Raw genomic sequence first — 455,576 nt, 5'->3', positions numbered from 1 at the left:
TTTTCACAACCCACAACCTTTTTCTTAGAAAAAATTTAAGGTTTAAAAGAACTCTATTTTAACACTACTTTTAAGAACTTCCATCACCACCAGTTGTTGTAATGGGAGCGCAAAGATACATCGGTTTTTGACTTCACCAAGTGTTATTTTCAGTATTTTGAAATTAATTCACAAACCGCTTTAAAACAATCTATTACAATCATAAATTCTTCAAGAAAATCTTAAGTTCTTCAGCTTCTAAAAGGAATTTAGATTCGTTAAGAAATCACACATATTCTCGTGAAATGTGCACTTTCAAGCTATACAATCTCACATAACACTAAATCGCTTTAAGCTATTCTTAACAAAACCGAATTTACGTTTAGAATACAGCAAAGGCAAATGTCCACTTTTGGCGAAAGCCAAATAAACAAAACACATTTTCTTCTCGGCATAAAGAATCTTTTAAAAGGCTGCGCATTTCTATTAATGTTTTGAGCAATATAATGACGTGATTCTTCTAGCTAGACCATATTACTTGTAAAAACCTTCTTATATATTGAGTGAAAAATTTTCACAACGCGGGATTTGCTCCATCTATATAGACACATTTTGTGGCAGCATATAAAAAGATGTAGCTTTAGGCTAAAATAAAATCTATGAAAAATCTTTTGCTTGCTTCTACCTCTACCCTATTTGGAGAAGAATACCTGCATTACTTACTTCCACACCTTAAGAATTTCTATGCGGGAGTTGACACTGTTACCTTCATACCGTATGCGATGCCAGGCGGGATTAGCTATGATGACTATACTGCAAAAGCTAAGCAGGCTTTCGCCAAGATCAATATCAAAGTAGTAGGCATTCATGAAAATGATGATCCTGCAGCAAGTTTAGCAGCGGCCCAAGGTATTTTTACTGGCGGTGGCAATACATTCCTTTTGGTGAAAACCATATACCAACACAATTTAATGGAAGCGCTACGCGAAAAGATCTTTAATGGTACTCCGTATTTAGGTACAAGTGCAGGTAGTAATCTTGCCGGTGTGACGATGCAAAACACAAACGATATGCCTATCGTTTATCCACCAAGCTTTAAAACACTGGGCGCAATTCCCTTTAATATCAATGCGCATTATCAAGATCCTTTAAAAGACAGCGAGCACATGGGCGAAACCAGAGAAACGCGTATTAAGGAATATCACGTTCATAACACCGTACCGGTTGTTGGGCTGCGCGAAGGGAGTTGGCTTCTGGTTAATGACGACAAGATCATGTTGCAAGGTGAACATTCTGCCAGGATCTTTACTCAAAATAGATCGCCTTATGAATTAGCAGCTGGCGTAGAAGTCAATATTGATTAAACGCAACCCAACATCTTGTTAAGATATTCTATAAGGAAAGCCGTAAAACTGGGTTTACCCCTACTTTTACTATTTTACAAAAAGAACCATATATCTTAAATAGTATGGAATATACAATTCAACACAAAGAAAACGACAACCGCGGGATATTTCTCATGGAGAGTGAAGAGGGTGTGATCTCTCAACTCACCTATTCTATCAATGATAAAAACACCATCACCATAGATCATACAGAGACTAAACGCGAACTAGAAGGACAAGGTCTTGCCGCTAAACTTGTGGCGCACACGGTAGATTTTGCAAGGGCTAATAATATTAAAGTTATCCCGCTTTGCCCGTATGCAGAGATCAAGTTTGATCAACACCCAGAATACGCGGACGTTAGAGCTTAAAAACAAGATGATCTTTATCTGGCTTTCGCCAAAAGTCATCAAACATTCTTTAGTCTATACATATTAAGGACAAGATGCACAACAACACACCAACTGGAAAAACCCCTAAACAAGACCCAGTTTACACCGTTAAAACTATTACCGCACAAGAAACTTACCCAGTAAGACATCCTGTTTTGCGTGCGGGTAAACCTATAGAAACTTGTGTTTTTACCGGCGATGATGCTGCAGATACTTTTCATTTGGGGCTTTTTTCAGGAGAGCAACTCATAGGTGTTTCTACATTTATGAAAAATGAACATCCAGATTTTACAGGCAACCAACTGCAATTACGCGGCATGGCAGTGCTAACTAACTTTCAAAAAAAAGGTCTTGGTGCGATATTGGCAGACCATGCTTTGGCTATAGCCAAAGAAAAAAAATACGAAACCTTATGGTGTAACGCACGCGAGATCGCTGTACCGTTTTACAAAAGACAAGGATTTGCCATTCATGGCGAAGAGTTTGACATCCCAGGAATAGGACCGCATTTTGTAATGCATAGAAAAATAAACGCATGAAAAGACGTTCTTTTATAAAAACCACAGCCCTATCTGCCACAGCTTTGAGCCTTGCGCCAGCATTAAGTTTAGGTCAAGAACAAATCTCAAGTGCAGAACTCATAGGAAAAGGAAATCCTGAATTTGTAGAAAAGTATGGCTACCGCTTAAGACCAGAAGCTGCTGAGGCTTTTGACAATATGCGAGCAGCAGCCGCAAAGGATGGTATCAACTTTCAAGTAGTGAGCAGTTATCGCAGTTATGCACATCAAAACCGCATCTGGGAACGCAAATACAAAGCTTTCACTGCAGAAGGTGACACACCACAACAGGTCATTGATCGTATTATTGAGTACAGCACCATCCCAGGAACTTCGCGTCATCACTGGGGTACAGACGTTGATATTGTAGATGCTAACGGTAAAAATAGTGGCGATCTGCTTGTACCTTCAAAATTCCACGGCACAGGACCGTATTGCAAATTCAAAGCGTGGATGGAAGCGCATAGCGAAGAATATGACTTCTATCTTGTGTACACAGACAACTATCACCGCAAGGGTTTTAAATATGAACCATGGCATTATAGTTATGCTCCGCTTTCGCGAAAATACCTCACAGACTACAAAAAACTAGACGTTGCCGAAGTGCTACAAGAGCAAAAACTTATGGGCAGCGATCACTTTACTCCTGCCTTTATTGAAAAATATCGCAGTGAAAATATTCTAGACATAAATCCAGATCTACTAACCTAACCTTTTAAAACTATGAGACTACGCGGCAATTCTAAAATAAGACTGCTCATCGGTGCGGCGATCGTGATCTTTGGTGTTATAAAATACTATGGCAGCCGTGAAGAGAATCCGTATACAGGAAAAACACAGGCCATCGGCATGACTGCAGAACAGGAAATAGCCATAGGTTTACAAAACGCGCCGCAGATGATTCAAGAATATGGCGGTATGTATTCTGATGATGATATGCAAACCTTAGTAGATCAAGTAGGTCGTAAGTTAGTTCAATACACAGTAGCTAGCGAAACAGAATATGAATACGACTTTCATCTTCTGGCAGACCCTAATACCATTAATGCATTTGCATTACCCGGCGGACAGATATTTATCACCTATGCACTTTTCTCAAAATTGGATAACGAAGATCAATTGGCCGGAGTGCTGGGGCACGAGATAGGTCATGTGATCGGCAGGCATTCGGCAGAGCGTATTGCAGAGACTGAGCTTTGGCAAACGATCTCAAGTGGTGCCGAAGTAGGCGCAGGTGCTGGTAGAGAGGTTGGTGTCTTTGCACAAAGCACTTTACTCAAAAATGGCCGTGGTGACGAACTAGAAAGTGATGACCTTGGCGTACGCTTCATGCTCAAGGCAGGTTACAATCCTGAAGAGATGATCAGGGTGATGCAGATCCTTAAGGCTGCTGCAGGAAATAGCAATGTGCCAGAATTTCAAAGTACGCATCCAGATCCTGACAATCGCATTGAACATATTAAAGAATCTATCGAGAAATACCGTGAAGCTGCTTAGCACTTTATAAGCGTCATACCTACTATTAATCGCGGTGATCATTATACTTTTCGCGAAAGCGATTGTATCTTTACAACACTAAATAATTGACATGAATAATAAAGTAATTCTTATGATTCTTGACGGTTGGGGTTTTGCTCCAGATAAAACCGTCTCTGCACCAGATCTTGCAAATACACCTTTTATTGACTCTCTTTTTGAGAAATACCCTAACGCACAACTGCGCACTGACGGCGAAAACGTAGGTCTTCCTGATGGACAAATGGGTAACAGCGAAGTAGGTCACATGAACCTGGGCGCTGGTCGCATCGTGTATCAAAACCTTGCCAAGATCAATAAAGCGATCAAAGAAGATACTTTAAAAAGTATGCCGGCTATCACTGCTGCCTTTGACTATGCCAAGAAAAACGGCAAAGCGGTTCACCTGCTTGGTCTACTTTCAGATGGTGGTGTGCATGCGCATGTTACTCACGCAAAAGGCTTGATCTCTGCTGCAGAAGAAGCTGGCGTAGAAGATGTTTTTGTGCATGGCTTTAGCGACGGTCGTGATGTAGACCCTAAATCGGGTGCTGGATTTATTGAAGATATTGAGGCTTACGCCAAAGATCATGGTGCGAAGTTAGCTTCTGTTACTGGTCGTTACTACGCGATGGACCGTGACAACCGTTGGGAACGTGTAAAATTAGCCTATGATGCTATCGTAAAAGGCGAAGGCGCTAAAACTGAAGATCCCGTTGCTGCTATTAAGCAAAGTTATGAAGATGGTGTAACAGATGAATTCTTGAAACCTATCATCGTTACAGAGAATGACGCTCCCGTAGCTACGGTAAAAGAAGGTGATGTTGTGTTGTTCTTTAACTTTAGAACAGACCGTGGTAGAGAGTTGACTAAGATGTTATCTCAGGAAAATTTCCCAGAGCAAGACACTAAGAAGCTTGATCTTCATTATGTAACCATGACCACTTATGATGAGACATTTAAAAATGTACACGTGGTTTATGAAGAAGAAAATATTGTGAATACACTGGGCGAGGTAGTTAGCGCTGCTGGTCGCAAACAGATACGTATCGCAGAAACTGAAAAATATCCACACGTAACTTTCTTCTTTTCTGGAGGGCGTGAAGAACCTTTTGAAGGTGAAAAGAGAATCATCGCTAAGTCGCCTAATGTAGCTACTTATGATCTTCAACCAGAAATGAGCGCTTATGAAGTGCGTGATAAGATCGTTGCAGAACTTAAAACAGAAGAAGCCGACTTTGTTTGTCTAAACTTCGCTAACCCTGATATGGTAGGACACACCGGTGTTGTTGAAGCCGCTATCAAAGCCTGTGAGACTGTAGATGCCTGCGCAAATGATGTGATCACCACAGGTCTTGAACATGGTTATAGCACTATCGTGATCGCAGATCATGGTAACTGTGAGACTATGAAGAATGAAGACGGCACGCCTAACACAGCACACACTACTAATCCTGTGCCTATCATCCTTGTTGACCCAGACCGTAAGCAAGTAGAAAACGGAATTCTAGGAGACATCGCACCAACGATCTTAAAGATCTTAGGCGTTGATCAACCTAAGGAAATGGATCAAAATCCATTAGTATAATAAAAAACAGAACTATGAAATATGTATATCTCTTTCTGGCGATGAGCATTGCTCTAGTGAGCTGCAAAAGTCAGTCTACGGTAAATACAGCATCAGACAAGCCATTTGCTCAAACTAATGAAGATGGTATTCTTGTAGGTCAGGTAGAGCGCCGAGACCTTGAAGACAATCCTGTGTTTGAAGAATGGTACAAACCTATGTTCGCGTCTTATCGTGTAGATGAGAGTAAGATAGATGAGATCAAGAAAAACCTTAAGGGTGTGGATATCCAACTCTTTATGGGGACTTGGTGTGGCGATAGTAAAAGAGAGACTCCTCGTTTCTTTAAGATACTTGATGCTGCAGACTATACTAAGAAAGTAGACCTCATCACCGTTACTCGTGCTAAAAACACGCCAAACGGTCTTGAAGAAGGACTTAATATCACAAACGTGCCTACCATTATCTTTAAAAAGAACGGCAAAGAACTGGGTCGCATTGTAGAATATCCTATCATCAGCCTAGAAAGCGATATGCTTAAGATCTTAACGGGTCAGGAGTATAAACACGCTTACGCGGAATAACCTCCCAACTGGTTCATACAAATAACGCCCGTCTTTCTTAAGACGGGCGTTTGTGTTTTTATGCTTTTCGCTGCAGCGAAATATCAATACCGCTCCTGAAATTCTCTAGGCGACAATTCGGTTTTTTTCTTGAATACCCTGTTGAAGTAAGAACGACTCTCAAAACCACACTCCATAAACACTTCTTTGATCTTGCGACGTGGATCCATAAGCAATCTGGTAGCAAGACGTATGCGCTCATCATTGATAAAATCTACCGGCGACATTCCCATCTCGTTCTTAAAAGTGCGGTAAAAATGCGACGGACTCATACATGCCTTTTGGCTAAGATCGTCTACAGATAGCGCACTGCTAAGATTCTCGCGTATATAGCGCACCGCATGTTTGATCCTATTGTCTGAAACCTTTCCTGCGGTAGGACTGCTCAAGATCTTACGGTTGTTTGCCTGCAATATCCTGATGATAAGTTCGCGCAACATATTATCTACAAAGTAATCCTTAGAGGCGTGATTTTCTGTAAAAAGAAAAAGTAGTCGCTTTAAGATCTGATAGATACCAGGATCGTGTGTGAAGTGAAAGTTATAGTCCATCATCGTCCACTCTTGTCTATCTGCCTTGGGCAGCGACTCGTTCATAAAAGTGATGGTCTGCTTTATCAACTGCTCATCTATCGCCATCGCAAGGCATTGCGTAGGTGTAGATTCTTTCGCCTCAGGAAAATCAATACACATCAACTCGTTAGACGGTAATATGAGCGACTCACCCGGCAGGAAGTTAAAAGACTCATGATCTCTTAAATGCATGATCTTTTTACCCGTAAGCATACTGGCAAGCACCGGTTGATCAAAGGCCAACTGCACGCTCTCAGCCGTAGTATGGGTTTCAAAAACGTGCAGCGCCGCCTTATCTAAAGTATAGGAGGTCTTGTTTTCAACCAGGTTTTCAAGCTTGCGCCCTTTATAATACGATTCAGAAAGAAGCATAGAACTTTATTATTCCTTTTAAATATACAATTATATTTTAATGATAAAGTTAATTATGCATCTAACTGCTATTAAATTAACACCTTACGCTAGGATTGTTCATGTAGTTGATAGTATTGTTCAATACTATCACTCCTACTCTATATACTTTTAAGATAACGTTTTCGCTGTAGCGAAAACAACCAGAAAATAACCGTTTAATAATTCTTAAACCTTCATATCATGAGCGATGTTAAGACCACAGAAAAGCAGGCTATTGAAAAGCCAAAGTTTAAAAACCAATATGAGAACTTCATAGGTGGTAAATGGGTAGCGCCTACAAAAGGAGAATATTTTGACAACATATCTCCTGTAGACGGCCAGAGCTTTACTAAGATACCACGATCTACCAGTGAGGATGTAGAAAAAGCACTAGATGCCGCATGGGAAGCTGCAAAGACATGGAACAAAACCTCAGCTACTGAGCGTAGTAATATGCTCCTTAAGATCGCAGACCGTATGGAGGCTAATCTTGAAGTTCTTGCACGTGCAGAAACTTGGGACAACGGTAAAGCCATTAGAGAAACTAGAGCTGCAGATATGCCACTGGCTATAGATCACTTTAGATATTTTGCTGGTGTGATACGTGCTGAAGAAGGTAGCGCTAGTGAACTAGACGCAAACACCGTAAGCCTTAATATTAATGAGCCTCTAGGAGTTGTGGGGCAGATCATCCCGTGGAACTTCCCTATACTTATGGCAGCATGGAAGCTTGCTCCTGCTCTTGCAGCAGGTAACTGCGTGGTGCTTAAACCTGCAGAGCAAACGCCTGTGGGTATCCTTATCCTTCTAGAGCTTATTGAAGATATCCTCCCTGCTGGTGTACTTAATGTTATCAATGGCTTTGGGGTAGAAGCAGGTAAACCGTTAGCTTCTAGTTCACGTATTAACAAAGTGGCATTTACAGGTGAGACCACTACTGGCCAACTCATCATGCAATATGCCTCAAAGAATATCATCCCAGTTACCCTTGAGCTAGGCGGTAAATCTCCAAACGTGTTTTTCCCTAGCGTGATGGATGCAGATGATGAGTTCCTGAATAAAGCAATAGAAGGTGCGGTGATGTTTGCTCTTAATCAAGGGGAAGTATGTACTTGTCCTTCGCGCATGCTTGTGCATGAAAGCATCTATGACAAGTTCATGGAAAAAGTAATAGAGCGTACTAACGCTATTAAACTTGGGCATCCACTTGACCCTAACACAATGATGGGAGCACAGGCTTCTAACGATCAATACGAGAAGATCTTAAATTATATAGAGATAGGTAAGGATGAAGGTTGTAAAGTACTTGCTGGTGGTAAGGCTGCATACAATGAAGGTCTTGATGGCGGTTATTACATTCAGCCTACCATCTTAGAGGGTAATAACAAGATGCGTGTATTTCAGGAAGAGATCTTTGGTCCCGTGGTGTGTGTAACCAAGTTCAAAGACTTTGATGATGCGCTAGAGATCGCTAACGATACTTTGTATGGTCTGGGTGCTGGCGTATGGACGCGCGATATGCACGAAGCCTACAAGATGTCTCGTGAGATCAAAGCCGGTAGAGTGTGGGTAAACAATTATCACAATTATCCTGCGCATGCGCCCTTTGGTGGATACAAGAAATCTGGTATAGGCCGTGAGAACCACAAGATGATGCTAGATCATTATAGACAAACAAAGAACATGCTTATCTCTTATGATAAGAATGCACTAGGATTCTTTTAAAAAACAATACCACAAATGACACCCCGTATAACTGTTACTGAAACTGCTGCAAAGATCATAGACCAGTTAATAGAACGTCATGGCAAATTGATGTTTCACCAGAGCGGCGGATGCTGCGATGGCTCATCCCCCATGTGTTTTCCCATAGGTGACCTTTTGATCAACGAAACCGATGTTTTGCTTGGGGAAATATGTGACTGTGCGTTCTACATGTCTAAAGATCAGTTTGAGTACTGGAAACATACAGCACTCACTGTAGACGTGACAACCGGTCGTGGCAGCAGTTTCTCTTTAGAGATACCCCTGGGCGTCAGATTTGTGATCAAATCCAGAATATTTACAAAAGAAGAATTGCAAGACTTAGCGCCCATACGCTATGCTGAGTAATTCTTAAGATGTGTTAGATTGTTTTAAAAACCCGCTACAGTAGCGGGTTTTTTGTTTTTCTTCTTTTGGCTTTAAGCCAAAAAACCTCCCATAAGCCACTTACTAAAACGTTAAAACTTTGTTATTGCCTGTTGATTATTAATACGCTAAATTGATGCGTTTTATACTAGTAACCCACCCAATGAAAAAATACTTAGTACTCCTGGCGTTTATCGCGTCTGTAAACGCGTTCGCCCAGCTGGGGACTAAACACTGGATCTCGCCCATACACTCTCGCGCTCCTGAAGAGGTAGAAGATCATTATGTGTATCTCTCTACTCCTATTGTCAATCCATTTACTGTGGTTATCACAGATGGTGCAGGTAACGCATTAGACAATTCGCCGATAACGATATCGAGAGGTAATCCTGCCCGAGTGTATGTGGGTAATGGTCAACCTTCTGTGATGTTCGTATCTCAAGCCGAGGTCTTAACACCTCAGCAAAACAAGGGTCTTATACTTGAAGGTTCACAACCCTTTTATGTGAGTTTTAGGGTGCGCTCACAAAAGCAGGCCGGTTATCTTACTTCAAAGAGTAGCCTATCGCTGGGAACAGACTTTAGACTAGGGAGTATTCCTAATGGTGGGGAGAATTATATGCGTAATTTTTATGCAAGTGTTATGGCTACTGAGGATAATACCACTGTTCAATTTAGCGATTATAATACCGGCGTCACCTTTGCAAATGGGGACACTTCAGATCAACTAAGCGTTACCCTTAATGCAGGTGAAACCTACACTGTTTCTGGCTACGCTGATGTTGCGGCAAACAGGGATGGCTTTATCGGTGCGCATGTAACTGCAGACAAACCTGTAACGGTTAACACAGGTAATGCCATGGGTGGCATGTCTCCTAACGGTCAGGATTTTGCTATAGATCAGATCGTACCTAGCAGCCTCATCGGGCAAGATTATGTAGCTATTGAAGGTGGCGGGAATAGTACTAATGAGCGCCCACTAGTAGTAGCGCATCAAGACAATACTGCTATATACCTTAATGGTAACCCTACTCCTGTAGCTACTCTTACCGCTGGTGATCATTATTTAATTCCTAATAGTTACTATCAAGGCAGCAATCAGCGCACCATGTATATCAATACTTCTGTGCCTGCTTATGTTTACCAACCCATTGCGGGCAACGGAAGTAATACCACACCGGGTATGAACTTCTTACCACCTGTAAATTGCCTTTTACTTACTGAGGTGGATCTTATTGCAGACATTGACAAAATAGGTAATACAGACTATGAGGGTAAAGTACTTGCCATCACCCGTAAAGGTGCGACAGTTACAACTTCGCCGGGGGCTAACTCTGTTTCAATAAGTGCTATCCCGGGTTTTCCTGACTGGGAAGTACGCGTCATCAGTGGTCTTAGTGGTAATGTTAAGGTGAGTTCAACGGCACCATTATCTGTTGGGCTTTTTGGATATAACGGAGAAGCAGGCTTCGGGGGATATTATACTGGCTTTGGTTTTGAAGGTCAAAAGGCAGAGGTTAAGGTCTGTGAGAATGAAGGCCCTGTAAACATCCTAGAAGAAATACCAGGCTCTCCTCTTTCTGGTGGTACATGGACACCAGCTTTTGCTAGCGGCACAGATATGTTTGAGTCTGGTGTAGATGCTGATGGTGAGTATGAATATTTTATAGACAACGCCTGCTCTCCGCTACGCATTAAAGTGAATATTGAGACGACTCCTGCTCCAGTAATAGGAACCATTAATCCTTTAGAAGTTTGTGATGCTAATGGTGATGGTATTGAGATCTTTGATCTTAGCATCGCCGCGGCAGAAGCACTTAACGGAGCTAACCCTGATGACCATGTGGTAACCTTTCATATCACGGAGCAGGATGCTGATCAAAACACTAATCCGCTTGATCTGCAGTTTGAAAGCAATGAACCTGAGAACACCCTGTATGTCCGTATGGTGAATAAAGCCAATTACAACTGCTATGAGACCGCCTCTTTTCAGATCATTATTAATAGACCCACCGCAGATGCAGGTGCAGACCTCAGCATGACCTGTAACGATAGCAGTCTGTTTCTTGATGGCAGCAACTCGGTAGGCAATGCAGCACTATCGTATAGTTGGACAACCACAGACGGCAGCATCCTTGCGGGTGCAGACACTGCCACGCCAGAGATCAGTTTACCAGGAACCTATACGCTCACAGTAACAGACAGCGCTAACGGCTGTACGGCTTCCGATGATGTGGTGGTTACGTCAAACTTTGTAGATGTTGATCTTAGCGATCTTGATGATTATACCCTTTGTGATGCAGGTTTAGACGGCGATGATTCTGATGGTTTCACTAGCTTTGATCTGGATGCCTATAGAGCTATGCTTTCGCAAAAAGTACAAACCAACAATCCCTCTATTGTTCCAGTGATCACCCTTTTCGCCTCTGAGCAAGATGCCATTGCGCACAATGCGCCACTCACAGGAGATTATACGAATACTTCCAATCCACAGACTATTTATGTACTGGCAGAAACTCCTAATGTGGCTTGCGCCAAAATCACTACCGTACAACTCATTGTGAATCCTTTGCCTGCTATTGACGAACTCACACTTACCCAATGTGATCTTGATCTAGAGTCGGCAGCAACTGCACAAGACGGTATCGCCACCTTTGACCTTGAGGAATTGTTACCAGAGATAATTGCTGTGGATGCTGACCTTAGTGTACAGTTCTATGCCACTGCCGCAGATCTTAATACTGGTAATGCCATCGCAAACCCTACGTCCTATCGCAATACTACTCCTATTAATGAAGATATTTTTGCGCGTCTCACCACTGCCGCAAGCTGTGACAAAGATATAACTGTGCATCTTAATGTTGCGGCTTCACCTATGGTGAACACGCATACCATTTATTCATGTGCTATTGAGGGCGAGGCACAACCTGTTGGGACTTTTGACCTGCAAGCATTGGCAAATGACAGGTATGCCGGAATGGACGCTAGCTTCTACGATACTACAGATGATGCGTATACTGAAGATAACGCTTTATCCCTACCTACTATCACTACCGGCACTACGACTATTTATGCCAGGATAGAGAACAATAATCAGTGTGCATTTGTTGAAACGATATCGCTTATTGTTACTGAGCCTTACCCTATTGATCTGCAAGATGCTTATTACTTATGTGAGAGTGAAACCGGTATCGAACTAACCGCAAACTCAAACGCTTCCTACTACGCCTGGTATCGCGTGGCAGACAATAATGCTCTGGAAGCATTATCTGGTGATCCATCCTATTTCTTTACCGTAGCCGGAAACTACAAACTTGTACAGACCACTTATTTTGCCGCTTCTAATACCAGTTGCGAGGTAGAACAAGATTTTAGCATCATTATTTCTGGTCCACCCGCTATTGAGGAGATCAAAGTATCAGACCTATCTACTAACAATACTGTGACTGTGATCGCTAGTGGTAATGGTACTTTTGAATACTCACTAGACGGTGGCTTCTTTCAGGATGAACCGGTGTTTGAGAATGTACCGCCAGGATTGTATGATCTTATCGTGAGCGATAAAGATGGTTGTGGTACAGTGACTAGGCAGGTTTCTGTTTTGGGCTTCCCGGAATTCTTCACGCCTAATGGCGATGGCTTTAACGACACTTGGAATCTTAAAGGCGCTACCGCCGCCGAAAGCAAAACCCAACTTTATATTTTTGACCGTTATGGTAAGTTGCTTAAGCAAATGAATGTCCTCTCAGCAGGATGGAATGGTACCTTTAACGGCAAAGTACTACCCTCAGAAGATTACTGGTTTAGGGCAGAGTTTGAAGACGGGCGTAGTTTCAGTGGGCATTTTACATTAAAGCGGTAAATACAATCGTTTTGCCATACGGCATAAAAAGACTAAATTCATGATGATAATCAACCATTTATACATCATCTCATGAAGAAGCTTCTTATCCCACTGGTATTACTGTGTACACTTTTTGGCTACAGCCAAAAACAACAACTCTTTAACGGCAAGAACCTAGATGGGTGGACGATCTACGGTACTGAAAAATGGTATGTAGAAGATGGCTTGCTTATCTGTGAGAGTGGTGAAGATGCGGCTTATGGCTACCTGGGCACTGATGCGCATTATAAGAACTTTATTCTCACCCTTAAATTCAAACAGGAAGCAGATGGTAACAGCGGCGTGTTCATACGCTCTACTGTAGATGGCACTAAAGTAAGCGGCTGGCAGGTAGAAGTAGCTCCCCCGGGTCATGACACCGGCGGTATTTATGAATCCTACGGACGCGGCTGGCTTATAAAACCCGATCCTGAGAAAGATAAATACCTCAACATGGGTGCGTGGAATACCATGAAGATCAAAGTAGATGGCGACACAGTTACATCTTGGCTTAACGGTCATGAGATGGTTACTCTTACAGATGCCAAAATAGGCAAAGGCGAAGGCGGCATCGCCCTACAGATCCACGACGGCGGCAGTATAAAAGTGAAGTGGAAGGATATTGAGCTAGAGGTTTTGGATTAGGGTTTTTTGGCTTACGCCAAAAGGGGAATTATTAGTATTTCTATTCTTATTGTTATTATTATTTATACGCTTGTCCCCTTGAGGCGGTGCATTGAGCCTGTCGAAATGGGACTTGAGGGGGTGTTTGCGTGCAGCTATTCAAAACTGCGAGCGTAGCTCATTAGGGGTGTTAACGCATCAGTGAGAAAACACCCCCCGTAGCCCCCCTCAAGGGGGGAATACTTCTAATCATATTCTAAACTCAATCTCATGATTAGAGCTTAATTCAAAAATCTAAAGCACTCTTATTAATCTATGGATTGTCCCCTAGAGGGGACTTGAGGGGTGTTAGCGTGCGAGTAAGCCTCCTCCCCTAACAATAAGAATTAGAATATTAATACAAATAGCAATAAGAATAGGTGTGTTCTGCGCATGAATAAGCAGAACTTCTCTTTATGTCTATTCTTTTTTGCATCGCCCAAAAAAGAAATCGACTTTAGGAGATTCACGAACACTTATGCCATATACACGCGTGAGCTAAACAAAAAAGTCTAGGCTTATTTTAAATTTCTTGAATTGCTGAAAAAGCTTTTTATCATGCGCATGGAAAACCGTTTCACTAGTTCCATGCTCCACAACCAGCCCTGCAAAGCTTTTCCGCAATTGCTACAAAATTTAAAAGTAGGCCGGTTTCTTTAATTAGAGTTCTCATTAACAATTCAATTAGTACAAAAGGAGTGTTGCGCACGAGTAAATCTCCACCCTGAATAATAAAAATAGTAATAGCAATAAGAATACAAATAGGTATAAGAATAGCCATAGCAATAAAACTCCCTCCTATCCCTTGATTTTTCCTGCAACTGCCTTAGGTTTGTTCTTTAAACTTTACTATCCTATAAATTCCCTTATATAACAATTCTAGAATGAAGATCACTAAAGGTATTACAGCGCTACTTTTGCTTTGTGTAGCTCTTGCTTTGCATGGATGCATCAATGTTAATAAAAATACTGACGCAGAGATATTTAAGTATTTAAATCACTGGCTAGATGCAGCACCTAAGGATCGCACTCCGCTAACTGACTTATATTTTGCCAAAGCACCACTTACCAGAAGTCAGGCGGAACAGGCGGCTGCACTCCTACTTGCTGACAAACAATCTAGAATGCGTACTCAGTATGAAAAGCAGTGGGACGATCGCCAGCTGAAAGTTGATAACCATACCATGCCTTTTTACTACAATATCTTTGGCGAGGAACCTGCAGATGGACGCAGTCTGTTTATCTCCATGCATGGCGGTGGTGGCACAACCGCGGCGATGAATGATCAGCAGTATGAGAACCAGAAGCACTTATATGATGCTACTATGGAAGGTCTTGAGGGTGTGTACCTTTCGCCACGAGCGCCAACCAATACCTGGGATCTATGGCATCAAGACCATATTGATGACTTTATGAATATCATCATACAAATGGCGGTTATCAAACTTAATGTAAACCCTAATAAGGTATATGTTATGGGATATTCTGCTGGTGGTGATGGTGTGTATCAACTCGCTCCTAGAATGGCAGATCGCTGGGCGGCGGCTTCTATGATGGCCGGTCACCCTAATGACGCCTCGCCGCTAAGCCTGCGCAACACGCCTTTTGTGATTCGTGTGGGTGCGCTAGACGATGCGTATGATAGAAACCTTATCGCTCAGCAGTGGGGTGCTAAGTTAGATTCTTTACAAAGCGCCGATCCTGAGGGGTACATCCATAATGTGGATACCCCAGAAGGTATGGGCCACTGGATGAAACTTAAAGATGCCGTTGCTCTACCCTGGATGCAGCAATATACCCGCAACCCTATCCCACAAAAAGTGGTGTGGAAACAAGACAACAGGAAGCACAGCGCTTTTTACTGGTTAGGGATGCCAGAGGGCAATATCAAAGATGGAGCAACCCTTGTAGCCGAGTATGACACAAACCTCAACGAGATCAATATACTAGAGAAGACAAACGATACTATCCAGTTATTTCTTAACGACAACATGGTCGATCTAGATCAACCTGTCACCATTAAATACCAAGGCAAGGTAATAGGGAAGAAGGTTTTTAAACGTTCTATCGCAAACCTCTACCAAAACATCAACCGCAAAGGCGATGCTAACTTTGCATTTCCAAGTGTGGTTACTGTGGTGGAGAATAAGGAGATTTTGGACTAGCGTTTTTTGGCTTTCGCCAAAAGTTCTGTTGTTGGAAGCTGAGTGATTGAAACTGGAAGTGGGGATGCTTGCGCTATTACCATTATTATTTCTATTCTTATTGTTATTATTATTTATGGGATTGTTCCCTTTCAGGAACTTTAGGGGTGTTGCGCATCGGTGAGAAAACACCCCCCGTTGCCCCCCTCAAGGGGGGAATACTTCTTATCATATTCTAAACTCAATCTCTTGATTAGAGTATACTTTAATCATCTTATGTACTCTCTTTAATTTACTGATTGTCCCCTAGAGGGGACTTTAGGGATGTTTGCGCACGAGTGAGAAGAACACCCCCCGTTGCCCCCTCAAGGGGGGAATACTCAAAATTTTGTTCTTAGTAGAAATGATTAATTAGGGGATTGTCCCCTGGAGGGGACCTTAGGGGTGTTCCGTGCAGCTATTCAAAACTGTGAGCGTAGCTCATTAGGGGTGTTACGCACGAGTAAGTCTCCACCCCCAACAATAAGAATAAGAATACAAATAGCAATAAGAATAGGTGTGTTCTGCGTATGAGTAAGTAAAACTCCTATTCATGTCTTTTCTTTTTTGCATCGCCCAAAAAAGAAACCAAAAACGCTAGGCTGATTTTTACTGCCTTGAATTGTAATGCGGACTTTTTATCATTCACGATAGAAACCGCTGCGCTAGTCTATCGCTCCTCTGCCCAACGCGGCAAAGTCCACAAACAATTACTACGGAAGTAAAAAGTAGGCCGGTTTCTTTAATTAGTGTTTATATCAAAAACCTTAAGCACTCTCATTAATCTAGGGATTGTCCCCTGGAGGGGACTTGAGGGGTGCTACGCACGAGTAAGTCTCCACCCCCAACAATAAGAATAAGAATAGTAATACAAATAGCTATTTCAACAGTAATAAGAATAAAAGCACTTAACTAACTGTTTTATAGTGTTTTAAACAGTATTGCGTCGGGTTCACTTCGACATTCCTTCGAGAATGCTTCGAGGATTGCCCGTATTTACTTGGGTTTATCGAAGAAAACTCGGAGAAAACTCGGAGCACTCTCGTAAAATAACCGAAGAAAACCCATGGCATCTGCGGTGCAAATGCGATGATATTGGATAGAAAACTTGATGGGTTACATCCCTCACCCACTACCGGCTGATGGGTGTATGTATATGAGTATCAACAATAAATTTTAACAAAAACTACGGATATCTGTATGAGGTATAACGGTTTTGTTGTATTTTAGTTGAGAACACTATTCCAAAACAAATAGACTCCTATAATATTATGCTAACATTCTTACATAAGTTTCAAAGATTAGCTTTCTATTTTCTTATAAGTATGATGTGTATAAAAATATAATTAGCAATTCTCTATAGTTTTATCACTAAAAATGAAGGCCATACTCTCTTCCAAAAGTTTTAAATTTATCAAAAAAATAGATTGAAAAAAAATTACACAATAGAATTTGAAGAAAGAGCTGATTTTTTAGAAAATCATAAATTAGTTCAACTAACTGTTACAAACGAATACTTTAAATCTGTTCAATCAAAGATTTTAGAAAGAGGAGCTAAACTCATTGTAGGACCTAGAGGAACAGGAAAAACTCACCAATTTAGATTTGCTTATAATCAATGTATAATTGATAAATCAAAACCTTTAGCAGTCTATGTAAACTTCGGTAAATATTATAACCTAGAACCTCTTCTGTTCAACTCAAGTAATGCTATTCAGATATTTCATTCATGGGTATTAGCAAAAATTGCAGACTCAACTTATTCTTTATTATCAGATTTAGATCAAGAAGGCGTATTACTAACAGAAGAAAGCATTTTTGAGAAGGAGAATCTTCAAAGTTTCATTCAACAAGCAGAAAGATTCACAGCAATTCCTAATGATAATGAATTAATATTAAACATAGGGATAAAAAAAATTATTGATTTACTTGAAAATCTAGCTATAAAACTTAAGAGGAAAAGGATTATCTTATTATTAGATGATGCTGCTTTAACTCTCACTCCTGACTATATGGTTGAATTCTTCGATATTTTTAGGAGCTTAAAAACATTTAAAATCTCGCCTAAAGCATCAGTATACCCTGGAACTACTGAATATGGTCCAAGATTTCATTTAGGACAAGACGCGGAGGAAGTAAAAATGTGGCTCGATGTAGAAGATGACAATTTCTCACATTTCATGGATGAGTTCCTTTCAACTCGTTTAAATCTGAAGTCTCAAATTGACCCCGATATTATAGAAATTTTCAAGTTTGCTTCCTTCGGTATTCCAAGAGCCTTCATGACTTTGCTTAGAAGTTACTTAAATCAAAACAGCGATAGAACACAGGTTAAGTTCAATAATGTACTCGATACACATTCAAATCTAATAAGACAGGAGTATTTATCCTTAACAATAAAATTACCTCAATACAAATCTATTATTGAGACTGGATTAAAACTTTTTGACAATGTAATTGAAGAGCTAACTAAAGCAAATAAAAAAGACAGTAAGTTAAAGGAAATATTATTCGGAATTGAGAAAGAAAAAGACACTTTCAAATATAAAAGAATGATTAAACTACTAATTGAAGCTGGTTTATTGTATGACAAAGGAAGTTCGAGTGAAGGAACGGTTTCATATAACAGATACTCACCACACTATCTTTTTCTAATAAAAAATAGAGCCTTTAGCCCAACTAGAGGATTTAGCGCAAAAGACATTCATAAAGTTTTAAAATTAAAGCCAAACAAAAGACCACTTAGAAGAAAGTTTAGCACTCTATTAGACAGCGCTCAACTAAACAATATAAAATTGGACCTACCCGCTTGTTTGAATTGTGGTACAGCAAGGCTTACCGAAGATCAAAACTTTTGTCATAGTTGTGGAAGACCTTTAGTTGGTAAATCTTCATTTGACTATTTTATAACAATATCCATTAATCAATTACCATTGACTGAATGGCAAAAACAAAAAATCCTTAACGAAACAGAATTTAAAACTGTTGGAGATGTACTACAGTCTCAAAATCCAGCAGCAGATTTACGAAAGGCCAAAGGAATTGGTCAAGTTAAATCTTCAAATATATATAACATGATTCAAGGCTTAGTTGACGAACTATTAGGATAAAATGAATTTCGACACTTCAATAAATAATAAAGCTACAGCTATAGCTTACTCAATTGATTCATATTTTGATCAGAATTATTTAGAACCAGATAAATCACCAATAGATAACTATTTTGAAAAAACAGATGATTTAAATAAGTTATTTAATTATTACGACATCACTATTGCCGCAACTCCCCCGATGTCAAGTTTCCCTAATCAGACATTACATAATTTAATTCTTTTAGGATACGTATCTGCCGTAGAGTCATATTTTAGAGAATTAATAAGAAAATTAATTATTTTAGACGATCACTCTTCTAAACATTGTGAAAAGCACCATCTAAAATACGGGGCTGCACTATTACATACTAAAGAGTTGATGCCGGAAGCTCTACTTGAAGGGGTTTCATTTGCTAGTAATGCAAATATTAATTCTTCTTTAAAAGATTTTTTAGATATAAAGAATATTTTCAACCAACCTAATATTAAGGATGCCACTGATAAATTTCAAGATATATGTCAATTAAGACATATATTAGTACATCGGTACGGTAAGCTAGGAATAGAAAATCTGATAAAATTACGTGAGCATCTAATTGAAGATTGTCTAGAAAAACCTCTTGAATTAAATGGTGCTAAATTGTATCAAATAAATGTTATATGTAACAACTTAATTCTTGAAGTTAATCAGTATATATTCAATGAAGTATTAAAACGGACTGCACAACCATCGTCCGGAATTTGGTTATGGGATTACCGTAAGGATAAAAAAAAGTTTTTAGAATATTTCTCTATGTTCAATTCAACTAGTAATCCTCCTCCCATGAGTGCTGCAACTCCATTTGATGTATATAAAGACTTGAGAAATTACGGTCGTTCATTAATTTAGTTTTATTCTTACGAAAATGATATCCCTCAATATCATAAATATTTTATCTAGCAAAATATTGAAATATTAAGCAATAAAACTTGATTAAATCCGGTGTTATTAAAGATGATTTAATTTGTTTTAATGCTTCTAGTGAAATTTGGAGTGTTAAGTAATGATTAAACCCCATCACAATAGAAAAATCTTTGAACCATATTAAAACAAATATCTAATCTAGCAGCAACCCAATAAACCTAATAACTCAAAAACAACCACACCATGTTTAAAAAATATCTATTAGTACTTTTCGCAACAGCGTTAATCTCATGCACATTTTCTGGTAATGCAGATGCTAATGATCCTGAGAAGCATCAAGAAGAAGTGTTTGGTTCCTGGCAGATCACTGCGGCTTCTTTAACGCAAATGGAGCGTAAACCAGAGGAGCAGATCATTAAGTCGGTTATGCTTAATAAAGATTCTACTGCGGTGATCTCGTATGTTGATGCTGCTAAAGCTGATCTAAACGCTAAATGGACGTGGAAGAAAGAAAAGAGTGTAGGTAATGAGAATTTTGGGTTTAGTGTAGCTACAGACGTGTATATCTATGTAAATAATATGCCTGTGTTAGGGTTAATGCTACACAATGCAAACGGCAAACTATCGCTTAAGGCGGGTGATTATACTTTTGAGAAAAAGTAATGTAGTCCGCACTATTTATGACGGTATAACGGCCGCAAAAGTGCTTAGCATATTCAAGAGGGTTGTTATTACAGTTGGGGTTTTAGTACTGCTTGTAATAGTTGCAGAGGATCATAAAGCACTTTTGGCACATTATCTTCAGGCTTACTTGGTTTTTGACACAGGGCAACAAATAGAATATACGGGTATGAAAGTTATAGACGACACTAAAATAATGGGTAATTATATTTCCTCCTTACCCGGTGATCGTGGGGAATTTGAATTAAGTTTAAAGAAATAAATTTGATTATGGGCATATTTGACCTCTTTAAGAAGAAAACCACTACTTCAACATTTCCTGAAAACGAATTAGAAAAGAGTTTGATGAAAGCCTCATCAGATGTTTCAGCAAGAGATGAATTCTATACAAAATTACTGTGGAATGAATTGATAGTATTAACAAGCGGAAGTCTTGCGTCAAAAAAAGGTGCCGAGATCTTAGATCCAGGCACTGATGTTGAGTTTGTGACGTTTGCTAATGGGGAAATACCTGTATTTACCTCTACCAATAGAATCTTTGACAAGGGAGTTATAAAAGAGGAAGTACCCATTATGGCTTTAAAAGGCCAAGATCTCTTTGGGTTTACCAAAGGAGCGTCCTTTATACTAAATCCATATTCAGAATATGGAAAACAACTAGTTCCACAAGAGATCGAAAGCCTTTTGAATGGTTCGATATTTGAGCACTCTAATGCCGTTACTATACCACAAGACACTCAGGTTTTATTAGGACAACCCTCAAAATATCCTACGGAATTAGCACAAGCGCTATCTAATCTCTTTCTAAAAGAACAAGCGGTTAAGTTTGCCTATTTGGCCACTATAAAAACGGATAATTCTAACCAACCCCCACACTTAATAATTGCACTTGATGTAGAAGGAGATATGTCTCCCATAACGGCTAAAGCAGGACCATTAGCAGAACAAGTGATGGGCAAGAATAAAATTATAGATTTCATGAAAATAGATAAGAGTAATGGTATTTCTGACTATTTCATCAATAATACTCAAGCCTTTTACAAAAGGAGATAAAGACACACTACTCATTGAAAACAGTAACATATCTAAGAAACGACCCAAGCCTAAAAAAGGATTTTATAAGAGCGGGAAAATTGGTGCAGCAATTTAACAATGCAGCATATGAAGATGAAGCGCTTAAAACTGCACTGCTGACTGAGCTATTGGGCAGCGTGGGTAATGGTATCTCTATAGAACATAACTTTCATTGTGATCTGGGGTATAATATTCATGTGGGAGAGCATTTTTACGCAGGCTTTAATTGCACCATCCTGGATATGGTAGAAGTTCGCATAGGAGACAATTGCCTGATAGCACCTAACGTAGGCATATACACTGCAGGACATAACATCAACCCAATAGATAGACACAAATCTGGTTTTGCAAAACCCATAACCATTGGCAACAATGTATGGATTGGTGGACATTGTGCCATTATAGGTGGAGTAACCATAGGTGACAATGCTATCATTGCTTCTGGATCTGTAGTGACAAAAGATGTTCCTGCTAATACGATCTATGCAGGTAATCCCGCAAAGAAGCTTCGGGATATAGTAGTTGAAGAATAAATGCAATAAAAAAGGGAAACGATGCATGTGCGATCATTTCCCTTTTCTTTTGGCGAAAGCCAAAACAACTTAAACGCTATTATAGCATTACTGCTGTTTTATACCTGCCTTTTTAAGTTTGCTTGCTGATACAGGCTTATCCTGACTGATGATAGATAAACCAGCATCAATATATTGCCCACCTTCTTGTTGTTTACAAGAGATAGCGATGGTGTTCTTACCGTTGTGTACAAGCGCGTCTTTTGCCGCGTCTGAGATAGCCACGTTCACATAGTCTGAAGACCATCTAGGCACAGAAGCCGCTAGCACTCCGTTAATATAAACCTCAGCATCCTCGTCATGGTGTATTCTTAGGAAAAGTTTATCCATATCAATAGAAGACAGATCGCCTAGCTCAAACTCCTGGCGCACCCAGATGTTGTTTGAGTTCCAGGTAGTACCTACATGAGCACCTGGTGTGTCTGCAGAACCAAAACCTGCTGTACCTTCTTTCCAGGAAGCGTCGTTAAAGTCCTTCTTCATCCAGTCTGCCGCAGGAGTATCTAAGGTGTACTTCCATGTTCTTTTAGAAGCTTCGGCAGTAGGTAATACTTCGTAGATGTACTCATACATCTCCTCGTTGATCACCATCTGGTTAGACTTGTAGATATCTTTAGGGTCTACCTTCATCACACGGTCGTAGGTCATGATACCGTTAAGCTCGATCTCTACATCTGTGATCTCAGTATATACCGCTGCGCTTAGTCCGTTATTTGTTTTGAACTTGGTAAGCATTGTAGTAAAATCGTTGTACATGTTAAGGTATTCCTCATCAGTATCGATCATTACATATTTCATAAGGTCATCTGGATTCCACAAATGGTCATCCTTCTGGTAGCCTATCCCGCCATACTCACCACAAGCAGTAGCCATATAAACGCTCTCTGGAGCTACAGGTGGAGGATATGAGTGCAGGTCATACACATCACCGCCAGCACCTTTATTAGACCAACCACTAGCCTCGTTAACCAGTCTAGACTTATCAAGCCCTTTTACTATAGAAACATACTTCTTAGTATCGTGCTGTGCTTGCCCTTCATTAAAGATCACCCACATGATGATACTTGGCACATTATAATGCGTCTCTACCATGCTTATCAACTCATTAGTGAACGCCTCTTTGTCTGGCGCTGGAGTCTTCCAGGTATACGAGTTAGGCGATGGCATATCTTGCCATACCATAAGACCTAGTTTATCTGCCCAGTAGTACCAGCGAGCTGGTTCTACCTTGATGTGCTTTCTGGTCATGTTAAAACCTAGCTTCTTTGTCATCTCTATATCATAACGCAACGCCTCATCTGTTGGCGCAGTGTATAATCCATCAGGCCAGTATCCTTGATCAAGCGGCCCCATTTGGAAAACAAATTCGTTATTTAAGTACAGTCTATGGAACTTACCATCAAACTCTAATGAAGACTTACGCATACCAAAGTAGGTATCTACCACATCAATAACCTTATCGCCATTCTTTAAAGTAATGGTCATATCATAAAGAAACGGATTACTAGGAGACCAAAGCTTCTGATTCTTGATCTTGATCGCTGTAGGCGCCATAGGAGAACTCTCTACCGTTGCCACTACACGATTACCGTCTTTAACCTCTGCAGTATAGGTTAAGTATTTACCACCCGCAGCATTTACTTGAAGGTTAAGCACAGACTCATCTATATCTGGAGTCATCTTAAAATCTACAATACGTTGTTCTGGTACTGGCTCTAGCCAAACGGTTTGCCATATACCTGTAACGGATGTGTACATAATACCCTGTGGGTCTAAAGTCTGCTTCCCTCTAGGGTAGCCTTCTTTATCAGTAGGATCATACACACGCACTGAAATGGTTTGCTCACCATCCTTAAGATACTCTGTTATATCAAAAGAGAAAGGATCATAACCACCCTGGTGTTTCCCTACCAGTTTACTGTTAATGTACACTTCGCTCATATAATCTACCGCACCAAAGTGAAGCAATAAGCGCTGCCCCTTCCAATCTGCAGGAACAGTGAAGTTGCGACGATACCAGATGCGCTCGTGACTTTCCATAACCCCAGATAAAGCCGACTCTACCGCAAAAGGAACAAGGATGGTTCCTGATAGTTCGCCCTTAGGCAAACGCTCATTCTCCCATGTGCCAGGCTGGTATTGCCATAGACCGTTAAGGTTCATCCACTCGTCACGCACCATCTGTGGTCGTGGATATTCTGGTAAAACATTGTCTGGATCTACATCGTTTGCAAACTTGGTCATTAGTGGTGCCTTTTTTGCGCTCCATTCTTGCGCAGACATACCAGCAGACAACAAACCGAGTAGACAAATCGTGAGTAATTTAATTCTTGTCATTGGTTGTATTTAGGTTGATAATAGTGTGAATATGAGACTACACATCCACAGATTGGTTAAAAATAAGCGCTAAAAATAACTAAATCCTTTAAGTAATACAGGCTTGAGACTGTAACTTTTTCGCAGTAATGCGTACAGATAAAATAGCATCATAGCATGCAAACGCTGATCAAGTTAGGCCTCATCAAGCTTAAGACCACCTCAGCAAAATGTTTAAAAATATTACTTTCACACACTTTATTAACCAAAACCCTAAACCAAAAACCATGAACACAAAAGTACTAATGACATCAAGCGCGATATTCACAGCAATACTAGGCATCTTGATCTCATTCTTACCCGATGAAATATTAACGTACTTAAACATTGAAAACAATAGCATCACGCTGTTGTTCTTAAAACTCATAGGTGCGATGTATATGGGATTTGCTGTTTTAAACTGGATGGCAAAAGGCACTTTAATAGGCGGTATATACAACAGACCGATAGCCTTTGCTAATCTGATGCATTTTGGTATAGGGGCAGTGGCTTTCGCAAAAGCGATACCCGCTTTAGAAACGCACAAAGAGATCACAATCGCAGTAACTGTGGTGTACGGGATCTTTGCATTGCTCTTTGTTTATGTCTTTAGAACAAACCCGGCACGGGTTGAGAAGGGATAAATTGTAGTCATAAGCCTTTTTATCACGCTTCCGCGAAAACTACACGGATAGAAGAAATAGACCATAAGATGGCAAACGCAACATGATAGTGCACAATATAGGCGGCGGACAGGTTTTAGAAGATTGTTTGTTTAGCTATAAGATCATAGGTCATTACAGTTTTATGATCGAGTAAGGCATCATGAGAGTTTATATTTTCTCAACGATTGCAGAGCATATTTAGTATGGCTCATGTTGGGACAAATTGGTCTAAAAGAGATTTTGAAATAAGAGAAATATCATTATTTTTATAACATGGTTACTTTAACACTCTAGTAAATCTTACACATAACCGTATAAAATATTCAACGATGCAAGAATGTAAAAAGTGCAAAACTAAACTCTCTTCTAAGAATGTATTAAAAGCTTTCCTTGTAGGCTATCGACCCTTTAAGTGTGAAAATTGTGGTTCGGAGTTTACGTTTACAGCAAAACATAGATTAATGGGTGGCGCTATAACGGCTATTACAGTTATTCTAGCACTAGTTTTGATAAATACCGTGGAATTAAGCAACCGTAGCCTTCTTATTGCAGGTGCAGGCACAGTAGTGCTTTTAATTGCTTTATCACTAGTCTGTATTAACTTTTTTAAGTTCTCACGCGAAAACTAACGTATACTTTCTCTGCTTCTTGTAGTTATTTAGAATGACTTTTGGCTTTAAGCCAAAAAACCTAATGCATAAAAAAAAGAAAACCCCGCAAAATGCGGGGTTTTCTTGAAGCCCATGTTAATTTGTAAACCTTATCATGTAAACAACGAGGGTTAGATTCCCCTAATATCCTTCCCTTGTCAGGACTTCATGAAACTATCAAAATCACATTATAAACTTCTTAAGCTTTTACTTAATTGGTCAAGACGAATTTATAAACTCTCGTACTTGTAAAAACGAGTGAAAACACCTGTTTTAACTAAAAAAGGTCATGAACCTTTAACATATTGGAATTAAAAAAGGCAGGTTACCCTGCCTTTTGACCAATTTACACTTTAAATCAACAATCTATAAAAAACAATTATTATTGGGATACAAGCTCTGATACTTGATACTTTTGACCTGATGAAGTAAAATCTTCAAAAGCACCTTCTGTATCAAAAATTATCGCCTTGTTATTTACAACCTCTACGTTATTATCAAGGCTAACCTCTACAACCTTTAAAGGTTCGTAGTCTTTAAACAGGATTCCCTTTTTAAGAGAACCTTCATTCTTTACTGCTTCAGGAAAAATGATGTAATACGCTGCACTTTCTAAAACTTCGTAGTGCTCTGGCAATTCATAAAGTAGATCAGCTTGAGACTTCTCTGCAAGGTCTACGATATGAGCTTCAATAATACCGTTGTCATTTCTATCTGGTGTATTCCACTCTTTACTTTGAGAGAATCCTACAGCAGTTACACTTAAACAAGCAACAATTAAAAATCTTTTTACGTAAGCATTTACATTTTTCATAATCAAAATTATTTGGGGCTTTAATTTTTATTTCTGATGCAAACATATGGCGCTCCTTGAAAATCAAAATGTTAAAAATACCTTAGCAAATAGGTGTTATTTTTAAAGTACTTGTATTTATTGATAGTTTTTAGTATTAAATTAATAAATAAAGGATTTAGTTGCGCTTCATTATAAAGCAATCTAATATTACAAACTCTACAGTATAAGAAAATAAAATAGTGGCTTTCTACTCAAAAAATGACACACATCAAGATTTGACTTTAAGTCTCTTGATCTGCGATTTTTGATGAGTCAAATTCTTGTCATAAATTTTGTTATTTATGTATTAGAATAAACAATACACTTAGCCTAAAATTAAAATGTCCGTAACTCTTTGTGTAAGAGATACGGACAATCTAAAAAAACAATATTTGGGGAACTTTATCTTATTTAAAACTATAATGAAGCTTATTCTGGCGGTTTTTATGTAATCACAATAAAACCAATACCATAGACCGAAAGACTTAAGATAATAAGCGCTAGAAGCAGCTCAAGATATTCTAGAAGCTTAGGATTTTCAAATAGGTTCTTCATACCTTAATGTAATTAAAATTAAACTTCTATCAATTATTCCATTACAATAAACTCGCTTCTTCTATTGAGTTGATGCTCGGCTTCTGTGCACTGTGCGCCATTACCACAATCGTTAAGCAGTTGCGATTCTCCATACCCTCTACCTGTAAGTCGGTCAGGATCTATACCGCCTTTTTCAACAATGTACTTTATGGTGGCATCATTACGACGCTGCGAAAGTGCCATATTGTAGGCATCATTCCCGCGACTATCTGTGTGCGATCTTACATCTATTCTAAGCTGTGGATATTCTTTCATCACTTCTATCACCTTGGCCAACTCTACTGCGGCATCTGGTCGTATGTACGATTTGTCAAAATCAAACAAAATAGGATTCAGCAGTTTTGCAATATCGTATCCTGGTGTTACTTCTGTCACGGTTTTAACCAGCTCAAAGGTTACTGTCGTTCCCTTAGGATCGCTAGGTAATGACACGCGTTTTTCTTCTACATTGTATCCTTCTGCAATGACTCTCACAAAGTAGTTTTCGCCGCAAGGCTTATCAATAAAATTGTACTCGCCGCGTGCGGTTGTCTCATCAGTTTGTAAAAGATCGTTTGCCGTGTTGCGTAGTTCTATTTTGGCTTTCGCCAAAGGTTCTCTGCTATCCTTGTCTATGACTTTAACTATAAGTTGGCTCTCACAAGGATTCACAACAAAGCTGTAAATGTCATCATCCAGAGGATCGTTTGCACGATTTGAAGCAAAATAACCCGTATTTGAATCCTGATCTACGATAAAACTAAAATCGTCTTTATCGCTGTTTATAGGTTTACCTAGATTATGAATCTCATTAGTTTCTGCTTCTTGCACATAAACATCCAGACCTCCTAAACCAGAACGTCCATCAGTTGAAAAATACAGGTCACCATTAGAAGCCATAAACGGAAAAGTCTCTCTACCCGGCGTGTTGATCAAATTACCCAGATTTTCTGGTTCGCCATAAGATCCATCTGCATTGATGGCCGCAGACCAAATATCAGATTGCCCTAAACTTCCCGGCATATCAGAAGCAAAATACAGCATCGTACCATCAGCATTTAAAGCGGGATGAGCCACCGTGTATTCATCACTATTAAATGGTAATTCTACCGCTTCCTGCCATTTACCATTAGCATTTTTTGTGCTCTTATAGAGTTTTAATTTGTTTGTTCCGCTAGCTGCTTTTCGGTATTCATCTTTTGTATAATTGTTACGTGTAAAATACATGGTGTTGCCGTCTGGCGAAATAACCGCAGAGCTCTCATGATAACGCGTATTTATCTTACCGTCTAACTTCTGCGGATTAAAAATGGAATCTTTAGTCACATCTGCTGTATAAAGATCAAGAAAGGGTTGTTTGTTCCACCCGTGAATCTTTTTGCTAAAGCTTCCTTCATCTCTTGTTGAAGCGAATAGAATTTGACCGTCACCATAAAACGCTGGTGAGAAATCTGAAAAACCTTTTGCATTGATCCCTAGCTTACTAATGGTATAGCTATCAGGGATGAATTGCATTTGATTTTCTTTGACGGCAGTCTCATTATAAACAAGTCTTTCTTCCTCACTTACAATGGCATTGTATCTGTCTATCATCTCAACAGACTGCGCATATTTGTCTTCTGCGCGCAGAGATTGTGCAAATCTGAAGTAATGATCAGGCGTAACTTCATTAGGGAATTTCTCTACTAGCTTAGCATACCACTCAGATGCCTTTGCATATTTTGCATTAAAGTAAAATGCGTCTCCTAACTTCCCAAATAGATCAGCCGACTCATAACCAGCGTCTGCTACACGCAAATAGAGTTGCTGCGAATCTATAAACGCATATTGCTGAAATTTTTTGTTTGCTCTTTGCATCTCACGCTCTTGTGCCTGCGTGAAGCTAAGGGTCAGTAATGCCAGTAAAGCAGTTGCTAAAAATCTTTTCATCAGGGTAAGTTTTAGGGGTGTGATCCTCTTTTAGAAGAATCGTGGTGTAAGCATTCTGTTGTATTCTTTAAATAATTCAAACCTTAGGAAAACTTCATAGGTGCCATCATTATAGATCGCGTTTCCTAGTTCTGTAGTTTCTCTATCATAAGCAAACCCTATCAACATAGAATCTGATAATTGAAAAGCCGCTAAACCACTAAGAGCTGCACTCCATCTGTAAGATGCTCCTAGGGTGAATTTTTCATAAAACATAAAGTTGACATTCACATCTACTTGCAACGGTGCTCCTGCAACCATTTTTACCATGGTAGAAGGTTTGAACTTCAGGTCTGGATTAAGATCAAAAACATAACCAGCAAGACCGTAATAATGTATCCTTTCTGACGCTACGAATGATTCAGAGGTTTGTGTACCGCTTCTATCAAAATGTGCTGTTGTAAGCAATTGTGGCGCAGACAAGCCTGCATAGAAATTAGAATCGTGATAGAAAACGCCCACACCTACATTTGGCGAAAGCTTATTATCTATATTTTGAATAAATGGATCTCCAGGATTAAATGGATTTGTCCTGCTAAAATCTACATCTAGTAAATGCAGTGTTCCCTTTAATCCAAAACTAAGCTTACCCTCAAGACTAGTTTGTAGCGTATAGCTAAAGTCTGTATTAAAATGAGTCTCACGAGCAGGACCTAGCGCATCATTAACGATACTAAAACCCAGCCCCACTTTACCTAAACCAATGGGACTATGTGCTGTAATGTTTTGCGTTCTGGGAGCTCCGTCTAGCCCCACCCACTGACTGCGGTGCAGGGCTAAGATAGAAGTTACTCCGCGGTTACCCGCATACGCTGGGTTTATCACTAACGGATTGTACATATACTGTGTGTACTGCGGATCTTGCTGAGCAAAACCACGCTCTGAAAAAATACAGCACAATACCAGTAATAGACCTAAAGCTAATCTTTTCATTGCTTATTGTTTTTGTAAGTATAGATAACCTGCTTCTTGAACACTTTCTCCTCTACTATTGATGTAGTCAATAGCGTAGTAATATGTTCCTGCTGGCAATCCTTGATCTTTATTAATTGTTGCTCTACCGTTAGAAACACCTCTAAAGCGTTGTGCACCTTCTTGACCGTAAGCAGACTCTTCAAACACAAGTACTCCCCAGCGATTAAATATTTTAACCGTATTGTCTGGGTACTGTTCTATACCTCCTATTTTGAAGAACTCATTCTGACCATCACCATTAGGAGTAATTACGTTATACACAATTATACCGCCGTCAGGGAAGTTTAACACTGTAGGATCATCTGCCTCGCCATCACCTTCAATGTCATTATTGGTCTGATCAAGAGGATCATCAGATGTATCATTTACCACATCTCCAAATACAGTAGCTGCTCTAACCTCTGCGATATTTGTAACAGAACCGGCTGCAACATCCTTAGCTGTTATTGTATAGATAGCGCTAAAGGTATTAGTATCTCTCTCTCCAGGAAGTAGATCAATAGGACCGCCTGTTACAGTTACCATCGCATCATCAATTGTAACATCATACAAGATCGTATTACCTGTATTGATCACTTCAAAGAAATACCTTACAATATCGCCACCATCTACAATACTATTGTTGTTTGCATCCTCATACAGCGCTGTTTTAAGTAATTCAACCGCTGGTGCATATTGAATACTAAATACTGTAGGATCTTCATAATCGCCATCACCATCAGCATCTACATCTGTTGCATCTGAAGGATCATCAGAGAAATCATCAATAACATTTCCTAATCCATCTACACCAGTCGCTAAAGCGATATTTACTACCTCACCATTTTCAATATCATCCTGAGTAAGTACATAAGTAGCAGTAAATGTAGTTGAGTCGCTTTCGCCAGCATCAAGAGAAATAGGTCCGCCATTAACAGTCACCATATCATCAAGTATAGTGATATCATTAATTGTTGCATCTCCATTATTGATCACTGTAAAGTCATATCTCAACTCATCACCAGAAGTCATCATACCATCACCATTCACATCTACGTACTCAACATATTTTAATAGATCTAGATTTGCATTACCAGCTGTCACTATTAATGTTACTGTTGCAGAATCACAACTACTTAAATCTGTTGCATCACATATTGAGTATACTACCCAGTACGTTCCTGGCGCAGAATTCTCTGGTATAATAATGTCACCATTATCATCGATCGTCACTCCTGTGAGTCCGCCATCATCAATGATCGAGATCACAACATTTCCACTATCTACTGGTTGACCATCAACATTGTCGTTAGCAAAGATGTTTCCAGCAACGCCACCTGTATTTCCATTTACTGGGCTTCCGCCAAAATCATCATCATCAGCCACTATCGCTTTACCTGAAACTACTATCGTAATTTCTGCAGTCTCACAATTCGTTGGGTTCAGGTTCTCACAGATCGTGTAGGTTACTGTATAGGTTCCAGCAGGTGTGTTTGCTGGTACACTTACCGTTCCATCATTGTCGATCGATACACCGTTCAGTCCGCCATTATTATCAAGCGTGATCGAGATATCAGCGTCATCTACCGGCTGACCATTCAACGTATCATTGTCTGTTACATCTCCTGCGATTCCGCCATCGATTCCATTTACTGGAGTTGCACTGAAGTCGTCGTCGTTGGCGATTAATACCGCTGGATCAACTACGATCGTTACAGTTGCGCTCTCGCAATTCGTTGGGTTCAGGTTTTCACAGATCGTATAAGTCACTGTATATGTTCCAGCTGGTGTGTTTGCTGGTACGCTTACGGTTCCATCATTGTCTATGGATACTCCGTTCAAGCCGCCGTTATTGTCTAACGTGATCGAGATATCAGCGTCATCTACTGGCTGACCGTTCAAGGTATCATTGTCTGTTACATCTCCTGCGATTCCACCATCGATTCCATTCACTGGAGTTGCAGAGAAGTCGTCATCGTTAGCAACGAGTGTTGCTGGATCTACTACTACTGTGATGCTTGCGCTCTCGCAGTTCGTTGGGTTCAGGTTCTCACAGATGGTATAGGTTACAATATATGTTCCAGCTGGGGTGTTTGCTGGTACGCTAACTGTTCCATCATTGTCAATCGACACACCGTTCAAGCCACCATCATTATCCAATGTGATCGAGATATCGGCATCATCTACTGGCTGACCGTTCAAGGTGTCATTTGCGGTTACATCTCCTGCAATACCACCATCAATTCCATTTACTGGAGTTGCACTGAAGTCATCGTCGTTAACAACTAGTGTTGCTGGATCCACAACTACGGTGATGCTAGCGCTCTCACAGTTTGTTGGGTTCAGATTTTCACAGATCGTGTAGCTGATCGTGTATGTTCCAGCTGGTGTGTTTGCTGGTACACTTACCGTTCCATCATTGTCGATCGATACGCCATTCAGTCCGCCATCATTATCTAGTGTGATAGAGATGTCTGCATCATCTACTGGCTGACCATTCAAGGTATCATTGTCTGTTACATCTCCTGCGATTCCACCATCGATTCCATTCACTGGAGTTGCAGAGAAGTCGTCATCATTGGCAACTAATGTTGCTGGATCAACTACTACGGTGATGCTTGCGCTCTCACAGTTCGGCGGATTCAGATTCTCACAGATGGTGTACGTTACTGTATACGTCCCAGCAGGGGTGTTTGCAGGTACGCTCACTGTTCCATCATTGTCGATCGATACGCCGCTGAGTCCGCCATTATTATCTAGCGTGATCGAGATATCGGCATCATCAACAGGTTGACCATTCAAGGTATCATTGTCTGTTACATCTCCTGCGATTCCACCATCGATTCCATTCACTGGAGTTGCACTAAAGTCGTCGTCATTGGCAACTAGTGTTGCTGGATCAACTACTACGGTGATGCTTGCGCTCTCGCAGTTCGTTGGGTTCAGGTTCTCACAGATGGTGTAGGTTACTGTATAGGTTCCAGCTGGGGTGTTTGCTGGTACACTTACTGTTCCATCATTGTCTATGGATACACCATTCAGTCCGCCGTCATCATCCAATGTGATCGAGATATTGGTATCATCAACTGGTTGACCATTTAAGGTATCATTATCTGTTACATCGCCTGCGATTCCACCATCGATTCCATTCACTGGAGTTGCACTGAAGTCGTCGTCGTTTGCAACTAAGGTTGCTGGGTCAACAACTACGGTGATGCTTGCGCTCTCACAATTAGTTGGGTTCAGGTTTTCACAGATGGTGTAGTTGATCGTATATGTTCCAGCAGGAGTGTTTGCTGGTACACTTACTGTTCCATCATTGTCTATGGATACACCGTTCAAGCCGCCGTTATTGTCTAGCGTGATCGAGATATCGGCATCGTCTACGGGCTGACCATTCAGCGTGTCGTTGTCTGTTACATCACCTGCAATTCCACCATCGATTCCATTTACTGGACTTGCTGAGAAGTCGTCATCGTTAGCAACTAAGGTTGCAGGATCTACTACTACAGTTACCGTTGCGCTCTCGCAGTTCGTTGGGTTCAGGTTCTCACAGATGGTGTAGGTTACTGTATAGGTTCCAGCTGGGGTGTTTGCTGGTACACTTACTGTTCCATCATTGTCTATGGATACACCATTCAGTCCGCCGTCATCATCCAATGTGATCGAGATATTGGTATCATCAACAGGTTGACCATTCAGCGTGTCATTGTCTGTTACATCTCCTGCGATTCCGCCATCAATTCCATTTACTGGAGTTGCACTGAAGTCGTCGTCATTAGCAACTAAGGTTGCTGGATCTACAACGATCGTTACCGTTGCGCTCTCACAGTTTGTTGGATTCAGGTTTTCACAGATGGTATACGTTACTGTATACGTTCCAGCTGGTGTGTTTGCTGGTACACTTACCGTTCCATCATTATCGATCGACACTCCGTTCAGTCCGCCATCATCATCCAATGTGATCGAGATATCTGCATCATCAACAGGTTGGCCGTTTAGTGTGTCATTGTCTGTTACATCGCCTGCAATTCCACCGTCGATTCCATTGACTGGAGTTGCGCTGAAGTCATCGTCGTTAGCCACTAATACTGCTGGATCAACTACTACGGTTACCGTTGCAGTCTCACAGTTGGTTGGATTCAGGTTTTCACAGATGGTATACGTTACTGTATACGTTCCAGCTGGTGTGTTTGCTGGTACGCTTACCGTTCCATCATTGTCGATCGATACACCGTTCAGTCCACCATCATTATCTAGCGTGATCGAGATATCAGCGTCATCTACCGGCTGACCATTCAACGTATCATTGTCTGTTACATCTCCTGCGATTCCGCCATCGATTCCATTTACTGGAGTTGCACTGAAGTCGTCGTCGCTTGCAACTAGTGTTGCTGGATCTACAACTACTGTAATGCTTGCGCTCTCACAGTTTGTTGGGTTCAGGTTCTCACAGATCGTGTAGCTGATCGTGTAGGTTCCAGCTGGGGTGTTTGCTGGTACACTTACCGTTCCATCATTGTCGATCGACACTCCGTTCAAGCCGCCATTATCATCCAATGTGATCGAGATATCAGCATCGTCTACCGGCTGACCATTCAAGGTATCATTGTCTGTTACATCTCCTGCAATTCCTCCATCAATTCCATTTACTGGAGTTGCACTGAAGTCGTCATCATTTGCAACTAATACTGCTGGATCTACAACTACTGTAATGCTTGCGCTCTCACAATTCGTTGGGTTCAGGTTCTCACAGATCGTGTAGGTTACCGTGTAGGTTCCAGCAGGGGTGTTTGCTGGTACGCTTACCGTTCCATCATTGTCGATAGATACACCGTTCAAGCCGCCATTATCATCTAGCGTGATCGAGATATCAGCATCATCTACTGGTTGACCATTCAAGGTATCATTGTCTGTTACATCTCCTGCAATACCACCATCGATTCCATTCACTGGAGTTGCACTGAAGTCGTCGTCGTTTGCAACTAAGGTTGCTGGGTCAACAACTACTGTGATGCTTGCGCTCTCGCAGTTCGTTGGATTTAGGTTTTCACAGATGGTGTAGGTCACTGTGTACGTTCCAGCTGGGGTGTTTGCTGGTACGCTTACTGTTCCATCATTGTCGATCGATACTCCGCTGAGTCCGCCATTATCATCCAATGTAATCGAGATATCCGCATCATCTACTGGCTGACCATTCAAGGTATCATTGTCTGTTACATCTCCTGCGATTCCGCCGTCGATTCCATTGACTGGAGTTGCTGAGAAGTCATCTTCATTGGCAACTAATACTGCTGGATCTACAACGATCGTTACCGTTGCGCTCTCACAATTGGTTGGATTCAGGTTTTCACAGATGGTATACGTTACTGTATACGTTCCAGCTGGTGTGTTTGCTGGTACACTTACCGTTCCATCATTGTCTATGGATACACCGTTCAAGCCGCCATTATTGTCTAATGTAATCGAGATATCAGCATCGTCAACAGGTTGACCGTTTAGCGTATCATTGTCTGTAACATCTCCTGCGATTCCACCATCAATTCCATTCACTGGAGTTGCGCTGAAGTCATCGTCGTTAGCAACTAGTGTTGCTGGATCAACAACAACAGTTACCGTTGCACTCTCGCAGTTTGTTGGATTCAGGTTCTCACAGATGGTATACGTTACTGTGTAGGTTCCAGCTGGTGTGTTTGCGGGTACGCTTACCGTTCCATCATTGTCTATGGATACGCCGTTCAGTCCGCCATCATTATCTAGTGTGATAGAGATGTCTGCATCATCTACAGGTTGACCGTTTAAGGTGTCATTGTCTGTTACATCGCCTGCGATTCCACCATCAATTCCATTCACTGGAGTTGCACTGAAGTCGTCGTCGTTAGCCACTAATACTGCTGGATCAACTACTACTGTAATGCTTGCGCTCTCACAGTTTGTTGGGTTCAGGTTCTCACAGATGGTGTAGGTGATCGTATAGGTTCCAGCTGGAGTATTTGCTGGTACACTTACCGTTCCATCATTGTCTATGGATACACCATTCAGTCCGCCATTATTATCTAATGTGATCGAGATATCAGCGTCATCAACTGGTTGACCGTTCAATGTGTCATTATCCGTAACATCTCCTGCGATTCCGCCTTCGATTCCATTCACTGCAGTTGCACTGAACTCGTCATCATTAGCAATGATTTCCGCGGAAGCGACATTAACAGTTACAGTAGCTGTTGAACAGTTGGATGGATTTAGATTTTCACAAATTGTGTAGCTGATCGTATACGTTCCAGCTGGTGTGTTTGCTGGTACGCTTACCGTTCCATCATTGTCGATCGATACTCCGTTCAATCCGCCATCATTATCCAATGTGATCGAGATATCAGCATCATCAACTGGTTGACCGTTTAGCGTGTCATTGTCTGTAACATCACCGGCAATACCACCGTCGATTCCATTTACTGGAGTTGTACTAAAGTCGTCATCATTGGCAATGATTTCCGCGGAAGCGACATTAACAGTAATACTAGCCGATGAGCAATTACCTGGGTTAAGCGTCTCACAGATGGTATAAGTCACCGTATAAATTCCCGCAGGAGTATTTTGAGGAATTACTAAATCTCCATTGTTATTTATCGAAGCACCGTTCAGTCCGCCATCATTTGTAATAAAAATATCTGCATCGTCTACTGGCTGACCATTCAGAGTGTCATTTGCTGTTACATCCCCTGCGATTCCGCCATCAATACCATTCACTGGAGTTGCACTAAAGTCGTCGTCGTTAGCAACCAATACGGCTGGATCAACTACGATCGTTACAGTTGCGCTCTCACAGTTTGTTGGATTCAGATTCTCACAGATCGTGTAGGTTACCGTGTAGGTTCCAGCTGGTGTATTTGCTGGTACGCTTACTGTTCCATCATTGTCGATCGATACGCCGTTCAGTCCGCCATTATCATCCAAAGTGATCGAGATATCGGCATCATCAACTGGCTGACCATTCAAGGTATCATTGTCCGTTACATCTCCTGCAATTCCTCCATCAATGCCATTCACTGGAGTTGCACTGAAGTCGTCATCATTGGCAATGATTTCCGCGAAAGCGACATTAACAGTAATACTAGCCGATGAGCAATTACCTGGGTTAAGCGTCTCACAGATGGTATAAGTCACCGTATAAATTCCCGCAGGAGTATTTTGAGGAATCACTAAATCTCCATTGTTATTTATCGAAGCACCGTTCAGTCCGCCATCATTTGTAATGAAAATATCGGCATCATCAACTGGCTGACCGTTCAAGGTATCATTGTCTGTTACATCTCCTGCGATTCCGCCATCAATACCATTCACTGGAGTTGCACTAAAGTCGTCGTCGTAAGCAACCAATACGGCTGGATCAACTACGATCGTTACAGTTGCGCTCTCACAGTTTGTTGGATTCAGGTTTTCACAGATCGTATAGGTTACCGTATATGTTCCAGCAGGTGTATTTGCTGGTACGCTTACTGTTCCATCATTGTCTATGGATACTCCGCTGAGTCCGCCATTATTATCTAGCGTGATCGAGATATCTGCATCATCAACAGGTTGGCCGTTTAGTGTGTCATTGTCTGTTACATCGCCTGCAATTCCACCGTCGATTCCATTGACTGGAGTTGCGCTGAAGTCATCGTCGTTAGCAACGATAGTTGAAACACCTACAACAATAATAGCTTCTGCCGTTGAACAATTAGCACTATTAAGATTCTCACAAATAGTATATTGAATAGTATATGTTCCAGATGCAGTATTTCTAGGAACTACAACTGATCCATCATTATTCAGCTCAAGACCATTTATACCTCCATTGCTGTTCAACGTAATGTCAATATCATCATCATTCACTGCAACACCATTCAAAGTATCATTAAGAGTTACATCTCCCGATGTACCGCCATTTGCTCCGTCTACTACGTTGGTCGAAAAGTCGTCATCAACAGCATTAATTACCGGAGCTGTAACTCTAATTATTGCATCTGCTATATCACAGTTAGTTGTGTTTATTGCATCACATATTTGGTACTGAACTGTATAATCACCTGCAGAAGTTCCTGCAGGAACACTTAAAGTACCATCTGCATTAAGTATTAATCCTCCCAGACCACCATTATCTAGCAGCGTAAGATTAACATCTGATGCTGCAACAGTCGTTGTATTGAGCGTATCGTTACCTAAAACTGTAGCTGTACTTCCACCTTCAAATCCGTTTATGGCAGTCGCCGTAAAGTCATCATCCACAGCATCGATCACAGGAGCAGTGATCACGATTGTGATCGTAGCACTATCACAGTTTGTACCATTAAGATTTTCACATAATTGATAAACCACACTGTAAGTTCCTGCCTCAATACCAGATGGAACAGTTACAAAACCATTAGCATCTATCGTGAGACCTGTTAAGCCACCGTTATCAACTAGAGTTATCGTAACGTCACCGCTGTTAACAGCAACACCGTTAAGTAGATCATTATCTAGAATACTATCAGGCAGACTACCACCGTCATATCCATTTATTGTGTTTGCACTAAAGTCATCATCATTTGCATTAAGTGTACCTGCACCTATCACCACTATTGCATCTGCAGTATCACAGTTGGCCGGATTTATAGCATCGCAAATTTGATAGTTCACGATATACGTTCCTGCTGGCGTTCCTGCTGGTATTTGAATTACACCATTTGCATTGATCGTAAGACCGCCTATTCCGCCGTCATTAACAACACTTACAGTAACATCATTACTATTTGCGACAACAGTATTCACAGTATCATTACTAAACACATTTCCTGCAGATCCTCCATCTATTCCGTTTACGGTCTGCGCCGAAAAATCATCATCGTTAGCCGTGATCGCAGGAGGAAGTACATTGAGAATCACTTCCGCGGAAGCGCAATTAGAAGGATTAAGAGCCTCACAGATCTGATAAACTACTGTATAAGTTCCCGCAACTATGCCTTCTGGAATTGTTAAGCTGCCATCTGCATTTATAGTAAGTCCTGTTAAGCCATCATTGTTTAAGATAGAAGGGACAACTTCATTATTGTTGAAAGAAGCACCATCATAAGTATCATTCACAAATACTGACGCCGTAGTATCACCTGCATAACCATCAATAGGTGTCGCGCTGAAATCATCATTATTCGCAATGAGTTCTGCCGCGCTAACAACTACAGTGATAGCTGCCGAATCACAATTTCCAGGATTCAGATTTTCGCAAATAGTGTAGATCACAGTATATGTTCCTGCTGGACTTCCTGGCGCTACAATAAGATTACCATCATCATCAATACTTGCACCTGGTAAACCACCATCATCTGTGATAAAGACATCTCTATCATCTACCGGTTGACCGTTGAAAAGGTCGTTTGCCGTTACATCACCTGCGACACCACCGTTCAAGCCATTTACAGGAGTTGCACTAAAGTCGTCTGCTGTCGCAACAACATCAGCCGGATCAACAACGATAATTGCTGTAGCCGAGTCACAATTTCCTGCATTTAGATTCTCACAGATCGTATAAGTAATAGTGTATGTTCCTGCTGGCGTGTTCGCCGGCACATCTACCGTTCCGTCATTATTTATTGATACACCATTTAAGCCGCCATTATTATCAAGCGTGATCGAAATATCGGCATCATCTACTGGTTGACCGTTTAATGTATCATTTGTAGTAACATCTCCTGCAATACCACCGGTTTGACCTGCAATTGGGCTTGCGCCAAAATCATCATTGTTCGCTACCAAGGTCGCTGCTGAAACTTCCACAGTGATCGTTGCAGAATCGCAATTCGTTGGATTTAATGTTTCACAAATAGAATAGGTCACAGTATATGTTCCTGCTGGCGTGTTCGCCGGAATGATCAAATCACCGTTATTATTAATTGTAGCTCCACTTAAACCACCATTGTTCACAATAAAGATATCTGCATCATCTACTGGCTGACCGTTCAGCGTGTCATTAGCTGTTACATCACCTGCAATTCCGCCATCGATGCCATTTACTGGAGTTGCACTGAAGTCATCGTCATTTGCAACTAGTGTTGCTGGATCTACTACTACTGTGATGCTTGCGCTCTCGCAATTCGTTGGGTTTAGGTTTTCACAGATCGTGTAAGTAATTGTATATGTTCCAGCTGGTGTGTTTGCTGGTACACTTACTGTTCCATCATTGTCGATCGATACTCCGTTCAAGCCGCCATTATTATTCAATGTGATCGAGATATCTGCATCGTCTACAGGTTGACCGTTCAAGGTATCATTATCTGTTACATCGCCTGCGATTCCACCATCGATTCCATTAACTGGAGTTGCGCTGAAGTCATCATCATTGGCAATGATTTCCGCGGAAGCGACATTAACAGTAATACTAGCCGATGAGCAATTACCTGGGTTAAGCGTCTCACAGATGGTATAAGTCACCGTATAAATTCCCGCAGGAGTATTTTGAGGAATTACTAAATCTCCATTGTTATTTATCGAAGCACCGTTCAGTCCGCCATCATTTGTAATAAAAATATCTGCATCGTCTACTGGCTGACCATTCAGAGTGTCATTTGCTGTTACATCCCCTGCGATTCCGCCATCAATACCATTCACTGGAGTTGCACTAAAGTCGTCGTCGTTAGCAACCAATACGGCTGGATCAACTACGATCGTTACAGTTGCGCTCTCACAGTTTGTTGGATTCAGGTTTTCACAGATCGTATAGGTTACCGTATATGTTCCAGCAGGAGTATTTGCTGGTACACTTACCGATCCATCATTGTCGATTGATACACCGTTCAATCCGCCATTATTATCAAGCGTGATCGAGATATCAGCGTCATCAACGGGCTGACCATTCAGCGTGTCGTTGTCTGTTACATCGCCTGCGATTCCGCCATCAATTCCATTTACTGGAGTTGCACTGAAGTCGTCGTCATTTGCAACTAATACTGCTGGATCAACTACTACGGTTACCGTTGCAGTCTCACAGTTGGTTGGATTCAGGTTTTCACAGATGGTATACGTTACTGTATACGTTCCAGCTGGTGTGTTTGCTGGTACGCTTACCGTTCCATCATTGTCGATAGATACACCGTTCAGTCCACCATCATTATCTAGCGTGATCGAGATATCAGCGTCATCTACCGGCTGACCATTCAACGTATCATTGTCTGTTACATCTCCTGCGATTCCGTCATCGATTCCATTTACTGGAGTTGCTGAGAAGTCGTCGTCATTTGCAACTAGAGTTGCTGGATCAACTACTATGGTGATGCTAGCGCTCTCGCAGTTTGTTGGGTTTAGGTTTTCACAGATCGTGTAGCTGATCGTATACGTTCCAGCAGGAGTATTCGCTGGTACACTTACCGTTCCATCATTGTCTATAGATACACCATTAAGTCCGCCGTTATTGTCTAGCGTGATCGAGATATCAGCATCATCAACTGGTTGACCATTCAACGTGTCATTGTCTGTTACATCTCCTGCGATTCCGCCATCGATTCCATTAATTGGAGTTGCACTGAAGTCGTCGTCATTAGCAACTAATACTGCTGGATCAACTACGATCGTTACCGTTGCACTCTCACAGTTTGTTGGATTCAGGTTTTCACAGATGGTGTAGGTGATCGTATAGGTTCCAGCAGGTGTGTTTGCTGGTACACTTACTGTTCCATCATTGTCGATCGATACACCGTTCAAGCCGCCATTATTGTCTAATGTAATCGAGATATCAGCATCGTCAACAGGTTGACCGTTTAGCGTATCATTGTCTGTAACATCTCCTGCGATTCCACCATCAATTCCATTCACTGGAGTTGCGCTGAAGTCATCGTCGTTAGCAACTAGTGTTGCTGGATCAACAACAACAGTTACCGTTGCACTCTCGCAGTTTGTTGGATTCAGGTTCTCACAGATGGTATACGTTACTGTGTAGGTTCCAGCTGGTGTGTTTGCGGGTACGCTTACCGTTCCATCATTGTCTATGGATACGCCGTTCAGTCCGCCATCATTATCTAGTGTGATAGAGATGTCTGCATCATCTACAGGTTGACCGTTTAAGGTGTCATTGTCTGTTACATCGCCTGCGATTCCACCATCAATTCCATTCACTGGAGTTGCACTGAAGTCGTCGTCGTTAGCCACTAATACTGCTGGATCAACTACTACTGTAATGCTTGCGCTCTCACAGTTTGTTGGGTTCAGGTTCTCACAGATGGTGTAGGTGATCGTATAGGTTCCAGCTGGAGTATTTGCTGGTACACTTACCGTTCCATCATTGTCTATGGATACACCATTCAGTCCGCCATTATTATCTAATGTGATCGAGATATCAGCGTCATCAACTGGTTGACCGTTCAATGTGTCATTATCCGTAACATCTCCTGCGATTCCGCCTTCGATTCCATTCACTGCAGTTGCACTGAACTCGTCATCATTAGCAATGATTTCCGCGGAAGCGACATTAACAGTTACAGTAGCTGTTGAACAGTTGGATGGATTTAGATTTTCACAAATTGTGTAGCTGATCGTATACGTTCCAGCTGGTGTGTTAGCCGGTACACTTACTGTTCCATCATTGTCTATGGATACGCCGTTCAAGCCGCCATTATTGTCTAATGTGATCGAGATATCGGCATCATCTACGGGTTGACCGTTCAATGTGTCATTATCCGTAACATCTCCTGCGATTCCACCATTGATGCCATTCACTGGAGTTGCACTGAAGTCATCATCGTTAGCGACTAAGGTTGCTGGATCAACTACTACGGTTACCGTTGCACTCTCGCAATTCGTTGGGTTCAGGTTCTCACAGATCGTATACGTTACTGTGTAGGTTCCAGCAGGTGTGTTAGCCGGTACACTTACTGTTCCATCATTGTCTATGGATACGCCGTTCAAGCCACCATCATCATCCAATGTGATCGAGATATCGGCATCATCTACGGGTTGACCGTTCAATGTGTCATTATCCGTAACATCACCTGCAATATCACCATCGATGCCATTAACTGGACTTGCACTGAAGTCATCGTCGTTAGCAACAAGTGTTGCTGGATCAACCACTACTGTAATGCTCGCGCTCTCACAGTTTGTTGGATTCAGGTTTTCACAAATCGTGTAGGTTACTGTGTAGGTTCCAGCTGGTGTGTTTGCTGGTACACTTACCGTTCCATCATTGTCGATCGATACACCGTTCAAGCCGCCATCATTATCCAATGTGATCGAGATATCTGCATCATCTACTGGCTGACCGTTCAAGGTATCATTGTCTGTTACATCTCCTGCGATTCCACCATCGATTCCATTCACTGGAGTTGCAGAGAAGTCGTCATCATTGGCAACTAATGTTGCTGGATCAACAACTATAGTTACCGTTGCGCTCTCGCAGTTTGTTGGGTTCAGGTTCTCACAGATCGTGTAGGTTACTGTATACGTTCCAGCTGGTGTGTTCGCTGGTACGCTTACCGTTCCATCATTGTCAATCGATACACCGTTCAAGCCGCCATCATCATCCAATGTGATCGAGATATCTGCATCATCAACTGGTTGACCATTTAAGGTATCATTATCTGTTACATCGCCTGCGATTCCACCATCGATTCCATTCACTGGAGTTGCACTGAAGTCGTCGTCGTTTGCAACTAAGGTTGCTGGGTCAACAACTACGGTGATGCTTGCGCTCTCACAATTAGTTGGGTTCAGGTTCTCACAGATGGTGTAGCTGATCGTATAAGTTCCAGCAGGGGTGTTTGCTGGTACGCTTACTGTTCCATCATTGTCGATCGATACACCATTCAAGCCACCGTTATTGTCTAGCGTGATCGAGATATCTGCATCATCAACTGGCTGACCGTTCAAGGTATCATTATCTGTCACATCGCCTGCAATACCGCCATCGATTCCATTTACTGGAGTTGCACTGAAGTCGTCATCATTTGCTACTAATACTGCTGGGTCTAAAACTACTGTGATGCTCGCGCTCTCGCAGTTTGTTGGATTCAGGTTCTCACAGATCGTGTAGCTCACTGTATAAGTTCCAGCTGGAGTATTTGCTGGTACGCTTACTGTTCCATCATTGTCTATAGATACACCGCTGAGTCCGCCATCATTATCCAATGTGATCGAGATATCAGCATCATCAACTGGTTGACCATTCAACGTGTCATTGTCTGTTACATCTCCTGCGATTCCGCCATCGATTCCATTAATTGGAGTTGCACTGAAGTCGTCGTCATTAGCAACTAATACTGCTGGATCAACTACGATCGTTACCGTTGCACTCTCACAGTTTGTTGGATTCAGGTTTTCACAGATGGTGTAGGTGATCGTATAGGTTCCAGCTGGAGTATTTGCTGGTACGCTTACTGTTCCATCATTGTCTATAGATACACCGCTGAGTCCGCCATCATTATCCAATGTGATCGAGATATCAGCATCATCAACTGGTTGACCATTCAACGTGTCATTGTCTGTTACATCTCCTGCGATTCCGCCATCGATTCCATTAATTGGAGTTGCACTGAAGTCGTCGTCATTAGCAACTAATACTGCTGGATCAACTACGATCGTTACCGTTGCACTCTCACAGTTTGTTGGATTCAGGTTTTCACAGATGGTGTAGGTGATCGTATACGTTCCAGCTGGTGTGTTCGCTGGTACACTTACTGTTCCATCATTGTCTATGGATACGCCGTTAAGTCCGCCATCATTATCCAATGTGATCGAGATATCTGCATCATCTACAGGTTGACCATTCAGCGTGTCATTGTCTGTTACATCGCCTGCAATACCACCGTCAATTCCATTTACTGGAGTTGCACTGAAGTCGTCATCATTGGCAACTAATGTTGCTGGATCTACAACTACTGTAATGCTTGCGCTCTCACAGTTTGTTGGATTCAGATTCTCACAGATCGTGTAGGTTACCGTGTAGGTTCCAGCTGGTGTATTTGCTGGTACGCTTACTGTTCCATCATTGTCGATCGATACGCCGTTCAGTCCGCCATTATCATCCAAAGTGATCGAGATATCGGCATCATCAACTGGCTGACCATTCAAGGTATCATTGTCTGTTACATCACCGGCAATACCGCCGTCGATTCCATTGACTGGAGTTGCTGAGAAGTCATCTTCATTGGCAACTAATACTGCTGGATCTACAACTACTGTGATGCTTGCGCTCTCACAATTCGTTGGATTCAGATTCTCACAGATCGTGTAGGTTACTGTGTAGGTTCCAGCAGGAGTATTCGCTGGTACGCTAACTGTTCCATCATTATCTATAGATACACCATTCAGTCCGCCATCATTATCAAGCGTGATCGAGATATCAGCATCGTCTACCGGCTGACCATTCAAGGTATCATTGTCTGTTACATCACCGGCAATACCGCCGTCGATTCCATTCACTGGAGTTGCGCTGAAGTCGTCATCATTGGCAACTAATACTGCTGGATCAACTACGATCGTTACCGTTGCGCTCTCACAATTGGTTGGATTCAGGTTTTCACAGATGGTATACGTCACTGTGTAGGTTCCAGCTGGTGTGTTTGCTGGTACACTTACCGTTCCATCATTGTCAATCGCTACACCATTAAGTCCGCCATTATTATCCAATGTGATCGAGATATCAGCATCGTCTACTGGCTGACCGTTCAAGGTATCATTGTCTGTTACATCGCCTGCAATACCACCGTCAATTCCATTCACTGGAGTTGCACTGAAGTCATCATCGTTGGCAATGATTTCCGCGGAAGCGACATTAACAGTTACCGTAGCCGTTGAACAGTTTGATGGATTTGCATTTTCACAAATAGTATAATCAATAGTATAAGTACCCGCCGGAGTCAATGGACTTACGTCAACTGTTCCATCAAGATTTACACTTAAAGTTCCATCTGAAACAGGGGTTACAGAAACCTCTGCAGGATCAAGTATTTGATTATTTAATAAGTCATTATCAAGAACATTTGCAATAGCCGTTGCCCCTGTGTATCCATTTACCGGCGAACTGGTCAAATCATCATCTACCGCTTCAATTACCGCCTCTTCTACGGTTACAGTTACTGATGCTGTATCACAATTTCCATTATCATCACAAATTGTGTATTCAAAAGTGTCGTTGCCAAAAAAGTCATCATTAGGCGTGTATTGTACTGTGTCGTCACTAGGATCGTTTGGCGTTCCGTTATCCAGAATTGTAACAGTTCCATTAGCAGGTAATGAAGATATTGTAAGACTTCCTGTAGTTGGGACATCACCATCATTATCTAAAACATCTATTATGACTGCTGTTTCATTTTCGGTTGTCACCAAATCATCAAAGGCATCTACAGTTGGTAGAATCGTTACTGTCACCGTTGCAGTGTCTGTTCCTCCTTGACCATCGCTAATGGTATAGGTAAATGTATCTGTACCATTGAAATCGGCATTAGGAGTATAAACAGGATTACCTGTGATAGCATCAATAACAACAGTTCCATTTGTTCCATTAGTCACAGCAGTTACCGCTAAACTATCACCCTCTACATCTGTGTCATTCACTAACACTAAAACCTCTACAGAATTATCTTCATATGTCGTCTCTGTATCATCTACTGCTACCGGCGCATCGTTCACTGCTGTTACTGTGATATCTAGATCCGCTGTGTCGGTATCTGTTCCATCGGTTACCGTATAGGTTACTGTAGGGACTACGCCATTAAAGTTGGATGCTGGTACAAATACATAGCTACCATCTGCGTTTAGAGTAAGGTCTCCTTCGGTAAGGTTAGCTGTATCGCCTGCGCTATAGCTAGTACCATCAATTACAAAACTATCTACACTTAATGTATTGCCCTCAACATCTGTGTCGTTGAACAGTACTCCATCTCCTGCGGCTACCGTTAATGTAGTGTCCTCAGCTGTGCTGTTAGTATCATCTACTGCTACCGGTGCATCGTTCACTGCAGTTACTGTGATATCTAGATCTGCTGTGTCGGTATCCGTTCCGTCAGTTACCGTATAGGTTACTGTAGGGACTACGCCATTAAAGTTGGATGCTGGTACAAATACATAGCTACCATCTGCGTTTAGAGTAAGGTCTCCTTCGGTAAGGTTAGCCGTATCGCCTGCGCTATAGCTAGTACCATCAATTACAAAACTATCTACACTTAATGTATTGCCCTCAACATCTGTGTCGTTGAACAGTACTCCATCTCCTGCGGCTACCGTTAATGTAGTGTCCTCAGCTGTGCTGTTAGTATCATCTACTGCTACCGGTGCATCGTTCACTGCAGTTACTGTGATATCTAGATCTGCTGTGTCGGTATCCGTTCCGTCAGTTACCGTATAGGTTACTGTAGGGACTACGCCATTAAAGTTGGATGCTGGTACAAATACATAGCTACCATCTGCGTTTAGAGTAAGGTCTCCTTCGGTAAGGTTCGCTGTATCCCCTGCGCTATAGCTAGTGCCGTCAATTACAAAACTATCTACACTTAATGTATTGCCCTCAACATCTGTGTCGTTGAACAGTACTCCATCTCCTGCGGCTACTGTTAGTGTAGTATCCTCAGCTGTGCTGTTAGTATCATCTACTGCTACTGGCGCATCGTTCACTGCTGTTACCGTAATGTCTAGATCCGCTGTGTCGGTATCCGTTCCATCGGTTACCGTATAAGTTACTGTAGGGACTACGCCATTAAAGTTGGATGCGGGTACAAATACATAGCTACCATCTGAATTCAAGGTAAGGTCTCCTTCGGTAAGGTTCGCTGTATCCCCTGCGCTATAGCTAGTGCCGTCAATTACAAAACTATCTACACTTAATGTATTGCCTTCAACATCTGTGTCATTAAACAGTACTCCATCTCCTGCGGCTACCGTTAATGTAGTATCCTCAGCTGTGCTGTTAGTATCATCCACTGCTACCGGCGCATCGTTCACCGCTGTTACTGTGATATCTAGATCCGCTGTGTCGGTATCTGTTCCATCAGTTACTGTATAGGTTACTGTAGGGACTACGCCGTTAAAGTTGGATGCGGGTACAAATACATAGCTACCATCTGAATTTAAGGTAAGGTCTCCTTCGGTAAGGTTAGCCGTATCCCCTGCGCTATAGCTAGTGCCGTTGATTACAAAACTATCTACACTTAATGTATTGCCCTCAACATCTGTGTCGTTGAACAGTACTCCATCTCCTGCGGCTACTGTTAATGTAGTGTCCTCAGCTGTGCTGTTAGTATCATCTACTGCTACCGGCGCATCATTCACTGCCGTTACTGTGATATCTAGATCCGCTGTATCGGTATCTGTTCCATCGGTTACCGTATAAGTTACTGTAGGGACTACGCCATTAAAGTTGGATGCGGGTACAAATACATAGCTACCATCTGAATTCAAGATAAGATCTCCTTCAGTAAGGTTCGCTGTATCCCCTGCGCTATAGCTAGTGCCGTCAATTACAAAACTATCTACACTTAATGTATTGCCCTCAACATCTGTGTCGTTGAACAGTACTCCATCTCCTGCGGCTACCGTTAATGTAGTGTCCTCAGCTGTGCTGTTAGTATCATCTACTGCTACCGGTGCATCGTTCACTGCAGTTACTGTGATATCTAGATCTGCTGTGTCGGTATCCGTTCCGTCAGTTACCGTATAGGTTACTGTAGGGACTACGCCATTAAAGTTGGATGCTGGTACAAATACATAGCTACCATCTGCGTTTAGAGTAAGGTCTCCTTCGGTAAGGTTAGCCGTATCGCCTGCGCTATAGCTAGTACCATCAATTACAAAACTATCTACACTTAATGTATTGCCCTCAACATCTGTGTCGTTGAACAGTACTCCATCTCCTGCAGCTACTGTTAAAGTAGTATCCTCAGCTGTGCTGTTAGTATCATTCACCGCTACTGGCGCATCATTCACTGCCGTTACCGTGATGTCTAGATCCGCTGTATCGGTATCTGTTCCATCGGTTACCGTATAAGTTACTGTAGGGACTACGCCATTAAAGTTGGATGCTGGTACAAATACATAGCTACCATCTGCGTTTAGAGTAAGGTCTCCTTCGGTAAGGTTCGCTGTATCCCCTGCGCTATAGCTAGTGCCGTCAATTACAAAACTATCTACACTTAATGTATTGCCCTCAACATCTGTGTCGTTGAACAGTACTCCATCTCCTGCGGCTACTGTTAGTGTAGTATCCTCAGCTGTGCTGTTAGTATCATCTACTGCTACTGGCGCATCGTTCACTGCTGTTACCGTAATGTCTAGATCCGCTGTGTCGGTATCCGTTCCATCGGTTACCGTATAAGTTACTGTAGGGACTACGCCATTAAAGTTGGATGCGGGTACAAATACATAGCTACCATCTGAATTTAGAGTAAGATCTCCTTCGGTAAGGTTAGCCGTATCCCCTGCGCTATAGCTAGTGCCGTCAATTACAAAACTATCTACACTTAATGTGTCACCATCCACATCCGTGTCATTTGATAGTACACCGGCGCCTGCTGCTACCGTTAATGTGGTATCTTCATTTGTGTTGTTAGTATCATCAAGGCCTATAGGAGCTGAGTTAATAATATTTAGAATCGCAGCATCAGATGTAACTAAAGCACACACAAAATCACTTTGAGTTATAATTACTCGATACTGATTATCATCTTCCGTTAAGCCAACACCTGTAAGAGTTAGAGTATTTGTTGTTGTTCCTGAGTAGATACCAGTATCAGTTATTTCCACGAAAGTGGAACCATTATCTGTACTAACCTCCCACTGATATTGCGTAGTACCAGAACCTCCCGAGGCAGTTACAGTAAATGTAGCATCACCTCCTAGAGTTGTTGACTGATTGGAAGGTTGTGTATCAATTGTACTCTCAGATCCCGCTGTAGTGACATTTGCATTTGTACCGCCATAGCCATCGCTATTCTGTACAACACCATTACTATCTACACCAGTTCCATCAACTTCCCCATCGCCATCATCATCTGTATATCCCGCTTCAATAACATCAAAACAGCCATCATTATCACTATCTATTTCAATAGCGTCAATCTGATCATCGTTCTGACTATCTGAGTTCTGAACAGCATAATTAATTTTACCTGTATCAACATCACCTGCATCCTGCACTTCATTAGGAACACCATCTGCTCCCACATTGTTGCTTACTACACCATTAGTGTGTGGCTGATTATGACCAGCTTCTTCAGCATCGTAAATTCCGTCATTATCACTATCCAGGTCATAGATATTAGGAACACCATCACCATCTGTATCTAGAGATTCAATTGCATAAACTCCGCCTTCATCAAAGTTCATGTTTTCGTCCATCTGAAAAACGAAAGTGTATGTACCCGCAGGAAGAGTAACTTCTCTAGTCACAAAAGACCATTCGCTGCTAGAAGTTGATGTAATAGTAGGCGAAGTATCTACTGTCGCTCCAGCTAAGCCACTACCTGCGTTGATCTTTATATATCCGGTTCCTGAAAGCCCATCTCTTGCAGAAAAATATCCTGCATAAATAACTTTAGTTTCTTGGGCTAAAGTAAAAACCTGATAAACCTCGTTTGAACCACCCACGATATCCAGATAGTTACCTGCAAGATTACGAGCATCTAACGCAGGACCACCATTACCGTAAGCACCACTACCATCTACTCTTACAACATTAGCCTCAAAACCACCATCAATTTGCCACGGACTTATATCTTGAGCTCCCGCTCCCGCTCCTGAAAAGTTATTACCCACGAACAGACCATCAATATTGTCAAAACCACCACCCACAAGGATATTGTCTGACATTTCATCAAGGTCTCTTATACCATCATTATCATCATCATTATCACACGCATTAGGAACACCATCTCCATCATTATCTAGATTATCATCATATCCATTACAAACATCATTTTCATTTGTAACTCCATCACCATCATCATCACATCTAGGAGAAGTAATTGTGTTGTCTTTACTGCTCACGTCATCCTGACCACCATTTGCAGCTGTAGGAATACCATTTGCATCAACACCTCCTGTTAAAGCTCCATTTCCATCTATGCTTGACAGCGAAATAGTAGCATCATCACCTTCTAAGGCATCAAAACAGCCGTCATTATCTGAATCTGTATCAAGATAATCAGGAGTACCGTCACTATCTGTATCAAGATAACAAGCCAATATGCCAAAAGGCAATGCTTGTTTTGCTATTGAAGGTCCTTCATAACTAACTGAAAGTTCTTCACCTCCGCCTATTTCGAAATATAAAACCTGAATAACATGAATTCCCGCACTAAGATCAATTGTTCCGCTCACTTCTGTAGGCGCATGACCTCCATCATTATTAACAACCTCAACACCATCAATTAATAACTTAGAGCCGTCATCAGAATTTGTGTAGAAAGTATAAGTGCCAAGCGTTGCTATATTAATCGTTCCGGTATATCTAACACTAAAGTTATCTCCATCACCAGGAGTTATTGCAGTATACAGTGCATCTACATCAAAGTTTGAAACCGTTCCTGTTTGCGTTGCTCCGGTAGTAGGAATATTATCAACAGTAGATCCTGCCGGCGCAGAATCATAGAATTCGTAGCTTATAGTTCCCGCACAGTCTGCTCCTTCTGTAGCATCTAGCAGACCATCATTATCATCATCCAGATCACAAGAATCTGGCACTCCATCACCATCAGCATCAAAAGCGTCATCTCCATTAGGACAAACATCATTACCGTTTAAAGTACCATCGCCGTCATCATCACATCGAGGTGAAGTAACTGTATCATCTTTACTACTTACATCTTGCTGACCACCATTTGCAGCTGTAGGAACTCCATTAGCATCAACACCTCCAGTAAGCGCTCCATTATTATCTATGCTTGACAGCGAAATAGATGTATCATCACCTTCCAAGGCGTCAAAACATCCATCATTATCTGAATCTGTATCTCTAAAATCTGGCGTACCATCATTATCAGTATCTACAATAAATGGTACATCACAAAAATCTGCAAAACGTATGCGCTGTTGATTATTAAAACCTCCTGTAGAAGCTGTATAACCAAAATAAACTTCACTTGCTCCACCAAAATAATTATTCACAAGATCTCCTGTAAAAGATCCAGCTGCAATACCATCTACAGTAAATACAATAGTTTGAGAAGAAACAGAATATGAAACTACCACATCATGCCAAGCACCGTCCTCTAAGTTTCCAAAATCAACCGCAGTAGATAGCAAACCAGTACCCGTCTGATTATCAGAATCCCAGATCATTGTATGATCATTAGGTATGTCACCCACACCCGTGCCATTATCAAAGGTGTCCATCTCTAAAACAATACCGTTTGCAATACCGTTAGAGCCCATACCAATACCATCTGCACCCAATGCTGTTGCACCATTAGGATCATTATGAAAGATTATGGCAATACCATCTGCACCATTACCGTCTTTGGTTCCTAGATTTGCTTGAAATGAGAATGAGAAACTTCTTGCAAAGTTTACCTTATTAACACCATAAGTTTGACCTGATTGGTTCCCAGTTGCAGTGGTAAGCACTACTTCATTAGGATCAGTAACGCTTTGCTGAGCAGAACCATTTAAAACAAAAACGTCATTAAAGTCTGCGCCTTCAAGGCCTTTCTCAACACAATCTGTTATACCATCATTATCATCATCATCATCCAGACCATTGGTTATCCCATCACCATCAAAGTCTTCCCCATCAGTAAAATCATTATTAAAGCTAGATAGGTTTGTTATGCTACGTGTAATAGAGTTGTCATTACCACCATCTGCATCACTTACTGAGATGTATCCCGCAGGATCAACCTCAGTAATTGTATAAGAACTTGCTGTGGTAATACCTGTTTTATTTAGTGTAAAAGAGTATTTACCATCAGCGCCAGTAGTTGTGGTTTGAGTTTCTGCTCCAGATAAATTAACGGTAACTCCAGCTAATGGAACTCCGCGATCGTCTTTTACAGTACCACAAATAACTGGCTTACTTAAATTGCGAGTTACACGGCTTGTATACGTGATGTCTTCAAATAGCAAAGAAAATTGTCTATCTCCTGTCGTAGCATTGACATTGGCTATTACGTAATCAAAACTAGAAACACCTTCAAAATAATTTGTATATGCATATTGTGGACTTGTACCTGTTCCTGGCTCAGTTGCACTAGTAGTTGCGATACCATCTAAATAAGAAGTATCAGTAGTAAAATCAAAAGTAATACCCGTAGGATTATTATATGAGAAAGAATCTGGCTGAGGATAAAAACGAGTAAGTTCTCTTACTGAACCACCATCGCCATCTACATCAAGAGCAGTTGCATAAAAGATAAGTGGTGTTTGTGTTGTAGTCCCCGTCTCAACAAACTGTATATTAATGAATGCAAATGGCGTTGCAGTACCATTAGCCCTTAAGGTTGGCTGAAATGCTCTATCAAAACCATCTGAACCCTCAGTAACTGCTGGCCTATCAAACTGAGGTAATGTTGCATTATTTCCTAGGTTGGTTATGGTTACTAAAGCATCAATCCCAGTGATCACATTAGAAAAACGGTAAACGTCTCCTAGATCAGCAGAACCATTGTCTGATCCAGATACAAAAACTGGATTCTCAAAGTTGAGGCTATTTGCAGTTGTAGCACTTATATCACAAGTACGCTGTGACCACAGATTGGCCTGCATTAGCAAAACAAGAAAAACAAATAATCTAAAAGTAGAAGTCTGTTTCATATAAGGGTGTCATTAAATTTCCTATTCATTAAGAATGAGAACATGACACCTACTTTACAGAAACTAATAAGGCCATGTCAACAATTAAAAATCAATGAATTAGGGGTTTGATTTTTTATTATGTCAACAAAAATATTCTTCTAAAAAGCTAATTTCCCGTCAACCACGTTAGACTGCTAATAAGTATAGACGAACAGCAGCCTTTATAAGATAAACGAAAAATGTCTGGGATTGGTTTTGAAAAATAAGCTTCTTTTTTTTGCAAAATTGTGATTATCAATAAGATTACACAAGCAAAATCAAATTTACATTTTGAAAATCTTTAAATTTTAAAAACGTAAATAATTAATATTCAATTTATTAAATCAATTTAGCTTTTAAAGTGATTTTTTTTTCAATTTAACGTATGATTAACACGTGAAAAACCACGTATTTAGACGCGTGTAGGTGTTTTCCTATAAAAATGTTAACAATTTTGTTAAAGTAGATTCAGCAGTAAGAAATTCTATTTTTCTTTTGTATCAGTGACTAGCGAGCGTTTAATTTTTCAAGTAGAGAAAACGCAATTTTATCTATATTTCCCTGCGCATCATGAAAAGCAGAGACGTTAGATAAGATCACAATTCCCATTTTCCTTTTCGCATCTAGCGCAATTGAAGAAGTATAACCGCCAGTACCGCCGTTGTGCCATAATACTCTTTGACCAGAACGAGTAGTTACAATATGCCAGCCAAGGCCCAATCTCATATTTAAGTTGGCTCTAAAGGTTGCTTGCTGCGTTAAAGCCATCGCTTTGTTTGTGGTGTCAAATTGTGCCCTTATAAATTTTGAAAGATCCTCAACATTTGATAAGATCGCTCCCGCTCCTGCAAGAATATTAAGGTCCCAATTACTAGTCTCGCTACCACGTTTGTTGCGGCCTTTGACTAACTTATTTAAAACCTTAGAGCGATCTGTGGTAGTAACAGTCATATTATATTTATCAAAAACTAATTCTTGCAATAAGGTTTCAAAATCCTTGTTTGTGATCTTGGTTAATACATAACCTAGCAAACCCGCTCCCAGATTAGAATATTGATATGTTTCTCCAGGCTTTGCGCCAAAAGTTAACTCATGCTGTAAATAATCCTTAAGCTTCGACTCGTCATAATTTTTATACGGGTTAGACTGATCTACAAAAGCGAGATCAAGATTACGCGGAAGTCTAGGCAATCCAGAAGTATGGTTTGCAAGTTGCTTAAAAGTGATTTTTTGATCTTCCTTTAATCTATAGGGCAAATAAGAATTGATAGCATCATCCAGGTCAACAAAGCCATCTACAACCATTTCTGCCAGAATCGTTGAAGTAAAAACCTTAGTGATCGATCCTATCTCAAAAACGCTTTTATGGTTATCTATAAAAATTACTGAATCATTTTTCACTTCAAAACCAGCATACACAACCTTACTATCTGCAATAATCGCAATAGATAGTTGCGTTTCTTCAGGAAAGTCCTTGACGTTATTTAAAATGATCTCTTGTTGATCTAAAGACAGGCTTAATTGATCGTAAATAATTGTACTCTTTTGCCTTAGCGAGTCTTCTGCATTTTGTGCATTACAACAAAAACTAATCTGAAATAAGATTAAAAAAATTACGGGATTCCTCATTTTAACAGTATCTTTATATGGAGTATTACTAGAAAAAGCATCGAGAAAGCATAATCTTGAGCTCTAAGTAATCATAAAAACCAAAATATCAAATAATTACACAACGGCTTTTAAATTGAAAAAATACACGTGATTTTTACATTTAAAGCTTGCCTAAATCCCTAAAATAGGTAATCTTTGAAACGTATATTACCCCATACCTAAATGCAACCTACTTCTTTTAAAGATTTCATATCGCTATCTTTAAATGATGAAGTCTTTGATTTCATCGCAAATAATGGGGTGTTTGGATTTATAGTATTCACTAACACAGATCCAGTACAGTGTTTTATTGATGGAGCCGCTCTGGCACATTTTGGCTACAGCCAAAATGAATTTCAAACTGCATTTAACGCTAATAAAGATAACCTTTTACAACTAGTTACTACAGTTGAAAAGAAACTGACGCTTACGAGCAAAAAAGGAAACAAACTACATTTTGAGTTTGAAAAACTAGAAACAGTTTCTGCGCAGGTTCTTGCTTTAAAAAGGCGCACTGCCGAGAAGAAAAATCACAAAAAACAAAAATTGCACGAGTCTCTGGTAAATCAATCTACCAGCGCTATGGCATTGTTTGACCGTGATCTTAAATATCTTGCAGTATCAGAGCAATGGCTTAAAGATTACAAAGTCACTTCTTCTATTTTAGGACAATATCATTATGATGTGTACGACATTCCTGAGAAATGGAAGGAAGTTCATAGAAAATCCCTTAATGGCGAGATCCATAGTTCTGAAGAGGATTTTTACTTGGACAAAGACGGTAAAAAACAATTTTTAAAATGGCTTGTAAAACCGTGGTTTAATGATAGCGGTGAGATAGGCGGTCTGATCATGCAGACTACAAATCTTTCTCCTCTTAAACATCTGGAGCAACAGAGTTTTAAGGACAAGCAGTTAATGAAAACCATCTTTAACTCAATTAATGTGGGTGTGGTGGTTTGTAATGAAAAAGGTGAGCTTACCTTTTTTAATCAAGCAGCTCGCGAGTGGCATGGTATTGATCCAGAATCGCTAGATGCTAAAGCTGTACCAGAACATTATGGACTGTATTATGAAGATGGCAGCGCATTGTTAAAAGATGAAGATGTTCCTCTTTTTAAGGTTTTGCGGGGTGAGATTTTAGCAGAAGATGAGATTATCGCTATAAAATCTGATGTCCACACAAGATTGGTGCAGGTAAAAGGTGCGCAACTTTTTGACAAAAACGGCAAACTCACAGGCGCAGCAGTCACGATGTATGACATTACAAAACTGCGCACTACTAATGAGAAACTCCGCATAAGTGAGCAAACCTTCAGAGGTAGTTTTTATCATGCGGCAATAGGTATGGCCGTGGTTTCTACTGAGGGTAAATGGATACGCGTTAATGATCGCGTTCTAGATATCTTTGGTTACAAAGAGCATGAATTACTGCAGTTAACCTTTCAAGATATAACGCATCCTGATGATCTGGACAAAGACCTTGTTCACTTTGAACGCTTACTTAACAACAAAGCAGAACATTATCAAATAGAGAAGCGTTATTTTCACAAAAGTGGAGAAATAATTCATGCTATTCTCTCTGTGTCTATTGTGCGAGATGAGAAGCGCAATCCTTTGTATTTTGTATCTCAGATCACTGACATCACAGAGGTTAAAAAGTCTAAGAGTTCGCTTGAGCAAATCCTTAAGATCACAAAAAGTCAAAATGAGCGCCTGCGTAATTTTGCTTATATCGTTTCTCACAATCTACGCTCTCACACCAGCAATATTGATATGTTGCTTAAACTGCTTATAGAGCAAAAAGATTACACTTTGATAGATATGCTAGAGATGGCGTCTAATCAACTAGGCGAAACCATTGAGCACCTCAACGAGGTTGCAGCGATCAATGCGCAATCTAGCTTAAACACAGAGGCACTTAATCTTAAAAATTACCTCTCTAAGGTAACAAAAATGGTATCTGCGCTTATCCAAGAAAACGAGATACAAATTATAGACGAGATCGAGCCAGAGATCTGCGTAGATGCAGTTCCTGCTTATCTTGAAAGTATCTTGCTAAACTTCACCACAAACGGAATTAAGTACAGCTCAAAAAACAGAGAATCCTTCCTTAGATTCTACACAGAATATGACGAAGAGCACTACATTCTCAACATCCAGGACAACGGCTTAGGCATCGACCTTAAGATGTATGGTGACAAATTGTTTGGCATGTACAAAACCTTCCATAACCACAAAGAATCTGTAGGGATCGGGTTGTTTATCACAAAAAACCAGATCGAGGCGATTGGCGGTAAAGTTAAAGTCTACAGCGAGGTTGACAAAGGCACAACCTTCAAGATCTATTTTAAAAGAGCTAAAGAAAATATCCTGGTTAGCTAGCATAATTACCCTTTATTAAACTTCAATTTTTATTCTGTTTTTCTGGCTTTCGCCAAAAGGCAACCTATAGAATTACTCTATTTCTGGAGTGATTTCTCCTATTGCATTATTCTCAAAAAACACAAACTCTTTTTGCAACCTCCTCAAAACCATGTTTAAATAATGTTAAATAACATACTTGCTCTTACAGTTGATAGTATTACTATTAATTTAGCGGGAAACATTCTTGAATGGAGGATATTATTAAAAACCTTAGGATAACAGTAAGTGACAAGCTGTATAAAAAAGATCCTGAGTCTAGCGAACTGGGAAAAAGGATTATTGGTCAAGGCATTTTGCTTATTGACGAGATTGGTTTTGAGAATTTCACCTTTAGAAAACTAGGTGAAAAAATTAGCTCAAATGAAAGTTCTATTTATCGATATTTTGAGAATAAGCACAACTTTTTAGTCTACATAACCGCCTGGTTCTGGGGCTGGAAGGAGTTTCAACTCATCCTCTCTACAAACAACATTCAAGATCCACTTACTAAACTCAATACAGCGGTTGAAGTCATGACATATCCTGTAGAAGAGGATATTAGATTTAAGCATATTGACGAGGTTGCACTTAACAATATTATAATCAACGAGTCTTCTAAATCTTTTCTTACAAAAGACGTGGATGCAGACAATAAAGAAGGCTTTTTTCTCATTTATAAACGTCTGGTTAAGAGAATAAGCGAGATGATCTCCAACACAGATCCAGATTATGATTTTCCATTTAATCTAGCGACATCGATAATTGACGGCTCATTACATCAGCATTTTATGAGTCAGCATTTCCCAACGATTACAGATTGTAAGAATGGCATCACGCCTTCTGCTTTTTATAAAAATATGATCTCCCAAATACTAAACACCCATAATGGAAGACAATAAAAAACTAACACCCATACAACGCTTTACAGGTTTACTTAAGCTAGAGCGAAAAGATTTTTTACAGATTCTCTACTACGCAATTTTTGCTGGTTTAGTAAGCCTCTCTGTACCCTTAGGAATACAAGCGATCGTTAACCTGATGCAAGGTGCGAGAATATCTACTTCGTGGTTCGTTCTTGTTACCTTAGTAACATTGGGAGTTGGCTTTGTGGGCGTACTACAACTGATGCAAATCAGGATTCTTGAAAACGTACAACAAAAGATCTTCACGCGTTCTTCTTTTGAGTTCATATACCGCTTCCCGAAGATCAAATTAAATCAGCTACGCGATTATTACCCGCCAGAACTGGCCAATCGTTTTTTTGATGTTCTTACTATTCAAAAAGGGCTTTCTAAGGTTGTGATAGATTTTCCTGCGGCGCTGGTACAAGTGATATTTGGGCTTATCCTTTTATCGCTTTATCATCCATTTTTTATCATCTATGGTATCCTGCTAGTGATCTTGATCTACATAGGTTTTAAATACACAGGTAAGAGAGGGTTAGACGCCAGTATTGCAGAGTCTAAACATAAATACCGCATCGCACACTGGATACAAGAAGTTGCCAGAACGTTGATCAGTTTTAAAATGTCTGGCCGCACCAGTATGGCGATCAATAAAAATGACGCCATGCTAAGTGATTATCTAGATGCTAGAGAAGGGCACTTTCAGGTTTTAAAAATTCAGTTTATACAGCTTATTATTTTTAAAGTTCTTGTAACTGGCGGACTGCTTTTTATAGGTGGTATTCTTGTCTTGAATCAGCAAATGAACATCGGTCAGTTTGTTGCAGCAGAGATCATTATTCTTTTGATCATTGGCTCTATAGAGAAGATCATTCTGGGTGTTGAATCTTTTTATGACATTCTTACTTCCCTTGAAAAAATGGGGCAAGTTGTAGATAAAGAACTTGAGGATCAAACCGGTGAAGAGCCTTTTAAAATTGGCGAGCCACTTACCGTAGAACTTGACGGGATTGTCTATAAAGGTTTCAACGGTGAGCGAATTCTCAAAAATGTTAGCTTAAAGATCAATCCAGGCGATAAGATCTTACTTAGCGGCCCTAACGGTTCAGGAAAATCATCGTTACTTAGAGTAATTGGCGGACTTGTAGAACCTTCGACCGGCGCGATCTATGTTAACAACATTTCGCTGACAAGCATAAAATTAAACCACTATCGCTCTCTGCTTGGCAAATCTGTTTCAGAAGAATCACCTTTTGAGGGAACTATTTTAGACAACATCACGCTAGGCGACAAAGAGGTTACTAAACAAGACGTACAATGGGCGCTTGAAAAAACAGGGTTGCTCTCTTTTGTTAAGCTGCAGCCAAAGGGTCTAAACACCATGATCTATCCTGAGGGTATACAGATGCCATATTCAATATCTAAGAAACTGGTGCTGGCTCGTGCGATCGTAAGAAAACCTAGCTTATTAATTCTTAATGATCCTCTAGATCAACTTGACGAAAAGGAAGAAAGCAGGATCATGAAGTTCTTGTTCAGTGAAGAGAACAACTGGAGCATTATTGTGACCAGCCGTGGTAAACGCTGGGAAAAATACTGTAATCGCCAGATAACACTAGACAACGGAAAAATAAAAACTAACGCCTAAGCTATGCTGAATATCACAAAAAATAAGCTGCATGAAAAAGTAGATTTGATGCAGTATGCGTCAGGCAAGAAGGTTTTTGCTGAACGTAATCAGAAGTATTTTAATAGATTTTTGATCGCCTTTGGAGTCATCCTAGTAATCATTCTTTTTCTACCGTGGACGCAAACCGTGGCAGGCAAAGGATATGTAACGACACTTACCCCAGAGCAGCGCCCTCAAACCATTCAATCGCCTATTCCTGGAAGAATAGAACGCTGGTATATTAAAGAAGGTGCTTATGTTGAGAAAGGCGATACTATTTTACACATCTCTGAGATCAAGAATGAATATTTTGATCCTCAACTGGTAGATCGCACTGGCGATCAGATCAGGGTAAAAGAGAATTCGCAGGAATCGTATAAAAACAAGATCCAGTTTTTACAAAATCAGATAGGCGCACTTCAGCAAGAAAAACGGCTTAAGATCAATCAGGCAGAAAATAAGCTTCAACAGAGTAAGCTTAAATTTCGCAGTGACAGCATCGATCTAGAAGCTGCAAAAACCAATCTAGAGATCGCAGAAAGGCAATTTAACCGTTACCAAACACTTAATGAAGAAGGGCTAAAAAGTACCACAGACCTTGAGAATTATCGTTTAAAACTGCAAGAAGCGCAGGCTAAACGTATCGCTCAGGAGAATAAGGTGCTTGCCGCGAAAAATGAGATCATCAATGCAGAGATCGAGCTTAATCGTCTTGATGCGACTTATGCAGACAAGATCTCAAAAGCGCAAAGTGACCGCTCTACGGCTGAAAGTAGCCTATATCAAACCCAAGCAGAGATCAGCAAACTAGAAGTTGATTATGCTAATTACGACATGCGCCAGGGGCTTTATTTTATTAGAGCGCCGCAATCTGGTTACATCACAAGAGCGATTAAAGGTGGTGTGGGCGAGAGCTTTAAAGAAGGTGAGCCACTTGTAGGAATCATGCCCGCAAATTATGATATCGCTGTTGAGACGTATGTAGATCCGCTTGATATGCCTTTATTACACTTAGGTGAAAAGGTGCGAGTTCAGTTTGAGGGTTGGCCTGCGATCGTTTTCAGTGGCTGGCCTAATAGTTCGTTTGGAACCTTTGGAGCAGAGATCGTTGCTATCGAAAACTTTATCAGTCCTAATGGCAAATACAGAGTGCTTCTAGCACCTGATGAAGAAGATCACGCCTGGCCAGAAGAAATACGCATAGGCTCTGGCGCTTCTACTCTAGCCTTGCTAGAAGATGTGCCTATCTGGTATGAACTTTGGCGACAGCTTAATGGCTTCCCGCCTAATTATTACACACCTGAGCAAACAGGAGCAGCAACTACAAAAGAAAAAGCTAAATGAGGAAATTGATCCTTTTACTTACTGGTTTTCTTCTTTCTCTGTCTATCAATGCTCAAGAGCAAGACACGCTTAATTTGGGATTTGAAGAATATCTGGCGATCGTAAAAAAATATCATCCGCTGGTGAAGCAGGCTGATCTTATGGTTGACGAAGGTGCTTTTAAACTCATGAAAGCGCGTGGTAGTTTTGACCCTAAGGTTGAAGCAGATTTTTCTGAGAAAGAATATAAGTCAACAGAATATTACAACATTTTTGGCGCAGCATTTAAAGTTCCTACGTATTACGGTCTGGAGTTTAATGCAAAGTTTGAGCAAAACAGCGGCAAATACCTCAACCCACAAAACACGGTTCCAGAAGACGGGCTGTATTCTGCCGGAGTGACGCTAGACGTGACGAATGGTATCTTTATGAGTCAGCGTATGGCTACTTTGCGTCAAGCGAAATTGTATCGTGAGCAAACAAAATTAAAACGCGATCTTCAGGCGGCAGTGGTTTTGTATGAAGCCTCTGTTACTTACTTTGAGTGGTATGCCGCAAATCAAGAATTAAAGTTATACCAAGATTTTATCTCAAATGCCGACTTCTATTTGCGTTCTGTGAAGAAGCAATTTGAAGCCGGAGATAAGCCAGCCGTAGACACCCTAGAAGCCGGGATCTATCTTGACAATCGCAAGATACAGTTACAACAAGCACAGCTAGATTATTTAAAGGCTTCTTTGAAACTTTCAAATTATCTGTGGGCAGAAAATGATGTGCCGCTTGAGATCACAGACAATGTTGAACCTCCAGAGATGTTAACGGCAGAGGTTAATAGTCTTTGGCTTGAAAGCCAAATATTAGCAACCCAGGAAATACAGAATAACCCAAAGATCCGCTCGCTACAATATGAGGTGGAGATGATGGATGTAGAACGCAAGCTACGCCTGAATAAGTTGCTGCCCGATATTAATGTGAGTTACAATTTTCTTACTGAGCAGCCAGACGAGTGGCAAAGCCTGAATACTGATTATTATAAATTTGGGTTTAAATTCAGTTTGCCTTTATTCTTAAGAAAAGAACGCGGCGATCTGCAATTGGCCAGAGTGCAATTGCAAAACACTAGATACGATCTTTTAAGCGCAAATCTTGAAATAAGGAACAAGCTTAACGCATTACAAAATGAGATCATCTCCTATCGTGAGCAGAGCGAAAATATGCGATCTCTGGTTACAAATTACAGCGCTCTCGTCGCTGCCGAAAGAAGAAAATATGATCTAGGTGATAGTTCGCTTTTTCTTATAAATAGCAGGGAAAATAATTTTATTTCGGCCCGGTTAAAGGAAATTAGCTTGAATATCAAGTATTATAAAAGCATGGCAGAATTGCTAAAAACAACAACGCAGTTCTAAGCGTTTTTCTAGCGTTGTGTCAGTGACTCTGGGAATGTAAATACATCAAGCCGTCTTGATATGTAGCAATTATCCATTCTTGCTTTTGTTGTGAAATATAAATAGGAAATGACTCGCCATCAACAGCTGGTTGCCACCAATCATATTTAGACTCTAGTAAAAATTCTAATTGCCATTCATGATCTTCGTAAGTTGCACCATCAACATGTTTATGCATATCATAATGCTCGATATATTCGTAAAAATCCGATTCATTCATACGAGCTACGAGTAAATAATCATAATCTGGAAAGAAATCATCACTTACAGCGTTCTGATTGATAATCTCTGCGCCTTCTGGTAAATTCTTAGCAAAACCCCACTCAAAAAAATCGGAACAAGACAGGAATAAAACTGATAGCAAAAAACAAAGAACCTTTCTCATGCATTAAAGGTTTAACAATGCTACCGTTGCATTATAATTGACATCCCAAGTCATCTCAATTGCTGCTAGATCAAAATACCAGTAATTGCTGCCGTCGCTAAAACCTCTTCCTTCTGTAATTATGCTTTGCGCCAAATTAAATGAAGAGAAGATGACCAAAACTCCTACTATAGCGAAGTAAACAGGTCTAAATCGATGTTTTCTTTTAAATTTTGCGACAGCTTTATCAATAAGAAAAAGTAGCAAACCCCAAACGGCAACATTAAAAACTATACCCGAAATACTGTAGAAATAAGTCATAGTACTGCCCAATGACTTCTGCTTAAAAATAAACGGACTAGCAAAAAAGACAGGCATTTCTTCAACACCTGCTGCCTTATATTCTAGCCCAAAGATCATTGAAAGCACAAAACCCAGAGCGATATAAACGATCAGGATGTATTTCATCAGTTAGTTTTCAATTTGTATTTGGTCACCGCGAGCGCACGATGATCCACAACGGAAAGCACGAATATAGTAAATTGTTTTACTTATAACGCTTTAGTGTAATAAATAATTGATCTTATGGCGAATAACTTTTGGCGAAAGCCATAAAAAAACCCCACTTTTTCAAGTGGGGAATTGCATCAAAAAAATAATCAATCAACCAATCAATCCTTCATAGGTTCTACGCCTACGAGCACTTCTGCCTCTTGCGCGATGTTGCGTGAAGACGTTCCTAATTTAATTTTATAAGCTCCTTTTTCTAATTGCCAACTGTTTGAACTTTCGTCCCAGTAGCGCAATGATTTAGTAGGTATCTGCAATTTTACTGTTGTGCTATCTTGAGCAGCAAGCAGTTTTGTTTTAGCGAAAGCCTTAAGCTCCTGAGAAGCGCGCTCTACTTGCGATCCCGGCTTTGAAACATACACTTGTAAAACTTCTTTACCGGCCGTTTCTCCTGTATTTTTAACCGTCGCACTCACCGTGATCGTGTCATTTTCATGCGCAGTTTGCATTTCGCTTATAGCGAAATCACTATACGAAAGTCCGTAGCCAAATGGATATGAAACCGCCAAATTCTTAGTATCAAAATGTCTGTATCCCACAAAAATGCCTTCTTCATACGTGGTATAATCTACATCTTTCACCATCTCGTTTTCAGGTTTTGGGTCGTGGCCCAAAATAAAATCTGTCATCTGCATCGGTGCACCATCATGCGGGAAGTTGGCATCACTTGCATGATCAGTAAGATTCACCGGAAAGGTCATTGTAAGTTTTCCGCTAGGGTTAACCTTACCATTTAAAATATCTGCAACAGCATTACCGCCTTCTTGCCCACCTTGCCACGCAAGTAGAATAGCATCTGGATCACTCTTCCAGGAGTTTGTTTCTATCACACCACCTATATTAAGCACCACAATCACTTTCTTTCCTGCTTTATGAAACGCTTGGCTAGTTCTTGTCAGCATATCTTTCTCTTGTTTTGAAAGTAAAAAGTCATCCTCGATCTTACGATCGCCACCTTCTCCACTATTGCGACCTATGGTTACTACAGCAACATCACTAGTTTTCACAATATCATTAATTAACGCATCGCTGTAATCAATTTGCGGTGGCGTATAAGGATTAAACATTGCGCTTATTCCTTCTGGTTTTACAAAAGCATCCTCATTTGCTGCTCTGTGTTTTTCATAAGTATCTTTTGCCGCTTTATTAATAGTGAAACCATTATTCTTCAAACCTTGTTCTAGCGAAATCGTGTATGCTTCATTTACATCTCCTGATCCTGTACCGCCAGCGATGAAATCGTAAGACGTAACACCTATTAAAGCAACATTCATACTATTATCAATAGGTAATGTGCTTTCATTTTTTAATAGAACCATACCTTCAGAAGCCGACTCACCCGTGATCTTTGCATGTACTTTAAGATCTGGATTGTCGCTGTATTTGTATTCTTTTAATTTTTGAGATTTAAATACTAGTGTAAGTATCCTGCTGGCAGCAATATCGATCTGAGCTTCAGTAAGCGCTCCTTCTTCAAAACCTTCTTCTAGCGCATCCCATTGCTTTTTAGTTCCCGGTTCAAGCAAATCGTTGCCAGCGTTTACCATTGCCACAGCGTCCTCACCACCAAACCAGTCTGACATCACCAATCCTTCAAAATTCCACTCATCTCTTAAAATATCTGTAAGCAGATCTCTACTTTCAGAAGTATAAGTGCCGTTTACTTTGTTATAAGAAGACATGATCGTCCATGGTTGTGCATCTTCTACAATGATCTCAAAACCCTTTAAATAGATCTCACGCATCGCACGATCAGAAACGCGGGTATCATTATAATTTCTATTTGTTTCTTGATTGTTTGCCACAAAATGTTTCACAGAAGTGCCTACACCATTTGACTCAATACCATTTACCATTGCAGCTCCTATCTTACCAGTAAGCAAAGGATCTTCTGAATAATATTCAAAGTTTCTACCACAAAATGGATGACGATGAATGTTTGCACCAGGCCCTAGAATTACATCGATACCATACTCCAGAGCTTCATTACCCATTGCTTCGCCTACTTCTTCTACAAGATCTGCATTCCAAGTAGAAGCTAATAAGGTCGCAATAGGAAAAGCGGTACAATAATACGTGCGGTCTTCACCATCGCGTGTAGGTTCTATGCGCAGACCAGCAGGGCCATCAGACAAGTTTATCTCTGGTAAACCTAAACGCGGCGTAGCTACAATTGTTCCCACAACACCAGGAATACCATCTTCTCTAATACCCATTCCTGAAGCCATACCACTACCTTTAAGCAAGTGAATCTTTTCTTCAATGGTCATTTGTGATAAAGCATCTGCTACACGTTGTTCTACTGTTTTACTATCATCTTCATAAACATCTAGCGATCCATTGCCATTTCTATCAATAAATGATCTTCCTGAAACGGTTATTTCTTTAAGATCTTTATTCTCTGCATAATCATCCTCAAAACTTAAGAATGTATTTCTCACATAAAAATATCCCACCGCTCCTGCAATAAGAACAAGAAGCAGCAAAACACCCAAAACTTTCAAAATGCGTTTAAAAACTTTTTTCACAACTCAATGGTTTGTGTCAATATGCCACAAATATATAAATTTTTTAATTGTGTCAAATAGACACAAAAGTTTATTTTTACAAAATGAACTACGAATCTTTTATCAAAGAAGGCTATAAATACTTCATTCCGCATCTATCTACAGATCTGGTGATCACGGCTTACCACGAGAAAAAATTAAAATGCTTGCTTCTGCGCATAGGTGATAAATGGATGCTTCCAGGCGGTTTTGTTGGCATGCAAGAAAATGTAGATGATGCTGTAAAACGTGTTCTGGCAGATCGCACAGGCCTTAGCGATCCTTTTATGAGATTTCTTAAGGTTTTTGGCGACAGCCAAAGACAATTTAGCGACGTCTGGAAAAGCTTTTTTGAAGCCGCAGACGAACCGTGGGATGAAGATTACTGGATCAACAAACGATTTGTAACGCTCACCTATTTCTCACTTGTAAACTTTGATGAAACTGAACCTAGGATTCAGAATTTTGATCAGGAATTTGGTTGGTTTGACTTTGATGAACTTCCAGAAATGGCGATGGATCATAAAGCGATTGCACTTGAGGCGCGCAAACAACTCAAAGAAGATGTAGCTTTAGAACACATCACCCATCATCTATTGCCCGAAAAATTTACCATGCCGCAATTGCATCAATTGCATCAACACATTTTGGGCGAACAAATAGATCGTAGTAGATTTCAAAAAAAGATGCTTGCTTCTGGTTTGTTTAAACGTCTGCCGAAACTTCAAAAAGACACTCCCGGCCGCAATCCTTATTTGTATTCTAAGCTCTAAAGTTGGTAAATCACTAGCTTTACCACATGGCAGATCAACCATTTTTACACACACATCCGTATGCGCCTTTTAATCTTGAGGGCGCGACAAAACTCATTGTAGGAACACTGCCTCCGCCTCGATTTACAACCGGCGAATTGATAGAAACTGATGTTGATTTTTGCTACGGCAGCGCCCATGGAATGCTCTGGCCTATTCTAGATCGCATCTTTCAACTTGGACTTAAATATGAGAATACCTATGAGGCCATCTCCCAACGACGCGATTTCTTACTTTCTCAAAAAATAGGTGTTTGCGATATTGTGGCTTCCGCCGAAAGGCAAAAAATAGACGCCTCAGACCTTGGGATGCAAAATGTACAATTACGCGATCTTATAGGTTTTTTAAAAAAGCACACACAAATTGACACTTTACTTTTTACAGGCGGAAACAGTAAAAACGGACCTGAATATTTCTTTAGAAGACACGCAAAAGATCACGGAATAAAACTGAAACCCGTCACCACAAAAGTGCCTCGCATTCATAATTTTAAAATAGAAAATCGTATGATCAAGACCGTAAGTTTTACCGCTCCCAGTGGCAGCGCAAACCGCGCCATTGGCAGCATGCAAGAATACAAACACCGCAAAGCCGCAGATCCTAATTTTACTACAATGGACTTTAGAGTGCTGCAATATGCACCATTTTTCATGGAAGATTAACCTTGTGTAAGGTTAGAAGTATTGATTACATTTGGCGCACTAAACCACCATTATGAAATCACGTCTCCTCTACCTTGCTATTCTTTGTTTTGTTTTCGCTTGCGCGGAAAAACCACATCCAGAAGATTTTGACCTCACCACACGTTTTGAAGAAAGCGGCGGCACACAAACCGAAACGTATGAGGAGATCATGAAATTCTACGAAGATCTTGATGAGGCGTATGTAAGCATAAAAACCTACAAGATAGGAAAGACAGACAGCGGCGAACCGTTAACCTTAGTGACTTACAATCCTAATCGCACATTTGACTCTGAGTTTGATGATCGTATGGATGTAACCAGATTATTGATCAATAATGGTATTCATCCTGGAGAATCTGATGGTATCGACGCGACGATGCTAATGATGCGTGATCTAGCAGAGGGAAAATTAAAAGCGCCCGAAGATCTTTGGATCGGGGCGATCGCAGTTTACAATATAGGTGGCGCACTTAACCGCAACAGCACTAGCCGTACTAATCAAAATGGACCTGAGGAATATGGTTTTCGCGGTAACGCAAGAAATTATGATCTTAATCGCGATTTTGTAAAAGCAGATACCTGGAATGCGAGAACCTTTGCTGAAATCTATCACATGGTAAATCCAGATTTTTTTATCGATAATCACGTGAGCAACGGTGCAGATTATCAATATGTTTTAACGCATTTATTGACGCAGCATAACAAATTGGGCGGCAAACTGGGCACATACATGAAAAACGAATTTCAGGTAAAACTGGAGAATTCATTAGCTGAGAAAGACTGCCCTATCACGCCATACGTCAACGTTTTTAACTCAGTTCCTGAAAAAGGATTTTCTCAATTTATGGATTATCCTCGCTATTCTACCGGCTACACAACCTTATGGAACACCGCCGGATTGATGGTTGAAACACATATGCTTAAACCTTACAAACCACGTGTTGAGGGCACTTACGAACTCATGAAAACCGTACTTGAGATCGCTGAAGAAGATGGAGAAAAAGTGCGCTTACTTCGTCTCGCTGAACGCGAAATCTACAAAACAGGCGAAAAGACCGGCACAAAATATCCTATCGCTTTTGCAGTGGATAGCAGCAAGACATCTCAGTATGACTTTTTAGGTTTTGAAGGCACAATGGAGCCTAGCGAAGTTACCGGTTTAGAGCGTTTAAAATATCACCGCGATCAGCCGTTTACAAAAGAGGTTCAATACTACGACAACTTTAAAGTCACTGCCGAAATCACGATTCCAAAATCGTATATCATACCGCAAGGATGGCACAACGTGATAGAGAGATTAAAAGAAAATCAGATAGACTTTCATCGTCTGCAAAAAGACTCTACCATGCAGGTAGAAGTGTACCACATTGCAAATTACAAAACGCGCAACGCCGCTTATGAAGGTCACTATTTGCATTACGACACACAAGTAGATGCTGCGATCGTGGATATGGCTTTCGCCAAAGGTGATTATGTGGTAAACACCGCGCAACCCGGCATGCGTTATCTTCTAGAAACGTTAGAGCCAGCAGGTATTGACTCATTCTTTAACTGGAATTATTTTGACACTATCCTTCAGCAAAAAGAAGGTTTCTCGCCTTACGTTTGGGAAGACAAAGCAAAAGAACTTCTTGACAAAGATCCTGAGTTGAAAAAGGAATTTGAACAGAAGAAAAAGGATGAGAGTAGCTTTCGCGAAAGCTGGTATGCGCAGCTAGATTGGCTACACAAAAAATCGCCAAACTACGAAAAAGCACACTTACGCTACCCTATCGTTAGGGTGCTTAATTAAGTACTCCTTAGGAAAAATAAGCTTTACATTCTCGTAAGAATCCTGAAGAGCTTTTTGGGCTTTTTCAAAATTCTTCCAGCGCACTTTTGTGATACCTTCATTGGGTTGAGGCACAAGTTCGCCTTCAAACTCGGTGTACATTTTAAACCAATGGGTTTCTTTGAGCTTGTATTTATTATTGCGTTTAAAAACGTGATACGTTACCGTGATTAGATCGCCCAGTTTGATGTCTTGCACCCCGGTTTCTTCCATCACTTCACGTACGGCGCAATCTTCAATAGATTCCTTTTTCTCGATTTTCCCTTTAGGGATATCCCATTTTTTATTACGGCGTATGAACAAAACTTCACCGTGAGCATTGCGCACCAATCCACCGCCAGCGATAACCACCGGAAGCTTTTTCTTAAGATGCTTTAATAATTTATGCTCTTTACTATGATAAAGATTTATGTAGCTAAGCTCCCCTTTTGCGACTTTCTTAATGATCTTTTTAAGGTTAACTCTCTTTATAGGAATTGAGGTGTAGTGTTTGCCGATATATTTTTCCGTTGAAAGAATAATAGGAACATCATTGACAAAAACTTTATACATTTGCACCATGGTCTTGAATAAAGAAACAGCTAAAAAAACTGCTGAATTGTTATTGCAAATTAATGCAATAAAATTACAACCACAAGAACCCTTTACTTGGGCTTCTGGATGGAAATCTCCTATTTACTGCGACAACAGGATAAGCTTAAGCTACCCACAGATTCGCAACTACTTACGTGAAAGTATCGCACGCGGTATTGAGCAGGTTTATGGTAAACCTGATGCCATCGTAGGTGTTGCAACCGGAGCAATAGGCATAGGTATGCTAGTAGCAGAATATCTCAATTTACCTTTTGCATACGTGCGCCCCGAAGCAAAAAAGCATGGCCGTCAAAATCAAATAGAAGGTCATCTAGAAAAAGGCAGTAATGTGATCGTTATTGAAGATCTTATCTCTACAGGAAAAAGCAGTCTTCTAGCTGTAGATGCACTTAAAGAAAGTGGCATGCAGGTAAAAGGAATGATGGCAATTTTCACTTACGGCTTTAATATCTCTCAAGAGAATTTTAAAGAAAAGAACGTTACTCTTCACACGCTAAGTGATTATGATCATTTACTAGAGCAAGCACTAGATACAAACTATATTTCTGAAAAAGAAAGTCTATTGCTACAACAATGGAGATTGAGCCCTGACACTTGGGGTAAATCTGACTCCTAAAACTACTTATTAAAGAATTACCCTTATATCGCTATGAAACTGCAAAGCCCAGAAAAAGTAATCAATAAAAAACCTGAAGAACTTTATAACTTTCTTACTAAGGTTGAGAACTACGAGCAATTAATGCCAGAGAACATCAGCAAGTTTGAAGTTCTGGGAGAAAAACGCTTTTTGTTTGCACTTAAAGGTATGCCAGAGATCGTTCTTGATCTTAAAGAAAGTGTACCATACAACAAAGTGATTTTGGGAGCTGCAAGCGATAAACTTCCTTTTACACTTACTTCAGAAATTAAGGAAGTGGCTGATGACAGCAGTGAAGTTCAATTATTTTTTGAGGGAGAATTTAACGCCATGATCTCAATGATGGTAAAATCTCCACTTCAGAAATTTATGGACACACTGGTTTCAAACATGCAAAACATCTAATAGAGTAACTCTATTTCCTTTAATCCATAGGTTGTAATACTGCCATCTTCTTTTTCGACAAGGAGATTGCCTGTATCGTTGATGCCCTTAATCATGCCGCTAAATATTTCGCCGCTAAGGCAATCTTTAAAGGCAGAAGCTTTGTTATACCTAAAAAGCACATCAAGATATTGTTGCTCTAATTCTTTAAAATCACCAGCTGTGATCAGCTCTGCGTATTTGTAGAATTTATCTACTAAGCGGTCAAGAAGCGGTTGCAATTTGTATTCTTTTTTTGTTTCCATTGCCATGGAAGTTGCTCTGGGAGCATATTGAAACTGTGTTTGATTCACATTAAGACCGATGCCAATTATCACCGCATGAAGTCTTCCTTTTTTTATGACACCTTCTATAAGAATACCACAGATCTTATTATTTCCTGCCAATATGTCGTTAGGCCATTTTACTTGCAGATCTTTGATATTTTCTTCTTTTAAAACCTCATGAATGGCAAGCGAGGCAGCAATGGTGATCATAAATTGTTTTGCGATAGGAAGCACCTTAACCCGCTTATATACGCTAAAAGTTAAGTTTTTATGATCTTCAGACTCCCATCCTGCACCCATCTGACCGCGACCGGCAGTTTGCTTTTCTGTCCACACAAGTGTATCTTGTGATAATGCCAAATTGCGAGTAAGCTCCTTTAAGTAGGAATTTGTGGATGAAATGGCATTAAGTTTGACAATATTCATTTAAAAAGCAATCTAGATAATTGTAAGTTAAGCAATCAAGAAAAGACAAAATTGTAGTAATTTTGCTCAAAATAAAAGAATTTAATGTCTAAAAACGAAGCAGGAACAGATCAACTAATTTCAACAATATTAGAAGGGATTGAAGAAGTGAAAGGCCAGGATATTGAAATCATGGACCTAAGGGAAATTGAAAATATGGTTTGTGATTACTTCATCGTTTGCAACGGTACTTCAAACACGCAAGTCACAGCTATTGTAAATTCAGTTCAAAAAACCGTTAGCAAAGCTATTAAAGATAAGCCCTGGCATGTAGAAGGACTGCAAAATGCAGAGTGGGTTCTTATGGACTACGTTAACGTTGTGGTACACGTCTTTCAAAAACACATCAGGGAATATTATGACATAGAAAGTCTTTGGGGCGACGCAAAGATCACTTCTATTGAAACAAATTATAATTAAGAAATTAGATGGCACAAAACGCAAATAAACCGGCTCCTAAGAAGCCAAAATTCAGTGCATGGTGGATTTACACAGCAATAATCCTCGTGTTTCTGGGATTAAACTTATTTAGTAGCAGCTTTGGCGGTCCAGCAAAAACTAATATTGACGATTTTACAACTTACCTAAAAGCGGGTGATGTTAAAAAAGTGGTCGTTTACAATGAAAAGGTTGCGAGAATTTACTTAACCGATGAGGCTAAGAAAAAAGAAGATCACTCTAAAACCGCTAATGATAGTTCAATTTTCGCTAATGGAGCTGCTGATTACAGTTTCCAGTTTGGAGATTTAGCTATGTTTCAAGAGAAGTTTAATGAGATCAAAGAAGCGAACAACATTAATACTTCACTTGAATTTGACACTGAAAATGACTGGTTTGGCGAAATTTTCCTTACGCTTTTACCCATTATCGTTATAATAGGAATTTGGGTATTCATCATGCGTCGTATGAGTGGTGGCGCTGGCGGCGGTGCTGGTGGACAGATCTTTAACATTGGCAAATCAAAGGCTAAACTTTTTGATGAGAAGACTGATGTTAAAACAACTTTCAAAGATGTTGCCGGCCTAGAAGGTGCAAAAGAAGAAGTTCAGGAGATCGTAGATTTCCTTAAAAACCCACAGAAATACACCAACTTAGGTGGTAAAATTCCAAAAGGAGCACTACTTGTAGGACCTCCAGGAACTGGTAAAACGCTTTTGGCGAAAGCCGTAGCAGGAGAAGCTAAAGTGCCATTCTTCTCATTATCTGGTTCTGACTTTGTAGAAATGTTTGTAGGTGTGGGTGCATCACGTGTGCGAGACCTTTTTAAACAAGCAAAAGAAAAATCACCTGCTATTATCTTTATTGATGAGATCGACGCAATAGGTCGTGCTCGTGGTAAAGCAAACTTTAGTGGAAGCAACGACGAACGTGAAAATACACTTAACCAACTCTTGACAGAGATGGATGGTTTTGGCACAAACACTAATGTGATCGTTCTTGCTGCGACTAACCGTGCAGATGTACTTGATAAAGCGTTGATGCGTGCTGGTCGTTTTGACCGTCAGATCTATGTGGACTTACCAGATGTGCGTGAGCGTAAGGAAATCTTTGAAGTTCACCTTCGCCCTTTAAAGAAAGTGGCAGATGAACTTGATACTGAGTTTCTTGCAAAACAAACACCAGGTTTCTCTGGTGCAGATATCGCTAACGTTTGTAACGAAGCTGCCCTTATCGCTGCTAGAAAAAGCAAGGATGCAGTGGGTCGTCAAGACTTCCTAGATGCAGTTGACAGAATCGTAGGTGGTCTTGAGAAGAAAAATAAGATCATCACTCCAGATGAGAAAAAAGCGATCGCTTTTCACGAAGCTGGTCACGCAACTGTGAGCTGGATGCTAGAACATGCCGCTCCTCTTGTAAAAGTTACTATCGTACCTAGAGGACGTTCTCTGGGAGCTGCATGGTATTTACCAGAAGAACGCTTGATCGTGCGTCCTGAGCAAATGTTAGACGAGATGTGTGCCGCTATGGGTGGTCGCGCTGCAGAGAAAGTGATTTTTGATAAAATCTCTACTGGAGCTTTGAGTGACCTAGAAAAGGTGACAAAACAAGCCAGAATGATGGTAAGCATCTATGGCCTTAATGATAAGGTAGGAAACCTTACTTATTATGATTCATCAGGGCAGTCTGAATATAATTTCAGCAAGCCTTACAGCGAAAAGACAGCTGAGATAATAGACAAAGAGATCAAGACTATCATTGAAGAGCAATATCAAAGAGCAATTCAGATACTTGAAGAAAATAAAGACAAGCTTACAGAACTAGCAGAATTACTACTAGATAAGGAAGTTATCTTTAAGGATAACCTAGAACAGATATTCGGAAAAAGACCATATCACAAAGAAGGTCTTGAAGAATCTGCAGAAGTCCTTTCAAAAGACTAGTTTTACACAGTTTTATGTTGATATAAAGTCTTAACCTGGCTACTTGTCAGGTTAAGATTTTTTATATTTGACAAACACCCCTTAACCATGTGTAAGTCCTTTTATGAGTCTGTTTAAAAAACTCTTTAATCCAAAGCCAGACAAAGCTGCTGAAGGCAAAAAAGAAGAGCGTGGCAAGTACATGCCAGAAGTGCAGCTACCTGCTGATGAGCGATTCACGAAGCAATTTATCCTCAACGGCGGGAAGTTTTTGTATTGTCTTGACATGGATGAAGTTTTAGAGAGTTTTGACAACATCATGCTTGAGAACGACTGGTACGAGCGCAAGGTTTACTGCCTGGATGATAAACTCGCTTCAAAGTTTGAAGGTTATAATTTAGATTTTTGTCAATCATCTGACGCTGCTTTTTTCTTAACCACATGCGAAAATCTCATCGCAAACGATGGCAGCCTACTGGTTTCATCAAAACAGATCAAAGAAAAAAAGCTTCATGAACTACCTAAGAACTTTGTAGTTTTTGCAGTGACAAGTCAGATCGTAAATAATATTGGAGAAGGGCTAAGAGGGATCAAGTCCAAAAACACTGGCAGCATCCCAACAAATATTACGACGATCAAAAATTTTGAGCCCCAAGAAGAGTCTAAAGACTTTATGAGCTACGGTAGCAGTTCAAAAAATCTTTATCTACTATTATTAGAAGATTTATAAATGCGTGAATTAGGGGTTAGGTTGCTTTCCGGCCTACTTTACATTGTTATATTGCTGTTTTCCATTTACTACTCAGAAAAATGGTACATCCTCCTATTTCTTGTTTTTGGCATAATCACCTTACGCGAATATCTTAGACTGATCTCTTTTCAGTTTTGGTATCCTTATCTCATTTTAATAGGGTTTATACTTTTTTTCAGCTATTACAAAGTATCAACTCCTGCTACTTATGTTTTACTTGGCATAACATTTTTCACCGGAGCTTATTTAATTAAGAATCTGTTTAGCACACGCATCAGGTTACAGACTAAAAAACTAAAGCTATTTATCACTGTTTTTTATATCATATCAAGCTTTGTTTTCTTGACGCTTCTACCCTCTCACAGAGACAACAATTTCTCACCTAATATCGTTGCAGGCCTTTTCGTATTGATCTGGACGAATGATTCATTCGCTTACGTGGTGGGAAAAAGCTTTGGAAGACACAAACTGTTTCCTAGTATTTCGCCAAAGAAAACCATAGAAGGATTTTTTGGAGGATTGGTTTTTGCCTGCTTAGCCAGCTATTTTATTCATAAATTTACAGGCGATCTTAACTTCAACATCTGGTTATCCCTAGCCATAGTTATGAGCACATTGGGAACACTAGGTGATTTGATAGAATCTAAACTTAAGAGAGAAGCTGGTGTAAAAGACAGCGGAACTCTAATGCCGGGCCATGGCGGCCTTTATGACAGACTGGACAGCATTCTTTTTGCTAGTCCATTTATTTACCTTGTACTCGTAATCTTTGAATATGTTTCATAAAGAAGGATATAAAATCATCGCAATCAGTGTAGTTATTTTCACGCTAGGATTGCTTTTAACCGACAGGTATATCGACATAGAATGGGTGAAATACCTAATATTTACCGCACTCATTATTTTCTTTTTCCTGATCCTACAATTTTTCAGAAACCCTAGCCGCGTGGCTCAGGTTAATGAAAATCACGCACTATCACCAGTAGATGGTAAGGTTGTAGTTATTGAAGAAGTTTTTGAGAAAGAGTTTTTCAACGAAAAGCGTTTACAGGTCTCTATCTTCATGTCACCCATCAATGTACACGTAACACGATATCCTGTAAGTGGTGAAGTTGTTTTCAGCAAATATCACCCCGGAAAATACCTGGTTGCATGGCACCCAAAAGCTTCTGAAGAAAACGAGCGTACCACAGTGGTTGTAAACTCTCCTGGATTTGGCAACGTACTTTATCGCCAGATCGCCGGTGCTCTTGCAAAGCGTATCGTGAATTATGCTAAAGAAGGTGATAACGCAGTGCAAGGAGATGACAGCGGATTTATAAAATTCGGGTCTCGCGTGGATGTATTTTTGCCACTTGACGCAAAAATTGAAGTAAAGCTTAACCAAAAAGTAAAAGGTGCCCAGACTATTATCGCCAGCTGTGAAGAATAAAGAATTACAAGAGGCTTTTGAAGCAGCTGTAACCACCGCTGCCGCTACAAAGAAGGAGTTAGCTCCAGATGTGCGTCTTTTGCTTTACGCATACTACAAGCAAGCTACAAACAACGATCAGCCAGTATCTATTCACTCTGTTGCCGAAAATGATCTGCGCACAGCGTTTAAATACAATGCTATCCTACAAGTAAGAGGCCTCGATGTTAACGAGGCCATGGAAGAATATATTAAACTTGTTGAAACGTATATCGTAGATTAACTCAACGATTTCAGTCGGCTTTCTAAGGCTTCTATCTTAGCCTGCGCATCCGCTTGTTTGTTCTTTTCTATCTCAACTACCTTTTCTGGCGCATTATTTACAAAACGCTCATTAGATAGTTTTTTCTCAACAGACTTTAAGAATCCGCGTGTATACTCAAGTTCTTCATTGATCTTTGCGATCTCTGCATCAATATCTATCGCACCCATAAGCGGGATGAAATATTCATTAGATTTTACTCTAAAACTCAACGCGCCCTCTTTATTTTCTTGAGTTTCCTCAAAAGTTGACAGGTTTCCTAATTTGGTAATAACCGAATCAAAATCTCCTGTAAATCCTTCTGGATTGTGCATAAACACCTCAACCGTATCTTTAAAAGAGATATTTTTCTCCTTACGAATGGTTCGTATACCAGACACTATTTGCTTCGTTAACTCAAACTGCTCTATGAGTTCTTCGTTCGCTTTCGTGGAAGCGGGCCATTTATTAATGATCAGGGCATCCTCAGGTTTTCTATCTGCGATATTCTGCCAGATCTCCTCTGATGCAAATGGAATGTATGGATGAAGAATTCTTAAGTTATCCTCAAGCGCCGCAATAACACCATCAAAGGTTTTCTTGTCGATAGGCTCACCATAACCTGGCTTAACGATCTCTAGTAACCAACTACAGAAATCATCCCAAACCAACTTATAGGTTGCCATCAGGGCATCGCTAATTCTGTATTTTGAGAATTGATCCTCGATCTCCACTAGTGTTTGTGCAAAACGGTTTTGATACCATTCAAGACCAGCTTTGCTAGCTTCTGGCTGTTCTGCAGTTCCAGAAATCTCCCAACCTTTGATCAATCTAAAGGCATTCCAGATCTTATTTACAAAACCTTTACCCTGCTGACAAAGGTCTTCATCAAACAAGAGATCATTACCCGCAGATGAGCTTAACATCAATCCTACACGCACGCCATCAGCGCCGTATTCTTCAATAAGCTTAAGTGCATCAGGAGAATTCCCTAAAGACTTAGACATCTTTCTACGTTGCTTATCACGTACCAATCCGGTGAGATACACGTTTTCAAATGGACGCTCACCTGTGTACTCATATCCTGCAATGACCATTCTCGCCACCCAGAAGAACAAAATATCTGGACCAGTTACAAGATCATTAGTTGGATAGTAATATTTAAAATCTTCATTCTCTGGATTGCGCACTCCGTCAAAAACGCTCATAGGCCATAACCACGATGAGAACCAAGTATCAACCACATCTTCTTCTTGACGAAGATCTGCAAGAGTTAATGAAGCATCTCCAGATTTTTCTTTGGCTATAGCCAAAGCCTCCTCAGCAGTTTTCGCAACAGCTACTTCACCATTTTCACCGTAGTAAAATGCTGGTATTTGCTGTCCCCACCATAATTGACGAGAAATATTCCAGTCGCGAATGTTATTCATCCAGTGGCGATAGGTATTCTCAAATTTCTTAGGAAAAAGTTTTACTTCCTCAGTTTCAAGAACGGCTTTGATGGCCGGTTTTACTAACTCTTCCATCTTTAAGAACCACTGATCTGAAAGTTTTGGTTCTATCACCGCTTTTGTACGTTCTGAAGTTCCCACTTTATTTACGTGAGTTTCAGTCTTGATCAACGCACCTATTTCTTCGAGCTCTTTTGTGATCTCCTTGCGAACCACAAAACGGTCTTTGCCTTTATAATGCAGTCCGTGGTCATTTAACGTTGCATCATCATTAAAGATATCTACAACTTCAAGTTTGTGCTTATCGCCAAGGTTCTTATCATTTTCATCATGTGCAGGCGTCACTTTAAGACAACCTGTACCAAACTCAACATCTACGTACTCATCTTCAATGATCGGGATCTCTCTACCTACTATAGGCACGATCGCTTTCTTTCCACGTAAGTGTGAAAAACGCTCATCTTCTGGATTTATACATATGGCTGTATCGCCAAAAATCGTCTCAGGACGTGTAGTTGCAATAGTCAAGAAGTTGTCTTCTCCTACGATCTTGTATTGCAGATAATATAGATTTCCTTGGCGTTCTTCATGAATCACCTCTTCATCAGAAAGTGTTGTTTGCGCCTCAGGATCCCAGTTCACCATGCGGTGACCACGATAGATCAATCCTTTATTGTATAAGTCAACAAAAACATCAAGAACACTTTCAGACATTGAGCCATCTAGTGTAAAACTCGTACGCTTCCAGTCGCAAGAAGCTCCTAGTTTTTTGAGTTGTTCTAAAATGGTTCCGCCATACTGGTCTGTCCATTCCCAAGCGTGTTTTAAAAACTCATCGCGAGTGATATCAGCCTTGTTAATTCCTTCCGCTTTAAGCTTAGCAACAACTTTAGCTTCTGTAGCGATAGAGGCATGATCTGTACCAGGAACCCAGCAAGCATTATAGCCTTGCAATCTCGCACGGCGAATCAAAATATCCTGAATGGTATTGTTTAACATGTGCCCCATGTGCAAGACACCGGTAACGTTAGGCGGTGGTATTACAATGGTATATGGCTCTCTTTCATCTGGAGTAGAATGGAAAAAATCGTGTTCCATCCAGTAATCGTACCACTTCTTCTCTACGTCTGCTGCGCTATATTTTGATGCAATTGCCATGCTTTGGTCTAATTTTTGACTTAAAAGGCAAAAGTACTTATATACTAAGGATTTTTAAAAAAGAGATGAGATAAAAATACCGAATTATTAAGGTATTAAAATGACCGTCATAAACCTGCGAAACCCTTAAAAATGAATTAATAAGTTGCACGCGGGTCTTATTAACGCTATTTTTACTCTTCATTAAAAACATGAACATTATGAAAAAGATTGCACTTATCATGTTCGTAAGTCTTTTTGGACTAGCGCTTCAAGCACAAGAAAAAAAGGCTGAAATCACTTTTGAAACAGACGTTATTGACTATGGCGAGGTAGCTCACGGTGGTGATGGTGTTAGAGAATTTAAATTCAAAAACACAGGAACTGCTCCCCTTGTTATTAGCAAAGCATACTCTACATGTGGATGTACAGTACCACAACCTCCCAAAGAGCCTATCGCTCCTGGAGAAACAGGCGTACTAAAAGTGAAATATGACACAAAAAGAGCTGCAGGGCCTATTAGAAAAACCATTACGGTTTATACTAATGCTTCTGATGATCCTTATACTTTAAAAATTAAGGGAACACTTCTACCTGCAGAAAGCAGTATGCAAAAACCTAAAGCCGGGCCAATTGCCAATGGCAACTAGTTTTTTTCTGTTTTACAACGAAATCAAAAGCGCATCGATCGATGCGCTTTTTTTATAGCATTTTTTTAAGTGCAAATTTGCAGTTGAATACCACACCATTGCGTTCTACTTTGAGCTTTAATGTATAACCGTCTTCTTTAAAGAAATGACGCGTGATATCTTTTAGCTTTAACCTACCGGTGTCGCGCCCATTAATTTTTAAGATCTTATCGCCCTTTTGTAATCCCGCCATTTCACCAGATGAGCCCGGACGTATTTCTGCGATCTTGTAGTTATTCTTGAGTTTAAATTGAATGGTATTTGTCGCGGAGAAAACAGTATTCACAAGCGTTGTTTCCCTATCGCTAACTGATGCCGGTTCTTTAATAACCTGCGCAATTTCTTTGATCACATCAAAACCATGATGCTCTACGATCAAGCCGCTGCGATTGTATCTAAAAGGTTCTTTAAAAAAGCTATTCTTCTTAAGGGTCACTTTTTTATTCTGATAATCATAGACCACATCAAATCTTCTCAATACCTCGCCGCCCAGACTTCCATTGCGATTATCATCCATAGTAAGGTATTTAATTGAAGTTGTATCAGGATAAGCAACGGTGACGTCATTGATCTTAAGATCATCTATTTTAAGAACTGGTAATTTTGCGCGTTTACCAGTTACATCTCCTGTAATTCCAAGACCCAGAATATCATCAAAGTTTGGTACTCCTACAGTTAATTCTTCGTGGCTTTCAGGAAATAACCACACCGCATCACCAGAACCTGAATCTAGCAAAAGTTTAACTTCACTTAGTGCTTCTCCATCCTGACTCACATTTAATTTCACATAGGGCTTACCTTGAGATAGAGAAAGATCCATTGTAGCGCATGAGTTGCAGTTCTTGTATTTGTACGTTTCGGGATCATGAAGAATGACTTTAGATCTCTTGTAGTCAACTTGCACAATAAGATCTTTGAGCAATTCATAACCTATAATCCCATTAACTTCTAGCCCTAATCTGGGTGAGAAATTACGCTCTGCATCTGTGATAAAATAAAGGTTTTGATTTACCGCACTAGCTTCACCTATATTAAGAATATTGTGTTCTGACTTTAGAGCTTCTACTGGCTCGCCACTTCCAGCTCCTGTGAGATAAATTGTGCTAGTGTGATTGAGATAAACATCGTCGTGACTACCTGCGTTAAAAATGATATTACTTTTCACGCCAGTGTCAAGAAGAAAAGATAGTTCTAGACCATTAACTTGCAATGGCAAGATCACCATGTTACTAATGATCTCAACGGGCACAACAATTTTCTTCTTCCCTTCTGGTAGCCTGAAAATTCCCTGCGCTTGACTTCCTGCAAAAAACATGCACGCTATAAGCATCAACCATATTTTATTAGAGGAAATCATTTTTACGAAAACGTTTTCTCTAATGTACGAATTTTCTCTGAATACTTATAAAAAAGCTACTGTCTCGAATGGATATAATTTTGCAAATTTGTGACCTAAAATTTTAGCAAATGCCTCAGTTATCACAAAAGGGGATTCAGATGCCCCAATCACCCATACGTAAATTAGTTCCTTTCGCGGAAGCGGCAGAAGCACGCGGAATTGATATTTTACAGTTAAACATTGGTCAGCCAGATATAAAAACACCTTCTACTGCGATACAAGCGGTTAAAGATGCAGATATCGATGTGCTTTCTTATAGCCACTCTGCTGGATTTATTAGCTATCGCGAAAAGCTTGCTAAGTATTATGCGAAGTACGACATCAATGTTTCTCCTAACGATATTATCATTAGCACGGGAGGTTCTGAAGCGTTAATGTTTGCTTTAGGAAGTGTTACAGATCCGGGAGATGAGATCATTATTCCAGAGCCTTTTTATGCAAATTATAATGGTTTTGCAGTTTCAAATGGTGTGAATGTAGTTCCTGTAATTTCTACAATTGATGAAGGTTTTGCTTTACCTCCTATCGCTGATTTTGAAAAACTGATCTCTGAAAAAACTAAAGCGATCGTTATTTGTAATCCTGGTAACCCTACGGGATATTTATACAGCAAAGAAGAAATTAATGAACTTGCTGCACTAGTTAAAAAACATGATCTGTTTCTTATTGCAGACGAGGTTTATCGCGAGTTTGCTTATGACGGCTTAAAACACCACAGTGTACTATCTGTAGAAGGTCTTGAGGAGCATGCGATCATGATAGACTCTGTTTCTAAACGTTTCTCAATGTGCGGTGCGAGAATAGGTTGTATCGTAAGCAAGAACAAAGAACTTATGTCTACAGCGATGAAATTTGCTCAGGCAAGATTGAGTCCGCCTACGCTTGCTCAAATTGCCAGCGAAGCTGCTCTAGACACGCCGCAATCTTATTTTGACGATGTGATCGCAGAATATGTAGATCGTAGAAATACCCTTGTAGAAGGTCTAGAATCTATACCTGGTGTTAAAGTGGCTAAGCCAAAAGGAGCTTTTTATTGCATCGTTGAACTTCCTGTAAAAAGCGCTGACAATTTTGCACAGTGGCTTCTTGAAGAGTTTGATGTTGACGGAAAAACCATCATGGTAGCTCCAGCTGCAGGATTTTATTCTACTGAAGGTGTAGGATTAAATCAAGTAAGAATAGCATATGTTCTTAAAAAAGAAGATCTTCAAGCCGCAGTTTCTCTTCTTAGAGAAGCTTTATCAAGATATTCTGATTAATGACCGTATTTAAAGACTTTTCCCTTAAGGATTACAACACCTTTGGCATCGATGCAAAAGCAGCTTATTTTTCTTCTGTTGAGAATACAGATGAATTAAAAACTGCACTTACCTCAACTGAACATGAAAATAAATTCATTCTAGGCGGTGGTAGTAATATGCTTATTCTGCATGATATTGATGCGCATGTGATACATGTAAACCTTAAGGGAATTGAAGTCTTTAAAGAAAACGAAGATCACATTTGGTTAGAGGTCGCTGCTGGCGAAAACTGGCATGATTTCGTATTGTATTGCGTAAATCACGGTTATGGTGGCGTTGAGAATATGTCGCTTATTCCGGGGAATGTGGGAACTTCGCCTATACAGAATATTGGCGCGTATGGTGTAGAGCTCAAAGATGTTTTTGAAAGCTGTACCGTTCTTGATACGCTTTCGCTGAAAAGCAAAAAATTAGATCTAGAAGAATGTGGTTTTGGCTACCGAGATTCGATTTTCAAGAAAGAGGCTAAAGGAAAATACATCATCACGCATGTGGTTTTTAAACTCACTAAAAAAGACCACAGACTCAACACTTCTTACGGAGCGATCAATGCTGTTTTATTGAGAAAAGGCATCACCATGCCTACAATTAAAGACATTAGCAATGCAGTAATCGCAATAAGACAAGAAAAATTACCAGACCCAAAATTACTAGGAAACAGCGGCAGTTTCTTTAAAAATCCGGTGATAGCAAAAGAGTCTTTTGCAAAGCTTCAGGCAAAATTTGAAGATGTGCCATTTTATCCAGTTTCACAGACGCAGGTTAAAGTCCCAGCGGGATGGCTTATCGAACAAGCTGGCTTTAAGGGAAAACGCTTTGGCAATGCCGGTGTTCACGACAAGCAAGCCTTAGTTCTCGTAAATCACGGCAGCGCAACGGGTGAGGAGATTTGGCTTTTAGCCAAAAAAATACAAGAAGAAGTACAGAAGAAATTTGGTATCTTGATACAACCAGAAGTTAACCTGATACAATGAGTAATTCTAAAAAAACAATCGGAATAATCGTTGGCGTAGCTGCTTTTATAGTGGCATTTAGCGTTGCTTATTTTGTTTCTTCAAACCTCTTTTCTTCTAAAGATTCTTCTATCGTGAAAGAAATGAAAAAAGCCGTTGTTGAAATTAACGGAATTGCGCCTATGCAAGTGGATGAATATACGCGACTAGACAGCGCATCTGTAGTTGAAGAAGATGGTTTTGCATATCATTACACCCTTTTTCATCTTACTAAAGACGAAGTTGATCTTGATACGGCTGTAAAATATGTACGCCCAGAAGTTATTCAGCGTGTGAGAACTAATCCCGACATGAAATTCTTCAGGGATAATGAGATCACTGTTTTTTATAAATATTATGACAAGACTGGCAAGTATGTTACTGAGATAGGTGTAACGCCAGAATTGTATAAGCAATAAAAAATCCGCTCCCGATATTTCGCGGAAGCGGACAGATTAAATAAAAAGCAATCTAGAATTACCTTTTTGACATTAATACGTCATCAATAATGTAAACGATACCATTAGAGGCTTCGACATTACCTTTTATAACTTGAGCTTTATTACCCTTTGCATCTTTGATCACGATTTGATCGCCATCATTCATTGCAGTTAATTCTTCACCTTGCACGGTTTTAAAAGAATATTTACCACCATTACTTTTAATAGCAGAGTCTAATTTATCTGATGTGATCACACCAGCAACCACGTGATATTGCAGTAAATTAGTCAGTTCAGATTTATTTTCTGGCAACATTAATTTCTCTCTTGTTTTCTCTGGCAGTTTTTCAAAAGCGTGGTTAGATGGAGCAAAAACCGTGTAAGTTCCTGGCTTCATTAACATGCTGTCTAATTCTGCAGTTTTTAAAGACGCAGACAATGTACTAAGCTCTGCATTGCTGCTGGCAAGTCCAGAGATACTATTCTCTCTAGCCATCTTAGCTTCTTCATCTATCTTAGCTCTCATGGCGGTTTCATTTGCCATTGTTTCAGAAGTCTTAGCCGTTTCAGCTGCCATCTCGGTTGAGTGATCTTCTAATTGTATATCGTCTTTCTTTTCATTCTTACAAGCTATGGTAAACATACCAGCCATTGTAAGTACAGTTAGTGTTTTTATAGTTTTCATTGTGATATTCTTTTTTTTGATTAAAACTTAAAGACCAAATGTATCCATATAACTCACCGACCTACCATAATGAATTGATAATGTTTGTTAAACTATTCACAACCAGAAAAATGCACTAAGAGGCAACCAAAAACAAACCTAAAAGCATTGACTAATGCCTTGTGTATTCGTATCTTTGCCGTACTTTTTTAAATCACACGAGAGATGAAATTGTTACTTATTGTTTTAGTACTTCTTGCACTGTCTTTTGCAGGTATCGCTATCAAAATTTGGGCGAAGAAAGACGGTAAGTTTGCAGGAACTTGCGCTAGCCAAAGTCCTTTTTTAAATAAAGAAGGAGAGCCTTGCAGCATGTGTGGCAAAATGCCTGATGAAATAGGTGATTGCGATACTAAAAACTAACCCTCAATCCTCTCGCGATTGCCAGAACTTTACCAGTTACTTATTTACTGTTTTGCCGTAATCGCATTTATCAACATTGCGTATTACCTGTATTTGTTGCCGTTTTGCCTTTCGGCGAAAGCCAAAAAAACAGAATCTCCTGCGCCTGCAGTTTCTCTTATAGTTTGCGCTAAGAACGAAGCCGAGAATTTGAGACAGCACATCCCGTTATGGCTGAATCAAAACCATCCTAATTTTGAACTTATTCTGATTAACGACGGTAGTTGGGATGACACGCTAGAGGTCATGGAAGAGTTTGCCGCAAAAGACCACAGAATACAGATCGCAGATGTGGCTCCTAATGAAACCTTCTGGGGAAGCAAAAAATACGCGCTCACACTAGGAATAAAGCGTGCAAAAAATGAACATCTGGTTTTTACAGATGCAGATTGTCGCCCGGCTTCATCACAATGGCTAAGAACGATAGCTCAGAATTTCTCAGCAGAAAATGAGATCATTCTAGGTTATGGCGCTTATGATAAGATCAAGAATTCTTTTCTTAATAAGATCATTCGTTATGAGACCGTGATGACAGCTTTGCAGTATTATGGCTACGCGACAAATGGCAGCCCTTATATGGGTACGGGCCGCAATCTAGCTTATACCGCACAGCTTTTTTACAAAAACAAGGGATTTGTAGAACATATCAAGATCAAGAGTGGCGATGACGATCTTTTTATAAATGCAGCTGCCACATCTAACAACACAGCATTATGCATCGATCCAGAAGCGTTTACATATTCAAAACCGAAGATTTCTTTTAAAACTTGGTACAGACAGAAAAGAAGGCATATTTCTACAGCGCATCTTTATAAGAAGCGTCATCAATTTGCTTTGGGGCTATTTTATTTTAGTCAGTTGTTTTTCATTCTATTTACCATCTTATTTCTCATATTTAATCCATCTTCATACATTTTTATAACACTAGTTGCGGTGCGTTATTTAGTTGCAGCGCTGGCGATGGTGGGAGTTTCGATAAAGCTTAAGGAAAAAGACATTTATCCATTTTTTCCTGTTCTTGAAGTTTGTCTTGTGTACTTCCAATTAAGTATCTTTATACATAACCTTATCGCAAAACCAAAGCATTGGAAATAGACGACAATATCCTACTTTCTAAAATTGAGCTTGCTCAAAGAGGAAATCAGGTCGCCTTCAATTATTTACTTAACACACATTGGAGCATGGTCTACAATTTCCTGCTTCAGAAATCTGCCGATGCGTTTACTGCAGAAGAGATAACTATACAGACTTTTGCGAGGGCTTTTGACAAGCTAGACTCTTTTGATAGAAATTATAGATTTAGCACCTGGTTGCTTACCATCGCAAAGAATCTACATATTGATCAAGTCAGAAAACAAAACAGCCTAGAGCGTCAGCAGTTAAAAACAAAATACGATCATCTCAAACGCGTGCCAGATGAAAACCCAAGTCCAGAAGACGCGTTGATCAAAGAGCAAAATCTTACCGAACTTTTAGATTACATTCATAAACTCAAACCAGATTATCAAAAAATGATCAATTTGAGGTATTTTCAGGAAATGAGTTATAAAGAAATGGCCCAAGACCTTGATGAACCTATGAATAATGTAAAAGTAAAATTACTCAGAGCCCGCAGACTCCTGGCAGACCTTATTCAAAATGAGCAGTAACGCATGACCCGCTTAAGTTTTAAAAAGCTAGGTCCCGGTTTGTTATTTGCCGGTGCGGCGATTGGCGTTTCGCATTTAGTGCAATCTACCCGTGCGGGAGCAGATTTTGGGATGGGCTTAGTTTGGGCTTTATTTCTCATTCATTTAATTAAATATCCTTTCTTTCAATACGGTCCTCGTTATGCGGCTGTAGCCAAAGAAAGTCTTCTGGAAGGATATTTGCGTATTGGCAAAGGCGCACTTATCACCTACTTTGTGCTTAACCTTCTCACGATGTTCACCATTCAAACAGCGGTGACTATCGTAACAGCAGGTATTGCGGGATATTTATTCGGGTTTGAAATCGATATCGCAACCTGGAGTTTGATCATCACTGGTGTTTCTGCGGGTATTCTCATCATCGGTCAATACAATTTGCTAGACAAATTGATGAAATTCATCATAATCACACTTACCATCAGCACTATAATTGCATTGTGTGTGGCTTTTTTCCGCGAAAGCGAAACAATAGAACTAGCGCAAATAATACCTAGTGATGCCACAGGAATTGCATTCTTAATCGCGTTTATGGGTTGGATGCCGGCGCCTATTGATATCTCGATTTGGCATTCTCTCTGGGCTCTTGAAAAAAATAAAAAAGAGGCGATTAATGATGATGACGCAATTCTTGATTTTAATGTAGGATATGCTGGCACGATCATCATCGGACTTTGTTTTATTGGTCTGGGAGCTATTGTGATGTTTGGCAGCGGTACCACTTTTTCACCATCGGGGACGGTTTTTGCGCAACAACTTATTGAGATGTACACGGGTAATCTAGGCGAATGGGCTTTTATAATCATCGGCCTTGCCGCGTTAACCACGATGTTTAGCACTACGCTTACAACGCTTGACGCTTCGCCTCGCGCGATGAACAAAGCTTGGAGTCTTCTTACGGGTAAGAATTATAAGTTTGGCTATCTGTTCTGGATCATTTTATTGATGCTAGGTACCTGCATGATCTTGTTTTTCTTGATCAACGAAATGGGCAAACTAGTAGAGATCGCAACCATACTTTCTTTTCTTACTGCACCTTTTTATGCCCTGATGAATTTTATGGTGATGAATGGCAAGAACGTGCCACAAGAATCTAGGCCTAGTCTTGCGATGAAGATCCTTAGCGTAGCCGGTATTGCATTGCTCGTAGGTTTTAGCCTTTGGTATCTCATTTCTATCCTTTAACCGTACCGAGTTATTTAACAAAAGTTTTACGGCCACAAATCCAGTTATAGCAAAGGTTCTTAGTAATTTCATAAGGTGAATCTTCAAAACTGCCTGCCATGAAACGATCTATACTTTTTCTACTTTTATTTTCAATCGCATTAGTAAGCAATGCGCAAGATTTTGCCAGGCATTTAATTAAAGGAGAGATCATTGCCCCAGAGAATGAAAGCCCTGAAGGCATCGTGGTTATGAACACCAGCACAGGTAAAGCGACCATAAGCAATGAAGATGGAAAATTTCAGATCACGGCAGGAATTAATGATGAACTCGTTTTGCAATCGCTACAATTTTCGCGCGTGCGTATTCTTATAGATTATGGCATCATCGAGAAAAAATCAATTACCATAACGCTTACAGACACCATTACTAAGCTTGGAGAAATAATTGTGCGACCTTATGATCTATCTGGTAATGTAAATGCAGATGTAAATGTTATTCCCACACAAAAACCTGTAGTTCCAGAGATCAATACTGCAACAATCGTTATGGAAGATCGTACTTACGACAGGTACAGCCCAGCAGAAAATATTGCCATGGACGACGAGTGGTTAGACTATGGCTTAAATTTTGTGAATATTTTCAGGGCGATCGTTGGCAAGAAAAAAACTATTGACGAGGATTTTAAGATTAACGCTTCCGCGGAAATAAAAGCGATGTACAACGATGAGTTTTTTAGCAAGACATTGCACATAGAGCCAGCTAACGTAGAAGCATTTATTGAGTTCACGTTACAAAACGGCCTAGACAGAGAAAAACTAAAACCTGGCAACGAGTTAGAATTAATTTCATTTTTGATTGAGCAAAGCAGAGAATTTAAAGCACAATAAACCTCAAGATCCTTTTCTTGAGCACATCTGCTATTCTGAAAATATATCAGAATATGATTATCGGTTGAAGAGTGTTATTTTAGCCACTCATAAATCAATCAAAAATCATCACATGACCTTCTTCAAAGGGTTATTTTTTATTCTTCTTTTTTCGCTTGTTGCGCAAACAACAACTGCTCAAGAAACTGTAATCTTGCGCGGTAAAGTGCTTAACGACAGTATCGAGACAGAATACCTTCACGTTCTCAACCTCACTTCGCAAAAAGGAACCATCACAAATGAAGCTGGTATTTTTGCCATTCCGGTGCAGGTGAATGACACACTTTATGTCTCAGCCCTTCAATTTAAGGATAAGACCATCGCGATCACAGAAGATTTATTTTCACGAAAGTATATCTCCTTTTACCTTGAAGAAGAGGTAAACGATCTTGAGGAAGTAGATATTAGTAATATTGATCTTACGGGCCGTTTAGGCGAAGATGTAAGTAGCGTTGACACAAAAAAGCCTTTTGATCCTGAAGCCGCAGGATTGCCGGTAAATCACAACCCGATCCCCACAGCGGAAGAGCGCAGATTGTACACCGCAACACATACTGGCGGCGGTATTGTACCCATTGACCCGATCGTGAATGCCATTACCGGAAAAACTAAACGCCTTAAAAAACAGCTTGCATTATCGCGCATGGAGCGAAAAGTACAAGAGGCTCGCAACATTTTTGAAGACAGCATCTACACTCGCAAATTGAACATACCTATTTTGCTGGTGGATGATTTTGCACATTATGTTTATGAAGATAATGATGAAGCGCTTGCGATGGCTTCTCGCAAAAACCTTCTTTGGCTAATTGAATTGCTTGAGGAGAAGTCTGTAGAATACCTAAAACTAAGGAAGCGCGAAGAAGAGTAAACTTTGGAATAGACTTTGTTCCTTGATTGATTACCTTTGTTATTCTTACATTTTATGAAAAAATATCTTTTACTTCTTGTTGTTGCTTTTCCTTTAATTGCAGCGACCACTTTACATAAATACTACGTTAGCATTACAGAGTTGAGCTATAATGAAGAGCACAAGTCTATTGAGATCATTTCTCGCATATTTTATGATGATATTGAGCAAGTTTTGCAAGAGCGCTATGACAGTAAAATTCAGGTAGACGGCTCAAAATATCCTAAGGAAAAACTCAACGAATATTTAGAGCAATATTTTAAACATCGCTTACATGTTTTTGTAAATGGTGAAGAAAAAGCATTTAATTATCTAGGCTATGAAACTGATCTAGATTATCTGGTTTTTTATCTCGAAATAGAGAATATTGAGAAACCAAAAAGCATTGCTGTAGAAAACCCCATGCTAATGGAAGTTTTCTCAGAACAAAAAAATGTAGTTCATGTTAAGGTTGGCGATACACATAAAAGTTTTATGCTGTACTCAGAAAATGATAAAGCAATGTTAAATTTTGATCAATAAATACGCTAACCCTAGCAAATTTCTACTTTTATCTAATTCTTAAAATTTAATTAACATCCCCATGAAAAGTATTAAGCTTTCATTCTTTTTTCTTTTTGTGCTAATAGGCGCCACAGCCTTTGCTCAAGAGGGAGAAACCACTCAACCAGAACGCAAGCCTGGTCACACAAATACAAATAAATTTAGACAGCTTTATGATCAGTGGGCTACGCCAAATATGTTCCGTACAGCTTCTGGTGCTCCTGGTCCTGCTTACTATCAGAACACGGCAGATTACAAAATGCAAATTGAGCTTAATGATAAAGAGCAGATCATCACTGGTGAAGAGACGATCACTTATCATAACAACTCTCAAGATGATCTAGAATATCTATGGGTTCAACTAGATCAAAATGTAAGAAAAAAAGATTCTCCTGCTGCACAACGCGATGGTGACGGTATGTCTCCTGTAATGCCTCCACAATCTTTTGTTGCAGAATATATGGGTGAGCCTTTTGATGGCGGATTCAATATTCAATCTGTGGCTGCAGATGGTAAAGCGCTTAAGTATACTATTAACTATACAATGATGCGTATCGAGATGGCAGAACCATTAGAAGCAGGCGATTCTTATGAATTTAGCATTAAATGGAACTATAACGTGCCAGATCACACTGTTGACAGAGCAAGATCTGGATATGAGCCTTTTCCTGACGGAAACAACAACTATGTGATCGCACAATTCTACCCACGTATGTGTGTTTACAATGATGTAGAAGGGTGGCAAAACTACCAGTTTTGGGGAAGCGGTGAATTCGCGCTTGCTTTTGGCGATTTTGATGTAGACATTACTGTACCTGCAGATCACCTGCTAGATGGTACTGGTGAGCTTATCAACCGTAAAGAAGTATATTCTAAGGAAGAATACAAGCGTTGGGAACAAGCTACAAAATCTTATGACAAACCTGTGATCATTAGAACTCAGGCAGAAGCAGAACAAATCGAGAAAGGTTTTAGCGAAAAGAAAAAAACATATAAGCTTAGAGCGAAAAACGTAAGAGACTTTGCGTTTACTTCTTCAAGAAAGTACATCATGGATGCACAAGCTGTTAAATTCCCTCAGGGTGATGTAATGGCGATCTCTATTTATCCTAAAGAAGGTAACCCACTTTGGGAAGAATATTCTACTAAAGCAGTTGTACAAACACTTCATTCATATTCTAGAATGACTTTTGATTACCCTTATCCTAAAGCGATCTCTGTACACGGTAAGAATCAAGGTATGGAATACCCAATGATCTGCTGGAACTACGGTCGTCCTGATGCTGATGGCAACTATTCTGACGCTACAAAATACGGAATGATAAGTGTGATTATCCACGAAGTAGGACACAATTTCTTCCCGATGATCGTAAACAGTGATGAGCGTCAATGGGGATGGATGGACGAAGGTATCAACACCTTTGTACAGTATGTAGCTGAGCAAGATTTTGGTGAAAAATATCCAGAAGCTATCGCTCCTAACACAAAATATCCTTCAAGAAGAGGTGAGCCATCTAAGATCACAAACTACATGGGTGGAGAGCAAGATTACATTTCTCCTATCATGTCTAACCCAGAAAACGTTTATCAATTAGGAAACAATGCATATGGCAAGCCAGCAACTGCATTAAACATCTTAAGAGAAACTGTAATGGGTCGTGATCTATTTGACTACTCATTTAAGACATATTCTCAAAGATGGATGTTTAAACACCCAACTCCAGAAGATTTCTTCCGCACTATGGAAGATGCATCTGCAGTAGATCTAGACTGGTTCTGGAGAGGATGGTTTTACACTACAGATTGGGTTGATATAGGTGTAGAAGATGTAAAATCATATTACATCACAGATCAACCTACTGAGCAAGGTAAAGCGCTATTAGCAAGATATGGCTATACGCCAGAGTCTATAGATGCTCTTTATGTAGTTGAAGAAAGCAGCGAAGAGTTTAATGCAGATATGAAGCAAAAAACTACAGAAGAGAACGCGCCTAAATTAAATCAGTTCTTAATGGACAACTTCTCTGCAGAAGAAAGAGCTAAACTTAAAGCTCCTAAACACTTCTACGCAGTTACTTTTGAAAAACCAGGAGGTATCCCTATGCCACTTATCGTGGAATATACTTATGCAGATGGAACTTCTGAAACTGTAAAATACCCAGTACAGATCTGGAGAAAGAACGATGCTCAAGTAGAAAAAGTTATTGCTACAGATAAAGAGATCACTAAGATCACAGTAGATCCTAATCTTGAAACAGCAGACGTTGACCTATCAAACAACTCATGGCCAAAACAAAAAGAAGAAAGCCAGTTTGACAAGTTCAAAGAATCAACAAGAGATTAACAACGTTAATTTGTAATAAAAGCCGGCTCGTTTTAGCCGGCTTTTCTTTTTTCCTATATCTTTGTGTGTGATGATGACGATACCTTTATTTATTAGCGGAACTGAAATAGCATTTGTGATCTTTATTGTGATCATGGTCTTTGGTGCAGATAAAGTTCCTGATATTGCAAGAGGGCTTGGTAAAGGCATGAAGACTTTGCGCAACGCCACAAACGAGATTAAAAGTGAGATCACAAAAACTGCAGAAAAGCAGGGGATTGATACCAGTATAGCAGATGACGTCAAAAAAGAGATTGACGATGCTAAAAAAGGTTTTGATGATATCACTGGCTCTGTAAAACGTAAGTTTTAATGTGGGAGCAGCTGGCCGAATGGGACAGAAAACTATTTATATACCTTAACAACCTAGGTATTGAAGATTATGATGGTTTCTGGCTATTCATAACACAGATCAATCACTGGATACCGCTTTATCTTTTATTTTTCGGGCTTTTTATTTTTACATTTCCATGGAAAAAAGCCATACTCGCGATACTTTTTACACTTATTAATCTTGCCTTTGTTGTTACGCTCACGCAACTAGTAAAAAATCAGGTTGCAAGACTTAGACCTAACAACGAACCTCTTCTAGAAGATCTAATACGTGTATTACAAAAACCGAATAACTTTTCATTTTTCTCTGGGCACGCAGCAAGCTCGTTTGCTGTGACCACTTTTGTAGTTCTTGTTCTTAGAAAAAAATACAAGTGGGCTTATGTGTTTTACATCTGGCCAGTACTTTTTGCTTTAAGCAGAATATTTGTGGGTGTACATTACCCGTTAGACCTTTTTATAGGCGCTATAGTAGGACTTCTCTGCGCCTGCCTATTCTATTACTTTTATAAAAAAACTTGCCATAAATTAAATTATATTTAATATCTTCATTTCAGATTAGTAATAATCTAATAGTCATTTATGGGAAATGTCTTTTTCAGTTTAGTTCACTAGAGAAAGATATGTCAGTAACAGTTTAGTGTTAATTTTGACAAACCCTGCTTTTTCAAGCAGGGTTTTCTTTTTTTCGGCTTATTGTTAGTCCGTCTCTAATGGGTAATAAAACGGTTTCTAAGCGCGGATCGTGAGCAAGTAACCTGTTATACTCAAGAAGTGCATTTGTACTTATATCGTCCTTCTTAACCTCTTGCACAACTTTACCACTCCACAATACATTATCAGATAGAATTATTCCGCCAGGATTGAGCCGATCTACAATGAGGTCAAAATACTTCGGGTAGTTAGGTTTATCTGCATCGATAAAAACCAGATCAAAATTCTCCTCTAGTTCTGGTATAACCTCAAGCGCATTACCTAGATGTTGTTTAATCCTTTGGCCGTAAGGCGAACGATCAAAATACATTCTCTGAAAATCCTCTAGCTCCTCATTTACATCAATGGTATGTAAAATACCATCTTGCTTTAAGCCCTCTGCAAGACAAAGCGCAGAATAGCCAGTATAAGTGCCAATTTCAAGAATAACCTTAGGGGAAATGATCTTAGACAAAATGCTCAAAACCCTACCTTGATAAGGACCGCTCAACATGCGCGGCTGCAAAACCTTCTGAAAGGTTTCACGTCTTAACTGCTGCAGCAATTCTGGTTCTTGTTGCGAGTGAGCAACTGTATAATCGTCTATTTCTTGCGGTAAAAAAAACATGGTGATTTTATAAAAAGAAATTCCACACTACACCAAATCTAAAATTAAAATCACGATATGGATAACCCGGCGCACTGAAGAAATCATTGCCGGTAAATGGTGAATTTACATGCTCTGCAATAAAGAAAATACGCGTTTGACGCACCTTCATATTAAAGAAAACATCTATAAGCGGAAACTCACCCAATTCTTCATCATTCTGCACATAAAACTCAGAAAGCACAGGATCATAACCATTTAAATTATACTTTGTGAAGTATTTAAAATTCACCCCAGTTTGTATAAATAACGCTTTATCAAACCATTCATCTGTGTAGTATAATGTGTTGCGCGTGATCAACTCTGGTGTCTTCAAGAAGTCCTGACCGTTAAACACTTTTTGATACGCTATGGTATTATTCAGTGCAAATTTGCCCACTTTAAATTCCTTGTTCACCTTAACATTCAGGTAATTCACCAGGTCTCCCGTTTGCATAGACTTTACCATATTATCTGCTGGGTCAAGCCCAAAATATGCATAGTCTGAGATCGCAGTAAGGTTTGCATTGATGTTTAGGAGTTTTTTTGACTTTAAGTCAAAAGAAAGCGTATTTGTCTTAACGTTCTTATAATCGTCAAGATTATACCAGTTATAGTTTACATAACTGCTCTGAAAAAGCAGGTGATTGTAATTAGGCAAACTACTGTTAGAATGAATACCGGCCTTAACGTCAAAGAGCTCCTTAAGCCTGAAAGATGCCGCACCATTAAAATCATAACCATCAAAATCTCCCGTGATATTTGCCTTTGCATCACCCTCTAACGTGAAGCCGCCAATGCGATTAAAATACCCCGCTCCTACTTCTATAATATCACCTTGCAAGCGATTCGGAATTCGCTTACCATCATCTTGTATGATCACGCGATTATAACCATAATCATAATGACTATGGCCAGCGCTTAAGCGTAAACTTCCCAGTGTTTTGTTAGCATAGTTTACATAAAGCGTATTGTTTAGATCTTCAAGATCTGTACGGTCGTTGATCTGCCCAGTTACAAAAGATTCGCCTAAAACATTAGAAGGCGTTGTTTGCGTATAGGTGTAGAATTTATCTTTAAATACAAGTTGATGGCCCACTTGTATTCTGTTGCTTGCAGAATCTGTTTGCTTAATTAGATCATACGTGTGATCAATATAAAAACGTTGACCATCTAAGATGTTATTCGCGTTTTGAAAATTCACATTAAGGCGAGAGCGATCATCAAACTCCTCATTGTTACTTCTAAAATTCTCTAAAGCCGTGGGCTGCAAACCGCCGTTCTCATTGTTTAAAATATCCTGAGCAACATAATGCGCTTTGATCTGGTAGCGATCATTTTTAGACCTAGAATTAAACGTGAATCTAAAGTTACCTGTACTCGTCAATATGTTTTGATATTTACCTAGACTTCGCAATCCTTTATAAGCGATCGAGAAATTAAAACGCTCTGAAGTGTTCATAGTGAAAAATGCATCAAGCGTTTGCCCTTGTTCAAAAACACTTTTGTAATACATCTCTGTCAATGGTGTGGGAACTCTGTAATAATACGTATCCTCCACTTCCATGTAATTAAAATGTTTGGCTCGGGCGCCAAAAAGTGGCTTCACTGATGTATTGTCAAAATGGTAAAGCAGTGTATTATGCGTTTGACCCGTGTTGTTAAACGGCAAAAGGTCAAATCTATCGCGTCTTAAATAATTGTATTTGTAGAATTTATTGACGGTAAGCGAAGTATCTACAACTGTCGTATCATTTTTATACGAAATGATCTTGTAGAGGTCAATAGGCGGTCGCTCGCGTTTGTTCGGTTTGCTAAACTCACGTTCTTCTGGTCCTCCTTGACCACGAGCTCCTCCTGATAATTTTCTTTGGGCGTGACCCACAAAAGAAAACATTACCAATAAGCAAAAAAGAAAATAAATACGTTTATGGTAACTCATAGGCCGCAAAGATAAATTTATTGCGCATAATCTTAACGACCACTACCGCATTAAAGTGTATTAAATATGATAGTTCTACTTTTTACGATCTATCACATAATTTACCATGAGTGTGAGACTCTCTTTATATTTTGAGTCGGGATAGGTATTAAGAATGTCTAGCGCTTCTTGTTGCAGTTCTTTCATCTTGTTTACTGCATATTCAAGACCGCCTAACTCTTTAACTTTTGCGATCACTTCTTTAACGCGCTTCTTGTCTTTGTTGTGATTTTTAACCGAATTGATCAGCCATTTATTTTCTGCCGGTGTTGCGGTGTTTATCGCATAAATGAGCGGTAAAGTCATCTTTTGCTCTTTGATATCAATACCTGTAGGCTTGCCTATTTTCTCGCTTCCGTAGTCAAAAAGGTCGTCTTTGATTTGAAATGCTAAACCTATTAATTCACCAAATTTCCGCATCTTCTCGATATCAACTTTATCTGCATGCACAGCCGCAGCTCCCATCGCACAACAGGCTGCGATAAGTGTAGCCGTCTTTTGCCTGATGATCTCAAAATAGACTTCTTCAGTGATGTCTAGCTTTCTGGCTTTCTCGATCTGCAACAACTCGCCTTCGCTCATTTCGCGTACAGCGACAGAAATAATACGCAACAGATCAAAATCTTCATTATCTATAGAAAGCAACAATCCGCGCGACAGCAAATAATCTCCCACAAGCACCGCGATCTTATTTTTCCATAACGCATTAAGCGAAAAGAACCCGCGTCTGCGATAGCTCTCGTCTACCACATCGTCGTGCACCAGAGTTGCGGTATGTATCAATTCTATCACCGAAGCTCCTCTGTACGTACGATCGTTAAGCACTTCTTTGCCCATCATTTTTGCAACCAAAAAAACGAACATGGGACGCATTTGCTTCCCTTTACGGTTTACAATATAATGTGTGATACGGTTGAGTAACGGCACTTTAGACCGCATTGAAAGCGAAAACTTTTTCTCGAAGATCTCCATTTCATAAGAAATGGGCTGTTTTATCTGCTCAACTATTTTCATGTGGGCGATAAATATATAGCAAAATCTAGGATTAGCTCAATGTAGAGGTGATGTATTACTACGAAAAGAAGTTAAATACAAAATTTGACCATTTTACGGTATCCCATAAAAAGAAGTGTGCATGTTACATTTAACTTGTTAAAAATGGTAATTCTTCGAAAAGTTCGTCGAAAAAATAGGCTACTAACTATTTGAAATCTAAAAAGCTATATTTTAGATCGTTCTTATCAATATAGATTATGCATAAACTATTACTCTCTGCTTTTTTACTATTTTTCTGCGTTTCGCTATCAGCGCAAATAGCTGATGAAAATTTTAATGACTCTAAACTACCAGAAGGTTGGACAACCACAATAAATTCGGGAACCTGCGAATGGAATACGTTTACAAAATCTACCCCTAACGGCCCCGATTTTGCATCTGTAGCTTTGCTCTATGACGATGACAATTGCGGCGAATACTCTCAACCCAGCAACGTATCAATTCTCACAAAGAAATATGACATTTCAGGAGTAAGTCCGGTTTCACTTTCTGTAGAAGTGGGATTCTCTGGTATAGATGGCGGCGAGAGTGTTACCATTGAAGTTTATGATGGTACTGAGTGGCAGTCTATTCTTTATCTAGAATCTGGTCAAAAAAGATATCCATTTACCTTTCAACGCGAAGTAACAGAATTTGCAAACGCTGACTTCCAGGTACGATTCACCTATGATGATAATGGACAATGGAGCTGGTATGCAGGTATTGATAATTTTAAATTAACTCAAACTTCAAACACAAGTTTGATCGCTCAAGATCAATGCTCAACTGCAGCTACAGTTACTGCCGGAACGCATGATGTAGAACCTATAAATATGGGTTACGCCCCAGAAGATGCTTGTTTTTCTGCTAAGAAAGCTGCCGGAGCGGCATGGTTTAAATACGTAGCCACTATAAGCGGCTCTGCGACGGTAAATACTGCGATTCCTTCTAATCCTGCTATTGACACCCGCGTAAGTATTTTAAAAGGAAGCTGCGACGCGCTAACTTGTTTAACCTTTAATGATGACACTAGTTCTGGAACAAGAGCAAAAGCCTCTTTTAAAATAGAAGAAGGAGAAGAATATTTTATCGTTTTTGATGATTATTGGACTTCTAGTGGGTTTCAATTTGAGCTTACTGAGGAAGCCTACGATTGTCCTGATGATGAAACATACGCCTTTAATTTCTCTGATGAAAAGGCAATTCAGGTTTGTCACACCCAAGTTGATGAGGATGGCGATGGCAGCTACTGGATCGTTGACTCAGCAGATTTTGATGATAACGACCCAGACAACGAAGTCTATTATATCGCTAGCGCTCCTGCAGAACAAGACTCTAATGATTTCTTATACTCGCCAGGATTAATGCTTAATGCAGGCGTGACTTATGCCATTGATGTAGCGTATAACGTTACCAATACAGCAAGATCTAATGCAAATGAGAGTATAGATATTTTTATGGCTGATGCGCCAAATAGTGCCAGCAAGATCAAAACTCTGCACTCCAACACTGGAGTCGCTGTAACTTATGGTTCGCTTAACGAAATATACACCAAAGCCATACGCACAGACAATGTAGAATTTACACCAAGCACCACAGGAGAATATTTCTTAGGCATCAACAAATTATCACCGGCAAATTCTGGTATACTTGTGATCTTTGAATATAGCATTAGCAGAACGCTTAGCACCAAGAATCCTACGAGCAATGCGATCACTAGATATTATAATGCTAAAGAAGAAAAGCTAATAGTAAACGCACCTTCTGAAATTGAAAGTGTGCAGCTCTATAACATAATGGGACAAGAAATCGCTAGCAAGCAGAATCTTACAAATACCGCTGAAGTAAGTTTAGCAAGCTTCCCTAAAGGTGTTTATATCGCTAAGATCACCGCAAACGGAATAACAGAAAATTTTAAACTTCTAAGAGATTAAGATTTATTCGCTAGTTGACCACATGCGGCATCAATATCTTTACCACGTGATCTACGCACGGTAACGGTGATGCCTTTTTCTTCTAGCCTATTTACATACATATCAATGACAGCAGGATCTGCCTGTTGAAATTCGCCGTCATCTATAGGATTGTATTCTATGAGATTTACTTTGCTAGGCACAGCTTGACAGAAATCGATCAATGCATCAATATCTTTATGCTGGTCGTTAATCCCGCGCCAGATCACATATTCATAAGTGATGCGCTTTTTTGTCTTAACGTACCAATACTGCAAGGAATCCTTTAATTCTTGCAAAGGCATTTGCTCATTAAAGGGCATGATATCTGTACGCACATCATCAAGGGCGCTATGCAGCGAAACAGCTAGATTGAACTTCACATCTTCATCTGCCATCTTTTTTATGATCTTAGGCACACCAGATGTTGAAACAGTAATTCTTCTAGGAGACATGCCCAGACCATCATCTGCGGTTATCTTTTCGATGGCTTTTACAACATTTTTATAATTCATGAGCGGCTCTCCCATACCCATGAATACAATGTTTGACAGCGGCCTGTCGTGATAGATTCTACTCTGGCGGTCAATCGCAACAACCTGATCAAAAATCTCATCAGGATTAAGATTACGCATTCTTTTTAATCGCGCTGTTGCGCAAAATCTACAATTAAGACTACAACCTACCTGCGATGAGACACAAGCCGTAGTTCTGCTTGAAGTTGGGATAAGAACACTTTCTACAATAAGACCATCGTGTAATTTCACGGCATTTTTAATAGTACCGTCATTACTGCGTTGCATTTTATCAACTTTGATATGATTGATCACAAAATGCTCATCAAGAAAAGCGCGAGTATCCTTGCTAAGGTTTGTCATGTCATCAAAGCTGTGAGCGCCTTTATTCCATAACCATTCGTAGACTTGGTTTCCTCTAAAAGCCTTTTCGCCTTGAGCGACAAAATATGCTCTGAGTTCTTCTCTTGATAACGATCGTATGTCTTTTTTATCTGTTGCCATCTGTGCAAAGTTACTATTTATAATCATGCCGTTGTGATGCGTTAGGGATTGCAGCGGCATCCTCGCCCGTGGCGAGATATAGCGGAAAGCCCGGTATGCAGCGTAGCGAAATAAACGCCATAAAAAATCCCCGACTAATTGCCGGGGACTTGATATTATAATGCTATGCTTTATTAGATAATAAGCATCGCGTCTCCATAAGAGTAAAATTTGTACTTCTCTTTTACTGCTTCTTCATACGCCTTCATGATAAAGTCGTGACCTGCAAATGCAGAAACCATCATTAATAGGGTACTTTTTGGAGTATGGAAGTTTGTAACCATGCAGTTTGCAATGCTAAAGTCGTATGGAGGGAAGATAAACTTGTTTGTCCAACCACCAAATTCATTAAGCGTTCTACCGCTACTCACTGCGCTCTCTAGCACACGCATTACAGTAGTTCCTACTGCACAAACTCTGCGCTTCTCATCGATAGCTTTATTGATCGTGTTTGTCGCAGCTGTGTGGATAAATGCTTCTTCGCTATCCATCTTGTGCTTGCTAAGATCTTCTACCTCAACTGGGCTAAAGGTTCCTAGACCAACGTGAAGTGTAACCTCTGCAAAGTTCACACCTTTGATCTCAAGTCTCTTAAGCAGGTGTTTACTAAAGTGTAAACCAGCTGTAGGCGCTGCAACAGCTCCTTCTTCTTTAGCATAGATCGTCTGGTAACGCTCTGCATCTTCTGGCTCTACTTCTCTCTTTATGTACTTAGGCAGTGGAGTTTCTCCTAGATCTTGAAGTTTCTTACGGAATTCTGTGTAAGAACCATCGTATAAAAATCTAAGGGTACGTCCTCTAGAAGTAGTGTTATCAATAACTTCTGCTACCAAGCTCTCATCATCACCAAAATAAAGCTTGTTACCTATTCTTATTTTTCTTGCAGGATCTACAAGAACATCCCAAAGTCTCGTCTCGCTGTTTAATTCTCTAAGTAAGAAAACCTCGATACGCGCTCCAGTCTTTTCTTTATTACCATAAAGGCGAGCAGGAAATACCTTAGTATTGTTAAGCACCATCACATCATCCTCATTGAAGTAATCAATAAGATCCTTAAACATTTTGTGCTCTATGGTTTGATTCTTCCTGTCTAGAACCATAAGGCGCGCCTCATCACGATGTTCTGATGGGTATTCTGCCAGAAGTTCCTTAGGAAGTTCAAAATTAAAATTAGAAAGTTTCATTCCCTTGCTTCGTTTTTAATTAAAATATTCTCAAAAAAGAGTGCAAATATACAATCTTGACAGGGGGGTTGTCAAGTAAATGAGCATTAAATATGGTATCGTCAGAATTTTATCTCACTCGCTTGCAAACTTTGTAAGTTTAGTGTTTTGGCTTTCGCCAAAATTACGCACTCACCTCAAAGCCTAGCTTTTCAAAATCCTTCCAGAAATCAGGATATGATTTGTTAACCACCTCAGCATCTTCAAAGGCAATAGGCACTTTGAGTCCAAGTGGAGCAAAAGCCATTGCCATACGGTGATCTTGATACGTTTTGATCTTTACACTAGCATTACAACCGGTTGAAGGTTCTAATGTCAAACTATTATCTGTCACCTCGATTTGGGCTCCTAGTTTTGTAAGTTCGTTCTTTAACGCCTCAAGACGATCTGTTTCTTTGATCTTTAACGTGTGCAGACCTTTCAATTCACATCCTATTCCCATTGCAAAACAAGTTACTGCAATGGTTTGTGCAATATCTGGACTGTTTGCAAGATCAAAGTTTACAGCTTTTGGCGCAAAGCCAGCTAATTTTGTAAGTCGTATTGAATTTTCTCCAAACTGAGTTTCTACACCCAATTCTTTATAAAATTCTACCAGACTGCTATCGCCCTGCAGACTGTCTTGCTTGTAACTGGTAAGCGTTAGATCTGCCTTCTCTGCAATTGCACAAAGACTGTAAAAGTAAGAAGCGCTACTCCAGTCTGACTCTACGGTAAAAGTTTGTGATTGCGTCTCGCTATGTTCAACTTTGATCACTTGCCCTTCAAAACTGCATGTAATTCCCAGTTGATTAAGCAGTGCTTGCGTCATTTTGATATAAGGAACTGAAGTGATCTTACCTTGAAGTTCTATCTCAATTCCTTGTGGTAGGTAACCGCCCATCATCATTAAAGAAGAAATATACTGGCTGCTCACGTTTGCTGCGAGTTTTACTTTGGCTGCAGCCAAAGTCTTACCGGTAATAACCAGTGGTGGGTAACCTTCATTCTTTTGATATTCTATATCTGCACCCATGGCGCGCAACGCATCTACGAGAATGCCAATGGGACGCTCTTGCATACGTGAACTACCCGTAAGAATGGTTTTTCTACCTTCTTGCACGGCAAAATAGGAAGTTAAAAATCGCATTGCTGTCCCGGCGTGGTGAATATCCACAACCTCTTCTTGAGAAGCAAGAGCCTTTTGCATCATATCGCTATCCTCACTATTAGATAGATTTTTAATATCGATAGTATTAAAAAGCGCCTGAAGGATTAACAAACGGTTAGACTCACTCTTACTACCGGTAATGGTTACTTTACCAGCTATTTCTGGAGTTGATTTAGAAATCTTAAGTTCCAAGGGAATTGTTTTTTAGAGTAACGAAATTACTTTAATTTTTCGTTATTGTGGTGGCGATCGTGATCCCTTTTTGTTTTAATGTCCAGTTTTTTATCAAAGGCTTCCTGAAGATTAACACCGGTTTGATTTGCAAGACATAGAACTACGAACATCACATCTGCAAGCTCTTCACCTAGATCCTTGTTTTTATCAGACTCTTTTTCGCTTTGTTCGCCATAGCGTCTTGCGATAATACGGGCCACCTCGCCTACTTCTTCTGTAAGCTGTGCCATATTAGTAAGTTCGTTAAAATAGCGAACGCCATGATTCTTGATCCACTCATCAACGGCTAACTGTGCTCCTTGTATGTCCATTTTTTTTTATGCTCTTTCGAGAACTACTTTCTCATTTTCTTTTGCGACACGCAATTTAAAGAATTCTCTGAGAGCACCATATTCTTCTACCGGCACAACACTTTTATTGATAGAAAATTTAACAAGAACATTAAGTCTGCCATTTTCATGATGTATAGCATAATAAAAAGATCCTAAGTCTCCAGGCATCTTAATATTTGTAGGCTCTGGTAAAGATGTGACCTCAAAATTCTCTGGCAGATCAAGAATAATATTTTTTACCGTCTGAAAAGGATAAACAAAATCTACAGGATACATTCTCTCTTCATAATTAAAAGGAGATTTACCTAACTTCAAGAATAGTAATGGATCTAAAAATAGTTTATCACCCACGCTCTCTACAACCATGAGCTCATCAAAAGAAAATACAATAGCAATAGGCTTGTCTAGATCTTCAAAATCCTTAACCTCAACATCTGATATATTCTCTATCGTATATTCATCTTCAACAACGCTTTTACCATCACCGTTTGCATTAGATATTTTCTTTCTAAAACGCAATGCACTAGAAGATGTAAAGCGCTCTTGCACTTTTCCTTTTACATATCCTTTTTCATCAATCGATGCCATTAGCATCATATTATCTATTGAAATCAACTTAGGATAAAGATCTATTTCTTGAGAGACTCCAGTTTGTCTCACTAAACGTCCCTTCCAATTATAAACTCGTGTGGGTAGCGTATTGATTGCGCTTAGTTTTTCGGTGGCATCCATTACTGATAATTCCTCATCAATTTGCACACCTGCGATCACATAATTATATCCGGTTAACGTAGGGAATACTGGGATACCATTTTCTCGTGTACTAATAAGTATGGGATGTGCACTTAAACCAGCTTCTCGCAATAGACCGATGAGCAGCAGATTAATTTCAGCGACGTTTCCTTTTTTGTCTTTAAATATTTGGCGAAGGTCTCTATCTACATACTTACCGTAGTCACCATTCCAAGAGAAATTATCACGTACGTAAGCAAAGATCGCTTCCATTCTCTCCTTAGGGTCAGTGTATCGTTCTTGAAAACCTTTGGCGGAAGCCCTCAAAAACTGAAGATTCGTAAGCTGTCCTCCAAAAAATTCATTCTTAAATATACTAGTAGCTACTTCTTCCCATGTAGATGATATCTTCTTAGGGTTGTCTTCATCCATCTCATAAGACTCAAGCTCGTATGCGATCGTAAATCTATAGTTATCTATATTGCTTACATACGGCTCTTCTTTAATGGCCGGGATATCTTTTTTGTCAAAAATAGTGGTCAACTCATTATAAGACATTGTACCATGCGAATCTCTACTCTGACCGTAACCAGTATTGCTACTAAGACCTACTCCCATAGTTTCGCGCTTAATATCTTGATCCATATCAATGTCAAAAAATCCCTTTTTAAGAACATTGAATTTTATGAAATACGGATTTCTGATCTCTGCGTGATATTGCTCAACGGGAATATATTCTTGAATCACAAGATCATCAAACGCATAAAGATTAGGTTTTTCTAATCTATACTCCCACTCAATGATCGATCCTACCTGGGCGTTAGGTATTGCAAAACTTACACGCTTCCAATCTTCCTGAATGTCATTTTCATAAACTTCATGTTTAGCATCAAGCTCAGTTTCTACCACCTTACCGTCAACAAGATTATAGGCAACACCTCTTATCTTCTCTACCTTTTGCTTACTATTCTCGCCGGTATGCAAATCAAATTCTACGGTTGCATAATCTAATCCAGACTTATCAATGATCTTAATGCGCTCATGAATTACGGTTATGATCTCCCATCCATCAAAGCCATGCTCGATCCACGTTTCTCGCCCTTTATAAAGATAAACTGCTCCCGCGGTAGAATCTTTTGCATAGGTTTTTTGCGCAAGCACATCTTCATCAATCTTACCATACTTCACATCTTGCGCGCTCACTACAGCTACGGCAAATAATAAGGCTATTGCCAAAAATCTCTTTCTCATATAGTTTTTAAAAATTGGGGTTTGCCGAAAAGTCTACAGCAGCTTAACTATTTAGACTTTAGTCAAAACAACTTTTTCATTTTCTTTAGCGATCATCATATCAAAGAACTTCTTGAGATCAAGATATTGCTCTGGTGAAAACATACTTTTTTTGATCGCTGAATTTGCTCTTAGCTGAATTTGCTTATCTGTAGCTGTAATCTGAAAAGTAAAATGTCCTGCCTCATCAGGCAGCGCAACCTTTAAACTCTCTGGCACACTCTCTACAACATATCCTTCTGGCAAATTCACGATCACGATCTGAGACTCTTCACGAGGATAAAGAAAGTCTACAGGATATTTACGCTCCTCAGATTTAAATGGATTTTCATCAGTAATCAACTGAAACATAGGAGAAAAATAAAGCTTACCTCCTATTTCCTCAATAACATCCACTGCCTCAAAATTATATAGTGTAGAAATAGGCTTGTAAACATTCTCGTAGTCCTTAAGCTCAAAATCCTGTACTTCAATTCCCTGATAATTCTCCTCTATCATCATGATACGCTCATCATCATCTGTATCTTTATACATCGCACGCTCATGATACGCATAATTACCAGAAGCACTTTTTCTAAACTTACCAGTCGCCTTTAGATCATCATCAATGTTAACTAACACTGTAACCTTATTTTCAGCCGGCTCAGACGGTGAAAGAGAAACAAACTGCGAAGCCCCACCTTCCATGATCATTCTACCATTCCAGTTTATGATCTCGTCTTCAAGCACATTGATCGCTCCCATTTTGTTAGTTGCATCCATAAGTGCAAGTCCGCCATTTATCTTCACTCCTGCGATCACATAATTAAACCCAGTTCTCGTAGGAAACACAGGTATTCCATTACTTTTTGTACTCGTGATAACAGGATTTGCATCAAGCCCGGCGTAGCGCAACATCGCAACTAGCAAAAGATTTATATCACCAGAGTTACCTGACCCATCTTTATAGGCCTTTTTAATTCCATTTTCTGTATAAAGACCAAAACCACCATTCCAGTTCATTCTAGCTTTTGCATATTCAAATACCGCAACTGCTTTTTCTGCTGGGCTTGTGGCTTTCGCCAAAAGGGGATCAAGATCCTTCTCAAAGAATCTTCCGTTTTGCAATTCTCCACCGAAAGACTCAGATTCATAAATAGACTTAGAAACATCTTCCCAAGTCATTGCAAATGTTTGAATAGGTGACTGCGGAAACTTTGTATATGCCAACTCAAATTTGATCGAAGAAAGGTAATTATCAATATTACCGCAATATGCCTCTTCCTTTACGGCTGGTATATCTTTATCTTCTATGGTATAAACATTCTCAGTATAGCGCACTTGATCATTGCTAAACCCTGATCCTCCACCATTAGAAGAAACAAAACTCAATGTTTTAGAGCTACCTGATTCTACCACGTTTACAAAACGCCAACCTTTAGCGTGACGCTTTAAACCAAAATACTCTGGAGCATAAAGTCTAACATTTACTTTATTCACCGGTATTTCTTCTTGCAATCTTATTTCGTCAATATTCGCAAGAAACGGACTACTGATCTTATACTTATATTCAATCACAGAACCTTCTTTAATATCCGGCATAGTGAATTTGGTTATATCCAAATAATCAGTACGCTCTTCCTCAAAGATCCCGTCTTTCTTAAGTTTAGTTTCTTCTATTTTGCCATCTACTAGATTATAGGTTACCGCCTTAAGACCACTTAAACCTTCTCTTGTACCACCATCTTGATACAAGCCAATGGTTTCTGTCGCATAATCAAAGCCATCTGCATTGTAGATCTTAATACGCTCATAAACCTCTGTCTCTATCACAAAGCCTTGATTACGGTAATATTCATAGCGTATAAATTTATCTCTATACAACACAGCTGCATCAGCTTCTGGATCTAGAGGGTGTGCCTCTTCTTGTAGTTCTTCTTTAGACACCTTCCCAAAACGGTAATCTTGTGCTTGTACAGCGCTACAAGCAACAAGAAGTAATAGTAATAATAATCGCATAAATTAAGTTTTCGAATTCAACAGTACCTTCTGATTATCGTATCTGGCTATCTGTTTCCAGAATTCGCGATAATCTTCATAAAGATCAGGAGTAAATACACCAGCTCTAATAATTAAAGTCCTAGTGTATTGAAAAGTATTAGGAGATGTCTGCGTCATCTTTGCTGTATATTCACCAAACTCTGTTTTTAGGTTAACAGGCTCTGGCAAAGATTCTAGAACATATCCTTGGGGAAGGGTGTAATTAAATTCTTTTTGTGATTGTCTCTCACGTTCTATGACAAAATGTGCTTTTCTATCAGAGTATCTTGGCGGGATCATTTTACTGCCATAGTAAAACATGTTAGGCCTTAAGATAAGATCTCCGTTTATATCCGAAGCATATTTGGGCACTTCAAGATTGAGCGCTTCATTAAAAATAACTTTTTCTTGATCGTCTTTGATATAGATATCACTTACAAGCAAACCTGTAAGCATATCCCACTCATGATGATAGTTATCATTCAACTCCTTTTGATCTAAATGCGTAAGTTGAAGACCATCACCATAATCCACACCATAAGAATCTCTAACTAGCGATGCTTTTATTTGCCCAGTTTCGTCTAATGTAGCATCTACTGTGGTTTTGGTTATATTATCATCTATATCATAAACTGTTGTGTGTACTATTTCACCACCTTCAGGGGTAATGATAAACACATCACGGTCGTCTGTAAAATCTCCCATATACCCATAAGGAACTTCTTGACTTGTACACTCTAAAAAGGTATAGTCATTTTCGCCGAAAGGCAAAGCAAGAATAGCGTGATTACCTTGTATTGAGACCAGTTCTTCATCTATAGATTTTTTATCACCAGCATACAAAACGGTGTAATACGACTCTATCCCTACAGCCTCAAGAAGGTTCTTAGTGTAGTTTGTTAACGCCTTACAGTCGCCATAACTTAATCTATCAACCTCTGATGCTTTCATGGGTTTCCAGCCGCCTATCTCTATTTGTACGCTTATGTATCGCACTTTATCCTGAAGGTATTTGTAGATCGCACGTGCTTTTGCTTCATCATCTGGCAGGTCTTTTGTCATATCGCGCACAGCGTCTATTGTTGCTTGTGGTAGATCATTACTTTCGGAAACTAGATAATCGTTCATCCAACTACCGAAGGCTGCCCAATCATTAGCTTTACCATGCACGCCTTCTAGATAGAACTCCTCTAGCGCAAAACGCACACGAGGCGCTCTTGTAGTAAATGCAGGCGCCAGATATTCTGACTCAAGCGTTTTGAGATCTTTTGCGGTGTAAACTATATGCCCAGGCTCTTCAGTTTTCTCAATATCGTAGCCTTCAAAGTTTGTTTCCTTATAATTTAGCTTTATATCGGGGTTGTATATGATCTCATACGTTGAAGCCGCCGTACTGCTATCATAAGCTCCTAACGGCAACCATCCTGGGATAAAAGCTGTGGTTTTAGAAGTATATTCATAATCTAAAACCATGGTAAAAGGATAAGATGTGGGCGTATACTCTAGATACAACGCACGACTATCTGAATACAACGTACCGCCAGAAACAGCGCTCACATCTTGAAAATCACGCTTCTTAAATTTCTCGATCTCCTTACCCATTCTATTGTAGACACGTGCCTCAAGATCATTTACTTGCGTATTATTATCATAAAATACAAAAGCATCAGCATCACCTAAACCTACCTTATTATAAATGGTGATCACGCGATGCATAGTAAACTTAAGCTTACTAATGTCTGAAATATCTACCGTGATGTGTTCGTCTCGCAAAACACTATCTACGCCGTCAGAAAGATCTGAGGGAATACTAAAAACAGAATAATCGTCTTGTGCTGCACAGACGATTGAAAAATGCAGAAAAAATAAAAAACCTAAAACTCTCATAATCATGAATGGGCCTCACAATATATGAAAATCTTAATATTATCCTAAACTATTCTTTTTTTTGAGAGTCAATTATGATGGTTACAGGACCGTCATTGACTAAATCGATTTTCATGTCAGCCCCGAATACGCCTGCCTTCACAGGTTTTTGTAGCTTACGCGAAAGCGTTAAAATAAATTTTTCATAAAGTGGTATCGCAACATCCGGTTTTGCAGCATTTAAGAAAGATGGACGATTTCCTTTCTTTGTAGAAGCGTGTAGAGTGAATTGACTGATCAATAAAATCTCTCCATCCACATCTTGAACCGAAAGATTCATCAAACCATTATTATCACCAAAAATACGCATGCCAACAACCTTGTTTGCCAGCCAATCTATATCCTCTTGTGTATCGTCATTTTCAATACCCAGAAGTATCATTAATCCTTGCTCTATCACATTGTGAACTTTATTCTCAATTGTTACAGATGCACGGCTTACGCGCTGTATTACTAATCGCATGTATTAGTTTTTTCCTGATTCGTCGTTATAAATATCTCGCCTGTAGTTTTCTTCTTCTCCTTCTAAGATTTGCAAATAACTCTTGTAGCGCGACCAGTGTAATTCGTCATTTTCTAGAGCGTCTTTTACAGCGCATTTGGGCTCCTCAATGTGCAAGCAATTATTGAATTTACAATCACCCTTAAGCGCAAAGAATTCTGGGAAATAATCTCCTAATTCTTCCTTCTCAATATCTACCACACCAAAGCCTTTTATACCCGGCGTATCAATTATTCGGGCATCAAAACTTAAGTCAAACATCTCTGCAAAAGTCGTTGTATGCTGCCCTTGCATATGCTGCTCGCTTATCTCTTGTGTTTTAAGGTTAAGATCTTTTTCTACCGCGTTGATCAATGTAGATTTGCCCACGCCACTGTGCCCAGAAAACATACTGGTTTTACCCAGCATAAGTTCTTTAACTCGATCTATATTCTTACCTGTTTTCGCAGAAATGCCAACACACGTATATCCGATCTCTCTGTACATTTCTGCAAGATATTTTACCTCGCCCCACTCTTCATCATTAAGCGTATCTACTTTATTAAAAAGTAAGATCGCCTCAATATCATAAGCTTCACAAGTAACTAAAAAACGGTCTATAAAAGTGGTGAACGTTGGCGGATTATTAAGCGTGATCACGAGAAAAACCTGATCTACGTTTGCCGCGATAATATGTGTTTGCTTAGAAAGATTAACCGACTTGCGGATCACGTAATTCTTACGATCGTGAATATGTTTTATCACGCCTATCGTATCGTCGCCCGTATTCTCAAGTTCAAAATCTACTACATCGCCCACTGCCACGGGATTTGTACTTTTAATCCCCTGAATTCTAAAACGTCCTTTAATACGACATTCATAAAATTCTCCCTCATCAGTTTTCACCGTGTACCAGCTGCCCGTAGATTTATAAACTATACCTTTCAATACATGTAGAATCTTTGTTCTTGGCAAAATTACTCTAATTTGTTTTTATCTCATTTTTATCGCGGTATTCATTATTGCATTGTCATGCAAAAAGCACTATTACACGTTTAACCTTTTCGCTTTAAGCGAAATAACAACAAAAAGAATCTAGAAATAGGAATGAAATTTGCTATCTTTAAAAGAAAAAGACAATGAAAAATCTATTTACATACGCACTTGTCGCCTTATTTCTCGTAGGCTGCAAATCAAAAGACAGCATTGCAAAAGCCGAAGAAAACCAGCAAAAACAGGAGGAATTAAGAGCCTTGATCGACTCTGGCGAATATGAATTTACCGCACAATGGGCGTATCCTATGCGTAATAATTTAGTAAATCTTCCGCTTGACCCGAATCTATCTAGCGGGCAGATCAACCTTTTAGGAAATCCCAATTACATAAGAGTTAAAAATGATTCTGCACAGATCGATATGCCATTCTTTGGCGTTGCGAGAAGCGCTCCTTATGGCAAAAGCGCAAACCCTTTTGACGGGCAATTAAAAGATTATAACGTAGAAGAAAAGAAAGGAAAATTCATCATCACTTTTACCGCCAGCGACGGTTCGCAAGTTTCAAATTATACCATCACTGCTATTTCTAAAAACAGCGTAGATGTGAGTGTAAATAGTAGTTGGCGAGATAACATAAGCTATCGTGGTGAGATAAAATCTACCGAAAAAGACATGTAATAAAAAACCCGCCTTCCGGCGGGTTTTTTAATTTTTAAGCTTCTTCAAGCCTAGCAATTTTCTTCTGGTGATTAATAGATTCTGTGTGGATCGCTTTAAACACTTTAAGAATGAATTCTTCGCTTAGGTTGTGCTTTTCTCCTTCAAGGATCATCGCTCCTAAAATCTCATTCCAACGTTTAGTTTGCAGGATCGCAACGTTATTCTCAGACTTAAGTTCACCTATAGAATCGCTTATTTTCATACGCTTACCTAGGCTCTCAATAAGTTGGTGATCTATTACATCTATTTGAGTACGTAGTGTGCTTAGTTTGTTATTAAACTCTGCAGCTGTACCTTCTTCTTTACGAATTTTAAGATCGTTCATGATCTCTACAAGTCTAGCAGGTGTAATTTGCTGTTTAGCATCACTCCATGCATTGTCTGGATCATAATGAGTCTCAACCATGATACCATCGTAGTTAAGATCTAAACCTGTTTGACATAGATCAAAAATGATATCGCGACGACCAGCAATATGCGATGGATCTAAGATCAAAGGAAGATCTGGCATCTGGTTTTGCAGGTCAATAGCAAGTTGCCATTCTGGATTATTTCTGTAACGTGTTTTTTCATACGTAGAGAAACCTCTATGAATAACACCTAAGTTTTTAATATCTGCAGTATAAAGACGCTCTACAGCACCTAACCATAAAGCTAGATCAGGATTTACAGGGTTCTTCACAAGAACAACTTTATCTGTACCTTTTAATGCATCAGCAATTTCTTGAATGATAAAAGGAGAAACAGTTGTACGAGCACCTATCCAAAGGATATCTACATCATGCTTAAGCGCAAGCTCTACGTGATGTGGATTTGCAACCTCTGTAGTGGTTAACATTCCGGTTTCTTCTTTAGCCTTTTGAAGCCATTTAAGACCTAAAGCACCTACTCCCTCAAAGTTTCCTGGGCGAGTACGCGGTTTCCAGATACCAGCGCGAAGCACAGTAGCATCTGTATCTTTTAATTGATGAGCGATTTTTAGCACCTGCTCTTCAGTTTCAGCGCTACAAGGACCCGCAATCACTAGAGGGTGGTCCAGGTTCATGGCATCTAGCCAGTTTCTAAGTTCCTTCTTGTTTTCCATAGTCGTCAAATTTAAGGCTTCCGCCAAAATTATAATCCTTTAAGTATTGATTTTATGTGGTTTGTATTATGCATTTCGTTATAAACGCCTTGATAATCCTCAGATTTGAGCAAATCTTTAAAATTATTAAGGTTCTGTATGTACTCTTCTAGCGTCTCAAGAACATTCTCTCTGTTCTCTTTAAAGATAGGCGTCCAAGTAGCCGGATTACTTTTTGCCAGCCTCACGGTTGAAGCAAATCCGCTGCCTGCCATATCAAAAATATCCTTCTCGTTCTTCTCTTTATCGATCACTGTTTTACCAAGCATAAAACTGCTTATGTGTGATAAATGAGAAACATAAGCAATATGCTTATCATGAGATACAGGATCCATATATCGCAATCTCATCCCTAAACTTCTAAAAAGTTCAAGCGCTTTTTCTTGAAGTTTAAAGGCTGTTTTCTCTACCTCACAAATGATCATCGTCTTACCGTCATACAGTTTCTCGATCGCTGCAGAAGGCCCAGAAAATTCTGTTCCCGCAATGGGGTGAGCCGCAAGAAAATTTCTTCTCTTAGGATGATCTGTCAGCGTTGCACAAACACTGCCTTTAGTAGAACCCATATCTACTACAAGCGCATCTTCTCGCACTGCATCAAGCACGGGTGGTAAAAAGAGATTAGATTGATCTACCGGTATCGCAACGATCACAAGATCTGCAAGATGAATTTCTTCAAGCCCGGCAGAGTGATCGATCAAGCCTAAACCTACCGCTTCTTCAAGATTGTCTTTGCTGCTATCAATCCCAAAGATTTGACTTTCTGGCAAGACCTTCCTGATGTCACGCGCCATAGATCCACCTATCAACCCGATACCAACAATGAATATATTTTTAAACTCTTCCATAATTAAAATCTGCTTATGGCTTCCTTTATTTTTTCTTGAGGCACACACAATGAGAATCTAATGTAACCATCACCTTGCGAACCAAAAATGCTTCCCGGAGTTATAAACACACTCTTTTCTTGCAAAATGTTGTCTATAAATTCTTCTGCGTTCTCTACACCTTCCGGCAGTTTAGACCACACAAACATTCCGCTGGTGTTCTTATCGTAAGTACAGTTTAATTTTTCAGCAAGTTGCCAGATCAGCGCTCTGCGTTCTTCATACACTTTGTTGATCGCTTCAAACCATTCTTTACCTTCACTAAGCACAGCGGCGGCACCTTTTTGAATTCCGTAGAACATGCCGCTATCCATGTTACTCTTTACCTTCATGATGTCGTCTATATATTTTTTGGCTCCAGCCAAAAGTCCTACGCGCCATCCTGCCATATTAAAACTTTTACTCAACGAGTTAAGTTCTAGCGCCACATCCTTTGCTCCTTCTATTGAAAGTATTGAGATAGGATCATCATTAAGTATAAAACTGTACGGATTATCATTAATTAGCAGAATGTGATTTTCTTTGGCGAAAGCCACCAACTGCTCAAAATCTTCTTTACTCGCCTTTGCGCCGGTAGGCATGTGTGGATAATTCACCCACATGAGCTTCACATCGCTAAGGTCCTTTTCGCTTAAAGCGGAAAAATCTGGCAACCAATTATTAGAAGCATCAAGGTTGTAATACACAGGTTCTGCCTCAACCAACTTTGTTACCGATGTATACGTGGGATACCCAGGATTAGGAATAAGCACCTTATCACCTTTGTTCAAAAATGTCATGCTCACATGCATGATCCCTTCTTTAGACCCCATAAGCGGCAAGATCTCTGTATCTGCATCAAGGTCTACGCTATAGCTATTCTTATAGAAATTTGCCATCGCCTGACGCATTTCGGGCAGACCTTTATAGCTCTGATACATATGTGCAGCCCCGTGCTCTAGCGCGCTGGTTAAAGCCTCTATCACCTGTGGTGGTGGAGCCAGATCAGGACTACCTATACCCATATTGATAATAGGTTTTCCTGCTGCAATAAGACCTGCAACTTCTTTAAGCTTTCGCGAAAAGTAGTACTCCTCTGTTTGCTGCAATCTATCTGCCGTCGTTATCATTCTTTCGGTTTTTGTATTCTCCTAAAACTTCAAAGTTCTTTGCCATTATGCTAAGCAGGCTTTTTGCCTTTTCAAAATGCACGTATCTCTTGAACGTTACATCCACAAAAAATGAATATACCCAAGGTTTATCTACCACCGGCAACGACTGAATTTTTGTAAGATTCAATCTACAATCGCTCATCACGTTAAGCACTGCAGCTAGGCTACCACGCTTATGCTCTGTAAGGAATTTTATACTTGCCTTGTCTATGGTCTCACTTTCTACCCTGCCGTTATTATTCAAGACAAAAAAGCGAGTGCTATTATCTTTTATGGTCTGTATGTCATCTGCAAGGATCTCATGACCATAGATTTGTGCCGCTGTTGTGCTGGCGATCGCACCCACGCCCATACGGTTTTCATCTTTTATTTTCTTTGCTGCGCCAGCTGTATCGTCTGCTTCTACAAGTTTAATGTGTGGCCACTTTTTAAACCAATCTCTACATTGTAAAAGCGCCATAGGATGCGACCAAACTTCTGTAAGATCTTCTATATTCTGGCCGGGCAACGCCATTAAATTCTGTACAATAGGCAGGTAAAACTCGCCTTCAATGTTGAGTTTATATTCGTCTATGAGCGCGTAGTTTGGTATAATGCTTCCGGCGATGTTGTTTTCTATCGCCATCACAGCGTCTGTACTCGCACCACTAAGCAAACTATTTACCACATCCTGAAAAGAACGGCACTCGTTAACCTCAACTTTTTCTCCAAAGAATTCTTGTGCAACTCTATGGTGAAAGGAACCTTTGATCCCTTGTATAGCTACTATGTTTTTTACTTCGCTCACGAGCTTTGATTAAATAAAAAAGTCCCGATTTTTCAATCGGGACCTAAATTCTATATTACCTAGCCATATGCTATAGCGGTCCCGACTCCCTTTCGAAAAAAAAGAAGTAATAACGGTTCCAGAAATAGCGTACAGTGTACATGTTTCGTTTTGTTGAGTGGCTAAAGTAACCAAATTTGAAAAAACACCAATGTTTTTTTTAATTTTTTTAAAATGTGATCGTTTTGGCTGCAGCCAAATAGAAATAATACACAGATTATAACCCTTTCTTAAGGTTTATCTCAAATAGGTTTTAATACCTTTGAACAGCTAACAAAAGGTCATGTCTATTACTGCAACGCAAGTCACCAAAACGTATGGTGATCAAAAAGCTCTTGACAACGTATCATTTACCGTAAAAAAAGGTGAGGTTACTGGATTTTTAGGCCCCAATGGCGCCGGAAAAAGTACAATGATGCGCATTCTTACCACGTATCTCACGCCAGATAACGGTGAGACGCTAGTAAATGAGCACAATACCATTTCAGACAAAATTGCTGTTCAAAAAAGCATCGGGTATCTTCCAGAGAACAATCCGTTGTATTATGATATGTATGTGCGTGAGTATTTAAAATTTAATGCACAGATACATAAAGTAAGTAAAGCGAGAATTGACGAAGTTATTGAATTAACTGGGCTTACGCCGGAAGCGCATAAAAAGATAGGCCAATTAAGTAAAGGTTACAAACAGCGCGTAGGTCTGGCCACAGCTTTATTACACGATCCAGAAGTATTAATTCTGGATGAACCTACTACAGGACTTGACCCTAACCAACTTGTAGACATTCGTAGATTGATAAAAGACATAGGTAAAACCAAAACTGTTTTACTTAGCACCCACATCATGCAAGAAGTTGAAGCGATCTGCGACCGTGCGATCATCATAAACAAAGGCAAGATCGTAGCAGATAAAAGTCTTGCCGAAATGCATGAGGATAAAGAACAAATCCTTGTGGTAGAGTTTGATTATCGCGTAGAAGAAATCGCTTTGCAACGTTTGCCACATTTAGAGAAGATTACTAGCGTAGCCGGTTTTGCTTATGAACTAGAATTTAGCACAGAAAAAGATATGCGTCCGGTGGTTTTTGATTTTGCTCATGATAACGGACTTAAAATTTTACAACTTAACAGAAAAAACACATCGCTTGAAACCTTGTTTCAAGAACTAACTAACAGCTGATCCCCAAGCCATGACCCTGTATGTCATAACTTTTGTTTTCATTTTAATCGCCTATTTACCGCTTTTGCGCGTTGCACACTGGTCTGTAAGAATCTGGGGATTTGTGCGTGTACAAACCACAGTTTTGCAGTTTATTCTGCTCTCGCTTTTGTTGATTTTTGATTATCCCATTGCAACATGGGAATGGATCACGGCTGGAGTTCTCTTCTTGACGATGATCTTTCAGTTAGCAGTTTTTATACCTTACACAAAACACTTTCCGCGTAAGCGTAGAAAACCTAAAAGTTATGCTGATCTAAAAAAGATCACCCTCATAACTTCAAACGTGCTGCAACCTAATGACAATTATGAAAAATTCATGCAGCTAGTTCAAGATCAAAAACCAGATATGTTTCTCACCATGGAGTCTAACTCTGATTGGGAAAAAGCATTAAAACCACTTGAAAAAGATTACCCACATGTTGTGCGTGTGCCGCTTGAAAATCTGTATGGTATGCACTTGTACAGCAAATTTGAGCTTGAAGATACAGAGGTGCGATATCAGGTAGAAAAAGACATTCCGTCTATTTTTACTAAAGTAAAATACCGCCAAGGACCAAGATTAAATCTTATTTGTATTCATCCTGCGCCGCCCAGCCCCACTGAGAACGAAACTTCTAAAGAGCGTGATGCCGAACTTTTACTCACCGGTAAAGAAGTGCGCGATCTTGAGTCACCAATCATTGTTTGTGGCGATCTTAACGATGTTGTGTGGAGCAACATTTCTAGGCTATTTAAAAAAATGACAGGACTTCAAGATCCTAGAATTGGCCGCGGACTCTTCCCTAGTTACAATGCAAATTACTGGTTTATGCGTTTCCCCATAGATCAGCTTTTTTACAGCACAGATATGTACATGGAGCATATGTGCAGGTTGCCGTATTTTGGCTCAGATCATTTTGCGATGTACTATGAGATCTGGATAGACAATAAAGCAGAAGATCAAACAGATCCTGAACTTGACGAAGAGACTGAGGAAGAAATAGAAGAACGCATAGAAGAAGGTATCGTTTCGGCGATGGAGAATGAGCAAACTACCGCTTAAATTTCAGAGTAAAACATCGCAACATCTACAAAGGTTTTTCAGTGATCTAGCCTTTTTTATTTTACATGTAAAATACTAGATTTCATCTACTGCCAGCATTAAAAACCTCACTAATCAACTAGTTTAAAACCATTTAAACTCAACTCTCAATTACTTATGCAATAATATTTCGTCTTAACGAAATATTAAAAAATACCCATTAACGGGTATTGAACGCCCTCATGCTTACAGATATTTTGCATTCATCATTTATGGTTTAACCATGACGATGCTTACTAACCCACTAATATCCCAGTCATGAGACAATTTTACAACACTGCGATTTTCTGCATTTTTATGCTCGCCAGCCTGTGCGCGATCAGTCAGGAGAACGCCACAATTCAATTCACAGGCAAAGGAGAAAGCGGTTGGACAGATGACCTCAATTTATTTAAAGGTCATGAATACATAGGTTCAATCACCCAGATCAATACCATCACACATCAAGTTCCTGCTGGCAAATACATTTTTGCAGGCATTAGGTCTGGCGACAAGAAGTCGGCATCGCTGCTTCTTGAAGTTGAAGCTGATCAAGAATATTATGTTGTTGCAGACTTTGCTAAGAAGAAGTTTTTAATTCATGCGACAGACGATGAGGATCTATCTGTTGAGGCTTCCGCAAAAATCGCTCAGAACAATTTCATTGAGTTTGACGAGATGGAAAAGGAGTTTATCGAAGATGTTTTCGCAAAAAGCGTAACAAACACCATTGGCTCACCAGAAAAATATGCCAAACTTCTAGAGCCAGAAAAAGAAGAGATCATTGAGCAACCTGCAGAAGAAGAAACTGCCGTTGCAGACGCTCAAGAAAATACTGAAACTCAAGTTACAGAAAGTGAATCGATCACTGAAAACACTGCAGAAAACGCATCTATAACCACTGAAGCTGAGCAAAAAGCTAAAGAATCGCTTGCCTTGATTGAGTTTCAAAAAGCGTCAAAAAAATACACAGAGCGCCTTAAGGAATTAGAAAAAGATCCCACTGCAGATGATTATTTAGAGCAAGTAAGTAGCGCCACAAATGAGTTTATCGCTGCCAGCGAAAAATACAAAGCCACCAAAGCTGATAATACAACAACCAGCGAAGCGATCGCAACAACTGAAGAACTAGATCAACCTGAATCTACAGAAGTTGTAGCAAACACAAACAACGATCTACAAGAAAGTGCACAAGTCGTTATCGAGGCAGAAGAAACTGAAGCAATCGCTACTACCGAGCCAAAAGAGAAAACTGAAGAAGAAGAAATTGAAACTGTTGCTTCAACAGAATCTGCTGAACCTAAAATTAATACTGTGGCAGATTTTGACGCAAAAATTCTTGAAAAAGTAGGCATCTACTCGCCTCCTCTTGGCGGCTCTGTAGAAGATATGCTCAACACCACAAGAGCGTATAATGAGAACATCAAGCTAGAGATCGCAAACATGATGCAAGATCAAAGATTAGATCAAGACGCGATCAATGCAGAAGATAAAGTGACGTTCGCTCAGACCATGTTCGCTCTTGAAGAATTTCAAGAAGCATCGCTGGAGTACACCAATACGATGAATGAGATCGCTAAGAAACCTTTGGCTTTTGGTAACAACAAAAAAATGAAGATCGCTAATGAGAAATATCAAGCAGCAACTAAAAAGTATAACGAGTCTCTCAAAGCTCCTTCAACTGCTGCAATTGCTCAATCTACAAGCAGCTCATCTTCTGCCAGCAGTACTTCTTACGCCACAAAATCTGATACAGAGGTTGCAAACGATATTTCAAACAGCGTAGGTACAAATGCGCGTGCTACGTATTATTTAGATCTTTTGGCTAAAGCCAAAAAAACTGGCGTAAGTACATCGTCTGACGTTTTAAGTATCGCCACAAATTCTGTTTTAGACAATGAAGGCGAAATAGGAAAAATTAAAAATGCCGCAGACAACGAGAACGCAAACGGGCTAAAATACCGCAGAAGTTCGCTGTACACAATGATGATCAATGATGAAAATAGGGAACATTTTGGGGTGATCAGGGATGCTTTTGGCAACTCAGAACTCTCTGAAAAGTTCAACAATCACAACATAGGTCCTTATCTAATTAATGCTCCTGGAGGTCAGGATGAAGAAGATCAATCTGAAGTGATCAGTGATTATCTTAACCGCAATGGTGTTGCACGAGCGCTAGTCGCAAAATGGTTTAATCGCAACGGCAACGGAGATTTTAATATGGATCTTGTTGCTGCAAGAGGTTCTTACAACGCATCAGATCTTGATGTTAAAGTTGCTATGGGCTCTGAACGTGGCCAAGCCCTACTCGCTGATGCTGGTGAAGAATTAATAGGCAACACATTTGTGATCGTTTATGACTTTAGATATACGAACAAAGAAGAAACTGCAAAGAAAGTAGGTGGATTGCTCAATATTGTGAGTAGTGTAGCCTCTATTGCCGGCGCTGATATTATTGCAACTGCTGCAGATGGTGTTAATCTGGGAGCGCAAGTAATGGGTAAAGGATATGGTGTTAAAACCGTTTCTTACCTCTATCGCCTAGAATGGAATGAAGAAATCGCAAATGCTTTTTACAATGATTACTGGATGGACACTTCTACTCATGATGACCAGAGAAAAGTCGCTTTTGAGAATAGCGATCTCTTCAAGTTAAAATTTGTGGGTACTGAGTCTATAAAGGCTAATCTTCAATCTACTGTTTTCTCTAGTAAAAACGACAGCGATCTTATTCGAATTGCCACTATAAAAGCCCAGGATAAAGGCATAAGCACTTTACAACGCAGTTTTGAAGAATTCAGAACAAAATCTCCACTACTTACCGGTGATCCTATCACTGCAAAAATAGGCATCAAAGAAGGTCTTGAAAAAGGAGACAAGTTTGAAGTTCTAGAACAGGTTCTAGACAAGCACGGCCGCACAGAATATAAACGTGTAGGCGTGATAAAAGTTGATAAAAACGCCATTTGGGACAACTCATATTTAAACGAGGAAATCGCAGAAAACGAGTCTCAAGAAGAGTTCACCACCTTTAAAGGTAACGACGGCAAGTTTGCCTCAGGAATGCTCATACGTCAGATTAATTAAACCCTAACCATAATGAAAAGAACAATTAAAATAAGTCTTCTTCTACTCGCAATGGCTGTAAACTTTACTATCCATGCGCAGCGCAAAGCAAGAAAAGATGCTGATGAAGACACGTCACAGTGGAGATACGAGATAGAATGTGTTGAAACTGGCAAGCAAGGCACTTACCTCGTCAAGGTTTGGTCTTACTCTAAAGACAAAGAAGTCGCCATTGAGCAAGCAAAGAAAAACGCCGTTCATGGTATAATTTTTCAAGGTGTGCCTGCCGGCGAAAGAGGTTGCTTTGCGCAACCGCCACTCTCTAGAAGCTCAAATCTTGAGCAGGAAAAATCCGAATATTTCAACTCGTTTTTTGCAACCGGTGGTAAGTATCAAAAGTTCGTCTCACTTTCTACAGACGGCGCCGTGGCTGCTGGCGACCGCTTAAAGATAAGTCGCAAAGAATACAAAATAGGTGTCATTGTTTCGGTTAACAAAACGCTTTTACGCAAAGAACTAGAAGATGCAGGCATTATAAGAGGTTTATCATCTGGATTTTAAAAAAGACAATAGCATGAAAACAACAACTCTACTTTACACACTACTTATCGTGGTAGTCCTTTTGGCTTGTAAGCCAAAAGAATACATATCTGGCTATTATAGTTATGACACAGAATGTCTGGGTAAAAATCTGGATGGCACGCAGCTCGTAAAATCCTGGGGAATGGGAATGGATGTGAAAGAGGCTCGTGAAAATGCATATAAAGAAGCGCTTAGGGATGTGCTTTTTAAAGGCATTCGCAATGGCAGTAAAGAATGCAAAGTGAGTCCTTTAATTACTGAAGTTAATGCGATGCAGCGTCATGAAGAGTATTTCAATAGCTTTTTTAGCAGCAATGGTAATTACCGCGATTTCATTGAAGAGCAAAATAAAAAGCCTTTTAAAAACGAGGATAGCAATAAGAAACAAGCCTTTGGTTTTACACTGCTTATTGATATGCAAGCTCTCAAATCTCATTTACAACAAGATCAAATTTTATAACCCATGAAAAATATATTTTACATATTGACCTTACTTGTTTGCACGATGAGTTACGGTCAAGCAAAAAAACCTACGCTTATGATCGTACCCAGCGATGCCTGGTGTGTACAACATGGTTTTACCATGCAATTTGACGATCAAGGAATATTGACCACGATCCCAGATTACAAAGCTGCTTTTCAAAACGACACGAATTTGCTACTTATGATCAGTAAGATCAATGGTCTAATGGCAGAGCGCGGTTTCCCATTAAAAAACATGGAAACGGTGATAAAAACCTTAAATAGTTATGCTGCAGAAGACGCTATGCGATCTTCAAAAGAAACCGGAGCTGAGGTCGCCGAGAGCCCAGTGGATCTTTTAAAATCTACCGCAAAGGCAGATATCATTCTACAGCTCACGTACACGCTTAATCAAAGCGGACCAAAAAAGTCTGTAACCTTTAACCTGCAAGGTCTAGATGCATATTCTAATAAACAGATCGCTACCGCTGCAGGAACTGGCGCTCCGTCATTTTCTGCAGAGTTACCTGTCTTGCTAGAAGAAGCTGCGCTTGCGCATATGGATCCATTTTCAGCATCGCTTCAGGATCACTTTGACGATATGTTTGAAAACGGTAGAGAGATCACCGTGCGCATTAAGCGTTGGGATGACTGGGCAGAAGATCTTGAGAGCGAATTTGGCGGTGATGAACTAGGCTTCATGATAGAAGACTGGATGGCAGACAACACCGTGCAAGGCAGATTCTCAACACTAGATGCAACAGAGAATATGATGATTTTTGAGCAGGTGCGTATCCCGCTTTACTACACGCGCAACGGCAGAGAACGCGCCATGGACACAAGAAGATATATCAAAGAACTTAGCGATTATCTCAATGATGATCTAGGCATAGAAAACAAAATAACCACCAGAGGACTTGGCGAAGCCACTTTGTTTCTGGGTCACAAATAATATATTATGAAAAAGATCAACATTTCGATACTTGTGATTTTTATGGCTTTCGCCGGAAGGCTAACCGCACAAAAGGCCATGGACGATTATGATAGAATTGCTATCACGCCATATGTCTCAGACAGGATCGCAAGTATGCCGCCTAGCGCTGCACATAATCTTGAAGCAAAGCTTACTCAAATTATTGCCAGCAACGGTCTGGGCGCTTCTGACATCTCGACAAGTTCAAGATTTATCATCACGCCAAACGTAGTGATAAGCAATAAACATATCGTCCCAGGAGCACCTCCCAGAGTTGCTGTAACGCTAGATGTTGTTTTCTATGTAGGCGATGGGATCAGTGGGACAAAATTTGGCAGTACCACTGTAACCGCAAAAGGAGTAGGAAGCAATGAAGACAAGGCGTATATCTCTGCTTTTAATCAAATAAGAGCAAATAATTCTTCTATTCAGAAATTGATAGATCGCTCTAAACAAAAGATCTTAGAATATTATGATGATGGTTGTGTTTACATTTTAAAAGATGCTGAGGTGGCTGCCGCCCAAAATAAATACGATTTGGCTTTAGCCTTATTAGGAAACATCCCGCGAATTAACAGAGATTGTTATGACAAGGCGATGAAAGCGATAATTCCTATATACCAGAAAAAAATAAATCGCGACTGCCAAATACTTTTAAATCAAGCCCGTAACGTATGGAATACTGGTCAGGATTATAATGCTGCAGTAAAAGCAATGAATTTTTTGCAACGCGTACAACCAGAAGCCGTCTGTTATAAAGAAGCCACAGAGCTCTCAAATGAAATGGGAACGCGGGTGAGACAACTAGATGATAGAGTTTGGGATCTTACCTTAAGAGTGCAACAGGATGATATTGATCTACAAAAGCAAGCTATAGAAGCTGCTCGTGATGTAGGAGTTGCCAGAGGTAACAATCAGCCCAGCTCAGTTGTCTACAATGTAAGAGACTGGTGGTAGAAAATTTGAATTAGCCAAACAAAAAACCTCCTGCTAGAACAGGAGGTTTTTTATTTTATTCAATTTTTGTTTCGCTACTTAATTGATACCACAAATATCATTGATAAGATAAATAGCCTCATAATCATCTGTCGCAATAAACTCGCTATTATCAGCAGTTAAAGTAACCGAAAGTGGATACGCTATAGTTACGGAAGTTATGGTCTGGTAATTATTCAAAAAATAAGATTGTGCCATTGCCTCACTATCAAAAGTGACTTCATCATCATTTACAATTACTGTAATAGGATAATTGATCGTGAAACAATCACTCACAGCATCTACCACATCTTCATATTCTAGATGATCATAACCACAATTTTCTACAAGGGTGTAAAACTCATCTTCATTAGCTACAGTTTGCACACTTGCATCTGCGCTTAGTTCTACTTCAAATGGATAAGAAATTGAGGTAATATGTGAATCTAAAGACTCATTAAGCAAAAGCTCAATAAGATCTGTGTAGCTCGCGACCTCAACGTCAGCGCTTGTGTTATACCCCAATGTTATGGGATAAACAAAATTAAAACACAGCTCAGAAGTCATTGCTCTTCCTGTTGTGGTTTCTTTTTCTCTAATTTGTTCTAGAGTTGCGCGTAACGAGCTGCTTTGTGTAAGTTGGTTTGCAGCGTCTTGATCAGGTGGTAGAATTAATTCTTCGTTAGAGCAACTTAGCATTGTAAAAATGCTGAGTAGTAGTAAAAGTTTTTTCATAGCAATATTTGATTTGGGATTTTGCTAAGATAACGCTAGTCTGCACATTATCCAAAGTTTAAAACCCAATAGCGGTATTACTATAATCTATTTAACGAAAAAACCTACCTCGATCTAGTAATTATACTTTTTCTCGATTGCATATCGCAGCAGTTCGCCAGCGCCTTGCAGACCTAGTTTTTTGATCATATTCTTTCTATGGGTTTCAACGGTGGTTTTACCTATAAAAAGTTCGTCAGCAATTTCTTGATTGGTTTTACCTAAAGCAACCTTTTTTAAAATTTCTACTTGGCGCTTTGTAAGAATACTTTTTGATTTGTTATCAGACTGCAATTTTTCAGGCGGAGTGATATTCACATCATGAAAAGTCTCGCCAGCAAAAACCGCGTGAACCGCTTTAAGCAATGTATCAAGACTGCTATTTTTTAGAAGATACCCTTTCGCGCCAGCGCTGATCATATCGTTCACTGCTTCATCTTGATCATACATTGTGAATGCGATCACTTTAGTTTCAGGAAAATCTTTAGTAATCATCCTTGTCGCTTCAATACCATCCATCACAGGCATTCTTATGTCGCTAATAACAATATCCGGCTTCTTTTCGCTGACAAGCTCAAGCAACTCTTTACCATTATTTGCGTGGCCCACAAGCGTGATATCATCTTTATATTCAAGATACACACGCATCCCATCTATTAAGGCGTTGTGATCTTCGGCAATGGCTAATTTTATCATAGCACAGGTATATCTATAATTATATTTGTTCCTCTCGCTTGCGCGGAATCTACTGTTACCGTACCGCCCATGTGCTCTACACGTTTTTGAATACTGTGAATTCCCATGCCTTGAGCATCTTTGATCTTTTTAATTTCAAAACCTTTACCATCATCTTCTACCATGATGTTGATGGAGTCGCCATAATGCGTTAAATGAATGATCGCTTCACGGGCATCTGCATGTTTTATCACATTTGTGATCAACTCCTGAATGATCCTAAAAAGAATGATCTCAACAGAATTCTCTAAACGTTCTTCCATCCCATCATCGATCACTTCAATGGTAAGACTATTTGCTAAACTCACTTTATTAGCAAAATTCTTAACAGCTGGCACAAGCCCTTGCTGCGCAGGAACTCCGGCATTTTTTGCATGAGCGATCTGTCTTACTTTTTGGTAGGCTTCTTCAATAAGCGCGTCTGTTTTTTCAACAATATTATGACCATCGTTTATGGCCTTTTCACGTTCATCCTTAAGACCTCTGAAGTGTAACTTGATCGTCGCCAGCAAACTCCCCAGATTATCATGCAGATCATTTGCAATACGCTGTCTTTCTTTTTCTTGACCTGCGATCATTGCGTCAATACTATTAAGCTCTTGCTCTTTTAAGATCTTCTCTTTGCTCTGTTGCTCTAAGATCACCTGTTGTTTTGCAAGCTTCTCAGATTTTTTAATGTTTTTGTAGATCAAAACAGAACCCAGCGAAGCCACAACAAGAATCCCAAAACCTGCCCAAAACATCCACAAAACCTTTTCCTTTTGCCTGGCTACATCTTTCTTGAGGTTAGTGTTCGCTTCAATTCGCTTTTCGGTTTCAAACTCTACATTAAGTCGGTTTGTAAGCAATGTATTATTGCGCAGATCAAAATGATATCCATACGTAAACGCCGTGTTTAGCATTTTATAAGCGCCAGTAAAATCTTCTTTACCACCCAAGGCTAACGACTTATAATAACTCTGGTAAAATTGCGAACGCACCGTATCGCTAACATCCCGGTAAGCAAATGCTTCATCAACTCTTTGCAGCGAGGCGTTATAATTCTCTTCCTGATAATCTAGGTAAGCTAACTTGATCAAACACGCATATTTTACGTGCTTCAAATACGGTTCGTCGTTTATTTCGCTCATGGCGAAAAGGTATGCTTCACGTGCTAATTGTGGTTTTCCGTCTAGATCAAGAGCGAGAGCGCGCTCAAAGAGCAGTTTTTTTCTGATTCCACTTTTCGCCGTAAGGCTATTTAAAACAGCATCTATTTGAACTACAGCTTCAACAAAATCATCTGAAACCTCAACGGGATGTAAAGCTCCTAGAACGATCGTGTAATACAACACCCACGCACGGTCTGCTTTATCGCTGGCTATCGCTGTATATTCTGTAAGGTATTTTTTAAAACTCTCGTCTACCTGAACGATCTCAAAGGTGTAATATTCTAATAATGCTAAAAGGCATCTTTTGCGTAGCGGCTTGTTTTGCAACTTAGCCGAAAGATTATAAGCTGATGTAAAATTCTTAAAAACATCTTTTTTAAAGGGATCATGATAGAGACCATAATACCCTAAACTGAGGTGCGCAATGCTTCTGCTTAGCGTGGTTCCCTCGCCGGTGGAGTTTAATAGTTGGATATCATCAGGACGCTGACCCGCCCAATAAATAATCTCACTTAACGTGGTAAGATTGCCTGCATCAAATGTTGATCTATTTGATACAGGCGTACTTATTTCTTGAAAATTGAAGTTTTTGAGATTTTCAAAAAGCTTATCTTGAAAATCCCTATCAGATTTCTGAGCATTCGCCTGAACGACAAGCAGTATAAAAATGAACAGAATCTTTTTCAATCTAAATCCTGATATATGATGTACTTCTTATGCATCTTTGATTTCCTGGGGCGATAGGATTTGAGGGCAATCCATTTCTTAAAACAACATCTGGGTTATTATCAAAAGCTACTTCATCCTTAGGTCGTCTTAAATAACAATCTCCATCTCGCTTGTAGAACTCAGAATCAAAGAAGCCATGTTTAAAAGGCATATGATTACTATCGCTATCTCTATCATTTAATGGAACCAATTTTCTTTCAAATTTCATAGGCTTACTAGCCGAGAAACTAATACCATTTTTAAAGGTTGCCACTTTTTCAAAATCATCTTTTGATTCTCCCAATCCTTGAACGGTAATCAAGAATTGTTGCTCTGTAGAGTCGTAAACAACTTCTTTAATCCCAATGTTAATAGGTCCTTTGTAATTATGTATTTTGAAGGTCACTAACTCAAAATCTCCACCAACTTTTGTATCAGTAAATTTAAAGCATGCGTATACAGAGAAAAATGTTCCGTAAAGTTGACTGCTATATACTACTTGAAATTTTTTTCGATCTTCTGGCGTTAGGCTCAATGCCAGAAAAAATTCTGTTTCGGTTGACATGGTAATTTGGTTTTTATGTTAGTTAATTTTTAAAATGCACACTTAATTTTTTGGCTTAAGCCAAAGGAAAATAATCGTCATTTACATCTTTCATGTAAACCTACTCACCTTCCAACAACTATTAAATACCCATATCTGGGTAATTTTGGGTTTAACCCAAATCGTAAAATCTCTAAGACTCTGCCGGTAGATCCTTTGTGAATTTACCCACGAGTTTGCCCACCGTAAGACCTTGCACGATAATACTAAACACCACGATGAAATATGTGATCACTAGAAAAAGATCGCGCTCCATTTCTGCCGTCAACGATAATGCAAGCGCAATTGAAATACCGCCGCGTAATCCACCCCAAGTCATTATCAGGTTTGTTTTTGGCACAAAATTGAGCTTCTTTTTAAACAAGCCTACAAGCGGAGCAAGCGCGATATATCTGCATAGTAAAACTGCAGGAATCGCAATAAGACCAACAATTACATACGGTGTTTCAAGATCAAGAACGAGCATTTCCATACCGATCAGCACAAAGAGAATGGTGTTTAACAATATATCCAGTAGCTCCCAGAATTTATCTACATAGGTTTCGGTGATCTCAGACATTGTAGATTGTCGCACGGTGTCATTACCCACAAAAAGACCTGCAGTAACCATCGCCAATGGAGCTGATAAGTGTAGTTTTTGCGCAAGCAAAGTTCCGCCCATTACTGCGGCTAGCGTAATAATAACTTCTACATCATAATCGTCTATAGATTTCATCAATTTATAGGTGATGTAACCCAAGACCAGCCCAAGGAGAATTCCTCCCAGCACTTCCATCCCAAAAAGATGCAAGATCTCTCCTGCGCTTACTTCAGACTCTCCTACTCTAGCGATCTGGAAAAAGGTTAAGAAAACCACTACTCCTACACCGTCATTAAAAAGCGACTCGCCTACGATTTTGGTTTCTAGTTTTTTTGGTGCGCCCACTTTTTTAAGAATTCCGAGGACGGCAATTGGATCTGTAGGAGAAATTAGCGAACCAAAAACAAGACAATAAATGAATTTAACTTCGAGCCCCACAGCTTGCAGAATAAAGAACATAATGCCACCTACAAGAAATGTAGAAAACAAAGTTCCTAATGTCGCAAAGAGCAAAACGGGCCAGCGCTGCACCTTTAATTGTTGAAAGTTTGTATGCAATGCTCCTGCAAAAAGCAGAAAACTAAGCATGCCGTCTAGCAATACTTTTTCAAAATCTATGGCGGTGATAAATTCCTTTTCTGCAGTGAGTAAGGTATCATCAAATTGCGAAATACCAAGAACAGCAAGCGTAACTGCAAGCGTTATTACCATTAAACCTATGGTAGTAGGTAACTTTAAAAATCGAACATTGATATAACCAAATGCCGCTGCAACAACCACAAGAATGGTTGTAATAAGAAAATAATCCATCAAAAAATTATCAAACGTTAGTATTCACCTCGATCCAGTACCCTGCAGGATCCTGAAAATAAATTTGTTTTACACCGTCGCCACGCGTAGTTGGCACGCCTGCTTCCCCATTCCAACTCTCAAAATGCACATTCTTTGCTTTTAAATGCTTCATCAGACCATCCAGATCTGTGGTATTAAAACAACGATGCGTCCCTTTAGGTTGCGGCGACACTTTATCTGCAAGTATAAGATGAATCTGACTACCATCGCCTAATAAAAACCATCTATGTGTCTCTTTCGGGAAACCACTATCTACTATCTCATAAAGCTCCAGCACATTAGCATAAAAATCTGCCGTTTCTTCAAGATTAGTTACGAGATAAGCATCATGCTCCTTTTTAAACCCATATGTGTTTTGGGCTTTCGCCGAAAGGCAAACAAAACTGATCAAAACAGCTACAAATAATGATTTCATACGTTAAATATTAGAAGGAAAAAAGATAAACAAAAAAAGTAAAGTGCAGCAAATATGGGCGATAGGCTTTCGCCAAAAAAATAATTTGAAAAAAAATGAAATAAATTCTTTTTAAAATAAAAAAGCGTCTTATATTTGCACCCGCAATCGCAAAGGGCGCGTAGCTCAGTTGGTTCAGAGCACTTGGTTTACACCCAAGGGGTCAGGGGTTCGAATCCCTTCGCGCCCACAAAGGCTTCCAGAAATGGAGGCCTTTTTTTATAGACATATTTCAATTGAATAATTTCACTCAAACAATTGATAATTAGTTATTTGAATTTAAAAATCAATTAATCCACTGAATATTCTATCACTTTATATCCCATTACACCATCTCGGGAAATCGCTTCAACAACAATGTATTTAATACCAGAGCTGTCGTCATTATAAAAAGACACCTCGGCTGTTCCATCTTTTGTTTCAATTATAGGTTTCCAATAAAGTAAAGACCTATAATCTGGTTTAGTCTCTTTACGCTCTTCTTCGGTTTCATATTTAGGACTATAAAACTCTTGCGACGGCGCGATTCCTTTAAGAACCCCTTGCAAGATGCCTTTTGGTTTTTCAGTTGCATACAGACCTTTACCTGCCTCTGTATAGATCGCGATCACATTACCAGTTGCAGGAATACTCATATAATCTGCCTGCGGATGCACTTCCCGATAGAGCAAACTAAAGTTATTTGCAAAGCGTATGATCTCAACGCTCACAACTTCGCTAGGCGGAATATTTTCAATATTGCCCATAGCATATTCATTCACCGGAATTCCGTCAACAACCACAAGCGTAGAGTCTACGCCCACTTGCGCCCTCATGTAAGATCCTAAATTAGATTGGGCTTCTTCATCTACACCCAGAGGTACCTTCAACGTTTCTCGATTGATCCTTATGTCATCAGGAAAATTAAAAAGCAAAACGCTGTACAAACCATACGACCAATCTTCTTCTGCTGCCTTGATATCTTCACCGCGTATCACAACATCTGCCTCACCATATTCTTCTCTGGTTTTCTTTCTGCCTGGCGTGTCTTTGTAGCTTTCTAACAAAACTTCATCAAGCTCATTTATGCCTTCTGTAAGATTATACGATTCTACTCGTTTTCTGTTTGCTAGTTTTTTAGCAACAAACTGCTGCAAAACAGTATCGAGAACCACTACATTAGGACTGTAATCAAAATCAACCGCCGGTATTTTATACTCGTTGATATCAATATCAAAATCTCGCTTCTTCTCTCCTTTCGCGCTTTGAATCACATATTTTACACGCTGCCCTTCTTCATCATTAAGCAGAAAATCAAACTCGCCATTATCATCGGTTTGTTTCATGTACAAGCCTTTAGACTTCCCAAAGGTCATCATCGTCAGATCTATATTCTCTTTACCTCTGGATGAAAATGCCGCGCTAACTCTTCCCGAAAGGTTTAAAGTCGCTTCTGGAAAATGGGTAATACTGTCTAATATTTCGCCAGGAAAAAGATATTTTCTCCAGCCTTGTGTAAGCATCAGATTGTCCAGATCACCGCCTTTAAGCGTACCGTCAAAATAACTTAGCGGTTGTTCTATCTTGCCTTTTAATTCGCTATCTAGCAAGAAATACGATAACATATTCTCGCCTTTTTCTTGCAAGATCTTGTATTGACTTTCGTCCAAAACCATAACCGAAAGATTCACCCAATCGAGAGAATCCTTTGCTTTAGGTACGTTTAATTTCAGGTTAACCTTGTCTCTTTTCCCATATTCCGAAGCATCTAAAGCAAGATCAATATTCATCAATTGAGCTTTGTCATAATGAAAATGCAAGCGCTCTGCCACCGGATTTCTTTTCGCGTCAAGCAACTTAAAAACTATGATACCATTGGGTAAATTAGCGCTAGGAAGATTTGCGCCAAACTTACCCTCAGCGTTGCTCGTCCCTTTTAATTCAAATAGTTTTTCACCTTTTTTTGAGGCTTCAACAAAAATACTATCGCCCAGATGACCATTAGTTTGTGAACTCACCCACAATCGTGGTCCGACGCCGGTAACCGTAAGACTGTAGCCTTCTTTTAACGCCGCTGGAAGATCATATTTAACCGAATCTAAAGCCGCCTGATCTGTGATTTTTGCATAATATCCAGACTCTTCTGAGGGAATGAACGAAATGTTACCCATGCCGAGTTTGTTGCTCACAAAAGACGTGATCTTCTTATCATTTTTATCAAAGATCTCGCCGCTTATTTCAACACCTCTTCCGGTTTTCCCGATGGCTTTAAAAGCAATTCGATTTATATTTCCTAAGAGCATATTTCCACTCTCAGGAAAAAATTGCAAGTCGATCGCTTCTTCACCGGTCATGATCTCTTTGGTTTCGCTTCTGGCATTTTCGGTTATAAAACTTAGCGCGATATTTTCTGGCTTTCGCCGAAAGGCATACTCTAACAAAAACTGATCATCACGATCGCGTTTTACAATGATCGAATCTTTAAAATTCTCTCCGCGCACATAAACCTTTATCCTGTTCTGATCTGTTGAATCTATCGCAAGCGGATTGAGATTAGCCTTAAGCAGATTTCCTTCTGCGCCCTGATCTATCCACTGCACGTTTGTAATCGTCTCGGCGCGGTCTGTATTAAACGCAGGATAAATTTTGACGTAAGTCTCATAATTAAAGTTCTCCTCAAAATTCTTATTCCAGTTTGTGTAGGCTCTGATGAGATATTTTCCAGGCTTGGTGCGCTCGCTTAGCTGAAAGTAATTTTCGGCAATACCGTATTTAAGTTTGAGATTTTTTGACTGTACGATCTTCTTGTTGTCATCTATAAGCTCAACGTGTAGCAATCCGCTGATGCCAGTGGGAAGATGGTCTAAAGCCTGGATCACGACCGCCTTGAACCAAATGATCTGATCGTTTGTGTAGGACGCGTTATCAAGCTGCAAATAGACCTTTTCTGCAACGCCATTATTGAGTTTTATGTCTCGCTCTTGGCTTTGCGCCGATACGATCACAAACAGCATTGCTGTTAATGCTGTGAGAAAATGTTGGTAGTTTTTTTTCATTAAAAGTATTTTCAATCAGACGTAAAAAAGGCTTCCTAAGCGGAAGCCTTTTTATCATTCTATAATATTTGTGATCTGTTGCCATGGTTTGCCGTCCATGGGATTTTCATTTTGTTGTTTTGCTCCCGGCGTGCTACGACCATCTTCAATACATGACGCCATGAGCTTTTTTAGTTTTGCAGCGATCTTAGGTTCCTGCTCATAAAGATTGTTTTTCTCTTCTGGATCTTCTTCTAGATCATACAGTTGAAATTTTGGTAATTCTTTAATGTTCTTTGCATTGGGTCGTGGCTCGCTCCAACCACCAGATCCCGGACAAAAGATCATTTTCCATTTGCCCTGTCTTAACGCAAAACTGCCATTAAGCGAATGATTCACCGTATATTCTCTTTTATACTTTTTAGTTCCTGGATCTTCTAGAAGCGGTAGCATAGAAAAACTATCTTCAGCTGTATCATCAGCTAAATCCAAACCTAGAATATCAGCGCAAGTTGCCATAAAATCTGTTGTACAAATGGTTTGATCACAAGTTGATCCTGCAGCGACTTTGCTTGGCCATTTTACAATAAATGGCTCACGATGACCGCCCTCAAAAATATCAGCTTTTGTACCTCTAAACCATGCACTAGGATTGTGACCTTTGCTTGTAAGCACCTCATAATTTGCCATGGGCGCACAGCCATTATCGCTGGTAAAAACGATCATGGTATTTTCTTCAAGATCTAGCGCTTTAAGTTTTTCAACTAGCTGGCCGATGTAATGATCTATCTCTAGCACAAAATCTCCATAAGGATTTAGACCACTTTTTCCCTGAAAAGGCGGTGTAGGCATAATAGGTGTATGCGGTGATGGCAACGCGAGATACAAGAAAAAAGGATCTTGAGATTTTGCTTTTTCTTCAATGAAATTAAAAGACTTCTCAAAGAAATGTGGCGTCACATCTTGATGTACAAAATGCGGACTAGTCTGTCCTTTTCTGAAATAAATATACTTATCGATACCTTCAGAATATTTTGTTGGCATTTCTTCAGCCAGACCATTTTCAACATACACGTATGGCGCCATATCTAGCGATGCGGGGATCGCATACATATATTCAAATCCCAGATCCATGGGAGAGTTTTTTATTTTTTTGGAGAAATCCACATTATTAAAATCCTCAGTATTCCAACCGCCGCCCAGAGGTTTTGACTCATCTTTAAGCTGCCAATCCCAGCCCAGATGCCACTTACCTATAAATCCCGTCTCATAACCAGCATCTTTTAACATGCTCGCAACCGTCTCTCTAGAAGTAGGAATTAGCGGTTTTGAAATCCCCGTAAGCACACCAGATTTTAATGGACTTCGCCAATTATATCTACCCGTAATTATGCTGTAACGCGTAGGCGTACAAAGCGCAGAAGCCGTGTGCGCATCTGTAAATTTCATGCCGTCTGCGGCAAGTTGATCCAGATTTACCGTGTTGATTTTTCCTTCGGGATTAAAAGCAGAAACATCGCCATATCCCAGATCATCGGCGAGAATATAAATGATATTCGGTTTTTTATCTTGAAAAGCAAAAGCAGTACAAAAGCTTAAGAAAACGATTGAGAACGTTGCTGTTTTAAGCAACATTTTTAAAGAAGTAATAGCGATAGAGCACATAAATTTATAAGTTGAAAAATTGAGAATTAAACCGCAAAAGAGTAATTTTCAATTAATAAGCGTAAATTATACAATTATTACTAATAACAAAAGTGTTTTCTCTCGCTATATTCAGCGGCGCTCAGCCCGCATAAACAGCTATTTTGGTTAAATTGTACACGCTAAAGAAGAACGCATACTTTATGAAATTTCAACATCTCGCATTACTTTTTTTAGTTTTTGGCTGCAGCCAAAAAGAGAAAAACCAACAACCATTACCAGAAAACGAGAAGTCTCCTGCCGAATATGTGAACCCGATGATAGGCGCGAGCACTAGCGTGGGCGATGCAGGGATTTATCATGGTCTGGGCAAAACATTTCCTGGTGCTGACACGCCTTACGGCATGGTGCAGGTGAGCCCCAATACTATCACCGGCGGCGATAATGGTTCTGGCTATAGCGACGAGCATACAAGTATTGAAGGTTTTGCTTTTACACAAATGAGTGGCGTGGGCTGGTATGGCGATTTAGGGAATTTTCTTGTGATGCCCACCACCGGAAAACTAAAAACAATTTCGGGCAGTTTAGAACATCCTGAAAATGGATATCGCTCACGATATGATAAAGATTCTGAAGTGGCGACTGCCGGTTATTACAAAGCCCTTTTAAGCGATTATAATATCACTGCAGAGGCGACCGCAGCTCCTCACAGCGGAATGTTGCGTTTTACATTTCCGCAGAGCGATACAGCGAGAATTCAGATCGATCTTGCGCGACGCGTAGGCGGAACTTCTACAGAGCAATATATTAAGGTTATTGACAAGCAAACCATTGAAGGCTGGATGAAATGTACGCCAGAAGGTGGCGGCTGGGGAAACGGCGATGGCAAAGCAGATTATACGGTGCACTTTTATGCGCAGTTTAGCAAGCCATTTGCATCGCACGGCGTTTGGTCTGCAGATATTCCTGATGATTGGTCAAGACTGCGAGATGATGTTACTAGCGAGAAATATCAAAACCAGATCGCAAATGCTCAGATTCTAGAAAACGCGAGCAAAAAGCAAGGAAAACATTTAGGTTTCTTTGCAAATTTCAAAACAGAAGATAGCGAGCAAATTCTTTTAAAAGCTGGGATTTCTTTTGTTAGTATGGCTAATGCCAAAGAAAATCTGGAAGCAGAAATAACTGATTTTGATTTTGACGGTATTCACAAAAAAGCAGTTGACCTCTGGAATGATTCTTTAAATGACATCGAAATTAAAGGAGGAACCGAAGACGAAAAAACTATTTTTTACACGGCGCTGTATCACACAAAAATTGACCCAAGGATCTTTCAAGATGTGAATGGTGAGTACATGGGCGGTGACAACGAGCCGCACGTTGCAAGAGGTTTTACAAAGCGTACGATCTTTAGCGGTTGGGATGTTTTTAGAAGTCAGATGCCATTGCAAACGCTTATTAATCCTGCACTTACTAATGATATGATCAATTCTTTGATCTATCTGGCTGAAGAAAAAGACAAAGATTACTTTGAGCGCTGGGAATTACTCAATGCTTACAGCGGCTGTATGTTTGGCAACCCAGCAGTTTCGGTCGTTGCTGATGCTTTCAACAAAGGCATAAGAACATACAATACCACAAAAGCTTATGAACTAGCTAAAGGAAGTGTGAATAAGTTTGGCAATGAAGATCTTGGATATTCTACCGGCGGCATTGGCGTTTCACTAACTCTTGAATATGCATATGCCGACTGGTGTCTTGCGCAATTTGCTAAGAAACTTGGCAGAACCGAAGATGTGAATGAATATCTAGAACGCTCTACCTATTATAAAAATCTCTTTGACAGAGAAAAGAACTGGTTCAGACCTAAGGATGAAAACGGAAACTGGCAACCCTGGCCAGAAGATGGTCGTTTGCAACAAGGCTACGGAACTATGGAAAGCAACTTATATCAGCAAGGTTGGTTTGTTCCTCATGATATTCCTGGCATGGTTGAGTTAATGGGCGGCACAGAAAAAGTAACCGAAGATCTTATCACTTTCTTTGACAAATCGCCAGAAAACATGATGTGGAATAATTACTACAATCATGCAAACGAGCCCGTGCATCACGTTCCGTTTTTGTTTAATCGCCTCAACAAACCTTGGCTTACCCAAAAATATACGCGCATGATCTGTGAGCGAGCATATAAAAATGACGTAGAAGGTCTTGTAGGTAATGAAGATGTAGGGCAAATGTCTGCGTGGTACGTTTTGGCTGCAGCCGGAATACATCCTATTGCGCCTGGTGATTCACGCATGGAGATCACAAGCCCCGTTTTTGGAGAAGTGACGATCAACGCGAATAAAGACAATAAATTCACCATAAAAGCCGTAAACAACAGCCCCGAAAACATCTACATCCAGAGCGCGACACTTAATGACAAAAATTATAACAATTGCTATCTTGACTATCAAGATGTCGTACAAGGCGGCGAACTAGTATTACAAATGGGATCAAAGCCTAACAAAGATTGGGGTGTTTCAAAAACTATCAAACAATAAAACCATGAACATAAAATCAGCCATATTCACACTATTGCTTTTTGTCTCTTTTACTTGCCTTGCGGCAAAAGTTGATACGCTAGACACTTACAGTCCATCAATGGACAAGAACATAAAAGCGATAGCCGTAACACCGCAGTCGTATTCTAAAAGCAATAAATATCCAGTAGTATATTTGCTTCACGGATATTCTGGCAATTATAAAGAATGGGTCCGCATTGTGCCAAAGATCAAAGATCTTGCAGACCGATTTAACCTTATCATTGTTTGCCCTGATGGTAATTTTGGCAGTTGGTATCTTGACAGTCCAGAAGTTCCAGAATCTAAGTATGAGACTTATGTTTCTAGCGAATTAGTAGATTTTGTTGACAAGAAGTATAGCACAATTACAAGTCGTGAAGGTCGCGCGATCACAGGATTGAGCATGGGCGGCCACGGCGCGTTATATCTTGCCTTTAGACATCAGGATGTTTATGCCAGCGCAGGAAGCATGAGCGGCGGATTAGATCTTAGACCATTTCCTAACAACTGGGAGTTATCTAAATATCTAGGAAGTTATGCTGAGCATCCAGAAAATTGGGAGAAAAATAGCGTGATTAACCTTACGCATCTTCTTACACCTAATTCTCTTGCGATAACAATTACTTGCGGCACAGAAGATTTCTTCTACAATGCAAACGTAAAACTGCACGAGAAGCTTTTATACAACAACATTCCGCATCGTTTTACCACGGCGCCTGGAGCTCACAATTGGGATTATTGGAGCAATGCAATTGAATATCAATTGACCTATTTTAATAATGAGTTCTCAAAAGCTAAGAAAGGCTAAACCACTTCAGCCACGGTAAAAGTGCTACCGCCTACAAAGATCAAATCTTTTGGTTTTGCATTCGCTTTTGCGGAGGCGAGTGCGTCATTCACTGAGGTGTACTTTTTACCATGCAAATCGTATGCTGCTGCGGCTTGCGCCAAAAGCTCAACATCAAGACCGCGAGGAACATCAGGTTTTGAAAAATAATATGTCGAATCCTTAGGGAACATAGGCAAAATAGAAGCCAGATCTTTATCTGAAACTACACCTAAAACTATATGCAAATGCTCATACGGCTCAGATCGCAATTGATCTAAAACATAAGTCAAACCCTCTTTGTTGTGACCAGTGTCGCAAATGATTTTTGGGTTTTCACCCAGAATCTGCCAGCGTCCCATTAAACCAGTATTCTTAACGGTATTCTTCAGGCCGGCATGAATGTGCTTTTCTGCAATTAAGAACGCGCCTTGCGCTTGCAGAGTTTCAATGGTAGCGAGAACAGTCTTTTTATTTTTCTGCTGGTATGCGCCTTTTAAATCACCTTCAAGCTCTGGATACTCTTTCGCAGAAGCGAAAGTGATCTCTGCCTGATTCTCTACTGCTTTTTGAATAAAGACCAATTGCGTTTCAGGATGCTTCTCCCCGATCACAACAGGAATTTTTGGCTTAATTATTCCTGCTTTTTCTCCTGCGATCTCTTTTAAAGTTTCGCCTAAAAACTGTGTGTGATCTTTACCAATGTTTGTGATCACAGACACAAGCGGCGTTATAATATTTGTAGCATCCAGACGACCGCCCAGACCAACTTCTATCACCGCAACATCAACTTCCGCGTAAGCGAAATAATCAAACGCCATCCCAACAGTTAACTCAAAAAAAGAAAGATCATTTGCCTCTAGAAAATCTTTGTGCTTTGCGATAAATTCAACCACATATTCTTCTGACGGAACGTGACCATCAATTTTAATACGCTCTCTAAAATCCTTAAGATGCGGCGAAGTGTACAAGCCTATCTTATAACCAGCTTCTTGCAAAATAGAAGCTACCATATGCGAGGTACTGCCTTTTCCGTTTGTACCGGCTATATGGATAGACTTGAATTTATTTTCGGGATGACCTAGATGCTCACAAAACAATTTGATATTGCCCAGGTCTTTTTTATATGCGGGAGCTCCCTGACGCTGAAACATGGGCAGTCGCCCAAACATCCATTGCAGGGTTTCTTGATAAGTCATTAATCTGATAAGCTGAACTTGTAAACTATTTTACCGATCTGGCGCGTTGGCGCGTTGGTATCTGAGTTAAAACGGGTAGCGAGTGCAGCGGCTTTAGCCGGCTCTAGCAAACAACGAGAGTTATTTGTTGTGCCACGTACACCAGGCGTTGCTTTGATCACATTACCATTGCGATCTACCTCAATGCTCACCACAACAATACCTGCTTCATTACATTCTTGAACGCGCTTAGGTTTGCTTAGTGCCTTTCTACCGCCTAACTGATAATTACCATCACCGTCAAGGCCTTTACCTGTACCATAATAACTAGAAGCACTAGGATCACCTGATGGATCACCTTTATCTCCAGCTTGGTTGGTATCACCTTCTCCGCCTTTATCCGTTCCATCGCTTTTTGGTCCGTTAAGTATGCTGCTTAAAGCATCTGTAGTAGATTTATCTGGCTTAGGATCTGGTTTCTTAACCTCTTCTACAACCTTTTTAGGCGTTTCTTTAGGTGTCTCGGTAACCGGTTTTTTGATTTCCTTTTTCGGTTCGTTCTTAATCACAGGAGCATCTTCTGCATCCTGAGTCACAACTTCTTCTTTTACCTCTGTAGTTTTAGGCTGAGGCTCTGGTTCTGGTTGTGTGTTTCTTGGCGCTGACTGTATAGGCTTTGTAGGTTGCACAGCGCCCGAGCCTACATCGCTAGTTCCAAAATTTACCGCAATACCGCCTTCAATAGGTGGATCCATATAGGTCAAGCCAAAAAAGAACATCAATAGCAAAAGCACTGCATAAATAGCCGTGGTAATTGCAAAAGATTTACGTTTATGAGATGTATCTAAGATTGACATGCGGTGGTTGTTGCTTGTTTTTTTATGTTCTAATCAAATTCCGCGCCAGGGATTGAGGCATTTGTTGGAGCTCCTTTTTCTGCCTTACGGCGAAAAAGAGCGACTGCCGAAAGCCCGGTCATTCGCCCGTGGCGAATGAGGCGCCCTAAACTTAATTAGGCCTTACTGCCAGAACGATCTTGTATTTATTTCTATTTGCGATATCCATCACGCTCACAGCTTCCTCAATGGGCACACCTTCTTCTGCACGCAAAATGATGGTAGGCTCTTCAACACCGCTCAACTCGCTTTTAATAAAGCTCTCTAGTTGGGCTGGTAGCACGCGCTCTTTATTCACATAAATGTCAAGATCCTTAGTAATACTTACAGAAAGATTTTGCTGATTGCTGGTCTTTCCTTTTGCTTTTGGCAAAATAAGGTCTAGCGCATCTGGTGTGATAGCTGGTGAGGTAAGCAAGAAAAACACGAGTAGCAGGAAGACAATATCTGTCATGCTACTCATGCTAAACTCTGGACTTACTTTATTTCTTCCGCGAAGATTCATACTATAATGGCTCGTTTAGTAGATCTAAGAATTCTACTGCGTTAGCTTCCATCTGGTGTACAACTTTGTCTGTACGCACCACAAGGTGGTTATAGCCTATGTAAGCGATAATACCTACAATAAGACCTGCTACAGTAGTTGTCATCGCTGTATAGATACCTTCTGCAAGGTTACCCATCTCTGCCTGACCGCTACTAGTCGCTAGTTGATGAAACGCTAATACCATACCGATCACCGTACCTAAGAAACCAAGCATAGGCGCAGCACCAGCAATGGTAGCGAGTATGCTTACATTTCGCTCTAAGCGATATACTTCTAACTTCCCAGAATTCTCAATTGCTGTATTGATATCCTCAAGCGGACTACCAATTCTCGAGATTCCTTTTGCCGTAAGGCGCGCCACAGGAGTATTGTGTTGTGCACAAAGGATCTTTGCCGCTTCTATCTTACCATGAGCAACATTATCCTTGATCTGATTCATAAAGTTACCATCAACCTTAGAAGCAGATTTTATGGCAAAAAGCCTTTCAAAATATATGTAGATAGCTACAAAAAGTAGCACAAACAGTAATACGATGATCACTGTTCCTGCAATACCGCCGGTAAACAGTAAATCAATAAGTGAAAGGGTTTTTTCTACTGGCTCATCTTCTGTAAGAGATTCCAGATTTTCTGCACCTTCCTGCAACAACATTGTTAGCATAGTTAGATAATTAGTTACGTTGTTAACGTTGATTTTACGTTTAAATTATATCGCCGGTAATTATAATACTAGATAAACAAATAAAAGACCTACACCTCCTAATACAATTGTATAAGGTAATGCCATTTTTACCATCTTACCGTAAGATAAGTTGATAAGCGGCGCAAGTGATGATGTCAATAAGAATAAGAATGCTGCCTGACCATTAGGAGTAGCAACACTAGGTAAATTTGTTCCTGTGTTTATGGCTACAGCCAAATGATTATACTGCTCCTTAGTAATAACACCCTTATCAAATGCACCTTGTACTTCGTTAATATAAACGGTTGCCACAAATACGTTATCACTGATCATTGAAAGAATACCGTTAGCTAAATAGAACATAGACGGCTGCACCGAAGGATCCATCGCTAATACATAATCAATAATAGGAGTAAATAAGTGTTGCTCATGGATCATCGCTACGATGATAAAGAAAACAACAAGTAATGCTGTAAATGGAAGTGCTTCTTCAAAAGCCTTACCTAAAGCATGTTCTTCTGTAATTCCCATAAATGCAGTTTGAACCACAATAAGGAAAAGACCAATAATACCTACTGGAGCCAAGTGCAATGCTAATGATGCGATCAATAAAATCGCAGAAATACCTTGAATAATAAGACCAAATTTCTCCTTAGGGGTTCTCTTCTCGTCTTGCTCTTCAGTATAACCTTCTATGATCTTACGCGCTACATCTGGTAATTTATCTCCAAAACCAAAGATCTTAGCTTTTTCAAGAATTACAGTGGTAAGCAATCCACAGATCAATACAGGAATGGTAATAGGCGCCATACGCTGGAAGAACTCAACAAATTCCCAACTCATCTTCTCACCTATCAATAAGTTTTGTGGCTCACCTACTAAAGTACAAACTCCACCTAGTGCCGTACCTACAACACCATGCATGATCAAACTTCTCAAGAAACTACGAAACTGCTCTAGCGTCTCACCACTTAATTGTTTTCTATCAAGTTTAAGATCATCATCATAATCTGCAGTTGCACTACTAGCGATCTTGTGGTAAACACCATAAAAACCTACAGCTACACTGATCAATACCGCTGTTACTGTTAATGCATCTAAGAATGCCGAAAGCACAGCACCCAAGAACACAAATATGAGCGAGAGTACGACCTTAGATTTGACCTTAGTAAACGCTTTACTAAACACATACATGAGCATGGGTTTCATAAAGTAAATACCAGCAACCATGAACACTAATAGCAAAACTACCTCAAGGTTTGCATCTACTTCTTCAAAGACGGCTTCTGGTGTGGTTAAGCCCAGAATTAAGACTTCTAGCGCTAAAATACCACCAGATTGTAATGGGTAGCATTTTAAGGCCATGGCAAGAGTAAAAATAAACTCACCAATAAAGATCCACGCAGTGATGTGTGGTCCAAGAAGAAAGAAACTAATAACATTAAAAATCAAGAAACCTATCATGGTATACTTGAACCAAAGCGGGCTGGGCCCTAAGAAATATTTAAGCATAGTTGTTGCTATTTAATTGTAATCTATATCAATTGTTTAAGAGCCAATTCAAAGGCCGTTTTACTAATTTTTCTGTTTCCGCTATTATGCTCATATGTGTTCATAATAGCGTTTCTTATGGTTTGCGAAGTGTCATTAAAAATGGCTTCATCTGTCATCTGCACACGACGCTCCATAAAATAGGCAAATACTCTTGCCATACCACAATTTGAAATAAAATCTGGAATAAGCGCCACACGCTCATCCGTTTCTTCCATTATAGGGCCAAAGAAAATCTCACGATCTGCAAATGGCACATTTGCGCCACAAGATACGACTTCAAGACCGTGTTCTATCAAACTTTCTATCTGATCGCGTGTGATTAATCTAGATGCCGCGCATGGTGCAAAAATATCTGCATTCAATTTCCAGATCTTTTCGTTGATCTCGTCAAATGGCATCAAACTTTTCGCCGAAAGGCTATTACCCTTTTTATCTAAAAATAGGTTCTTTACTTCCTCAAAGCTAAAACCGTCTTCATTGATCAATCCACCCGCAGCATCAATGATCCCAATGATCTTCACACCACTTTGTGCAAGATAATACGCTGCAGCAGATCCCACGTTACCAAAACCTTGTATGATCGCGGTTTTGTTTTCTAGGCTTCCGCCAAAGATCTCATAATAATGTCTCACCGCTTCTGAAACTCCATAACCCGTGATCATGTCTGCCACGGTGTATTTTCTTGAAACATCTGGTGAGAAATTAGGATTCTCGATCACCTTGATCACTCCTTGACGCAGTTGACCTATTCTATTGATCTTATCTGCCTCGGTAGGTTTAAAGTGTCCGTTAAAAACCCCTTCTTGCGGATGCCATACGCCGCTTTCTTCAGTAATTGGGATAACCTCATGGATCTCGTCTACATTGAGATCGCCACCGGTTCCATAATAACTTTTAAGCAAGGGCGACACCGCTGCATACCAGCGCTCTAACACTCCTTTTTTTCGGGGATCGTTAGGATCAAAATTTATCCCGCTTTTTGCTCCGCCTATCGCTGGGCCGCTAACGGTAAACTTCACCTCCATGGTTTTTGCAAGCGAAAGCACCTCATTGCGGTCTAAACCTTTGCGCATACGCGTACCGCCACCGGCAGCTCCACCTCGCAATGAGTTTATAACCGTCCATCCTTCTGCCTCAGTCTCGGGATCGTTCCAATGAAAAACGATCTCAGGCTCTTTATTCTCGTAACGTTGCAGTAATTCTTTCATAAAAACTGTAGTCTGACAAATATAAATGATTAGGGTCTTTTCCCTATAAATTCAATGTTATTTTAAGATGTAAAAATCACTCCAGAAGAATGATCCTTTTTTGCGCCCGTCACACTGGCGAGCACATTTATTTCATTTTTTAGCCGCAAGGCACCCATTAACCCGAAAACCAATGCTTCTTTATATTCCACAAGTTCAGGCGATGGCACCTCTACTTCCATTTTTGATAATGCTTTAATTCTATTGATAAGGTGCGTATTGTATGCTCCGCCGCCGGTGATTAAAATAGATGGCGCTTCTTTTTTTAAGGCTTTCCCCAAAGCGATCGAGATCTGAAAAGCAGCATGCTCAGTAAACGTAGCGATCACAACCTCTGGAGCCAGCTTAAATTCTTCTATAAGCGGCAACACATCTGAAAGTACCCATTCTAAACCTAGAGATTTAGGATATGATTGTCTGTAAAAGTCTAGTTTATTCAATGCATACAACAACTCTTTGTTATTCTCTGAAGTTGCAGCGATCTCACCGCTTTTATCGTATTTCTTACCTAATTTTTCTGCGTATCTATTAAGAACGATATTCACGGGGCAAATGTCAAAAGCGAGTCTTTTCTGCTCTTTTTCAAACGAAACATTCGCAAAACCGCCCAGATTCACACAGAAATCATAATCTTTAAAAAGCTCCTGATCTCCCACAGGAACCAATGGCGCTCCTTGACCTCCTAGTTCAACATCTTGCACTCTAAAATCACAGATCACACGTTCTCCACATAGCGTTGAGATCGCAGGAAGATTACCTATTTGCAGCGTAAATCCTTTTTCTGGCTGATGCAAGATCGTATGGCCGTGAGAAGCTACGCCGTCAAGATCGGTGATTTTGTTTCTTTCAATAAACGCTTTGATCTCGCTTCCTAGCAATTGTGTGTAACGCTTATTCAAGTCTTCAAGCTTATCTTTTTCAAGGTTAATACCTTCTTTTAATTCGGTTTCCCATTCTTCAGAATATGGTACAGTCTCAGCAGCATGAATTTTAAATTTCCAGGATTTGTCATGAGTAAATTCCGCGTAAGCGAAATCAATACCATCTACAGAAGTCCCACTCATTACACCCAGAATACGATAAGATGAAACGCTCATAATATTATTGTTTTATTAAAATAAAAAAAGATCTATTGAAAACGTTATCGTAAACAAGTATCTTTACACGAAAATTTTGACAATATAATAAAAATTGCACATGGACTTTAGTTTAAGCGAAGAACATATAATGATTCGTGATGCAGCGCGTGAGTTTGCAAAAAACGAACTTCTACCGGGAGTTATAGAACGTGATGCTGAGCAAAAATTCCCAAAAGAGCTTATTAGAAAAATGGGCGAAATGGGTTTTCTGGGGATGATGACACCCACAGAATATGGCGGCGGCGGTATGGATACGATCTCATACGTGCTTGTCATGGAAGAATTATCAAAAATTGATGCGTCTGCATCTGTGATCGTTTCTGTAAACAACTCACTGGTTTGTTACGGTCTTAATGCGTACGGGAACGAAGAACAAAAACAAAAATATCTTACCAAGTTAGCCTCTGGAGAAAAGCTGGGCGCATTTTGCCTTAGCGAACCAGAAGCTGGTAGTGACGCGACTTCTCAACGCACAACTGCAATTGATAAAGGCGATCATTACATCTTAAATGGTACTAAAAACTGGATCACAAACGGCGGCAATGCAGACTATTATCTTGTGATCGCACAAACCGATAAAGAGAAAAAACATCGCGGCATCAATGCTTTTATAGTTGAAAAAGACTGGGAAGGTTTTGAGGTTGGCCCAAAGGAAGACAAACTAGGAATTCGCGGAAGCGACACACATTCTTTGATCTTTAATGATGTAAAAGTCCCTAAAGAAAATCGCATAGGCGAAGACGGTTTCGGGTTTAAGTTTGCTATGAAAACACTTTCTGGCGGACGTATCGGGATCGCTGCTCAGGCACTTGGTATCGCAAGCGGATCTTATGAGCTTGCGCTAAAATATAGCAAAGAGCGTGAAGCCTTTGGCAAGCCCATTCATCAGCATCAAGCCATCGCTTTTAAACTTGCTGACATGTACACAGAGATCGAAGCTGCGCGTCACCTTGTGATGAAAGCCGCTTGGGACAAAGATCAAGGCAATAATTATGACACCAGCAGCGCTATGGCAAAATTGTATGCCTCTAAAGTCGCGATGGATTCTTCAATTGAAGCTGTGCAAATTCACGGCGGAAACGGCTATGTAAAAGAATATCACGTAGAGCGTTTGATGCGCGATGCAAAGATTACACAGATCTATGAGGGAACTTCTGAAATTCAGAAAATAGTGATTTCACGAGCGATCACTCAAGATTAATTTTTGGGTCACGCCCAAAACAAAAATCCCTCGTCACAGACGAGGGATTTTTTTATGCTTCAATTCCAAATTTATACACACAAACCGAATGATATTTTTCTCCGGGCCTCAACAACGTTGAAGGAAATTGCGGCTGGTTAGGCGAATCTGGATAATGCTGGGTTTCTAAACAAAATGCTGTGCGCGCCGCATGAGCTTTGCCATTCTTACCTATATTTTTACCGTCTAACCAATTTGAAGTGTACAATTGCATCCCAGGTTCATTAGTATAAACTTCAATTGTTCTACCATTTTCTGGCTCAGTCACTTTTGCTGCAAATGGCAATCCGGTTTTGTTTTTTGGCTCGCTGTTTAGAACAAAATTATGATCATAACCATGACCTAATTGTATTTGGTCATTCTCAGGATTCATGTAATCATTCAATTGCTGCAGAGATCGCAGATCAAAACATGAACCATCAACTGGCATTATTTCTTTTGGGATAAGATTTTCATCAACGGCTGTGATCGCATCTGCATTGATCATATATTGATGATCCATCACTTCACCGTTTGATTCACCTTTAAGATTAAAAAATGAATGATGCGTAAGATTTACATGTGTTGCGGCGTCAGTTGTGGCGGTGTAATCTATCACAAGCTCATTTTCTTCAGTGAGCGTATATTTTACTTTCACCTCTAAATTCCCAGGAAAACCTTCTTCGCCGTCTGGCGAAATTCTACTGAACTCAACTGCATTTTCAGAAATCTGCCTTGCTTGCCACATCACAGAGTCAAAGCCCACATTTCCGCCATGGAGATTGTTTGAGCCGTTATTTCGCGCAAGCGTAAACTCTTTACCGTCTATTGTGAATTTACCATTTGCGATACGATTGCCATACCTGCCAATGGTCGCCCCTAGATAATTTGCCTGGATGTTGCGATACTCGTCTAGCGTTTTGTAGCCTAGCACAATGTCCTCAAAATCACCATGCTTATCTGGAGTGAACAAGCACACCAAACGCTGCCCCCAGTTTGAGAAAACAACTTCTAGTCCGTTAGCATTTTTGAGAATAAAAAGATCCGCAGGGATCCCATCTATTGTTGTCTGGAAGTCCTGCGGATCAATGTGTTTTTTATATAAATGTTGACTCACTTTTTATTTTGCAAAATAGACATAAATACCTACAACTATTAAGCAAATTAGTAAACCAACTGGTTTTAAATATTTATATGGTTGAATATCTACCTTCTTAGTATATGTCAATTCAAACGGTGTTTCACGAGGGCGAATCTTACCAATGATCAACATGATTATGATGTTTAGCACGAAAAGGATAGCCATCACGTGCAAGTAATGCGGATAGTTCTCCTCACCAAAGTAAGGCTTCATCACAAACTGGCTCAAAATGTAAAGCGCAGAACCTGAAATGATACCGATTTTTGCAGCGATCGCAGGAACACGTTTTGTAGCGTAACCCACAACAATGATCGTGAAAATCGGGATACTATAAATACCGTTAATCTCCTGAAGATAGTTGAATAAACTTCCTGCATTTGCGATAAGCGGTGCAATAAACATTGCCGCAAGCGCAAGACAAACACCAAAGATCTTACCGTATTTTACAACAGTTTTTTCGCTAGCATCTTTGTTGATGTGTTGTTTGTAAATATCTATACCAAACAGCGTAACTGAGCTATTCAATACACTATTAAATGAGCTAAGGATGGCTCCAAAAAGTACTGCCGCAAAGAAACCTACTAATGGAAGTGGCAACACTTCTCGCACAAGTGAAGGATACGCTTGATCTGCAATACCTACTTCTAGTTTACCAGTTGCTTCCATATAGAAAGCGATCATTCCTGGAAGGACAAGAATTACAGGACCTAATATTTTAAGGAAAGAAGCAAGCAAAAGCCCTTTTTGACCTTCGGCAAGACTTTTTGCTCCTAGCGCACGCTGAATGATCTGCTGGTTTGTACCCCAGTAGAACATCTGTACAAGCATCATTCCTGTAAAAATGGTTGCAAAAGGAACTTCTTGACCTGGCTCACCCGTTGAATCAAAACGCTCTGGATTTGCATCTACAAGTGTCTCAAGACCATTAAGCACTCCGCCATCACCGATAGCCATAAGACCAAAAACAGGAATTAAAACTCCACCTACGATTAGCCCTATCGCGTTGATACTATCAGAAACCGCAACTGCTTTAAGACCGCCAAAAACGGCATAGATCGAACCGATAATACCAATACCCCAGATACAGATCACCAGTGCCGTGGTATCAGAAACACCAAGCTTTTGAGGAATATCAAACATACCGCTTACAGCAACAGAACCCGAATAAAGAATTACAGGAAGCAATACAATTACGTAACCCGATAAGAATAATATTGAAGTTATCGTTTTAGTAGTCGTGTCAAAACGTTCTGCCAAGAACTGCGGAACCGTCGTAAGTCCACTTTTTAAATATCTGGGCAGCAAGAAAATCGCTGTGACAACGATTGAGATAGCGGCTAGCGTCTCCCAAGCCATAACGGAAAGCCCGTCTTTATAAGCACTACCATTAAGTCCCACGATTTGCTCAGTTGAGAGGTTTGTAAGAAGTAGTGATCCTGCGATCACGCCAGCTGTAAGACTTCGACCACCCAGAAAATATCCATCTGAAGAAGTTTCATCAGTTTTTCTTACAGACCACCATGAAACAAAGGCCACAAGTAAGGTAAATCCTAAAAAAGACAAGATTGCCGTCATAATTGAATTTTTATTTTTTTGGCTTTAAGCCAAATGAACAATTAGGTTATTACTCTATTAAACAACAAAGTCGAAGCCTTTTGCCACGAGTTCATTGTATTTATTTTCATCAAAACTATACAGGTAAGCTCCTTTTTTTGAAGTACTAAAATCTTTATCATCAGACTTCTCAAGCACATCAAAGGATAGCACCTTTTTTCTAAAATTCCTTGAATCTAGCTGCGTGCCATAAATAGCTTCATACAGCGATTGCAATTGCGGGATGGTGAATTGCTCTGGCAAAAGTTCAAAACCTATAGGTCTCCTTCTCGCGTCATTCTTTAATGCAGCGAGTGCATCTTTTACCATATCATCATGATCCAGAATAAGCGGTGGCAGGTCATCAAACTCAAACCAGTGTGCACCGTGATCTTCTATCATCTGTCTAACGTCTTCTTCAAAACGTATAAGCGAATAATGCGCTATTGAAACACATCGTGCTCCCGGGTCACGATCTACATCACTGTAGGTCTTTAATTCTTTAAGAAAAACGTTGCTAAGCCCTGTTAATTTGTTCAATACGCGATTAGCTGCCTCTCCAACGTTTTCGTCTTCTTTGACCAAACTCCCTAGCAAAGACCATTCTCCTCTAAGCGGATCAACGTCTCTTTTAAAGACTAAAAGTTTTAATTTCCCTTTGTCAAAACCAAAAATGATACAGTCTACCGCAAGGTAAAACCTCTCAGAATGGGAATAGCCGCCTAGTTGATTATTAATTGCCATAAGACACAAAATAAAGCCTTACAAAGGAATTTTCTGTAAATATTTAAAAAATTCTTATAAATGTAAAACTTACGTTTAATATATTTGTTTCCAATAACCTGAATAACATATCTTTCGGGCCAACCAAAAATGAACTAAAATTTTGGGCAAAACCATACAACAAACAACTGCGGGAGAAACCATGGATGTTATCGAAACTTTTGAAGCTGAGATAGTTATAAAATCCCCAGGAAGAGTAAATCTTATAGGTGAACATACTGACTACAACAACGGCTTTGTTATGCCTACTGCTGTAGAAAAGAGTATTAAATTTTACTTAAAAAAAAATAGTACTCGTTCACATTGCAATGTTAAAAGCTTAACATTTAATACATCGTTTGAGTACGATATAGATGATCCTAAAGTAGATGGACCAGAATGGACCAGATACATTGTAGGTGTTATCGAAGAGATCAAAAAACTAGGAAAAGTAGTTGGAGGTTTTGATTGCCTTATGACCAGTAATTTACCTATGGGTGCTGGCATAAGTTCATCTGCAGCTTTAGAATGTGGTCTTGCTACTGGTCTTAATGAGCTTTTTGATCTAGGTCTAGAAAAACTTGAAATAGTGAAGCTGTCGCAAATGGCAGAGCACAACTATGTAGGTACAAAATGTGGTATCATGGATCAATTTGCTTCTGTTATGAGCAAAGATGGATCTGTGATAAAACTAGATTGCCGCAGTTTAGAACATGAGTTGATACCATTTAATATTGCTCCTTACACACTTTTGCTGCTTAATACTAATGTAGAGCATAGCCTTGCCTCTAGTGAATACAACACAAGAAGAGAAGAGTGTAATGAAGGTGTTGCTATACTGCAAAAGAAATTTCCTGAGGTAAAAAGTCTTCGCGATGCTACTTTGGATCAGTTGGCTACCTGCAAAGACGATATGACAAACACGATCTACAATCGTTGTTCATACATCATAGAAGAAAATCTTCGTGTTGAAGAAGCTGGTAATGCACTAAAGAAGGGTGATCTAGAGAAATTCGGGAAATTGATGTATGAGTCGCATGATGGCCTTCAAAATAAATATGCCGTAAGTTGCCCTGAACTTGATTTTCTTACTCAATACTCGTTGAGCAATTCACAAATTCTGGGCTGTCGCATGATGGGCGGCGGTTTTGGCGGATGCACGATCAACCTTATTCATGAAGATGCGATTGACGCATACGTTGAAGAAGTTGCTAAAGCATATGAAGAGCAATTTGACATTAAGCTTACCTCATTTACCATCGCTCCTGCAAATGGAACAACAATACTTTAAACCCTTAAAATGATCGATTTTAATAACGCTTCTCACAGACGCTACAATATATTAACTGGTGAGTGGATCTTAGTTTCTCCTCACAGAACTAAGCGCCCTTGGCAGGGAAAAGAAGAAGAAACCGTTAAAGAAGAAAGACCTTCTTATGATCCTTCTTGTTACCTGTGCCCAGGAAATGAAAGAGCCGGTGGCGCCGTTAATCCACAATATGATAAGCCATGGTCTTTTACAAATGACTTTGCCGCTTTACAAGCAGACGTGCCTATTGAAACGTATGAAAATGGATTATTAAAAGCAGAATCTGAAGCTGGTATTTGTAAAGTGGTTTGCTTCTCGCCTAATCATAGCCTTACGCTTCCTGTGATGGAAGAAGAAGCTATTGATGATGTTATTAAGCTGTGGCAAAAAGAATTTAAAGAATTAGGAAGTCGCGCAGATATTAATCATGTGCAGATCTTTGAAAATAAAGGTGCGATCATGGGCTGTAGCAATCCGCATCCACACGGCCAGATCTGGGCTCAAAACAGCATTCCACAAGAAGTAGCGAAGAAAAGCGAAAACATGCTAGCCTACTGGAATAAAAATAAATCTAGCATGCTAGGTGATTATCTCGCTCAAGAACTTGAGGCTAAAGAGCGTATCCTCATCGAGTCTGATCATTTTGTATCATTAGTACCTTACTGGGCAGTTTGGCCATATGAGGTGATGATCATTCCGCGTAAAGCGCATAAAAATATATCTTCTCTTAGCGACGAAGAACGTGCAGATTATGCCAAGGTTTTAAAACTAACCACGATTAAATTCGACAATTTATTTAAAACTTCATTTCCATATTCTGCTGGTATTCATCAAGCGCCTACAGATGGTAAAGACCATGATGAGTGGCATTTCCACATGTCTTTTTACCCGCCGTTGTTACGCTCTGCAACCGTAAAGAAATTTATGGTAGGTTATGAGATGTTCGCAACACCTCAAAGAGACATAACCGCAGAAATGGCTGCAAATACATTAAGAAATTTGCCAAATGTTCACTACCTTGGTCAATAAATAAGAATATGGCAAATAAGATCACGCTTAAAGGTCTTGCTCAGATACTAGGAATTTCAGTATCTACCGTCTCAAAAGCACTTGCTGACAGTCCAGAAATTAGCGACGCTACAAAAGAGCTTGTCAAAAAAGCAGCAAGAGAGCATAAGTATAGACCTAACGCGCTCGCAAGAGGGTTAAAGTATAAGAGAACGAAAACGTTAGGAATTATCATTCCTGATATTTTAGCCAACTTTTTTGCCAAGGTTATTGTAGGTATTGAAGACGAGGCCGAGAAAAACGGCTACAGTCTCATCACCTGTCTCAGTAGAGAAACGCTCTCTAAAGAAAAACACAGCCTTAAGATGCTTAGCGATGCCGGCGCAGATGCTATTCTTTTAAGCGTATCTCGAGAAACGCAGTTAGCAGACGAGTTCACACACCTCAACGACACTTTACATTACGATCTGCCGCTTATTATGTTTGACCGTGTAAGTGATAAAGTAGAATGCGACAGCATCGTGATTGATGACCACGACGGCGCATATAATGCTACACAACATCTTATTAAAACAGGTTGCAAGAATATTGTTTTTGTAAACCCTATAGGCGACACATCTGTTGCCAGACGGCGAAAAGAAGGTTTCATTGATGCCATAGAAGAAAACAACTTACACCCTAACGTATTTGTATCTACGGTAGAAAATTGCAAAGAAGAGCTCACACAATTACTGAAAGAAAATACAATTGATGGTATTCTTGCTGTTGACGAATTAAGCGGAGTACAATCTATAAATAGTGCGATAAACGCTGGTTTTTCAATTCCTGATGATATAAGTGTAATAGGATTTACAGATGGTGTTTTATCACAATATCACCGCCCGTCACTTTCTACAGTAAATCAACGCGGAACGCTAATGGGCCGCGAAGCTGTAAAACTTGCAATAAACAGATTAGAAAATCCTAAGTCTGAGATCAAGAAAGAAGTAATTAAAACCGAGCTTCTCTTAAGAGAATCTACTCGTTCGCTTTAATCTATATTTCTCACTTTTTTCTCCCACTTCCATGCTGAAGACATTGCCTCGTCAAGATCGAGTTTTGTTTTCCAGCCTAGCACTTCGTTTGCTCTTGTAGTGTCTGCATACGCTTCGATCACATCGCCTTCTCTGCGAGGTGCAAACTTGTATGGCAACTTCTCTCCAGATACACGCTCAAAGGATTCTATAACCTCAAGCACTGTGCTTCCTTTGCCAGTTCCTAAGTTAAAAACTTCGTAGTTAGATTCGTTCTTATCTTCCATCACACGTTGCAGTGCGCTTACGTGGGCTTTCGCCAAATCTACTACGTGAATATAATCTCTTACACAAGTTCCATCAGCTGTAGGATAATCTTTCCCAAACACTGAAAGTTCATCGCGAAGACCAGCTGCAGTTTGCGTTATAAAAGGTACAAGGTTTTGAGGCACGCCTGTAGGCAGCTCACCTATTTCCACGGAAGTGTGAGCACCTATAGGATTAAAATAACGCAAAGAAACCACATTAAGACCTTCATTAACTTTGCAGGTATCTTTAAGGATCTCCTCGCCTATTTGCTTAGTGTTTCCATAAGGTGATTCTGCTGGTTTTACAGGAGCATCCTCTGTGATAGGAAGCGTATCTGCCTGACCATAAACGGTACATGACGAACTAAAAATGAAATAAGATTTTGGTTTATTTACCATCTCTTTAAGCAGATAAACTAACGTTGAAAGATTGTTCTCATAATACAACAAAGGATTTTTAACACTTTCTCCTACCGCTTTAGATGCCGCAAAATGTATCACACCACCCACAACCGGATTTGTATTAAAAAATGCTTCAACCTTTGATCTATCACGCAGATCCATCTGCACAAATTCTGGTCTTACACCGGTAATTTTCTCAATACCATCAAGCACATCTAATGAAGAATTAGAAAGATCATCTATTATGATCACTTCAAAATTTTGCTGTATAAGTTCAACAACTGTGTGTGATCCTATAAACCCTAAACCGCCGGTAACGAGAATTTTCATGTATTTTATTTTATAAACGTAAAATTAACGCTTATTATTTAGTAATCCATTTTTTGTTCTACAATTTTAAGCAAACTCTTCCATATAAAAGGTTTGTGCGTCTTGAAGAAGTTGGTCTAAAATTTCATTTTCATGAATCACACGCTCTTCATCCCAATCGAGCGCATTGACAAAATCTTCCAGAACTAATTGTCTATATTGAGCAACAGTGCTGATATCAAAATACAATCTACCCGTGCGACGCACAAAAAAATCGGCCAAGCTATTTGCCATTTCATAATTGATGCAGTACCAAAGTTCTGCTCTAATCAAACGGTCGTTAACATCAGGATTAAGGAAATAATTTATCTTGTTTTTGATGATATCAGCTTGCTTGCCATAGGTTGAAACCAAATACCAAGCTTTATATTCGGCTTCTTCTACGCCTTGTGCTTCTAGTTCTATTTTCAGCCTTTTTCTATATTCAACGACTTCTTCTGTGTTGCGCATTGCATACGATGTAAGCGGAATATGTTTTGTTCTGGATTCTTCCAGTTTTTCAACGTGTTTTTCTTTGAGACGTTTTATCACAACTTCATTAACACGTTGCGCCATTTTGCGGTAACCGGTGAGTTTTCCACCGGCGATAGAAATTAGTCCACTATCGCTTTCAAAGATTTCATCTTTTCGCGAAAGCGCTGAAGGGTCTTTCTCTTCTTCATGAATTAAAGGACGCAAACCAGCCCAGGAACTCTCTACATCCGCAAGTGTGAGATTGACTTCTGGGAAGATATTATTAACTGCGTTTACCAAGTAATTGACATCATCTTGGGTTGCCACCACCCTATCCAGGTCGCCGCTGTAATTTGTATCTGTAGTTCCCACATACGTCACGCGCCCACGCGGAATCGCAAAAATCATCCTACCATCTGGCACGTCAAAATATATCGCCTGACTCACGGGTAATTTATCACGGTCAAAAACAATATGAACACCTTTAGTCAAATGCAGATGTTTATTGTTCATAGACTCATCTTTAGCTCGCAATTTGTCTACCCACGGCCCAGTCGCCGACACGAAAGCACGCGCTTCAATCTCTAGTGAGCGGCCGGTATTTAAATCTTTACATCGTATTGAATCTATTTTGCCTTTATAATCATAAACAAAGTCTTCCATCTCACAATAATTGAGACAAACAGCGCCAAAGGCCCCAGCTTTTTTCATCAATTCTATGGTCAATCGGGCATCGTCCGTGCGATACTCGGCATAAAAACCACCGCCCAAAACATGTTGCTCATCAAGCATGGGTTCGCGTTGCATGGTTTGTTCTTTGCTTAGCATTTGGCGTTTATCTTCACCTTCTACATCTGCCAAGAAATCATAAACCTTAAGCCCGAAGGAAGTCATCATTTTACCATATTGACCACCTTCTATCAACGGCAATAACATTTTCTCTGGTACCACGAGATGCGGAGCCAATTTGTGCACAATCGCACGCTCAGTTCCTGTTTCTTTTACGAGACCTATTTCAAACTGCTTGAGATATCGTAAACCACCGTGAACCAATTTTGTTGACTTATTACTGGTACCACTAGCAAAATCATTTTTCTCCACAAGGCATACGCTCATACCGCGCGTGGCTGCGTCAAGTGCAATTCCAGCGCCGGTGACTCCGCCGCCTATTACAACCAAATCAAACTTTTTATTCTTCGCTTTCTTGATGTAGCGCTTCCTGTCGAGTATGCTAAACTTCAGCGGAGTTTTCTCTTTTTCTATCTTTTCGGCATAGCCAGATTTTGTTCTCAGCACAGACAAATCCCAACCATGAAGCTTCATCTTGCGTTCATGGTTTTTCATTTTTGGCTTAAAAACAGTTTCGCTTTCGCGGATTTCCAACACATCCTTTTTCGTCCATACCTCAGCGTAAATCCCAGCAAGAAAAGCTGCTCCTAGTGCGGTTACTTCTAGCATTTCTGGTCTATCAACGTCTACATCCAGAATATCTGCTTGAAATTGCATCAGATAATTATTCGCGCAAGCGCCGCCATCCACACGCAATTCTCGCATTTGCTTGCCGCTATCCTCTATCATGGCTTTTAAAACATCAGCAACTTGATACGCCATAGACTCAACCGTGGCTTTGACGATTTCCTTTCGGCCGGTTTTAAAGGTCAAACCATAAATCGCTCCTTTTGCGTTGCCATCCCAGTGTGGCGCTCCCAACCCAGAAAAAGCGGGAACAACATACAAATCTTCTAGCGGCGGAAGCTCTTTACAAATCGCTTCGGTTTCTTTTGCATCGTCAATATAATTGAGAGAATCCCGCAACCATTGCACCGCTGCACCGCCTACAAAAACACTTCCTTCAAGCGCGTAACGCGTTTTAGAATCTGGAAGCGTACAGCACAAGGTGGTCAACAGACCATTCTTTGAGAAATAGGGTTTTTTCCCGGTGTTGAGCAACATGAAACAGCCGGTTCCGTAGGTGTTTTTTGCGAATCCAGATTTTTGTCCGCCTTGCCCAAAAAGTGCCGCCTGCTGGTCGCCAGCAACGCCGCAAATAGGGATTTTAATTCCGTCAACCTCTATTTCGCCGAAGAGCGAACTAGATTCTTGAACCTCTGGCAACATGCTTTTTGGAATCTCAAAAGCCTCAAGCAAATCATCATCCCATTGCATGTCTATAATATTGTAAACCATCGTTCGGCTGGCGTTCGTATGGTCTGTAAGATGCTTGCCTGTGAACTTGTAAATCAACCACGAATCAATCGTCCCAAACATCAGTTCGCCCGCTTCAGCCTTTGCCCTGGCGCCTTCTACATTATCAAGTATCCACATCACTTTTGTGGCCGAAAAGTAACTATCGATAACGAGTCCGGTTTTTTTACAAACCTCGCGCGCCAAGCCTTCGTCTCGCAATCTGTCGCAAATATCTTCCGTGCGTTTGTCTAGCCAAACGATCGCTTTATAAATAGGTTCGCCAGTGTTTTTATCCCAAACCACAGCGGTTTCACGCTGATTTGTAATTCCTATCGCGGTTATGTTTTTCGCCGTAAGGCTAGCTTTATCAAGCGCATCTTTAAAGGTTTCCTGCTGGTCTTTAAAAATCTGCATCGCGTCATGCTCTACCCAGCCACTTTCTGGATAATGCTGTTTTACCTCGCGCTGTGAGATAGAGACCACATTGCCGTCATTGTCAAAAATGATGGTTCTGGTGCTTGTGGTTCCTTGGTCAAAGGCGGCGATATATTTTTTCATGAGGCTAATTTTTTCGCTTTAAGCGGAATATAAAGTTACGCAGTGAATTACTTTAAACCGTATCCTAGAAATATTTATTTAACAAAACCTTTAGTGCCATAATCCCGTAGATTTACGTGATTGGTTATAATTAAGTATATATTTAACCAAAATACATCAACCAAAATGGCAAATTCATACTACGACCCGGCAGACCTTAGAAAGTTCAGTAAAATCACGGAATGGAGCGAGGAACTTGGAGAGAAATTTTTTGATTACTACGGTAAAGTTTTTGAAGAAGGTGCGCTCACCGCACGCGAAAAAGCGCTTATCGCGCTTGCCGTAGCACACACAGAGCAATGCCCGTATTGCATCGACGCATACACAAAAGACACCTTGCAACGCGGCGTTACAAAAGAAGAAATGATGGAAGCCATCCACGTGGGCGCAGCCATAAAAAGTGGCGCAACCCTTGTGCACGGCACCATGATGATGAACAAGGTGAATAAACTGGAGATGTAATTGTTGAGTTTGCTTTGTTTCGCTTTCGCGAAAGCTACGCAGACACAGCACGACCAAAACCTTGAGCATTCAATTTTAAAAATCCAAAGCTATACATGGCCACAAAATCCTTAAAGAAGAGAGATAACGAACTCGCAAATGCACAACGCCAATTAGATATTTTGTCTGATGGTATTTTTGCAAATGGTGAGTTACCCACGTTTGCCGAAAAGATAAAGGAGACCGGGCAATTTCCATTAAAACCACAAAAGCTAGAAATCCTACAGATCAATGTAGGATATATGTGCAACCAAGTTTGCGAACATTGCCACGTAGATGCCGGTCCTGACCGTAAAGAGATCATGACCCGCGAAACCATGGAGCAATGTCTAGAAGTGATTCGCAACACAGGAGCACACACGCTAGATTTAACGGGCGGCGCGCCAGAAATGAACCCTAACTTCAGGTGGTTTGTTGAAGAGGCGAGCAAAGCGGGAATTAAAGATTTTATCGTGCGCAGTAACCTGACGATTATTCGTGCGAACAAAAAATATTATGACTTACCAGATTTTTTCAAAAAGCACAATGTGCATGTGGTAAGCAGTATGCCACACTGGACACGTGGAAAAACTGACAAACAACGTGGCGACGGAGTTTTTGACAAATCTATTAAAGCGTTGCAAGAGCTTAACGAGCGCGGCTACGGAATGCCAGACAGCGATTTAAGACTTGACCTTGTGTACAATCCTAGTGGCGCGTTTTTACCCAGCGACCAGGCAAGCATGGAAAAAGATTTTAAGAAAGCGCTGTATGAAGATTTTGGCATTCAATTTCATAACTTGTTTGCTATCACAAATCTTCCTATCTCTCGCTTCTTGGATTATCTCATTGCGTCAGAGAATTATGAAGATTACATGTACCAGCTTGTAGAAGCATACAATCCTGCGGCGGTGCAAAATGTGATGTGTACAAATACCATTTCTGTAAGTTGGGATGGCTGGTTGTACGATTGCGATTTTAACCAGATGCTAGGACTTAAGGTTGCCAGCAAAGTAAAACACATCTCAGAATACAATGAAGATGTGCTTAACGATAGAAAAATCATCATTTCTCAACACTGTTATGGCTGCACTGCCGGCGCAGGAAGCAGCTGTCAAGGCTCAGTAGCTTAGCATAGACTTGAGATTTTAGATTTTAGTATTGAGATGCATATTTTTTCGCTTTCGCGAAATTTACAATAGCGAACAAAAGACATATTGAATAAAATTTTCAAAAATATTTCTCCATTAAACTCCTTCCCCTCCGGGGGGAAGGTTGGGAAGGGGGCGACAGCCATACTCATTTTTGCGCAATCTGCGGCGCGTGATGCACAGGACAAAAACCTGAGCAAATCGCTGCAATTGTTTGAAACGCTTAATGAAAAAACAATCGGGATTGCCCGTAAAAGTGGACTCCCGTATTTTGTTTTCACAGAGCATGAGCAACGCGGTGATACTTTTGGAGAACGGTATACTGATGCGCTTCAGCGGGTGTTTGACAAAGGTTTTGAACATGTGATTTCAATAGGAAATGACAGTCCGCAGCTCACACAGAAACACATCACGAAAACGGCAAAACTGCTTGAGAGTCAAAAGCTGGTTTTAGGGCCATCTGCAGATGGTGGTTTTTACCTCATGGGGATTCACAAATCGCAGTTTAATGCTGCGCTTTTTCTCAAACTTCCTTGGCAAAAAAGTTCGCTAGCAAACAGCATCGCGCGTTTGCTCAGCGCTCAAAAAATAGAAGTAAGTTGGTTAGAACAGCTTGTTGATATTGACGATTTGGCTTCCGCCAAAAAACTTCTTCATCAAGCTCAAAATCTTGCGATAACCGTTAGAAAGTTACTCGCCAGACTTATTGATAATTTACGCGTAGTTTTCGCCCCAGAGCGAAATCAAAAAGAAATTCTTCTCATACAGAACCTGTATAATAAAGGTTCGCCGGTGCACAAAATTTCATAGGAAGCACGAGTTCTTTTCGCAAAAGCGAAAGGCATGAAATTTTAATTACAACACACCAATTAATGAAACATATTTATGTATGCCTCCTGCTGCTTGCGGGCTTGGCGGGGTATAGCCAGACGACTGTGACCGGGACGGTGACGAGCTCTATAGACGGGACGACCGTGCCATTTGTAAACGTTGTTGCCGTGAATGACGATGATGCGACAATCACAGATGAGAACGGAAATTACAGCATTAGCGTGGCTAGCGATGGAGAGATTCGATTTTCGGCAATAGGTTTTACCAGCCAAATTGTCGACGTAAAGGGCCAATCATCAATCAATATCATTTTACAAGAATCTACCACTGCACTTGACGAAGTTGTGGTTACCGCGCTAGGTTTAGAACGCGAAACGCGCGAACTAGGTTATACCGTACAAACCATAAAAGCTGAAGAAATTGACGGTGTAAAAGCTGTGAATTTTCTGGATAACCTTTCGGGGAAATTAGCCGGAGTGCGCATTTCTCAAGGTGCAACTGGCGTGGGTTCTTCATCAAAAATCACCATTCGTGGTGAGGCCTCATTTTCTAACAACAATCCGCTTTTTGTAGTGGATGGCGTGCCAATCAATAACAATACTGTTTTCAATTTTACGAACGAAGCTGCGGCGGGATTTCAGGAAATTGATTTTGGTAACGGTGCCATGGAAGTGAACGCAGATGACATCGCATCAGTTTCAGTTTTAAAAGGGCCCAGTGCAGCCGCACTTTATGGAACTCGTGCTTCTAACGGTGTGATTGTGATAGAAACTAAGGACGGCAGCAAGTCTAAAGGTCTTGGCGTGAGTATCAACACTTCTGTTTTTGTGGATACGCCGTTTAAATTACCCGAATTTCAAAATTCTTACGGTCAGGGAAACTCTGGTCAATTTGCGTATGTTGACGGCCTTGGCGGCGGAACAAACGATTTGATTTCCTATTCTTGGGGACCTCGCACTGATGTGGGAAATATGATTCCTCAATTTGATAGTCCCGTGACTTTACCAGACGGGACGGTGGTGCGCGGTGGCGATACTTCGCTTTATAGCGGGATTCCTATCACTCCCACTCCTTTTGTTTCTTATCCTGACAACCTGAAAAATTTCTATGAAACTGGAGTAACCACAATAAACAATGTGGCGGTTTCTAACAGTTTTGACAAAGGTAATTACCGACTATCATTTACAGATTTACGCAGCGATGGCATCATCCCGGGTGTAAATCTTGACAGGCAAACCGTTGCAGCAAAATTGAATTTTAAACCTACGGACAAGACAGAGTTTAACGCCTCAATAAGTTATGTGAATTCTGGCAGTGACAACCGCCCGTCTAATGGTTACGGTAGTGAGAACGTAAATTATGCACTTGTGGCTTGGGGACCGCGCTCGCTTAATATCGACGCGATGAAACAATACTGGCAACCCGGTCTTGAAGACGTGCAACACTACAGTTTTAACTACACCTATTTTGACAATCCATATTTCACGTTGTTAGAAAACAGAAACTCTTTTGAACGCGATAGAGTTTTTGGGAACGTGTGGTTTAAGCAATGGCTTGCGCCAAATTTATCCTTAACCCTGCGCAGCGGTATGGATTACAGCAATGAGCGTCGCCAGTTTAGAAGAGCATATAGTTCTAACCGTTTTCAAAATGGAGGTTATGCAGAACACGATGTGTTTTTCAGAGAAATCAACACAGACTTCCTGCTGAATTACAACAATGAATTTGGAGATTTCTCTTTTGATTTTTCTTTTGGTGGCAACCGTTTAGACCAAAAAGCCTACACCAAGCAGTCGCAAACAACAAGTCTTGCGCAACCAGGGATTTTTAACCTCAACAATGCGGCCTCGCCTATTGATGTTTTTCAGTTTGAGAGCAACAAAAGAATCAACTCTTTGTATGGCTTGCTGAAACTAGGCTACAAAGATTTTCTTTTTCTGGATTTGACAGGAAGGAATGACTGGTCAAGTGCTTTAGCAACGCCATTCTCAATTGATGGAACTTCATTTTTCTATCCATCAGCTTCGGCGAGTTTTATTTTATCTGAAGTTGCTGAACTACCACAAGCGTTCTCCTTTGCACAGCTAAGAGCAAGTGTGGCGCAGGTGGGTAACGATACAAATCCGTATCAAACCTCGGGAGCGTTTGTTTCGCAAACAGCGTATTTAAGTCAGCCTACGTTTAGTGCGCAAAACTTTATCCCAAACGCAAATCTTAAACCAGAGAGAACCACAAGTTATGAAGTGGGTGCAGATTTACGATTCTTTAAAGACCGCTTAAATCTGGACTTCACATATTATAACGCGCTGACTTCTGACCAAATCATAAGTTTACCCATCCCGATTTCTTCAGGATATGAGCAGCAGGTTGTAAATGGTGGTGAAGTGAGAACGACTGGCGTCGAAATGATTTTGGGCTTGACCCCTATTCTTACTAACGATTTTAGATGGTCTAGCACCTTTAACTTCAGCACAAACAAATCTGTCATCGAGAGTTTACCGCAAAGCGACGGTAGATTGACTTTGGCGTATAGCCGAATTTACGACAGCGCAAATCAAACGGTTTGGTTTCAAGTGGAAGAAGGCGGGCAAGTAGGCGATATTTATGGAACGGGCTATCAAAAAACTGAAGATGGACAATTCATCCTTACTGAAAATGGCAGCTACATCGCAGATAATAACTTGAAGAAAATAGGCAACTACACGCCAGATTTTATGCTGGGTTGGAACAACGAGTTTTCTTATAAAAACTGGAATCTAGGCTTCTTATTTGACTGGCGCCAAGGTGGCGAAATCGTATCAAGAACCAGAGCGCTTGCAACCGTAGGCGGCCAACTTGCCGAAACCGGAAATCGCCCGGAAGAAGGCATCGTGCCTCAAGGAGTCGTGAACACCGGCACCGCTGAAAATCCTGTGTATGTTCAAAACACAACTGCGGTTTCTGCCGAGACATATTACCGTCAATTTTATGACCGTAACCACGAGGAGAACAACACCTATGATGCGAGTTATTTAAAACTTCGTCAGTTTAGCATCGGGTATACTTTTGACCTTAAGCCAGGATTTCTTGGACTGCGAGAAGGTGCAGATCTAAACCTTTCTTTAATAGGCAGAAACCTTTTCGCTTTAAGCGAAATACCACATTTTGACCCTGAACAACTTGCCGTGCAAGGCAACGGATTTGTGAGCGGTGTGGAAGATATGAGCTACGCGACCACGCGCAGTATAGGACTTAAAGCAGGGATAAACTTCTAAGAAAAAGACATGAAAAATTTACTATATATCATCATAGGAATCTTGACTTTGACGTCCTGTACTAAGGATTTTGAAGACATCAACACTAACCCAAATGACCCTGTGACCGTGCAACCTCAACTGTTGTTGAGACAGGTTATCTATAACTTTGGTGACGAGATGAGCTACGAGGGTTTTGCGGCTGGCGATTTGCTTTCACAACACCGCACGGCGCTTGACTTTAACCTTTTTGACAGGCATGCGTTAAAAAGTCCGCAGCTGGGTGGGAATCCATGGCCGGTTTTTTACAAGAATCTTCGCGATAACGAAATCTTGCTAAAACAATCTATGAGCAATCCTGCGGCAGCAGTTTATGAAGGCCCAGCAAGGATTCTTAAAGCATATATGGCGAGTGGATTGACTGACCTTTTTGGCGATGTTCCCTACTTTGAGGCGTTTAATGGCGTGGATGGCACGGTGCGCGCGCCGTATGATGCGCAAGAAGATATTTACCTCAATGAAGGAGGGATTTTAGACAACATAGATAAAGGCATCGCGGCCCTAGAAGCCTATGAAGGTGCGATACCATTGCAGGGCGATATTCTTTTTAATGGTAATCTAGAAAACTGGATGAAGTTTGCAAAATCATTAAAGATCAAACAATTGCTTAGAATTTCGGGCAAGGTGGATGTGAGCGCAGAGTTGCAACAGCTTTACAGCGAAAACGGCTACCAGATGACAAATGCTGATAACGCTACGTTTGACTTTACCGCTTCGCGTCCCAATAGTTTTAGACTTTCTCAATTGCGCATCGGGGATTTCAACAACTTTGTGATGTCTGAAACCATGGATGAAATTTTGCATGATCTGAATGATGAACGAATCATGACGTTTTTCCGTCCTACGGGAAATGATGCTAATGTTTATAACGGATTGATAAACGGCATCGACGCTTCTCAAACTTCCATTGAAGTGGCAAACTACAGTTATGCCGGGACCATTTTTAGAGAAGACTCATCGCCGCTTGACGCGAATTTCTTGACAGCTTGGGAAACATATTTCAATTTGGCGGAAGCCGCACAAAAAGGATTGATAACGGCAAACGCTCAAGAATTATATGAAACAGGCGTTACACTGGCCTTTGAATATTGGCAAACAGATTTACCAGCAGATTATCTCACGGGGCCGGCATCTTTTAGCGCAAGCGGAACAACACCATTAGAACAGATCGCAACTCAAAAATGGATTGCACAGATCATTAATGGTTATGAAGGTTGGGTTGAGTGGCGCCGCACCGGTTTCCCAGAATTTAAACCCGTACAAGCCAGTTTGAACAACGGCAATATCCCAGTGCGCATGCCGTATCCTGCGGAAGAAGAAGCACTAAATGCAGACAATTATAAAGTAGCTGCAGATGCTACAAATGGAAATAGCCTGGATTCGCCAGTTTGGTGGGATGAAAATTAGACTTGAGTATTTAGTATTGAGACATTAGATATTTAAAATAGCAATTACGCTTACGCGGAAATGACATTTTATGACGGTTACACAATTACAGTGGTTTTTAGTGATAGGTTCGAGCCTTGTGTTCTTTTTCCTTTCGCCTTTAGCAAAAACCACCGAAGAGTTTTTTAAAGCACAGCATCGCAAAAAAGCCCCGGGAACAGTTTTACTTACGGGAAGTTTGGTGATTTCTTGGATCTTTGCAAAAAGCATAACAAATGCTGCAAATCTGGGATTAGAATTTGGCATCGTAGGCGGTGTTGCTTATGCGGCGTATTATGTCTCTTTTGCGGTCGCCGGGCTCATCATTGTGTCTATGAGAAAGGCGGGTTATGATAGTATTCATCATTTTTTGACGAGTCGATTTGGTAAAGGTGCCGTGGCTATATTTTCTGTGCTTATTGCGATTCGGCTTTTTAACGAAGTATGGAGTAATACGATGGTCATTGGGACGTATTTTGGCGAAACGGGAAGTACGCCTTATTACGCTGCGATCTTAGTTTTTACGCTGCTTACTTTGGCGTATGCCATAAAAGGAGGCTTAAGCAGTTCTATTTTTACAGATGGTATTCAGATGGTGTTATTTAGCATTTTGCTTATCGTCATTCTTGTGAATATTTATTCTGCTGAGGATTTTACCGTGCAAGAGACCGTTTCTTCTGGAATCTGGGATTTTGACATGGGCGTCAATCTTTTACTCGCAGCATTTTTACAAGCGTTTAGTTATCCTTTTCATGACCCGGTTCTTACAGACCGCGGTTTTGTAAGTGATAGAAAAACTACGTTGAGAAGTTTCCTTTTAGCTTCGGTGATAGGTGCGATCTGTATTGCGCTCTTTAGCGTCATAGGTGTTTATGCGCAAAGCATGGGCATGCAAGGACAAGCCGCTGTGGAGGTTGGTAAAGCATTTGGAGTGATTATTTTACTCGTCATAAATTTTATCATGATCACCTCTGCGGCATCCACGTTAGACAGCACATTTTCTAGCTTTTCAAAACTACTTGCGGTTGATTTAAGATTAGGAAATACGGTAAGTTTTGGAAGAATATCAATGGCGATAATCGCTGTTTTAGGAACGATCCCCATTTTCTTAGGAGCAGATATTCTCTCCGCTACAACAATATCAGGAACGATGGTCATAGGCCTCACTCCTATTTTCTTGTTTTACAAACTACCTGCGCCTAAAATAAGTTTCTACCTCAGCGTTTGCTGCGGAATTATTTTTGGTCTGCTTTTAGTCTTTAATCTCATCCCGCAATCATGGATTCTCACAGACGGTAAATACGCAGATCTACTCTGGACAAACGTATGGGGAATTGCATGTTGTCTAACTTTTTACATGATACCTACTTGGATAAAACTATATTAAATCTGGGTTCCCTTTCGGGGAAAATGCTGCTCTTCGGCGGTGTTTACAGCAACTTGCAAGCGCTTGAAGCCTTAATTGCTATCGCTGAGCGCGAAAATATCGCCCCTGAAAATTGCATCTGCACTGGCGACATTGTAGGCTATTGCGCACAACCTGAAGAAACCGTGCAATTATTTAAAAAGTGGGGTGCAAAAAGCATTCTGGGAAATGTTGAAATTCAGCTGCGAGATAACGAAGACAACTGCGGTTGTGATTTTAGAGCTGGTTCTCGTTGCGATGGCTTTTCAAAAGAATGGTATCCGTATGCAAAAGATAAACTGAGTAAGGATTCAATTGATTTTATCAGCAGTTTGCCAGACCATATTTCTTTTCGCTACAGCGAAAAAAACACAATGATCGTTCATGGTTCATACGACTATGTTTCAGAATATGTTTTTAAATCCACACCTTGGGAAGTAAAGGAGCGTAATTTTAGCGAAAGCGAGAGCCAACTCATAATTGCAGGGCATTGCGGCTTGCCTTTTTATCATGAAAATGAAGACAAATTATGGCTTAATCCGGGTGTGATAGGCATGCCTGCAAATGACGGTTTGCAAACCACGTGGTACGCGATTCTTGATGAAAACGGTTTCAATCATCATCAATTATCCTACGATAACCGCACGGCGCATAAATTGATGTTAAATGAAAAACTGCCCATAGAATATGCCCGTACATTAATTACAGGCATCTGGGACAATACTGAAATTCTTCCGCCTATTGAAAGCGGTTTACAAGGATTTGGAATCACATTTTAATGAATAGAGCGATTTACATTTTTATTTTTTTGGCTTTAAGCCAAATAATCCATGCGCAAAGCGATAAGCAAATGGACGAACTGTTGGAGCGTTACAACTCCCGCAGCGTGCCATATATAAGCGTTGAGAATTTAAAAATGAATTGGCAAGATTATGTGATCCTTGACACCCGCAAAAAAGAGGAATATGAGGTGAGCCACCTTCCTGGCGCAAAATGGATAGGCGAAAATCCTGATAAAGATGTGCTTGCCAAAACGATTAAAGATAAAAACCAACCCGTGGTTGTATATTGTTCTGTTGGGATTCGCAGCGAGGATTTTGGCGAACGTATGGAGCGCTGGGGCTATACAAAGGTGCAAAATCTATACGGCAGTATTTTTGCCTGGAAAGATGCTGGTTACGATGTGGTAAACAGTAAAAATAAAGTAACAGATAGCGTGCATGTTTACAGCCGTCACTGGGGGAAATATTTACACACAGGCGCAAAAGTTTACGATTAGTTTAAGGCGAAACCCGGTTGTGAAGCCTAACTTTACTAGAGATAAATGCAAAAAATTTCATGGGACTTTTAAGCAAAAAAGACACCGACGATAAGGAAGAATTCACTGCAGATTTTCACTTCCCCACTTCAGATAAATTATTGATAATCTTTACCCGCAACCCAGAGTTGGGCAAATGTAAAACCCGGCTTGCAGCTACCGTGGGCGATGAAGCAGCGCTTGAGATTTATAAATTCTTGCTCAACCATACGGTTGAGATCACTCAAAATCTACACGTAGACCGCGAGGTTCATTATTCTGAAAACATCAAGAAAAATGACATCTGGGATTCGCTTGTGTATGACAAAAAATTGCAAAGGGGCGATTCACTTGGCGCACGTATGTACAATGCTTTTGGCAACGGTTTTGCAAATGGTTACCGCCGCATCGTCATAATAGGCAGCGATATGTATGACCTTTCGGCGAGGGATATTGAGAAGGCTTTTGATGAACTTAGTGGTCATGATTATGTTTTAGGCCCCGCAGAAGACGGCGGCTATTATTTATTTGGGATGAAAACCTTAAATTCCGAAGTATTTAAAAACAAAAACTGGGGAACAGAAACTGTTCTTAAAGACACTTTAAACGACCTTAACGGCGAAAGTGTAAAACTTCTAGACACGCGCAATGATGTAGATTATTATGAAGACATCAAGGATATTGCGGCTTTTCAACGATTTTTTCCCAGCGAACTAAAAACACAATGAAACAATTTATAGAAGAATCGGCTTTCTTTCTTAAGGAAAAAGGCTTTGACAAAGCAGAGATAGGAATCATTCTCGGCACCGGTCTTGGGCAATTGCTAGACCACGTAGAAGTTATTGCAGAGATGAGTTACAATCACATTCCGTCGTTTCCCACGGCTACGGTAGAGTTTCACAAAGGCAAACTGATCTATGGTACCCTTGCGGGCAAAAAAGTCATTGTCATGAACGGCCGTTTTCATGTGTATGAAGGCTACACATTGCAAGATGTGAGTTATCCTGTGCGCGTAATGCGCGAACTGGGCATTGAGAAATTACTGGTTAGCAATGCGGCTGGAGCCATCAATCTCAACTTTAAAAAAGCCGAGATCATGCTCATCAACGACCACATCAATTTACAAGGCGGCAGTCCGCTGGCGTTTAAAGGCGTGAGTAAATTGGGACACCGTTTTGCAGATATGAGCGCACCTTATGACAAAGAAATGAATGATATTCTTAAGGCTTCCGCCAAAGAAAATAACATCACCCTACACGAAGGTGTTTACGCTTCAGTCGTGGGGCCGCAACTAGAAACCCGCGCAGAATATCGTTATTTAAAGATCATCGGCGCAGATGCCGTAGGAATGAGCACCGTTCCAGAAGTTATTGTTGCAAATCACCTGGATCTACCAGTTGTTGCCGTTTCTGTGCTTACAGACGAATGTGACCCAGACAACTTAGAACCTGTTAATATTGAAGATATTATGGCAGCAGCTGCAAAAGCTGAGCCTAATATGATTAAATTGTTTACAGATTTGATCGAGAGAATCTAGAAGTTGGATTTTAGAATTGAAACCTTAGTATTGAGATTTTAGACATTAGAGTTTTTCGCTGTAGCGAAATTGTATAGAATTCTATCACTTGCTAATTGGGATGAAGCTGTCAGTTCGAGTATCCGCTATAAGCGGATGTATCGAGAACCTCTATATCCTTATATCGCTTTCGCGAAAAGAAATTAAATGAAAAAACTATGAGCTACCTAGACACCACCGCAGACGTTTATAAACAAGCAGCATTAACCCCAGATGTGGGATTGTGTTGCACCACAAATCCTATTTGGGAATTACCGGGAATGAAGATTCCTAAGATCATGCAAGAAATGAACTACGGTTGCGGAAGCACCGTGCATTACCGTGATTTGACCAATGACCCAAAAATCTTATACGTTGGCGTAGGTGGCGGTATGGAGTTGCTTCAATTTGCCTATTTCTCGCGTCAAAAAAGCGGCGTGGTAGGAATTGATGTGGTGGATGAAATGCTCGAAGCTTCACGCAAGAATTTTAAAGAAGCTGAGGAAATGAACCCATGGTTTAAATCTGAGTTTGTGGATCTAAAGAAAGGCGACGCGCTTAATTTGCCTGTGGAAGACAACATTATTGATGTGGCAGCACAAAATTGCCTATTCAATATTTTTAAGGAAGAAGATCTTAAAAAAGCAATTGCCGAGATGTATCGCGTGCTTAAACCTCATGGCCGCTTAGTGATGAGTGATCCCACTTGCGAACAGCAAATGAATGATGAATTGCGCAACGACGAGCGTCTGCGAGCGCTTTGTTTGAGCGGCAGTTTACCGATCAAAGAATATATTAAGATGCTCACGGATGCTGGTTTTGGTACTATCGAGATCAGAGCTAGAAAACCTTACCGCATTCTTAATCCAACGGATTACCCAACTGACGAATTGATTTACATAGAATCAATAGAGGTTGCGGCGATAAAAGACCCGATGCCTGCTGATGGCCCATGTATTTTCACAGGTAAAGCTGCGATATATTATGGCGATCAGGACCACTTTGACGACAACAAAGGACATATTGTATTAAAGAATCAGCCGCTAGCAATTTGCGATAAAACCGCTGGTGCGCTAGCTGATCTAGGCAGAGATGATATTTTTATCAGCGAGAGTACATATCATTATGACGGTGGCGGTTGCTGCTAAGAACATATTAATTTTATCACAAGAAAAGCTTGGGATATTCCCGAGCTTTTTTGTTTTAAATAAAGAATTGTTATTCCTAAATTCCATGCTTATTTCATCAATACGGAAAAACACAGTGAAATGACTAAATCGATTTATTATTTAATGATCTTTTTGGCTTTAAGCCAAATAACAACCGCGCAAGATTTTAACCCAGAAACTTTGTACACCATTGAATCTCCTAACGGACTTGCAATGAGTAATCGCGAAAATCTAGACAACAACGCACCGCTGTTCCTTGAAAAACCAGACAAGGAGAACGAAGGCCAACTTTGGCAAATTATCGCTCTAGACAACGGCTTCTACAATCTTAAGAATCCGCTGGCAAACAAAAGTATTGACAACAAAAACATCAGGGGCGGCAAGGGTAATGATATAATCCAGTGGGACACGAATTACGGCAATGAAAACCAGCAATGGAAGATTGTGCAAACCGGGACTGGCGGATATATCATCACGCATAAAACGAGTTCGATGGGAATTGATTTTAAGTCAAATGACCAAGAAGACGAGCAACTTTTTCAACATCCTAATTCTGCGGTGGTGTGGATCATAAAACCTTCTAAAATAAAGGCAGAAAGCATTTACAACCGTCGCAAAAGCGACAACGACTGGGAAAACGAAACGATTTTTGCCATAAACAAGGAAGATGGTCATGTGACGTATTATCCCTATCCTGACACAAAATCCTTGATGCAGGATGCGACTTTTGATAAACCTTGGCTTACGCCAAAATCTTCCCTGTACAGATCCTTAAATGGAGATTGGAAATTCAATTGGGTTAAGCAACCTTCTGAGCGTCCGGCAGATTTTTATAAAAAGGATTATGCCGTTTCTAGTTGGAAAACCATTGAGGTTCCGTCCAACTGGGAAATGAAAGGTTACGGAACTCCTATTTATACAAATATCACGTATCCTTTTAAGAATAATCCGCCGTTGATCCAACCTCAAAAAGGCTATACAAACGAGAAAGAACCGAATCCTGTAGGTTCATACCGCAGGGATTTTGACATTCCACAAGACTGGGAAGACAAAGAGGTTTTTGTGCATTTTAATGGAGTTTACAGCGGGATGTATCTCTGGATAAATGGCGAGAAAGTGGGCTACACGCAAGGCTCAAATAATGATGCAGAGTTTGATATCACTGAATATATAAAACCTGGCAAGAACACCATCTCAGCAGAAGTTTATCGCTGGACGGATGGTAGTTATATAGAAGATCAGGATATGTTTCGCTTAAGCGGAATTCACCGAGACGTATATCTTGTTGCAACTCCTAAGGCCAAGATTCAGGATTTTGTGATTACCTCAGATTTTACAAAAGATGACCTATCTGAAGTAACCATGAATGTAAAAACTACCATCAAGAATTATGGCAAGAAATTTAAAGATGGAAAACTTAAAGTTTCACTTCTTGATGAAGCCGGTAATGAAATTGAAAATAAAATCGCAGCTATTGAAAAGCTAAAAAGAGACGAATCTGATGAAGTGAACTTAGCATTTGATATTAAGAACCCAAAGCTTTGGTCTGCTGAAATCCCAACTTTGTACTCTGTGGTACTTGCACTAGAAAATGAGGAGGGCAAAGAGATTTTGGCGGTTTCTAACAAGTATGGTTTTCGAAAGATCGAAATCAAAGACAAACGCGTTTTTGTAAACAACAAGCAAATCTTCTTTAAAGGTGTTAACCGTCATGACACGCATCCAATTTATGGCAAGGCGATTCCTATTGAGTCGATGATGGAGGATATCACCTTGATGAAGCAAAACAACGTGAACACCATTCGCACGAGTCATTATCCTAACAGCCCAAAAATGTATGCGATGTATGACTATTATGGCTTGTATGTAATGGATGAAGCTGACCTTGAAAACCACGGAAACGGTGGTATAAGTGCAAATCCATCATGGATTCCTGCTTTTAATGATAGAATCATACGTGCAATTCAGCGTGATAGAAATCACGCGTCAGTGATTTTCTGGTCGCTGGGTAATGAAGGTAGCGATGGCGCCAACTTTGACGCAATGTACAAGGTTGCAAAAACCATGGACGACCGCCCTATCCATTACCAAGGTAAAAATCAAGTTGCAGACATAGATTCTCACATGTATCCTTCAATGGATTTCATGGAGTCTTTTGACAAAAGGGACACAGACAAACCGTATTTCTTGTGCGAGTATGGCCATGCGATGGGTAACGGAATCGGGAATCTCAAGGAATATTGGGAATACATGGAGAACGAATCTGAGCGCATGATAGGCGGTTGTATTTGGGACTGGGTTGACCAAGGTCTTGTGAAATACGGCGGGCCACAAGATGAATACTTATATGGTGGTGATTTTGGCGATACGCCAAATGACCAGGATTTTGCAGACAATGGTATTGTAACTCCAGACCGCCAGCAAACCGCAAAATTGCACGAAGTAAAAAAGGTATATCAGTACATCAAGATATCGCCAGCTGATTTGGCAAATGGCTTGGTCAATATCAAAAACACCTACGACTTTTTAAATCTTGATGAATTCTCCATCTATTGGAAAGTGCTTGAAGACGGTAAAATGATAGAGCAAGGGAAGCTTGCGCCGCAAGACATCGCAGCAGATAGCAGTAAGGATATCAAGATTCCGTTTACGGGAAATTATGATAACAACCATGAATATTTACTGAATATTGAGTTCGCTACCGTGAATGATCACCCTTGGGCTAAAGCCGGTCATGTGCTAGCATCAGAGCAATTGAGAATCACAGAGCGTACTGCGATTCCTGAAATAAATCTGGACGAACTTGCTCCTATCACGAGCAAGCAAACGGATGATTCCATTATCCTGAGCGGTGAAAATTTCAAACTGAATTTTGATAAAAAGTCGGGTGTGATTTCTTCACTTTCCTTTGATGGTAAAGAAACGATTCATGCGGGCGAAGGACCACAATTCAACTGGTATCGCAGCGTTTCAAACGACAAATACACAGACCAGAATTACTATCCGACGCAGGAAAAGGTTGTGAAAAGTGATTTCGCTTTAAGCGAAAACAAAAAATACGCAACCATCACATTGACAAAAAATGTGACTATTGAGAAAGGTGACCAACCAGTAAATCTAGATTATGATATTACCTACACCGTGTTTTCTAACGGAAAAATTGACGTGGATGCCACTTTTGAAAAACCAGAAAATCAACCAATCATTCGTCGTTTAGGACTGCAAATGGTAGTTCCTGAAGGTATGGAGCAGGTGACGTATTTTGGTCGTGGACCATGGGAAAATTATGCCGACCGTGACGCGTCTTCTTACTTGGGTAATTATGAAACTACTGTCACACAAATGCAGGATGAGGAGCATTATGTGCGCAGTCAGAGCATGGGGAATCGTCAGGACATTCGATGGTTGAGCGTGCAAAATAACGCTGGCGCAGGTTTTAAAATCGTGTCAAAAGACAGCTTGAGTTTTACCGCTTTGCACCACAGCGATGCAGACCTTTGGGAAGCTGAGCATGATTTTGCCCTAGATAAAACCGAAAAACCATTTACATATCTAAGCCTTGACCGCATTCAACAGGGACTGGGAAATGCAAGTTGTGGACCGCTACCGCTGGATAAATACATGATTCCAGAAGGTGAGCCTATTCACTTTGCATTTAGAATTGAACCACTGGAATAGATAATAGACTCTAGACAAGAGATAAAAGAAAGACCTCACAAGTTTTAGAAACCTGTGAGGTCTTATTGTTTTAGTATGACAAGCTTTTGCAAAAACTGCAAAAGATTATTTTACTAGCCTTTGCGCATATAAATATTACCGGCAACAGTTTCTAGTTTAACAAGCTCCTGACCATTATTCACAATGCCTTTTACGTGCGAATCAAAGCTTCCCTGCTTCTTCTCACTATTCTGGATATCGAGGTCGGTATAAATGGTTCCCGTCACCGTTTTAGCATCAATTTTTGCCTTACTCATCGCCACATCAAGATCTCCGGCGACAGTTTTAAGATTCAGTTTACCGTTGTATTTTTTGATTTCCACATCACCAGCCACAAGGTCTGTAGTTAGATTACCAGAATAACTATCTGCAAATAAATTTCCCGAAATACTCTTCACGCTCAGGTCGGCATTTTTAGGAATGTAGACCACGTAGTTTATCTCGGTTGTGGTATTGCAGTTGTTGCCCCAGTTTTTCTTCTTGTCAAAATAGTCGCCATAATCAGCTTTAATGATATAATCGCTACCCATTTTCTCCTGTTTAAGGCTGTACGCGTCGTTGCCCTCACCGTCATCAATGGTAACATCAGCAGTGATTTTTACTTCATTTTTGTCCCATTGCATCAGTTTGATGTCGTTAGCGAACTTAAACTCAAGTTTTATCGCATCGCTGCTTGAGACGCTATAGCTCTCCTCTACTTTTCTTTGGGCGAAAGCCGAAACAGCAACCAGTACTGCCAGGCAGGTAAACATTAGATTTTTCATAATTGATTGATTTTTGTCCCGATAATTATCGGGAAATGAATGGCCCTTTTATTTCTTTCTCAGGTAAATATTTCCTGTTGACGCTTTAAGCGAAATCTTCACTCCTCCGTTATTGAGGTCACCCGAAATTGCTTTTTCGTTAAGCGCTTTCAGTCCGTCTGCGCGAGGTTTTACAAGGTCAAAGTTGGTATACACTGTTCCCATGGTAGATTTCATCTCCACCGACGCCTTTGTGCTGGTAGGCAAGGTCACATCGATAACGCCCGTTGACGAACTGATAGAAATAGGCGCATCCTGATTCACGCTACCAAAAATCACATCTATCGCACCGGTTGAACTGTGGGCAGTAATTGGGCCCGTCACATTATCCAACTTAATATTTCCCACGCTGGTGTTCACTTCCAGCTCAGAAGACCAACCGCTCACGGTCGCACTTCCCAGGCTTCCCGTATTAATGTTAAGCGCAACGGTAGCCGGCAATGTTATGGTAAGCCCTTTGCGCTTCCAGAAGGTTTTAAGGTCTTTAATCCTCAGCGTTTCTCCGTCAGTTTCTACAAACATTCCCACGCCAGTGTTGTCTTCGCCAGTGGCATACACCGCCTTTAGACCTTTGGCACGGTCATCCTCACTTTTACCGCCTCTATTTTCATCTTCCCAACTCACTTCAACATTGTGGTCTTCATCGCCGCCGCAATCTTTGCAGCCATCGCTTATCACGATTTCACTGCCGCTTCCCTTAATAATCTTCACGCTTGTGCCGGTTTCAATTTCCACACGGCTTATGCCGCTCAATGATTTTTTAAAGTCTTTTTGGGCTGTAGCCAAAAGACCTACGAGCATAAAAGCAATTGTAAATACAGTTGTACGTTTCATTTTTCTATTTGTTTTTTGATTGAATTCTTAATTTTTAACGGCTTCATGCTGAACTCGTTTCAGCATCTCATCCTGTTTATGCGACCCTGAATCAATTCTGTTAATTATCGGAACAGGGTGACGGTTACAACATCTGTGTCAACCCGTTTGTAGCTTGTTGTTTCACGAATCCCGGCACTTCTGGCTCTTGCAATAATTTTTGCATCGGCTCTACCGCTCTTTTATCTTGGGCTTGCGCCAAAAATTCTATCACAGCGATTTGCACATCAGGATTGCGTTCTTGGGTGAGCGCTTTGATAAATGCATCTTTAACCAACGTGTTATCCTTAAACCTGCCCAAAGCTTCTGCAGCGGTAAGTCGCACGTTCACATTCTCATCGTTATGCATCCGGCTGATGATAGCCTCAAGCACTTTTACATCAGGTTGTTTCATCTCTTCGCTATAGCTCACCGCCTGTATGCGCTTGCTCGCCGAACGATTATCAAGCATCGCAAGGGTCATTTCAGTTTTTAAATCCTCACTTTGCTGCTCTAGGTATGTGATTTGCGTATCGGCTTTTTGTTTTGCCTGGCTTTCGCCAAACATATACCCAGCAATCAATAATAATACTGAAGCGGCCACCTGAAAGGCTGTTTTCCACGAAAGTGCAATCACCTTAGATTCCTTCTTCTGAGCAACCAACTGCTTTTCTGTTTGCAGCATGTGCTCAAAGGAATATTTCAGTTTTTCATCTGGCATTTCTGGGGTTACTTTGCGCATCGTTGCGAGCAAGGCTTCGGTTTGTTGAACTGCTAACTTGCAAGCATCACATGCCGAAACATGTTGCTCAAACGCAGTTAGCTCTTCCGCCGAAAGGCTACCCTCCAGATAGTCTTCTATTTTATTTTCTACTTCGTTGCATTTCATATCTCCACAGATTCAAAGTATAGTTTCCTTAATTTTTTAAGTGCGCGGTGCACTTTGATCTTTACCGCGGTTTCTGTGCTTTGCAATACCTCAGCGATTTGCGCATAGCGCATTTCCTGAAATTTGCTCATCACCAGTATTTCGCGGTCGCTTGCTGGTAATTTTTGCATAACCAACTTTAATTTCACCACATCCTCATCACCTTCTAGTTCTTGCACATCTTCCGGGATATGCTCTGCCGGCTCGTGGCTAAATTTGCTGTTTTGCTTCTTAAAATGATCTGAACTCAGATTGCGCGCTATCTGAAAAATCCATGAGGCAAACTTCCCACCATGGTACGAATTGCGGTATTTGATGGCTTTGTAAAACGTGCTCTGCACAAGGTCTTCACTGGCTTCCCGGTCGCGCACCATTTGCATGAAAAAATTAAAAATCCACGCATGATACCGCTCAAAAAGCACCCGCATACAATCCAAGTCGCCGCTGGATACATAGCTCATCAATTCTTCGTCGGTTAGATTTTTCAAAGTTGATTTTTGATGGTGTTTGTCATGAAGACCTAGTGAAATGAGAAAGGTTTCACCTAAATGTAATTTTTTTTGATAAAAATGCTCCCTGCGTGACTTTTAGTGTTCCCTGCACTATTTTGAGCCGCCCTGCATGAATATTTATTATTCCTGCAAATACTTTTATTATCCCTGCATAACTTTTAGACGTCCTGCGGGACTTTATATGCTTCCTGCATGACTTTTATCCTTCCCCGCGCGGTTTTTACCCGCCCTGGGAGACTATAGACCCTCCCCGGGTGAATTTTTATTATTCCAGGATATTAAAATATTATTCCCGGTTAACTTTTAGGCTCCCCGGAAGACTTGGGATGCGTCCCGGGTGAATTAGAGTGTTCCCCGGGAGGTGGGGAGAAACATAACCCTTCCGTCTTTTTCGCTTTAAGCGAAAAATCCACCTTCCCCGCCATGGCGGGGAAGGAGTTATTTAAAACAAAAAACCTCATGCTATTGACATGAGGTTCCTTATTTGATTATATAAATTTTCAGTCGCTTACGACTAATCTACCTTTATCATTGACTTTGAAAGCGAGATACACTCTTGATTTTACAGGAGTACCATAAAGACTTATTGGCTGCCATTGCTTTATCTTATTCGCCAATTCTAGGACTCTTTTTTCAAAATCATTTCTAGCTGCTTCGTATGTATTACTCCTTAAATTCATACCATACATAGTATCAACCACCTCAAATCCTGTATCATGTCTAGGAGCCAAATTAACATTAGTGGTATTTCCTTCCCTATCCACATCAAACCATAAGAACGCAAAATCTTCACTTTTAAGATTTTGATTCTTTGCATTGAAAACACTTAAAAGAGAATCAACATTCGTATTGTAATTACGCTCAAAGCTTGAATACCTATAATCTGTAAATTGAAAATTATTACCGTTATTTAAAACACGCTGTTCTTGCTCGTTAATACTATACTTCCCCAAGGGCTTGCTATTTGAACAATTGAAACTGAAACGCTGATTTTTATTATCCGCTTCGCTATAAATCAACCATTTTTCACCTTCTTCAACATTCCAATCACATGAATTAAATTCTCCTGTAAATTCACCCTCAGCTTTTAAGGTATAACTTATAAATTTTGGTTTATCACCATCTTTATAATGCTTTAGCACCTTAAATTTCACAACGTAAGTAAGGGAATCTGAGGCATAAATTTTACTTATCGCATTTCCTTCAAAAACATAGTCTGACTCATAAAATTCCATGGCAGGCTTTGGAACATCGCAACTACATGCGACAGCCTTAAATGTAAAAGCTATAAATATTAAAAGGAAAAAATAAAATTTAGACATGAATTTATCTCTGGTTATACCCAAAGCGCTTTAACTGCTTGTCATTGCTACGCCAGTCTTTATTGACCTTCACATACAGTTCGAGGTGAACTTGCTTCCCAAAAAAGGCTTCTAAATCCTTTCTCGCCTCAACACCTACCCGCTTTAATGCCGAACCCTTGTGGCCGATGATGATTCCCTTCTGGCTGTCGCGCTCTACCATAATGATGCTGCGCATACGGATGATGTTATCATCCTCATGAAATTCCTCTGTCTCGATTTCCACCGAATATGGAATCTCCTTTTTGTAATGCATCAGGATTTTCTCACGGATGATTTCGTTCACAAAAAAGCGCTCAGGCTTGTCCGTTAAAGCATCCTTAGGATAGAATGGTGGCGACTCTGGCAACAGCTCAAGAATCTTGTTAAACACTTGGCTTACGCCAAAATTCTCCAGCGCCGATATCGCAAAAATCTCTGCATTGGGCACTTTTTCTTGCCACAGTTTTAGATTTTCGGCAAGGAGTTCTTCGTTACCCTTATCGATCTTATTGAGCAATAAGAGAACAGGAATATCAGCATTTGTGATCTTGTTGAAAAAAGCTTCATCCTTTAACTCCTTTTCGCCAAGCTCAACCATATAGACTAGCACATCTGCATCTTCTAATGCCGACTTTACAAAGTCCATCATACTCTCCTGCATCTTGTAAGCAGGCTTGATGATTCCTGGAGTATCGCTAAGCACCATCTGAAAATCATCGCCATTCACGATACCCAGAATACGGTGACGTGTGGTTTGTGCCTTAGAAGTAATGATGCTCAAACGCTCGCCCACAAAGGCATTCATCAAAGTTGACTTGCCCACATTAGGGTTACCGATGATATTTACGAAACCAGCTTTATGTGGTTTATTTTCAGGAGTGCTCAATTGTAAGGGTTTTTTATTTCCCTGCAAAGATAGAGCTTATAGAAAGAGAAGTGATGAATCAATTTTGTTTAATCCAGATTTCACCGTCTTGCTTATTTTTTAAAGTGTTTTCATCAATTATTGTAAATGAAAACTCATTCTCTATTTGCTCATTCTTCTTCACCTCAACATTGCTAGAACTTGCTGTATACTCTGATTGATACATAACATCATCACCATCTTCGGTATATCCAACCGTACCATCCTCTTGAAAAGATAGACTTTCACCGCATGGAAATTCTTGTCCGTAGAGTTCTAATGTACAGCCTGAAATTTCATGATGATAAGTTGCTCTAAAATAAAGATCATTTGCACCACCGTCGTCATCAGAACTGCAAGAAATTAAAAATGAAAATGTAAATACTAAAAATAAAAGGTTGATTGATCTCATAAGTCTGTTTATTACAAGATACATAAATCCTTAAAAGGTTGCGTGTTAATCTTCAAAAATCAGTCTACCCTTATATAATTCTTCAACCTCAACAACGGGCGGGCGGTTTACTGAGATCACATCGCCGGTACTTAAGATCTGCCCGCGGATGGATTGTTGTGGGTTCACGATCACTTTGTTTGTACCGCGCTGATAGAGATTCAAATCTTGGATGATAAGTTCGCGACCTTCAAAGCGGGCATCACCTTCCAGAATCTCAAGATTCAAGGTGTTTACATTTCCCGATAGGAAATAATTACTAAGCCCATTACCGGTGATATTGAGTTCATCAACATCTAGCTCAAGCCGAAAATCACCATCCTTATGAAACTCATCTTCTAACTCAACATCTTCAGAAATTAGAGAAAGTGTGGGATAACTTAAGATGCCATCACTTTGTATCTCGTAGCCCGAAGCATTTCTAATTTGGGTGATATTTGGCGAAGTAACATAGAGTTGAGTGATGTTATAATCACGCACTAAGTTGCAGCCATTGTCATTAAAAACAGTGAGTTCACCATCTTTAACACTGATCTCGATATCATTAAGCAGATTTTCTCCTGTGCCGATTACAACCCTTTGCTCTGGGCCATGTTTAAGGATAAGTTGAACACGCTCCTCAACCACGATAGAAGTAAATGGGTCGAGGTCAAATTCCTTTTCAATAGGATCACCTGCCGCTTGAAAACAGTTAAGACCTTCTTCGCTGTTACATGACAGCGTCATTTTCGCGCAAGCGAAAACAAAAAATACGAACGCAATTTTTTTGAAACTCATTACCCGTAAAGGTAAGGTAAATTAATTACCAGTCTTGACTGTATCTATGGTGGTTTCCTCTTTTTTCTCATCGCTCATAAAGATCTCACTCTTTAATTGAGAGATGCGCTCTTTAGCAAGTCTAGGCATGCCATACGGTTTATCAAAACGCGCTACATAATTTTCATAAAGCTTGAGCACGGCTTCTTTGTTTTCATAATAGTTATCAGCGATCACGGCCTTGCCATAAACAGCAGCTTCTAGATCAGGATTTTCTTTAAGCGCATTATTCATATTCTCCATAGCGCGTAGCCATTTTTTATGAATGCGATAGGTGTTTGCAAGGGTATAATAATCTTCATCCAGTGGCAAATCTTTAAAAAGTAACGCTTGTTGACCATGAAATTCTGCTTTTTCAAAGTCTTCTGTGAAGTTGTATAGTTTTGCCATAATACCATGGATATAATAATCCTCTGGCGAATATTCTAGTGCCTTTGCATAAGCCTCAATAGCCTTCTCATAAAAGTGATCTCTGTAATAAGATATGCCTAGTTTCTCATAGATAAACTGACTTTCGGTTCCTAGTTCAATTAGTTTTTCAAACCATTGTTGCGCTTCTGCATCCCAACCTTTATGATAGTAATTTTGAGCAAGCAGGTTAATGATCTCGACATTCTCATCATAACTGGCTAGAGCAGTTTTACAAAGTTGCTCAACCTCATTATAGTCTTTGCGCTTAAGGTGATAGGATGCTAATGCTGCGAGCGCTTTTTGATGCGTGCTATCCAGAGATACTGTGGTTCTAAGGTCATCGAGATAGGCTTCGGTTTCTTCTCCTAGTTGCTTAGCATCAATGGTGTCTTTGTCATAAAATCTTAGTCTTTCTCTTACGCGGCCGCGCTGGTAGTAGAAGTTTGGGTTTTTGGCATACGCCAAAATCAGATCTGTAAAAATACTGTCGGCCTCAGGAAATCTATTTTTTGCAAAAAGCAGTTTACCATATTCTGTCATCGCGACTGACTGGTCTGTGCCGGTAGCGGCAAGCGCATAATTTTGAAGCGCATCATCCAGCGTACCTTTCGCCGAATGGCTACGAGCTAACAAAAGATATTCTTTCTCTGACTTATCTTCAATTTGCTCTAATTGCTTGATCGCCTCACTATAATTGCCCACAGCATACAAACTGTCTGCAACGCTCAAAGCCGGAGTTTGAGCTCCGGCTTTAACTACAACTAAGGCTAGTATACAAAATTTAAAATAAAGATATTTATTCATAATTTGGTTGTCGTAGTTTTTCAATTCATCGCTAGCATTCTATTTAACTTTTGCTCTAATTCTAGAAGATCATTTTCTTGTTTATCAAATGATTTAGAAGAATCTGCACCTACAAATCTATCGATCACAATACCGTCTTTATCGATAAGAATGTATGCAGGAATGGGTTGCACTGTATATTGTTTTGCAATAGAACCTGCTCTTGTAAAACTGTGTAAACCATCATAGACATGATACCAAGGAAGATTCTCTTGCTTTACATTTTCTTTCCAGGCGTCTTTGTCTTTATCAAAAGAAACACCTACGATCTCTAAACCATTATCATGATATTTCTTGTAAAGCCTTTTAATCTCGGGATGATTTTTTTTACATGGCACACACCAGCCTGCACTAAAATCTAGCAGTACTGTTTTACCCTTTAATTGATCCAGACTGAAAATTTCTCCATCAAGACTCTCTGCTTTAAAAACTGGAGCTACGTCACCTGTATTAACTATGTATCGTTCAATTTCAGACACAATATTCTTACCATAATAAGACTGTTGTACCTCTGGTGATAGGTGATCGTATAATTTTTTTAAAGACGTATTATCAATCTGACTTTTATAAAAATCCAACCAATATCCACTTACGTAAGAGTCTGGATTTTTAGAAGTATAATCAATAACTGTGGTTTTCATTTCATCTAGAATATTCTCACGCTGCACTTTATCGTTAACAGTTAGAGATTCTAATTTCTTCCTGAAGATATTCATAGAAGTCATAAAACTCTCATACTCATTATGACTTACTGAACCATCAACCTCCGCCTCTTGAAAATGCCCTTCTTTAAGATCCATTTCAATTCTTCCAGGCTCTAGGAAAAATAATTTTAGATTAGGATCCTCCATTCTTCCATCATGAAGATTACTTGATATAACTGCACGTAAAGGTGTATTGATAAACCCTTGTTTTGAATATGAACCATCTACTACAGGTATAGTATCTGTTACATAAGTATCTGTAGTATCTAAGTAACTTAATAGTAAGTATTCAGTTTTAGCACCTTCTACTTTACCGCTAATAACAAATTCTCCTTTTTCTAATTGAGGTTTGCTACATGATACTAAAATGAGGAAACAAAAAACTATTAAAGCACTTATCTGATGGTTCATATTTGAAATCTTCTTGAGTTTAAAAAATGGTATCTACACAATGGTATCGTTCACTATTCAGCACCTTGAAATACGATAGGAAGGCTATATAACACATTTACATTTTCTCCTCTTTGCTTTCCTGGCTGCATTTTTGGAAGCAATTTGATCACTCGTTCAGCCTCCTCTTCTATAGCTGGGTGCGGACCGCGTGAACCTATATCGGTAACATCACCATTTGCATCGATCTGAAAGCGCGTATAAACACGGATTACACCCTTTAATCCTAACTCCTTACCAAGACCTGTATTAAACTCTTTGCTTACCATTCGCGATATTTTTGAACTCATACACTCTTTTGCTACTGCGTTATCCAGATTCTCGCATCCAGGAAATACAGGAACTTGTTCAACTACCGCATATGGCACATCATTTATTACTGCTTCATTAAGAGCGATACCATCTGTCATGCTCTGCTCTAATCGTACTTCTTCGACTACTTCAATTACTTCAGGTTGCTTCGTTTTGGCCAAGCGTAGGATTTCCTGAATTTGTTGAGCTTGGTCTAACGAGATATTTTCGGAGTTATCGAGTTGTACTCTTAGATCAGCAATTTGTTCATCTAGCGTTTTACTAGCAGCATCGTTCAGTTTGTCGTCCTGTGTACATGCCGCTACAAAAAGCATCACGCCTAGTAAGGGAAGTACCATTAAATACTTCAATTTTGAAATTGTTTTAGAATTACTTCGTAACATAATTATTCGTTTTTTGGTTAATGAATGATTAAAAAATGTGTTTATAAAAGACACCTGTTTTGTGCCAAATGCCGCATTGAGCAATTGATTGAGGTAGTCTGATTTTTCTTCTTTTGCTGCCTTTCTATCAGCGATGAATTCATGTACTTCTGCAATGGTTTTTTGATACAAAAAGATCATCGGGTTAAACCACATCACAATCCTTAGGATCTCAAAAAATAATAGATCTACACCGTGCTTCTGGTTCACATGCACTTGTTCATGTTCTAATATCTGTTTTCGGGCAAGCGCATCGATCTTCTCGCCCATAAAAATGGTGTTGAAAAAGGTAAATGCCGCAGTACTGTTCGGTATATGAATTATACGTTTATCCTCTTTTCGCTTAAAGCGAAAAAAACGTAGCACTGAGGTATACTTCACTGTAAAAAACATAATACTAAACAGCACACCTAAAGCATACAGCAACGGCACAAGCAACGCTGGGTCAAAAAGATCTTGTCTCGCTTGTATAGTAACCGCAGTCAAATGTACCACTTGCGTTTGCGGCTCAGTTTCTCCTAAAATTATCGCTGGTAATTCTTGTATATATCTCGTAACTGGTGCACTCGCCTCAACAAAAAGGTCAACGTTAAAAAATGGCAATAACATCGCTAGAACTGGAGTGACAAGCAGGTATACTCGGTTGAAATTAAAGTGCGTTTCTTTATGTAACCAGAGGCGGTACACCATTAAAAACAATGCCTGAAATAAAATTACCTGAGCGATATAAAGTGCCATATTCTTTTAGTTTAAATTACAGTTTATCTAGTCGAATTTTTCGTAGATAATCGGGAGACTGTACAACGTATTTACTTTATGACCTTTAAACAGTCCCGGTCTTACTTGAGGCAATGAACCAAGCACCTCAGCCGTATACTTTTTAAGTTTTTCATTATTAGCCCTCACTTGGATATCAACTATGTCTCCGCTATGATTAATCTTAAATCGTGTGTAAATTCTATTTACTCCCATAACGCTATAATCCCTCACCGCATTAGTATCAAAATTTCTATTAACAAAGAGCGTTATATTATCCTTAAAGCACTTTCTCGCCTCATCTTCTTCTAGATTTTCGCAACCAGGATAAACAGGCGTCCTATCCATTATCGCAAAAGGAATATCCTCCAGACTATCTTGACTCGCATCCGCAGTTGTTGTGCCTTTTCCTTTAGCATGCCCCACAACTGTCACTTCTGTGAGCGGTTCGTCATCCACAACATGATTATCATTATCTGTTTGCTCCCATGGTTTTTCAAGGTTGTTTCCTTTAGTGTAACCATCTACCACTAGTTTCATCAAACCTTTAGTTTCGTTTTCCGTTAGGGTCTCCTTTGCTTCTATGGCTGCCTGCAAATCAGCAATTTGCTCTTCAAGAGATTGATTCTGGGTGTTTTGCGACACCTTATCATCTTGTGTACAAGAAGCGATGAATAGCATTACCCCCACCAATGGAAGAATTAAGAGATATTTTATCCAAGAGGCTTGGCGTGATTTTGATTGTAACATAACTATTCGTTTTTTAGTTAGTGATTGATTAAAAAATGTGTTTATAAAAGACACCTGTTTTGTGCCAAATGCCGCGTTGACCAATTGATTGAGGTAGTCTGATTTTTCTTCTTTTGCTGCCTTTCTATCAGCGATGAATTCATGTACTTCTGCTATGGTTTTTTGATACAACAAGATCATCGGATTAAACCACATCACAATTCTTAGGATCTCAAAAAATAATAGATCGACACCGTGCTTTTGATTCACATGCACTTGTTCATGTTCTAAGATCTGTTTTCGCGAAAGCGCATCAATTTTCTCGCCCATAAATATGGTATTGAAAAAGGTAAATGCTACGGTACTGTTTGGTATATGAATTATACGTTTGTCCTCTTTTCGCTTAAAGCGAAAAAAACGCATAACAGAGGTATACTTCACTGTAAAAAACATAATGCTAAACAACACACCTAAAGCGTACAGTAATGGCACAAGCAACGCCGGGTCAAAAAGATCTTGTCTCGCTTGTATAGTAACCGCAGTTAAATGTACTACTTGCGTTTGTGGCTCGGACTCTCCTAAAATTATCGCTGGTAATTCTTGTATATATCGCGTTACTGGTACACTTGCCTCAACAAAAAGGTCAACGTTAAAAAATGGCAATAACATCGCTAGAACTGGAGTGACAAGCAGGTATACTCGGTTGAAATTAAAGTGCGTTTCTTTATGTAACCAGATGCGGTATGCCGCGAGAAAAATCCCCTGAAACAATATGACTTGAAAGATATATAACAACATATTATTTGTCTTTATTGATCTCTTTTAAAATCGACTCTAGCTCAGTTACACTCATATCTTTCTTCTTCACGAAGAAGGATACCATACTTTTAAAACTGCCATTGAAGTAATCGTTCACCATCTTATTCATACTTGCGCTGCTGTAAGAATCTTTGTCAACTTTAGCGAAATACACATGCCCTCTTCCCTCTTTGCGATAATTCACAAAATCTTTAGTTTCTAGAATACGTACAATTGTAGAGATCGTGTTGTACGCCGGTTTAGGTTCTGGCATTTGATCAATAATAGAAGCGACGTTTGCTTCGCCCAGATCCCATAAGATCTGCATTACTTCTTCTTCGGCTTTTGTGAGTTGTTTCATCTTTTTATGATTAATGACATTTCAAATATAACTAAATAATTAGTTTAAACTAAAATATTAGTTTTACAAAACATGATATTTCAATGAATTAAGCTCCGCAGCGCCCACCACTGGCGGATTTAACTAAAACGTTAAAATTTAAAAAAGCCTCTATGTAAGAGGCTTTTTCTATGGGTTTTATGAAGTTTTTTGGCTTTAAGCCAAAGGAAAAAAGAGCATTTTCTACCCTTTTACTGTGATTCCTACTACAAAACCTTCATGTGCGCGCACATTAAAAACGGTGTTATCTTCAAAAATCAGGTATTGTCCCTTGATGCCTTTTAAGACACCTTCGTAGTCTGGTGTTTTGCCAAGGTTCAAAGTTTTTGGCTTATCAGGATATTGATTTACAGGGAAGTCAATGTGTGTTTCTTTGTTGTTCTCAATAAAATATTGCTGCGCTTCTTCTGGTATAAATTGCTTTAATGCGTCTCGCTGCTCTGCAAGATCAACGTCTTCAATATCGTTTTTAAGCATTTTGCGCCAGTTTGTCTTATCGCTTATATGATCTTTAAGCGCAACTTCTGTAATGCCGGCGAGGTAACGGTTAGGCACTTCTACTATCTCTATAGCTTCATGCGCTCCTTGATCTATCCAGCGTGTGGGCACTTGGGTTTTGCGGGTTACTCCCACTTTTACATTACTACTGTTTGCTAGGTAAACAATATGCGGTTGTAGTTGTACTTTTTTTTCATATTCTAGATCACGATCTTCTTCTCCCAGATGCGCTTTGCTAAGTTCTGGATTCATGATCCAATCGCCTACTTGTGGCAGCTTATAAAAATCATCATAACAATAGCCTTGACGATAGATCTTTTTATCTAAGCCGCAGGCTAAGCATTGATATTTTAAGAACTCTATCTTTATATTTTTTTCAAGCAACTGATTCATGTGAATAAAATCCTGATCTGAAACAAGATAATATTGCACAGGATCCTGAAATTCTGTTGCCATTTTTGTAAGTACACCTTGATATTGCATAATGATCTTTTATTGCACAGCAATTAGATACAAAAGGCTTATTTTAGACCTCAAATCGTTGTGCATTTTTACAAAAATACAATTACGATCAATCTAAAAAGACCTAGATAACCAATTTATAATGCCCATTCCTTTAGTAAATTCGATCGCGTCATGGTTTCTTAAGAAACGTATTCATCAGATGGAACTTTTCATTAAATATCCTCATGACGTTCAGCATGAGCTTTTAATGAAACTTCTTTATAAAGCTAAAGGAACTGAAATAGGCAAAAAACATCACTTTAAAGAAATTAAGGACTACCAGCAATTTGCAAGGCAAGTTCCCATTTCTAACTACGAAAGTGTAAAAGAGAATATTGAACGCAGTAGGCAAGGCATTAATAATATCTCTTGGCCTACACCAATTAAATGGTTTGCTCAAAGTAGCGGCACCACCAGTTCAAAAAGCAAATACATCCCTGTAAGTCCAGAATCTCTAGAAGAATGTCATTATGCTAGTAGCAAAGACCTTCTGTGTGTATATTTAAACAACAATCCAGAATCTCAACTTTTTACGGGTAAGAGTTTGCGCTTAGGTGGAAGTAAAAAATTATATCAGGATAAAGGCACTTCCTTTGGAGATCTTAGTGCGATCTTGATCGATAATATGCCTTTTTGGGCAGAGTTTAGCAGCACACCTGGCAACGAGATCTCTTTAATGAGCGACTGGGAAATTAAAATGCAAGCTATCGTAGATGCTACTGCAAATGAAAATGTAACCAGCCTAGCTGGTGTTCCTTCATGGATGCTGGTTTTACTCAATACATTGCTTGACACCACAGGCAAAAAAGATCTTTTTGAGATTTGGCCTAATCTAGAAGTGTACTTTCATGGTGGAGTGAGTTTTGATCCATATCGCGATCAGTATAAGAATTTGCTTCCCAGAACAGGATTCAATTACTACGAGATCTACAACGCTTCTGAAGGATTTTTTGCAATACAAGATCAAAACGACAGCAACGAACTCCTTTTAATGCTTGATTATGGTATTTTCTATGAGTTTATCCCGATGGACACTTATGGCACAAATGATCAAATTGTATTACCGCTGCACGCTGTAGAACTTGGCAAGAATTACGCGATGGTCATAACTACAAATGCTGGTTTGTGGCGTTATCGCATTGGCGACACTGTGAGGTTCACCTCGCTTTCTCCTTATCGCATCAAGGTAAGCGGTAGAACTAAGCACCATATAAATGTCTTTGGCGAAGAACTCATTATAGAGAATGCTGAAGCCGCTCTTAAAAAAGCTGCCGCAGCGACTAATAGCGAAATCGTAGACTACACAGCTGCTCCCATCTTTATGGAAGGCAAAGAAAAAGGAGCACACGAGTGGATCATAGAATTTAAAAAGCATCCCGCAGATGCAAATGCTTTCAATACGATTCTAGACAAAGCCCTTCAAGAAGTGAACAGCGATTATGAAGCAAAGCGTTTTAATAACACGACGCTTAATGCACCAAAAATTCATTTCGCAAGAGAGCGACTTTTTTATGATTGGCTTAAAGCCAAAAACAAACTGGGCGGTCAGCACAAGGTACCAAGATTGAGCAACACAAGAGAATACGTCGAAGAACTTCTCGCAATTCAACAGTAAAAATCAAAGCCTTGCCTTTTATCGAAAAAATTTACAGTTCGTCAAAAAGTTTTTGTTGAGCAGGATCATCCTATTATATTGGCTACACAAATCATAACTCAAAACACCCCTTAACTTCATCCTCCATGAAGATAGTTTTAACGCTGGCAACGGCGTTTTTTCTTTTAATACCATTAGTGTCAGAGACGTCTAATTTTCCATCCTCTTATCACTTTCGTGAAAACGACTCTGCCCTAATAGAAATGCCGGTAAACACACCAGCAATGGAATATGCAACGTGTGTGATCAACGATCAACTCATCATCGTCACAAACCGAAAGATCAAGAACAATACAGGTAAGATGACTGCGATACTTAATAAACCTACTTTTAAGTTATTGAGTTATCCGCTGGTGAACGAAAATAAAGTAGGCAGGCCGTCTCTTTTACCGGGTATCTTTATAGGTAATGAAAGTATAGGCGCGGTGACATTTACAAGTGATGGTATGCGAACCTTTTTCACGAAAGTGCAAAACGGCAAGCAACACTTGATCACTGCAAGAAAAAGCCATTTTCACAGCGGCGCTTGGGTTAATGAAGAACTATTAGATATTATTCCCGCCGGTTTTTCTATTGAAAATCCTGTGGTAGATCCCAATGACGAATTCCTATATTTCTCTAGCGATATGCCGGGCGGTTATGGAGGTTTTGATATTTATCAGGCAAAGTTATTAGAAGAAGGTAAACTGGGGAAGCCCATAAATCTTGGCTCTACAATTAATTCATCAAAAGATGAAAAATCACCATCGCTAAGTAGAAGTGGAGAAACTATTTTCTTTTCATCAGATCGCGCTGGTGGTCTAGGCGGTTTTGATATTTACCAAACCCAAATTGTTGAAAGCAAATATCTTCCTGCAAAAAATATGGGAAGCGTGATCAACAGCAAACGTAACGAACTGTCTTTTATACCCGTAAGCGAACAGAGCGGCTATTTAAGTTCTGATCGCAATTCGCTAACAACCAACCTGGATATTTACTATTTTTATGGCAGGTTAGATCAATGATCTGAAAAAACCTTACCCAACTTAAACAAGAAAGCCGCATTACAGATTTGTATTGCGGCTTTACTTTTTATTTTAAAAACACTGTTTAAGAAACAGCTTTAAGCTTTCTTAGTGTAGATTTCTCTAGTTTGCTTTGCGCATATTCTTTATTCACGATAAGTTCACCTTCTCCACTACTAGGAAGATCAAACATCGCATCGGTAAGAATAGCTTCGCACAAAGATCTTAATCCACGTGCTCCTAGTTTATATTCTATCGCTTGTTCTACGATATAATCTAGTGCATCTGTTGTGATGTTAAACTCGATCTCATCCATCTCAAACAGTTTTTTATACTGTTTAATGATGGCGTTCTTAGGTTCTGTAAGAATTGCTCTCAGCGTATCTTTATCTAGCGGATTCATATACGTCAACACAGGAAGTCTACCTATGATCTCTGGGATGAGTCCAAAATCTTTAAGATCGCGAGGAACGATATATTTTAAGAGATTATCCTTCTCTATTACATCTTCACTTTTGCTTGCGCTAAAACCTACGGCTTGCATGTTAAGACGTTTGCTTATCACACGCTCTATACCATCAAAAGCTCCACCAGCGATAAACAGAATGTGCTCTGTATTTACCTCGATAAACTTCTGGTCTGGATGTTTTCTGCCACCCTTTGGCGGAACATTTACAACAGTTCCTTCTAGAAGTTTAAGTAATGCTTGTTGTACACCTTCTCCACTCACATCTCTTGTGATAGAAGGATTATCACTCTTACGAGCGATCTTGTCTATCTCGTCAATAAAAACAATACCACGCTCTGCTTTTTCTAGATTGTAGTCTGCCGCTTGCAATAAACGCGTAAGAATACTCTCTACATCTTCTCCCACATAACCAGCCTCAGTAAGTACGGTTGCATCAACAACAGCTAGTGGTACATTGAGCATTTTTGCAATGGTTTTTGCCATAAGGGTTTTACCTGTACCCGTTTGACCCACCATCACGATGTTACTCTTTTGTATCTCTATTTCTTCCTCGTCGCTAGGCTGCAGCAATCTTTTGTAGTGGTTATAAACCGCTACCGAAAGTACCTTTTTGGTATAATCTTGCCCAATGATATATTCATCAAGAAACTCCTTGATCTCCTTGGGTTTTTTAAGCATTAGATCTTTTGCAAGATCACTATTATCAATATCTTTTGATTCTTCAAGAACAATGCCGTGCGCTTGCTCAATACATCTATCACAGATGTGCGCATCAAGTCCTGCAATCAAAAGATTGGTTTCTGGCTTTTTCCTACCACAAAAGGAACATTCTAATTCATCCTTAGCCATAAAATATTTATTATCAAATTGATGCAAAAGGCATCAAGCAATTTTTGCAAAAATATGCCTTTTTAATTAATCGCGGTCTCTGGTTAAGATTTCATCGATCATACCGTATGCTTTTGCTTCATCAGCTTTCATCCAGTAATCACGATCGCTATCTTCATAAACCTTATCATAATCCTGACCAGAATGCTTAGCGATAATCGCATAAAGCTCTTCTTTTAATTTAAGGATCTCGCGTGCTGTGATCTCAATATCGCTCGCTTGACCTTGCGCACCACCTAGAGGCTGGTGAATCATCACACGGCTATGCGTTAATCCGCTACGCTTTCCTTTTTCACCGGCACAAAGTAATACAGCTCCCATACTTGCAGCCATACCTGTACAAATTGTAGCTACATCTGGTTTAATGAACTGCATTGTATCATAAATACCAAGACCTGCATAAACACTACCACCAGGAGAATTGATATAGATCTGGATGTCTTTAGAAGCATCTGTACTTTCTAAAAACAACAATTGTGCTTGCACGATGTTTGCTACCTGATCGTTGATACCTGTTCCTAAAAAGATAATTCTATCCATCATAAGGCGTGAGAACACGTCCATTGCAACGGCATTCATTTGTCTTTCCTCGATTATATTTGGCGTAAGCCCCACAGGATACATGCTGCTCATGATCTTGTCATAATACATGCTGTTTATACCGTGGTCACTTGTTGCGTATTTCTTAAATTCCTTAGCGTAATCCATAGATTTTTATTGTTTTCGCTGCAGCGAAATCATTATTAGATTCAACAAAAAAGGTGTGTTATCAAACCCACCTTCTCATTAGTTTAAAAAAGGCGTTTAACCTTACGATTAAACGCCTTAAATATACTATTTCTTATATAGAAATGCTAGTTGTAAACCTCTTTCACAAATTCTTCAAAGGTTACTTCTTTAGTTTTTAACTTCACGTTTTCTTTAAAGAAATCTAGCAGTTTTCTATTCATCATCTGCTCGCTAAGTCTTCTTACTTCTTCTTGATTGCTCAAGATACGCGCAGCGATGTTATCTAATTCTTCTTCGCTAGGATTAGTCTGGCCGTATTGTGCCATCTGAGCTTTGATCATTGTTTTTGCATAATCTTTAAGCTCTTCAAACTTAACTTGAAGCTCATTCTCTGTAATGATCTTGCCTTCTATAAGTTGATATCTTAATCCTTTTTCTGAACGCTCATACTCCTCTACAGCTTCTTCAAAGGTAAGTTCCTTCTCACCAGATTGCTGTAACCATTTTTTCAAGAAGTCTGCTGGTAGATCAAATTCTGTGTTCTCTATCAACGCCTCTGTGATCGCGTTAAGCAATTGCTGATCTGACTGCTGCTCAAATTGTGCTTCAGCCTCTTCTTTGATCTTATCCTTAAGCTCTGTTGCAGACTTCACATTGTCTTTACCATAAAGCTTGTCAAAAAGCTCTTGATCAAGATCTGCTAGTTCGCGCTCGTTAATTTCTTTAATAGTTACTGTAAGCTCTACATTTTTCTCTGCAGCGTCATCTTCACTAATACCTAAGTAAGCCTGGTAAGAACCAGCTTCTTCAAATAAGCTCTTGCTCTTTACTTCAAGTACATCACCTACTTTAGCTCCAGTAAATTTATCCGTATTGCGTTTTCCTTTGATCTTATTAAGTTCAAAAGTTACATCGCGTTTAATCTCTTCTTCTTCATTAACGATAGAAGCAGTGATCTCAACACCTTCTTTCACTTCTTCTACAGGAGAGATCTTGCCATATTGCTTTTGCATCGCTTTTACCTGATTGTCGATCATTTTATCATCTGCAGTGATCTTGTAAGCAGTGATCGCCTTTTTAGGCTTAAGATCTACATCAAATTTTGGCGCAAGCCCTAGCTCAAATTCAAAGCTGTAATCATCAGCATCCCAGTTAAGCTCTTCTTGATCCTTAGGCAGTGGATTGCCCAATACATCCAATTTTTCTTCGGTAAGATATTTTTGCAAATTCTCTTGCAAAAGTTTGTTTACCTCATCCACAAGTACTGCCTTACCATATTGCTTTTTAACAAGGCTCATAGGCACATGACCTTTTCTAAAACCAGGAATATTAGCAGATTTCCTGTAGTCTTCAAGCACCTTCTGCACCTTATCTTTGTAGTCCGCCTGCGCGATATCTACCTTCAGTACAGCATTCAAATCATCGATGTCTTCTCTTGTAATGTTCATTTGGGCAAATTTTTGCTTTAAATTTCGGTCTGCAAAAGTACTGCTTTTTTCATACCTCAGCAAGTTTTAAGCCACTGGCATTGAGGAACCTTTAAATCATGTGTTTATCGCTTTTGCGAAAGCGACTCAAAAACGATCTCTTCTACCTGAAAAATAAGGAGATCACTTTGCCTTCTTGTCTTCAAAAAGTCCAAAAAGTACAGACTGCAAAAACGACAACAAAAGACTAAAGATCAACGCCCACACAAAGCCATCTACATTAAATCCCGGGATAAAATAATCTACCATAAGAATGATACACCCGTTGATCACAAGAAGAAATAGACCCAAAGTCACAATGGTGATAGGAATTGTAATCACCACAAGTATGGGTTTTACGATCGCCCTGAAAAAAGCCAAGACAAATGCCGTGATCAACGCACTTCCAAAGGAAGCTACGGCAACACCTGGCAACACATAAGCCAAGATTATTACTGCAAGCGCAGTAAAGAGAAGTTTAAGTAAAAAATTCATGATTTGAAGTTACAAAAAAACCGCTATCTCAGTGATAGCGGTTTTTATAAATAAGTATTTTATAAAAAGGACTACTGCTGCACGTCGTTGCTCACAGTAATTGTATTGTAGTTACCAATATTCACCTTAGGCACTGTGCTACCATAAGTAGTATTGATCGCATCTATCGCAAGATTTGCAAGGTATGCATATCCACGAGGCGTAGGGTGAACACCATCTAGAGAAAATGCTCCACCAGTTGCAAAAGTAGACGTTAGTGTACCCGCATCATAAGTAATACCGCCATTTGCAAGTTGGTTTAAAGTTCCTTGCACATCTACAAACGCAAGACCGTTTGCACTAGCGATATTCTGGATAGCTGCGTTGTATGAAGCTTGAGCATCGGTTATCGATTTCTGCTCTTCTGGAATAAGAACCAATTCGTCGCCCAGAGGTACTCCTACACCTCTTACGGTAGTAGGATCATTTGGATTTGCAAGTGTTCCTAGAGTGGATGATGCAGGCAATAAGATCAGATCCTCAGGCGTTGCTTGACGAATGCTTGGCAACCCTAAAGCAGATAAATCAGTTAATTCTTCGTCTTCAATAACAATAGCATTTTGACCTTCTTGAAAACTAATCGTTCTCCTTTCCACTTCTTCTTGCTCCAAAGCTCCTAAAGAAGCCGCAAAGAGAAGACCATTATTATACTGTGTGTAACCAGCATTAACCTGCTCTGCTGTTGCCTCATCTAATGGTATCGCATTATAAGGCACTGTTGTAAAATATGGGATTGACGTTACATCTGGAATATTAAACACCACTCCACCTGTTGTACTTCCTGACAATGCAGCAACAAGATCATTGTAAACAGATGCAAAAACTTGAGTGTTTGTAATATCATTAGGCCCATAGGTACTTGGATCTAAATTAAGGTTTTCTTGATCATTCGTATCAACCCCGATTCCTCCAGAAGTAGCATAACTTAAAATATCATTATTACCTATCCATAAACTAAAGAAAGTAGGTGATTGCGCTAAAGCATCTCCTAAAACAGTAGCATCTGCAGAAGACGCAAAGCGAACAAAATATGGATTTGCATTATCTGGCACTCTAGCCACATTACCATAACCAGAAGCACCTAAATGGAAACTTTTTGCACCAGGAACACCATAGTTATTAAATGAGCCAGATAGTACATTTGTAATATCTGTTTGTGGATCTCCAGCTAAACGAGCAGGACCTATAGGTGTCACAGCATCTTGTGCAGTAAGCACAAATCTGTTTTCAGCAATAACTTCCCCTCCTAATTTTAAACCACCTAGATTATCTGCCATAAGTGGTTGTTTGAACTCTCCACCACCAGCAAGCTTAAATTGACCTGCCATGATATTAGGTAAAGAATTCTCTTGCCCTGTGATGTATAAAGCTCCATCAGCATAACCCGCTGTTAAGCTATTACCTACTGACACAAAATTTGAGAAATCTGCCTCACCACTGGTGTAAAAGCCATCCTCGTCAATAGGATTTTCTAGTTCTGCATCACATCCTACAGCAAGAATAGAAGCAAACGCTAAATATTTTAAATATGTTTTCATAGTATTTATTTTTTACAAACTATATGATAGACCTATACCAGGAATAAAAGAAGAACTCTTATATGTTCCTTCAAACGGAACATTCTGCCCATTTTCCTGATAATAATCGTAAGAAGCATCAATCTCTTTAAATCTTAAATAAAGAAAAGAAGCATCTATACTTAGGTGTTCATTTACATTAAAAGAAAGACCAGCAGTAAAACCATTGCTATCATTTCTAGGTGTTTCTGGAGCGAAATATCCAGCCTGAACTGGAGACTCATCAAAGTAATATCCACCTCTTAATGTAAACATATCGTTTGCTACATATTCTACACCAAATCTATATGTAGAAGAATCCTTATAGTTTCTTGGGTTAAAAGAATCTGGATACGCAGGATTAGTAAAATCTATATCAAGATTTTCATAAACACCCCAGAAGGTTCTTACGTAGTCAAAGTTGAACGTCCAGTTTTCTTTTAAACTATACGAAGCACCCACAGTAAGTTCTGCCGGCATCGGTAAAGATGCAGAGAAGCCTGTCGTTCCGTTGGCTGGCGCCAAAGGAGAATTTGGGAAATTTGAGAAAGTCGCTGTACCGTCTTCAGACTCAAGAATGATCTCTGAGCGGTAGTTTACACCTAAAGTAAGATCATCTGTTAAACGCGCCATCGCCGATGCTGACCAACCAAAATTTGTCACACCGCTATCGTCAACAGTAACATTAGAACGATTACCCTCTAGATCTGAAAGTGTACGGTTTGCATTACGATTAAAGTTTACTGCACCAGTAACGAATATAGGACCACCACCCACACTAAACATGTCGTTGATCTTAAACGAAACTAATGGCTGTACAAATATCGCCTGAAGTTCAATTTTATTCACGAGGTGAGAACCAGCCCAATCTGTAGGCCATTCTACTGTACTACCATAAGGAGTATAAACTGCAAGACCCGCAGTAAACCACTCGTTCACCGCATAAGAACCATATAAATAAAAAGGAGTACCCACATTATCCTCGGTACTCGCCATCTGGCCAAAATCTGAATTTTGCCAAGCCACATCAGAGAAAACAGCACTTGCACCCGCAGAGATGTTTATTTTATTTTCTAAATAAACCAATCCCGCTGGGTTGAAAAATGCAAGTTCTGCATTGTTTACATAAGCTACACCAGAGTGCCCCATGGCTAATGCTCTTTGCCCTTGCAAAGACACACGATACCCTCCTGCATAACTTGTCGCAAAGGTACCAAGTACCAAAGCGACCAATAGGAATCTTTTCATCATTTTTTAAGTAAGTTAAGAATTAATGATTTTTCAATTTCAATCAAAAAAATTGCGATAGCGTTAAAATCGTCAAGAATTTAGAACAAAAATATTATGTATGCATAATATTTTTGTTAAACAATGTTATAAAAATTTTGTCACTTCTGCGTAGAAATCTTTAGGATTTTCGGCGTGAAGCCAGTGACCGGCATTAGAAATTATAACGATTTCGCTATCAGGAAAGTATTTTGAGATAGAAACTTTCTCATTTTCTGTTATATAATCAGATTTAGCTCCTTTAAGAAATAGAGTTTTTCCATTATAAACAGCATCTGCAGGCAACGCTTCTCCTATTGCTTCCATTTTTTGCGAAAGCACAGGAAGATTCATACGCAGCTCTAATTTCTTCTGTTTATTCCAAAAAAGGTTCTTCAACAAAAACTGTCGCGTACCCCAATCTTTTATGTAGTTAGCCAAATAATCATCTGCATCACCTCTGCTTGTTAGCGCCTCGTCATTTGCTGCAAGCTTGGTTAAACCAGAAAGGATCTCAAGATGATGCGGCGGGTAGTATCGTGGCGCAATATCTGCAACAATTAATTTAGTTACCATTTCTGGAAATTGCACCGCAAAACGCATTGCGGTTTTACCGCCCATGCTATGCCCTAAAAGAATGACCTCATCAAGATTTTTTGAATCGCAATATTCCTTTAGATCTTGCGCCATGAGTTCATAGCTAAAATCTTCTGAATGAAAACTTCTTCCGTGATTACGCTGATCTACAAGATGCACTTCATAACCATCTTCGGCAAATTGACCTGCAAGGGTTTTCCAGTTATCACCCATACCCAGAAAACCGTGAAGGATGACAAAGGGTTTTCCACTTCCTATAACTTTAGAATGTAAGATCATTGCAGTTTTTCTAAATATTGAGTTATCGTAGTTTCAAAACCTAGATAAAGTGCTTCCGCGATAAGCGCATGACCTATAGATACTTCTAGCAATCCCGGAATACTGTTCTTAAAGAACTGTACATTTTCAAGCGAAAGATCATGACCTGCATTGATCCCTAGATCAAGATCGTTTGCAACTAGCGCAGCGTCTACGTAGGGCTTAATGGCACTTGTATCTCCTTTTTCAAAACCTTTGGCGAAAGCCTCAGTATACAACTCAATACGATCTGTACCTGTTTCTTTTGCTCCTTCTACCATTTTCTCAATAGGATCAACAAAGATTGACGTGCGAATACCGTTAGACTTAAACTCGGTTATCACCTCGTTTAAAAAAGACTTGTTCTTGATCGTGTCCCAACCCGCATTAGAAGTGATCGCATCTACCGCATCTGGCACAAGCGTTACCTGATCTGGCTTAACCTCAAGTACGAGATTGATAAATTTCTCTACCGGATTACCTTCTATATTAAGTTCTGTCGTGACAACAGTTTTAAGATCGCGTGCATCTTGATAGCGTATGTGACGCTCATCTGGACGCGGATGTATCGTGATACCTTGCGCACCAAATTTCTCAATATCCTTTACCGTCTTTAGCAAATCTGGCACATTACCACCACGCGCGTTACGCAATGTGGCGATCTTATTTACATTAACACTTAGCTTAGTCATAGTATCATTATTGAAGGGCAAAAATACAAAGTAGCAACCCCTAAGGCCTTATTTTTTTGACTAAATTGCATATAGAAAAATTGCTATGATCATTACAGACTTCATTATTAACGACATTGAGCCACTGCTGATGGATGATAACATCGGCAAGGCGCAAGATGTCTTTACGCAAACCACATATTCTCACATCCCCGTTATGAATAATGGTATTTATCTGGGATGCATTGCAGAAAATGATGTGCACTGCCTTAGTGCAGATGAGCTCATCAAAGATCACGCACATATGCTAGAGGGGTTTTATGTACGCGAAGAGACGGTATGGTTAAATATTCTTGAGGCTTTTGGCCAAAACAATACTAACATAATTCCTGTGCTGGACGAGAGCAATATTTACCGTGGCTACTATGAGCTTACAGATATTGTAAACTATTTTAACAGCACACCTTTTTTAAGCGAAATAGGAAACATACTTATCGTTGAAAAAGGAATCTGGGATTATAGCTTTAGCGAAATTTCTCAAATCGTGGAGTCTAGCGAAGGTCAGGTTTTAGGAGCTTTTATATCAAAAATCGCTAATGATGTTGCGCAGATCTCAATAAAAATAGGTCGCGCCGGAAGCATAAATGACATTCTCCAAACCTTCCGCAGGTATGGCTACAACATAGTCTCAAATCATCAAGAAGATGCGCTACTTAATGACTTAAGAGAACGCTCTCAATATCTTGAAAAATACCTCAACATATAATCTATGAAGGTAGGCATCTACGGCCAGTTTTATCATGAAAACTCAGGTCAATACATAGAAACGCTGCTAGACATTCTTAACGAGAAGGACGTCTCTGTAGTGATTGAGGAAAATTTCTTGAAGCTCATTCGCGAGAACAAAGAAATAAATAAAGATTACCCACAGTTTAGCACCTTTGAGGAGCTAGACCACTCTTACGATCTTTTCTTTAGCATAGGCGGTGACGGTACAATATTAAAAACCATCACCTATGTAAGAGATCTGGGCATTCCCATCGTAGGCATAAATACAGGTAGGCTGGGCTTTCTCGCAACTATACAGAAAGAGCATATTGCCACTTCCGTGGAAAAGATCCTGACAAAAGACTACAGAACTTCACCCAGATCTTTGATCCAACTAGAAACAGAAGAGCCAAAACTTCAGGAAAAAATAGGCCTTAATTTTGCTTTGAATGAGATCACGATAAGCAGAAAGAACTCTACCTCGATGATCTCTGTAGAAACGTATCTTGATGGTGAATACCTCACAAACTTCTGGGCCGATGGACTCATAATCTCAACGCCCACAGGATCTACAGGATATTCCTTAAGTTGCGGCGGACCAGTAATTATGCCAGGTAACTCAAGTTTTGTTCTTACTCCTATTGCACCACATAATCTCAATGCGCGCCCACTTGTTGTGCCAGATAATGTTGAGATCTCACTTAAAGTTTCAGGAAGAGAAGAAGATCACCTTGTTTCTCTAGATTCTCGAATTGCCAGTATACCCGTTGAAACAAAGCTTATTTTAAAAAGAACACCGTTTAACATCAATATGGTGACCTTTGCAAATGACACCTTCATCTCCACCTTGCGCAAAAAATTAATGTGGGGCGAAGACAAACGCAATTAAGCAATATTATAGGCTGTTTTCAGTTATCTAAGAGACCTTGACACAAATTGTTAAAGGGCAGACTTTATTGTTATATTTGCAAACTTTTTAACCTATGCGCCACTTTTTGACTACAGTCATACTACTAACCTGCTTTGCAACCTTGCAGGGACAGACATACGAGATTGGGGTGATCGCCGGCGGAACAAATTTTATAGGCGACGTAGGTAGTACAAATTACATTTCTCCCAATGCGGTTATGGCTGGCGGAATGTTTAGATACAATAGAAATCCGCGTGTTACGTATAGATTTACAGCAAAATTTGGCTCATTGCAAGCTGACGATCTCAAATCTGATGACGCTAGCAGACAAGTAAGAGGCTATGAGTTTAGTACAGATATGCTTGAGCTAGGCGCAGGTATTGAATATTCTTTTTGGGAATTTAATCTTCACGAAAGCTTTAATAAACCTGCAACTCCGTATCTTCACACCGGTATTGAGTTTTTTAATCACGACCTTTTTAGACCTAGCGCTAATGGCTTGATAAAGACAGATAATGAGTGGGATTTTGCTATTCCGCTTACTTTGGGTTTTAAAATGGCTATCGGCTCTAGATTTATCGCTGGTGCAGAGATTGGAGCTCGATATACTTTTATAGACCATATGGATGGAAGCGTGCAGGAAGCAAATCCTGAGAATCCACCATATTTTGGTAATATTAGCAATGATGACTGGTACATGTTTACTGGTGTAACGTTAACGTATACTTTTGGGCGCCGACCCTGTTATTGCGGTTTTTAAAATTTTAAGAATGAACCTTGACCAATTAGATAAAGACAAGCTACCACAGCACGTTGCCATTATTATGGATGGTAACGGAAGATGGGCCAAAAAACAAGGCCTACTACGTATGAATGGTCATAAAAAAGGCACTCAAGCTGTAAGAGAAACGGTTGAGGCATGTGCAGAGTTAGGTGTTCCTTACCTCACACTTTATGCATTTTCTACCGAAAACTGGAAAAGACCAAAGCTTGAAGTAGATACTTTAATGAATCTTTTGGTTTCTTCTTTAAAGAAAGAGATCAAGACTTTACAAGACAATAATATATCGCTTAATGCCATAGGAAGCATCTCTAATCTACCCGCTAAAGCGCAAAAAGAACTCAGCGAAGTAATAGAGAAAACTAAAAACAACAAGAGACTTAAACTCACACTGGCATTGAGCTATGGATCAAGGGAAGAACTTACAAAAACCGTCCAGGAAATCGCTCTTAAAGTTAAAAATAATGTATTTTCGCCACATTTAATTTCAGAGGCAGTCATTAAGGAACATTTGTATACTCATGACCTGCCAGATGTAGATTTACTCATCCGTACAAGTGGAGAACAACGGATAAGTAACTTTTTGCTTTGGCAGATAGCCTATGCTGAGCTATACTTCACAGAAGTATTATGGCCAGATTTTAGAAAGGAACATCTGTACGAAGCAATTTTTAATTATCAGAAAAGAGAAAGAAGATTTGGAAAGACGAGTGATCAAATCAATTGAATCAATGTATAAGAAGAGCGCATTCGCTCTATTCTTCATTTTAGTTTGCATTTCCCCTAAACTATATTCCCAAGATACAGACATACCTTTTTCAGAAGGAAAGCAATACACCATTGGCACAATATCTGTTTCAGGAAATACACAGTTTAACGAGCAAACAGTAATTACATACACAGGCCTTAAAACTGGTGACGTGCTTTATTTACCAGGAGATAAGATAAGCCAAGTAATTAAGAAACTTTGGAATATTGGTCTGTTTAGCGACATCAACCTTTATGTAACGAATGTTGAGGGCGACACTGTTGATCTTCAGCTTGAAGTACAAGAAGTACCTGCGCTTAATAAAGTTACAGTTACCGGTATCAAAGAAAAAAAGGGCGAAGAACTTATTAAAGACAATAAACTTACTCGCGGGACCAAGGTTACCGAAAACCTGATCACAACTACAAAGAACTTCATCGAGAATAAATACAAAGAGCAAGGTTTCTTAAACAGCAAAGTAAATATCATTACTCGCAAAGTTGAAGATTCTACCGATGCTCAAAAGGTTGACATGCTTATCACTGTAGACAAAAGTGATCGCGTGAAGATCGACAATATTGTTTTTGAAGGTAATAGCGAGCTTAGCGATAGTAAACTTCGCAAGCAAATGAAGAACACTAAGAAGAAAAATGTCTTAAGGTTCTGGAAACGCTCTAAGTATATTGAAGAAAACTACGAAGAAGACAAGGTTAAGATCATTGAAAAATACAAAGAGAAAGGTTTTAGAGATGCTCGTATTGTTTCAGACACGCTTACAAAAGACGGTAATGATCTTATTACGCTTAAGCTAAATGTGGAAGAAGGTGATAAATACTACTTTGGTGATATTAACTTCTTAGGAAACACTGTTTACAATGACAAATTCTTAGCAAGCAGATTAGGTATTGAAAAAGGCGATGTGTACAACGGCGTACTTTTTAAAGAGCGTATTGCAAAAGAAGGCGATCCTGATGCAGACGATCTTACAAACCTTTATCAAAACACAGGTTACCTTTTCTCTTCTATCAACCCGGTAGAAGTAAATGTTCACAATGACACGATCGACTTTGAAGTTAGAATTACCGAAGGTAAATTGGCTTATTTTGACCGTATCACTGTAGAAGGAAACGACAAAACTAACGACCGTGTAATCTACCGCCTATTGCGCACACGCCCTGGAAACAGATATAGCCGTGCAGCAGTGATGACAACTGTAAGAGAACTTGGTCAAACAGGATGGTTTAACCCAGAAAATCTTAATCCAGAATTCCTTAATCCAGATCAATACAACGGTACGATTGACATCAACTACAATGTTGAGGAGCAAGGTGCCAGCCAGATCGAACTTTCTGGTGGTTACGGTGGTGGAGGTTTTGTTGGGACGCTTGGTCTCTCTTTCAACAACTTCTCTATCCAGAACTTATTTAACAAAGAGGCATACCAGCCGCTTCCTATGGGAGATGGGCAGAAGTTTAGCTTACGTGCGCAAGCAAGTACATATTACCAGACTTATAGCGCTTCCTTATCAGAACCATGGTTAGGTGGTAAAAAGCCGGTAAACTTCCAGCTTTCATTCTCGCACAGTATTTCATACTTAACAAACTACGGTATTGGTAGACTAGAAGTTGACAAAGACAGAAGATTCTTAATTACTGGTGGATCTATCGGTCTATCAAAACGCTTGAACTGGCCTGATAACTTCTTCTACCTTTCTAATGCGATCAGTTTTCAGCATTTTGACCTTAAGAACTACAACACAGGTCTATTTACCTTCGGTAATGGTTCTTCAGAGAACTTAGCATACACAATTGGTATTTCTCGTAATCAAGGAGATCAGAACCCTATTTTCCCGCGTAACGGGTCTAATTTTAGCCTTACGGCGAAATTAACTCCGCCATATTCTGCATGGAATGGTGTTGATTACAAAGCCTTAAATGAAGAGCGAGCTCAAGCAATTGAAGATGGTGATTTTGAAAGAAGAGGAGAAATTGACCAGCAACGTTTTGACTGGCTAGAATATTACAAGATCAAATTCAGCGGCCAGTGGTTTACGCAACTTATAGGTGACCTTGTATTAAGCAGCAAAGTAGAATTTGGTTTCTTAGGTGCATACAACAGCGAGAGAGGTATTCCTCCATTTGAAAGATTCTTCTTAGGTGGTGACGGTCTTGCAGGTTATGCTTTAGATGGTCGTGAAGTTGTAAGACTTAGAGGTTATCCTAACCAGTCTGTAGCGCCTGCTGATAGAAATTATGATTTACAGAACGATCCTAACTTAGATTTAGATTCTAATGATGGAGCTACGATCTACAACAAATTTGAGTTTGAATTGCGCTATCCAGTGGTGCTAAAACCATCAGCTTCTATCTACGGATTAATTTTTGCTGAAGGTGGTGCGTCGTTTGACAATTTTAGAAACTATAATCCGTTCTCTTTAAACCGTTCAGCTGGTGCAGGAATTCGTATTTTTATGCCAGCCTTTGGTCTTCTGGGTATAGATTTCGGCTATGGATTCGACCCTATTCCAGGAACCGTCGGTGGTGCTAATGGATGGGAAACGCACTTTATCATTGGGCAGAACCTATAAATTTGGCACGATATTTTCTAAATAAAATATAACGCCATGATGCAACGATTTTTCCTTATTACTTTGGCTCTTGTAGCAACATTTTCCGCGAAAGCGCAAAAAAGCATACGCATAGGTTACATTGATATGGAATATATCTTGCAAAATGTTCCTGAATATCAGGATGCACAAAAACAACTCGATCAGCGTGTAGGAGAATGGAAAAAGGAGATCGAGACCAGAAAAAGCAAAGTGGCAGAAATGAGAAAGTCACTCGAGAATGAGAAAGTCTTACTAACCACAGAGCTTATTGATGAGCGAGAAGAAGAGATCACTTATCTAGAAGAAGAGTTGATGGATTATCAGCAAAAGCGTTTTGGCCCGCAAGGCGATCTTATGATCCAGAGACGCAATCTTGTTGAGCCAGTACAAGATCAAGTCTTTAATGCTGTGCAAGAGATAAGCAAAGCAAGACAGTATGATTTTGTTTTTGACAAGTCTGCAGACCTTGTGATGCTTTATGCAAACGAGAGACATGATATTAGCGATCAGATTTTATTGAGCATAACTAGAGCCTCAAAGCGTAATCAAATAAGTAATCGCTCTGAGCGAAAAGAACTAGAGCGCAACGAAGCTAGATCTGTAGAAGAAGAAAGAGAAGTTACAGCCCGCGAGGAAGAAGCTGAAGCAAAAAAGACAGAAAGAGACAGTATCATCGCAGCAAGACAAGATGCTCGCGAAGCCGAAAAATTAGCTAAAGAGCAAGAGTTTGAAGAAAGACGCAAACAATTGCTTGAAGAAAGACAGCAAAAACGTGACAGCATTATTGCCGCAAGAAAAAAAGCTGCCGGTATAACTGAAGATCCCGCAGAAGCAGGCCTCAGTGCAGAAGAAAAGAGAAAGAAAATATTAGAAGAAAGACAACGTCAAAGAGATTCTATCTTGCAATTAAGACAACGCCGCAAAGACTCTCTTGATGCAGCCAGAAAAGGTAACGGAATGAAACCACCTGGCTCAGGCTTATAAACAACTATAAACACAATATTATAAAACCTAAATTTTATACTTTACAATGAAACAATTTAAGACCCTTATTGTAGCGATCGCTTTAATCCTTGGTATCTCTGCCAGCGTTAACGCACAAAACAGCAAAGTAGCTCATATTGACACACAAGCATTATTAGAAGATTTACCCAAATATCAGCGCGCACAAGCAGACCTTGAAAAATTACGTGCTTCTTATGATGCAGACATCAAAGCACAAGGTGTTGACCTTCAAAAGAAAAATGAGCAATATGCTCGTGAAGCTCAAACTAAAACTAACGAAGAAAACGCTGCTCGTCAAAGAGAAGTAGCTGCTCTTCAGCAAAATATTCTTGATTTCCGTCGTAATGCATATCAAGATATCGCTAAAAAAGAAGGTGATCTATACAGACCAATTCTTGAAGAGGTAAGAGTTAAGATCCAAGAAGTAGCTCGTGCTAAAGGCTTTCAATATGTACTAGACAGCACAACAGGAACTGGCGTTCTTCTTGCAGATGGATACGATCTTACTGCAGATGTAAAAAAAGCACTTGGTTTATAAAAAACCAACTTATAGAAATGTTATAAAAACTGCCTTAATTGGCAGTTTTTTTATTTTTGGCAAATGCTAAACAACGATCCCATAGGATTTTTTGACAGCGGCGTGGGCGGCACGTCTATATGGCGCGAGGTCATACAGCGGCTGCCGTATGAGAACACCATTTATCTGGCAGATTCTAAGAATGCACCTTACGGCGAAAAAGACAAAGACGCCATCATTGAGCTATCGATAAAAAACACCGAATATCTGCTTTCTCAAAACTGTAAACTCATCGTTGTAGCCTGCAATACCGCGACCACAAATGCGATACAGCACTTACGTGAAAAGTACGATGTTCCCTTCATCGGGATCGAGCCTGCCATTAAACCTGCTGCATTAAATACAAAGAATGGCGCCATAGGTATCTTAGCCACAAAAGGAACGCTTAGCAGCAGCCTTTTTGCAAAAACTTCTAGCCTATTTGCCAGCAATATCGAAGTGATAGAAACAATGGGAACTGGCCTTGTAGAACTTATTGAAGCCGGCCAACTAAATTCTCAAGAAACAAAAAGACTTCTACACCGACTTTTAAAGCCTATGCTTGATAGAAACATAGATCATCTTGTTTTAGGCTGCACTCATTATCCGTATTTGATTCCGTTGTTAAGAGAGATGATGCCAGCATCTGTTAAAATAATAGACTCGGGAGAAGCAGTAGCCAGACAAACGGAAAATATATTACGTACAAGAGAACTTTTGGGCGAAAGCCAAAACCCAACACATTGTCTTTATTCTAATAAATCCATTGCGGTTCTAGAACAACTTACATCAAGTGTTCAAACAGACAAGAAGGTAGAATTTCTAGAATTTTAATTGATCGCAGGACAGAAACACTCGTATTCTTCACGACGCTTACCAAAGTCAAATCCTAGCGTGATCTGATGGAAACCACCATTAGAAAGCACAACACTATTCATCTGGTAAGAATATGTATAGGCAAATAACCAGTCGCCCACGTTCACTCCCAGAACAGGGGTGAGATATTGTAATTTTTGGCTTCTGATCTCTTGACCATCTTCAGTGAATTCTGCGCCATCAAAGCTTCTTCTGTAAGACAAACCGCCCCACAATTGCCCCCAATCAAAAAGTCGGTAGGCTTTGAAGTTAGAATCTACCGTTGCTTCCTGAGTTTCATCAGTGGCTTGAAACATAAGTGAAGGTTCATACTTCCATGGACTATTTGGTTTCCCTAAAATGTATCCAGCCGATAAAATATATCTTCTTTGATTAGTAGACTCAAGCTCTTGTGTAAATAATTCTCGCTGACGCGGAAGCACATTTTTCACCGTTGCGTGGGCAAAGAAATCCAAGAAATAATAGGACATCCCTAGATCAACATTGAAAAAATTATCTGTAGGATTACCACCGGTGATCACAGGGTCAAATGGCTGCGTAGGGAATTCAGTTTCGTCTATTGTGTTTTGAAGAAAACCTACACTTGCTCCAAAAGACAATTGATGCAGGTCGATATAATTTCGCGAAAGCAAAAGATGATAAGCAAACGTACCGTAGAATCCTCTCTGAGAGAAATACCCATTTTGATCTGCAAACATTATTGCTCCCAGACCAACTTTGTCTCCTACTCTACCGTTTATGCTTAAGGTTTGTAAGTTTGGCGCATCTGCAACGTCAAACCATTGCTGCCTGGCAGTAAGTCGTATTTGATTTGCATTTGAAGCACCTGCCATTGCCGGGTGCAATAAATACAGATTATCAGACAGGTAATCAGAATACACTGGGATACCTTCTTGCGCAACACCCCTCGCAGCAACCGCAATTAAAACAACTAAAAGTAATTTTCTAAGCATGTGTGGCTTATTGATTGATGGCTAAGTTCTTTAAGGGGCGATAAATCTAACTAAATATTGTGAGTATACATCGTCTACTTTGTAAAATGTCACCTTAATTGCCGCCCTATTCACTAACTTTGCACAAAATTTTAATATGAGTAAATATAGCATCACTGTAGAGCCTACTTCTAACCCTGCAATTAAGAAATTTCAGGCGAATGAATTTCTAGTAAATCACAAAAGCTATGAGTTTAAAAACATAGATGAAGCAAAAAATTCACCGCTGGCTCAGGAGCTATTTTATCTACCTTTTGTAAAAACGGTATATATCGCACAAAATTTTATCGCTGTTGAGAAATTCAATATTGTTGAGTGGATCGATATTCAAAACGAGCTTGCAAAGCAAATTGAAGATTATCTTAATGATAATGGTGTTCTTATCATCGCAGGAGATGATGATACTAAAAAAGTGCCGCTTACTGTATATGCCGAAAGCACTCCTAATCCAGCAACACTAAAGTTTGTAACTAACAAAAAATTAGTTGTTGAGACGCTAGAGTTTAAAAATATTGAAGAAGCTAAAAACTCTCCACTTGCAATGGCGCTTTTTAACTTCCCGTTTGTTAAGGAGGTTTTTATGGACTCTAACTACATCAGCATCCAGAAATATGATGTTACTGAGTGGGACGAGGTTTTTCAAGATGTAAGAGAATTTATACGTCAATATCTAGAAGACGATAAAGAGGTTCTTAAAGAAGGGTTTACAAAGACTGTACAGCAAAAAGAAGAAGTTACTGAGAAAGCTTTTGAAGCGATGGATGATGTATCGCAGCAAATCCATAATATTCTAGAAGAGTATGTAAAACCAGCTGTTGCTAGTGATGGTGGTAACATACAATTTGACAATTATGATCCAGAAACCAAAAATGTAAAAGTGATCTTACAAGGTGCTTGTAGCGGTTGCCCATCATCAACCTTCACACTTAAGAATGGTATAGAGAACATGTTAAAGCAAATGCTAGGCGATAAGATCAATCATGTAGAAGCGATCAACGCTTAAAAAAAGGTTTTCCTTAACAAAATACCGCTTAGTTTATTGTAACTTAAACGATTGATAAAAAATCGAATAAAAATCTAACATTATGTCAGTTTTAAAAGTTATAGAAGTATTAGCCAGCTCAAACAAAAGTTGGGAACAAGCAACCGCAAACGGTGTTAAGGAAGCTTCAAAAAGTATTAAACACATTCGCTCTGTTTATGTAAAAGAACAAAGCGCTAAAGTAACAGGAGATACAATTTCAGAATATAGAGTGAATCTTAAAATCACTTTTGAAGTAAAGTAGATTCTGTTCTTCAATAACATTTAATCCCGTTATCTAATTTTTCTTGATAACGGGATTTTTAATTTATAACCCGCCACTTCATGGATCACCACAAGCACACTAACGATCTTATACACGAGACCAGCCCTTATCTTTTGCAGCATGCGCATAATCCCGTTAATTGGTGCGCATGGAATGATGATGTTTTGGCTGTAGCCAAAAAAGAAAACAAACTACTCATCATAAGCATAGGATACAGTTCATGTCATTGGTGCCACGTGATGGAGCATGAAAGTTTTGAAGATGAAAGTGTAGCGCAAGTCATGAACGAGAATTACATCAATATTAAAGTGGATCGCGAGGAGCGTCCAGATGTTGATGCTGTTTATATGAATGCGTTACAACTCATGAGCGGAAGAGGCGGCTGGCCATTAAATATCGTTGCTTTGCCAGATGGAAGGCCAGTTTGGGGAGCAACCTATTTACCTAAAGAAAACTGGATAGATGCACTGCAGCAGATCGCTACTTTAAAAACTACAAAACCAGACCAACTTACAAATTATGCCAGCAGGCTAGATGAAGGTTTAAAACAAATGAGCCTTGTGGCGATCAATGAAGATAAGGTTGATATCAACACCGCAATGATCGATAGCACGGTGGCAAAATGGTCGCAGCAGTTTGACTTTAGACTTGGCGGAATGCGACGCGCACCAAAATTCATGATGCCAAATAACTATGAATTTCTATTGCGTTACGGCATTCAGCAGGAAAATGATGATGTTTTGCGTTTTGTAAAAACCACTCTAGAACTAATGGCTTATGGCGGAGTTTATGATCAAATAGGCGGCGGATTTTCGCGATACAGCGTAGATGAAAAATGGCACGTTCCGCATTTTGAGAAAATGCTTTATGATAATGCACAATTACTAAGTTTATACAGCAAAACTTACAAAGCAGAACCTACAAAACTGTATAAAGAAACCGTTTATCAAACGGTAGATTTCCTTAAAAGAGAAATGCTAGACTCTTGCGGCGGCTTTTACTCTGCGCTAGATGCAGATAGTCTTAACAGCAAAAACAAACTAGAAGAAGGCGCATATTACGTCTGGAAAAAAGATGAATTGAAGCAAATTCTGGATCAAGATTTTGAACTTTTTGCCGCCTATTACAACATTAACGATTACGGCTACTGGGAGCATGGTAATTACGTTTTAATTCGTCAGGATAGCGATGCAGATTTTATTGAAGAGCATAGCTTAAATGCCGCTGACTTTGCTTCAAAAAAATCAAAATGGCATTCCGATTTAATGGCTGTAAGAGACAAAAGAGCAAGACCACGTCTTGACGACAAAATTCTCACCAGCTGGAACGGACACATGATCACAGGTCTGGTGAATGCTTTTGAAGCTTTTGGCGAAAGCCAATTTCTACAACTTGCCGAAAGCACAGGGAATTTTATCCTAGAAAAAGCCTTAAGAAATGATGACGGCCTTAATAGAACTTTTAAAAACGGTACGAGTTCGATCAATGCGTATCTAGAGGATTATGCAGCCGTGATCGAGGGATTTTTAAAGCTTTTTGAAGCAACGGGCGAGCAATCTTGGCTTGATCATGCAAACCAACTTACAGATCATGTGATAACGCATTTTGCACATGAGAAAAACAACATGTTCTATTTCACATCAAGCAAAGACACGGCGCTCATCACGCGCAACATAGAATATCTAGACAACGTCATCCCTGCCTCAAACAGCATCATGGCAAAAAATCTTTTTAAACTAGGGCATCTCACTGGCAACAAAAATCATCTAGATCGCGCGGCTGCAATGTTAAACGATATTAACAGCGAGATCACGACATACGCAAGCAGCTACAGCAATTGGCTTGATCTTGCGATGTCATTCACCAATCCGTTTTTTGAGGTGGTGATTACCGGCCCTGATGCAAAAGAGTATTATAAAGAATTGTCTCAAAAATATATTCCGCAGGCGGTTTTCGCTTTAAGCGAAAAAGAAAATAATAACCTCTCAATTTTTAAAAACAGATTCTCAAATGAAGAAACCAAGATCTTCGTTTGTCAAGACAACACATGTAAACTACCTGTAAAATCAGTAGCTGAAGCGCTAGAACTGCTCTAAAATTAACTTTATATAAACATCTTAGACTTTTGATTCTGCTATAGAACCTTGAACTTTGCAACTTCTAAAACTAAAAAACATTTATGGATACAGAAAAGTACATGGAATGGCTAGAAGGCGCTGGAAGTAAGATCATTGATTTTGTGATTTCAGACCTTATCCCATCGATCATCATATTATTAATAGGTCTTTGGTTCATTAAGATCATCAACAGATGGATCAAGAAATTCTTTGACAAGAAGGATTATGACATCACGTTAGAGAAGTTTATAATGGACCTAATGAACTGGACGCTTAAGGTTATCCTTTTCATCATGGTGATCATTAATCTGGGTGTTGAATCTGCCAGCCTACTTGCTGTAATAGGTGCTGCTGGTTTAGCCGTTGGTCTGGCCCTACAAGGATCTTTATCTAATTTTGCTGGCGGTGTACTTATTTTATTGCTTAGACCATTTAAAGTTGGCGACTGGATCTCTGCGCAAGGCGTTGACGGTTCTGTAAAAGAGATCTCTCTTTTTTATACTAAACTTGTGACTTTTGGAAACCAACAAGCGATCATCCCTAACGGTGATCTAGCAAATGGTAATGTGATCAATTATGCTGTAGAAGGTATAAGAAGAGAAGCAATGACTTGGGGAATTCACTACGACAGTGACATTAAGAAAACTAAAGAAATCCTACTAGAACTCGTTGCAGAACAAGGCGACAAGATCTTAGGCGATCCACAACCAGAACCTATGGTGATCGTAACAGAATTAGCAGACAGCTCTGTGAATTTACAGTTGCGTTACTTCACTAAAAACGAAGATTTCTTCCCAATAAAATGGCATATTCTTGAAGAAGGTAAACGCAGACTAGAAGACGCAGGCATTGTGATACCTTACCCACAAAGAGATGTTCACTTCTATCAAGAAGGCAACATTGTAACTTCGGCTAAATAATTATCGCCCGGCGATAAAATCTTTAAGATAAAAAGGCTCAAAATAGGCGACATCCTCGATGTCGCTTTTTTTGTATTTCGCTTCCGCGAAAAGGAGCATTTCACGTGCCGATGGCAAAGCATCAGTGATAAAAACGGTATTATCGCTTGAGCAAATCTCTTTGAATTTTTCAACGCCATTACCCACAAAAGCGACTTTACCTTTCTCTAGATATTCTGCGAAAGAATCTTCAGTAAGAACTTCTGCTTTTATTTCTCTTATAAGATCAAGATCGCCATCATAGACGGCGCTATACACTTCCATTCTACGAGCATCTAGCATTGGGATGATGTAGTCGGCATTTTGGCCTTGAGCCTGAACAGCAAGCGATGTAAGCGTATCTATAGCCAGCAACGGAATATTTTGCGCAAAGCATAAGCCTTTTGCACTGCTTACACCTATTCTTAAACCTGTATAAGATCCAGGACCGCGGCTTATCGCAACAGCATCTAGATCAGAATTGGTTAAATTATTCTGATCTAGCATTTGAGCTATGTATTTATGAAGACGCTCTGCATGGCTGTAGTTCGCCCCCATATCTTCAATAAGATCGAGGAGTTTACCATCTTCGCCCAATGCAACAGAACAGTTTGTTGTTGTAGTCTCTAGTGCGAGAATCAATCCCATAAATTAATCTTCTGGATTAAAACCTTCGTTTTTGGCAACTTCTACTTTGTCACCAGCTTTAAGTGTTTTTGTCACCACGTTGTAAGGACCTACGATCACAGTCTCACCTGGCTTTAAACCGCTCACGATCTCTATATTAGAATCATCTTGAATTCCGGTTTTAACCACTCTTAGTTTAGCCTCGTCACCTTCTTTTACAAAAACACACTCATATTGTTTGTCGCCAATGATCTCGCTAGGTTTCTTAGTTCCTGTTGTGTCATTCTTGATCACAATAGCACTAATAGGCACACCTACAACCTTAGGCTTACGGCTCGTGATAACGTCTACCGTTGCCGTCATACCTGGTCTAAATGGAGAATAACTTTCAGATTTACCTTCTAGTAGATCTCTGTAAGAATCCTCAAGAACTCTAACTTTTACCTTAAAGTTTGTAACTTGATCTGCGGTAAGGCTTGCCTCAGCAGAGTTTGCGATCTCTGTAACAATACCTTTAAATTCTCTTTTTAAGTAAGCATCAACTTCAATATTCGCAGAATCGCCTACGTTGATCTTTACAATGTCATTTTCATTAACATCTACTTCAACCTCCATATTCACAAGATCTGCAACGCGCATCATCTCTGTACCCGTCATTTGTGCAGTTCCTACAACACGTTCCCCAAGCTCTACATCTAGGCTAGAAATAGTACCAGACATTGGAGCATAAATTGTAGTACGCTCAAGGTTGTCTCTACTTTGTTTCACATTTGCAGCAGCACTCTGAACATTGTAATACGCAGATTGCACATTAGCCTCTCCTATTTCATAGTCACTCACGATCTGATCCCAAGTAGATTTTGAGATCACCTCTTTTTCATAAAGAGGTTTGTTTCGCTGGTAATTTAGCTCTGCTCGTTTAAGACTAGCTTTTGCTTGAGCGAGACCAGCACGCATATTTTGTAAAGATGCTTGCGCTTGTGATAATGCACTTTGCACAAGGTCTGGATTTATTCTTGCAAGAAGATCACCTTTTACTACAGTTTGTCCTTCTTGTACTGGAAGCTCGATGATCTCACCAGAAACTTCAGAAGATATCTTAACCTCTACCTCCGGTTGAATTTTACCCGTTGCCGCTACGGTTTGTACAATATCCATCTCTGCGATCTCTTGCACCTGGATCGCTTTAAAGTTACCGCCGTTACCAAACCATCCTGCTTTTTTGCCTCCTATAAGAAGAAGTACTAACACAACAGCTATCGATAAGATTATAATAAGTGTTTTTTTGTTCATCGCTAAAATTTTAATTCAGTAACAGGGACACCAAAGTACAGCTCAAGCACTTTAAGTCTAAAAATATAATCGTATTTAGTTCTATTTAAATTCAGTAAAGCGTTGTCATAACGCTGTTTCACTTGATTAAATTCAAAAGCATTAGATAGGCCTTCTTCATAACGAATCTGCGCATATTCTGACGCAAGTCTTGTAGACTCTATCGCTGCTTGCGCTGCTTGATATGCCTTTAAAGAACCTTGTGCATCCAGATATGCTTGATAGATGCTAGACTCAAGATCAAGCTCTGCCTGCTCTAGATTGTACTGCGCACGCAAAGCATTTACCTTACTACGCTTTACTTGATTTCTAGAAGCAAAACCATTAAGCACTGGGATGTTTAATTGAAATCCGTATGAAATACCATCATTAAGATATAATTGCTCAAAAAATGGAGTGGGACTGCTAAGTGCGGTAACAAAATTAGGAGCAACCACGGCATCACCCGTGTTTTGCACAACACCTATTTGCTGTGTAGGCTCATCAGGATCAACACCTGCTAAAATAGCTCTACCTTGACCAGACTCACGTGTATTATAATTTATAAAAGCTCCTAAAGTAGGATAATATGAACCACGAGCGATCTCTACATCCTTTTCAGCCAATTGAAGATTTTGCTCAGCGATTTTGATCTCGTAGCGCTCTTCGCGTGCTGCTTCAACAATTTCATCTGGTTGTCTCATTAAGATCTCTTCACCAGCGATACCATAACCCTCATCTGCGATATCAAAATTCTTGTAATCCTTTATCGCGATCATTTGCGCAAGACCTATTAAAGAGATCTGCACGGCATTTTCAGCCTCTACAATTTGCTGCTCTTCACTCATGTATTGTGCTTGGGCTTCTAGAAGATCTGCTCTGGGTAATTCGCCTGCGTCAACAAGCACTTCGGTTCTTGAAATTTGTTCTTCAGTAACTAGATGTTGTGTTTTTAGCGTTTCAACATTAGATTTGTTTTGAAGAATCGTCAGGTAATTATTAGCTACCATTAGCGCAATATCATCTTCCATTTTCTCAAGACTATATTGAGCGGCGATCTTTGATAGCTTTGCACGTTGCGTTTGTTTAAAATTACGCAGACCATCAAATAACGTTAATGATGCTGTGGCATTCGCCGAAAAGTTCCTTACCGTTTGTGTTTGCAAAACTCCGGTAGTTACGTTTTGGGTAAGACCCGTATTCCAAGAATTGCTTCCTTGAAGGTTTACACTTGGGATGAAGTTCCCAAATGCATCGTATTTATCAATTTCAGCGGCTTCAATATCTAACATTGACTGACGGATAGAAATATTATTTTCCATCGCAAGCGTGAGAACTTCTTGAAGCGTGTATTCTTTTTGGCTATAAGCCGAAAAACCTATCAACCCTAAAAAAGCACAAATAATAATTTTTCTCATAACCTTAGTTCTGGTTGATTTGTATATCGTGAACACAGATTGTTACAATTGGTTACATTTTTTTTCTAAAAATCACCAATTTAATGATTTGGCAAGCATATGTGAATATACAATTACCACTTCAATTGATCACTAAAGTATTAAATTATTGGCTCTTTGCCTTACGTTGAGATTTGTAAATGTAGAAGATCACAACACCCACCAGCACATAAGGAATGATCATAAGATAAAGAATACCATTATTCACACCTTGCGCCATACTATCATCTGTATCACTTTGCAGTGCAGCACGACACATAGCACATTGGGCTTTCGCCGAAAGGCTAACAAACAAAATGAATAAAGTGATGACAATCTTTCTAAACATAGATTATGGGTAATAAGGAGAGATCATAACGTAAACGATCACACCAGTAATCGCAACATATAACCAGATAGGAAAAGTGATCCTAGCGATCTTACGGTGCATTACAAAGCGACCGGTGATGGCTCTTACATACGTGATCAATACAAAAGGTATTACACCTATTGAAAGTAAAATATGCGATATAAGAATGAAGTAATAGAAATAAGCATAACTGCCTATTGACGCCTTTTCGGTAGCTGAAAGCACGCCGTCAAGATCGATATCTCCAAACTTTGTACTATCTGAAGTTGCGTGATACAAAACGTACATCAACAAGAACATCACCGAAAGAATGATCGCAAACTTCATCAAACTTTCATGTGCTTTAACTTTACCATTTCTCACTAGGAAAAAGGCCGCGATAAGAACAACAGCGGTAAGTGCGTTAATGCCGGCATAAATAGGAGGCAAAAATCCCATACGCTCTACCCCCGGAATTCTGATGGTAAACAAAATAGCTACCGCAACAGGTATTGCGATAGACAAGGCAATGATCCAGCCTTTATATTTCTTTTGATCTGCGTTAACTTCACTCATTATCTAGGGTGTATTAATCTTGTTTAAGAAGCTTTTTAATATCTGTAATTAAAATATCGATCTGTGGATCTTCCTGACCATCCTTCACTTCACCACGAGGAATATTACCGCGATAGTACACTAATGGATTGCCAAAATCATCCAGACGCGATCTGATAAAACCATTTTGATCTACAAGCGCAAATAACCCAGAGTGCGTAAAACTCGCTTCAAGATTAGGATTTGCCTGCGCATTGATATTAAAACCTATATTACTAAGATCATAAATAGTCTCTCTATCGCCAGTAAGATAATGCCAGTTAGGATGCACCGCGCCATAAGCCGCTGCATATTTTTTTAAAACCTCTGGCGTATCGTATTCTGGATCTATGCTTATGCTCGCAATACCAAAATCTTCTCTATCTGCAAACTCGTTCTGGATCTCAATAAGATTCTTACTCATAGGTATACAAATATCTGGACATCTTGTGAAAAAGAATTCTACAAGAAAAACCTTCCCACGATACGATTTATCAGTGATCGTATCGTTGTTCTGATCTATAAGTTTAAACTCAGGAACCTTTCTATCCTTGCCGTTAATGGTTATATAAGATAGCTCACCAGATTCAGCGGAATTGTCAACTTTATCAATAGCGGCTACTTCTCCACGCACCACGTCGCCCTCATTTACACGTTTAATGATGTTTTTAACCGAGATAAATCCAAAGATTAAAACGATTATAGCAATACCTATGTAGGTTTGTTTTTTTGTCATCTTAAATTTTTCTGTCAGCGTTATTCTTCTTCAGCGCAAGACGATATTCTGCCAGTAATATCTTCACATCATCCTTCATTTTGTTAGACATCTCAGCTGCATCTTCAGCGTTATATCCATACAAAATCTCAACATCCTCGTCATCATCACGACCTCTTAAACTCGCCTTTTTATCAATTAAAAATACATAAGGAGAATAACCATCAGTAAGCGTGAAATTTGTCTCTAGACTATTAAAAACGCTCTCTATTTCTTGCCTTTCGGCGAAAACAAAATGCCAATGATCTAGATCACTGATAACGCTAAGCTCGTCTTCTACCTTTTGCAAAGCTTCTTTATCAAAGTCTTTTGAAACTAAGAACACAAACTGAAAATCTTGAAACTTCCCGAAGTATTTATAGATCTTCTGATTAAGATTAAAAAGTGTACCACCATCTGCAACAAGCTCATCTCCTAGAAAGCCTAAAACAGTGATCTTACCTTCTAACTTAATATCTTCATTAAAATCTAATTCTTCCACATGCTCTGTGAGCACAGGTAATTTTGCAAAATTATGTATCCCCGAAGCAAAGAAAAGATAGGCCACGATGGGAAGAATAAAGAGTACGCCAAGTATGATAAATTTCTTCACGGATCAATAGAAACTTTGGTATGCAAATTTCGATATAAAAGGGCTATTTCCCAGCTTTAAAGCAAAAAAAAGACGGTGATTAACACCGTCTTTTTTAATAGTTATATTTTCTTAGAAGTTCCAGTTTTGATAACCGTTGTTGTAAACTTCAAATATGTAATCACCTTCAGTTAAAAGTATAAATACTAAATAACAAATAAGGAAGATCCCCGTCCACACAACTGCGCGGCGTAGACCTTTACTTTCATGCTCCATGTGCATGAACGCCCAAGTGATATAGTATGCTTTTGCAATAGTTAGGATAATAAAGATCCAGTTTAGCAAGCTCATACTTATAAGTTTTGTATGAACTAAAAATTCTGGTCTGATGATACCTAAGATAACCTCTACAATTGTGATTACAGATAGTATCCCAAAAACTGTCCAGATTCTTTTTGCTGCTGATTCGTGATGTCCTGCTTCGTGTGCCATTTTATCGACTTATTGTGCTTTTCGCTTTAAGCGAAAAAGAATTTTATTTTTTATACCAGATAGAAGAATGTAAATACAAATACCCAAACAAGGTCTACAAAGTGCCAGTAAAGACCAACTTTCTCTACCATTTCATAGCTTCCTCTTCTTTGGTAAGTACCTAGGATCACATTGATGAAGATAATGATGTTTATCACAACTCCAGAGAATACGTGAAATCCGTGGAAACCGGTTATGAAGAAAAAGAAATCTGCGAATAATGGGTGACCATATTCATTATGTTTAAGGTTTGCACCTCTTACGATCCCTTTACCATCTGCAGTAAGTTTTTGAAGAGACTCTTCGCGAGAAAGAATGATCTTCTCACCTTCTTCATTTACTTCTTGAACTCTAATTCTAAGATCATCATGAGCTTCAAATCCGGCTACAACTTGATCTAGCGTTACATCTGGAAGACTGCTTTCGCTCTCGTACCAAAATGCTGTACTTCTTGTGATCTCTTCACGCTCAGAGTGAACACCCATGTCTGCAAATTCTTCAAGCGCTACACGCTCTCCTTCTGCATTTACAAATTGAAGTATTCTATTTGCTTTAGTCTCAACTGCACCAAATTCTCCTTTGATAAAAGTATTCCACTCCCATGCTTGTGATCCTACGAATATGATACCACCCACGATAGTGAAGAACATATACCAGATAACTTTGTTTTGCTTCATTCTATGACCTGCGTCAACAGCCAGCACCATTGTAACTGACGAGAAGATCAGGATGAATGTCATAAAAGCCACATAATACATAGGTGCTTCTACACCATGTAAAAATGGAAAGTGAGTAAAAACTTCGTCTGCTATAGGCCAACGATCTATAAATTTAAATCTTGAGAAACCATAAGCGGCTAAGAATGCTGAGAAGGTTAATGCATCAGACAAGATGAAAAACCACATCATCATTTTACCATAACTGGCCTTGAGTGGCTGCTGGCTTCCGCCTCCCCATGTTTTTCCTTCGGTACCCGTACTAACAGTAGCGTCCATAAAAGTTTATTGGTATTATAAGTGTTGCAAAAATATGTATTTTAAAAATGTTAATCAAAGCTAAAATCCGTATTTATAATAGATATAATTAGCATTGATCACAATTACTTCTATTTACCTGAAATACATCAGGAAAATTAATAGGTATAACCACAAGAAATCTACAAAATGCCAAAAGGTCGCACCCAGTTCGACGCCAAGTGTTTGCCCGTTCTTGTACTTACCCATCAATTGCTTAGCTAGCAACACAGCAAGAACAATGATCCCAGCTGCTATATGCACTATATGACTAAAAACAAAAACGTAAATAAATGATGTTGTAACGGTACTTTGACCGCCAGTAGGATAATATCCTTGATCTATGATCTCTCCAAAACCTACAAATTGCAGCCATACAAACACAGAACCTAGCGCAAGTGTGATCAACAAAAATGCACTTCCTAGAGAAGATTTCTCTTTTCTTACAAACATTTTTGCAAGATGCATCGTCACGCTACTTGCTAAAATGATCGCTGTACTGATGTAAAAAGCCTGCGGTAATTCAAAATGTGTCAGCCAGTCTTTGCGCTCTTTACTTACAATATACGCACTTGTAAGACCCGCAAACATCATACTCAAACTAATGATGCCAAACCACAGCATCATCTTTTTAGATCGCACTAACTTCTCCTCCTCTGTACGTTGATTAAGCTCCATCTATCTTAAAAATTTATCAGCAACATAAATAAGTTGTATCAATGTAATATAGCTTACGCTGGAAAGCATAAGTCGCTTAGCCGTTACATTATTTTGGTATTTGTACAGCCTGAAGGCATAATACAACATTCCTAAACCTAAAACACCCACAACCACTGCAGAAACCACTGAAAGTTGCAGCTTACCAGTAACACCAAAGACAGGAACAATAGAAATAAGAATCGTCCAAACGGTATATAAGATCACCTGCAAAGCTGTGGTTTTGTCCTTTTCGCCGGAAGGCAACATCGCAAAACCTCCTTTTTTATAATCGTCATATAAAAACCACCCGATAGCCCAAAAGTGCGGAAACTGCCAGAAAAACTGTATCATGAACAAAGTTCCGGCTTCAATACCAAAATCTCCTGTAGCTGCAACCCAACCTAACATATAAGGGATCGCACCAGGAAAAGCACCCACAAAAACCGATAGCGGCGTGCGCGTCTTAAGCGGTGTATAGCAGCACACATATAGAAAGATGCTCACTCCGCCAAAAAAAGCAGTTTTAGGATTGATGTAATATAAAGTAAGTAAACCTAGAATTGTAAAAGCGCTAGCGATCGCAAAAGCTTGCTTCACGCTCATTCTCCCAGCAGGAACAGGACGATTTTTTGTACGATCCATAAGCGCATCAAGATCGCGCTCTATGATCTGGTTGTAAGCGTTAGAAGCGCCCACCATAAAATAGCCGCCTATTGCAAGCAAGCCTACTGTAAACCAATCTATAACAAGAGCTCCCAGAAGATAACCTGCTAAACTAGAAAACACCACGCTAACCGCGAGGCGCATCTTAGTGATCTCCTTAAAATCATGCCATGCAGAAATCTTGGCTGTATTTGTTTTTGCTAAGCTCAAAGAGGCTGTTTTCACGTCCCTAAAAAAGTGGTGCAAAGATACTTCACCGCATTGGTCTACACAATGTAATTGAGACTTATTGCTTGTTAAAAGAAGTTCATTGATTTTGAAAGATTTGGCTTACGCCAAAAACAGATACGCAACTATACCGCAGACCGTAAAACCCAGAATAGCATTTAATGCCTGCACCCAGCCGTCACCATAAACGCTAGTGCGCTCTTTAATAAACCATTTAAATGGCAACGGTTTTTTAAACAAAACCAACCTAAACAAATTAATTATAAAGAAAAGAACAGATGCTCCAATTATACCGAAGAGGTAAATGAAAATATCTGCTACTAAAAAATTCATTTTTTATAATAGACATTATCATACACCTGAACACGCTCCCACAAAGCCTCTGATTCTTCAATAAATTTGAGATGCGCAGGTTCCTTTTGATACAGATCTTGTGCTTCTTTAGACGGGAAAGATAAGATCAATGAATACGTCCAGGAATTATCAACCACATCACGCGGTGTTTTAGCTGGCTCTCCGATGAATTTAGTTTTTGCGTATTCGCTATTATCCATGAATTTGTTGAGCGAAGTAAGAAATGCTTCTCGATCTGCTTCATTATCCGGATTATTCAACCAGAAATAAACAACATGCACAAAGTTTTGATCTAATTCCATTTTATGTGATTCTTGATTTTCTTTGGCGCAAGCCAAAAACAAAAGTGAAACAATCGCAGTGATAAATATCTTTCTCATAATTAGATTTTAAAAATCATAATACCAGTTAAACAAGTCTGTCCTGAAACCAAAATTCACCCACAATGTATTTTCTTCAAGATTTACAGGGTCTGGAAACTGTGTTTTGTTGTTTCTATAAAGCAGGCTGGTGTAAAACTTAAGATTAGTCGCAGGATTTACTAGATAACCCAACTCAAGCTGACCTAGCAAAGTTTTTGTCTCATTACCCTGCCCTAGCAGAATCCCGTTATCGCTTGGACGGTTCTCATCGCTACCATAAATGCTTCCGCCATAATACACATCGTTTATATCACCCATTTCAAAACCGCGTTTACCGTAGATCAACTTCCCTGTACCATACCAGCGGTCGTTTTGATAACGTGCTATCGCAATATATTCTCTGAAGTTCGCTCCCCACAAATGCCCCATCGACTGGTTAACATGCCCATAATTCAACTGAATCTCATTGTTGCTATACACATAAGGTCGCACTTGGTTAAATTCCATTTGCAAAGTGAGGTTAGGAATTTTAAAAGCATCATAATATTTAAAGCCCAGCTGCACGCCTTGTTTATTCTTATAACTATGATCATTACCTGTTAAGGCTCCAGTAGAAAACTCGTCAATGATGATCTGCGAATACATATTAAACTGATCGCTGAATTTATATTTGGCGCTAAGCCCAATTAAAGCATTACCACCACGAGAACCAGTACTAAATTCTATCGCACGATAAAAAATTATAGGATTGAGATAGTTAATATCAAAACCACGATCATTGTCATCTTCCCAGATCACATTCTCAAAAAAGCCTAGATTAAGACGCTTTGTTACATTGACACTCAAGTAGTGATTTGCCATATATTTTGTTCTGAAACTTCCATCTGCAACAACTTCTGGGCGCACATCACGTAGCGACATCCAGGTGTTTGTGTATTTAAATTTCCAGAATGTGGTATTCAATTTTAAAAACGGATAAGAACTAGCGGCATCACTCATCAACAAAGAGCGATAACCATCGCCTATAAAATTCTTACCATGGCCAAATTGAACATTAAAATGCTCATCAAACGTATACGACAAATGCGCCTCTGCAACAGGATAATCAAAATCCCCAGCGTTTGCCTCTTCTGAAACTCCGCGTCCTGGGATCACAGCAGGATTTCCTCCATCTGGACGAATACTTCTCGCATACCTATTGAAGAACCCCGGAAAAGTCCCTTGACTTTCATAAAACGCAGTGTAAAATCCTAACTTCTTCCCGATACCACCTTGAAAAACTACTGCACGTGTATTGTTGTACGTAAAACTCTGATCTTCGTTATCAGCAGTTTCAAAACCCAATTGCAGATCTGCCGCAGGATCAAGTGTAAACCAGTAGTCTTCACCTTGCAAAGTCACCATGCGTTCATTCCAAAATTTACGCCCAAACCAAGAAGATTTATCTTTCTTTAAACGCTCATTCTCACCTTCTAGATCATAATATTTATCAACGTAAGCGTAGGTAAAAGGCTTATACGCCGTGTGGCTGTTTGTGCCCACAAGATTCATTTGTTGATCAAAGCGACTGTACAATTGATGACTGAATGGGATATAGATCTGGCTTTTGTATTCGTTATTATTGTAACCCGAAGTCTTTATATTCTCATATTCACTTTTGATCGCAGCAGCTTGCTCACTCAGATCTTTCACTTTTTTAGTTTCAGCCGTAGCAGAGAGATTAGCTTGCATTGGGATCTTCACAGGAAGACTAAACTGCATATATGTAGGTCTGCCGTTGTAAGTTGCTGGGTTTATTTTTGGCAACTTGCCAAAAACCCTTTTTAACTCATCTTTTAATTCTGTGTAAGCCGCATCAATGGTAAGCACTTCAAAATTTCCCTCTTTAGAAACTTCAAACAAAACAAAAGCTTCACCTGTGTAATTCTCCTCTGCAACTATTGAAGGTTCTTCAAAATTTGAAATCAAAAAAGAGATCAAAGTATCATCAAAACATTTTGAGAGATCAGCAACATCAACGTTTGCACATTCTTCAAAAACTGGATATTTTTCAAATGGCGAGTAATCACCCTGTGCAGCACAAGGGATTGCAAAAAATAGAAGCGCAAATAAAGGTAGGATACAACGCATTAAAGGTAGATTTTTAAGGCGTCCACAAGATATAGCTTTTTTCTCTTTCGCTTAAGCGAAAAAAAATCCGCCTTGATGAGAGGCGGATCTTTAGCAACTGATTTACTAACTAATTCTCAACCTTGTATAAAATAGGCTGCGAATAGATCATATTAACACGCTTACCGTCTTTTATCCCAGGCTCCATCTCTGGAATGAGATCTATAACGCGTTTAGCTTCTTTTTCTAACGCAGGATGCGCTGCTCGTATTTTTACATCAATAATTTTACCTGTGTGATCTACTGTGAAGATCGTATAGATACGATTAACACCATCCAGACCATATTCACTACTTATACTTGTATCAAATTTTCTAGAGATCAATTTATTTAAACTTGATTCTAGGCAATCTTTGCGCTCATCATTAGACTTCTTGCTCTCACATCCAGGGTAAATAGGCACAAAATCAACACCCATTAGATCTGTGGTTTCAATTTCTGGCTCTATCTCAGGACCTATAGAGTCTATCAAAATTTTATCACTAACTCCATCATCTGGCGGAGTTGGGTCTATAACAGGCAAAGCTATTTCTAGAGAATCAATGGGATCTCCAATAACTGGTGGTTGCGTATAATCTACAACAGGTGCTGCTGGCGGCGGTGGTAATTCTCGCTTAATAACAACAATGGGTGGCGTGGGTTCTGAAGTATAAACCTTGCTAACATCTAAAGGCTCTTCTTTAGGGATTACATAAAAAGACTTGTACTCAATAACAAAAATGGAAAGCAGTAAAACTACGATTAACCCTATCTGGAAATATAAGGTTCCATTTTTTCGTAAATTTGCATCGTGCTTGCTTGCAGGACGATCTCCGTTTTGCAGAACGGATTCCTTTCTTGAAGTGTTCATATTAAATGGTTTTAATTGTTAAGTGTATAAAACCAGACACAACAAGCTTGCCAAAAAAAATCCCGCCTCAACATTTGTTAAGGCGGGATATATATTTAAAATGGAATTTTATTAATCCTGAACTTGGAAAACAATAGGTAGGGAGTAAAGAACCCCTACTGGTTTACCACGTTGCATACCAGGAGTCATACTTGGTAATAACTTAATTACACGCTCAGCTTCTTGCTCAAGACGTGGGTGAGGACCACGAGATCCTATATCTACGATATTACCTTTGCTGTCAATTTTAAATCTTACATAAATACGGTTTACACCGCTAAGACCTAATTCACTACCTAGCTCTGTATTAAACTTGCGGTTTACAAGTTTTGTGATCGCGTCAGACATACATTGCTTTTTAGCATCGTTGCCTTTTTCTTTTTCACAACCAGGATATACAGGTACGTTTTCAATTACCGCAAAAGGTACATCTTCAATAACTTCTTCTTCCTCAAAAGATACTTCTTCAACCTCAACAATTTCTTCATCTTGAGATGTCTCAGTACTTTCAATAACCGTTTCTTCGATCTCTACCTCATCTTCTACTACCTCGATGATTTCCGGCGCTGGTGGTGGCGGTGGAGGTGGCGGTGGTGGCGGTGGAGTATTTAACTCGGTGATCGGCACTTCCTCTTCAAGCTCGTCATCCATTTGTACCTGTCCTAGGTCAATGGCTTCCTTCTCATAAGTTTTATGCTCTATGGCGAAATAAACTAATCCAAGGATAAGAACAAGCCCCAGCTGAAAGAAGATCACGCTTCTTTTACTTAAATCTGCTTTGGGATTTTTCTTGGGTTCCATATTAAATTTCGGTTATTAAGATTGCTAATTTATTAAAATGATCTACAAAATGAAATTAAAATTTCGTCTTAAGCGAATTAATTTGATTTCTAAAAACGTAAACCACTAATATTCCTATCAATATTCCTGCGGAATTTGCTAAAAGATCGTATACATCAGCAGTGCGATAATCTGTCAATGCACCTTGTAAAACCTCAATTATCATACCATACACAAATGTAATGATAGAAATTATGGATATTACGTATAAAAATCTTTTTCGCCGTAAGGCAACTAATCGCCCATAGGCATACCAGCACAAGAATAAAACTAGGGTAGCTGTAATATGCAGGATCTTATCTGGACTATGCGCGCCTTCAAAACTTTGTGGTGCAGGACCCAGGCATGCAACCGTGAGAACTGCGGTGTAAAGCAACGCTAGTGCCAGTAGACCTTTATGCATTTATAATGCTTTTGTAAGCATCTGCATCAAGAAGATCATTAACTTCTTCTTGATTTTCTATCTTGATCTTTACCATCCAGCCTGCTCCATAAGGATCTTCGTTTACTGCTTCTGGCTCAGATTCTAGCTCTTCGTTAAACTCGATGATCTCTCCTGATAATGGCGAGAATAGATCTGAAACTGTTTTTACAGCTTCTACGGTACCAAAAACTTCTTCTCTCTCTAGCGTTTCGTCTACTGTTTCTACTTCTACATAAACGATGTCTCCTAGCTCTCCTTGAGCGAAGTCTGTAATTCCCACTGTTGCGATATCACCTTCAATACGCACCCACTCATGGTCTTTTGTGTACTTAAGATCTGCAGGTATATTCATAGCTTTAAAATAGTTAAGTTCTTTAGTTTCCAAAATTATACTTAAGCGTAAACCCAGATCTTATGGTTGTCTGCGGGAACGCTGTTGAAATCGCATATGTAGCAAAAGTATGATCGTAATAAAAGATCGCCGTTAGATTTCTACTCAAAGCATAATCTGCTTTAAAGGTTAAACCGTAAAGATCTTGACCAGAAGTAACTTGATTATTCTGAAGATCTAGATAACGTACGACAGTTTCATTTTGTCTTAAAGAGAGATCTGCCTGAATATTAAGATCACTCTTTAAAATGGTCTTTCTACCGCCTATGCTTGTCGCAAAAGTAATATCTTTTAATCTATATCCTACTCCTATTCTATATTCATTACCATTGATCTCTGTAAGTAGATTATTATCAAAACTTAAAGACAATGCTCTGTCTTTTCTTATCTCTGTGAGGATCTTAAGACTGTTTTGCATTTCAAAATCTAAACGCACTAATGGCGAGAATTGCTCAACAAGGTTAATGTTTGAGAAAATAGTTTTATTTAAGAAGTTACCTGCTTGATCAACTTGCGCATCGTTTGGCTCGTTATTAAGACTTCTATCGTAGTTAAGGTTTGTTCTAAACTGGTTTACCGTATAACCAGAACGATAACCATGATTCACAGAAAAACGCTTGAAATTACGCTTAAAGAAATCTAGCTTCATCAGGCCGGTGTACTTAATATTCCAGTTTGGTAAAGGGAAGCTTCTAAAAGCTCCTAAACTTACATCTTGCGCTTTACCATCTGTTGTATATGCTGATAAAAATGAAGGAATAAGCACCGCTTGATTTGTTCTGCTATAACCCACAGGATAGCCATTTTCATCACGAGGATAATCTGTACCGCCATAAAATTGCTCTGCAAGACGCTCTGCTACGACAAGACGATTCTCTCTAAACTTATCAAACGCTGCTGAAGACTCAACCGTGTTTTTGCTAAATGCCGTACCTATCATTAAAGTAGAGATAGAGAAATTACCTAGCGTATTACCATTTAAAGTTTCGTATTGCAAAGTGGTAGGATCAACACGATAATTCTCGCTGTATGTTTCTTGATAGATACGATTCATGTTTATATCTACCGTGAGGTCTGGTAAGAATTGGGCTTGCGCCTGAATATCAAACTGCCTATTCTCAACCTCGCTATACTGCTGATTAAATTGTTGATATAAGGTTAACCATCCGCGTCTCGCAGCAAATTCTCTTATATCTTCTTGACTACCAAAAACGAATCCTGATGTTGGCTTCAAAGTCCCAGCAAAACCAATACCCGGTAAATATCCAGGAACATAAGTACCGTTGTTTTGTTGATAGGTAACTTGTATTCTCTTAATACCGGTCACTAACCCCACAAGACTGTTTGTAGCTTTCTCACTAGCCGTTAAACTTCCTTTGTTCTGATCTTGTGTAGATGTTGTTCTGGGTGCGCCCAAAGTTGGCACTGCTCTACTTCTCTCCTGCCTAGTACGGCCAGCGGCGCTCGCAGCTTTTTTCTTAACAAGACCTACCGCGGTGTAAAGCTTAGCCATATCTAACGTACCATTGATCGCATGCGTATTTGCATTTTCAACAGAATTACCTAGATCTGGAATGCCTTCAAGAGTTTGAAACTGATACGAACCTCTGTTCCACTCCAAGTCTGCGGTGTATGAATATGTTGCTGTTACAAAATCCAGATACGGGATCTTATCTATAGGAACTTTATAATTCGCCTGAAGCGTTTGATAATGTCTAAACGGCGTACCTATATCAAAAAATCCTTCATAGATGCCACCTGCATTATCGTCAAGTGAATTATCTGCATTCAGGTAATTGCGAATGATCCTATTTTGTGCTTGATCATAGTTTAAACTCAGTGATTTTGTAAGCGGATAGTTTACTGTAAACTGACGATCAAAGAGGTAATTACGCTGCTTGTATTCTGGTAAGATGGAATTCCCTGTAAGGGTAACATCTCTAAACTTCTGCTGATTGTATTGCCTGTTATAATTAGATGTAAGCGATATTGACGCCGGCAAATAATTAAAATTAAAATCCTTTAATAACTTAAGATATGGACTCGTAAAGAGCGAATCGTTCTTCGCGAAAGGTTCAAATGGTTTTGGCTGAAAAGCAAAATTATACGTCCCGCCCACTCTCACACTTTGTGCTCGGGACTGCTCAATTTCAAAATCTTTATGATCTTCTTGATTGTAGCTGTAAGAGAATGTAAGGTTCTCAACATCCCATGGTTTTTGCTTCGCCTCGCCTGTGCGCTCTTTGCGCACACCTATAAGATTCACGCTTCTTCTACGCGTATGTGCGATGGCTTGCACTTCAATAGCATCGCGCTGTTCTTGAGTTTCGGCGGTTTCTAATCTTTGATCAAGCTCTATATCTGTGTAAAGTGGATCGTATTGCGGCGTGATGATCTGCTCGCCTACTGCATAGTTAAATGGCAACTTGATTCCCCAATTTTCAGGAAGTAATTGCCCGGCATTTACATTTGTGACCACGTCGTACGACTTGATATCTTCACGACTACGCTGATTAGGACTCTGATCTATACCACCAAAACCTACAGAAGTTTGTCTTCCCGTTGCCGAAACCGTAGCGAAATCTGCAATGTTAGCATCTACGTTTAAAATTCCTGCCCAGCCGCCCTCATTTTGTAGTTCGGTAATGCGCAATTCATTAAACCATACTTCACCACAAATGTCACTGTCATTTTCAGGGTTACCATTCTTTACCCCAAGCATGAGCACACGCACATCTCCAAAACTAGGATTACCCTTTATACCTACTCTTAATTCACCGGTATTATAAGGCGTATTTGCAGGATCTGGGATCAATTCCGCGGAAGCGTCAAAATAGGTTATGTTTTGCGGCAACAATGCTGCACCATTATTTAAAAATGCTGCTTTTACTCTTTGAAGCAATTCTAGCGGTACGTTAAATCGGTTTGACTCGGGCCAAATATCCTCTGGATTAGAAGTACCGAATTGCGTAGGAACCAGCGGCAATTCTACTTGATAGAAATTCTCAGTAAGGTCTGTACCCATTCTAATAAAAGCCACCATCTCATTATCTTCTAACGGCACTTCGTTAAGCAGTGACTCGGCATGCGTGTACATCTCAATATTTTTATACTGGCGCATATCCAGTCTAAAATTCTTATAAACCGCTCTAGAATCTTGCGGTTCAAGATCACAAGTAGTTAGTGCAAGTGATTGCTCATCTTGCCTAATATTGTTGTTATTATTGAGTAATTCTTCTCTGTAAACACCCGGCGGAAGAACATAAGGAATAGGATCTCTATTTTCGTTCTCTAAGATATTTACTGCTGTAACTTCAAATAATGTGTTCTCAGTATTAGGATTAGAAAGATCAGGATCTAGCGTTAGCGCATATCTTCTATAATCGCCACGCATGAGTTGTAAAGTTCCCATTCTAAGAACTGTATTTTGGCTAAAGCCACTCATATACATTCGCATAAAGCGAATTGATCTAAAATCTGCGATCCCACCCACAGTGTTAGTAGGCTGATTAACCGGAACTTTAAACTGCAACCATCTTACTGGAATCGTCTGCCCATTTTGAAGCTGAACATTTATATTTCGCTCGTCAACAATAAACTCGTTGTCAATTGTAAGGTCCTGACGGTTGATGTCTAATTTGTACTCATAATAACTATCAACCGTGTTCATGGTATAATCACGGTTAAAATCTTCTACATCTGGCTGCGTTGTAGAACCTCTGTTGTTTTGACCCACATTTACAGGCGAGTTACCTTGCTGACCATTGTATTTTTTATAGCGATCTACCACTCCGCCTTGAGCGGCAACAAAATACTCGTAGTTGTCACCAGCAGGATCGGCTAGATTCGCAAAAGCAGGAAATTGATTTGCTTCATCTGTATCATCCAGACCATCATAACCTAGATCCTGATTTGTTCTTTGCTCACCTTCTGTATCAAAAGCATAGATCAGCGCCTGATTAGTTGGCACTTTACCGTATGCCGTTTGCGTAGTATTATCAAAACCGCCATCCTTCGGCAAACCATTTTCATATTGCTTTCTACCATCTTTGAGCACATCTTCTGAAATGTTACCCAAGTTTATAGTAAGACTACCGCCAGCGTTATTAGCATTTTCGTCATAGATAAATGGATCCATCATCCAGAATTGAATGAACTCTACATTGCTCTGCTCAAAATCAGTAGAAGTAAACTGACGCATGATACCGCCAAAATTCTGTTCCGGATTTTCTAGAATTCCGTCTTGTGCATCTGGACTGTAATTGTACGCTCCACGCTCTGATGGAAAGTATGCCATATCAAACGTAAAAAGCGCCTGCGTTGTACCGGCCACAATATCCTGCTGTGGGAAGATTTCGTCTCTAAAAACCCTACGCGTTGCCCAATTAGAAACATCCTGATCTGAAATTCCATCGGGACGCTGAGCTCCATAAAAAATAGGATCTATACTATACCAAGCAAGTTTTGCTCTTCTGTAACCAGCTGCCAGATCACCGTTGCTCAACTCTCCTCCAAAGCCCACCGGCGCAGAAGACATATACCATTGCAATGGCGAACTTATATCTATCGACGTCTGCGAACCTTCAAAATCGTCAATGTAAGAAGCCGCACGACCGTTGAGATTTGTAGATTTTGGTTGTCCCGGCATTAAATACGCCACTTCACCACGCACAGATAAATTAGACGTTACATCCGTATCAATAAATGGATACTTGTTTATCAATCGTGTTAAGAATGGCACTTCCGTGGAATAACTTGCGTTGAGGCCAAAAATGGTATTATTGATAGGCTCAAAACTATAGGATGCTTTCTGCGTAAGCGGACGCTCATTCATATTGATCAAAGTACCGCCTACTATAAAATCTTCGCTGAAGCGATGCTCAACATTCAATCCTGTAAATCGCTTTGTCTGCTGCCCGAAACGTGAAGTATTTTCGGTGGAAACCTGAATAGGGATATTTGAAGCCTTTAAAGCAGGATCAAGAATAATTACACGTCCTCGTTGATAATCTACCGTGTAATCTAGACCTTCTTGCAAAACTCTACCACCAGCAGTAACCGTAACACTTCCCTGCGGAACATTAAAGGATCCTATTGGGATTCCTTCTTCTTCCTTAGATTCGTATTTACCCTTAAGCTGAAATTTATTTTTATCTGCATTATCCTTTGCAACGGTCTTTGTAGAAGTATACAGGCTTTTGTAAACATACTTTTGCTGGTTAGCATTGTAGGTTTCAAATTCTGCCTCGGTCATGTCCATCCCATCATCATAAATCTCACCGCCGCTCGTTCTAAGTTTATCAAAAAGATATTCGCCGAAAGGCTCAACAGACGTAAAGATGATACTACCGTTTTGCACATTAATGGTAAGCCCCGGAACAAAATCAAAGAAACCATCACCGCCCACTTGTGGATCGCCAAAAGTCGTCAACCTATCCAGATTAAAAACATTCAACAATGGAGTGTCTTCCACATCATCTGGCAATGGCGTTCCTCCAGCACTTTTAATATAGTTAAGTGGAGAAGGATCTGTATAAACGATATTCATCCGGAAACCTTCCTGCTGCAATTGATATTCTCCTAGACCATAGATGTTTTTCATCATAAGATCCCATCTAGGCTCAGAAACTGCGGTAATATTACTTTTTAACATTTTCACCACGAGTGCTTGCGGCGTACCACCTTGACCCGGAGTTATAAAACTATCTAGAATACCATCGTTATTAATATCTGCTCCAGCGGTTTCACTAGAGTCTGCAGAATCTGCAATTTGATCACCATCTACATCAGCACCGTTGTTATTCACACCGTCGCCATCAGGATCAACATCTACAAGATCTGGCACGCCATCGCCATCTGTATCTGGATATGCTCCAGAAGTAGAGTTCACACCATCATTAGCAAATTCACCTACTTGGTAAACCTTTCCGTTGATCGTGTATTGAAAAGCAACTCCTAGAACTTCGTCGTTGTTTAATCTTTGATTTAGCGAAATATACCCAAGGATTGGATCCAGTGTATATTCATTTAGCTCCAGCTTTCTAGCATTTTCGAGCAACACATAATCTGTTCCATCTACAACCGAAACTCCTCCAAAACCTTGTTGCACAGTTGCTGCATCTCTAATTGCCGGCGTAAGCACACTTTGACCACTACCATTGACCCCAAATGGGTTAAAATCGTTGTTCGTGTTTGCCGGTGGTGAGCCAGGTTGAGTATTTATAAAACCTCCAGGTGCAGGATCAAGACCTATATTTTCAGGACTTGATTCTCCTAGATCCTGAACAGCTACAATATTTCTAGTATTTTCAAAGCGTTGCGTGCGGTTTGTTACCCAGATCTCTATACGATTGATCTGCACATTGCTATTTATAAAAGGATAATTTGCAAGCGCATCGTCATAAGTATCTCTAAAATAATGCGCCAAGAAGAAGTGTCTATTCTCATCATAGTCTAGCGCAAAGATCTCAAAATCCTGTATCGTCGCTCCACCGGCAGAAGTCACCTGTCGCGTCTGACTTTGTTGCTCAGAGAAAACTCCGGTAATCGTTGTTTTACCAAACTGTAACTGCGTTTTTACACCAAACAAACTCTGAGAACCTTGTATCAAAGCGCTGTTAAGCGGCATGTTCACATTACCCACCTCGATCTTCTGGATGATATCATCTTCAGACGGCGTATATTCTAACTTGATCTGGTTTTGAAAATCAAACGTACTCTCAGTATCATAATTCGCATTAACCTGCAATCTAGTACCGATCTTACCTAGCAAACTCAGCTGAATCCTTTGATCAAAATCAAAACTAAAGTTGTTCCTGTTTCTAGGAGAAAAACTAGGATTATCTTGTTTTGTATACAATATCCCCAGATCCATTGCGACAGATCCTTGAGGTGTAAGCTCTATTGTGTTTCCACCAAAAATGGACTCAAACAAACCTGAATTCACATAGAAGTTAGGCAACAGGTCATTTCTACCTTCCTGCCCTTCTGCCGTTCGCCCATCTAAAGCAGAGATTTTATCCTGAAAGTACGAGCGCATACGCTCCTGCTCCACTCTTTTTCTAAACTCTTGCGGAGTTAAGAACATGGGATAATTAATGTTTATCCCGCCTAGTTCTTGTGAATAAACATAACGATCTGTTATAGGATCATACGTGTATTTTGAAACAATGCTATCAGGGTTTTGAAGTTCAACCCTTCCTATCGCATATGTAGTTTGTGTAGTGTCCTGTTGCTGCTCATTCTCATCTTGTGCTTGCACAGCAAACCCAAAGCCAAGAATGGCAAGAAATAATAATCGCCTAAGAATTTTAACCAAAAATAATTTTGTCCTCAAAGTGGTCTACAAGTTTTTTAAGGCTTGTTTTATAATGGTTTCAACGTCTGCTGAAGGATTTTCTTTAAAAATTTTATCACACACTTTCTCCGCTTGCTTCCTAGCAAATCCTAGGGTCTCTAATGCAGATAACGCTTCATCTTTTGCCGTATTGCTCGCCACAGCAGAAACTTCATCTATATCATACACTTTAAGGATCTTATCCTTAAGATCAAGGATCACACGCTGCGCCGTTTTTGCACCTATACCTTTCACAGATTGAATGGTGGGCACATCGCCAGTAGCAATAGCATTTTTTACCTGCTCAGGATCTAGAGAAGATAGCATCGTTCTTGCCGTGCTCGTCCCTACTCCACTCACAGAGATAAGTAATTTAAAGATTTCACGCTCAGATTTTTGCATAAAACCATACAGCGTATGTGCATCTTCCTTAATATGCAAATACGTATGGATATGAATATTTTCAGTAGATGGCAAAAGTGAATACGTATGCAAAGAAATATTCACAAGGTATCCTACACCATTGCATTCTACCGTTATATCTGTGGGATTTTTTTCAGCAAGCCTGCCCTTTAAGTGGGTGATCATCAGTTAACAAAATGTTAGAGTTTCAAAAGTAAGAAAATAATTTGCTTTAGATTCTTTAAGATCGCTTTTTGGCTTTCGCCAAAATCATAAAAAAAGGACGCCGAAGCATCCTTTTTAAATAATTTCTATATCGAAGAAAAACTACGAGATCATATCGATCTCCTGTGCTTTTTTCTCCTTTTGTTGCGCATCAATTACCGCAATTGCCGTCATATTCACGATCTCATCAACACTTGCTCCCAGCTGAAGCACGTGAACTGGTTTGCGCATACCCATCATAATAGGTCCTACGTTATCAGCTCCATCTAGTTCTTTCAACATCTTGTAAGTAATGTTTGCACTGTCAAGATTTGAGAAAACTAAGGTGTTCACTTTTCTACCTGCAAGTTTTGAGAACGGGAATTTAGCTTTCATCATTTCCGCGTTAAGCGCAAAATCCGCCTGCACTTCACCATCCACAACAAGATCTGGATAATATCTATGCAAATAAGCCACTGCCTCACGCACTTTAGACGCTTTCTCATTTTTAGAAGACCCAAAGTTTGAATAAGAGGTCATCGCCATAATAGGCTCCATCCCAAACATTCTTACCGTTCTTGCTGTCATCTGAGCGATCTTTGCAAGTTCTTTTGCAGAAGGCTCAATATTTATTGAAGTATCAGATAAGAAAATAGGTCCACGTGAAGTGATCATCATATTTGCAGTAGCGACCTTCTGCACGTTTGCTGCTGGCCCAATCACCTCTAGCACCGGCTTCACCGCAGATGGGTAACTACTACTGTAACCTGTGATCATACCATCTGCATCACCTGCATCTACCATCATAGACGCATAATAGTTACGCTGACGCATTAACTTTTGCGCATCAAATAAGGTAACCCCTTTGCGCTTACGCGCTTGCCAGTATATATGTGCGTATTTGTCTAATTTCTCTTTTTCTTCAGGAGATTTTGGGTCGATTATTTCAACATTTGCGTCAAAATCGATCTCTTGCATTAACTCATGAATAGTCTCTCTAGTTCCTAGAAGAACTGGCGTTGCAATACCTTCATCATGTACGATCTGTGCAGCTTTAAGCACATCAAGTTGATCTGATTCTGCAAAAACAATTCGCTTAGGATTCATTCTTGCGCGGTTAAGCATAAGACGCACGATCTTATTGTCTGACCCCATTCTTTCTAGCAACTCATCTTCATACTTTTGCCAGTCTAAGATCTCCTCACGTGCCACGCCACTTTCAATAGCAGCTTTGGCTACAGCCGGAGGAACTTTGGCGATAAGCCTAGGATCAAAAGGTTTTGGAATGATATAATCGTTACCAAAATTCAATCTTGTTTCGCCGTAAGCGATATTAACCTGCTCTGGCACCGCCTCTTTTGCAAGTTCTGCAAGGGCTTTTACCGCAGCCATTTTCATCTCTTCATTGATCTTTGTCGCGCGCACATCTAGCGCTCCTCTAAAGATAAACGGGAATCCAAGCACGTTGTTCACCTGGTTAGGATGGTCTGAACGACCAGTAGCCATAATGATATCATCTCGTGTTGCGCAAGCTAACTCATAATCGATCTCTGGATCAGGGTTTGCCATTGCAAAAACGATAGGCTTTTTTGCCATGCTTTTTAGCATATCTGGCGTTACGATATTTGCGATCGAAAGTCCGATAAAGACATCAGCATCTTTCATCGCTTCTTCTAAGGTATCGATCTTGCGCTCTGTAGCAAACTCGGCTTTTTCTGATGTTAAGTTATCTCTATCTGCACGAATCACACCTTTGCTGTCTAGCATCACAATGTTTTCACCCTTTGCGCCAAAAGCCTTATAAAGTCTCGTACAAGAAACTGCTGCCGCACCGGCACCGCTTACTACGATCTTAACTTTTTCGATCTTCTTTTTAGAGAGCTCTAAAGCATTTAATAACGCTGCCGCGGAAATGATCGCTGTACCATGCTGATCATCGTGCATCACAGGAATGTCAAGTTCTTCCTTAAGCCTGCGCTCAATCTCAAAAGCTTCTGGAGCTTTGATATCTTCAAGGTTTATACCTCCGAAGGTTGGTGCAATATTTTTTACAGTCTCGATGAATTTGTCAACGTCTTTAGTGTCAACTTCAATATCAAATACATCAATACCAGCGAATATTTTAAACAGAAGACCTTTACCTTCCATCACAGGTTTTGAAGCTTCAGGACCTATATCCCCTAGACCTAAAACAGCTGTACCGTTTGAAATTACAGCAACAAGATTACCTTTTGCTGTGTATTTATATGCGTTCTTAACGTCTTTTTCTATCTCAAGACAAGGCTCTGCTACGCCAGGCGAATATGCCAGCGACAGATCGCGTTGTGAAGAATATTTTTTTGTGGGGTTAACCGAGATCTTTCCCGGTTGTGGTTTTGCGTGATATATTAATGCCTCTCTGCGGCGGCTCTCCTTACTCATAAATCAAGTTTAAATAAGTATACAAAAGTAAAGGTAAAAGTTATCCTTAAATAAGGAAACGGTATATGAATTATTAACGGAATTTCAGAACTTTTGGCGAAAGCCAAAAACTACTAATTGTCATCTAAAAACGAGATGTTGCGCATTAAACCTGAGTATTTTGTGCGTTTTACAGCAGATTTCTTAAAAATCTCACTGAAGACTTCCTGCGTTAACTCCTGCCATTCTTTTTTTGAATTTGACAACAACTCAGGATGTGGATCAAAAAGTGGTTCGGTGTGAGGTTTAGAAAAGCGATTCCAAGGGCAAACGTCTTGACAAACATCGCAACCAAACATCCAATCGTCCATCTTATTCTTTGCATAATCTGGGATCGCGTCCTTGAGTTCGATAGTAAAATAGCTGATGCATTTGCTGCCGTCTACCACATATGGATCTACAATTGCCTGCGTGGGACAAGCATCTATACACGCCGTGCACGAGCCACAATGATCTGTCACAGGCGTGTCATATTCCAGCTCTAGATCAATGATAAGCTCTGCAATAAAGTAAAACGAGCCCACTTGTTTAGTAAGCAAATTGCTGTTTTTACCTATCCACCCTAAACCAGACTTTGCAGCCCAAGCTTTGTCTAGAACAGGCGCAGAATCTACAAAAGCTCTGCCATCAACCTCACCTATTTCTTCTTGAATGTAGCTGAGTAACGCTTTGAGCTTATCTTTTATCACATGATGATAATCTTTGCCGTATGCGTATTTTGAGATCTTATAGCTGTCGCCCTTTTGCTTCTGTTCAGGGTAATAATTAAGCAGCATAGACACAACACTTTTTGCACCAGGAACAAGGATGGTGGGATCAAGTCGCTTGTCAAAATGATTTGCCATATAGCTCATCTCGCCGTGCATATTCTTGTTAAGCCAGCGTTCTAAGCGCGGAGCCTCTTCTTCAAGAAAACCAGCTTTTGAGACACCACAAGACATAAAGCCCAAGCGTTGCGCTTCGGCTTTTATCATTTTTGTGTATTGTTCTTTTGTGCTCAATTTTATTGCTTTCGGGCAACAAATTTAAGGAAAGCGTTTTTGGGTTTTAGCGTGATCATAGGATTGATCTCTATAGCAGATGTTTTCTTTTCTATAATAAAATTACGAGAGATGTGCGCCACGGCCAAGATCATCTCGTACATCGCAAAATTGTTACCAATGCACATTCTGGGACCTGCGCCAAAAGGAAAATAATACGAGCTATGCTTCTTAGCATCTGCAAAACGATCTGGATTAAACACCTCTGGATCATCCCAATTTTTAGGATCCCGATGAATCTCATACATAGAGAACAAAAGCGTTGATCCGGGAACCAACTCATAATCCTCGTATTCATCAGCTTCTAGATTTACACGATCTATAAAATATGCTGGCGGATACAAACGCATTCCTTCTTCCACAACCTGCTTAGTATATTTAAGCGATTGTATTTGCTCCATAATATCGCCAGACTCGCATTGCTGCACTTCTTCATAAAGTTTTTCTTGCACCTCTGGATGTCTCGCAAGCAATTCGCTTATAAACGTTAGCGCATTAGAAGTTGTCTCATGACCCGCCACAAAAAGTATCAAGATCTCATCTATCAACTGCTCATCACTTATCGCGCTACCATCGTCATACCTCGCCTCAAGCAACATATCAAGCAAATCGCCTTCACGCACACCACTTTGCTTCCTTTCTTCTACCAGTTTCAGCAAAATATCTCTACTCTCTTGAGATAGATCAAGATGATATTGTAGTTTACCGCTTACGCGAAAATAAAACCGCTTGAATGGCTGCCGCAGCTCCTTAACCAGCATTTGTTGATTCGCTTCGGTTATGTGCTGCAGTCTATTGATCTCTTTTCGAGAAGCTGCATTGCTGAACAAAGATTTTACTACCGTTTGAAAAGCAAGATCGTTAAACACAGGGAAGACATCAGCCATTTCGCCATGAGCGATATTAGACAATTCTTCTTCAATGGTTTTTTGCACCGTGTGCATCAATTTTGCAAGATGCTTTTTATGAAAAGACGGCTGAATGAGTTTGCGCTGCTTCGCCCAATGTTCACCTTCTGCAGTAAGCAGGCCTTTGCCCACATATTTTACAAGGTCTTTAGTCTGGATGGGAGACTTTGTGAAATTTCTTTGATTTTTTTGCAGACAATATTTCGCGAAAGCGGCATCTCTAGAAAAGATCACAGATTTATTAAACCCAATTTTTAACCTGAAAGTATCACCATGTTTTGAAAAATTACGATGATGAAACGGCAACGGATTTTTGACAATATCGCTGGCGTGCATCAGAAATCGCCATAGAGGCACTTTGGGAATTTTTCTATTTTCCGCCATTTGCTATTCTTAAAATAAACCGCCTTGAGTACCGGTTTTTATGCGACCTAGATGTTTGTACGCAGCTTCGGTAACTTCTCTACCACGAGGTGTACGGATGATAAATCCCTGCTGGATCAAGAACGGTTCGTAAACTTCTTCGATCGTTTCTGCACTTTCTGATACGGCTGTAGCCAAAGTTGTGATCCCCACGGGGCCGCCCTTAAATTTATCGATGATCGTTGCTAGTATTTTATTGTCCATTTCGTCAAGCCCATGTGCATCTACATTAAGCGCCTTAAGACTGAAACGAGCGATCTCTAGATCAATACTACCATTACCTTTAATTTGTGCAAAGTCGCGAACACGTCTCAAGAGTGCATTTGCGATACGTGGCGTACCACGGCTTCTGCCTGCGATCTCAATAGCAGCATCTAGTGCGATAGGAACTTTTAAGATCTCTGCACTACGCTCTACAATAGTTGTGAGAAGTTCTGTGCTGTAATATTCTAAACGCGATGAAATACCAAAACGCGCGCGCATTGGCGCTGTTAGTAGTCCGCTGCGGGTGGTCGCACCCACCAGCGTAAACGGATTAAGATTGATCTGCACTGTTCTTGCGTTAGGTCCAGACTCGATCATAATGTCGATCTTAAAATCTTCCATCGCAGAGTAGAGATATTCTTCTACAATAGGACTTAAACGGTGAATTTCATCAATAAAGAGCACATCTCGATCTTCAAGATTGGTAAGCAAACCTGCCAGATCTCCCGGCTTATCAAGCACAGGACCAGAGGTTACTTTTATACCGACACCTAGTTCATTTGCGAGAATATTAGCAAGCGTGGTTTTACCAAGCCCTGGAGGACCATGAAATAAAGTATGATCTAAGGCTTCACCACGCAAATTTGCAGCTTGCACAAAAACCTGCAAGTTCTCTAACACTTGCGCTTGCCCTGTGAAATCATTAAATGATAATGGGCGCAAAGCTCTTTCTATATCAAACTCTTCTGGCGAAAAGTGTTCTGCTGTGGGATCAAGATTGTCGTTCATTATTCAAATATACAAAGTGGTTTTGAGGTATTTTCACACTAAAGACGTTAACACAATTTTAAAATTGAACACCGCTAAGAGTAAATCGTTTAATTTTAGCCGTTTTCGAATATAACATTGACTTATACCCAAAATCATGATTGAGCAACCTTTAAAGTTCTTAGTCGTTGAAGATCTTGTGTCAGACACGTTTCTTTTTCAGCGCATGCTAAAAAAAGTATCAAAAAATCCTGACGTTCGTTTTTCTGACTCAATACTGTCATTGCAAAATGCTTTGAAAACATACATCCCAGATTTTATTATCAGCGATTTTAATTTAACAGGTTTTAATGCCTTTGACGTGATCAATACGGTAAAAGACATTAACCAGAATATCCCGATCATTATAATCTCTGGTAAACTGGGTAACGACGAGCGCGTTGCTAATTTACTTATGGAAGGTGCTGCTGGATTTTTTAATAAAGATAATTTTCAAGAATTACCTGAGAAGATTATCCCGGTTTGTGAAAAGATACTTCAAGAAAAGAAAGACACTTTTGACAAGCTAGAAAGAGAGCGCAAAAGAGAATCTTCGCTTAAAGAAATGGCAAGTTTTCTGCGCCAGTATGATCTTAAGGAAACTACCAAAGAGCGCAGCCTACTACAGGAGCTCAAGAAAAATTTTAGCGGACTTCTTAATATGGACGACAAATAATGAAAAGAGCTGCTGCCCCTATTCTTAACCAAGTCTTTAAGATCTTTAGTGTCCTAACGATCATTATCCTTCTAGGTGTTGTTTTTGTTTTTATTACAAATGACTCAAAATCTAATCTTGCACATACGCTCGAAGTAGAGAGTGATATTATTGAAACATTCTCTATTCTTAAAGATACAGAGCGTGGACAACGCGGTTATTTAATAAGCGGCGATAGCGCATATTTAATTCCATATAAAAATGGAGTAACTAATTTTAAGAAAAGACTAGAGCGCGTTAAAAGCAAAACCATTGAAGATAGCGCACAGCAAAGCAACTTAAATCAACTTGATTCTCTATCAAAACTCAAGTTGAAGGAGATGAATCAAATCATCAGTCTTTATAATAGCGGTAATCGAGACAAAGCCTACAATCAACTTAACACTGATGTTGGCCTTGGTCTTATGAATAAAATAGAGACAGTCATTAACCGAATGATCAACGCAGAGCGCAAGGCGATGCGTTCTAATGAAACCGCATATACATATTACTATTATGCACTTATTGCGCTCTTTGTGTTTTCGGCAATTTTAATAGCCGTGTTACTGCTAACATTTAGACAAAAACTAAAACCATTTCTACTGAAGCTAGAGGAAACAAATGACCGCTTAAAGAAACTAGTAATTGAGAAAAATAGCGAGATCAAACTAAGAAAGCGTCAGGAACGCATAAACGACAGGCTGATTAAGCAACTTGTAAATAAGAACAAAGAACTTGATCACTTCGCTTATGTAGCCTCTCACGACCTGCAAGAGCCATTTAGAACGGTAGAGAACTACATCAATCTTTTTAAGGAGGATTATGAAGAAGAACTTAAAGATGGTGATGCGCCAATGTTTTTTAGATTTATTGATGGCGCTGTGATCAGGATGCGTAGTTTGATCAATGGCTTACTGCAATATAGTCGTCTAGGACGCTCTGGCAACATTGGTCAAGTAAACCTTAACAAGGTAGTTGAAGAGATCAAAGCAGACTTTAATGCCCAGCTTACAGAAAACAACGCAAAGATCATTGCAGAATCATTACCAGAAATTCAGGGTTATGAATTTGAGGTAAAGCGCCTCTTGAGTAATCTTGTTTCAAACGGGATGAAGTTTATAGAAGATGGTGTTGACCCTGTTATTCGCATTACTGCGAAAGAAACTAATGATGAATATATAATCAAAGTAAAAGACAACGGCATAGGCATTGATGAAGTAAACCACATGAAGATCTTCAATATGTTTAATAGACTGCATAGTGATGCTGTTTATCCAGGTCAAGGAATAGGCCTAGCTTTTTGTAAAAAAATTATGGATCTTCACCACGGTGAAATCTATGTAGAATCAACTAAAGGGGAAGGATCTACATTTGTATTACATTTTCCCAAAAACACAGAAAATGAAGAAAAAGCTTAATAAAATACTTCTTGTAGACGACTCTGAATCTGATAACTTCTACCATTCACGCATCATAAAAAAATGTGATGTAGCAGATAATATCGTAGTAAAGTATTCAGCAGAAGAAGCGTTAGCTTACCTTAAAACCCTAGATGGGGAAAAATACCCAACGCCAGAGTTACTATTCTTAGACATCAATATGCCAGGAATGAATGGCTGGGAGTTCTTAGAAGAGTACGAAAGACTAGAGGGCGATCAATTATGTGGTATCGTAGTTACAATGCTTACCACTTCTCAAAATGATGATGACAGATCACGTGCTACAGATGATAAACGTATTAATCATTTTCAAAACAAGCCGCTAACTCCAGAATTCTTGATGGATCTGCTGAGAGATCATTTTCCAGATCATTTTTAATTTGGCTTAAAGCCCAAAACAATGAGTCGTCCTAAAATAGGTTGACAGTTTTTAATAATTTAAATCAATCCCTTGAAGCTAGCTTCAAGGGATTTTTTGTTGTGTATAAAATTAGGTGTTTTGTAGTTAAGGCTTAGATGTGGTCTTTGATTATTATAAGTTTTAATAGACTGCTGAACTAGCAGGCTAAGTTCTTTGCTTGTATTGCATTTGTTTATCAAGAACTCTCCCTTCAATATCCCGTTAATTCGTTCTGCTAATGCATTTTGATAACAGTCATATCCATCTGTCATTGAAGGTATCGCATTTGATCGCTTCAATTGAGTTTGATACAACGAAGAACAATACTGCAAGCCTCTGTCAGAATGATGTATTACCTCGCTTGATGTGGTTCTACTCTTATTAGCCATTTTCATTGCTTTAACTACATTTTCTGCACTCATGTCATCACTTAGATGATAGCCCATTATTTTTCTGCTAAAAGCGTCTGTCACCAAGGAAAGATAATGTGTCCTTTCTCTACTCTTGATGTAAGTAATATCGCTTACAAAGTATTGCTCTGGTCTTACGGGTGTAACATCTTTCATTAGGTTAGGGTGTTTTTTTAGCCAATGCCTAGAGTCTGTTGTCCTTGTGTAATTCTTTCTTGGTTTTATAAGCATTGATTCTGACCTGAGATAATCAAATAAGGCGTCCCTGCCTATTTTAACTCTCATCTTTTCAAACTCAACGTTGAGTAAATAATACAGTTTACGAGTACCTAGTCTTGGCATTTGCTGGCGCACCCTTAAAATCAGCGGTTTGATCAAGGCAAGTTCATCAGCTCTTGTCCTTTCTCGCATTTCTGCTTGATAGACAGCCTGTCTGCTTATCCCAAACAATCTGCAACAACGTGACAGGCTTAGTCGGTGTTCTTGCCGGATTCGTTGGATTGATTGGGCAAATACTTTTTTCGAATAGAAGTTCCGTATTGCTGATCTGAGATATCGATCATCGTGTTGAGAATCTTATTCTTAAGCTTCTCATCTGACAGCTCTTTTTCAAGCCTCTTGATCTTTTGAGCAGGTGTTTCTTTCATTGTATTACAGCTAAGTCTTGTCTTTGGTTTACTCCAGTCTAAGGTACCGTGTTTGCGCAACCAAACCAAAACAGTACTCCTTCCTTGAATACCGTACGCTTTTTGGGCTTGCTTATAAGTCATTTCGCCCTTTTCTACCTGAGATACAACCGCTAATTTAAAGCCTAAATTGTAATCACGCTGAGTCCGTTTCTGCTCAGCTCCTTCTGAGTCTTTCATAAATAAGTCGAATTTGTGTCAACTTATTTCAGGACGGGACACAATAAGAAACTAAAAAAGCCTCGCAACTGCGAGGCTTTTTAATTTATAAGTTGAGCATCGTTTAGTGATGCATTTCTTCTTCATTATCCTGTAAAGGAACATTCTGAGGAATGTAATCCTGACCAGCGATAACATAGTCAGATTCATCTTCATTAAGCTTACTATAGTCATAAGCCCAACGGTATACATGAGGGATTGGACCTTCCCAGTTACCGTGAATGTGCTTGTGCTCTGTAGTCCACTCAAGAGTGTTAGATTTCCATGGGTTAAGAGTCTTAGCTCTCTTTCCGTAGAAGATAGAGTGAATAAAGTTGTAAAGGAATACGATCTGTACAGCACCAGTAATTAAAGCAGCAACTGTGATCATGATATTCACATCAGCAAGATCATCAAAGTATGGGAATGCTGTGTTAGTATAATATCTACGTGGTAGACCAGCCATACCAATAAAGTGCATTGGGAAGAATACCGCATAAGCACCTATTACAGTAACCCAGAAGTGAACATAACCTAGATTTTTGTTCATCATTCTACCTTGGAACATCTTAGGGAACCAGTGGTACACACCAGCAAAAAGACCATACAAAGCAGAGATACCCATCACAAGGTGGAAGTGAGCCACTACGAAATATGTATCGTGAACGTTAATATCAAGAGTACTATCACCAAGGATGATACCTGTAAGACCACCAGTGATAAAGGTAGATACAAGACCAATAGAGAATAGCATCGCAGGGTTCATCTGCAAGTTACCTTTCCATAATGTGGTGATATAGTTAAATGCTTTTACAGCAGAAGGAATCGCAATAAGCAATGTTGTAAAAGTAAATACAGATCCTAAGAAAGGATTCATACCTGATACGAACATGTGGTGACCCCATACAATTGTTGATAAGAAGGCTATAGCCAAAATAGATGCAACCATCGCACGGTAACCAAAGATTGGCTTACGGCTATTTGTAGCAATAATTTCTGAAGTGATACCTAGTGCCGGAAGAAGTACAATATAAACCTCTGGGTGACCTAAGAACCAGAAAAGGTGCTCAAATAATACTGGTGAACCACCACTGTGTGGTAATACTTCTCCACCAATATAGATATCAGATAAGAAGAATGAAGTACCAAAACTTCTATCCATTATAAGTAATAACGCAGCAGAGAGTAGAACCGGGAAAGAAACCACACCAATAATTGCAGTTACAAAGAAAGCCCAGATCGTAAGTGGTAGTCTTGTCATAGACATACCCTGAGTACGCATGTTGATTACAGTAACAATATAGTTAAGTGATCCTAATAAAGATGATGCAATGAAGATAGCCATAGAAACTAACCAAAGCGTCATACCCATTCCTGAAGCAGAAATAGAATTAGGAAGCGCACTTAATGGAGGATAGATCGTCCAACCTGCAGCTGCTGGCCCTGACTCTACAAAAAGAGAGCAAACCATAATTACAGCAGAAAGGAAGAATAACCAATAAGACACCATGTTTAAGAAACCAGATGCCATATCACGCGCTCCAATTTGAAGCGGAATAAGTAGGTTACTAAAAGTACCACTTAAACCAGCTGTCAACACAAAGAATACCATGATGGTACCGTGAATTGTAACAAGAGCAAGATAAATACTAGGATCCATAACACCATTTTCACCCCACTTCCCAAGGAAGATCTCAAATAAAGTGAACTGATGATCTGGCCATGCTAGTTGTAATCTAAAAAGCAATGACATTGCAATACCGATGATACCCATGATCAAACCAGTAATCAAATACTGCTTTGAGATCATTTTATGATCAGTACTAAAAATGTATGTCGTTATAAACGTTTGCTTATGATGGTGATCTCCATGGTCATCATGAGCATGATCGATAGCTGTTGCGTGTGCTGCCATAATCTGTTTAATTCTTTATATTCAATTTTTTATTGATCAGCTTCCAAGCTTGCGCCAAAAGTCTGCTGGCTAGCCAGCCATTCGTTAAACTCCTCTTCAGTCTCTACTACGATCTTCATCTGCATATTGTAGTGACTCGCACCACAAATCTTATTACATAAAAGATAATAGTCAAACTCATCATAATCATCTAGAGCAACATCTCCAGCTGCAACAAGTTCTTTACTTTTTTCTTTACGGATCTCTTGGATAGTTCTCATCTTATCCTTCATGTAATCCGTTTCTCTGATCTCTGCTGTAGTAACAGTAGGAGTAAACGAGAATTGTGTGATCATACCAGGCACAACGTTCATTTGCGCTCTAAAGTGAGGCATATACGCTGAGTGAAGTACGTCTTGAGATCTTAATTTAAAGATCACCTGACGACCTACTGGCAAGTGTAGTTCTTGAGTAACGATATCATCTTTTGCATCATCATCAGAAGCATCTATACCTACTATGTTAGCACCTTCAATGAATCTAACATTAGCGTTTCCTAAAGTATTGTCATCACCTGCATATCTAGCCTTCCAGTTGAAACGCTGAGCATAAAGTTCTACTACTAGAGCATCTTCATTCTCCTCAAAGTTCATGATATCTGACCAAGTGAATAAACCATAAATGATCAAACCAGCTAGAACGATTACAGGAATAATAGTCCAAATAAATTCAAGCTTATCATTATCTGCATAGAACAAAGCTCTTTTACCTTCTTGCCCGTTGTACTTGTAAGCAAAATAGTGAAGTAAGAACTGAGTGATCACTTGTACAAGCATGATCAACCCAATAGAAACAAACATCAATGTGTCATACTTCCCACCGTGAGCTGATGAAGCTTCAGGCAAATAGAATTTAGAATAATGCCAGAAACAATAGATCATTAAAAAGTAAAGGAAGATCATAAACATCAAAAACAATTTTGCATTGATGCGGTTATCCTTCCCGGTGGCAACTTCACCATCGTCTACTGTTGTATTACCCTTAGATAACTTGTAGATCTTGCTCATTTGCAAGACTGCAACAGCAAAAAGAATAATTACGATAAGTACTAAAAAAACGGTCATCTTTATCTTCTTTCTTTTCTTTCTCTATTAATAATGATAATTCTCACTCTCATGTATGAATGGGTTTCCTTTAGGTCTTAAAGAAACTCCGCTAAATCCACTTCCTACAACAAATATGAATAAACCTAGGAAGAAGAATATACCTGCGATCTCTGTTACACCAAACGACCAGTTAGGTCCTACGGTAGATGGCATGATCAATAAGAATACATCTATATAATGCCCAACTAACACAAGACATCCAGCTATCACCACAAACCATGGCACACGCTTGAAGTCGCTATTCATAAGTACTAGAATAGGGAATACAAAGTTCAACACAAGCATACCAAAGAATAACAAGTTGTACTCTTTAATACGTAGAATGAAATATGTTACTTCTTCAGGAATATTCGCATACCAGATAAGCATGAATTGAGCAAACCATAGGTAAGTCCAGAAAATACTGAAAGCGAACATGAATTTTGCAAGGTCATGCAGGTGGCTATCATTCACGAAGCTCAACAATCCTTTTGCCTTGAAGAATATAGTAACTAAGGCTACAACAGTAATTGCACTTACAAACATAGTTGCAAAAACATACCATGCAAACAATGTACTATACCAGTGTGGTGTCATAGACATGAACCAGTCCCAAGCCATTGTTGCTTCAGTTAACAAGAAGAATACAAGGAAGAAAACTGACGCCTTGAAGTTTCTGTTAAACGGAGTTATATTTCCCTTTTGCTCTTCAATAAGCAAAGAGTTTTTCTTAGAATAATATCTGTAGAAGTTCCACCCTGCAACGTATATAAGCGCTCTAATTACAAAGAATGGAAAATTCAAATACCCAGATTTATCTTGTAGGATCTTATCATGCTCTACAAGAGCGTGATCTTGCCATGGGTAGAAATGCGTTCCCGCGAAAAGTACTATAAGAAGTACAATTATAGAACCTGGCAATAAATATGCTGTAACTCCTTCTATTACTCTAAATAGAACAGGAGACCATCCTGCAGATGAAACATATTGTATTGCATAAAAAACCAATGCTCCTAGTGCGATCATCATAAAGAAGAAAGCTGAAACAAAAGTTGCAGACCATGGCTTAGCCTGTAATTGATGTAAAACATGCTCAAGGTGTTCTTCTTCTCCGTGAGAACCAGCTTCACCGTGATCTTGTGAATGTGCCATTGCAGCTTCAGAATAACCTTCTTCGCCTCTTACTTCATCAACAAAAGTAGAACCGTGATCTTCTTCAGCCTCTGCGTGAGCACCGTGACTTTCATGAGCAGCTAGGTATTCTTTTGCTTCTTCTGTAGTAGAAGGCGCAGTTAAAAAACCATAAGCCAAACCAGCCAGGCCTAATACCATTAGTATTATGGAAAACAGTTTGAATTTGCTAGAAAACGTGTACATAACTATAAAATATCCTGACTTTATTTATTCTTCAGTGTGTGCCTCTTCAGTTGCACTCATGTGATGTTCTTCACCAGCTGTTGTTTCAGAGTGCATTTCGCCTTGAGCGTCATCAGCAACTTCTGTTACTTCTGCATCAAACTCACGTGTTGGTTTACCATCTAACTTGTCTTTAAGACTCATTACATAATGGTTTATTAACCATAGCTCTTCTTCCGTAGTTTGTGTTGCATAAGACCCCATGGTATTAATTCCATAATAAGTTACATGATACACACTACCTTCAGTAATTGCTCTACCAGCGTCATTGTATGCAGGAACACCTAATACCTTTTCGCGCTCAGCTAAAATACCTTGACCGTCCCCTTTATCACCGTGGCAAACTGCACAATAAATTGTGAAAAGTGCCTTACCTTCATTTAGGTTATCTTCTGTATAAGGAAGTGGGTTTGTAAGATTAGCTTTCGCTGCAGCGTAACCCTCTTGAGAATTCTCATACTCATATGGCATCCAACCGCGTTTTACTGTTCCCTCTGCAGGTTGCATCGCCTCCATCTCTCCAGGAAATATATCGTAACGCCCGTTAGTCTCATATGGTACAGACTCATACATATTTGGCATGTACTGATAGTTTGGTTTCCTCTTATCATGACATGAAACCATAGTTACAGCAATGGCAAACAAGAATGCTATTTTTACCAAATACTTCATTTTCCTAGTGTTCTTCATTATGGATTAAACTTAACTCTGCAGCTCCTGTGTCATACAAGAATTTAGACATTGCGTCTACATCATCATTATGACCTACTTCGACCTCCATTAGGAAATGATCGTCAGTAGTTCTTGGATCTGGGTTTTCAGCTTTTTTAAATGGCCATATTTTACTTCTCATATAGAATGTAATAACCATAAGGTGAGCCGCAAAAAATACCGTTAATTCAAACATGATAGGTATAAATGCAGGCATATTTTGATGAAAAGAAAAACTTGGCTTACCCCCTATGTTTCTAGGCCAGTCTACGATCATCATATAGTTTAGCATCAATACAGCAACAGTTAAACCTGTTAAACCGAATAAAAATGCACATATCGCTATTCTAGTAGGTGCTACACCTAAAGCTTTATCCAACCCGTGAACCGGGAATGGAGTAAAAACTTCACCGATGTGATATTTTTTATCGCGCACCTGTTTAACGGCATTCATTAAAATGTCGTCATCTGTATAAATCGCATGTATAACTTTAGAAGATGCCATACTACTACTTATTATTAGTTCTAAGTTGTTCTGCTTGACCTGCCCAATCATCTCTCTCTGCTCTTCCTGGGAATGCATCGATGATCTCATCAAGCAACTCATAATCTTTTGTTGTCATTTTGCTCACTTGAGCAAAAGTATAGATACCTAGTTGATGAAGCTTCTGTTGAAGCACTGGTCCTACTCCACTAATTTTTGTAAGATCATCAGCCGTTTGCGTTGCAGGATCATAAACACCTATTCTTGCAAGCATAGCATCTACTTCATCCTTCTGAGTTTCGGTAATACCTAAACCTTCAGCATGAACAGTTTCTTCGTGAGCAGGAGCTTTTGACTCATCAGTAAAATATTCTCCTTCTACGTTTGCAGCAGGCTCTCCTGCCGATGGATCAAGATCCACATGACTTATGTGATTATCTCCATGCTTTGCTCTTAGTTTCTTGTAGTATTCTCCTGAAGACTTAAGAATAGTCTTAACCTCTGCCTGAGCGATCACTGGGAATGTACGAGCATAAAGAAGGAACAATACAAAGAAGAATCCTATTGTACCCATATAGACACCTATGTCTATAAAAGAAGGCTCAAACATTGTCCATGAAGATGGAAGACGATCCTTACTCAAACACAATACGATGATATCGAAACGCTCAAACCACATACCTATGTTAATGATGATAGATACTATAAACGTCCAGATAATGTTTCTTCTAAATTTCTTTACCCAAAGTGTAAGTGGCACAACAAGGTTACAGATAATAAGTGCCCAGAAAGCCCACCAGTATGGTCCTGTTGCAGCACCAAAAGAAAGGTAAGTATAGTTCTCATAAGACAAACCTGAATACCAACCGATGAAATATTCTGTGATGTAAGCTACACCCACAATACCACCAGTAAGCAAGATCACCTTGTTCATATACTCAATATGAAGAACAGTGATGTAGTTCTCAAGGTTTGAAACCTTACGCATTATTATCAATAGCGTCTGTACCATAGCGAATCCTGAGAAGATCGCACCCGCCACGAAGTATGGAGGGAAAATGGTACTGTGCCATCCTGGTACAACAGACGTTGCAAAGTCAAAAGATACGATCGTGTGTACCGAAAGTACAAGTGGAGTTGCAAGACCTGCAAGAACAAGAGAAACCTCTTCAAAACGTTGCCAGTCTTTTACTCTACCACTCCATCCAAAACTAAGGATACCATAGATCTTTTGTTGAAATGGCTTTACAGCTCTATCACGCAACATCGCGAAATCTGGAAGTAAACCAGTATACCAGAAAACAAGTGATACTGATAAATATGTAGAGATCGCAAATACGTCCCAAAGTAGTGGAGAGTTAAAGTTAACCCATAGCGAACCAAATTGGTTTGGAATAGGAAGTACCCAATACCCCAACCATGGACGACCCATGTGAATAATAGGGAACAAACCTGCTTGCACTACCGCAAAGATCGTCATCGCTTCCGCAGAACGGTTAATTGCCATACGCCACTTCTGACGGAAAAGCAATAATACCGCAGAGATCAGAGTTCCGGCGTGACCGATACCTACCCACCAAACGAAGTTGGTAATATCCCAAGCCCAACCAACAGTTTTGTTAAGACCCCATACACCAATACCTGTAGAAACTGTGTATATAATGCAACCTAGTCCCCATAAAAATGCGACCAATGAGATTGAGAAAACAATCCACCAAGATTTATTGGCCCTACCCATAACAGGAGCTCCAACATCAACACTGATATCGTGGTAGGATTTCTCTCCTACTACTAACGGCTCTCTAATGGGTGCTTCGTAATGTGACGACATACTATTTTGTAATAATTTATTTAAAAAAATTTACGCTTCCTGTGTGTTCTTAACCTTCGTTTGGTAAACAACATTTGGCTTCACGCCCACACTTTCTAATAGGTAATAGCTACGCTTATCGTTCTTAAGAGCTAAGATCTCGCTCTCCTTATCATTAATATCTCCAAACTTGATCGCTCCAGTTCCACAAGCATTGCTACATGCAGTTGCAAACTCACCATCTTTGATCGCACGACCATCGCGCTTAGCATCAAGAATAGTTTTCTGAGTCATCTGGATACACATAGAACATTTTTCCATCACACCACGTGATCTTACAACTACGTCTGGGTTTAATACCATACGACCTAGATCATTGTTCATGTTGTAATCAAACTCATCATTATCGCTATAGAGGAACCAGTTGAAACGACGCACTTTATAAGGACAGTTGTTTGCACAGTAACGAGTACCTACACAACGGTTATACGTCATCTGGTTTTGACCTTGACGACCATGACCAATTGCAGCAACCGGACATACAGTCTCACAAGGAGCGTGGTTACAGTGCTGACACATCACAGGCTGGAAAGCAACTTCTGGATTCTCAAATGACTCAGTTTCTACAGCATCATAAGTATCAAAAGCAGGTAGATTATCTAGCTTCTCTATTTCTTCCTTGAAAGTCTCTCCAGAAGAGTAATAGCGATCTATTCTCAACCAGTGCATATCTCTAAACTTACGCACCTCTTCTTTACCCACAACAGGAACATTGTTTTCTGCGTGACACGCGATCACACAAGCACCACAACCAGTACACGCATTAAGATCTATCGAAAGATTAAAGTGATGACCTATGGTAGTCTCAAACGGCTCCCAAATATCAGCATCTTGCTCTCTAACCTCGATCTCACCGTGGTTATAATCTGTTTCTGGAACTGGGTTCCAGTAATGCTTATCTTTTGTATTAAAAATCTCAAGAGTAGTTTCTTTGATGATATCATCACCACGACCTACCATTGTATTTTGTAACTGCACACAAGCAAACTCATGCCAATCAGCAACTTTTTCTAGCTGTACAGTTTGAATATTACTAAAGTCTTTATAAAGCGGGAATGCATTAACACCAGTCTGCATTTCTTCTTGAACCGCTTCTGTTCTTCCATAACCTAAAGAAAGACCTACAGAACCAACCGCCTGACCTGGCTGAATAAACACAGGTACATTAGGAATAGTAACATCACCAAGAGTAATGTTTACTTTATGACCATTCAATGCTCCGTTAGAAACATGAGTGTTCTCTATTTCAAGACGATCTGCATCTTCCTTAGACATCGTAAGGTAGTTATCCCAAGATGTTCTTGTAATAGGATCTGGAAGCTCCTGCAACCAAGGGTTGTTAGCTTGAGAACCATCACCCATTGCAGTTTTAGTATAAAGCGTAAGCTCAAAACCACTTTTAGAGGCAGTTCCTTCTTTAGCTAACGCAGCAGCTGCACTAGCCGCAGTGATAGCTTCAGATGAAGTAACACTAGACTGCACTTCATTTTCTGCCATATTCATTTCCGCCACAGCGGAAACATCACCTTTTACAACACCATCATGCAACGCTTGATTCCAGCTTACTGAGGCATTACTCCAGTTTTCTTTTAAGTACTCGTAGTACGATTGACTACTTCCAGTCCACTTTAATAAAGTATCCTGAAACTGACGCGTATCAAATAAAGGTCTGATCGTAGGCTGCGTTAAGCAGATCTCACCCTTCTTGATCTCAACATCCCCCCAAGACTCTAAGTAATGTGGGGCTGGAGCCAAATATTTACAAAGCGATGCAGTTTCATCTTCTTTCATCGCAAAGTTTACAGTAACATCAACATTACCTAAAGCAGCTTTAAAATCTTCTGCATTAGGCAAACTATACGCTGGGTTAACACCAGCAACAAGCAACGCTCCCACGCTACCTGATTTCATATCTTCTACAAGCTGAAGCACCTCTTTAGCATTACCCTGACGAGTAAGTTTTGGCGCAGCGGTATTAACCACTTCACTACCTAAACGCTCATTGATCTCTAAAGCTAGTACTTGCGCATTCACATCCTGAAGACCAGTTACAAACACACCTTTACTACCAGCTTTACGCAACTGAGCAGCAGCTTTTTCAACAGCTTCTTTTTTAGCGTCTGAAAGATTTGCAGAACCACCACCTACGATCATCGCATGGATAGCACGAACTGTTTCCTTCTGCTCGCTTGGAGTCATTGGCACACGCTTATCTGCATTAGCACCAGTAAGACTCATATTTGATTCAAAGTGTACGTGGCGAGACATTTTACCATCTTGAGGCACACGACCTTTTGCATAGCCACTGTCAAAACCACCACCTTGCCAATCTCCTAAGAAATCAGCAGCAACAGATACAATTACTTCCGCTTTAGCGAAATCATAATCAGCTAAAGCTCTTGTACCGTATTTATTTTCATAAGCATCAAGCGCAGCGCTTTCGCTAACAGCATCATAAACTACATGACGCACATTAGGATAAGCAGCACTAAACTCACTAATTAATTTTGATGTAGATGGACTTGCAAAAGTTTGAGTAAGCAAAACAATTTCCTTACCTCCTAAACCATTAAGCGCAGCACCTACTTCTTCATCAAGCTGATCCCAAGAAGCAGATTCACCACTTATTTTAGGACCTTGAAGTCTTTTAATGTCATACATAGACAACACAGAAGCATGCACTCTTGCATTACCATTTCCTACAGCACCAGCCAGTCTATTATTTTCTATTTTAATAGGACGACCTTCGCGCGTTTTTACAAGAACGCTGGCAAAATCAAATCCATCTGCAATGGTAGTAGCATAGTAGTCTGCAACACCCACTGTCATACGCTCTGGAGCAACAACATAAGGAATAGCATTAACTACAGGACCCTCACAAGCAGCAAGTGTTGCCGCCGCAGTTGAGAAACCAACATACTTAAGAAAATCGCGTCGCGAAGTAGAAGAATCTTGAAGCGTTTCTTTATCGCCCAAAAACTCATCCACCGGAATGTCTTCTACAAACTCGTTGTCTCTAAGCTTAGCAACAATAGGACTGTCTTGCTTTAGCTCTTCAACACTCTTCCAGTATTTCTTGCTTGATGACATATATATTATTCTTGTTTATTCTAAAAATCTACCTTTTACAAGGCCCGATCGACTTTTTATTAATAGTGACACTTACCACACTCAATACCTCCCATTTGCGCAATGGTCAGCTGCTCTACTTCGTATTTCTTAGCTAGCTCTTCGTGAATCTTAGCGTAATATTCATTACCCTGCATATTCACGTTTGTCTCTCTATGACAGTTAATACACCAACCCATTGTAAGTGGTGATTCCTGATGAACGATCTCCATCTCTTCAATAGGACCGTGACAAGTTTGACATTGAACACCAGCTACAGAAACGTGCTGTGAGTGGTTAAAGTAAACGAAGTCTGGTAAGTTGTGAATTCTCACCCACTTTACAGGATGTGTTTCACCCGTGTAAGATTGAGTAGCCGGATCCCAACCAACCGCGTTATATAATTTCTGAATTTCTTTATCGTAAAACTCTTTAGAGTAATCCTCAGTTACAGAAGTAAACTTATTTGACGCATCAGCAACTTCAGAAATTGTCTTGTGACAATTCATACACACGTTAAGCGTAGGAATACCCGAAGTTTTACTAGTACGCGCAGAAGAGTGACAATATTTACACTCTATCTGGTTATCACCAGCGTGAATTCTGTGAGAATAGTGTATTGGCTGAATTGGCTCGTAACCTTGATCAACACCAACTTGCATTAAGAAACCATAAGCAAAGTAAGCGCCACCCAACATCAACACGATCACAGTTACAAGAACTAAAAATTGATTTTGAATGAAAGCTCTCCAGATAGGAGTGCGCTCTTCTTTTACAGGAAGCTCAACACCTTGCTCAGCCGCAAATCTTCTAAGCGTTTTGTTAACCAAGAACAAAACAGTAACCAGCATCAAGAAAACAAGAATAAGACCTCCTAAGATCAAATCTGATGAAACACCTGATCCAGATCCAGAACCACCACCCTCAGTAACCACTGTAGTTGTTGGCACAGGTTTTGGAGTATCTGTGTACGCAAGGATGTTATCAATATCCGCCTCACTAAGCTGAGGGAACGGAGTCATCACTTGACCGTTAAACTCGTCAAAAATAGCAACAGCTTCTGCGTCGCCAGATTTAATTAACTCAGAACTGTTGTGAATCCAGCTATAAAGCCATTGTCTATCGTGACGACTAGTCACATCATAAAGAGCAGGCCCAGTAGCACGCGCATACAATTTGTGACATGCAGCACAGTTAGCTTTGAACAAAGCTTCACCCGCAGCAACGTCAGCACCGCCTACAGCAGCAGACTCTGCAGTAGCAACTTCTTGTTGCGCCGCAGCCTCAGCATTTTGAGCTTGGATTAAATTAACAAAAGACAGGCAGAACGCCAGTCCTAAAAATGCAATTCGAGTAGTTGATTTAAGGTTTTTCACCTGTTTCATAATCTGGTGGATTATCTATCTTACTCCGCCACCCCTGCAAAGAATTCACACTTCATATTGCATGGTAGGTGCCGGCAAATTTGATGGCAAAAGTAACACTTAGAAGTGGAATTTTGAAGTGTTAGCAATCCGTTAAAACATAATTTATATTAGTTCTAAATAATATTTTTACCCGCATTATAGTTATTACTTTTACATTTACACTCACACTCAAAAACTTTCATTTTTTATGAAACTTAAATGCCTTTCTTTTCTGTTTTTTTCTGGCAGTTTTTTCTTTTTGGCGCAAGCCCAACAAGCACAAATCAACGTTGTGCAAGATGAGCGCATACCTGCGATGTTAGAGCTTAAAAATCAAATGACTAAGAATAACGAACTGGGTGATCGCTATAAAGTTCAAATAATGGGCTATGGCCAAAATCTTAATCAAGCAAATAAGGTTTTAAACGAATATAAGTCTAAGATCACTGACTGGGAAGGAACGATCGTTTATGAAAATAACTATAAAGTATGGATAGGAAGTTTTAGAAATCGCCTGGAGGCAGATAGAGCTTTGCTACGCATTAAAAAAGTATTTCCTGACGCGTTTGTACTTAAACCTAAGGGATAATCATTTCGCTTAAAGCGAAAACAAAAAAAGCTTCCGCAATGCGGAAGCTTTTTTTATATCTAAACTTTATTAAAAGTCTTATTTCAACTTCTTCTTAACAGCTACTTCCTGATAAGCTTCAATGATGTCATTCTCATAAATATCATTGTAATTCTTGATCTGTATACCACAGTCATAACCTTTGCTCACCTCTTTAACATCGTCTTTAAAGCGTTTAAGAGAAGCTAGCTCGCCAGTATAGATCACAACACCGTCACGTATTAAACGTATACCAGAGTTTCTAAAGATCTTACCAGAGATCACCATACAACCTGCGATAGTTCCCACTTTAGAGATCTTAAATGTCTCTCTGATCTCAGCAGTACCTGTAACCTCTTCCTTCATTTCAGGAGAAAGCATACCCTCCATCGCATCTTTAAGATCATTTATGGCGTCATAGATGATCGAGTATGTACGGATGTCAATCTCTTCCTTATCTGCTACCATACGAGCATTACCCGCTGGTCTTACATTAAATCCTATAATAATCGCGTCTGAGGCTGATGCCAAAAGAACATCACTCTCTGTAATCGCACCCACACCTTTGTGAATGATATTAACTGCTATCTCTTCAGTTGAAAGTTTCTGGAAGCTATCAGTAAGCGCTTCTACAGAACCATCCACGTCACCTTTAAGGATAATATTAAGTTCCTTAAATTCACCTAAAGCGATACGACGACCAATCTCATCTAGCGTAATGTGACGTTGTGTTCTTACAGACTGCTCACGCTGAAGCTGTGTACGCTTTGAAGCGATATCTTTAGCTTCACGCTCATCTTCCATAGCGTAGAACTTATCACCTGCTTGTGGCGCACCATCAAGACCCAGAATAGAAACTGGAGTTGATGGACCAGCAGCTTTAATAGGCTTACCACGCTCATCGTGCATCGCCTTGATCTTACCACTGTTTGTACCTGCAAGCACATAATCACCGATCTTTAAAGTACCACCTTCAACAAGAATTGTAGAAACATATCCACGCCCTTTATCAAGGAAAGCTTCAACTACAGTACCATTTGCAAGTTTATTAGGGTTTGCTTTAAGCTCAAGAATTTCAGCTTCAAGCAATACTTTTTCAAGTAATTCTTTTACACCTTGACCAGTTTTTGCAGAAATATCATGCGACTGGATCTTACCACCCCAATCTTCAACAAGTAAATTCATACTTGCTAATTGCTGCTTAATGTTATCTGGATTAGCCGTAGGCTTATCAATCTTGTTAATCGCAAATACAATAGGAACTCCTGCCGCTTGTGCGTGAGAGATCGCCTCCTTAGTTTGTGGCATCACATCATCATCTGCCGCCACAACAATAATCGCAATATCAGTTACCTGAGCACCACGAGCACGCATCGCTGTAAAGGCTTCGTGACCTGGTGTATCAAGGAAAGCGATCTTCTGACCATTACCTAGAGTTACCCCATAAGCACCAATGTGCTGTGTGATACCTCCACTCTCGCCAGCGATCACATTCTCTTCACGAATGTAGTCAAGCAGCGATGTTTTACCGTGGTCAACGTGACCCATCACAGTTACGATAGGAGCACGAGTCTCAAGATCTTCTTCTTTATCTTCTTCAACAGTTACTGCTTCTTCAAGATCTGCAGTAACAAAGTCTACTTCATAACCAAATTCTTCAGCAACGATAGAAAGAGTTTCAGCATCTAGACGCTGGTTCATCGTTACCATCATACCAAGAGACATACAAGCAGAAATCACCTGAGTAACCGGCACATTCATCATAGTCGCAACTTCACTGACAGTTACAAACTCTGTAACCTTCAATGTTTTGCTTTCTGCTTCTTGCTGTGCTAATTCTTCCTCAGACTTCTGGCGGTGCTGATCACGCTTATCACGACGATACTTAGCTCCTTTACCTTTGCTTGATTTACCTTGCAGTTTCTCAAGCGTCTCGCGGATTTGCTTTTGTACTTCTTCCTCGCTTGGCTCCTCTTTAGGAACGTTGCGACGTTTACCTCTTTGATTATTTCCTCCACCACGCTGGTTGTTACCACCAGTTGCTGGACCTTTGCTTATACGTTTACGCTTGCGTTTTCTAGAATTAGGATCTTCCTTCTTCGCAGCTTCTTTTTTCTTCTTCTCAGGTTTTTTAAACTGAGAAAGATCAATCTTTTTACCAGTGAAGTTAGGACCTTCAAGCTTTTTGTAATCTGTCTTTATAACATCATCACCTAGCTTAGGCTCTTCTTTCTTAGCTGGTTTTTCTTCTTGTTTAGGCTGTGGCTTTTTAACCTCAGGCTTAACCTCTTCCTTAGCTTTTGCAGGAACTTCTTCCTTCTTAGGCTCTGGCTTAGGCTCCTCTTGCTTAGCAACAGGTTTTTCCTCTTTAACAGCTTCTTGCTTAGGCTCCTCTTGCTTTACAGGCTCCTCCTTCTTAGGTGCAGCAGGCTTCTTATCAAGATCAATTTTACCCACGGTTTTAAGTCCCTCAAGAGTGACTTTCTTATTAACCGTATCAGCTGCAGGAGCTTCAGTCTCTTCCTTTTTCTCCTCTTTAGGCTGTTCTTTAACCTCTTTTACTTCCTTGCGCTTTTCAACTTGCTCCTCTTCACGCGCAATTCTTAAAGCTTCTTTCTCCTTCTCCTTCTCTTTAGCTACTTCCTTGCTTTTTACCTTCTTACTGGCATCAGTTTGGAATTCATCCGAGAGGACTTCATAGATTTCATTAGAGATTTTTGCAGTAGGGCGTGCCTCTATCTCATGACCTTTCTCTTTCAAGAAATCAACGGCCCGATCTAGTGAAATATTAAGCTCACGCAATACCTTATTCAATCTCATGTTCTTTACTTCTGCCATAAAATGCTTTAAAATTCGCTGTAAAATTAACCTAAAATACCTGTATAATCCTAACGCTTATTCAAACTCAGCTTTAAGGATGTTTCTAACATCAACAATTGTCTCCTCCTCCAGGTCTGTTCTTCTAACAAGATCAGCAACATCTTGCTCAAGAATACTTTTTGCAGTGTCAAGTCCAATTTTAGCGAACTCATCAATAACCCACTGCTCTATCTCGTCGCTAAACTCTTTAAGCTCAACGTCTTCCTCAACTCCTTCACGGAATACATCTATCTCATAACCACTAAGCTGACCAGCAAGTCTGATGTTATGACCACCACGACCTATCGCCTTAGAAACTTCTTCTGGCTTAAGCATAACTTCTGCAGTTTTATTTTCCTCATCTATTTTAATAGATGTGATTTTTGCAGGACTTAATGCTCTTGTGATATACAATTGCAGGTTTGTTGTGTAATTGATAACATCAATATTCTCGTTACCAAGCTCTCTCACGATACCGTGAATCCTAGAACCCTTCATACCTACACATGCTCCAACTGGATCAATACGATCATCATAGCTATCTACCGCTACTTTAGCTTTCTCTCCAGGAATACGCACAACCTTCTTAACGTTGATCAATCCATCAAAAACCTCAGGAATCTCTGATTCAAAAAGTTTCTCTAGGAATAAAGGCGAAGTACGACTCATAATGATCGCAGGCTTATTACCTTTAAGCTCAACGCTTTCAATAATACCTCTTACATTTTCTCCTTTACGGAAGAAATCTGAAGGTATTTGCTTATCCTTTGGCATGATGATCTCATTACCTTCATCATCAAGCAAAATTATAGCGCGGTGACGTATGTGGTGTACTTCTGCATTATACAACTCACCTTCAAGCTCTTTAAACTGCTTATAAAGGTTTGTATTATCATGCTCATGGATCTTGCTGATAAGATTTTGGCGCAAAGCCAAAATAGAACGTCTACCTAGATCAATAAGCTTCACTTCTTCAGACACATCTTCACCCACTTCAAAGTCAGGCTCAATTCTACGTGCCGCAGTAAGACTGATCTCACTGTTATCATCCTCAACTTCACCATCTGCAACAACGATCCTGTTTCTCCAGATCTCAAGGTCACCCTTATCTGGGTTGATAATGATATCAAAGTTATCATCGCTACCAAAGCGCTTTTTCAAAGTACTACGAAAAACCTCTTCTAGTATAGCCATCAAGGTCACCCTATCGATGAGCTTATCATCCTTGAATTCTGAAAAAGATTCGATTAACGCTATATTCTCCATGATCTATATGGTTAAAATTTTATTTTCACTTTTGCTTCCTCAATATCATCATAGGCAATTACCGCTTCTTTCTCCACGGTATGCTTACCTTTTCCTACGGGCTTAGGCTCTCTGGTTTTCCACGCAAGTTTTATATCACTCTCGTTGATCTCAACTAGCGTACCTTCAAATTTCTCTCCCTCTTTAGTTTTCACCAAAAGGTCTCGCCCCTCATTCTTGTTATATTGACGTTTGTTCACTAACGGCGCAGTGGCACCTGCAGACATAACCTCTAAAGAAAAATCTTCTTCCTCACGATCTAAGTTATGCTCTACACCGCGACTTACCGTAACACAATCTGAAACTGTAACACCCTCATCGCCATCAATAATCACTACGATCTCATTGTTACCCTTGATCTCCAGATCGATCAAAAACAACGATGGATTCTCTACCAAAACGTCGTTTATTAATTGCTCAACCTTCTCTCTCAAAACTTAAACTATAAAAAGAGGGGGCTGCTGCCCCCTCAATGATTTTTCAATATTGAGGTGCAAATATAATAATAAATATTGGTTTTCAAAAGAGTATAAATGCCGCAATAAAAGCGTAACTTTAAGTAAGTCCATTACACTTCAACCCTTTTTAAAATTTTTTGCTATGGTTAAAAAAATACTTGTTCCCACAGATTTTTCTCAAGATTCGCTTTTTGCTTTAAAAGCTGCATCAAAATTAGCAAAGCGCTACGATGCCGAGATCTCCTTACTTCACCTCATCGAGCTTCCAGGCGTTTCTACAGATGGCGTGCATGAAGGTGTAGGCAACCAATTTCCTGAAGCTATTTTCTTTATGAAACTTGCTCATCAAGAATTTGACAAGCTCATGAGTTCTCCTTTTTTAAAAGATGTAAAGATCAAAGAGAAAGCAGAATTTCATAAAGGTTTTGATGATATCAACGCCATCATAAAAAAATACGATGCAGATCTTATTGTGATGGGATCTCACGGTAAAAGCGGACTCAACAACATTTTTGTAGGTTCTAACACAGAGAAGGTTGTAAGAAACAGCAACGTCCCTGTGCTTATCATTAAGAAAGATCATGAGAAATTTAAGCTCACGAACTTTGTATTTGCAACAGACTTTCAGGATGATAACATTAATCCTATAAAGAGCGCTTTGGCTATAGCCAAAAGAGAAAATTCAAAATTCCATTTACTTTATATCAATACGCCAGGGTCATTTCAAACCACCACAGAACTCATGGAAGCATACGATGCACTGGCTGAAAAAATAGGCCAAGAGTTACCGTCTCCTACCATCTTTTGCGACAAAACCATTGAGCGCGGGATTCTCAATTATTCTAAACTCATCAATGCAGATCTTATCGCGACAGGAACTCATGGTCGCAAAGGCTTAGCGCATTTCTTTAATGGATCAATAAGTGAAGACTTAATGCATCACGCGATGAGACCGGTGATGACTTTTAAGATTTAAAGTATTGACAATTGGGTAATTATTAACAAACGTGCTATTTATCTTAGTGAACATAAAAATTGCTTTGCTATGAATACACGATTTGCACCTTCAGAAATTTTAGAGAATGTACACAGTTTGATCAAACAAAGTTGCGACGGTCGAGGTAACATCAATGCTTTTGATAGTTTTCATGTTGCATTGTTGAAGAGATACTTTGGCTGCAGCCAAATAAAATATCACCGAACTGATAAAAGTGTAGAGATTGAGATCATGCCTGTGGAAACTTCATCACATTCTGCGCACATAGAGATCAAACCAGAAAATCTTGAAAGTTTTCTTATCTCTTGCATTAAGGAAGATGATGTGAGTTTGGGTTTTTATGATAAGATGCTGCTGTATTATGCTACTCACATTCAGGGAGAGCAATTTCACTTACAAAGCGCATAAAAAAAGAGGTCAAATTTTACTTTGACCTCAGCTACAAATAAAAGGGAAAACTAGCGACTAATGATGATGAAATCTGATCTTCTGTTCTTGCTATACTCTTCTTCTGTACAATCTCCTGCAGGACATTTGTAAATAGGCTCTGATTCTCCAAAACCTCTTGCACTTGTGATCCTGTCTTGCGAGATACCTTTTTCAAAGAGATATTGCTGGGTAGATTTTGCGCGTTTATCAGAGAGCGCTAAATTATAAGGTTCAGACCCTCGTTGGTCTGTATGGCTCTCTATCTTAATGATCATTTCGGGAAAATCGTTCATGACGTCGATGATCTTTTGCAGCTGGTTTGCTGCAGTAGCATTGATATTATATTTATCATAATCAAAATGAATGGGGTCTATTCTGATCTTTTCGACGTCATTTTCTACAACGATTATCTCCGAAAGGTCGTCTAACTCAAAATCCACAACCTTAACACCATCTTCTGGCAGTTCTGACATATCTACAAATGTGCTTTCTTCGCTAAATCCTTTTTTAGATGCAGATATTAAAACTTTAGTTCTACATTCTACTCTAAACTCATAATATCCATTTTTATCTGTCATCAATGTTGCGAGCTCATCGCCTTGAGAGGTAATGAATTTTATTCTAGCATCTTGGATAGGTTCTTTTGTCTCGCTGTCTACGACATTACCTTTAATATATTGCCAGCATTCTCGCAATCTGTATTCAAAGGCATAAATATCATCACCTCCATAACCACCCACGCGGTTAGATGAGATATACCCCAAGCCATCGTCATATTCACGGTAAGCAAAATCATCTGCTTTAGAGTTAATACCAAGCCCCATGTTCTTAACATTCACAAAAGAATTGCCTACACGCTCTGCTTTATAAATATCAATACCTCCAAAGCCTACGTGACCTTTAGAAGAAAAATACAGTATACCGTCTTTTACAAATGGGAAGTAGTCATCGTATGGCGTGTTAACCGTAGGACCTAAGTTGCGCGGAGCAGAGTATGTGCCGTTAGGTCTAATATCACAAACATAAATATCAGCACCACCATAACCTCCCGGCCTGTCTGAGGCAAAATAAAGTAGCATTCCATCTTCAGTATACGGGTGACCTGTAGAATAATCTTCACCGTTTATAGGCACTTCTAACTTCTCATAGCGATCACCATTTTTAACAGCTTTATAGATCCTGAAATAATTACGTTTTTCTTTACCGAAGATCTTCTTTCTATCATTTTTCAGATAACTCGAAGCATAATAAATAGTTGTACCATCTGGATCAAAGCTTGCTGATGCATCATGAAACGGAGTCTCTAACCCTTCATCAAAGAGTTGAACATCTGTAAAATGTTGCGAAGTATTTCTTTTCGCTTTAAAAAGCGATAAATAAGGCGTCTCGTCACGCTCATATATCTTATTAAGATCACTTTCTCTACTTGAAGAAAATATTAAAGTTTCCCCTTTAAGGGTGCCCCCAAAATCTGAATAAGACGAATTTACATCCAAAGCAAAAACATCATATAATGTATCTTCTTCTGCAACTACTTTAAATCGCTTTGCTTCATCTTTATATTCCTGAAGCAGCTTTGTTTGATTTGTACTTTCTAAATACTTAATATACAGCTCATCTGCCTGCTCAAATCCTCTTAATGCGCGCAACGCATCATAATATTGATGCAGATGAATTCTAGGCATTTTATAACCTACAAGAGCAAAAGCATTGCGATATCCTATAATAGCACGCTCTTTATCATTAAGATTATAATGTGTATCTCCTATTTTCATCCAGGTATCTGCAGAAACTTTTTCTTCAATAGTTTCTTGCAAGTACTTATCAAATTCTGTTGAAGCCCGTAGAAATGATTCACGATCATAGAGCTTATCTGCCTTTTCTAGTATTCCCGCTTGACTATAAACAAGTGAGGAACATGTTAAAAATGCTATGAGAATAAATCTGTTCATTTGCTTTAAGTTTAAGTTTGAAGATTAAAAGAAGCGTGGTGAATAAGACATTCCATCTCTAGATCCTATAGAGAATTTTAAAATGATCTCGTGCGTACCATTGTTGTAATTATTCAAATCTGTTGTAGAATATGAATAGGCATATCCTAAAAAGAGGTCTCTAGTAAGATTAAAACCAGCAAGACCGCTAGCATTTGCATCTAACTCGTATCCCACACCTAGCGTCAATTTCTCAAACAGCAAGAAGTTTGCTGTCAATACCGCACTTAACGGAGTATCCTCTACATAATTAAGCAAGAATGCAGGCTTGAACTTTGCATTAGGACTTAAGTCAAAAACATAACCACCTATTAGATACAAGTGCAACTCATCTGCATTAACCGCCATCTCAACATCGTCATAATACTTCTGTGAAAAGAAGTTAGGCGTAGACAATCCCACATACCAGTTATCTGAATACACGTAAGTCCCAGCACCAACTATACCCAAAATCTGATTATTGATATTATCCATTAACAGCGGATCATCACCTTGATTGAAAGTTCCTTTAGCAAAATCAACATTGAGAACATTAATACCGCCACTCAAACCAAACGACAATTTCAACTTCTCATTTAAAGGAATGGTATATGCAAAATTTGCAGTCACACCATATTCATCAGATGGACCCAGCACATCTCGCATTAAATTAATACCAAGCCCTACTCTTTCTGAAATTGGAGATTCGATTCCCAGATTCATGGTCTCAGGAGCACCGTCAAAGCCCGTCCATTGCGATCTATAGGAACCGTTAATATTCAACATCTCAGAAGTACCTGCATATGCAGGATTCACCACCATAGTGTTATACATATACTGGGTGTAGTTAGGCTCTTGTTGGGCTTGCGCCAAAAAGCCTACTAACACACATCCAGTAACCAGAGCTATTTTTTTAATTAATGTTCTCATCTTTAAGTTTGGTTTGAAATTTTGATTATCTAGCTATATACACCCATCCGGTTAACACTTCGCTTCCATCTCTTAAATCAAGTGTGTAATAGTAAGTTCCTGCTGGGATAATTCCTGATCCTGCAAATCCTGCCTGATTAGAATTACCTCCCCAATCATTATTGTAGCCATCAGTCTCAAATACCAGACTACCATCTCTGTTATAGATCTCTAAGTGATTATCAGGATATCTCTCAATACATCTAATAAAGAACGTATCGTTCTTACCATCTCCATTAGGCGAGAATTCATTGAACACCCATAAACAATCTGGCTCTATCTCTACAGAAGACTCATTATTATCAGGATCAGAATCTGGCGGTGAGGAAGTCGTGATATAAGCCGTATTCACATAATCACTACCTTCTACAACCGTTGCCGTGATCTGAAGCGTTGCAGTTGCTCCAGGAGCAAGATTAGGTATCAACCAAGTTCCTAGAATCTCATTGTAATCGCCCACATCTGCGGTATGCGACACATAAGAAACTCCATTAGGTAAAGACTCATCAACCACTATATCGCTCAATGGCGAAACACCTTCACTTGTCACTGTTATTGTGTAAGTGATATTCTCACCCAGTACAGGATTAAGGTCGTCTACCGTTTTCACAATAGTTAGATCTGTACACACGATCACATCTACATCTAACATTGCTTCTTGCTCAGGATCACAGTTAGCAACATCTGTATACATAACTGAAATTGAGTTAGCACCATTCATATCCCAAATAAGAGTTATGAAATTATCTGTAGCTCCACCTCCATCTATTACCTGAGCACCAGTGTATGTCCAAGCATAATCTTGCATACCTGATTCTGTAGTGTAAGTGATCTCTGTACCAAAACATGCATTAGGAGTAGATTGAGACAGCGTAGCCATATTATTTTCTTTAACTATGGCAGTTATGGCAATTCTATTTTTACTCTCACAACCGTCTAATTGGATTGCTCCATAATAAACTGTGTTATTTTCTAAAGGCGTATTATCAGCAAGAACAGTTCCTCCTGATTGTGTAGAGTACCAAACTACATTAGGCTCATTTACCACAAGATCGCTTACCGTAGGATTATCAGTAATACAGAACTCTTGCACAGTCTCTGAAGCCGTTGGCCCAGGCACTGAGATTAATGTAACATGAACTTCTAGGCGATCTACACTCTCTGAGTTAACACCTACTGTTGCCACATAATAGTTTGTATCATCAATCAATAAGGTTCCAGAAGGAAGTGGCGAACCACCTGTTTCAGTTAGATAAACATTCACATTAAATTGATCTGTTACTATATCATCTATTGTAGGCAGATCTGAGGCACAGAATTGTTGCTCCATATCTCCATTAGGTGCGCCTACCGTAATAGTAAGCTCATCAAGAGTCACATCTACTGATGTGTTACCTGCATCATCCGTAGCAGATGCTACAACATCATATGTCCCATCTTCCATCTCATCCTCATCAGGAATGTTTAGCGTCCAAGTATCATCGCCGTTATCAAATAGGTTTCCATCACCTTCAGAATACGTCACACCATTTACAGTTACTGTAAGGAAATCATCAGATTCAGCCGTACCTGTAAGTGTTGGTGTAGTATCAGATGTTGTTAAGAAATCTACCGTAGGTATTGCAGGTGCCGTCACATCTACCGTATATGTTGCTGTGTCAGACGCAGTCTTTTCGCACGAAAGTGGCGCATCACCAGCTATCGTAACACTAGCATCAATTGTAAGATCAGCATCTGCAATAAGATCAGCCCCATCAACCTCAACAGAGAAAGTAAGATTAGCCTGAACTATCGCCGTATAAAGCACTCCATTTACTGTAATCTCTACCTCTGCTCCCGGCTGCACATCGCCTCCCACTACACCTGTAATAGGTACGGTACCATTTGACTCTTCTATATTAATTACATCATCTGCTGTGATATCTTGATCAAGAGTGATCTGAACATCAGGACCTGCATCAGCCGAAACTTTTACATCAGCAAAATCTCCCTCGGCATTCATACAACCTGTGTCTTCATTAGTAACACTCACATAATATGTGTATTCTACACCAGCTTCAAGACCGCTTATTGTTAAGGTTCCATTTGTCGCTATTGCGAAAGTTACTGTGCCATCACTGTCTCCGTCATTTATAGGACTAGAATAATCGTTTGTTGCATACCAGTTAAAGGTTGCATTAGCGATCGTAGTCGAAGGTATCACAACCACATCATTAGGGAAACAAACCATCGTGTCAACAACAGTTATATCTGCTTCTACAGGATTATGGTTTATGGTAAACGTAACTGTTTTTCTATCTGAAGCTAAGTTCTCACAGAAACCATCACCACTAACCCCTACACTGTAGGTATAAGTTCCAGGAGCAAGAATTCCTAAATTTAAGTTGCCATCTATGCCTCCAGCCACTGGATTGCCAGCCGCATCATACCAAGCAAATACTTCGTTCGTGATCGTGCTAGTCGCAGAAAGCATCGCCATCAACACAACATCATCCGAAGGATCGATACATAGCGGACTTGATGGATCAAAACCGTTTACGGTGATATCTGCGATGTCTGCTTCGGTGGCTGTATCATTGATAGTGAACGTAACTGTTTTTCTATCTGAAGCTAAGTTCTCACAGAAACCATCACCACTAACTCCAACACTGTAGGTATATGTTCCCGGAGCAAGAGTTCCTAAATTCAAGTTACCATCTGTACCTCCAGCAACTGGATTGCCAGCCGCGTCATACCAAGCAAATACTTCGTTTGTGATCGTGCTGGTCGCAGAAAGCATCGCCATCAATACAACATCATCTGATGGGTCGATACAAAGTGGACTTGATGGATCAAAACCGTTTACGGTAATATCTGCGATGTCTGCTTCGGTTGACGTATCATTGATCGTGAACGTAACTGTTTTCCTATCTGAAGCTAAGTTCTCACAGAATCCATCACCACTAACTCCTACACTATAGATATACGTTCCGGGAGCAAGAATTCCTAAATTCAAGTTACCATCTGTGCCTCCCGCAACTGGATTTCCTGCAGCATCATACCAAGCAAATACTTCATTCGTGATCGTGCTGGTCGCAAAAAGCATCGCCATCAATACAACATCATCCGAAGGATCAATACAAAGTGGACTTGATGGATCAAAACCGTTTACGGTGATATCTGCAATGTCTGCTTCGGTTGTTGTATCATTGATCGTGAACGTAACTGTTTTTCTATCCGAAGCTAAGTTCTCACAGAATCCATCGCCACTAACTCCTACACTATATGTATATGTTCCAGGAGCAAGAATTCCTAAATTCAAGTTACCATCTGTACCTCCTGCAACTGGATTTCCTGCAGAATCATACCAAGCAAATACTTCATTCGTGATCGTGCTGGTCGCAGAAAGCATCGACATCAATACAACATCATCCGATGGATCAATACAAAGTGGACTTGATGGATCAAAACCGTTTACAGTGATATCTGCAATGTCTGCTTCGGTTGCTGTATCATTGATCGTGAACGTAACTGTTTTTCTATCTGAAGCTAAGTTCTCACAGAAACCATCACCACTAACTCCTACGCTATACGTGTATGTTCCAGGAGCAAGAATTCCTAAATTCAAGTTGCCATCTGTGCCTCCCGCAACTGGATTTCCTGCTGCGTCGTACCAAGCAAATACTTCGTTTGTGATCGTGCTTGTCGCAGAACGCATCGCCATCAACACAACATCATCTGATGGGTCGATACAAAGTGGACTTGATGGATCTAAACCGTTGACTGTAATGTCTGCGATGTCTGTTTCGGTTGATGTATCATTGATCGTGAACGTAACTGTTTTTCTATCTGAAGCTAAGTTCTCACAGAAACCATCACCACTAACTCCTACACTATATGTATATGTTCCAGGAGCAAGAGTTCCTAAATTCAAGTTACCATCTGTTCCTCCAGTAACTGAATTGCCAGCCGCATCATACCAAGCAAATACTTCATTTGTGAATGTGCTAGTCGCAGAAAGCATTGCCATCAACACAACATCATCAGATGGATCGATACAAAGTGGACTTGATGGATCTAAACCATTTACTGTAATGTCCGCGATGTCACTTTGTGTAGCAATTTCATTGATCGTAAACGTAACTGTTTTTCTATCCGCAGCTAAGTTCTCACAGAAACCATCGCCACTCACTCCTACACTATATGTATATGTTCCAGGAGCGAGTATTCCTAAATTCAAGTTGCCATCTGTGCCACCCGCTACTGGATTTCCTGCCGCGTCATACCAAGCAAATACTTCGTTTGTGATCGTGCTTGTCGCAGAAAGCATTGTTGACAAAATCACTTCGTCAATTGGAAGTAGACAAAGAGGATCTGCTGGATTTACTCCATTTACAAGGATATCTGCGATATCATCTTCTGTTGCGCCCTGCTGAATGGTAAATGTTACCGAAGTTCTATCTGCTATTTTAGTTAAACAGAATTCATCACTTTCAACTCCTACATAATACGTATATGTTCCGGGAGGAAGAATGCCAAAATCTAATGTAGCATCAGTTTCACCATTTACATATTCTTGATTTCCGCTGACAAGCTGATACCAATAATACGTGGGATTAGTTAAGGTTGTACCGTCAGTTTCCGCCGTAAGGCTAATACTTGTATTATCTGTCTCACAGAATGTATCCTCAGTATCACCATTAATATTTATTGAAACAATTACACTCGCAGGAGTCGTAGGACGAATATAGATCTCAAGTTCTTGTCTTGGTCCAAATTCACACCCCTGACGAATAGGCTGCACAGTGAATGTATAGGTTTGACCCTCTACTAAATTATCTGGCAAGTCAAACTCATAGGTGTCTACATTAGTAAGTGGATTATTACCTTCATCGTAAATTTGATAGAACGTACAATCATCTTGTTGAACAAGGGAGATCGTATCGTCATAACATAACTCTAAAGCTCCATCTACATTAAGCGGAATTACCGTTTCTACCGCTGCTTTTCTATCTACATCATGAATTCTTATTGCATCCAGAACATTTGCAACTCCGCCATAACTTATAAGAACATTATCAAATGGCTCTGTAGTAGGAACAGTCAATACATTTTCTCCACCGGTTCCTCCAAGAAGTGTTAATAGCTGAAGATTAAGCCCTGTGGTAGTATTTGTAATAGGTGCACCAACCTCGGCATCACCATTGTATAATTGAATTTCAAGACCATTAAGCAATCCTAATTGGAGGATATCATTATCTGGACGGCTTATCACAATTCTTAGTGAATCTGTAGGCTGACTTAATGTTTTAAAGTCTACTCTTAATTGTGCGCTGTTTGCAACCTCAACTCCACGTGAAAGTGTTGTATAAGTAAAGTCGTCAAAATCTACAGAGAACCAAGGATCAACCACAGATGCCGTCGCGCTTAAAGCATCAAGACCCGCAATAGTTTCTACTCCAAAGAAAACATCTTGCACATCTGCTTTTACCGTGCTATCAATACCTGTACAATTTAAGGTTGTCACCTGCTCATTCACATAGGCATCATAAACATTATAGCTATCTCCTAGAGAAAGTAACGAACCAAAGTAAACGCGTACTCCAGAATATGCTTGAGGACCGCTAGCATTATTTGGCACGAAAGTGAATTCAAAAGCCGCATCTGCCGAAAGCAGATTTATAACTCCTGCATCTACAGAGTTTCCTGCGCCTATTGGGTTTCCTGATCCATCAAGACCATATACTAAGAATCCTGAAAGCGTACCAAGACCGCTATATTCTTTACCCATTTTCACACTTACTGGCGTCCCGGCAGGATACTGATCATCAAAGGTTAAATCATAATATCCACCACCTAATCCAGCAATACCTGCTATTGTTGTAATAGTTGCTGAAGTTTTTGGATTTCCATCAGCGCCATTTGCTTCGTTTGTCGCAAAACCTCCTAAGGATGTAAAGTTTGCACTGGTAGCATAAATACGTTGCATCGCTGGCGGACAATCATCTTGATCAAATACTGTGATCGTGAAGAAAGCCGAGTTTGAACATCCGTTGCTATTTTCCGCGGAAGCGGTAAAAACATACACCCCTGGTGTTGCAAAACTCACAGAACTGCCCGTAAATACATTACCCTGATTATCAAACCAAGTTACTGGTAATCCTGAAGGCGTTGTTGTAACGCCAGGTAAAGTCACACTGGCGTTTAGAGCAACGTTGACTGATGATGGTCCTGAGAATGTGATCACAGGTTGATCGTTAAGTATAGTTGTGATCTCTAATCTTGTTGAGCTCTCACAACCAGTTCCTGCCTGAGCGGCGAAATAAACTCCGCCATCTTGAATTAAGGTACTATCTGCAAGAAGATTTCCTCCCGTAGCAGCGTCATACCATACTATACCAGTTCCATTCACCTGAATATCTGCAAGTGTAGCATTATCTAACACACAGAATTCTTGTGAAGGATCTGTAGTAGTGGGAGCCGCTGTATCTTGAAGATCAACGGTAACAGCTACTCTATTAGCGCTTTCACAACTACCTACAACTTGAGCTCCGTAGTAAATTCTACTTTCTAAAAGATCTGTAGGACTAAATGCTGTACCACCTGTTGATGCATCATACCAAACGACATTACTTTCATTAACCTGAATTTGTGAAACCGTAGGTGCATCAACTACACAGAACTCTTGTGTTGCATTGTTTGTAGTAGGATCTACCGCCCCACTGAAAACAGACACACTTACTGGAGTGAGATTGCCTGCGGTATTTTCGCAAACACTGCTATCTCCGCCAGAGATACTCACAAAATATGTGATTCCGTCATCTGCAAGTTGCAGACCATCTATTGTTAGATTTCCGCTAGCATCTAGCGTATAAGTTTTACCACCTACTGTGGTGCCGTTTGTGATAGGCGTAGAAGTATCATTGCTAAAGTACCATGCAAAATCTACATTGGCGTAAGTAGAGGTTGGCATCACTGTGGCTGTATCGCCAAAACAGATCGCATCGCCAGTCACCGTAACATCACCAGGCATACCTGCCGGATTGATGGTAAATGTTATTTCAAATCTATCTGCTTCATTAGTCTTGCAATATTCATCACTACTTATTCCTACATAATAGGTATATGTTCCCGCAGTAAGTGGACCAAGATTTAAAGTAGCATCAGTTTCACCAGTTACAAGAACTTGAGTTCCTGATTGATCTTCATACCAATAATAAACCGGATTCGTCAAGGTAAGACCAGCATCAGTTGTGACACTAAGCGTCACATCTGCTCCACTTTCACAAGTAAAAGCATCACTACCTCCATTAAGGGTGAAAGATGTAATTGCAGTGTCAGGAGTAGATTCTTTTATATAGATTTCAAGATCTTGTGGATACCCGAAGTCACAACCTTGACGTACCGGTTGTACTGTAAATGTATAAGCTTGACCTTCTGTAAGACCAGCAGGCAATTCAAACTCATAGTTATCTGTTGTAGTTAACTGATTTCCTGATTCGTCATAAACTTCAAACCAAGTACAATCATCTTGACTCACGAGCATAATTGTCTCTCCAGCAGAACAAAGCTCTAACTGATCATCAGTATTAAGTGGAATTGTAGGCACTACAGCAGCTTTTCTGTCAACATCACTTATTTGGATCGCGTCCAAAACATTTGCAACACCACCGTAGCTTATCACTACTCTATCATAAGCATTTGGCGTAGGTACAGTGATCGCTGCAGACTCTCCTGCTCCGCCTAAAAGACCTAACAGCTGAAGATTTAAACCACTTGTGTTATTTGTAATTGGCGCTCCAACTTCGGCATCGCCATTATATAATTGAATTTCTAAGCCATTAAGCAAACCTAATTGCAGCAAGCCATTATCAGGTCTTGAGTAAATGATCTGTAAAGAATCTGTAGGCTGACTTTGAGATTTGAATTCGATATCAAGAAGTGCTGTATTAAGAACTTCAGCACCTCTGCTAAGCGTTGTAAATGTTGTAAGATCTTTATCAACTGCGCTCCAAGGATTAACCACAGAAGCTGTCGCACTAAGTGCATCTAAAGTAGCTAATGCTTCAACACCATAATTCACATCCTGCACATCTGCCTTAGTTACTGCATCAATAGCAGTACAAGACAAGGTTGTACTTTGTGAAGTTACATATGCGTCAAAAACCTTATAACTATCAGCTACTGAAAGTAACGAACCAAAATATATACGAACTCCTGTGAAGGATTTTGGCCCTGTGTTATCATTAGGAACAAATGTAAATTCAAAAGACCCATCTGCAGAAAGTAGATTAACAATACCAGAATCTGCAGTGTTTCCTGAACCTATAGGATTTCCTGAACCATCTAAACCATAAACTATAAAGCTTGATAACGTTCCTAAACCACTATATTCTTTACCCATTTTTACATTTACTTGCGTACCTGCCGTAAAAGTGTTTCCAAAAGAAAGATCATAATATCCACCGCCAAGACCTGCTAATCCTACAACGGTTGTGATCGTTGCTGCTGTTTTTGGGTTACCATCGCTTCCGCTTCCTGAGCTAGTTATAAATCCACCTAAACTTGTGAAGTTTGAACTAGATGCATAGGTTCTTTCATTTGCTGGCGGACAATCATCTTGATCATAAACCGCAATTGAGAAAAATGCCGAATTACTACATCCAGTTGAGCTTTCGGCTGTAGCCGTAAAAACATAAACACCTGGCGTAGCAAAACTCACAGTTGAGCCTGTAAAAACAGCGCCTGTATTATCATACCAAGTTACAGGAAGTCCCGCAGGAGTTGTTGTAACACCTGGCAAAGTAACCGTTTGATTAAGCGCCACACTCACTGAAGCTGAGCTGTCAAAAGTTATTGTAGGTTGATCAAACACATTAGTTGTAACCTCTAGTCTAGTAGCACTTTCACATCCATTTGTAGTTAGTGAGGCATAATACGTTTCTCCATCCTCAAGAGCTGTATCAGTTGCAAGCGCTGTTCCTCCAGTCGCTTCTGCATACCATATCACTCCAGCTTCATTAACCTGAATATCTGCTACCGTAGGATTGTTTAGGACACAGAAATCTTGTGTCGCATTCAAAGTCGTAGGTGCTGGTGCATTTGTGAAAGTCACAAGCACTTCTAACCTGTCAACACTTTCAATATTAGTTCCAACTGTCGCTATATAATAAGGAGTGTTATTTGTAAGTGGATCTGTTGGCGAAAGAGCTGTTCCTCCTGTTGTGGTCAGGTAAACATTAACATTAGGTTGATCAGTCACAATATCATCCACCACAGGGTTATCACTTTCACAAAACTCTTGATTCGCATCACCATTAGGTGTAGCTGGTGAGATTGTTAGTTCATCTGTAGTAGTATCTGTAGCTGTATTTCCTACGCCGTCTGTAGCTTCCGCCAAAACATCATAAACTCCATCTACCAGCGCATCTGCAGGCGGAATTACAAGAGTCCATGTGTCGTCTGTATTATCAGTAAGATTTCCGTCACCTTCGGTATAAGTAATTCCATTTACAGTCACAGTAAGATCATCAACCGAATCTGCCGTTCCTGTAATAGTTGGTGTGGTATCTGTTGTAGTCAAAGCATCTACCGTAGGAGTGGTTGGCGCTGTAAGGTCAATGGTTAACTCATCTGTAGTAGTATCTGTAGATGAGTTACCTAAACCATCTTGGGCTTCCGCCAAAATATCATAAACACCTTCGCCAAGCTCATTACCAGTGGGAATGTTTAAAGTCCAAGTGTCATCAGTATTATCAATTAAGTTCCCGTCACCCTCAGCATAAGTAACTCCGTTTACAGTTACGGTCAGATCATCAACTGAATCTGCTGTTCCGGTAATTGTCGGAGTTTGGTCGTTCGTGGTCAAAAGGTCTACCGTAGGAGTTGTTGATGCTGTAAGGTCAATAGTTAATTCATCTGTGGTCGTATCCGTTGCTGTATTGCCTGCCGCATCTGTGGCTTCTGCAACAACATCATAAACACCTTCTCCAAGCTCATTTCCAGTCGGAATATTCAAAGTCCAAGTGTCATCGGTATTATCAATTAAATTTCCGTCGCCTTCAGTATAAGTAACTCCGTTTACCGTTACCGTCAAATCATCAACTGAATCTGCTGTTCCGGTAATTGTCGGAGTTTGGTCGTTCGTGGTCAAAAGGTCTACCGAAGGAATTGTTGGTGCTGTGAGATCAATGGTTAATTCATCGGTGGTCAAATCAGTTGCTGTATTACCTGCAGCATCTGTAGCTTCTGCAACAACATCATAAACACCTTCGCCAAGCTCATTTCCTGTCGGAATGTTTAAAGTCCAAGTGTCATCAGTATTATCAATTAAATTACCATCACCCTCGGTATAAGTAACTCCGTTTACAGTTACAGTTAAGTCATCAACTGAATCTGCTGTTCCAGTAATTGTCGGAGTTTGATCGTTCGTGGTCAAAAGGTTTACCGAAGGAGTTGTTGATGCTGTAAGATCAATAGTTAACTCATCTGTGGTCGCATCAGTAGCTGTATTGCCTGCAGTATCCGTAGCCTCTGCAACAACATCATAAACACCTTCGCCTATCTCATTTCCAGTCGGAATATTTAATGTCCAAGTGTCATTAGTATTATCAATTAAATTGCCATCGCCCTCGGTATACGTAACTCCGTTAACTGTTACAATCAAGTTGTCAACTGAATCTGCTGTTCCGGTAATTGTAGGCGTTTGGTCGTTTGTGGTCAAAAGGTCTACGGTAGGAGTAGTTGGCGCAGTAAGATCAATGGTCAACTCATCTGTGGTGGTATCCGTTGCTGTATTTCCAGCAGCATCCGTGGCTTCTGCAACAACATCATAAACGCCTTCACCTATTTCATTCCCAGTTGGAATGTTCAAAGTCCACGTGTCATCAGTATTATCAATTAAATTACCATCACCCTCGGTATAAGTAACTCCGTTTACAGTCACAGTCAAATCATCAACTGAATCTGCTGTTCCAGTAATTGTCGGAGTTTGATCGTTTGTGGTCAAAAGGTCTACCGTAGGCGTTGTTGGCGCAGTAAGATCAATGGTCAACTCATCTGTGGTTGTATCCGTTGCTGTATTTCCAGCAGCATCCGTAGCTTCTGCAACAACATCATAAACACCTTCGCCTATTTCATTCCCAGTTGGAATGTTTAAAGTCCAAGTGTCATCAGTATTATCAATTAAATTGCCATCACCTTCAGTATAAGTAACTCCGTTTACAGTTACGGTCAGATCATCAACTGAATCTGCCGTTCCGGTTATTGTCGGAGTTTGATCGTTTGTAGTCAAAAGGTCTACGGTAGGAGTAGTAGGTGCAGTAAGATCAATGGTAAGTTCATTAATGGTAGTATCAGAAGAAGTATTCAACGCAGTATCTGTCGCAACTGCAGACACATCATAAACTCCCTCTGCAAGAACATTTCCTGGCGGAATCTGTAATTGCCATGTTCCATCATTATTATCTTGTAAGTCACCATCACCCTCATTGTAAGTCACACCATTTACGGTTACACTAAGGTCATCAGCAGAGTCAAGTGTTCCTGTAATTAAAGGTGTAGTATCAGTTGTAGTTAAGAAATCAACCGTAGGATTAGTTGGCACCGAAAAGTCAACCGTAAGCTCATCAGTTGTTACATCATTTGTTGAATTACCCGCTGCATCTGTAGCTTCTGCAACAACGTCATAAACACCTTCGCCTATCTCATTCCCGGTAGGGATCATCAATGTCCAAGTATCATTTCCGTTATCCACAAGATCGCCATCACCTTCAGTATAGGTAACCCCATTTACTGATACCCTAAGATCATCAATAGAATCTGCGGTTCCGGTAATTGTTGGAAGTGTATTTGCGGTAACCTGAGAATTAACCGATGGTATAGTTGGATCAGTAAGATCAATCGTCAACTCGTCTGTTGTAGCATCTGTAGAAGTATTTCCTGATGCATCTGTGGCTTCCGCCAAAACATCATAAATCCCTTCGCTAATTTCATTTCCGGTGGGGATGGTTAATGTCCAGGTGCCGTCTCCATTATCTAATAGATCACCGTCACCTTCTGTATAAGTAACTCCATCTACAGTTACAGTAAGATCATCAGCTGAATCTAGCGTTCCTGTTAAAGTAGGAGTTTGATTATTTGTGGTAAGAAAATCAACAGTAGGAATAGTGGGAGCAGTTAGGTCTAAAGTATAAGTTGCTGTAGCAGTAGTCGTGGCATCACATAGCAGCAATCCACCAGAAATAGTTAAACTCGCATCTACCGTAAGATCAGGATCTGCAACAAGATCTGAACCAGCAACATCTACAGAAAAAGTAAGATCGCCTTGAACGACCGCTGTATAAAGGTTAGAATTTACAGTGATCTCAACCTCATCCCCAGCGACAGCATCTCCTCCTACAGAACCAGAAATTGGAATCATAGAAGAACTTTCAGCTATGTTGATAACATCATCTGCTGTGATATCCTGAGCCAAAAACAACTGAGGATCTGGACCAACATCTACCGATAAGTTAATTGAGGCTAGGTCGCCTGGAGCATTACTACACCCGGTATCCTGATCCGTCACACTTACAAAGACTTCTACAGGAGAGTCTTCCGGCGTAAGCCCTAAAACCTCTAGATCACCATCTGCATTGATAGTGTAAGTGAGTCCATCAATTACATCTCCATCTTCAATTAACTGTGTAGCGCCAGCATCTAGATAAAACTGGAAGTCTCCATTTAATAATGTTGTAGGTTGAATAATGATATCTTGACCAATACAAACTGCAAGATTTACATCGGCAAAAACGATATCAGAAGCTGTTGGCCTTGCATTTACAGCAACATCTACCGCAACTCGTGCAGATTCTTCAACACAACCCGCAACTGATGAAGCTACATAAAAAGTTGTATCAGATGAAAGTGCTGATGTTGTAAAGGTTTCTCCACTATTCACTGTAGCAAGCGGAGTGGTTGCTGTTAAACTATCATACCAATTTAAAACTGCTCCTGCAGTGGTACTTGTGGCAACAAGATCTGCCGTATCGTCTTCACAAACCTCTATATTTTCGGTTGCAGCATCAAGAACAGGAATATCTGGAGTAACCGCAATATTATACAATTGCAGACTCTGACTCAATGAAGTATTGAGCAATGAAGTATATCTTACTGAGACTCCATCTACAGCTACCGATATTGAAACAGGCACATCTACAACAGTTCCAGATTCTAGTAATCCTAGAAGATCAAGATTTATTAAAGAATTTAAATCTGTAGAAAAAACTTCTGTACTGCCATTATAACCAACTATTTGTATATTATTAAGGACACCAAGTGCTATAAGAGATGGATCTACACCTAAACGTATTTTAAAATCATTGGTGGCATCCACCAGATCCTGATAAAATGTTCTTTGCTCTATAGAAGCAAGAACATCCAACACCCCAAGATTTAACTCTGAAAATGTTGTATTAGAATTATCAATAAAAAACTCTGGATTATCAACTCCCGCTCCAGCAATGTTGATAAGATCTAAACTTATACCATCACCATCATAATTTGTAAATGATGGTTTACCACAATCTACACCACCCGTTCCATAAAAAGCATCATAAACTCTTAACCATGCTGTATTACCTAGCCCCAGCAATGTTGAATTCAGTGAGTTTGTAATTCTTATATTCTCATAATCTGACGTAGGCGTTATAGCTACATAATAATTACCATCTGCATCAACAACTACATTAGCCAGATCATTACCAAACGCCTCAAAATCCTGACTCTGCACCTCATAAACCTCATTACCTAAAGAATCAAAAGCTTGTATAGTGAATTCTTGTTGACCTAATAATACTACTCCTAGTACATCACCTAAAAGATCTCCAAGGCTTCCGCCCAAAAGAACATCCAGAAGACCAGCTTCTGTTTCCATTTTAATATAAGTAGTAGTGCCGCTAGGTATCGTAGTATCAAAACCCAACTCAATATATGCATCAACTCCTCCTATAAAAAGTGTAGGAGCCTCAGCCGTAAGCTCTGCATATGTAGCTAGATCTTCATCTACAGCATTAGCTTGATCAGTAACACTTAGTCTATCATCTACTGTAGAAGCAAAAGTCTGCGTTTGCGCATCAGCAGTATAACTGCCCACAAACAGGAATAATAAAAATACCGAAAAGAGTAATTTTAAAGGAGTAGAGTTCGGGTTCATTCGATATGTGTTTAAGTTTAGGTAATAAAAGTCCCGTCCAGTTAAAAACCAGATTTTTAAAATTTCAAATGAGTGGGCATAAACCGGGATGATATCGCACTATAGACAATGAGATTTGCCGGTGTAAGAACGATAAGTGCTTTTTTACTAGAATTACTACAACCCTCAAGGCATCTTCCTTAATTCTTTAAAGCACGGTCTATTTCATCTTGGATATTTTAGGGGTAAGAATATTATATCCACTACAATTACATATCAAATGTAGACACTTAACGACCTTACTCAAACCATTTACCGTAAAAAAAAGTCGTTTAATCGTATTTTTAATATTTTTAACTAGTACTTTTTCTGATAAAAATTGAAATCAACTGTTTTGAGAGGAAAATTCACACAAAATAAACCTAGCTATCTACTTTTCAATAATTTATAATTGTAAAATCAACCTATAAATTATCCTAAAAGATAATTTATTAAACTTAATATTTTGTGCAAGTACATTTTATTAAGCTATTTTATGGTTTCTAACACCATTTAAAGAAGTAGTCTTATTCTTACTTTTAGATTTTGTATGAATATGTAGCATCTTTTGGCTTAAAGCCAAAAAAAATCCCGACCAAAACTGATCGGGACTTAAACTTTATGTTGGCCTACTAGGGCTCGAACCTAGACTCTTCTGAACCAAAATCAGACGTGTTGCCAGTTACACCATAGGCCAATAAAAGAACACCTGCCGTCTCTTGCAAATGCGGGTGCAAATTTAAAACAAAGTTTTTCTTGCACAAATAATTTTTTACAAAAATTACAAGAAAGGATAATATCCCATTCTTGCGGGCGTTTTTTGTAAAACTAGAAAGTTTACGGTATTAATTAGTAAATTCGCCTGCAATCAATAGTGGCCATATGAGAGACTTCAACTTCTCGAAGTACAACAAAATATTAGGATGGGTAGTTTTTACCATCGCAATCATAACGTATGCTTTAACGGTAGAACCTACTGCTAGCTTTTGGGATGCAGGTGAATATATTTCTACCTCTTCAAAATTAGAGATCGGCCACCCACCGGGCGCACCACTCTATCAAATGCTCGGGGCGTTTTTCTCGATCTTTGCTCCAGACGCAACACATGTAGCACTTGCTGTAAATTTCATGTCCTGCCTAGCTTCAGCATTTACAGTGATGTTTATGTTCTGGTCACTTACTTTATTATTGAGAAAACTCATTAAAAGATCTAATGAAGAACTTACTAGTAGTAACAAATGGGCTTTGCTAGGTTCTGCTTTTGTAGGTTCTACGGCGTTTATCTTTACAGATAGCTTTTGGTTCAACGCAGTAGAAGCTGAGGTTTATGCAATGGCGACCTTTATTCTTGCTGTGATGTTCTATCTCGCATTATTATGGGAAAGAGATATGTTTAAACCCAGAGGTAACCGCTGGCTTATACTTATCTGTTTTATTATTGGTCTTTCCTTTGGGGTTCACTTTATGGGATTATTGACTATCCCAGCTATAGGATACCTTTATTTCTTTAAGAATACTAAAAAGATCACCGCAAAGAACTTTATCGTCGCAACCATAGTTGTTGTTGCTATCTTAATGTTCATATTTAAATTATTACTTCCTTATACCCTTAGTTTCTTTGGCTATGCAGAGGTTTTCTTCGTGAACTCTGTGGGACTACCGTTTAATAGCGGAACTATAATAGCAGGACTGCTTTTCATTGGGCTTTTCTATTACCTTATTAAATACACTAAGAAAAAAGAGTACTATCAATTAAACACATTACTTCTTTGTGTTCTATTTATTCTCGTGGGTTTTAGTAGCTGGATGATGTTGCCTATTCGTGCAAACGCAGGAACAACGATCAACGAGAACAACCCTAACAACGCTAGAGAACTTCTCGCGTATTACAATCGTGAGCAGTATCAAGAAACACATCTTTTTTACGGGCCACAGTTTACAGAAATGTACACTACAGAGTTAGACCCTGTAGAACCGTATAAAGACGATAAGCCTAACTACGAAAAAGACGAAGAAACAGGAAAATATGTGATCATCAACGATTACAAAAATTCTATCCCTAATTACGACGGCAAGAACAAAGCTTTTCTTCCACGTATGTGGAGCACAGACCATATCGCAAATTATATGCGATTTACGGGTCCGTTAAAGTTTACCATAAAGCCTGAGTATGCATCAGATCCTAATCTGCAGCAAGCAGTTGCGCAGTTTAAAACAGATGCGGCTAATGGCCAAATAGACTACGAAGGTTATAACGCTTTCTTAATGCGAATTAGAGACTATGTAAATGTTGAGAAACCCACCTTTGGTGACAACATGCGTTATCTCTTCCAGTTCCAGATGGGATATATGTTTTGGCGTTACTTCATGTGGAATTTCGCCGGAAGGCAAGACGACATCCAAGGTAAATATGACGACTTACACGGTAACTGGCTTAGCGGTATCAAACCTATTGATGAAGCAAGACTGGGACCTCAAGAAAATCTTCCTAGCGATGTTCTAGACAATAAAGCGAGAAATACATACTTTTTCCTGCCGCTTATTTTGGGATTACTTGGCTTGGTTTTTCAAGCTAGCAAAGACAAGAAGAACTTCTGGGTTTTGCTTGTATTCTTCCTTTTTACCGGTATTGCGCTTAAGATCTATCTTAACGAGCGCCCGTTTGAACCTCGTGAAAGAGATTATGCTCTAGTAGGATCTTTCTATGTCTTTGCGATGTGGATAGGCTTCGGAGCGTATGCGATTTATGACATGCTCAGAACTAAGCTTAACGCAAAAATACTCGTACCAGTAGTAACGCTTGCTTGCATGCTTGCTGGTCCAGTTCTATTGGCATCACAAAACTGGGATGATCACGATCGCTCTGGGCGTAAGACTGCTTTGGCTATGGCCAAAATGTATCTAGACAGTTGTGATGAGAACGCTATTCTATTCACAATTGGTGACAACGACACATTTGCACTTTGGTATGCTCAGGAAATTGAAGGATATCGTCGTGATGTACGTATCGTGAACACCAGTCTTTTTCAGACAGCTTGGTACATTGACGACATGAAGAAAAAGGCATACGAAAGCGACCCAATTCCTGGTCAATTAACGCATGCTAAATACAATACCGGCACACGTGATGCTATCTGGTATGATGATATTTTAAAAGGTGACACCTTAGATATAAAAACATGGATGAACTGGGTAGCAAGTGACAACCCTAAAACCATGGCAGAAACACAAGGAGGATCTAGTGTTCACACCTTCCCTACTCAAAGTATTAGCATACCTGTAGATAAACAAAAAGTGTTGAGCAACGGAATTGTTGCGCCTTATGACAAAGAGAGTATTGTAGACACAGTTTACTTGCAGATAGATTCTAATATCCTTTATAAGAATCGCATTCTTATGTTAGACATCATTGCAAACAACAACTGGGATAGACCTATTTATTTCACAGGCGGAAGCTTTGGCGATGACGATTACATCTGGATGAAAGATTACTTACAGCTGGATGGTGTGTGCTACAAGTTAGTTCCTATCAAGACGCCTATTGACCCAAAAGCGCCGTACGATATGGGTAGAATAGATAGCGATAAATTTTATGATATTGCGACAAACTGGTATTGGGGTAATAGCGGTGATCCTAATATTTATCACGATACAGAAACGCGCAGAAATGGTATCACTTACCGTGGAAATCTAGCCCGATTAATTGAAAAATTAATTGAAGAAGGAGATAATGCAAGAGCTAAGAACATACTTGATCTCGCAATGGAAAAAATGCCGGTTGACAAGTTTGAGTACTACACCTTAGTAGAACCTTATGTAAGCGGTTATTATCAAATAGGCGAAACCGAAAAAGCTCGCGAGATTTGGGATGAACTTGCTCAAGTCTATCATGAAAAATTAGATTACTGGAGCCAGGTTTCTTATGAAAGACAGCAAAACTACATTGAAGAGATCATCACAGATATTGAACGATACAGAAGTCTTGTTGACTTATTGATCTATAATGAAGACACTGAGCGCTTCCCAGAGAAGTCAAGAGAGTTTAACGAGTATCTTAGAAAATTCAATTTTGGTGGACCAGAGGAAGAAATGCCAACTGATCCTGAGGCTATGCCATCAGGAGATCCAGAAGTAGGTTTTGACATTAACGATTCTGTTCCTCAAGAGGTCTTAGATTCTTTAGCGCAGTAATATGGCTTTGCCGCTTCCTGCAAAAGTACCACGAATTATAAAGTGGTACTTCAATAAATACGTGTGGGATAAATTTGGCGAAAGCCAAAACAAAAAGCAGCTATTTCTAACATTTGACGACGGGCCAATTCCTGAGGTTACGCCTTGGGTTGTTGAAACGCTGAGAAGTTATAAAGCCAAAGCTACCTTTTTCTGCATAGGCGATAATGTGCGCAAGCATCCTGATGTTTTAAGAATGGCTGAACGTGACGGTCACACGATCGCAAATCACACTTTTAATCATCTTAACGGCTGGAAAACTCCGCTAGAAAAGTACATTTCAAATACACTTAAAGCGGAAGAAATCCTTACAGAAGTCTGCCGCAATCCTATTCACAAACTTATTAGACCGCCTTATGGCAAAATAAAAAAAGCACAGGCAAAAACACTGATGAATCAAGGTTACAAAATCATCATGTATGATATTGTGGCTTACGACTGGGAGCAAAAGATCACGCCAGAACAATGCCTTAATAAGGTTTTAAAAAATGCAAAAAGCGGAAGTATCATTGTTTTTCATGACAGCCTCAAAGCTGAGAAAAACATGAAGTACGCACTGCCCAGAGTGCTCGATAAATTTTCTAAAGAGGGTTATACTTTTGAAGCGCTTTAAATATGCGCTTCGATCGCACTTATAATAGAGTTTACATCCTGAACACCGCTTTGGCGCCATTTCATCTCTCCATTTTTGTAGATCATAAGTGTAGGAGCACTTTTAATTCTTAGCGCTTCGGCGAGCTCTTGATTTTTATCAATATCTATTTTTATAACCTTAGCTCTATCGCCTAGCGCCACGGCAACATCACGCAAAGTCGCGTTCATCGCTCTGGTCTGCTGACTCATCTCTGTATAAAAATCCAATAGAACAGGAATTTCCTGATCTATCAATGCTCCAAATTTTGACATAAAAATCTGCCTAAAGTTCAGCTAAATGTAATGTTCCCCGTTTTAAAAACCAAAATTTTAAGGGATTGTTAGCTTTTGTTGAAGTATCGCTTTAGGGTTTATTTCGCTGCAGCGAAAAGAAATCTCTAGTAATTGAACCCAAATTTACCATCGCTGATACTTACTTGCGTACCGCTACCACCAGCTGCAATAAAATTGAAAGTTCCACCCACGGAGCGTTCCTGAATATTATTCGACTCGATCACTAGCGTTCCTGACTGCACTATAGTTTCTATACCATTAGGCGTGTAACCGGCTCTGTAAGGATCAGAAGTCTTAATATCACTAAGCTCGTAAGTTCCCGGCTCAATACTACGCGGAAAAGCAATGCGCACAATTACCGTTCTCGTGCTACCATAACCGCTCACATTAGACCCCACAAGATCTGAAGAAGAGGCTTGCACTTGAAAATTCGTCCCATTGATCTTACAAGCAAAATCTGAAACTACCACTGGCTGAGGCTGCGTGGTATCTATCGCCTGCTCATAAATAGGCACTTCATACAAAACACCTTTTGTAAAAACTAGTTCTGTACTATCTTGAAGGTTTCCTGCTTTAAACCTGAAGCTTCCGTAATAATTATCGTCTTTGATCTCGTCGATGACTATTTCTCCTGCCCCATCATTAAGACTTGAAAATGTTTTAACGTCATTCTCAAAATATTCAGCAAGATTAAACTCATCTGGACCTAAAGAGAAAGTACCTAATGAATTTTGACTAATAGTAAGTTCTAATCTATCATCACCTTTAAAACCGGTAAATTTTACCGTACCATTATCTTGAACTGCTGCTCTACCTGCAGATGCCTTCCAGAAAATTGTGTCTTTTGTTCCTTGTATCACAGCAGAATTCACAGGAATATCATCTGAGCAACCCGTTAAAACAACCGCTATTAATAAGGAAATCAATATAATTCTCATAGTAAATATCTAGAAGCACCCAAAAGTAAAATTTCTATATATAAAAACGAGTTGAGAGCCAGAAAATTATATTATCTTTGCACGCTTATTAAAAGATGCCTTAAATGATTAAGGCATCTGCAATAAATTATAATCGGGGACGGGTTCCCCAAAAATTAATTTTTATGCCAGTTAAAATTAGATTACAGAGACACGGTAAGAAAGGAAAACCTTTTTACTGGGTTGTGGCTGCTGATAGCCGCGCAAAAAGAGATGGTAGATTTCTTGAGAAGTTAGGTGTTTATAACCCTAACACAAACCCTGCAACTATTGAGCTTGATGTTGATGCATCAGTACAATGGTTACAGAATGGTGCTCAACCTACTGAAACTGCTAAGAGACTACTTTCTTACAAAGGTGCTCTACTTAAAAATCACCTTATAGGTGGTGTACGTAAAGGTGCCCTTACTGAAGAGCAAGTTGAGGAGAAATTCAACGCTTGGTTAGAAGAGAAAGAAGGTAAAGTTTCTTCTAAGAAAGAAGATCTAGCTAAAGCTGATGAGAAAGCTAAAGCTGATGCTCTTGAAGCAGAGAAGAAAGTAAATGAAGCGCGTATCGCTGCTGCTCAACCAGAAGAAGCTCCTGCTGAAGAAGCTGAGGCTACTGAAGAGCCAGCTGCAGAAGCTCCTGCTGAAGAGGAGAAAACAGAAGAATAAGCTAAAAAACTCGCGATGCGTAAAGAAGATTGTTTCTATCTAGGCAAAATCGTGAGAAAATTTAGCTTTAAGGGCGAGTTGCTAGCTAAGCTAGACACAGATGAACCCGAAATGTATGAAGAAATGGAATCAGTGCTTGTCGATTTTAACGGCAATCTGGTTCCATTTTTTATTGAGCATGCCTTTCTTCATAAATCAGAGTTGCTTCGCATACAGTTTGAAGAAGTAGAAAATGAAGAAGATGCAGATGACCTCATCGGCGCAGAACTTTATCTCCCACTTAGCATGCTCCCAGAACTGGAGGATGACCAGTTTTACTTCCACGAAATTATAGGCTTCACCGCCGTTGATGTAAACTATGGCGAGATAGGAGTTATCAAAAACATCAACGATAATACCGCTCAAGCTTTATTTGAGATCGTAAAAGGCGATAAGGAAATCCTTATTCCTATGAATGACGATTTTATCCAGAAAGTAGATAAAGCAAATAAGCAAATCCTTCTAGACACGCCTGCCGGACTTATAGATATTTATTTAGGATAGTCCTTTTGGCGAAAGCCTAAACACCACCCATAGTGTCACACTACCCACAATTAACCAAAATATATCAACCACAAAAAAGTCCATCGTGGCTGGTGTAAATGTCTTCCAAAACCAATTACCGGTCACAAAACCATTTACAAATGGGATCGCAAGGCCCAGAATACTTCCTAAAAACAAACACGCTCTATTCGTAAATGCATTGTTCTTTTTCACGGCAAAGAAAACCGTTAGCACAAGCCAAGTAATAAAGTAAAATGGATATAGAAAATCCATCCCAGAATACCCCAATTTAACCGCAATAAAATTTGCTGCGGTAACGGGGTACATACTTAGGCTTAAAGCCAAAAAGATATACGCAACACAATTGTTGAACCTTCGTTTTTTTTCGGGAAGATTCTTCTTATCACGAGCCGTAAGCCAGATCAAAACACCTGAAAGTATAACCACACAAGAAATAATCCCAAGTAAGAAAGAAACTGCTTTTAAAGCATAGCCGCCGTAATCACCATAATGCAAACGGAACAGAATATTCTTCACTCCGTCTAGGTATGAAATATGCTTATCTAGGTCTTTAAGAACAGTAGTTTTTTCGCTTAAAGCGGAATAAACGATCTTACCCGGACTAGTAATGCGTTGCGCGTATTGCTGAGCACCTTCTAAAGTTACGTGCATGCCAGCATCTCCATAATTTGTGATGAAAACCTTTGTCACTTGAAAATCTTCCCAGCGATCATTCGCCTCTTTGAAAAGTCGTGAAACATCAGGAATTGCAGTTAGCTTTTGGCTCTTAAACTCTTTCACAGGCTCTGCATACTCAAGCTCTTCGTACATTTTTGCTTGATCACCATCATATAGCACAAAAACACTAGGCGCTACTGCTAGAACCTTTAACATAAAAAATGCGCCAGTAACCGCATACACAAATTGAAATGGCAACCCAATTACACCAAGCGCCGTGTGCGCATCTGTCCAGAGTGTTTTGAGCTTTGCCTTTGGCCTAAATACGTAAAAGTTAGATTTTATCTTATCCCAATGAATTATGACTCCGGTAATGATCGTAAACAGGAAAAACAGCGCCACAAAACCTGACAAATAATAGCCTACAGGATAGTAGATCTGGGCAAAAAAATGCAGTCTGTAGATAAATTCGCCTAAGCCATAAGACTCAGGATAGGTTGTTGTTTTAGAAGTTTCTGGGTCGAGGTAAAAAAATGCTCCAGGTTTAGCATCTGTAAGCGTAGTGTCTTTAGTATTTGTAAGCGTCACACTCACACGACGCTCGTCATAATGTTTTTGGATGGTTATGTCCCGACCGTACAGATTATATTTCGCCGAAAGGCTATCTAAAGCTGCATCAATATTAAGCTCCATACCTTGGCGTGGAGCGTTTGCTTCATTGCGCTCCCAGTTTGTGATCTCATCTCTAAAAAAGGCAAAAGATCCTGCAAAAAATATCACATACAACGCAACACAGATCACGATCCCACTTACGGTATGGGTATGAAACATGATGTTATAAACCCTTTTATTCATAAGATGGGATTGATTTGTTTACCAAAATAGATCACAACCGAAAAAACTAAGATCAGCCCTAAGTAAATGCCCCAGATCTTGTAGCCGCTTTTTGCTAAAAATGCAAGGATCATTAGCGCAACCCAAAGCATAAAACCGGTATAAGTTATCGTGATCAAAACTTCTTTGTGAGGAAGCAGGAAAGCCAGTGCCATATGCAAAGTTGTAGACACAAAATAACCTCCTAGAATTCCGGCAGATATTTTTAAGAATCGCTGCCAGGCTGAAGCTTCAAGATATTTTTTGTTAGCTGGCATAGATGTAAGCTGTTAATAGTTCGAGTAAAAGAATAAAAACACAAATACCTGTAACAATCCCCAGATACATTCTTCCTAAAGGAACTAGTAAAACAACTAGGCTACCAGCGGTCATTAAAGCCACAATACCAAAGAATATACCTGCGCCCAAACCTTGTGCTACACACATTGTGATAAACGCAAAAATCAGGAGCAGAAGTCCTGATAATTTGGCTGCAGCCACATTGTGCCTTGCCCACCCTTCATATAAAAATGGAGGGTTGAGCTTGGCACGCCTAGACGTGTTGTAAAGGACATGAAATCCCACGAAAAACAGCAAACAACTTATTGCGATCATCTAGGGTTTTGTGAAGGTTACACAATGCCAGATAAATTCATAATCTTCACCATTATAAGAACCTGGCACCTCTTCTTTTTTTGTTATTTCAACAATGTATTTCTCATCAGACCAAGGCAAAGTGGTTTCGATAATTCCTTCTTCGTTTGTCCATAATTCTTTTGCCCACTGATCTTTGATGTATGTTTTTGTCTCGTGATTTGCGAGTGGCTTGCCTTTGTAAAAAACCTGTAATTTTATTTTATTCGCTTCCGCGGAAAGTGATTTTACAGTGATCCCTTCTGGATTATGAATGCTCGTTTCTCCTGCCTTGTCGCCTACATTCATTTGCGCTACGGCATGATAATGCGTTTTGAAAATCCCAAAATCATACTGTGTATAATCTATCACATCGATCTCGTTATTATTGAGGAAAAAGGTATATGAGCCGTCCTCTTCTGGAGTGAATGTCGCGAGATAATGATCTGCTTTGGGAGATGCCGTTAATTGAGTTTTTTCTCCAGACGGACTCACCACCCAAAGTTTAAATTTCTTCACCCCTTGAAACGCTTCGCCAGCAACTTCCTCGATCACTCCATAGGTGTACTCACCCATAAAAACTTTGATCTCTTGAGGCTGATTCGCTTTCGCGGAAGCGGGAACTTCAAGCCATAGATAGTGGGCTTTCGCCGAAAGGCATACAAGTAAAAATGTAAGCGCTAAGATTATTTTTTTCATGATCTAAAACTTAAAAAGGTCTCCCGTTTTACCGAAAGACCTTTGGCTTAATTAACAATTAAAATTTATAAACCACATTCGCCGAAAGCATTCTCAACTGCTGAGGACTTATGGTTGACCAACCTTTGTAATATTCCTTATTCGCGATATTGTCTAGCTTTAAGGTGATTCTGAAGTCCTCAAAACCATAAAAAGCTGAAGCGTTTAACACCGTGTAAGACGGCAGTGTGAAAGTCCCGTTCTCGCGATTAAATATCTTATTCTCGCTGGCGTAGTTACCACCAAAACCAAGACCGAAACCTCTAAGCGCTCCTTCATTAAAGCGGTAGCTCGCCCATAAATTCGCTAGATTTTCTGGACCTGCACTTTCAGGACGTCTTCCTGCAAAAGGATCTGTAGGCGCCGCAGAAGTCAGTTCGCTATCATTATGGCTAAAACCCGCGATGATATTTAAGCCTGTAATAGGATTTGCAGTAATGCTTGCTTCAATACCTTTACTTGTGCGCTCTCCTCCTTGCGTGTAATCTTGCGGTCCTAGAGTGATCACAGTATTTGTTACTTTAATATCATAGTAACTCACAGTTGCACTGATCTTGTCGCTAAAGCTAATTTTAGAACCTACTTCAAATTGATTTGCCTGCTCAGGATCAAAGTTAAAGGTCTGGCCGCCATCAACTACTGGAGCAACATTGCTAAAGCCATTCATATAATTTGCGAAGAATGACCATTTATCAAGAATAGGTTGATAGACTACACCGAATTTTGGCGAAAGCGCAGTCTGATCAAAATCTGCATCTGGATTTACAAAATGATCTACACGCAAACTAGCCATTGCGCTAAGCTCTGGTAAAAGATTAATAACATCAGATACGTAAGCGCTGTAAATTCTTTGCTCTGTTGTTGAAGGATTAAGCGGAGAACCAGCGATCAAAGCATCAGTTCCCGGTTGAGTTAAAATACCGCTATCATCTGTGTAAGCCGCAGGATCAGTGATTCCTAAAACACCTTCATTAAATTCTTGAAGATCATCACCTATGTAAATCGCTCCGTTACCCACATAAGCAGAACTATTATTGATCACTCGAGTAGCATAAAAATCAAGACCTCCTACAAAACGATTTCTAAGTCCGCCCAATTGAAAATCTCCAATGAAATTTTGCTGCAAGTTTGTCCCGATCTTCTCAGAATTCTGCTTGCTGATGTATCTATTTAAAACGATCCCTTCGGTAACCGGAGTGTATTGTGTTCCCTCGTACAAGTAGCTGTAATAGCCATCAGACTTAGAAGAAGAATTAGAGAATGTAGTTTGAGATGTCCAACTATCGCTGATCTTATAATTCATTTGGGCCTGAATGCTCAAACTAGGATTTTTGATCGATAGATCATTGCCTGTATAAGATCTTTTATTATCATAGCCCAACTCGTCTAGATTAGTTACTCTTAGAGGAGCACCGCGATCTACAAAAAGCATGGTTTGGTTTGTGCTTTCGCCAGAAAAGATCTCAGTATTCACAAAAAAGGAAAGTTTATCATTTACCTGATAGCTCAAAGAAGGAGCCACAAAAAATGATTTTCTAAAACCGGCATCTTGATAGCTATTTTGCGTGTGATATGCGGTATTGATTCGCATAGCGATATCTTCAGTTTCGCTAAGACGTGTATTCACATCTGCAGTTACACGATGTAAACCATAACTTCCCACTGTGTAGGAAACATTACCGCCAAAACCATAAAACGGTCTCTTTGTATTCACATTGATCAAACCTCCATAAGAAGTTAACGTACTACCATACAATGTTCCTGAAGGTCCTTTTACGATCTCAATATTGTCAATATTAGCAGGATCTGGACTACCATTTGTTAAGCTAGCGACACCATTTACAAGATTGGGCTGCACCGCAAAACCTCTTAACGAGAAATAACCAGCACCGTCGCCACCACGCCCAGTAGATTCCCAAAGCTTATCAATACCAGGACTATTTTTTAAAGCGTCATCAAAGTTTGTCACCACTTGATCTTGCAGCAACTCTGCTGAGATAATGTTGTATACCTGCGGATTTTCAATTTTCTTTAAAGGCAATTTTGCTACCGTTTCGCTGCGCTCACGAGCAAAACGATTTCCGTTATGTCCAGATAGCGTGATGACACTCAACTGCTCTTCACTAGCGATTAGCGTAACTCTACCCAAACTCTCAGCACCAGAAACTCTCGCTTCAACAGATTTTTTAGCATATCCTACGTATGAAAAAACTACAGTATACGTACCATTAGCAACTTGATCGATTTCAAAATTTCCATTAAAATCTGAGGTTGTTCCTTTGTCAAAACCTTTAAGCATCACGTTTACTGATGGTAATGCTTCACCGCTTTCGTTTAGCACGGTTCCGGTAATTTTTCCTGATTGTGCGCTTATTATCGCTGTTGCGAAAAGAAGCAGGAAAGAAAATATAATTCTGTTCATTTTTATTTAGATTGATTACAAATAGAGTAGCAAAGCTATTATCTGGAATGATTCTACACAAGCATATTTAGAATTATTTTAAATAAAAAGAAACATAGGGTACTAAATCAATTAACTATACTCGTATTTTTGCCGCATGAGTGTATTTAAATTCAAAGAATTTGAGGTTAATCAAGACCGCTGCGCAATGAAAATTGGCACAGACGGAGTTCTTCTTGGTGCATGGGCTGGTCTTAAGCATAATCCAGAATCTATTCTTGACATTGGCACCGGCACGGGTGTGGTCGCCCTTATGCTTGCGCAACGCAGCGATGCAATGACTATTGACGCGCTAGAACTAGACGATGATGCTTATGAGCAAGCCACCGAAAATTTTGAGCAATCGTCTTGGGGCGATCGTCTTTTTTGTTATCATGCGCATTTGTATGAATTTGCCGCAGAAATGGATGAAGAATATGATCTTATCGTCTGCAATCCGCCGTATTTTTCTGAGGATACAAAATCACCTTCGCTTGCGCGAAATCAAGCCCGCTTTGAAGACAGCATGCCGTTTGACTTACTCGTGGGTGCGGTAGACAAACTCTTAAGCGCATTCGGGACCTTTTGTGTTGTGCTTCCGCGAAAGCGTGAAGAAGAATTTATCTCACTTTGCAGTATGGTAGATCTACATCCTAACAGGATCTTGCGTGTAAAAGGCAACCCAAAATCTCAACCTAAACGATCTTTAATAGAATTCTCTTACGGACAAACACAGCCAAAGATGGAAAAACTCACCATCGAGATCGAGCGACATGAATACACAAATGCATATAAAGACCTTGTAAAAGATTTTTATTTGAAGATGTGATAAAAATCGGGGTAATTAATTATATTTTCATCAAAATTAAAACCCCGTTATGAAACCAGATCTTTTTGAAGCTCCAGATTATTACAATATAGATGATCTTCTCTCTGAAGAGCACAAACTTGTGCGCAACGCAGCGAGAGATTGGGTAAAAAAAGAGGTTTCTCCCATTATTGAGCAAGCTGCTCAGGATGCAAAATTTCCAGAGCAAATCATAGAAGGCTTAGCAGATATTGGGGCCTTTGGCCCTTACATTCCAGAAGAATATGGCGGCGCGGGATTAGACCAGATCTCTTATGGTCTGATCATGCAAGAAATAGAGCGCGGCGATAGCGGTGTGCGATCTACAGCTTCTGTGCAATCTTCACTGGTGATGTATCCTATTTTTAAATACGGTAGCGAAGAACAAAAGAAAAAATACCTACCAAAACTTGCCAGTGGCGAGATGATGGGTTGTTTTGGACTTACTGAGCCTGATCATGGTTCTAATCCCGGAGGGATGCTTACCAACTTTAAAGATAAAGGCGATCATTATCTTTTAAACGGGGCAAAAATGTGGATCTCAAACGCTCCATTTGCTGATATCGCTGTGGTGTGGGCAAAAAATGAAGAAGGCAGAATTCACGGTCTTATCTTAGAACGCGGTATGGAAGGATTCTCTACACCAGAAACGCATAACAAATGGTCGTTGCGCGCAAGTGCGACTGGCGAACTGATATTTAATGATGTTAAGATCCCAAAAGAAAATCTATTGCCAGAAAAATCTGGGCTAGGCGCACCACTGGGCTGTCTAGACTCTGCGCGTTATGGTATCGCCTGGGGAGCCATTGGTGCCGCGATGGACTGTTATGACACTGCACTGCGTTATGCAAAAGAGCGCACGCAGTTTGGTAAACCTATTGGCGCTTTTCAATTACAACAAAAAAAGCTTGCAGAGATGGTTACAGAGATCACAAAAGCACAATTGCTCGCGTGGCGTCTGGGAACTTTGCGCGATGAAGGCAAAGCAACCTCTGCACAAATAAGTATGGCAAAGCGCAACAATGTTGATATGGCATTGAAGATCGCCAGAGAAGCAAGACAGATTTTAGGCGCAATGGGCATCACAGGCGAGTATAGCATCATGCGCCACATGATGAATCTTGAAAGCGTGATCACATACGAGGGAACTCACGATATTCATTTATTGATCACCGGTCTAGACATCACTGGCGAGAATGCATTTAAATAATTGATACTGTGAAAAGCTTTTTGGCTGCAGCCAAAAAAAGATACGCTTATTGTTAAATAAGGAAAAACAATCTTAATATACATCAGCGTGCTAGTGTATAGTAAAACCATTTTATACTTTTGCACAAATTGAATAAGGAAGTTATGCTGGATGACGTAAAAAAGGCTATCCTACCCTATCAGGAACAACTACTCTCACACCCACTTTATAAATCTTTAAAAACCCCACAAGATCTCCATATTTTTATGGAAAATCACGTGTTTGCGGTATGGGATTTCATGTCGTTGTTAAAAGCTTTACAGAGTACGCTTACAAAGACTTCTACGCCTTGGTATCCATTGGGGAATCCAGAAGTGCGCTACCTTATCAATGAGATCGTTCTTGCTGAAGAAACAGACGAAACTCTTGATGGCCGCCACATGAGCCATTATGAGATGTACATTGAAGCGATGGAAAAAGCCGGTGCAGACATCAGCAAGATCAACAAATTTCTTGATCACATCACGCACGGCACTGATATTTTCTTAGTCATCGCTGTGAGCGAAATACCACGATCTGTAAAGAAATTCTTGAAGTTCACCTTTAACACCATAAGTGAAGGTAAAGCGCACAAGATCGCATCTGCGTTTACTTTTGGGAGAGAAGATCTTATTCCATCTATGTTTACTAAGATCATTGAGAACATCCAGAAGAACTTCCCAGATCAGGGTCTAACGCATTTTAAATACTACTTTGATCGTCACATTGAGCTTGATGGTGATGAACACGGCCCGATGGCGTTAAAAATGATCGAAGAACTGTGTGGCGACGATCCTAAAAAATGGGAAGAGGCAGAAACGGCAGCTGTAAGAGCGCTTCAGTACAGAATTGAACTCTGGAACGGCATCCTTCAGCAAATCAATGAAGAAATACCTGCGTAATTTTTCTTTTGGCTACAGCCAAAAACAACTTCATTTCTTACCGCAGATTAACAGTATTTAAAGAACTGATGTAAATCCTTCTTCGTAAATAGAGGTATGAAAAATCAGATTTACACCTTCTGTTTATCGCTTTTACTTACCGTGAATTTGGCTTCTTGCCAAAGCGACGACGCCATTATCACCGAATCTAATACAAACGCTGAGGTCAATGATGCTGACCCAGATCCTGATGCAGATGTTGAATATCTTGCGCTGGGAGATAGTTACACCATTGGCCAGAGTGTTTGCGCTACTTGCAGATTCCCTGTTCAGCTTACAACCCGTTTTAACGAGACTTCTGATAAAAAGTTGAGCGTTGATATCATCGCCGCCACAGGATGGCGCACAGACGATCTATTGTATGCTATAAAAAATGCAAATCCATCTAATCAATATGAGCTTGTCACGCTTTTAATAGGCGTGAATAATCAATATCAAGGCATCCCGATAGATCAGTATAAAACGGAGTTCTTGCAGCTTTTAGACAAGGCCAAAACCTTTGCTCGTGGTGATAAAAGTAGAGTGATCGTAGTTTCAATCCCTGACTATGCGTTTACGCCTTTTGGTCAGAATTATGGTAATCCGCAACTTATCTCACAAGAGATCGATGCGTATAACGCTTTCGCGAAATCTACTACCGAAGATGCCGGAATAACCTACCTCAACATCACAGACATCACAAGAAGAGGTCTTGACGAGCCTAACCTTGTCGCTCAAGATGGATTGCATCCATCAGAAAAAGCTTATGCTGAATTTGTTGAAAGATTGCTTCCTATGGCGCAAGCCAAACTGAACAAAGATTAACTTTCTGGAGCTAGCTTAACTTCAAGTCCGTTAAGATCTGGAGTAATAGGAATTTGACATCCCAAGCGACTGTTATCTTCTACATAAAAAGCTTCAGACAACATTGCTTCTTCGTCATAATTCATCTCATTGAGTTTATGATCACTTAGCACATAGCACTGGCAAGAAGCACACATTGCCATGCCACCGCAGGTTCCCTCAACGGGTAGTTCATACATTTTAAAAACCTCCATAAGATTGAGGTTCATATCTGTAGGAGCCTCAAGCGCATGAGCTTCTCCTTCTCTATCTATAACAGTAATTGTAATGTCCTGCATATCCTAGTAACTTAGTAGGCAAAAGTACATATTACTTATTTAATTAAACCCCATTTTAATCTGTTCTGTAGCAAATACTATTAAAAATATCCACCCCACAAATAAAACAGTATAAAAAAGAGAATAGCCAGTAGATCTAAGCAGATTTGCCTTTGTTATTGATGCTTTAGCAAAAACTAATTTCATAGCTCTAAAAAACACCCAATACAGGGATGCGAGCAAAAAAGCAATCGAAGCAAAAATTACCATTTCAAAAAGTAATAAGGCTATGATCATGAGAATTGCAACGCCTATCCAGATTAAAAGCGAGACAAAAAAACCTTCTACCCCATGGCCTGTTTCAATTTCTGGAGATGACATATGATCTGGCATAATTTCCTTCACCTTAAAACTCATGCTTTTTGGGAAGTCATCTATTAATCCCACACCGCGATAAAGCCCCACAGCCATGAAAATAAATAGTGCAAAAGCAATTACAATAAGTGAAAGGTAAGTGTTATCTGTTACCGTACGCTGATAATTAAAACCTGTAAGATACACAGTCAACACCGTCGTAATTATCACACAGAGTGACACGATAAAAAGAGATTTACCTTTGAGATATGTCTTTTTGGATTTCAAAACAGCAATGTTTTAAACATCACAAATCTGCACACCTTCTTTTAAGGCAGCAATCTTATCATCATAGGTAGGAATGAACTCTTGAGCAACGTAACCTTTAAATCCGGTATCAACAATAGCCTGCATAATCGCTGGATAATATAACTCTTGGGAAGTATTGATCTCGTTACGGCCGGGAACTCCGCCTGTATGATAATGTGCGATGTAAGGATGATGCTCTTTAATCGTTCTGATCACGTCACCTTCCATAATTTGCATGTGGTAGATGTCATATAGTAGTTTAAAACTGTCACTCCCTAAACGTTTGCAAAGCTCAACGCCCCAAAGCGTATGGTCATTCTGATAATCTTTGTGATCCACCTTGCTGTTTAGCAACTCCATTATCAAGGTAACACCTTCGCTCTCGGCAATTTCTGCAAGTGGCTTAAGGCCTTTTACACAGTTTTCCCAACCTTTTTCATCACTCAATTCTCGTTGATTACCCGAAAACACAATAACATTAGGCACACCATCTTTAGCCGCTTCTTTGATAAGGCCTTCATACTGCTGCTGCAACCTGCTGTGATTGTCTACTACATTAAAACCATTCTGTATATCCGCAAAGGTTTCAGTTCCCACAGCACATTTTACCCCATGTTTTGCAGCTACCTTCCATTCGGCTGGCGTGAGCAAATCGATGGCTGGCATACCTAGCGCGGCAACTTCTTTGGAGAAATCCTCAATAGTAAAAGAGTTATAGCACCAGTAGCACACTGAGTGATTGATGTTGCCTTTTAGCTTGTAATCTTCAGGCTCTTTGGCTTCTGCCAAAGTTTTGCCCTTTGGATCTTTACAGGAAAGCGCGGTCATACCAAGCGCAACACCTGTTGTGCCCAGAGCCATATTTTTTAATGCATTTCTACGAGAAGAATTTTTGGTCATGGTTGTTGTCTTATACAGACGAATTTAAGCGAAAATGACTATTTATTTGCACGTCATTTTTTAATATATTTACACGTACAAGATAAACTCATGGATACTAAACTAACTTTAAGACTTGACAAAGCGGTAATCGAGAAGGCTAAAATCTATGCTAACTCAAAAAAGATCAGTCTATCCAAAATGATTGAGAACTATTTACAATCTATTCTAGAAAAGGAAAAAGATGAATTTGAGATTTCTCCTTTTATTCAAAGTATGACTGTAAAAAATGCTTTGCCTCTTGATATTGATGTAAAAGAAGAGTATTTAAAACACGCTGAAACGAAACATCGATGAAGCAAACACTCTTTTTAGATACAAATGTCATCCTTGATTTATTAGGAAAAAGAGAACCGTTCTTTGATGGAATAGCAAAAATTGCAACACTTGCAGAACAACAGAAATTGGTTTTATATGTTTCTACTTTGTCATTTTCAACAACAGACTACATATTGCGCAAGTACGAAAACCCTAAAACATCCATTGAAAAACTTCGGAAGTTTAAAGTAATATGTAAAATCTCAACATCTGATGAACAAACAGTAGAGAAAGCTTTAAACTCAGATTTTTCAGATTTTGAAGACGCTTTACAGTATTACAGCGCCATAGATACTGGCTGTGATATAATAATAACTCGCAATCAAAAAGATTTTAAATCATCTGCCATTCCTGTTTTAACAGCAGATGAATTTTTAAAGACACTACAATAAAAGATTTAATCTATCGCCTTAACCACAGCTTTAGGAGCTTCCTTCTTACTACCATCAAAACCTGTCACCCCGCCCACAGTGGTATATTTCATCACATAACGTTTGTCTGGATGAATTTTAGCGTAAGCACTTTGACACATCAAAGTTGCTTCATGAAAGCCACAAAGAATAAGTTTCAATTTTCCGGGATAGGTGTTTACATCACCTATTGCGTAGATTCCAGGAACATTTGTTTGATAGTCTAGTGTATTATCAACCTTGATCGCATTTTTCTCGATCTCAAGTCCCCAGTTTGCGATAGGACCTAATTTTGGCGAAAGCCCAAATAACGGAATAAAAGCATCAGTCTCGATATTGTAAGTCTCCTCACCTTTTTGAACCGTGATCAACTCAAGTTCATCAGCACCGCCAACGCCTACAACTTCTGCCGCAGTCACAAGATTGATCTTACCAAGGTCTTTAAGTTCTTTTACTTTCTCAACGCTATCTAGCGCACCACGAAATTCATTGCGACGGTGAATCAACGTAACCTGACTCGCAACATCTGCTAAGAAAATACTCCAGTCCAGTGCTGAATCTCCACCGCCAGCAATCACAACGCGCTTGTTGCGATATACTTCTGGGTCTTTGATCATGTAAGCCACACCTTTATCTTCAAAATCACGAATGTTAGGAATAGGCGGCTTGCGAGGTTCAAAACTCCCCAGTCCACCAGCGATGGCAACCACCGGCGCATGGTGTTTTGTACCTTTATTTGTAGTGACGATAAAGCTACCGTCGTCTAATTTCTCAATAGTATCAGCCCGTTCCCCCAGCGTAAATCCTGGTTCAAACGGCTTGATCTGTTCCATAAGATTGTCTACTAAAGTTCCTGCTAACACCTCTGGAAATCCTGGGATGTCATAGATGGGTTTCTTTGGGTAGATCTCTGCACACTGGCCTCCTGGCTGTGGCAAAGCATCAATGAGGTGACATTTTAATTTTAATAATCCTGCTTCAAATACCGTAAAAAGCCCCGTAGGACCTGCTCCTATGATTAATATGTCTGTCTTGATCATCTATGGAAAAAGTTATGTTTTGGCTTTAAGCCAAAATTTAACAAAGGCGAAGAATACGCCAGAAACGAAAACGCCAATTCTTGCCTCCAGAGACGGCGACAAGAAAATGCATTCGTTTAAATTAATTCAATACGTTGATCACCTGTGTGATTTGTGGAGCATGCTTTTTAATGGTCATCTCCACCCCACTTTTTAAGGTCATCTGGTTAACGCTGCAAGAAACGCAAGCGCCTTCAAGCTGTACTTTTACCGTATCGCCGTTCTCAATATCAAGCAAGGCGATATCACCACCGTCGCTTTGTAAAAAAGGACGGATCTCATCTAGGGCGTCAAGTACTTTTTGTTTTAATTCAACTTCTGTCATGGTCTATTACTTTGCGGCACTACAGCCAGCCATTGTTGTAATTTTAATCGCTTCAGTGGGTGGTAATGCGGTGTTGCGCTTTACTAACTCACTTACTGCATTTCTGGTCACTTCTTCAAATGCTTCTTCAAGCGGAGTCGCGGTTTGCAATGCCGCCGGGCGACCTATATCGCCAGCTTCACGAATACCTTGTACTAACGGCACTTCGCCAAGAAGCGGCACGCCAAGATCTTCTGCAAGATTCTTTGCTCCGTTTTGACCAAAAATATAATATTTATTATCTGGCAATTCTTCTGGTGTAAAGTATGCCATATTCTCTACAATACCTAAAACTGGTACGTTGATGCTATCTTGCTGAAACATCGCAACTCCTTTTCTGGCATCAGCCAAAGCTACGTTTTGCGGAGTACTTACCACAAGCGCTCCTGTTACCGGCATTGCTTGCATGATACTTAAATGAATATCACCAGTTCCTGGAGGAAGATCAATAAGTAAGAAATCTAGTTCTCCCCAATCTGCATCAAATATCATTTGATTAAGCGCTTTACTCGCCATAGGACCACGCCAGATAACCGCCTGATCAGGACGTGTAAAAAATCCTATTGAAAGTACTTTTACTCCGTAATTCTCTACCGGTTTCATCTTTTGCTTACCATCCACTTGCACAGCTAGAGGGCGCTCATACTCCACATCAAACATCAACGGGATAGAAGGACCATAAATATCTGCATCAAGCACGCCAACTTTAAAGCCCATTTTTGCTAAAGTCACTGCAGTGTTTGCAGTAATCGTAGATTTACCAACACCTCCTTTACCAGAAGCTACAGCGATGATATTTTGAATTCCAGGAATTGGTTTTCCTTTGATCTCATTTGTAGGTTTTTCGGGCGCATCAACTTTTACATTGACTTTGATCTTTGCCTTCTCATACACCTCACGATGAATACATTTTAAGATCTCAACCTCAGTTTTTTTCTTAGCCTGTAAACTAGGATTATTAATGGTCACATCCACAACAACCTCATCGCCAAAAACCATCACATTACTCACAGCACCGCTCTGTACAAGGTTCTTTCCTTCACCTGGCGCAGTGATCTTTTCTAACGCTTTAAGTACGTCCTTTTTATCTATCTTCAAAATATCTTACTTAGATTCATTCTAAAATACAAAGATACAGTGAAATTCAAGAATAATAAAGTTTTTCACCTTTTGGCTTTAAGCCAAAAAAACTTCTCAAATATCCTGTATTCCTAGCTCAGTGACCGGGTCCCAAAACAAGGTTTTAAAATCCTCAATTTGATCTTCAAGAACTGTGATGCCTTCACTTTCTAGAAGCTGCTGCATCAAATTCGTTCCCGGAAAATGGTGTTTCCCCGTTAATACTCCGTTGCGATTTACAACGCGATGGGCGGGCACATCTTCAATAGTTGAAGCACCGTTCATCGCATAACCCACCATGCGCGCACTTTTTGCAGCACCAATGGCTTTTGCGATCGCACCATAACTTGTCACTCTGCCGTAGGGTATTTGACGAGCGACGGCGTAAACCCTTTCAAAAAAATTATCGGTATTTTTAGTCGGCATAATACATGCGTATAAGCGTTAACACTACAAGAACGAGCATTAACACCGCCATAAAATAATTAGAGTATTTTGTAAATGTTTTGGCCTTTTTATCAATTTTATCAAAGCCTAAAACATACAGGTACAGCGCAGTAAATGTTCCGCCAGCTGCAGCAAGCACAAAAACCACCGTCTCAAGTGGAGCATTTGCAATGCCTTCACTGCTTATCTTAAAAGTTCCTGATAGCGCACAAAAAAACGGAATAGGCAACACATTGATCAATGCCACTCCTAGACCTTTACCAAGGCTTTTTAAACCTTGATGATTGGGCACTTTTACCTTTTTTACTTTTTCTTTTTTTGCCTGAATAAAGAAGTAGATCGCAAGAATCCCAAAGATCACAATACCGGTTCTAAAAAGCATATTGCGCACAAACGGATGACTGAAGATGTATTGCGCCAATAAAACCGCAACCAAAGCCTGAAAAACAACTGTGATAGAAGCTCCCAGCGCCACTAGCAAACCGTTGTGCTTGCCCTGATGCAAACAGGTTTTAGCCACGCTCATGTTTACTAATCCTGGCGGAATCACACCTAGAAAAGCGGCAAAATATACTATGAGAAACAGTTTAGTTATCTCCACAAAGGCTATTTAATCTTAAACTTTATATATGTAATAGGCTTACCCTGCTCAAGATACTGTTTTTCATAAAATGTTTGTATACCTATCACTTCTTCTGGCGAGTACACGTTTTTATAAACATCATGATGCGCATAAATCACTTCGTGTCCTTGCCCGTGCAAAAGTCCCAATGTATAGCCATGCATAAACTCACTATCTGTCTTAAGATGCATCACACCATCATCTTTCAAGACTTTCTTGTACTTCGCAAGAAAATCCATATTTGTCATGCGGTGCTTGGTGCGTTTATACTTGATCTGTGGATCTGGGAAGGTGATCCAGATCTCGCTAACTTCATTTTCGGCGAAAGCCAGATCAATCAACTCGATCTGTGTGCGCATAAACCCAACGTTCTCAATATTCTCCTCGATACCGGTTTTTGCTCCTCGCCAGAAACGGGCTCCTTTGATGTCTATTCCTAAGAAGTTTTTGTTAGGGTTGGCTTGCGCCAAAGCTACTGAGTATTCACCCTTACCGCATCCTAACTCGAGCACAAGTGGATTATCGTTTTTAAAAAAATCCTGAGCCCAACGACCTTTAAATGAAAAAGTTCCATCTGTAAGTTCTTCTCTAGATGGTTGAACGACATTGCTAAAAGTCTCGTTTTCGCGAAAGCGTTTAAGTTTATTTTTACTTCCCAAGTGCTTGTGTTATTTTAATCTGAATTTCAGCGAATTAAGGTTTGTCGCTTCAAAATTTTTGCAAAAATGCGTAAAAAAATACGATTTACTTAACCTTGACATTACCGAAGCGTGTCAATTTTAAAGATTTAGTAAAATTAAGGAAACTTTTAGTACGTGTTGAAACAGCACCTTTGTATCATGCAAGAGAAGAAAACTATCCTAGTGGCGCCTCTTAACTGGGGTTTAGGTCATGCTACCCGTAGCATACCTATAATTCATGCCCTTATTCAGGATGGTTTTGATGTTTTAATAGGTAGCGACGGCGCCGCTCTCAATCTTTTAAGACGAGAATTTCCCACCGCAAATTTTATTGAATTGCCTTCTTACCAGATCGAGTATGCTAAGGATGGCAAAAAGTTTATGTGGAAAATGCTTTTGCGCAGTCCTAAGGTTGCAAAAGCTATTCGTGATGAACACAAACTTCTTAAAAAGCTAGTTGCCGAAAATGCTGTGCAAGGTGTGATCTCTGATAATCGCCTAGGTTTAAGCAATAAGAATATCCCAACGGTTTTTATCACGCATCAATTACAGGTTTTAAGCGGTAAGACAACAAAGCTTACCTCAGCGTTGCATTTGCGTTACATAAAAAGATTTGATGAATGCTGGGTGCCAGATTATAAAGGCAAACCCAACCTAAGCGGAAAATTAGGCCATCCCGATTCGTTCTCAATTCCTGTAAAATATCTTGGGCCGCTCTCTAGATTAACAAAAACAGATTGCGAGAAAAAATATGATGTTCTTGTTTTACTCAGCGGTCCTGAACCGCAGCGCAGCGACCTAGAAGAGATCTTGCTATATGAGTTGAAGAAATATGGCGGCAGTGTACTTTTTGTAAAAGGTGTTGTAGAAGATGAGCAAAAAGTTGAGCATATTAAACAAATGAAGGTCGTGAACTTCATGAAAAGTGACGAACTTGAAAATGCCATAAACAGCAGTGATATTGTGGTATGCCGCAGCGGCTATACCACAGTGATGGATCTCGCTAAGCTAAATAAAAAAGCATTCTTCATCCCTACTCCTGGACAAACTGAACAAGAATATCTTGCAAAAAGATTCAAGAAAAAGGGTTGGATACCATTTTCTAATCAGGAAAATTTTAAGCTAAAGGATCTTAGCAGCACAAAGGTTTACAAAGGATTTAAACCCTTAATTGACAAGGTCGGGTTCACTGAGGTCAGCTTCCGGGAGCTCTTCAGCCTTTTCGAGGGTAAACGAGAACTCAGAACCCACTCCAAAGTCGCTTTCTACATAAATCTTTTCGTCATGAGCTTCAATAATATGTTTGACGATAGAGAGACCAAGTCCTGATCCACCTTCACGACGGCTTCCGCTTTTATCAACTCTGTAGAAACGTTCAAAAAGACGCGGAATATGTTCTGAAGCAATACCTTCACCATTGTCAGTAACGCGCACAATAACTTTATTCTGGATAAGATCTTCTATGCTTACTTCTGTCGTACCGTCTGGCTTACCATATTTTAAAGAGTTTACGATAAGATTCGTTAACGCCTGCTGAATCCTTTCGCGGTCAGCGTTAACATAGATTGGCTTACTATAAACCCTATCAAAGGTAAGCGTGATGTTCTTTTTTGCAGCCTTCATCTCAAGCAACTCAAAAGCCGACTTTACCAGCGCCACGATATCAAAATATTCGTACTTAAGATTAAGATCTCCCACCTCAAGTTTTGAGATCATATCAAGATCACTCACAAGGTAAATAAGACGTTCTGTAGCCTTTTCAGCTCGTTGCAGGTATTTTTTCCTTATGGTTTTATCCTTATGCGCACCGTCTAGCAAAGTGAGAATATAGCCTTGAACTGTAAAAAGAGGAGTTTTTAACTCATGAGATACGTTACCCATAAATTCCTTACGGTATTCTTCTCTGATCTTTAATGACTCAATCTCTAGTTTTTTGCTTGCCGCAAAACGTTCTACCTCTTTAGTAAGCGTACTCATATCTGTAGTGATCTGCCCGCGCTTTAAAGTCGTGCTATCTAACAATGAAACATTATCGTAGATCTTCTTAACACGTTTGTAGATAAAACGCTCCACGCGATACTGAAGCACAAAAAAGCAGAATACGTAACTAAAAACAGCAAAACCCGCCGGCCGCCACCACTCAAAAATATCTGAGATCAATAAAAAAACGCTCAACATGAGCGTAAGAAACAAGGTGATGTATAAAGCAGAATATGCTGCAAAAGAATATGACTTCTTAAAACTGGCAGACATACTTATACTACAAATTTATAACCCACACCTTTGATGGTCTTAAAGCGCTTATCGCCTATTTTTTCGCGAAGCTTACGTATGTGCACGTCTATTGTTCTACCACCTACAACAACTTCATTACCCCAAACTTTATCTAAGATATCTTCTCTTTTAAAAACCTTTCCTGGTTTTGATGCGAGTAAAGAAAGTAGTTCAAACTCCTTGCGTGGTAAGATGATCTCCTTCTTGTCTTTAATGATCTTATACTCTTCGCGATTGATAACCAGATTACCGATCTTCACAGAAGTATCAGTCTCGCTCTCGTCTTTAAGACGTCTTAGCAATGCTTTTACTTTACTTACAAGAACCTTTGGCTTAATAGGTTTTGTGATATAATCATCTGCGCCAGCGTCAAAACCAGCTACCTGAGAGTAATCTTCGCCTCTAGCGGTAAGAAAAGCGATGATCGTATTTTCATTTTCAGGATTTTTCCTGATTTGCTCACAAGCTTCAATTCCATCCATTTCTGGCATCATCACATCTAGGATAATAAGATGTGGCTGGTGCTTCTTTGCCATTTTCACACCTTCTTTACCATTTTCCGCCGTAAGCACTTGGTAACCTTCATTAGAAAGGTTGTAACCTACGATCTCCAGGATATCCGGCTCATCATCTACAAGTAGAATTTTGATGTCCTTTTTCTTCATGTTTGCCATAATTTGATGTAAGCGTAAAAATAATATAAACTTGGGGACGAGGTTAAAGTTAGCAAAAGCATAACGTTTTTATAAAGTTAGAACATCATTATCAATTTTAAGCGCATGCCAAAGTAATTGCTCATCAACAAACGTTGTAATACCTTTGAAGCGCATGGATCCCCGCAAAATATTTGACATACAAACCGCAAATGACTTTAAAGAATGCATCCTCGAGGCATTCAATTATCAGTATGCTAATAATGCTGTTTACAAGCAGTTTTGTGAGCTTTTAAGGCTTTCGCCAAAAGTTGTCAAAGACATTAAAGACATCCCGTTCTTACCTATACAATTCTTTAAAGAGCAAACAATAATCACCGCCGGCCACACCGCCGAAACTATTTTTACAAGTAGTGGCACCACCGGTATGACCACCAGCAAACATCACGTCGCTGACCTGAGCCTTTATGAGAAAAGTTTTAAAGCCGCTTTTGATCTCTTTTATGGCAAACCTCAAGAATACTGCGTTCTGGCGTTATTGCCGGCTTATCTAGAGCGCACAGGTTCTTCGCTGATCTATATGGTAGATCATCTTATAAAAGATAGTAAACACCCAGACAGCGGATTTTATCTTAACGATCTTGCTGCGCTTGCGCAAAAATTAAAAACACTGGATCAACAAGGTCAAAAGGTGCTTTTAATTGGTGTTTCATTTGCATTGCTCGATCTTGTTGAGACCTATGATTTTGACCTTAACAACACAATAATCATGGAAACCGGCGGAATGAAAGGCCGTCGCAAAGAATTGATCCGTGAAGAATTGCATGAAATCTTGAGCAAGGGTTTTGGCGTAAGCCAAATTCATAGCGAATATGGCATGACAGAATTGTTGTCTCAAGGCTATTCTAATGGCAATGGGATTTTTACCACGCCGCCATGGATGAAGATCATGCTGCGCGACACAGAAGATGCGCTTTCTTATGTGGCAGAAGGCCGCACAGGAGGCATTAATGTGATCGATCTGGCAAACTGGTATTCTTGCCCGTTTATCGCTACTCAAGATCTGGGTAGAAATCTAGGCAATAACCACTTTGAAGTTTTGGGAAGGTTTGATACTGCGGACATTAGAGGTTGCAATCTTATGGTACTATAAGAAAATATTATAGCAAAAAATGTAAGAAATCTGTAAACTATCCGACTATTTAAGTGTTCTGCTAAGAACAATGTTCATAATTGGTTGGTTAGTTAAGTTGAATACCCAGCGCACTACACGATAGACGCTGGGTTTTTTATTTATATGGCTTTCGCCAAAACAAAAAAAGCACCTCTACCGAGATGCTTTTTCTAGTATTTTGGTGTGCTTACTACTCTGTAACGTGAATGATAAAATAGTTTTTCTTACCGCTTTGTAGCAAAATGTAAGAACCACTGATCAAATCTTCTGCGTTAAGCACATAATCATCTTTTACCTTCTCTTTATTCACAGAGATCGCGTTTTGCTTTAAAGCACGTCTTGCTTCTCCATTAGACTTAAGAAAACCTGATTTCTCAGCAAGAGCAGATACAATATCAAGCCCCGCTTCAATCTCTGAAAGTGCGATTCTTGCTTGTGGCACACCTTCAAAAATATCTAAGAAGGTCTTTTCATCCAGATTCTTAAGATCAGAACCTGTAGACTTACCAAATAATATCTGCGAAGCTGCAACGGCTTTCTCAAGATTTTCTGCACCGTGAACCATTGTTGTAACTTCTTCTGCAAGACGCTTTTGAAGTGCACGCTGATGTGGCGCTTCTCTATGTTCGGCGATAAGACTTTCAATTTCTTCTTTTCCTAAGAAGGTGAAGATCTTGATGTATTTTTCTGCATCCTCGTCACTTGTGTTTAACCAATATTGGTAAAATTTATATGGCGAAGTTCTTTCGGCGTCAAGCCAAATATTACCTCCTGCAGTTTTACCAAATTTAGTTCCATCTGCTTTTGTGATCAACGGACACGTCATCGCATACGCCTTTCCACCGCCTATTCTGCGAATAAGTTCTGTACCTGTGGTGATATTTCCCCACTGGTCGCTACCGCCCATTTGCAGTGTACAATCTGCTTCTCTATATAAATGTAAGAAGTCATATCCTTGTACGAGTTGGTATGTAAACTCGGTAAAACTCATCCCCTCAGCAGACTCTGAAGAAAGACGTTTTTTAACCGAATCTTTAGCCATCATGTAGTTCACAGTAATATGCTTACCCACGTCGCGTATAAACTCAAGGAATGAAAAATCTTTCATCCAGTCGTAGTTGTTAACCAACTTTGCCGCGTTAGGCGCATCGCTGTCAAAATCTAGAAATCTAGACAACTGCTCCTTTAACGCCTCTTGATTATGGTGCAGCGTAGCTTCATCTAGCAAATTACGCTCATTTGATTTACCAGAAGGATCACCTATCATCCCGGTAGCTCCGCCCACAAGCGCATACGGCTTATGCCCACATTCTTGAAAATGCTTTAACATCATCACCCCTACAAGGTGACCTATATGTAATGAATCTGCAGTTGGGTCAATTCCCACATATGCGGCACGCATCGCCTCCATAAGGTGTTCTTCTGTACCAGGCATAACGTCGTGAATCATCCCACGCCATTGCAGTTCTTCAATAAAATTCTTCATTTAGATCGCTATTATTTTCAGGGCAATGCCCTTTATGAAAATCAATCGCAAATATAAATATTCTCTTTTGCTAGCTAAGGAGATATCTCGAAAAGAAATTGGGTATCTTAGCCACATGATTTTAGTTACGGGAGGAACCGGTTTTGTGGGATCACATCTGTTGTGGGAGTTACTTTGGCTGCAGCCAAAAAAAATCAAAGCTATTTATAGAAGCGAGGCAAAGATCGAAGCTGTAAGATCACTTTTTAACTATAAAGCCTCACAATACAACACACAAGAATCTGCCGAAACTTTATTTTCTTACATCGAGTGGGTACCATGCGATGTGAATGATATCCCAAAACTTACCGAAGTTTTTACAGGCATTACAAAAGTGTGTCATTGCGCGGCGATCATAAGTTTTGATCCTGGCCGTTATGACGAATTGCACAAAGTAAATGTAGAAGGCACGGCAAACATGGTGAATCTTAGCCTAGCGAATGATGTGCAGAAATTCTGCATGATAAGCTCTATCGCGGCATTAGGCGAAACTGTGGATGGCTCGCTGATCACCGAAGAAACCGAATGGGATCCTAATAAAGACAACAGCGTCTATAGCATCTCAAAATTTGCATCAGAGATGGAAGTTTGGCGCGGAACTCAAGAAGGTCTTACCGCGGTGCTCGTAAATCCCGGAGTTATCATGGGCGAAGGTTTTTATAAAGATGGCACCGGCGCATTTTATAGAAAAATAGATGGCAGCCTCAAATACGCAACCCCTGGAAGCACCGGTTTTGTTGACGTTACTGATGTTGCAAAAGCGATGCATTTACTTATGAAAAGTGATCGCGTGAACGAGAATTTCATACTTGTAAGCGAGAATGAAAAGATCGAGAATGTGTTTAATACGATCGCTAAGGTTTTGGGTAAGACCCAAAAAATGAAACTCGTGAAGCCTTGGCAAATTAATATCGCCTGGAAGATCGATTGGTTTTTATCGCTTTTTGGCAAACGCCAAAAGCTTTTTAAATCAATGGCAAAATCTGCGGTTTCTGAAACGCGATATAATGGCAGTAAGATTAAAACCATTGAAGGTTTTGAATATACTCCGTTAGAAGAAACGCTAACCAGAACCGGCGAGCATTTTAAAAGATACTATAAGAATTCTAAAGAATAGAATCGTTGAGTTTGCGAGGACGCTCTGCCGGACGAATTCTAATTGAAGCGGTATCGTTTATTCCCTCAACCTTCTGACGGCGTTTTACAATATCTGCCCTGTCTATACTATCCTGAGTTTTGACCAGCTTATTTACTGAGTCAAGATTTGCTTTGATCCTATCACGCACAGCTTCCCACATACGCCCATATTGACTAAACTCTACTGAGTAATATGCAATATTCTGGGCGAGTTGTATGCTGTCTATCTCATACTTATCATAGACAAAATGATCTGGCTCTACACCAGAGGCCTTTAACTTACCGGTATTAGATGTGCGTATCCCATTGATAAGAGAAATATCATACATGATATCTATCATCTTATCTTCTGAGATAAGTTCATCAGGCTTGGGCGGCTTATCTATACTATTACAAGCCACCAAGACTATTACCAGAAAAAGTATGCTAAGGCGTTTTATCATCTATCAAAAGTTAAACGCTGACCAAAGCGCTCATCGTATACTTTGAAGTTTTTATACGCTAATCTACCGTTTACAAAAGTATGCGTCACTCTAGATCTAAAGGTGTTTCTATCAAATGGTGACCATTTACATTTATACAGAATATTATCTGTATTTACCGTCCATGGGTTATTAAGGTCTACTAATACTAGATCTGCATGATATCCTTCTCTAATGTATCCTCTCTTATTGATATTAAAAAGAATGGCTGGGTTGTGACACATTTTTTGCACAATAGTCTCGAGACTTATGCGACCACGGTGATGCATCTCTAGCATTGCGGGCAGTGCATGTTGCACAAGTGGTCCGCCGCTAGGCGCTTTTGTGTAAACGTTTTTCTTCTCCTCAAGCGTGTGTGGTGCATGATCTGTTGCGATCACATCAATATGATTATCTAGCAACGCCTTCCATAGACCTTCTTTATCCTTTTCTGTTTTAACAGCAGGATTCCATTTTATCAGCGTTCCTTTTTCCTCATAATCCATGTCTGTAAACCATAGGTGATGGATACAAACTTCTGAGGTGATCTTTTTATCTTTCAACGGCTTCTTGCTATCAAAAAGTCCGGTTTCTTTTGCTGTACTTAAGTGAAAAACATGAAGACGTGCACCAGTTTTTTTGGCAAGAGCCACAGCACGAGAAGAAGATAAATAGCAAGCCTCTTCGCTTCTAATAATAGGGTGCATGTTAATAGGAATATCATCCCCATAACGCTCTTTATAGATCTCAAGATTCTTGCGTATAGTAGCTTCATCCTCACAATGCGTTGATATCACAAGCTCTGTAGACTTGAATATATTCTCGATAACTTTCTCGTTATCTACAAGCATGTTCCCTGTAGAACTTCCCAAGAACAACTTAATACCCGCAGCTGCGTGCTTATCTAACCTTTTAATTTCTTCAAGGTTGTCATTTGTACCACCAAACATAAATGAATAGTTCGCATAGCTAGACTGCTTTGCTATCGCAAATTTATCTTCTAGCGCTTGTATTGTAGTGGTTTGCGGATTTGTATTTGGCATCTCGATAAACGTAGTGATACCACCAGCAACCGCCGCTCTACTCTCTGTCTCAATATTCGCCTTATGCGTCAATCCAGGTTCTCTAAAATGCACCTGATCATCTATCACTCCTGGTAAAAGATGATTACCTTCTGCATCAAATATATGCACGTCAGGACCTTTAGCACTTATGCTGCTATCGATCTGAGCGATGATACCATTCTCTATGTAAACATCACCGTGAGTGATCTTACCTTCATTTACAATTTTCGCGTCCTTGATAAGGATCTTTTCCATAGCTAAGCAAGATAGTTTTTGAACAAACTTCTGAATTTCATCACAATAACACCAAAGACAGCTTCAGAGATAATCCCTTTGCTCATCTTACTAGTTCCTTTTGTTCTGTCAACAAAAATAACTGGAACTTCTTTTATGGCAAAGCCAAAAAGATGTGCTTTAAACTTCATTTCTATCTGAAACGCGTATCCTATAAATTTAATTTTATCAAGATTTATAGTTTTTAGCACGTTTCTGTGATAGCACACAAAACCTGCTGTGGTATCGCTAATATCCATACCTGTGATCCAGCGTACATACTTTGACGCACAGTATGACAAAAGCACTCGACCCATAGGCCAGTTTACCACATTTACTCCAGTTTTGTACCGGGAGCCTATTGCGAGCTCCGCACCACCTTTAGCGCAAGCGTTATACAATCTTGTAAGATCATTAGGCGAATGCGAAAAATCTGCATCCATCTCAAAGATATATGTATAATCATGCTGCAACGCCCATTTAAATCCTGCGATATACGCAGTTCCTAAACCAGCTTTCTTTTTGCGTTCTAGCAAATGCAGACTGCCGCTAAGCTCCTTCTGGAGTTCTTTAATAATGGCTGCGGTACCGTCTGGCGAATTATCATCAACCACAAGAACTTCAAATTTGCGCTGTTGCGCGAAAATGTTCCTTAGAAGTTTTTCAATATTTTCGGCCTCATTATAAGTAGGCACAATTACCAGCGACCTCGCCATTAATAAGAGCAATTTTGGCAGCAAATGTACCTAATTTGAGCATTATTGAAGAACACTTCAAAGCGATAAGTAAATCTTTATAGTAATTTTGGCACTTAGATAAGCAAAAATGCAGGCAATAGAACGAATGACATACAGCAATGATTGGCTTACGATAGTGATCGTGAGCTGTTTTATATTGCTAGCCGTGGCAAAATCTTTAAACGAAGCAAAGTTTAGAGAGTTCTTAGTGCTTGCTTTTAATGACTCACAAGTATTAAAACCAAAAAAAGATAAAAGAAACAATCAATCGATGAGTATGGTTCTATTTGCCATACAGCTACTCTCGGTTTCTGTTTTCTTGTTCATGGCTTGTCAAACTTGGGGTGTTTACGACACGCTAGAGCCTTTTATCCTTTTTGTTCGCATTTTTATTTTCTTAGGGCTGTTTGTAGGCGTTAAATACTTTGTAGAAAAAGTAGTGGGCGTGCTCTTTGTAATTGAAGAAAGCATCGAGCAATACCACCAGAAAAAATTAGCTTATCGCAATTACTTCGGGTTTCTCTTATTGCCCATTAATTGCCTTTTCATCTACACTTTTGAACCTACAAAATGGGTGTTCTGGATCACCGGCGGAGTGATTTTAATACTTAATGTGGTGAGTTTGATCATTATTTTCAGGCGCAATGAAAATATCATATACAACAATCCATTCTATTTTATTTTGTACCTTTGCGCTCTCGAAATAGCACCGTATCTTATTTTATTCAAGATAATTGTGCTTAAAACGGGAACTTAAAAATTTACAATTTCTATGAAAGTGAAAACTATTTTGGTTTCACAACCAGAACCTAAAGTAGAAAACTCTCCTTATTTTGAACTTCAAGAAAAGAAAAAAGTAAAAATTGACTTTATTCCCTTCATTCATGTAGAAGGTGTACCTGCAAAAGAGGTTAGGGCGCAAAAAATTGACTTAAAAACGTACACGGCTATCATTTTAACTAGCCGTAACGCAGTAGATAATTTCTTCCGCATCGCAGAAGAAATGCGCTACAAAGTGCCAGATACGCTTAAGTATTTTTGCCAAAGTGAAGCTGTTGCTTACTACCTGCAAAAATATGTAGTGTACCGCAAGCGCAAGATCTATGTAGGTAAGCGCACTTTTACAGAATTGGGACCTACGCTTAAGAAGTATAAAAATGAGAAGTTTCTTCTACCATCGTCTGATGTGTTGAAACCTGAGATCCCAACCGTTCTAGATGAGCTTAAGCTTAACTGGAAACGCGCCATTTGCTACCGCACAGTAGTAAGCGATCTATCACATCTTAAGGATGTGTATTATGATATACTTGTATTCTTTAGCCCTAGCGGAATCAAATCTTTATTTGAGAATTTCCCAGACTTTAAACAAAACGATACTCGCATCGCTGTTTTTGGAAACAGCACCGTAAGAGCAGCTACTGAAGCAGGATTAAACATCGATATACAAGCACCTACGCCTGAGACGCCATCTATGACAATGGCTATTGAGAAGTATATTGACGAAGTAAATAAGAAATAAGTTCCTGGCTTGCGCCAAAAAAATAAAAACGCCTCCACTTAGGAGGCGTTTTTTATGCAGTTAACTTTTTGGCTACAGCCAAAACATTATTTCTTTAAAAGCTTCACAAGCACAAAAGCCCAACAGCCTATAAGCAACGCACCACCCAAAGGTGTAACAAGCGCAATCCCACTAAAATCAACGCCCGAAGCTGCGCTGGTACTCAACAAATAAATACTGCCTGAAAAGAAAAGCACGCCAAGCAACAACAGCCAGAAAACTACTTTCAAAGCCTTTTCATTCAATTTTAAAATGCCCGCTGCTACAAATGCAAAAAAAGCATGATACATCTGGTAGCGCACTCCGGTTTCAAAAGAAGCAATCGACTCTGGTGTAAGGACTTGCTTTAATCCATGAGCACCAAAGGCTCCTAAAATCACTGCTGTTAACCCAAAAATTGCTCCCAGTACATATAGTTTTCTTGTCATGATCGTTTAAATTTTCTATGCTAAATTCTCTATATTTAAGCATAAGGTTATCAAAAATACAACAGCGATCACAATGCGAGAAATCTTAATTATTGGCACTGGCAAATCCACACCCGCACTCATTAAACACCTTGCAAAAAATGCAGATAAAGAACAGCTAAGCATCACTCTGGCAGATAAGGATCTGGCTTTCGCCAAAAGACTTGCTACCGCAAATAGCAACATTAAAGTGATCTCGCTTGATATTTTTGATGATACCGCCAGAAAAGCAGCTATCGCTAAAACTGATATTGTGGTAAGCATGCTACCAGCAAGATTTCATATTCATATTGCAAAAACCTGCTTAGAACTCAACAAAAATCTCGTCACCGCATCTTATGTGAGCAAAGAGATGCAAACGCTAGATGAAGAAGTAAAAAGCAAAGGCCTGATCTTTATGAATGAATGCGGTCTTGATCCCGGCTTAGATCACATGAGCGCAATGCAGATCATAGATCGCATAAGAGAAGATAACGGTAAGATCATACTTTTTGAATCCTTTTGCGGCGGACTCGTAGCTCCTGAAAGCGACAATAATCTTTGGAATTATAAATTCACTTGGAATCCACGCAATGTTGTGCTCGCAGGTCAAGGTGGCGCTGCAGAATTCATACAAGAAGGCACTTATAAATACATCCCGTATCATCGTTTGTTTAGAAGAACAGAATTTCTAGATGTGGAAGAATACGGCCGCTTTGAGGCGTATGCAAACAGAAATTCGCTGCATTACCGCAGCATTTATGGTCTTGAAGATGTGCTCACACTTTATCGCGGCACAATAAGACGAGTAGGTTTTAGTAAAGCGTGGAATGTCTTTGTACAACTGGGCATGACAGACGATAGTTACACGCTTCAAGATACAGAGACCATGACCTATCGTGAATTTACAAATCACTTTTTGCCCTACTCACCTACTGATTCTGTTGAACTTAAATTGAGGCATTATTTGAGAATTGATCAAGACGATCTGCTTTGGGACAAACTGCTAGAGCTAGATATTTTCAGCAGTGAGAAGAAGATCGCTTTGGCGAAAGCCACACCCGCACAATGCTTACAAAAAATCCTTGAAGATCAATGGACGCTGCAAACCGAGGATAAAGACATGATCGTGATGTATCATAAATTTGGATACATACAGAATGGCGAGAAAAAACAAATTGACAGCACCATGGTTTGCGTGGGCGAAAATCAAATTGACACCGCCATGGCAAAAACCGTGGGCTTGCCGCTAGCACTGGCTACACTTGCTATTCTCAATAAAAAGATCACGAAACCCGGCGTGCAGATCCCTATCGCAAAAGAAGTTTATGAACCCATTCTCACAGCTATGGAAAATGAGGGAATTCACTTTAAACATTATGATGTGCCGTATATGGGCTACAATCCTAATAATGTGGCTGGTTAATTATTATTTGTAAGCAGGAAGACGTAATTTTGGTTAAAACCTAAAACCTATGAAGGTCGTTAACCAAAAAATTGAAATTGACGGTATTGATAAAATAATCTTACGTCAACTCATGGATGATGCGCGTAAACCTATTCTTGAGATCGCACGTAAAGTAGGCATCTCTGGCGCCGCCATCCACCAGCGGTTACGCAAGCTTGAAAAAAGCGGACTTATCGCCGGTTCTAAAGTGATCATCGACCCTAAGGTTTTAGGCTACACCACCATGGCTTTTATAGGTATTTATCTAGATCGCGCCATGAGCAATCCGCAGGCGGTGAAGCAACTCAAAGACATTCCTGAGGTGATCGAGTGTCATTATACCACAGGGAACTGGTCTATTTTTATCAAGATCCTATGTCAGAACAACGAGCATCTTATGCACCTGCTCAACAAGAAGATCCAGGCGATAGAAGGTGTCTCTAGAACAGAGACCTTTATCTCGCTTAATCAGCAAATAGAACGCCAGATCAAAGTGTAAATCACGCCATGCGCAAAGCCACGCTGCTGCTTCTACTCATTCTGGTTTCATTTTTTGGCTATAGCCAAAACGATCCTGACGCCATAAATTATTCTCAGCAACTTGAACTGCGTCATGACAACGACTTTTTTCTTTTTCTAGATCAATACTACACTTCTGGACTGTTTCTTACCTACCGCAAGTCGCTTAAAAAAGGCATCTTCTCAAACAGCGCCGAACAAATAAGCATTTCCGCCGGCCAAGAGATTTACACGCCGAAACAAAAAGCCACCATACAAACCACCACGTTTGATAGACCTTACGCGGGATTTCTGGGTTTACATTCAGGATGGTCTATGATAAAGAATGGTCAATTCTATGAAGCAAAACTTTTATTGGGCTACACCGGTAAAGAAACTGGCGGCGGCGGTTTTCAGCGGTGGTATCATAAAATAACGGGATTTGACTCGCCGCTTTGGGTTAAAGAACTCAACGCTACTTTTCATACAAATATGTATCTGACTTACGCCAAAGAATATCAAATGCAGTCGGTTCCCTTTGGCGCAAGCCTGGCAATACAACCTAAACTCGCTGCCGGTTCTCGTGATATTTATGCCGAAAATGCGATTGCACTTTTTCTGGGCAAAAGAAATACAATGCAAAACAGTAGCAGATATAACCGCTGGGGCGGGAAGGATGACGAACTATTTGTCACCATAAGCCTTACTTACCGCTATGTCTTTTACAACGGACTCATAGAGGGCAATCTCTTTGGGGATGATTCGCGCGTGTTGAGAGCACCTGAAAAAAACCTATTTAAAGCCGGCATTGACCTCAACCATCAGCATAAACGCAACAGCTATCATGTGGGTGTACATTTTAATACTAAAGAAACTCCGAAAGCAAAAGCACATGCCTATGTGCAAGTAGCCTATGCGTATGCTTTTAAATAAAAAAGCCAGACGAATCGCCTGGCTTATATACTTTATTAAATGTCCCGTCCTGAAATAAGTTGACACAAATTCGACTTATTTATGAAAGACTCAGAAGGAGCTGAGCAGAAACGGACTCAGCGTGATTACAATTTAGGCTTTAAATTAGCGGTTGTATCTCAGGTAGAAAAGGGCGAAATGACTTATAAGCAAGCCCAAAAAGCGTACGGTATTCAAGGAAGGAGTACTGTTTTGGTTTGGTTGCGCAAACACGGTACCTTAGACTGGAGTAAACCAAAGACAAGACTTAGCTGTAATACAATGAAAGAAACACCTGCTCAAAAGATCAAGAGGCTTGAAAAAGAGCTGTCAGATGAGAAGCTTAAGAATAAGATTCTCAACACGATGATCGATATCTCAGATCAGCAATACGGAACTTCTATTCGAAAAAAGTATTTGCCCAATCAATCCAACGAATCCGGCAAGAACACCGACTAAGCCTGTCACGTTGTTGCAGATTGTTTGGGATAAGCAGACAGGCTGTCTATCAAGCAGAAATGCGAGAAAGGACAAGAGCTGATGAACTTGCCTTGATCAAACCGCTGATTTTAAGGGTGCGCCAGCAAATGCCAAGACTAGGTACTCGTAAACTGTATTATTTACTCAACGTTGAGTTTGAAAAGATGAGAGTTAAAATAGGCAGGGACGCCTTATTTGATTATCTCAGGTCAGAATCAATGCTTATAAAACCAAGAAAGAATTACACAAGGACAACAGACTCTAGGCATTGGCTAAAAAAACACCCTAACCTAATGAAAGATGTTACACCCGTAAGACCAGAGCAATACTTTGTAAGCGATATTACTTACATCAAGAGTAGAGAAAGGACACATTATCTTTCCTTGGTGACAGACGCTTTTAGCAGAAAAATAATGGGCTATCATCTAAGTGATGACATGAGTGCAGAAAATGTAGTTAAAGCAATGAAAATGGCTAATAAGAGTAGAACCACATCAAGCGAGGTAATACATCATTCTGACAGAGGCTTGCAGTATTGTTCTTCGTTGTATCAAACTCAATTGAAGCGATCAAATGCGATACCTTCAATGACAGATGGATATGACTGTTATCAAAATGCATTAGCAGAACGAATTAACGGGATATTGAAGGGAGAGTTCTTGATAAACAAATGCAATACAAGCAAAGAACTTAGCCTGCTAGTTCAGCAGTCTATTAAAACTTATAATAATCAAAGACCACATCTAAGCCTTAACTACAAAACACCTAATTTTATACACAACAAAAAATCCCTTGAAGCTAGCTTCAAGGGATTGATTTAAATTATTAAAAACTGTCAACCTATTTTAGGACGACTCAAAATAATCCCCTACCTCCTACTTCCTAAGATCTGCAATGCAAAATACAGCAAGGTAGCCAGTGAACCTAAGGCTGCTACAACATACGTTCTTGCCGCCCATTTTAATGCATCTTTCGCCCCATCATGCTCTTGCGGAGTTAACATTCTGCTACTCTCCAGCCATGCTAAAGCGCGATTACTCGCATCATATTCCACCGGAAGGGTAATAAAAGAAAACAACGTACCCATTGCAAAAAGACCAAGACCGATTACTGAGACAACCATCCCAAAACCCGTCATTGCCATCAGGATGATACCACCCATGATCACAAACATAGACATACGCGATGCCACGCTTACCATGGGAACCAACTTAGATCGCATAGTCAACCACGAGTATGCTTTAGCATGTTGCACCGCGTGCCCACACTCGTGAGCTGCAACAGCCGCCGCAGCCGCATTACGCTGGTGATACACCGCCTCACTAAGGTTTACGGTTTTATCTTTTGGGTTATAGTGATCTGTAAGTTGGCCAGAGACTGATATCACTCTTACATCTCTAATTCCGTTATCATGTAGCATCTTCTCTGCGATCTCAGCACCACTCATTCCGTTTTGCAGATGCATTTTTGAGTAATGCTTAAACTTGCTCTTAAGCTTATTACTCACAGCCCAACTGATCAAAGCAATTACGCCCACCAGGATATAATATCCAAAGTATCCTCCTCCTAACATCATAATTATGTTCTTTTGAGTTTAAAGTTACGACAGATAAAAATCAAAAAGCAAGCCGAAAATCACTTCTGCCGTTTTGACGTGTAACTATTTGATTTTAGCTAATTCTTGAATTCTGCGAGCATACATCTGCAAGATCTCATCCTCATCCCAATCTTCACTTTCAGTCTTTCCATGACCTAATGAAATAAGGGTTACAATAGCGCCATCTTCTATAAAATACTCACAGTTCCAAGCTTGCAGCGGTTTAGAATTTAAGGGTTGGTAATTCTCAATTTCTTTCGCAAAAACCAACTCTTCGTCCTTGACATAATAGATCTCTTTAAAGTAAAAATCATCCTTATGCGAGAATATCGTTAATATCCTTTCATTAGTAGATGGTTCACAAACCTGCCAAAACTCTTGCTTTCCATTAAAATCAGTCACATAATCATCACCGCTTCCACATCTTGAAAGCGCATCATAAAACGCATCTGATCTTTGCACCCTGTATGCATTTTCCTCTTCTTTTGTCATTTGGCTGTAGCCAAAAGCAGAAATGAAAAAGCTTATTATAATTACGAGTTGTTGACCTTTATTCATGATCTAAATATACAATTCTCTATTTGGCTTTCGCCAAAACTACTCCTGCTTCATTCCGGGCTCGACCTGGAATCCCATCCTGCTGAGACCCTGAATCAAGTTCAGGGTGACGCTATCTTTCGTCATTCCTTGCTTGACAAGGAATCTTATTATACTTGTTCGACTTCTCGATACATCTGAAAGCTTGCGGACAAGTTCAGGGTGACGCTTATTAATAAAAGTATTGTCCCCTTGAGGGGACTTTTGGGGTGTTCTCTACACAATACCAAAAAAAGCTCCTTCCCTTATCTAAGGGAAGGTGGATTGCAAGCGTAGCGAGCAAGACGGAAGGGTAAGACTGATTTACATCATTCCTTGCTTGACAAGGAATCGCATTATACTTCATCCACTTCTCGATACATCCGCCCAAGGCGGACACTCGAAGTGACAAAAAAAGCTCTTCCCCACTAAGGAAAAGAGCTTTTGGAAATTATAACCTAAGTGGCTTTTACCCCACGATATTCACGATCTTACCAGGAACAACGATCACCTTTTTAGGGGTGCGGCCTTCAAGATATTGTTGAGTTTTCTCATCAGCCAGTACGGCTTTTTCTATTTCGTCTTTAGACAGATCAAGCGGAAGCTCCATCTTAAAACGCATCTTCCCGTTAAATGAAATAGGATATTCCTTGCTGCTCTCTACTAAATATTTGCCATCAAAAACCGGGAAAGGCGCCGTGGCAACAGACTCGTCATGACCTAACAGTGACCACAGCTCCTCAGCGATATGTGGCGCATAAGGCGAGATCAAAACCGCAAGTGGTTCTAGCACTTCGCGACTATTGCACTTTTGGCCGGTGAGTTCGTTAACCGCGATCATAAACGTAGAAACGGTAGTATTAAAACTAAAGTTCTCGATATCTTCCTCAACCTTTTTAATGGTCTTATGCAGCGTTTTCATGCTGTCTTTTGAGGCTGGAGTTTCGCTTACGCTGAAAACGTCTCCCTCATGATACAGCTTCCATAGTTTTTTAAGGAAAGAATGCACACCAGTAATACCTGCAGTGTTCCAAGGTTTTGCCTGCTCTAGTGGCCCCAAGAACATCTCATACATTCTCAAGGTATCTGCACCATAATCTTCACAAATATCATCTGGATTAACGACATTGTATTTAGATTTGGACATTTTTTCTACTTCGCGACCTACTTTATATACACCATCTTCTAGAATAAACTCAGCATCCTTAAATTCTGGTCTCCATGCTTTGAAACCTTCAATATCCAACTCATCTGATGAGTTAACAAACTCAACAGGTGCATGTATTGGAGTCAAAGCCAGAGATAACGACCTTAAAATCTCCCCCTCACCTTCTTTTTCATATATTTTAAGCTGCTGCTCTAATTCAGATATTTTTGAAGATATCCTATTTACCGAATCTAACTCAGACGTTTCATAATCATCTACAAAAAATCCCATTTCTTTGAAAAATGAGGCGGGAACAAAAATATCCGAAAACTCTTTTCTTAAAGGTATTTCAACCTCTTGACCTCCCTGTTTTCTTTCACCATATAAAGCCCTCAAATAAAACCATTCAACTCTATAAACAAAAGCACTCGTCCCAAGAATCATCCCTTGATTGATCAGCTTTTTAAAGGGTTCGTCAACAGGTGCGAGTCCGCGGTCTTTTAAGAATTTAACCCAGAAACGGCTATACAACAAGTGTCCGGTAGCATGCTCGCTTCCGCCAATGTATAGATCCACATTCTGCCAGTAGTCTAGCGCTTCTTCTGATGCAAAAACTTCATCGCGTTGTGCATCTTCCATATATCTAAAGAAATACCAACTACTTCCTGCCCATCCCGGCATGGTGTTTAACTCTAGCGGATGGATCGTTTCATTGTCAATTTCGCTATTAGCGACAACTTTATTATTCACAGTATCCCACGCCCAAACGTCAGCACGACCCAATGGCGGCTCACCTTCTTCGGTAGGTAGATATTTTTCAACTTCTGGCAAGTGCAATGGCAAATGCTCTAGCGCGATCATTTGTGGCATACCGTCCACATAATACACCGGGAAGGGCTCGCCCCAATAGCGCTGACGGCTAAATACCGCATCACGCAGGCGATAGTTGATCTTTCCTTTTCCGTAGCCTTGCTTTTCAAGCTCAGCGATAACACGGGTCATGGCTTCCGCGTAAGCGAGACCATTTAAAAAGTCAGAATCAGTAAGCTTTGTAGCGTCTTTTGCCGCATACGCCTCTTCTGAAATATCAACTCCGTCAAAAATATTTTTGATAGGTAGCATCCCCTCGTTGCTACTGAAATAATTTGCAAAATCATAGTCGCGCTGGTCGCCACAAGGCACCGCCATCACCGCACCTGTACCATAACCGGCAAGCACATAATCGCCTATCCAGATAGGGATGGGTTCTTTAGTGAATGGATGCTCTGCATACGCGCCGGTAAAGGCTCCGCTTATGGTCTTAACATCTGCCATACGCTCGCGCTCGCTACGTTTAGAAGTCGCATCGATATATGCTTCTATCTCTGCTTTTTGCTCTGGCGTAGTGATCTTTGCAACCAACTCATGCTCTGGAGCAAGCGTCATGAATGTTACTCCAAAAATAGTGTCAGGTCTAGTGGTGAAAACCTCAATTTTTGCATCATGCCCTTTAACATCAAACTTTACCGAGGCTCCTTTAGAACGCCCTATCCAGTTAGTTTGTGAATCCTTAAGCGGCTGTGGCCAGTCTATGGTATCAAGACCGTCTAGCAAACGCTGTGCATAAGCCGTGATGCGCATGCTCCACTGTGTCATTTTCTTACGCACCACAGGGTGCCCGCCACGCTCAGAAACTCCGTTTACGATCTCATCATTAGCAAGCACGGTTCCCAGTGCAGGACACCAGTTTACCTCAGTTTCTGCGAGGTAGGTCAATCTATATTTTAGGAGGATTTCCTGTTTCGCTTTCGCGGAAAATTCATTCCACGCTTCCTCGGAAAATATTTCTATATCATCATCGCAAGCTGCCTTTACAGTTGCGTTTCCTTCTTTTTCAAAAATGGCAACAAGCGTATCGATACTTTCAGCCTTGTCGCTGGTGTAATTGTACCAACTCTCAAATAACTGAATAAAGATCCACTGCGTCCATTTGTAATACTCAGGATTAGAAGTGCGCACCTCACGGCTCCAGTCAAAAGAAAAACCTATTTTATCAAGTTGCTCGCGATAGCGAGCAATGTTTGTTTCGGTAGTGATCGCGGGATGTTGCCCGGTTTGTATCGCATACTGTTCTGCCGGAAGGCCAAAAGAATCATACCCCTGCGGATGCAACACATTAAAACCTTTGTGACGCTTGTAACGCGCATATATATCGCTGGCAATATACCCTAGCGGGTGACCCACGTGCAGCCCTGCCCCAGATGGATAAGGGAACATATCAAGCACATAATATTTAGGCTTTGTGCTTTGATTATCTGCTTTAAACGTTTGATTTTTTGCCCAGTATTCTTGCCATTTTTTCTCAATGGCGTTAAAGTCGTACATCATTCGTGGTTTTCGTGCAGACCTCACAGGTTTTCAAAACCTGTGAGATCTAAAATCATTTTTAAAGCCGCAAATTTACGATTAATAGATGATGTTGAAAGATTTTAAAAAACCCATTCTTCCTGAGCATTTTTAATGTACTCCATTTGCATAGGATCTTTAAGATCTACTACATAAGTTTTTGCCCAGTAATCTCCTGCACGCTGATGATGTTTAGTTTGTGTAATAATTATAATCCCTACCACACCATACAAGGAATAGTCTGCAATATCCGCAACTCTTCTTTTAAGACATTGCACTAAAGATGGCGCTTTACCAGACAAGCTATACACCTTAAGATTAAATAATGAATGTCCTAAAGTAGCTCCAAATTTAAACTCCATAAAAGGATAGTATAAAAACCAAAAACCGATGCTAAAAGGAACTAACAGGTAATATAGAGCCGGGTGATCCTTCCCTAGGTTCACCATAAAAAAGTACCCCACTAGAAGTATCAAGAAAAAGAGTGCTCTATCTACGATTGTGGCACCTACACGTTTTCCTAGGTTGTGTTTTGTGTAAATTTCTTGCATGTGTGAAGTTGAGCTGGCTAATATCATAATTCTTTTGACTTTAAGCCAAATAATCCAGAAACATATAATTTAAGCGTAAGCGAAATACAAAAACCACGTGAACAACGTTCAAAGAATGCCAACTTTATTACTTTTACACAAATTTTTCCCAGCCTATGGCAACATCTTATGATAAGTTTCAGCGCCGCCGCCTGCTATCGTCTTATTTTAGTGTGGTAATCAGTATTGCGCTCGTGCTTTTTTTGCTGGGGGTTTTGGGACTTCTTGTGCTTAATACAAAGAAGGTCGCAGATCATTTTAAAGAGCAGATCGCACTTACTATTTACTTAAAAGATTCTGCTAAAGAGGTTGAGGTAAACCAACTGCAAAAAAGCTTATCGCTCGCCGAATACACAAAAAGCACAGATTATGTTTCTAAAGAAGAAGCGGCAGAAGAGCACAGCAAAGAGATAGGCGAAGACTTCATGGACTTCTTAGGGTACAATCCGCTGCAAAATAGCATTGACGTGTATCTTAAAGCAGATTATGTGAGTGCTACACAAGTTGAGGAAATCTCTGATGATATTATGAGCAAAGGTTTTGTGGAAGAAGTAACCTATGACCAGCCTTTGATCTCCTTACTTAACGACAATATTAAAAAGATCAGCTTGTGGATCTTGATCATCAGCGGTGTGTTTACATTTATCGCTGTGCTACTTATCAATAGTTCCATAAGACTTTCGGTTTATTCTAAGCGTTTTACTATTAAGACCATGCAAATGGTGGGCGCAACAAAGAGTTTTATACGTAGACCGTTTATCTGGAAAAGCATAAAACTAGGCATGCTGGGCGCTTTTATCGCTTTGGCAGGAATGGCTGGTGTGTTGTATTACCTTGATAAATCCTTCCCAGAACTAGGCCTTGTGAACGACTGGCAGTTACTTGCAGCATTGTTTGCGGGCGTGTTCTTATTAGGAATGATCATCAGTTGGTTAAGCACCTTCTTTGCCACACAACGTTTCTTAAACTTAAGAACCGACGAATTGTATTATTAAACATAGATTTGAGATATAGTATTGAGCAGTTAGACAACTTGAAGACTTCTCAATTCTCACTACTTCAAACTTAGTACTACCAAAATGGGAGAAAAGAAAAGAAAAGAACAACTGGAGCTGCATAGAAGCACCTATATCTTCGGGAAGAAGAATTATAAATTCATGCTCATCGGGCTAGGTGTTATCGCTTTAGGATTTATCCTGATGTCTGGCGGTGGCAGTGATGATCCTACTGTTTTTAATCCAGAAATTTACAGCTGGCGACGCATTCGTCTTGCACCTGCGCTTGTATTGATAGGTTTCGGGATCGAAGTTTATGCTATCCTGTTGAACCCAGGTAAAAAAGAGGATAAGAATTAATGGATACTCTTGATGCGATCATCCTGGGCATCATCCAGGGTCTTACCGAATTTCTTCCAGTTTCTTCTAGCGGTCACCTTGAGTTAGGCAAAGCCATCTTAGGCGACGATCTTGTTGCAGAAGAAAGTATGCTTTTTACAGTAGTGCTACATTTCGCGACAGCGTTAAGCACCATCGTGGTTTTTAGAAAAGATGTTATTGAGATCCTTAGCGGACTCCTAAAATTCAAATGGAACGACGAAACACAATTTGTCGCTAAGATCGTAGTATCAATGATACCGGCGGCGATCATCGGGGTTTTGTTTGAAGAAGAACTTGAAGCACTCTTTGGCGGAAGCGTCCTATTTGTAGGTTTTATGCTCATCATCACCGCACTTTTATTATGGCTTGCAGACAAAGCAAAAGACACTGGCAAACCTGTTTCTTTTCGCAATGCGTTTACCATAGGTGTGGCACAAGCAATCGCCATGTTACCAGGAATTTCGCGTAGCGGTTCTACGATCTCAACATCAGTTTTGTTAGGAAATGACAAAGCAAAAGCAGCTCGTTTTTCATTTTTAATGGTTGTTCCATTGATCTTTGGTAAGATCGCAAAAGACATTTTAAGCGGCGATATCACTACCGAAAGCAGCAATATTACCGCACTGAGCATCGGGTTTGTGGCAGCATTTGTAAGCGGACTGTTTGCCTGCACCTGGATGATCAAACTGGTGAAGAAAAGCAAACTTTCTTACTTTGCCATTTACTGCCTCGTGGTAGGTTTTTTCGCCATCGGTTTCGGATATTTTTATAGCTAAAGCGAAAAGCACGCGCATTTCATGATCACAGATTTCTCAGAAGAAGCTTTTAAAGAAGGCCAGGTTTTACTTTTTGACAAACCACTAAACTGGACCTCGTTCCAGGTGGTGAACAAAGTGCGCTGGCTCATCCGTAAAAACTGCGGCATTAAGAAAATAAAAGTAGGTCACGCCGGTACGCTAGATCCATTAGCAACTGGCTTGCTTATTATTTGCACCGGCAAATTCACAAAACGCATTGAAGAGTTTCAGGCGCAAGAAAAAGAATACACCGGCACCATCACGCTGGGCGCTACTACTCCATCTTACGATCTAGAAACCGAGATTGACCAGACTTTCCCGCTAGACGGCATCAATGAAGAAGATCTTTTGGCTACAGCCAAAACCTTTTTAGGAGAGATCGATCAATACCCACCTGTTTTTTCGGCCGTGAAGAAAGACGGCAAAAGATTGTATGAATATGCCAGAAAAGGCAAGGAAGTTGAAGTAAGCAGCAGAAAGATCACCATTCATGATTTTGAGTTGACTCGCCAAGAACTGCCAGAAGTTGACTTTAGAGTAAGTTGCAGCAAAGGGACATACATACGCTCGCTGGCGCATGACTTTGGCGCAAAACTTAACAACGGCGGACATTTAAGTGCATTGCGTCGCACAAAAATTGGTGAATTTGATGTGCAAAACGCCATGCAACTTGAAGATTTTGAAACGCAGATAAAGGCTTTTCATAACAGAGATTAACTCCGTTTTAAGGTCTAAAAACGGCAATTTTGCGTTGATTTAAGCAAGAATCGTAATTTTAGACACAGTTTTATGAAGATCACAGGACAAGATAAGGCGCTCATGATCACCTTTGGCGGTGCGAGTTTCCTATTGCTTGTATTTATCCTGATCACCATAAAACCCTATGATCATGCCGCTGCCGAAAAAGAGCAGTTTATCCCAATACCTGTTATCGAAGAAATTGAATTGCCAGAAGAAGAGCAAGAACTTACAGAGCAGGAAGAATCACAAGAACCTATTTCGCATTTAGCGCAAAACAGCGATCGTCTAAGACGCGAGGCTGAGATGTATTTTAATCAAAGTGAATCTCCAGAAAATGCTGCAAATACTCAGGAAGAAACAGAATCTGCAGTTGAAGAAGTAGAAACTAACAACGACGGCATAGATTATAAAAAGAAGCTAGAAGAACTAAGACAAAAAGCTAAAGAAACCTCAACCGGCAACGAAAAAGCTTCTAAAGAAACTGCACAAACCAGCACCACTACTTCTCACCGCAGCACGGTGAGTTATCAACTTAAAGATCGCAATGCTGTGCGCATACCAAACCCCGTTTACACCTGCGATGCAACTGGCAAAGTGGTGATAAACATTGAGGTTAACGACGGCGGCGGCGTGGTAAAAACCAGCGTTAACAAGTCGGCTTCTACGACTTCAAACGGCTGCCTCATCGATCAAGCGATCAATTATGCAAAACGCGCATATTTTAACAAAGCAGATCGCGCGACGCAGTTAGGCACGATCACTTTCGAGTTTCAGGGTTAGACGTTTTATTATTTGGCTTTCGCCAAATCTACTCAGATGCCGTATCTTGGGGCGATACTAAATTCATCAACCCCATTATGATCAAAAGAATTACTCCCCTTTTGCTCGCAGCGACACTTTTTGGCGGATGCCAAACACAGAAAAAAGTTGCTGAAGCAGCTCCTAAAGAAGAGAAAAAAAGTGACTTTAAAGACTATAACAAAGTCATTACAAAAGATGCTATCTCTGATGCCGGCCTTTTTACCACACACATGGTAGATGAGGATCTGTACTACGAGATCCCAGACAGCCTTTTTAACAAAGACATGCTTATCGTAAGCCGTATTGCTAAAGTTCCTTCGGGCTTTGGCCGCGGTTATGTAAATGCCGGCAGCAAGGTTAATGAGCAAGTTGTGCGCTGGGTGCGTCGCGGCAAACATATTGACCTTAAAGTAATGAGTTTTGAAAATGAAAGCGACGACGAATCGCCAATTCATATCTCTGTTGCAAACAATAATTTTGAGCCTATTCTCTTTAGCGCGCCTATTGAAACCATCAGTAAAGATTCTTCTTCTGTAGTGATCAAGATGAACGGCCTTTTTGAAGAAGAAGTGATGGCTATTGATGGTCTTAGTCCACGATTAAAGAGAGATTATAAAGTGAAAAGACTTGATAAATCAAGAACATATATTGAGTCTGCTCACTCTTACCCTCAAAATATTGAAGTAAAGCATGTACTTACTTACGATGCAGAAGAACCACCAGAGCGTGGACAAGCAGGTACTATCTCGCTTTTAATGAATCAATCTATGATCTTGCTTCCTGAAGATAAGATGCAACCGCGTATCGCAGATCCGCGTGTAGGTTGGTTTACTATTGATAAATATGATTATGACAGCGAAGAATTAAAATCTGATAACTACAAGATCTTACGTCGCTGGAGGCTGGTGCCAAAGGACATCGAAGCATACAAACGTGGCGAACTGGTAGAGCCGGTAAAACCTATTGTGTATTACCTTGACCCAGCAACACCAGAAAAATGGAGACCCTATTTTAAACAAGGTATTGAAGACTGGAACGTAGCTTTTGAAAAAGCCGGATTTAAAAATGCGATCATCGCAAAAGATCCTCCTACACCAGAAGAAGACCCAGAATTCAGTCCGGAAGATGTGCGTTACTCTGTGGTGCGCTATGTAGCAAGCACTACGAGAAATGCTGTAGGACCATCAGTTTCTGATCCTCGTACTGGTGAGATCATTGAGAGTGACGTGATCTGGTATCACAATCACTTGCGCTCATATCGTAACCGCTTTATGATAGAAGCTGGAGCTCAAAATTCTAACGCAAGAACACTTAATACTCCAGAAGAAGAAATAGGAGAAATGATGCGCATGGTGATCGCTCACGAAGTAGGTCATGCCATTGGTCTACCGCATAACATGAAAGCGAGTTCAGCTTATCCTACAGACTCTTTACGTGTAGCTAGCTTCACACAGAAATACGGTCTTACACCTTCTATCATGGATTATGCTCGTGTAAACTATGTTGCTCAACCTGGTGATGAAGGCGTGCGTTACATACGTATGATGGGACCTTATGACCTGTATGCTGTAAACTGGGGATATCGCTATCTTCCAGAAGCTAATAGCGCAGAAGAAGAAAAATCTACGCTTCATCAATGGATCATGGAAAAATCTGGAGATCCTATTTATGAATTTGGCGGAAGCCGAGGTATCGATCCACATTCTCAAACAGAAAGTTTAGGAGACGACAATATCAAGGCTAGCGAATATGGTATCGCAAACATGAAAAAGGTGGTTCCTAATCTTATTGAGTGGACTACAAAAGACGGCGACACTTACGAAAGCCTTGAGGAAGTTTACCGCGAACTTACCGGTTTATGGAGAGGTTATATTTATCACGTGATCACAAACGTAGGCGGCGTTTATGAAACACAAAAAACCGCAGATCAAGACGGCGTGGTTTATGAACCAGTGCCAGCAGACATTCAAGAAAATGCTATTGATTTTCTAAATAAAAATGTTTTTGAAACGCCAGAGTGGCTTCTTGACAAAGACATTTTTGCTCGCATTGAGAACGACGGTTCTGTAGCACGCATTCAATCTATACAAGCGAGTAGCTTGAGTTATTTGCTTACGCCTAGCCGCCTTGTGCGACTTAGCGATGCACAGCAATTGTATGGCAATGACGCTTACAGCACTATAGCGATGATGAGCGAACTTCGCAAAGGTATTTTTAGCGAACTGTATCGTAGTAAAAATGTTGATGCCTTTCGGCGAAATCTACAGCGATCGTATGTAGACATCGCTACTGGATATTTATCAAACATCGATTCTAAGGAAGACAGTGATGTCTTGAACTCTGACATTCTTGCGATCATGCGCGGCGAGATGGAAAGACTTGCAAGCGACATTCGCAGATATGGTTCTAGAGGTAGCTCACTTACCGCATACCATTGGAAGGATCTAGCCGCAAGAATTGAAAAAGGCCTGAAAGTAGAATAAAAGATCTTAAATGATTTTCACACTTAAACCCCGCAATTGCGGGGTTTTTTAATTCTTTAAACACAGCTTTAAGTTAACTTAGGTTAAAGGAGGTTAAACCCTGTTAAATAGACTGATAACACCTACTTCAACTCGTAAATTTGTTTTGTGATTAGGTTAAAATATTACCTATATATGTTGAACGAAAAATTAATGAAGCTATGAGTTATTCAGATAATATTGCTAACGAATTAAATGAACTACTAGAAAAAAATTATGATGCCGAGGCTGGTTATAAAAAAGCCGCTGAAGATGTAAAAAATCAGGCGTTGAAAAATTACTTTAATAGTAGAGCAAAAGATAGATATGATTTTGGTCATCAATTAAAAGATGAGATCAAGAGTTTTGGCCATGAGCCAGAAAAAGGAACAAGTTTAAAAGGTGATGCGCACCGCATGTGGATGGATTTAAAGTCGGCTTTTAGTAACGATAAAGAAGAGTCAATTTTAGAAGAAGCCATTCGTGGTGAGAAAGCAGCGATCGAAGATTATAATAAGATAATCGCAAAAAATGATCTGCCACCATCAACAGAGAATTTAATTATTCGCCAGCGTAATAGCGTAAAAGAAGCATTAAATGAAGTGCAAGCGCTTGAGGCGGTAAGTTAAGAACTAAACACTCCCCTAAACTGAAAATCCCAGTCAAGAATTTTGACTGGGATTTTTTTATTGCTGTAACCATTGTTTGATCTCTTCTTGATACGACCGGCCGCTGATGAGTTTGCTGCGGTCTTTATCACTCATCACAAAAGCAAATCTGCTATTAAAATACGTCTGGACTTCTGCAACCAGATCTTGATTAATGATGATCCCACGATGAATCTGCTTAAAATGCTCTGGCGTTTTTTCGCGTAAGCTAGACAAACTTTGCTCACATAAATAGCTCTTACCATCACGCAAAAAGACATTTACGTATTTATCTTCTGCCTTGAAGAAGGCGATGTCTTTTAGTTTTAAGAAAATGATCTTCTTGCCATATTTCACCACAAGCGAGGTGTTTTCTTTTTTAGGCTCTGCTTCCTGCACGTATTGCAACAGATTTTTGATATCTATTGCGTTTGCCGCAGGATTAAAGCGCTTCAATTTCTCAATGGTTTGCGTTACACGCTCTGGTCGTACCGGTTTCACTAGATAATCTAGACTATTGGTTTCAAAAGCCTTTAGCGCATATTGCTCGTATGCCGTGCAGAAAATCACTGTGGGGATCTTATCGAGTTGCGCCAACATTTCAAAACCGTTCATTCCCGGCATTTGTATATCGAGAAAAATAAGATCTGGAGCATATTCTTTGATCTTTTGTAATGCATCCGCACCATTTTTGGCGAAAGCCAAAACCTCAACAACATCTGCATGCGGCTCAAGCAACTTTGCTAATCGCTGTCTTGCCGGCTCCTCATCATCTATGAGAATCGCTTTAAATTTCATGCTTCGCTGGTTTTAAGTTCGTCAAGCGCAATAGTGATAAACACCAGTTTTTCGGGTTTGTTTTGCCAGGAGATCGCCGCCATATCGCCATAGGTAAAATTCAAAATATCATAAATACTTTGCAGCCCATAACCACTCACCAAACCATCTGTAAACGCCGGCCCGTTGTCATAAACCGCAATGATGAGATCAGTTTGAGATTCGTGGATCTTGAGTTTTATAAAACCCGACTGTTGCAACTGTGAAACTCCATGTTTTATAGCATTTTCTAGCAACGGCTGGATAATATTTCTAGGTATCGCATAGTTTTTGACGCTTTCGGCCACCTCGATCTCGTAGTTTAGGCTTTCGCCAAAACGTATCTTCTCAATTTCCAGATAAGCCTTCACAGCATCTACCTCTTCATTAACGGTGCAGCTGGCCTCATTCTTACGGTTAAGATTATGCTTAAACAGATCTGAAAGTGAAAGCGCCATTTTCTCAGTTTTATCTGCATCTGTGTGCGCCAGGCTCGCAATAGCGTTTAAAGAATTATATAAAAAATGCGGATTGATACGCGCATGTAAAGACGCGACTTCGGCTTCATTTTTTGAAGCTGTAATATTTGCAAGCTGTAGATCTTTTTCACGGATCAGATTTTCATTTCTCTCTTTAAAATAGAGAAAAGAACTGCGTATTAAGCTTATTACTAATAATACAATCGATATAAGCCCCAATCCTGAAAGACCATCTTTAGATTTAGAAAGTATCAGACTTAAAACTATAAAAAAGACAATCCCTATTCCTAAAAAAATTAAAATACGTATCGCAAATTTATAAGCTATTTTCTGAGTAGTTCTTAATATTAAATAATCTGCACAGTAAAGTAGTAGACCAAATAATACACAAGCTATCAAAATAACTGGCACTAAGATCTTAATGATATCAACATAATTAGCAGTATGATTAAATTCTTCATTTAGATAGATTGTAGCAAAATCATACACTTGAATAGTTTCTGCGGTTACCGTAGCTATTATAAATATAAATGCGATATATATTGAGTTCAAAACATACCCTAATATTATACTCTTAAAATCTCTAGCAAACAAAGGCTTGAACGCTAGAATTAACATGAGTATGATAATAAAAGCTACAAGAGAAATTCGCAGCATTTTCAAGTCAGATTCTGAATATTTAAAATTCATCCAACCCCAAAACCCAAGTTTAGCTTGAATATGATTTTTTAGGTACTGTTCAAAATCTGGAGCATAAATAATTTGAATTATATACTTATCAAGTGGTGTTATATTTTCAAACCTTTCAGTATTTACACCCCCTGATGCATACTCCTGCAAATAGCTGTTGGATCTAAGCTCTCCGTAATTACGCATATTTTCTATAATTGCGTCAAAACTTGATCTGTTTTCTTGCAAGCCTATTAAACCTTGTAAAACAGCTTTTTTTATCAACTTCTCTCTCAGGAACTCGCTCTCAAAATTCTCATTTGTATAAAATTCATATCTCACATTGTTGACCTCATAGGTATAAAGATCATCACTTCTGGAAAATGATTTGAGTTTAGTATCAGGCAGGTATTTCAATGTATACACGCCTTCACCAATTTTAATGGTGAAATTTGCATCTTTTTTATCATTCACGTAAGCTAACTTGTTTTTTAAAACAGGTGATAGATCATCAAGTAACTCTTGTAATACACGCTTGTCATTATCTTGAGAGTTTTCAATGTGAAAATTGATATCCGAAGCGAATATTTTCGGGTATTTCAAAAAGTTTTTATTGAGATAAAAAGATTTTATAATAAACTCCCAAGCCTCCTCCTTCTCTTTTTCGGTAAGTTGAATTTCTTGGGAGAAAGACGGTATCACGCTCCCCAAAAAAATAAGTATCAGTACTAGTTTTTTCATTGTGGTAAATATTGAAAAGTTAATTTATAGACACAAATAAACCAGCCATCCTTTCAAAACCCTTACTATTTCTGACAGACTGCAAAATGGAATGACCAACTGCAAAAAACCGTTGAAAACTCCTCACAACTTTCCTTTTTTCACCCCGCGATTTTCAATAATTTAGAGGCATTCTTCGTTTTCGCTTAAAGCGAAAACAACTCACCCACAAACAACAGATTTTAAGGAATGTATCTCATTTTTGACACTGAGACCACTGGTCTTCCCCGCGATTGGAACGCTCCCATAACTGACAGCGACAACTGGCCACGCGCCATACAGATCGCTTGGCAGCTGCATGACGACATGGGTAATTGTGTGGATCATCAGGATTATCTTATCCAGCCACATGGTTTTGACATTCCCTTTGATGCAGAGCGTATTCACGGGATATCAACAGAGCTTGCACAACGCGACGGTTTGCCGCTGGCTGATGTGCTAGTCAAATTCAAAAATGCTCTAGATAGCGCCAAGTTTATTGTGGGTCAAAATGTGGGGTTTGACGTCAATATCATGGGCGCAGAATTTCACCGTCTGGACGTTTCAAATCAAATGGCAGAAATGCCCGTGCTTGACACCTGTACCGAAACAACGGCTCAACTTTGCCAGATTCCCGGTGGTCGTGGCGGTAAGTTTAAACTGCCTACGCTTACTGAGCTGCACGAATATCTTTTTAATCAGCCTTTCGCGGAAGCGCACAACGCAACCGCCGATGTTGAGGCAACCACGCGTTGCTTTTTTGAGCTGATTCGCCGCAGGATCTTCACCATTGAAGAGCTTGATGTTCCTGCAAATTATTTTGAAGAATTCTCACGTGAGAATCCGCAGCCTATTGAGTTCATCGGGCTGAAGCACATCAACCTTAAGGCGGCTTCAGATGAGATTCGCAAGGAGCTGCAAAAAGCCGAAGGCGGCGAGATCTCCCGTGAAGAAATTAAAGAAAACAAAGAGCAACTTGCCGAGGTTGATTTTGCGCATTTGCACAACCACTCGCAGTTCTCCATCCTGCAATCTACGGCTAGCGTTCAGGACATTGCGAATGCTGCGATCGCAAAAAAAATGCCCGCGGTAGGCCTCACAGATACCGGCAACATGATGGGCGCGTTTCACTTTGTGCGCGCGTTGATGAGCCATAACGCTTCCGCGAAAAAGAAAAATGAAGAACTCATTGAGCAGGGCGAAGCGCCTACTGAAACCATCGTGAAACCCGTGGTGGGAATTGAGCTCAATGTTTGTCAGGATAGAACGAACAAATCCCAAAAAGACAATGGTTTCCAGATCGTCTTTTTGGCAAAAAACAAGAAAGGCTATCACAACTTAGCGAAGATGGCCTCTATCGCATATACCGAAGGTTTTTATTACGTTCCGCGTATTGACCGTGAAGTGGTAGAGCGATACAAAGAAGATATTATTGTGCTCACGGGTAACCTTTATGGTGAAGTACCCAGTAAAGTATTGAACGTAGGTGAAAAGCAAGCGGAAGAAGCCTTGCTGTGGTGGAAGGAACTTTTTGGTGAAGACCTCTATATTGAGATCATGCGTCACGGTCAGGAAGATGAAGATCGCGTAAATCAAACATTGGTGGACTTTTCGCGAAAGCATGACATAAAACTTATCGCGTCAAACAATACATTTTACATAGATAAGTCTGACGCTGATGCGCACGATGTGCTCTTGTGCGTGAAGGATAATGAGAAAGTAACCACGCCAAAAGGCCGCGGCCGCGGATATCGTTTTGGGCTTCCTAATGATGAATATTATTTCAAGGATGCTGATGAGATCAAGGCCTTGTTTACTGACTTGCCAGAGGCAATAACAAACATTCAGGAGATTGTTGATAAGATCGAACCTTTTGAACTGGCGCGTGATGTACTGCTTCCTAAGTTTGATATTCCTGAGGAATTTCAGTTTGAAGAAGATGAACTGGATGGCGGTAAGCGCGGGGAGAATAAATTCTTGAAGCACATCACCTTTGAAGGTGCAAAAAAGCGTTATCCTGAAATCACTGATTCTATCAAAGAACGTCTGGACTTTGAGCTTGATGTAATTGCAAATACGGGATATCCGGGTTATTTCTTGATCGTTGAGGATTTTATCCGCGAAGCGAGAAACATGGGCGTATCGGTAGGTCCGGGTCGTGGATCGGCAGCAGGGTCTGCGGTGGCTTACTGTCTGGGGATTACAAATATTGACCCAATCAAGTACGATCTGCTTTTTGAGCGTTTCTTGAATCCAGATCGTGTGAGCATGCCCGATATTGATATCGACTTTGATGATGAAGGTCGTAGCCGGGTTATGGATTATGTAATTGAGAAATATGGCGCAAATCAAGTGGCGCAAATCATCACCTATGGTACGATGGCGGCAAAGTCATCCATTCGTGATACCGCGCGTGTTCTTGACTTACCATTAAGCGATGCTGATAGGATCGCGAAGCTGATCCCAAACATGTCTAAACTGAATAAGATCTTTGGACAAAGTGAGGCCGATCTTAAAAAGAAATTCCGTTCTGACGATCTGGTAAAGATCAATGAACTATTAAATCTTGCAGAAGGCGACGACTTGGAAGGGCAAATGCTACGCCAGGCACGCCAACTGGAAGGTTCTGTAAGAAACACGGGTATTCACGCCTGCGGGGTGATCATCACACCAGACGACATTACTAATTTCGTTCCCGTTTCAATTGCGAAGGATTCTGATCTGTACGTAACACAGTTTGATAACAGCGTTGTAGAATCAGCTGGATTGCTTAAGATGGACTTCTTGGGTCTGAAGACCCTTACGCTCATCAAAGACACGGTGAAGCTGGTAAAGATCAAGCATGGCATTGACCTTGACCCAGACTCTTTTCCGCTTGACGACGAAAAAACATACGAGCTTTTCCAACGTGGAGATACGGTAGGGATATTTCAATACGAATCGCCCGGAATGCAAAAACACATGCAGGCTTTAAAGCCTACGGTTTTTGAAGATCTTATTGCGATGAACGCATTGTATCGCCCGGGACCGATGGAATATATCCCAGATTTCATTGCGCGTAAACATGGCGAACAAGAAATTATCTATGATCTAGACGACATGGAAGAATACCTTGAGGAAACTTATGGTATTACCGTGTATCAAGAGCAGGTGATGTTGCTTTCGCAGAAATTAGCCGGATTTACTAAAGGTGAAGCCGATATGCTGCGTAAGGCGATGGGTAAAAAGATATTCGCCTTACTAGAAAAGCTGAAGCCAAAATTCATTAACGGCGGTAAAGAAAAAGGCCACGATGAAGAAATACTAAATAAGGTCTGGAAAGACTGGGAAGCATTTGCTGCGTATGCGTTTAACAAATCACACTCTACTTGTTACGCATGGATCGCCTATCAAACTGCATATTGCAAGGCCCACTACCCTGCAGAATATATGGCTGCGGTACTCTCTAACAATATGAACGACATCAAGCAGGTTACCTTCTTTATGGAAGAATGTAAGCGCATGGGATTAGAAGTTCTAGGACCAGATGTAAATGAATCTTTCAAGAAGTTTACGGTAAACGATCGTGGCGCTGTGCGTTTTGGGATGGGCGCTGTAAAAGGTGTAGGTAACAACGCCGTGCAAACTATTGTTGAGAATAGAAAAGATGGGCCATATCGCAGTGTTTTTGATTTGGCTAAACGCCTAAATCTACGCGCGGCGAATAAAAAGACCTTTGAAAGCTTGGCACTTGCCGGTGGCTTTGACAGTTTTGGCGGAACTCACAGAGCGCAATATTTTCATGATGAAGGCGACGGAATCACATTCTTAGAAAAAGCTGTAAAATATGGGCAAAAGTTTCAAGAGAATGAGAATAGTTCGCAGGTAAGTTTGTTTGGAGAATCTAGCGATGTACAGATCCCAGAACCAGTTGTTCCGCCATGTGAAGAATGGGGAACGATGGAAAAACTTAAACGTGAAAAAGAAGTTGTAGGAATCTATATTTCTGGGCATCCGCTGGATGATTTTAAATACGAGATGGATAACTTCTGTAACGGTAAGATCTCTGACTTTAAAAATCTAGAAGAACATGTAAATAAAGAGATCGCCGTGGGAGGAGTGATCTCAGATGTGCAACACAGAACTTCTAAAAATGGTAAACTCTGGGCCGCCTTTACCATTGAGGATTTTGAGGATTCTTTTGAGTTCAGGATGTTTGGTGAGGAGTATTTAAAATACAGGCATTTCTTGATCGTGAACTCTTTTGTACACGTTCGCATTTTTGTAAAAGAAGGTTGGGTAAACCGCGACACAGGTAAAAAAGGAGATCCTCGCACACAATTTAATGGCTTTATGCAATTGCAGGATTGCATGGATCAATACAGTAAGAAATTAACGATCAATCTAGACTTACAAGATGTAAGCACAGAACGCATAGACGACATTAAGGAAACCCTTAATGATTACCGCGGTGACCACAATTTGTTTTTCTATGTTTTTGAACCTAAGGAACAAATAGCTTTAAATATGGCAAGTCGAAAGAAAAAGGTGAAGATCTGTGCTGCGCTGCTTGATGAGCTAAAGCGAAAAAATGTAAACTTTAAACTCAATTAACATTGAAAATCTCCGAGTGATAACAGTGAAGCACTTTTGGCGAAAGCCAGAAAATTTCTCTAAATCAGTTAAATCGATAAAGGAATAACCAAATCTAATATAACCGCTGTAAGCTTTAGAGAAATAATTGACTAATTTTGCGAGTATAACACATAAATCTAAATAAATGGCACTTGAGATAACAGACGCAACCTTTGAAGAAACTGTACTTAAAAGCGACAAGCCTGTGCTTGTAGACTTCTGGGCTGCATGGTGCGGACCTTGTAGAATGGTAGGTCCTGTAATTGAAGAAATCAGTACTGAATATGACGGTAAAGCCGTTGTAGGTAAAGTAGATGTAGATGCTAACCAAGAATTTGCATCTAAATATGGTGTGCGTAACATACCTACAGTTCTTATGTTTCAAAACGGTGAACTTGTAGGACGCCAGGTAGGTGTAGCGCCTAAAAATGTTTACACAGAAGCGATAGACAAATTATTGTAATCTGTCGTTAAAAAATACTTTTTAGAAAGGTTTGGCTCATGGGCCAAACCTTTTTATTTTTAAGTTTACTTAAAGTGTCTTTTTAAGACCATAATGGTCATAAAATTATAATATACATACAATGAGCAACAAGATAAATAAGCCTCAGGATAGAATTGAATTACAATTCCTTGAAGAAAGAAAAGTGTTTTTATGGGGTATGGTAGATGATAAAAGTGCAAAGCACGTAGTAGATCGCCTTATGTACCTTAATTCTATAAGTCATGACGAGATCAAGTTTTACATTAACAGCCCAGGCGGTTATGTAACTTCAGGATTCTCTATTTATGACACCATGCAAAATATAGAAAGTCCAGTAAGCACAATTTGCACTGGTCTTGCAGCAAGTATGGGAAGCATCCTACTATCTGGTGGCGAAAAAGGTAAACGCTACATCCAGAAGCATGCCCGCGTGATGATTCACCAGCCTAGTGGCGGTGGTCGCGGACCTGCAAGTGATATTGAGATCACAGCACAAGAGATCATTAAAACAAAAGAATTAAGCGCACAGATCCTTGCAGACAATTGCGGACAATCTTTTGAAAAAGTAATGAAAGACTTCAATCGTGACCACTGGATGGACGCGCAAGAATCTTTAGCCTACGGTATCGTAGACGCAATGGAAGGATAACATGCAACTAAAAGTTGATCAAAAAAACAAGAAGGTTATAATTGAAGATAGCGTACGCACAAATTATAGCCTTCTTCTTGCATTAATGTACCTCAACCTTTTTAATGCCGTTCTTAATCTATCCCTAAACCCATCAAGCATGGGTGCGATCTCGTATTTATGGATCGGCGCTGGACTCCTTTCTGTCGTGGCTTTGATCTGGTTTTATACTAAGAAGAGCATTAAAAAAGAGTTGGCTTTCGCCGAAATAGAAGCATTGCAGCAGAAGGAGAAATTTGGCAACAGCCGCTTTGCAATAGCGCTTAAAAATGGGAAGAAGCGTGATCTAGTTACGCTCCATGGCGAAAAAGAGATCAAGAACATCAAAAATGTTTTTAGCTCAATAAACATCCCGATAATCAAGAAATAACGGCAACTGTGGACATTCAAGCAGAAATAAATTCGCAATCTGGCTTTGGTAACCTTGAGTTACTGGCCAGTCAGGTAGTAGAAGGTTTTATTTCTGGAATGCACAAAAGTCCGTTTCATGGTTTCTCTGCAGAATTTGCAGAACACAAAGTGTACAACAAAGGCGAAAGTACAAAGCACATAGACTGGAAGCTTTATGCCCGCACAGATAAGCTGTATACAAAACGCTACGAAGAAGAAACAAACCTGCGTTGTCATCTTATTTTAGACAATAGTAGCAGTATGCACTATCCCAAGCTTACAAAAAAGCCAGGAATCACAAATTTAAACAAGATCGGTTTTTCGGTTTTGGCTTCAGCCGCGATAATGAATCTCATGAAAAAGCAGCGCGATGCTGTAGGCATGAGTATTTACAGTAAAGAATTTGAATTCTATTCCCCCGAAAAGGGAAGCGAGCGCCACCACCACATGTTGCTGGATCAGCTTATTCAAACCTTTGTAAACACACCGCAAAAGAAAGAGACAGACACTTACGCTAATCTTCACCTCATCGCCGAAAAGTTGAAACGTCGTTCACTAGTTTTTCTATTTAGCGATATGTTGCAGCATGACAAAGAGCAGGAAGAGCTTTTTAGCGCCTTACAACACCTTAAATACAATAAGCACGAGGTACTACTCTTTCACACGTATGACGGCGCTACAGAGGTTAATTTTGATTTTGATAATGCTCCTAAGAAATTCATCGATCTAGAAAGCGGAAATAACATCAATGTTTTTAGTGACAACGTGCGCGAAAACTATAAAAAACAAGTAAAAGCATATTTTGAAGAATTGCGCATGCGTTGTGCAAAATTTCAGATAAAATACTTAAGTGCTGATATTCAGCATGGTTTTGGACCGATTTTGACAACGTTTTTAGTAGAGCGTCAACGATTTCAATAAGGAGTAAAAATTTTTCAAAAAAACATTTGGTAAGATTAAAAGAGGGTGTATATTTGCATCCGCTAAGAAAGAAAGGGACAGCCCAAAACACTTAGCAATAGTTCTCAAAGAAATTGGTCTGGTAGTTCAGTTGGTTAGAATATCTGCCTGTCACGCAGGGGGTCGCGGGTTCGAGTCCCGTCCAGACCGCTAGGAATCGGTTTAAATTCCTACAATAGCCTGTAAATCATATGATTTACAGGCTTTTTTGTTTTCACTCAATAGCGTTTAATACCATATAATTCCAAAAAAAAGGTGAGTGATTCGGTGAGTCTTTTTTATCATTAAAAACACTCACCGCAACAACCCATAAAGTGTTAAATTTAAAAGCTTTACATTATTTCTTTAACATTTATTAAATAGTACTTTTGTACCTTAATTGACTCATTTAAAAGCTCAAAATGATGTCAAGTTCAATTTCAATTCTTTTCTACCCTAAAAATTCTGCTAAAAAATCACTAAAACCAGCTACAATTTATGCTAGGATTACGGTAGATTCCAGACGGAGTGAATTTTCAACACAGCACAAGGCAACAAGAAAATGGGATTCTAAAACAGGTAAGATGAGTGGGTTTAGTGCGGAGTCGAGAATGGTCAACCGCCATTTAGACGATATACGCACAAAAGTCTATGAAATCCATGACAGACTCCTAAGGGATGAAAAGCCAGTTTCAGCCCAAATTATCCGTAATATCTATCAAGGTAAGGAAACCGAACAACGTAGGCTTTTAGAATTTTTTCAAGAGCATAATGATGGGATGGAGCGTCTTGTGGGCAAAGGTTATTCTAAAGGGACCCTGCAAAGGTATAAGGCAGCGAAAACTCATCTAGTAAACTATCTACATTTTCTCCAAAAAAAGGGAGACATACCTTTAAGGGAAATTGATTACCAATTTATCTCAGGATTTGAGCATTATCTCAAATCAAAAAAGAATTGCGCACACAACACAGCCACAAAGTATATAGTTAATTTCAAGAAAATTATGCGCTTAGCCCTGGCTCACGAATTCATCGATAGAGATCCCTTTTTTCATTGGAAATCCAATTGGAAATCAAAAGAACGAGAATTTTTAACCGCCGATGAATTAAATAACCTTGCCAAAAAAGAATTTTCTATTATCCGATTGGAGCAAGTTAGAGATATCTTCCTTTTTTGTTGCTTTACTGGTCTAGCCTATGCAGATATACATAAACTTAGTTCAGAAAATATAGTTCGGGGGTTAAATGGAGAATACTGGATCAAGACCAAAAGGCAAAAAACAAAAACTCTTAGTAGTATACCCCTACTACCAACAGCTGAACGGATCCTCCGTAAATATGAAAATCATACGTGTCAAAAAGAAGATGATAAATTATTGCCAGTCCTGACAAATCAAAAATCCAATGCTTATTTAAAAGAAATTGCAGATGTATGTGGAATCAAGAAAAACCTAACTACACACCTAGCAAGACACACATTCGCAACTACCGTTACATTATCTAGAGGTGTTCCCATGGAGACAGTGAGCAAAATGCTGGGTCATACTTCCATTAAAACAACCCAAATATATGCTAAAGTCTTAGACACCAAAATTGGTGCAGATATGGATATTCTAAAAAAACAGAAACCATTATTGAATCAAATTTTTGAACGGACAAAATAACAATTCTACCCTCATAAGATTTGAAGGGTTTTAAAAGGCTTTAGCATAGGACTGCTCTATGCCAAAATTTGTCCATGCCCGGGACACTACTGTCCCATTACAGGGCCAAAAAATGGACAAGCGCTGGTATCTTCTATAAACATTAATAAACATAAACAAAAAAAAACCTGACAGGAAGGTTTTTTTTATAATTTATAAAATCTGAATTTGAAGTTTGTAAAAGACTTCACACTCCTAATGCTGACAAATTTAAGCAATCTTTTATCGACAAAACACACTTAAGATGACACCTTTACCCCTTTACGATAATTAAGCGCCTTAAAACGTCTTAAAATTCCGTTTTTAAATGCTTCAACCAACTGCATTGAATTTGCGATAAATTAATGCTATATCACGCTTAGGTGATTTTTAAATTATTTACTCAAATGAACCTTTCAAAATAATTCAAAAGCCACCGAAACATATTAATTCTACCACAAACTGTAAATTGAAGCTTATCACAATCATATAAAAAAGCCGTTGCTATTGCTAAATTAAGTAATGTCTATTATTAAAATAACATAACCATCGCATCCATAAGATAGGTCTTAAAAATAATAAAATGGAACAGCTAAAATTTTAGCTGAGGATAAATATGTCTAAAATTAAATGCGAAAAGAGTTTGTTTTTACCTCGGATCTTTGTTAAGTGATGACATAAAACTATTCTCTAGTCTTAGCATTGATAATCTTTATTTTTAGATCGTAGCTTAATTCTTGGTCATAGATTATTGCTATAATGATTTCTTTGAGCAGGTCTCTACCTATAATATTATCAGCAACGTCTACTGCAATATTTTCCATCATTTCCATGTATATAGAAACAATGTGGTCTAATCCATTAATTTCTAAAAAATAGGCACTTAATACAATAGAAGAACGTTTATTACCATCATTAAAAGCATGATTTTTATTGATTGAGTAGAATAAATAAGAAACCTTGTCTTCTAATTCAGGATAATAATTGTCATCTTTTACAAATTCTAAAGTCGCATGAAGTAGTCCTAAATCTTTAGCTCCATGTAAACCTCCAGAATGTTCTATTATATAATCGTGTTCTTTAACTGCATAATGAAAATCAAAATAAATGAATGTCATTTTACCTGTTTTTCAACCTTTTGAATACATCAATATTTTCCTCAATTCTTTCTTCAAGCGCTTTACTTTTCTCTCCTAAAAACCTTTCAAAATCTGATTGGGATATAGTGCTGATGTAGTTTTTTAGATTTTCATGAAAAACTTTTCTAAATCCATAATCTCTACTAGCCATTTTAATTCTGGCATCTTCAATTAATGGTTTAAATAATGGATGGGTCGAAAACTCATTTAGTAATTCGTCCATCTCATGTTTTTTCAATTTTCTTCCTAAAGAGTCCGACCTCTTTTTCATTTCGTGTGCCAAACCATTCTCAAAAGAAGCAATCAATTTTAGGACTTCAGAGTACATTGTATCCCTTGCATTCTCCCTCTCATTTAAGTTCAAGATTTTTTTATATTCGGTAGCATTCTCTTTGAATATACATTCATAGATTTTACTTGTATAAACTGGATATTTGAAATTTCCGAGATCTAGATAGAGGTTCAGTGCGTTGGTAAATTCTTTTCTATAATGAGGCTCTTTTAAAATTGTGTTCAAAAAATCTTCATCTCTTTGATTGATATATTTTGTAGATCCTCCGGCCTTTTCATTTAAACTATCAATTACAATATCTAGAATTTTACTTCTTAAGGCTTTGGCAATTTCACTTTCAACCAATAACATTCCTAGATTCAAAAATGACCTGAAATTGAAAACTCCTAAGTGAGCAGTATTACTTGATAAATTTAAAATATGTCCAAATTCCTTTTTGAACTCTTTTAAATTCTTCCCTTTTAATACTATATAACCATTATGCTTAAGTTCTTTTTCATTATTTTCAAGGTATCGCTCAATTGTGGCAATATCAATTTGATAAAATTCAGAAATTTGTTGCTTCGTATATTTATATTCCTTTTGAAAAAGCATTCCAGGTACTCCTAAATAGCTTCTAAGATTTTCAAGAACAGTTATATTATTTAATACGTTCTGCCTATCTATATTTGAAGAGGTTAAATCTTTCAATCTTCCAAATTTTGTTAATAACTTTTCGTTAACCAACCCGCACAGATGCGGGTTGGTTGTTTATAACTCCGATTTTTTGTTGATAAACGCATTGTTTATCAGATATTTACTTACAAAGGTAATATAGTTTTGTATGAAATTGATAGTTATAAGCTTCTTTTAAGCATACATAGCAGTTACGATTATCGCCAGTTGCGGAAGTTGGGAAGCGGAGATGTTGGCTTACTTGTTTTATTTCTTGGTTTCTAAAATTACACTTTTCGATTATACCCGTTATTTGCGATGAGCCGTTGTTAGGTGTAGTTTTTTACGGTATCATAGCTATATCGGTCAATATGCAATTTAGCGGGATAATAATCCCTTTCCATAATTGGAATTTTTAAGTCCTTAAAAACGAATGCAACATAGTCATCGTAAGTTCCATCCAATTCGTAGTTTTTGAAGAAGGATTTTAATGCTACTTTCAGATTAGTATGCTTTAGAAGCTCAAAAAATGCTTCTCTGAAAACGACATCCTTGTTTTGCCACATATTATTTATAAAGAATACAATTACTCCTGGATTTTCTGTAAAATCAGGCTTCTCATCTAATAATCTACCAAAAAAGACTCTCCAGAAATAATCTTTATAATATTTAAAATATTTATTGAATTCCTGAAAGTAATAATTTGGATCCGAGGATAAACAAACCATTATTGCCGTTTCATTTGGTAGCTTATTTAATATTTCAATATCTGGAATTTTTGGAAGAGCAGATAAATATTTTGCTGTCAAAAATTCTTGAAGCGATTTATGTGAAAATTGATATGAATTAAATCCAGTTTGAATGAATACCCCAGTATGTTTTTCTAATTCGTTAACAACCTTTTTCGCTTGTGAGGCCGGTAAATTGTGGGATCTATGAATTTTCCGATAACATTTTCTTATATCTTCTCCATTAAAAATGTTTTTATTTAAATGAAAGGATAGCCAGTAAGATAAATGAGCTAAAAACTCTTTTTTCTTCTCAATATAAAATTCAGCATAATTGGAAGGTCTTACAACTCTTCTTTGTTCATCCCAAGCTTCTAATAATAGCGTTAATACAAAATCATAGATGTATCTAGGTTTGGGAGGAATCGTTTGTTTACGCTCATAAATAGCACATAAATGCGATAATGTTAGTGGTCGCATTGTTGTATCATAGTATGGTGAAGATTGAATTTTTTTAAATAAATCTTCTGATTTTTTCTTATTGTTAATCCACTTACTAATTAACAATTTGATTTGTTTATCACTAAGCGAACAGATTTCATAAACATCTGTATTAACTAAATTTGATTGGAAATCATTACTTCTAGAGGTTAAAATGAATTTTGAGTTGGTGAGTTCTAATGATAGAGAATTAAAGTCTTTTTCAATTTTACCTTTTAGATTATTACTTGGTATTTCATCAAAACCATCTGCTATAAGTAATACATTACAGTCATTAAAAAAATTGATTACTGCATTTTTTAAAATGTAATAATATTCACTTTCGAAATCATCAAAATACTTTCGAGGAAGAGTAGTATTGATCCCTAATATGTCAACTAGAATTTTAAATAACCCAAACTGTTCATAAACTCCATTTTCATAATTCAATTCTCTAAACCTTATTACCAGCGGTATATAAGTTGAATCATCTTGTTTCCGGATGTTTTTAAATAATCTTTTTATTAGAGTAGTTTTTCCCGCACCAGCTCCACCATAAATTATTTTATTTTTTTTAAAATTCTTTAATAGATTTTTACTGTTAGTTGTTCGAGTTATATCATCACTATCAAATCTATCTTTTAATGGCGATAAATGTAAATCAATATCAACGAAAACTTTATTAAGTTCTCTTGATGCAATTGCCATTGAGAAATTCACTTCATTTGACCAGGTCAATGCAGCTTGAAAATTACTTTTTAAATGACTAAGTACTTTAGCTTCTGAAACTTCTAAGTCATAATTTTCTTTGAAATATTCATAATCTTCTTTTTTCAGTCTTTTCTTAGCTTGTTTATTTAATTTGGATAGTTGATTTTCAAAAAGACTTGATACACTATTAATTCCTTTATTGATCAAATTATCAATTAAAGCTTGTGTGAAAAGAGATTCTAATTCGTTCATTAACGGGATTTCAATAAAAAATTACACCTAACCGCAGTCTGTCTCAAAACCACCTGTTTATTCTTTAAAAGTAGTAGAAGTATCTTCAAATTCCAATAAATAGCAAACTCGACCACATCTAAGAAGTAGTGAGCATTCTAGGCAGTAAAACACATACTCACTAACAATCAAGAGTCTAATACACGCATCAAATATCCCACCCCAAAACAGACTAAAACCCATAGAAGGCCGACCGACTCATAAACGGTTCAGTCAACAAGGCATTCATGCTAGGTCGCACCGACCACAAGAACGTTAGTTATTAGATAGTTATTTTGATTTAATAAATTTATCGAGTTCTCCATTAACAAATGTATTTGGTTTCCATCCGTCAATAAGTTTGTCTAATAAGAAGGCATCTCCTGCGCTTATTGCTGTACTTATTGCTGTACCAATGCCTCCAGCACCTAGTAGGTCAATTGTCAATCCTAATCCTGTAAAAACTGTCCACCTTAAAGATTTCCCAGGTAGCTTGTCAACCCAAGTTTCACTTGTAACAGCTTTATTATATTCTTTCAATAAGTTCTCATCGTTTTCAATATTACCCAACCATTCTTTAAATCTGTCTGCTTTGTCAAGTACTTCCATATATTCTTTTAACGAACGTTCACCAGAGTTTAAGACTTCTCTAATTTTTTTACCTTCATGTAAGTATATGTCTGAAAAATTATCAATCTGTTCTTGATTATCGGTAGTTTTGTTAATAATATTATTAACTTTTTCATGTAATAAAGTCGTAATTATTGGGCTAGTAACAAGGTCGGTTTTCATTTTACTTGCTAAAGTAGAATCAACTCTCGTGTTCATAATATTTATTAAAACAGATTCATCATTTATAGTTTTATCTCTACTGACTTGCTCATTTATTTTATTGAAGTTTACATTGGTTCTTATTAAGAGTCCTTCGTCATAATTATCTACTACTGCTTGAATTGTCTCTGGTTCAACTATAATATCAGGATGAAAATTTTTTATACTGTAAGAAATTGCTCTTTTCAAGTAAACTTCGTCTTTAAGGTCTTGTTTTACAAAATCCAAAGCTTCTTCAGTATGAAGTAATAATTCTGAATTATTAAGTATTTTTTTTGTTAGTCTTTTGCTGTAACCTGGCCTTTGGGTTGTTTCATAAATTACTCTTTCTAATCGTTCTTGAAGAATGACGTTTTCACTTCTAACGAGAACAGGTTTATACCAAAGCACATTATCATCTCCAACAGCTTTCCGCATACTAGCAAATAAGTTGTCTTCAATTTGTACATGGATTTTGCCAGTAATCATTAATTCAAGAAAAGTGTCTGTTTCATCATGGACAAGTAAAAACTTGAAAAACGAAACGTTACAAATCAAATTTACCTTTTGATAGAACAATAAGGATTCTGCTATTTGACCTAAATCAAATAGAAGATTTTGACTTTGCTTAATTGTAATTTCGTTGAACATGTAATTATCTACAACGGCAGTCTGTCTCAAAACCACCTGTTTATTCTTTAAAAGTAGTAGAAGTACCTTCAAATTCCAATAAATAGCAAACTCGACCACATCTAAGAAGTAGTGAGCATTCTAGGCAGTAAAACACATACTCACTAACAATCAAGAGTCTAATACACGCATCAAATATCCCACCCAAAGCAGACTAAAACACATAGAAAGCTGACCCACTCATAAACGGTTCAGTCAACACGGAGTTCATGCTGGGTCGTACCGACCACACGAACGCTAGTTATTGTACACCGTTTTTATTTGTTTCTTAATATCTGATCAACATATTTTCTGTGATTGTCAAATCCATTATTTTCGGGATTTTCCAAGTCAACCATTTCATCAATTCCAGAGTCGTAAATCTGCCAGTTATGTTTTTTAGCAAGTTCAATTAGAGCGAAAATTCCATTTTCGCCGTACAGTGAAAGCATAAAATTGCTTGAATTTTCATTATCCGCAAAAAAGTCAATCGTAAAATTAGTTCCGATTATTTCTCTGTGATTATCGTCTTTTTTTATTCGGTCAAATGAGCCTTCTAAAATCCCAGTAAAGTCAGTCGATTCGAGTTGGTTTTCGTCAAGTTCCGCAACTGATTCTATTTTCTGTCTTGAATTAAAAAGTACAATATCCCAACTCATTCTTAATTACTATATGAATTTAATTTTTTGTCTAACTGTTTAATTTTAGTTGCTTGCTCAGTTGTCAAATTAGTTTCTGTTTCAGATACTACATAAGTCAAGTGTTCAAATGCACAACCAAATTCATTTTGTTCTAAAAACTCTGAAATAATTTCTTCACAGTTCATAATTCCAGTACTTTCTATTTCTGTAGATGAGATTCGACCTTTCCATTTGTCATTTAAAATGTTCTTAGTTAAATCTCCAATTTCATTTTTTAAAGTATTTCCGAATATTGATTTAAGTTTCATCGTTTCTGTCAAATGGTGCCCAACGGCAGTCTGTCTCAAAACCACCTGTTTATTCTTTAAAAGTAGTTAAAGTACCTTCGATTTCCAATAAAAGCGAATATTGGATTGTTTTTGTTTTAAAACTGTAGTTTAACTTCACATTCCTTTTAAAAGCCTTAATGAGCACTAAAACGTACGCTATAACACAATCAAGAGCTGTGAAGATCCCAAGATTAAACAGCCTTTTAAGGTTGTAAGCCAAAACCATCAGTCCTAAGTCTGCCGATGCTGCTTGCAGTCCTCTTTTGGTCAGTATATGGTCAAAGCCCCACTGCCTCTTAATCGTACCGTATGGATGTTCTACCAGAGCCTGACGTTTTTGTAAAGATCACCACTTTGTGCAATGCGCCTAGCGTTGTCTTGAATGTTTTGGGTGTACTGGCTACGCTGAATGACCTTGCCATTGACTTTTGAAGTGGTACAGCTCTTGCGTACCGGACAGGTTTTACAGGCTTTGGTTTTGTATTGTTTAAAGGTGTAATTACGTGCTTTGTATTGGGTTTGATTGGAAGTCAGCAAATGACTTGTGGCGGTTTCGAAGCACTTTCCTGTCCACCGAAAATAAAGCTGGCTACAGAGCGAAAACCTTGCTAACACCCATACACCCGCCATAAACTATATGCGTTATTGCCACCAGTGCTATTTTAATTTTCTTGTCATTCTGTAAATTATATAAACAATCCCAAGTACGTTTATTACATGCCATGAATTCAGTCCAATATAAGTGATTTTTTCTGTGATTGTCATGCTCGCTAAACTCCAATATTCTCCTTCACCTTCGGTGTAGAAGTCGTCATAGTTCATGAGTAATAGTCCAAGTAGTATATAAACTGTCAAGTGGATAATCACTATTCCAATTACAAGCATAATATGTTTCCGTGAAATGGTCATTCTATTTTTTGAAGTTTTATCTTGTCATCTTCGGCATTGTCGATTTCTATTGTTTTTGACTCGTATCCTTCTTTGCTAACAATAATGGTCATTGGAGGACAACCAAAAAGTCCACCTGAAATACTCCTTATTTCAAAATTTCCCTTCTCGTCTGTGTCCGCCTTGTAATTCTTCTTATTTTTTTTCTGGACATGTGCATCCTGAATTGGTTGGTCAGTCTGTGCGTCTATGACTGTTCCTGTTAAATGTTGTATGCAGTCACACGATGTCAAAGTCGTCAGTGTCGCAAGTGTCAGTATTATTGTTAGTGTTCTCATTTTCTGCATTGGTGGCAACGGGTTTGTATATGGTTTGTTGCGTGTTTTAAGCACCTAATTTAGCAAATACAAACCCAATAGAAAATCCGCGAGGATTTTCGTAAGTAAGCTAGAACTAGCAATAAATTATATACAGTGTTAGCAAATCGGTTTTTTATGTTTTAATCATATTTATCATTCCATAAGAATAACTTCCTTTTGGTAATCTGTCTCTAAAATCTTTAAAATATTTCCACAAGTTAAATTCGTTGTTGATTGACTTTAATATGTTCCGGACGTTTTTTATTTCAGACATTTCTGGGTCTTGATATCTTTCGTTTTCAGGTTCCCAATATGAGTAAATTCTTTTTTCCTTTTCAGTTCCAATTTCAAAAACATAAGTTTTACCATCAAACCCTTGAGGATAATTTTCAATTTCAGAACAGTCTTTTAATGTTTCTATGTTTTCTTTTTGTAATGAGGTCATTAATTCTTTTACTGTTCCGTTTGGGATTTTTATTTTTTGGTAAATCGTTTCTGCTTTATTCTTCCTTTTATGTTTAGTGACAAAATTTGTAAGTGTTCCGTTATAAGTTGAGTCAGTTATTTTAATCAGTTCCACAACCTGATAATCTGTCCAAATTCGGTAAGCTTTTTCAAAATTCAGACTGTCATAATGCTTTAATCCAATTTCAATTCGGTCAGACTCGATATAAGGATTCCAAAAGGATTCTTTTTCGGTTTGTCCAAATGCAAAAGTCGAAATCAGACTAAAAATTAATATGTGGATTTGTTTTTCCAACTGTTTGCTAACTTGTTATATCCGCATAAATATAACAGATATCCTACAATACAGTCGGATATCCGCAGTTTTTATTCAAGATATAAATCTACAATTCAACAGCTTACAAGTTTTACAGAATCCCATAAAAACCTTAAAAATCAACGTGTATATCTATTTCAAGACTAAAAATTAGCATAGTATAGCCATAACAGGATTTATTTATTAATCTGTATAGCTATTTTAGGACGAGCCAATCCTATAGGTTCACCCGTGGATACTCCCTAGATAGTGTATGGATAAAGTATGGATAGTGTATGAGGAGTGTATGAAAGCATCACACTGGAAGTAATACTTAGAAAGTACTTAAAATCAAAAATTTAATCCTTTATAGGCTTATCCGGCCAAAAGTCTTTTGGAGAGCATTGGAGTACTTGTGCAATAGCATGAAGATGATTGATATTATATTTTGCTCTTCTGGTATTAGATTCGACGTGAGAAATAAAGCTATCACTCATTCCTAGTTTTTGGGATAGGGCAATTTGAGATAGGTTTGCCTCCTTCCTTCTTTCTTTAACCCTTTCAATAATATAAGCCTCTATTTTACTTATCACTGTTCCTTCTTACGAAGTACAAGAAGTAAAATAATAAGTCACCTAACAAAGGTACATGTACCATTATTAAATGATTTTTACTATATTTGATGAATTGCTAAGGAATTATAAGCAATTCTAATTGTCGGGTTGCCATTTACCTATTGAAGCATAACGGCTGCTATGTACACATTTCAATTAATACGGGTTAATTTATGTGCTCAAAAATCAAATCACATTTTAAGGCTTTCAAACAAGGTTGTCCACAGGCATTTAATGCCATTTACAGGCACTACCACCGCCGCATCTATTGGATGGGCAGGAGCCTTATTCGGGATGTCTTTGTGGTAGAGAGTTTAGTACAAGACACTTTTATGACCCTTTGGGAAAAACGCGAGCAAATAGAGTCTCCTACACATCTGGTTAATTTCCTATATACCGTCATTACAAACGAGTCTAATTGGTACTATGCACGTCCTAAAAATCAGTTTCAACGCAACTTGTTTGCTCTAGACACTATACCTAACTATCAGGATTATATGTTAGGCAATGATCCTCATACTATCGATCATCATTTAGTAGATCAGGAAAAAAGACAGCAAGAGTATGAACAGATACTATCTGTATTACCGCTATTAGCCGCCCAGCGCAAACGCCTTATAGAACTATGTATACAATATGGTTTTAAGTATGCAACTATTGCTGATCAAATGGGCATCAGCATCACTGAGGCACGTATCACCATGAACAAAACTATTGAAGAGATTAAGAATATCCTTCATCAAGGAGTTATGAATACATCAGATGACACCCCACAAGCAATTAGCACCTCATCTGAGATGACCCCGCAGGAGGAGCAGGTCTTAGACTTACGCTGTAAGCAGCAATATTCCTTTGCCCAGATAGCCACAGAGCTTAACCTATCTCAAAAAGAAGTTCACCGTGCCTTTACTACCGCCTATAAGTTCTTACAAAGCAACGATCAACATTTACAATCCGCGTAAGCATGAAAACAAAAACACTTAGTCTTACCCGTAAGATCCAGCTTAAGATAGACCTGCCCGATTATGAGGAGCGCAAAGCCGCGTTGGCTAAACTCTACGACTGGCAATACTGTTGCTTTAAAGCTTCTAACATCATTGTAAGCCATCAGTATATACAGGAAATGATCCAGGATTTCTTTTACCTCACTGAGGACATAAAATACAAGATCGCTGATGTCAAGAAGCATGAAAATGGTATCCTAAACCGTTCCCGCATCAATAGTACATATAGGGTGGTCTCTAATCGTTTTAAAGGTAGAATTCCCACAGACATCTTAGACAGTCTCAATAAAAACTTAGAGAGTTCATTTCATAAAAACAGGTCAAAGTATTGGAGCGGTGAGCGCTCCCTTAAAAACTTCAAGCGCAATAATGGCTTTCCTTTTGCTCCCCGGTGCATGTGGAGTTTCCGATATGATGAATCCCGTAAGGCCTTTTGCTTTCGCTTATTCCAGATTCCCTTTTGTACCTATCTGGGAAGAGACTTCTCAGATAAGCGCAGTCTCTTACATCGGGTTCTAAAAGGAGAGACACGCTTACGCACCTCAGAGATCAAGCTACAAGATGGCAAGATCTTTTGGCTGGCTGTCTTTGATGTTCAGCAGGAGCAACACTTCTTAAAACCCAATGTGATTGCAGAAGCCTCACTCTCTTTAGAATGTCTCATAAAAGCTAAAATAGGCAGTAAACGCATCAACATTGGCACTAAAGAAGAGTTCTTATACCGCAGACTAGCCATTCAGGCGGCTCGTAAGCGGGCTTTGGATGCATCCAAATACACTAAGGGAGGTCATGGCAAGTCACGCAAGTTAAAAGCAGTAGATAATTTTCGGGATAAAGAAAAAAAATATGTAACCCAGCGTCTGCATGTGTACAGCAAAATGCTAATTGATTTCTGTGTCAAGCATCATGCAGGGACTCTTATTCTCATAGATCAGGAAGCAAAGATCGAAGCTGCTAAGCAACAAAACTTTGTCCTTAGAAACTGGAACTATTATGAACTAATGACTAAGATAGAATACAAGGCTAAAAAGGCAGGTATAGAACTCATTGTTGATTAAAAAGTTTATTGAGGGTGCTTGTACACCCATAAGGTGAGATCACAGATACTCACTAAATGCATAAAAGCATATACAACGGCGTGAGCTAATCGTATTTAATGCAATGAAACGTTAAGTAGGTAAGTTGCAAACTAATAGAAAAGCACTTTGCATCTATAAAATAAGACCATTGCAAAACAACTAATTCATCATACCAATTAGATGCAAAGTTTGGCGCAAGGCAGTATCATTTACTTATTTCATCTTGAGCATTTTCCTTTTGCTGTCGAAAAGAAAAAGTATGTAGATCAGGGTGGTTAAGGTATCCCTAATTTCACTTACTTCCTCCAGCGCCATCGCATTACCTTTTGATGCATTCTATCTCCAAGCTTTAAAATTAAAGAGGAGTTATAAAAGCATAGCGGTTATGCACTCCGGTTAATTTTAAAACTTGTTTTTTAGCAGCAAGAGGTAAGGGGATGAGGATTTTAAGAAAATACTGAAACCCTGATCGGTCAATTTAAGTTAGGTCCCAGCGGACTTGAGTCAAAAACGTACACGAATTTATCATTCATTCATATACTTAATAAGTTTTTGGCTTGTGGCCAAGACATTGTATAATGAACCTCTTTTACTGCAATAAAGCTTTCGCGAAATGGAAGTAAAAGTGGTGAATGGTCAACCAGAGTTAGGGCTGTAAAGTAATTTTACTATTTCCGTTTCAGGCAAGCCATTTTGTATAACTTATTGAAAATTGTCGCAAAAATCAGCCTATTTATAGAGTCTAATAGGGCATTTGTCGCAAACTGCAGAAAATGACTGAACCCCCGATCAACACAATCAATTGAAAGAAAATGAGTTATACACCCGTAACACCGCGCAGCGTGTTACCCTCTTGCTTCTCATTTTCCTTCGCTACGCTGCTGAAAAAGCGAACGTAATCCTCCCGATTGCTATCGGGATCAGGGATTGGGTTTAAGACCTTTTTCTGTGAACCGCATTTCATGTAATGAAGCTTTTCGCAATGAAGGGAGTTGGGGTGAAGAAAACAAATAGTTCAAAATATCATTTAAGAAATAACTATTTATATAATTTTATAGCTCCTAGAACAAAATTATTTTCTGGACCCTCCAAGGCCGTGAATTTAACAAATCTTACTGGTTCTGGAAGCATTATGCTATAGCTCTGCGGGTCGTTTATCAACCTGTTAAAATCAAATTCTCCTGCATCTACCCAGGTAATACCATCTATACTTACCTCAAATCTAAATTTATCTGGCGCCCTATTATCACCACCTCCATCAAAAGTAGATCTTAAAACTTCAAGAGTAGAAAAATTAACCAATCCTCCTAAATCTATTGTAACCCAATGAGGATAACTAGATCCTCCTGCTAAAGAATGCCATCTGGTATTCTGATTTCCATCAATAACGTTTTGTACAGAGTTTTCATTTCCTCCATGCTGAGATGAAAAATCAACAATAGTCCATTCTTCGTAATCCAAAATTATTTTATCTGTATTTACAACTACATTTTCAGTGTAAAATATATCTATTGCGGTTGAATCAGGTTTAAATCCAGTATTATATTTCAGCTCAGAACTATAATTTTCCAATATAGTTCTAAATTCAGTACTAGGAACAGAATCCACAACATGCTCTCCATCTTGATTTGTATAACTTACTGTGCTATATAGTAGATCAGGATTTACGGTTTCACTCCAATTAATCACAAGCTCATTATTTTTGTTAGCCTTAATAGTGCTTATAGTTCTATTAGAAATAGTGTTTCTATAATTATTACCATAAACATTTCCTTCTATTTCAAATGGAAGAGATTTATTACCAAAACCATCAATAGTTATTATTTTAAAATCATATTGCTGCTCATTCAACTCATCAATTATTTGGCTGAACACCCCCTCCTGGAAATCAATATCAACATCTAGAGAATCTAAACCATTATTCCAAAAGACACGGGCAACCTCAATATCCTCAGAAGATAGAAATAGATTTAATTGGATGCGTTCATCACCAGAGCCCACAGTAACGGTATCAACTTTTTCTGCATAAATATATTCTCCCTCATCTAAATAAGGTTGATGCAAATCATTCATTTTAGAACATCCTTGCAATCCTAAAAAAATAATCACTAAGCAGAATGTATAATATTTAAATATGGCGGATATGGGTACTAATATATTAGTTTTCCAATGTTTGAAAATTTTTCTCAACATAACTTTCATTTTTTCTTGTGTAACTTCTATTGTCTATTATCACCAAAAACATCCATTTCCATGATCTGAAAGTTATCACCTCCAGCCCAGGTTTCCTTTATTAAAAATCTTATATATCGAACTTTGGGGTTGGAAGCGTCAAAAGAAAAGTTTTCACCATTTACAGCTAAGGCCCTATCCTCATCACTTACTTGTCCAAATGGTAAGCCTGATGGCTTCGTAGATTCAAATTCTGCAAGTTTGGTCCAGCTATCCCAAGACCCACTAAGATCTAAAGTTTCTGCTCCCCAGACTTCAAACTTTTTAAGATTACCTTCAGCGAATATATAATTCTCAGATTCTACTCGTTGGTATATCTTCATTCTACTTAATTTCCCTAACACCCCTAAATCTATTGTTAAAGATTGGGGCCATATTCCCTGACCTCCTACTGAAGAATACCCGTTTGGACTGGGTGTGCCATTCCATATATTACTAGGTACCCAAGCTGCGTGATGCGGCCCATCACCAGGTAGATCAACAAATGAAAATTTATTCTTGTCATATTCTGTATCAAAAAGAGGAATTACAGTGTGTTTTGCTATTTCAGACCGATTTTCCCATCGATCCTGAACGTACACTTCAACATGCCTTGGGAGAGTATCTAATTCATAGACCGCAAACATCCCTTCCTTTGCACTGGAGTAATACGTTTCTAAAGGAACATATTCATCAAGAAGTGAATCTTTTTCCTGCAAAACTATAGATACTTCAGCTTTACTTGGATTCTCCCATGTAAGTCTTATACCTCCAAAGTCTTCTTTTACATTAATTGATTCTGCAATAGTTTGGACAGCAGGTTGTAATGGAACTATACTAATTTTTACTGGCTTTGAACTATTTCTACTTCTATCTACAGCTACTAACTCTATATCTTGACTAGAAACATCTCCAAAACCTTCAACCTCAATAGAATCAGCATATTTTGAAGATTTTGATTCAGAAATCACGCCTTCTTTTCTCGAGTAAACAGCTTTCACATACAAGAGGTCCTCATCCTTAGGAGGTGTATATTTTATTACTGCCCCTCCAGGAGTACTATATGATTCAACATTTGTCACTTCGCCAGGTGGCACAGAATCTAAAGGTTGTTGTCCTATAGGCTCTTCTTCGCAAGAAGCCAGAATAAGCCCGAAAATCAATATTTGTGTTAATCCTTTTTTCATCTCATTCATTTTATAAGTTTTATTACCATCCATAATTTTGAATTAAATTAGGATTCACTGCTAAATTTGATTCCTTGATAGGCCAGAAGTAATCTTTAGTAGTAAATGAAACAGGTATTTGAGGTAATAGGGTGACTTTATAGAATTCTTCAGGAGTTTCTCCTTGAATGTTCCAACCTTTAGGTTGATTATTCATGACTCCTATTTCTTTCCATCTCCTAATATCCCAAAATCTTTTTCCTTCAAAAGCAAGCTCTATTGCGCGTTCCTGATGTATAATATCTCTCATCCCCTCTTTTGTATTAGGTTTATTTGGATTTATTGAATAATTAGACCACGATTCTTTAACACCTGCCAGTCCTGCCCTGCTTCTCACAAGATCGATATAAGTGTAGACCTCATCAGTGGGACCATTGGCTTCGTTGAGCGTTTCAGCGTACAATAAATAAAGATCTGCTAGTCTTAAAATTGGGAAAGGAAAATATTCAGTTGATATCGAAGTGGAAGTTTGAGCATTTTTAAAACTATGAAGTTTTTTTACAGAATAACCAGAAATTGAGTAACCACTTCCTCCTTGAAAACCTGTTACTCCACCTTTTAAAAAATCTGTGTACTTAACATTTCTTTGCGAGTCATTAAATTGATAATATCCGCTTCCATAGTAAATACCTTTATCAAACCCAATACTAGCATAGAATCTTGGCTCTCGATTGAAATGGAGGTTTACAGTGTATTTTCCTTGCTCAATACGCTTCCCTTCATCTTCTTGAGCGGGTTCTGCTCGCACCTTATATCTGTTTTGGTACCAAGACTCATCCCTCCACGTTATATCCTCTTCTATGGGCACTCCATTATTTGAGTAATACTTTTCTACAAATTGTAGTGTAGGAGCATATTCAGTCATCGCATTATTTACGTTCTCCATTCTTATAATTCTAGCCGTAGTCGATCTTGCTAGGAAATAGTTATCATACCGAGTATTACCCCAAATCAACTCCTGATTCCAACGATGCGTAATAGCCTGCCTATATGTGGTTTGCAATTGAAATATCGGATCTGCGTCCAATACTAATGGATCTACAAGATCATAAATAGACTTACCTTGAGCATGACATTCGTCTATAGCCTCTTTACATGCTTCAGCAGCCAAACGCCATTTATTTTCGTCATACTGTTGAGGAAATAATTGAAGACCCCTACTATCTACTATACTCGCATAATCTGTATTACCATTAAACAAAGGGCTGGCCGCAAAAGTCAAAACCTTTGCCTTCACTCCCAAAGCAATAAGTTTATCTATCCTTCCCGCTTCAGTCCCTTCTATAACATCTACAGCATCAGGCAAATAGTCAATGGATTCTGTAAGAAGTTCTACAATATATGCAAACACTTCATCTACTGGTTCACGATAAATTTGAACTTCTGAAGGCTGTGAATAAATAGGAAGATTCTCATCAACTATCGGGATTGGCCCATAGCATTTCAAGAGATAGAAATGATAATAGGCTTTCAAAAATTTAACCTCTCCAATCCACCTTTTCTTTTCTGCTTCAGTTAAATCAGGAACTAAGTCAATATTTTCTAAAAAGATATTACATTCCCTTATACCTTTCCAGGCTGATTCTGAAGAATTTTCTCCATCCCAACTATTTAATATGGGGCTGGTAAGAGATTGAAATCCCCTAGCGATAATTGTGTTTTGCCATACTTGCCCAGCACCGTTGGTTCCATATCTCTTAAAAGTTTCATCAGATGCCATAGCCGGATCTAAATCAACTGATCCAATTTGAGGACGATAACTGTAGCAACTGAATAAGTATTTTTCAGCTTCATTTCTACTTCGAAAGGCATACTCTATGGTAGCAACATTATCTGGAACTACATCCAGATAATCACTACAAGAACCTAAACAAATAGAGATAACCGCTAATACTAATTTAATTTTCTTCATACTTAACAATTATTTAAAAAGAGATTTGTGCACCTACTGAATAAACCTTTTGAATGGGATAGGCTAACCCATTCCCTCCCATTTCTGGATCCCATAGTTTGAACTTACTGAAGGTAGCCAGATTATTTCCTATAACATACAGACGACACTTTGTCAATCCTGACTTAGCAATCAGATCTCGCGGTAATGAATAACCAATCTCTACTGTTTTTAAGCGCATAAATGAAGCATCTCTTAAAAACCAGTTAGAGGGTTGTAAATTATTCTCTATATGAGTTTCTGATAACCTAGGCCATAAGGCATAAACATCTCTGTTATCTTCGGACCAGTGACTATCTGCATAAACCTGAAGTAATGCATTTTGCTGATTTATAAATGGTGAGGTTGAGCGGGCATCAATAAATAGTGAAGTTCTGCCTACTCCTTGAAAGAAACTAGAAAGGTCAAAATTTTTCCATCCTCCTGAAAACCCAAAACCATATACAATTTCTGGACTATGTGGGTAGCCCATAGGAACTATATCCAATTCTGTAATTCTGCCATCTTTATTGATATCTTTATATTTAATATCTCCCGCCATATAATTACCAAATTGAACAGGAGAATTGCGAACTTCTTCTTCATCTACAAATAAACGTTCTGCGATATATCCATAATTTGATGTCAGAGAGTTACCTACTCTTGATTTCCAAGGTGAGTTTGGATAATCCGGTTCTTCAAAGGCTTCAAACTTACTTGCTGCATAAGTGAAATTTCCCATAGCGGTAATCCACAAATCTTTATTGAAGGCATGATTATAATTAAAAGAAACTTCAAAACCTTTACTAGAAGCTTCCCCTACATTTGAACGTACTGGAGCCTGCAGTCCCATTGTGGAAGGAATAGCAGCCCTATCCATAAGAATATTTGAACGATATTCTGAGAAGAAATCTGCCACGATATCGAGCTCTTTCCATAAACCGATATCAAAACCAAGATTATACTTTTCTGAAGTTTCCCATGTTATATTACTGTTAGGGTACCGTGAAATAGATACTCCTGGTCTGTAATAATCATTTCCATATGTACCAAACCCAGAACCATTCCCATCATCATTTAGATTAACATTAGACAAATAAAAGAATCTATCAACTTCACTTCCTATAGCATCATTTCCAACTAAACCATAGGTAAACCTTAGTTTAAGATTATTGATTTGATCTTTTAGGTTTTCACTCCAAAAATTCTCATTTGATACAAGCCAGGCTCCACCAATGGAAGGAAAGAAACCGAAACGCTCTTCTTTTGAGAAGCGCTCAGAGCCATTATAACCAAAATTGAATTCAAGAAAATATCTTGAATCATAGGAGTAAGTTGCGCGACCTGCTAGGTTTAAATTTCTATACGGCAACGACCTCTGAAGATCTCCTGCATTTGCCTGTATACGTTCCCTCATGGTTCCTACGAGCAACCCGCTAATACTATGCTTATCTTTAAACTTTTTATTATAGTTGACAGCACCTTCAATATAAGTAGTTGAATTTATATCCTTGCCTCCCTCGTCATATCCAAGATATTCTGTACCGCTATTTTCATTAAGAACATCTAAGGTATATATGTCTTCCTTTCTATCATATGTCCCCACCTTATAATAAAATGGATTATAAAATCTGCTTATATCATAATAAGAGTAGCGGTTTGTATTAAACCTACCCCTTACGGAAAGCCCTTCTATCAAAAAACCAAGGTCCTGATTTAATTCAAACTGTGCAGAAATTTGTGAGGTAATTGACTCTCTATATCCTTTTGTCATATCGGCGTAAGGGTTTAAAAAATCACCCTCACCTGCATTTCCATATAATACATGCTGTGTTTTTTCATTTGCCAAATCAGGTTCAAAAGTTGCTGGGAAGAGTACCGGATTAGTCCTCATTACTTTCCTAAATAATTCTGATCCCCCATCAATGGGTCCAGAATAATCATCAAATGCCCCACTTAACCTAACAACCGCATCTGTCGTTTTGGTAATATTTATAGTAATATTTGAACGAAGCATATAACGGTCAAGTGTAATATTATTATTAAAGTTATTGCTCCCATTAACTTTTAATATTCCATTATCCCTTGAATAACTTCCCGCTATATAGTATTGGGCAACCTCTCCACCCCCACTCACATTCATGTTTGCTTGCTTGTTATTGGAAGAATTTTTAAATAACATATCATTCCAATCATTTGCGGGATATACATATGGGTTTACTCTTGCGATTGTATTATCAATCTTTTGTTGTGAATATGGAGTAACACCTAATGGGTCTCTAGTGCGTACTGCCTCGTTGTGTAGTCTCATATAAGTAATTGGATCTGCAAGACTCACCATTTCTGTTGGTCTAGAATTAACCTGTTCAAACCGAATGTTAATTCTTGCTTTACCTATTTTTCCCTCTTTAGTGGTGATGAGAATAATCCCATTAGCTCCTCTAGACCCATAGAGTGCTGTTGCTGTTGCATCTTTTAATATCGAGAAACTTGCAATATCATCTGGATGCAATCGAGAAAGTTCCTGAGTAGTAACTTCATTATTATCAATTAATATAAGCGGGTCCTTCTTATAACCAAAAGTCGTTATCCCTCGAATATAAAATTCTGAAGTATTCTGCCCTGGCTCCCCAGACCTTTGATAAGACACCATGCCTGGTACACGCCCAGCAAAAGAATTCGTGAAATTACTAGAGGGAATTTTGAGATCTTGGGGTTTAATAGTAGTTACAGAGCCTATAACATCTTCCTGTTTTTGTTTTGCAAACGCAACAATAGTAACATCATCCAGTGCATTCAGACCAGGCTCCATATGAATTTCTAAGGTTTTTTGATCAGAATATTCAATAATTGCTGTCTTTAGGCCTATATAAGAGACTTGTATCTTATCTCCTTTTTCTAGTTTAATTTTGAATTTCCCGTCAAAATCTGTTATTACTCCACCTTTAGAGCCTATAATTAGAACTGTGGCACCAGCGAGAGGTGTTCCAAATTCATCAAATACAGTTCCACTGACTTCAGTTTCTTGAATGGGATAAAATGATGTTAATCTAACATCATTTTTTAAGCCAATTTCCAATTCTGAACTATACATTGAACTGTGCAGACATAAAATATAAATTGTAACCAATGAATATCTTAAAAAACCAGTATTTATAGGAAATAAATATATCCTGTTAAGTGATGTAATTTTAAATCTCATAAAGTTGTTTTATATAGCCCCTATGTTTTATCATTCAGGGAAGAGTCAATTGAAAATTTTTGAATTTTTGGTTTTAGCGCTACTCTATTTTTCGATTACTCCACCAATCAGAAATCTATTAAGAGCTCGGTATTATTAAGCTATTTGATTGGCATGAGAACAAATTTCCTATCAAGATGCTTAGTCACTCATTAACATAAAATACTAGACTAATGTTAAAACTTTCCTAAACGTAAAGTTTTGCAACCTCACTAAAACGTTATCTTTCTTAAAATTAAGTTGCTAAAATATATTCCTCATCCCATGTAGCCATCCTGCACTATCCTGCTTGATACTAATTGAATAGCAGCAACTTCGCGTTTAAGTAGTTCAATCAACCCTTGATTACTTGACGTGATGGATGCTTATAAGTTTTGTATGAAACTAACTACCCAACTGTGATTTATTATACTTTTTTTGTTCGTGCTCTATTTTTCGTAGTTCTCTTTTAATCAGTACACTTTTGGATTAAAAGCTGTAACCTATATAGAAAATTAGCAAAAGGGTATCTGGAATGTCACTTAAAAAAGTACAACATAGGTTCAAGATTTTGAGTATAATTAGTCTTACCAAAGCAATACTTTTTAAAGTACTCAACAGTATTAGAATAGAAATTGCTCTATATAAAATTTAGAGCTTATCATAATAGTTTTAGATTATGACAATCTAGTATTTAAATCATCTCTAGAATTGAATCCAAGACCTTTTCAAAAAACACTCTTAGTATAAAAATCTAAATGATTTTGTTTCTCTGTAACCTACTGAATAAAACGTATAGAATACCACAACTCAACCAAGCTGGTAGAGTTAAAAATGAAAGGAAAACATCAAATTGAACAGAAACAAAATAAAAGACCCCAAAACTTATAATCCAAGCCCAAAACACAGCCTGATTAAATTTTATTCCTGATTTCTCTGCATAAAATGATTGAACCCCAAATCGCCTCCCGAAAAAATACTCAAAGACGATCACCGCACCCACTGGCGCAAGGATAAAACCATACAATGCCACAAAGCCAAGTAACTTCATAGCAAAAGCAGGGAAAAGCCCAGCAATAGTAGCGATAGTGCCGGCAATGATAGTAACCCAGGTCGTAGATGTTTTAGGTATAATTGACTGAAAAGCTAATCCTGCCCTATAAATTGTAGGATTTGCCGTAGTCCAGCCTGCAAGAATAACCGCAATGATTCCAAATACGCCAATGGCATTGTATGCTAACGGTCCTGGAGCAACAGTGGGAGCCTCTCCACCACTGAGTATAGCTTGAGCTTCGGGTGATTTTAAATAAACGGCATACAACAATGCAGCAGCAATCCAAGCAATGTAATGACCTATATAAATTCCTGCAGCTGTCGTCCACCCTGCACGGGCTTTTTTTGCAAAACGAAAAACCGATAAATCCGACATTCCTATATGCATAGCGGCATTCGCAAACCATGACCACAGCAATACATGCCAAAATGTATACTTTACCTGTCCTGGAAAAGGCTCTCCTCCATCTCCCCACAACTCCCAGAAGTCAGAAAAACCACGTATTTCCAGTTGCCTCAGTGCCACCACTCCACAAGCTATAAATGCGAGTATGATTATGGGCGACATCCAGTTTGCAGCTTTGGCTACCGTATTGTAACCCTTAGCTGCTACAATAGAAATCACAGCGCCAATCACAAGTACAATAACTATCCAGGTGGGACCATTTGGCAATGTATCGGTAAGTTTAGGCATTTCCATATTAAATGGTATTCCCACTGCTGTCGCCGAAACTGTTATCATAGCACCAGCAAGAAAACAAAATAGGATTCCATTTGCCAAGTTGTAAATTGTAACAAGCCTCCTACCGCATATTTTCTCTAGGTGAAAATAAAGCGTATACCTAAACTTTGTACCTATCTCTGCCGTGAGAAAGCGCCAACTCAAAACCGCCATAAAATTACCTAATAGTAATCCTACAATAAGGTCAAATGCACTAACACCTGTAGTCAAAAAAAGTGGACCTATAACAAATTCAGTACCTGCAGCATGCTCACCGGCATACATACCTAAAAAGCTTTTCCAATTCTTCAGTTTAGCATCGGGTACGCGTTGACGTTCAAACTCTCCTGAAAATTCTTCCGCTAAAACTTCTTGCTCAATTTGTGCTTGACTCATTTGTGTCTAATTTATCTTACCAGATGATTGGGCAAATCCGTGATTTGCTCGCAACACACCTGTTCCAGAACTTGTTGCAATTGCATTTTTAACATGGCAATGGTGTGATCTCCCCCTTCTTCTCCCAGTGCTGCTACCCCATACATAAATGATCTTCCTAAAAAACTAAAATTTGCTCCACTGCTCATTACCCTTGCGATATCTGGACCAGAGCGTATCCCGCTATCCATCATCACGGTTATTTTATCACCATATTTCTGCGATATCCGTGTCAGTGGTTTAATAGTAGATTCTCCAGCATCTAGCTGGCGGCCGCCATGGTTTGAAACGATTATTCCGTCAAAACCCAACCTTATTGCTTCTTCTGTATCCTCATCGCTCACAACTCCTTTAAGCACCAATTTCCCCTTCCACATTTCACGTAGGGGTTTTATTTTTTCGGCGTTAAGCCTACCCGAAAATGTAGCATCCATCCATTTGCCCAGCTGCTTGATGCTCATACCGTCATTCATATACTTTTGCATGGTAGCAAACTTCGGAACCCCATACTTTAAGGTCTCTGACATCCACGCAGGTTTACCCAATACCTGCAAGAAATTGCGCAGATTTACCTGGGGTGGCATGGCAAGACCGTTTCGTATTTCCTTAGGCCGGTAACCAAAGGTGGGCACATCACACAAAATGACCAGCACAGGACACTGTGCCGCCTCAGCCCTTCTTATAAGATCATTCCGCAACCACTCCTCGGTGGGATGATAAAGCTGAAACCATGCCCTTCCCTCTGTAAGTTCGCTTGCACGTTCAATACTTGTGCTGGTAACGGTACTCAGTACAAAGGGAATGTTGTGTTTTAGGGAGGCTTTCGCCAAAATTTCAGGCGCATTGGGCCACATCAAACCCTGAAGACCAATGGGCGAGATTCCAAAAGGTGCGTTATATTGTATCCCAAAAAGTTCTGTTTCTAATTTTGAAGAATAATAATTCTTAAGATATCGCGGTACAAGCTGCACATCGCGTATTTCCGCTGTATTCCGGTGAAGGTTTATATTTTCATTACACCCACCATCTAGATATTCAAAAGCAAATCTCGGCATGCGTTTTCTGGCACGTGCTCGAAGGGACTCAACAGAGGGATATTCAGTATTAAATGGAAAAGCCATGTTATTCTGCAGTTGTTTTTTTTAATAAAAGAGGCATGAGTTTTTTCATACGGTAATTCTTTTTTAGGAACTTAGAGTCCACCTTATTTTTAGAAATCACCATTGCTGCTCCCAGAGCAGAACCAAGAGGAGATTGAGTACTTAGTATTTTAAAGTCTTTAAAATGATGTGCCATTAATTTCATAAAGACATCATTATCAGTAAACCCTCCGTCTATATACATCTTTTTGATTTCAGTATTCCCTATAGCATTTTTTATCGTGCTTTGTTGCAGTTCCATAAGCTCGATCATAAGTTGATGATAGGCTTCTTCAAATGTTGCAAAAGGCTTCAAGTCAGTTTCCTGTAGTATTTTTCGCTGTAGCGAAATTCCCTCAAACCTAAAATACACAGCAGGTTTATCGATCAAACGTAGGTACAACTCTTCATCAAATTTCACCTCCTGGTGATAGCCATATTCCTTACCGTAATACTTGCTAAGTTTCTCTACTTGGATACGGTACTCATTACCCATAAAAAACCGTGAAGCCTTGACCCTCTTGCCATCTAGCCGAAGATAATTGAGACAGTTATTTTTAATGTCTTCTATGGCTAAACTCTGAGTATTAAAAGGGTTTAAAGCAATGCTCCAGGTCCCGGTAGAAAGCAACAAAAATGGTTTTTTCTTGCTCAGTAAATAGGGCAACAATGCTGATGAACTATCATGAATACCCACGCCTATCTTGATTTTCTTACTCAGGTATCTGGTATTTATGCTATGCGTTGTGGGAACTATAGGTGCTAAAATACGGTCAATACCCTCTCTATATACCCATTCGTGATAATCTTCCTTGTCATAATCCCACAGATTAGTGTGACACCCGATAGAGGTATACTCGCTAACTGCAATACCTGTAAACAAAAACGACAGGTATTGTGGAAGGTGCAAGGAATACTTTATTTTTTTAAAGATTTCTGGATAGCGTTTTTTTAACCAATATAGCTGCAAGCCAGAGTTAAGCATCCCAGCTTGCGGTGATGCCGTATCGCTGGCGATTTCAAGTGCACTTCCATAACTTGCATAAAATGCATCAGTGATGGTTTTGTCTATGGGTTTAGTGTAATTGTACAAGGGCGTGAGCACATTCCCCTGATGGTCTAAATGTACGAAACTAGCACCATAGGTTGAAAAGTTCAATGCTTTCACCTCGTACTTTTCATTTTCTAAAACTACTTTAAAAGTAGATTTAATCCATGACACCATCAGATCTATATCCTCTGTTTCATAGCCGTCTTCATCAGCAGTAAGAGGTAAGCGTATGTACTCACACATCAATTCTTGATAATGCTTATCAAACAGAAAAAATTTCTTGTTGGTCTTTCCTATATCAAAAACGGCAGTCACCTTCATTTTTCGTTTGTTTGTATATCCCTTATTTATAGCTCAATCTTCATCTTGCGCAGGGTGTTTCAATTTTTTATAGCCCGGCAGCCCTTGTTTGTACTCCTCTTTCATTAATAAGTGTTTCACGCACCTTAAGGTTTCTATATGCCTGTAAGGGTTGTAGAGCCGCACCACTTTGGGCTCTGGCCAGATAGACCAAAGGCCGCACATCTGTGCGGTAAGCTTCATGAAGAATTTCCTGACACTTAACCACATCGTTAGCTTCTTGTGCTTCCTTCAGGCTTTGTTGATCAACAAGCATCGCCTGCGTATAAGCAATCAATACAGCGTCAAGAGATTGTAATAGATCCTCAAGCGGATCTTTAATATTATGGCTAGCATCGATCATCCAGGCAGGATAAGGATTCTGTGGATTGTTCCGCATGCCATACACTAACTCGTTAAAAATTAGAAAAAGGGCATATGGCTTAATGCTGCCCACAGTCAAATCATCATCACCATACTTACTGTCATTAAAATGAAAACCGCCCAATTTCCCTTTGTACATTAAGGTTGCAACAATCTGTTCAATATTTGTATTGGGCAAGTGATGTCCCAGGTCAACCAGTGTAAATGCCCGTTCACCACAGGCATTGGCAAGCATAAAAGAAGTACCCCAATCTTGTATAGTGGTACTGTAAAAATTAGGTTCGTAGGGTTTATATTCTATAAAGAGCTTCCAGTCCTCTGGCATGGATGTATAAATTTCCTTTAAGCTCTTCTCTGTATTTTGCAGTGCTTTCTGAAAGTTAAGCTGTCCAGGAAAATTAGCTCCATCTGCCAACCAAACAGTAAGGCTTTTTGACCCCAATTGCTTTCCTATTTTGATAACCTCTTTATTGTGTTCCACGGCCTGTTGTCTGATGGCTGAATTCATACTATTCAATGAACCAAAACGGTAGCTCTCTTTTGCATCGCTCTGATCCTGAAAGGTATTAGAATTCATTGCATCAAAAGCAATCCCGTGATCAGCTGCTATTTCTTTGATGGCATGTATATCTTTAGGTATATCCCATGGAATATGTAAGGAGACCGCCCCTGCCGATTTTGTCAGGGCATTGAGTATACCTATATCATCCAGTTTTTGTTCTAAAGTAGCTGGTTCTCCCCCATAAGAAAATCGGCCAAAACGCGTACCTCCGGCACCGAGTGCCCAACTGGGAATCGCAACCTGAAACTCCATGATCTTTGAGATGATTTCATCTATTGCAATACTTCTTTTAGACAAGTTAGTTTTTGTGAAATCGATTAAGGGTTCAAAATCTGTTTTTATTCTTTTATTGAATTCTGAAATTCTATCAACTGTTATCCTCATATTATTCTCATAATGTTAGAAAAAAACCCCACGAAGAAATTTCCGTGAGGCCTAACTACTAACGGAAAAATTATCTTACAAAGGCATTAGCCATTCCACCATCTACGTTTATTGTATTACCAGTACTTTTGTCTAAAATTGCCACACAAGCAAATACACCATTAGCAATGTCCTCTGGGAGTATGATCTCATTTAGGAGATTTCTTTTTGCATAATGCGCTGGTAAGTCCTCTACCCTTATTCCATATGCCTTTGCGCGACCTTCGGCCCACTCTCCTTCCCAAATTTTGCTTCCTACGATTACCCCATCTGGATTAACCGTATTCACCCTTATGTGATCACCACCTAACTCTGCAGCGAGCAATCTGGTCATGTGCAGTTGTGCGGCCTTAGCGGTACCATAGCCCACATTGTTAGGTCCAGAGACCAATCCATTTTTACTGGCGATATTCACGATATCTCCGCCCAAACCTTGCTTGCGCATAATCTCAACTCCTTTTTGAGCCATCAAGAACTGCCCTTTCACAAGAACATCTTGCAGGATATCCCAGTCTTTCTCCATTGTATCTTCAAGTGGTTTTGAGATAGCCAACCCTGCTGAATGCACCAAGATATCCACCCCACCGAAAGAAAGCAACGCCTCTTCAAATGCCTTCTCAACTGATTCTTTATTGGTAACATCACAAAAAACCGCGGTAGCGTCATCAGGCCCGTAAGATTTGAGCGCATTTGCAAGTGTATTTTCATTAAGGTCAGTTAAAATAACGTTTGCGCCCTGCGCTACAAGCTTATCTGCAATGGCCTTTCCTATGCCTCCACCAGCACCAGTAATTATGGCTACTTTTCGCGAAAGCGGTTTTTCTTTAGGCATACGTTGCAGTTTTGCTTCCTCCAGGAGCCAGTATTCTATATCAAAGGCTTCTTGTCTTGGTAAGGATGTGTACTGTGAGATAGCCTCAGCTCCGCGCATCACGTTGATAGCATTCACATAAAATTCATTGGCTACACGTGCTGTTTGCTTGTTCTTTGCAAAACTGAACATGCCCACACCAGGATAGATTATTATTACGGGATTGGGGTCTCGCATCGCCGGACTATTCTCATGCTTATGGTTTTCGTAATACACTTTATATCCTTCTCGATACTTATTAAATGATGGTTCGAGTTTTTTCAGGGTCTCAGCACTATCTGTTAGATCTTCATCGGGATCAAGCTCTAGGATAAGCGGCTGAATTTTTGTTCGTAAAAAATGATCTGGGCATGATGTTCCCATAGGTGACAAACGTTCCAGATCATGGCTATTTATAAATTGTAAAATGGTATCGCTATCTGCGAAATGACCTATCATCCTATTTTCTGAAGAGGTGAGCCCACGGAGTAATGGCATAAGCTGGGCAGCCTGTTGTTTTCTCGCTTCATCAGGAAGCGAATCTATTTTCTGCCCTCCAAATACTTTTCCCCTCTGTAATATTTTTTCCTCAATATATGCTGAAGCCATTTCGATAACCTCAAGACTGTTCATATAACATTCATAGGAGGTATCGCCCCAAGTGAAAAGTCCGTGGCTACCCAGGACGATTCCACGTATTCCAGGATTCTCTTCTAAGCACTTTTCTAACTGGAGGCCTAGATCAAAACCAGGTCGCTGCCACGGAACCCAACCCATAGAGTCTCCCCAAATCTCTTTTGTGATATCTTCGCCATTTTTTGCAGAGGCAATGGCAATAAGTGCATCGGGATGCAAATGATCAATATGTTTAAAAGGCAAAAGACCATGTAGTGGCGTATCAATCGATGGGGCTTTACTGTCAAGGTCATAAATACAATGATTAAAAAGTCCCACCATACGATCTTCATCGTACAGCCCTTTATACACATTCTTTAGGTTTCGTAGTCTGTTTGTGTAAAGGCCTGCTATTCCTTTTCGAGTGAGTGTACCAATATCTCCTCCAGATCCCTTGACCCACATAACCTCAACAGCATCACCTGTAAGCGGATCTTTTTCTATAGTTTTACAACTTGTATTTCCTCCTCCATAATTTGTGATTCGCAAATCTGTTCCTAAAATATTAGAGCGATAAAGGAAAAGCGCTATCTGATCATCTTCAAAATTAGCAGCCGTTTTTTCGTCCCATAGATAATCGACATATTTAAAATCTGTAGTTGAATTTTGCATTTTCTAACTTGTGGAATTAATTGAGTTCAATTTAAGATTCTAGATTCCGCTGACCATCCTGTACTGTCTGGCACGACTTCTTGTTTCTTTTAGCTATACTTCACGATATTGTATATAAATTTATAGAGTTTATAATAAATAACACCTATGCTTGATATTTTTAAAGTAGATATAGATTCTCGCGTACCAAAATACCAACAGATAGTAAATTCTGTAATTAATGGTATTACAAACGGGTACTTATCTATTGATCAAAAAATTCCTTCAATAAATGAAATAAGTGAAGAGTTTTATTTATCCAGAGATACGGTAGAAAAAGCGTATAACATATTAAAAGATCAGAAGATTATTACTGCTGTAAAAGGAAAAGGATATTACATCACCAAAACATTTTTACTTGATAAGAAAAACATTTTATTCCTTATTAATAAGCCCAGTTCTTATAAGATAAGAATTTTTAACTCCTTTGTGAACAAAATGGGTGCAGATGCCCATGTCGACTTAAGTATTTATCATTGCGATATACAGTTATTTATAAATACTATTGAAAAATACAGAAACGCATATGACTATTTTGTTATCATGCCACATTTTAAGTCCGATCAACTACATCATCTAAGTACCAGTCAAGAGGTAGTTAAAGCAGTAGAAAGCTTACCGAAAGAAAAGATTGTAATTCTTGACAATAATTTTCTAGAAATATCTGGTAATGTAAGGGAAGTATATCAGGATTTTGAGAATGATATTTTTAATGCGTTAGTATCTGGCAAAGACAGAATTGAAAAATATAATAAACTCATTCTTGTGTACCCAATGAAGGCAATCTACCCTTATCCTAAAAGGATCATGTATGGATTCAAGAAATTTTGTCTGCGCTATAATTTTGATTTCGAGATTCTTGATGAAATATATCCAAGTATGGAATTAAGGCCAATGGATGCATACATAACCATTGAGGAGAATGATTTAGTCAGCCTTGTAAAACAAATACGTGAAGCTGGTTTTATAATGGGTAGAAGCATTGGTGTTATTTCATATAATGACACCCCTTTAAAAGAATTATTAGGTATTACCATAGTTTCTACTGATTTTAAAAAAATGGGTGAAAAGGCCGCACGTATGCTTGTTGAGAACACTTTTGAAAAAACGAAAAACCCTTTTAATATTCTTTATAGAAGCTCTTTGTAAACAGCCATATTTATTTGATTTTTTAAACCTGAACAGGAAAGCACAGGATGCAATGCCAGAATTGGGTTCTTAAAATTGTTGGAAGTTCTAATCGTTAGCACTATTACGCAAACGATATATAAAAGAATTTTCCAATAACAAGAAACCAATTATATATCAATATGAAAAACGCTGTTTTACTAATTCTTTTAGTATTTCTCTCCTTTTCAGTTTACGCTCAAACCTCAGACATAGAGGGCACCATACTAGACAAAAATAATATGCCTATTCCCGGCGTAAGTGTTATTGAGAAAAACACAAATAATGGTACAACCACTGATTTTGATGGGAATTTTTCAATATCAATTTCTAATAGACCTGTTACTCTTGTTTTTAGCTATGTGGGATTTAAAACACTTGAAAAAGTAATCTCCCAGGAAAATACGATTCAGGTTCAAATGATCGAAGACGTCGCCGAGCTTAATGAAGTTGTAGTGGTCGGCTATGGAACCCAACAGAGAAAGGATCTAACAGGCTCTGTAGCAACAATCAGATCTGAGGATATAGAGAATATTCCGGTAGCATCTGTAGATCAAAAACTTGCCGGACAGGTGGCAGGCGTGCAGGTTAATACTGTAACAGGAACGCCTGGAGGTGGAGCAAAAATTAAAATTAGAGGCACGGGCTCAATAGGCGCAAACTCTGATCCACTTGTTGTGATTGATGGATTTCCTATTTCTAACAGTTTTAATCAAACCAGCAATCCCTTAAACCTTGTTAATCCGGATGATATAGCATCAATCACAGTACTTAAGGATGCTAGTTCCACCGCTATTTATGGCTCTCGTGGGGCCAACGGTGTTATTATAATTAATACTAAACAAGGGAAAGCTGGTAAAGTACAAGTGGATTTAAATGCATATACTGGGTTTCAACAAGTACCTCAAAAAGGTAGACCAGACCTACTAAACGCTCGTCAATTTGCTCAATTTCAAAAAGAGATACGAGAGGATGCTGCTATTGCAGCTGGTGGAACGGCTGCAGATGCTGTTATCCCAGAAATGTATCAAAACCCTAATCAATATGGAGAGGGCACTAACTGGTATGATGCAATATTGCAATCAGCTCCACAACACAATATTAATCTAAATGTGAGAGGAGGATCTGAAAACTTAAGAGGCGTGTTTTCATTAGGTTATTTTGATCAAGAGGGCGTAGTAAAATATACGGGGTATAAGCGATATACAATAAGAACAAATCTTGAAACAAACATTGGCGACCATTTAAAGCTAGGTCTTAACCTAGCACCAACATTTAGCAGTCAACACATTAATGACCTTGAAAGAGATTTCCTTGATATTGTAGGAAAAGCACAATGGATGAACCCAATAATCCCTATAAATGATGAAAATGGTAAAAGAACACCATTTGTTACAGGGCCTGGATTATTTGGTGGGCCTAATCCACTTAATGAGCTCGAATTTGCGGGTACAGATGTAACTGAGTTTAGAGGATTAGCCAGTGCTTTTGCTGAACTTAGCTTATTGGATGGATTTAAAGCAAAATACAGTTATACTGTAGATTATAGCAATAATAAAAATTCTAGGTTTTATCCTAGTTTCTTGGGTACCACAAATGCTCCTCCTCCTAATGTACCTTCCTATTCCCTCAACAGATCTGATAATTTGAACTGGCAATCTGAAATACTATTAGATTATAAAACCACTTTCAATGAAATCCATTCGCTGAATCTTACAGCTGGGATGTCCGCACAAAAGGAAAGGTATCAATCAATTTATGTAAATGGCACCGACTTTCCTGATGATGATATACAAACATTAAATGCAGCAGAGCGCATTAACGGTTATGGTGAAAATATTCAGGAATGGGCATTAGCATCTTACTTTGCAAGAGTAAACTATGACTATGATGGAAGATATCTGCTAACTGCTACAATACGAACTGATGGTTCTTCCCGCTTTGGCAGTGATAATAGATATGGAACTTTCCCCTCATTGGGTATTGGCTGGCGTGTAAATCAGGAAGATTTTATGGAAAACTCATTTTTCGATAATCTTAAAGTAAGAGCCAGTTATGGTCTTTCCGGAAACTATAATATTGGGAATTACACTTATATACCAACAATTGGCACCAGTAATTATGTGATTGGAGGACAAATAGCCAGCGGAAGGAGTCTAAATAGTCTTGCGAATCCTAATCTCACTTGGGAAGAGTCAAAACAGCTTGATATAGGGCTCGAAGCGGCAGTATTGGATAACAACTTATCTATTGAAGTTGATTATTATAGAAGAAACACGCAAAACATGTTAATCGATACGCAAATACCTTTTAGCTCTGGTTTTGGTGCTGCAACTATAAATGGTGGAGAAATTCTTAATCATGGGGTAGAATTTGTTCTGAATTCAAATAATATTTCAACTAAAGATTTTAATTGGAGTACAAATTTTAACATCGCATTCAATAGAAATAAAGTGTTATCTCTTGAAGGTGATAGCGATTTTATCCTATCTGGATTAAGTGGAGAAGGAAATCCTACTCATATTACGAAGGTGGGAGAACCGATAGGTCAATTCTATGGATATGTAATAGAAGGAGTGTATGCTAATCAAGAAGATTTTGAAAACTCACCTAAACATTCTTCATCAGTAGTAGGTTCAATAAAATATAAAGACGTAAATGGAGATGGTGTAATAGAGGCTGTCAACGATTTTGATGTAATTGGTAATCCATACCCAGATTTCAATTTTGGCTTTACTAACACTTTATCTTACAAAGACTTTGACCTTAGTGTTGTTATCGACGGACAATCTGGAGGAGAATTGATGGTTGGTGCTAATCAATTTCTTGATAATATTGATGGAATCTTCAATGTTACAACTGATGTTTTAAACAGATGGAGGTCTCCTGAAAACCCCGGTAATGGTGTCACTCCCACAACGAATGGCGCTCGCGTAATTTACCGAGATGTGAACTCCGGCTGGATAGAGGATGCTTCTTTTTTAAGGTTTAGAAATATAACCTTAGGGTATACTATTCCAACAAATCTTATTGATAAACAAAACTTTCTGACAAGGGCAAGATTGTATTTTTCTACTAATAATCTTTTAACCTTAACAAACTATAGCAAAGGTAATCCGCAAGTTTCTAGCAGTTCTAACCGTGGAGGGGGGCCTACGTCACTTGCCCCTGGTCTAGACTTTACTTCTTATCCATTAGCTAAAACATTCACTTTTGGTGTTAACCTCTCCTTTTAAAATAAACTGATATGAAAATTTACAATCATAAATTACATTTTTCTTTAAGATTATCTATTTGCATTATTACTATAGCCTTACTCTCTTGTAATGATGAATTTCTTCAGGTTGAACCTGAAACATTCTTAAATGAAAACTCATTTTTTGAATCTGCAACGCAAATAGAACAGGCAGTGAATGGATCTTACGTCCCTTTGAGAAGTCTTACCAATGTGGAATACTGGGTATTCGGTGAGATGCGCTCAGATAACACAACATTTCAGTTCTTAGCTAGCGACCGTGGTTATGAGAATAGGGGTTTAGTTGATTATTTTCTTACTCAGGCATCTCATGACAGGTCAATGGGAGGTCTTTGGAATCAATCGTATAACGGTATTGGCAGATGTAATGTAGTACTTGCAAACCTTCAAAATTTTGATGGGGAAATAGACATAAATCTTAAAAATCAATTCGAAGGGGAAGTTAAATTTCTCAGAGCTTTTTATTACTATAACTTAGTTCTTCAATTTGGAGGAGTGCCCCTTGAACTCTTGCCTACGGAGAGCCCTAATCAAGCTAGTAGTGAGGGTAGAGCAAGTTCCCAAGAAGTATTTTCCAGTATCACATCTGATCTTCTGGATGCTCAAGATCTTTTACCTTCTTCGTATGATGCCATAAATCAGGGAAGAGCAACATCTGGTGCAGCGAAGACTTTGTTAGCTAAATCCTATATGATGCAAGGTAAATATGGTGAAGCAATTCCCGTTTTAAGGTCAATAACTGGTTACAGTATTCTTACAGGTAACGATTCAAGTTATAGTGATGTTTTCAACCCGGTAAACAAAGGGAACTCAGAAATTATTTTTGCAGTTCAATATTTAGGTTCTGAAAATGGTCAGGGTAGCAATTTTATGTATCAATTTGCTCCTAACAATTCTGGTAATAGTGTTACTGGGGATCCACAAGTCCCTACTCTTGGCTCAACATCAGGATGGAATACACCCACTCAAGACATGATAGAGGCTTATGAAGATGGAGATATTCGTAAAGACTTTTCTTTAAAAGTGGGTTTTACGGACGTAGATGGGAATTTCATATCTCAACCATACGTTACTAAATATAACTTTGGATTTGATTTAGCTGGTAGCACAAGCGTAAACTTCCCTACATTGAGATATGCAGATGTGCTGCTTATGCTTGCAGAATGCCTTAATGAGGAAGCGTATCATGCAGATGGAGAAGCCTTTGATCTCGTTAATCAAATAAGAAACCGTGCTGGCCTTACTGACTTAACAAGTGCAGATGCTCCGACCCAAGATAGTATGAGAAACGCCATCTTACAGGAGAGAAGAGTTGAACTGGCATTTGAAAACCATAGATGGTATGATTTATTACGCCAAGATAATATCGTTGAAATAATGAACTCCCATGGCTTAGAAGAAATAGAAAATCGTGGAAGTATTATGCCTGCAGGAGCATTTCAAGTTACAGAGAACAAATTGCTTTTGCCTATTCCTCAAAGAGCTATAACTTTAGATAATCTGCAGCAAAATCCACAATAATTAGTACTATGATTTATAATATTCACTTAAGACTCCTAACCTTTATCATCTTAATGAATACTTCGTTATTCATGACTGCTCAGATTTCTCCAGAAATACTTTTGACAGAAAATAGAGAGACACCCTTAGGTCTGGATAATGCTAATCCTAAATTCACCTGGAAGCTTACTTCAGCTAAATCAAACAAAAAGCAGTCGGCTTATCAGCTTCAAGTAAGTACCGAGGAAAAGAATTTTTCACGAAGTATAATTTGGGACAGCGATAAAGTTACTTCAAGTCAATCTGTTGGTGTAAAATATGCTGGTCCTGATTTTGAATCTCTTGAAAAATATTATTGGAGAGTAAAGGTCTGGGATGAAAATGGAAAATCATCAAAATGGAGTGATATAACTTTTTTTCAAACTGGGGTTTTAGATGTTAACGATTGGGTAGCAAAATGGATAAAGCCGCAAAGCAATAATCCAGATCGTAAAAGTCCCATGCTAAGGAATGAATTTACCATAAACAAAAAAATTAAAACTGCTACAGTTACTATTACGGCTCATGGTTTATACGAAGCGTACCTAAATGGTAAAAAAATAGGAGATGCGTATCTCACTCCAGGGTGGACTAGTTATAATAAAAGGTTACAATATCAAATCTTTGATATTACAAGCCTTTTAAATCAAGGAAACAACGCAGTAGGCGCAATGCTTGGGAGTGGATGGTACAAAAGCGCATTAGGCTGGGGTGATAATGAAAATATTTATGGAGATGATTTAGCATTACTTCTTCAAATTAATATTACATATGAAGATGGTTCAACAAGTGCTATAGGTACTGATGAGTCTTGGAAATCAACTTTTGGACCAGTAATTCAATCAGAAATTTATAATGGTGAAACTATAGATGCTCGATTGGCTATCGACGGATGGAAGATGCCTAACTTCAATGAGAGTGCTTGGTCTAATGTGCGAACCAAAGACTCGGGATATAATAATCTGGTCGCAACATATAATGAGCTAATTAAAAAACATGAGACATTCAACGCCGTTAAAATGATAACTACTCCTGAAGGAGAAAAAGTAATCGATTTTGGTCAAAATCTTGTAGGTTGGGTACAGGTCGAAGTTCAGGGTAATGTAGGTGATAGTATAATTATTGAGCATGCTGAGGTTCTGGATAAGAATGGAAATTTTTACACCGAAAATTTACGCCTAGCAAACCAAAGAAACACCTATATCCTTAAAGGGAAAGGTACTGAAACCTTTGAGCCTCATTTCACATGGCAAGGATTCCGATTCATTAGAATTAAAGGAAATGTAAAGAATCTTACCAAAGATAATTTTAAGGCTACAGCCCTATATTCTGATATGGATAAGACAGGTAAACTAACAACATCAAATGATTTACTTAACCAACTTCAACACAATATTGAATGGGGGCAAAAAGGGAATTTTCTTGATGTACCAACTGATTGCCCACAGCGGGATGAAAGATTAGGATGGACAGGAGATGCACAAGTCTTTGCACAAACAGCAGCCTTTAACATGCAAGTCGATAACTTTTTTACTAAATGGATGCAGGATGTTTCTGCAGATCAACTTGAAAACGGAAGCATACCTTTTGTGGTTCCCAATGTTCTTGACCAGAATAGTGCCGGCTCAGCGGGATGGGCAGATGTTGCCACTATTATCCCATGGGACATGTATCTACTCTATGGTAATGAAGATATCCTAGAAAACCAGTATGAAAGTATGAAAAGTTGGGTAGGATACATGACAAGCAGAAGCAACGATGATTTATGGAATACAGGGTTTCATTTTGGTGACTGGTTGTTTTATAGACCAGATGACGATAATGATGGGCGCGCTGCAGTAACAGATAAATATCTTATAGCACAGTGTTTTTATGCACATTCTACTCAATTACTAATCAATACGGCTAAAGTTTTGAATAAGCAAGAGGATGTTGAGAAGTACACCGCTTTGCTTCGGGATATTAAATCAGCTTTCGCTAAAGAGTACATGACCCCTAATGGCAGGCTGGTATCAGGAACACAGACATCATATGTGCTTGCACTCAATTTTGACATGCTTCCTGAAAGTCTAAGGAAACAGGCAGCAGAACGTCTAGTAGAGAATATTAAAAGTTATGACTACCATCTTACCACTGGCTTTCTGGGAACACCTTATCTCACGAAAGTACTTTCACGATTCGGGTATCATGATGTTGCCTATACCCTCCTCATGCAAAAAACTTACCCATCTTGGCTTTATCCTGTCACAGCAGGAGCTACTACCATTTGGGAACGATGGGACGGCAGAAAACCAGATGGAACATTTCAAACTCCTAGCATGAATTCGTTCAATCATTACGCCTATGGAGCAATCGGCAATTGGATGTACCGAGAGCTAGCTGGTATCAACAGTTCAGAAGTTATAGGTGAAACGGGCTATAAGAAAATAATACTAACCCCACACTTTAAGAATAATTATGTCTCAGAAAAAGTTGGTCAACAAAATGAAAATAAAACATTAAATGAAGTTACGAGCTCGCTTGAAACATACTATGGACTCATAAAATCAAACTGGAAACTTAAAGGAAACAGCGTCGCGTACAATGTAAATATTCCAATAAATACAACAGCAGAGATTCATTTACCCTCCGCGCAAGCTGCATCTCTTATGATAAATGGTAAAGAGGTGGGCAAAAACAAGGATATCTCTTGGAGACAAGAAATTCTTGCTGTGGGTTCTGGCGAATATTCCATCACTTTTGAGCTTGATCAATAATTCATAGCATTTAAAAAATTTCTAATTTTTTAAAGATCAATATTGTGGTCTGTTATCCAGCAATCAATATAAAGGAAATTCAAATTTTATAATGAAAAAACTATTTTTCTTATTTCTATATCTGAATTGTTATTTCGGCTATAGCCAAAAAACTATAGATCTATATCCTTCTGGGCAGATACTTTTTGCCAATACAGGCTCTGAAATACCACAACTAACCGTTTTTGAACCCAAAGAAAAGAAGTCCGACATAGTGGTAATTGTATGTTCAGGGGGGTCGTACGGTGGAAGAGCAAATGATGTAGAGGGTTTTCCTGCCTGCAAAATGCTTAATGATAATGGCATTACTGCATTTTTACTGGATTATAGAGTGCCTAATGCATCAAAAATGCAAAACAAAAAGTTCGTACCATTAACTGATGTTCAAAAAGCCATACACTATGTAAGAACACATGCTGAAGACTATGGCGTAGCACCCGATAAATTAGGTGTTATGGGGTTTTCAGCAGGTGGTCACCTTGTGACAACGGCAGGTACACATTTCGATACGACAAAGATTCCAGACGCACAAGAAACAAACCTAAGACCAGACTTTGTTGTTGCTGTGTATCCTGTGGTAAGCTTTAGTGATGCGCTTACTCACTGGAACTCTAGAAATAATCTTATAGGCCCTACATTTTCGGAAGAAGACATCACTTTTTTCTCAAATGAAAAACAAGTGACTGATAAAACCCCTGCTATGTATCTGGTTTCGGCTATTGACGATGATGTAGTGAAGGTTGAAAATAGCCTACAACTTGAAGCGGCACTAAGACAACATGAAATTCCTGTAGAAATATATTTATATGCCAATGGAGGCCATGGTTTTGGAGTTGATAATAAAACCGCACAAAAACAGTGGACCAAACCATGTATTCAATGGATTTTGGGTGAACAATGGAATAAATAGTTCTATAAAACGTAAAAGCTTAATTATTCAATACAATGCATAAATACTTAAAAGTAGCCGTATGTTTTCTTACAATCCTTTCCATCATTGCGTGTAAAACCAAGGCTGAGGATCCTGATGCTCATACTGTGTCAAATGAAGAGTACGATAAGCCAAAGATTATTAACATAATAAACTTTATTCGCGACATCGAGCCTCGTGATGAAGCTATAACGAAAGAGGTTCTTTTTGAAACTACAAAAGCTCAAGTCGAAATAATGCGTCAATATGCGTTAGGAGGTACTTTTCTATTGCAATATGACGCCCTGATGGATGAACATTATCAGGAGCTTTTAAATGGTTTACCTAAAGACTCTTTTGAGATTGGAGCGTGGTGGGAAATCCCAGAACCCCTGGTTGAAAAAGCAGGATTGGAATGGCGTGGACGCTTTCCTTGGGATTGGCATCCTGATGTTGGCTTTTCTACGGGTTACACTCCAAAAGAAAGAGAAATGCTGGCAGATGTTTATATGGAAGATTTTAAAAAAATTTTTGGGTATTACCCAAAATCTGTGGCCTCATGGTTTATCGATGCACACACTCTAAATTACATGTACGAAAAGTATGGTATTATAGCCTCTGCAAACTGTAAGGATCAATATGGTACAGACGGATACACCCTTTGGGGAGGTTATTGGAATCAAGCGTATTATCCCAGTAAACTTAATTCGTACATGCCCGCTCAAAATGCCGAAAATCAAATTCCCGTTCCCATTTTCAGGATGCTAGGTAGTGACCCTATCTATCAGTATGACACAGGTCTTGAGCATGATAGACAAGGGGTGATCTCCATGGAACCTGTATATCCAAGATCTGGGGGAAGTGAACCATGGGTAGACTGGTACATGAAAAATTTTGTGGAAGGTGAACCCATGCAGTATGCTTATGTTCAGGTAGGACAAGAAAATTCCTTTATCTGGAAAGATGTGAGGCTAGGTTTTGAATACCAGATGCCACTGATTGCAGAATTAAGGGATCAGGGAAAAATTAAGGTTGAAACGCTTGCCGAAACGGGAGCCTGGTTTAAAGAAAAATTTAAAGAAACACCAGCGACTTCAGTCACTGTAAATACAGCTTACGAGAATGAAAATAAAAAAACTGTTTGGTTTAATAGCAAAAACTACCGTGCTAACCTACTTTGGGAGGACAATACACTAAGATTTAGAGATATTCATTTGTTTGATGAAAGTATTCGGTCAAGTTATCTGAAAGACAAATTAGAATCTAACCAGGCATTATTCTCTACTCAGCCGTTTGTAGATGGTTACTTATGGAGTACCGCTCAAAAATTAGCGGGACTTCGGTTTAACCAAGAAAAAAATGGAGCTATAATTTCCTTAAAAGGAGAAGATCCAATTATTACAAATCCACAAAGTGGTAGACTTGAAATCGTATGGCCTCTTCAAAATAATAACGGAAGTATCAAAATAGAAATTGATGAAGATCACACTAAGATTAAACTTAAGGGAGCAAAAAATCTAGATTGGTTCTTAGAGATGGCTGTTGCTAAAACTGATGATCTGCCATTTCAAAGTATTAAAGACGATAAAATAGAATGTCAATATCAAGGTAAAAGTTATACTGTATCCACTTTAAAAGGTAAATTCTCAAAACCCGTGGCTGATGAAGTATTTAGAATTTACCCCCAAGACAACATTATAAAGCTAAATTTTAAGCAGTAAGTAAACTCCTCACTCCTTTTTGGAGTATAAATAAATCAAGAGCTAGGCATCCCTCCTATGAGGTGTAACTCTTTAATGTAATTTAATATAATGTCGAAAATATATAAGCTATTAATTGTATTAACAATTGCCATTCTACCCCTAAAATCGTTTTGTAAGGACCAGTCTGTAGTTTCATTACAGTGTGAATACATGTCTACTCCTCTAGGAATAGATATAGAAAACCCACGACTTATGTGGTACATTAATTCTAAAAAGTCTCAGCAGCAACAAGCATATAGAATTATAGTAGCTAGTTCAGTCGAAAAATTGAATACTGATTCAGATGTGATTTGGGATTCGGGGAAGATAAATAATGATGATCAAATTGTGTATTATAGTGGCGAGCAGTTAATGGCTCATAAGCGCTATTATTGGAAAGTAGAAATCTGGACCTCTAATAAAAAAATAGTTTCAAAACCTACTTGGTTTGAAACTGCAAAAATGTCTCCTTCAGACTGGAAGGCTTCCTGGATAACGGATACGCATGATAAGGAATTTGAGCCTTCCCCTCGTTTTAGAAAAGTATTTAACGCCCCAAAGCCAATTACTGAAGCACGTTGTTACATAAGTGGATTAGGTTATTATCAACTTTACATAAATGGAAAATTCATAGATAAAAGTACCTTAAATCCAGGTTTCACCGATTACAACAAAAGAATTTTATACAACACATATGATGTAACAGAAGAACTTCAAAGAGGGGATAATTGTATTGGTGTTCAACTAGGTAATGGCTGGTTTAATGAACAAACGCCCACTGTTTGGAATTTTCACTTAGCTCCTTGGCGAGCACGTCCACAATTGCTATGTGAAATATTAATAACGTATGCTGATGGTGAACAAGAAGTAATACAAAGTGATCCTTCTTGGGAAACCAATATTGGTCCGATACTCTTTGATAACATCCATATAGGAACAACTTATGATGCCAGCTTGGAACAACCAGGATGGAATACCGTGAATTTTAAAGAGTCATGGAAAGAGTCAACGGTAGCAAACGCTCCTGCTATTTTAATAGAGAGTCAAAAAATGCCGCTCATTACTGAAGCAGAAAGATATTCTCCAGTTTCTGTGTCCAAAATTAATGATACATGTTATGTTTATGATATGGGGATTAATACGGCAGGTATTACGGAAGTCAGGATAAAAGGTAATAAAGGAACCCGAGTGATGATACGTCATGCCGAGATGCTAGATGCTAATGGAAATATCGACCAACAAAATATCAATATGCATTTAAGACCGCGAAATGAACGTGAAATTATACAGTCTGACGTTTATATTCTAAAGGGAGAAGGGGAAGAAATATTTAAGCCTGCATTTACTTATCATGGATTTCAATATGTAGAAATCACGAGCAACCACCCTATTAATCAAAAAGATATACATCTTGAAGGTATAAAAATGCATAGCAATGTAGACGAAATAGGGACATTTTCTTCATCTAGCAAATTGCTAAACAAAATATTTTCTATTTGCAAAAATTCGTATTTAAGCAATCTTTTTAGCTTACCTACAGATTGTCCAACACGAGAAAAAAACGGTTGGATGGCCGATGGCTTTATGGTTCAGGAAGCCGGTATGCTAAACTATGATTCTAATACTATATATGCTAAATGGGTTAAAGATATGGTAGATGCTCAACAAAATACAGGTAATATGCCGGGTATAGTTCCTACTTCACATAAATGGAATTCGGATTGGGCAGGTCCTATTTGGGATGCAGCCATTTTTATTGTCCCCATGAATCTTTATGATTACTATGGAGATAAAGAGAGTGTAAGAAATATTTATGCAACTGCTCAGAAGTATCTAAATTATTTGGAGACTGAGGAGAATGAAAAGGGATTGTTAAGTTCTGGACTCGGAGACTGGCTTTATTATAAAGCTGAAACTTCTACTGATTTTATGGTTACTGCGTACTACTATTGGGATAATATATTAATGGCAAGAATGGCTCAAATTTTAGAAAAGAAGGCCGATAAAACAAAGTATTTAAAAAAGGCTGAAGAGTTGAAAAAAATCATCAATAATGAGTTTTTTGATGAAGAAAAGGTTTCATATGCAAATGAAACCCAACTATCTTATGCTCTGCCGCTATATATGAATCTAGTGCCCCAGAAATATGAGAATAAGCTTGCCCAGAATCTTTACAACAAGATAAATGATAATGACAACTATCTTGACTATGGTTTTATAGGCAGTCTCATAGTTCCAGAAGTGTTATCAAATTATGGTTATGCTGAAACGGTATTTGAAATGGTAACACAAAAAAATATGCCGTCTTGGGGGAATTGGGTTCTTAAAGAAGATGCGACAAGTTTATATGAAACCTGGGATATTAATCGAAATATAGGTGACGCATCACGTAATCATCCATCAATGGGGGCAATCTCAGCTTGGATGTATAAATCACTAGCAGGAATCAATAAAGCCGAACAAAATCCGGCTTTTAAAGACATTCTAATCAAACCGTCTTTTATACCCCAACTCGACTTTGTTAAAGCTAGTTACAAATCGCAGTATGGACTTATCATATCAGAGTGGAAACGCGTGAGAAATAAAATCAAATTTAACGTTACTATTCCTGCAAGTTGTAGCGCTAAAATTGTGTTACCAAATGAAGTTAAAATGGTAGATGGGGGATCTTACACATTTACAATAATGACCAGTGACATTGATTAATAGAAAGTTTACCTTAGAAAGGTTAATTATTTCAATAACATTTAATGGGTGAAAATATTTGAGATATTAATTGATGCAAATAGTATCTACAAAAAACGTTAAAAATGTTAAACTTTTAAATCAGGTGTCCGATTCGGTGAGTCATTAAAAAACACCTATTTCAAAACCCTAAAAACACTGGTGCTCACAGATTAGTTCGAGTCCCGTCCAGACCGCAAAAAAGCTCATCGAAAGATGAGCTTTTTTCATTTATAATCGTTTGTGTTTTGTCTTGTCAAAAGATTAGTCCCATAGAGGTCACCTGCACTATTCTTTCTTCTTCAGCATAATCTTAACAATACCATCGCATTCTTTATCTGTGATCTCGGCGATCAGATCTTTATTCTTAATTACCTCCACCTTATCTATTGAGTCAACATTAATGTTTTGAAGCTCTTCTTCTGCAATCTCCTTTCCGTCTAAAAAAAATTACTACTCCGGCTTTATGATCTGACACCCCGTTGCCTTTGAAAGTAGGATCAACATCTGTGATTTCTTCATACGTCTGTATCATAAAAATACCGTTCTCAGCATTCTCCCCATACACCTCGTTCATCTCCTTATTCCCTTTATTAATGACTCTAACAAAAGCAAAGAATTCTTGATCATCTTCAATATCTTCCAGATCGATCACAGTGCTTTCGTCTAACACAATTATGGCGTCTTGCGATACTTTATTTTCCATTTTCGCTTGCTCTATAATATCTATTAACTCAGTTTTGTTAATCGAATTCTTTCCCATGTCTTGGGAATAGATGGCAGCACTTATTTAAGTTAGTATTAGTAGTATAATGAGTTTTTTCATAGCTTTTTGTTTTTGGCTTAAAGCCAAATAACTAAACACTAATAAATATAGCGCAAACAAAATATACTAGCTAACGCTTATTTGTATAAGACGCAAAAACCGCAGTGATTTAATTTCCCCGAAAATTTGATTTCCAGAAATGTCAGCTAATGAAGCTAATTCCTAGATGATACTTCCACTACTTCAGATAATATTCAATATTGCAAGCAAATTTTAGAGACCACCAACTATATCTAAATAGTGTTAATACAGAAATCCTTAATTCTGAGGCGAGGTATATATTATATTTAAATGCTCATTAAAATAACCTTTCACATATGAGAAAACGTTTACTGTTTGCATTTTTATTTTACTCTCTTTTTTGTTTTTCTCAACAACAAGAGATCAAATTGATATCTTGGAACATTAGAGATTTTGGCAAAACCAAGAGTAGCACTGAACTTGAAGAGATAGCAGAAATTATCAAAGATGCTGACATAGTTGCGATACAAGAGGTTGTTGCCGGATATGGTGGTGCTCAAGCTGTGGCCAAATTATCTTCAATTTTAAATCGTAAAGGCTCAAAATGGGATTACGTGATCAGCAACCCAACTAACAGTCCTAAATATGCAACAGAACGATATGCTTTTATCTGGAAAACTTCTAGTATCAAAATTAAAAATAGAGGTTATCTTATTTCTGAATTAGATAGTGTTGTAGACCGCGAACCTTTATTGCTTACATTCTATATGAACAAAAAAGTATTTACAATTCTCAACTTTCATTCTCGCCCATATAATAAAAATCCAGCAGATGAGATAAAAGCAATATCAAAACACATAGTCAATTCAATTAGTGGTTCAGTAATTTTTGCTGGAGATTTCAATGTCAGTGAACAAGACCCAGTATTCAAGGAATTAAAAAATCATGGCTTTGCTTCCGCTTTAGTTGAGCAAAAGACTACTCTAAAACGAACATGCACTGGATTGGATTACCTAAATCACGCGATTGACAATGTATTCTATTCCAAGGACCTAACACACATTGAAAGCGGAGTACTCGACTTTATCCTATCTTGCGATCAATTGGATAAAGCTCGTAAGCTATCAGATCACCTACCCGTTTATATCAAATTTAGCCTGAATTAATTTACTCATCCCATATAAATTCTTGAATAATAGAATTCATATCTGAAGGTAGCAGGGCTTGTTTGATCTCATATGTTTTAATTCCCATTTTGGCAAACCAGTCTTCCCAATACTTGAGAATAACATCCTCCTCATACGGATTTTTAGGATCAGGATTTATGCCTAATACTAGCACCTCTAAAGTATTTAAATTTTTATTTGCTGGGATGAAGCCATAATTCTTAGCTTCTATATTTTCCTCCCAGTTACTCATATTTAATTTAAGCCCTCTTATGGTTTGTGGTGTCAGGTAAGATGTTAAGTCGTTTTCTTTTAGCACTGTGTTCTTATGATAAATATAACCATCAGTAAGAACTACTAAGATGTTCCTATGATCTTCTTCAATGCAAAAATCATTAACCTTATTTTTAAAAAACCTCCAGACGTCAGAGCCTACGTAGGCGTCATCTAAAATTGATGCTTCATAAATAAGCCTGGGAATACTGTCATATCTTTCAGTAACTGTAAGAATTTTATCTTTAGTTGCATCATCTCTTGTAAACTTCAATTTTAAATCTGCCAGCTTTTTATTAAGCTTATTATCCGCAGGCTCCGGGTCGATGTAAAGCTGTATTTGATCATTGATTTTTATCGATCGCTTATTTCTCAAATGAATTTCAAAAGCATTTGCTATTGAATTGATATACCCCAAATCTCTTTCATAAAATTGCATAGCTTCATCTGGATACTTATCCGGATTGATTCGATCTGAGAGATCAAGTAAAATACTTACATTCAAGTCGGGCCTTTCTGGAGATAATCTGACCACAGCCTCGTTAGATTCTGCAACGGCTTTATGAGCTTCTTTAGGTTCACTTTTGCAGGCAACTATTAAAAAACTTAATAATATTAGATTGGCAATTACTTTAATTCTCATTAGTTAATAAGTTTATACAGACGTCCTTCATAGTCTTCGTTGTCAATATTGTATTTTACCAGATGTAGCTTTTCCTGCTCTTCGCAGCTTCTGTACAATTCTTCCCGTCTTTTTATAGCATCAAAATTATTAGCAATTGCTAAAAACCAACCTTTCACATATTCTGCGTGATAGGTGAGGTAATGTTTATTTGAAAAGACAAAGCCATCAATAGTACGTTGAAGATCTAGTATTTTCCCTTCGATACCTGAAATCTCTTCTTTAATTGGCGGAAGTTTTTCTTTGGCTTTGTTCAATTCAATTTCCTCGTTCTTAATCTCTTCTTGCTTGGACCGGATAAAAGATTTGATCAGGTCAAAATTTTCATACTCTTTCATAATGAAATCAAACACCAATCCCCAAATGATGTAAACAATGAAGCCAGCAAAAATAATCCCCCAAAATTCCACAGATGAAAAAGCTATAATTAAATCAAATGGTGGTGAATCTGGTGTCTTATAAAAATCATAAAGCTTTTGTTCAATGAGATAAGCTAAAATGGCATCAAAAATAAAGGTGATCGTAAAGAGCATCGCTATTTTAACAAAGGCCATTATACCTTTCTGTTTTTGAAACATATGAATCAAGTACCCCAACCCCATAAAGGCAAAAGGTATAGTAATTACAAAAATACCTTCCTGCCAGCTAGCTTTAAAAGCATTTGAAAAAGCGTGGGCATCAAAAATTGCTTCACCCAGTTTGTCTGAATCAAAATTTTTAAAGAAGGCAGAATAGGAAGCTGAAATATAAAAAACCAATAAATAGAGTGTTATGGGCAGCAATACAAATAATCCTATATAAAACTGAGCCTTGGGGCGTTTGTCCACTTCCAGACCGTATACTTCAGGCTTACGCTTAACCTCAACCATATCATTTTTTAAGGAGCGTATTTTGCTTTCTATTTCCTGAATAGTCTCTTCTAAGAGACTAAGTGCGGTTTTTCGCTTTTTCAGTTCAGTTTCCTGTCTCCCTTTCTCATCGAGGTAAGGAGCCTTAAGCTCTTTTTGCAACTGCTCATTCTCACGGCATTTGCCTTTATAATCCATATAGACTTCTTCAAGACAAGCTCTAAAAACTCGGTGATTTCCCTCTGCTTGCTTTGATGAGCCATAGCCACTTTCAAAAAAGGTAAGTTTCACTTGCTTAACATCCTCAACTTGAGGTTTCTCTTCAGGAATTTTCTCATTCTTTTTTACTGTAAAAATGTTTTTCAGACTACTCATAATTACTCTTGTATTAAATTCATCAACTGTTGTTTAGGCAGTTTTTTTTCTGCGTTCTCTAACAAAAAAGAGGTGAGTTCTGGAATATTCTCATCTAAAAAACCAAACTTTAGACAGTATTTTTTGAGCGTGACCAATTCGTCTGGATCTACTTTGCCATCTGCCCAGATCATAAGGGCCAAATCATAGAGGTAAGATATTTTCTCCTCGGTTGAGTCTGGGACTGCCGAGTTGTGCGAGGGATTGACAAGTATAGCATCTAGCTCAGCCCTACTTACTCCACGTTCTTCTGCAAAATGGTAAAGCATTTTCATCTCTAAGATATCAAAATTATCGTCAGAGAAAGCCATTTGATAAAGCCTAAGAAAATGGCTTTTTAATTCGGTAGATATCATAGTTTAATTTTTAGGTAAGTTTTCACAAGGAATCCCGTCATTATCAGAACCTAGGTTGCCAAGGCAAGAAGGATTTTCATTGAATTCTTGATGAGCCTGAGCTTGACAGTTATAATCAGAGCATTTTCTAGTAGGACAATCCGATTCAGGATTACACGCTTGTATTCCCAAAATAGAAGCTAGTGCTAGTATTAAAAGGGAGCATCCCTTTTTTGATTTAACCTTTTGCTTCGAGCTGGTCTTGCTTGTATAATGACCTTGAACATAGGTCCCATCTTTTCGATAATATCCTTTACGATATCCCACAGGTATTATTATTTAAGTTGTATGACATTCTCTCGAACAAGTTTTACACCCGTTAGCTCTAGGATATGTTTTCTTGGCCTCTCTAACAGCTGAAGAGCAGGTATTATATAGACCTAAGTATTTTGAACTAATAGCCAGAGATAACCAGAAACAATCCTCACTATGTACTTCGTGATCTCCATTATTTTGTGCTTTATTGTTTACGTAATATTTTTTCATATCGAATTGACTTTAAATTAAATCTAAACCCACCCTTCCATTACAGTAACTGTATGATGATTTAAATAGAATTATTCTTGTTCGTAAAAATCTACTGTTTCCAACAGTTTTTCTTCAAATTGATAAATGTCATCTAATGAAGTTAGAACTTGTCTTTGTTCGTTCTTTTTGGCATCAAACAGCCCAATATATTTTGTCCCACCGTTAAAATGTAATCGACATAGTGGCTTTCGATTATTATCATCCAGCAAAATCCCAAAATAAGATTGGGTATCTCTATGCACGATTCTAGTTACATCCAGTTTACGACGTAAAATGGCTACAACAATTCTGTATCCTTCTAACTCCTCTTCGGTTGTTACCACCTTACTTACTTCTTCTGGTTCAGGTATAATTTCTTGTTGTTCTTCTGCCTCTTTATTTAAAGCTGCATTAAGACGGTCATTTACACGGTCACTTATTGTTTGATTAAACGCCTTTTCAACTAAACCCGTAAACTCAGTCATTACTTTTTCGGTCAATCTGCCACTATACACTTCACTAGCGAAAAGTTTTACAAAATTGAAAGAAGGGGACTGCAACTCTCTTGAGATCAGTTTTCGAATTTCTTTAGTATACTTCAAAGAGCTTGCATTGTCTACAATCTTATGTACATCAAAATTGGATTTATGAAATTTTGCAATCTCGGTTACCACATTCTCTTTAAGTTTAGTAATGTCAAACTCTAAAAAAGGCTTTTCATCCATTTTGTTAGGGTTCTCCAAATCGGTATAGAAACGATATTCTATGCCGTTAGTTAATAAGGCAAATCTTGTTTTAGAAACATGAAAATAACGGAACAGTTGCGAATTATGAGGATCCATTTTCTCCCTCCAATTTTTACACTCAATGATGATTATAGGCTGTCCATCTTGAAAAATCGCATAATCAACTTTCTCTCCTTTTTTAAGGCCTAAGTCAGCTGTAAACTCTGGAACTACCTCCAATGGATTAAAAGTATCGTACCCCAAAAGATTAATAAAAGGTAGCACGAAAGCATGCTTGGTAGATTCTTCCGTTTCTATTTGATCTTTTAGACGATCTATTTTATCTGCGAGAGCCTTAAGTTGATTGTTGAGTTCCATAAACCACCAATTGTTATACATTAAACACTGTTCAAACCTAGGAGTATTAAAAGCCAATGCCTTACAGAAATCTGTAAGGCATTGATTTTTTCAGTAAAATGATATTGGGTTTTAGATTAAACCTTCCCGAATGAGTTTAGCGACCAGTTCTGTAGAATTCTTAGCGCCAAATTCGTCAAAAAGCTTGCTTACACGCTTATCTATAGCGCTTTCGCTATTCGGCCTCAAATCCATTTTTTTCAATTTTACTCGAATTTGCTTTTTACTCAAACCATTTGCTAGATTCTTTAAAATAACCAGATCAAGTTCATCAAGCTCAAATACATTCTTTCCCAAGCTGAGATCAATTTGAGGAGAAGAATAAAATGCTCCATTCCTCACAAGCTCCATTGCTTTTACCAATTCATCCAAACTCTGTCTGCCTTTACATACGTATGCATTAATCTTATAGGTGTCAAATAGCGTTTTAATTTGAACCGGGTTTTCCTCCATGGAGTTTACGATGATTTTAATATCAGGCTGAAAATTTCTCGAAACTTCTATCAGTTCATATCCGGATACTATATTTTGATGAGTATGATCTTTCTTAAACGAAAGATCTGTGATCAGCACATCGTAGGGCTCTTGATTTATATGAGCAACTTTGAGGCGATTTAATGCTTTGTCACAATAAAACTCTTCCTGTACTTCTGGTATTCCTAGTTTAGCTTTCAAGGTATCCACAATACTCTTGTTATCTCCTTGAAAATCTTCTGCTATCAAAACTTTTTTAAACATATTGGGTTGCCTTTTTAAATAGGCATCGTAATTAATGCCTTAAATCCATCGCCTTGTTTAGAATCAAAAGTAATTGTTCCCCCTATGGCTTCAATACGTTTTTCTGTATTGAGAAGTCCATTTTTTATAATTTTCTTGTTTTGAGATACCCCTACTCCGTTATCAGAATAACGTATTTCAATATCTTCAGAATTCTTTTTAAAATTTAAAGTGACTATCGTAGCTTGACTGTGTTTCGCCATATTGATAAACAGTTCCCGTAAAACTTTATACATCGTTATTTTTGACACATTACTTAAAACTTGCCAAGCAATTTCCTTACTGCCCGAAATAAGAAGTCGGGTATTTTTAGGTTTAATCTGATCAAGCATGGTGTAAAGCGCCTCTTTATAGTTCACTCCCGTATCTACGGCATTGATCTCGCGTGAAAAATCCCTGCTTTGCTGATACAGTTTATCGAGCTCGTTAAGTATTTTTTCTGGCTCAGATTTGCTTTGTACCAAAAGCATCACGTGATGCAATCCAGCACCAAAATCGTCGTGCAGGCGCTGCGACAAAACCGCTTCCGTTTTATAAGAGGCCTCAAGCCGATCTGCCCGGTTTTGAGTTTTTAAGCGTTTAATACGCTGACGGTAGATATAAATGCCTATGCCTAACAAAACCATTAGACCTGTAAATCCTGCCAACAGCCAATATTTCATATTGCGTTCTTGAGTAGCTTCCAGTTCGGCTTCAGCATTTTCTTTTTCCAGCCTTAATATCGATTCCTGTTTTATTCGATCATCATACTTGTATTTAGCAAACTGTGTTTTGACTTTAAGCTCTTGCTTATAAAGACTGTCTTGTAAAAAAATATATCGATCTCGCAAGGCTATACGATTTGGAAACAGTTCCATCTTATACTTAAGAGCATCTTGCTCTGCTCTAGGAGCTTTAATTAATTTTGAGATTTGAATTACCGAATCTAAATATTTTGCCGCATTGGTTGGATTCGATTTGCTGTAGAACTCTCCCAAATGCGTATAGCTCGATAAAAGACCCAACTGTTCCCCTTCTTCTTTACGCAATTCAAGAGGTATTAAAAATGTATTTACTTCTACGTGTTGGCCTGATGACCATTTCGCATAGGCCAAATTGTCTAAAACCCGAGCATATTGAGCTTTGTTAGTTAGTGAATCCTTAGCTATAGAATTAAATTGGGATATGGCCTTTCTAAAGTCTTTTAGATCCATATAAACTGCAGCCAAATTATTTTTGTATATCAAAACATCTTCTTTAGATTCTGAGGTTTGAATTGCTTTGAAATAATAATTTAATGCATCTTCATAGTTATAAAGCTTTCGATGATCAGTGCCTAAGGTATTATAAGCCGAAGCTATTGTATTAAAATCTTGACTTACTTCTAAATATTGTATGGCTTCTGTTAGAGTTTCTTTACTTCCAAAATAATCAGCTTTAGCTTTTTGGATATTACCCATATTTAGTAAGTTTCTTCCAACCCCGCCACTATCTCCCATTTGTTGATAATAATATTTAGAATTATTATAACGTACAAATGCACTATCTGGGTTCTGAGCTACTCTTTCATAATAATATCCCATTAGATAGTTCTGCATTCCTATCACTTCTAATATCTCTTTGCGATTTGCTGCGGCGGGAAGAAGTTTGTCATTATTTATGAGACTATCGTATTGTCCCATTGAAAAATGCAGCCAACTTTTCTGATAAAGTATGCTTGCGTATAGAGAATCCGCTTTAGCATCGGAAATGCCCTGAAGTGCCTTACGAGTAAAATCAAGCCGTTCTGCCAATGAGTATTCATTCTTCTGTGCTTGTTGATAATATATGGAAACACTATCGTTTAAAGATTCGGTATCTTGACTACTAAAATTTGAATGCTCATTACAAGAAACACACACACAAAACGCAAGAATTAAAAATGCAAGACGATACAAAGTAGTTTTTAATTTAAAACTACTAAAAAAGGTTTATGCCAGTGGCATAAACCTTTTCAATTTAGAACTTAGTCAACCTCATCTAGTGGAGGAGGAGGCGGTGGTGGAGGTGTTACGACCCCATCATCTCCTTCAGTAGCCTGAGTGTTGGTAATTAAGCTTTCTTCATAAGCGTCTGCACTACAAGAGGCAAGCACGCCATTAAATGCCACAATACATAGGGCTATTATAATTTTCTTCATTTTCTTAAATTTTGGAATTGAACAAAGGGATAGCTGTCCGGGTAGTTCCCAGAGTTTTGCTTTTCAGCCATCATTGAGTTTTGAAGTACTCCGTTTGTTTTTTTTTGGAAAGTGGAAATCTTATGCAGCAGCTTTAAGCTACTTTCCAAATTGGCTAGAGCCACTGCATTATAGATTTCCGTAAGAATGAATGTTCTAGAAAAACTATGTTAGCTATACATAGTAGCAATCATTCTCAGGAACAAAGTAAGGGAAGGATGAAGGTCTGGTTGCAGACAACCTTTAGACTTGTGTTAGACAACTCTTCGACACCAATGAACACAAGACTTCATAAAAGCACTTGTCTAATAGATGTCTATATTTAATTTGTATTTTTAGAATAATGGAGGAGTTCTACCTAAAAAAAATCACGAAAGAAGTATTTGAAAAAGCTCGAAATAAATCAGCCTCTCATACTAATTATGCTTTATCTAAAGAAGTTGAGGCTACAACTACATTAAGTTATCGAACCGTAGAAAGGGCTTTTGATAAGTATATCAATGGAAGAGGTAAAGGCAATAAACCTATAGCAAATACAATCGAAGAGTTTTGTAGGTACTTGGGCTATAGGAATTATGCCGAATACGTTGAGAATAACAAATCACAGAAATCAGCAAATCACTTACCTCACAATAGCAAAACAGATAAAAATATAATTGATGATGCATCTGAAACTTCAAAAACTATAATTATTCAGAAAAATTGGAGTTACGGTTCTTTACTCGGCATTTTCGCTTTTACTTTTGTTCTAATACTTACTATTTATTTCATCACCGAAAACAATGTCTTTGAAAATGAGTTAATTGCCAAATGCATGACTTGGACAGGTTCTGAATTCGAAGAAATAGCCTGCGGGTCAGGGACCTATTCTAATTATGGAACTGCAATTGAGCCCTATGAAAAAAAACGGTTTGAGAACTTTAGACGCGTCGATGTAGATATCACGACACAATTCTTTTCTGAACAGAATCAAAAACCACTATTGTGGTATTATAAAAATGATCAAGGAGAAATTGAATATTACACTTCTGCCGGTTTACATCCTGTTAATGGAGAAACTCTTAAAGCAATAACTGAATACATTATTGAAAAATATGTACCTATTCATCAAAATAAGCCTTCATCATTTGTTCAAGACTAAAAGCAGGAATTTAAAAGTAAAAAATATAAGTACTAACTAGCTTTCAATATTGCCATATCAGCTCAACGTTTGCACATTTTTTTTCTACATTGAACATAAACGAAGTAAGCCACAAAACCTCCCTACTAAGTAAGAAACGCATTATTATTACAAACGTCTTTTCTAAATCCTAATTATTAAGTTAACATCAGAAATTATCCAATAGCTAGTTTAGGACGGGGCAGGTATATGGTTATAGCGTAGTTATAGCGTGGATGGTGTATAGATAGTGTATGGATAAAGCATGGATAGTGTATGAGGAGTGTATGAAAACACATATAGAACATAGGAAAATTTCGTAATGAGGCCTATGTAAGAGTAACCCCCTATTCTTTTCCCAATTAATAACTGTTAAAACTTTCGCTCTGGCATATACAATGACAAATTTAGCGAGGGCTTTTTATCGTCAATCACTTCAGAGACGAGAAGTCCTGTGGCCGGACCAAGACTCCATCCCATCATCGCATGACCCGTGGCAAAGGTTAGATTCTTGCATTTGCTAGTTCGTCCTATATATGGCAAACCATCTGGCGTCACCGGTCGCAGCCCGCTTTGTGCCTCTTGTTTCTCTTTCGCCGTAAGGCTAACCTCAGGAAAATAACGCGTTGCTGCTCTTGCAATCGCTTCTACTCGCACGTGATTGATCTTTTGATTGATCCCCGCGATCTCCATTGTGCCGGCAAATCGTGTAAAGCCATTCATGGGTGTGACGGCTACTTTGGCTTCCGCCAAAATTGCTGGCAGCGTAATTCCTGTGCTAGTGGTTGTGTTGATGCGGTATCCTTTTCCTGCCTGAAGCAATATTTTCAACCCTAACTTTTTTGCAAGCAAAGGCGTCCATGATCCTGCGGCAAGCACAAATTCATCAGCTTTTATTACATCTTGCCTTTCAGTTTTCACATGAGTGACTTTTTCGCCAGTAATGGCAAAATCAAGAACCATCTCATTTTTACGAATGGTAACACCGCGTTTAACAAGCAAGATTTTGAGCTCCTCCATAAATTCATGAGGCGTGGTGTGATAATCGCACTCATAAAAAGTTCCGCCCAGAATATCCATTTTGGTCTGCGGCATCAGCTTTTTGATCTCGCCAGCAGTTAGAACATCGCATGGCAGATCTTCAGCTTTTGCAAGATCGATCACTTTAGCTTCTGCCTCGAGCGCCTTCTCTGTCTGACAAAGCATAAGCAAACCCTTTTTCTCAAGTTGAAAGGAGAAATCTTCATCCTTGCGAATACTTTCATAGAGTTCGCGGCTCAACAGGCTAATATCCTTGATCGCCGGGATAGCTCTTTTTACATGCGTAGGATTGCAAGATCTATTAAAGGCCATCGCCCATTGCAAGAAATCTGTATCTAGACGCGGCTTAATGTATAATGGACTCGAAGCATTAAACATCCATTTCAATCCTTTTTTCATCATACCGGGCGAAGAAAGCGGAATGATATGACTAGGCGCGAGATAACCGGCATTAACATAAGACGCGCCACCATCCATCGCTCCTTGATCTATCACAGTAACTTGGTGACCAGCCTTATTGAGAAAATAAGCGCAAGAAAGCCCTACAATTCCACCACCTATGATCACACAATGTTTCATATTTTAAAGCTAAGAAGAATACTTTAAAAATAAGGGCCCTGGATTATGGGTCATTGTCATCATCCTTGAGAATACCTTACCATTCTTTGAAGTCAATGCACCAGAGCCCCTCACCGTCTTTGACCTGACAGCAGGTAAATTTTTACAAGTTTTATTTGGCTTAAAGCCAAATAACCTCTCTAAAAGTAAACAAGTGAAAGAAATATCTCACATGCTTTAACGTATTTATCCTTTCAAAAAGTTTCTTTAGAGTCGATAGACCTACAAAAACAGGCTGAAATTTAAAATTGCAGACAAATATTATTACATTTTTTAAACTAAAACCATTTATCTTTCATAAAATTTTTAATTAAGTATTATTAGATATTAAAAATATCTTCTATTTTTGTTTATGTGATTGAAAACTTAATAAGATTCTCATATTTTATAGAGTTATCTTACAAAGTTTCACTATATTCATAATTACAACCTAATCAATCACTTACAATGAAGAGTATTATAGAAAAAATACTTGTTGGCGATAATGATCTTGTAAATTTTAGCAACGTAGAGAAGAAAAAACTTCTACAGCGCATAAAGATTTTAGAATATCTCTTTCTTAATGGTAAAACCTCCAATGCCGAAATATGTAACCAGTTTAATATAAGTCTGCCTACTTCGGTTTCTCTTATTAACCAACTCATAGATCATGGGATCGTTACTAAAAAAGGTAGAGGCGAGTCTGAAGGTGGCCGCAAGCCAGATCTCTACGGTCTTGTAGAAAAGACTTTTTATGTTCTTGCGATTCATGTAGATCAATTTAAAATTCGACTTGCGATTTTAGATTGTAATCATGCGATCATCGAAGAAAATCAGATTGAGGTTGAGTTGTCATCCCAATCTAACATTGTAGATATCACGTATGATCTCTTTGAGAAAATGATCGCCGAAAGTGAGATCGATAGATCTAAGATCGTTGGCCTTGGCGCCAGTATGCCTGGTCTTGTATCTAAAGAAGAAGGTAAGAACTTCACTTATTATCTTACTGAACAAGAACCAGAACCGCTTAAGGATGCTTTCTTAAACAAATTTAAGATCCCAACCATAATTCTTAATGACTCAAAAAGTGCTTGTCTTGCTGAGTTTAGATTTGGCAAAGCAAAAAACAAAAAAGACGCACTTGTCATCACGATGGATTGGGGCGCTGGTCTAGGTATTATTCTAGGCGGCGAGATGCACAACGGCACTAGCGGATTTGCTGGTGAGTTTGGCCATATCCCAATGGTAGACGACGGCCTTTTGTGCCATTGCGGTAAACGTGGTTGTCTGGAAACAGAAGCATCAGGCATGGCGATGGTAAGAAAAGCAAAAGATGGCATCAAGAAAGGAGAAACATCATTACTCTCAACTCTCCCGCAAGATGAGTTTGATAGGCTTTCGCCAAAAACAATCATCGAAGCCGCAAATAAAGGAGATCAATTCTGCATCAATATTATAGGAGAAATAGGACTAACCTTAGGAAAAGGTCTAGCCATACTCATACAGATCTTCAATCCAGAGCTAATAATCCTAGAAGGTGAGATAGCAAAAGCAAAGCAGTTTATCACAACACCTATTCAGCAATCAATGAATACGTATTGTATGATGCAGCTTAAAGAAAAAACTACTGTGACGCTTTCTAACCTTGGCTCACACGCCAGTCTTTATGGAGCGACCATTGCAGTAGTAGAAGAAACATTTGAAAAACTAGCATCAAAGGTGATGCAAGAAGCATAAAACAAACCAACAGAAATTCACAAATGGCCAGATTAAATCTTTTAGAAGAAACACGCTTTGAAAAACTTCCTGTAAGTGTGTACGACAAAGAGGAAGTTGCCTCAAAGATCGTTGCTCAGCGTATTGCGAATATCATAAGAGAAAAAGCAAAACAAAATAAACATGCCGTTCTTGGGCTTGCAACCGGTGCAACACCAGTACAAGTCTACGAAGAGTTGGTGCGCATGCACAAAGAAGAACACTTAAGCTTTGCTAATGTTATCACCTTCAACCTGGATGAATATTACCCCATGCAACCAGATGCTAAGCAAAGCTATGTGCGTTTCATGGATGAAAATCTATTTAACCACATTGACATAAAAAGAAAAAACATCCATGTTCCTGATGGCACTCTGGCAAAAGAAGACATCGCCGACTATTGTTTGAGCTACGAGCGCAAGATCACAGATGTGGGCGGTATTGATATACAGATATTGGGTATAGGTCGTACGGGACACATAGGTTTTAATGAACCCGGATCTGCACCTAACTCAGGAACAAGATTAGTAACTCTTGATGATCTAACGCGTCGCGATGCTTCGCGTGACTTTGGTGGTAAAGAAAACGTACCTACTAAAGCGATCACAATGGGTATCGGTACGATCTTCAAAGCACATGAGATCATCCTCATGGCTTGGAACAAGAAAAAAGCAGCTATCATCAAAAAAGCTGTTGAAGGAGAAATCTCAGGAACTGTTCCTGCGACGTATCTTCAACTGTCAGATAATGTAGAGTTTATTCTTGATCAAGATGCAGCTTCTTTATTAACACGCTTTGATACGCCATGGTTAGTAAAAGACTGTATTTGGGATGATAAGCTGATAAAGAAAGCTGTGATCTGGCTTTCTGAAGAGGTAAGCAAACCTGTTCTTAAACTTACCGAAGAAGATTACAACGCACACGGCATGGCGCAACTTGCAACAGAGCAAGGTCCAGCATATGATATAAATATCAATGTATTCAATCAGCTACAGCATAGTATTACTGGTTGGCCAGGTGGTAAACCCAAGGCAGATGATTCTCAACGCCCTGAGCGCGCTCTACCGGCAAAAAAGAGATCTATCATCTTTAGTCCACACCCTGATGATGATGTTATTAGCATGGGTGGTACGTTTATCCGTCTTGTAGATCAAGGGCACGAAGTGCATGTGGCTTACCAAACTTCTGGTAACACAGCAGTTTGGGATACAGATGTTTTAAGATATGTAGAATTTGCGATCGACTTTAACCACAGTATGGGTGAAGACACTACAGATCTTGAGAAGACTTATGAAGAAATGCGCGCTTTTATCAAAGCAAAGCAACCTAATGATATAGATCTTCCTGCCATTCAAAATGTAAAGGGTTTCATCCGTAAGACAGAAGCGATCGCTGGTGCTCGTTTTGCCGGACTTCCAGATTCTAACATTCACTTCATGGCGCTACCTTTTTACGAAAGTGGTAAAAAAGTAAAACATCCTGTTACCGAGAAAGACGTTGAGATCACGATGGATTTACTGCAAAAAGTAAAACCACAGCAGATCTTTGCTGCTGGTGATTTTGCAGATCCACATGGCACACATATTACTTGTTTCAACATTATCTTAGAAGCAATGCGCCGCTTACGCGAAAGTGAAGAATGGACAAAAGATTGCTGGTTATGGATGTACCGCGGAGCATGGCAAGAGTTTGAAACGCACGAGATCGAGATGGCTGTACCGCTTTCTCCACAAGAAGTATTGCGCAAAAGAAAAGCCATCTTCCAGCACCAATCACAAAAAGACACTCCGGTGTTTCCTGGGGATGACGAGCGTGAATTCTGGGTGCGTGCAGAAGAAAGAAACAGTGAAACTGCTGTGAATTATCACAAACTAGGTCTCGCAGAATACGAGGCTATGGAAGCATTCGTTCGTTGGAAATTTGAAGATTAAAATCATGATAAAAAATCTAGCCTTTGGTTTACTTGCAACGATCTTGTTTTCGTGCGCAGGCAAATACGATCAATATAAAGATGTTGAGAATTCAGCAGATGACTACGCTGTCGTTCCGCTGCCTGCTGAAATCGAGACGAGACCTGGCCAGTTTGTAATTGATGAAGAAACAAAGATCATCACTGCAGATTCTTTGCAAAAGGAAGCACAATTCTTAGCAGATTATATCACAGCAGCTGGCGGTCCTGAACTTTCTTTTTCAAATGAAGGCGACCACGCGATAAAGCTTCAGCTTAATGATGCAATTGCTGATGAAGGTTATAAACTTGATGTTTCTTATGATGCTGTGACACTTTCGGCGAGTAGCGCTAAAGGTATTTTTTATGGCATTCAAACGTTACGCCAACTGCTTCCTGCATCTAGTGATTCCGCGCAAGCGAAAACATTAGCATTACCTGCCGTGAGCATTACCGATGCACCACAATATGCGTATCGCGGTATGCATCTGGATGTGGCGCGACACATGTATCCTGTAGATTTTGTTAAGAAATATATCGACCTGATCGCTCTGCATAAAATGAATACTTTCCATTGGCATTTAACAGAAGATCAAGGCTGGAGAATTGAGATAAAAAAATATCCTAAACTTACTGAAATAGGTGGTTACAGAGATGAGACCGTGGTCACTCGCGATCCTTATACCGGCGATGGCAAACGCTATGGCGGCTTCTACACTCAAGAAGAAATTAAGGATGTTGTGGCTTACGCCAAAGACCGTCACATCACCATTATCCCAGAGATCGAGATGCCAGGTCATGCGACAGCGGCTCTTGCGGCTTATCCAGAATTTGGTAATGATACCGGCCCGTATAAAGTGATCACAACTTGGGGTGTTTTTCCTAGCATTTATGCTCCTAAGGAAGAAACATTTGCCTTTTTAGAAGACGTGCTTACTGAAGTTATGGAACTTTTCCCAAGCGAATACATTCACATAGGTGGCGACGAAGCTCCTAAAACCGAATGGGAAAACAGCGCACAGGCACAAGAAGTGATCAAGCGCGAAGGTCTAGCTAATGAACATGAGTTGCAGAGCTATTTTATACAGCGCATCGAGAAATTCTTAAATAAAAACAGACGCAAAATGATGGGCTGGGACGAGATCCTAGAAGGTGGTCTCGCTCCTAATGCAACCGTAATGTCATGGCGTGGTACAGAAGGTGGTATTGAAGCTGCAAAGCAAAATCACGATGTGGTGATGACGCCTAATGGATCTGTATATCTAGATTATTATCAAGCAGACCCAGCAACCGAAAAGTATGGCGTAGGCCCTGTCATCACCGTTGAGAAGATCTACAACTACAACCCTACTCCAGAAGAACTGTCTGAAGAGCAAGCAAAACATATTCTTGGCGCGCAAGCAAATGTGTGGACGGAGCGTATGCCAGACGAAGACATCGTTGAGTATATGGCTGTCCCCAGGATGAGCGCTCTTGCAGAAGTTGTTTGGTCTCCTTCAGAGAAAAAAGATTATGCAAATTTTACAGAACGCATGAAACGCATGGCTAAGATCTTTGACGAGATGCAAGTTAATTACGCCAAGCACATGTTTGAAAACGCAGCAGAATAAATTTAAAACTTTGGCTACAGCCAAATGAAAAAATCACTCCTCCCCTTTTTTGTTTTTGGAATAAGTTTTTTGGCGCAAGCCCAAATGATCAAAACCCCAAAAACATACGTCGCACATAAAGCAACCTCAAGGATCACGATTGATGGCAACGACACCGAAGATGATTGGCAACGATCTACTTGGTCAGACAAATTCATTGATATTGAAGGTGTGAAAACGCCAAAATTCCGAACCAATGTAAAAATGCTATGGGACGATGAGTTTCTTTACTTTTTCGCAAAACTAGAGGAGCCGCACATCTGGGCTGACATTGAAGAACGCGACGAAGTGATCTTTTACAACAATGATTTTGAGATCTTCATTGATCCTGATGGCGACACCATGCATTACATGGAGTTTGAGATGAATGCCTTAAATACCGTTTGGGATCTTATGCTCACAAAAGCGTATCGCGAGGGCGGCAGACCATTAGACAATTGGGACATTAAAGGGATTAAAACCGCTGTTTCCATTCACGGGTCGTTAAACGACGCCAGCGATAAAGATGAATATTGGACGGTAGAGATCGCTATGCCTTGGGATGCGCTCAATGAAGCTCAGGCTTCAAAAGGTGGAACGGTAGGCGAATTTTGGCGCATAAATTTTTCTCGCGTTAACTGGGATTACGACCTTATTGATGACAACTATCAGCGCAAAAAAGACAAAGAAGGCAAACATCTACCAGAGTATAACTGGGTATGGTCACCGCAATATGTGATCAATATGCACGAGCCAGAACACTGGGGATATGTTTATTTTTCTGATAACGCTCCAGACGAAAAGGACACCTTCACAATACCTCAAGATGAAAAGGTCCGCTGGGCGATGTATGAAGTTTTTGGGCGAACCAAACAAACTTTAAACAAAACAGGAAACTTCCCTAAAGCTGAAGAGCTCGATCCTGCACTCATCACCGTTGATGGCAAAAAGCTAGACATCAATTTTGAAACAACAGCCAGCGGCTGGAACATTTATACCACAAGTCCTTTTACTGATAAATCCCATACGATCACAAACGAAGGACGCTACTTAATTCACTAAACACCTAATCATGAGAAAACTATTTTTACTCTTTCTGCTTGTGCTTACAGTTGCCTGCGGAGAGCAGACCGAGAACACCCCAAAACCAACTGCAGAAGAAAATAAGGATTTGGCTGCAGCCAAAGATTTTAAATTCTGGACCTGGATCACTGCAAATGCAGAACGCACCGACTCTAGCTACACAGCAGAATTTAAAAAGTATAAAGAAAACGGTCTTGATGCGGTTTTGATCAACACAAATGGCGACCCAGAATTACTAGGTAAACTTACTCCGCTGGCCAAAGAAGAAGGGCTTGAGGTTCATGCCTGGATGATGACCATCAATAGACCGGGAGATACAACGGCTTTAAAACATCCAGACTGGTATCAAGTAAGTCGCAGTGGCAAATCTTGTTTTGATGATAGACCTTATGTGGGATATTATCAATGGCTATCGCCTAGCCATCCAGATGCGCACCAGCACATTCTTGATCTACTAGAAGGTCTTGCTAAAGTAGAAGACGTGGCGAGTATACACTTAGATTACATACGCTATCCAGATGTGTTTTTACCTATTGGGCTGCTGCCAAAATATGACCTAGTGCAAAACGAGGAATTACCCGATTATGATTTTGATTACAGTGATGCATCTGTAAATAAGTTTAAAGAGAAATTTGGGAAAGATCCACGAACTATGGAACATCCAGAAATAGATATAGAATGGAAGCAATTTCGCTTGAATGAAGTTAAATCAGTAGTTGATGACGCTTATGAGATCGCACATAATAATGGGAAGATACTTACCGCAGCTGTTTTTCCATATCCAGAAATGGCAGATCACATGGTACGTCAACGCTGGGATAAATGGAATATTGATGTAGTGTTACCTATGATATATAACAACTTCTATAATGAAGGTGTAGACTGGGTAGGTTTTGCAACACAACAAGGTGTAAAAGACCTCGAAGGCAGAAACACAGAATTGCATACCGGTTTGTATGTTCCAGAACTATCTTCTGAAGATCTTAAGCTCGCGATAATCGCGGCTAAGGAAAATGGAGCAAAAGGGGTTTCTTTTTTTGATGGCGGCGCTTTGAACGACGAAAAACTAGCAGTTATTAAAAACCTGAAAATCAGCAACGCTTCAAAATAAAGCATGAAGATTACATTATTCTGACCACTTAAATAAAAATTTTATTTAAGTGGTTTTTCTTTTTAATATAATCAATAGTTATTCAACCACTGCAAAACATTTTTAAATTAAGTGCAATGTTAAAATATAAAGAGTTTAACTAAAAAAAGAAGTTCATCATAATGTTAGTTTAACTATAAATGTTATTTTTAACTTCAATTAACAGAAAGTTTTTAATTTTTTAACTTAAACTAACAAAGTATGGCCAAACATTTTATTCTTCTTTTTGGGCTTGTTTTCCTTGTTTCTACACAAGGGTTATTCGCTCAGGAGCAAACAGTGACAGGTACTGTTACAGATGCAGAAAGCGGAATGCCTTTGCCAGGAGTAACGGTTATTCAAAAAGACACAAGTAATGGAACCTCAACAGATTTTGATGGACTTTATAGTCTAGATGTTCCAGAGGATGCTGTTCTCGTTTTTTCGATGGTAGGATTCTTAACTAAAGAAGTGCCCGTAAGTGGTACTACTATAAATGTACAACTAGAAATAAGCACAGAGTCTCTTGACGAAGTTGTAGTAACAGCTTTGGGCTTGACCCGTGAGAAAAAATCGCTAGGTTATGCAGTAACAGAGCTGCAAAGCGAGGAGATCAACACAGTAAAAGATTATAACGTAGCAAACTCACTTGTGGGTAAAGTTGCCGGTGTTACCATCACTCAATCTGGTGGTGTAGGATCTGGTTCTCGTATCGTGATACGTGGTAACAACAGTTTATCTGGTTACAACCAGGCTTTAATCGTTGTTGATGGTATTCCTATTAATGCAGATGGAAGTTCATCTGGCGGTGATATTTATAATAGCACTCCTACTGGTGGTGGTATTACAGACATCAACCCAGCAGATATTGAATCTCTTTCTGTTCTTAAAGGTCCTAACGCAGCGGCACTTTATGGCTCTAGAGCTGCAAATGGGGTTGTACTTATTACTACTAAAAAAGGTAAAAAAGGCGCTGGCCTTGGCGTAAGCTTAAACTCTAACGTTTCTATTGAGAACACTATGTTCTTGCCAGATTATCAAAATCAATATGGTGCAGGAACTCAAGGTAGAGTTTACCAAGATCTTAGCGAATACGGCGGATCTTCTTGGGGAGCAAGCCTTGATGGTTCTCAACAACTATACTATACTGGTGAGCAAAAAGCATATTCTGCTCAACCTGATAACGTAGAAGATTTTTTTGAGACTGGTATTAAATCGATAAACTCTGTTGCAGTGAGTAAAGGTGGCGACGATTATAGCGTTCGTTTTTCTTACACAAACAATAAGATCACTTCGGTAATTCCTAATTCAGACTTACTAAGTCATAACTTTAACTTAAGAGGTAACTTAGATCTTTCAGATAAGTTAAGTGTTGATACAAAGGCTACGTTCTTTTCGCAGGAGCTTAATAACCGTGTTAATTTAGGTTCTGAAGGTATCATGGCTTATGTGTACACGATGCCTCGAAATGTTGCCATTTCTGACTTAAAAAAATACAAGCCTTCTCAGTATGATGATCCTTCAATGTTTGGCAGCCTTTATAATGTGATTAGTTACTCAGGACAAAACAAGTCTACAGGTAACCCATACTGGATCCTTAATGAAGATACTAATGACGAAAGAAGAGATCGCTTCTTAGGTTTTGCAAAAGTGAACTATGAATTTACAGACTGGTTATCAGCATTTGTACGTATAGGTGGTGATGTTACTAATGTACGCTCTGATGTAATTCAAAATTATGGACATCACTTCTTCCCAGGAGGTCGCTTAAACTTTAGCACAAATAAGTTTACTGAGCTTAACAGCGATTTTCTTATCATGATCGATAAAGACATCACTGACAAGTTAAACTTAAATGCAAACATAGGTGGTAACTTATCAAAGAGAACCTTTGAAACTATGAGTGTTTCTGGTAGAGACTTTAAAATTGCAGAGCCTCCATTCTTAAACAATACAGTTACTCAATCTAGCACGCACACTCCACTAGGAGTTAAAAAGGTAAATTCATTATATGGCGCACTTAACTTTGCCTATGATGACTTTATGTTCTTAGATCTTACTGCTCGTAACGACTGGTCTTCTGCACTTTCTGAAGATAACCGTTCTTACTTCTACCCTTCTGCGAGTTACTCGATATTAATAGATAGATTCATAGATCCTGCAAAAGAGATTTTAAATCTATTTAAATTAAGAGCGAGTTGGGCTCAAGTGGGTGGTGACACAGGAGTATATCAATTATTCCAAACATTTAGTGTTCCTCAAAACGGATATTTAGGTTTAACTAGCCTTAACGGACCATCAGTTAAATTTAATCCTGATCTTAAGCCAGAGAGCATTACTTCGTCAGAATTTGGTTTTGAAACCAATATGTTCGGTAATAGATTATATACTGACTTCTCTATCTACAAGATCAAAACTGAGGATATGATCTTTGATGTACCTGTAGCACCAGCAACAGGATACAATTTCTTTAGAGAAAATATTGGTGAGATAGAGAACAACGGTATTGAAGTAATGATAGGTGGTAAACCAATTGTTACAGACGATTTTACTTGGGATGTATCTCTTAACTTCTCTAAGAACAAAAACAAGCTGATCAAACTTATAGATGGTCTTGACAGCTACTCATTAAATTCTCTAGGAACACTTAACATTCAGGCTTCTGTAGGCGGCGGTGTAGGTGATATCTACGGTACAACTTGGAAGACTAATGAGCAAGGTGAGATCTTAGTAGGAGCAGATGGTATTCCACTTGCATCTTCAGAGAGATCATTATTAGGAAATTCTCAACCAGATTGGATAGGTGGTCTTACAAACACATTTAATTACAAGAACTGGTCGCTACGTTTATTAGTTGACGCTCGCATAGGCGGCGAAATTTACTCAGCTACTTCATCTTATCTTGATGCATCAGGTGTTTCTGAAAGAACATTGCAGTATCGTGGTGGCGTTGTTGTAGATGCTATCAATGAAGGTACTGGCGCAGCAAATACTGAAGAGATCACAGCACAACAATATTGGGGTGCAATGTCTGGCATTGACGCAAACTACGTTTATGATCAAACAAACTTCAGACTTCGTGAAATGTCACTTAATTACAGATTCCCATCTGCGATGTTAGAAGATTCTTGGGTGAAATCTGCAAGTGTAGGGATCATCGGTAGAAACCTATTCTTCATCTACAAAGATGCAGAAGATATTGACCCAGACTCAAGTATAGGAACTGGCCTTAACGGTCAAGGTATTTCATTGAATAACGTTCCTACGATAAGAAGCTTAGGATTAAACCTAAACGTCACATTTTAAAAAATAAATTATGAAAAGAATTTTTAAATCATTTATAGCACTGCTATTGATCTTCATGGCATCAGCATGTTCTGATTTTGAGGAGATCAACACAAATCCCAGCGCTTTTGAAAGTGAGCAGGTAAGTGCTAAATTTTTCCTTACAGGAATACAGATAGAACTTTATGCCGAAGGTAGATTTGCTTACTGGAGAGCACAACTTATCCACGCAGATCGCTATGCTGGTCAGTTTACCTTTGGGTACAATGGCTCATGGTGGAGTGACGTTTTAGGCTACAGCTATAACTCAGGTTATACAGATGCAGCATACGACTGGATGGCTGGATATGTAGGTAAGTTAAGTGTATATATGAATTTCGTTAAAGAAGGTGGTGATCTAGAGAACGAATATTACTATGCATTAGGTCTTATCATGAAAGGTCTTTATTACCAGATGTACACAGATACTTTTGGTATGGTACCATATTCTGAGGCTTTGAACCCAGATATTATCACTCCGGCATTTGATTCTCAACAAACAATTTATGAAGGTGTGATCAATGAACTTGATCAAGCTCTTGCTATAATAGGCGATGCAACAGTTACAGGTTCTGGTGTTGATCAACTTGCAGAAAATGACGTTTTCTACGGTGGTGATCTTCAAAAATGGAAGAAACTGGCAAATCAGCTCAAATTAAGGATGGCTCTGAGGGCACAGGGAGCTACCGGAGCTGATTTCGCCAATACTGCGATCACAGAAGCAATTCAAGCAGGTGTTATAGAATCTTCTGATGATAATGCACTTCTTGAAAAAGACGGTGAGATCGACCAATTCTCTAACGCAGTTTATGGTGACGTTTGGCATAACTTCGGTGGTCTAGGTTCAAAATGGACAATGGGTAAAACCCTTATTGACTACTTAAGAAATAATAATGATCCACGATTAAGCGCATATGCTAAGCCTATTCCTGGTGGTGAAGTTGTATTCACTCAACCAGCTGAAGGTTATGGAGTTGCTCTTTTTGATAAGTATGTAAACTTTATGCTTCAGCAGCTAGATGATGCTGGTGTAAGCTACACTAGAACTGATGGCGCCGGAACTGTAACTGTGAATATCGCTGATGATATGGATTACTACGTAGGTCAACCATCTAGACTTAACGGTGATATTTATCCTCACGTTAAAAAAGAACTTTTCTCAGAGCCGGCAGATTGGATTATCAATCCTAAAAACCAAGGCCTTGAAATTTTCCCAGAGATCGTTATGACCGCTGCAGAAGGTAATTTACTTCAAGCTGAAGCGATCGTAAAAGGTCTTGCCTCTGGAGATGCACAGTCTCTTTATCAAGAAGGTTTACGTCAAGCAATGATGATCTGGAATGTTTCGGCAGGTGAGATCGACAATTTTATCGCTACAGAAGACATGGCGCTTCTTAACGGAACTCAAGAAGAAAACTTAGAGAAAATCGCTATCCAAAGATGGATCGCCGCATTTACAGATGGTTTTGAAGCTTGGGCAATTGTAAGAGACACTGGCTACCCTGCAGAACTTGCAAATGGCGTTTCTGACTATGACATTTATGCTGCTGGTACGCTTAATGGTAAATATCCACAGCGTCTGCGTTATGGTAACAACGAGTACAATACAAACGGTGCCGAGTTACAAAAAGCGATCCAGGCGCAAGGTGCAGATGAGCAAGGAACAGAGCTTTGGTGGGCAGATAATTAATATGAGTGATAGACAATAATTTGTAATCAGCCAACTCATAATCTAAGGAGGACTTCATTGTCCTCCTTTTTTTTTGGCTTAAAGCCAAAATCACTTTACCGTAAATAATCGTATATTTGCTTCAGAAAAAATTAGTGCGGTAAGCACGGTTTTGGGCGCAGACCCAAAATGCTAAAATGTTGTGTTGCCACTTAATTGTGGTAGGTTTTGTAGTAAAAACCGATGAGAAGCTTTTCCACCAAATGGCGGAGAGGCTTTTTTGTTTTCCTTTATTTTGTACCAACTTCTGGGTATTGATTAACTTGCACACATTAAAATCACTATCATATTTAAAGCTAAAATGCGCTCGTTGTAGCCTTTTATGAAGTGATCAAGCTCCTAGATTACCCGAGATGAACGTTTCAAAAGTTATTGTATTCGCTTTTCTTTTTCTGTTTTCTGCGTTAAGCAAAGCACAGGAAATGATGCCTCCCATAACAAATTACAGCACAGAAAACTATAATGCTGCAAGACAGAACTGGGGAGTAAGTACAGATGAAAATGGTATTCTTTATGTAGCGAATAATGATGGATTGATGCGCTATGATGGGCAGCGCTGGGAGAAATTCTATTTGCCTAATAAAACGATCATTAGATCTGTTTTTGCTTATGATGATCGCATTTATACAGGTTCTTATGAAGAGTTTGGTTATTGGGAAAATGACGGTTATGGTGGTTTAAAATATACTTCGCTTACCTCATTGATCGCCGATCCTATAAACAACGAGGAGTTCTGGCAAATTGTAGTTTACAAAGAGAAAATTGTATTTAGATCTTTTACTAAGATCTTTATATATGATGGGATCAACATAAAGCCATTTGTCCCAGATTTTATCGTGACGTCAATGCTCGTTGACGGTAACTCAATGCTTATAGGATCTAACGATGGTGGACTTTATGAGTTTAACGGTCGCAATTTTAAACTTCTGGCCGGCACGAGAGATGATTCTATCATCAGTATTGTTCAGGTAAATGGTGTGATCTTGCTTGGCACACGTTTCAATGGAATTTACGCCTTTGAAGATGGTTATTTTGTAAGTTGGGGTTCTAATGCGCTTAAAGAGTTTCTTACTACTAATGAACTCAACAAAATGATCACTTTTAACAACGACTTACTTATTGTAGGTACTGTTAAAGGTGGTATCGCATACTATCATATCAAAGAGCAAAAGCTCAAAAATCATCATAGAAAAAACGGTCTTTTGAATAACACTGTTCTTTCGCTTGCGGTGAATAATGACCAATTATGGGCCGGTCTAGACAACGGTATTGCAGAAATTCATCCGGATGCGGCAATACAATACTATATTGATTACAGCGGTCAATTAGGTGCTGTTTATGATATTGAACTTTATGAGGACAAAATATATCTCGGTTCTAACACTGGCGTTCACAGTCTTGATGGCAACAAATTAACCTTTTTAAAAGGCAGTCAAGGTCAGGTGTGGAATCTGAAGAAGCTCAAAGATCGCCTCATTGTTAACCACAACCGTGGCATCTATGAAGTTAAAGACACAACCTTATTTCCTGTTACGCTTAACATAGGAAGTTATGATCTAACTAATATTCCAAACGAAGCTGATCGCTACCTCAACCCAACGTATAACGGGATCTACATTTTAAAAGACAGCACAGATCTTACTGAAGAAAAGAAACTGGAGAACTTTGATATTCCTGTAAACAAAGTCCTTTTTGAGAATAATGAAACATTCTGGGCGTCGCATCCTTACAACGGTCTTTACCGAATAAACTTAAAGAACGACAAAACACAAAACGTTACAAATCACTCAAAAGACAGCTTATTTTCGGCTTACAAAACTTCTATTCACAAAATCGAGAATGCCATCACATTTAATAATGATGGAAGTTGGTACAGATTCAATGCGCTTAAAAACGACATAGAGCCTTTCCCAGAAATGGAAGGTTTAAAAAACTACGGTCTTCTTAATGAAGAAGGTAAATACTACTGGTTTAAGAACCGCAAAGGCAACGGAATCATCATCACAGACTTCACCCAAGATAGTCTCTACCTTATAGAACCTCTGCTAGAGAGTAGGATGATAAGCAATTATGACAAGGTCATACCCGTTAACGACAGCATCGCATTTGCCACAATGAACGAGGGTTTTGCTTCGATTAATTATAAAAATTTGCTTTTGCAGCGAAAAGAACACTCATCTCCTCCTCCACTTTTACGAGAGATCAGTGACACTGAAGGAAAGCATTTATTGAGTGAAAAGGATTTTAGCGTAAGCTATAACAACAGCGCAGATTTCACCATACGCGTATCTCCTGCTAATCCAGAGCAAAAACTGTTCTTCTATGAGCTCTCTAACGGTTCATCTGGCTTTCTTGAAAATGGAACCTTACACTTCAACAAATTGACTCCCGGCAACTATAAAATAAGCATTTATGGCATAGCGACTAGCACAAATAAACGTGGGGAAGCATTAGCATTTTCATTTACGGTTTTGAGACCGTGGTACTCTAGCAGAGTGATGTTGCTAGTTTATGTTCTATTAATTGCACTAGGAGTTTACATAGTGTATTTAGTAAACAAAAGAAAACTCAACAGACACCGCAAAGACCTTGAATCAAAACTGCAAAAAGAACAAGAAAGAAAGTCTCAATTAGCCGAGCATAATCGCCTGATGAATGAGATAAAAGTCAAGAAAAAAGAGTTAGCGAATACAACATTTCAAGCAGCAAAACGCAACAGAACGCTTATTGAAATTAAGAACGAACTGGATAATATCACCAATAAACAAGAGAATAAATACAAGATCAAAAACCTAAAATCTAAGATCAATCATGTTCTTGAAGGCAAAGACAACTGGAAGGTTTTTGAAGAAAACTTCAATGAAATTCATGACGATTTCTTTCATGATCTGCTTAAGGATTATCCTAAATTAAGCTCTAAAGATCTTAAACTTTGCGCCTATCTCAAGATGAATTTAAGCTCAAAAGAGATCGCTCCTTTGATGTCAATTTCTGTGCGTGGAGTAGAAATTCATCGTTATCGCCTTAGAAAAAAACTCAATCTAGACACAAACGAAAATCTCTCAAAATTTTTGATCTCGCATTACTAGTTTAGATTACTTCAATGCTAAAATTAACACAATATTACTACATCAAAACTACATCAGTATGCGTTTTCGCAAACGTTGTAATAAAAATAAACACTAGTCAAAACACTCTATAACAGTAAAATAAACTGTTTTTAACAGTTTGATGTATTAGTTATGTATGAAGATGGGTGTTTTGATACTCTATTTTCGCCCTCACAAAATTCAATTATTCAAATTAGCGCATATGAAATCAAAAATTAGTCTACTGGTTTTGCTTACTTTAACGTTTGCGAACATCTGGGCTCAAGATACACGTACCATTACCGGTACTGTTACTGATTCTAGAGATGTTCCCCTGCCAGGTGCAGAACTTAAGGTTGTAGATAAACCTACGTACGCCGTCACAGATTTTGACGGTAATTTTAATCTAGAAGTTGAGACAGGAGATGTTGTTGAGATTAATTACTTAGGATTTCAAGACCTGTCTTTTGTTGTTACAGATGAAGACACATATACATTTATTCTTGAAGACGAAGCTTCAGAATTAGAAGAAGTAGTTGTAGTAGGTTATGGTACGCAAAAGAAGCGTGACCTTACCGGTTCTATCGCATCTGTAGATGCAGAGGATATTGAAAAAACTCCTACTGCAAACGTGATGCAATCTATGCAGGGTAAAGTGCCAGGTGTGCAAGTTGTATCTGCTGGTTCGCCAGGAGACTCACCCACTGTAAGAATTAGAGGTCTTGGCACTTTTAACTCTGGTAACGCAAACGTTCTATATGTTGTAGACGGCGCATTCTATTCTAACATTGATTTCTTGAACACTAAAGACATTAAATCTATCAATGTGCTTAAAGATGCATCATCATCAGCCATCTATGGTGTGAGAGCTGCAAACGGTGTTGTGATCATCGAGACAAAATCTGGTAGAAGAAATCAGAAGGCTCAAATTGAGTACGATGGCTACACCGGTATTCAGGTTGCTCAAAATGTTGTGAAAATGGCAAATGCTGAACAATTCACTACAATGGCATACGAATCTGGCTCTGCTGCAGATGTACAGTTTATTCTTAACGCAATGCAACGCTATGGCAGAAGCCGTGTTAACCCAAATATCCCAGATGTAAATACAGACTGGTATGACGAGATCTTACGCGAAGGCATTATTCAAAGCCACAGTTTAAACGTAACAGGTGGAGCTGATAAAGTTTCTTACTCTGTGGGGGCAAACTACTTTGCTCAAGAAGGTGTGCTTGATATGAAAAATCAATACGAGCGTTTCAACATTCGTTCTAAAGTGGATGTTGATATCACAGACAATATGAAAATAGGTGTGAGCTCGATCTTCAGTAACGCTACTAAATACTCTCCAGAGAATTCAGCGTTTTTCAAAGCATATTTTGCAGTGCCTATCATGCCTGTAATTGACGAGCAAAACACAGATGCTTCGCCTACACAATATTCTAACGCACAACTTCTAGGGTATAGAGGAACTCAGAATCCTTTCCCAGACATGGAATATAACAGCAATAAGCTTAAAATACGCAAGATGCTCTCTAACATTTATTTTCAAGCAGAGATCATCCCAGAAAAACTTACGTTCAAAACTTCTTACAGTCATGACTTTTCTACTTTAGAAGAGCATTATATCAATTTGCCTTTCACCCTGGGTAATAATGTTCAGAACATCTCGAGCATTGAGCGTAAGCAAAACAACTATTCTAACCAGTACTGGGATAATACTTTGACGTATGAAGACAGTTTTGGTGATCATAACCTTACCGTTCTTGCGGGTCACTCTTATCGTGATGAAGATGCAAATAATTTTAGGGCTCTAGGCCAAAATATTCGCGGTATACAATTAGAAACTAGTCAATATCTTGATTTTGCAGATCCTACTTCCTTTAATGATAATGTAGGTGAAAACGCTAGCAGATATTACGGTCTTTCTTTCTTTGGTAGAGCGGCATACAACTATTTGAACAAATATCTTGTGTATGGTACGCTACGTTATGATGGTTCATCTAAATTCACCAAAGATCCTTGGGGATTATTCCCATCTTTCGGTCTTGGTTGGGTAGCTTCAGATGAAGAATTCTTACAAGATGTAAGTTGGATCAACTTCTTAAAACTTAGAGCGAGTTATGGTAAGCTAGGTAATGACAATGTAAATGCATCTTCTGGAGCAAATACAGTAACAAATGTTAATGCTATTTTTGGCGGACAGCCATATACTGGTTTTACCTCAACGTCTGCGTTTGCTGACAACGTATGGGAGCTTATTGAAGAGAAAAACTTTGGTTTAGACTTCAATACCTTTAGCGATCGTCTTTCTATCACGGCAGATTATTACATACGTGACACGCAAGATGCGATCTTACCTATCACGATTCCTGTAATTAATGTGGTTTTAAACCAAAATGCGGGAACTATAAGAAACTCTGGTCTTGAGATGAGTTTTGACTGGAGTGATAACATTGGTGATGACTTTAGCTACAATGTAGGTTTCAACTTTAATACCATTAAGAATGAAACTACTGCGATCAATAACAACTCTGGTTACATCAACTCTGGAAGCGCAGAGTTTAGACAAAGAACGATCATAGGTCAACCTATACAAGCGTTTTATGGTCTAGAGGTAGAAGGTGTTTTCCAGAATGATGCTCAGGTAGCAGCTTCACCATACGCTACAAACAATCCAGAGGCAAATCTTATGCCTGGTGACCTGATCTTTAAGGATCAAAACGGCGATGGTATCATCACAGATGACGACCGCGTTGTACTAGGTTCTATCTTGCCTAATTTCACCTTTGGTGGTAATCTGGGAGCTTCTTACAAGAACTTTGATTTCTCTCTTAGTTTTTACGGTCAAGCCGGAAATAAGATCCTTAACAGAAAAAGAGGTGAGATCATTTATACAAATGACACAAACATGGATGCAGACCTTGCGATCAATAGATGGCACGGTGAAGGAACTTCTAACAGCTATCCATCATCTGCAGGTTTAAGAAAATCATGGAACCAGCAACTAAGTGACTTCTGGATAGAAGATGGAGATTTCTTTAGAATTCAAAACTTCCAGTTAGGATACACGATCAAGTCTGAGGCATTGCCACAAACAAGATTATACTTCACTGCAGATAGACCACTTACTGTTTTTAACTACAACGGCTTTAGCCCAGAAGTGCCTAATGGTGTAGATAGACAAACCTATCCTGTACCAGCGACATACACAGTGGGTCTAAATATTAAAATTTAAAAAAACTTGCAAAATGAATAAAGTACTAAGAATTTTTTGTGTGATCGCTACCGCAGCATTTGCAGCTTCATGCAGCGATCAGTTTGACGAAAGATCTGGTCAACTTAATGCAGATGACCTAGATTACACAAACGCAGCAGAAATGATAGACCCGCTTGTAGGAGCTTACAACGCTTGGGCTACTCGTGGATGGGAAGAGCCATTATTACTATCTGTAAGAGGTGATGATGTTAACTCTGGTGGTCTAGGCGATCAGCAGCCTTTTGCTGATACAGACACATTTACTTACAGCCAGAGCTACTGGATGTATAATTCACTGTGGAATTTACACTACAGTGATATCATCACACTCAACACAGCGATTCTTCAGATCAATAGATATAAAGAATTTTTAACGGGTAATGATATCGCAAGAGCAGATCAATACATCGCAGAAATTAAAGTTTTACGCGCATGGTTACACCTTAACGCTGCAAGAACTTGGGGTGATGTATTTATCTACACAACTAATGACCCTAACGCAGAGATAGAAGAAAATGGTGTTTCTTCAAAAGAAGAAGTAATGCAGTTTATCTCTGACCAGATGGACGAAGCTATTGAAGATCTACCAACGATCAGACCTAATGAAAGAACTGATCTTCCTGGTGGTGTAACAGCATATACAGCGTATGCGATAAAAGCAATGGCTAATCTTGAGCTTAAAAACTATCAAGCTGTGGCAGATGCCGCTGGTGAGATAATCGCTTCAAACAGATTCTCTCTATATCCAGATTTTTATGAGCTTTTCAAAAAACCTGGTGAGCTAAGCAACGAGAGCTTGATGGAAATGCAATTTGATGAGCTAGGTGCTGAACTGGGTGGTACATTCTATCATAATTTTTATCCTTTTGGCCCGCAAGGCTGGACGCCTTCAAGAGCGAATGCTGAGAGCGGCTGGGGATTCTTTGAGCCAAGTTTAAAGTTTATCGAGTTCATGCTAGATCGTAATGAAACTGTAAGACTAGAAACTAGTGTTCTATTTACAGATCGCGGTATCGCAGAGCTACAAGCTGATGGTTATACAGATCTTCCTGCTTTTGTATCAAATACAACAAGAGATGGTGATGTGATCAATGATTATGCTCGTGCTTATTTTGCAAGTGGTAAACATTATCTTCCTTCTACACAGGTGACTGATGGTCAAAATGCTTACGGTGCTGGTAAAAACTACCAAGTGATCCGTTATGCAGAGGTGCTTCTTATGTATGCAGAGGCGGTTTCTAGAGGTGCTACAGGTTCTGCTATGACAGCTACAGATGCTGTGAACTTAGTAAGAGAAAGAGCTGGTCTTACTCCACTTTCAGGTGTTACTCCTGAGCAAGTTATGGATGAAAAATTTGCAGAATTAGGTCTTGAATGGGGTATTCGCTATTACGACATGATCAGACTAGACCAATATGACGAGCTAAGTTATGACGGAAGGAATTTCACGGCAAGTGATAAATATCTGCCTTATCCTCAAGAACAACTGGATGCTATCCCACAATTAAGAGAGTACGCTGACGCACAATAATAAAACACTATGAAAAAAATTAAACTTCAAATAGTAAGCATTGTTTCTCTGCTGTTTTTTCTTGCAGGGTGTACAAATGATGGTATTGATCCTATAACAGCTGTTGATCCAGGGCCAGACGAAGCTAGCCCAGAGATCACGATCTCGTATCCACAAGAAGGCACAACGCTTAAAGTGCTAGAAGAGGTAACTTCTATTGATATTAAATTTAAAGTTACTGATGATATTGAGATCGCAAACATTGATGTAGCCGTAGATGGTAACAGCATTGCGGCGATGGACAACTTCACGGATTATCGTATCGTGAGCGAGTCTGTTGCTTTTAACAATGTGACTAATGGTGATCACCAACTTACCGTTACCGCAACTGATATTGATGGTAAAGTTTCTACAACTACTGTAAACTTTAGCAAAGAACCTCCTTACGTAGCTAAATATGACAGTGAAGCTCTATACATGCCATTTGATGGTGATTATACAGATCTTGTAAATCTTAGAACTGCTGATGTAGTGGGCTCTCCTTCTTTTAGCAGCAATGCTCAATTAGGTTCGGCTTCTTATCAAGGTAATGCAGATTCTTATCTAGAATATGAGATCCCAGAATCTGTAAACTATGGCTCAAACTTTAGTGCCGCGTTCTGGTATAAAGTGAATGCTTCTCCTGATCGCGCAGGACTTCTTGTTGCTGGTGATCCTTCTGCAGGTGAGTCAAGAACTCAAGGTTTTAGACTTTTTAGAGAAGGTAGCGCTACAGAACAACAGATCAAATTAAATGTAGGTACTGGTTCTGGCGAAGTATGGAATGACGGTGCAAAAATTGATGCTACTGCTGGCGAATGGGTGCATATCGCATTTACAGTTGATGATCAGCAAACCGTGATCTACATCAATGGTATTGCTGCGAATACTGGTAATATGGGTGGCAACACAATAGACTGGAGCGGTATTGAAGATGTAACCATCGGTTCTGGTGGTGCTTCATTTAGCTATTGGGGTCATGCTGCAGATCAAAGTAATATTGACGAACTAAGATTATTCAATAAGACACTTACAGAAACAGATGTTCAAAACATGATCAAGGATTCTTTTGTGACTTTACACCTCCCTATGGATGGTTCTTATGAAGATCTAGTTTCAAATAGAGCGATTAACACTGTAGGTAATCCTGGTTTTGCAGGTATGGCAAAAGTAGGCTCTGATGCTTACGCTGGCGCAGAAGGTTCTTATTTAACCTTTGCTAATGATGGTCTTAAGTCTCAAGAATTCAGTGCGACATTCTGGTATAATGCAAAAACTGATGCCGCTCGCGCAGGAATTCTTACTGTAGGTCCTGAAGATCCTAATAACCCAGATGCTCAAAACCTTAGAACTAGCGGTTTCCGACTTTTTAGAGAAGGTAATGAAACTGAGCAACGTTTTAAATTAAATGTAGGTACTGGAGATAGCGACAGCTGGAATGACGGTGGCGTGATCGATCCTTCTACAAGTGATTGGGTTCATATTGCAATGACGATCTCTACTACAGAAACTAAGATCTACATCAATGGCGCTCTAGTGAATACTGGCACTTTGCCAGCTCCTATAAGTTGGGCAGATACAGATATCGTTTCTGTAATGAGCGGTGCTCCTCGCTTTACAGAGTGGGGTCACCTGGCAGACACCAGCATAATGGATAATCTGCGTTTTTACAACAAAGCGCTTTCGGCAGATGAAATTGCTGCTATGGCAAACTAGATAGAAATACAAACTCTCGGCCTCACAAGAAGTCGGGAGTTTACTTTTTCTCTCGCATGCTTTCTTTTGGCTTAAAGCCAAAAAACAAATCTCTTAAAACATTTTATGTACACATCGTTTAACCGATTTCTTACAATATTACTTGCTGTTTTTGCAGTTGCTTGCTCTAGCGATTCTGGGCCTGGCTATCAGGAGCCGTACATCCCCGGAAGCGACGATGGTGACAGCGAGGTGCCTGCAGATCCCATCCCTGATGATGAGCTGATGGATATTGTGCAAGAAACAACCTTTAATTACTTCTGGGATTTTGCTGAGGCAAACAGCGGTATGGCGCGCGAGCGCAGTCAGGATGATTCTTACGGTGGCGATGGTAAGTACATTGTTACAACTGGTGGATCTGGTTTTGGTCTGGCAAGTTTTCCTTCAGCAGTACAACGCGGTTGGATCTCTAGACAAGAAGCGATCACCAGACTTGATAAAATATTAGATTTTCTTGAAGAAGTTCCTACGTTTCATGGTGCTTTTGCGCATTGGTACATGGGTAATTCTTCTACTGTGAGACCTTTTAGTCAATACGATGATGGTGGCGATCTGGTAGAAACTGCATTCCTCATGCAAGGATTGCTTATTAACAGGCAATATTTTGATAACGCTTCCGCGGAAGAAACTGACATTAGGGACCGCATAACAGCTTTATGGGAAGCCGTAGAATGGGATTGGTACACGCAAGGTAAAAATACGCTGTATTGGCACTGGTCATCAACGTATGGCTTTCAAATGAACCTAGAGATCAAAGGTTGGAACGAGAGTTTGATCGTATATGTTTTGGCGGCAGCCTCGCCCACACATCCCATTACAAAAGAAGTTTATACGCAAGGCTGGGCTTCTAACGGCAATATCGTGACAAACAGAAGTCAATATGGTATTAATCTACCTATGGGACCTTCTTATGGCGGGCCGTTGTTTTTCAGTCATTATTCATTTATAGGCCTTGATCCACGCAATCTGCAAGATCAATATGCAAATTACTGGGATCAGAACACAGCGCACACACAAATAAACTATCAGTATTGCTTAGATAACCCAAAAAACTTTGAAGGTTATGGCGCTAATTCATGGGGATTGACCGCATCAGATTCTAAAGATGGTTACTCAGCACACAGCCCAACTAACGATCTGGGTGTGATCACACCTACGGCTGCTTTATCATCAATGCCTTACACCCCGACAGAATCGCTTGCAGCGATGCATTATTTCTATGAAGGAATGGGAGACACTCTCTGGGGAAAATATGGTTTTTATGATGCATTCTCAGAAGAATACAACTGGACGGCAAATGGTTTTCTTGCGATAGATCAAGGACCAATTGTCGCAATGATAGAAAATTATAGAACTGCCCTACTCTGGGATCTTTTTATGCAAGACGCAGATGTACAAGCAGGCCTCAACCTTTTAGACTTTAATTACTAAACCTACTATAAAACCAGTATGAAAAAGACATTTTACATACTTACTGCTATAACTCTTACACTTTTTACAAGCTGTAAGAATGATAAAAAAACAGATGATATCGCTTCCGCGGAAGTTAGTGAAGAGCAATCCCTTTCTGAAGATGCATTGCTTGATACAGTACAGAAGCAGACCTTAAAATATTTCTGGGATTATGCTGAGCCCAATTCTGGTATGGGGCGTGAGCGCTTTCATCCAGATGGCGATTATCCTAAGAATGATGCACACGTTGTAACTACTGGTGGTAGCGGTTTTGGACTTATGGGACTTGTTGCCGGTGTTGACCGCGGATTTATTCCTCGTGACTCTGCTGTGGCACGATTTGATCAAGTCGCAGACTTTTTGGCGAAAGCCCCGAGATTTCATGGCGCATGGTCACACTGGCTTAATGGCGAAACCGGCGATGTACAAGCTTTTGGCAGAAAAGACAACGGCGGTGACATTGTAGAAACATCGTTCTTAGCGCAGTCTTTTATCGTGATAAGAGAATATTTTAAAAACGGTAACGAAGAAGAAAAAGCAGTTGCAGCCAAGTTTGACAAACTCTGGAAGGAAATTGAATGGAACTGGTACACAAACAATAAAAACGGCATTTTCTGGCACTGGTCGCCAGATTATGAGTGGGAAATGAACTTCATGATAGAGGGCTACAATGAGTGTCTCATCACGTATATCATGGCGGCATCTTCACCAGATCACGCCATAAAACCAGAAGTTTATCATGACGGTTGGGCTCGCAGCGGCGACATCACAACAGATGTTGAAGCGTATGGCTACCCGTTGATCTTAAAACATAACACGGTAGGAGACAAAGGCGGCCCACTTTTCTGGGCGCACTATTCTTACCTTGGGTTAAACCCAAAAGGACTAGAAGACAAATACGCAAATTACTGGGATCTTAATGTAAATCACAGCAAGATCAACTATGCGTATTGTCAAGAAAATCCAAAGAAATCTGAGACCTATGGTCCAGAAACCTGGGGCTTGACTGCAAGCTACACCCGCAATGAAGACGATAGCGTGGGGTATGCTGCACATTGCCCAGATGATGACCGCGGCGTGGTTTCGCCTACAGCCGCTGTTAGTTCGTTGCCTTACACTCCTAAGGAATCTCTGGCCGCTATGCGTCATTTTTACACAGATCTTAATGATCTCACATGGGGGCCAGCCGGATTCTACGATGCCTTTAGCCTTGACGGCAAAAAGTGGGCAGCAAAACGCTACTTAGCCATTGATCAAGGACCCATGATCGTAATGATAGAAAATTACAGATCAGGTCTTATCTGGGATCTTTTTATGGGAGCTCCAGAAATTCAGCAAGGTCTTGACAAACTAGGTTTTACTCACAAATAAGCTCTAGAGCAACAGCCTTTTAATTTTTCCTTAAACGACTATAATGAAAAAGATATTCATACCTATAGCTGTGCTTTTTTTAAGCCTTACGGCGAAAGCGCAGACCAGAAGTTCAATTCCTGAAGTTGAAGCTTTGCTAGAGAAGATGACCATTGAAGAAAAAATAGGTCAATTGAATTTGCTTACTCCTGGTGGCGGTGTTGCAACCGGCTCTGTGGTAAGTGAGAACGTAGAAGCAAAGATCAAAGCAGGAAACGTAGGTGGGCTTTTTGGCGTTACCGGCCCTGATAAAGTGCGCATGGCACAAAAGATCGCGGTAGAGCAAACAAGACTAGGCATACCATTATTGATAGGTTCAGATGTGATTCATGGTTATAAAACCACATTTCCATTACCGCTAGGTCTTGCAGCGACTTGGGATATGGATTTGATCAATCGCACAGCACAAACCGCAGCAAAAGAAGCAACAGCAGATGGTATAAACTGGAACTTCTCTCCTATGGTTGATATTTCTCGCGATCCTCGCTGGGGAAGAATCTCTGAAGGAGCAGGCGAAGATCCATTCTTAGGTTCTGCTATTGCGAAGGCGATGGTAACAGGTTATCAGCAAGAAGATCTAACTGCACCTAACACCATGATCGCTACTGTAAAACACTTTGCGCTATACGGCGCAGCAGAAGGTGGTCGTGATTACAATACGGTTGATATGAGCCGTGTAAAAATGTATAATCAATATTTGCCGCCTTACAAAGCAGCAGTTGATGCTGGTGTTGCAAGTGTGATGAGCTCTTTCAATGATGTAGATGGTGTTCCGGCGACTGGTAACAAATGGTTGCTTACAGATCTACTGCGCAAAGAATGGGGTTTCGGCGGATTTGTAGTTTCAGATTATACGTCGCTTAACGAAATGATCGCACACGGTCTGGGTGATCTTCAGGCGGTTTCCGCGCAAGCGTTAAAAGCAGGATTAGACATGGATATGGTGGGTGAAGGATTCCTAACTACCTTAAAAAAATCCTTGTCTGAAGGCAAAGTAACCGAAGTTGAGATTACAGAGGCTTGCCGCAGAATCCTAGAAGCAAAATACAAGCTTGGGCTTTTTGAAGATCCATATAGATATAATGATGAATCGCGCCCAGCAAAAGATATTCTTAGCAAAGAGAACCGTGCATTAGCGCGCGAAGCTGCTCGCAAATCGTTTGTGCTTTTAAAGAATGACAACAACGTGCTTCCGCTTAAAAAAGATGCAAAGATCGCGCTGGTTGGTCCTTTGGCTAATAGCCAAAACAACATGCTGGGAACTTGGGCGCCTACTGGTGATGTAACGCTTGCCATCCCAATTCTCGACGGATTCAAAAATGTTGCTCCTAATGCAGAGATCAATTATGCAAAAGGCGCAAATATTTCTAATGATGAGGCTTTCGCCAAAAAGATAAACGTCTTTGGTCCGCGTATCGATATTGATAGTCGCACTCCCGAAACTATGCTAAAAGAAGCACTTGAGACAGCAAAGAAATCTGATGTTGTCGTGGCAGTTGTAGGAGAAGCCACCGAAATGACTGGAGAAGCGTCTAGCAAAACAGACATTAATATCCCTGAAAGTCAAAAAGTCTTGATCAGAGCTTTGGCAAAAACCGGCAAACCTGTTGTTCTTGTTTTAATGAGCGGTCGCCCACTTACAATTGAAGAAGAGATGAGCCTACCAGTTGATATTTTACAAGTTTGGCATCCTGGTGTAGAAGCAGGAAATGCGATTGCAGATGTAGTTTTTGGAGATTACAATCCGTCTGGGAAGATCACTGCTTCATGGCCAAGAAATGTGGGACAAATCCCGGTTTATCACAGTCAGAAAAACACCGGCCGCCCTGAGCTTAAAAAAGACTGGGAAAAGTTTAAATCAAACTACCTAGATGTTGAGAACACACCGCTTATTCCGTTTGGTTTTGGCTTAAGCTATACCACTTTTGAGTACAGCGATCTTGGCGTTAACAAGTCAACAATCGCACAAGGAGAAAGCATAAATGTTAGTGTGACTGTAAAAAATACTGGCGATTTTGACGGTGAAGAAGTAGTTCAATTGTATCTTCATGATGTAGTTCGCAGCATAACACCGCCGCTACGCACCTTAAAAGGTTTTGAAAAAGTGATGCTAAAAAGCGGTGAAAGCAAAACCGTTACCATCACATTAAAACCAGAAGATCTTAAGTTCTACAACACTTCGCTAGAATTTGTTGCAGAACCGGGCCAATTTGAGGTTTATGTGGGCGGTAACAGCGAGGCTACGCTTAAAACGTCATTCACGCTAAAATAAGATCACATGTCACGACTTCTGGGTTTCATCACACTGTTTTTCATATTCATAAGTTCTTTGGCTCAAGGCCAAAACAAAACCGATGAGATCCAGATGTCAACGCATCGATACAGCGATACGCTTGATCTAGACTTTTACACGCTCACTTCTCAAAAAGACAATGCAAGTAGACCACTTGTGGTTTTACTTTATGGCGGCGGCTTTGTAGGCGGAAGAAAAGATGGACCTGGCGAAATAAAGTTCTCAAAAACAATGGCGTCCTTTGGTTACGCAGCAGTAAGCATAAATTATGCGCTTACGCGAAAAGGAACCAAAACCGGTTTTGGGTGTGACTGTCCTGCAACAGACAAAATGGAAACCTTTAAACGTGCAGCGCTTGATGTAGTTGATGCCGTTGAATACTTAAAAAAAGGAGACTTTAATTTTGATGCAAAAAAGATCATTCTTGTAGGAAGCAGCGCAGGAGCAGAAGCCATTTTGCACGCTGCATACCAACAAAGACATCCATTTTACTCAGATATTTTTCCTGAGGATTTTAAAGTGGCGGCGGCTGTTTCATTTGCTGGCGCGATCACAGATGCACGTTACATTAATAAAGACACGGCAATTCCTGGGCTTTTTATTCATGGTGAAGCAGATAATCTAGTTCCTTTTGGCACAGATGCACATCACTTTTGTGATACAGACAAACCCGGATTTATCATGCTAGACGGCGCTGAAACCATAGCCCATAAATTGAAAGAACTTAATACTTCTTATGCTTTATACAGAGCTCCAGGAGGAAAACATGAATGGTCAGGAATAGGTTTCAATTTTACTGATGAGATTCATGATTTCATCGAGACTGTAGTTGTGAAAGGAGAAGAAATTCAGATTGAGGAACTGGTTAGAGAATAAGATCAGATCACGTGTATTTGTTCTTTTCGCGGAAGCGATACCATTATTTACGGCTTGTGAGTATTAAAAAATGCACGCTTTTGCTAAAAAAGATGCATTTACTGTAAAAATCTAAGGATAGTCGCTTAAACCTTTGCTTACAAATGAAGTCAAAGATGCAGTTCTCAAAAAAATTAAAGCCTGAAGGTAAAAAAGGGCTTTTTAAAATATTAAAAATCTTAGGGGAACACCGATGCAATAAGCGGTACCCCTTTGCTAGATTATTGATTTATTGGTTTGTTGATAAGGCTCTGTTGATCGCAGAGCCTTATTTGTTTACTTCAATAATAAAGCTTGTAAGGGGCAATCCCGCTGCATTAAAAATATCTGGATCTACTGCGTTTTGCCAAGCGTAACGCACATATCGAGGCGAAGCTATAGGAGATTGCAATAGTATTTTATCTTTAGAGATTTTGGCAATTGCCTGCTTAAACTGCATATCTTCTCCCGCAACTTCAAAGAGCATACTGCGCATTGGCCCGCGCACATGCAATCCTTTTTGATTTTTAGAATACACCTCTACTCCATTTGCGGTATACACAGCTTTTTCAGGTAAAGGTCCATCTACTGTTTCTTTTAGGGTTTTATAATATTTGGCTAAAGCCAAATTAGCAAAGCGCTCACCAACATCAATTTTATTGCGGGGATGAATATCGTCAAGGTTACCTATATCGCTTGTCATTACCATACCAGTACCGGTAAGATCTAGCACACGACGTTGAACATCTCTGATCTTTACACCAGAATCGCCTTCATAATCTTTATAAGGTGCGATCTGCGCATAATAAAACGGAAAATCTTTATTCCATTTTTCTCGCCAACTGCTTATAAGCTGAGAAAATGTGTGCTCATAATGATCTGCATTAATGGTATTAGATTCTCCTTGATACCATAAAACTCCAGCAATATCAAATGGCACTAAAGGTGCGATCATCGCATTATAAGTCACAGAAGGTTTTATAGGCGACCAAGGCTGATCTTTCAATTTACTTGCAGATTCTACAAGCAATGAATCTTTTTTAAAAGCACTTTGAGGAATCCAGATCTCTGCTGGCGATCCGCCCCAGTAAGAACCAATAAGCCCAACGGGAACATCAAGTTCTTCACTTATCTTTTTTGCAAAAAAGTAACCCGCCGCGCTAAACTCTTTCATGGTTTCTGGTGTGCTCTCTGTCCACTGCCCTTGCGTGTCATTTTGCTCTTTATCTGCAGTTAAATGCGGCACTTCAAAAAATCGAATTCTAGAATTTGCAGCATTCTTAATAGCTTCTTCACCATCATCAATGCCAGCGCTCGCACTCCACTCCATATTACTTTGCCCAGAAAGTAACCAAACTTCACCCATCAAAATATTAGAAATAGTATCCACATTTTGCTGTGAATCTTTAATGATCATTTCATAAGGATCTGCACCATCTTTAGTAGGCAAGATTATCTTCCAACTACCATCGTCATTTACGGTTGCATTAAAATCACCACCTTCTAGCCAGCTTGCTTCAATATGAACTTGCTCACCAGGAGTTGCCCATCCCCAAACCGGCACTTCGCTATTGCGTTGCAGCACCATGTTATCATTAAAAATAACGGGAAGTTTGAGTTGCGCTTCCGCGAAAGCGACACAAAAAAGTGCAAGTACTGCCAGAAGGTGATGTTTTAATCGCATGATCTATCCTTTTAAAATAGTTTCTATTTCTTGTAATTCGCTACTTGAAAACTCTAGTTTATCAAGCGCCGCGATATTGTCTTTTAATTGAGAAACCTTACTCACACCCACAAGCACCGATGTCACACGCTTATCTTTAAGCAACCATGCGATCGCCATTTGTGCAAGACTTTGACCACGCTCTTGAGCAATTGCATTTAATTTTTGAGCTTTAGCAACTACTTCTTCGGTGATCTGGTTTTCATTAAGGTAACTACCATCTTTTTTTGCTCGTGAATCTTCAGGAATACCATTAAGGTATTTGCCAGTAAGAATTCCTTGTTCAAGCGGTGAGAAAACAATGCTTCCCAGACCGGTTTCTTCAAGCGCATCTAGCAGACCATCTTCAACCCAGCGATCCATCATGTTGTAACGTGGTTGATGAATAAGAAATGGTGTTCCCATGTCTTTAAGAAGTTTGGCTGCTTTTCGCGTAAGCGCATCATCATACTGAGAAACGCCAACGTAAAGCGCCTTACCAGAACGCACAATTTGATCTAGCGCGCCCATTGTTTCTTCTAGCGGAGTGTCTGGATCTGGGCGGTGGTGATAAAAAATATCTACATAATCTAATCCCATGCGTTGCAGCGATTGATCAAGACTTGCGATCAAATATTTACGCGAACCAAAGTTACCATAAGGTCCAGGCCACATATCCCAACCTGCTTTTGAAGAAATTATAAGTTCGTCGCGATATTGCTTAAAATCTTGAGCAAAGATCTTCCCGAAGTTCTTCTCTGCCGTACCATAAGGAGGCCCATAATTATTAGCAAGGTCAAAATGCGTCACGCCATTGTCAAAGGCGGTTCTTAAAATGCTACGACCGTTCTCAAAATCGTCTACATCGCCGAAGTTATGCCACAGACCTAGTGAGATCATAGGCAGATCTATACCGCTTTTTCCGCAACGACGGAATTTCATTTTTTCATATCTATCCTCAGCTGCTTTGAATTTGCTCATAATTTATATTTTAATTTTAGGGTTGTTAAAAATAAATAAGTATCTGATTTATAGAAGCATTTAAAAGAATAAATCTTTTATGCTTCTACTTTTTTCTTTAATTCTATCACAGTGATTTCTGGCCAGATGCCCACTCTACCGGGATATGCGAGATAACCAAATCCACGATTTACATTGATCATGCGCTTGCCTTCATTGTAAATTCCGGCCCAATTTTTATAGCGGTACTGCACAGGGCTCCACTTTAAAAATCCGGAGATTTCAATGCCAAACTGCATTCCATGCGTGTGTCCACTTAAGGTAAGTTGATAATTACGCGCATCATTTTTCACCTTTTCTTCCCAGTGCGAAGGATCATGACTCATTAATATAGTAAAATCTTCAGCTCCCAGAGTACCGGTTGCAAGATCAAGATCACCTTTTTGTTTAAAACCAGCTCCCCAGTTCTCAACACCTACTAAGTGAATTTTTTCTTCACCACGGTTTATCGTTCTATTCTCGTTAAGCAAGATATCCCAGCCCATTTCTCGCTCTAACTGTATAAGATCTTGCAGGTTTTTTTCTTTCGCTTCCGCGGAATCCCATTCTACATAATCACCATAATCGTGATTACCTAGTACAGAATACACACCGTCTTTCGCCGAAAGGCTTGAAAAAAGATCTTTATAATCGTGCATTTCTGTAGCCATATTATTTACAAGGTCACCTGTAAAAAGGATCACATCACTTTTTTGCTCATTAATAAGGTCTACACCATAAGCCACTTTCTCGTGATTATCAAAACTACCGCTGTGAATATCGCTTACTTGCGTGATCGTGTACCCATCAAAGGCTTCTGGAAGATCATCAAACTCTAGCTGATACTTCAGCACGCGGTAACGATATTTGCCTTTATACATACCATACAACAGCGACGCAAACGGGATCGCGGCCAAGCCTAAAGCCACAGTACTCAGAAATTTTCTGCGATCAGGAATGCTGAAGGACTCAGATCTTACAAAAATAGATCTCCCTGCCGCCACAAAAAATCTAACGATATCTTCACCAAACATCACCAGAAGCAAGACCAGTTTTGAGACAAAAAAGGCAAGAAAGATCCCAAAACCATACATAAACCCAGTACCTAAGCCCGCACTTTGATCCTTCGTGCTGATCTGGTAAATAAAGTTTATAAGAACAGCCACAGAGAGTGCAAGCCACAAATAGTGTAACCATTGATTTTTTACAACAGTTTTAAATGCTTGAAAAGCATAAAGGTCTACAAGAATGTAAGCCACGATAAAAATGAGCCAACGCATAGAAAAATTTTAGGGATACTAAATTAGAACATCATAGGTCTTTTGGCTGCAGCCAAAAGAAATTTTATACATATTTGACCTAAACACGGTATCTTCCCCATATGAAAAGAAGAAATTTTTTAAGCCACAGCACCTTGGGAAGTCTCGCACTTTCCATGGGACTCATATCTACGTCGCAACTTAAGGCCAGCCCTAACAAAAAGAACACTACTATGAAAAGATCTAACGGCCCTGTAAGCATCTGTACTTGGCGCTTTGAGAAAGCAAATGCCACTTGTGGTGCTCTCCTAGATCAAGGCAAACCTGCACTAGACGCAGTGATATTAGGCGTTGCGGTTGAAGAAGAAAATATAAAAAACACCACCGTAGGTAAAGGTGGTGCTCCAGATCGCGAAGGTCATGTAACCCTAGATGCCTGCGTGATGGATAAGCATGGCAATGCAGGTTCTGTCGCTGCTGTAGAAAACATCACAAATGTTGCTGCGCTTGCGCGAAAAGTAATGGAAGACACTCCACATGTAATGATGGTAGGTGAAGGTGCAGAGCAACTTGCGGTAGATAGCGGTTTTACAAGAGAAGACCTCCTTACCGAAGAATCTGAGAAAGCATGGAAAAAATGGCTTGAAACATCAGATTATAAACCCATCATTAATATCGAAAACCACGATACCATCGGGATGGTAGCCATGGATGCAAACGGTGATATTAGCGGCGCTTGTACAACTAGCGGTTTAGCTTATAAAATGCGTGGTCGCGTGGGAGATTCGCCTATAATAGGCAGCGGACTTTTTATTGATAATGAGATAGGTGGAGCAGCTGCAACCGGTATGGGAGAAGAAGTGATCAAGAGCGTAGGGAGCTTTCTTATTGTAGAATTAATGAGAAATGGCATGTCTCCACAACAAGCGTGCGAAGAAGCCGTTAATAGAATAGTTACTAAGAATCCAAAATACACAGATTTTCAAGTAGCTTATGTTGCAATGAATAAAGCTGGAGAAACTGGTTCTTATTGTATTCATCCTGGATTTACCATGATGCAATATAAGGATGGTAAGAATGAAGCAATTGCCTCAAAAAGTTTTATAACTAATTAATTTTGAAAAAATTAAACTTTTTATGCTTGTTTCTTAACAAGTAAAAACTATATATTTGTTTAAGCACTTTGTGCTAAAAATTGTTGTAATTGACTTGTAATAATCAATTATGATTTGGGGTGAAAGCCAGCTATTTTAGCTGGCTTTCTTTATGTAATAAACTTTCCTCAAAAGTATAGCGCAAAAAAAAAAGAAGCTTAAAGCTCCTTTTTCTTCATGTCTTTTAAAAGACGATATATTGAATACATCGCGGTTGTTACTAACAAGGCCATGCTACTGACCTCGAAAACGATTGAGGTATACATAATTATGAGGGGATTTAGGGTTATAAGTTTTTAGTTGTGTCAGTAAATTTAACGAAAAACAATTCTTTTAACCAAAAATTAACAAGCAAAAATTAACGAAACCTAGAAAAAAACTAGTAAAAAGTGGTAAATTATTAACTAATTCGTTTTACCTCTCTTTATAAATATCAAAAATGGATATTGGCTTTACTTCAAATAGAAGCAGGTAAACTTATAATCAATGATCGCTTTACCTTTTTTTAATACATCAGCGCCAATAATTCCGCTTACAGCGGGAATACCATGATTAATTAGCGCAGTATTTACATGATTAAGGTCAAAAAGTACAACGTTGCTCTTTTTGTTTTTCCATTTACCTATCTCGATCACATTGTTCTGCGAAAGCTGTGTAAGCATATCTACCGCGCCAGCGCCGGCAGCTTTAACTTCACTTTCTTCAGCAAGAAGTTTAAACTTTTCTATCCCTTCAAAGCCCACGCAGGTATTAGATGCTCCTGTATCAAGTATAAATTTGCCCTCTACACCATTGATCTTTGCATCAAAAACAAAATGACCCGTCTCTGTCTCATTTAATTTTATGCGCTTGTATTTTTTGGTTTTCAGGAAACTGCGAAGAGAAGCCATATCTTTTTTATAGAACTTAAGTAAAAAGTATTGCGAAATTAAACTTTACACCTCAAAATGTATCTTAAAGTTTACATTCGCTCGCTTCTAAACTTATAAATTTACCCCATGTATTTTATAGATTCCCATACGCATATATATGGTGAAGATTTTGATAGCGATCGTGACCAGGCTATTCAAAACGCCATAGCGCATAAAATAAACGAATTTGTTCTTCCTGCAATAGACTCAGAGTATACCACAAGAATGCTTGACCTTAAAAAAGCATATCCTGAGATCATGCATCTTATGACAGGTTTACATCCTACGCATGTTAAGCCAGAGTCAATAGACAAAGAACTTGCGCATGTTGAACAACGCTTACAAGAAGGCGATGTTTGTGCCGTGGGAGAAATAGGCGTAGATCTATATTGGGATAAATCTACCCTTGATCTACAGAAGCAGGCTTTCGCCAAACAGATACAGTGGGCAAAACAGCACGATCTTCCTATTGTAATACATTGTAGAGATGCCTTTGACGAAGTTTTTGAAGTGCTAGAAGCTGAAAAAAGCGAAAAACTTAGAGGCGTTTTTCATTGTTTCACCGGCACATTAGAAAATGCTAAAAAAGCGCTTACCTATAATCTTAAACTGGGTATAGGCGGTGTGGTCACTTTTAAGAATGGTAAGATCGATAAATTCTTGCATGAGATAGACCTTGAGCATATCGTGCTAGAAACAGATGCGCCTTACTTAGCTCCTACTCCTTTTCGCGGTAAGCGTAATGAAAGTGCATACATAAGACACATTGCTGAAAAAGTCGCTGAAATATATAACTTGCCACTTGAAAAAATAGCAGAGATAACGACACAAAATTGCAAAGAGATCTTTGCAATATAACCTAACTAAACCATCATAAAAGTGACTGAATTTGAGAAAATAAGACCCTACAACGACGACGAAGTCAATGAAGTCTTAAAAGAATTTGCGAATCACCCGATGTTTAAGGCGCTTTTGCAGTTCACTTTTCCTGAGAAGAGTTTTGAAGAAATAAAGGAGATTCTCGCAGGTTGCCATTCTATTTTTGATTTTCAGACAAAGGTGATCTACAATAGCATCCAGAAGGTGCTTGAGAAGAGTACTGATGGCCTTTCGACCTCTGGTTTTGACACTTTAGATAAAAATACTTCTTACCTATATCTGTCAAATCACCGGGATATAATTCTTGACACATCCTTTATTAACGTTGCGCTTTTTGAGCATGAGCAAAAAATGACCGCAAGTGCGATAGGTGACAACTTGGTTCACAAACCATTTTTAATGGCTTTGTCTCGCCTTAATCGCAATTTTCTTGTACAAAGAAGTCTTTCTCCGCGCGAGATGTTAAGAAGTAGTCAGATACTTTCAAAGTACATATTTTATCTTCTTAAGGAGAAAAAGCAATCTATCTGGTTAGCTCAAAGAGAAGGCCGTACAAAAGATGGAAATGATAAAACGCAGCAGGGTGTTTTAAAAATGCTTGCTTTGGCTAAAGCCAAAGAAACTGATGTAATATCGTATCTCAAAACATTAAATATTGTTCCTGTGGCGATAAGCTATGAATTTGATCCCACAGATATTTTAAAGGTTCCAGAACTGGTTGCAAAAAATATGGACGTAGAATATGTGAAGAGCAACAATGAAGATTTTAATAGCATTTTACAGGGGGCTCTAGGCCAAAAGAAGCGCGTTCACATTGCTGTAGGCTCACTTGATGAGTCTATTTATGAGAACATCAAAGCAATGGACGTTTCAGAAAATGACAAACTCCAAGCGCTTGCCAGTGCTATTGACAAAGAAATATACAAATTGTATAAACTTTGGCCATCAAATTATGTCGCAATGGACTTGCTTACAGATTCAGACAAATATTCTTATGCCTACACAGCAAAAGATATGCGACACTTTCAAAGAAGACTTGAGCGCCGCATAGATTGCAGTGACGCTGTTGCGAAAGAAAGTTTCTTAAGCATGTATGCAAACCCTGTAAAAAACAGAGAGAACAATTAATGAGTAATAGTAAGGTCTTAATAATTTATACTGGTGGTACTATAGGTATGATCAGAGATTTTGAAACTGGAGCGCTCAAGGTTTTTAACTTTGAGAATCTCCTTGAAAAAATCCCTGAACTTAAATTATTAGACTGTGAGATCTCTACAGTTTCTTTTGACGAGCCCTTAGATAGCTCAAACATGCAGCCCGAAGATTGGTACAAAATGGGCAGTATCATTAAAGAGAACTATGAGCAATTTGACGGATTTGTAATTCTACACGGTAGCGACACCATGAGTTACACTGCCAGCGCGCTTAGTTTTATGATGGAAAATCTGGGCAAGCCTGTAATCCTCACAGGTTCTCAATTACCCATTGGCGACTTACGCACAGATGCTAAAGAAAATCTTATCACCTCGGTTCAACTAGCTGCGTTAAAAAACGAAAAAGGAAAATCCATTATTAACGAAGTAGGATTATACTTTGAGTACAAACTATATAGAGGCAATCGCTCTACTAAAATAAGTGCTGAATATTTTGAGGCTTTTGAGTCTCCTAACTATCCAGCTCTGGTAAACTCTGGCTTACATCTTAAAATAGATCATGGCGCTTTAGCGCGAAAAAGTAAAAAGAAATTCAAATTGCATAAAAACATGGTTGCAGATGTGCTCGTATTACATCTTTATCCTGGAATTACTCAAAACATGCTAGAATCTTTAACAACATCATCTATATATAAAGGAGTAATTTTATTAACATTTGGCACCGGAAACGCCTCAACTAAGCCATGGTTTTTAGAAAATTTGAAAAATATTATCAAAAAAGGAATTCCGGTAGTTAATATTACCCAGTGCACATCAGGCAGTGTTCAAATGGGTAATTATGAGACGAGTGCAGACCTCAAAAATATGGGCATTATAGATGGCAAAGATCTAACAATAGAAGCAGCGATCACAAAAATGATGTATCTGCTGGGTCAAAATTTGTCGCCAAAGGTCTTTAAGACTATATTTGAAACCTCGTTACGGGGAGAAATGGTTTAAATTTTTATTAAGTAAACCATTTTGCGTTGCGGATTTGACATATTTTTTGTTAATTGGCGACCCGTTAAAAACAGGTGTAGCTAATTACATTTCGGGCAGAAGCCATAAGAAGAGAGGTGGCCGAGTGGTCGAAGGCGCACGCCTGGAAAGTGTGTATACGTCAAAAGCGTATCGAGGGTTCGAATCCCTTCCTCTCTGCGAATTTTTAATTTTTTGTATAATTTATTTTATATCTTTATCACTTTACTAACTAATTATTAAGATCAATAGCAATGAAAAGATTATTTTCCATTTTGGTAATCGCAGCTGTAGCGGCTTTAGGTAATTACTCGGCTCAGGCTAGTACTAACGCACCTATCACCGCAAGCTCTACTGTAATAACCGCAGCTCAGGATGATGCCGCAGAAGCATCAGCAGATGATGAAACTGAGTCGCTAAGTTTTACTCAAGAACTTAAAAAACGTTTTATTGAAGGGGGTCCTGGTTTCATGGGTATCGTACTTCTTTGTTTGATTTTAGGTCTTGCGATTGCTATCGAAAGAATTATATATCTAAACCTTGCAACTACAAATACTAAGAAACTTGCACAAGACGTTGAAGACGCTCTTAACAGTGGTGGTATTGAAGCTGCTAAAGAAGTTTGTCGTAACACTCGTGGTCCTGTAGCTTCTATCTACTATCAAGGTCTTGACCGTGTAGACGAAGGTATCGACGCTGCTGAGAAAGCTGTTGTAGCTTACGGTGGTGTACAAATGGGTCAACTTGAGAAAAACGTATCTTGGGTATCATTATTTATCGCACTTGCACCGATGCTTGGTTTCATGGGTACGGTAATTGGTATGATCCAGGCATTTGACAAAATTGAGGCAGCTGGTGACATGCAACCTTCTCTTGTAGCGGGTGGTATTAAAGTAGCACTTCTTACAACTGTATTCGGTCTTATTGTAGCGATTATCCTTCAGATTTTCTATAACTACATCATCGCTAAGATTGATAGCATCGTTAACGATATGGAAGATGCATCTATCACTCTTATCGACATGCTTGTTCGTTACAAAAAGTAAGAAACCCATTTAAAGAAAACATAGTCTATTATGTTACATAAAGTATTAAAAATTGTTGCCTTCATCCTATCGATTCTTGGAGCTATCTGGCTACTTAGAATCATCCTGGCAGGCGACGCAGAAATAGAGGCATCTCCTGATCTACAGGATAGTCTTGTGACTCCTTTCATTTACATTACTTATGCTACACTTGCAATTATACTTGTGTCCGTAGTAGTGTTTGTATTGAAAAACATTTTAACTAATCCTAAGACCTTTAAAAATGCTCTTATAGGTATAGTTATCTTCCTAGCTGTAGTTGGTATCTCATTTGGTATCGCAAGCGGTGAAGAAACTCCTATAGGTGACGATGGTGAAGTACTTTCTGCTACAGCTGTACGCTGGGTAGAGGCTGGTCTATATGTATTCTACATACTAGCTGTACTTGCAGTCGGAGCAATGGTATTCTCAGGAGTTAGAAAATTAGCAAAGTAAATTATGGCAAGAAGATCAGCCCCAGAAGTTAATGCAGGATCTATGGCAGACATTGCCTTCCTTCTGCTTATCTTCTTTCTAGTAACAACAACAATTGAGACAGATAGCGGTATTAGTCGTAAGCTTCCGCCTGAACTGGATGAAAACATGCCTCCACCACCTCAGATTAAAGAGAGAAACCTCTTTATAGTTATGGTGAACGGTAATGGTGAATTGCTTGTTGAAGACGAACTAATGGAGCTTAAAGACCTTCGTGCTGCTGCTGTAGCTTTTTTAGATAATGGTGCTGGTACTGGTGATGACGCATGTTCTTATTGCCAGGGATCAAAAGATCCTGCATCTTCTGTAAATCCTGAGAAGGCGATTATCTCGCTTCAGAATAACAGAACAACATCTTACAAGCGCTATATAGCTGTACAGAATGAACTTGTAGCTGCATATAATGAACTTAGGAACAGAGAAGCTCAAAGGCTTTATGGAACCTCTTTCATTGAATTAGAGACTCGCTACAATGATGCTCGTACTTCGGAATCTGATAAAAATAAGATCAAGCCGCAGTTAGAGACCATTCGCGAGATGTATCCAGAAAAGCTTTCAGAAGCTGAACCTAAAAAGTAATATTTAAAAGCACTTTCTCATGTCAAAATTTAAGAAGAAAAAGGGTGGAGAACTTCCAGCGATCAGCACGGCTTCATTGCCAGATATCGTTTTTATGCTCCTGTTTTTCTTTATGGTTGCAACAGTAATGCGTGATGACACGTTGATGATTAAAAACAATCTTCCTACTGCAGACCAAATTGAGAAACTGGACAAGAAAGATCTAGTAATGAATATTTATGCAGGCGCACCAAGCCCTAGATATCAAAGTACTTTTGGAACGGAAGCTGTAATTCAGTTGAATGATAAAATCTCAACAGTTTCAGAAATCCAAAACTTTATTTTTGAAGAAAGGGCTAGTAAAAGACAAGAGCTTGTACCATACCTTACCACTGCTTTAAAAGTGGATGGTGAAGCTAATATGGGTCTTGTTTCTGATATTAAACAGGAACTTAGAAAAGCAAATGCTCTTAAAATTAATTACGTTACTAAATCTGGTGACGCTGTTAACAGCAATGACTAGATTTTAAGATCTTATTAATTATAAAACGCTCCGAAATTCGGAGCGTTTTTATTTTATTAAAGCTTATTATCCTACCTTTATTTTCAATGAAAAGGATAATCATTTTTATACTTCTTGCGTTTATAGCAACTCAGCTCACGGCTCAAACTACACCTGCTGAAAATGATACTTTGGTTGACACCAAATATCGCGAAGATCAATTTTACCTTGCTGTAACCTTCAACCTACTCGTTAATAAGCCAGATAACCTACAACAAAACGGCTTCAGTGGTGGATTGCACTTTGGAGCTATAAGAGATATGCCAATCAATGCTAAAAGAAACTGGGCAATTGGCCTGGGAGCTGGTTTTAGCATGAACACATATAACCAGAATCTTTTAATTGGTGAAACTACAGGCAAGGTAACAACCTTTGAAATAATTGAGAGCAATCGAGATTATAACAAAAACTGGCTTTCAACTTATCTTGTAGAATTTCCGCTACAGTTAAGATGGCGAACAAGTACGCCTACCACAAATAAGTTCTGGAGAATATATAGTGGAGTTCAATTGGGATACATTTTCGCCCATAAGGCAAACTTTGAAGACACCGCGACAAGAATAGTAAATACAGATATACCAGAGCTAGAAAAACTTCGTTACGCCGCCACTTTTAGCTTTGGTTATGAAACCTTCAACTTCTATTTTCAATACAACATCACACCATTTTTTAATAGTAATGTAAGAACAATTGATGACCAACCACTAGAACTTAATAATTTTAAGTTAGGTCTGATCTTCTATATTCTATAGCCAATAGTAGAAAATAAATATCTGAGGCAGACAGCCAACTACAATTCCTAGAAGTAATTCAAGAACCGTATGCGCTTTGTAGATCAATCTAGAAGAAGCCGTACAACCCAAGCAAAATACAAGCAAAGCTAACACAGGAAGAAGATTCTCTGCATAATGTATGCTTAGACCCATTACAAAGGTGAAAACGCCTGATAAACCAACCATATGCAGACTAGCGCGCACTTTGAACAAGGCAAGAACAAAAAGAATTACAGAAGTAACTAGAATACCCAAAAAGAAATAATACAATTCTGGGAATTCATAGCCATTTACTACAATCTTTAGAATTAGCAATGTCAAAGCCATGTTACAAAGCAAAGGAAGTCTGCGCTGCTTAACCTTTGGGATAAAGGCTGATTCAACCAATTGTAAATTTCGCAAAAGCAAAAAAAACAAAATTGGCACTACAATGGTCAAGATCGTTATCGCAAACAACTTAGCATACAGAAAAGATTCTGGGATATACTTTTTCGTAATAACGAAATAAATACCAACGCCTAACATAGGCATCAATAACGGATGAAAAATATAGGAAAATGATCTAAGAAATGCTTTCATCAGATCTGTTTGCGTAAACGAGCCACAGGAATATCAAGTTGCTCTCTATATTTTGCCACTGTTCTTCTTGCGATAGGATAACCTTTATCTTTTAAGATCTTTGCTAGCTTATCATCTGTAAGCGGCTTTCTTTTATTTTCCTCCTCAATTGTGATCTCAAGGATCTTTTTGATCTCGCGGGTAGAAACCTCCTCGCCTTGATCGTTTGTCATGCTTTCGCTGAAAAACTCTTTGATAAGTTTTATTCCATACGGTGTATCTACATACTTGCTATTGGCAACGCGAGACACAGTTGAAACATCCATGTCGATCTCATCTGCAATGTCCTTAAGTATCATAGGTCGCAAATTACGCTCATCACCAGTAAGGAAATACTCTTCCTGATAATGCATAATTGAACTCATGGTCACAAAAAGCGTCTGCTGACGTTGACGAATGGCTTCAATAAACCATTTTGCAGCATCTAACTTTTGCTTAATAAAAAGTACAGCATCACGTTGAGATTTGCTTTTCTCTTTAGACTCTTTATATCCTTTCATCATCTCGCTGTACTCACGAGAAACATGCATTTCTGGAGCGTTACGACCATTTAAGGTAAGTTCTAATTCGCCATCTACAATACGAATAGTAAAATCTGGAACAACATGCTCCACAACTCTTGTGTTACTAGAATAAGAGCTGCCAGGTTTAGGATTAAGATGAGAAATTTCTTCTATCGCATCCTTTAACTGCTCTTCTGTAATATCATATTTACTGATGAGCTTCTGATAATGTTTCTTGCTGAAATGCTCAAAAGACTTTTCTAATATGGCTATAGCCAATTCTACTGCTTCTGTGACATCTTTTCGCTTGAGCTGAATAAGTAAACATTCTTCAAGACTTCTCGCGCCTACGCCTGCAGGATCGAGTCTCTGGACCAAACCGAGCACTTTTTCAATTTTATCTTCTGTAGTATAGATGTTTTGCGTGAAAGCAAGATCATCCATAATATCAACGATAGATCTTCTTAAATATCCGCTTTCATCTACACTTCCTATCAAAAACTCTGCGATCTCACGCTCCTCTTCATCTAATCTGAAGGTATTCAACTGTGATTGTAAATGCTGTGTAAAAGTAGTTCCTGATGCATAAGGCACTTGCTTATCTTCATCATCAGCACTGTAATTATTAGCATTGAGTCTGTAGTTTGGTATTTCGTCGTCAGACAAATACTCATCTACATTGATCTCTGCTTCTATGCTGTCTGACTCATACTCTTGATCTGATGAATTATCAAATTCATCATAATCATCTTTACTTTCTTCTCGCCCACTATCAAGCGCAGGATTTTCTTCAAGTTCCTGTTTTACTCTTTGCTCAAAAGCCTGAGTAGGAAGTTGAATAAGCTTCATCAACTGTATTTGTTGAGGAGAAAGCTTTTGTGAAAGTTTGAAATTTAATTGTTGCTTAAGCATGAATATCAATAGTGTTCCTCACAAAAATACGCAATTGACCATATACTCTTAAGCGAATATTTTGTTAACACTTAAAGTAAAATGAATTTTGGGCTGAAAATTGATGCGAACTATTCTGGTTCAAAAATACCATTCTTGATCGCGTAGATAACAAGGCCGGTTCTGTTCTTTACATTAAGTTTTTGAAAAACAGTTTCACAATAGCCTTCAATGGTTTTTGGGCTTAAGCACATTCTATCAGCCACCTCTTTATAGGTTATCTCTGTACACGCATGCTGAATGAATTCTATCTCACGCGGCTTCAACTTAACCTCATCGTTCCCCTCATTGTCTATTGCCTTTTTAACGTTCTTAGTGTAGTAATACCCCGTGCGCATTACTTCGTTAATGGCAAATTGCAAGACGTCTTTTTTTACATCTTTAAGAAGATATCCTCTAGCACCCGCCCGAACCATATTGCGTATGATTTGCTCATCTGCTTCTATGGTAAGTGCAATGATCTTAAGTTTAGGATGCTTTTTTGTGAGGTATGCTGTACTCTCAATACCGCCCATAATAGGCATTTTTACATCCATAAGCACAAGGTCTGGCCGCTCGCCTCCTTCTACTTCAAGATATTCTATAAATTCACGCCCGTGTTTTGAGATATTAACGACTTCTACATTCGCAAACTGAGAAACCAGACCTGCGATAGCCTGAGACAATAAGGTGTGATCGTCAACAACTGCAACTTTTATCTTCATTGTATTTGCAATATGTCAAGGCAGAGTTATTAAGGGGGCAACCAATTTCGGGAATAGGTTTTATTTGAGCAAATATCCTTTTGGCTTAAAGCCAAAAACAGGTAAAAATACCCATAAAAAAAGAGGACCTTAACTTGATCCTCTTTATTACTTTTTTAAAACTCTGCGTTTTGTGGTGTCCTTGGATAAGGAATAACATCTCTAATGTTACCCATACCGGTAACAAATAGAACAAGACGCTCAAACCCAAGCCCGAAGCCACTATGAACACAGCTTCCAAATCTACGCGTATCTAAATACCAGTACAATTCTTCTTCTGAGATATCAAGATCGGCCATTTTTTGTTTCAGAACATCGAGACGCTCCTCACGTTGTGATCCTCCTACGATCTCACCAATTCCTGGGAAAAGGATATCCATCGCACGCACTGTTTTTTGATCTTCATTAAGACGCATGTAAAAAGCCTTGATCTTTGCCGGATAATCAAACAATATCACAGGACATTTAAAATGCTTCTCAACAAGAAAACGCTCGTGTTCACTTTGTAGATCTGCACCCCACTCTTCAATAGGGTATTTAAATTTCTTCTTTTTGTTAGGCTTAGAATTCTTAAGAATCTCAATTGCCTCTGTATAGCTTACTCGCTTAAAGTTATTATCAACTACAAAACTAAGCTTCTCTCTAAGCGACATAGGAGAACGCTCTGCCTCTGGCTTAGCCTTATCTTCTTGCGCTAGTCTGTTTTCAAGAAACTCAAGATCATCCTGGCAGTTCTCCATAACGTATTTTACAACATACTTTATGAAATCTTCTGCAAGATCCATGTTGCCGTCTAGATCACAAAAAGAAACCTCTGGCTCTATCATCCAGAACTCTGCAAGGTGACGACTCGTGTTACTATTTTCGGCTCTAAATGTAGGTCCAAATGTATATATCTTACCAAGTCCCAGTGCGTAGGTCTCTCCCTCTAGCTGACCAGATACTGTAAGATTTGTTTCCTTACCAAAAAAGTCCTGCTTATAATCAATCTCACCATCTACCATTGGTGGATTCTTTGGGTCTAGCGCACTCACTCTAAACATTTCGCCAGCGCCTTCTGCATCACTTCCTGTGATTATAGGCGTGTGCACATAATAGTATCCATTTTCATTAAAATACTTATGCACTGCAAAAGCAAGCTGAGAACGTAAGCGCATGATCGCACCGAAAGTATTGGTGCGCACTCGTAAATGAGCTTGTTCTCTTAATTTTTCAAGCGTATGACGCTTAGGCTGCAAAATGGTTTTCTTCACTTCTTCAGGATCAGCATCACCTAAGATCTTGATTTCAGAAACTTCGATCTCCACACTCTGACCACTACCTTGACTTTCTACTAAACCACCTTTTACAGCAATTGCCGCACCTACGGTTACTCGCTTTAAAAGCGCGGCATCCATATTTTCAAAATCTACTACACACTGCAAATTCTTTATAGTAGAACCATCATTTAGCGCAATAAATCTATTTGCTCTAAAGGATCTTACCCAGCCTTTTACCTCAAGCTCCTGATGTTTAGGCTCCTCATTAAGAATATCTACAATTGTTTGATTTCTAATCATGGTTTTTTTAATATATATGGCAGCAAAGATAATTTTTACACCTTAGCATTACAAAGGCTTTATAATTCAATTACAAGCGCTGCATTTTTCAATGTTTTATTAAGATTTATTTTCCTCGTCTTCCTCTTCCTCAATGATTTGCAGACTAGGTTCTTTAAAGTCCTCCTTGTTGGCAATATTTCGCTCTAGCGAAAGCAACAAAGACGGAAGCAATAGCAAGTTTGCTAGCATAGCAAAAAGCAGTGTGGCAGATACCAAGCCGCCCAATGCAACTGTACCACCAAAACTACTGATCATGAATACCGAAAATCCGAAGAAAAGTACAATTGATGTATAGAACATACTCACACCTGCTTCTCTAACAGAAGCGTAAACTGAGCGCTTGATCTTCCATTTACTAGCACGTAGCTCTTGTCTATATTTTGCCAAAAAGTGTATCGTATCATCCACTGATATACCAAATGCAATACTAAAAACCAGAATTGTAGAAGGCTTGATCGGCACGCCTAAAAAGCCCATTAATCCTGCAGTAATTAAAAGCGGAAGCAAATTAGGTATCAAAGAAATAAGAATCATCTTGAACGATCTGAACATCCACGCCATAAATGCCGCAATAAGCAACACCGCAAGTGATAAACTTATCACAAGATTCATTATTAAATAGTCAGTTCCTTTTTGAAAAACAAGTGCTTTACCGGTGATAGTAACTTCGTATTGATCTTCTGGGAATTCTGCATGAATCTTATTTAAGAGCGTTTGCTCTACAAGCTCCATTTTATCAGTACCAATGTCTTTCATAAAAGTAGTCATACGCGCATACTGCCCGGTACTATCTACATAACTATCCATCAGTCCTGCCTGTGATTCAAAACTCCTCACATAAGGGATCATAAAATTCCGCTCGTTTGAAGTAGGCAATTGATAGTACTCTTCATCGCCGTTGTAAAATGCCTGTTTACCATATTTCACAAGATTGACAATAGAAATAGGTTTAGACAACTCAGGGATTTCGTTAATGGTTTGCGCTAACTCATCCATACGCTTTAAAGTAGGCAAGCGCATAACTCCTTTTTTTCTTTTAGTGTCTATCAAGATCTCAAGCGGCATAATACCATCAAATTCCTGCTCAAAGAATTTAATATCCTTATAGAAGTCAGTATTGCGAGGCATGTCTTCTATAAGACTTCCGCTTACGCGAATGTTATAAATACCTATCATACTAATGATCAACGCGATCACACTTACCATGTAAATAGTAATGCGTCTATGCTGAACCATTCTTACTAACCAGTTCACAAAATCATCGATCCAAGTCCTTCCTAAGTGTTTTAAGTGACGCTCTTTAGGCGGCGTCATAAAACTATAGATCGTGGGAATGATGATCAGACAAAGTAGAAAAAGTGAAAGAATACAGATAGATGCTACAATACCAAATTCTTGCAGCAACGAACTCTTAGTAAGCGCAAAAGTCGCAAAACCAGAAGCCGTTGTGATATTTGTCATCAAGGTTGCGTTACCAACCTTTGTGATCACACGCTGCAAAGCTTTTACTTTGTTACCATGCGTTTTATATTCCTGCTGATATTTATTGATCAAGAAAATACAGTTAGGAATCCCGATAACAATGATCAATGGCGGAATTAGCGCCGTTAAGACAGTAATTTCATAATTAAGTAGACCTAGCAAACCAAAAGCCCACATCACCCCGATCATCACTGTGATCATTGATATGATAGTCGCTCTGTATGATCTAAAGAAGAAAAAGAAAATAAGTGAAGTAACAAGCAACGCACCTCCTACAAAAAGGCCGATCTCATCAATGATATTCTGACTATTAAGCGTGCGGATGTATGGCATCCCGCTGGTATGTACATTTAAACCTGTATCAGCTTCAAAATTTTGAATTAAAGGAATAAGATCTTCAACAATAAAATCCTTGCGAATCGCTGTATTTACAATATCCTTCTTAAGATATATCGCGGTGCGCAATGTACCTGTCTTTTTATTGTAGATCAAACCTTCGTAAAAAGGCAATTGATCAAATAATTTTGTTCTGTATGCTAGCGCTTCGGCTTTTGTGGTAACCGAGTCTTCAATGAAGTCTTTTAATTCAAATCTAGGCGGATCTTCTTCCTTTTGCAGCAGTTTGAGATCTTTTAGCGAAAGCGAAAGAGCAACCTCGTCAAAAGCATCAATACTATCTGCAAGAGCATTCCAACGGTTAAGGACAGCCGGCTCAAAAAGTGCAGAGTCCTGAATACCAAAAACGATAAGATTACCTTCTTCACCGAATTGATCTAAGAACGCTTGATACTCCAGATTTACTTCGTGATCACGCGGCAGCAGGTTTGCCTCTGTATAAGTAAATCGCATGTTCTGCCATTGCCATGCGAGTGCAATTGTCGCTGCTAGCACACAGCATAGAATAAAAATTCTGTTTCTAAGAATAATACGCGCTACGGAATCCCAGAAACCGTGGCTTAAAAACTTGGTCATTACCAGCCTGATTTAGCGGCTGCAAAGATACCTAATAAAAGAGCGTCAGCCTAGAAAAAGACTGCTTTTAAAGCTCGAGGTTAAAGGTGAATTTAAAGGCGATATTATCTTCAAAGTTAGGCAGGTGATATGCGCCATATCTATAGGTTAGGCTGGTGCCAAAACCAAACAGGATCTTATTGATCTCAAAACCACTTTCGGTATAACCGTGTTTAAGCGAGCCAAAATTCACATCAATATGTTTTTCTGGCGCCTTAATATCACCGATGGCGTAACGGGTAATAAACACCATTTCTGGCTTGAATTTTCTTCCTAAATTAAAAGGACGCAGCCTGTGTTTTACTTCGGCGGTAAGCAATTTATCTAAAAAGAACTCACCAAAATACATTGTCTCAAAACTATTGATCCCAGCAACCGAGAAACGCTGCATCACGGTTTCCTTTGTTGGCGAATTGGGATACGCATGAAACAAATGCGTAAGCGGCACATCGCCAAAGGCAGCTTTACCTTCTACAAGAAATTGCGTCGTACTCTGATTAAGTCGCTCTACTTGATAGAAGAATTTTGCTCCTACGCGTGTAAAACTATAATCGCCATCAAAGACATCTTTAAAACCTTGCGAGATCTGTGCTGTGATCTTTGGGAAACCATCATAAACTTCTACAGTTCCACGCTCGCTGCGCATAAATTTGCTACTAGGACTCCATCTTATGCCGAAAGTCGCTTCACTTACCGTATAATCTGCTAGCGTTTCTCCATCTGTATTAAAGGCGTACGGCATTGTTTGCACGATGCTAGAGTTAGCCAACTGTAATTCACTTAGGATTTTTGGTGTGATCTGATATTCTTGATTGATTCGCCAAGTCTTAAAATCATAAAATTGTGTAATATTTACCAACCTAGGCTCAAAAAGAGAATACACTCTACGATCTGTCAAATAAGCATAACTACCCACTTCTTGTAGATCATCGCTATATGAAAGACTAAGCCAAGCGCCGTGTGATTTATTCAACATCACACCACCGCCCAGACCATATTTTAAGGTAGCATCTTTAAAACCATACGCTGTGTAGCCTTCTAGTCTAAAACGCTCAGAAAACTTAGCATTTGTCACTCCGCCTACACCAAGACGCAGTCCTTCGTAATTATTGAGTTTTAAAGGATATGTAAGATCAAAGTCAAAAAAATCTACCGTATAATATCCTATCCCAAAATTGTTGATCACCGCAAGTCGCTTCTCAATATTCTGAGATTCTACCACATTTTCTAGATAATCAAAACTGTTTAAGTCCCGTTCTGAAAGTGCTTCGTTGCGATACTTTTGCCAGAATTCATCAGATCTTTGCTCTGCATCTGGCATTACTTCCAGACTTAAATTAGGATGCTCAATAGTTTCTTCGGCAAATGAGAAATCTGTATTTAATGAGGTTGACACCAAAAACCTTCCTTCGATGGCCTCTTTAACCGGATTGTTCTCGATCGTTCCCACAGAGATCTTACCTCTGAAGATCGAAAGCCGTTTTGATGTTTTTCCTTTTCTAACGTATAATTTATTATTCTGCGGAAAATAGAGATCTAAAGAGTCATTGTAGATATAATCACGCTCAATATTCACCACAAGATCGTGTGAAAGATCTATTACCGCCTTCTGAATGGCAAGCGACTGCGCATCGAGATATAAATGACCTTCAAGGCCGGGAATGGTTTCTGGTCTTTTTGGCTTTAAGCCAATTCTATAACTTTTTCTCCCCAGAATGGTAGTATCACCCTCAAAGGTGTAATCGTAATTCTTGTAACCACGTATAGAAAGTGGGCCGGCATAGCGATAATTGAAGATCACAAAATCATCATCATAAAATGATCTGGATTGCAAAGTAACCGCCAGGATCTCATAACGCGGTTCTTTAAATCCCGCCATATTGATGCCCAAAACATCTTCTTTATAGCCCGAAGCACGATCAAAACGAACTTTAGAAGCCTTCTCTGCAAAGAAGCCTAGCGTATCTTTTGAGTCTTGAAGAGAATCTGTAATTATTGTCTTTTCATACGTTGTGTATGAGAAGTGATCGATCTTCTGCGCAGGATTGTTCTGCGAAGCATTCTTGATCGCCTCTAGAATTATGCGATTTGCATCCTGATCTTCTTGAGCATAAATACCGCTGATAATGAATAAAAAGAAAAGTAAAAAAGCGGATTTTGGCTTGGCCATGAGGGGAATTACAAAGTTAGAAACTAGATAAAAATAATATAAAAATAGCGGCTCTAAGGCCGCTATTGAGATATGTTTAACACGCTGCGATTATACAGTAAGTATTTCCTTTTCTTTTACCGCGTGGATTTCGTCAATTATCTTAACGTACTTATCAGTAAGATCTTGGACATCTACTTCTGCATTACGGCAAATATCTTCTGCAAGGCCGTCTTTCTCTAATTTCTTGATATCGTTGTTAGCAGATTTACGATCATTACGCACGCCAATTTTTGCCTCTTCAGCTTCAGCCTTAGCCTGCTTTACAAGATCCTTACGACGTTCTTCTGTAAGTGGCGGCACGTTAATAATAACGCTCTCACCGTTGTTCATTGGGTTAAAACCCAAATTACTATTCATGATCGCCTTCTCGATCTCTGGGATCATTGCTTTTTCCCATGGTTGAACAGCGATCGTTCTACCATCAGGAGTGTTTACATTAGCCACTTGAGATAATGGAGTTTTACTACCGTAGTAATCTACCATAACACTGGCAAGCATCGCAGGACTAGCTTTACCCGCACGAATATTTACAAGTTGCTTCTTAAGGTGAATGATGGCATTATCCATCGCTTCTTTAGCACCATCAATTATAAATTGAATCTCTTCGTTCATAGCTCAAAAAAATTTGACTAAATGTAAGAATTTAAAAATTTACTGTTGTACCTATCTTCTCGCCATCAATCACTTTTACAAGATTACCTTGCTTGTTCATATCAAAAACGATGATAGGTAAATTATTTTCCTGACTTAAGGTAAATGCTGTTGTATCCATCACTTTAAGACCTTTTTGAAGCACATCTTCAAAGGTGATAAAATCAAACTTCACCGCCTTTGAGTCCTTCTCAGGATCGCTAGTATAAATACCATCTACACGCGTACCTTTTAAGATCACATCTGCATTGATCTCGATCGCTCGAAGTACAGCAGCACTATCTGTTGTAAAGTAAGGATTACCTGTACCTCCACCAAAGATCACAACTCTACCCTTCTCAAGATGTCTTATCGCTCTACGGCGAATAAAAGGTTCTGCTACTTCATTGATCTGCACAGCGCTTTGCAATCTGGTTTGTACACCTGCATTTTCTAACGCGCTTTGCAAAGCAAGACCGTTAATTACAGTTGCAAGCATACCCATGTGATCTCCTTGCACACGATCCATCCCAGCACTTGCTCCAGCCACGCCTCTAAAGATGTTACCGCCACCTATCACGATAGCTACTTCTACACCTTTTTCAACTACCTTTTTTACTTCATTTGCATATTCGGCAAGTCTGTCTGGATCAATACCGTATTGTCTTTTGCCCATTAAGGCTTCGCCCGAAAGTTTGAGCAGAATGCGTTTGTACTGCATGAGGAAGGTAAATTTTTGAGCAAATATACATTATAAACACCATGCTAAAAAGAAAAGAAAACGGGTATAAAAAAACCCACTCAAAATGAGCGGGTTTCTTGTTTTATGGTTTTGGCTTTAAGCCAAAAAGAATTAAGCTAAACTTACACGCTTAAATCCTACAACTTCAGCATCACCTTTGCTAGCAACGTATTTTGCAACGTTTACGCTCTCATCCATGATGAATACTTGGTCTAATAATGCTTTTTCATTATCTAGAGTAGTATTATCTGCAACGAAACGGTCAAGTTTACCAGGAACGATACGATCCCAGATTTGCTCTGGCTTACCTTCAGCTTTTAATTCTGCTTTGATATCTTCTTCTGCCTTAGCCATAACTTCTGGAGTTAATTGAGACATTGAGATATATTGAGGAACGTTCTTAAGTGTTTTACCTAGACGTCCTAGCTCGATATTATCTTTTTCGATAGCAGCGATACGCGCCTCAGTTTCTGATGCTACGAATGCTGGATCAAAATCTTTATAAGACAAAGTAGTAGCACCCATAGAAGCAACCTGCATTGAAACAGTTTTTGCAACTTCTTCTGCGTTATCTGTAGCTTGAGAAAGACCAGTTAAAGCACCAATTTTGTTACCGTGTACATAAGCACCTACAAATGGAGCTTCAAGAACTTCAAAACCTCCTATTTCTAGTTTCTCACCGATTACACCAGTTTGCTCGATCAATTTTTCTTCAACAGTCATCCCTTTAAAGTCTGCTGCTAAGAAATCTTCTTTAGAGTCAAAGTTGATAGCGATATCTCCTAGTTCGTTTGCTAATTCTACATAAGAATCATTTTTAGCAACGAAATCAGTCTCACAGTTTAATGAAAATACAACACCACGGTTGTTAGCATCATTGATCTTTGCAATAACTACTCCTTCGCTAGAATCACGGTCTGCTCTCTTCTCAGCAACTTTTTGTCCTTTTTTACGAAGAACAGCGATCGCTTCGTCAAAATCACCCTCAGCTTCTACAAGAGCGTTTTTGCAATCCATCATACCAGCACCAGTGGCTTTTCTTAATTTATTTACGTCTGCGGCGGTTATTTTTGCCATTTCTCTTAAAATTTAGATTTTGATTAAAAACAAAAGTCGTTCAGCGACAATGCAAAGTTGCAGCACTAAACGACCTTTACTGTTACTTAAATGTTATTTTAAGCCTATTCTTCTTCGTTAGATGCCGCCTTAGCTTTTTTAGCTTTTGGCTTGCTGTCTCCCTTAGCCTCTTTACCAGCTTTACGCTCGCTAAGACCAGATACGATAGCATCAGCTACAGAAGAAACAATCTTTTCGATTGATTTTGAAGCATCATCATTAGATGGGATGGCATAATCTACCTGACGTGGATCAGAGTTAGTATCAACCATCGCAAAGATTGGAATGTTTAATTTTTGTGCTTCTTTAATCGCGATATGCTCACGCTTAATGTCAACTACAAAAAGTGCTCCTGGTAGACGAGTCATATCCTCGATAGAACCAAGGTTCTTTTCTAGCTTCTCACGCATACGATCCATTTGAAGCTGCTCTTTCTTAGATAGAGAAGCATAACGACCGTCTGCTTTCATTCTGTCTACCGTCTGCATTTTCTTAACTGCTTTACGGATAGTAACAAAATTTGTAAGCATACCTCCAGGCCATCTTTCAGTGATGTATGGCATCTTAGCTTTAGTTGCTTGTTCTGCCACGATCTCTTTAGCCTGCTTTTTTGTTGCTACAAAAAGGATCTTCCTTCCGGAAGCTGCAATTTTTGTAAGTGCAGCTGAAGCTTCTTCAAGCTTAGCAGCTGTCTTATATAGGTTAATGATGTGTATCCCATTACGCTCCATGTAGATATACGGCGCCATGTTAGGATCCCATCTTCTGGTAAGGTGACCAAAGTGTACACCTGCATCCAGTAATTGTTTTACATTTTCAGTTTGTGCCATTTTGTAATTTAGTTTACGTTCCCGTTGTAGTAGCAATAAACAAGTGGTTTTTACCTGTGGCAAATCGCCTTGTCCATTTAGATGCTAAACTAATTTTCGCATAATCATGCGAAGAACGACATTAAAAATTTTGTTATTAGCTCTCTTAAATTTGGCTTTAAGCCAAAACGTATTAACGCTTAGAGAACTGGAATTTCTTACGTGCTTTCTTCTGACCGAATTTCTTACGCTCTACCATTCTAGGATCACGAGTAAGAAGACCTTCTGGCTTAAGAATACCACGATTCTCTTCGTTTAATTCGCACATTGCTCTTGAGATAGCAAGACGAACTGCCTCTGCTTGACCAGTGATACCACCACCGTAAACGTTTACACGTAAGTCAAAGTTACCTTCATTCTCTGTTAACATAAGAGGTTGATTAACTTTGTACTGAAGTGTACCGGTAGTAAAGTAATCGTTAAGGTCACGCTTGTTTACCGTGATGTTTCCTTTACCAGGAGCAACATAAACTCGGGCAACTGCGGTCTTTCTACGACCGATTTTGTGAATTACTTCCATTACTTAACTTCGTTAATGTTAATTGCTTTAGGCTTTTGTGCCTGCTGACCGTGCTCTTCTCCCGCATATACCTTAAGGTTACGATAGATTGCACTTCCCAATTTGTTTTTGGGTAACATACCTTTTACTGCATTTTCCACAAGACGAATAGGATCCTTCTCATAAAGTTCTTTTGCAGATAGGCTTCTTTGACCACCTGGGTAACCGGTGTGGCGAATGTATTGTTTCGCGTCCCATTTTTTACCCGTTAAGTTGATTTTTGAGGCGTTGATAACAACAACGTTATCCCCACAATCAACGTGTGGCGTGTAGCTAGGCTTATACTTCCCGCGCAAGAATTTTGCAACGATAGAAGATAGACGACCCAGCGTTTGACCTTCAGCATCAACAAGTACCCACTGCTTATCTACAGTGGCTTTGTTTGCAGATACCGTTTTGTAGCTTAATGTGTCCACACTTAATTAATTTAATTATTAAACATTCCATTACCTGTTCCTCAGAAAATTCATTCTGGGAAACAGGGGTGCAAATGTACAATTATATATTGATTTGGCAAGGTGGGAGTTAAATTAATTTCCTGTGGTTTATACACTGGTGGTCAACAGTGTTTTTATTAAAAATATCCATCACACAAAACTAGCAGTCCTTAATATATAATCATGTGATAGTTTTTAATCTTTTGGCTGCAGCCAAAAAGAATACAATTACCAATAGCATTATTTACAAACCAAATAATACAAAGGTTTAAATGATTGATTATCAATCAATATACTTTTGACAAAAATTTACTAGTAAGAGATTTATTATTTAATAAAATATACTTGTAAAAATTATTAACATACTTGTTTTCAGTAAATTAAATCAAAAAATGCTTTTCTATAAAATTATTTGTTATTATTTTAGATAATAATTAACCAAAAAAACCAAAAATTATGGATCCATTTATTGGAGAAATCATCATGTTCGGGGGTAATTTTGCTCCTCGTGGCTGGGCATTGTGCGACGGCTCACTCTTACCTATCTCACAAAACACAGCATTATTTTCTATTCTAGGCACAACTTATGGTGGGGATGGCCGAACAACGTTTGCACTTCCTGATCTAAGGGGAAGAGCCCCTATAGGCGAAGGAAATGGGCCAGGTTTATCAAATTACAGACTAGGGCAAAAAGGCGGTACAGAAAACACTACGCTAAACATTACAAATATGCCTAATCACACTCACAGTGTAAATCTAAGCGGCGCAACAGTTTCAATTCCCGTGAATACATCATCTGGTGATGAAGATGAGTCAAACCCTGGCGCCGGCTATTTAGCAAACACAGGGCAAGACAGTTTTGCCAGCTCACCTACATCTAATGCACAATATGGTGGCAGTCCATTGCCAATATCTCCTGTATCAGAAAACACAGGTCCTTCAGGAGGGTCGCAATCCTTTAACAATATGCAGCCATTCTTAGGCTTAAACTACATCATTGCACTTCAAGGGGTCTATCCATCAAGAAATTAAACTTCTAGCGCAATTTAATTATCAGGCAAAACATCTATTCAATAGGTGTTTTGCCTCTCAATCAAAAAACTCCAAAAAAAACATACTATGCGAAACAAAATTACTCTTTCGAGGTTGTGGGCAGTTCGATATATACTGCTTCTCATCCCTGGGATCGTTTTATCCCAAAATGATAATAGCTTAATTGATGCAGCAGGAGATATTGCAATTGTTGGTTATCATGATGATGATGATGGGTTTTCCTTCGTGCTATTAGACGATTGTCCTAACGGCACATCCATTAGATTTGTAGATGACGAGTGGACTGGAGGTTCCTTCAGCTCTGCAACAGGCGAAGGGGAAGTCCTTTGGACCAACAATACCGGAGCAACTATTGATGCAGGTGTGGTAATAGACATCACTGATGCAGATGATAACAGCACAGGTATCACCGCATCGACAGGAGTAGCTACTGAAGACGACCCTGGATTTTCAACAGCAGTTGGAGATCAATTATTTGCGATTACCGGGACACGCTCGAGCCCAGGCACTTTTCTAACCTTCGCAGGATGCCCTACCGGCAATACGCTTTCAGGAACTGGATTAACAGTAGGAACCAATGCTATAGAATTTTGTGATGAAGGTTATTACACCGGCACGACCACATTTAGCAACACCTCAAATGCTTCATCTACAATAAACAATGTTGCCAATTGGACATTAGGGGCATTTAGCTTTCCGAATGATATCCCAGACTTATTTACCCTAGCTCCAACAAATACAGCCCCTGTGGCTACCGCTCCTAGTGCACCCACAGTTAACAGAAAGGATACTAATGTCGCTCTTGCTGATGACATTCAGATCGTAGATAGTGATGGTGACGACCAGACAGTATCATTTACAATAACTGGCGGAACATTAACCCTAGGAACCTCTGGAATTAGTTTTGGCGGAAGCGGAAACGGAACAGCAGCTTTTACCGCTACCGGGACCTTAGCTAATATCAATGCTGCTCTGGATGCCGCAACCTTTACTCCAAATACTGCAGGAATCAATGCAGGAACAATAAGCTTTACATCTAATGACGGCACTGATGACTCTAACACCGCATCTGTAACTTTTAATATTGACTACGCAACATATACATATTCATCAGGAGCTTGGTCTCCTAACAATCCTGTAGGCGACGCAACTATTAATGATGACATCGTAGTCTCTGACGGTACAGCTACGATCAGTTCTGATATTTCCATCAATGACATAACTGTTGCTTCGGGAGCGGGGTTAAATATTTCAGCCGTACTAACACTAGGTGGTGATATTACAAATAATGGCACTTTTACTTTTAAAAGCAATGCCAGCGCAGATGGTGAGTTGGCTACGCTTTCTCATACGCCAACTATCACAGGTGATATTACCGTAGAGCGTTACTTCAGCAATCATCGAGCGTATCGCATGGTCTCTAGCGCAGTAACGACATCAAATTCAATCAACGCAAACTGGCAGGAAGGCGCTACAACAGCAAGTGGTAATACCAACCCTAACCCAGGCTACGGAACACATATTACAGGCGGAAGCGGGAATACCACTTTAGGTTTTGATGACACTCAGACAGATGTACCTTCAATGTATACCGTAGATGAATCTACGCAGGAATTTACCGCTGTGGGTAACACTTCAATTTCAACTCTTAATGCTAATGATGCATACTTGCTATTTGTGAGAGGAGATAGAAGCATTGATCTTACTAACAATACTTCATCTTCCGCTACCACTTTAAGAGCTTCGGGCACATTAGCTACAGGAAATCAAACACAAAATTTTACTGTGTACAACGGTGGTGATTTTGTAATGTTCGGGAATCCTTATCAAGCTACGGTTGATGTACGAGAAGTTTTCGCGAATGCGTCAACAGATGCAGATGTAAATGCTAGTCAGTTTTATGTCTTTGACCCAACATTAGCCCCAGGAAGTGGTCAAGGAGCCTATGTAACGGTTGACCTAATTTCAGGAACCTCACCTAAAGATTATGAATATCTACAACCGGGACAAGCAGCACAAGCGCAGGTTACCGCACTAGGATCTACTGATATTGTTTTTGAAGAAAATGATAAAGCAACAGGTAATAATGTAGATGTTTTTAGAAGCAGCACACCTACATACAATTCTATCACGGGAAGCCTTTATACAGAAGCAAATTATAAAGCTGATAAGAATATGCATGATCGGTTCAGCTTAGTTGTAGGTAGCTCTTTTGATAATGCAGTGAATTTTAACGACGCGCAGAAGGTTTATAATTTTGGAGAGAACATGGCGATCAAAACTCAAGATAAAATGCTTGCGATCGAAAGACGTGCGAGTATAAATGATGGCGATATTCTACAGTTATTCAATAACAACTATTCTACAGACAAGTATACATTAACACTCAATGTAAATGGACTAACGGATCTAAGTCCAAAATTAAACGATGCGTTCACCGGTGAAATAATAGATCTTAATGCAGGAGAAAATGTTTTTAATTTCTCAGTTTCAGAAGACCCGGCTAGCAGCGCAGAAGATCGCTTTAGTATTTCATTTGGCAACTCACTAAGTCTTAATGAATTTGAAATTAACAGCTTTAAGGTTTATCCTAACCCAATGAAGGGAAATGCAATCACGATCGCTGCACCGCAATTACAGGGTAAAACTGCCGCAATCACGATCACAAATATTCTAGGACAGACCATCTATGCGC

At 39.4% G+C, this 455,576-nt stretch carries 350 protein-coding genes, 4 tRNA genes and 3 pseudogenes (1 of these 357 cut by a window edge); 170 read left to right on the top strand and 187 right to left on the bottom strand.

All coding sequences use genetic code 11. The annotated features are described in order from the left end of the window. Positions 1-638: 638 nt before the first annotated feature. The 7 genes from pepE to ACZ5L8_RS16595 all read left to right on the top strand — a co-directional run bounded on the left by pepE (position 639) and on the right by ACZ5L8_RS16595 (position 5,981). Positions 639-1,343 carry a dipeptidase PepE gene (pepE, locus tag ACZ5L8_RS16625; RefSeq protein ID WP_464438837.1) on the top strand — a complete coding sequence of 235 codons (705 nt, stop codon included), beginning with the start codon at positions 639-641 and terminating at the stop codon, positions 1,341-1,343. Between the two features lie 23 nt (positions 1,344-1,366). Further along, positions 1,367-1,735, top strand: coding sequence for a GNAT family N-acetyltransferase (locus ACZ5L8_RS16620; protein WP_464440984.1), 369 nt, complete (start codon positions 1,367-1,369; stop codon positions 1,733-1,735). Positions 1,736-1,809: 74 nt separating this feature from the next. Further along, positions 1,810-2,295 (top strand): GNAT family N-acetyltransferase, encoded by a 486-nt coding sequence (locus ACZ5L8_RS16615; protein WP_464438835.1) that lies wholly within the window; start codon positions 1,810-1,812, stop codon positions 2,293-2,295. Further along, positions 2,292-3,026, top strand: coding sequence for a M15 family metallopeptidase (locus tag ACZ5L8_RS16610; RefSeq protein ID WP_464438833.1), 735 nt, complete (start codon positions 2,292-2,294; stop codon positions 3,024-3,026). Before ACZ5L8_RS16615 ends, ACZ5L8_RS16610 begins: the two co-directional genes overlap by 4 nt. A 12-nt stretch (positions 3,027-3,038) precedes the next feature. Continuing rightward, positions 3,039-3,812 (top strand): M48 family metalloprotease, encoded by a 774-nt coding sequence (locus ACZ5L8_RS16605; protein ID WP_464438831.1) that lies wholly within the window; start codon positions 3,039-3,041, stop codon positions 3,810-3,812. Positions 3,813-3,903: 91 nt separating this feature from the next. Next, on the top strand, positions 3,904-5,418 hold the full coding sequence (gene gpmI, locus ACZ5L8_RS16600) for a 2,3-bisphosphoglycerate-independent phosphoglycerate mutase (RefSeq protein ID WP_464438830.1): 1,515 nt from the start codon (positions 3,904-3,906) through the stop codon (positions 5,416-5,418). A 14-nt stretch (positions 5,419-5,432) separates the two neighbouring features. Continuing rightward, a complete protein-coding gene (locus ACZ5L8_RS16595) occupies positions 5,433-5,981 on the top strand; it encodes a thioredoxin domain-containing protein (RefSeq protein WP_464438828.1) in 549 nt (182 codons plus the stop codon). An 83-nt stretch (positions 5,982-6,064) separates the two neighbouring features. Here the strand turns inward: ACZ5L8_RS16595 and ACZ5L8_RS16590 are convergent, their stop codons facing one another. Then, positions 6,065-6,964 carry an AraC family transcriptional regulator gene (locus ACZ5L8_RS16590; RefSeq protein ID WP_462599533.1) on the bottom strand — a complete coding sequence of 300 codons (900 nt, stop codon included), beginning with the start codon at positions 6,962-6,964 and terminating at the stop codon, positions 6,065-6,067. 222 nt (positions 6,965-7,186) lie between these two features. Here ACZ5L8_RS16590 and exaC point away from each other — a divergent pair, with 222 nt between their 5' ends. The 11 genes from exaC (at position 7,187) to ACZ5L8_RS16535 (ending at position 22,128) form a co-directional block, all read left to right on the top strand. Continuing rightward, positions 7,187-8,710, top strand: coding sequence for an acetaldehyde dehydrogenase ExaC (gene exaC / locus ACZ5L8_RS16585; protein WP_464438827.1), 1,524 nt, complete (start codon positions 7,187-7,189; stop codon positions 8,708-8,710). 15 nt (positions 8,711-8,725) lie between these two features. Continuing rightward, entirely contained in the window at positions 8,726-9,097 is a 372-nt protein-coding gene (locus tag ACZ5L8_RS16580; RefSeq protein WP_464438825.1) for a DUF779 domain-containing protein, read from the top strand. A 181-nt stretch (positions 9,098-9,278) separates the two neighbouring features. Then, complete coding sequence (locus ACZ5L8_RS16575; protein ID WP_464438824.1) at positions 9,279-12,977, top strand: T9SS type B sorting domain-containing protein; 3,699 nt, start codon at positions 9,279-9,281, stop codon at positions 12,975-12,977. Positions 12,978-13,049: 72 nt separating this feature from the next. Further along, a complete protein-coding gene (locus ACZ5L8_RS16570; RefSeq protein WP_464438823.1) occupies positions 13,050-13,643 on the top strand; it encodes a 3-keto-disaccharide hydrolase in 594 nt (197 codons plus the stop codon). 902 nt (positions 13,644-14,545) lie between these two features. Next, positions 14,546-15,826, top strand: coding sequence for a hypothetical protein (locus tag ACZ5L8_RS16565; protein ID WP_464438821.1), 1,281 nt, complete (start codon positions 14,546-14,548; stop codon positions 15,824-15,826). 1,445 nt (positions 15,827-17,271) lie between these two features. After that, positions 17,272-18,954: a hypothetical protein gene (locus tag ACZ5L8_RS16560; protein WP_464438819.1), complete on the top strand. Its 1,683-nt coding sequence runs from the start codon at positions 17,272-17,274 to the stop codon at positions 18,952-18,954. Position 18,955: 1 nt separating this feature from the next. Beyond that, on the top strand, positions 18,956-19,825 hold the full coding sequence (locus ACZ5L8_RS16555) for a hypothetical protein (RefSeq protein WP_464438817.1): 870 nt from the start codon (positions 18,956-18,958) through the stop codon (positions 19,823-19,825). A 258-nt stretch (positions 19,826-20,083) separates the two neighbouring features. Next, positions 20,084-20,503 (top strand): hypothetical protein, encoded by a 420-nt coding sequence (locus ACZ5L8_RS16550; RefSeq protein WP_464438815.1) that lies wholly within the window; start codon positions 20,084-20,086, stop codon positions 20,501-20,503. Beyond that, positions 20,490-20,783 carry a hypothetical protein gene (locus ACZ5L8_RS16545; protein ID WP_464438814.1) on the top strand — a complete coding sequence of 98 codons (294 nt, stop codon included), beginning with the start codon at positions 20,490-20,492 and terminating at the stop codon, positions 20,781-20,783. The genes ACZ5L8_RS16550 and ACZ5L8_RS16545 overlap by 14 nt, the downstream gene beginning before the upstream one ends. Before the next feature lie 8 nt (positions 20,784-20,791). Beyond that, positions 20,792-21,574: an enhanced serine sensitivity protein SseB C-terminal domain-containing protein gene (locus ACZ5L8_RS16540; protein ID WP_464438812.1), complete on the top strand. Its 783-nt coding sequence runs from the start codon at positions 20,792-20,794 to the stop codon at positions 21,572-21,574. Between the two features lie 14 nt (positions 21,575-21,588). Continuing rightward, positions 21,589-22,128 carry a sugar O-acetyltransferase gene (locus ACZ5L8_RS16535; RefSeq protein ID WP_464438810.1) on the top strand — a complete coding sequence of 180 codons (540 nt, stop codon included), beginning with the start codon at positions 21,589-21,591 and terminating at the stop codon, positions 22,126-22,128. Between the two features lie 87 nt (positions 22,129-22,215). On the opposite strand, the gene ACZ5L8_RS16530 is transcribed toward ACZ5L8_RS16535, so the two are convergent. Further along, complete coding sequence (locus ACZ5L8_RS16530; protein WP_464438809.1) at positions 22,216-24,504, bottom strand: glycoside hydrolase family 2 protein; 2,289 nt, start codon at positions 24,502-24,504, stop codon at positions 22,216-22,218. A gap of 266 nt (positions 24,505-24,770) precedes the next feature. Here ACZ5L8_RS16530 and ACZ5L8_RS16525 point away from each other — a divergent pair, with 266 nt between their 5' ends. The 3 genes and pseudogenes from ACZ5L8_RS16525 to ACZ5L8_RS16515 all read left to right on the top strand — a co-directional run bounded on the left by ACZ5L8_RS16525 (position 24,771) and on the right by ACZ5L8_RS16515 (position 25,816). Continuing rightward, positions 24,771-25,166 (top strand): hypothetical protein, encoded by a 396-nt coding sequence (locus ACZ5L8_RS16525; RefSeq protein ID WP_464438807.1) that lies wholly within the window; start codon positions 24,771-24,773, stop codon positions 25,164-25,166. A gap of 67 nt (positions 25,167-25,233) precedes the next feature. Beyond that, a pseudogene (locus ACZ5L8_RS16520) lies at positions 25,234-25,341 on the top strand (DUF1287 domain-containing protein); the annotation flags it as partial. Positions 25,342-25,516: 175 nt separating this feature from the next. Further along, a complete protein-coding gene (locus ACZ5L8_RS16515; protein ID WP_464438806.1) occupies positions 25,517-25,816 on the top strand; it encodes a TIGR04104 family putative zinc finger protein in 300 nt (99 codons plus the stop codon). Between the two features lie 403 nt (positions 25,817-26,219). Here the strand turns inward: ACZ5L8_RS16515 and ACZ5L8_RS16510 are convergent, their stop codons facing one another. The 5 genes from ACZ5L8_RS16510 to ACZ5L8_RS16490 form a co-directional block, all read right to left on the bottom strand. Next, the gene (locus ACZ5L8_RS16510) at positions 26,220-26,651 is read right to left on the bottom strand and encodes a hypothetical protein (RefSeq protein ID WP_464438805.1); all 432 of its coding nucleotides are present in this window, start codon (positions 26,649-26,651) and stop codon (positions 26,220-26,222) included. Between the two features lie 609 nt (positions 26,652-27,260). Further along, a complete protein-coding gene (locus ACZ5L8_RS16505) occupies positions 27,261-29,177 on the bottom strand; it encodes an OmpA family protein (RefSeq protein WP_464438803.1) in 1,917 nt (638 codons plus the stop codon). A gap of 30 nt (positions 29,178-29,207) precedes the next feature. Continuing rightward, a complete protein-coding gene (locus ACZ5L8_RS16500) occupies positions 29,208-30,149 on the bottom strand; it encodes a PorP/SprF family type IX secretion system membrane protein (RefSeq protein WP_464438802.1) in 942 nt (313 codons plus the stop codon). A gap of 3 nt (positions 30,150-30,152) precedes the next feature. Continuing rightward, positions 30,153-53,915 (bottom strand): Ig-like domain-containing protein, encoded by a 23,763-nt coding sequence (locus ACZ5L8_RS16495; RefSeq protein WP_464438800.1) that lies wholly within the window; start codon positions 53,913-53,915, stop codon positions 30,153-30,155. A 528-nt stretch (positions 53,916-54,443) separates the two neighbouring features. Further along, positions 54,444-55,565, bottom strand: a complete 1,122-nt coding sequence (locus tag ACZ5L8_RS16490) for a serine hydrolase domain-containing protein (protein ID WP_464438799.1) — start codon at positions 55,563-55,565, stop codon at positions 54,444-54,446. Positions 55,566-55,769: 204 nt separating this feature from the next. Here ACZ5L8_RS16490 and ACZ5L8_RS16485 point away from each other — a divergent pair, with 204 nt between their 5' ends. The 5 genes from ACZ5L8_RS16485 (at position 55,770) to ACZ5L8_RS16465 (ending at position 63,298) form a co-directional block, all read left to right on the top strand. Beyond that, positions 55,770-57,971: a PAS domain-containing sensor histidine kinase gene (locus ACZ5L8_RS16485; protein WP_464438797.1), complete on the top strand. Its 2,202-nt coding sequence runs from the start codon at positions 55,770-55,772 to the stop codon at positions 57,969-57,971. A gap of 230 nt (positions 57,972-58,201) precedes the next feature. Then, complete coding sequence (locus ACZ5L8_RS16480; RefSeq protein ID WP_464438795.1) at positions 58,202-58,891, top strand: TetR/AcrR family transcriptional regulator; 690 nt, start codon at positions 58,202-58,204, stop codon at positions 58,889-58,891. Next, positions 58,878-60,545, top strand: coding sequence for a peptidase domain-containing ABC transporter (locus tag ACZ5L8_RS16475; RefSeq protein WP_464438793.1), 1,668 nt, complete (start codon positions 58,878-58,880; stop codon positions 60,543-60,545). Before ACZ5L8_RS16480 ends, ACZ5L8_RS16475 begins: the two co-directional genes overlap by 14 nt. A gap of 3 nt (positions 60,546-60,548) precedes the next feature. Continuing rightward, complete coding sequence (locus ACZ5L8_RS16470; protein WP_464438791.1) at positions 60,549-61,910, top strand: HlyD family secretion protein; 1,362 nt, start codon at positions 60,549-60,551, stop codon at positions 61,908-61,910. Then, complete coding sequence (locus ACZ5L8_RS16465) at positions 61,907-63,298, top strand: TolC family protein (RefSeq protein ID WP_464438789.1); 1,392 nt, start codon at positions 61,907-61,909, stop codon at positions 63,296-63,298. The genes ACZ5L8_RS16470 and ACZ5L8_RS16465 overlap by 4 nt, the downstream gene beginning before the upstream one ends. 19 nt (positions 63,299-63,317) lie before the next feature. Here the strand turns inward: ACZ5L8_RS16465 and ACZ5L8_RS16460 are convergent, their stop codons facing one another. From ACZ5L8_RS16460 to ACZ5L8_RS16450, 3 genes are all read right to left on the bottom strand, one after another. Further along, positions 63,318-63,722, bottom strand: coding sequence for a hypothetical protein (locus tag ACZ5L8_RS16460; RefSeq protein WP_464438787.1), 405 nt, complete (start codon positions 63,720-63,722; stop codon positions 63,318-63,320). Positions 63,723-63,725: 3 nt separating this feature from the next. Beyond that, on the bottom strand, positions 63,726-64,169 hold the full coding sequence (locus ACZ5L8_RS16455; protein ID WP_464438786.1) for a hypothetical protein: 444 nt from the start codon (positions 64,167-64,169) through the stop codon (positions 63,726-63,728). Between the two features lie 203 nt (positions 64,170-64,372). Next, positions 64,373-66,799: a beta-glucosidase gene (locus ACZ5L8_RS16450; RefSeq protein ID WP_464438784.1), complete on the bottom strand. Its 2,427-nt coding sequence runs from the start codon at positions 66,797-66,799 to the stop codon at positions 64,373-64,375. Positions 66,800-66,882: 83 nt separating this feature from the next. Between ACZ5L8_RS16450 and ACZ5L8_RS16445 the strand changes: the two genes are divergently transcribed. The 3 genes from ACZ5L8_RS16445 to ACZ5L8_RS16435 are packed head-to-tail and all read left to right on the top strand — an operon-like array spanning position 66,883 to position 70,104. Then, entirely contained in the window at positions 66,883-67,590 is a 708-nt protein-coding gene (locus ACZ5L8_RS16445; protein WP_464438782.1) for an NUDIX hydrolase, read from the top strand. 26 nt (positions 67,591-67,616) lie between these two features. Then, complete coding sequence (locus ACZ5L8_RS16440; RefSeq protein ID WP_464438780.1) at positions 67,617-68,291, top strand: uracil-DNA glycosylase family protein; 675 nt, start codon at positions 67,617-67,619, stop codon at positions 68,289-68,291. A 52-nt stretch (positions 68,292-68,343) separates the two neighbouring features. Continuing rightward, the gene (locus ACZ5L8_RS16435) at positions 68,344-70,104 is read left to right on the top strand and encodes a M14 family metallopeptidase (protein ID WP_464438778.1); all 1,761 of its coding nucleotides are present in this window, start codon (positions 68,344-68,346) and stop codon (positions 70,102-70,104) included. Here ACZ5L8_RS16435 and ACZ5L8_RS16430 read toward each other — a convergent pair. Continuing rightward, complete coding sequence (locus ACZ5L8_RS16430) at positions 70,072-70,695, bottom strand: NUDIX hydrolase (protein ID WP_462599573.1); 624 nt, start codon at positions 70,693-70,695, stop codon at positions 70,072-70,074. The genes ACZ5L8_RS16435 and ACZ5L8_RS16430 overlap by 33 nt on opposite strands. 7 nt (positions 70,696-70,702) lie before the next feature. On the opposite strand from ACZ5L8_RS16430, the gene pyrE reads away from it, so the two are divergent. Together pyrE and ACZ5L8_RS16420 are read left to right on the top strand one after the other, a co-directional pair. Continuing rightward, positions 70,703-71,353 carry an orotate phosphoribosyltransferase gene (gene pyrE / locus ACZ5L8_RS16425; protein ID WP_462599574.1) on the top strand — a complete coding sequence of 217 codons (651 nt, stop codon included), beginning with the start codon at positions 70,703-70,705 and terminating at the stop codon, positions 71,351-71,353. Between the two features lie 33 nt (positions 71,354-71,386). Then, a complete protein-coding gene (locus tag ACZ5L8_RS16420) occupies positions 71,387-71,779 on the top strand; it encodes an SRPBCC family protein (protein ID WP_462599575.1) in 393 nt (130 codons plus the stop codon). Here ACZ5L8_RS16420 and ACZ5L8_RS16415 read toward each other — a convergent pair. Then, the gene (locus ACZ5L8_RS16415) at positions 71,776-72,510 is read right to left on the bottom strand and encodes a biotin--[acetyl-CoA-carboxylase] ligase (RefSeq protein WP_464438775.1); all 735 of its coding nucleotides are present in this window, start codon (positions 72,508-72,510) and stop codon (positions 71,776-71,778) included. The two genes, ACZ5L8_RS16420 and ACZ5L8_RS16415, sit on opposite strands and share 4 nt — an antisense overlap. An 84-nt stretch (positions 72,511-72,594) precedes the next feature. Between ACZ5L8_RS16415 and rsfS the strand changes: the two genes are divergently transcribed. The 6 genes from rsfS (at position 72,595) to ACZ5L8_RS16385 (ending at position 77,354) form a co-directional block, all read left to right on the top strand. Then, positions 72,595-72,969 (top strand): ribosome silencing factor, encoded by a 375-nt coding sequence (rsfS, locus tag ACZ5L8_RS16410; protein ID WP_464438773.1) that lies wholly within the window; start codon positions 72,595-72,597, stop codon positions 72,967-72,969. Positions 72,970-72,977: 8 nt separating this feature from the next. Continuing rightward, a complete protein-coding gene (gene ftsH, locus ACZ5L8_RS16405; RefSeq protein WP_464438772.1) occupies positions 72,978-74,930 on the top strand; it encodes an ATP-dependent zinc metalloprotease FtsH in 1,953 nt (650 codons plus the stop codon). A 103-nt stretch (positions 74,931-75,033) separates the two neighbouring features. Further along, on the top strand, positions 75,034-75,639 hold the full coding sequence (locus ACZ5L8_RS16400) for an LUD domain-containing protein (protein ID WP_462599579.1): 606 nt from the start codon (positions 75,034-75,036) through the stop codon (positions 75,637-75,639). Next, on the top strand, positions 75,640-76,446 hold the full coding sequence (locus ACZ5L8_RS16395) for a phosphatidate cytidylyltransferase (protein WP_464438771.1): 807 nt from the start codon (positions 75,640-75,642) through the stop codon (positions 76,444-76,446). Beyond that, positions 76,436-77,092, top strand: coding sequence for a phosphatidylserine decarboxylase family protein (locus ACZ5L8_RS16390; RefSeq protein ID WP_464438769.1), 657 nt, complete (start codon positions 76,436-76,438; stop codon positions 77,090-77,092). The genes ACZ5L8_RS16395 and ACZ5L8_RS16390 overlap by 11 nt, the downstream gene beginning before the upstream one ends. Beyond that, positions 77,058-77,354, top strand: coding sequence for an acyl-CoA-binding protein (locus ACZ5L8_RS16385; protein ID WP_464438768.1), 297 nt, complete (start codon positions 77,058-77,060; stop codon positions 77,352-77,354). Before ACZ5L8_RS16390 ends, ACZ5L8_RS16385 begins: the two co-directional genes overlap by 35 nt. Here the strand turns inward: ACZ5L8_RS16385 and ACZ5L8_RS16380 are convergent. Beyond that, positions 77,351-79,981 carry a valine--tRNA ligase gene (locus ACZ5L8_RS16380; protein ID WP_464438766.1) on the bottom strand — a complete coding sequence of 877 codons (2,631 nt, stop codon included), beginning with the start codon at positions 79,979-79,981 and terminating at the stop codon, positions 77,351-77,353. The two genes, ACZ5L8_RS16385 and ACZ5L8_RS16380, sit on opposite strands and share 4 nt — an antisense overlap. A 200-nt stretch (positions 79,982-80,181) precedes the next feature. On the opposite strand from ACZ5L8_RS16380, the gene ACZ5L8_RS16375 reads away from it, so the two are divergent. Beyond that, the gene (locus ACZ5L8_RS16375) at positions 80,182-80,610 is read left to right on the top strand and encodes a DUF1573 domain-containing protein (RefSeq protein ID WP_462599584.1); all 429 of its coding nucleotides are present in this window, start codon (positions 80,182-80,184) and stop codon (positions 80,608-80,610) included. Positions 80,611-80,662: 52 nt separating this feature from the next. Here the strand turns inward: ACZ5L8_RS16375 and ACZ5L8_RS16370 are convergent, their stop codons facing one another. Beyond that, positions 80,663-81,979: a PDZ domain-containing protein gene (locus tag ACZ5L8_RS16370; protein WP_464438764.1), complete on the bottom strand. Its 1,317-nt coding sequence runs from the start codon at positions 81,977-81,979 to the stop codon at positions 80,663-80,665. A gap of 137 nt (positions 81,980-82,116) precedes the next feature. Here ACZ5L8_RS16370 and ACZ5L8_RS16365 point away from each other — a divergent pair, with 137 nt between their 5' ends. The 3 genes from ACZ5L8_RS16365 to ACZ5L8_RS16355 are packed head-to-tail and all read left to right on the top strand — an operon-like array spanning position 82,117 to position 84,760. Then, entirely contained in the window at positions 82,117-83,307 is a 1,191-nt protein-coding gene (locus ACZ5L8_RS16365) for a pyridoxal phosphate-dependent aminotransferase (protein WP_464438763.1), read from the top strand. Then, positions 83,307-84,323 carry a UDP-N-acetylmuramate dehydrogenase gene (gene murB / locus ACZ5L8_RS16360; protein ID WP_464438761.1) on the top strand — a complete coding sequence of 339 codons (1,017 nt, stop codon included), beginning with the start codon at positions 83,307-83,309 and terminating at the stop codon, positions 84,321-84,323. The genes ACZ5L8_RS16365 and murB overlap by 1 nt, the downstream gene beginning before the upstream one ends. Continuing rightward, entirely contained in the window at positions 84,320-84,760 is a 441-nt protein-coding gene (locus ACZ5L8_RS16355) for a hypothetical protein (protein WP_464438759.1), read from the top strand. Before murB ends, ACZ5L8_RS16355 begins: the two co-directional genes overlap by 4 nt. Before the next feature lie 58 nt (positions 84,761-84,818). On the opposite strand, the gene ACZ5L8_RS16350 is transcribed toward ACZ5L8_RS16355, so the two are convergent. Further along, positions 84,819-85,466 (bottom strand): fasciclin domain-containing protein, encoded by a 648-nt coding sequence (locus tag ACZ5L8_RS16350; RefSeq protein WP_464438758.1) that lies wholly within the window; start codon positions 85,464-85,466, stop codon positions 84,819-84,821. A 204-nt stretch (positions 85,467-85,670) separates the two neighbouring features. On the opposite strand from ACZ5L8_RS16350, the gene ACZ5L8_RS16345 reads away from it, so the two are divergent. From ACZ5L8_RS16345 to ACZ5L8_RS16300, 10 genes are all read left to right on the top strand, one after another. After that, positions 85,671-85,868, top strand: coding sequence for a membrane or secreted protein (locus tag ACZ5L8_RS16345; RefSeq protein ID WP_462599590.1), 198 nt, complete (start codon positions 85,671-85,673; stop codon positions 85,866-85,868). 18 nt (positions 85,869-85,886) lie between these two features. Beyond that, positions 85,887-87,002: a glycosyltransferase gene (locus ACZ5L8_RS16340; RefSeq protein WP_464438756.1), complete on the top strand. Its 1,116-nt coding sequence runs from the start codon at positions 85,887-85,889 to the stop codon at positions 87,000-87,002. After that, entirely contained in the window at positions 86,993-87,556 is a 564-nt protein-coding gene (locus ACZ5L8_RS16335; protein WP_464438754.1) for an RNA polymerase sigma factor, read from the top strand. Before ACZ5L8_RS16340 ends, ACZ5L8_RS16335 begins: the two co-directional genes overlap by 10 nt. Positions 87,557-87,559: 3 nt before the next feature. Then, positions 87,560-88,777, top strand: coding sequence for an NRAMP family divalent metal transporter (locus tag ACZ5L8_RS16330; protein ID WP_464438752.1), 1,218 nt, complete (start codon positions 87,560-87,562; stop codon positions 88,775-88,777). A 98-nt stretch (positions 88,778-88,875) separates the two neighbouring features. Then, entirely contained in the window at positions 88,876-89,646 is a 771-nt protein-coding gene (locus ACZ5L8_RS16325) for a hypothetical protein (protein WP_464438750.1), read from the top strand. Positions 89,647-89,758: 112 nt separating this feature from the next. Then, positions 89,759-90,553, top strand: a complete 795-nt coding sequence (locus ACZ5L8_RS16320; RefSeq protein WP_464438749.1) for a peptidase associated/transthyretin-like domain-containing protein — start codon at positions 89,759-89,761, stop codon at positions 90,551-90,553. Positions 90,554-90,607: 54 nt separating this feature from the next. Next, complete coding sequence (locus tag ACZ5L8_RS16315; protein ID WP_464438748.1) at positions 90,608-91,114, top strand: DUF6702 family protein; 507 nt, start codon at positions 90,608-90,610, stop codon at positions 91,112-91,114. Between the two features lie 61 nt (positions 91,115-91,175). Continuing rightward, positions 91,176-93,479: a M1 family metallopeptidase gene (locus ACZ5L8_RS16310; RefSeq protein WP_464438747.1), complete on the top strand. Its 2,304-nt coding sequence runs from the start codon at positions 91,176-91,178 to the stop codon at positions 93,477-93,479. A gap of 70 nt (positions 93,480-93,549) precedes the next feature. Continuing rightward, entirely contained in the window at positions 93,550-93,831 is a 282-nt protein-coding gene (locus tag ACZ5L8_RS16305; protein WP_462599598.1) for a Sec-independent protein translocase subunit TatA/TatB, read from the top strand. Continuing rightward, positions 93,831-94,394 carry a phosphatase PAP2 family protein gene (locus tag ACZ5L8_RS16300; protein ID WP_464438745.1) on the top strand — a complete coding sequence of 188 codons (564 nt, stop codon included), beginning with the start codon at positions 93,831-93,833 and terminating at the stop codon, positions 94,392-94,394. Before ACZ5L8_RS16305 ends, ACZ5L8_RS16300 begins: the two co-directional genes overlap by 1 nt. A 124-nt stretch (positions 94,395-94,518) precedes the next feature. On the opposite strand, the gene ACZ5L8_RS16295 is transcribed toward ACZ5L8_RS16300, so the two are convergent. The 3 genes from ACZ5L8_RS16295 to ACZ5L8_RS16285 form a co-directional block, all read right to left on the bottom strand. Beyond that, positions 94,519-95,172, bottom strand: a complete 654-nt coding sequence (locus tag ACZ5L8_RS16295) for an O-methyltransferase (protein ID WP_464438744.1) — start codon at positions 95,170-95,172, stop codon at positions 94,519-94,521. Between the two features lie 7 nt (positions 95,173-95,179). Next, positions 95,180-97,132 (bottom strand): putative porin, encoded by a 1,953-nt coding sequence (locus ACZ5L8_RS16290; protein WP_464438743.1) that lies wholly within the window; start codon positions 97,130-97,132, stop codon positions 95,180-95,182. A gap of 75 nt (positions 97,133-97,207) precedes the next feature. Then, positions 97,208-98,185: a polyprenyl synthetase family protein gene (locus tag ACZ5L8_RS16285; RefSeq protein WP_464438742.1), complete on the bottom strand. Its 978-nt coding sequence runs from the start codon at positions 98,183-98,185 to the stop codon at positions 97,208-97,210. 239 nt (positions 98,186-98,424) lie between these two features. Here ACZ5L8_RS16285 and ACZ5L8_RS16280 point away from each other — a divergent pair, with 239 nt between their 5' ends. Continuing rightward, positions 98,425-100,140 carry a T9SS type A sorting domain-containing protein gene (locus tag ACZ5L8_RS16280; protein ID WP_464438741.1) on the top strand — a complete coding sequence of 572 codons (1,716 nt, stop codon included), beginning with the start codon at positions 98,425-98,427 and terminating at the stop codon, positions 100,138-100,140. On the opposite strand, the gene rlmN is transcribed toward ACZ5L8_RS16280, so the two are convergent. The 9 genes from rlmN to rsgA form a co-directional block, all read right to left on the bottom strand. Then, positions 100,137-101,177 carry a dual-specificity RNA methyltransferase RlmN gene (gene rlmN / locus ACZ5L8_RS16275; protein ID WP_464438740.1) on the bottom strand — a complete coding sequence of 347 codons (1,041 nt, stop codon included), beginning with the start codon at positions 101,175-101,177 and terminating at the stop codon, positions 100,137-100,139. The genes ACZ5L8_RS16280 and rlmN overlap by 4 nt on opposite strands. A gap of 173 nt (positions 101,178-101,350) precedes the next feature. After that, positions 101,351-102,400, bottom strand: coding sequence for a tRNA preQ1(34) S-adenosylmethionine ribosyltransferase-isomerase QueA (gene queA / locus ACZ5L8_RS16270; protein ID WP_464438739.1), 1,050 nt, complete (start codon positions 102,398-102,400; stop codon positions 101,351-101,353). A gap of 163 nt (positions 102,401-102,563) precedes the next feature. Next, entirely contained in the window at positions 102,564-103,781 is a 1,218-nt protein-coding gene (gene aroA / locus ACZ5L8_RS16265) for a 3-phosphoshikimate 1-carboxyvinyltransferase (protein ID WP_464438737.1), read from the bottom strand. Positions 103,782-103,807: 26 nt separating this feature from the next. Then, positions 103,808-104,134, bottom strand: a complete 327-nt coding sequence (locus tag ACZ5L8_RS16260) for a nucleotide pyrophosphohydrolase (RefSeq protein ID WP_464438736.1) — start codon at positions 104,132-104,134, stop codon at positions 103,808-103,810. A 6-nt stretch (positions 104,135-104,140) separates the two neighbouring features. Further along, positions 104,141-106,138 carry a DUF3857 domain-containing protein gene (locus ACZ5L8_RS16255; protein ID WP_464438734.1) on the bottom strand — a complete coding sequence of 666 codons (1,998 nt, stop codon included), beginning with the start codon at positions 106,136-106,138 and terminating at the stop codon, positions 104,141-104,143. A 51-nt stretch (positions 106,139-106,189) separates the two neighbouring features. Next, entirely contained in the window at positions 106,190-108,175 is a 1,986-nt protein-coding gene (locus ACZ5L8_RS16250; protein WP_464438733.1) for a transglutaminase domain-containing protein, read from the bottom strand. A gap of 3 nt (positions 108,176-108,178) precedes the next feature. Then, the gene (locus ACZ5L8_RS16245; protein WP_464438731.1) at positions 108,179-110,083 is read right to left on the bottom strand and encodes a DUF3857 domain-containing protein; all 1,905 of its coding nucleotides are present in this window, start codon (positions 110,081-110,083) and stop codon (positions 108,179-108,181) included. Positions 110,084-110,132: 49 nt separating this feature from the next. After that, positions 110,133-110,585, bottom strand: a complete 453-nt coding sequence (gene dtd / locus ACZ5L8_RS16240) for a D-aminoacyl-tRNA deacylase (protein WP_464438730.1) — start codon at positions 110,583-110,585, stop codon at positions 110,133-110,135. A 3-nt stretch (positions 110,586-110,588) separates the two neighbouring features. Beyond that, entirely contained in the window at positions 110,589-111,551 is a 963-nt protein-coding gene (rsgA, locus tag ACZ5L8_RS16235; RefSeq protein WP_464440983.1) for a ribosome small subunit-dependent GTPase A, read from the bottom strand. Between the two features lie 191 nt (positions 111,552-111,742). On the opposite strand from rsgA, the gene ACZ5L8_RS16230 reads away from it, so the two are divergent. Further along, the gene (locus ACZ5L8_RS16230; protein WP_464438729.1) at positions 111,743-112,276 is read left to right on the top strand and encodes a DUF4251 domain-containing protein; all 534 of its coding nucleotides are present in this window, start codon (positions 111,743-111,745) and stop codon (positions 112,274-112,276) included. Positions 112,277-112,310: 34 nt separating this feature from the next. Here ACZ5L8_RS16230 and ACZ5L8_RS16225 read toward each other — a convergent pair whose 3' ends face one another. The 4 genes from ACZ5L8_RS16225 to ACZ5L8_RS16210 are packed head-to-tail and all read right to left on the bottom strand — an operon-like array spanning position 112,311 to position 116,266. Then, positions 112,311-113,402, bottom strand: coding sequence for a chorismate mutase (locus ACZ5L8_RS16225; RefSeq protein WP_462599614.1), 1,092 nt, complete (start codon positions 113,400-113,402; stop codon positions 112,311-112,313). Positions 113,403-113,431: 29 nt separating this feature from the next. After that, on the bottom strand, positions 113,432-114,289 hold the full coding sequence (locus ACZ5L8_RS16220; protein ID WP_464438728.1) for a prephenate dehydrogenase: 858 nt from the start codon (positions 114,287-114,289) through the stop codon (positions 113,432-113,434). 2 nt (positions 114,290-114,291) lie between these two features. Then, positions 114,292-115,437: a pyridoxal phosphate-dependent aminotransferase gene (locus ACZ5L8_RS16215; RefSeq protein WP_464438727.1), complete on the bottom strand. Its 1,146-nt coding sequence runs from the start codon at positions 115,435-115,437 to the stop codon at positions 114,292-114,294. Continuing rightward, on the bottom strand, positions 115,418-116,266 hold the full coding sequence (locus tag ACZ5L8_RS16210; protein WP_464438726.1) for a prephenate dehydratase: 849 nt from the start codon (positions 116,264-116,266) through the stop codon (positions 115,418-115,420). The genes ACZ5L8_RS16215 and ACZ5L8_RS16210 overlap by 20 nt, the downstream gene beginning before the upstream one ends. 322 nt (positions 116,267-116,588) lie before the next feature. On the opposite strand from ACZ5L8_RS16210, the gene gldA reads away from it, so the two are divergent. The 7 genes from gldA to ACZ5L8_RS16175 all read left to right on the top strand — a co-directional run bounded on the left by gldA (position 116,589) and on the right by ACZ5L8_RS16175 (position 124,627). Continuing rightward, the gene (gene gldA, locus ACZ5L8_RS16205) at positions 116,589-117,485 is read left to right on the top strand and encodes a gliding motility-associated ABC transporter ATP-binding subunit GldA (RefSeq protein ID WP_464438725.1); all 897 of its coding nucleotides are present in this window, start codon (positions 116,589-116,591) and stop codon (positions 117,483-117,485) included. A gap of 10 nt (positions 117,486-117,495) precedes the next feature. Continuing rightward, positions 117,496-118,569 carry an endonuclease/exonuclease/phosphatase family protein gene (locus tag ACZ5L8_RS16200; protein WP_464438723.1) on the top strand — a complete coding sequence of 358 codons (1,074 nt, stop codon included), beginning with the start codon at positions 117,496-117,498 and terminating at the stop codon, positions 118,567-118,569. Between the two features lie 297 nt (positions 118,570-118,866). Next, positions 118,867-121,674: a hypothetical protein gene (locus ACZ5L8_RS16195; RefSeq protein ID WP_464438722.1), complete on the top strand. Its 2,808-nt coding sequence runs from the start codon at positions 118,867-118,869 to the stop codon at positions 121,672-121,674. 12 nt (positions 121,675-121,686) lie between these two features. Beyond that, a complete protein-coding gene (locus ACZ5L8_RS16190; protein ID WP_464438721.1) occupies positions 121,687-122,214 on the top strand; it encodes a hypothetical protein in 528 nt (175 codons plus the stop codon). 13 nt (positions 122,215-122,227) lie between these two features. Beyond that, positions 122,228-122,695: a hypothetical protein gene (locus tag ACZ5L8_RS16185; protein ID WP_464438719.1), complete on the top strand. Its 468-nt coding sequence runs from the start codon at positions 122,228-122,230 to the stop codon at positions 122,693-122,695. A 3-nt stretch (positions 122,696-122,698) separates the two neighbouring features. Then, positions 122,699-123,649, top strand: a complete 951-nt coding sequence (locus ACZ5L8_RS16180; protein ID WP_464438718.1) for a DUF6175 family protein — start codon at positions 122,699-122,701, stop codon at positions 123,647-123,649. A 6-nt stretch (positions 123,650-123,655) separates the two neighbouring features. Further along, complete coding sequence (locus ACZ5L8_RS16175; protein ID WP_464438716.1) at positions 123,656-124,627, top strand: hypothetical protein; 972 nt, start codon at positions 123,656-123,658, stop codon at positions 124,625-124,627. Between the two features lie 78 nt (positions 124,628-124,705). On the opposite strand, the gene ACZ5L8_RS16170 is transcribed toward ACZ5L8_RS16175, so the two are convergent. From ACZ5L8_RS16170 to ACZ5L8_RS16145, 6 genes are all read right to left on the bottom strand, one after another. Next, a complete protein-coding gene (locus ACZ5L8_RS16170) occupies positions 124,706-125,380 on the bottom strand; it encodes a hypothetical protein (protein ID WP_464438715.1) in 675 nt (224 codons plus the stop codon). A gap of 114 nt (positions 125,381-125,494) precedes the next feature. Further along, positions 125,495-126,115, bottom strand: coding sequence for a response regulator transcription factor (locus ACZ5L8_RS16165; protein WP_464438714.1), 621 nt, complete (start codon positions 126,113-126,115; stop codon positions 125,495-125,497). Continuing rightward, a complete protein-coding gene (locus ACZ5L8_RS16160) occupies positions 126,112-127,992 on the bottom strand; it encodes a sensor histidine kinase (RefSeq protein ID WP_464438712.1) in 1,881 nt (626 codons plus the stop codon). Before ACZ5L8_RS16160 ends, ACZ5L8_RS16165 begins: the two co-directional genes overlap by 4 nt. A 1-nt stretch (position 127,993) precedes the next feature. Continuing rightward, positions 127,994-128,578 (bottom strand): hypothetical protein, encoded by a 585-nt coding sequence (locus ACZ5L8_RS16155; RefSeq protein ID WP_464438710.1) that lies wholly within the window; start codon positions 128,576-128,578, stop codon positions 127,994-127,996. A 172-nt stretch (positions 128,579-128,750) separates the two neighbouring features. After that, positions 128,751-130,007: a cation:proton antiporter gene (locus ACZ5L8_RS16150; RefSeq protein WP_464438709.1), complete on the bottom strand. Its 1,257-nt coding sequence runs from the start codon at positions 130,005-130,007 to the stop codon at positions 128,751-128,753. 10 nt (positions 130,008-130,017) lie between these two features. Then, entirely contained in the window at positions 130,018-130,464 is a 447-nt protein-coding gene (locus ACZ5L8_RS16145) for a VOC family protein (protein ID WP_464438708.1), read from the bottom strand. A gap of 154 nt (positions 130,465-130,618) precedes the next feature. On the opposite strand from ACZ5L8_RS16145, the gene ACZ5L8_RS16140 reads away from it, so the two are divergent. After that, positions 130,619-130,693, top strand: a tRNA-Val gene (locus ACZ5L8_RS16140). A 100-nt stretch (positions 130,694-130,793) separates the two neighbouring features. Here ACZ5L8_RS16140 and ACZ5L8_RS16135 read toward each other — a convergent pair. Together ACZ5L8_RS16135 and ACZ5L8_RS16130 are read right to left on the bottom strand one after the other, a co-directional pair. Further along, positions 130,794-133,538 (bottom strand): hypothetical protein, encoded by a 2,745-nt coding sequence (locus ACZ5L8_RS16135; RefSeq protein ID WP_464438707.1) that lies wholly within the window; start codon positions 133,536-133,538, stop codon positions 130,794-130,796. Between the two features lie 54 nt (positions 133,539-133,592). Then, complete coding sequence (locus tag ACZ5L8_RS16130; RefSeq protein ID WP_464438705.1) at positions 133,593-135,152, bottom strand: sulfatase family protein; 1,560 nt, start codon at positions 135,150-135,152, stop codon at positions 133,593-133,595. A 212-nt stretch (positions 135,153-135,364) separates the two neighbouring features. On the opposite strand from ACZ5L8_RS16130, the gene ACZ5L8_RS16125 reads away from it, so the two are divergent. Beyond that, positions 135,365-137,704, top strand: a complete 2,340-nt coding sequence (locus ACZ5L8_RS16125; protein WP_464438704.1) for a GH92 family glycosyl hydrolase — start codon at positions 135,365-135,367, stop codon at positions 137,702-137,704. Positions 137,705-137,708: 4 nt separating this feature from the next. Next, positions 137,709-138,533: an alpha/beta hydrolase gene (locus ACZ5L8_RS16120; protein WP_464438702.1), complete on the top strand. Its 825-nt coding sequence runs from the start codon at positions 137,709-137,711 to the stop codon at positions 138,531-138,533. Here ACZ5L8_RS16120 and ACZ5L8_RS16115 read toward each other — a convergent pair. From ACZ5L8_RS16115 to ACZ5L8_RS16085, 7 genes are all read right to left on the bottom strand, one after another. Next, on the bottom strand, positions 138,530-139,750 hold the full coding sequence (locus ACZ5L8_RS16115) for a bifunctional folylpolyglutamate synthase/dihydrofolate synthase (protein WP_464438701.1): 1,221 nt from the start codon (positions 139,748-139,750) through the stop codon (positions 138,530-138,532). The genes ACZ5L8_RS16120 and ACZ5L8_RS16115 overlap by 4 nt on opposite strands. Next, complete coding sequence (locus ACZ5L8_RS16110) at positions 139,750-140,586, bottom strand: energy transducer TonB (RefSeq protein ID WP_462599636.1); 837 nt, start codon at positions 140,584-140,586, stop codon at positions 139,750-139,752. Before ACZ5L8_RS16110 ends, ACZ5L8_RS16115 begins: the two co-directional genes overlap by 1 nt. A gap of 151 nt (positions 140,587-140,737) precedes the next feature. Continuing rightward, the gene (locus ACZ5L8_RS16105; protein WP_462599637.1) at positions 140,738-141,130 is read right to left on the bottom strand and encodes an ExbD/TolR family protein; all 393 of its coding nucleotides are present in this window, start codon (positions 141,128-141,130) and stop codon (positions 140,738-140,740) included. A 1-nt stretch (position 141,131) separates the two neighbouring features. Next, positions 141,132-141,824 carry a MotA/TolQ/ExbB proton channel family protein gene (locus tag ACZ5L8_RS16100; RefSeq protein ID WP_462600463.1) on the bottom strand — a complete coding sequence of 231 codons (693 nt, stop codon included), beginning with the start codon at positions 141,822-141,824 and terminating at the stop codon, positions 141,132-141,134. Positions 141,825-141,893: 69 nt separating this feature from the next. Continuing rightward, a complete protein-coding gene (nhaB, locus tag ACZ5L8_RS16095) occupies positions 141,894-143,366 on the bottom strand; it encodes a sodium/proton antiporter NhaB (RefSeq protein ID WP_464438699.1) in 1,473 nt (490 codons plus the stop codon). A gap of 23 nt (positions 143,367-143,389) precedes the next feature. Next, positions 143,390-144,616: a Glu/Leu/Phe/Val dehydrogenase dimerization domain-containing protein gene (locus ACZ5L8_RS16090; RefSeq protein ID WP_464438697.1), complete on the bottom strand. Its 1,227-nt coding sequence runs from the start codon at positions 144,614-144,616 to the stop codon at positions 143,390-143,392. A gap of 62 nt (positions 144,617-144,678) precedes the next feature. Next, entirely contained in the window at positions 144,679-145,752 is a 1,074-nt protein-coding gene (locus tag ACZ5L8_RS16085) for an anhydro-N-acetylmuramic acid kinase (protein WP_464438695.1), read from the bottom strand. A 100-nt stretch (positions 145,753-145,852) separates the two neighbouring features. Between ACZ5L8_RS16085 and ACZ5L8_RS16080 the strand changes: the two genes are divergently transcribed. After that, positions 145,853-146,995 (top strand): acyl-CoA dehydrogenase, encoded by a 1,143-nt coding sequence (locus ACZ5L8_RS16080; RefSeq protein WP_464438693.1) that lies wholly within the window; start codon positions 145,853-145,855, stop codon positions 146,993-146,995. Between the two features lie 52 nt (positions 146,996-147,047). Here ACZ5L8_RS16080 and ACZ5L8_RS16075 read toward each other — a convergent pair whose 3' ends face one another. Genes ACZ5L8_RS16075 through ACZ5L8_RS16065 form a run of 3 tightly spaced genes read right to left on the bottom strand, consistent with a single transcriptional unit; the run spans position 147,048 to position 150,491 of the window. Further along, entirely contained in the window at positions 147,048-148,130 is a 1,083-nt protein-coding gene (locus ACZ5L8_RS16075; protein ID WP_464438691.1) for an aldose epimerase family protein, read from the bottom strand. Positions 148,131-148,133: 3 nt separating this feature from the next. Further along, positions 148,134-149,729: a solute:sodium symporter family transporter gene (locus tag ACZ5L8_RS16070; RefSeq protein WP_464438689.1), complete on the bottom strand. Its 1,596-nt coding sequence runs from the start codon at positions 149,727-149,729 to the stop codon at positions 148,134-148,136. Between the two features lie 57 nt (positions 149,730-149,786). Continuing rightward, positions 149,787-150,491: an NUDIX hydrolase gene (locus ACZ5L8_RS16065; protein WP_464438687.1), complete on the bottom strand. Its 705-nt coding sequence runs from the start codon at positions 150,489-150,491 to the stop codon at positions 149,787-149,789. 142 nt (positions 150,492-150,633) lie between these two features. On the opposite strand from ACZ5L8_RS16065, the gene galK reads away from it, so the two are divergent. From galK to ACZ5L8_RS16050, 3 genes are read left to right on the top strand one after another with little or no spacing between them, the layout of a single operon-like run. Beyond that, positions 150,634-151,800, top strand: coding sequence for a galactokinase (galK, locus tag ACZ5L8_RS16060; protein ID WP_464438685.1), 1,167 nt, complete (start codon positions 150,634-150,636; stop codon positions 151,798-151,800). A 9-nt stretch (positions 151,801-151,809) separates the two neighbouring features. Further along, positions 151,810-152,847 (top strand): UDP-glucose--hexose-1-phosphate uridylyltransferase, encoded by a 1,038-nt coding sequence (locus ACZ5L8_RS16055; RefSeq protein WP_464438683.1) that lies wholly within the window; start codon positions 151,810-151,812, stop codon positions 152,845-152,847. Between the two features lie 8 nt (positions 152,848-152,855). Further along, complete coding sequence (locus ACZ5L8_RS16050) at positions 152,856-153,860, top strand: LacI family DNA-binding transcriptional regulator (protein ID WP_464438681.1); 1,005 nt, start codon at positions 152,856-152,858, stop codon at positions 153,858-153,860. Here the strand turns inward: ACZ5L8_RS16050 and galE are convergent. Together galE and glpK are read right to left on the bottom strand one after the other, a co-directional pair. Next, entirely contained in the window at positions 153,857-154,879 is a 1,023-nt protein-coding gene (gene galE, locus ACZ5L8_RS16045) for a UDP-glucose 4-epimerase GalE (protein WP_464438679.1), read from the bottom strand. The genes ACZ5L8_RS16050 and galE overlap by 4 nt on opposite strands. Positions 154,880-154,945: 66 nt before the next feature. Further along, complete coding sequence (gene glpK / locus ACZ5L8_RS16040) at positions 154,946-158,116, bottom strand: glycerol kinase GlpK (RefSeq protein WP_464438677.1); 3,171 nt, start codon at positions 158,114-158,116, stop codon at positions 154,946-154,948. Positions 158,117-158,281: 165 nt separating this feature from the next. Here glpK and ACZ5L8_RS16035 point away from each other — a divergent pair, with 165 nt between their 5' ends. The 12 genes from ACZ5L8_RS16035 (at position 158,282) to ACZ5L8_RS15980 (ending at position 174,439) form a co-directional block, all read left to right on the top strand. Further along, positions 158,282-158,617 (top strand): arsenosugar biosynthesis-associated peroxidase-like protein, encoded by a 336-nt coding sequence (locus tag ACZ5L8_RS16035; protein ID WP_462599650.1) that lies wholly within the window; start codon positions 158,282-158,284, stop codon positions 158,615-158,617. 95 nt (positions 158,618-158,712) lie between these two features. Continuing rightward, entirely contained in the window at positions 158,713-159,768 is a 1,056-nt protein-coding gene (arsS, locus tag ACZ5L8_RS16030; RefSeq protein WP_464438675.1) for an arsenosugar biosynthesis radical SAM (seleno)protein ArsS, read from the top strand. 84 nt (positions 159,769-159,852) lie between these two features. Beyond that, a complete protein-coding gene (locus ACZ5L8_RS16025; RefSeq protein ID WP_464438673.1) occupies positions 159,853-160,596 on the top strand; it encodes a TIGR04282 family arsenosugar biosynthesis glycosyltransferase in 744 nt (247 codons plus the stop codon). Positions 160,597-160,658: 62 nt separating this feature from the next. Then, on the top strand, positions 160,659-163,871 hold the full coding sequence (locus tag ACZ5L8_RS16020; RefSeq protein WP_464438671.1) for a SusC/RagA family TonB-linked outer membrane protein: 3,213 nt from the start codon (positions 160,659-160,661) through the stop codon (positions 163,869-163,871). A 9-nt stretch (positions 163,872-163,880) separates the two neighbouring features. Continuing rightward, on the top strand, positions 163,881-165,317 hold the full coding sequence (locus tag ACZ5L8_RS16015; RefSeq protein ID WP_464438669.1) for a SusD/RagB family nutrient-binding outer membrane lipoprotein: 1,437 nt from the start codon (positions 163,881-163,883) through the stop codon (positions 165,315-165,317). 70 nt (positions 165,318-165,387) lie between these two features. After that, positions 165,388-166,722, top strand: coding sequence for a sodium:solute symporter (locus ACZ5L8_RS16010; RefSeq protein ID WP_464438667.1), 1,335 nt, complete (start codon positions 165,388-165,390; stop codon positions 166,720-166,722). Next, the gene (locus ACZ5L8_RS16005; RefSeq protein ID WP_464438665.1) at positions 166,704-167,519 is read left to right on the top strand and encodes a metallophosphoesterase family protein; all 816 of its coding nucleotides are present in this window, start codon (positions 166,704-166,706) and stop codon (positions 167,517-167,519) included. The genes ACZ5L8_RS16010 and ACZ5L8_RS16005 overlap by 19 nt, the downstream gene beginning before the upstream one ends. Before the next feature lie 71 nt (positions 167,520-167,590). Continuing rightward, the gene (locus ACZ5L8_RS16000; protein ID WP_464438663.1) at positions 167,591-168,019 is read left to right on the top strand and encodes a rhodanese-like domain-containing protein; all 429 of its coding nucleotides are present in this window, start codon (positions 167,591-167,593) and stop codon (positions 168,017-168,019) included. A 59-nt stretch (positions 168,020-168,078) separates the two neighbouring features. Then, positions 168,079-168,765, top strand: coding sequence for a TIGR04282 family arsenosugar biosynthesis glycosyltransferase (locus ACZ5L8_RS15995; protein ID WP_464438661.1), 687 nt, complete (start codon positions 168,079-168,081; stop codon positions 168,763-168,765). After that, positions 168,762-169,574 carry a purine-nucleoside phosphorylase gene (locus ACZ5L8_RS15990; RefSeq protein ID WP_464438659.1) on the top strand — a complete coding sequence of 271 codons (813 nt, stop codon included), beginning with the start codon at positions 168,762-168,764 and terminating at the stop codon, positions 169,572-169,574. The genes ACZ5L8_RS15995 and ACZ5L8_RS15990 overlap by 4 nt, the downstream gene beginning before the upstream one ends. A 197-nt stretch (positions 169,575-169,771) precedes the next feature. Next, the gene (gene arsM / locus ACZ5L8_RS15985) at positions 169,772-170,740 is read left to right on the top strand and encodes an arsenosugar biosynthesis arsenite methyltransferase ArsM (RefSeq protein WP_464438658.1); all 969 of its coding nucleotides are present in this window, start codon (positions 169,772-169,774) and stop codon (positions 170,738-170,740) included. Positions 170,741-170,860: 120 nt separating this feature from the next. After that, positions 170,861-174,439 carry a glycoside hydrolase family 2 TIM barrel-domain containing protein gene (locus tag ACZ5L8_RS15980; protein WP_464438656.1) on the top strand — a complete coding sequence of 1,193 codons (3,579 nt, stop codon included), beginning with the start codon at positions 170,861-170,863 and terminating at the stop codon, positions 174,437-174,439. A gap of 113 nt (positions 174,440-174,552) precedes the next feature. Here ACZ5L8_RS15980 and ACZ5L8_RS15975 read toward each other — a convergent pair whose 3' ends face one another. The 14 genes from ACZ5L8_RS15975 to ACZ5L8_RS15910 form a co-directional block, all read right to left on the bottom strand. After that, positions 174,553-175,242: a DUF4097 family beta strand repeat-containing protein gene (locus ACZ5L8_RS15975; RefSeq protein WP_464438655.1), complete on the bottom strand. Its 690-nt coding sequence runs from the start codon at positions 175,240-175,242 to the stop codon at positions 174,553-174,555. Positions 175,243-175,290: 48 nt separating this feature from the next. After that, positions 175,291-176,115, bottom strand: a complete 825-nt coding sequence (locus ACZ5L8_RS15970; RefSeq protein ID WP_464438653.1) for a DUF4097 family beta strand repeat-containing protein — start codon at positions 176,113-176,115, stop codon at positions 175,291-175,293. A gap of 124 nt (positions 176,116-176,239) precedes the next feature. Then, positions 176,240-177,022, bottom strand: a complete 783-nt coding sequence (locus tag ACZ5L8_RS15965) for a zf-HC2 domain-containing protein (protein ID WP_464438651.1) — start codon at positions 177,020-177,022, stop codon at positions 176,240-176,242. After that, positions 177,019-177,549 (bottom strand): RNA polymerase sigma factor, encoded by a 531-nt coding sequence (locus ACZ5L8_RS15960; RefSeq protein WP_464438650.1) that lies wholly within the window; start codon positions 177,547-177,549, stop codon positions 177,019-177,021. Before ACZ5L8_RS15960 ends, ACZ5L8_RS15965 begins: the two co-directional genes overlap by 4 nt. 524 nt (positions 177,550-178,073) lie before the next feature. Continuing rightward, the gene (locus ACZ5L8_RS15955; RefSeq protein WP_464438648.1) at positions 178,074-178,895 is read right to left on the bottom strand and encodes a hypothetical protein; all 822 of its coding nucleotides are present in this window, start codon (positions 178,893-178,895) and stop codon (positions 178,074-178,076) included. Between the two features lie 4 nt (positions 178,896-178,899). Further along, a complete protein-coding gene (era, locus tag ACZ5L8_RS15950; RefSeq protein ID WP_464438646.1) occupies positions 178,900-179,802 on the bottom strand; it encodes a GTPase Era in 903 nt (300 codons plus the stop codon). A 58-nt stretch (positions 179,803-179,860) separates the two neighbouring features. Next, positions 179,861-180,232 carry a hypothetical protein gene (locus ACZ5L8_RS15945; RefSeq protein WP_464438645.1) on the bottom strand — a complete coding sequence of 124 codons (372 nt, stop codon included), beginning with the start codon at positions 180,230-180,232 and terminating at the stop codon, positions 179,861-179,863. A gap of 45 nt (positions 180,233-180,277) precedes the next feature. After that, positions 180,278-181,048, bottom strand: a complete 771-nt coding sequence (locus tag ACZ5L8_RS15940; RefSeq protein ID WP_464438643.1) for a head GIN domain-containing protein — start codon at positions 181,046-181,048, stop codon at positions 180,278-180,280. 21 nt (positions 181,049-181,069) lie between these two features. Continuing rightward, on the bottom strand, positions 181,070-182,302 hold the full coding sequence (locus ACZ5L8_RS15935; RefSeq protein ID WP_464438642.1) for a tetratricopeptide repeat protein: 1,233 nt from the start codon (positions 182,300-182,302) through the stop codon (positions 181,070-181,072). Between the two features lie 20 nt (positions 182,303-182,322). Further along, positions 182,323-183,456: a redoxin family protein gene (locus ACZ5L8_RS15930; RefSeq protein WP_464438640.1), complete on the bottom strand. Its 1,134-nt coding sequence runs from the start codon at positions 183,454-183,456 to the stop codon at positions 182,323-182,325. 53 nt (positions 183,457-183,509) lie between these two features. Beyond that, entirely contained in the window at positions 183,510-184,967 is a 1,458-nt protein-coding gene (locus ACZ5L8_RS15925; RefSeq protein WP_464438639.1) for a M56 family metallopeptidase, read from the bottom strand. A gap of 27 nt (positions 184,968-184,994) precedes the next feature. Next, entirely contained in the window at positions 184,995-186,512 is a 1,518-nt protein-coding gene (locus ACZ5L8_RS15920) for a M56 family metallopeptidase (RefSeq protein ID WP_464438637.1), read from the bottom strand. A gap of 1 nt (position 186,513) precedes the next feature. Beyond that, positions 186,514-186,873 (bottom strand): BlaI/MecI/CopY family transcriptional regulator, encoded by a 360-nt coding sequence (locus tag ACZ5L8_RS15915; RefSeq protein ID WP_464438635.1) that lies wholly within the window; start codon positions 186,871-186,873, stop codon positions 186,514-186,516. Positions 186,874-187,095: 222 nt separating this feature from the next. Beyond that, a complete protein-coding gene (locus ACZ5L8_RS15910; RefSeq protein ID WP_464438633.1) occupies positions 187,096-187,893 on the bottom strand; it encodes a DUF2797 domain-containing protein in 798 nt (265 codons plus the stop codon). A 121-nt stretch (positions 187,894-188,014) separates the two neighbouring features. Between ACZ5L8_RS15910 and ACZ5L8_RS15905 the strand changes: the two genes are divergently transcribed. Further along, complete coding sequence (locus tag ACZ5L8_RS15905) at positions 188,015-189,529, top strand: GH3 auxin-responsive promoter family protein (RefSeq protein WP_464438631.1); 1,515 nt, start codon at positions 188,015-188,017, stop codon at positions 189,527-189,529. 125 nt (positions 189,530-189,654) lie between these two features. After that, on the top strand, positions 189,655-190,572 hold the full coding sequence (locus ACZ5L8_RS15900) for a TolB-like translocation protein (RefSeq protein WP_464438629.1): 918 nt from the start codon (positions 189,655-189,657) through the stop codon (positions 190,570-190,572). Positions 190,573-190,657: 85 nt separating this feature from the next. Here ACZ5L8_RS15900 and clpX read toward each other — a convergent pair whose 3' ends face one another. From clpX to ACZ5L8_RS15860, 8 genes are all read right to left on the bottom strand, one after another. Continuing rightward, positions 190,658-191,890, bottom strand: coding sequence for an ATP-dependent Clp protease ATP-binding subunit ClpX (clpX, locus tag ACZ5L8_RS15895; protein ID WP_464438628.1), 1,233 nt, complete (start codon positions 191,888-191,890; stop codon positions 190,658-190,660). A gap of 66 nt (positions 191,891-191,956) precedes the next feature. Then, on the bottom strand, positions 191,957-192,637 hold the full coding sequence (clpP, locus tag ACZ5L8_RS15890) for an ATP-dependent Clp endopeptidase proteolytic subunit ClpP (RefSeq protein WP_462599677.1): 681 nt from the start codon (positions 192,635-192,637) through the stop codon (positions 191,957-191,959). 146 nt (positions 192,638-192,783) lie between these two features. After that, positions 192,784-194,106 (bottom strand): trigger factor, encoded by a 1,323-nt coding sequence (gene tig / locus ACZ5L8_RS15885; protein ID WP_464438627.1) that lies wholly within the window; start codon positions 194,104-194,106, stop codon positions 192,784-192,786. A 162-nt stretch (positions 194,107-194,268) separates the two neighbouring features. Then, positions 194,269-194,619 (bottom strand): phage holin family protein, encoded by a 351-nt coding sequence (locus ACZ5L8_RS15880; RefSeq protein ID WP_464438626.1) that lies wholly within the window; start codon positions 194,617-194,619, stop codon positions 194,269-194,271. Positions 194,620-194,690: 71 nt separating this feature from the next. After that, on the bottom strand, positions 194,691-196,196 hold the full coding sequence (locus ACZ5L8_RS15875) for a G-D-S-L family lipolytic protein (protein ID WP_464438624.1): 1,506 nt from the start codon (positions 196,194-196,196) through the stop codon (positions 194,691-194,693). A 12-nt stretch (positions 196,197-196,208) separates the two neighbouring features. Beyond that, positions 196,209-197,462 (bottom strand): OmpP1/FadL family transporter, encoded by a 1,254-nt coding sequence (locus tag ACZ5L8_RS15870; RefSeq protein WP_464440981.1) that lies wholly within the window; start codon positions 197,460-197,462, stop codon positions 196,209-196,211. A 126-nt stretch (positions 197,463-197,588) separates the two neighbouring features. Continuing rightward, positions 197,589-198,356: an alpha/beta fold hydrolase gene (locus ACZ5L8_RS15865; protein WP_464438622.1), complete on the bottom strand. Its 768-nt coding sequence runs from the start codon at positions 198,354-198,356 to the stop codon at positions 197,589-197,591. Next, positions 198,353-199,066: a pyridoxine 5'-phosphate synthase gene (locus ACZ5L8_RS15860; protein WP_464438620.1), complete on the bottom strand. Its 714-nt coding sequence runs from the start codon at positions 199,064-199,066 to the stop codon at positions 198,353-198,355. The genes ACZ5L8_RS15865 and ACZ5L8_RS15860 overlap by 4 nt, the downstream gene beginning before the upstream one ends. A gap of 85 nt (positions 199,067-199,151) precedes the next feature. Here ACZ5L8_RS15860 and ACZ5L8_RS15855 point away from each other — a divergent pair, with 85 nt between their 5' ends. The 8 genes from ACZ5L8_RS15855 (at position 199,152) to murI (ending at position 207,255) form a co-directional block, all read left to right on the top strand. After that, positions 199,152-199,811, top strand: coding sequence for an acetoin utilization protein acuB (locus ACZ5L8_RS15855; protein WP_462599683.1), 660 nt, complete (start codon positions 199,152-199,154; stop codon positions 199,809-199,811). Between the two features lie 3 nt (positions 199,812-199,814). Next, the gene (locus ACZ5L8_RS15850) at positions 199,815-200,702 is read left to right on the top strand and encodes an NAD kinase (protein ID WP_464438618.1); all 888 of its coding nucleotides are present in this window, start codon (positions 199,815-199,817) and stop codon (positions 200,700-200,702) included. A 94-nt stretch (positions 200,703-200,796) separates the two neighbouring features. Continuing rightward, a complete protein-coding gene (porG, locus tag ACZ5L8_RS15845; RefSeq protein WP_464438616.1) occupies positions 200,797-201,483 on the top strand; it encodes a type IX secretion system protein PorG in 687 nt (228 codons plus the stop codon). Positions 201,484-201,493: 10 nt separating this feature from the next. Further along, complete coding sequence (locus ACZ5L8_RS15840; RefSeq protein ID WP_462599686.1) at positions 201,494-202,231, top strand: isoprenyl transferase; 738 nt, start codon at positions 201,494-201,496, stop codon at positions 202,229-202,231. A 4-nt stretch (positions 202,232-202,235) separates the two neighbouring features. Next, the gene (locus ACZ5L8_RS15835; protein ID WP_464438614.1) at positions 202,236-204,839 is read left to right on the top strand and encodes a BamA/OMP85 family outer membrane protein; all 2,604 of its coding nucleotides are present in this window, start codon (positions 202,236-202,238) and stop codon (positions 204,837-204,839) included. A 36-nt stretch (positions 204,840-204,875) separates the two neighbouring features. Next, a complete protein-coding gene (locus ACZ5L8_RS15830; RefSeq protein WP_464438613.1) occupies positions 204,876-205,844 on the top strand; it encodes an OmpH/Skp family outer membrane protein in 969 nt (322 codons plus the stop codon). 46 nt (positions 205,845-205,890) lie between these two features. Then, on the top strand, positions 205,891-206,403 hold the full coding sequence (locus ACZ5L8_RS15825; RefSeq protein WP_464438612.1) for an OmpH/Skp family outer membrane protein: 513 nt from the start codon (positions 205,891-205,893) through the stop codon (positions 206,401-206,403). A gap of 63 nt (positions 206,404-206,466) precedes the next feature. Next, positions 206,467-207,255 (top strand): glutamate racemase, encoded by a 789-nt coding sequence (murI, locus tag ACZ5L8_RS15820; RefSeq protein ID WP_464438611.1) that lies wholly within the window; start codon positions 206,467-206,469, stop codon positions 207,253-207,255. Here the strand turns inward: murI and ACZ5L8_RS15815 are convergent. Beyond that, a complete protein-coding gene (locus ACZ5L8_RS15815) occupies positions 207,252-208,250 on the bottom strand; it encodes a PorP/SprF family type IX secretion system membrane protein (RefSeq protein WP_464438610.1) in 999 nt (332 codons plus the stop codon). The two genes, murI and ACZ5L8_RS15815, sit on opposite strands and share 4 nt — an antisense overlap. Before the next feature lie 136 nt (positions 208,251-208,386). Here ACZ5L8_RS15815 and ACZ5L8_RS15810 point away from each other — a divergent pair, with 136 nt between their 5' ends. From ACZ5L8_RS15810 to ACZ5L8_RS15795, 4 genes are all read left to right on the top strand, one after another. Beyond that, positions 208,387-209,292 carry a NifU family protein gene (locus ACZ5L8_RS15810; protein ID WP_462599692.1) on the top strand — a complete coding sequence of 302 codons (906 nt, stop codon included), beginning with the start codon at positions 208,387-208,389 and terminating at the stop codon, positions 209,290-209,292. Positions 209,293-209,374: 82 nt separating this feature from the next. After that, the gene (locus ACZ5L8_RS15805; protein WP_462599693.1) at positions 209,375-209,575 is read left to right on the top strand and encodes a dodecin family protein; all 201 of its coding nucleotides are present in this window, start codon (positions 209,375-209,377) and stop codon (positions 209,573-209,575) included. 80 nt (positions 209,576-209,655) lie between these two features. Then, the gene (locus ACZ5L8_RS15800; protein WP_464438609.1) at positions 209,656-211,692 is read left to right on the top strand and encodes a thioredoxin domain-containing protein; all 2,037 of its coding nucleotides are present in this window, start codon (positions 209,656-209,658) and stop codon (positions 211,690-211,692) included. A gap of 83 nt (positions 211,693-211,775) precedes the next feature. Further along, positions 211,776-212,633 (top strand): mechanosensitive ion channel family protein, encoded by an 858-nt coding sequence (locus tag ACZ5L8_RS15795; protein ID WP_464438608.1) that lies wholly within the window; start codon positions 211,776-211,778, stop codon positions 212,631-212,633. Here ACZ5L8_RS15795 and tsaB read toward each other — a convergent pair whose 3' ends face one another. From tsaB to ruvB, 24 genes are all read right to left on the bottom strand, one after another. Further along, positions 212,634-213,299 (bottom strand): tRNA (adenosine(37)-N6)-threonylcarbamoyltransferase complex dimerization subunit type 1 TsaB, encoded by a 666-nt coding sequence (gene tsaB / locus ACZ5L8_RS15790; protein WP_464438607.1) that lies wholly within the window; start codon positions 213,297-213,299, stop codon positions 212,634-212,636. A gap of 3 nt (positions 213,300-213,302) precedes the next feature. Beyond that, on the bottom strand, positions 213,303-214,571 hold the full coding sequence (locus tag ACZ5L8_RS15785) for an efflux RND transporter periplasmic adaptor subunit (RefSeq protein ID WP_464438606.1): 1,269 nt from the start codon (positions 214,569-214,571) through the stop codon (positions 213,303-213,305). 2 nt (positions 214,572-214,573) lie between these two features. Further along, positions 214,574-216,007: a TolC family protein gene (locus tag ACZ5L8_RS15780; RefSeq protein WP_464438605.1), complete on the bottom strand. Its 1,434-nt coding sequence runs from the start codon at positions 216,005-216,007 to the stop codon at positions 214,574-214,576. 145 nt (positions 216,008-216,152) lie between these two features. Further along, positions 216,153-216,374: a hypothetical protein gene (locus ACZ5L8_RS15775; protein ID WP_462599699.1), complete on the bottom strand. Its 222-nt coding sequence runs from the start codon at positions 216,372-216,374 to the stop codon at positions 216,153-216,155. 3 nt (positions 216,375-216,377) lie between these two features. Then, positions 216,378-216,950: a DUF420 domain-containing protein gene (locus tag ACZ5L8_RS15770; RefSeq protein WP_464438604.1), complete on the bottom strand. Its 573-nt coding sequence runs from the start codon at positions 216,948-216,950 to the stop codon at positions 216,378-216,380. 13 nt (positions 216,951-216,963) lie between these two features. Continuing rightward, positions 216,964-217,704 carry an SCO family protein gene (locus ACZ5L8_RS15765; protein ID WP_464438603.1) on the bottom strand — a complete coding sequence of 247 codons (741 nt, stop codon included), beginning with the start codon at positions 217,702-217,704 and terminating at the stop codon, positions 216,964-216,966. 1 nt (position 217,705) lies between these two features. Further along, positions 217,706-218,335, bottom strand: a complete 630-nt coding sequence (locus tag ACZ5L8_RS15760; protein ID WP_462599702.1) for a hypothetical protein — start codon at positions 218,333-218,335, stop codon at positions 217,706-217,708. Positions 218,336-218,446: 111 nt separating this feature from the next. Continuing rightward, positions 218,447-218,806 (bottom strand): cytochrome C oxidase subunit IV family protein, encoded by a 360-nt coding sequence (locus tag ACZ5L8_RS15755; protein ID WP_464438602.1) that lies wholly within the window; start codon positions 218,804-218,806, stop codon positions 218,447-218,449. 50 nt (positions 218,807-218,856) lie between these two features. Continuing rightward, entirely contained in the window at positions 218,857-219,840 is a 984-nt protein-coding gene (locus tag ACZ5L8_RS15750; RefSeq protein WP_464438601.1) for a cytochrome c oxidase subunit 3, read from the bottom strand. A 114-nt stretch (positions 219,841-219,954) separates the two neighbouring features. Further along, entirely contained in the window at positions 219,955-220,536 is a 582-nt protein-coding gene (locus ACZ5L8_RS15745; RefSeq protein ID WP_464438600.1) for a cytochrome c oxidase subunit 3, read from the bottom strand. Further along, positions 220,537-221,430, bottom strand: a complete 894-nt coding sequence (gene cyoE / locus ACZ5L8_RS15740) for a heme o synthase (RefSeq protein ID WP_464438599.1) — start codon at positions 221,428-221,430, stop codon at positions 220,537-220,539. Positions 221,431-221,550: 120 nt separating this feature from the next. After that, on the bottom strand, positions 221,551-221,781 hold the full coding sequence (locus ACZ5L8_RS15735) for a hypothetical protein (protein WP_464438598.1): 231 nt from the start codon (positions 221,779-221,781) through the stop codon (positions 221,551-221,553). Further along, positions 221,778-222,182: a Dabb family protein gene (locus tag ACZ5L8_RS15730; RefSeq protein ID WP_464438597.1), complete on the bottom strand. Its 405-nt coding sequence runs from the start codon at positions 222,180-222,182 to the stop codon at positions 221,778-221,780. The genes ACZ5L8_RS15735 and ACZ5L8_RS15730 overlap by 4 nt, the downstream gene beginning before the upstream one ends. A gap of 9 nt (positions 222,183-222,191) precedes the next feature. Further along, on the bottom strand, positions 222,192-224,294 hold the full coding sequence (locus ACZ5L8_RS15725) for a gliding motility protein RemB (RefSeq protein ID WP_464438596.1): 2,103 nt from the start codon (positions 224,292-224,294) through the stop codon (positions 222,192-222,194). Between the two features lie 109 nt (positions 224,295-224,403). Beyond that, positions 224,404-225,183 carry an energy transducer TonB gene (locus ACZ5L8_RS15720; protein ID WP_464438595.1) on the bottom strand — a complete coding sequence of 260 codons (780 nt, stop codon included), beginning with the start codon at positions 225,181-225,183 and terminating at the stop codon, positions 224,404-224,406. A gap of 111 nt (positions 225,184-225,294) precedes the next feature. Next, entirely contained in the window at positions 225,295-226,023 is a 729-nt protein-coding gene (locus tag ACZ5L8_RS15715) for an energy transducer TonB (RefSeq protein ID WP_464438594.1), read from the bottom strand. Positions 226,024-226,078: 55 nt separating this feature from the next. After that, the gene (locus ACZ5L8_RS15710; RefSeq protein WP_464438593.1) at positions 226,079-226,465 is read right to left on the bottom strand and encodes a VanZ family protein; all 387 of its coding nucleotides are present in this window, start codon (positions 226,463-226,465) and stop codon (positions 226,079-226,081) included. Next, positions 226,458-226,838: a glycine cleavage system protein GcvH gene (gene gcvH, locus ACZ5L8_RS15705; RefSeq protein ID WP_464440979.1), complete on the bottom strand. Its 381-nt coding sequence runs from the start codon at positions 226,836-226,838 to the stop codon at positions 226,458-226,460. The genes ACZ5L8_RS15710 and gcvH overlap by 8 nt, the downstream gene beginning before the upstream one ends. A gap of 22 nt (positions 226,839-226,860) precedes the next feature. Then, entirely contained in the window at positions 226,861-234,159 is a 7,299-nt protein-coding gene (gene sov / locus ACZ5L8_RS15700; RefSeq protein ID WP_464440977.1) for a T9SS outer membrane translocon Sov/SprA, read from the bottom strand. 60 nt (positions 234,160-234,219) lie between these two features. Continuing rightward, positions 234,220-234,801, bottom strand: coding sequence for a Holliday junction branch migration protein RuvA (gene ruvA / locus ACZ5L8_RS15695; RefSeq protein WP_462599713.1), 582 nt, complete (start codon positions 234,799-234,801; stop codon positions 234,220-234,222). A gap of 141 nt (positions 234,802-234,942) precedes the next feature. Next, entirely contained in the window at positions 234,943-237,240 is a 2,298-nt protein-coding gene (locus ACZ5L8_RS15690; RefSeq protein ID WP_464438592.1) for an NADP-dependent malic enzyme, read from the bottom strand. 113 nt (positions 237,241-237,353) lie between these two features. Beyond that, positions 237,354-238,253 (bottom strand): tRNA epoxyqueuosine(34) reductase QueG, encoded by a 900-nt coding sequence (gene queG / locus ACZ5L8_RS15685; protein ID WP_464440975.1) that lies wholly within the window; start codon positions 238,251-238,253, stop codon positions 237,354-237,356. Between the two features lie 29 nt (positions 238,254-238,282). Next, positions 238,283-239,611, bottom strand: coding sequence for a cytochrome P450 (locus ACZ5L8_RS15680; protein ID WP_464438591.1), 1,329 nt, complete (start codon positions 239,609-239,611; stop codon positions 238,283-238,285). Between the two features lie 9 nt (positions 239,612-239,620). Next, positions 239,621-240,643, bottom strand: a complete 1,023-nt coding sequence (gene ruvB, locus ACZ5L8_RS15675) for a Holliday junction branch migration DNA helicase RuvB (protein WP_464438590.1) — start codon at positions 240,641-240,643, stop codon at positions 239,621-239,623. 136 nt (positions 240,644-240,779) lie between these two features. On the opposite strand from ruvB, the gene ACZ5L8_RS15670 reads away from it, so the two are divergent. The 3 genes from ACZ5L8_RS15670 to ACZ5L8_RS15660 are packed head-to-tail and all read left to right on the top strand — an operon-like array spanning position 240,780 to position 243,173. Next, entirely contained in the window at positions 240,780-241,337 is a 558-nt protein-coding gene (locus tag ACZ5L8_RS15670) for a response regulator (protein ID WP_464438589.1), read from the top strand. Further along, positions 241,337-242,773 carry a sensor histidine kinase gene (locus ACZ5L8_RS15665; RefSeq protein WP_464438588.1) on the top strand — a complete coding sequence of 479 codons (1,437 nt, stop codon included), beginning with the start codon at positions 241,337-241,339 and terminating at the stop codon, positions 242,771-242,773. The genes ACZ5L8_RS15670 and ACZ5L8_RS15665 overlap by 1 nt, the downstream gene beginning before the upstream one ends. Then, on the top strand, positions 242,757-243,173 hold the full coding sequence (locus ACZ5L8_RS15660) for a response regulator (RefSeq protein WP_464438587.1): 417 nt from the start codon (positions 242,757-242,759) through the stop codon (positions 243,171-243,173). The genes ACZ5L8_RS15665 and ACZ5L8_RS15660 overlap by 17 nt, the downstream gene beginning before the upstream one ends. Positions 243,174-243,232: 59 nt before the next feature. Here ACZ5L8_RS15660 and ACZ5L8_RS15655 read toward each other — a convergent pair. The 9 genes from ACZ5L8_RS15655 to ACZ5L8_RS15615 form a co-directional block, all read right to left on the bottom strand. Beyond that, a protein-coding gene (locus ACZ5L8_RS15655; protein WP_464438539.1) for an IS3 family transposase occupies positions 243,233-244,470 on the bottom strand; the annotation gives its coding sequence in 2 pieces (ribosomal slippage) (positions 243,233-244,128 and positions 244,128-244,470; 1,239 coding nt in all). Between the two features lie 103 nt (positions 244,471-244,573). Next, positions 244,574-246,403 (bottom strand): cytochrome c oxidase subunit I, encoded by a 1,830-nt coding sequence (locus ACZ5L8_RS15650; protein ID WP_464438586.1) that lies wholly within the window; start codon positions 246,401-246,403, stop codon positions 244,574-244,576. 29 nt (positions 246,404-246,432) lie between these two features. Then, entirely contained in the window at positions 246,433-247,506 is a 1,074-nt protein-coding gene (locus tag ACZ5L8_RS15645; RefSeq protein WP_464438585.1) for a cytochrome c oxidase subunit II, read from the bottom strand. Positions 247,507-247,533: 27 nt separating this feature from the next. Further along, positions 247,534-248,904, bottom strand: a complete 1,371-nt coding sequence (locus ACZ5L8_RS15640; protein WP_464438584.1) for a quinol:cytochrome C oxidoreductase — start codon at positions 248,902-248,904, stop codon at positions 247,534-247,536. A gap of 24 nt (positions 248,905-248,928) precedes the next feature. Continuing rightward, entirely contained in the window at positions 248,929-249,633 is a 705-nt protein-coding gene (locus tag ACZ5L8_RS15635; RefSeq protein ID WP_464438583.1) for a c-type cytochrome, read from the bottom strand. After that, positions 249,620-250,159, bottom strand: coding sequence for a DUF3341 domain-containing protein (locus ACZ5L8_RS15630; protein ID WP_462599724.1), 540 nt, complete (start codon positions 250,157-250,159; stop codon positions 249,620-249,622). The genes ACZ5L8_RS15635 and ACZ5L8_RS15630 overlap by 14 nt, the downstream gene beginning before the upstream one ends. 4 nt (positions 250,160-250,163) lie before the next feature. Further along, complete coding sequence (gene nrfD / locus ACZ5L8_RS15625; protein WP_464438582.1) at positions 250,164-251,969, bottom strand: NrfD/PsrC family molybdoenzyme membrane anchor subunit; 1,806 nt, start codon at positions 251,967-251,969, stop codon at positions 250,164-250,166. A gap of 30 nt (positions 251,970-251,999) precedes the next feature. Next, positions 252,000-255,098 carry a TAT-variant-translocated molybdopterin oxidoreductase gene (locus ACZ5L8_RS15620; RefSeq protein WP_464438581.1) on the bottom strand — a complete coding sequence of 1,033 codons (3,099 nt, stop codon included), beginning with the start codon at positions 255,096-255,098 and terminating at the stop codon, positions 252,000-252,002. A 59-nt stretch (positions 255,099-255,157) separates the two neighbouring features. Then, positions 255,158-256,501 (bottom strand): c-type cytochrome, encoded by a 1,344-nt coding sequence (locus tag ACZ5L8_RS15615; RefSeq protein ID WP_464438580.1) that lies wholly within the window; start codon positions 256,499-256,501, stop codon positions 255,158-255,160. A 229-nt stretch (positions 256,502-256,730) separates the two neighbouring features. Between ACZ5L8_RS15615 and ACZ5L8_RS15610 the strand changes: the two genes are divergently transcribed. Next, the gene (locus ACZ5L8_RS15610) at positions 256,731-257,111 is read left to right on the top strand and encodes an SPOR domain-containing protein (RefSeq protein WP_462599728.1); all 381 of its coding nucleotides are present in this window, start codon (positions 256,731-256,733) and stop codon (positions 257,109-257,111) included. 78 nt (positions 257,112-257,189) lie between these two features. Here ACZ5L8_RS15610 and infB read toward each other — a convergent pair whose 3' ends face one another. From infB to rimP, 3 genes are read right to left on the bottom strand one after another with little or no spacing between them, the layout of a single operon-like run. Then, on the bottom strand, positions 257,190-259,967 hold the full coding sequence (gene infB / locus ACZ5L8_RS15605) for a translation initiation factor IF-2 (RefSeq protein WP_464438579.1): 2,778 nt from the start codon (positions 259,965-259,967) through the stop codon (positions 257,190-257,192). Between the two features lie 57 nt (positions 259,968-260,024). After that, positions 260,025-261,254, bottom strand: coding sequence for a transcription termination factor NusA (nusA, locus tag ACZ5L8_RS15600; protein ID WP_462599730.1), 1,230 nt, complete (start codon positions 261,252-261,254; stop codon positions 260,025-260,027). Positions 261,255-261,265: 11 nt separating this feature from the next. Further along, positions 261,266-261,727 carry a ribosome assembly cofactor RimP gene (gene rimP, locus ACZ5L8_RS15595; RefSeq protein WP_462599731.1) on the bottom strand — a complete coding sequence of 154 codons (462 nt, stop codon included), beginning with the start codon at positions 261,725-261,727 and terminating at the stop codon, positions 261,266-261,268. Positions 261,728-261,893: 166 nt separating this feature from the next. Between rimP and ACZ5L8_RS15590 the strand changes: the two genes are divergently transcribed. Together ACZ5L8_RS15590 and ACZ5L8_RS15585 are read left to right on the top strand one after the other, a co-directional pair. Next, the gene (locus tag ACZ5L8_RS15590) at positions 261,894-262,727 is read left to right on the top strand and encodes a universal stress protein (protein ID WP_464438578.1); all 834 of its coding nucleotides are present in this window, start codon (positions 261,894-261,896) and stop codon (positions 262,725-262,727) included. Positions 262,728-262,796: 69 nt separating this feature from the next. Then, positions 262,797-263,156 carry a hypothetical protein gene (locus ACZ5L8_RS15585; RefSeq protein ID WP_464438577.1) on the top strand — a complete coding sequence of 120 codons (360 nt, stop codon included), beginning with the start codon at positions 262,797-262,799 and terminating at the stop codon, positions 263,154-263,156. 50 nt (positions 263,157-263,206) lie between these two features. Here ACZ5L8_RS15585 and ACZ5L8_RS15580 read toward each other — a convergent pair whose 3' ends face one another. The 4 genes from ACZ5L8_RS15580 to ACZ5L8_RS15565 all read right to left on the bottom strand — a co-directional run bounded on the left by ACZ5L8_RS15580 (position 263,207) and on the right by ACZ5L8_RS15565 (position 281,004). Beyond that, a complete protein-coding gene (locus ACZ5L8_RS15580; RefSeq protein WP_464438576.1) occupies positions 263,207-265,129 on the bottom strand; it encodes an OmpA family protein in 1,923 nt (640 codons plus the stop codon). 24 nt (positions 265,130-265,153) lie between these two features. Then, positions 265,154-266,077, bottom strand: a complete 924-nt coding sequence (locus ACZ5L8_RS15575) for a PorP/SprF family type IX secretion system membrane protein (RefSeq protein WP_464438575.1) — start codon at positions 266,075-266,077, stop codon at positions 265,154-265,156. A gap of 25 nt (positions 266,078-266,102) precedes the next feature. After that, positions 266,103-280,289, bottom strand: coding sequence for an Ig-like domain-containing protein (locus ACZ5L8_RS15570; protein ID WP_464438574.1), 14,187 nt, complete (start codon positions 280,287-280,289; stop codon positions 266,103-266,105). 642 nt (positions 280,290-280,931) lie between these two features. Beyond that, positions 280,932-281,004, bottom strand: a tRNA-Gln gene (locus ACZ5L8_RS15565). Positions 281,005-281,189: 185 nt separating this feature from the next. Between ACZ5L8_RS15565 and ACZ5L8_RS15560 the strand changes: the two genes are divergently transcribed. Beyond that, positions 281,190-284,498, top strand: a complete 3,309-nt coding sequence (locus ACZ5L8_RS15560) for a glycosyltransferase family 117 protein (RefSeq protein ID WP_464438573.1) — start codon at positions 281,190-281,192, stop codon at positions 284,496-284,498. Position 284,499: 1 nt separating this feature from the next. Next, positions 284,500-285,150, top strand: a complete 651-nt coding sequence (locus ACZ5L8_RS15555) for a polysaccharide deacetylase family protein (RefSeq protein WP_464438572.1) — start codon at positions 284,500-284,502, stop codon at positions 285,148-285,150. On the opposite strand, the gene ACZ5L8_RS15550 is transcribed toward ACZ5L8_RS15555, so the two are convergent. Both ACZ5L8_RS15550 and ACZ5L8_RS15545 read right to left on the bottom strand, forming a co-directional pair. Beyond that, entirely contained in the window at positions 285,147-285,443 is a 297-nt protein-coding gene (locus ACZ5L8_RS15550; RefSeq protein WP_464438571.1) for a thioredoxin family protein, read from the bottom strand. The genes ACZ5L8_RS15555 and ACZ5L8_RS15550 overlap by 4 nt on opposite strands. Positions 285,444-285,568: 125 nt before the next feature. Next, entirely contained in the window at positions 285,569-286,402 is an 834-nt protein-coding gene (locus ACZ5L8_RS15545) for a DUF6252 domain-containing protein (protein ID WP_464438570.1), read from the bottom strand. A 164-nt stretch (positions 286,403-286,566) separates the two neighbouring features. Here ACZ5L8_RS15545 and ACZ5L8_RS15540 point away from each other — a divergent pair, with 164 nt between their 5' ends. Together ACZ5L8_RS15540 and rimM are read left to right on the top strand one after the other, a co-directional pair. Continuing rightward, complete coding sequence (locus tag ACZ5L8_RS15540) at positions 286,567-287,097, top strand: 30S ribosomal protein S16 (RefSeq protein ID WP_464438569.1); 531 nt, start codon at positions 286,567-286,569, stop codon at positions 287,095-287,097. A gap of 15 nt (positions 287,098-287,112) precedes the next feature. Beyond that, the gene (rimM, locus tag ACZ5L8_RS15535) at positions 287,113-287,640 is read left to right on the top strand and encodes a ribosome maturation factor RimM (protein ID WP_464438568.1); all 528 of its coding nucleotides are present in this window, start codon (positions 287,113-287,115) and stop codon (positions 287,638-287,640) included. Here rimM and ACZ5L8_RS15530 read toward each other — a convergent pair. From ACZ5L8_RS15530 to ACZ5L8_RS15510, 5 genes are read right to left on the bottom strand one after another with little or no spacing between them, the layout of a single operon-like run. Then, positions 287,632-289,173: a PepSY-associated TM helix domain-containing protein gene (locus ACZ5L8_RS15530; RefSeq protein ID WP_464438567.1), complete on the bottom strand. Its 1,542-nt coding sequence runs from the start codon at positions 289,171-289,173 to the stop codon at positions 287,632-287,634. The genes rimM and ACZ5L8_RS15530 overlap by 9 nt on opposite strands. Then, the gene (locus ACZ5L8_RS15525; protein ID WP_464438566.1) at positions 289,170-289,469 is read right to left on the bottom strand and encodes a hypothetical protein; all 300 of its coding nucleotides are present in this window, start codon (positions 289,467-289,469) and stop codon (positions 289,170-289,172) included. The genes ACZ5L8_RS15530 and ACZ5L8_RS15525 overlap by 4 nt, the downstream gene beginning before the upstream one ends. Further along, entirely contained in the window at positions 289,459-289,806 is a 348-nt protein-coding gene (locus tag ACZ5L8_RS15520; RefSeq protein ID WP_464438565.1) for a hypothetical protein, read from the bottom strand. The genes ACZ5L8_RS15525 and ACZ5L8_RS15520 overlap by 11 nt, the downstream gene beginning before the upstream one ends. Then, positions 289,807-290,523 carry a DUF4198 domain-containing protein gene (locus ACZ5L8_RS15515; protein ID WP_464438564.1) on the bottom strand — a complete coding sequence of 239 codons (717 nt, stop codon included), beginning with the start codon at positions 290,521-290,523 and terminating at the stop codon, positions 289,807-289,809. 58 nt (positions 290,524-290,581) lie between these two features. Beyond that, complete coding sequence (locus ACZ5L8_RS15510) at positions 290,582-292,984, bottom strand: TonB-dependent siderophore receptor (protein ID WP_464438563.1); 2,403 nt, start codon at positions 292,982-292,984, stop codon at positions 290,582-290,584. Between the two features lie 136 nt (positions 292,985-293,120). Between ACZ5L8_RS15510 and ACZ5L8_RS15505 the strand changes: the two genes are divergently transcribed. From ACZ5L8_RS15505 to ACZ5L8_RS15490, 4 genes are all read left to right on the top strand, one after another. Then, on the top strand, positions 293,121-293,831 hold the full coding sequence (locus tag ACZ5L8_RS15505; protein WP_464438562.1) for a tRNA1(Val) (adenine(37)-N6)-methyltransferase: 711 nt from the start codon (positions 293,121-293,123) through the stop codon (positions 293,829-293,831). Positions 293,832-293,880: 49 nt separating this feature from the next. After that, positions 293,881-295,059 (top strand): acyl-CoA dehydrogenase family protein, encoded by a 1,179-nt coding sequence (locus ACZ5L8_RS15500; RefSeq protein ID WP_464438561.1) that lies wholly within the window; start codon positions 293,881-293,883, stop codon positions 295,057-295,059. A gap of 143 nt (positions 295,060-295,202) precedes the next feature. Beyond that, positions 295,203-295,979 carry a DUF3050 domain-containing protein gene (locus tag ACZ5L8_RS15495; RefSeq protein ID WP_464440974.1) on the top strand — a complete coding sequence of 259 codons (777 nt, stop codon included), beginning with the start codon at positions 295,203-295,205 and terminating at the stop codon, positions 295,977-295,979. Positions 295,980-296,075: 96 nt separating this feature from the next. Next, positions 296,076-296,822, top strand: a complete 747-nt coding sequence (locus ACZ5L8_RS15490) for an SGNH/GDSL hydrolase family protein (RefSeq protein WP_464438560.1) — start codon at positions 296,076-296,078, stop codon at positions 296,820-296,822. Here the strand turns inward: ACZ5L8_RS15490 and ACZ5L8_RS15485 are convergent. Genes ACZ5L8_RS15485 through ACZ5L8_RS15475 form a run of 3 tightly spaced genes read right to left on the bottom strand, consistent with a single transcriptional unit; the run spans position 296,819 to position 298,681 of the window. Beyond that, complete coding sequence (locus ACZ5L8_RS15485; protein WP_464438559.1) at positions 296,819-297,139, bottom strand: 2Fe-2S iron-sulfur cluster-binding protein; 321 nt, start codon at positions 297,137-297,139, stop codon at positions 296,819-296,821. The genes ACZ5L8_RS15490 and ACZ5L8_RS15485 overlap by 4 nt on opposite strands. Positions 297,140-297,178: 39 nt before the next feature. Further along, positions 297,179-297,760 carry a hypothetical protein gene (locus ACZ5L8_RS15480; protein ID WP_464438558.1) on the bottom strand — a complete coding sequence of 194 codons (582 nt, stop codon included), beginning with the start codon at positions 297,758-297,760 and terminating at the stop codon, positions 297,179-297,181. Positions 297,761-297,772: 12 nt separating this feature from the next. Further along, positions 297,773-298,681: a hydroxypyruvate isomerase family protein gene (locus ACZ5L8_RS15475; protein WP_464438557.1), complete on the bottom strand. Its 909-nt coding sequence runs from the start codon at positions 298,679-298,681 to the stop codon at positions 297,773-297,775. 90 nt (positions 298,682-298,771) lie between these two features. Between ACZ5L8_RS15475 and ACZ5L8_RS15470 the strand changes: the two genes are divergently transcribed. Both ACZ5L8_RS15470 and ACZ5L8_RS15465 read left to right on the top strand, forming a co-directional pair. After that, positions 298,772-299,017, top strand: coding sequence for a DUF6364 family protein (locus ACZ5L8_RS15470; protein WP_464438556.1), 246 nt, complete (start codon positions 298,772-298,774; stop codon positions 299,015-299,017). Beyond that, positions 299,014-299,430 carry a type II toxin-antitoxin system VapC family toxin gene (locus tag ACZ5L8_RS15465; protein ID WP_464438555.1) on the top strand — a complete coding sequence of 139 codons (417 nt, stop codon included), beginning with the start codon at positions 299,014-299,016 and terminating at the stop codon, positions 299,428-299,430. The genes ACZ5L8_RS15470 and ACZ5L8_RS15465 overlap by 4 nt, the downstream gene beginning before the upstream one ends. 5 nt (positions 299,431-299,435) lie before the next feature. On the opposite strand, the gene ACZ5L8_RS15460 is transcribed toward ACZ5L8_RS15465, so the two are convergent. The 6 genes from ACZ5L8_RS15460 to trmB all read right to left on the bottom strand — a co-directional run bounded on the left by ACZ5L8_RS15460 (position 299,436) and on the right by trmB (position 303,738). After that, positions 299,436-300,488, bottom strand: a complete 1,053-nt coding sequence (locus ACZ5L8_RS15460) for an NAD(P)/FAD-dependent oxidoreductase (RefSeq protein WP_464438554.1) — start codon at positions 300,486-300,488, stop codon at positions 299,436-299,438. Positions 300,489-300,609: 121 nt separating this feature from the next. Next, the gene (locus tag ACZ5L8_RS15455) at positions 300,610-300,852 is read right to left on the bottom strand and encodes a NifU family protein (RefSeq protein ID WP_462599755.1); all 243 of its coding nucleotides are present in this window, start codon (positions 300,850-300,852) and stop codon (positions 300,610-300,612) included. Between the two features lie 6 nt (positions 300,853-300,858). Further along, on the bottom strand, positions 300,859-301,989 hold the full coding sequence (locus ACZ5L8_RS15450; protein WP_464438553.1) for an Mrp/NBP35 family ATP-binding protein: 1,131 nt from the start codon (positions 301,987-301,989) through the stop codon (positions 300,859-300,861). Between the two features lie 96 nt (positions 301,990-302,085). After that, positions 302,086-302,436, bottom strand: a complete 351-nt coding sequence (locus tag ACZ5L8_RS15445; protein ID WP_464438552.1) for an MGMT family protein — start codon at positions 302,434-302,436, stop codon at positions 302,086-302,088. Beyond that, positions 302,426-303,058 carry a LysE family translocator gene (locus ACZ5L8_RS15440; protein ID WP_464438551.1) on the bottom strand — a complete coding sequence of 211 codons (633 nt, stop codon included), beginning with the start codon at positions 303,056-303,058 and terminating at the stop codon, positions 302,426-302,428. The genes ACZ5L8_RS15445 and ACZ5L8_RS15440 overlap by 11 nt, the downstream gene beginning before the upstream one ends. Before the next feature lie 5 nt (positions 303,059-303,063). Further along, complete coding sequence (gene trmB / locus ACZ5L8_RS15435) at positions 303,064-303,738, bottom strand: tRNA (guanosine(46)-N7)-methyltransferase TrmB (RefSeq protein WP_462599759.1); 675 nt, start codon at positions 303,736-303,738, stop codon at positions 303,064-303,066. A gap of 180 nt (positions 303,739-303,918) precedes the next feature. Here trmB and ACZ5L8_RS15430 point away from each other — a divergent pair. Next, positions 303,919-304,833, top strand: a pseudogene (locus tag ACZ5L8_RS15430) (glycosyltransferase); the annotation flags it as partial. Positions 304,834-304,926: 93 nt separating this feature from the next. Here the strand turns inward: ACZ5L8_RS15430 and ACZ5L8_RS15425 are convergent. Next, on the bottom strand, positions 304,927-306,012 hold the full coding sequence (locus tag ACZ5L8_RS15425) for a sensor histidine kinase (protein ID WP_464438550.1): 1,086 nt from the start codon (positions 306,010-306,012) through the stop codon (positions 304,927-304,929). 2 nt (positions 306,013-306,014) lie between these two features. Further along, entirely contained in the window at positions 306,015-306,698 is a 684-nt protein-coding gene (locus ACZ5L8_RS15420; RefSeq protein WP_464438549.1) for a response regulator transcription factor, read from the bottom strand. A 163-nt stretch (positions 306,699-306,861) separates the two neighbouring features. Here ACZ5L8_RS15420 and ACZ5L8_RS15415 point away from each other — a divergent pair, with 163 nt between their 5' ends. Continuing rightward, positions 306,862-307,839 (top strand): LuxE/PaaK family acyltransferase, encoded by a 978-nt coding sequence (locus ACZ5L8_RS15415; protein WP_464438548.1) that lies wholly within the window; start codon positions 306,862-306,864, stop codon positions 307,837-307,839. A 211-nt stretch (positions 307,840-308,050) separates the two neighbouring features. On the opposite strand, the gene tyrS is transcribed toward ACZ5L8_RS15415, so the two are convergent. Next, positions 308,051-309,346, bottom strand: coding sequence for a tyrosine--tRNA ligase (gene tyrS, locus ACZ5L8_RS15410; RefSeq protein WP_462599763.1), 1,296 nt, complete (start codon positions 309,344-309,346; stop codon positions 308,051-308,053). A 34-nt stretch (positions 309,347-309,380) separates the two neighbouring features. Here tyrS and ACZ5L8_RS15405 point away from each other — a divergent pair, with 34 nt between their 5' ends. Then, positions 309,381-310,502, top strand: coding sequence for an NAD-dependent epimerase/dehydratase family protein (locus tag ACZ5L8_RS15405; RefSeq protein WP_464438547.1), 1,122 nt, complete (start codon positions 309,381-309,383; stop codon positions 310,500-310,502). Here ACZ5L8_RS15405 and ACZ5L8_RS15400 read toward each other — a convergent pair. From ACZ5L8_RS15400 to ACZ5L8_RS15390, 3 genes are read right to left on the bottom strand one after another with little or no spacing between them, the layout of a single operon-like run. After that, positions 310,492-310,965 carry a DUF4296 domain-containing protein gene (locus ACZ5L8_RS15400; protein ID WP_464438546.1) on the bottom strand — a complete coding sequence of 158 codons (474 nt, stop codon included), beginning with the start codon at positions 310,963-310,965 and terminating at the stop codon, positions 310,492-310,494. The two genes, ACZ5L8_RS15405 and ACZ5L8_RS15400, sit on opposite strands and share 11 nt — an antisense overlap. Next, positions 310,962-312,302: a dihydroorotase gene (locus ACZ5L8_RS15395; protein WP_464438545.1), complete on the bottom strand. Its 1,341-nt coding sequence runs from the start codon at positions 312,300-312,302 to the stop codon at positions 310,962-310,964. The genes ACZ5L8_RS15400 and ACZ5L8_RS15395 overlap by 4 nt, the downstream gene beginning before the upstream one ends. 2 nt (positions 312,303-312,304) lie before the next feature. Continuing rightward, entirely contained in the window at positions 312,305-313,036 is a 732-nt protein-coding gene (locus ACZ5L8_RS15390; protein WP_464438544.1) for a polyprenol monophosphomannose synthase, read from the bottom strand. 109 nt (positions 313,037-313,145) lie between these two features. Between ACZ5L8_RS15390 and ACZ5L8_RS15385 the strand changes: the two genes are divergently transcribed. Both ACZ5L8_RS15385 and ACZ5L8_RS15380 read left to right on the top strand, forming a co-directional pair. Continuing rightward, positions 313,146-313,814, top strand: coding sequence for a DUF4271 domain-containing protein (locus tag ACZ5L8_RS15385; protein ID WP_464438543.1), 669 nt, complete (start codon positions 313,146-313,148; stop codon positions 313,812-313,814). Positions 313,815-313,829: 15 nt separating this feature from the next. Further along, entirely contained in the window at positions 313,830-314,576 is a 747-nt protein-coding gene (locus ACZ5L8_RS15380) for a uroporphyrinogen-III synthase (protein ID WP_462599769.1), read from the top strand. Between the two features lie 86 nt (positions 314,577-314,662). On the opposite strand, the gene ACZ5L8_RS15375 is transcribed toward ACZ5L8_RS15380, so the two are convergent. Further along, positions 314,663-315,043 (bottom strand): DUF423 domain-containing protein, encoded by a 381-nt coding sequence (locus ACZ5L8_RS15375; RefSeq protein ID WP_464438542.1) that lies wholly within the window; start codon positions 315,041-315,043, stop codon positions 314,663-314,665. A 73-nt stretch (positions 315,044-315,116) separates the two neighbouring features. On the opposite strand from ACZ5L8_RS15375, the gene ACZ5L8_RS15370 reads away from it, so the two are divergent. From ACZ5L8_RS15370 to ACZ5L8_RS15355, 4 genes are all read left to right on the top strand, one after another. Next, positions 315,117-316,487 carry a saccharopine dehydrogenase family protein gene (locus ACZ5L8_RS15370; RefSeq protein ID WP_464438541.1) on the top strand — a complete coding sequence of 457 codons (1,371 nt, stop codon included), beginning with the start codon at positions 315,117-315,119 and terminating at the stop codon, positions 316,485-316,487. A 49-nt stretch (positions 316,488-316,536) separates the two neighbouring features. Continuing rightward, positions 316,537-317,007 (top strand): Lrp/AsnC ligand binding domain-containing protein, encoded by a 471-nt coding sequence (locus tag ACZ5L8_RS15365; protein WP_462599772.1) that lies wholly within the window; start codon positions 316,537-316,539, stop codon positions 317,005-317,007. A gap of 8 nt (positions 317,008-317,015) precedes the next feature. After that, positions 317,016-317,939: a lipid A-modifier LpxR family protein gene (locus tag ACZ5L8_RS15360; protein WP_464438540.1), complete on the top strand. Its 924-nt coding sequence runs from the start codon at positions 317,016-317,018 to the stop codon at positions 317,937-317,939. An 81-nt stretch (positions 317,940-318,020) separates the two neighbouring features. Continuing rightward, a protein-coding gene (locus ACZ5L8_RS15355; protein WP_464438539.1) for an IS3 family transposase occupies positions 318,021-319,258 on the top strand; the annotation gives its coding sequence in 2 pieces (ribosomal slippage) (positions 318,021-318,363 and positions 318,363-319,258; 1,239 coding nt in all). A gap of 47 nt (positions 319,259-319,305) precedes the next feature. Here ACZ5L8_RS15355 and ACZ5L8_RS15350 read toward each other — a convergent pair. From ACZ5L8_RS15350 to ACZ5L8_RS15335, 4 genes are all read right to left on the bottom strand, one after another. Continuing rightward, a complete protein-coding gene (locus ACZ5L8_RS15350) occupies positions 319,306-320,010 on the bottom strand; it encodes a zinc metallopeptidase (protein WP_464440972.1) in 705 nt (234 codons plus the stop codon). Positions 320,011-320,097: 87 nt separating this feature from the next. Then, complete coding sequence (locus tag ACZ5L8_RS15345) at positions 320,098-320,592, bottom strand: hypothetical protein (RefSeq protein WP_464438538.1); 495 nt, start codon at positions 320,590-320,592, stop codon at positions 320,098-320,100. Positions 320,593-321,079: 487 nt separating this feature from the next. Then, positions 321,080-324,124 carry a leucine--tRNA ligase gene (locus ACZ5L8_RS15340; protein ID WP_464438537.1) on the bottom strand — a complete coding sequence of 1,015 codons (3,045 nt, stop codon included), beginning with the start codon at positions 324,122-324,124 and terminating at the stop codon, positions 321,080-321,082. 101 nt (positions 324,125-324,225) lie between these two features. Then, complete coding sequence (locus tag ACZ5L8_RS15335; RefSeq protein WP_464438536.1) at positions 324,226-324,720, bottom strand: RDD family protein; 495 nt, start codon at positions 324,718-324,720, stop codon at positions 324,226-324,228. A 128-nt stretch (positions 324,721-324,848) separates the two neighbouring features. Between ACZ5L8_RS15335 and ACZ5L8_RS15330 the strand changes: the two genes are divergently transcribed. The 7 genes from ACZ5L8_RS15330 (at position 324,849) to ACZ5L8_RS15300 (ending at position 331,577) form a co-directional block, all read left to right on the top strand. Then, complete coding sequence (locus ACZ5L8_RS15330) at positions 324,849-325,727, top strand: cell division protein FtsX (protein WP_464438535.1); 879 nt, start codon at positions 324,849-324,851, stop codon at positions 325,725-325,727. An 84-nt stretch (positions 325,728-325,811) separates the two neighbouring features. After that, complete coding sequence (locus tag ACZ5L8_RS15325; protein WP_464438534.1) at positions 325,812-326,087, top strand: DUF3098 domain-containing protein; 276 nt, start codon at positions 325,812-325,814, stop codon at positions 326,085-326,087. After that, positions 326,087-326,884 (top strand): undecaprenyl-diphosphate phosphatase, encoded by a 798-nt coding sequence (locus ACZ5L8_RS15320; RefSeq protein ID WP_464438533.1) that lies wholly within the window; start codon positions 326,087-326,089, stop codon positions 326,882-326,884. Before ACZ5L8_RS15325 ends, ACZ5L8_RS15320 begins: the two co-directional genes overlap by 1 nt. 21 nt (positions 326,885-326,905) lie before the next feature. Continuing rightward, positions 326,906-327,622, top strand: coding sequence for a tRNA pseudouridine(55) synthase TruB (truB, locus tag ACZ5L8_RS15315; protein WP_464438532.1), 717 nt, complete (start codon positions 326,906-326,908; stop codon positions 327,620-327,622). Positions 327,623-327,694: 72 nt separating this feature from the next. After that, positions 327,695-328,426 carry a hypothetical protein gene (locus ACZ5L8_RS15310; protein ID WP_464438531.1) on the top strand — a complete coding sequence of 244 codons (732 nt, stop codon included), beginning with the start codon at positions 327,695-327,697 and terminating at the stop codon, positions 328,424-328,426. Between the two features lie 77 nt (positions 328,427-328,503). Further along, positions 328,504-330,930, top strand: a complete 2,427-nt coding sequence (locus tag ACZ5L8_RS15305) for a zinc-dependent metalloprotease (RefSeq protein WP_464438530.1) — start codon at positions 328,504-328,506, stop codon at positions 330,928-330,930. Positions 330,931-331,130: 200 nt separating this feature from the next. After that, positions 331,131-331,577, top strand: coding sequence for a ferritin-like domain-containing protein (locus ACZ5L8_RS15300; RefSeq protein ID WP_464438529.1), 447 nt, complete (start codon positions 331,131-331,133; stop codon positions 331,575-331,577). A gap of 57 nt (positions 331,578-331,634) precedes the next feature. On the opposite strand, the gene ACZ5L8_RS15295 is transcribed toward ACZ5L8_RS15300, so the two are convergent. Together ACZ5L8_RS15295 and ACZ5L8_RS15290 are read right to left on the bottom strand one after the other, a co-directional pair. Further along, positions 331,635-332,393, bottom strand: a complete 759-nt coding sequence (locus ACZ5L8_RS15295) for a LytR/AlgR family response regulator transcription factor (RefSeq protein WP_464438528.1) — start codon at positions 332,391-332,393, stop codon at positions 331,635-331,637. Next, positions 332,390-334,300: a sensor histidine kinase gene (locus ACZ5L8_RS15290; protein WP_464438527.1), complete on the bottom strand. Its 1,911-nt coding sequence runs from the start codon at positions 334,298-334,300 to the stop codon at positions 332,390-332,392. Before ACZ5L8_RS15290 ends, ACZ5L8_RS15295 begins: the two co-directional genes overlap by 4 nt. A 228-nt stretch (positions 334,301-334,528) precedes the next feature. Between ACZ5L8_RS15290 and dnaE the strand changes: the two genes are divergently transcribed. From dnaE to ACZ5L8_RS15255, 7 genes are all read left to right on the top strand, one after another. Further along, positions 334,529-338,911, top strand: coding sequence for a DNA polymerase III subunit alpha (gene dnaE / locus ACZ5L8_RS15285; protein ID WP_464438526.1), 4,383 nt, complete (start codon positions 334,529-334,531; stop codon positions 338,909-338,911). A 166-nt stretch (positions 338,912-339,077) separates the two neighbouring features. Beyond that, a complete protein-coding gene (gene trxA, locus ACZ5L8_RS15280) occupies positions 339,078-339,395 on the top strand; it encodes a thioredoxin (protein ID WP_462599787.1) in 318 nt (105 codons plus the stop codon). A gap of 121 nt (positions 339,396-339,516) precedes the next feature. After that, positions 339,517-340,065, top strand: a complete 549-nt coding sequence (locus tag ACZ5L8_RS15275) for a ClpP family protease (RefSeq protein WP_462599788.1) — start codon at positions 339,517-339,519, stop codon at positions 340,063-340,065. A gap of 1 nt (position 340,066) precedes the next feature. Next, positions 340,067-340,474 (top strand): hypothetical protein, encoded by a 408-nt coding sequence (locus tag ACZ5L8_RS15270; RefSeq protein WP_464438525.1) that lies wholly within the window; start codon positions 340,067-340,069, stop codon positions 340,472-340,474. An 8-nt stretch (positions 340,475-340,482) separates the two neighbouring features. After that, positions 340,483-341,415: a DUF58 domain-containing protein gene (locus ACZ5L8_RS15265; RefSeq protein WP_464438524.1), complete on the top strand. Its 933-nt coding sequence runs from the start codon at positions 340,483-340,485 to the stop codon at positions 341,413-341,415. Between the two features lie 115 nt (positions 341,416-341,530). Next, positions 341,531-341,604: transfer RNA gene (locus ACZ5L8_RS15260), tRNA-Asp, on the top strand. Positions 341,605-341,855: 251 nt separating this feature from the next. Further along, positions 341,856-343,097 (top strand): site-specific integrase, encoded by a 1,242-nt coding sequence (locus ACZ5L8_RS15255; protein WP_464438523.1) that lies wholly within the window; start codon positions 341,856-341,858, stop codon positions 343,095-343,097. Between the two features lie 701 nt (positions 343,098-343,798). Here the strand turns inward: ACZ5L8_RS15255 and ACZ5L8_RS15250 are convergent. The 10 genes and pseudogenes from ACZ5L8_RS15250 to ACZ5L8_RS15205 all read right to left on the bottom strand — a co-directional run bounded on the left by ACZ5L8_RS15250 (position 343,799) and on the right by ACZ5L8_RS15205 (position 352,438). Then, positions 343,799-344,233: a type II toxin-antitoxin system death-on-curing family toxin gene (locus ACZ5L8_RS15250; RefSeq protein WP_464438522.1), complete on the bottom strand. Its 435-nt coding sequence runs from the start codon at positions 344,231-344,233 to the stop codon at positions 343,799-343,801. Between the two features lies 1 nt (position 344,234). Then, positions 344,235-345,236 carry a DNA-binding protein gene (locus ACZ5L8_RS15245; RefSeq protein WP_464438521.1) on the bottom strand — a complete coding sequence of 334 codons (1,002 nt, stop codon included), beginning with the start codon at positions 345,234-345,236 and terminating at the stop codon, positions 344,235-344,237. Between the two features lie 293 nt (positions 345,237-345,529). Continuing rightward, positions 345,530-347,371 (bottom strand): NACHT domain-containing protein, encoded by a 1,842-nt coding sequence (locus ACZ5L8_RS15240; RefSeq protein WP_464438520.1) that lies wholly within the window; start codon positions 347,369-347,371, stop codon positions 345,530-345,532. A gap of 309 nt (positions 347,372-347,680) precedes the next feature. Further along, a complete protein-coding gene (locus ACZ5L8_RS15235; protein ID WP_464438519.1) occupies positions 347,681-348,880 on the bottom strand; it encodes a hypothetical protein in 1,200 nt (399 codons plus the stop codon). A 266-nt stretch (positions 348,881-349,146) separates the two neighbouring features. Continuing rightward, positions 349,147-349,527: a hypothetical protein gene (locus ACZ5L8_RS15230; RefSeq protein WP_464438518.1), complete on the bottom strand. Its 381-nt coding sequence runs from the start codon at positions 349,525-349,527 to the stop codon at positions 349,147-349,149. A gap of 2 nt (positions 349,528-349,529) precedes the next feature. Beyond that, positions 349,530-349,856 carry a hypothetical protein gene (locus ACZ5L8_RS15225; RefSeq protein ID WP_464438517.1) on the bottom strand — a complete coding sequence of 109 codons (327 nt, stop codon included), beginning with the start codon at positions 349,854-349,856 and terminating at the stop codon, positions 349,530-349,532. A 168-nt stretch (positions 349,857-350,024) separates the two neighbouring features. Beyond that, a pseudogene (locus ACZ5L8_RS15220) lies at positions 350,025-350,378 on the bottom strand (transposase); the annotation flags it as partial. Positions 350,379-350,743: 365 nt separating this feature from the next. Then, positions 350,744-351,064, bottom strand: a complete 321-nt coding sequence (locus ACZ5L8_RS15215) for a carboxypeptidase-like regulatory domain-containing protein (RefSeq protein WP_464438516.1) — start codon at positions 351,062-351,064, stop codon at positions 350,744-350,746. Positions 351,065-351,218: 154 nt separating this feature from the next. Beyond that, complete coding sequence (locus tag ACZ5L8_RS15210; protein WP_464438515.1) at positions 351,219-351,845, bottom strand: hypothetical protein; 627 nt, start codon at positions 351,843-351,845, stop codon at positions 351,219-351,221. 359 nt (positions 351,846-352,204) lie between these two features. Beyond that, positions 352,205-352,438 (bottom strand): helix-turn-helix domain-containing protein, encoded by a 234-nt coding sequence (locus ACZ5L8_RS15205; RefSeq protein WP_464438514.1) that lies wholly within the window; start codon positions 352,436-352,438, stop codon positions 352,205-352,207. Positions 352,439-352,632: 194 nt separating this feature from the next. On the opposite strand from ACZ5L8_RS15205, the gene ACZ5L8_RS15200 reads away from it, so the two are divergent. Together ACZ5L8_RS15200 and ACZ5L8_RS15195 are read left to right on the top strand one after the other, a co-directional pair. Further along, complete coding sequence (locus ACZ5L8_RS15200; protein ID WP_464438513.1) at positions 352,633-353,421, top strand: RNA polymerase sigma factor; 789 nt, start codon at positions 352,633-352,635, stop codon at positions 353,419-353,421. A 2-nt stretch (positions 353,422-353,423) separates the two neighbouring features. Continuing rightward, positions 353,424-354,521 carry a nuclease/transposase family protein gene (locus tag ACZ5L8_RS15195; protein ID WP_464438512.1) on the top strand — a complete coding sequence of 366 codons (1,098 nt, stop codon included), beginning with the start codon at positions 353,424-353,426 and terminating at the stop codon, positions 354,519-354,521. A 1,059-nt stretch (positions 354,522-355,580) separates the two neighbouring features. On the opposite strand, the gene ACZ5L8_RS15190 is transcribed toward ACZ5L8_RS15195, so the two are convergent. The 9 genes from ACZ5L8_RS15190 to ACZ5L8_RS15150 form a co-directional block, all read right to left on the bottom strand. Further along, entirely contained in the window at positions 355,581-356,735 is a 1,155-nt protein-coding gene (locus ACZ5L8_RS15190; RefSeq protein WP_464438511.1) for a DUF4998 domain-containing protein, read from the bottom strand. A gap of 26 nt (positions 356,736-356,761) precedes the next feature. Then, positions 356,762-357,940, bottom strand: coding sequence for a DUF5000 domain-containing lipoprotein (locus tag ACZ5L8_RS15185; protein ID WP_464438510.1), 1,179 nt, complete (start codon positions 357,938-357,940; stop codon positions 356,762-356,764). Positions 357,941-357,962: 22 nt separating this feature from the next. Then, positions 357,963-359,891, bottom strand: coding sequence for a RagB/SusD family nutrient uptake outer membrane protein (locus tag ACZ5L8_RS15180; RefSeq protein ID WP_464438509.1), 1,929 nt, complete (start codon positions 359,889-359,891; stop codon positions 357,963-357,965). 13 nt (positions 359,892-359,904) lie between these two features. Then, positions 359,905-363,111 (bottom strand): SusC/RagA family TonB-linked outer membrane protein, encoded by a 3,207-nt coding sequence (locus ACZ5L8_RS15175; RefSeq protein WP_464438508.1) that lies wholly within the window; start codon positions 363,109-363,111, stop codon positions 359,905-359,907. A 772-nt stretch (positions 363,112-363,883) separates the two neighbouring features. Next, a complete protein-coding gene (locus ACZ5L8_RS15170; RefSeq protein WP_464438507.1) occupies positions 363,884-365,299 on the bottom strand; it encodes a purine-cytosine permease family protein in 1,416 nt (471 codons plus the stop codon). Positions 365,300-365,310: 11 nt separating this feature from the next. Continuing rightward, entirely contained in the window at positions 365,311-366,459 is a 1,149-nt protein-coding gene (locus tag ACZ5L8_RS15165; RefSeq protein WP_464438506.1) for an alpha-hydroxy acid oxidase, read from the bottom strand. A gap of 1 nt (position 366,460) precedes the next feature. Next, entirely contained in the window at positions 366,461-367,849 is a 1,389-nt protein-coding gene (locus ACZ5L8_RS15160; RefSeq protein WP_464438505.1) for an FGGY-family carbohydrate kinase, read from the bottom strand. Between the two features lie 67 nt (positions 367,850-367,916). Then, positions 367,917-369,197 carry a sugar isomerase gene (locus ACZ5L8_RS15155; RefSeq protein WP_464438504.1) on the bottom strand — a complete coding sequence of 427 codons (1,281 nt, stop codon included), beginning with the start codon at positions 369,195-369,197 and terminating at the stop codon, positions 367,917-367,919. Positions 369,198-369,267: 70 nt separating this feature from the next. Beyond that, the gene (locus ACZ5L8_RS15150; protein WP_464438503.1) at positions 369,268-371,373 is read right to left on the bottom strand and encodes a bifunctional aldolase/short-chain dehydrogenase; all 2,106 of its coding nucleotides are present in this window, start codon (positions 371,371-371,373) and stop codon (positions 369,268-369,270) included. Positions 371,374-371,520: 147 nt separating this feature from the next. On the opposite strand from ACZ5L8_RS15150, the gene ACZ5L8_RS15145 reads away from it, so the two are divergent. From ACZ5L8_RS15145 to ACZ5L8_RS15115, 7 genes are all read left to right on the top strand, one after another. Beyond that, positions 371,521-372,561, top strand: a complete 1,041-nt coding sequence (locus ACZ5L8_RS15145) for a GntR family transcriptional regulator (protein WP_464438502.1) — start codon at positions 371,521-371,523, stop codon at positions 372,559-372,561. 161 nt (positions 372,562-372,722) lie between these two features. Then, entirely contained in the window at positions 372,723-375,815 is a 3,093-nt protein-coding gene (locus ACZ5L8_RS15140) for a SusC/RagA family TonB-linked outer membrane protein (protein ID WP_464438501.1), read from the top strand. 11 nt (positions 375,816-375,826) lie between these two features. After that, on the top strand, positions 375,827-377,356 hold the full coding sequence (locus tag ACZ5L8_RS15135; protein ID WP_464438500.1) for a RagB/SusD family nutrient uptake outer membrane protein: 1,530 nt from the start codon (positions 375,827-375,829) through the stop codon (positions 377,354-377,356). A 71-nt stretch (positions 377,357-377,427) separates the two neighbouring features. Continuing rightward, positions 377,428-380,130, top strand: a complete 2,703-nt coding sequence (locus ACZ5L8_RS15130) for a family 78 glycoside hydrolase catalytic domain (RefSeq protein ID WP_464438499.1) — start codon at positions 377,428-377,430, stop codon at positions 380,128-380,130. A gap of 91 nt (positions 380,131-380,221) precedes the next feature. Beyond that, positions 380,222-381,079 carry an alpha/beta hydrolase gene (locus ACZ5L8_RS15125; RefSeq protein WP_464438498.1) on the top strand — a complete coding sequence of 286 codons (858 nt, stop codon included), beginning with the start codon at positions 380,222-380,224 and terminating at the stop codon, positions 381,077-381,079. 35 nt (positions 381,080-381,114) lie between these two features. Further along, a complete protein-coding gene (locus ACZ5L8_RS15120; protein WP_464438497.1) occupies positions 381,115-382,800 on the top strand; it encodes a hypothetical protein in 1,686 nt (561 codons plus the stop codon). Between the two features lie 90 nt (positions 382,801-382,890). Continuing rightward, positions 382,891-385,527, top strand: a complete 2,637-nt coding sequence (locus tag ACZ5L8_RS15115) for an alpha-L-rhamnosidase (protein ID WP_464438496.1) — start codon at positions 382,891-382,893, stop codon at positions 385,525-385,527. 418 nt (positions 385,528-385,945) lie between these two features. On the opposite strand, the gene ACZ5L8_RS15110 is transcribed toward ACZ5L8_RS15115, so the two are convergent. Beyond that, complete coding sequence (locus tag ACZ5L8_RS15110) at positions 385,946-386,308, bottom strand: hypothetical protein (protein ID WP_464438495.1); 363 nt, start codon at positions 386,306-386,308, stop codon at positions 385,946-385,948. 380 nt (positions 386,309-386,688) lie between these two features. On the opposite strand from ACZ5L8_RS15110, the gene ACZ5L8_RS15105 reads away from it, so the two are divergent. Then, the gene (locus ACZ5L8_RS15105) at positions 386,689-387,498 is read left to right on the top strand and encodes an endonuclease/exonuclease/phosphatase family protein (protein ID WP_464438494.1); all 810 of its coding nucleotides are present in this window, start codon (positions 386,689-386,691) and stop codon (positions 387,496-387,498) included. Position 387,499: 1 nt separating this feature from the next. On the opposite strand, the gene ACZ5L8_RS15100 is transcribed toward ACZ5L8_RS15105, so the two are convergent. From ACZ5L8_RS15100 to ACZ5L8_RS15070, 7 genes are all read right to left on the bottom strand, one after another. Then, on the bottom strand, positions 387,500-388,414 hold the full coding sequence (locus ACZ5L8_RS15100) for a hypothetical protein (RefSeq protein WP_464438493.1): 915 nt from the start codon (positions 388,412-388,414) through the stop codon (positions 387,500-387,502). After that, positions 388,414-389,676: an ABC transporter permease gene (locus tag ACZ5L8_RS15095; protein WP_464438491.1), complete on the bottom strand. Its 1,263-nt coding sequence runs from the start codon at positions 389,674-389,676 to the stop codon at positions 388,414-388,416. Before ACZ5L8_RS15095 ends, ACZ5L8_RS15100 begins: the two co-directional genes overlap by 1 nt. Before the next feature lie 2 nt (positions 389,677-389,678). Further along, complete coding sequence (locus tag ACZ5L8_RS15090) at positions 389,679-390,071, bottom strand: hypothetical protein (RefSeq protein ID WP_464438490.1); 393 nt, start codon at positions 390,069-390,071, stop codon at positions 389,679-389,681. 596 nt (positions 390,072-390,667) lie between these two features. Continuing rightward, positions 390,668-391,720: a type I restriction endonuclease gene (locus tag ACZ5L8_RS15085; RefSeq protein WP_464438488.1), complete on the bottom strand. Its 1,053-nt coding sequence runs from the start codon at positions 391,718-391,720 to the stop codon at positions 390,668-390,670. Positions 391,721-391,831: 111 nt separating this feature from the next. Then, positions 391,832-392,497, bottom strand: coding sequence for a DNA-binding response regulator (locus ACZ5L8_RS15080; RefSeq protein ID WP_464438487.1), 666 nt, complete (start codon positions 392,495-392,497; stop codon positions 391,832-391,834). Between the two features lie 14 nt (positions 392,498-392,511). After that, positions 392,512-394,452, bottom strand: a complete 1,941-nt coding sequence (locus ACZ5L8_RS15075; RefSeq protein ID WP_464438486.1) for a tetratricopeptide repeat-containing sensor histidine kinase — start codon at positions 394,450-394,452, stop codon at positions 392,512-392,514. Between the two features lie 68 nt (positions 394,453-394,520). Beyond that, on the bottom strand, positions 394,521-394,694 hold the full coding sequence (locus ACZ5L8_RS15070; RefSeq protein WP_464438485.1) for a hypothetical protein: 174 nt from the start codon (positions 394,692-394,694) through the stop codon (positions 394,521-394,523). Between the two features lie 382 nt (positions 394,695-395,076). Between ACZ5L8_RS15070 and ACZ5L8_RS15065 the strand changes: the two genes are divergently transcribed. Further along, positions 395,077-395,874, top strand: a complete 798-nt coding sequence (locus ACZ5L8_RS15065) for a hypothetical protein (protein WP_464438483.1) — start codon at positions 395,077-395,079, stop codon at positions 395,872-395,874. Between the two features lie 390 nt (positions 395,875-396,264). Here the strand turns inward: ACZ5L8_RS15065 and ACZ5L8_RS15060 are convergent, their stop codons facing one another. After that, positions 396,265-397,512 (bottom strand): NAD(P)/FAD-dependent oxidoreductase, encoded by a 1,248-nt coding sequence (locus tag ACZ5L8_RS15060; RefSeq protein WP_464438482.1) that lies wholly within the window; start codon positions 397,510-397,512, stop codon positions 396,265-396,267. A gap of 486 nt (positions 397,513-397,998) precedes the next feature. Here ACZ5L8_RS15060 and ACZ5L8_RS15055 point away from each other — a divergent pair, with 486 nt between their 5' ends. From ACZ5L8_RS15055 to ACZ5L8_RS14985, 15 genes are all read left to right on the top strand, one after another. Beyond that, the gene (locus tag ACZ5L8_RS15055; RefSeq protein WP_462599821.1) at positions 397,999-399,267 is read left to right on the top strand and encodes an ROK family transcriptional regulator; all 1,269 of its coding nucleotides are present in this window, start codon (positions 397,999-398,001) and stop codon (positions 399,265-399,267) included. Between the two features lie 23 nt (positions 399,268-399,290). Continuing rightward, the gene (gene nagB / locus ACZ5L8_RS15050; protein ID WP_464438481.1) at positions 399,291-401,216 is read left to right on the top strand and encodes a glucosamine-6-phosphate deaminase; all 1,926 of its coding nucleotides are present in this window, start codon (positions 399,291-399,293) and stop codon (positions 401,214-401,216) included. Positions 401,217-401,220: 4 nt separating this feature from the next. Beyond that, positions 401,221-402,843: a beta-N-acetylhexosaminidase gene (locus ACZ5L8_RS15045; protein WP_464438480.1), complete on the top strand. Its 1,623-nt coding sequence runs from the start codon at positions 401,221-401,223 to the stop codon at positions 402,841-402,843. A gap of 24 nt (positions 402,844-402,867) precedes the next feature. Continuing rightward, positions 402,868-403,923: a carbohydrate-binding family 9-like protein gene (locus ACZ5L8_RS15040; RefSeq protein WP_464438479.1), complete on the top strand. Its 1,056-nt coding sequence runs from the start codon at positions 402,868-402,870 to the stop codon at positions 403,921-403,923. Positions 403,924-403,933: 10 nt separating this feature from the next. Next, the gene (locus tag ACZ5L8_RS15035; protein ID WP_464438478.1) at positions 403,934-405,055 is read left to right on the top strand and encodes a family 10 glycosylhydrolase; all 1,122 of its coding nucleotides are present in this window, start codon (positions 403,934-403,936) and stop codon (positions 405,053-405,055) included. Between the two features lie 240 nt (positions 405,056-405,295). Next, positions 405,296-408,379, top strand: coding sequence for a SusC/RagA family TonB-linked outer membrane protein (locus tag ACZ5L8_RS15030; RefSeq protein ID WP_464438477.1), 3,084 nt, complete (start codon positions 405,296-405,298; stop codon positions 408,377-408,379). A 10-nt stretch (positions 408,380-408,389) separates the two neighbouring features. Then, complete coding sequence (locus ACZ5L8_RS15025) at positions 408,390-410,087, top strand: SusD/RagB family nutrient-binding outer membrane lipoprotein (RefSeq protein WP_464438476.1); 1,698 nt, start codon at positions 408,390-408,392, stop codon at positions 410,085-410,087. Positions 410,088-410,548: 461 nt separating this feature from the next. Then, entirely contained in the window at positions 410,549-413,215 is a 2,667-nt protein-coding gene (locus tag ACZ5L8_RS15020; protein WP_464438475.1) for a helix-turn-helix and ligand-binding sensor domain-containing protein, read from the top strand. Positions 413,216-413,438: 223 nt separating this feature from the next. Next, positions 413,439-416,453: a SusC/RagA family TonB-linked outer membrane protein gene (locus ACZ5L8_RS15015; protein WP_464438474.1), complete on the top strand. Its 3,015-nt coding sequence runs from the start codon at positions 413,439-413,441 to the stop codon at positions 416,451-416,453. Positions 416,454-416,466: 13 nt separating this feature from the next. Continuing rightward, on the top strand, positions 416,467-418,005 hold the full coding sequence (locus ACZ5L8_RS15010) for a RagB/SusD family nutrient uptake outer membrane protein (RefSeq protein ID WP_464438473.1): 1,539 nt from the start codon (positions 416,467-416,469) through the stop codon (positions 418,003-418,005). A 9-nt stretch (positions 418,006-418,014) separates the two neighbouring features. Continuing rightward, positions 418,015-419,739 (top strand): LamG-like jellyroll fold domain-containing protein, encoded by a 1,725-nt coding sequence (locus ACZ5L8_RS15005; RefSeq protein WP_464438472.1) that lies wholly within the window; start codon positions 418,015-418,017, stop codon positions 419,737-419,739. 105 nt (positions 419,740-419,844) lie between these two features. Next, the gene (locus ACZ5L8_RS15000) at positions 419,845-421,209 is read left to right on the top strand and encodes a glucoamylase family protein (protein WP_464438471.1); all 1,365 of its coding nucleotides are present in this window, start codon (positions 419,845-419,847) and stop codon (positions 421,207-421,209) included. Positions 421,210-421,227: 18 nt separating this feature from the next. After that, a complete protein-coding gene (locus ACZ5L8_RS14995; RefSeq protein WP_464438470.1) occupies positions 421,228-422,601 on the top strand; it encodes a glucoamylase family protein in 1,374 nt (457 codons plus the stop codon). Between the two features lie 43 nt (positions 422,602-422,644). After that, positions 422,645-424,912 (top strand): beta-glucosidase BglX, encoded by a 2,268-nt coding sequence (gene bglX, locus ACZ5L8_RS14990; protein WP_464438469.1) that lies wholly within the window; start codon positions 422,645-422,647, stop codon positions 424,910-424,912. 6 nt (positions 424,913-424,918) lie between these two features. Beyond that, positions 424,919-425,809: an alpha/beta hydrolase gene (locus ACZ5L8_RS14985; protein WP_464438468.1), complete on the top strand. Its 891-nt coding sequence runs from the start codon at positions 424,919-424,921 to the stop codon at positions 425,807-425,809. Positions 425,810-426,116: 307 nt separating this feature from the next. Here the strand turns inward: ACZ5L8_RS14985 and ACZ5L8_RS14980 are convergent, their stop codons facing one another. The 3 genes from ACZ5L8_RS14980 to ACZ5L8_RS14970 form a co-directional block, all read right to left on the bottom strand. Continuing rightward, positions 426,117-427,511 (bottom strand): sialate O-acetylesterase, encoded by a 1,395-nt coding sequence (locus tag ACZ5L8_RS14980; protein WP_464438467.1) that lies wholly within the window; start codon positions 427,509-427,511, stop codon positions 426,117-426,119. 3 nt (positions 427,512-427,514) lie between these two features. Then, the gene (gene mgrA / locus ACZ5L8_RS14975; RefSeq protein ID WP_464438466.1) at positions 427,515-428,510 is read right to left on the bottom strand and encodes an L-glyceraldehyde 3-phosphate reductase; all 996 of its coding nucleotides are present in this window, start codon (positions 428,508-428,510) and stop codon (positions 427,515-427,517) included. Positions 428,511-428,587: 77 nt separating this feature from the next. Further along, positions 428,588-429,808, bottom strand: coding sequence for a metallophosphoesterase (locus ACZ5L8_RS14970; RefSeq protein WP_464438465.1), 1,221 nt, complete (start codon positions 429,806-429,808; stop codon positions 428,588-428,590). A gap of 101 nt (positions 429,809-429,909) precedes the next feature. On the opposite strand from ACZ5L8_RS14970, the gene ACZ5L8_RS14965 reads away from it, so the two are divergent. Next, positions 429,910-430,902 (top strand): isoaspartyl peptidase/L-asparaginase family protein, encoded by a 993-nt coding sequence (locus tag ACZ5L8_RS14965; RefSeq protein ID WP_464438464.1) that lies wholly within the window; start codon positions 429,910-429,912, stop codon positions 430,900-430,902. A gap of 491 nt (positions 430,903-431,393) precedes the next feature. On the opposite strand, the gene ACZ5L8_RS14960 is transcribed toward ACZ5L8_RS14965, so the two are convergent. After that, on the bottom strand, positions 431,394-431,831 hold the full coding sequence (locus tag ACZ5L8_RS14960; RefSeq protein WP_462599840.1) for a retropepsin-like aspartic protease: 438 nt from the start codon (positions 431,829-431,831) through the stop codon (positions 431,394-431,396). A 108-nt stretch (positions 431,832-431,939) separates the two neighbouring features. Between ACZ5L8_RS14960 and ACZ5L8_RS14955 the strand changes: the two genes are divergently transcribed. The 9 genes from ACZ5L8_RS14955 (at position 431,940) to ACZ5L8_RS14915 (ending at position 438,333) form a co-directional block, all read left to right on the top strand. Then, a complete protein-coding gene (locus ACZ5L8_RS14955) occupies positions 431,940-432,710 on the top strand; it encodes a TatD family hydrolase (protein ID WP_464438463.1) in 771 nt (256 codons plus the stop codon). Between the two features lie 21 nt (positions 432,711-432,731). Continuing rightward, positions 432,732-433,859 (top strand): 1-acyl-sn-glycerol-3-phosphate acyltransferase, encoded by a 1,128-nt coding sequence (locus ACZ5L8_RS14950; protein WP_464438462.1) that lies wholly within the window; start codon positions 432,732-432,734, stop codon positions 433,857-433,859. Further along, positions 433,859-434,884 (top strand): asparaginase, encoded by a 1,026-nt coding sequence (locus ACZ5L8_RS14945; protein ID WP_464438461.1) that lies wholly within the window; start codon positions 433,859-433,861, stop codon positions 434,882-434,884. The genes ACZ5L8_RS14950 and ACZ5L8_RS14945 overlap by 1 nt, the downstream gene beginning before the upstream one ends. Positions 434,885-434,994: 110 nt before the next feature. Further along, positions 434,995-435,082, top strand: a tRNA-Ser gene (locus ACZ5L8_RS14940). A gap of 74 nt (positions 435,083-435,156) precedes the next feature. Continuing rightward, complete coding sequence (locus ACZ5L8_RS14935) at positions 435,157-435,948, top strand: MotA/TolQ/ExbB proton channel family protein (protein WP_464438460.1); 792 nt, start codon at positions 435,157-435,159, stop codon at positions 435,946-435,948. Between the two features lie 30 nt (positions 435,949-435,978). Further along, positions 435,979-436,422 carry a hypothetical protein gene (locus tag ACZ5L8_RS14930; RefSeq protein WP_464438459.1) on the top strand — a complete coding sequence of 148 codons (444 nt, stop codon included), beginning with the start codon at positions 435,979-435,981 and terminating at the stop codon, positions 436,420-436,422. A 3-nt stretch (positions 436,423-436,425) separates the two neighbouring features. Next, positions 436,426-437,040 (top strand): ExbD/TolR family protein, encoded by a 615-nt coding sequence (locus ACZ5L8_RS14925; RefSeq protein WP_464438458.1) that lies wholly within the window; start codon positions 436,426-436,428, stop codon positions 437,038-437,040. Between the two features lie 19 nt (positions 437,041-437,059). After that, positions 437,060-437,542 (top strand): ExbD/TolR family protein, encoded by a 483-nt coding sequence (locus ACZ5L8_RS14920; RefSeq protein WP_464438456.1) that lies wholly within the window; start codon positions 437,060-437,062, stop codon positions 437,540-437,542. Between the two features lie 86 nt (positions 437,543-437,628). After that, on the top strand, positions 437,629-438,333 hold the full coding sequence (locus ACZ5L8_RS14915; RefSeq protein ID WP_464438455.1) for a porin family protein: 705 nt from the start codon (positions 437,629-437,631) through the stop codon (positions 438,331-438,333). Here ACZ5L8_RS14915 and ACZ5L8_RS14910 read toward each other — a convergent pair. The 12 genes from ACZ5L8_RS14910 to rplM all read right to left on the bottom strand — a co-directional run bounded on the left by ACZ5L8_RS14910 (position 438,328) and on the right by rplM (position 451,807). Further along, the gene (locus tag ACZ5L8_RS14910) at positions 438,328-438,933 is read right to left on the bottom strand and encodes a hypothetical protein (RefSeq protein WP_464438454.1); all 606 of its coding nucleotides are present in this window, start codon (positions 438,931-438,933) and stop codon (positions 438,328-438,330) included. The genes ACZ5L8_RS14915 and ACZ5L8_RS14910 overlap by 6 nt on opposite strands. Continuing rightward, positions 438,933-440,387 carry an RNA polymerase factor sigma-54 gene (rpoN, locus tag ACZ5L8_RS14905; RefSeq protein ID WP_464438453.1) on the bottom strand — a complete coding sequence of 485 codons (1,455 nt, stop codon included), beginning with the start codon at positions 440,385-440,387 and terminating at the stop codon, positions 438,933-438,935. The genes ACZ5L8_RS14910 and rpoN overlap by 1 nt, the downstream gene beginning before the upstream one ends. 110 nt (positions 440,388-440,497) lie before the next feature. Then, positions 440,498-441,130, bottom strand: coding sequence for a response regulator (locus ACZ5L8_RS14900; protein WP_464438452.1), 633 nt, complete (start codon positions 441,128-441,130; stop codon positions 440,498-440,500). A 155-nt stretch (positions 441,131-441,285) separates the two neighbouring features. Then, complete coding sequence (gene asnS, locus ACZ5L8_RS14895) at positions 441,286-442,728, bottom strand: asparagine--tRNA ligase (RefSeq protein WP_464438451.1); 1,443 nt, start codon at positions 442,726-442,728, stop codon at positions 441,286-441,288. A gap of 99 nt (positions 442,729-442,827) precedes the next feature. Continuing rightward, on the bottom strand, positions 442,828-445,224 hold the full coding sequence (locus ACZ5L8_RS14890; protein ID WP_464438450.1) for an efflux RND transporter permease subunit: 2,397 nt from the start codon (positions 445,222-445,224) through the stop codon (positions 442,828-442,830). Between the two features lie 67 nt (positions 445,225-445,291). Next, positions 445,292-447,433, bottom strand: a complete 2,142-nt coding sequence (locus ACZ5L8_RS14885) for a DUF5686 family protein (protein WP_464438449.1) — start codon at positions 447,431-447,433, stop codon at positions 445,292-445,294. Between the two features lie 90 nt (positions 447,434-447,523). Then, positions 447,524-448,087 carry a ribosome recycling factor gene (frr, locus tag ACZ5L8_RS14880; RefSeq protein WP_464438448.1) on the bottom strand — a complete coding sequence of 188 codons (564 nt, stop codon included), beginning with the start codon at positions 448,085-448,087 and terminating at the stop codon, positions 447,524-447,526. A 31-nt stretch (positions 448,088-448,118) separates the two neighbouring features. Next, positions 448,119-448,826 (bottom strand): UMP kinase, encoded by a 708-nt coding sequence (gene pyrH, locus ACZ5L8_RS14875; protein ID WP_462599856.1) that lies wholly within the window; start codon positions 448,824-448,826, stop codon positions 448,119-448,121. Positions 448,827-448,958: 132 nt separating this feature from the next. Then, positions 448,959-449,924, bottom strand: a complete 966-nt coding sequence (tsf, locus tag ACZ5L8_RS14870) for a translation elongation factor Ts (protein ID WP_464438447.1) — start codon at positions 449,922-449,924, stop codon at positions 448,959-448,961. Positions 449,925-450,028: 104 nt separating this feature from the next. Continuing rightward, positions 450,029-450,793 (bottom strand): 30S ribosomal protein S2, encoded by a 765-nt coding sequence (gene rpsB, locus ACZ5L8_RS14865; RefSeq protein WP_462599858.1) that lies wholly within the window; start codon positions 450,791-450,793, stop codon positions 450,029-450,031. 172 nt (positions 450,794-450,965) lie between these two features. Then, the gene (gene rpsI / locus ACZ5L8_RS14860) at positions 450,966-451,352 is read right to left on the bottom strand and encodes a 30S ribosomal protein S9 (RefSeq protein WP_464438446.1); all 387 of its coding nucleotides are present in this window, start codon (positions 451,350-451,352) and stop codon (positions 450,966-450,968) included. Next, positions 451,352-451,807, bottom strand: a complete 456-nt coding sequence (gene rplM, locus ACZ5L8_RS14855) for a 50S ribosomal protein L13 (protein ID WP_462599860.1) — start codon at positions 451,805-451,807, stop codon at positions 451,352-451,354. Before rplM ends, rpsI begins: the two co-directional genes overlap by 1 nt. Positions 451,808-452,284: 477 nt before the next feature. On the opposite strand from rplM, the gene ACZ5L8_RS14850 reads away from it, so the two are divergent. After that, a complete protein-coding gene (locus ACZ5L8_RS14850; RefSeq protein ID WP_464438445.1) occupies positions 452,285-452,860 on the top strand; it encodes a phage tail protein in 576 nt (191 codons plus the stop codon). Positions 452,861-452,947: 87 nt separating this feature from the next. Beyond that, a protein-coding gene (locus ACZ5L8_RS14845; protein ID WP_464438444.1) for a T9SS type A sorting domain-containing protein crosses the window boundary here: on the top strand, positions 452,948-455,576 show its 5' portion. Its footprint extends 119 nt past the window's final position; only the first 2,629 of its 2,748 coding nucleotides appear in the window; the start codon lies at positions 452,948-452,950; its stop codon lies off the right edge, out of view.

It is taken from the genome of Leeuwenhoekiella obamensis, from assembly GCF_055391795.1.
The sequence above is the reverse complement of the archived record's forward strand: the minus strand, read 5'-3'. Positions and strand labels throughout refer to the sequence as shown.

What these genes read in the sequence shown, in the direction of transcription:
- pepE (WP_464438837.1), top strand. Translation starts at nt 639, where the DNA reads ATGAAAAATCTTTTGCTTGCTTCTACCTCTACCCTATTTGGAGAAGAA.
- ACZ5L8_RS16615 (WP_464438835.1), top strand. Translation starts at nt 1,810, where the DNA reads ATGCACAACAACACACCAACTGGAAAAACCCCTAAACAAGACCCAGTT.
- ACZ5L8_RS16610 (WP_464438833.1), top strand. Translation starts at nt 2,292, where the DNA reads ATGAAAAGACGTTCTTTTATAAAAACCACAGCCCTATCTGCCACAGCT.
- ACZ5L8_RS16605 (WP_464438831.1), top strand. Translation starts at nt 3,039, where the DNA reads ATGAGACTACGCGGCAATTCTAAAATAAGACTGCTCATCGGTGCGGCG.
- gpmI (WP_464438830.1), top strand. Translation starts at nt 3,904, where the DNA reads ATGAATAATAAAGTAATTCTTATGATTCTTGACGGTTGGGGTTTTGCT.
- ACZ5L8_RS16595 (WP_464438828.1), top strand. Translation starts at nt 5,433, where the DNA reads ATGAAATATGTATATCTCTTTCTGGCGATGAGCATTGCTCTAGTGAGC.
- ACZ5L8_RS16590 (WP_462599533.1), bottom strand. Translation starts at nt 6,964, where the DNA reads ATGCTTCTTTCTGAATCGTATTATAAAGGGCGCAAGCTTGAAAACCTG.
- exaC (WP_464438827.1), top strand. Translation starts at nt 7,187, where the DNA reads ATGAGCGATGTTAAGACCACAGAAAAGCAGGCTATTGAAAAGCCAAAG.
- ACZ5L8_RS16580 (WP_464438825.1), top strand. Translation starts at nt 8,726, where the DNA reads ATGACACCCCGTATAACTGTTACTGAAACTGCTGCAAAGATCATAGAC.
- ACZ5L8_RS16575 (WP_464438824.1), top strand. Translation starts at nt 9,279, where the DNA reads ATGAAAAAATACTTAGTACTCCTGGCGTTTATCGCGTCTGTAAACGCG.
- ACZ5L8_RS16570 (WP_464438823.1), top strand. Translation starts at nt 13,050, where the DNA reads ATGAAGAAGCTTCTTATCCCACTGGTATTACTGTGTACACTTTTTGGC.
- ACZ5L8_RS16565 (WP_464438821.1), top strand. Translation starts at nt 14,546, where the DNA reads ATGAAGATCACTAAAGGTATTACAGCGCTACTTTTGCTTTGTGTAGCT.
- ACZ5L8_RS16555 (WP_464438817.1), top strand. Translation starts at nt 18,956, where the DNA reads ATGAATTTCGACACTTCAATAAATAATAAAGCTACAGCTATAGCTTAC.
- ACZ5L8_RS16550 (WP_464438815.1), top strand. Translation starts at nt 20,084, where the DNA reads ATGTTTAAAAAATATCTATTAGTACTTTTCGCAACAGCGTTAATCTCA.
- ACZ5L8_RS16540 (WP_464438812.1), top strand. Translation starts at nt 20,792, where the DNA reads ATGGGCATATTTGACCTCTTTAAGAAGAAAACCACTACTTCAACATTT.
- ACZ5L8_RS16530 (WP_464438809.1), bottom strand. Translation starts at nt 24,504, where the DNA reads ATGACAAGAATTAAATTACTCACGATTTGTCTACTCGGTTTGTTGTCT.
- ACZ5L8_RS16525 (WP_464438807.1), top strand. Translation starts at nt 24,771, where the DNA reads ATGAACACAAAAGTACTAATGACATCAAGCGCGATATTCACAGCAATA.
- ACZ5L8_RS16515 (WP_464438806.1), top strand. Translation starts at nt 25,517, where the DNA reads ATGCAAGAATGTAAAAAGTGCAAAACTAAACTCTCTTCTAAGAATGTA.
- ACZ5L8_RS16510 (WP_464438805.1), bottom strand. Translation starts at nt 26,651, where the DNA reads ATGAAAAATGTAAATGCTTACGTAAAAAGATTTTTAATTGTTGCTTGT.
- ACZ5L8_RS16505 (WP_464438803.1), bottom strand. Translation starts at nt 29,177, where the DNA reads ATGAAAAGATTTTTAGCAACTGCTTTACTGGCATTACTGACCCTTAGC.
- ACZ5L8_RS16500 (WP_464438802.1), bottom strand. Translation starts at nt 30,149, where the DNA reads ATGAAAAGATTAGCTTTAGGTCTATTACTGGTATTGTGCTGTATTTTT.
- ACZ5L8_RS16495 (WP_464438800.1), bottom strand. Translation starts at nt 53,915, where the DNA reads ATGAAACAGACTTCTACTTTTAGATTATTTGTTTTTCTTGTTTTGCTA.
- ACZ5L8_RS16490 (WP_464438799.1), bottom strand. Translation starts at nt 55,565, where the DNA reads ATGAGGAATCCCGTAATTTTTTTAATCTTATTTCAGATTAGTTTTTGT.
- ACZ5L8_RS16485 (WP_464438797.1), top strand. Translation starts at nt 55,770, where the DNA reads ATGCAACCTACTTCTTTTAAAGATTTCATATCGCTATCTTTAAATGAT.
- ACZ5L8_RS16480 (WP_464438795.1), top strand. Translation starts at nt 58,202, where the DNA reads ATGGAGGATATTATTAAAAACCTTAGGATAACAGTAAGTGACAAGCTG.
- ACZ5L8_RS16475 (WP_464438793.1), top strand. Translation starts at nt 58,878, where the DNA reads ATGGAAGACAATAAAAAACTAACACCCATACAACGCTTTACAGGTTTA.
- ACZ5L8_RS16470 (WP_464438791.1), top strand. Translation starts at nt 60,549, where the DNA reads ATGCTGAATATCACAAAAAATAAGCTGCATGAAAAAGTAGATTTGATG.
- ACZ5L8_RS16465 (WP_464438789.1), top strand. Translation starts at nt 61,907, where the DNA reads ATGAGGAAATTGATCCTTTTACTTACTGGTTTTCTTCTTTCTCTGTCT.
- ACZ5L8_RS16460 (WP_464438787.1), bottom strand. Translation starts at nt 63,722, where the DNA reads ATGAGAAAGGTTCTTTGTTTTTTGCTATCAGTTTTATTCCTGTCTTGT.
- ACZ5L8_RS16455 (WP_464438786.1), bottom strand. Translation starts at nt 64,169, where the DNA reads ATGAAATACATCCTGATCGTTTATATCGCTCTGGGTTTTGTGCTTTCA.
- ACZ5L8_RS16445 (WP_464438782.1), top strand. Translation starts at nt 66,883, where the DNA reads ATGAACTACGAATCTTTTATCAAAGAAGGCTATAAATACTTCATTCCG.
- ACZ5L8_RS16440 (WP_464438780.1), top strand. Translation starts at nt 67,617, where the DNA reads ATGGCAGATCAACCATTTTTACACACACATCCGTATGCGCCTTTTAAT.
- ACZ5L8_RS16435 (WP_464438778.1), top strand. Translation starts at nt 68,344, where the DNA reads ATGAAATCACGTCTCCTCTACCTTGCTATTCTTTGTTTTGTTTTCGCT.
- ACZ5L8_RS16430 (WP_462599573.1), bottom strand. Translation starts at nt 70,695, where the DNA reads ATGTATAAAGTTTTTGTCAATGATGTTCCTATTATTCTTTCAACGGAA.
- pyrE (WP_462599574.1), top strand. Translation starts at nt 70,703, where the DNA reads ATGGTCTTGAATAAAGAAACAGCTAAAAAAACTGCTGAATTGTTATTG.
- ACZ5L8_RS16420 (WP_462599575.1), top strand. Translation starts at nt 71,387, where the DNA reads ATGAAACTGCAAAGCCCAGAAAAAGTAATCAATAAAAAACCTGAAGAA.
- ACZ5L8_RS16415 (WP_464438775.1), bottom strand. Translation starts at nt 72,510, where the DNA reads ATGAATATTGTCAAACTTAATGCCATTTCATCCACAAATTCCTACTTA.
- rsfS (WP_464438773.1), top strand. Translation starts at nt 72,595, where the DNA reads ATGTCTAAAAACGAAGCAGGAACAGATCAACTAATTTCAACAATATTA.
- ftsH (WP_464438772.1), top strand. Translation starts at nt 72,978, where the DNA reads ATGGCACAAAACGCAAATAAACCGGCTCCTAAGAAGCCAAAATTCAGT.
- ACZ5L8_RS16400 (WP_462599579.1), top strand. Translation starts at nt 75,034, where the DNA reads ATGAGTCTGTTTAAAAAACTCTTTAATCCAAAGCCAGACAAAGCTGCT.
- ACZ5L8_RS16395 (WP_464438771.1), top strand. Translation starts at nt 75,640, where the DNA reads ATGCGTGAATTAGGGGTTAGGTTGCTTTCCGGCCTACTTTACATTGTT.
- ACZ5L8_RS16390 (WP_464438769.1), top strand. Translation starts at nt 76,436, where the DNA reads ATGTTTCATAAAGAAGGATATAAAATCATCGCAATCAGTGTAGTTATT.
- ACZ5L8_RS16380 (WP_464438766.1), bottom strand. Translation starts at nt 79,981, where the DNA reads ATGGCAATTGCATCAAAATATAGCGCAGCAGACGTAGAGAAGAAGTGG.
- ACZ5L8_RS16375 (WP_462599584.1), top strand. Translation starts at nt 80,182, where the DNA reads ATGAAAAAGATTGCACTTATCATGTTCGTAAGTCTTTTTGGACTAGCG.
- ACZ5L8_RS16370 (WP_464438764.1), bottom strand. Translation starts at nt 81,979, where the DNA reads ATGCTTATAGCGTGCATGTTTTTTGCAGGAAGTCAAGCGCAGGGAATT.
- ACZ5L8_RS16365 (WP_464438763.1), top strand. Translation starts at nt 82,117, where the DNA reads ATGCCTCAGTTATCACAAAAGGGGATTCAGATGCCCCAATCACCCATA.
- murB (WP_464438761.1), top strand. Translation starts at nt 83,307, where the DNA reads ATGACCGTATTTAAAGACTTTTCCCTTAAGGATTACAACACCTTTGGC.
- ACZ5L8_RS16355 (WP_464438759.1), top strand. Translation starts at nt 84,320, where the DNA reads ATGAGTAATTCTAAAAAAACAATCGGAATAATCGTTGGCGTAGCTGCT.
- ACZ5L8_RS16350 (WP_464438758.1), bottom strand. Translation starts at nt 85,466, where the DNA reads ATGAAAACTATAAAAACACTAACTGTACTTACAATGGCTGGTATGTTT.
- ACZ5L8_RS16345 (WP_462599590.1), top strand. Translation starts at nt 85,671, where the DNA reads ATGAAATTGTTACTTATTGTTTTAGTACTTCTTGCACTGTCTTTTGCA.
- ACZ5L8_RS16330 (WP_464438752.1), top strand. Translation starts at nt 87,560, where the DNA reads ATGACCCGCTTAAGTTTTAAAAAGCTAGGTCCCGGTTTGTTATTTGCC.
- ACZ5L8_RS16325 (WP_464438750.1), top strand. Translation starts at nt 88,876, where the DNA reads ATGAAACGATCTATACTTTTTCTACTTTTATTTTCAATCGCATTAGTA.
- ACZ5L8_RS16320 (WP_464438749.1), top strand. Translation starts at nt 89,759, where the DNA reads ATGACCTTCTTCAAAGGGTTATTTTTTATTCTTCTTTTTTCGCTTGTT.
- ACZ5L8_RS16315 (WP_464438748.1), top strand. Translation starts at nt 90,608, where the DNA reads ATGAAAAAATATCTTTTACTTCTTGTTGTTGCTTTTCCTTTAATTGCA.
- ACZ5L8_RS16310 (WP_464438747.1), top strand. Translation starts at nt 91,176, where the DNA reads ATGAAAAGTATTAAGCTTTCATTCTTTTTTCTTTTTGTGCTAATAGGC.
- ACZ5L8_RS16305 (WP_462599598.1), top strand. Translation starts at nt 93,550, where the DNA reads ATGATGACGATACCTTTATTTATTAGCGGAACTGAAATAGCATTTGTG.
- ACZ5L8_RS16300 (WP_464438745.1), top strand. Translation starts at nt 93,831, where the DNA reads ATGTGGGAGCAGCTGGCCGAATGGGACAGAAAACTATTTATATACCTT.
- ACZ5L8_RS16295 (WP_464438744.1), bottom strand. Translation starts at nt 95,172, where the DNA reads ATGTTTTTTTTACCGCAAGAAATAGACGATTATACAGTTGCTCACTCG.
- ACZ5L8_RS16290 (WP_464438743.1), bottom strand. Translation starts at nt 97,132, where the DNA reads ATGAGTTACCATAAACGTATTTATTTTCTTTTTTGCTTATTGGTAATG.
- ACZ5L8_RS16285 (WP_464438742.1), bottom strand. Translation starts at nt 98,185, where the DNA reads ATGAAAATAGTTGAGCAGATAAAACAGCCCATTTCTTATGAAATGGAG.
- ACZ5L8_RS16280 (WP_464438741.1), top strand. Translation starts at nt 98,425, where the DNA reads ATGCATAAACTATTACTCTCTGCTTTTTTACTATTTTTCTGCGTTTCG.
- rlmN (WP_464438740.1), bottom strand. Translation starts at nt 101,177, where the DNA reads ATGGCAACAGATAAAAAAGACATACGATCGTTATCAAGAGAAGAACTC.
- queA (WP_464438739.1), bottom strand. Translation starts at nt 102,400, where the DNA reads ATGAAACTTTCTAATTTTAATTTTGAACTTCCTAAGGAACTTCTGGCA.
- ACZ5L8_RS16260 (WP_464438736.1), bottom strand. Translation starts at nt 104,134, where the DNA reads ATGGACATACAAGGAGCACAGTTAGCCGTTGATGAGTGGATCAAGAAT.
- ACZ5L8_RS16255 (WP_464438734.1), bottom strand. Translation starts at nt 106,138, where the DNA reads ATGAGAAAGAGATTTTTGGCAATAGCCTTATTATTTGCCGTAGCTGTA.
- ACZ5L8_RS16250 (WP_464438733.1), bottom strand. Translation starts at nt 108,175, where the DNA reads ATGCGATTATTATTACTATTACTTCTTGTTGCTTGTAGCGCTGTACAA.
- ACZ5L8_RS16245 (WP_464438731.1), bottom strand. Translation starts at nt 110,083, where the DNA reads ATGAGAGTTTTAGGTTTTTTATTTTTTCTGCATTTTTCAATCGTCTGT.
- dtd (WP_464438730.1), bottom strand. Translation starts at nt 110,585, where the DNA reads ATGCGATTAGTAATACAGCGCGTAAGCCGTGCATCTGTAACAATTGAG.
- ACZ5L8_RS16230 (WP_464438729.1), top strand. Translation starts at nt 111,743, where the DNA reads ATGAAAAATCTATTTACATACGCACTTGTCGCCTTATTTCTCGTAGGC.
- ACZ5L8_RS16225 (WP_462599614.1), bottom strand. Translation starts at nt 113,402, where the DNA reads ATGGAAAACAAGAAGGAACTTAGAAACTGGCTAGATGCCATGAACCTG.
- ACZ5L8_RS16220 (WP_464438728.1), bottom strand. Translation starts at nt 114,289, where the DNA reads ATGGAAGAGTTTAAAAATATATTCATTGTTGGTATCGGGTTGATAGGT.
- ACZ5L8_RS16215 (WP_464438727.1), bottom strand. Translation starts at nt 115,437, where the DNA reads ATGATAACGACGGCAGATAGATTGCAGCAAACAGAGGAGTACTACTTT.
- gldA (WP_464438725.1), top strand. Translation starts at nt 116,589, where the DNA reads ATGTCTATTACTGCAACGCAAGTCACCAAAACGTATGGTGATCAAAAA.
- ACZ5L8_RS16200 (WP_464438723.1), top strand. Translation starts at nt 117,496, where the DNA reads ATGACCCTGTATGTCATAACTTTTGTTTTCATTTTAATCGCCTATTTA.
- ACZ5L8_RS16195 (WP_464438722.1), top strand. Translation starts at nt 118,867, where the DNA reads ATGAGACAATTTTACAACACTGCGATTTTCTGCATTTTTATGCTCGCC.
- ACZ5L8_RS16190 (WP_464438721.1), top strand. Translation starts at nt 121,687, where the DNA reads ATGAAAAGAACAATTAAAATAAGTCTTCTTCTACTCGCAATGGCTGTA.
- ACZ5L8_RS16185 (WP_464438719.1), top strand. Translation starts at nt 122,228, where the DNA reads ATGAAAACAACAACTCTACTTTACACACTACTTATCGTGGTAGTCCTT.
- ACZ5L8_RS16180 (WP_464438718.1), top strand. Translation starts at nt 122,699, where the DNA reads ATGAAAAATATATTTTACATATTGACCTTACTTGTTTGCACGATGAGT.
- ACZ5L8_RS16175 (WP_464438716.1), top strand. Translation starts at nt 123,656, where the DNA reads ATGAAAAAGATCAACATTTCGATACTTGTGATTTTTATGGCTTTCGCC.
- ACZ5L8_RS16170 (WP_464438715.1), bottom strand. Translation starts at nt 125,380, where the DNA reads ATGAAAAAACTTTTACTACTACTCAGCATTTTTACAATGCTAAGTTGC.
- ACZ5L8_RS16165 (WP_464438714.1), bottom strand. Translation starts at nt 126,115, where the DNA reads ATGATAAAATTAGCCATTGCCGAAGATCACAACGCCTTAATAGATGGG.
- ACZ5L8_RS16155 (WP_464438710.1), bottom strand. Translation starts at nt 128,578, where the DNA reads ATGTCAACCGAAACAGAATTTTTTCTGGCATTGAGCCTAACGCCAGAA.
- ACZ5L8_RS16150 (WP_464438709.1), bottom strand. Translation starts at nt 130,007, where the DNA reads ATGGATTATTTTCTTATTACAACCATTCTTGTGGTTGTTGCAGCGGCA.
- ACZ5L8_RS16145 (WP_464438708.1), bottom strand. Translation starts at nt 130,464, where the DNA reads ATGAAATCATTATTTGTAGCTGTTTTGATCAGTTTTGTTTGCCTTTCG.
- ACZ5L8_RS16135 (WP_464438707.1), bottom strand. Translation starts at nt 133,538, where the DNA reads ATGAAAAAAAACTACCAACATTTTCTCACAGCATTAACAGCAATGCTG.
- ACZ5L8_RS16130 (WP_464438705.1), bottom strand. Translation starts at nt 135,152, where the DNA reads ATGTTGCTTAAAACAGCAACGTTCTCAATCGTTTTCTTAAGCTTTTGT.
- ACZ5L8_RS16125 (WP_464438704.1), top strand. Translation starts at nt 135,365, where the DNA reads ATGAAATTTCAACATCTCGCATTACTTTTTTTAGTTTTTGGCTGCAGC.
- ACZ5L8_RS16120 (WP_464438702.1), top strand. Translation starts at nt 137,709, where the DNA reads ATGAACATAAAATCAGCCATATTCACACTATTGCTTTTTGTCTCTTTT.
- ACZ5L8_RS16115 (WP_464438701.1), bottom strand. Translation starts at nt 139,750, where the DNA reads ATGACTTATCAAGAAACCCTGCAATGGATGTTTGGGCGACTGCCCATG.
- ACZ5L8_RS16110 (WP_462599636.1), bottom strand. Translation starts at nt 140,586, where the DNA reads ATGTCAATCTTAGATACATCTCATAAACGTAAATCTTTTGCAATTACC.
- ACZ5L8_RS16105 (WP_462599637.1), bottom strand. Translation starts at nt 141,130, where the DNA reads ATGAATCTTCGCGGAAGAAATAAAGTAAGTCCAGAGTTTAGCATGAGT.
- ACZ5L8_RS16100 (WP_462600463.1), bottom strand. Translation starts at nt 141,824, where the DNA reads ATGTTGTTGCAGGAAGGTGCAGAAAATCTGGAATCTCTTACAGAAGAT.
- nhaB (WP_464438699.1), bottom strand. Translation starts at nt 143,366, where the DNA reads ATGCTTAAATATTTCTTAGGGCCCAGCCCGCTTTGGTTCAAGTATACC.
- ACZ5L8_RS16090 (WP_464438697.1), bottom strand. Translation starts at nt 144,616, where the DNA reads ATGAAAGAATTACTGCAACGTTACGAGAATAAAGAGCCTGAGATCGTT.
- ACZ5L8_RS16085 (WP_464438695.1), bottom strand. Translation starts at nt 145,752, where the DNA reads ATGAGCGTTTCATCTTATCGTATTCTGGGTGTAATGAGTGGGACTTCT.
- ACZ5L8_RS16080 (WP_464438693.1), top strand. Translation starts at nt 145,853, where the DNA reads ATGGACTTTAGTTTAAGCGAAGAACATATAATGATTCGTGATGCAGCG.
- ACZ5L8_RS16070 (WP_464438689.1), bottom strand. Translation starts at nt 149,729, where the DNA reads ATGACGGCAATCTTGTCTTTTTTAGGATTTACCTTACTTGTGGCCTTT.
- ACZ5L8_RS16065 (WP_464438687.1), bottom strand. Translation starts at nt 150,491, where the DNA reads ATGGCAATTAATAATCAACTAGGCGGCTATTCCCATTCTGAGAGGTTT.
- ACZ5L8_RS16055 (WP_464438683.1), top strand. Translation starts at nt 151,810, where the DNA reads ATGATCGATTTTAATAACGCTTCTCACAGACGCTACAATATATTAACT.
- ACZ5L8_RS16050 (WP_464438681.1), top strand. Translation starts at nt 152,856, where the DNA reads ATGGCAAATAAGATCACGCTTAAAGGTCTTGCTCAGATACTAGGAATT.
- galE (WP_464438679.1), bottom strand. Translation starts at nt 154,879, where the DNA reads ATGAAAATTCTCGTTACCGGCGGTTTAGGGTTTATAGGATCACACACA.
- glpK (WP_464438677.1), bottom strand. Translation starts at nt 158,116, where the DNA reads ATGAAAAAATATATCGCCGCCTTTGACCAAGGAACCACAAGCACCAGA.
- ACZ5L8_RS16035 (WP_462599650.1), top strand. Translation starts at nt 158,282, where the DNA reads ATGGCAAATTCATACTACGACCCGGCAGACCTTAGAAAGTTCAGTAAA.
- arsS (WP_464438675.1), top strand. Translation starts at nt 158,713, where the DNA reads ATGGCCACAAAATCCTTAAAGAAGAGAGATAACGAACTCGCAAATGCA.
- ACZ5L8_RS16020 (WP_464438671.1), top strand. Translation starts at nt 160,659, where the DNA reads ATGAAACATATTTATGTATGCCTCCTGCTGCTTGCGGGCTTGGCGGGG.
- ACZ5L8_RS16015 (WP_464438669.1), top strand. Translation starts at nt 163,881, where the DNA reads ATGAAAAATTTACTATATATCATCATAGGAATCTTGACTTTGACGTCC.
- ACZ5L8_RS16010 (WP_464438667.1), top strand. Translation starts at nt 165,388, where the DNA reads ATGACGGTTACACAATTACAGTGGTTTTTAGTGATAGGTTCGAGCCTT.
- ACZ5L8_RS16000 (WP_464438663.1), top strand. Translation starts at nt 167,591, where the DNA reads ATGGACGAACTGTTGGAGCGTTACAACTCCCGCAGCGTGCCATATATA.
- ACZ5L8_RS15995 (WP_464438661.1), top strand. Translation starts at nt 168,079, where the DNA reads ATGGGACTTTTAAGCAAAAAAGACACCGACGATAAGGAAGAATTCACT.
- ACZ5L8_RS15990 (WP_464438659.1), top strand. Translation starts at nt 168,762, where the DNA reads ATGAAACAATTTATAGAAGAATCGGCTTTCTTTCTTAAGGAAAAAGGC.
- arsM (WP_464438658.1), top strand. Translation starts at nt 169,772, where the DNA reads ATGAGCTACCTAGACACCACCGCAGACGTTTATAAACAAGCAGCATTA.
- ACZ5L8_RS15980 (WP_464438656.1), top strand. Translation starts at nt 170,861, where the DNA reads ATGACTAAATCGATTTATTATTTAATGATCTTTTTGGCTTTAAGCCAA.
- ACZ5L8_RS15975 (WP_464438655.1), bottom strand. Translation starts at nt 175,242, where the DNA reads ATGAAAAATCTAATGTTTACCTGCCTGGCAGTACTGGTTGCTGTTTCG.
- ACZ5L8_RS15970 (WP_464438653.1), bottom strand. Translation starts at nt 176,115, where the DNA reads ATGAAACGTACAACTGTATTTACAATTGCTTTTATGCTCGTAGGTCTT.
- ACZ5L8_RS15965 (WP_464438651.1), bottom strand. Translation starts at nt 177,022, where the DNA reads ATGAAATGCAACGAAGTAGAAAATAAAATAGAAGACTATCTGGAGGGT.
- ACZ5L8_RS15955 (WP_464438648.1), bottom strand. Translation starts at nt 178,895, where the DNA reads ATGTCTAAATTTTATTTTTTCCTTTTAATATTTATAGCTTTTACATTT.
- ACZ5L8_RS15945 (WP_464438645.1), bottom strand. Translation starts at nt 180,232, where the DNA reads ATGAGATCAATCAACCTTTTATTTTTAGTATTTACATTTTCATTTTTA.
- ACZ5L8_RS15940 (WP_464438643.1), bottom strand. Translation starts at nt 181,048, where the DNA reads ATGAGTTTCAAAAAAATTGCGTTCGTATTTTTTGTTTTCGCTTGCGCG.
- ACZ5L8_RS15935 (WP_464438642.1), bottom strand. Translation starts at nt 182,302, where the DNA reads ATGAATAAATATCTTTATTTTAAATTTTGTATACTAGCCTTAGTTGTA.
- ACZ5L8_RS15930 (WP_464438640.1), bottom strand. Translation starts at nt 183,456, where the DNA reads ATGAACCATCAGATAAGTGCTTTAATAGTTTTTTGTTTCCTCATTTTA.
- ACZ5L8_RS15925 (WP_464438639.1), bottom strand. Translation starts at nt 184,967, where the DNA reads ATGGCACTTTATATCGCTCAGGTAATTTTATTTCAGGCATTGTTTTTA.
- ACZ5L8_RS15920 (WP_464438637.1), bottom strand. Translation starts at nt 186,512, where the DNA reads ATGTTGTTATATATCTTTCAAGTCATATTGTTTCAGGGGATTTTTCTC.
- ACZ5L8_RS15915 (WP_464438635.1), bottom strand. Translation starts at nt 186,873, where the DNA reads ATGAAACAACTCACAAAAGCCGAAGAAGAAGTAATGCAGATCTTATGG.
- ACZ5L8_RS15910 (WP_464438633.1), bottom strand. Translation starts at nt 187,893, where the DNA reads ATGCAATATCAAGGTGTACTTACAAAAATGGCAACAGAATTTCAGGAT.
- ACZ5L8_RS15905 (WP_464438631.1), top strand. Translation starts at nt 188,015, where the DNA reads ATGCCCATTCCTTTAGTAAATTCGATCGCGTCATGGTTTCTTAAGAAA.
- ACZ5L8_RS15900 (WP_464438629.1), top strand. Translation starts at nt 189,655, where the DNA reads ATGAAGATAGTTTTAACGCTGGCAACGGCGTTTTTTCTTTTAATACCA.
- clpX (WP_464438628.1), bottom strand. Translation starts at nt 191,890, where the DNA reads ATGGCTAAGGATGAATTAGAATGTTCCTTTTGTGGTAGGAAAAAGCCA.
- clpP (WP_462599677.1), bottom strand. Translation starts at nt 192,637, where the DNA reads ATGGATTACGCTAAGGAATTTAAGAAATACGCAACAAGTGACCACGGT.
- tig (WP_464438627.1), bottom strand. Translation starts at nt 194,106, where the DNA reads ATGAACATTACAAGAGAAGACATCGATGATTTGAATGCTGTACTGAAG.
- ACZ5L8_RS15880 (WP_464438626.1), bottom strand. Translation starts at nt 194,619, where the DNA reads ATGAATTTTTTACTTAAACTTCTCTTTACTGCGCTTGCAGTAATAATC.
- ACZ5L8_RS15875 (WP_464438624.1), bottom strand. Translation starts at nt 196,196, where the DNA reads ATGAAAACATATTTAAAATATTTAGCGTTTGCTTCTATTCTTGCTGTA.
- ACZ5L8_RS15870 (WP_464440981.1), bottom strand. Translation starts at nt 197,462, where the DNA reads ATGAAAAGATTCCTATTGGTCGCTTTGGTACTTGGTACCTTTGCGACA.
- ACZ5L8_RS15865 (WP_464438622.1), bottom strand. Translation starts at nt 198,356, where the DNA reads ATGATCTTACATTCTAAAGTTATAGGAAGTGGAAAACCCTTTGTCATC.
- ACZ5L8_RS15860 (WP_464438620.1), bottom strand. Translation starts at nt 199,066, where the DNA reads ATGACTAAGCTAAGTGTTAATGTAAATAAGATCGCCACATTGCGTAAC.
- ACZ5L8_RS15855 (WP_462599683.1), top strand. Translation starts at nt 199,152, where the DNA reads ATGATCATTACAGACTTCATTATTAACGACATTGAGCCACTGCTGATG.
- ACZ5L8_RS15850 (WP_464438618.1), top strand. Translation starts at nt 199,815, where the DNA reads ATGAAGGTAGGCATCTACGGCCAGTTTTATCATGAAAACTCAGGTCAA.
- porG (WP_464438616.1), top strand. Translation starts at nt 200,797, where the DNA reads ATGCGCCACTTTTTGACTACAGTCATACTACTAACCTGCTTTGCAACC.
- ACZ5L8_RS15840 (WP_462599686.1), top strand. Translation starts at nt 201,494, where the DNA reads ATGAACCTTGACCAATTAGATAAAGACAAGCTACCACAGCACGTTGCC.
- ACZ5L8_RS15835 (WP_464438614.1), top strand. Translation starts at nt 202,236, where the DNA reads ATGTATAAGAAGAGCGCATTCGCTCTATTCTTCATTTTAGTTTGCATT.
- ACZ5L8_RS15830 (WP_464438613.1), top strand. Translation starts at nt 204,876, where the DNA reads ATGATGCAACGATTTTTCCTTATTACTTTGGCTCTTGTAGCAACATTT.
- ACZ5L8_RS15825 (WP_464438612.1), top strand. Translation starts at nt 205,891, where the DNA reads ATGAAACAATTTAAGACCCTTATTGTAGCGATCGCTTTAATCCTTGGT.
- murI (WP_464438611.1), top strand. Translation starts at nt 206,467, where the DNA reads ATGCTAAACAACGATCCCATAGGATTTTTTGACAGCGGCGTGGGCGGC.
- ACZ5L8_RS15815 (WP_464438610.1), bottom strand. Translation starts at nt 208,250, where the DNA reads ATGCTTAGAAAATTACTTTTAGTTGTTTTAATTGCGGTTGCTGCGAGG.
- ACZ5L8_RS15810 (WP_462599692.1), top strand. Translation starts at nt 208,387, where the DNA reads ATGAGTAAATATAGCATCACTGTAGAGCCTACTTCTAACCCTGCAATT.
- ACZ5L8_RS15805 (WP_462599693.1), top strand. Translation starts at nt 209,375, where the DNA reads ATGTCAGTTTTAAAAGTTATAGAAGTATTAGCCAGCTCAAACAAAAGT.
- ACZ5L8_RS15800 (WP_464438609.1), top strand. Translation starts at nt 209,656, where the DNA reads ATGGATCACCACAAGCACACTAACGATCTTATACACGAGACCAGCCCT.
- ACZ5L8_RS15795 (WP_464438608.1), top strand. Translation starts at nt 211,776, where the DNA reads ATGGATACAGAAAAGTACATGGAATGGCTAGAAGGCGCTGGAAGTAAG.
- tsaB (WP_464438607.1), bottom strand. Translation starts at nt 213,299, where the DNA reads ATGGGATTGATTCTCGCACTAGAGACTACAACAACAAACTGTTCTGTT.
- ACZ5L8_RS15785 (WP_464438606.1), bottom strand. Translation starts at nt 214,571, where the DNA reads ATGAACAAAAAAACACTTATTATAATCTTATCGATAGCTGTTGTGTTA.
- ACZ5L8_RS15780 (WP_464438605.1), bottom strand. Translation starts at nt 216,007, where the DNA reads ATGAGAAAAATTATTATTTGTGCTTTTTTAGGGTTGATAGGTTTTTCG.
- ACZ5L8_RS15775 (WP_462599699.1), bottom strand. Translation starts at nt 216,374, where the DNA reads ATGTTTAGAAAGATTGTCATCACTTTATTCATTTTGTTTGTTAGCCTT.
- ACZ5L8_RS15770 (WP_464438604.1), bottom strand. Translation starts at nt 216,950, where the DNA reads ATGAGTGAAGTTAACGCAGATCAAAAGAAATATAAAGGCTGGATCATT.
- ACZ5L8_RS15765 (WP_464438603.1), bottom strand. Translation starts at nt 217,704, where the DNA reads ATGACAAAAAAACAAACCTACATAGGTATTGCTATAATCGTTTTAATC.
- ACZ5L8_RS15755 (WP_464438602.1), bottom strand. Translation starts at nt 218,806, where the DNA reads ATGGCACACGAAGCAGGACATCACGAATCAGCAGCAAAAAGAATCTGG.
- ACZ5L8_RS15750 (WP_464438601.1), bottom strand. Translation starts at nt 219,840, where the DNA reads ATGGACGCTACTGTTAGTACGGGTACCGAAGGAAAAACATGGGGAGGC.
- ACZ5L8_RS15745 (WP_464438600.1), bottom strand. Translation starts at nt 220,536, where the DNA reads ATGGAGCTTAATCAACGTACAGAGGAGGAGAAGTTAGTGCGATCTAAA.
- ACZ5L8_RS15735 (WP_464438598.1), bottom strand. Translation starts at nt 221,781, where the DNA reads ATGAATTTTTTAGTAGCAGATATTTTCATTTACCTCTTCGGTATAATT.
- ACZ5L8_RS15730 (WP_464438597.1), bottom strand. Translation starts at nt 222,182, where the DNA reads ATGAGAAAGATATTTATCACTGCGATTGTTTCACTTTTGTTTTTGGCT.
- ACZ5L8_RS15725 (WP_464438596.1), bottom strand. Translation starts at nt 224,294, where the DNA reads ATGCGTTGTATCCTACCTTTATTTGCGCTTCTATTTTTTGCAATCCCT.
- ACZ5L8_RS15720 (WP_464438595.1), bottom strand. Translation starts at nt 225,183, where the DNA reads ATGAACACTTCAAGAAAGGAATCCGTTCTGCAAAACGGAGATCGTCCT.
- ACZ5L8_RS15715 (WP_464438594.1), bottom strand. Translation starts at nt 226,023, where the DNA reads ATGGAACCCAAGAAAAATCCCAAAGCAGATTTAAGTAAAAGAAGCGTG.
- ACZ5L8_RS15710 (WP_464438593.1), bottom strand. Translation starts at nt 226,465, where the DNA reads ATGCATAAAGGTCTACTGGCACTAGCGTTGCTTTACACCGCAGTTCTC.
- gcvH (WP_464440979.1), bottom strand. Translation starts at nt 226,838, where the DNA reads ATGAATATACCTGCAGATCTTAAGTACACAAAAGACCATGAGTGGGTG.
- ruvA (WP_462599713.1), bottom strand. Translation starts at nt 234,801, where the DNA reads ATGATCACCCACTTAAAGGGCAGGCTTGCTGAAAAAAATCCCACAGAT.
- ACZ5L8_RS15690 (WP_464438592.1), bottom strand. Translation starts at nt 237,240, where the DNA reads ATGAGTAAGGAGAGCCGCCGCAGAGAGGCATTAATATATCACGCAAAA.
- queG (WP_464440975.1), bottom strand. Translation starts at nt 238,253, where the DNA reads ATGATAAAAGCCGAAGCGCAACGCTTGGGCTTTATGTCTTGTGGTGTC.
- ACZ5L8_RS15680 (WP_464438591.1), bottom strand. Translation starts at nt 239,611, where the DNA reads ATGGCGGAAAATAGAAAAATTCCCAAAGTGCCTCTATGGCGATTTCTG.
- ruvB (WP_464438590.1), bottom strand. Translation starts at nt 240,643, where the DNA reads ATGAACGACAATCTTGATCCCACAGCAGAACACTTTTCGCCAGAAGAG.
- ACZ5L8_RS15670 (WP_464438589.1), top strand. Translation starts at nt 240,780, where the DNA reads ATGATTGAGCAACCTTTAAAGTTCTTAGTCGTTGAAGATCTTGTGTCA.
- ACZ5L8_RS15665 (WP_464438588.1), top strand. Translation starts at nt 241,337, where the DNA reads ATGAAAAGAGCTGCTGCCCCTATTCTTAACCAAGTCTTTAAGATCTTT.
- ACZ5L8_RS15660 (WP_464438587.1), top strand. Translation starts at nt 242,757, where the DNA reads ATGAAGAAAAAGCTTAATAAAATACTTCTTGTAGACGACTCTGAATCT.
- ACZ5L8_RS15650 (WP_464438586.1), bottom strand. Translation starts at nt 246,403, where the DNA reads ATGGCAGCACACGCAACAGCTATCGATCATGCTCATGATGACCATGGA.
- ACZ5L8_RS15645 (WP_464438585.1), bottom strand. Translation starts at nt 247,506, where the DNA reads ATGACCGTTTTTTTAGTACTTATCGTAATTATTCTTTTTGCTGTTGCA.
- ACZ5L8_RS15640 (WP_464438584.1), bottom strand. Translation starts at nt 248,904, where the DNA reads ATGTACACGTTTTCTAGCAAATTCAAACTGTTTTCCATAATACTAATG.
- ACZ5L8_RS15635 (WP_464438583.1), bottom strand. Translation starts at nt 249,633, where the DNA reads ATGAAGAACACTAGGAAAATGAAGTATTTGGTAAAAATAGCATTCTTG.
- ACZ5L8_RS15630 (WP_462599724.1), bottom strand. Translation starts at nt 250,159, where the DNA reads ATGGCATCTTCTAAAGTTATACATGCGATTTATACAGATGACGACATT.
- nrfD (WP_464438582.1), bottom strand. Translation starts at nt 251,969, where the DNA reads ATGTCGTCACATTACGAAGCACCCATTAGAGAGCCGTTAGTAGTAGGA.
- ACZ5L8_RS15620 (WP_464438581.1), bottom strand. Translation starts at nt 255,098, where the DNA reads ATGTCATCAAGCAAGAAATACTGGAAGAGTGTTGAAGAGCTAAAGCAA.
- ACZ5L8_RS15615 (WP_464438580.1), bottom strand. Translation starts at nt 256,501, where the DNA reads ATGAAACAGGTGAAAAACCTTAAATCAACTACTCGAATTGCATTTTTA.
- ACZ5L8_RS15610 (WP_462599728.1), top strand. Translation starts at nt 256,731, where the DNA reads ATGAAACTTAAATGCCTTTCTTTTCTGTTTTTTTCTGGCAGTTTTTTC.
- infB (WP_464438579.1), bottom strand. Translation starts at nt 259,967, where the DNA reads ATGGCAGAAGTAAAGAACATGAGATTGAATAAGGTATTGCGTGAGCTT.
- nusA (WP_462599730.1), bottom strand. Translation starts at nt 261,254, where the DNA reads ATGGAGAATATAGCGTTAATCGAATCTTTTTCAGAATTCAAGGATGAT.
- ACZ5L8_RS15590 (WP_464438578.1), top strand. Translation starts at nt 261,894, where the DNA reads ATGGTTAAAAAAATACTTGTTCCCACAGATTTTTCTCAAGATTCGCTT.
- ACZ5L8_RS15585 (WP_464438577.1), top strand. Translation starts at nt 262,797, where the DNA reads ATGAATACACGATTTGCACCTTCAGAAATTTTAGAGAATGTACACAGT.
- ACZ5L8_RS15580 (WP_464438576.1), bottom strand. Translation starts at nt 265,129, where the DNA reads ATGAACAGATTTATTCTCATAGCATTTTTAACATGTTCCTCACTTGTT.
- ACZ5L8_RS15575 (WP_464438575.1), bottom strand. Translation starts at nt 266,077, where the DNA reads ATGAGAACATTAATTAAAAAAATAGCTCTGGTTACTGGATGTGTGTTA.
- ACZ5L8_RS15570 (WP_464438574.1), bottom strand. Translation starts at nt 280,289, where the DNA reads ATGAACCCGAACTCTACTCCTTTAAAATTACTCTTTTCGGTATTTTTA.
- ACZ5L8_RS15560 (WP_464438573.1), top strand. Translation starts at nt 281,190, where the DNA reads ATGAGAGACTTCAACTTCTCGAAGTACAACAAAATATTAGGATGGGTA.
- ACZ5L8_RS15555 (WP_464438572.1), top strand. Translation starts at nt 284,500, where the DNA reads ATGGCTTTGCCGCTTCCTGCAAAAGTACCACGAATTATAAAGTGGTAC.
- ACZ5L8_RS15550 (WP_464438571.1), bottom strand. Translation starts at nt 285,443, where the DNA reads ATGTCAAAATTTGGAGCATTGATAGATCAGGAAATTCCTGTTCTATTG.
- ACZ5L8_RS15545 (WP_464438570.1), bottom strand. Translation starts at nt 286,402, where the DNA reads ATGAGAATTATATTGATTTCCTTATTAATAGCGGTTGTTTTAACGGGT.
- ACZ5L8_RS15540 (WP_464438569.1), top strand. Translation starts at nt 286,567, where the DNA reads ATGCCAGTTAAAATTAGATTACAGAGACACGGTAAGAAAGGAAAACCT.
- rimM (WP_464438568.1), top strand. Translation starts at nt 287,113, where the DNA reads ATGCGTAAAGAAGATTGTTTCTATCTAGGCAAAATCGTGAGAAAATTT.
- ACZ5L8_RS15530 (WP_464438567.1), bottom strand. Translation starts at nt 289,173, where the DNA reads ATGAATAAAAGGGTTTATAACATCATGTTTCATACCCATACCGTAAGT.
- ACZ5L8_RS15525 (WP_464438566.1), bottom strand. Translation starts at nt 289,469, where the DNA reads ATGCCAGCTAACAAAAAATATCTTGAAGCTTCAGCCTGGCAGCGATTC.
- ACZ5L8_RS15520 (WP_464438565.1), bottom strand. Translation starts at nt 289,806, where the DNA reads ATGATCGCAATAAGTTGTTTGCTGTTTTTCGTGGGATTTCATGTCCTT.
- ACZ5L8_RS15515 (WP_464438564.1), bottom strand. Translation starts at nt 290,523, where the DNA reads ATGAAAAAAATAATCTTAGCGCTTACATTTTTACTTGTATGCCTTTCG.
- ACZ5L8_RS15510 (WP_464438563.1), bottom strand. Translation starts at nt 292,984, where the DNA reads ATGAACAGAATTATATTTTCTTTCCTGCTTCTTTTCGCAACAGCGATA.
- ACZ5L8_RS15505 (WP_464438562.1), top strand. Translation starts at nt 293,121, where the DNA reads ATGAGTGTATTTAAATTCAAAGAATTTGAGGTTAATCAAGACCGCTGC.
- ACZ5L8_RS15500 (WP_464438561.1), top strand. Translation starts at nt 293,881, where the DNA reads ATGAAACCAGATCTTTTTGAAGCTCCAGATTATTACAATATAGATGAT.
- ACZ5L8_RS15495 (WP_464440974.1), top strand. Translation starts at nt 295,203, where the DNA reads ATGCTGGATGACGTAAAAAAGGCTATCCTACCCTATCAGGAACAACTA.
- ACZ5L8_RS15490 (WP_464438560.1), top strand. Translation starts at nt 296,076, where the DNA reads ATGAAAAATCAGATTTACACCTTCTGTTTATCGCTTTTACTTACCGTG.
- ACZ5L8_RS15485 (WP_464438559.1), bottom strand. Translation starts at nt 297,139, where the DNA reads ATGCAGGACATTACAATTACTGTTATAGATAGAGAAGGAGAAGCTCAT.
- ACZ5L8_RS15475 (WP_464438557.1), bottom strand. Translation starts at nt 298,681, where the DNA reads ATGACCAAAAATTCTTCTCGTAGAAATGCATTAAAAAATATGGCTCTG.
- ACZ5L8_RS15470 (WP_464438556.1), top strand. Translation starts at nt 298,772, where the DNA reads ATGGATACTAAACTAACTTTAAGACTTGACAAAGCGGTAATCGAGAAG.
- ACZ5L8_RS15465 (WP_464438555.1), top strand. Translation starts at nt 299,014, where the DNA reads ATGAAGCAAACACTCTTTTTAGATACAAATGTCATCCTTGATTTATTA.
- ACZ5L8_RS15460 (WP_464438554.1), bottom strand. Translation starts at nt 300,488, where the DNA reads ATGATCAAGACAGACATATTAATCATAGGAGCAGGTCCTACGGGGCTT.
- ACZ5L8_RS15455 (WP_462599755.1), bottom strand. Translation starts at nt 300,852, where the DNA reads ATGACAGAAGTTGAATTAAAACAAAAAGTACTTGACGCCCTAGATGAG.
- ACZ5L8_RS15445 (WP_464438552.1), bottom strand. Translation starts at nt 302,436, where the DNA reads ATGCCGACTAAAAATACCGATAATTTTTTTGAAAGGGTTTACGCCGTC.
- ACZ5L8_RS15425 (WP_464438550.1), bottom strand. Translation starts at nt 306,012, where the DNA reads ATGTCTGCCAGTTTTAAGAAGTCATATTCTTTTGCAGCATATTCTGCT.
- ACZ5L8_RS15420 (WP_464438549.1), bottom strand. Translation starts at nt 306,698, where the DNA reads ATGAAGAAAAAGGACATCAAAATTCTACTTGTAGATGATGAGCCGGAT.
- ACZ5L8_RS15415 (WP_464438548.1), top strand. Translation starts at nt 306,862, where the DNA reads ATGGATCCCCGCAAAATATTTGACATACAAACCGCAAATGACTTTAAA.
- tyrS (WP_462599763.1), bottom strand. Translation starts at nt 309,346, where the DNA reads ATGAAGAATTTTATTGAAGAACTGCAATGGCGTGGGATGATTCACGAC.
- ACZ5L8_RS15405 (WP_464438547.1), top strand. Translation starts at nt 309,381, where the DNA reads ATGAAAATCAATCGCAAATATAAATATTCTCTTTTGCTAGCTAAGGAG.
- ACZ5L8_RS15400 (WP_464438546.1), bottom strand. Translation starts at nt 310,965, where the DNA reads ATGATAAAACGCCTTAGCATACTTTTTCTGGTAATAGTCTTGGTGGCT.
- ACZ5L8_RS15395 (WP_464438545.1), bottom strand. Translation starts at nt 312,302, where the DNA reads ATGGAAAAGATCCTTATCAAGGACGCGAAAATTGTAAATGAAGGTAAG.
- ACZ5L8_RS15390 (WP_464438544.1), bottom strand. Translation starts at nt 313,036, where the DNA reads ATGGCGAGGTCGCTGGTAATTGTGCCTACTTATAATGAGGCCGAAAAT.
- ACZ5L8_RS15385 (WP_464438543.1), top strand. Translation starts at nt 313,146, where the DNA reads ATGCAGGCAATAGAACGAATGACATACAGCAATGATTGGCTTACGATA.
- ACZ5L8_RS15380 (WP_462599769.1), top strand. Translation starts at nt 313,830, where the DNA reads ATGAAAGTGAAAACTATTTTGGTTTCACAACCAGAACCTAAAGTAGAA.
- ACZ5L8_RS15375 (WP_464438542.1), bottom strand. Translation starts at nt 315,043, where the DNA reads ATGACAAGAAAACTATATGTACTGGGAGCAATTTTTGGGTTAACAGCA.
- ACZ5L8_RS15370 (WP_464438541.1), top strand. Translation starts at nt 315,117, where the DNA reads ATGCGAGAAATCTTAATTATTGGCACTGGCAAATCCACACCCGCACTC.
- ACZ5L8_RS15365 (WP_462599772.1), top strand. Translation starts at nt 316,537, where the DNA reads ATGAAGGTCGTTAACCAAAAAATTGAAATTGACGGTATTGATAAAATA.
- ACZ5L8_RS15360 (WP_464438540.1), top strand. Translation starts at nt 317,016, where the DNA reads ATGCGCAAAGCCACGCTGCTGCTTCTACTCATTCTGGTTTCATTTTTT.
- ACZ5L8_RS15350 (WP_464440972.1), bottom strand. Translation starts at nt 320,010, where the DNA reads ATGTTAGGAGGAGGATACTTTGGATATTATATCCTGGTGGGCGTAATT.
- ACZ5L8_RS15345 (WP_464438538.1), bottom strand. Translation starts at nt 320,592, where the DNA reads ATGAATAAAGGTCAACAACTCGTAATTATAATAAGCTTTTTCATTTCT.
- ACZ5L8_RS15340 (WP_464438537.1), bottom strand. Translation starts at nt 324,124, where the DNA reads ATGATGTACGACTTTAACGCCATTGAGAAAAAATGGCAAGAATACTGG.
- ACZ5L8_RS15335 (WP_464438536.1), bottom strand. Translation starts at nt 324,720, where the DNA reads ATGATATTAGCCAGCTCAACTTCACACATGCAAGAAATTTACACAAAA.
- ACZ5L8_RS15330 (WP_464438535.1), top strand. Translation starts at nt 324,849, where the DNA reads ATGGCAACATCTTATGATAAGTTTCAGCGCCGCCGCCTGCTATCGTCT.
- ACZ5L8_RS15325 (WP_464438534.1), top strand. Translation starts at nt 325,812, where the DNA reads ATGGGAGAAAAGAAAAGAAAAGAACAACTGGAGCTGCATAGAAGCACC.
- ACZ5L8_RS15320 (WP_464438533.1), top strand. Translation starts at nt 326,087, where the DNA reads ATGGATACTCTTGATGCGATCATCCTGGGCATCATCCAGGGTCTTACC.
- truB (WP_464438532.1), top strand. Translation starts at nt 326,906, where the DNA reads ATGATCACAGATTTCTCAGAAGAAGCTTTTAAAGAAGGCCAGGTTTTA.
- ACZ5L8_RS15310 (WP_464438531.1), top strand. Translation starts at nt 327,695, where the DNA reads ATGAAGATCACAGGACAAGATAAGGCGCTCATGATCACCTTTGGCGGT.
- ACZ5L8_RS15305 (WP_464438530.1), top strand. Translation starts at nt 328,504, where the DNA reads ATGATCAAAAGAATTACTCCCCTTTTGCTCGCAGCGACACTTTTTGGC.
- ACZ5L8_RS15300 (WP_464438529.1), top strand. Translation starts at nt 331,131, where the DNA reads ATGAGTTATTCAGATAATATTGCTAACGAATTAAATGAACTACTAGAA.
- ACZ5L8_RS15295 (WP_464438528.1), bottom strand. Translation starts at nt 332,393, where the DNA reads ATGAAATTTAAAGCGATTCTCATAGATGATGAGGAGCCGGCAAGACAG.
- ACZ5L8_RS15290 (WP_464438527.1), bottom strand. Translation starts at nt 334,300, where the DNA reads ATGAAAAAACTAGTACTGATACTTATTTTTTTGGGGAGCGTGATACCG.
- dnaE (WP_464438526.1), top strand. Translation starts at nt 334,529, where the DNA reads ATGTATCTCATTTTTGACACTGAGACCACTGGTCTTCCCCGCGATTGG.
- trxA (WP_462599787.1), top strand. Translation starts at nt 339,078, where the DNA reads ATGGCACTTGAGATAACAGACGCAACCTTTGAAGAAACTGTACTTAAA.
- ACZ5L8_RS15275 (WP_462599788.1), top strand. Translation starts at nt 339,517, where the DNA reads ATGAGCAACAAGATAAATAAGCCTCAGGATAGAATTGAATTACAATTC.
- ACZ5L8_RS15270 (WP_464438525.1), top strand. Translation starts at nt 340,067, where the DNA reads ATGCAACTAAAAGTTGATCAAAAAAACAAGAAGGTTATAATTGAAGAT.
- ACZ5L8_RS15255 (WP_464438523.1), top strand. Translation starts at nt 341,856, where the DNA reads ATGATGTCAAGTTCAATTTCAATTCTTTTCTACCCTAAAAATTCTGCT.
- ACZ5L8_RS15250 (WP_464438522.1), bottom strand. Translation starts at nt 344,233, where the DNA reads ATGACATTCATTTATTTTGATTTTCATTATGCAGTTAAAGAACACGAT.
- ACZ5L8_RS15240 (WP_464438520.1), bottom strand. Translation starts at nt 347,371, where the DNA reads ATGAACGAATTAGAATCTCTTTTCACACAAGCTTTAATTGATAATTTG.
- ACZ5L8_RS15230 (WP_464438518.1), bottom strand. Translation starts at nt 349,527, where the DNA reads ATGAGTTGGGATATTGTACTTTTTAATTCAAGACAGAAAATAGAATCA.
- ACZ5L8_RS15215 (WP_464438516.1), bottom strand. Translation starts at nt 351,064, where the DNA reads ATGAGAACACTAACAATAATACTGACACTTGCGACACTGACGACTTTG.
- ACZ5L8_RS15200 (WP_464438513.1), top strand. Translation starts at nt 352,633, where the DNA reads ATGTGCTCAAAAATCAAATCACATTTTAAGGCTTTCAAACAAGGTTGT.
- ACZ5L8_RS15195 (WP_464438512.1), top strand. Translation starts at nt 353,424, where the DNA reads ATGAAAACAAAAACACTTAGTCTTACCCGTAAGATCCAGCTTAAGATA.
- ACZ5L8_RS15190 (WP_464438511.1), bottom strand. Translation starts at nt 356,735, where the DNA reads ATGTTGAGAAAAATTTTCAAACATTGGAAAACTAATATATTAGTACCC.
- ACZ5L8_RS15185 (WP_464438510.1), bottom strand. Translation starts at nt 357,940, where the DNA reads ATGAAAAAAGGATTAACACAAATATTGATTTTCGGGCTTATTCTGGCT.
- ACZ5L8_RS15180 (WP_464438509.1), bottom strand. Translation starts at nt 359,891, where the DNA reads ATGAAGAAAATTAAATTAGTATTAGCGGTTATCTCTATTTGTTTAGGT.
- ACZ5L8_RS15175 (WP_464438508.1), bottom strand. Translation starts at nt 363,111, where the DNA reads ATGAGATTTAAAATTACATCACTTAACAGGATATATTTATTTCCTATA.
- ACZ5L8_RS15170 (WP_464438507.1), bottom strand. Translation starts at nt 365,299, where the DNA reads ATGAGTCAAGCACAAATTGAGCAAGAAGTTTTAGCGGAAGAATTTTCA.
- ACZ5L8_RS15165 (WP_464438506.1), bottom strand. Translation starts at nt 366,459, where the DNA reads ATGGCTTTTCCATTTAATACTGAATATCCCTCTGTTGAGTCCCTTCGA.
- ACZ5L8_RS15160 (WP_464438505.1), bottom strand. Translation starts at nt 367,849, where the DNA reads ATGAAGGTGACTGCCGTTTTTGATATAGGAAAGACCAACAAGAAATTT.
- ACZ5L8_RS15155 (WP_464438504.1), bottom strand. Translation starts at nt 369,197, where the DNA reads ATGAGGATAACAGTTGATAGAATTTCAGAATTCAATAAAAGAATAAAA.
- ACZ5L8_RS15150 (WP_464438503.1), bottom strand. Translation starts at nt 371,373, where the DNA reads ATGCAAAATTCAACTACAGATTTTAAATATGTCGATTATCTATGGGAC.
- ACZ5L8_RS15145 (WP_464438502.1), top strand. Translation starts at nt 371,521, where the DNA reads ATGCTTGATATTTTTAAAGTAGATATAGATTCTCGCGTACCAAAATAC.
- ACZ5L8_RS15140 (WP_464438501.1), top strand. Translation starts at nt 372,723, where the DNA reads ATGAAAAACGCTGTTTTACTAATTCTTTTAGTATTTCTCTCCTTTTCA.
- ACZ5L8_RS15135 (WP_464438500.1), top strand. Translation starts at nt 375,827, where the DNA reads ATGAAAATTTACAATCATAAATTACATTTTTCTTTAAGATTATCTATT.
- ACZ5L8_RS15130 (WP_464438499.1), top strand. Translation starts at nt 377,428, where the DNA reads ATGACTGCTCAGATTTCTCCAGAAATACTTTTGACAGAAAATAGAGAG.
- ACZ5L8_RS15125 (WP_464438498.1), top strand. Translation starts at nt 380,222, where the DNA reads ATGAAAAAACTATTTTTCTTATTTCTATATCTGAATTGTTATTTCGGC.
- ACZ5L8_RS15120 (WP_464438497.1), top strand. Translation starts at nt 381,115, where the DNA reads ATGCATAAATACTTAAAAGTAGCCGTATGTTTTCTTACAATCCTTTCC.
- ACZ5L8_RS15115 (WP_464438496.1), top strand. Translation starts at nt 382,891, where the DNA reads ATGTCGAAAATATATAAGCTATTAATTGTATTAACAATTGCCATTCTA.
- ACZ5L8_RS15110 (WP_464438495.1), bottom strand. Translation starts at nt 386,308, where the DNA reads ATGGGAAAGAATTCGATTAACAAAACTGAGTTAATAGATATTATAGAG.
- ACZ5L8_RS15105 (WP_464438494.1), top strand. Translation starts at nt 386,689, where the DNA reads ATGAGAAAACGTTTACTGTTTGCATTTTTATTTTACTCTCTTTTTTGT.
- ACZ5L8_RS15100 (WP_464438493.1), bottom strand. Translation starts at nt 388,414, where the DNA reads ATGAGAATTAAAGTAATTGCCAATCTAATATTATTAAGTTTTTTAATA.
- ACZ5L8_RS15095 (WP_464438491.1), bottom strand. Translation starts at nt 389,676, where the DNA reads ATGAGTAGTCTGAAAAACATTTTTACAGTAAAAAAGAATGAGAAAATT.
- ACZ5L8_RS15090 (WP_464438490.1), bottom strand. Translation starts at nt 390,071, where the DNA reads ATGATATCTACCGAATTAAAAAGCCATTTTCTTAGGCTTTATCAAATG.
- ACZ5L8_RS15085 (WP_464438488.1), bottom strand. Translation starts at nt 391,720, where the DNA reads ATGGAACTCAACAATCAACTTAAGGCTCTCGCAGATAAAATAGATCGT.
- ACZ5L8_RS15080 (WP_464438487.1), bottom strand. Translation starts at nt 392,497, where the DNA reads ATGTTTAAAAAAGTTTTGATAGCAGAAGATTTTCAAGGAGATAACAAG.
- ACZ5L8_RS15070 (WP_464438485.1), bottom strand. Translation starts at nt 394,694, where the DNA reads ATGAAGAAAATTATAATAGCCCTATGTATTGTGGCATTTAATGGCGTG.
- ACZ5L8_RS15065 (WP_464438483.1), top strand. Translation starts at nt 395,077, where the DNA reads ATGGAGGAGTTCTACCTAAAAAAAATCACGAAAGAAGTATTTGAAAAA.
- ACZ5L8_RS15060 (WP_464438482.1), bottom strand. Translation starts at nt 397,512, where the DNA reads ATGAAACATTGTGTGATCATAGGTGGTGGAATTGTAGGGCTTTCTTGC.
- ACZ5L8_RS15055 (WP_462599821.1), top strand. Translation starts at nt 397,999, where the DNA reads ATGAAGAGTATTATAGAAAAAATACTTGTTGGCGATAATGATCTTGTA.
- nagB (WP_464438481.1), top strand. Translation starts at nt 399,291, where the DNA reads ATGGCCAGATTAAATCTTTTAGAAGAAACACGCTTTGAAAAACTTCCT.
- ACZ5L8_RS15045 (WP_464438480.1), top strand. Translation starts at nt 401,221, where the DNA reads ATGATAAAAAATCTAGCCTTTGGTTTACTTGCAACGATCTTGTTTTCG.
- ACZ5L8_RS15040 (WP_464438479.1), top strand. Translation starts at nt 402,868, where the DNA reads ATGAAAAAATCACTCCTCCCCTTTTTTGTTTTTGGAATAAGTTTTTTG.
- ACZ5L8_RS15035 (WP_464438478.1), top strand. Translation starts at nt 403,934, where the DNA reads ATGAGAAAACTATTTTTACTCTTTCTGCTTGTGCTTACAGTTGCCTGC.
- ACZ5L8_RS15030 (WP_464438477.1), top strand. Translation starts at nt 405,296, where the DNA reads ATGGCCAAACATTTTATTCTTCTTTTTGGGCTTGTTTTCCTTGTTTCT.
- ACZ5L8_RS15025 (WP_464438476.1), top strand. Translation starts at nt 408,390, where the DNA reads ATGAAAAGAATTTTTAAATCATTTATAGCACTGCTATTGATCTTCATG.
- ACZ5L8_RS15020 (WP_464438475.1), top strand. Translation starts at nt 410,549, where the DNA reads ATGATGCCTCCCATAACAAATTACAGCACAGAAAACTATAATGCTGCA.
- ACZ5L8_RS15015 (WP_464438474.1), top strand. Translation starts at nt 413,439, where the DNA reads ATGAAATCAAAAATTAGTCTACTGGTTTTGCTTACTTTAACGTTTGCG.
- ACZ5L8_RS15010 (WP_464438473.1), top strand. Translation starts at nt 416,467, where the DNA reads ATGAATAAAGTACTAAGAATTTTTTGTGTGATCGCTACCGCAGCATTT.
- ACZ5L8_RS15005 (WP_464438472.1), top strand. Translation starts at nt 418,015, where the DNA reads ATGAAAAAAATTAAACTTCAAATAGTAAGCATTGTTTCTCTGCTGTTT.
- ACZ5L8_RS15000 (WP_464438471.1), top strand. Translation starts at nt 419,845, where the DNA reads ATGTACACATCGTTTAACCGATTTCTTACAATATTACTTGCTGTTTTT.
- ACZ5L8_RS14995 (WP_464438470.1), top strand. Translation starts at nt 421,228, where the DNA reads ATGAAAAAGACATTTTACATACTTACTGCTATAACTCTTACACTTTTT.
- bglX (WP_464438469.1), top strand. Translation starts at nt 422,645, where the DNA reads ATGAAAAAGATATTCATACCTATAGCTGTGCTTTTTTTAAGCCTTACG.
- ACZ5L8_RS14985 (WP_464438468.1), top strand. Translation starts at nt 424,919, where the DNA reads ATGTCACGACTTCTGGGTTTCATCACACTGTTTTTCATATTCATAAGT.
- ACZ5L8_RS14980 (WP_464438467.1), bottom strand. Translation starts at nt 427,511, where the DNA reads ATGCGATTAAAACATCACCTTCTGGCAGTACTTGCACTTTTTTGTGTC.
- mgrA (WP_464438466.1), bottom strand. Translation starts at nt 428,510, where the DNA reads ATGAGCAAATTCAAAGCAGCTGAGGATAGATATGAAAAAATGAAATTC.
- ACZ5L8_RS14970 (WP_464438465.1), bottom strand. Translation starts at nt 429,808, where the DNA reads ATGCGTTGGCTCATTTTTATCGTGGCTTACATTCTTGTAGACCTTTAT.
- ACZ5L8_RS14965 (WP_464438464.1), top strand. Translation starts at nt 429,910, where the DNA reads ATGAAAAGAAGAAATTTTTTAAGCCACAGCACCTTGGGAAGTCTCGCA.
- ACZ5L8_RS14960 (WP_462599840.1), bottom strand. Translation starts at nt 431,831, where the DNA reads ATGGCTTCTCTTCGCAGTTTCCTGAAAACCAAAAAATACAAGCGCATA.
- ACZ5L8_RS14955 (WP_464438463.1), top strand. Translation starts at nt 431,940, where the DNA reads ATGTATTTTATAGATTCCCATACGCATATATATGGTGAAGATTTTGAT.
- ACZ5L8_RS14945 (WP_464438461.1), top strand. Translation starts at nt 433,859, where the DNA reads ATGAGTAATAGTAAGGTCTTAATAATTTATACTGGTGGTACTATAGGT.
- ACZ5L8_RS14935 (WP_464438460.1), top strand. Translation starts at nt 435,157, where the DNA reads ATGAAAAGATTATTTTCCATTTTGGTAATCGCAGCTGTAGCGGCTTTA.
- ACZ5L8_RS14930 (WP_464438459.1), top strand. Translation starts at nt 435,979, where the DNA reads ATGTTACATAAAGTATTAAAAATTGTTGCCTTCATCCTATCGATTCTT.
- ACZ5L8_RS14925 (WP_464438458.1), top strand. Translation starts at nt 436,426, where the DNA reads ATGGCAAGAAGATCAGCCCCAGAAGTTAATGCAGGATCTATGGCAGAC.
- ACZ5L8_RS14920 (WP_464438456.1), top strand. Translation starts at nt 437,060, where the DNA reads ATGTCAAAATTTAAGAAGAAAAAGGGTGGAGAACTTCCAGCGATCAGC.
- ACZ5L8_RS14915 (WP_464438455.1), top strand. Translation starts at nt 437,629, where the DNA reads ATGAAAAGGATAATCATTTTTATACTTCTTGCGTTTATAGCAACTCAG.
- ACZ5L8_RS14910 (WP_464438454.1), bottom strand. Translation starts at nt 438,933, where the DNA reads ATGAAAGCATTTCTTAGATCATTTTCCTATATTTTTCATCCGTTATTG.
- rpoN (WP_464438453.1), bottom strand. Translation starts at nt 440,387, where the DNA reads ATGCTTAAGCAACAATTAAATTTCAAACTTTCACAAAAGCTTTCTCCT.
- ACZ5L8_RS14900 (WP_464438452.1), bottom strand. Translation starts at nt 441,130, where the DNA reads ATGAAGATAAAAGTTGCAGTTGTTGACGATCACACCTTATTGTCTCAG.
- asnS (WP_464438451.1), bottom strand. Translation starts at nt 442,728, where the DNA reads ATGATTAGAAATCAAACAATTGTAGATATTCTTAATGAGGAGCCTAAA.
- ACZ5L8_RS14890 (WP_464438450.1), bottom strand. Translation starts at nt 445,224, where the DNA reads ATGACCAAGTTTTTAAGCCACGGTTTCTGGGATTCCGTAGCGCGTATT.
- ACZ5L8_RS14885 (WP_464438449.1), bottom strand. Translation starts at nt 447,433, where the DNA reads ATGGCCAAGCCAAAATCCGCTTTTTTACTTTTCTTTTTATTCATTATC.
- frr (WP_464438448.1), bottom strand. Translation starts at nt 448,087, where the DNA reads ATGAACGAAGAGATTCAATTTATAATTGATGGTGCTAAAGAAGCGATG.
- pyrH (WP_462599856.1), bottom strand. Translation starts at nt 448,826, where the DNA reads ATGCAGTACAAACGCATTCTGCTCAAACTTTCGGGCGAAGCCTTAATG.
- tsf (WP_464438447.1), bottom strand. Translation starts at nt 449,924, where the DNA reads ATGGCAAAAATAACCGCCGCAGACGTAAATAAATTAAGAAAAGCCACT.
- rpsB (WP_462599858.1), bottom strand. Translation starts at nt 450,793, where the DNA reads ATGGCACAAACTGAAAATGTAAAACAATTACTGGATGCAGGTGTACAC.
- rpsI (WP_464438446.1), bottom strand. Translation starts at nt 451,352, where the DNA reads ATGGAAGTAATTCACAAAATCGGTCGTAGAAAGACCGCAGTTGCCCGA.
- ACZ5L8_RS14850 (WP_464438445.1), top strand. Translation starts at nt 452,285, where the DNA reads ATGGATCCATTTATTGGAGAAATCATCATGTTCGGGGGTAATTTTGCT.